Here is a 461,373-nt window from a genome sequence, read left to right on the forward strand (position 1 = left end):
CCACAGGGCGAGCGTGGTGATAAAGGGCAACGGCGCCTGGGGGAAAATCGCCATGATCAGCACTGCCACAGCCGCGCCAAGGGTCGTACCGATGACCTGGCCGAAACTGCGCGCCAGCGCCATCCCGGCCAATGGCTGACTGACGATGACCACCGCCATGATCGACCACTTGGGCTGGTCGAGGTCGAACACGAACGCCAGATACAGCGTCAGCAACCCCGCCGCTATGGTGCGCAGGGCAAACAGCAGAACGGCCTGACCGGGATGGATCACGGCCTTGAAGTAATTGAACAGGGCTTGCATGGGCACACTCATCAAAGCGACTTCTGCAAGCGTAGACACTGCATCGCCGGCTTGGTGCGCAACTGAGTCGACGCAGCTTGTAGGACGATTCACATGCACAGGGTTTGACTGATTGCCCGCGCTGACCGAAGCTTGCCGCTCTGCTCAACAACGCCTGTTTCGGAAAACTGCATGCCTCAGTCTCGCCGCTACCTGCTGATCAGCCTGGGCCTGGTGCTTATCGTCGTTGTGGCCTGGTTGTCGCTGCGCAGCACCACCCCGGTGATACCCGATGCGATCAAACACGGTTACAGCGAAGCGCTGAACGCCGCGCGCACCGGTGAACCGGGGGCGGCGCGCCAGTTGTATCAGCAACTGGGCCGACCGGACATCTCGGTCAAGCGTCGCGTGTGGCTGCATGGCGAGCTTCCCAACTATCCAAGCCCCCAGGCGCTGAAACTGGCTGACACCGACCTGCAGAACGAAGCCCCACAAGTACGCTTGGCCGCCATCAAGAGCGTGGTCGGGCTGGTCCCGGGCGGGCAACGCAGCCTGTTGCTGGGGCCGATGCTCGATGATGCGGACCAGAACGTGCGTTTTGCCGCCATCAATGCACTGCTCGGCCTGACGCCAGACGAACTGGGGCTGTATTTTGCGCCGCTGCAGCAAGCCATCGATGGCTGGGAGCAGACCCTCAAGGCGCAACCGGAAAGTGCGAGCAATTACGCGCAACTCGCGCGTTTGCACATCCACAACGCCGAATTCAAGCAAGCGCAAATCGCCCTGGAAAACTCGCTGCGTCTGGAGCCGGGCAATCTGCCGGCGCTGGTCATGCAGATCGATGTCCTCGACCGCTTGGGCCAAAGCGACGCAGCGCGCCAATTGCTCGCGCAACAACTCAAGGCCCAGCCTGATTCAGCCTATTTGCAACACGCCCTGGGGCTGTGGTTGCTGCACCATGGCCAGCGTGAATACGCCCTGCTCGGCTTATCGAAAGCCGTCGAGCTGGAACCGGACAACAAGGATTACCGCTACGACCTCGCCACCACGCTGCACAGTGCAGAAGAACTGGAGGCGGCGCAAAAGCAGCTACAGGAAATCGTCCAGCGCCATCCCGCCGACCGCAAGGCCCGGGTTCTGCTGATCAATTACTGGAAAGAAAGCGGCCAGCTGCAAAATGTGCAGATTCTGCTGGCGCAGCTCGAACAGCTGAACCCAGACGATCCGGCGCTGCAGCAGGGTCTCTGAGCGTAGAAACCAGCAACATCCGCAAACAATAAGCGGAACTGCCATCACGGCTTAAGGTCAAGTTATTCAAGCCGACCCAATGCATCGATGGTCGCGCTTCCCTAAGTCATGAGAGGACATTATTTGTCTACTTCTAACGAGTTGATCAGTGCGAAAGCCGCTACCGGCATTGCGGGTCTGGATGACATCCTGGCCGGTGGCTTGTCTCGCGGGCATGTGTTTCTGCTGGAGGGTGAACCCGGAACCGGCAAAACCACGGTCGCTTTGCATTTTCTCCTGGCCGGCGCGAAAGCCGGCGAGCGCTCGTTGTACATCACGCTCTCGGAAACCGAGCGCGAACTGCGCCAAGGCGCGCTGTCCCACGGCTGGACGCTCGACGAGAACATCGAAATCTTCGAGCTGACGCCGCCGGAAAGCCTGCTTAATGCTGAACACCAGCAGAGCCTGCTGTATTCCTCCGATCTGGAGCTGGGCGAAGCCACCAAGCAGATTTTCGAAGCGGTCGAGCGTTTCAAGCCGACTCGTGTGGTGCTCGACAGCCTGTCCGAGATCCGCTTGCTGGCGCAAAGCTCTCTGCGCTATCGCCGGCAGATTCTGGCGATCAAACATTACTTCGTCCGCTATAACGCGACGGTGGTGCTGCTGGACGATCTCACCACCGAATCCCTTGATAAAACCGTGCACAGCGTTGCGCACGGGGTGATCCGCCTCGAGGAACTGACGCCCGCCTACGGTGCAGAGCGTCGACGCGTGCGCGTGGTCAAGTATCGCGGGCAGAAGTATCGCGGCGGTTTTCACGACTTCACCATTATGGGTGATGGCGTGCATGTGTTCCCGCGGCTAGTGGCGGCGGAGCATCGCGGCGAGTATGCGCGGTTGCAACTGTCCAGCGGCATCGAGCAAATGGATGCACTGCTTGGCGGTGGCATCGAGACCGGTTCCAGCACGCTGATCCTCGGTCCTGCCGGTACCGGCAAGTCGCTGATTTCGATGATCTTCGCCGCAGCGGCTGTGCGTCGCGGCGAAAAAGCTGCGCTGTTCATCTTCGACGAAGAGCTGGGCCTGCTATTCGAGCGCATGAAGAACATCGGTATCAATCTCAAGGAGCTGCAGGCCACCGGCAATTTGCTGATCGAGCAAGTCGACGCCGCCGAACTGTCGCCGGGCGAGTTTTCCCATCGCGTGCGCCGTTGCGTCGATGAAGGCGAAATCAAGACCGTGGTGATCGACAGCATCAACGGTTACCAGGCCGCGATGCCGGAAGAGAACGCGCTGGTCCTGCACATGCACGAATTATTGCTGTACCTCAATCGTAAAGGCGCAGCGACGTTCATGACGGTCGCCCAGCATGGCCTGGTCGGTGACATGCAAGCGCCGGTCGACATCACCTATCTGGCTGACACCGTGGTGCTGCTGCGGTATTTCGAAGCGCTGGGCAAAGTCCGCCGCGCGATCTCCATCATCAAGAAACGCACGGGCAGCCACGAATCGACCATTCGTGAATTCCGTATTTCGAAGGGCGGCATGACCATCGGTGAACCGCTGGAAGCCTTTCAGGGCGTGCTGCGTGGCGTCCCCACTTACCTCGGCGCGAACAATCCGCTGCTTCAGGAAGACAGCTTGTGAATCTCGAGGTGCCACTGGCCGAACGGGCGCTGATTCTGGCGCCCCTGGGTCGCGACAGTCAGATTGCGCTGAAGATTCTCAATGAGGCCGGTTACGGTGGCGTCGTGACCCCTGCCCTCGGTGAGTTGTGTACGCAGCTCGAACTGGGCGCAGGCTTGTTACTGGTCGCCGCCGAAGCCTTGCGCGGGCCGGAAATGGAAACGCTGTTCGCCTGGCTGGAACAGCAACCGGCGTGGTCGGATCTGCCGATCATTCTGCTGACCCACCACGGCGATCAGGAACAGGGGCCCTCGTCGCGCCTGAGCGATCTGCTCGGTAATGTCACTTTTCTCGAGCGCCCTTTTCATCCTGTCACCCTGGTCAGTATGGTTTCGGCCGCACTGCGCGGGCGGCGACGACAATATGAAGCGCGTGATCGCCTGATCGACCTGAGCGAAAGCGAACGGCGCCTGCAATCGACCCTGGAAACCCTTGAGCAACAGGTCGAAGAGCGCACCGCGCAGCTTCGTCACAACGAAGAAGCGTTGCGCCAGTCGCAGAAAATGGAAGCGGTCGGCCAGCTCACCGGCGGCATCGCGCACGACTTCAATAACATGCTCACCGGGATCATCGGCAGCCTCGAATTGATCCGTCGGCGCCTGGCCCGTGGGCGCACTGAAGACCTCGACAGCCTGATCGATCTGGGCGTGACCTCAGCCAACCGCGCCGCCGGCCTGACCCATCGTCTGCTGGCGTTTTCACGTCGCCAGTCGCTGGACTCCAAAGCCGTACAGATGAACACCCTGGTGCTGTCGATGGGTGAGCTGTTGCAGCGCAGCCTCAATGAAAGCATTCAGCTGGAGATGCGCCTGGATGAAAACCTCTGGGTCGCCGAAGCCGACCCCAATCAACTGGAAAGCGCCCTGCTCAACCTGGTGATCAACGCCCGTGACGCCATGCCCGACGGTGGCAAGCTGGTGGTCGAGACCAGCAATCAGGTGCTGCATCGCGATTTCACCGAGGCCTACAGCAATCTCGAGCCCGGTGACTACGTGATGCTCAGCGTCACCGATAACGGCTGCGGCATGCCGCAAAGTGTCATCAGCCGCGCATTCGATCCTTTCTTCACCACCAAACCGATCGGCCAGGGCACAGGTCTGGGCCTGTCGATGATTTACGGGTTCAGTAAACAGTCGCGCGGCCATGTTTCGATCGACAGCGAAATCGATCAGGGCACCACGGTCAAACTTTACCTGCCGCGTTTTCGCGGTGAAGAACTGGTCGTTGACGACCCCAACGTTGAGCATTCTCCGGATGCGCTGGAAGGCGAAACCGTGCTGATCGTCGAGGATGATCCAGCGGTGCGCGTACTGGTCTGTGCGGTGCTCAGTGAGTTGGGTTATGCCTACGTAGAGGCTGGCGACGCCGATACCGCATTGCCGATTCTCAATTCGACGCAGCGCATCGACTTGCTGGTCAGCGACGTCGGATTGCCGGGCATGAACGGCCGGCAACTGGCGGAGGTCGGTCGCCAATATCGGCCCGGCCTGAAGGTGCTGTTCATCACCGGTTACGCCGAGCATGCCGCCGTGCGCGGCGGGTTCCTGGACTCTGGCATGCAGATGATCACCAAGCCGTTCACCTTCGATCTGCTCACCGCCAAGGTGCGCGAGATGATCAAGAACTGACTGGCAATCCACGGCCCGCACAAGCGGGCCAGGCAGTCAGGCCAGCAATTCCTGAATCTTTTCCTGCAATACATCAAGGTCGAAGGGCTTTTCCAGGATCGGCGCCTTTTGCGTGATCGGGCTGCCGGTCTCGCGGATTTCCTGCGGATAACCACTGATGAAGATTACTTTCAGATCCGGGCGCAATTTCACCGCCGGTTCGGCGATCTGCACGCCGGAAATCCCGCCCGGCAAGCGAAAGTCGGTGATCAGCATGTCCAGGTGCGGCTTGCTCGCCAGAATCTCGAACGCCTGCTCTCCGTTTTCCGCCTGCAACACGCGATAGCCCTGCCCTGACAAGTAATCCGTCAGGACCATCAAGATAACCGGTTCGTCTTCGACGACGAGTACTACATCTTGTGCATCTACGCTCATGGGAAGCCTTTGTTCGGTCAATAGCTGCTGATACGACCGTACGGTCAATCAGAGGTTGCGTCGGATATGCCGTTTTCCTGGATTGGCAGACAAACGCGAAACAGGGCGCCTTCGTTGATTTCACTTTCGACGACGATGGAGCCGCCATGGGCGGCGACGATCTGCTCGGAAATGAACAGACCCAGCCCGAGCCCGGCCACTACCGTCTTGGCGGAAACCCGTTCGAACTGTTGGAAAATACGCTTCTGGTTTTCTTTGCTGATGCCGATGCCGTGGTCCTGGACTTCGATCCGCGCTTCATCGCCCTCACGATAGACGCGCACCTGGATCGGGCTGCGGCCGCCATAACGCAGGGCGTTGGTCAGCAGGTTCGACACCACTTGCTCGATGCGGAACTCGTCCCAGTGACCTTCCACGGGGCCGAATACGGTCAACGACACTTCGGTCTCTGCGGCCTCGATCTGCTGCGCGAAGTTCTGCAACAGATTGCTCACCAGTTGCACCAGATCGAAACGGCTCGGGCGGATCGACAACTTGCCGGTACGAATGCGCGACACGTCGAGCATGTCTTCAATCAGGCGAATCAGGCTTTTGATCTGCCGCTCATCGCGATCGACCATCGCGTGCATCTTGTCGAGGGTGAACGCCGACGCGTTGTCGCGGGCCAGGTGCATCTTGCGCAGCTGGGTTTCGAGAATCAGGCCGTTGAGCGGCGTGCGCACTTCGTGGGCGACGATCGACATGAAGTCATCGCGCATGCGCACGGCCTGCTCGAGGTCCGCCTGAATGCTTTGCAGTTGCTGCAGCAACGCTTCCTGCTCGCGACGGGCCTGTTCCAGCGCTTCGAGCTGTTGCTTGAGGGCTTTGCTTTGGCGATACAGATCGACGAACACGTTGACCTTGCTTTTCACCGCATGGATATCCAGCGGTTTGTGCAGAAAGTCCACCGCCCCGCTCTCGTAGCCTTTGAACGCGTAGTTCAATTCGCGGCCGGCGGCGCTGACGAAGATGATCGGGATGTTCTTGGTTTTCTCGGTGCCGCGCATCAATTCGGCGAGTTCGAAGCCATTCATGCCTGGCATCTGCACATCGAGAATGGCCATGGCGAACTCGTGCTGCAGCAGCAACGACAACGCCTCGTCCGCTGACAGGGCTTTGTAGACCGTGCGGTCTTCGCGCTTGATCAGCGCTTCGAGTGCCAGCAGATTCTCCGGCAGATCGTCGACGATCAGCAGTTTGGCTTGGATGTTACTTAGCATGCGATTCGTTCCAGCTCGACAAGCAGACCGCTGATGTCGTGAATGGGTAGGACATGATCCGGCTGCCGAATGTTCATTGCAGCCTGAGGCATGGTGGCGACCTGTGCTTCGTTGGGGTCCTGGACAATGGTCAAACCGCCGCAGCGCTTGACGTAGGCCAGCCCGCGCGCGCCATCGTGATTGGCACCGGTCAGCAAAACAGCGACCAGCGTGGGCCCGTAGACGTCGGCGGCGGACTCGAAAAGAAAATCGATCGAGGGCCGCGAATGGTGCAAACGGTCTTCCTGACTCAAGGAAAAGCTGCGGTCCATTTCAATCGACAGGTGATAACCGGGCGTGGCGAAATACACCGTGCCGGCTTCGATATCCTGCTTGTCGGCAGCCTCGACCACCGGCATCTGCAGGCGCCGGGCGAAGACTTCGGCCAATTGGCTACGGCGCTCTTCGGGTAAGTGCAACACCACAATGATCGGCAATCTGAAGCCACGACGCAGCGGCCCAAGCAGGCTCAGCAGCGCCTCGACGCCACCGGCAGACGCTCCGACTACAACGGCCTCGACGCGAGGCAAAACCGCCGCTTCGTTCATGTTTTGCGGTAAATCCGTTCTTGCTTCACCAGCCCTTCGAACCGGTTGGCATAGTTGGAAAAATCCAGCGTCTCTTTGCTGCCCAGCACCAGAAAGCCGCGGTGACACAGCGATTCATGAAACAGCCCGAAGGCCCGATCCTGGAGCTTCTTGTTGAAATAGATCAGCACGTTGCGGCAGGAAATCAAGTGGGTTTCGGAGAATACGCTGTCGGTGGCCAGGCTGTGATCGGCAAACGTCACGTTTTCGCACAGGGTCTTGTCAAAAATCGCGTAGCCATAGGCCGCCGTGTAGTAGTCGGCGAACGAACGCTGACCGCCGGCCTGTTGGTAATTGGCCGTATAGGCGCGGACGTTCTCCATCGAGAAAATCCCCTGCTTGGCCTTGTCCAGCGAGCGCGGATTGATGTCAGTCGCGTAGATGATCGTGCGATCGAGCAGGCCTTCTTCGCGCAGCAGAATCGCCATCGAGTAGACTTCCTCGCCCGTGCTGCACCCGGCGATCCAGATTTTCAACGACGGATAGGTGCGCAACAGCGGCACCACTTCGTTGCGGATGGCGAGAAAGTGCGACGGGTCGCGAAACATCTCGCTGACCGGAATCGTCAGCAGCTGCAAAAGCTGCATGAACGCCGTCGGGTCGTGCAGAACCTTTTCCTGCAACGCTGAAATCGTCGCGCACTCGAACTGGCTCAACGCGTGGTGCACCCGGCGCTTGATCGAAGCGCCGGAGTAATCGCGAAAATCGTAGCTGTACTTGAGATAAATCGCCTCGATCAACAGGCGCAGCTCAATTTCGCTGTTTCGTTCGGCGGGTGTACTGCGTTCCACTAAATGCGTTCCATCTTCGGTAACCACACACGAATCAGCGAGAACAGACGATCCAGGTCGATGGGTTTGGCCAGGTAATCATTGGCGCCCGCTTGCAGGCAGCGCTCCTGATCGTCCTTCATCGCCTTGGCCGTGACCGCAATGATCGGCAGCTTGCGCCAGCGCGGATCCTTGCGGATTTCAATGGTGGCTTCGAAACCGTCCATTTCCGGCATCATCACGTCCATCAACACCAGATCGATGTCCTCGACTTCGTTGAGTTTCTCAATCGCTTCACGACCGTTACGGCCGATCACCACGACTGCGCCTTTGGTCTCCAGGGCGCTGGTCAGGGCGAAAATGTTGCGCACATCATCGTCCACCAACAGCACCTTGCGGCCCTCGAAGACTTTGTCGCGGCTGCGTGCGGTCTTGAGCATCTTCTGCCGTTCATGGGACAACTGCGATTCGACTTTGTGCAGAAAGAGTGTGACCTCATCGAGCAAGCGCTCCGGCGAGCGTGCGCCCTTGATGATGATCGAGCGCGAATATTTGCGCAGCTCGGATTCTTCGTCGCGGGTCAGGTTGCGCCCGGTGTAGACAATCACCGGCGGAAACGAGCAGATGTCCTCGGTGGACATGCGCTTGAGCAGGTCATTGCCGAGCATGTCCGGCAACTTCAGATCGATGACCATGCAGTCGTAGATCGTCGTGCGCAGCAGCTCCAGCGCGTCCTGGGCCAGGCCCACCGCGGTGATCTCGATGTCTTCGTCGCCGATTAGCCGCGCGATGCTTTCGCGTTGCAGATCATCATCCTCGACCAGCAGCACGCGCTTGACCTTTTGCGTCAGCTTGGCTTCGAGACGGGCGAACACGTCTTTGAGCTCTTCGCGGGTGGTCGGTTTGACCGCATAGCCGATGGCGCCCATGTGCATTGCGGCTTCGACACGGTCCTCGACGGAAATCACGTGCACCGGGATGTGCCGGGTGCCGGCATGTTCCTTGAGGCGCTGCAGCACGGTCAGGCCGGAGTGATCTGGCAGGCGCATGTCGAGCAGGATCGCATCCGGGACGAACTCTTTGGCCAGGTCGTAGCCTTCGTCGGCACCGTGGGCGACCAGGCATTGATAGCCCAGCTCGTGCGCAAGGTCATAGAGGATATGGGCGAAGTTCGGTTCGTCTTCCACCACCAGAATGCAGCGTGTGTTGAACGGTGCCTTGTCACGGTCATCGGCGAAACGCGGAATGTGCACCGGGGCCAGCGGTGACACGTTCAATGCCGGCGCTGCGGGCGTTGCGGGCGCAGGCGGCGTGAAGGTCAACGGCGCCGAGGCCACTTCAGCAGACTCGCTGTATTGAGTTGGCAGCAGCAGCGTGAACACACTGCCCTGCCCCGGCGTGCTGCTGACGCTGATCGAGCCGCCGAGCAAGGTCGCCAGATCCCGAGAAATCGACAAGCCCAGACCGGTGCCGCCGTATTTGCGGTTGGTGGTGCCATCAGCCTGGCGGAACGCTTCGAAAATGCTTTCCTGCTGGTCGGGCGCAATACCGATGCCCGAATCGCGAACGATGAATGCAATACGGTCGTCGGGTTGACCGGCGATGGTCAAGCTCACCGAACCCTTTTCGGTGAACTTCAATGCGTTCGACAGCAGGTTCTTGATCACCTGCTCCAGACGCTGGCGGTCGGTGTACAACATGGCCGGCGCGCCCGGCTGCAGGTCGACAGTGAAGGCTAACTGTTTGTCTGTCGCCAGTGGCTCGAACATGTTGCGCAGGCCTTCGGCCAGACGCGCGACGCTGGTGTTCTCGGGCAACACTTCGAGTTTGCCCGCCTCGACCTTGGAGATGTCGAGAATATCGTTGATCAGGTTGAGCAAGTCGTTGCCGGCGGAATAGATCGACTCGGCAAACTTGACCTGTTCGGCGCTGAGGTTTTCCTGCGGGTTCTCCGCGAGCAACTTGGCCAGAATCAGCGAGCTGTTCAACGGCGTGCGCAGTTCGTGGGACATGTTCGCGAGGAATTCGGACTTGTATTTGCTTGAACGCTGCAACTCTTCGGCGCGTTCTTCCAGTTGCACCTGGGCCTGATTAAGCTCGGTGTTCTTCTGGTCCATGGCATCGCGTTGCTCGGCCAGGGTTTGCGCCTGTTCGGCAAGCTGCTCGTTGGTCTGCTCCAGTTCGACCTGCTGGGTTTCCAGGTGCGCCTGGGATTCCTTGAGAATCCGCGACTGTTCTTCCAGCTCTTCGTTGGCGGTTTTCAATTCTTCCTGCTGAACTTGCAACTCTTCATTGAGCTGCTGGGTTTCGGCAAGGACTTCCTGCAGGCGCTGACGGTAACGCGCCGCTTCGATCGATGTGCCGATGTTGCCGGCAATCAGTTCCAGCAATTCGATGTCGCGCTGGTTCAGCGGGCGCAGGAAGCCCAGTTCGATCACGCCATTGACGCGCTCGTCGTCGCTGGTCGGCACCACAAGCACACTGTGCGGCAAGCCTTCACCGAGGCCGGAGCTGACTTTGAAGTAGTCGCTCGGCACCGAATCCAGACGAATCAGCCGCGCCTGTTGCGCCACTTGGCCAACGATGCCTTCGCCACTGAAGATCGCTTGTTCCTGTTCTTCCTGTTCGCGGGAAAACCCGTAAGTGGCCACGCGTTTCAGTCCGCCGTGCTCTTCGCGCACGTACAACGCGGCCACGGCGCTGCCCAGATACTGCGCGCAGAATTGCAGAATATTGCGCCCCAACAGATTCAGCGTCAGTTGCCCCAACACTTGCTCGGCCAATTGTGTCTGGCCGTTGCGCAACCACGCCTGTTTCTCCAGACGCTCGGCACTGGCCTCTTGGGCCGCCAAAGTCGCGCTATAGCTCTGCGAAAGATTGACCAGATCACGGCGACCGACATACGCCAGCAAACCGCTGATCACGCCGATGAACAGCAGGTAAAGGCTGATGCTCCAGATCGTGGTACGTCGCACTTCTTCATTACGCGTGGCGCGCAATACCTGCTCGGTCTCGATGACGTCTTCGAACTGCTTGCGGATTTCGTCGGTCAGGCGCTTGCCGCGCCCGGCCTTGACCGCGCCGCGATAATCGCCGCTGCTGCGCTGCAGATCGATCATCGATTGCGCGTAATTGGCCCACTCCACCTGTAACGCCTGCAGGCGGCGCAAACGATCCGTCTGCACCGGGTTGTCGGCGGTCAGCTCAAGCAGGGTATTGAGCGCCACGGCGATGCGCGGCTTGGCGGTCTCGTACGGGTCGAGGAAATGCTCGTCACCGCTGAGCAGGTAGCCACGCATGCCGGTTTCCAGGTCAACGGTGAGTTTCACCGCTTCGTTGGCGTTATTGATCACCCGGTCGGTGTGCTCCACCCACTGGATGACCGACAACAGATAGGTGATCAGCGCCACGAAGAACACGGCGCTCAGGGCGCCAACGCCCAGGGGCAGGCTGATGTTGCGAATCAGGAGTTTGCGAAACCGTTGTTCATCAACCGAAGACGGAGAGGACATGAGGCAGCCTTGTCGAACTGTTGAAAAACGTGGAGTTTGCCCGAAAACCCCGGTCTGGATCCATTTTTCTCACGCTTTTGATGGCAATTTCCTACATCCCCCTGCACGCGGACGGCGCCAACCGCTATCCTGTCGCCGCCCCGCTGCCCCGCGCTTTTTTTGTATCAAGCCGGGAACTTGTGGCTATGCGCCATTTACTCATGCAAGAGTCCGGTGATTCCGATCGACCGGTGTCCCCCCCGTTTTTTTGAGAGCCCTGCCATGTCTGCCACCCAATCCACCATCCTTGTCGTTGAAGACGACGCCATCGTGCGCATGCTTATTGTGGATGTGCTGGAGGAGCTGGAGTACAAGGTCGTGGAAGCTGATGGTGGCGAGCAGGCCCTGGAAAAGCTCAGAGACGGCGGCCAGTCAATTGATTTGATGATGACCGATGTCGGCCTCCCCGATATCGACGGCAAAGAGCTAGCCCTGCAAGCGCGTGCGTTGCGCCCGACACTTCCGGTGCTATTCGCCAGTGGATATGCCGAGACCGTTGATGTTCCGCAAGGCATGCACATGATTGGCAAGCCTTTTTCCATCGATCAACTTCGTGACAAAGTCAAAGACATCCTTAAATAAGCAACCCAGTAGCGTGAGTTCAATTTACCGGACGCAAGTAGTCACATCGTCAAACAAGCAGTAATCAACTAACACTGCCGTCATGCACTTCCCTGTGTTTATTCTGAGTGGATTCTATGGTCTGCGCTTTCATTATCGCGTTGATCAATAACCTCAAATAAACATCAAGGATAGATACTATGCAGTCCCTGCCAGCCGACGCCAGTGTAATCGTCGACCGTTCCGTTGAAGACAAACAAGAAAAAGCTTTGATTGCCAGGGCGCTCGTTCAAGCCATCGCACAAACGGACGCCACAACCGCGTTCGGCGATTATTCGGCAAGTGCCTCTAAACCCCTCGATACGTTTTTCGATGTGCGCGACCGGTTTGTACCGCGGGTCGTCGGCAGTACGTTTGACAACGCTTATGACCCTGCCCGCAATGCGTTGCGCAAGATCAGCGAAAGTGAGGTCTTTGCCGCCCTGTTACGCAAACATTCCTACCCTGCCGATGTGCAACTGGGTGTGGATACCAAAGCCAATTTGTTTGTAGTCATCGGGTCTTATCGATCCAACATTCCGATCACTACTGATTCTGGCGGAACGCTGCTGGAAGACGTGGCCATGCTCGCCGAGCTTGCCCTCGAGACCGGGGGCTACGTGTATTCGGGCGAGCTTATCGGCATTGAGCAATGGTTGACCTTTGAAGGCTTGACAGTCGCGCACACCGTTGCCGAGACCAGACACCTGATCGCCTGGCTCGAATTCGAACTGCCCGCCTCTCCCGCACTCGGCGATTACCATGAACTGTTGAGCGCGAATGAGAAATCGCCGTTTCATCTATCGGCAACAGACCGATTACTTGTCAATCAACTGGGACATGAGCTTACGCTCGGAAAAACCAGTCTCTTACGCAAACTTGCATTCGATAACTTCAAGCTGGTACCGCCGGCGGACAAACGGGCTAGCGCCGACAAGTTCATTGAAAACTTTCTAAGCAAGCCGATCGCCAAATCGCACGGTACAACATTGCATCAGCGACTCCAGTGGAGCTTGTCTGCCGATGACGGGTCGGTACGCAGCCGCCAGCTCAGCGAAATGCTCGCCGCCGCGTTGATCATCGATATTGTCGAGCCGTCCGGTTCGTCGGTAATCGCCGGCTTCGACTTGTATCAGCCGACCAGCGCAACGCAGCATGCAACGCACGTGCGTGAAGCGTTCGAGCAACATTTGGTAAGCAGTGGCCTGATTGAATCGGACTATGCGCCGCTCGCCGCACACATGTTGCTGGCGACAAGCGCCCCCGAGTTTCTATTGCTGGATATTCCTGCCGGACTGACATTGGAAAAGCCCGGCTGGGTATCCATTGCGCAAGCTGTCGCGTTGGTCGAACTGGCATCGCCAGGTTCTTCGCGCCTGATGACGTTTGCGCAAATCAAAGCGTTCTCGGAACTGGCGCCGGTCTCGCCGGAACAAACCGAGTTACATGATATAGCCGGGGTCATCCCGATGCTCAATTGGGCGGTGCTCAACGGCGTAATCGATTATCGAAGCAAAAAAGACTACGACCAGGCCACACTGATCAAAGCCGCGACCTGTTTCAATCGCTACATGGAAGCGCTTGGTCAGTCCGAGACCGCGTTGTCCTCCGTTCCTCCAGACCGCGCGCGCATTGCCTTGCAAGCGCTGAGAAAGGTGATGCCGGACGGCGCTTATCTACAACAGAAGGCCTTCCAGCTCACTTATCTGAGCAGCTTCGGCGAGCGCAGTTGGCTGGACGGTCTCAAAACTGCTCACCCAACAGCCTTTCTCGGCGAACTCTGGAACATTCTCGCCGTAGATAATGACTACAGTGACTACGCGGCGGACGGCTTGTTGCGGCTGCGCCTGTCGATTCTCGATCTTTACCTGTCCGGTGACCTTATTGAACAGGGGCAATTGTCGAAGCAATTCAAGAGCCAGAGCGATTTCAAACCGCCCAAGGGCGCGTTTGCGCGGATCAATGAACTTGAATCGCCGGGTGAGTTGTTCGATCAGGCATTCGAACGCTACTACCAAGGCGTACGCAAAGGCCTGTCGTCGCTGATCAAACTGGCCATTTGCAACCTGTCTGAAGAACATCGGCGAGCGCTGACCCATAGCAACATGACGCTGTACACCGTGAGGACATCGGTCAATCCGCTGAATCCGAAAGAAGAAACCCAGGTTGCCCGCGACGAGGCGAAAGGACGCTACGGCATTATTCTGTGCTGCAAAAGCGACAAGAAGATCCGCGCCTATGAACTGTTCACCTTGCGCGGTGTGTGTCGTGAACGTCCCGAACTTGCCGCCATGTTGCAAAACAGCGGAATCATTCACGACCGCCCGACGCTTTCGTTTACGGGAGGCGCCCACGATTTCCAGCCCAAGAACCCGGCGCGAGACTGGCCTTTGGACTTCGCCGCTTATCGCGACGGCAGTGAACCGCGCACTGACATCACATCAAATGTCGTCGTAGAAAAACTTTGGCAGTTGAACCTCGACGCGACCGACGTCAAGCCGGTGACGCTGTTCTTCTCTCGCCAGGTCGATGAGATCGCTGAGTGCATCCTGACTGAACACCCTGTCGCGCGCCGCGACGAACTCTATGACGCCCTCAATACGCAGACCGACTTGCAGAAGTTGCGTAAAACCAGAGAAACCGTTGAAACCCTGTTGATCAACGTTATCGTGCCTTTCAAGCAATGTGTCGAAGACATTGGGTCGGGGCGTACTGACCGGGTTTCCGAAGGCATCGGCGGCTGTATTCTCGACGGCTTGTCGATCATCGGTCTGCTGGTGGGGCTGGGGGCTTCGGCGGCGAGCGTCATCGCCAAAACCGGCTCGACAACCCTGAAATTATTGAAGATCTCCAAGGCCGTGGCGCGAGCCGCGGTGTCGCTGATCAACCCTATTGACGGACTGCCCACGCTGGCTCGCAAGGGGGTCAGGCTGGCCGGACGCGGCATCGTGTTTCTCGGTCAGCACGGCTTCGATTCCGCCAGGGCCGCCAGTGCGCAGTTACGTAAACTGGTTGGAGGAGCGGACGCCTACAACCTGATCAAGTTCGAGCGGCTCGATGATCTGCGGCAAGCCACATGGCACCGGGCGGACAGCGTTGGCCAGGCCATCGATATCGCGGTGCTTGAGCGCAACAAGGAGTGGCATGCTCTCAACCTCAAAGTAGGCGGAGCATGGGGGCCTCGACTGAAAATACTCGACTTGGGAAACTTTGCCCCCCTCAAGCGCCTCTTCGGTCGCAGCAAACCGCACAGCTATACCCGCGGCTACCTGAAAAAAGCCATTCCACACGCTAAAACCAAACTGGACAACTCGCTCACGGCGCTGACGGAAGCGAACTATAACGACGATATACGCGCCGTTTTGAAGCATGTCTTCGGCACAGATTCCTCTGAAGCGATTGACGTTCTCAGCCGAAACTTACGCTCGATGCGCGGTGATCTGGATTCGGTGGCAATGTCAAACATGGTTTTTCGCGCACATGAACCTGGAACACTGGCAGCGATGCTGCCCATGACCTATAAACGCTGGAAAGACGGTTACTATAACGGTGTGAAGATAGACAGGGCCGCCACAAGGTTTCTGGCCATCTATCCAGATAACCTGGACGAGTATTACAAGATAAGCAGATATGACGATGCCAGCATCGGTGATGTTATTGTTCATGAGATGTCACACGGTGCGGCAGACACAATCGATATGTATTACGGAAAAACGTACCCGGATTTGTATCACGCCGAGTTCGACGCCGTCGGGCTGTTGGAGTTCGCCCGCGATGCTCACAAAGCCGACCCAGCGAACTTGTACAATCCGCATCATGCTTTGGCGTGGCGCCCAGGCTATGAGGAATTTCATCAAATCAAGGGCAAGCTACCCAAGCTGCTGCGAGATCATCCGGCCTTGATCAACGCAGAGTCTTATCTACTCGCAGTGGCGTTGCTTGACCAGCACAAGACCCGCCCTGCGACACTTGGATTCAACGTCAGAACCATTGAGAACGCATTGAAAAAAGCCACCGATGGCAAATTCATTGAAGGCCCGGTTTTGCTCAGTCTTTCCAAAGCACCACCGCATCCTTGATCTGGATGGCTTGAACAGGGGCGCATACCACCCCATCCCCTGTGGTTTAATTGCGCCCTTTTTCTGCCTTAGTTTCAGGATTTCTGCATGACACACTCGCGTAACACCAACGTTCTGGTTATCGGCTACGTCTGGCCTGAACCACGCTCTTCGGCAGCCAGCGGCCATGTCATGCAGATTCTCGAAACCTTCCTGCAGCAAGGCTGGGATATCACTTTCAGCAGTCCGGCCGGCCCTGGCGAGCACAAGGCTGATCTGGCTGCGCTCGGCATTCGTGAAGTGCCGATCGAACTCAACAACAGCAGCTTCGATACGTTCATCAGCGAACTGGCGCCGGATATTGTCCTGTTCGACCAGTTCATGATGGAGGAGCAGTTTGGCTGGCGCGTGGAAAAGCACTGCCCGCAAGCGCTGCGCGTGCTGGAAACTTCGGACCTGCAAAGCCTGCGGCATGCGCGCCATCAAAGGCTGAAGGATCGCCTCAAGCGCAATCCTGAGCAGAATGATTTCAGCGATGTATTCGCGCCTGCCCTCACCGACGAGTTCGCGCTGATGGCCGAGACCGATCTGGCCAAGCGCGAGATCGCAGCGTTGTATCGTTGTGATCTGAACCTGATGATTTCCGAAGTCGAGATTCAATTGCTGATCGAACAATTCGGCGTGCCTGCGCAGTTGTTGCACTGGTGTCCGCTGATGATCGATCCGCCTGTTGTCGAACCGGCCGCCATGGCCGGACGGGCGAACTTTCTGAGCATCGGCAACTTCCGCCACGCGCCCAACTGGGATGCGGTGCTGTGGCTGAAAACCACGATCTGGCCGCTGATTCGCCAGCAATTGCCGCAGGCACAACTGCATATTTATGGCGCTTATACGCCGCCGAAAGCCACCGCGCTGCACAACGCAAGGGAAGGCTTTCACATCATGAACTGGGCCGAAGATGCGCTGCAGGTCATGTCTGCCGCGCGGGTCTGCCTCGCGCCGTTGCGTTTTGGCGCCGGCATCAAGGGCAAACTGGTCGACGCCATGCTCTGCGGCACGCCCAGCGTCACCACGCCGGTGGGCGCCGAAGGTATGCATGGCAAGCATGCGTGGCCAGGTGCAGTCACCCGCAGCGCAGTCGATTTCGCTAATCGCGCTGTCGCGCTTTACAACGATGAGACGCAGTGGCAGCAGGCCCGCTCGGCAGGTTACGCCCTGTTGACCGAGCGCTACTCACAGTCAGTGCACGGTCCGGCGCTGATCGAAAAACTCCGTTATTGCCAGGCAAACCTCGAACAACTAAGAGTTACAAACTTCACCGGCAGCATGTTGCGACATCACTCGCATAAAAGCACTCAGTACATGGCGCAGTGGATTGAAGCTAAAAACCGTCTCCCTCAAGAAACCACTGACACGTAAGAGGGAATATCTACACGACTTGCATTAAAAGCCATGTTGGCCAAACAACATTGAGCCGTTATAAACATCCTGCGCGCGCTTTTCTATCAACTAAACAATCCACGCAGGATGTATTACATGGACAGTATCGAGAACTTTCAATCTTATCAATGGATGGCCGACGCGCCGCAAATTGACAATCTTTCGCTTTTTGAACTGACGCTGCCGGGCGCGCATAACGCCGGTTGTGACTGGGATGCAGCTTATGCACTGATACCCGGAAAAAACTGGCTGGCCTGTCAGGACGTCTCGTTCTATTCACAACTGAGTCGCGGCGCCCGCGCACTTGATGTTCGACTTGAATTTATCCCTGAAGCCCAAGGCCTGGCGCAATTCCGTTTTCAGCATAATGGCTACCGTTCCTCTCGCACACTTGAAGATCTGGTGCGTGACATAAAAGCTTTTTATGAAAGAAGTCGAGATGAATTCATCATTCTGGACTTTCATGAACTCGCCAATGGCAAAAAGGAATTCGATCATGCGCAGTTCAAGGCATTCATGCTGGAGCATCTCGGTGACCGGATGATCCCCGCGCAGAATCTTTATCTGACCTTGGGAGAACTTAAGGCAATCAGTCCGCTGCAACGCATCATGGTGGCCGCTCCAATGACCTGGGCAACCGACGACCATCGTTTCCAGCGCACGATCGATCACAAATGGGTCGGCAAACAGCTGGTCAGCGCAAGCGAGCTGCGAGATTACATTACCAGTGTGCTAAGTGCTCCCATCAGCCGGCTGCGCCCATGGTCCTTGTCGGCGACCAGTTACTCTGCGGGTGGTCCGCAACGGATTCTGGATGCGCTCGACAACTGGTTCGATCCTAGCCAATCGGACTGGGCGAAGAAATGCCACATCATCAATTTCGACTTTATAAAGAATTCGAATCTGGTGCGCTTTTGCCTGACGGCCAATTTGCAGAAAGCCAGTGAGAAGTCCGCATAAACACCGGGACCACATGGCCAACGGGAACTGGCGCTACGCTTGATAAACGAGGCATCATCGGCAAGCGATCAACAACAAGAAGCGCGCCATGACCCGAACCGCTCGCGTCACCGACCCCTCTTACGAGTTGATGGACGACCATAACGGCTTGTCCATCATCTACCGCCAGCACGGCTTCCCCTGCCCGCTGGTGCGTTGGCACTTCCACAAGGAATACGAACTGCACTTGATCGTCGCCAGTTCCGGCAAGGTGTTCATTGGCGACTACATCGGCAACTTCTATCCGGAAACGCTATTCCTGACCGGCCCCAACCTGCCACACAACTGGATCAGCCAGGTCGCTGAAGACGAAGTGGTGGAAAAGCGCGACATGCTGGTCAACTTTACCGATGAATTGTTCGAAAGCGGCCATCAGGTATTCGCCGAGTTGAAAACCCTGGCACCGCTACTCGAGCGCGCGCAATACGGCATCGAGTTTCGCTGCAAGCGCACCATTCGCCAGGCCATGACCCTGATGCAGCGTATCGCCGACTCCACCGGCATTACCCGTCTCGGGCATTTTTTCATTCTGATGGAACTGCTCGCGGCGAGTGATGACTTCCTGTTGTTGTCGGGCGCAACCACGCCGCAACTGGCCGACGAGCACAACATCGACCGCACCAACCGCGCGGTCGATTACATTTTCAGCCACTACGCTCGGGATATCTCGCTGGAAGAAGTTGCCGAGCATCTGGGCATGACCCCGACTTATTTCAGCCGCGTATTCAAACAGGCCACCGGACGCAACTTCATCGAGTTCGTAAATCGCCTGCGCATCAGCAAGTCCTGCGAATTGCTGGCCGACGGTGACAAACCGGTGACTGAGGTGTGTTTCGAGTCCGGCTTCAACAATATTTCCAATTTCAATCGGCGTTTTCAACAGCTCAAGGGCATGACGCCATCGCATTATCGACGGCTCGCCGTGCAGCGGCTGACTGAGCAGAACCATCTCTGACAACACAATCCTTTGTAGGCCTTCGCCTGCTCGCGATGAGGCCATGTCAGTCGACATCATTGTTGAATGACACACCGCTATCGCGAGCAGGCGAAGGCCTACAGGGACTGTGCAACGCCTGGAAACCTGTACAGATTCAATATACTCCTTCCTCGCTGCAAACCCCTTCCCTGCGTTAACGCCTGCAAACCCCAGTGCAAAAAAGTATCGATAAAAGTGCTAGGGATGATTTGTCACTGCGCCGATTGAAGGCTGTAATCAGCGCAGATTCTTCCTGTCGTCGGAAGACACAAAAACAATAACCGTCCTTCTGCCACCCGCCGGGTGCAGAAAAGGAGTGCACGATGCAACCCACTGCAAAAGCTCTGCTTGCCCTCACCTGCATGACCCTGAGCAGCGTCAGCCTTGGCGCCCAGACCCTGACCATCGCCACCGTCAACAACAGCGACATGATCCGCATGCAGAAACTCTCGAAAACTTTCGAGAGCGAGCACCCGGACATCACGCTCAACTGGGTCGTGCTCGAAGAAAACGTGCTGCGTCAGCGCCTGACCACCGACATCGCCACCCAGGGCGGTCAGTTCGATGTGTTGACAATCGGCATGTACGAAGCCGCACTGTGGGGCGCCAAGGGTTGGCTGGAGCCGATGAAGGATCTGCCGGCCAGTTATGCCCTTGACGATGTATTTCCTTCGGTCCGCGAAGGCTTGTCAGTGAAAGGTTCGCTGTATGCACTGCCGTTCTACGCCGAAAGCTCGATCACCTATTACCGCACCGACCTGTTCAAGGACGCCGGGCTGACGATGCCCGAGCGACCAACCTGGGAAGAGATCGCCGGGTTCGCTGAGAAGCTCACCAACAAGGAAAAAGAGCAGTACGGCATCTGCCTGCGCGGCAAGGCTGGGTGGGGTGAAAACATGGCGCTGATCACCACCGTGGCCAATGCCTATGGCGCGCGCTGGTTCGATGAGCAATGGAAACCGGAATTCAGCGGTCCAGAATGGAAAAACGCGCTGAACTTCTACGTCAACACCATGAAAAAATCCGGCCCGCCGGGCGCGTCCAGCAACGGTTTCAACGAAAACCTCGCGCTGTTCAACAGCGGCAAGTGCGCAATCTGGGTGGACGCCAGCGTAGCCGGTTCTTTCGTGACGGATAAAACGCAAAGCAAAGTTGCCGAGCATGTCGGCTTCACCTTCGCTCCGCATCAGGTCACTGACAAAGGTTCGGCCTGGCTGTATTCGTGGGCGCTGGCGATTCCGACCAGCTCCAAAGCCAAGGACGCCGCCAAGCAATTCAGCGCCTGGGCCACTTCCAAAGAATACGGTGAGCTGGTGGCGAAAACCGATGGCATCGCCAACGTACCGCCCGGCACTCGTGCCTCGACCTACAGCGACGCCTACATGAGCGCCGCGCCGTTCGCCAAGGTCACGCTGGAATCACTGAAGGCCGCAGACCCGAGCAAACCGACACTGAAACCGGTGCCTTATATCGGCATTCAGTTGGTGACCATTCCTGAATTCCAGGCGGTGGGCACTCAGGTCGGCAAGTTGTTCTCGGCGGCGCTGATCGGCCAGACCACGGTGGATCAAGCCCTGACTGCGGCGCAGCAGACCACCGAACGCGAGATGAAGCGCGCCGGTTATCCCAAGTAACACCTCTAAACCTGTGGGAGCTGGCTTGCCAGCGATGCGGCCGGCACATTCAACATTGATGTCGTCCTCTCCATCGCCATCGCGGGCAAGCCCGCTCCCACAGGGTCCGCGTCGATGTCAGGAATGCTGGTTTTTCCTGAATTTATCTGCACCCATTGGGTTGTGATTGCCATGAATACTTCAACTGCCAAAGCCCACATCGAACTGGCGCCACCCCAGCGCAAACTGCGCGTGCGCAATCCTGGCTGGTTTCTGGTCAGTCCATCGGTGGCCCTGTTGCTGCTGTGGATGATCGTGCCATTGGGCATGACGCTGTACTTCTCGATGATCCGTTACAACCTGCTCTACCCCGGCGAAAACGAATTCGTCGGGCTGGAGAACTTCACGTACTTTCTGACCGACTCGGGCTTCATGCCCGGCGCCACCAATACGTTGTTGCTGGTCGGCAGCGTGTTGCTGATCAGTGTGGTGTTCGGCGTGCTGATCAGCGCGCTGCTGGAGGCAAGCGAGTTTCTCGGCCGCGGTCTGGTGCGGGTCATGCTGATCTCGCCGTTCTTCATCATGCCCACGGTCGGCGCGCTGATCTGGAAGAACCTGATTTTCCATCCGGTGTCGGGAATCCTCGCGTACATCTGGAAACTGTTCGGCGCACAACCGGTGGACTGGCTTGCCCACTACCCCTTGCTGTCAATCATCATCATTGTCTCGTGGCAATGGCTGCCCTTCGCGATCCTGATTCTGATGACCGCCATGCAGTCGCTGGATCAGGAACAGAAAGAAGCAGCGCGACTGGACGGCGCTGGCCCGATCGCGATTTTCTGGCATCTGACCTTGCCGCATCTGGCGCGGCCGATTGCCGTCGTGGTGATGATCGAAACGATCTTCCTGCTGTCGGTGTTCGCCGAGATTTTCACCACCACCAACGGTGGCCCCGGTTACGCCTCGACCAACCTCGCCTACCTGATCTACAACCAGGCGCTAGTGCAGTTCGACGTCGGCATGGCCTCGGCGGGCGGCTTGATTGCGGTGGTCATTGCCAACATCGCGGCGATCATTCTGGTGCGAATGATCGGCAAAAACCTGACTGACAAAGCCTGAGGCCCGCCATGACTCTCCAACAATCCCGCCGCTTGCAAAGCCTGTTGCTCGGCACTTTGGCCTGGGCCATCGCGATCGTGATTTTCTTTCCGATCCTGTGGATGGTGATGACCAGCTTCAAGACCGAAATCGACGCGTTCGCCACACCGCCGCAGTTCATCTTCATGCCTACGCTGGAGAACTACCTGCACATCAACGAGCGCAGCGACTACTTCAGCTTCGCCTGGAACTCGGTGGTGATTTCCTTCAGCGCTACGGCCCTGTGCCTGCTGATCGCGGTGCCGGCGGCGTACTCGATGGCGTTCTACGAAACCCAGCGCACCAAAGGCACGCTGCTGTGGATGCTCTCGACCAAGATGCTGCCGCCCGTGGGCGTGCTGATGCCGATCTATCTGCTGGCGAAAAGCTTCGGTTTGCTCGATACGCGTATAGCGCTGATCGTGATCTACACGCTGATCAACCTGCCAATCGTGGTCTGGATGGTTTACACCTACTTCAAGGACATCCCCAAAGACATCCTCGAAGCCGCCCGCCTCGACGGTGCCACGCTGTGGCAAGAGATGGTTCGCGTACTGCTGCCGATCGCCAAGGGCGGCCTCGCCTCGACCGTGTTGCTGTCGCTGATCCTGTGCTGGAACGAGGCGTTCTGGTCGCTGAACCTGACCTCGTCGAAAGCCGCACCGCTGACCGCACTGATCGCCTCGTATTCCAGCCCCGAAGGTTTGTTCTGGGCCAAGTTGTCGGCCGTGTCGACGCTGGCCTGTGCGCCGATCCTGATCTTCGGCTGGATCAGCCAGAAACAACTGGTGCGCGGCCTCTCGTTCGGTGCCGTGAAATGAATATCCCGAACCCAACATATTCCCCTGTAGGCCTTCGCCTGCTCGCGATGAGGCCATGTCAGTCGACATCATTGTTGAATGACACTCCGCTATCGCGAGCAGGCGAAGGCCTACAGAAAAGCGCGTCCGGCTTAACAGAATAAAAACCATGGAGGCCCATCTCATGGCCAACCTGAAAATCAAGAATCTGCAAAAAGGCTTCGAAGGCTTTTCCATCATCAAGGGCATCGACCTTGAAGTGAACGACAAGGAATTCGTGGTCTTCGTCGGTCCGTCGGGCTGCGGCAAGTCCACCCTGCTGCGTTTGATTGCGGGTCTGGAGGAAGTCAGCGACGGCACCATCGAACTCGATGGGCGCGACATCACCGAAGTCAGCCCGGCCAAGCGTGACTTGGCGATGGTGTTCCAGACGTACGCGCTGTACCCGCACATGACCGTGAAGAAGAACATGTCGTTCGCCCTCGATCTGGCCGGCGTGGCGAAAGCCGAAGTCGAGAAGAAAGTCGGCGAAGCGGCGCGGATCCTTGAGCTTGGCCCGATGCTTGAGCGCAAGCCGAAACAGCTCTCCGGTGGCCAGCGTCAACGCGTGGCGATCGGCCGCGCCATCGTGCGCAACCCAAAAATTTTTCTTTTCGATGAACCGCTGTCCAACCTTGACGCCGCGCTGCGCGTGCAGATGCGCCTGGAACTGCTGCGCCTGCACAAAGACCTGCAAGCGACGATGATTTACGTGACCCACGATCAGGTCGAAGCGATGACCATGGCCGACAAGGTCGTGGTGCTCAACGGTGGCCGGATCGAACAGGTCGGCTCACCGCTGGACCTGTATCACAACCCGGCCAACCTGTTTGTCGCCGGTTTTCTCGGCACGCCTAAGATGGGGTTCCTCAAGGGCAAGATTGCCCGCGTCGATGCGCAGAGCTGCGAAGTCGCGCTGGATGCCGGCACGCGCATCAACCTGCCGTTCAACGCCGCCAGCCTCAGCGTTGGCAGTGCGGTGACTTTGGGCATCCGCCCGGAGCATCTGGAACTGGCGCAACCGGGCGATTGCAGCCTGGCAGTGGTTGCCGACGTCAGCGAACGCTTGGGCAGCGACACCTTCTGCCACGTCACCACCAACGCCGGCGAAGCCCTGACCATGCGCGTGCGCGGTGATCTCGCCAGCCGTTATGGCGAACAGCTGAACCTGCACCTGGACGCCGCCCACTGCCATTTATTCGATGCCGAGGGCGTGGCGTTGACCCGCCCGCTGCGTGCCGCGGCCTGATTTCGAGACTATCCGATGAAACTCAACCAACAGAACCTCAACCGTCTCGCCGCTGAAGTGCAACTGCCGGCCTATCGCCTCAGCGATACCCGCCACGGCATTGCGCACATTGGCGTCGGCGGCTTCCATCGCGCGCATCAGGCGTACTACACGGACGCCTTGATGAACAGCGGCGAAGCCGTTGATTGGGCGATCTGCGGTGTCGGCCTGCGCACCGAAGACCGCCGCGCCCGAGACGATCTCAAGGAACAGGATTACCTGTTCACCCTGTTCGAACTCGGTGACAGCGATGACACCGAAGTACGAGTGATCGGCGCCATCCGCGACATGCTGCTGGCCGAGGATGGCGCTCAGGCATTGATCGACAAACTCGCCGATCCGCAGATCCGCATCGTTTCGCTGACCATCACCGAGGGCGGCTATTGCATCGACGACAGCAACGGCGAATTCATGGCGCACCTGCCGCAGATCCAGCATGACCTGGCTCATTCACAGGCACCGAAAACCGTGTTCGGCTTTCTCTGTGCAGCCCTGGAAAAACGCCGGGCGGCGGGGATTCCGGCGTTTACCGTGATGTCCTGCGATAACCTGCCGCACAACGGCGCAGTGACGCGCAAGGCGCTGCTCGCATTTGCCACGCTGCGCAACAGCGATCTGTGCAGTTGGATCGAGGCCAATGTCAGCTTCCCCAACGCAATGGTCGACCGGATCACGCCAATGACCAGCACCGCGCATCGCCTGCAACTGGCCGACAAACACGCCGTCGACGATGCCTGGCCGGTGGTCTGCGAGCCGTTTGTGCAATGGGTGCTCGAAGACAAGTTCGTGAATGGCCGTCCGGCGTGGGAGAAGGTCGGCGTGCAGTTTACCGACGACGTTTCGCCCTATGAAGAAATGAAGATCAAGCTGCTCAACGGCAGTCACCTGGCGCTCACCTATCTTGGTTTTCTCAAGGGCTATCGCTTCGTTCACGAGACCATGAACGATCCGCTGTTCGTGCGCTACATGCGCGCCTACATGGACCTCGACGTGACCCCGCAACTGGCGCCCGTGCCGGGCATCGACCTGAGCGATTACAAGGACACGCTGGTCGCGCGGTTTTCCAATCAGGCGATTGCCGATCAATTGGAACGGGTGTGTTCGGACGGCTCGTCGAAGTTTCCCAAGTTCACCATCCCGACGATCAATCGACTGATCGCCGACGGCCGCGAGACCCGGCGCGCGGCGCTGGTGGTGGCGGCCTGGGCGTTGTATCTGAAAGGTGTTGATGAGAATGGCGATACGTACACGATTCCTGATCCACGGGCGGCGTTTTGTCAGGCGTTGGTGATGGACGATAAGTTGATCACTGAGCGGTTGCTGGGGGTCGAGGAGATTTTTGGCGCGGCGATCCCGAAATCGGCGGAGTTTGTGGCGGCGTTCGAGTGGTGCTACAACAGCTTGCGCGAGGACGGTGTGACGCGAACGCTGGAACGGGTGCTCGCCTGAAAAGCCCCTCACCCTAACCCTCTCCCAAAGGGAGAGGGAACTGACCGTGGTGGCTGCGAGGCATACGCCAACTTGAAACATGACTGATCGTTCCCACGCTCTGCGTGGGAATGCAGCTCGGGACGCTCTGCGTCCCACCAAAGAGCGAACAGCGGACGCGGAGCGTCCATTGAGGCATTCCCACGCTGAGCGTGGGAACGATCGAAATTTGGAGTCGAACACAGGATTTGAACATTCCCCCGATCTGCTCCCTTCCCCCTCGCCCCCTTGGGGGAGAGGGCTGGGCGGGCGGCGTTCCGATGAGGGGGTAGCTTTTGATCTTCAACACAATCCGACCGGTGCATAAATGACAACAACAAAGCTCTACCTCGGCATCGACTGCGGCACCCAAGGCACCAAAGCCATCATCCTCGACGCGGTCAGCGGTCAGGTCCTCGGTCAGGGCGCCGCGCCGCACTCAATGATCAGCGGCGCCAACGGTCGTCGCGAGCAAGACCCGCAGCAATGGCTGGAAGCCTTCGCCCTCGCCACACGCCAGGCGTTACAGGCCGCCAATGTCGATGGTCAGGACATCCTCGGCATCGGCGTTTCCGGCCAGCAGCACGGTCTGGTGCTGCTCGACGATCAAGGCGAAGTGCTGCGCCCGGCCAAGCTTTGGTGCGACACCGAAACCAGCCCCGAAAACGACCGATTGCTCAGCCATCTGGGCGGCGAGCAAGGTTCGCTGGAACGTCTGGGCGTGGTCATTGCGCCGGGTTACACCGTGTCGAAACTGCTTTGGACCAAGGAGCAACACCCCGTCGTCTTCTCCAGCATTGCACGCATTCTGCTGCCCCACGACTACCTGAACTTCTGGCTGACCGGTCGCGCCTGCAGTGAATACGGCGATGCCTCCGGCACCGGCTATTTCAACGTGCGCACGCGCGAGTGGGACTTGCAACTGCTGCGCGACATCGACGCCAGCGGCCGTCTGCAAGCGGCGCTGCCCGAGCTGATCGAAGCCCATGAAGCGGTCGGCACGATTCTTCCGGCTGTCGCCGAACAGCTTGGCCTGAACCGCAACGCGCGGGTCGCCAGTGGCGGCGGCGACAACATGATGGGCGCCATCGGCACCGGCAATATTCAGCCCGGCGCAATCACCATGAGCCTCGGCTCTTCCGGCACGGTATACGCCTATTCCGACACAGCGACCGTCAGCCCGGATGCTTCGGTGGCCACGTTCTGCTCGTCCAGCGGTGGCTGGCTGCCGCTGATCTGCACCATGAACCTGACCAACGCCACCGGTGCAATTCGCGAGTTGTTCGCCCTCGATTTGCCGCGCTTCAACGATCTGGTCGCCCAAGCCCCAATCGGCGCCAATGGCGTGTGCATGCTGCCGTTCCTCAACGGCGAGCGCGTCCCCGCCCTGCCTCACGCCACCGGCAGCCTGCACGGGCTGACGCTGGACAACCTGACCCAGGCCAACCTGTGCCGCGCCGCCGTCGAAGGCACGACCTTCGGTTTGCGTTACGGACTGGATCTGCTGCGCCGCAATGGTTTACAAAGCCTGCGCATCTGCCTGATTGGCGGCGGTTCGAAAAGCGCGGTGTGGCGGCAGATCGTCGCCGACATCATGAACACTCCGGTGATCTGCACCGAGCAAAGCGAAGCTGCGGCGCTGGGCGCGGCGATTCAGGCGGCGTGGTGCACTGCGTCGGCTAACGGCGAGCAAGACAGCCTCGAAGACTTGTGCCAACGCTGCGTAAAACTCGATGCCAGCAGCGAAACCCTGCCGATCGCCGCCAATGTCGCGGCGTTCCAGCAGGCTTATGAACGCTATCAACAGCATGTCGCAACCCTATAAAGAGCAAACAATCATGTACCTGGTGTGTGGCGAAGCCCTGTTCGATTTTTTCAGTGAAGACGATGCCAGCGGTCTGGCCTCGAAGATCAATTTCAAGGCGATCGCCGGCGGTTCGCCGTTCAACGTCGCTGTCGGTTTGCGCCGCTTGGGTGTGGACTCGGCGTTGTTTGGCGGCTTGTCCACCGACTACCTCGGTCGCCGCTTGCAGCAGGTGTTGAAGGACGAAGGCGTGCGCTCGGATTATCTGGTGGAGTTCGCCGCGCCGACCACGCTGGCGATGGTCGCCGTCGGCGCCAACGGCTCGCCGCATTACAGCTTTCGTGGCGAAAATTGTGCCGATCGGCAGTTGAGCGCGGCGCATCTGCCGACGCTCGGCGCCGAGGTCCGCGGCCTGCACGTGGGCTCGTTCTCACTGGTCGTGCAGCCGATTGGCGACGCCCTGCTGCAACTGGTGCAACGCGAGAGTGGCCAGCGCTTGATCACCCTCGACCCGAACGTACGCCTCAATCCAGAACCGAACATCGAGCTGTGGCGCGAACGCATTGCGACGCTGGTGCCGCTGGTAGACCTGATCAAGGTCAGCGATGAAGACCTGAGCCTGCTCTATCCTGAACAGGATCCGCAGCAAGTCATCGAGAGCTGGCTCGAGCATCGCTGCCAGATCGTCTTTCTCACCCGTGGCGGCGACGGCGCCAGCGTCTTCAGCCGTCAGCATGGCCAGTGGTCGGTGCCGGCAGCCTCGGTGCAAATCGCCGACACCGTGGGCGCTGGCGATACGTTCCAGGCGGCGCTGATCACTTGGCTGACCGAGCACGGTCTGGATTCGGTCGAAGGCGTGCAAAAACTGGCGCGCGAACAGATCGACGCCATGCTGCGCTTCGCCGTCCGGGCCGCGGCGCTCACCTGCAGCAAGACCGGTCCGGATTTGCCCTATCGTCAGCAATTGAGCTGAGCGCGTAGACTGTCGGCTTTTTTGCGCACGACGGGATGACCGCTTTTGAAATACGGGCAGACGCTTGGACTACTGACACTGGCAGCACTGATGACCGGGTGCGGCACCTCGCCACCCCGTTCACCGGAAGATATCTGCGAGATCTTTCGCGAGAAAAGCGACTGGTACGACGCCGCGCAAGTCACGCAAAAACGCTGGGGCGTGCCGATTCAGGTGCCCTTCGCGATCATGTATCAGGAATCCGGCTACCGCTACGACGCCAAGACCCCGCGCAAATATCTGTTGTGGGTGATCCCGTGGGGCCGGGTATCGACCGCCTCGGGTTACGCGCAGGCCAAGGATGAAGTCTGGGCCGACTACCAGAAAAGCACCGGCCGCAACTGGGCCGACCGCGAAGACTTCGATGACGCCATCGATTTCATCGGCTGGTACATGGACAAGACCACCTCGATCAATGGCATCTACAAATACGACGCCTACAACCAGTACCTCAACTACCACGAAGGCTGGGGCGGCTTCCGCAACAAAACCTACGCCAGCAAAGCCTGGCTGCCCCCGACCGCGCGCAAGGTGCAGGTTCGCTCTGATACTTATGCGCGGCAATATGCCGGGTGCAAAGAGGATCTGGATCGGGGCTTCTGGAGCCGGTTCTGGCATTGGTTGTAGCAGTGACTGTTCGACCGCTATCGCTAGCAGGGCTAGCTGTGATCTCTCTGTAGGTTGTTCACTCGGGGCTTTTCCGGGAAATTGGAGGTGCGAACCAAACCAAGCCCCCGGAGGCCCCGAGTGAACACTCATAAAAATGCCCGATTAACTGTTTCTGGTCGAGCCCTTCTTGTTCAAAGAGTCCTCACAGAGGGTTTGAGAGTTGAAGAGGTGGCCAAGGCCCAGGGGGTCAGCGTTCGCACTGCCTACAAGTGGATAAACCGCTATCGAACCGAAGGCGAAAAAGGTCTCCAGGATCGCTCATCCCGCCCGGCTTCCTGTCCGCACGCTACTGCCCCAGAGTGTCTGGAGAAAATCATCAAGCTTCGCCGTGAGCGAAAAACCTATGGCGAAATCAGTAAGTCTTTGAAGGTGGGGCATAGCACGGTAGGCAGGATATTGAGCCGCAACGGACTCAATCGCCTGGCTTATCTGGAACCGCCAGTTGCGGTTATTCGCTACGAATACTCTCAGCCGGGAGGCTTGCTGCACTTGGATATCAAGAGGCTGGGGCGCTTTAACAAACCTGGTCATCGAGTGACAAAAGACCGTCTGAAAGGCCGTTCTTACCATGTGGGTTGGGAGTTTGGACATGTTGCCATCGACGACCATAGTCGAGTGGCGCACTGTGGTTTATACCCAGACCAAACCGCTCGTAGCGCCTGCCTCGCGCTGATCCGGGCCCTGCGTTACTACAAAACGCTCGGCGTGAAATTCGAGCGGGTAATGACCGATAACGGCCCTTGCTACAAATCCAGGAGCTTCAAGCGCCTGTGCCGGCGGCTGCGGCTTAAGCACATCTTTACCAAGCCTTACACCCCGCGCACGAATGGCAAGGCAGAGCGATTTATACAGACCGCTCTGCGCGAATGGGCCTACGCCAGAAGTTATGAAAGCTCAGATCAACGCGCGACGTATCTGATGCCTTGGTTGCACAGGTACAACTGGCATCGCCCGCATGCCAGTTTGAGTTATTTACCACCGATTAGCCGAATAGCATCCGTGAACAACGTGGTGGGTTTACACAGCTAGCTCCCACAATGGAATCTCATGCCTGAATCCCATTCCCATGTAGGAGTGAGCCTGCTCGCGATAGCTGACTTCCAGTCACTGACATATTGAAACCAACCTCTTTCCCCAGCACGACACCAATCCCTGTGGGAGCCAGCCTGCTGGCGATAGCTGACTTCCAGTCACTGCCAATATTGAAAACCAGCCTCTTCTTTCATTACAACATCAATCCCTGTGGGAGCGAGCTTGCTCGCGATAACGGTCTACCAGACGCCAACGATCGCCACCTGCCGTACTCCCCGGCAACTTCGACAGTCGATTCTCCAACATCAGCAAGTAAGAAAAGTCGCCAATAGCCAAGGCCACACCCCACCAACCACCCGTTTTCATTGACCCAAACCCTACCCCTAAGGGTTTTCCCTATACCCCAGCCCCACCCCACCTACGGCTTTTGCGCCTTGAACGAGACGGCTGAATCCTGCAACATCTGTGTCCTGCTTATTCACGGACGGAATTCAAGGCATGCTGGACGCCAACGCTACCCACATCACCCTCACCCTCGAAGGCGCCAACGCCGACCTGCAGGTCCTCAGCTTCACCGGTCGCGAAGCCCTGAATGAGCCGTTCCGTTTCGACCTCGAACTGGTCAGCGCCCGCCCCGACCTCAATCTCGAAGAGCTGCTGCACAAGCCCGGCGTGCTGACCTTCGGCGCCACCGGCGAAGGCAAGATCCACGGTCTGGTCTATCGCATCGAGCAAGGCGACTCCGGCAAGACCCTGACCCGTTACAGCCTCAGCCTGGTGCCGCAACTGGCCTACCTGCGGCACAACCACGATCAGCAGATCTTCCAGCAACTCACGGTGCCGAAAATCATCGCTCAGGTACTGGAAGACCGCGGCATTCTCGCCGACGCCTACAGTTTCCAGCTCGGCGCTGAGTACCCGGAACGCGATTACTGCGTGCAGTACGACGAGTCCGACCTGCATTTCATCCAGCGCCTGTGCGAAGAGGAAGGCATTCACTTCCACTTCCAGCACAGCAGTAGCGGCCACAAACTGGTGTTCGGCGACGATCAGACGGTATTCCGCAAGCTCAAACCCGTGAGCTACCAGCAGGACTCCGGCATGGCCGCCGACAAACCGGTGATCAAGCGCTTCAATCTGCGCCTGGAAACCCGCACCACCCGGGTCAGCCGCCGCGATTACGATTTCGAGAAACCCAAGCTTTTGCCCGAGGGCGCGGTCAAGTCCGAATTCGCCCCGGACCTCGAGGACTACGACTACCCCGGCCGCTTCACCAATCGCGAGCGCGGCAAGTTCCTCTCGACCCGAGCGCTGGAACGCCATCGCAGCGACTACAAACTTGCCGAAGGCAAAGGTGACGAACCGACCCTGACCAGCGGCCATTTCCTCACGCTCGCCGAACACCCGCGAGCTGAATGGAACGACCTGTGGCTGCTGCTCGAAGTCTTCCACCAAGGCAAACAACCGCAAGTGCTCGGCGAAAACGTCACCAGCGACGTCACCGACAACAAAAGCGATTTCCACCAGGGCTACCGCAACAGCTTCCTCGCCACGCCGTGGGACGCGCACTACCGCCCTGCCCTCGAACACCCGAAACCGAAAGTCCTCGGCAGCCAGACCGCAATCGTCACCGGCCCGGCCGGCGAAGAGATCCACTGCGACCAGTACGGCCGCGTCAAAGTGCAGTTCCACTGGGACCGCGACGGCCAGTCCGACGACAAGACCACCTGCTGGCTACGCGTCGCCAGCGGCTGGGCCGGCGCGGCCTACGGCGGCATCGCCATCCCGCGCATCGGCATGGAAGTCCTCGTCACCTTCCTCGAAGGCGACCCCGACCAGCCGCTGGTCAGCGGCTGCCTGTACCACAAGGAAAACGTCGTCCCCTACGACCTGCCGGCAAACAAGACCCGCAGCACCTTCAAAACCCTCAGCTCCCCGGGCGGCAAGGGCTACAACGAATTCCGCATCGAAGACAAGAAAGGCGCCGAACAGATCTACATCCACGCCCAGCGCGACTGGGACGAAAACATCGAACGCGACCAGAAGATTCGCGTTGGCAACGAACGGCATGACACTGTTGAAGCCAACACGCTAAGCGAATTCAAGGTTGAAGAGCACCGGATTACCCATCTGGACCGGATCAGTGAGATGCGCGCGGATGATCATCTGACGGTGGGTGTGACGCAGCATGTGAAGGTGGGGACTGGGCAGTTTGTTGAGGCTGGCAACGAAATCCATTACTACGCAGGCCAGCGAGTCGTGGTCGAAGGCGCGATGGAACTGACCGCCAAGGCCGGCGGCAGCTTCGTAAAAGTCGACGCCGGTGGCGTGACCATCAGCGGCGCTGAGGTGAAGGTTAATACCGGCGGATCGCCTGGGGTGGGCACACCGGCGGCGCCGTTGCTGCCGGGACCGATGAAGGTGGCGGATGCGGATAAGGCCGGCAAGGCACCACTCCCCGCTCGCCTGAATGAGTCAGGCATCACACCGTTATGCGGAAAACAGAGTAACGGCGCTTGCAGCCGTAAGGATTGCACATGCATGTAAAAGCGCTGAGCGCTCTGCTGGCAGAGCCTCGCTACAACTTTTCGGACCTGCCGGCTGCGAGCGAATCGCTCTGCTTCATCATTGACCAAGGGCTCCAACCGGAAGCCTTTAGTCAACTCTACCGAGTAGGCGAGCCGTTGGTTTCCCAGGGGTTGTTTTTCAGCACCAACTTCGCAGAGATTCCTGATGGCCCCCTGTGGCTAGTGGCCCCCAAGGGCAGCAAAGTGGCAAACGTAGCGGCAAAACTTTGTGAGGAACGCTTTTCGGGAATTGCGATCTCAGCACCGGATCCTGAAAAAGCATTGGCTCATGCGCGCTGGTTGCTCCGAGCCAATGACGGTTCAGGTGGGCAGAGCTTGTTGAGCTTTCACAAACCGAGCCTATGGGCAGCGCTGGCTTACACCGCCGGTGAAACCTTTGATCAGTTGCTGGGTTGCTGGAACGCTGTCTACTGCCCTGCGCCGATTCATTTCGGTCAGCAGCGTGGTCCTTGGTTGGCTTTGAGAGCCAGTGAGAAATCGACATGGCTTGGTGACAAAGCGGCGTTCAATCTTCCCGAGGCTGCCGCACAAGTTCAAGCGCGCTTGGGATGGGTTTATTGGATTGATGAGGAATACGCAGCATTTGAAGAGCCAGACGATGAACGCCTGAACGATATCGCTGACAACCTCGACCTGCTGCTCAAAAGTAATATTTATGATGGTGATCACCTGCTCAAGCTTGGCCAGGCCGTGAACGGCCCGCTATTCGAAACACAGCCTGAGATCATGGCGATCCTGCAATCTAAGGACGAGTCGTTTATCAAAGTAGATCGGCTCCTGGAATCAGCCGCCGTCGCCCAACGTTAGGGCGACGCGACAACAGAACGGAATCACCATGGAAATCACGAATCACGCCGTTATGCCCGGCGAAACCCTGGACCAGATCGCTTCGCGCTACAACAGCACCGTGGCGCAACTTCGCCAGCTCAACCCCTTCATCACCAATCCGGACGACGTCAAAGTCGGATGGAACCTGAGCGTACCAAAAAGCGCTCAAGCGACCGCTGTGCCTGCCGCTCAATCGCCCGCGGCGCCTCAAGCGCCTGCGCAGGCAAGTCCGGAAGCCGCCACTCAATGTTCCGCAGAGGATCTGGTTGAGCTGGAGCCGGTAAAGGAGGCGCCAGATCAGAGCTCGAAAACCTTCAAACCCCACGCGCCTCCATGTTCGAAAAAGTTTGCGAGCGCGATTTATGCCACTGAGGAGCAAGAGTTCTGGCTGCTTCCTGAGCGGGCAAAGTCTGCCATCAAAGAATCGATGTTCGCGCTGGATAAAATGATTGCCCCCAGCAAACCACGTGATGCTCGCCTGAACGGGTTGCAGGAATCGGGATTGCTGGAGTACTTTCTTGAACCAAAATTGAGCAACTTCCTCACCGGCGCGCAGCGTACGCGCATGGAAGAGTTTGAAGCGATGGGGAATGAAATTGAAATCGATCCAGCCACCGCTAAAAAAAGGCAAAACGAAGCTAATGGAAACAAACCTGTCGAGGCTCCTGCACAATCCCCGCAAGAGGACACTGCGCAATCGCGCATGGACCGCCTGACAGCAGACATCGCTACTCAGCAAAACATCCGCAACGAGTATGTCGATTTTTACAAGCGGCGTGCGGAGTGGCAGGCGCTAAAAAAAGAAGCGATCGCGGCTGCGAAACTGCAAGGCTACACCTACGAAAGCGGCTCGCTGTACTCCAAAGAGGCGATTGAAGCGCGCGCACGCGTGCAAGCTTATCTGGATGCCCGCAAGAAACTTCTCAGCAATAAAGACTTCAAGCAGGTTCCGCTGGAAGACGTTGCCAAAGCCTTGGCGGAAAAGAAGAAAAGTTACGAAAACATCTGCAGCGGCATGAACGACTGCACCGCCGATCTGGTCGGGTATGTCTTGACGCTCTACAAAAACGCCGATGCGCTTGATTACCATGCTTACACTGAATCCATTATCAAAGCGTCTGAATACGGCATTGCACTTCCAGAATTCGCGCTGATCAGTGACGGCCTTACTTCCGGCATCGAGCAGTTCAAACTGTATCTGGATACCGAGAAAGAGCAGGCGGAAGTTACAGCGCAGCTTCAGGAAAAATACAAACGCTGGATCGAGGCAACAGGCCAGAATGCCCAAGCGCCGGCGGGCCTGGTTGATGTGGAACGTACCAAATGGGATAGCCTGCAAAAGATCAAAGACGACCTTCAAGCAAAAGCCCAAAGCAATGTCAGCAACAGCAAACCTGGGCGTTTTCTGATCTGGGAACCGGAAGAGTTCCAGCCAAAACCGGTGGACCGCATGGTGAAACCGGGCTTTCCGCTGCGTGAAGTCAGTCTTTCGGATGCCAAAGGCACGCCCTTGGGCTGGTTCAGCATGGCGAACCTGAAAGACGCAAAAAAGATCCTGACAGAGGATTCAAAAAAAGCAGTCGGTTCAATAAAAAAGGTAACTGAAAGTTTGCCCGCTGACGCTACCGAAGGCTCCGATAAAAACAGTGAAATCAATTCGTTCCGCCAATGGCTACTAGATCAGGGCGCCATAAAGTTCAGCGATCAGGTCGGCGACTGTTTCGATGCAAGAGGCTGGTTCAAAGCCAAAGACTTTTATGCTTACTTGAAAAAGCAAGGCTATGAGGTCACTGAACTGGAAGACGACGCGACTCTTACCAACTGGGGCGAACACCTTCAGCAACTGGTTTTCAAGAAAAGTGTGCGCGGCAAAGTAAGACTCTTTGATGCCAGCCCTCAGGCGCAATTCGTCCGCTGCCTGACACCGCCTCAGCCAAGCATTCACGGTGAAGTAAAGCTCGAAGGCCCGAAAATGTCCGCCGCCGAGGGCTTCCAGATATCGGGCGAGATGGGCTTGAGCCTGGATCTGGCCCGTGGCGAAGTTCAGTTGATGAAAGTCGACATGCCTGCCAAAGCCAGTGCTCAAGACATCACGCTTGAATACTTCCTGGACGGCAGCCCGCAAAAAATGAATTTCGGCCGCTTCTCCTTCCACTTTGGTGTGAAGGCATGGGGCTACGCTGGAGCATCGTTGCTGCTAGCCGGCAGCGTCGAGTTGAGCCCGATCTTCGGCAACGTCAAGTACGGGGCGTCACTGAGCCCGGTGAAACGCGCACAGCGTGAAGATGCCTCTGCAAAAGAAGAACGTGCCGATCATGCTGCCGCCAAACAAGCCAAGGCCGACAGCGGCGACAACAGCCCTACTCCCGATCTTGAACACCAGTCGAAATCCGGCACCTACGCCGATACCAAAAGCACAGATCAACTGCGAGGCGGACGCTTCGCCAAAGTGCAAGTCGAAAACGGCGCAAAAGCCAGTTTCAACGTGTTTGGAGGCTTGCAAGCCGCCATCGAACTCACCGGAGCGCTGAATTGGGCACCGCCAAAGGAACTCGTCGCCCTGCGCACCGCGCCAACGATGGGCGTTGGCAGCGCTAAAGACGCGAAAAGCGCGAATCCATGGCTGACGTTAGCCAAGCTAAGCGGTTCCGTTGGCGTGGCCTTAGGCGCGGGCTTTCAGGGAACGGCGCAGGTGTCTCTGGATAAGGGGCGGTTTATTCTTAACTTGAAAGCGGCGGTAGTGCTGGGTCCTGGTGCTAACGGTAGCTTTAAATTCGAAGTTGGCTATGAGGCAGTCGTTGACCTCATCAACTTGTACCGCAAGGAGTTGCACAAAGCGAAAGGCAGAAAAGTGGAGTGGATGGAACCGGAAGCAGGTAAGTTCGCATCCGCGCTGAACGCATTAGGAGCAGCTGGGCTTAATGTGGAAATGTCTTATCTTATGGGTTGGAGTTTAGTCATGGACTTATATGACGCAATGACCAGCGGAGGAAAAGGCGGCCCAATTGCTCATGCTATTGTTGAATACCAGAATCCAGACGAACTAAAAGCATGGGTTGTGGAAGCCACTCCGGCAGCACTCGGCCCCATTTTAATGACTCTTACCTCCACCCCCGAAGAGTTCTCAATTGCCGCCAATACAAAAGAAAGCGACACGTCGCCAACTTTTAGCAAACAAACCTATCCAAAAGAAAAAGCACATCTAACGCAGCAGATAGCAATTGGAATAATTATCGACCACATAGTCACCAATGCAAAAGAAAAGAACAAATTGGAAGAAGCTCAAAAACAGTTCGAACTAGCTTGCGCAAGCATGAATAAGTTTGGCACTGAACCAGTTGATATCGGTCAAAAGTATTGTGAAAACCGTCATTTACTCGATACTTTCATGGGTGATCCGGTACTCAGCTTTACCGACCCAAGGGGAAATAAAGCAAGAGCACGCTACAAGGAAAATTCAAATATATTAGGCCAGCGTATTGATGGAGCTTGTAAAATTGTAATAAGCGAAAACAGTTATATACCAAGAGCATCCGTAAAATACTTGCCCCCTGCGAGCGCATAAAATTGAAAATAAAGTCAAGCTTAGTCCGTATACCTTTTTTTGCAGTTTTTCTTTTAACGTGTGTAAGCGCGCATGCGGAGCTTACCTCACAACAACTGGAGGCAAAGAGAAAAGGCATAGAGCTTTACAATCAATACAAAGCTATCTCTGCAATCGAACCACTAAAAATAGCAGCCGAAGGCGGTGATGACGAAGCACTTTACTATCTGGGGGAAGCATTAAGAAAAAATAACCGCTTCATGACTCCGGAAGCTAAAAAAGCATACGAAAGCTCCGCAAAAAAGGGGAATATATACTCTATGATTCGCCTTGGGAGAATTGAAGACGACTTGTGTTCAACCATGAAAAGCTGTCCACCAGGTGAAGACTCTCCTAGCAGCTGGGTAATTAAAGCTAAAAGCCTTGCGATTCAACGCGCAACGCAGGGAGATAGCGAATCAATGTACCTGTTATATGAAATGACAGGCAATGATGACTGGCTGGAGAAGTCAGCAGAGAACGGATTCGCATTTGCGCAGTTCCGTCTGGCGACGAAGTACCAAGAAGGAAGCGGTTCATTTTTACTACCCTCGAGACGAAACCAAGCTATCGAACGATGGATGAAGGCGTCTGCTGAAAATGGTTATCCACTTGCAATGATGGGGTTAGCCGCAATCATGATCGAAAAAAAAGATTTAGCCTCATTCAGAAACTGGAACGAAAAAGCAGCTGACTCGAGCTATGTAGAAGGTGTATTTGGATATGCATCCTACATAGGCGAAGAAAACTCAAAATACGGTTTCGCATTCGACCCAATAAAATCATATGCTTTACTTTCAAACCTGCTGGAACTTAATGGTGGAGGCAATGTAGTACGAGACGTCAATGACACATTACCCGGCATAGAAAAAAACATGTCAAGAGAGCAAATAGAAAAAGCAAAAGAGCTCGCAAAAACGTGGAAGGCCAACCACCCGCCTCTCTCGTTTTACCCTGACAAGCTAGGTTATTAACAGCAGTGCGAGCACTTAGAATTATTTTAGCAATGCTGATCGCCGCTCTTTCTGCAAACAGCTCAGCACATTCGCAAACCAATGAATCGACCCTGGGAGTGGTGCTATACAACCAGCTAAAATTAGACTTGGCGATTCGCGAACTAAAAAAAGAGGCCGACTCGGGAAATGTGAATTCACAGTATTACTTTGCCGAGGCACTTCGAAAGCGAAACCGGTACATGACTGCTGAATCGCAGCAATGGTACGAAACCGCTGCGGATAATGGATCTATATTTGCCATGATTCAGCTAGGCCGCCAAGACGATGACCTCTGCAGAAAAATGACCAATTGTCCCGCGAGTAAAAAATCAAGCGCCGATTGGTTGATTCAGGCTAAAAAAACAGTATTAAGCACAGACACCCCTGAGTCTTTGTATTTAATGTATGAAATAACTTCCGATCGTACTTGGTTAGAAAAATCTGCAAGCGCAGGTTATGCGCTCGCGCAATATTGGATGGCCGTCGGTGATCAACAAGGTGAGGGATTTTTTCTTATACCTGGAAAACGTGAAGAGGCCATCAGCAAATGGCTGAAAGCTTCCTCTGAAGGCGGCAACGCAAAAGCAATGATGGAATACATTGAGATCCTGTATAAGAAAGGCGATCTTGAAGGGGGGCGCCGTTGGCTTCAGGCAGCAGCTGAAACGGGCGACCAAAAAGCTATTAGCAGTTATGGCTCTTACATTGCCCATGCGCCTGACCAAGTTGGTTATCCCCTAGACCTTGTTAAAGGTTATGCACTGATTAGTCTGCTGAAAGAGCTGGATGGTGGAGGCGCTATTCAAGATTTCGTTCAAGATACTCTCGAAGAAATTGGGAGCAAGATGACGCCTGAACAGATAGAGAGCTCAAAAGCTGTCGCTGAGGAATGGAAAGCCACTCACCCGCCGCTCTCCTTCTTTCCAGAGAAACTTGGCAGATAAAATGGGCGGGAAATTAGAAATTCAAGCAAGAACTCATTAAGCGTCATCTAAAATTTAACACTAAGTTTCTAGATCTCAAGCCTGGAACCCGAAGGCTACATGATCGATATTTTGAAAGATACACACCTCAGAAAAAGCTGGCGACGACGAAAAATCGTTCTTAGTGTGGTGGCTTTACTATTTTTCTACGCCACCCCGAAGATTCTGGAGCTACTACGTACCCCTGGTGCCATGCTGACGTCATCGAATTACACGGATCGCCCAATTTCTTTCTTTTCAGTAAATAATTTTGGGGGTGGCAATCTTTCTGCAATGGGCGGCGGAGGGATTGTTTGTTGCAGGAAAATCGAAGGGAAATCGGTTCGGGTTGCCTGGACTCTCGGCCGAACTGGCGATCAGCTAAGGAAAGGTGTGCAGAAAGAAGATCACGAGTTAAACGTGCATCTACCTCACCGAGCGCGAGGCGATGATTATCTGCACGTTCGTTTTTTACCCGGAAACGCAGTTGAGCTGAAATGGAGTCCTAACTTGATCAGTCCATTTGATTCTGAACCGAGTACGACCGGTCCTTAGCTGATCGGCATTGTCACTTTCAAAACAGAATCCAGCCGTAGAATATAAGTACAACTCTCTGCTTTGGACCTTATGCGCGTGATAACCATTGCTGCGGACGCCAGCCGGAAACAAACATGGCGACGAAGACGAATAGTCCTAGCAGTACTGGCTGTGCTGCTTAGCTACGCTACCCCAAAAATCATTGATCTATTCCGTTCACCCGGCGCCATGCTGACGTCAGAGAATTATACAGACCGCCCAATTTTCAGTTTTTGGGTAAATGACTTTTGGGGTGGTAACCTTTTTGCCAAAGGTGGCGGTGGAATAATGTGCTGCTCCAAATTTGAGGGAGACACAGCCAAAGTCACCTGGATATTGGACATGACCAAACAGCAACAAATACAGGGCGCGGTAGAAGAGCGCCACGAAGTTCAGCTTTCGCTTCCCAAGCGTGGTCCAAACGATCAGTACCTGCATGTGCGCTTTGATCCGGGTAATAAAGTACGGCTCGGATGGAGTCCTGACTTGTTTAGCCCATTTGAATCCCGATCAACCAAAGCTGTTTCGGAAAGCATTGAAGCGCAATAAGAACATGCGATTCAACGAGGTGCCCGTGTCCGACAGCATGAATGTATTGATCTGCGTGATAGTGCCTGTAGCTGCCTTTCTGACGTTTCTCATTTATGAGCGAATCCGTGCGCCCGGTGCCGCTTTGCCATGCTAAAACACGGGTCGTTTCTCACTACGTCCCGTGGCTGCGTCCTGTCAATTTCTCAACAAACCGGCGCTTTCCAGCTCAACATCTTCTGCTGCGCCACCTGCAGCAAATCATTGCCGTCCTGTGTCAGCAGGTAAAGCGCGTGGGTGATGTGTGGAATGTCCTGCGCGTCGGCGTGCTTGAAGCACAGGCAATGCAGGGTTTCGAGCAGGTCGGCGGCGGCGCGGATGCGCTGGACGGCGGCTTCGAGGATGTCTTTCGGGTTGGCTTGGGTGTCGATGAGCAGTGTCGGGGTTTCTGTGACGTTGCTGCTCAGGGGTAGATAGCGGTTTTGTAGCAGTTTGATTATTGGCATGTTGATTACTCGATTGTTTCAAAAGTAACCGCCGACACCGTGACCAAACGATGGGAGGCGGACCGTGTACAGGCTTGGTCAACCGAGAACAATCAACTCAGCTCGCCCGAAGGCGTCCTGCACACGGCCGCCACAGCTATGCACTTCACGGTCAAAGAACTCCGCAGTGCAGATGATGGCACATATGCAATCGATTATTCCCGGGTGACCAAACCCGAACCACTGATTTTGCAGCGGCAACCGACAATAACCGCCCCGCTCCAGCCGCCGGAAGCAGAGAAGGCACCAGCCTTTGTAGGAATTGGCCAAACATCCCGCGGAAACACCACCCCACCCCAGACAGCCCGCGTTCAGCTTGGTTAACCGTCCCTTAACGCCGTAGTCAAAAACTCCACTGAACCGCACGCCCTCAACCATTCTGGCTGTTGCCCAGTGCGGCAGATTCGGGTGAATCACGCCGAACTCCAGAACCGTCGCACGGGAGTCCTCTCATGAACATTCGTCTTTCACTGCTCGCAGCCGCCCTCGCCTGCACCGCTTTCACCGGACTGGCCCAAGCCAATCCCACCCCCCCCTCAAACGCCGTGCCCTACAAGTACGGCATGCCGCTGCAAGTAGCGAAGGTAGTCGCACTGACCGAGCCACCCACTCTGGAATGCAAGGTCGTCACCGCTGACATGAAGTACCTCGACAACAACGGCAGACCTGAGGAAATCAGCTACCGGAAATTATCCGACGCGTGCCGGCTGCAGAACTGACAGAAACGTCTGATTCGCGGCTTTGCGGTAGGCGGGAGGGGTTTCGGCGGTTATGCTCGAAGCCTTCCTCACTGCCGCAAGGATTCGCCATGCAGTTGTCGTTTCGCACGTTGTCCGGTCTCACGTGTTCGTTGTGTCTTCTGTTGGCGCTGGCCTGGGGCATTTTCCCCGAACTGCTGTTGGCGATCTGGAGCATCGAGTATTCCGAGGGGGTCGGTTTTGTCGCGCGGCGCAGTGCAGTGCTGTTTGCGGCATTGGGGGTGATGTTTTATCTGGTGCGCAATGCACCGCCGTCGCTGGGGCGCAATGCGCTGAGCAATGGGTTTATCGTTGGCTGTCTGGGGTTGGCGGTGCTGGGTTTTGCGGAATGGCTCAACGGTCATGCCGGCCCCGGGATTTTGGTCGCGGTGCTGGTCGAGTTCGCGCTGGGCCTTGGCTTTGTGCAGGCCCGGCGCGTGACGGTCGAACTGGGTGAAACGGTGCGTTAAACCGCTCGCGAGCGGACGGTGCTCTGATGCGGCGCAGTTTGTTGGGCCAGATCGGAGCGAAGCCCCGCGACCAGGTTGTTGATTTCGCGACAGCTGTTGAGCCGACTCGCATCAATGCCGTTGACCTGCAGATCAACCTGATCGGTACGATGATCGCCGAAGACCTTGACGGTCATCGACAGATCCGGCGACAGCGTGCATTGGCAGCGTTTCGGCAGAAAACTGCTTTCGATGATGTTGCGTAGTTCCAAGGCAGACAGAAACATGGCGAACCCTCTCCTTACTGTGAGATGCCAATCAAGTATTCACGCTGGCCGTGGCGCCCCTGCGCGGGTGTGTCCCCGCTGTTTCCTTGGGTGCGTCAAGCGGCGGTACTGCGAAATGCCCATTGGAGTGTAGGCGCCCAAATCCGGTGCGCCGCACTAATAGAACGCATAAAGCGTGCCTTTGATCGGCTTCTTGTCGCGCCTTATAAATCAGTCACTTGGCGAACTGGCCAGCATTTTGCTATTTGCAAAATGCAAGAAAGTCCTGCCCAAGCACTGCATTTTGCAACTACGCCCCGATTTGCATTCAGCATCCATGACAGCAAGAATGCCTCCACTACCCCGACATCCGCACGGAGGCTTCCATGGGTTCTTTACGCGTATATGCGACCACCGGGCTGCTTGTGGCCAGCCTGTCCACCCTCGCCCACGCGGCCAAGCTCGAAGACGTCGCACCGTATCCAAAGGCTGAAACCGGCTTCTCCCGTCAAGTGATTCACCTGCCCAAGCAAGAGCAGGAAGAAAACTTCCAGATCGAAATCCTTGCTGGCAAAACTCTTGAAGTTGATTGCAATCGCCAGCGACTCGGCGGCACGCTGGTCGAAAAGAACCTCGAAGGCTGGGGTTATCCGTTCTATCGCCTTGAAAACGTCAGCGGCCCGGTGAGCACGATGATGGCCTGCCCGCCCGGCTCGCAGAAGAAACGCGTGTTCGTACCGGTTATCGGTGACGGTTTCAAACTGCGCTACAACAGCAAATTACCGGTTGTGGTCTACGCACCGTCCGACGTAGAAGTGCGTTATCGGATCTGGTCGGCATCTGAAAAAGTCGGCACGGCGCTGCCGGAATAACCACAGCAAGGAGTGCACGGTTTGATTACCTGCCACGTCAAATACGTGATTGATCCCTATCAGTTGACCGAGTTTGAAGATTACGCCAAAGCCTGGCTTGGTATCGTCGAGCGTTTGGGCGGCACCCATCACGGTTACTTTCTTCCCTCCGAAGGCGCGAGCAATATCGCTTATTGTCTGTTCAGCTTTCCCTCGCTGGCAGACTACGAAAGCTATCGGCACGTTGCGATGACTGATGCGGAAAGCACCGCACTGGTTGCCAATCTTGTAGAGAAGAAATTCATCGTCAGTTACGAGCGCAGCTTCCTGCGCCCGATGCTGCCGTAACGTTCATCAAGCCGGAACGCCGCACACCGCGGCGCGCTCGGCGACATGACGCAGACTGTCGAAGTTGATATTGGCGCCCGAATCAATCGCCACGAAAGTCTGCCCCTGCGCACCCGTTCGTGCCACGTATTGCTTGATACCCGCCACTGCCAAGGCACCGGAAGGCTCGGTGATCGAGCGCGTGTCGTCGTAGATGTTCTTGATCGCGGCACAGAGGTCGTCGTTGCTGACGGTGATCACCTCGTCAACGCAAAAGCGGCAGATCTCAAAACCAAACGCGCCGATCTGCGCCACTGCCACGCCATCGGCGAAAGTGCCAACACTGGGCAACACCACACGCTGATCCGCGTCCAGCGCAGCTTTCAGGCAAGCCGAGTGTTCGGATTCAACGCCGATGATGCGCACTTCAGGACGCAGGTATTTGACGTAAGCGGCGATGCCCGCAATCAGCCCGCCACCGCCCACCGGAACAAAGATTGCGTTCAGCTCCCCCTGATGCTGCCGCAGGATTTCCATTGCCACAGTGCCCTGCCCGGCAATCACCTCGGGATCATCGAATGGCGACACGAAGGTGCGTCCGCTGAGTTCGGCCAGTTGCAGTGCATGGGCCAGTGCGAACGGGAAACTCTCGCCATGCAGCAGCGCTTCGGCACCACGACTGCGCACGCCTTGTACCTTGAGTTCGGGCGTGGTGGATGGCATGACGATCGTCGCCGTGATGCCCAGTTCGCGTGCCGCCAGCGCCACACCCTGGGCATGGTTGCCAGCCGAGGCGGTGATCACCCCGCGTGCTTTCTGTTCTTCGCTCAATTGCACCAGTTTGTTGTAGGCGCCACGGATCTTGAAGGAGAACGTCGGCTGCAGGTCCTCACGCTTGAGCAAGACCCGATTGCCCAGCGCATCCGACAGCGCCGGCGCCGCTTGCAATGGGGTGCGCATGGCAATGTCATACACCGGCGCAGCAAGGATCTTTTTTACGTAGTGCTCAAGCAGGGCTTGCTGGTCGGGGCTGTGCGGCATGGTCGTCTCCTGACGTTGTTGAAAACCCCGGAGACAGAAAATGAAAACCCGCCTCTAGGGCGGGTTGGGTGCTGCAGTCGTGAGCTAGCCCGCCAAATGAGGAATGGCGGTAATAATGCTTGGCTGGCAGCGCAATACGGTGGAAGTCATGTGCTGCAAAGTAGCCTGCGCGCTGCGGGCGAGTCAATGGCCAAATTCAGCCGCAAGCGTTAGTGTAGCGACTCTCTCATCGCACCAAGGAAGGCACGCATGATCCCCATCGCCCTGCCCCTCACCGCTCTGCTCGCTTTTGGCGGTTACACCGTTTCGGTGATGCTCCAGGCCGAACAGTCGTTGATCGATTTCGGCATCAGCCTGATGTCGCGTCCGGACACTGCGCAGGTTGTTATCGATCTGTACTTGCTGGCAACGCTCGCGGGCGTCTGGATGGTCAAGGATGCCCGGTCGCGCGGGCAATCGTTTTGGTCGGTGGTGCCGTATTTGCTGCTCACAGCAGTTTTTGTTTCGGTTGGGCCGTTGTTGTATCTGGTGGTACGCGGAGTCCGCGATCGCAACCGTAAGGCTGCGGATCTGGCCCGGACAATCTGATCGGCGTGATGGGTCGCCGCGTAGATGGCCATCGCGAGCAGGCTCGCTCCCACATGGGAACGGCATGGACAGTCAGCCCTTTTTCAGCGCGACGAACGCGGCGGTTTCGTAAGGCACCGTTACCACATCTCTGCCACGCAATTCGGGTTCCGCGGCAATCAAAGCACGAAGCTGCTCATCCACCATCGCACGCTGCCCCTCGGGTAGAGCGGCGATGAAACTGGTCGAACGCACCCGATTGAACAGCACATCCTCGGGCGAGCCGCTGTGCTCATGGTGAAACCGTTCGGCCTAACGCCCCAAACGCCGGATGCGGAAACGCCTCGCGCCAGGCACCTGTGTAATAGCGCGGCGTGTCGCCCTCCATAGCGTTGCCGATCGCATCGAGTTTCGGCACCCAACTGACCTGCGTATCACGCAGGTTCCAGATCAACCCCAACTTGCCACCGGGTTTGAGCACTCGGGCGATTTCGCTCAACGCCTCGGCACTGGCGAACCAATGAAACGCTTGTGCGCAGACCACCGCATCGACTGAGGCGTCCGGCAAGGGCAGATCAGTCGCCGTACCGCTCACGGCCAACACGTCAGGCCATGCATCCGAAAGCTTGCCCAGCATTTGCGCGACCGATTCCACTGCGATGACTTGCGCACCAGTCGCCACCAGGCGGCCGGTGAACTTGCCGGTGCCGGCGCCCAGATCAATCACGGTCTTGTGCCCATCCAGGCCCAAGGTCGCAGACAACCATTTGCTGGTCTGCGGCGGATAGTCCGGCCGGCCTTTGACGTAGGTGTCGGCGGCGGTCCTGTAACCGGTCGCGGCTGAGTGATGGACCTGATCATTCATGGCAATGCTCCCTACGGCAATACATCGGATCGACGGCAGATCCTCCCGAGCATAGCGCTTGAATTTATCCGCACCCTGAACAGTCACTGACAATGTAATGAACGAAATTTCACCCGGTTTTGTCCCGACGCGGACTTAACCTTCTGTGGAGCCTTGCCCATGACTATCCGTTCCGTTATGTTCGCCGCCCCGTGGCTGTTGGTCGCGGTGATCTCCAGCCCGTTGGCGCTGGCCACCGAAGAAAAAGGCCAGCCGGTGCAAAAACCCGAATGCCCGAAAGGTCAGGTCTGGGACAGCAAATCGCAGAAATGCGCGTTGCAGACCAGCGCTGTCCACGATTCATCACAACCTGAACATTGATAAGGGAAGCCGCCATCAGCGAGCACGCCTTCAGAGCAGAACTCGGACAACATCTGGCGCGACTGTGGCGCTACGGTTTGCTGTTGTCGCGCAATCGGCATGTGGCCGAGGATCTGGTGCACGCGACTTGCGTGTGCGCGCTTGAACGTGCGAGTCAGTACGTGGCCGGTATGCGGATGGAGCGATGGTTGTTGGGCCTGTTGCATTCAATCTGGATCAACGAAGTGCGCACGCGCCGAGTGCGTCAGGAACCCGCCCGGAATGGCGCAGAGGCTGACAACGCATTTGCTGGGAAACCCCACGTGATGGCTGCGCAGGTCATTCGCCGTGTCGATGCCTTGCCGGAAACCCAGCGCGAGACGGTTTATCTTGCTTACGTCGAAGGTTTTTCCTACAGCGAAGTCGCCGAAATTCTGCATGTGCCTGTTGCGACAGTCATGACGCGTCTAGCCACCGCCCGGTTGAAACTGGCTGAATACCCACCGCTGTACCCGGTTGCGACCTCTACCGAGGCTGACCACTGATGAAGACACCTTCGGATGAGCAACTGGTCGCCTGGCTCGACAATGAACTCGGCGCTGAGCAACGCAACCTGCTGGAACAGGCCATTGCCGACGACGCATTGCTCAACCTGCGCGTGCAGTGGCTCAGTCGCAGTAATCTGCCCTACCAAAACGCCTATGACGAACTTGCGCAACAGGCACCTCTCGAACGGTTGCAGGCGCGACTGGACGCGATTCCTTCGCCTGAAAAACCGAGGCTGAGCCGTCGCTGGTTTATCGCTGTCGCCGCGGCAGCGTTGTTTGCCGCTGGCGTGTTGGCCGATCGCGCGTTCCTTGGCTGGCAGGCAACACGGTCAAACCAGTGTTCGTTACCCGCTCCGAACGCGGTAAGCAAGCGCTGGCCCACGAGCGGGCACGACGCTGCGCCAGAACTTGAAAGAAAGGCGAAATCGTTAAAAGCCGCCTCGGCGCATGAGCAGTCCTGAACTATGCTGAGCGACTGGTTTTCAAGGAGGACACGCAATGCCTGATTCATCCCGTACCGCGTTGTTGGTGATCGACGTGCAAAACGATTTCATCCCCGGCCGGCAATTGCCAGTGCCGGAAGGTGATCTTATTGTGCCGTTGATCAACCGGCTCGCCCGCCAGTTCATCCAGGTCATTATCGCTCAGGACTGGCACCCGCCGGGCCACGCTTCGTTTGCCTCCAGGCATCCCGGCAAGCAACCCTTCGATAGCGTTCAACTGCCCTATGGCGAACAAACGCTGTGGCCTGAGCACTGTGTGCAAGGCACAGCCGGCGCCGAGCTTCACCCTGAACTCGACTTGCCGCACGCCCAGTTGATCATTCGCAAGGGCTGCAATCCTGAGATCGACAGCTATTCGGCGTTTCTGGAGGCCGATCGCTGCACCACCACCGGCCTGTCGGGTTATCTCAAAGAACGCGGCATCGACACCGTTTACATGGTCGGACTGGCGCTGGATTTCTGTGTGATGTTCTCTGCGCTGGATGCGCGAGCGGCGGGTTTCAATGCTTACGTGGTGCTGGATGCGTGTCGGGCAATCGATATGAGTGGATCACTGGCAGCGGCGATTGAGCGGATGCAGAGCGCCGGCGTTGAGTTGATTCAATCGACAGAACTCGCGTGAACAACGCAAGCCCTCTGTGGAAGCGAGCCTGCTCGCGATGGCGTTGGATCAGTCGAATCATGCTTCGCTCATAGACCGCCTTCGCGAGCAGGCTCGCTCCCACAGTGTTTTTGTGTTGTGCCCGCAATAGAGCTGAAACGCAGTAACTGTAGGAGTGAGCCTGCTCGCGATAGCGGTTTACCAGTCAAAGTTGATTCGACTGACCCGCTGCCATCGCCAGCAGGCTGGCTCCCACAGTTTTTTGTGTTGTACCCGCAACAGAGCTGCAACCCAGAACCTGTGCGAGCAGGCTCGCTCCCACAAGGCACACTGATATCTGAGGCGTTGGAATCTCAGGCTTTCGTCGGCAGCCACAACCTGAACCGCGCACCGCCCAGCGGTGAAGGTTCGACGGTCAGTGTGCCGCCCTGGGCTTCGAGTGCCCGGCGGCTGATTGCCAGGCCCAGGCCAAACCCACCGGTAGCCCGGTCACGACTGCGATCGAGTCGATAGAACGGTTCGAAAATCCGCTCACGCTCATCGTCGGGAATGCCGATGCCGTCGTCGTCGACCCAGATCTCACAGCCCTCGGCATGGACCTGCACGCCAATCTGAATACGTTTCTCGCAATAGCGCATGGCGTTGCGCAACAGATTCTGGATAGCCCGAGCGGTCAGGCGAGGATCGAGCGAAAAGCGTTCGAGCTGACCGTGCAGCAACACGTCGATAATGATCTCCGGCGACTCCAGTTCTTCGTCGACGCTGCCAAGAATGCTGTCAATAAATTCGTCCAGCGCTACTTCGACCTGTTCGGGTAGCTGCGCCGGATTCTGCAAACGGCTGTAGGACAGCAACTCCAGCACCAATTCATCCAGCTCACGAATGTGCGCGACCAGTCCTTGCAAGCGCTCGCGGCTGGCGGCCGGCAAGTCATCGGACAGCGCCAGCGCCAGGCCGAAATCCAGACGCGTCAATGGCGTGCGCAGTTCATGGGACACGGCGTTGAGCAGATCACGCTGTTGATTGAGCAGTTTTTCGATGTCGCCGGCCATGGTGTCGAAGACATGCGCGAGGCTGCCGATGTTCGAGCTTGCGGCGATGTGTGTGCGCTCGCTCAGATGCCCTTTACCGAAACGTTCGGCGGTGCCTTTGAGGCGCTCCAGATCACGCCAGTGCGGGCGCAACCACATCAACAGGCACGCCAGCAATGTCGCGCCGATCAACACGTTGATGCTCCAGTACAGCAGATCGACGTCCATCGGATCCGGCGGCACCACCATCTTCACCGCTGTGGTGTCGTTCAGCGGCGCTACTGCCAGTGTGCGCCAGCCCCAATCGCCGATGCGCACGATGTTCTCGCCCCGACGCAGACGCTCACGCTCTGTATCAGTGAATTTGGCGTCGTCAATGCGCGCCAGAACAATGTGCAACGGCTGGAAATCCTTGTCCAGCGACGCCGCCAGAGCCGGCCACTGATCTTGCGGCACCGCATGAAACTGGCGGGTGATCAGCGATTGCAGGCCGCGCGAATAGTCGAGGTTGTACGTAACGAAGCGCTCTCTGAACGCCATCACTACCAGGTCCGGCACCAGATAGATCGCCGCACTGTAGGAGACGATCGTCACCAGATACAGGCGAAACAGGATGCGAAACATCAGCTCAGCATTCCCATTCGGAGCGGCTGAACAGGTAGCCCTTGCCCCACACGGTCTTGATCTTGCGCGCCTCGCCGGCATGGTCGTCGAATTTGCGCCGCAGCTTGGAAATCGCTACATCCACCGAACGGTCGGTGCCGTTGAATTCGATACCGCGCAGGCGCTGAAGAATCTGGTCGCGGCTGAGCACTTCACCGGCATGCCGGGCCAGCACCACCAGCAGGTTGTATTCGCCGCTGGACAGCTCCACCGCTTGCTCGCGCCAGGTCACGGTGCGCTCGGACAGGTCGATGCACAGATTGCCCATGACGATACGGTCATTGACCGTCTGCGGCTCGCCGAGGCTGCTGCGGCGCAACAGCGTGCGCACGCGTGCCAGCAGTACGCGCGGCTCGCACGGTTTGGTGACGTAATCGTCGGCGCCCATCTCCAGGCCCAGCACCTGATCATGGCTGTCATCGCGGGCGGTGAGCATCAGGATCGGCAGCGTCGCCGAATCGGCGCGCAGCAAGCGGCACACCTGCAAGCCGTCGAGGCCCGGCAGCATCAGGTCGAGGATCACCAGATCCGGCGGGTTGACCCGCGCCCGCTCGCGCACGTGGTCGCCACGGCCAATGACGCTGACGGAATAACCGTTGCGCTCCAGGTAGCTGGAAATCAATTCGGCCAGAGCGGTGTCGTCTTCGACCAGGAGGATGTTGGGCATGGGGTGTTCCAGAAAGTGCTGTGGCGACGGTCCGACCGCTATCGCCAGCAGGCTGGCTCCCACAGGTCTGGGAGTGAACACAGATCTTGTGAACACCCGGTAACACTGTGGAGCCAGCCTGCCGGCGATGTTTTATCTGTCGCAATAAATTTCAAGGCTTGCAGGATATACGCCCTCACCCCTGCCCGAGCAAAACCCTTACACAATTTCACACAGCGCCTACAAAGCTTCACCGCTAATCTCGGCGTCTGCCCGTAGGATGCGGACTTCAATAGTGGGGGTTGTACATGTCGAACAAACTGCTGGCCGGGCTCGGCCTGATCGCGCTGACGCTGACGCTGAGCGCCTGTGATTCGTCGTCGGAAGCCGAGGTGCAGGCACCGCCGGCCACGGTGCGCATCGAAACGATCGAGGCGCATCCCCTGACGCTCAGCAGCGAACTCAGCGGGCGCATTGCCGCGCCACGGATTGCCGAAGTCCGCGCACGAGTCGCCGGCGTGGTCCTGCAACGGACCTTTCGCGAAGGCAGCGACGTGAAAAAGGGCGATGTGCTGTTCCGCATCGACCCGGCCCCCTTCAAGGCCGACCTCGACAGCGCCGAAGCTGCGCTGCGCAAGGCTGAAGCCAATGCGTTCCAGGCGAAACTGCAAGAGCAGCGCTATGCGCAGCTGATCGACGACAAGGCCATCAGCGCTCAGGACTACGACAACGCCCGTGCCAACGCGCGGCAGACCGCTGCTGACGTAGCGGCGAACAAAGCAGCGGTGGAACGGGCGAAACTGAATCTCGGCTACGCCACCGTCACGGCGCCGATTTCCGGTCGTGTCGGTCGCGCACTGGTCACTGAAGGTGCGCTGGTCGGGCAGAACGAAACCACGCCGCTGGCGCTGATTCAGCAGCTCAATCCGATCCACGCCGATCTCACCCAGTCGACCCGCGAACTCAACGAGCTGCGCCGCGCGTTCCGCTCCGGTCAGTTGCAGGAAGTCGGTCAGGACCAGGTCAAAGCCACGCTGATCCAGGATGACGGCAGTCTTTATCCGCTGCCCGGCAAACTGCTGTTCAGTGACATTACTGTCGACCCGGGCACGGGGCAGATCATCCTGCGCAGCGAATTCCCCAACCCCGATCTCGACTTGCTGCCGGGCAGTTTCATTCGCGTACGTCTGGAACAGGCCACGATCGCCAATGGCATCACCGTGCCACAACGCGCCGTGCAGCGCGACAGCGCCGGCATTGCCCAGGTGCTGACGGTCGACGCACAGATGCGCATTGCCCAGCAACCGGTGCAACTGGGCGCGGTGCAGAATAATCGCTGGATCGTCACCGGCGGCCTCAAGCCCGGTGACCGCATCGTCGTCGAAGGTCTGCAACATGCCCGTCCCGGCGAAACCGTGCAGATCGACGACAGCCCTCTTCCCATTGCCCAGACCTCGGGTCAGTAAGCAGGACGCTTTTTCATGCCGCAGTTCTTTATCGATCGCCCGGTATTCGCCTGGGTCGTCGCGCTGTTCATCCTGCTGGCCGGTGCGCTGGCCATCCCGCAATTACCGGTGGCGCAGTACCCTGATGTCGCGCCGCCGCAGATCGAAATCTACGCCGTGTACCCCGGCGCCTCGGCGCAGACCGTCGATGAAAGCGTGGTCAGCCTGATCGAGGAAGAGCTCAACGGCGCCGATCATCTGCTGTACTTCGAATCGCAGAGCAGCCTCGGCAGCGCGACGATCAAAGCTACTTTCCAGCCCGGCACCAACCCGGAGCTGGCCCAGGTCGACGTGCAGAACCGTCTCAAAGTGGTCGAGTCGCGCCTGCCGCAAGCGGTCAACCAGCAAGGTCTGCAGGTGGAGAAAGTCTCTTCCGGCTTTCTGTTGCTGATCACCCTGACCTCCAGCGATGGCAAGCTCGATGACGTCGCGCTCAGCGATTATCTGGCGCGCAACGTGATGAACGAGATCAAGCGTCTGGAGGGCGTCGGCAAGGCGCAGCTGTATGGCGCCGAGCGGGCCATGCGCATCTGGATCGATCCGCAGAAGCTGATCGCTTTCGACCTGACGCCTGCCGACGTCAACGCCGCCATCGTCGCGCAGAACGCGCAGGTCTCAGCCGGCAGCATCGGAGATCTGCCGTCACCGGCGTCGCAGGAAATCACCGCAACAATACTGGTGAAAGGTCAGTTATCGACGCCGCAAGAATTCGCCGACATCGTGCTCAAGGCCAATCGCGACGGTTCCACCGTGCGCGTCGGTGATGTGGCGCGGGTCGAGATCGGCAGCCAGGAATACCAGTTCGGCACACGCCTGAACGGCAAGCCATCGACAGCGGTTGGCGTACAACTGTCGCCGGGGGCCAATGCCCTCAACACCGCAACACTGGTGCGGGCGAAGATGGATGAGCTCTCGCGCTATTTCCCGGCGGGCGTTGAATACAAGATCCCTTACGACACCTCGCCTTTCGTCAAGGTCTCGATCACCAAAGTGGTCTACACCCTCGGCGAAGCGATGCTGCTGGTGTTCGCGGTGATGTTCCTGTTCCTGCAGAACGTGCGCTATACGCTGATCCCGACGCTGGTGGTGCCGGTGGCACTGATGGGCACCTTCGCGACTATGCTCGCGCTGGGTTTCTCGATCAATGTGCTGACCATGTTCGGCATGGTGCTGGCGATTGGCATTCTGGTCGACGACGCCATTGTCGTGGTGGAGAACGTCGAGCGGATCATGGCCAGCGAAGGCTTGTCGCCGAAGGAAGCCACGCGCAAGGCAATGACCCAGATTACCGGCGCAATCATCGGCATCACGCTGGTTCTGGTAGCGGTGTTTATTCCGATGGCGTTCATGCAAGGCTCGGTCGGCGTGATTTACCAGCAGTTCTCGTTGTCGATGGCGACCTCAATCCTGTTCTCGGCTTTCCTGGCGCTGACGCTGACCCCGGCGTTGTGCGCCACATTGCTCAAGCCAATTGCCAAAGGTGAACATCATGAAAAGACCGGGTTCTTCGGCTGGTTCAACCGGCGCTTCGAGCAACTGACTGACCGCTATCAGGGCTGGGTCGGCCTTGCATTGAAACGCAGCGGCCGTTATCTGCTGATCTACGTCGTACTGCTGCTCGGACTGGGCTTTTGTTTTGCGCGCCTGCCCTCCTCGTTTTTGCCGGTAGAAGATCAGGGTTACACCATCACCGACATTCAACTGCCGCCCGGTGCGACCAAGAATCGTACGGTGGCCGTGGCTGAGCAGCTGGAAGCACATAACGCTGGCGAGTCGGGTATCAGCGACACTGTGGTGATCCTCGGTTTCAGTTTCTCCGGTAGCGGGCAGAACGCGGCACTGGCGTTTTCGACATTGAAGGACTGGTCACAGCGCGGCAGCGAAGACTCCGCCAGTTCAATTGCCGATCGCGCCAACATCGCCCTGAGTGAAATCAAAGACGCCATGGCGTTTTCGGTCCTTCCTCCGCCGGTAGATGGCCTGGGTACATCGAGCGGTTTCGAGTTCCGTTTGCAGGACCGTGGCGGGCTCGGTCATGCGACCTTGATGCAGGCGCGCAGTGAATTGCTCGCCGCCGCTGAGAAGAGTCCGATATTGATGAACGTGCGTGAGAGCGCGTTGGCCGAGGCGCCGCAAGTACAGCTAGTCGTTGATCGCAAACAGGCGAACGCGCTGGGCGTTTCCTTCGCGGACATAGGTAACGCCCTGTCGACTGCGGTGGGCTCGAGCTACATCAATGACTTCCCCAATCAGGGACGGATGCAGCGCGTTGTCGTGCAAGCAGAAGGCGATCAACGCAGCCAGGTCGCCGATCTGCTGAAAATGCATGTGCGCAACAACACCGGGCACATGGTGCCGCTGTCGGCATTCGTGCAGGCCAACTGGATTCAGGGCCCGGCGCAGTTGACGCGCTACAACGGCTATCCGGCGATTGCGATTTCCGGCGAACCATCACCGGGGCACAGCACCGGTGAGGCCATGGAGGAAATCGAGCGTCTGGTTGCGCAGGGGCCGAAAGGCCTGGGCCAGGAATGGACCGGCCTGTCGTTGCAGGAACGCTTGTCCGGTAACCAAGCGCCGATCCTGCTGGGTTTGTCGTTGCTGGTGGTGTTTCTGTGTCTGGCGGCGCTGTACGAGAGCTGGTCGATTCCGACTTCGGTGTTGCTGGTCGTGCCGCTAGGCGTGCTCGGCGCGGTGTTGGCCGTGACGCTGCGCGGCATGCCCAACGATGTGTTCTTCAAGGTCGGCCTGATCACCATCATCGGCCTGTCGGCGAAGAATGCGATCCTGATCATCGAGTTCGCCAAGAGCCTGTATGACGAAGGTCACGACCTGATCGATGCAACGTTGCAGGCAGCACGTTTGCGCCTGCGACCGATCGTGATGACCTCGCTGGCGTTCGTTCTAGGCGTGGTGCCATTGGCCATCGCCACGGGCGCAAGCTCGGCGAGTCAGCAAGCGATCGGTACCGGGGTAATCGGTGGGATGATTACCGCGACACTGGCGGTGATCTTCGTGCCGGTGTTCTTTGTCGTTGTCATCAAGCTCGTACGACGATTCACCAAACACCACTAACACCTGAGGAAGCTGGTCTATCAGTGATTAGGCCAGCAAACCCGGCACAATCTTTATGCCGAAGCTCAATTCACTGTGGGAGCCAGCCTGCTGGCGATAGCTGACTTTCAGTCAATGAATCCTGAATGCTGTATCGCTATCTGGCAGTCCGGTTCTTACACGGATCTTCTTGAAACCTGAGCCTGTAGTCATGTCCGCCATCGCTGGGCTAAGGTGTCGGAACCTCACCCGCCCGCCGAGCCTCCATGCACTTCCTCGCCCGCACTCACCCGCGTCTCTCCGCCGCCTCCCTCTTCGGCCTCGCCACCGGTTTGTTGGTGCCCGCCGACTCCATCATCAGCAAAATCCTCATCGGCTGGAATGCCGGTGTATGGACTTACTTGGCGCTGATGTTCTGGCTGACCGTGCGCGCCAAGGCACCGGACGTCAAACGCATCGCTGAAGTCGAAGACGAAAATGCTGGTCTGGTGCTGTTTGTGGTGTGCATTGCCGCACTGGCCAGCCTTGCAACCATCACCTTTGAGTTGGCCGGGGCCAGAGATCTGGAAACCACGCGCAAGCTTATGCATTACGGTTTCACAGCGCTGACAGTGATCGGTTCATGGCTGCTGATTGGGGTGATCTTCTGCGTGCATTACGCGAGGTTGTATTACACCTGGGAGGGGAAGCAACCGGCGCTGCGCTTCGCCGAAGGGCTGACAACCCCCAATTATTGGGATTTTTTGTACTTCTCCTTCACGATCGGCGTGGCTGTTCAAACAGCCGATGTGGGAGTTGCGACACGGCAAATTCGCAAAATCGTGCTGGCGCAGTCTTTGATAGGATTTTTGTTCAACACGGCAATTCTCGGGTTCTCCATCAATATTGCGGCAGGATTATTTGGCTGAGTCCACTCTAAAAACATGAGCACAAAAAGAGCGGCTTGCATAGCTGTAATATCTGACAGTTTACAAGTTAATAATACTCGTCTTATATGAGTCATCCATGCGCTCTTACTTCAAGACGCCGCTTGGATCTTCCCGACTCGATAATATGGAGCTTTAATTCATGAGCAGTGCAGCGAAGAGAGTTGACTACACCGTCGATGACGAATTCACCGCCGATCTGGAAGGCGGATCGAAATTCAAGGCCTTGTATACGGAATTGACATCCGGAACAACTGCAGGCAGAGGAGAAGTTTATAACGTTATTGCATATGACCGACAATATAAATATGTTCGAACTTTCACTATCGTCTTCGAGAAAAGCAAGCTTGACGGTTCACTCCCTATAAAAGATGCAGATGTAGATGCAAACGTCATCTATAACGACTATGAAGATGCCGAGAACCCTACTCTACAGAAAGCGACCTCGGGTACGCTGACTTATACATTGGATCTCGAAAACATGCAGTTCACCGGCTCATTTACGGCAGAAATCACCAACGCCGACGCGAATGGAACATTTCCCTGCAGCGCAACGTTCAACACTTCGCTCAGTTGAGCGCGCCATAAAAGCCCCGTGATGAAAAAAGGGGCTTTTTTTCTTTCCGGAAACTTATTCAATTACCATTTAAGTTGAATGCCCACCGTCGCACCCATCGGCATTTCAATATTCTCACCTTTCATGTATTCGAGTTCCGCATGCGCTTGCCACCGTTCGGACAAGTTCAGCGCGACACCACCTCCCACTTTGGCACGAGAACCGGATAGGTCGTTATTGAACACATTATTATTAACCTGCACCTCATTATTTTTTGAAAATTCGTGAGCTATAGCAGCTCGAAGATAAGGCTGCAAAACAATACCGTTACTTAGTTGCAAATTACGTCCGAATGTGGTGCCAGCCTCCCCGCGCATGGAACGAGTACGGTCGCCCTCTACACTCAAACCATTTGCCAATTTATAGTCCTTGCCCTGGATGACTGCGGCGGTACCCTGGATATATGGTTCGATGAAATATCCCCGATCGAATTTAACCTGGCGACCAAACTCGACTGATCCGCTGATCCCGCTATTGTCATAATCGCCTTTTGTCCGATTACCATCACTCAGTCCGACTTTGGCTTCATTCTGGAAACGATTGAACTTGATAACGCTGTCAACGTAGTACCCGTTGGCGTTATCAATCCAGGTGAGATATGAGCCCATATAATAACTTTTGATCGTGCCGCTGGTTCCACGATGCAAGTTCAAATCAGACTCACTTTGCCCGGCCATGACTCCAAGCAACCACTGACCATCACCAATCCGCAGAGGGGCATCGGCGCCCAGCGTGAAGCCTCGCTGGTTCTGCCGATATCCATCACCAAACGCATCCGAAACATTGTACTTGCTGCCATAGGTTCTGACCCATGCGCCGGATTTGGAATGGTTGAAGCGAACTTCGCCCATACGGCTGCGCAACGACATCGCCTCCCCATCGAGCACAGTGATTGCCGTATTGAACAGCGCAGTGACAGCTCGAGTAGACGGGCTGACCGTTCGGGCTGTGGGATCAAGAAACCAGTCGTTGCCGCTTTCACTTTGTTTCAAGCCATATGAATAAGCGCCCAGATCTACTTCACCATTGACGTTGGCCAAGGTGAACCTGGCGTCGCCGCCTGCGCTGTGTACCAATTGCACCGGTTGTCCGCTAGGCAACTCTGTACCGGTAGAGGCGACCAATACCCGATGATCACCCGTAGCTGTTCCGGTGATATTCAGTACGTCTGACTGGTTGGTTGCGAAATTGACATTCATTTCAAACAGGCCACTGCCCGAGAGGTTGTGCAAGTCCAATTGGTAGAAGGCGTTTTCGTTGCCTATTTTGACCGTACCGCCATTCAGAAGCAGTTCGCCTACCTGGCTATTACCTGTCATGTTCCAGCGTGACGTCGAGTCGATACTGGCGGTGGCGACATTGGTCATAACGCCGGTCAATCGCGAGTTCTGCTGCAATGCTACAGTCAGGGATGCTCCCGTATCGGCCGTCAGGTTGCCATTCAACGAAGCCTGCTTGAAACTCAGCGAGCCCACACTGTTATCGGATACCTGTACGTTGCCCTCCAGATCGCTGCGTTCAACGTTGACTTCTGCGCTGCCGAGCCCCTTGACTTCGATAATCGTCCCGTTGCCGCCTTTCAGCGTCGAGCCGTCAAGCACGTCGATGCGGGAAGCGGCTGCGCTAGTGCCGGCATAATCAATAACAACTGCCGAACCACTCACACCGGCAACGCTTGAACCTTGCAATGCCAACTGGCTGGCTGGCAAGCCTGCACCTTCTAGTCCAAGCACGACGCCGTTCTGATCACCGCGGATCTGGCTGCCATTGATGGCAGAAGCGGTTCCGCTCAGCAGCGTCATGCCATAACTTCCTGCCCCCGTCCCTTCAATCAAAGAGCCCGAAAATTCGAGACTGCTGAAGGCCGTTGCCCGCGCGCCGCCTGTTACTCCGCGGATCGTGCTGTCGCTTACAGTCACCTGCGAGCCGGAACCGGAGTTGATATTACGGCCGGCTTGCAAACCAAGTCGATTACCGGAAATAGCGCTGTTGCCAGAAATAGTCGCCGCGCTGTTGATGATTTCAACCCCGGCACGCGCGTTACCCCCTGTAACGGTGGTTCCGCTCAGGTTGACTTGTGACCCGTTGGATACGGAAATCTGCTGAGTAACGGCGCCCGTTGCGTTCACCTGAGATTCCCGAGCAGTGATGCTCAGAGTTTCAGCTTGATTGATATTCAATGTTGCAACTTGTGACAATTGCCACGATTCTACGTTGTCCCCAGCGTTGACTGTATGAGCAGTGCCAACCAGGCCGGCGGCAAAAGCCGACTCGCAAGCCAGCAGCGAAATACAGAATGATGGAGTTCCAAGCCAGAGAATAGTCCTGGCACGTGAATAAATATGTGTGGTTTTCCACAGAGCTGAAGTACCCAAATCCAATTCTCCAAATGTACGACGATGGTGATAGATCAGGTAGGATCCTTCACCCCAAGGCGGCGCTAAACTACCGCTCCATTTCGCATTGGTATGTAGGAATAGTCTGATATTGCAAAGCGATATCTTTCTAATTATTGCCAGCTGCCGGGACGACGACTAACTGTCCCGACACAATGTCCGACCACCTTAATCCGTCGGCGTACCCTCACAATAATTGTTACTTGAATTTAGCAACGAAACCTCATTTGAAAACTCTTCAGACGGATTTGGCGCACCCGAAATAAGTATCGAATACCAAATCTTGATGTAGCCATTGGGCAGCCCGGAACTGAATGGAGGTTGAATGGGTTTGAGCTTCGTCAGGTAAGGCTTTACATTCAATACGAACTCCGCAGGAGACTCGGTTCCGAGTACGGTATAAGTGTCACTAAAATCGGTACCGAGAACTTCCTTGGTCATGAGTTCATCTTCGTAGCCTTGTGAGTAGACTGTGACAACCGTATCTTTCGGCATATGTGTCGTATCAATCGGCACGGTAACTGGCAACTCCCGGTCAGGTCGCGTCAGGTATCGGCAGCTAACCAGATCATTGTAAAGCTGAACCGTTGGAGCATCTAGATCGACCTTGGCGAGATCAACTTGCACGGAAGTGTTGAGCGACTCTACAACGGCAGAGCTGATCGTGTCATTTTCAATGGTCCAGTAAGCCTGTTTTATACCCGGCGCACCAATCACAGCATCGAACTCAGCAGGCGTCATTGTTTTGCTTAGGGGGTCAGTGTTACCCACAGTCAATGTAAAGTCAGCAACTTCTGCGCCATTTATCCAGAACCTCGCAACGTCGCCTGCCACGGGCACCCATGTATCACCCGTCTTTATCATAGGAGTGCTTAATGTTATATCCGCGAGGCGATCGCTCGCTGTGATGTGGTTGGCTGTGGTCGATTCTCCCACCACGGTAAGCTCAACCATGTTCGGATTCTTGATGTCTGGAAATCCGGGATTGTCTGGCCCAGGGGCGAGCAAGTTGATTGCCGAAGTAGTATTAGCTGAAGGCACTTCCGGCTCTGTACCACGATAAAACTTATAGGAACCGGTAATCGGAACTGCGGCCGCCGCGTCAGCCCAAAGCGCCAACAACCTGCTGGTCGTTATAGGAAATTGCAATGTAGTGGCAGTACCCAGAGGTCGATTACCTAATGGGACCTCAACCGTACCATTGGTAACGGTTGCAGCGATCCTATCAGTGTTTTGCGCATTGTCTGGGCGCGTCACATTCAAATGAACCGTATTTTGCACGTCGTTAAGATCGATCTGATCAGGAGAGATTCCCTGAGGAAAAATACAGTCATGAAGCTTTGGTGCGGGGGTTCGAGAAATTTGATAATCATTGGCAAGGGCCAGTTCGCTCAGGTTGCCCGTGAGGTCCGTCAAGGTGTACCAGAGATATTCTCGGGCATCCACTTTTGGCAACGCCGTACTCGGCACTTCTACAGTATCCGCAGTCAAATTCTGCGTGTGCAGCAATACTCCAGTGCCATAGGTCGCACCAGAATAGATATTAATAGTGTCGCTCTGATTATAAAAATCATAGCTTCGATTAACGCTTATTTGGAGAAATTCATTGTTGGCCAGCCAATCGTCGTTGACGATTTTTCCCGGCAGGTTTAAAAAGGTCGCCCTTTCAGGCTGAAATTTCGTACCCGTCGACTTTTCAACTTCTGGTGGGTTCCTGTCAATTTCTAAAGTGATCCATTGTGACTCGTCTGGATTGCCGTTGCTCCCTTTGTAAACAATTAACTGGAACTGCCACGTCGTTGACGCTTTGCTCGTATCGTCATCTAACAGCACCGCAGTCGGTACAGGAATGAGCACTTCCGCTGGGCGACCGGCCACCGTACCCAAGTCCCCATTGGCAACCTTGGTTTCTGTACCGCCCGCGCCTTTTCGTTGATACAGCTCATATTCGTCGTTATCTTCTGGCGACACAATCGTCGATGTCAGGAATCTCACCTGCGCTGTGCCTGAATCGATAATCGTTTTTGGCAGTAGTCGGCCCGCTAGCAAGCCAACAAATTCAGGATCTGCCAAGCGCGCACCCACATTTACGCTCGAACTACGCAGCTCGAATCGACTCCTCCTGCCAAGAGCAACAGGCGATTGTGACTGACCGCTGGAAATCGTACTCTTCATGTTCATTCGCTTTCTCCTCGTCAACTGAAAACCCAAGCCGTCTTTAAAAGCAACTTCTTGTCGCCAATAGGCACGACATGCATGATGGAGAGGCTCAAGACTGGTGTGCTAAATATTAGTTTTACAATGTGTCCTTCAACGGATAACCCCCGCAGGGCTCTGGCTCACCTACCCTGACTCGGTCTATCTTGACCAGGCCTCGATGTGATACATGAACTGGAACTCCTCGACGGAAGATTGTGTATGACGCAGTTGCAGAGTCGTTATCAACCATTGGCCTTATATAAGGGTCGAACGGAATATCGATGATGAACCCTTTGACGGACTCGTCTCCGATAATTGTTTTGTCGAACGTGTATCGAGGAGTGAGTGGAGCACCACCTGCCCCTAGGCAATCGAACCCCTGCCAGACCAGGACACATTCATCCAGCTCTTCGAATATACCGGCCGTCTCCGGCACTATCTCGACCCGTATCTTCTCCCAAACGCGAGGCATCGTTGAGCAATTGATATAGCCATTGATATTCGCATCAGGAAAAGCAGGCTCCCGAAGTGTGGGTTTGGGAGGATGAACAATGGTCAATTTACGAGGCGGCGATGGGTCCGGATTACCATTGCGGCCCTCTAGGCAATAATAAATAGAGGCAATGCCGTTTTTTTCCATATGTTCTGCGGTAAGACTGAAAACGAATTCCGGTTTGTCATCGATATAAGTATATGTTTCTTTGAAAATCTCGATGATTTCCGAATTTTGCTCCCAGAACACATAAAGTATGGTGTAGTCGGCGGGATCTCCTGGAGCCGGTGGTTGGGGAAAGTTCGCCCAGCGCGGTACTCTGCCAATGGTTCCGTTTTCAAGAATCTCCTGCGGGACAATACCGTCCGGATCAGATGCATCGACCCCATCCAATGTAAACGGTAGTGCTGTGGGTCGAGTACGCTGCGGCATGTTAGCTTTCTCTCTAAGAAGAGCTTGATTCCACACTATGTTCAACTTTGTGTTTGATTAGATTAGGCGCCGTATTCGCGTCCTTGCCTACTGTCAGATCTGACAGGTCAAATGACCGTCCGTCGGAGTCACGCTTTTTGCCCCCCAGACAGTTCAAAGGAGGCTTGACCATCTTCTGTGATTCAGAGAACACTGAAACCGGTTTCAGCCAGCAACTGACAGATACAAAAACAAGGTCGACATTTCGTGAACGATTTTTCAGCCGCACAGCGCAGCCGCGTCACCATGCTCGACGTCGCCGAACGCGCTGGCGTGTCCAAAGCCAGCGTCTCGCGCTTCATTGGCGATGACCGCGCCCTCCTCTCCGACGCTATTGCCCTGCGCATCGAGCGAGCCATTGACGAACTTGGCTATCGCCCCAACCAAATGGCCCGTGGCCTGAAACGCGGACGCACGCGCCTGATCGGCATGCTGGTCGCCGATATCCGCAACCCTTATTCGATTGCCGTGATGCACGGGGTGGAAACCGCTTGCCGTCCGCACGGTTACAGTCTGGTGGTGTGCAACACCGACCGTGATGACGAGCAGGAACGCCAGCACCTGGCACTGTTGCGCTCGTACAACATCGAAGGGCTGATCGTGAACACCCTTGGCCATCACCGTGACGAGTTGCACGAACTCCATCGCGAAATGCCGATGGTGCTGGTGGATCGCAAAGTTGCCGGCCTCGACAGCGATATGGTCGGACTGAACAATCCGCAGGCAGTAGAAATGGCGTTGGCACATCTTGAGCAACGCGGTTATCGCAATCTGGTGTTGGTCACCGAACCGTATGACGGCACCAGTTCACGTATCGAGCGAGTCAGCAGTTTTCAGGCGCAGATTGCGCAGCGTCCGGGCCTTACCGGGGCAGTGCTGGAAACCGGCGCTGATCTGCAAGGGCAACTTCAAACTTTTTTAAACACTCCTGGAAACGGGCCGAAAGCACTGTTCTGCGCGAATGGCGTGGCGGCGCTGGCGGCCACGACGGTATTGCGGGCGATCGGCTCGCGGTTGTTCGAGGATGTCGGGCTGATTGCCCTGGATGATCTGGATTGGTATCCGTTGGTGGGCAGCGGGATTACTGCGCTCGCCCAGCCGACGCAGGAGATTGGCGCGCGGGCGTTTGATTGTCTGTTCAAGCGTTTGCGTGGGGATGATGAGGCCGCGCGGGTGGTAGATTTTGCGCCGGTGCTGGTTGAGCGTGGGTCTACCCGGGAGGTTTGCGGTGTTTGAGCTGACGCTTTCGCGAGCAGGCTCGCTCCCACGGTTTGGCATGCGTTCCCCTGTAGGAGTGAGCCTGCTCGCGATAGCGCCCTAAAAGACAATACAAAAACACCTGATATTTTTTTGAACAAAAATGAAACCGGTTTCAGAGGTCAATAACAATGAATAAACCTGCCGTTTCCATCAGTCTGTCCAGCTACGGCGCCGAGCTTGTGCGCCAGCGCGGGCAAGATTCCTTCATCGACGTTCTGGCCGCGGCCGGGGCCAATCGCATCGAGTGGCGTGAAGAGCTGCTGACCCGCGAAGAGCCGGCGCAATTGGCGGCGGCCACCCAGGCGCAGGGTTTGCAAAGCATTTATTCCTCACCAACCGAACTGTGGCTCGCCGGCCAGGCGCAACCGAATCCCGAATTGATCACCGCGCTGCAACAGGCCGAAGCGTTCGGTTCGAAATGGCTGAAAGTCTCCCTCGGCTACTTCACCGACACCAACGACCTGCAAGCCTTGGCCGAACGTCTGCGACGAACCTCGGTGCAACTGCTCGTCGAGAACGATCAAACCCTGCACGGCGGGCGCATCGAACCGTTTCAGCGCTTCTTCGCGGCGGTCGAACAACACAACCTGCCAATCAAGATGACCTTCGATATCGGCAACTGGCAATGGCAGGACCAGTCCGCCGCCAGCGCTGCGCGGCTCCTTGGCCGGCATGTCGGTTATGTGCACTGCAAAGCCGTGGCGCGTCGCGCCGACGGCAAACTGGTGGCGGTGCCGCCCGCCGTCAGCGACCTGCATCTGTGGGAACAACTGCTGCGGCACATGGCCCAAGGCGTTATGCGCGCGGCCGAATATCCCTTGCAGGGCGACGATCTGCTGCAACTGACCACCGAGCATGTCGCCGCCCTCGCCCGCCTCGGCCAATCGCGTCTGGAGCCTGCCCATGTCTGAGATCGATATTCTTTCGTTCGGCGAAACCATGGCGATGCTGGTCGCAGAGCAGAGCGGTGATCTGGCAGCCGTCGAACATTTTCACAAACGCATTGCCGGTGCCGACAGCAACGTCGCCATCGGGCTTTCGCGGTTGGGTTTCAATGTCACCTGGCTGAGCCGGGTGGGTGATGATTCCCTCGGGCGCTTCGTGGTCGAAACCCTGATCAAGGAGGGTCTCGACTGCAGCCATGTCGACGTTGATAAACAGCATCCGACCGGTTTTCAGTTCAAGTCGCGCAATGACGATGGCAGCGACCCGCAGGTCGAGTATTTCCGCCGCGGTTCGGCGGCCAGTCACTTGTCGCCGCAATCGATCACCGCAGACTTGCTCAGCGCTCGCCATTTGCACGCCACCGGTATTCCGCCCGCGCTTTCGGCCACGGCGCGGGAATTGTCGTTTGAATTGATGAGCCGCATGCGCCATGCCGGGCACAGCGTTTCCTTCGATCCCAATCTGCGCCCGAGCCTGTGGGCCAGCGAGCGCGAGATGATCAGCGAGATCAACCGCCTCGCCGCCCTCGCCCATTGGGTTTTGCCGGGCCTGAGCGAGGGCCGCTTGCTCACCGGTTTTGAAGACCCGGCGGACATTGCCGCGTTCTATCTCGACCAAGGCGCCGAAGCGGTGGCGATCAAGCTCGGGCCGCAAGGCGCTTTTTACCGCACGCAGCTCGATCAGGGTTTTATCGCTGGCGTACCGGTGGCCCAGGTCGTTGACACGGTCGGTGCCGGTGATGGTTTTGCGGTGGGTCTGATCAGCGCCCTGCTCGAGCATCAGAGTGTTCCCGAAGCGGTGCAGCGCGCGAACTGGATTGGCAGTCGGGCGGTGCAGAGTCGTGGGGATATGGAGGGCCTCCCTACCCGCCTGGAATTATCCGGTGAATTCGAGGCCGCCGATCGCCAGCAGGCCGGCTCCCACATGGGGATTGTGTCGACCACTAACTCTGTGGGAGCCAGCCTGCGGGCGATGAGGCCCTGACAGGCTGCCCATTGTTTGAACCTGCTGCGACAAAAACAACAAGCTCAGGAGCAAGACCATGAAAAACGCTACCCTCGCCACCCGCCGCTGGTGGTACATCATGCCGATCGTGTTCATCACCTACAGCCTGGCGTATCTCGATCGCGCCAACTATGGCTTCGCCGCTGCCTCCGGCATGGCGGAAGACCTGATGATCACCCCGGGCCTGTCCTCACTGCTCGGTGCTTTGTTCTTTCTCGGTTACTTCTTCTTCCAGGTGCCCGGTGCGGTCTACGCGCAAAAGCACAGCGTCAAGAAACTGATTTTCGTCAGCCTGATCCTCTGGGGCGGCCTCGCTACCCTGACGGGAGTGGTCTCCAACGCGTATTGGCTGATCGTCATCCGCTTCATGCTTGGCGTGGTCGAAGCGGCGGTGATGCCGGCGATGCTGGTGTATCTGTGCCACTGGTTCACCCGTGCCGAACGTTCGAGGGCCAACACCTTTCTGATCCTCGGCAACCCGGTGACGATGCTGTGGATGTCGGTGGTCTCGGGTTATCTGGTGCAGCACTTCAGCTGGCGCTGGATGTTCATCATCGAAGGGTTGCCGGCGGTGTTTTGGGCATTCATCTGGTGGCGTCTGGCCGATGATCGTCCGGCCCAGGCCAAGTGGCTCAGCGATCAGGAAAAGCACGATCTGGAAAGCGCGCTGGCGGCTGAGCAGGTCGGCATCAAAGCAGTGAAGAACTACGCCGAGGCGTTCCGTTCGCCGAAAGTGATCATTCTCGCGCTGCAGTTTTTCTGCTGGAGCATCGGCGTCTACGGCTTCGTATTGTGGCTGCCGTCGATCCTCAAGGCCGGAGCGAAAATGGACATGATCGAGGCCGGCTGGCTGTCGGCGCTGCCATATCTGGCGGCGGTGATCGGCATGCTCGCGGTGTCGTGGGGTTCGGACAAGTTGCAGAAGCGCAAACGCTTCGTCTGGCCGCCGCTGCTGATCGCCTCCATCGCCTTTTACGGCTCCTATGCGCTCGGCGCGGAACATTTCTGGTGGTCGTACACGCTGCTGGTAATCGCCGGCGCCTGCATGTACGCGCCGTACGGGCCGTTTTTCGCGATCGTCCCGGAGATCCTCCCGGCCAACGTTGCCGGTGGCGCCATGGCGTTGATCAACAGCATGGGCGCGCTCGGTTCGTTCGGTGGCTCGTATCTGGTCGGTTATCTGAACAGCTCCACCGGTTCGCCCGGCGCGTCTTATCTATTGATGAGCGGTGCGTTGCTGCTGTCGGTGGTGCTGACGATTTTTCTCAAGCCCGGCGCCAGTGACCGCGTCGTCGCCAAAACCGTTGCCACGCCACGCGTGCCGGCGCATTCCTGAAAGGACTTTTCTATGAAAAAACACGTCGTGCTGTACAAGAAACTCTCGCCCGAACTCATGGCGCGTCTGCAAGAGCAGTTCGAAGTGACACTGATCGAAAGCCTCGACGCCGACGGCCTCATGCAACTGCGTGACGCTCTGCCCCGCGCGCACGGCTTGCTCGGTGCGAGTCTGAAACTCGATGCTGCGTTGCTTGATCTGGCGCCGCAACTGCAAGCCATCGCCAGCGTGTCGGTCGGCGTCGACAACTACGATATCGATTACCTGAGTCGTCGCCGGATCCTGCTGACCAACACGCCGGACGTGCTCACCGAAACCACCGCCGACACTGGTTTCGCCTTGATTCTCGCAGCGGCGCGGCGCGTGGTCGAACTGGCGAACATGGTGCGCAGCGGCCAGTGGAGCCGCAACATCGGCCCGGCGCATTTCGGCACCGATGTACATGGCAAGACGCTCGGCATCATCGGCATGGGCCGCATCGGCGAGGCACTGGCCCAGCGCGGGCATTTCGGTTTTGGCATGCCAGTGATCTATCACAGCCAGTCGCGCAAACCGGCGGTCGAGGAGCGCTTCGATGCGCAATACCGCAGCCTCGAGGACTTGCTCAGACAGGCGGATTTCATTTGCCTGACCTTACCGCTGACGGCACAGACTGTGAAGTTGATCGGCGCCGAGCAGTTTGCCTTGATGCGTCCGGAGAGCATTTTCATCAACATTTCGCGCGGCAAGGTCGTCGACGAGGCGGCAATGATCGAGGCGCTGCGTCATCAGCGCATTCGAGCGGCGGGGCTGGATGTGTTCGAGCGCGAACCGCTCGATCATGACTCGCCGTTGTTGCAGCTCAACAATGTCGTGGCGACGCCGCACATGGGTTCGGCGACGCATGAAACGCGCGAGGCGATGGCGCGGTGTGCGGTGGAGAATCTGCTGGCGGCGTTGGCTGGGGAGAAGCCGGCGAATCTGGTGAATCCTCTACACTGATCGTTCCCACGCTCTGCGTGGGAATGCCTCAAGGGACGCTCCGCGTTCCAGCTTACGAAGGGACGCAGTGCGTCCCGGGCTGCATTCCCACGCGGGAGCGTGGGAACGATCAGTGTGTGGGGTATGGCCTGGGACCATCAGGCACTGCGCGCCTGCAAAAGCTGCGTCGCGCACAAGGCAATCCGCGCGCAGGCGTCGGCCAGTTTCACCCGGTCAACCACCAGGCCAATGCGAATATGCCCCGCCGCACTCGGGCCGAACGCTTCACCGGCCAGCACCGAGACGCCATAACCTTCCAGCAATCGCTCAGCAAATGCCTGGGCGCCAAGTCCGGTCTGGCGCACATCGACCATCACGAACATCCCGCCATCCGGCCTGACCGGGTGCAGGCCCGGGCAGCCGTGCAAACGCTCGCAAACCAGATCGCGGCGCAGGCGATATTCTTCGCGCATCTGCTTTACCTCCGGCAGATCACCTTGCAGCGCAACCTGTGCAGCTTTCTGAACGAAGTCCGGCAGACCGAAGAGCATGCTCAGCGACAGGTTGACCAGATGCTCGGCCAGCGATTGCGGCCCGATCATCCAGCCAATGCGCCAGCCGGTCATGGCGTGGGATTTCGACAGGCTGTTGATCGTCGCCGTGCGTTCAGCCATGCCCGGCAGACTCGCCGGGCTGATGTGCCGGCCTTCGTAAAGCAGTTCACTGTAGACCTCGTCGCTGATCAGCCACAGATCATGGCGAATGCACAGCGCCGCCAGTTCCTGCCAGATCAACAGCGGCAAGCTGGCGCCACTGGGATTGTTCGGGCTGTTGAGCAGCATCGCCCGGGTCTTTGAGGTGATGCGCGCAGCGACATCGGCCGGGTCAACGCGAAAGCCGTTTTCCGGACGCACCGGCACGGGCACGACGGTCGCGCCGCACGCGCCGAACACGCCTTCGTACGTAACGTACATCGGTTCGGCGACGATCACCTCGTCGTCCGGATCGAGCAGACATTGCGCCACCGAATACACCGCGCATTGCGCGCCAGGCAAGACAATCACCTGATCAGGGTCAACCCGTTGACCACTGCGCTGGCAGTGTCGCGCGGCAATCAGCCTGCGCAGCTCGAGCCGGCCACGGATGTCAGCGTAATGCGTATCACCGGCCAACAGGCTGTCGATGGCGCCGTGGACGATCGGCAACGGCGTATCGAAATCCGGATCGCCGACACTCAGCAGCAGAATATCGACGCCCTCGGCGCGCAACGCCAACGCTCGGTCGTGGATCTGCCAGGCGGCGGCGCCCTCTCCGGCAATGCGTTGGGTCAAGGCTGAATAGCGCATGTACGTCTCCTGATCGCGCGGTTTCCAGCCTTCACCGTATCTCAAATCACGAAACGCGCCACCATCGCATTCAAATCCACCGCCAGACGCGACAGTTCATGAGTCGCGGCGCTGGTCTGGTTGGCCCCGGCCGCCGACTGCGTGGCCAGGTCGCGAATGTTCACCAGGTTGCGATCGACTTCGCGTGAGACTTGCGCCTGCTCTTCCGAGGCACTGGCGATCACCAGGTTGCGCTCGTTGATCTGGTGGATCGACTGGGTGATCTGCTCCAGCGCGACGCCGGCAGCACGGGCCATTTCCAGGGTGATCTGGGTGCGCTGGTTGCTTTGCTGCATCGACGAAACCGCCTCGCCGGTACCGTTTTGAATACCAGCGACCATTTTTTCGATTTCCTGGGTCGACTGCGCGGTGCGATGGGCCAGTGCTCGGACTTCGTCCGCGACCACCGCAAAGCCACGTCCGGCTTCACCGGCACGCGCGGCTTCGATCGCCGCGTTCAGCGCGAGCAGGTTGGTCTGTTCGGCGATGGCACGGATCACATCAAGCACTTTGCCAATATCGCGGCCCTGTGCGGCAAGGCCTTCGATCATCTGCGCAGTGTTCTGCACGTCGTGGGTCATGGTCTGGATCGCGTCGACGGTTTTCACCACCTGATCGCGACCTTCACGGGCGGCGTGGGTCGACTGGTTCGAGGCTTCGGAAGTCGACACCGCGTTGCGCGCGACTTCTTCGACGGCGGCGGTCATCTCGTTGACGGCAGTGGCGGCCTGTTCGATCTCGTTGTTCTGCTGCTGCAAACCGCGCGAGGCTTCTTCAGTGACGGCGCTGAGTTCTTCGGCGGCCGCGCCCAACTGCGTAGCGGAACCGGCGATCTGTTCGATGGTTTGACGCAGATTGACCTGCATCGCTGCGAGGGCTTCGAGCAGGCGCGCCGGCTCGTCCTTGCCATCGACTTCGATGGCTTTGCTCAGATTGCCAGCGGCGATGGTTTGCGCCGCCAGTAGCGCGCGGTTGAGCGGTGTGACAATGCTGCGGGTCAACAGCCAGGCCAGCAATACAGTGGCCAGCGCTGCAATCACCGCGACAATGATGATCCCGGTTATCGCGCTGTCGTAATAATCGCCGGCGCGAGTCGACGCGGTCTTGGCATCGGCGGCATTGATCGCGATCAGTTTATTCAACTGCTCGCCCATCTGGTCGGTGCCTTCCTTGATTCGCGTGTTGATCAGCGCGCGCAACTCTTCCATTTTGTCCTGGCGCGACAACTCAAGCATCTGGTTCTGCGCTTGCACGTAGTTGTCCAGCGTGGTCGAAAAAGTCTGGTACAGCGCGCGTTCTTCCGGGCCCGCATGCAGTTCGGCATAAGCGGCTTGTGCCTTGCGAGCTTTGTCTACCAGTGCGGCAATGCGCGCCTGCGCTTCCTGCAACGCGGCAGGTTCGCGATTGACCAATACGCGAAACGAGAGAATGCGCATCCGCAGGACGTTTTCCGTTATCACGCTGAGATGGGCCACGCTGGGCAGTTGCGTCGTGTTCATATCAATTGACGCCTGGCGGATGACCGACATGCGGTTGACGGCAAACACACCCAGCACGACCACCAAAAGGGCGATGAAGGCAAAACCGAGGAAGGCACGGGGCGCGATATTCAGGTTACGCAAGGACATGGCTGAACTCTCAAGATAGAAGCTACGAGCGTCCATGCCATGATCACTGACCCGTGGGGAGCGCGGGCTGCAGTCCGGCGCCACTGTTTTGGGAGTTTTGTGTGCGCCTGACCTTTATATCGGCCAGGCTTGAGGAAGATTGCGGGTCCGTTGCAAATATTTTTATCGGTGTTTCAGGGATGAAACACCGCCGGGGAATTTCAGGCGCTGCGCCGCGCCATCTGCCAGACGCGAGCAATGTCGGTGGCGCGTTCACGCAACAATCGTGGCGCTTCGGCGCAGGCCTGTTCCAGGGTCATCGGCCCGCTGGTCACGGCGAATGCCGCATCGATACCATGGCCATACAGTTCCTGATAACCGTCGCCGAGGGTGCCGGCAATCACCACCACCGGCACGCCGTGTTGTTTGGCGATCCGTGCCACGCCGAACGGCGTCTTGCCACGCAGGGTCTGCGCGTCGAAGCGGCCTTCCCCGGTAATCACCAGATCGGCGCCCTCAACCGCATCGGCGAGCCCCACCAGCTCCGCTACCACTTCCACGCCAGCCTGAAACTGCGCTCCAAGAAACGCCTTGGCGGCAAAACCCAGACCGCCGGCCGCACCGCTGCCGGGTTCATCGCGGACGTCTTTGCCCAGCGCCTGCGCGCACAGTTCGGCAAAGTGCCCCAAGGCCTGATCGAGTTGCTGCACCTGCGCCGGCGAGGCACCTTTCTGTGGGCCGAAAATCGCGGAGGCGCCATGCGGACCGCACAGCGGATTGTTCACATCCGCGGCAATATCGAAACGCACCTGTGCCAGACGCGAGTCGAGTGCACTCAGGTCCAGTCGCGCCAGTTGCGCCAGTGCCAGTCCGCCGGGGACCAGCGCCTGATCCTGCGCATCAAGCAGTTTCAGCCCCAACGCCTGCATCGCACCGGCGCCGCCATCGTTGGTGGCGCTGCCGCCAATCGCCAGAATCACCCGTTGTGCGCCGGCATCCAGCGCCGCGCGAATCAGTTCGCCGGTGCCAAACGTGCTGCTGATGCACGCATCGCGCTGCCCGGGCGGCACCAGTTGCAAGCCGCTGGCTTCGGCCATTTCGATGATCGCGGTCTGGGTGTGCGGCAACCAGCCCCACGCGGCCTCGACCGGCGCACCAAGCGGACCACGCACGCGGCTGCGGCGCAGTTCGCCGGCACAGGCCGCCAGAATCGACTCCACCGTGCCTTCGCCGCCATCGGCCATCGGGCATTTGACCAGCGTCGCCTGCGGCCACACCTGCGCCAGGCCAAGGGCGATGGCCTCGGCGACGCCCTGAGCACTGAGGCTGTCCTTGAATGAATCGGGGGCGATGACGACTTTCATGGGAAATCTCCGGTGGCAATGTCCGTCATGCTGCCAGTCGGTCGGTGTGTTGACGCCGGTCGGTTGCACAAGTGGCGTCGGCGTTTATTGTTCATTTTCACAAAAGATATGTGTTGGTTGTACCGGCCTCATCGCTGGCAAGCCAGCTCCCACAGGGTGCTGTGGTGGATGTGGAAGTTGTGAACGCCTTCTGACCTGTGGGAGCTGGCTTGCCAGCGATGACGGTCTCAAGGACAACTCATGCCGATGGGTCGGTCTGTGGCAACAACTGCACCCCTAAATACAACACCAGCATCCCGTCCAGCCTGAGCGGATCGACCCCGCTTAACTCGGCAATCCGCTCCATCCGGTAACGCAGGCTGTTGCGATGAATGCCCAAGGCATCGGCACAGGCCTGACTCTGGCCGTCGTGTTCGCACCAGCTGCGCAGCGTCGCCAACAATTGGCCGTTGCTGTCCTTGGCGATCACCTTGCGCAGCGGTTTGAGCAGTTCGTCCAGCGCATCATCGTTGCGGTGGCGCCAGAGCATCACCGGCAAACGATAGCGGTTGAGCGTCAGCACGCGCGACTGCGGCAAGACTTCGCGCCCGTAGGCGAGCAAGTCGCCGACCCGCCGATAACAGCGGCGCAGCCCGGCTAGCCCGTCGGCCTGCCCGCCTACGGCAATGCGCAGGATCTTCCAGCCGAGGCCATCGAGTTTTTCCAGCAAGCGCTCGTGCTCGATGTGCTGACTCGCCGGGCGACACCACAGCAGCGATGACTGCGCCGAACTTACGCACCAGCTGTCCGGGTAACGCGACATCAGCCAGGCACTCAACGCCTCGACGGTTTGCCCCGGACCGTGCTCAGCCCCCAGTTCGAACAGATGAGGCACCCGCGTCAGTTGCGGCTTGAGCCCCAGTTGCTGCGCCTCGTCGACCAGCCGCGGCGAATCACCCGCCTCGCTCAGCAACAGCGCCAGCAGATCATCACAACGCTGGCGCCGCCATTGCTGCTCGGCCTGCTGGTTGCGCTGGCCAACCAGCATTTCTGCAGTCATGCGCACCAGTTCGGCGTAGGTGCGCAGTTGCTCGGGTTCACCGGTGATGCCGAGCACGCCGATCAAACGCTGATCGAGCAGCAGCGGCAGGTTGATGCCCGGTTGCACGCCCTTGAGATGCACCGCCGTCTGCGCATCGATTTCCACCACGCGGCCATTGGCCAACACCAATTGCGCACCCTCGTGGCGAGTGTTGATGCGCTCTGGTTCGCCGCTGCCGAGGATCAGCCCCTGGCTGTCCATGACGTTGACGTTGTAAGGCAAAATGGCCATCGCCCGGTCGACGATGTCTTGGGCGAGGTCGTGATCAAGTTCGAACATGACAGCGGCAATCCTTGAAATTCGGCGCGTGCGATTGTTCACCCGCACAGGGTCTGCCGGCAAACCCTGTGCTCAGGCACAAAGACAATCCGGCCAGAGGTGGCCGAGACTCTCGGGGCGATCAACGTTACCCTTTGCATCGCAAAAAATCATAATAAAGAGAGAGCCGCTATGTCGCAGAGCGCCGCAGCTACCCAGACCATCGACACCGACGGTAAAAACGCCGTCTACAAACGCATCACCCTGCGTTTGATTCCCTTCATCTTCGTCTGCTACCTGTTCAACTACCTCGACCGGGTCAACGTTGGATTCGCCAAACTGCAGATGCTCGACGCACTGAAGTTCAGCGAAACCGTGTACGGCCTCGGCGCCGGGATCTTCTTCATCGGCTACGTGCTGTGCGGCGTGCCGAGTAACCTGGCCTTGACCAGATTCGGTCCACGGCGCTGGATTGCGCTGATGATGATCACTTGGGGGGCGCTATCGACCTGCCTGCTGTTCGTCACCACGCCGACCGAGTTCTACACCCTGCGACTGTTCACCGGCGCGGCCGAAGCCGGGTTCTTCCCCGGCGTAGTGCTGTACCTCTCGCAGTGGTTCCCGACGTTCCGCCGCGGCCGGATCATGGCGCTGTTCATGTCGGCGATTCCGGTGTCAGGTCTGCTCGGCAGCCCGTTTTCCGGCTGGATTCTCAATCACTTCGCTGCCGGCCAGGGCGGTCTCGCCGGTTGGCAGTGGATGTTCCTGCTGCAAGGCATTCCGACGGTCATTCTCGGCGCTCTCGCCTGGTTCCTGCTCAGCGACAGCTTCGCCAACGCCAAATGGCTGACCCCGCACGAGCGCGCGGTGCTTGAAGCGGATCAGGCCGAAGACCTGGCGAACAAACCGAAATCCACCTCCGACTCGCTGCTGGCGGTGTTCAAGAACCCGGCGATCTGGGCGTTCGGCCTGATCTACTTCTGTATCCAGAGCGGCGTCTATGCGATCAACTTCTGGCTACCATCGATCATCAAGAACCTCGGTTTCAGCGATAACCTGGTGATCGGCTGGTTGAGCGCGATTCCGTATCTGCTGGCGGCGGTGTTCATGCTGGTTGTTGGTCGCTCAGCGGACCTGCGCAAGGAACGCCGCTGGCATCTGGTGGTGCCAATGCTGATGGGCGCGATTGGCTTGCTCATTGCGGTCAACTTCGCGGCAAATCCGGCGATTGCGATTCTCGGTTTGACCATCGCTACCATGGGTGCGCTGACGGGTCTGCCGATGTTCTGGCCGGTGCCGACTGCCATGCTGAGCGCTGGCGCTGCGGCCGGTGGTCTGGCGTTGATCAACTCGATGGGGCAGATGGCTGGATTCCTGAGCCCGTATCTGGTGGGTTGGGTCAAGGACAGTACCGGGTCGACGAATGCGGCGTTGTATCTGCTCGCGGCGGTGATTGTCGGCGGGAGTCTGTTGGCGTTGCGGATGACGCGGACGTTGCGGGCTTAGCCTGAGTTCTCGAACACTGCACCATCCCCTGTGGGAGCTAGCTCCCATTGATCGTTCCCACGCTCCGCGTGGGAATGCAGCCCGGGACGCTCTGCGTCCCAAAGCAGACGCAGAGCGTCCTTGGCGGCGTTACCACGCGGAGCGTGGGAACGATCAGAAGCCCTGCCCCTGGTGACGGGGCTTTTTGCATTCAGATGCCGAGCTTATAAATTCACTTTGCGACGACTGGCGCATCTGGTATTTGATTGAACCCCTCCCACCGCCAAAAAGGATTTCGCCATGAGCTACCGCACACTCGGCCACTCCGGACTGCAGGTCTCCACGTTGACGCTCGGCACAATGATGTTCGGCGAACAGACCAACGCCGAAGATTCGCTGCGCATTATCGACAAGGCCTGGGATCAGGGGATCAACTTCATCGACACCGCCGACGTCTACACCAACGGCCGCTCCGAAGAGATCGTCGGTGAAGCGATCGCTCGTCATCGGCACGAATGGGTGCTGGCCACCAAGGTCGGCTTCGGCCCGGTGGACGGTGTGCCGAACCGCAGCGGTTTGAGCCGCAAACATATCTTCAACGGTCTCGAAGCCAGCCTCACTCGGCTCGGCACTGACTACGTCGACATCTATTACCTGCACCGCGAAGACCACAACACGCCGCTTGAAGTGAGCGTTTCGGCGATTGGCGATCTGATTCGCCAAGGCAAGATCCGCTATTGGGGGCTGTCGAACTATCGCGGCTGGCGGATCGCCGAGGTGATTCGTGTTGCAGACAAGCTCGGCGTTGACCGCCCGGTGATCAGCCAGCCGCTGTACAACATCGTCAACCGTCAGGCCGAGACTGAGCAGATTACCGCTGCGCAAACCTATGGCCTCGGCGTGGTGCCTTACAGCCCGCTGGCCCGCGGCGTGCTCAGCGGCAAGTACGCGCCGGATGTGCAACCGGACGTCAACAGCCGCGCCGGGCGCCAGGACAAGCGCATTCTGGAAACCGAGTGGCGCGTCGAGTCGTTGCGCATTGCCCAGCAGATTCAGCAGTACACCGAGCAGCGCGGGGTCGGCATGGTCGAGTTTGCGATTGCCTGGGTGCTGAACAACAGCGCCGTGACCTCGGCGATTGTCGGGCCGCGGACCGAGGCGCAGTGGGATGCCTATACCAAGGCGCAGGCGGTGAAGATCAGCGCCGAAGACGAGGCGTTCATCGATTCGCTGGTCACGCCGGGACATGCTTCGACACCGGGTTTCAACGATGTCAGCCATTTCGTCTCTGGGCGCAAACCACATCAGGCATAACAGCTCTTCCCTAATGTAGAACAGCCGATACAATCGGCTGTTTTTCATTGAATTCAGCGCGATCAAACGGAAACTGGATTGATCGGCGCAAAATTGCCAGGGATAACTGCATGTTCGATCGCTCCGTCGAGGCCCCCGCGAAGCCTGCTCTGCTGAAAAACCCCGGCGACCGACACGATCCGCATTCCCAACTTCACGCCGAAGAGACGGCAACGGCCATCGGGCGCAAACCCTCGATTGAGTACCGCGCCGATATCGACGGCCTGCGCGCCATCGCCGTGCTGCTGGTGTTGATCTTCCACGGCGGCCTGGCGTTGTTTCCGTCCGGATACATCGGCGTCGATATCTTCTTTGTGATTTCCGGGTACCTGACCACCTCGATCATCATGACCTCGCTGGACAAGGGCACGTTCAGCTTCACAGGCTTTTACACGCGACGCATCTGGCGCCTGCAACCGGCAATCATCGCCCTGCTGATCGCAACGTTGCTAATCACCACGCTGCTGTATCTGCCCAGCGACTACGTCGACTTTCTCAAAAGCGAAAAATACACCTCGCTGCTGATTTCAAATCAGTACTTTTCCAAAGTGACCAGCGGCTACGCGACGCCGGATGCCGCAAGCCTGCCGTTGCTGCACACCTGGTCGCTGGCCATCGAATGGCAATGGTATCTGGCCTTGCCGTTGGGCCTTTGGCTGCTCAACCGCTATGTGGCGAAAAGAGTTTTCAAGGCCACCGTGCTGGGTCTGACCCTCGCGGCAATGGCACTGGCCTTGTACCTCTCGTATGCCTATCCCGACCGCAACTATTACTTCTTCACCGCGCGCATCTTTGAATTGATGATCGGCTCCTGCGCGGTGATTTTCAGCCGCGAGACTTTCCGGCTCAAGCGCCTGAGCGCTTCGGTGATCTGTGCGCTGGCGCTGGCAACGCTGTTTTACTGCGCGACGCGTGAAGATATCTTGTCGGGTTTCCCCGGCTACCACGCCATCGCCGTGTGCCTGGCCACGGCCGTGCTGCTGTTTCGCGGCATCGGCGATGCCAGCGTGACTTCAAAATTGCTGGCGTTCCGGCCGCTGGTGTTTATCGGCACGCTCTCGTATTCGCTGTACGTCTGGCACTGGCCGATTCTCGCCGTGACGAGCTACCTGGGCATCGCCCTCACCCCGCTGGTGCAGGTGCTGTACTTCGGCGCGACCTTCGTCATCGGCTATCTGTCCTTCGTGCTGATCGAAAACCGCTTCCGCAAGGCGCGCGCAGGCTTTGGCAAAACCCTGATCTGGCTGATCATCGTGCCAGCGATTGCCCTGTCTTTATTGCACTCGGCCGGTGATCGAAACGAGGGCTGGCCGAACCGTTTCAACCAGGGCTCGAACAATCTGTTCAACGGTTTGAAAGCATCAGTGCCGGCCAACCGGGAAGCCTGTCTGGGCGTCAGCGACGGCGCCGACCCTGGCTGCATGATGGGCGCTGCACAAGCCAAGCCTCAGGTTCTGCTGATGGGGGATTCTTACTCGAACCATTATTGGGGCTTCGTTGAAACGCTGGCCAAGGACGCGAACCTCGCCGTCCTCGCGCAGGGCTATCCGGCCTGCCTGGCGCTGCCGAACATCTACCTCTACAACTGGTACAAAGCGAAAAACGCGCTGTATCAGAAATGCCACAACGCTGCGCAACGCTACTACGAAATGATCGCCAGCCATCATTTCCGCTACGTGATCATCGGGCAGTTCTGGGAGGCCTATCTCACCGATGCCATCGTTACCCGCCTCGAGGATCCGCGCAGTGTCGAACTGTCGCAACAACGCCTCGGCGTCGCGCTCCGCCAAGCCTTGGACATCATCGTCAAGTCGGGCGCAACACCGGTGTTCCTGATGAATACCCTGCCGATGCCGACGGGGATCAACGAGTGTTTATTGAAACAGGTGAAGTTGCGCGGCTTGCTCGGCAGTGCCGAACAGAGCATTCAATGCGCATCGGTGCCTTGGTCAAATGACGAAGATCCGACATTGGCCCGGTTGTTCAGCGAACTGCAGGGCGAATACCCGAGCCTGATCGTCATCGATCCGAAAAGCCTGCAATGCAAGGATGGCGCTTGCGCGACCACAGTCGATGGCTTGCCGGTTTATCGTGACCTCGGTCACATGACCGATTACGCGTCTTACCGGTTTGGTGAAATGTACCTCAAGCGCTTTGGTAATCCGCTGAAGGGTGGTCAGTGATCTTAAGCGCTTCGCGAGCAGGCTCGCTGCCACAGCGCATAGGGCAGCTATGCTGATGACGCGGCGATCCGGTTGATACCTGTGAAGAATATTGAGCAACCGATCAATATTCAGCACAAAAACCACGTATCCTTCGCCCCCCCGTTCAACCCTCAACCTGCGAGGACAGCTTGGCTAAAGGTATCGCTCTATCGGTTTCGGCATCGGTGCTGTTTGCCGTCATGTATTACTACACTTCGTTGCTCACACCGTTGAGCGGTGTGGAGATATTTGGCTGGCGGATGCTGCTGACCGTGCCGTGCATGACCGTGTTCATGCTGGTTTCCGGGGAATGGCGGCGGGTTATCGAGCTGGTACGCTTGATGGCGGCGAGGCCGAAATTGATCGGCGGCTTGATCATCTCGGCCGCGTTGCTCGGCGTGCAGCTGTGGCTGTTCATGTGGGCGCCGCTGAACGATTACAGCCTTGATGTCTCGCTGGGTTATTTCCTGCTGCCGCTGGCGATGGTATTGACCGGGCGCATCGCCTACGGCGAGAGCCTGTCGTATCTGCAAAAGATCGCCGTGTTTTTTGCCAGCCTCGGCGTGCTGAACGAGTTGTATCAGGTTGGCGGTTTTTCCTGGGCCACCCTGGTGGTCGTGGTTGGCTATCCGCTGTACTTCGTGCTGCGCAAATACCTGAAGACCGACAACCTCGGTGGTTTGTGGGTCGACATGACCTTGATGCTCCCGGTCGCCTGGTGGTTCGTGCAGGGCGGCGAGCAAGGCTTGGGCGTGTTTGACCAATATCCCGGGTTGCTCTGGCTGATTCCGCTGCTCGGGCTGATCAGCGCCTCGGCGTTGGTGGTGTACATCATCGCCAGCCGCTTGCTGCCGTTCAGTCTGTTCGGCTTGTTGAGTTATGTTGAACCGGTGCTGCTGCTCGGCGTGGCACTGTTGCTCGGGGAAAGCATCAAGTCCGGGGAATGGCTGACCTATATCCCGATCTGGATGGCGGTGGTGGTGCTGGTCTTCGAAGGCTTCAAACACCTGATGCGACAAAGCCGCCCATAAGCCGGGCGTGAAACCAATGTGGGAGCCCGCCTGCTGGCGATTGCGATCTGTCAGTCAACTTTTATGTTGAATCTGAAGTCGCTATCGCCAGCAGGCTGGCTCCCACAATGTTTATCGGTGCTGTTGATTATTCGGTGGTCAAAACACCACGACGCACCTGGTCGCGCTCGATCGACTCGAACAGTGCCTTAAAGTTGCCCTCACCGAAACCATCATCGCCTTTGCGCTGAATGAATTCGAAGAATACCGGGCCCATCAGGGTTTCCGAGAAGATCTGCAGTAGCAGGCGCTTGTCGCCCTGCTCCGATGCGCCATCGAGCAGAATACCGCGCGATTGCAGCTGGTCGACCGGCTCGCCGTGGTTCGGCAGGCGCCCTTCGAGCATTTCGTAGTAGGTATCCGGCGGTGCCGTCATGAAGCGCATGCCGATCTTCTTCAGCTGGTCCCAGGTCTTGATCAAATCGTCCGTGAGGAAGGCGACGTGCTGGATGCCCTCACCGTTGAACTGCATCAGGAATTCTTCGATCTGCCCGGCGCCCTTGGATGATTCTTCGTTCAGCGGGATGCGGATCATGCCGTCCGGAGCGGTCATTGCTTTCGAGGTCAGGCCGGTGTATTCGCCCTTGATGTCGAAGTAGCGAATTTCGCGGAAGTTGAACAGCTTCTCGTAGAAATTCGCCCAGTAGGCCATGCGGCCGCGATAAACGTTGTGGGTCAGGTGATCGATGATCTTCAGGCCGGCACCAACCGGGTTGCGATCGACGCCTTCGATGAACACGAAGTCGATGTCATAGATCGAGCTGCCTTCGCCGAAACGGTCGATCAGGTAGAGCGGCGCGCCGCCAATGCCCTTGATCGCCGGCAGGTTCAGCTCCATCGGACCGGTTTCGATGTGAATCGGCTGGGCGCCGAGTTCCAGTGCGCGGCTGTAGGCCTTTTGCGAATCCTTGACGCGGAACGCCATGCCACAAACGGACGGGCCATGTTCAGCGGCGAAGTACGAGGCGACGCTGTTCGGTTCGTTGTTGAGGATCAGGTTGATCGCGCCCTGACGGTACAGGTGCACGTTCTTGGAGCGGTGGGTGGCGACTTTGGTGAAGCCCATGATCTCGAAGATCGGCTCCAGCGTGCCGGGAGTCGGCGATGCGAACTCGATGAATTCAAAGCCCATCAGGCCCATTGGGTTTTCGTATAAATCTGCCATGGTGACGCCTCATCATTTCTAATCAATCAACCGGGGTTTATTGGCGAGTCATGCTGAGAGCGCTGGGCGGCGCGCAGGAAATGCCACGCACACTGCGGGCGAGGAAGTCACCGTAGATCAGTTGAAACCCGAATATCTTCATTGTCGACCCAAGGCTCTTGCGGGCGAGGCTTCTGCTGCCAGAAGACGATTATTATTGTATGCGTAACCCGATTCTACACAGCGTAAACCAGCTTGTCTGCTGCCCCTATGAAATCCGCTTTCTTGCGTTTGCCGCAAGGTGTTTATTGCACAGGTATGAGCGGCGCAATCAGCGTGTTCGATCTATCCTCGCTCCTGGCTGACTGCTTTTGCGCAGCGCCCCAAGCTTCGCCCCCACCCACCGCGACAGGATGCGCCCATGCCGTTGACCGTCAGACCCCGCCGCAAACGCAGCACACGTATCGTCATCACGCTGCTGAGCGGGCTGCTGCCGATCATATTGGGCAGTACGATCCTTTACTTGCAGGCCGAACGCATCCTCGAACAGAGTGCTCGAGAGACCGCCGAACAGGCCTTGCGTCAGTTTGAGCTGATGCTCGACAACACTGCGCAAGCGGCTCATGAACTCTTGCCATTGGCCGGCCAGACTTGTGAAAGCGTCAAGCTGGCCCTGCGTGAACAAGTGACCCGCCGCCCGTTCGTGCGCTCGACCAATCTGGTCTGGGACAACAACCTCTATTGCAGCTCGCTGTTTGGCGACTACCAGGAAGTCGTGAATGCCGGCGACTACAACCAGGGCAAGTTGTGGCTGATGAACGGCAATCCGGTAACACCGGACACCGCGCTGCTGGTGTATCGACTCAGCGAAGGTCGCGGTGGTGCGTTGACCACGCTGGACGGTTATCACCTGAGCAATATCCTGCGACTGATCAGCCGGCAGACGTTGCTGGTCTTGCAGGTGGGCGATAACTGGCTGGCGGCTGATGGCAAAGTCCAAACGGGCGCCCTCCCCGCGCTGCCCGTTGCGCCGACCACGCTGGTTTCATCGCGTTATGGGTTTAGCGTCAACGCCGGTTATGCCCAAGGTGAAACCTGGCGCTACATGGCCGCTGAGTACCCACCATTGTTCAGCCTGCTGATTTTCTTCGGTGCAGTCTCCGGCGCGATCGGCCATGTCGTGCAAAAGCGCTCGGTTTCGCCAAGTCATGAGATGCTTCGGGCGCTGGAAGCTGGCGAATTCATCCCCTACTTCCAGCCTGTGGTGCATGGCGACAGCAAGGCCTGGTCCGGAGCCGAAGTGCTGATGCGCTGGGCTCACCCCAAAGAAGGCCTGGTGCGACCGGACCTGTTCATTCCGTTTGCCGAACATTCGGGACTGATCGTGCCGATGACTCGCGCCCTGATGCAACAAACCGCCGCGCTGCTGGGACCGTTGTCAGCGACCTTCACTGCGCCCTTTCACATTGGCGTGAATATTACCGCCAGCCATTGCCGGGATCTGGAACTGGTGGAGGACTGTCGACTGTTTCTCGCCGCGTTCGCCCCCGATAGCGTCAGTCTGGTGTTGGAATTGACCGAACGCGAGTTGATCGAACCCACCGAGATCACTCGCCAACTGTTCGAACAGCTGCATTCACTGGGCGTGAAGATCGCCATTGATGACTTCGGCACCGGGCACTCCAGCCTTGCCTACTTGCGCAAATTCAACGTGGACTTTCTAAAGATCGATCAGAGCTTCGTTGCCATGATCGGCATCGACGCGCTATCGCGGCACATACTCGACACGATTATCCAACTGTCGGCCAAGCTGGATTTGGGTATTGTTGCTGAAGGTGTCGAAACCCAGGCTCAGGCCGACTATCTGACTGCACATGATGTCGATTTCCTCCAGGGATATCTGTTTGCTAAACCGATGCCCGCTGCGGATTTCATCGACGCATTAACTCATCGTTAACTAAGCTGTTTCAAGACGAGCGTACCGATGAGGCGCACCAAATTGATACAAAAGACCACTGTTGTTACATCAAGACAACATCAGGATTTACTCTTGGCGCATTAACTACTACAATTTTTTCAACCTGAGCAAAATTCGCAGGTGAGCCATTATCACCGAGTCGCTTCACGGCTCTTGGCTTATAGCTCTGTTTGCGGTTGGTATCAGCCAAACACACTATTGGAGTAAAGATATTGTCCAGACTCGCTGAATTTCGCGCAGCTGAAAAGGCCCTTCAGGAACAGCTCAAGCAGCTGGAATCGCTGAAGAACGACGCCGGGCTCAAGAAAGAAATCGAATTCGAAGAAAAGCTGCAGGGACTGATGAAAACCTACGGCAAAGGCCTGAAGGACATCATCGCCATCCTCGATCCAAACCCGGCAAAATCCGGCTTGCAGACCGCTGCAGCACCTAAAACCCGCCGCGCTCGTGTGGTCAAGGTCTATCAGAATCCGCACACCGGCGAACTGATTGAAACCAAAGGCGGCAACCACCGCGGCCTGAAAGCCTGGAAGGAACAATACGGTGCCAGCACCGTGGATTCATGGTTGCGCGGTTAATTCGCCAATCGATTAAAAGCCCTGCATCAAGCGGGGCTTTTTTATTGACAATATCTAACAAATGAAATGAATTTCATCGTACAAGTTGCGACTTTTGTGTAACGTTTATGAGCCAGCGGCTAAACAATTTGCTGCTCGATGTTGCCGGACGGCGCTACGATTAAACTTTAGTCTTAATTCCTTCCGGTATCTAACCGTCTCGTGCAGAACAGCCGCTTAAAGTTTCAAGCTGTTTCTCGCCGCCACTATCTCTTCCGCACTGGCCTTATAAACCTCGGCCTGCCCCGCGTAGGAAAGTACATAGGCCTTGTCCGCCTGGACTGCCGCGACGAGGGTTTGCGACAGTATATGGCGTCCGTTCTCAGTGATCGTACAAGTGGTTTCCAGCGCAGACAAAGATCCCAGTGTCGCCGCGTGCACTTTATTGCAGACACTCTGGTAGCCGCTTTGGAAAAAGTCTTTCTGAATCGATTTGCGCATCTCCAGCAGCACGCCCGGCAAATTGACTTGATGGTCCTTTTCGACTTCGGTCATGGTCAGCTCCATCACCATCACTTGATTGCCGTCGGCGTCCGTTTTCACCGCGCGTTGACGGGAAACCTGCGCTGTCGCCGCAGGCAGCGCTTCGACCTGCCAGCCGGCTGGCCAAGTGATACCCGGCTCGTCCGCGGACACGCACACAGCCACAAACGACAAGGCAGAACACACACAGAGGGATTTGAACAGTCGGATCATTGCCGCAAGCACTCGCAAATTGAGCGGTAAAGTCTGAGGCTCGCCCGGGCGCAGGGCAAGCCTGCCCTTTCATTTGGCGTTGCCGGCAGGCATGCGTATCATTGCACCCATCACTCGCCCATAGTTATTGGAGGGCCCATGAGCCTGCACGAACTCAACACATTCCCCGGCGTCACCGCCACCCCGGACAGCGCAACCCGCAACTTCGTTTTCAACCACACCATGCTGCGCGTTAAAGACATCACCAAGTCCCTGGACTTCTACACCCGTGTATTGGGCTTCTCGCTGGTCGAGAAACGCGACTTCCCGGAAGCCGAGTTCAGCCTGTATTTCCTCGCGCTGGTCGACAAATCGCAGATCCCGACTGACGCCGCTGCTCGCACCGAATGGATGAAGTCGATTCCGGGGATTCTCGAATTGACTCACAACCACGGCACCGAGAACGATGCCGATTTCGCCTATCACAACGGCAATACCGACCCGCGTGGTTTCGGTCACATCTGCATTTCCGTGCCGGACATCGTCGCGGCGTGTGCACGCTTTGAAGAACTGGGTTGCGATTTCCAGAAGCGCCTGACTGATGGGCGAATGAAGAGCCTGGCGTTTATCAAGGATCCGGATGGTTACTGGGTCGAGATCATTCAGCCTGCGCCGTTGTAAAAGCTGAAAAGCCCCTCACCCTAACCCTCTCCCGGAGGGAGAGGGAACTGATTGGGGAATCTTTGAGATGTGATGCGCACCTGAACGATCAGCGCTGAATTCGTAGTCGACTGTTTTTCAGGTCGGCGGACGACTGCAGACACCTCGGTCAGCGCCCTCTCCGGCGTTCCGATGAGAAGCAGTTTTTCAAGCGCAAAAAAAACCCGTGATCACTCACGGGTTTTTTTCATTTCAAGCCAAGCCGTTACGCCGGCGCCGAAGTGCGAATCAAATGATCGAAAGCACTCAGCGAAGCCTTGGCGCCCTCGCCTACCGCAATCACGATCTGCTTGTACGGCACGGTGGTCACGTCGCCCGCCGCGAAGATCCCAGGGATCGACGTCTCGCCACGGTTATCGACAATGATCTCGCCACGCGGTGACAGCTCGATGGTGCCTTTGAGCCAATCGGTGTTGGGCAGCAGACCGATCTGCACGAAAATGCCTTCCAGCTCGACCGTGCGCAACTCGTCGGTCGTACGATCCTTGTAGCGCAGACCGTTGACCTTCTCGCCGTTACCGGTGACTTCAGTGGTTTGCGCACTGGTGATCACGGTGACGTTTGGCAGACTGTGCAGTTTGCGCTGCAACACGGCATCGGCGCGCAGCTGGACGTCGAATTCCAGCAACGTGACGTGCGAGACGATGCCCGCCAGGTCGATGGCTGCTTCAACGCCGGAGTTACCGCCGCCAATCACCGCGACACGCTTGCCTTTGAACAGTGGACCGTCGCAGTGCGGGCAGTACGCCACGCCTTTGTTGCGGTACTCCTGCTCGCCCGGCACGTTCATTTCGCGCCAGCGCGCACCGGTCGCCAGGATCACACTCTTGGCTTTGAGGCTTGCGCCGCTGGCGAAGCGGACTTCATGCAGCTCGCCGTTCTTGCCAGGGATGAGCTGGTCGGCGCGTTGCAGGTTCATGATGTCGACGTCGTATTGCTTGACGTGTTCTTCCAGCGCGGTCGCCAGCTTCGGCCCTTCGGTTTCCTGTACGGAAATGAAGTTCTCGATAGCCATCGTATCGAGCACCTGACCGCCGAAACGCTCAGCCGCTACGCCAGTGCGAATGCCTTTACGCGCCGCATAGATCGCCGCCGAAGCACCGGCCGGGCCACCGCCGACGACCAGCACGTCAAAAGCGTCTTTGGCACTGATTTTCTCGGCCTGACGCTCAATGGCGCCGGTGTCGAGTTTGGCGAGAATCTCTTCCAGGCCCATGCGGCCCTGACCGAAGTTCTCACCGTTGAGATAGATGCTCGGCACGGCCATGATCTTGCGATCGTTGACTTCGTCCTGGAACAACGCGCCGTCGATGGCGACGTGGCGGATGTTCGGGTTGAGCACGGCCATCAGGTTCAACGCCTGGACCACGTCCGGGCAGTTCTGGCAAGACAGCGAGAAGTAAGTCTCGAAGCTGAACTCGCCTTTGAGCGAGCGGATCTGCTCGATCACTTCAACACTGGCTTTCGACGGGTGGCCGCCGACTTGCAACAGGGCCAACACCAGCGAGGTGAATTCGTGGCCCATCGGAATACCGGCGAAACGCAGACTGATGTCGGCGCCTGGGCGGTTGATCGAGAACGATGGCTTGCGTGCATCGTCACCGTTGTCGATCAAAGTAATCTGGCTGGAAAGACTGGCAACGTCTTTCAGCAGGTCGTGCATTTCACGGGATTTCGCACCGTCGTCGAGGGATGCAACGATCTCGATCGGCTGGGTGACCCGTTCCAGGTACGATTTCAACTGGGCTTTAAGATTGGCGTCCAACATACGGGCGATTTCCTTTATTTGAGGCGAAAAAAAGCCCGAGCGAATCTCGCCCGGGCATTTTTATTGGGCGGTGCAGCTAACTAGAAAGGTGCGGCGTGCCGCCCTGCGTTGCGTGTCACAGACTTAGATCTTGCCGACCAGGTCCAGGGACGGAGCCAGAGTGGCCTCGCCTTCTTTCCACTTGGCCGGGCAAACTTCGCCTGGGTGTGCAGCGACGTACTGAGCAGCCTTGATCTTGCGCAGCAGCTCGGAAGCGTCACGGCCAACGCCGCCATCGTTCAGTTCAACGATTTTGATCTGGCCTTCTGGGTTGATCACGAAGGTGCCACGGTCAGCCAGACCGGCTTCTTCGATCAGCACGTCGAAGTTGCGCGAGATGACGTGGGTCGGGTCACCGATCATGGTGTATTCGATCTTGCCGATGGCTGGCGAAGTGTTGTGCCAGGCAGCGTGGGCAAAATGAGTGTCGGTGGACACGCTGTAGATCTCTACGCCCAGCTTCTTGAACTCAGCGTAGTTGTCGGCCAGGTCTTCCAGTTCGGTTGGGCAAACGAAGGTGAAGTCGGCTGGGTAGAAGAACACCACGGACCACTTGCCTTTCAAGTCAGCGTCCGAGACTTGAACGAAGTCGCCGTTTTTGAATGCGGTAGCATTGAACGGTTTTACTTGGCTGTTGATGATAGGCATCGATGACTCTCCGTCAGGGGTTATGAAGTTGATGGGTGAATCCTACCCACTCACTCGACGGAACGCTCATTGGCAAACCTGATGCTGCTGATTTGTTTTCGCTATTAGCTGACTGTATTAATAGAAGAAAACGATCTCTACGCTTGATCCGGCTTATCCATAATCCGAGCCATTCCCTGGAATGGGCTGATCTCAACATAGCGCATCGCCGATTTCATGTCTTTCCAGCCGACGTAACTCATCAGCGACTTCAGATCCCAACCCGCCTGATGGGCCCAAGTGGCGAAGCCGCGCCGCAGCGAGTGACTGGTGTAACCCTCGGCGGCGATCCCCGCGCGTTGCAATGCCTGGCGCAGCAACGGAATGATGCTGTTGGCGTGCAGCCCCGCCTCGTTCAGATTGCCCCAACGATCGATGCTGCGAAACACCGGCCCGCGTACCAAAGCCGCTTCGGTGATCCAGTCGATATAGGCCTGCACCGGACACAATTTGAGCAGCGCCGGGGCTTGATAGGTCTGCCCGAGGTTTTCCCGATCACCCTTGCTCCGTGGCAGATACAAGGTGATGCCTTTGCCGGCGTGCGCTTGCACGTGCTCGATCTGCAGGCGGCACAGCTCATCGCTGCGAAAGCCACGCCAAAATCCCAAGAGAATCAACGCACGATCGCGGTACGCCTTGAGCAACGCCGGGCGATCCTGTTGCTCGCGCGCGCTGTGCGCCTCCTGTTCAAGCCAGTCGATGACCCGCTGCAAGTCCTGCAATTGCAACGGCTCGGCTTGTTTCTCCTGCGCCGGATGCAACGCGCGAATGCCCTTAAAGACCTTGCGCACCACCGGTGCCTTGGTCGGGTCGGCGAAGCCCTGACTGTTATGCCACTGCGCCAGCGCCGACAAGCGCAGCTTCAAGGTATTGATCGACAGCTCAGAAGCGTGAGCGACCAGATAGCGCGCAACGCTGTCTGCGGTCGCCGGCAGAAACCCGCCCCACTTCACTTCGAAATGCTCGATGGCCGCGCGATAGCTGCGGCGGGTGTTATCGCGGGTGGCGGCTTGCAGATAGCGATCCAGATCGCTCATGGGCTTTTTCTCGCAGGCGTACTGGTTTGAAGATGAAGATGGGCATTCTGCCGTGTGACATTGGGTAATACCAGAATATCCCGCCTGTAGTTCACGATGGATTTCACTTTTATCCCAGCATGGTACACTAGGCTTATGAGTGGCATGTACCACAGTACGTAACCGTAGGAGTTCACATGGCCCGTGGCGGCATTACCAAAGCCCTGGTGCAAATCGCGCGCACCGCAATTCTGGCCCGTGGCGAACACCCGAGCATCGACGCAGTACGCATCGAAATGGGCAACACTGGCTCGAAAACCACAATCCACCGCTATCTGAAAGAGCTGGATGACGGCGCACAACCGGCTGAAGCCTCCGCTGAGCCGATCGATGATGAACTGGCCGCCCTCGTCTCGCGCCTTGCGCAGCGCCTGAAAGAGCAGGCACAGGAGCCCATCGAGCAGGCCCGCGAACAGTTCGAGGCACAGCGTGAAGCACTGGAAACAGAGCTTGCGCAGACACGTCAGGCACTGGAAAAGCTCGAGCACGAGCACGACATTCAAGGCGCTGCACTGGAACGCGAATCTGAAGCGCTGAACAGCACACGCTCGATGCTGCAAACCGAGCAGACGCGTAACGCCGGCCTCAATCAGGCTTTGGCCGACTTTGAATTACGCTTGCAGGACAAGGACGAGCAGATCCGCTCGCTGGAAGAAAAGCACTTGCACGCCCGCGATGCGCTGGAGCATTACCGCAACGCCAGCAAGGAACAGCGCGAGCAGGAACAGAGCCGTCATGAAAGCCAGGTTCAGCAGATTCAGGCCGAGCTGCGTCAGGCACAACAAAGCGCGCTGATGCGTCAGGACGAGATCACTCAGTTGCACCGCGACAACGAGCGCCTGCTCACCGAAAACCGTGGCACCCAGCGCGAGCTGAGTCTGCTGCAGGATCAGCTCAAGCAGAACAATCTGCGCCAGGATCAGTTGCTCGAACAAGCCACGCGCGTCGACAGCGAACGCACCCTCCTCCAGGAACGGCTGCGCGTCGCCTCACTGGAGAGCCAGGCACTCAAACAGAGCGTCGAGGAGCAAACGCAGCTCAACCAGTCACTGGAAAAGGAATTGACCAAAGCTCAGGCCAGCCTGGAAGAAAGCCAGCGTCTGGCGGCTGCCGTTGCGGCAGCGCCAGAACCGAAAGGCACTTAAGCGCTGACCGGCGTACGCATGGTGACAAACTCTTCGGCGGCCGTCGGGTGCACCCCGATCGTGTCGTCGAAGTCGCGCTTGGTCGCGCCAGCCTTCAACGCGATGGCCAGCCCCTGGACGATTTCGCCGGCGTCCGGACCCACCATGTGACAACCGAGAACTTTATCGGTCTTGCCATCGACGACCAGCTTCATCAGGGTCTTCTCCTGACACTCGGTCAACGTCAGCTTCATCGGCCGGAAGCGGCTTTCGAAAATCACCACCTCATGGCCTGCTTCGCGCGCCTGCTCTTCGGTCAAGCCGACCGTGCCGATATTCGGCAGGCTGAACACCGCCGTCGGAATCATCTTGTAGTCCACTGGACGGTAATGCTCTGGCTTGAACAGACGCCGCGCCACGGCCATGCCTTCCGCCAGCGCAACAGGCGTCAACTGCACACGGCCGATCACATCGCCCAACGCCAGAATCGATGGCTCAGTGGTTTGGTACTCGTCGTCGACCTTGATGAAACCTTTGTCGTCCAGTTGCACCCCGGTACTTTCCAGGCCCAGATTGTCGAGCATCGGACGACGGCCCGTGGCGTAGAACACACAATCGGCTTCGAGAACGCGACCGTCCTTCAGCGTGGCCTTCAGACTGCCGTCAGCCTGCTTGTCGATCCGCGCGATGTCAGCGTTGAACTGCAGATCCATGCCGCGTTTGGTCAGCTCTTCCTGCAAATGTTTGCGCACCGCGCCATCGAAACCGCGCAGGAACAGCTCGCCGCGATACAGCAGCGTGGTGTTCGCGCCAAGGCCATGGAAAATCCCCGCGAATTCGACTGCGATGTAACCGCCACCAACCACCAGTACACGCTTGGGTAGCTCTTTGAGGAAAAACGCCTCATTGGAGCTAATGGCATGTTCGCTACCAGGAATTTCAGGAACCTGTGGCCAGCCGCCGGTGGCGATCAGAATATTTTTAGCAGTGAAGCGCTCACCCTTCACTTCGACTTCATGAGGGCCGACGATTTTTGCGTGCGCTTCGTGCAGCGTCACGCCGCTGTTGACCAGCAGATTGCGATAAATGCCGTTGAGGCGATTGATCTCGCGATCCTTGTTGGCAATCAGCGTCGCCCAATCGAAATTCGCTTCACTGAGGTTCCAGCCGAACCCCGACGCCTGCTCGAAGTCTTCGGCGAAGTGCGCGCCGTACACCAACAGCTTTTTCGGCACACAGCCAACGTTGACGCAGGTGCCACCTAGATAACGGCTCTCGGCCACCGCCACTTTCGCACCGAAACCGGCTGCAAAACGCGCAGCACGCACACCGCCGGAACCGGCACCAATCACATAAAGATCAAAATCGTAGGCCATTTCTATCTCCTGGGCAGGCGCTCAGCATACCCGCAGGCGCTGATTGGGCAAGCGTTGCCGCTGGGCGCAAAACGAAAAAACCCGCCGAAGCGGGTTTTTCTTGCAGACCAGTCAAGCGCTCTTAGTAAGCCTTGCCAGTCTTGTAGAAGTTCTCGAAGCAGAAGTTGGTCGCTTCGATGTAGCCTTCGGCGCCACCGCAGTCGAAACGCTTGCCTTTGAACTTGTAAGCCATCACGCAGCCGTTCTGGGCCTGCTTCATCAGGGCGTCGGTGATCTGGATTTCGCCACCCTTGCCTGGCTCGGTCTGTTCGATCAGATCGAAGATGTCTGGCGTGAGGATGTAGCGACCGATGATCGCCAGGTTCGACGGCGCGTCTTCCGGCTTTGGCTTCTCGACCATGCTGTGTACGCGGTAGATGTCGTCGCGGATCATTTCGCCAGCGATGACACCGTACTTGCTGGTTTCCTGCGGGTCGACTTCCTGGATGGCGATGATCGAGCAGCGGAACTGCTTGTACAGCTTGACCATCTGGGTCAGCACGCCGTCGCCGTCGAGGTTCACGCAAAGGTCATCCGCCAGTACCACGGCGAACGGTTCGTCACCGATCAGCGGGCGACCGGTCAGGATCGCGTGACCCAGGCCTTTCATTTCGGTCTGGCGGGTGTAGGAGAACGAGCACTCGTCGAGCAGCTTGCGGATACCGACCAGGTATTTCTCTTTGTCGGTGCCTTTGATCTGGTTTTCCAGCTCGTAACTGATGTCGAAGTGGTCTTCCAGAGCACGTTTGCCACGGCCGGTCACGATGGAGATTTCCGTCAGACCAGCGTCCAGCGCTTCTTCAACGCCGTACTGGATCAGTGGCTTGTTTACCACCGGCAGCATTTCTTTAGGCATGGCTTTAGTCGCTGGCAGGAAGCGAGTACCGTAACCGGCTGCTGGGAACAAGCATTTCTTGATCATATAAGTCCTTGAAAAGGCTGTGTGTACGAGTTTCGGCGCAGTCTAATCAGGCGGCGTGCACCTTACAATGCCCCGCACTGGCTAACCGATGCCAAGATAGAGAAATATTCGTGCCGATAGTTCCATCCAGATTTTCAGCAGCGTATTCAGCGTAGCTCAAGAACCGGACGGCCCGGATCACCATACCCTGATCGGCCCCCAATGTGCGCATTTGCCGGTATCATGGCGACTTTGAACCAGCGAACGAGACAGATAGATGGCTGCGGTAAAAATCGTCAACGGGTATGTGATCGACAAGAAAGACGGCAAGTGGACGCTGACCACCACCAATGGCGAGCACATCGCCGGGCCTTTCGACAGCGAACAAATGGCTACCGATGTGGCGGCAGTGTTCACCGACACGCCAGCATCGGCCAAGCGCCGCGGCAAAGATCAGGACTGATCGGTCAAGCCACAACCTCAAGCCCTGCCATCGCGCAGGGCTTTTTCATGCCTGCGGACAAACAAGTGGCCAATCGCTATAACCTTTTCGACGCGGCGCTGTCAGAGCGTCTAGCCCCCCTTGCTGAAGACCTGAACATGACCCTGAAAAACCTGCTTACCATCATCGCAGTATTGACCCTGGCCGGGTGCGCCACCTCGCGCCCCGCCTACTTGAACAACGGCGAACAAGGCCTGGCGATCGATTGCTCCGGCGAAGCCAACTCCTGGGCAATGTGCTACGAAAAGGCCGATGCATCGTGCGCCGGCACCGGTTATCGCATCGTCGGTACAGACGGCACGCCCGCTCCCACAGAGGATGACAAGACCTTGGGCGTGGATGTCGGCAACTACAAAAACCGTAGCGTCATCGTGGTGTGCAAATAGTCGCTACATATGAATTTCGGCGAATTTGATCCCGAGTCCACGCACGACTTCGATCAAATCGTCGAGACGGCTGAACGATTCGACTTCGTCGTTTTCGTCCACCAGAAAATAACTGCGACCGGCGCTTTTCTTGAAAAACACGATCCATTCGCCCGGATTGGCCGGGTTCTGAATGACATGGGTGGCAGAGATAAGGCCCTCTGCATGGCGCTCCCGAACGTGCTCTCGCTTCATCGCGACTCCAGAAATGACAATGCCGTCACAGCATCACTGCGACGGCATCGGTGCTGATGACGACAAGTCTATCAGCCGGAAATACAGGCGTTGGCGGCTTTTTGCACATCATGCGGACGCACTGGCACATTCGACATGCGCTCGTGCAATTTGATGCTGCTGCCACCGGAGCGATCCTCGATATCGAAGACGGCCGCCGCACCGGTGGAGAGTTTGCCCGGCACGATCACTCGCACGCCTTCCTTGTGCGGCTGCACTTGCAGCGCGCCGCGGCTGTCGGCCAGCTTTTCGGCCAGACACTCGGCATATTCCTGGGGCTTCTTGCCGGAGATTACGCTCATGGTCGGCAGCGTTTCATTGATCTCGGAAACGTTCGCACAACCACCGACCGCCAATATCAACGGCAGACACACCACACCCCACTTCATACAAAACCTCCGTTAAAGACCGTCCGACAGCACAAACGCTGTTTTTCTCCGACGCCTTTTGCATTTAACCCGCATCCGATTGCGAATATCTGTTCAAAATTGTCAAACCGATGCCCGACGGCCAGATAATAACCCGTGCGGGCTGATAAACTGCGCTCATCGACAAGCTATCGTTTTGATTTTGTAGCAAAAGCCCTTCTGGAGGCGCCCATGAAATTCATTCACCAGCGCGAACACCTCAACGAAGACGACATTGTCGTCATTCAGTGCTCGCAAATGTGCAACATCCGTTTGATGAACGACGCCAACTTCCGCAGTTTCAAAAATGGCGGCCGCCACACTTATCACGGCGGCGCCTTCGATACGTTCCCGGCCCGCATCACCGCGCCGAGCACCGGTTTCTGGAACATCACCATCGACACCGTCAACCGCCGCGCGATCAGCGTGACACGCAAGCCTACACTGACGCACTCGATCAAGATCATTCGTCGCTCCAGCACCAAACTCAGCTGATAAACGCTTACCAGAAGAGGAAACATCACCGTGGCGAAAAAGACCAAATACGTCATCAAGTACAAGCTCGACGGCGAGCAACGTTTCGAGTTCGCTGAGCTCGAAAGCGGCACTGAAGAGGAAGCGAAAGCGGCCCTTGAAAAAATGCACACAAACGAAGAAGTCAGTGACATCAAGGTCAGCAAAGCGCTGTAATCGACATCATGCAACCGACCACGTTTGACCTGTTCGCCGACCACGAACCCGTCCAGCAAGCCCGGGCCGAGCAGATCGGCGAGCAAGCGTGGGTATTGCGCGGGTTTGCCTTGCCACAGGTTGATCGGCTGCTGCCGGAGCTGGACACGGTGCTTGCGGCCGCCCCGCTCCGCCATATGGTCACCCCCGGCGGTTTCAGCATGTCGGTCGGCACCAGCAGTTGCGGACGCCTGGGCTGGATCACCGATCGCAGGGGTTATCGCTATTCAAGCGTCGATCCGTTTAGCGGCCTGGCCTGGCCTGCATTACCCGCGGGATTCACTGATCTGGCGCACACCGCCGCAGAGCAAGCCGGATTCGCTGATTTTGCGGCCGATTCCTGCCTGATCAACCAATATGTCCCTGGCGCAAAAATGTCTTTGCATCAGGACAAGGACGAAAAGGCTTACGCCGCGCCAATCGTTTCGTTGTCGCTGGGTCTACCGGCGATGTTTCTGTTTGGCGGTTTTCAACGCAGTGACAAGTGCCAGCGAATCCCACTGCTGCATGGCGACATGGTGATCTGGGGCGGCGTTGATCGCTTGCGTTTCCACGGCGTGTTGCCGATCAAGCCAGGCTATCATCCGCGCCTGGGTGAACGACGCATCAACCTCACTTTTCGCGTCGCCGGCAGCGCGTGAAAGTTTGACCGCAAGGCCCGGAGTGTCGAGGCCATCGACGCCAGTTAACCTGAATCAAACAGGTCAACGGATTACCCCCTTATGGACACGCTAGCCAACACCATCAGCATCGAAACCGATCCGCGCTGGGCCGCTGTGGTGGCGCGCGACCCGAAAGCGGACGGGCAATTCGTCTATGCGGTAAAGACCACGGGCGTCTATTGCCGACCGAGCAGCCTCTCGCGCCTGCCCAAGCCGCAGAACGTCGAGTTTTTCGATACGGCTGAGCAGGCCGAGGCCGCAGGCTACCGAGCCAGCAAACGCGCCGGTATGGATCAGAGCAACATCGCCGCGCAGCACGCCAAGGCTATCGCCATCGCCTGCCGTCATATCGAGGCCGCCGAGACATTGCCGGCGCTCAGCGAATTGGCGCAGACCGCTGGCCTGAGCCCATTCCATTTCCACCGCATCTTCAAAGCCGCGACCGGATTGACGCCCAAGGGCTACGCGGCCGCCCACCGCTCGCGCAAACTGCGCCAGCACTTGGCAAAGGGCGGATCGGTGACTGAAGCGCTGTATGACGCTGGATTCAATTCCAATAGCCGCTTCTATGAGTCCGCCGATCAATTGCTCGGGATGAAACCCGGCGATTACCGCGCCGCCGGCAGGAACAACGATATCCGCTTCGCCGTCGGCCAATGCTCGCTCGGGGCGATTCTGGTCGCGCAAAGCGATCGCGGTGTGTGTGCGATTCTGTTGGGTGACGATCCGCATCGCCTGGTGTGTGATCTGCAGGATCAGTTCCGTCTCGCCAACCTGATCGGCGCCGATGCCGGGTTCGAGCAACTGATCGCCCAGGTCGTGGGATTTGTCGAAGCGCCAGCGATCGGCCTGGACTTGCCGCTTGACGTGCGCGGCACGGCATTCCAGGAGCGCGTATGGCAAGCGCTGCGTGAGATCCCGCTGGGGCAGACGGCCAGTTACGCGCAGATCGCCCAGCGCATCGGCGCGCCAACATCGATGCGTGCCGTGGCGCAGGCCTGTGGGGCCAACCGTCTGGCGGTGGCAATCCCGTGCCACCGGGTGGTGCGCAGCGATGGCAACCTGTCAGGCTATCGCTGGGGCGTTGAGCGCAAACGGCAATTGCTCGAGCGCGAAACTCAGCCTTAGCGCCTGGCGCTCGTTCAGGTCAGCGATTGACGTCAACCACAACGCGTCCGCGCAACTGCCCGGCCAGCAACTGCGGCGCGGCGTCGATGGCCTCACTCAGGCCGATCTCATGGCTGATCAAGCTCAGTAGCGAGAAATCCAGATCCTCGGCCAGCCGCTCCCACGCGTGCAAACGTCGCGTTTTCGGTTGGGTCACGCTGTTGATTCCGGCAAGCGTCACGCCGCGCAAAATGAACGGCGCCACCGATGCCGGGAAATCCATGCCTTGCGCCAGACCACAGGCGGCGACGGTGCCTTCGGCGCGAGTGCTGGCGCAGGCATTGGCCAAGGTGTGACTGCCGACGGAATCGATCACGGCGGCCCAGCGCTCCTTAACCAACGGCTTGCCCGGTTCGGACAGCGTCGCGCGGTCGATGATTTCGCTGGCGCCCAATCGCCGCAAATATTCATGCTCCGACACTCGCCCGGTGGACGCCACCACGCGATAACCGAGTTTGCTCAACAGCGCGATCGCGAAGCTGCCAACACCGCCATTGGCGCCGGTGACCAGCACCTCACCCTGGGCTGGCGTCACACCATTGCGTTCGAGCGCCAAAATACACAGCATCGCGGTGTAACCGGCCGTACCAACCGCCATGGCCTGCGCCGACGTAAAAGCCTTGGGCAAAGGAATCAGCCAGTCGCCATTGAGCCGCGCCTTTTGTGCCAGACCGCCCCAGTGATTTTCGCCAACGCCCCAGCCATTGAGCAGCACCTGGTCGCCGACCTGGTAATCCGGATGGGAGCTGTGCTCCACGGTACCGGCCAGATCGATCCCCGGCACCATCGGAAACTTGCGCACCACCGGGCTGCTGCCGGTAATCGCCAGACCGTCCTTGAAGTTCAGCGTGCTATAGGCGACAGCTACCGAAACGTCTCCTTCAGGCAATTGCGCTTCGTCAAGTTGCTGCAGATTGGCGCGGTAACCGCTGTCGTCTTTGTCGATCACAATGGCGTTGAACATGACTGCCTCGCATGACTGTTTTCAAAATGTCGTGCCGTTTAATAGCACATCGAAACACATTGCCACATTCGACCATGGGCCAAACAGGAAATGGTGGAGTTGCCCACGCAGAACGGATTGCAGGATCATCGGCGCTGAAAAACTGCATGGGTTGTTCTCAATTTCGGACTGGCTCGAAACGCGCGTTTGCTGTTACAAACCGCTTCTGCCGTCCCTGCCCGCTTCCTCGTTCGGAGAACAGCTTCATGAGCCAATGGCCAGACACTCGCATCGTAGATTTGCTCGGCATCGAATTACCGATCATCCAGGGGCCGATGGCCGGCGCGACGAATTCGTCCATGGTGATCGCCGTATGCAACGCGGGTGGATTGGGATCAATGCCGGCGGCGATGTTGAGCATCGAGCAGCTGCGCGAAGAGCTGAAAACCATTCGCCAGCACACGATCAAGCCATTCAATGTGAATTTTTTCTGTCATCAGCCACCGACAGCCGATGAGCAGCGCGCGCGCGAATGGAAAAGCCTGTTGGAGCCGTACTACCGCGAACTGGGCGTCGATTTCGATGCACCGACGCCGGTGTCCAACCGTGCGCCTTTCGATGCGGCGGCCTGCGAAGTGCTGGAAGAGTTCCGGCCCGAGGTGGTGAGTTTCCATTTCGGCCTGCCGGAGAAATCCCTGCTGGAGCGGGTCAAGGCTACCGGTGCAAAAATCCTTTCTTCGGCCACTACGGTTGATGAAGCCGTCTGGCTGGAACAGCACGGTTGCGACGCAATCATCGCCATGGGCTATGAGGCCGGCGGCCATCGGGGCATGTTTCTCAGCGATGACCTGAACAGTCAGGTCGGCACGTTTGCCTTGGTGCCACAGGTAGTCGATGCGGTAAAAATCCCGGTGATTGCCGCAGGCGCCATTGCCGATGCGCGCGGCGTGGCGGCGGCATTCATGCTCGGCGCCTCGGCCGTACAGGTCGGCACCGCTTATCTGTTTACGACCGAAGCGAAAATCAGCGCCAGCCACCACAAGGCGGTGCGCACCGCCAAGGAAAGCGAAACCGCAATCACCAATCTTTTTACCGGGCGGCCCGCGCGGGGCATTCTCAACCGGGTGATGCGCGAACTCGGCCCGATGTCGGCTCAAGCACCGGCGTTCCCGTTGGCTGGCGGGGCATTGATGCCGTTGCGCGCGGCGAAAGAGGAACAGTTCGCCAATCTCTGGGCCGGTCAGGCGTTCACGCTGGGCAAGGACACAAACAGTGCTGAACTGACCCGGCAGTTGGCCGAAGGCGCACTGGCGAAACTCAAGCATCGTTGACGTGGCACAGAACATTTCCTGTTTGGCCTGCTTTCGCTATATATTTCCGTATATAGCGAACCCACAGTCGCCGCGCGGCAGTTCTTAATAAAAGTGCTGCGAGCGTACGAGCCAACAACGGAGCTGTTAGATGACTATTCGTGCCTCACGTCTTGCCCCCGCCTGCCTGGCGTCTCTCATCGCAGTGTTCGCCAGCAGTGGTGCTTTTGCTGATGAGGTCCAGGTGGCCGTGGCCGCGAATTTCACCGCGCCGATCCAGGCCATCGCCGCCGACTTCGAAAAAGACACCGGCCATAAACTGGTTGCAGCCTACGGCGCCACCGGCCAGTTCTATACGCAAATCAAGAACGGCGCGCCATTCGAAGTATTCCTTGCCGCCGACGACAGCACCCCGCAAAAGCTCGAGAAAGAAGGCGACACCGTCAAAGGTTCGCGCTTCACCTACGCGATCGGCACGCTGGCGCTGTGGTCGGCGAAACAAGGTTACGTCGATGACAAAGGCGAGGTCCTGCTAAAAAACCAGTACCAGCATCTGTCCATCGCCAATCCGAAAGCCGCGCCCTACGGCTTGGCGGCTACGCAAGTACTGGCCAAACTCAAACTGACTGAGGCCACTCAAGCCAAACTGGTGGAGGGGCAAAACATCACCCAGGCTTATCAATTTGTCTCGACCGGCAACGCCGAACTGGGTTTTGTCGCCCTGTCGCAGATCTACAGGGACGGTAAAGTCAGCAGCGGTTCGGCATGGGTCGTGCCGGCCGACATGCATGATCCGATCAAACAGGACGCCGTGATTCTCAACAAAGGCAAAGACAATCCCGCCGCCAAGGCACTGGTCGAATACCTCAAAGGCCCGAAAGCCACTGCGGTGATCAAGTCCTACGGTTATCAACTGTAAATGGCGCTGACCAGTGCCGATTTCGCCGCGATCTGGCTGACCCTGAAACTGGCGTCAGTGACCACGGCGATCCTGTTGGTGATCGGCACACCGATTGCCCTGTGGTTGTCGCGCACCCGCTCATGGCTGCGTGGCCCGATCGGGGCGATCGTCGCCCTGCCGCTGGTCCTGCCGCCCACCGTCATCGGTTTTTACCTGTTGCTGATGATGGGCCCGAACGGCTTTCTCGGCCAATTCACCCAATGGCTGGGTCTGGGCACGCTGACCTTCAGCTTCACGGGGCTGGTGATCGGTTCAGTGATCTATTCCATGCCGTTCGTGGTGCAACCGTTGCAGAACGCGTTTTCCGCCATTGGTCAGCGCCCGCTGGAAGTTGCCGCCACGCTGCGCGCCGGCCCCTGGGATACGTTCTTCAGCGTGATAGTGCCGCTGGCTCGGCCCGGGTTCATCACCGCAGCGGTCCTCGGCTTTGCGCATACCGTCGGTGAATTTGGCGTGGTGTTGATGATCGGCGGCAATATTCCCGACAAGACCCGTGTGGTTTCCGTGCAAATCTACGACCACGTCGAAGCCTTGGAATACGCACAGGCCCACTGGCTGGCCGGGGCAATGCTGATATTTTCGTTTCTGGTATTGCTGGCGCTGTATTCCAGCCGCAAGACCCGCGCGGGCTGGAGCTGAGTGATGATCGATGCTCGTTTGAAAACCGTCTGGCCGGGCTTCAGTCTCGATGTCGACTTGCATGTGCCGGGCCGCGGCGTGACCGCGCTTTATGGACCTTCGGGCTCAGGCAAGACCAGCTGTCTGCGTTGTATCGCTGGACTCGAACGCGCCGGGCAAGGCTTTGTTGAGGTTAACGGCGAGGTCTGGCAGGACAGCGAAAACGGCATTTTCGTCCCGCCGCACAAGCGAGCAATCGGCTATGTGTTCCAGGAAGCGAGCCTGTTTGCGCATCTGTCGGTCATGGCCAATTTGCAGTTCGGCCTCAAACGTATTGCCAAATCACAACGCCAGGTCGACCTGTCGCAAGCCACCGAACTGCTGGGCATCGAGCATTTGTTGGAACGCCATCCAGAGCATTTGTCCGGCGGCGAGCGGCAGCGTGTCGGCATCGCCCGCGCGTTGCTCACCAGTCCGAAATTGTTGCTGATGGACGAACCGCTGGCCGCTCTCGATAGCCAGCGCAAAAACGAAATCGTGCCTTACCTGCAGCGGCTGCACGACGAACTGGACATTCCGGTGCTGTACGTCAGCCACGCCCAGGACGAAGTGGCGCGGCTGGCCGATCACCTGGTGTTGCTCAGCGAGGGCACGGTGTTGGCCAGCGGCCCGATCGGCGAAACCCTCGCGCGGCTGGACTTGCCAATGGCGCTGGGCGATGACGCTGGCGTGATCATCGAAGGCCAGGTCAGCGCCTACGATGCGCAGTATCAATTGCTGAGTCTGCAACTGCCGGCTACCGAAATGAGCATTCGCGTCACGCATGCGCCGATGAATATCGGCCAGACGCTGCGCTGCAAGGTGCATGCGCGAGACATCAGCCTGGCGCTGCATGACAGCGAATCCAGCAGCATTCTCAATCGACTGCCCGTCACGGTGATCGGCGAGCAGGCAGCCGACAACGCCGCTCACGTGCTGATTCGTCTCGATGCGGGCGGCACGCCGTTGCTCGCACGGATCACCCGCTATTCCAGAGACCAATTGCGTGTGCATCCGGGCCAGCGGTTGTGGGCGCAGATCAAAGCAGTCGCGGTCCTGGCCTGAATCATTTGGCACGACGGCAACGGCGTGCGGTCAATGATTTTACTGACCGCTGCCACCCAAGGACCTTGCCATGCCCGATACCGAGCTGACTGCTGCACTGCCATCCGACCTGCATTACGTCGATGACTCCCAGCCCGGTATCACTCGCAAGAAACTGCGCGGCAAGTTCTGCTACTTCTTACCGTCGGGACAACGCATCACCGACCCGGATGAAATCAAACGGATCAACGCCCTCGCCGTGCCTCCGGCCTACACCGATGTGTGGATCTGCGCGGATCCGTGCGGTCATCTGCAAGCCACTGGCCGCGATGCGCGCGGACGCAAGCAGTATCGTTACCATGCACGCTGGCGTGAGGTGCGCGATGCCGACAAGTATTCGCGGCTGCGCGATTTCGGTCTGGCACTGCCAAAGCTGCGCAAGCAACTGGAAGCGCTGCTGGCGGCGCCCGGCTTCAGTCGCGACAAGGTCATGGCCACCGTCATCACCTTGCTCGACGCTACGCTGATTCGGGTCGGCAACACGCAGTATGCCCGCGACAACCGTTCTTACGGCCTGACCACCCTGCGCAGCCGCCATGTCGAGGTCAACGGCAGTGCGATCCTGTTCCAGTTTCGCGGCAAGAGCGGCATTGAACACCAGATCACCGTCAAGGACCGACGGCTGGCACGCATCATCAAGCGCTGCCTGGAGATTCCCGGGCAGAACCTGTTTCAGTACCTGGACGAAAATGGCGAGCGCCACTCCGTCACCTCCTCAGATGTCAACGCCTACTTGAAAACCCTCACCGGTGCCGATTTCACCGCCAAGGATTACCGCACCTGGGCCGGCAGCGCTTTGGCGCTTTCGACACTGCGTGAACTGCAATGGGAGTCCGAGGCGGAGGCCAAGCGGCACGTTGTAGAGATGGTCAAGAACGTCGCCAAACAGTTGGGCAACACGCCGGCGGTGTGCCGAAAATGCTACATCCACCCCGGCGTGGTGGAAAAATTCATGCGCGGTGCCCTTGCCGAATTGCCGAAACCGCGCGTGCGCAAAGGCTTGCGGAGCGAGGAAGTGGCGCTGGCGATGTTTCTTGAACAAATGATTGAAGTGGCGGACGCCAGTTGAGGCTTAACCTGAGCCCTGGCGGTTGACGCCTTGAGCTGTCTATTTTTTGCGCAATCGCCATAAGCTTCCTATAGTTGTTGTGACACGAATCAGTGCGGTGACGCCATGGAAGACATTTTCGTCGTGCAGCGTTGCACCAAAATCATCATTCATGGCCGTCGCGCCGATGACAGTCAGCAAGATCCCGCTGAAGCGCAGAGCTGGTTTCGAATCCGTGACACGCGCACTGGCGGCTTCATCGGCGATGGCTACGACAAAGAGCGCGACGCACAGCGCGAATGCAACCGGCTGAACGCAGTCAGCGCCCCGTCCGTTGCTCGCCAGCCCTGCCCCTGATATCGATCAAAAGCGGGTCTATACTCAAACGAGCTGAGGGAGCAGCCCCCCACGGCAGGAGGCTCGCAAACGCGGGCTTTTTGCTGCCATTCAGCTTAGATAGAACGGAGGTGTTCCATGTCCGAAAAAGAGTCCATCACCACCCTCCTCACCCTGCTCGACGCCCGCCAGGCCCGCCTTGCCGCCGCCTGCAAGGAAATCGCCGACTGGGTCGATCATCAAGGCGGCCACCCCACCGCCCTGCGCATCCGCGACCGGCTCAACGACATCGAAAAGGATGCTCCGTTGATTCGCAATACGCTATCGACGTTGAAACCCATCGATCGACCATTGCCTCGGTTCAGATGACCGCGACTGAACAAGCGGACGTGAGGTTTGCTGTACGAGCGGTGACGCTGCGGTCACCGCCAGCTCGCTTGCGTGTGATGATTGTTTTCCCTTCCTGATCGGTTTGCTGCCGGTCAAAAGCCAACATCGCTTTTTACCCCGCCAGCACCCACGCAATTTTCCCGTAGCACAATCCAGCCGGAAAAAGATGAACATACGTTCACCGCAAATATCAACGAAAGCGTCTAGCCTGCGGGTTCCAACATAGTGACTACAGGAGTAACCCACCATGTTCTCGCACGAAGGCATCGCGCTGATCACGCTTTTTTCAATTCTGGTTGTGGGCGCGCTTGCGGGCGTCCTGCATCCGCTACATGCGCTCGCGAGCTGGATACGCAGACGCCGAATAAAGTCCACTCGAATCAGCAAAGAGGCGGATTCGCGCTAAACGTGGCAACCGCGGAGCAAAAAAAAGGGCTTGCATGAGACATCTCATGCAAGCCCTTCATATTCATGGTGCCCGAAGCCGGAATCGAACCGGCACGCCCTTACGAGCGGGGGATTTTAAGTCCCATGCGTCTACCAGTTTCGCCATTCGGGCGGTAGCGCGGTGCTGCTGTTGCCTGCATCAGAGCAGCAATCCTGACAGGATCCAGCCCTTGAAGCAGTGCGGGAAATATATACATCACTTCCCGTTGAAGCAAGTTTGCAATGGCTGTATTTCAAGACTGAATCTTGCAGCGCAGTACAAATAAAAAAGCTCCGTAAATCATGGATCTACGGAGCTTGTTTAATGTGGAGGCCGAGGTCGGAATCGAACCGGCGTAGGTGGATTTGCAATCCACTGCATAACCATTTTGCTACTCGGCCTCAAAGCATTTGCTGTCAGTAGCACAACAACAAATACGTAAAACTTGGAGCGGGAAACGAGACTCGAACTCGCGACCCCGACCTTGGCAAGGTCGTGCTCTACCAACTGAGCTATTCCCGCTTGGTGATGCGCATTCTATAGAATTAAGAAGGTCCGTCAACCCCTTGATTCAAAAAAGTTTTATTTCTTTTCCACATCCGTCTTCAGATGCGGCCAGGCGGCACGGAGGTATTGAACCATCGACCATAATGTCAGGCCGGCGGAGACCATCAGCAAGGCGTAGCCCAATATGACCCAGAAGCTGAAGTCCTTGGGATTGGCCAGCAGGATCACCAAAGCAAGCATCTGTGCAGCGGTTTTCCATTTGCCCAGGTTGGACACTGCGACATGGGCACGGGCACCGAGTTCGGCCATCCATTCACGCAATGCCGACACGACGATTTCGCGACCGATGATGACTGCCGCCGGCAACGTGAGCCAGAGATTGCCGTGTTCCTGGACCAGCAATACCAGCGCCACGGCGACCATGAGTTTGTCGGCAACCGGATCGAGAAACGCGCCGAACGGCGTGCTCTGCTCCAGACGACGGGCCAGATAACCGTCCAGCCAGTCGGTCGCTGCCGCGAAGGCAAATACCGAGGCGGAGGCCATGTAACTCCACTGATAAGGCAGATAGAACAGCAAAATGAAGATCGGTATGAGCAGGACGCGTAGAACGGTAATCAGATTAGGGATATTCATCGGCACAACTGGCTACGAGGTGAGGGGGCATTCTACTCGCTATGCAGGTTCGCATAAATCGACTCTGCGAGCTTTTTACTGATCCCCGGGGCTTTGGCGATCTCTTCGATGCTTGCACGAGACAGCTCCTGCAATCCACCAAAATGTTTCAACAAGTCGCGACGGCGGGTTGGCCCAACACCGGCAACGCCTTCAAGCGTAGACGTACGGCGGGTTTTGCCACGACGAGCGCGGTGCCCGGTGATTGCGAAACGGTGTGCTTCGTCGCGAATCTGCTGAATAAGATGCAATGCCGGCGAGTCGCCGCGCAACGTGAACTCGTGCGCTGCATCATTCAGATACAACGTTTCGAAGCCGGCCTTGCGCGTTGCGCCCTTGGCAACACCGAGCAGGATCAGATCCGGCACGGCCAGTTCATTGAGCACATCGCGAGCCATCGATAGCTGGCCCTTGCCACCGTCCACCAGCAGAATGTCCGGCAACTTGCCCTCGCCTTCCTTGAGTCGACTGAAGCGCCGCGTCAGTGCCTGGTGCATGGCAGCGTAATCATCACCGGGCGTGACACCTTCGATGTTGTAGCGGCGGTAATCCGACTTGATTGCACCTTCAGGGCCGAACACCACGCAGGACGCCACCGTCGCTTCACCGCTGGAATGACTGATGTCGTAGCATTCCAGACGCTGTGGCGGCTCATCCAGATTCAGCACCTCAGCCAAGGCCTCGAAGCGCGCCGCGGTGTGTTGACGGTTGGCCAGACGTGCACCCAACGCTTGCTCGGCATTGGTGACAGCCAGTTGCTGCCAGCGCGCACGCGTACCACGGACCCGATGACTGATCGCCAACTCGCGGCCACGCAACTCGTGAATGGCCTCGATCAGCGCCGCAAAGTCTTCGTGCACCACGTTGACGATCAGCTCGCTCGGCAAATCGCGCTCGGGACTGCTGATGAAGTATTGGCCCAGAAACGCCGCCATGACTTCCGACACGTCTTCTTCGATGCCCACTTGCGGGAAGAAATTCTTGCTGCCCAGCACGCGCCCGCCGCGAACACTGATCAGATGCACACAGGCACCACCGGGGTTGACGAACGCAGCGATGACATCAATGTCTCCCGTGCCACCTTCCATGCTTTGCTGATCCTGGACCCGTCGCAACAGTGCGATCTGATCGCGAAGCTCGGCGGCTCGCTCGAACTCCAGATTGATCGCCGCCTCTTCCATTGCCGTGGACAGCTCGTTGGTCAACGCATGACTGCGCCCTTCAAGAAACATCACCGAGTGACGCACGTCCTCGGCATACACCTCAGGCTCGACCAGGCCAACACAAGGCGCCTTGCAACGTTTGATCTGATATTGCAGGCATGGCCGCGCGCGGTTCTTGTAGTAGCTGTCTTCACACTGACGAACGAAAAAGGTCTTTTGCAGCAGGCTCAGGCTTTCGCGAATGGCACCGGCACTCGGATAGGGACCGAAGTACTTGCCCTTGGCTTTTTTCGCTCCGCGATGAATGCTCAGACGCGGAAATTGACCATCGGAGAGAAACACGTAGGGATAGGATTTGTCGTCACGCAACAGAATGTTGTACGGCGGTCGCCATTCCTTGATCAGCGTTTGCTCAAGCAACAACGCTTCGGTTTCATTCGCCGTGATGGTTGTCTCGACCTGCGCAATCCGTCCGACCAACGCCGCGGTTTTCGGTGCTAGACCGGTTTTGCGAAAGTAGCTGGCCAGGCGTTTCTTCAGGTTTTTGGCTTTACCGACGTATAACAGTCGCGCATCACTGTCGAACATGCGATAGACGCCTGGGCGTCCGCTGACGGTCGAGAGAAAAGCGCTGGAGTCGAATGTTTCAGTCATGATCAGAGGCTGGCATCTACCATGCCGTGACGAACCGCCAACAGCGTCAACTCGACGTCGCTGCTGATCGAAAGCTTCTCGAAGATACGGTAGCGATAGGTGTTCACGGTTTTCGGCGACAGGCACAGCTTATCGGAAATGATCTGCACCTTTTGACAGCCGACAATCATCAAAGCGATCTGAATCTCGCGCTCCGACAGCGCATCGAAGGGCGAGTCGTTGGACGGCTGGAAGGATTTGATTGCCAGTTGCTGAGCGATTTGCGGACTGATGTAGCGCTGACCGGCGAACACCAGGCGAATCGCCTGAACCATTTCCGGCAATCCCGCGCCCTTGGTCAGATATCCCGCAGCGCCGGCCTGCAGCAAGCGTGTCGGGAAAGGATCCTCTTCACATACCGTCACCGCGACGACTTTGATGTCCGGATGACTGCGCAGCAGTTTGCGCGTGGCTTCCAGACCACCGATGCCGGGCATCTTGACGTCCATGAGAACCACATCGGGTTTCAACTCTCGAGCCTTGATCAGGGACTCTTCCCCGGACTCGGCCTGGCCGACCACCTGCAAGCCGTCGATATCGGCCAGCATGCGGGTAATGCCCGTACGAACGAGATCATGGTCATCGACCACTAGCACCCTAATCAAGCAGACACCTCGCGATATGGTCATATTGGGATGCCGGACACCTTAGCAAAAAGTGCCCCACAGACCTAGCGGAAAGCAGCATTAAAAAAGTTTCAATACATCATTGAGGGCTTGCCGGCTGCGGGTTTCAGAGCACACCTGTGCTGATATCGAGCTGCATTCGCAGAAAACACTCGTCCTTGCCCCGAACCTGCAGGCCTTTTCTTTCGTAGAGGCTCCTTGCCGGATTATTCTCGAAAACCGTCAGTCGAATCGCCGGACGACGCTCTCCGCGCGCGATGTCGATAACCTGATCGATTGCCCAGGAACCGGCGCCTTGCCGATGAAACGCTTCAGCGACCTGTAATTCACGGATATAAAGTGCGCGCATGTCCCGGCTCAGACTGACATAACCAACAGGCACGCTATCACGCACTATCAGCCAGTTCTGCCGCTCCGACCACGCGACATCGAACGCATGGTCCTGCCATGGCAGTTCGAATTCGATGTAGTAACGCAGCATGTTCTGGCAGGTCATCTCGCGGGCGAATATCAGATCTTCGGCGGTGGCACGACGCAATTCGAAGCTCATCCTGCTTTCTCCGGATCCACCAAATGCGGATTCCTGCCATTCTTGACCTCATTGCTCAGCGCCCCGGCGAGCATGAATGACAACACTGTTCATCTTCGGTAAACAAACAAAGTACTGGGTGTCACGACTATCAAACACCTCGACAATAGGCGTTATGTTGAACATGCAATAGCAATTTCTGATTGCTGCCGCCAGTCAGCGTCGAGTAAGCTCGGCTCATTCATCGGAGACAGATCATGTTCAACGCCCTTTCACAGCTTCATCCCGTCAGCGCCCAGCGCTCGGTTGCGGCTGCGTGGGTGAACGGTGTTTGCGCTCCGGTCAGCTTTTATTTTGGGTATTGGTTTAGCCACTGGCGCGCCTGATACCCAAACGGCGCCCATGTAAACGGGTCGCCTACCAGAGATTTCTCAACCCCCGGTCGGCTCCCCGACCGGGGGTTTTGTTTTTTCAGGCTTCACAAATTTTCAGCCACACCACCAGACATTTGAGGATTCACCCATGAACCACACCACTTATTACCGTTACGACAGCTTTAGCGCCTGGCGATTTACCAGCTTCCGCTCGGGACAGCCTGCCGCCTCCGATCGGTCACCTGCAGGTGGCAAGCACACACACGTAGCCATTCCGGCCAATTGTCGAACACCCCAGTAGGGCCGAATGCGCGGTGAAAAACCGCCGCCAGCCCAGGAAGACCGAATATGAACTCGTCCGTTTCCGCTCTGCCACTCTCCACGTTGAACCCTGCCAACGAAGCGCTGACGTTGCGTCTGCCCTGCTCGTTGCAATTAAAACAGCAATTACCGCTCGACAACGTCTTGAGCCAGCAAGTCGCCGCCCAACGCCAAGCCGTACGCGCCATTCTCAACGGCCAGGACCAGCGCCTGCTGGTAATCGTTGGCCCCTGCTCTATCCATGACCCGCAATCCGCACTTGAATATGCCGACAAACTCGCTCGACTGGCTGAACAGGTCAACGACGAAATGCTTCTGGTGATGCGTGCCTATGTAGAAAAACCGCGCACCACGGTTGGCTGGAAAGGCCTGGCCTATGACCCGCACCTGGATGGCAGCGATGACATGGCCGGTGGCCTTGCGCTGTCACGTGAATTGATGCTGGAAATGATCCGGCTCGGCTTGCCGGTGGCCACAGAACTGCTGCAACCAATGGCCGCCGGGTACTTCGATGATTTGCTGAGCTGGGTAGCGATTGGTGCGCGCACCACGGAATCGCAGATCCACCGCGAAATGGCCAGTGGCTTGAGCATGCCGGTCGGCTTCAAGAACGGCACCGACGGCGGCGCCGCCATTGCAGTTGACGCCATGCGGTCGGCCGCGCACCCGCACCGGCACTTCGGCGTCGACAGCCAAGGTCACCCGGCCATCATTCAAACCCCAGGCAACCCAGACACCCATCTGGTATTGCGCGGAGGTCACAAAGGGCCGAACCATGATCGTGAGAGCGTGGCAAAGATCCACGCCGATCTGAATCGACTGAATATCCCGAGCCGGATCATGGTCGATTGCAGTCACGCCAACAGCGGCAAGGACCCCCTGCGCCAACCCGGCGTTTTCAACGAAGTGCTTGACCAACGCCTGCGGGGTGATTGCGGACTGATTGGCATGATGCTCGAATCCCACCTGTTCGAGGGCTGCCAGCCACTGAGCGGATCTCTGCGCTACGGGGTATCGATTACCGATGGCTGCCTCGGTTTCAGTGCAACTGAACGCCTACTGCTTGATGCTGCCAAGCGACTCGCTGCGCACGCGAACTGATAACCATGCCAGCCCTCCGGTTTCGCTGAAACTGGAGGGCTGGGCAAACAGTGCTATGCCTCGACTCGCACCTGTGTTTGCGCAGATTCCTCACTGACGTCGTCCAGACGTTCAACCGTGTAGGCCACACGCACCGTAGTGCCATGATGCTCACGCCAGAACCGGTGCGGCACGATAAAAATCAGCGGTTTCCCTGCCGTTTCGCGCGTGATATCACGGTCGTCGCGGTGGTTGAAAAACTCTCCATCACATTTGAGGTAGACCAGCTCCCCTTCCTGTGTCCCGGCATTACCGATCACGACGGTCACGCCGTCGACTGAATTCTCGCTGTCGAGCACGCCATCTTGCGCTTCCAGCACATCTGGGGCGTTCAGATCATTACGAACAAAAGGCGCCACGAGCAGTTCCGTCACTTCCGACTCGCGCACTTTGCCGTCAACGCTTTCGACCCGGTAGCGCACCGCGATCTGCTCACCGAAATGGCCCGCGATATGTACTCCGTCAACCCAAAATGACAGCACGTCGGCGACAGCGAAGGTCTCGACCTTCAAACTGTCCCTGAAGGAAGCTGCACCGGCATCGGCGCACCACAGCAGCGTCACCCGATCGCCAGCCGCCATGCGCGCGTAAGGCTGCAGCGAAACAAGCGTGCCCTGCGGCACCCGCGCTGGGTCGAGCGTCCCACTGATCACGCCTTCGACGATCGGCGCGAGCAATTGTGCTCGTGTATCACCCACCGACAATTGCACACGCGCCGACACGGAGGGCTCGGGCGAGCCGGCACTGTCTCGTGTCCAGTAGACCTCCAGCGAACCGCCATCCAGTGCCGCGACATGCAGGCCTTTGATGACGAACACCACATCCTTCCCGATTTGAGTTTCAGTGACATAACGAACCATTTCATGCTGGTAAGCGAAGCCTTCGATATCCAGCCCTTCCCAACTCAGCAGCAAGCGGTCGCCGCACGTCATGCCGGGATAAGGCGCGATACGGACAACGACTCTGCCCAGCGCGGGATCGAGCACTGTGCCGTCGATTGAATCCAGGGTCACCGCGGGTAGCAGTTCACTTGACATACAAGGACCTGCAGGGTGGCGCATCCGGTAGCAAAACTCGACTTCATGCGTGTTCATTGTGGCTCCACTCCTTGGAAAAACGCCGCTGGATGGGCGGCGTCGACAGCTCACATTGAACAAGATCGCGCCCGTTTTCTCTGTCAGGCCAATTCGCCACAGGTCTCGGGTAAACGCGGCGCGCCAGGTAGGCAAACAGCGTGAATTCAAAATGGAGCTGGCGAAAGATGGCGGCAACTTCCGATTCGGATCTCAGAAGTATCTGAAAATTCGTACAACTCCTAGTCCATATTCAACGGCCAAGAGATGCCTCTTCTTACTTCTTCGGCGGGATGAGTGTTTTAGAGTGGCGTCCGTATTCCCGACGAATTTCTGTGAAAAAGGTAAGAACATGCAACGGAATGCTTCAACTCGCTATCCCATCCTGTTGGTACACGGCCTGTTCGGATTCGAGCGCATCGGCCATTTCGAGCTATTCCATGAAGTAAAAAACGCACTGAAAACGGCCGGCAACCGCGTGTTTGTTCCACACCTCTCTGCCACCCAAAAGAATGAAACAAGGGGTGAACAGTTGCTTGCACAGATAGACCGAGTCTTGCGGGGCACAGGTGCCGAGAAAGTCAACCTCATCGGGCACAGCCAGGGGGCATTGGCGGCTCGATACGCTGCAGCGCTTGCGCCACACTCGGTCGCCTCGGTGACTTCAGTCAGTGGCCCGAATCATGGATCGGAACTGGCGGATTTTCTGCGCAAGGCACTGGTGCCAGGCAGATTGCCAGAAACCGTCGCTCAGAACGTGGCTACCCTCTTCGCCAACTTTCTTTCCTTGCTCAGTGGCAACCTGACGTTGCCGCAGAACGCCCTGGCAGCGCTTAACGCACTCACGACCGAAGGGGTCGGCCATTTCAATGATCGATTCCCGCAGGGATTACCCCAGACATGGGGCGGCCAGGGTGCGGATCAGGTCAACGGGGTGCGCTATTACTCCTGGAGCGGGGTGATTGCGACAGAGAGCCCGTCGCTGGTCGATCAGACGCAGAGCGTTTGCCACGCCCTCTCGCAGTACTTCATGACCGAGACAGAGCAGAACGATGGTTTCGTCGGTCGCTTCAGCTCTCACCTGGGCCAAGTGATTCGCTCAGACTATCCGCTGGATCATCTGGGCAGCCTGCGCCGCGCGGCCGGCACGGTCACGGCACTGCCCGATCCGATCGAACTGTACGTCGACCACGCTGCGCGTCTGCGCGCAGCCAGTCTTTGACGAGCACCACATACCCAGCAAGGAACTTTGCCGGGAAATCGCTCACTGAATCCGGTAGGCTCCACACTTTACTGAAATACATTGGAGAAATTCCCCATGGCTAAAGCCACTGCCCGCCACATCCTGGTTTCCAGCGAAGACAAGTGCAACGAACTCAAGGCCCAGATCGAAGCCGGCGCCGATTTTGCCGAAGTAGCCAAGTCAAACTCCAGCTGCCCATCGAGCCGTCAGGGCGGTGATCTGGGTTCCTTCGGTCCTGGCCAGATGGTCAAGGAGTTCGACGCCGTGGTGTTCAGCGCGCCAATCAATGTCGTTCAAGGCCCGGTGAAAACCCAGTTCGGCTATCACCTGCTGGAAGTCACCAGCCGTCAGGACTGATTCGTCGTCTGATTGCTCGCAGCGGCCCGCCATATGGCGGGCCGTTGTATTTCAGTTACACATACGGCTGGCGAGCGACGCGCCTCTCGCGTACAACTTGCGCTTACCGATTCAAGTCCCAAGGCTGACAATGCGACTGGTTTTCCCCACATTGATGCTCGCCGCCCTCGCCCTGCTGACGGCTGGCGCAAGCGCGAACGCCGCACCGCAACATGCCCTGACCGTTTATGGTGAGCCTGCCAAATATCCCGCCGGTTTCAGCCATTTCGACTACACCAACCTGCAGGCGCCCAAGGGCGGCACGATGCGCCGCTCGGCCATCGAGATCGGCCATTTCGACCATGTCCTTCCTTATATAGACAAAGGCATCGGCGTCACGCAGATCGATGGGTTGCTCTATTCGCCGCTGGCCCAGCGCTCGCTCGACGAGCCTTACACCGTATATGGCCTGGTCGCGCAAAAAATGGAGCGCGCGGACGATGGCCTGTCGCTGCGCTTCTTCATCAATCCCAAGGCCCGCTTCGCCGACGGCAAAGCGATTACCGCCGAAGACGTTCGCTACACCTATGACCTTTTGATGACCCAGGGCAGCCTGCGCTATCGCACGCAGTTCGCCGACGTCAAAGGCGTCGAGGTGGAAGCGCCGCTGACCGTGCGTTTCGATTTCAAGAGCAACGAAAACCGCACCCTGCCCCTCGATATAGCGACGCTCCCGGTGTTCCCTGAACACTGGTGGAAGAGCCGCGATTTCGCCGGCGGTGGCGGTTATGAAGCCCCGCTGGGCAGCGGTCCCTATCGAGTCGGCAAGGTCGATTCGGGGCGCAGCATCACCTTTGAGCGCAACCCCGACTGGTGGGGCAAGGACCTGCCGGTCAGTCGCGGGTTGTACAATTTCGATCACTTCAGCATCGAATACTTCGGTGACACCGATGTCGCCCGCCAAGTACTGCGCGGCGGCGCCTACGACTACAACCGAGAGTTCTCGGCGACCGGCTATTCGATCGGCTATGACAGCCCCGCGCTGAGCGACGGCCGCCTGCAAAAAGCCCATCTGGCGACCGAAGCGCCGCAATCGGCTCAGGGATTCGTGTTCAACCTGCAAAAGCCGATGTTCGCCGACCGGCGTGTGCGCCAGGCATTGGCGATGCTCTGGGACTTCGAGTGGAGCAATCGGCAAATGATGCGCAGCCTGTATATCCGCCAGCAAAGCTATTTCTCCAATACGTCACTGGCTGCAACCGAGTTGCCCGACGCGCAAGAACTGAAAATCCTCGAGCCGTTGCGTGGGCAGATCCCCGACGAGGTGTTCAGTAAAGTGTTCGAAGCGCCGAAAACCGACGGCAGTGGCGTCATCCGCGACAAGCAACTGCAAGCCCTCGCACTGCTCGAAGAAGCTGGGTGGAAACCCGACGGCGATCAATTGGTCAACGCCCAGGGTGAGCCGCTGAGCTTCACTTTTCTGGTCAGCCAGAACGGCATGGATCGCCTGCTACTGCCCTACAAGCGCACGCTGAAACAGATCGGCATCGAGCTCAACATCCGCCGCATCGATTCGTCGCAATACGTCAACCGGCTGATGAGCCGCGATTACGACATGATCGTTACCGGCTATCCCGTCACGACATCCCCGGGCGGCGAACTGCTCAACTACTTCGGCTCGGCATCGGCCAACGATCCCGGCGCCAACAACTACATGGTGCTGAAAAACCCGGCGGTCGATACCTTGATCAATGGCCTGATTCGCGCATCGACCCAGGCCGACATGCTGCGCTACGCGCATGCACTGGACCGGGTGCTGCAATGGAACTATTACTGGATCCCCAACTACTATCCGCCCGGCACTTCGACCGTGTGGTGGAACCGTTTCGGTATACCGACGATTCAGGCCAGCAATGACGAAGCGATCGAGAGCTGGTGGGAAATCAGCCGTACGCCGCTGACCAACCAACAGATGACCGCCGAGAAAATCGCCCGCGGCAGACCCGGAGGGCCGCACTGATGTGGGGTTACATACTGCGGCGTCTGCTGCTGATCATTCCGACGCTGGTGATCATTCTGCTGGTCAATTTCGTGATCATTCAGGCCGCTCCCGGCGGCCCGGTGGAACAAGCCATCGCTCATCTGCAAGGGATCGGTGGTGCGAGCGTAGGCGGCGGTGCCAGCGAGACTGCCAGCGGCGCCTCGCGTGCCAGTCGTGGCCTTGATCCGCAACTGATCAAGGACATCGAGAAACAATACGGCTTCGACAAACCGGCCCATGAGCGCCTGTGGCTGATGCTGAAAAACTATGCGCAGCTGGATTTCGGCAAGAGTTTCTTCCGTGGCGCCACGGTCACTGATCTGATCCTTGAAAAGATGCCGGTGACCATTTCGCTCGGCTTGTGGGCGACCTTGATTACCTATCTGGTGTCGATCCCGCTGGGAATTCGCAAGGCCGTGCACCACGGCAGCCATTTCGATGTCTGGAGCAGCACCGCGATCATCATCGGCTATGCGATGCCGGCATTTCTGTTTGCCATGTTTCTGATTGTGGTGTTCGCCGGCGGTACTTCGCTGAACTGGTTTCCGGTGCGCGGGCTGGTCTCGGACAATTTCGAATCGCTGTCCACACTGGGCAAAATTGCCGACTACTTCTGGCATTTGGTGCTGCCAGTGACAGCGCTGGTGATCGGCGGATTTGCGACGCTGACAATCCTCACCAAAAATTCGTTTCTCAATGAAATCACCCGCCAGTACGTAGTGACCGCGCGCGCCAAAGGCCTGAGCGAACGTCGTGTGCTGTATGGCCATGTGTTTCGCAATGCCATGCTGCTGGTGGTCTCGGGGATTCCTCAAGCGTTCATCAGTGTGTTCTTCGCCGGCTCCCTGCTGATTGAGGTGATCTTCTCGCTCGATGGCCTCGGGCGGATGAGCTACGAAGCGGCAGTTTCGCGGGATTATCCGGTGGTGTTTGGCTCGCTGTTCATCTTCACCCTGTTCGGCCTGCTGATAAAACTGGTGGGCGATTTGTGCTACACCCTGGTCGACCCGCGTATCGACTTCGCCGCGAGGAACGCCTGATGCTCAAGCTCTCGCCGTTGGGCCGTCGCCGTTTCGAGCGCTTCAAGAAAAACCGTCGCGGCTGGTGGTCACTGTGGCTGTTTATCGGCCTGTTTGTGCTGACACTCGGCGGCGAGTTGATCGCCAACGACAAGCCGTTGATGGTCAGTTATCAGGGCCAGTGGTTCTTCCCGGTGTTCAAGCGCCACACCGAGCAGGAGTTCGGCGGACAGCTGCCGTTCCAGGCCGATTATCGCAGCGACTATGTGCAGAACCTGATTCGCAAGGATGGCGGCTGGCTGCTGTTCCCACCGATTCCGTTCAGTGACGACACGCCGAACTATGATCTCAATAAACCCGCGCCCAGCCCTCCTACATCGGTGAACTGGCTGGGGACTGACGATCAGTCGCGGGATGTGCTGGCACGGGTGATTTTTGGCGCGCGGGTGTCGATTCTGTTCGCCTTGATGCTGACCTTTGTCAGCGCGCTGATCGGCATTGCCGCCGGCGCGTTGCAAGGCTACTACGGCGGCTGGGTCGACTTGCTCGGGCAACGGCTGCTGGAAGTCTGGTCGGGGCTGCCGGTGCTGTACCTGTTGATCATTCTTTCCGGTTTCGTCGAGCCGAATTTCTGGTGGTTGCTGGGGATCATGGCGCTGTTCTCGTGGCTGGCGCTGGTGGACGTAGTGCGCGCCGAGTTCCTGCGCGGGCGCAATCTGGAATATGTCAAAGCTGCCCGTGCGCTGGGGCTCAGCGACCGCAAGGTGATTTTCCGGCACATCCTGCCCAACGCGATGAACGCGACATTGAGTTACCTGCCGTTCATTCTCACCGGGGCGATCTCGACCCTGACTGCGCTGGATTTTCTGGGGTTCGGCATGCCCGCCGGCAGTGCCTCGCTGGGTGAGTTGATCGGCCAGGGCAAACAGAACCTGCAAGCCCCCTGGCTCGGTCTGACGGCGTTCTTCACGCTGGCGCTGATTCTGTCTTTATTGGTATTCATCGGCGAAGCGTTGCGTGACGCATTCGATCCAAGGTCCTGAAGCGTGCCCATGACTGACAATCTGATTGAAATCCGCAACCTCAATGTCGCGTTCCATGGCCAGACCGTGGTGCGCGACCTGTGTCTGGATATCCGCCCCGGCGAATGCCTGGCGCTGGTCGGTGAATCCGGCTCCGGAAAGTCGGTCACCGCGCACTCGATCCTGCAGTTGTTGCCTGAATCCGAAGCGCAAACCAGTGGCAGCATTCGTTACCGTGGACAGGAACTGCTCGGCGCGGATCCCAAAGTCTTGCGCGAACTGCGCGGCAACCGCATCGCGATGATCTTCCAGGAGCCGATGACCTCGCTCAATCCGCTGCACACCATCGAAAAGCAGATTGGCGAGACACTTCTGTTGCATCGCGGTCTCGGCGGCAAAGCAGCGCAGCAACGCATTCTCGAATTGCTTGGCCTGGTCGGCATTCAGAAGCCAAAAGAGCGCTTGAAGGCTTACCCGCATCAGCTGTCGGGCGGGCAGCGGCAACGGGTCATGATCGCCATGGCGCTGGCGTGCGAACCGGAATTGTTGATCGCCGACGAACCCACTACCGCGCTCGACGTCACGGTGCAGCGCAAGATTCTGCTGCTGCTCAAATCCCTGCAAAAGCGTCTAGGCATGTCGCTGCTGCTGATCAGCCATGACCTCAACCTTGTGCGCAGCATCGCTCAGCGTGTGTGCGTAATGAAGGCAGGCGAAATCGTCGAGCAGGCACCCTGCGAAACCTTGTTCACCGAGCCGAAGCACCCTTACAGCTGCGTGCTGCTCAACGCCGAGCCGGAAGGCGAAGCGCTGCCACGGGACGAGCGTGAGAATGTGCTGGAAGTCGATGACCTGAAGGTCGAGTTCGCCGTCGGCGGCGGGCTGTTTCAGCGCAAGCAGTACCTGCGTGCGGTGGACGGTATCAGTCTGAATATTCAGCGTGGCAAGACGTTGGGCATCGTCGGCGAATCGGGCTCAGGCAAGTCGACACTGGGTCAGGCGATCCTGCGACTGCTCGACTCCCAAGGCAGCATTCGTTTCCAGGGCGAGGCGCTCGACGCGCTCAATCAGAAACAGATGCGACCGTGGCGGCGGCAGATGCAAGTAGTATTTCAGGACCCGTTCGGTAGCCTCAGTCCGCGCATGTCGGTGGCACAGATCATCAGCGAAGGCCTCGAAGTGCATTGTGAGTCGAGCGCCGACGAATGTGATGAGCAAGTGATTCGCGTGCTCAAAGAGGTCGGCCTCGACCCGGAGAGCCGTCATCGCTATCCCCACGAGTTTTCCGGTGGGCAACGCCAGCGCATCGCCATTGCCCGGGCACTGGTTTTGAAACCGGCGCTGATTCTGCTCGACGAACCAACGTCGGCGCTGGATCGCACGGTACAGAAACAAGTGGTCGCACTGCTCCGCCAGTTGCAGGAAAAGCACGGTCTGACCTACCTGTTCATCAGCCACGACCTGGCCGTCGTCCGCGCGCTGGCCCATGACATGATTGTGATCAAGGACGGTAAAGTCGTGGAGCGTGGCGCCAGCCATGATGTCTTTGATGCGCCGCAGCATCCTTACACCAAAGAGCTGTTGGCGGCGGCGCATCCGGGGTAGGCATAATCCGAGATGGCCGACAAACCGAGTCATATTCATCGCGAGCAGGCTCACTCCTACATTTGAAATGCATTCCAATTGTAGGAGTGAGCCTGCTCGCGATAGCGCCATTACTGACGAAACGTTTTCAGGATCTACCCGATGAACACCACCGAAAGCCTCAAGGACTACCAACGCGTTCGCACGCTGGCGATCCGCTCGCTGTTCGAGATCATCGAGCAGTCCAGCGAAGGCACGGTGATCGTCGATCGGGACGCCAACATCGTCTGGATGAACGAGCGCTATGCCCGGCGCTTCGGCCTTGAATCGGCTGCCGGCGCGATCGGCAAGGCTTGTGAAAGCGTGATTCCCGGCAGCCTGCTGCGTGAAGTGGTGCGCACCGGGCGGCCGATTCTGCTCGATATGCAAGACACGCCAAAAGAGCCGTTGGTGGTGATGCGTCTGCCGATTCATGACGATGCCGGCACGGTGATCGGCGCTATCGGCTTCGCCCTGTTTGATGAGTTGCGCACCCTGTCGCCGATGCTCAAGCGCTACCTGAGCATGCAGGAAGAACTGGCCTCGACGCGTTCGCTGCTGCGCGCCCGGCAGACCAAATACAACTTCGCCCACTTCATCGGCACCAGCGCCGCCAGCCTCGAAGTCAAACGCCGCGCCCGGCGCAGTGCCAGTGCCGAATCGCCGGTCTTGCTGCTCGGCGAAACCGGCACCGGCAAGGAGCTGCTCGCTCAAGCGATCCACAGCGCATCGCCCCGCGCGCACAAAGCCTTTGTCAGCATCAACAGCGCGGCGATCCCCGAAGCACTGCTCGAAGCCGAATTTTTTGGAACGGCCCCCGGCGCGTTCACCGGTGCTGATCGCAAGGGGCGTACCGGTAAATTGCAGATTGCTCAGGGCGGCACGCTGTTTCTCGACGAGATCGGCGACATGCCGCTGCCGCTGCAAAGCAAGTTGCTGCGCGTGTTGCAGGAAAAGGAGTTTGAACCGGTCGGCTCCAACGAGGTGATTCAGAGCGATGTGCGGGTCATTGCCGCGACGTCGACTGATCTGCAAGCGGCGATCAAGCGCGGCGAATTTCGCGCCGATTTGTACTATCGCCTGAATGTGCTGCCGATCCAGGTGCCGCCCCTGCGCGAACGCCTCGATGATCTGCCGGCACTCAGCGAAGCGATTCTTGAGGAGCTGCGCAGCCAGCACGAACTGCACCGGGATGCGCTGGCATTGCTCGGCCAACACGCCTGGCCGGGCAACATTCGCGAATTGCGTAATGTGCTTGAGCGTGCGGCGTTGCTCAGCGATGACCTGATTCTTACCGAGCAGGATCTGCGTGCGGCGATCGGCACGTTGACGCCCGTCGAGCGTTCGCCCGCGTCTGTCGCACAAGCGGCGACGGAGGAAACCTTCGCCCAGGCCCGCGAGCGCTTTGATCGACAATTGATTGAAACGGCGTTGGCTGAATGCGCGGGGAAGGTGCCGGAAGCGGCGGCCCGACTGGGGCTTGGGCGGTCGACGTTGTACAAGAAAATGGTGGCGCTGGGGATTGCCTAGTCTCACTTTAGAGACTTCGCTCTCACTTAGTAGATGGAAGTGCTTCGCACTTATCGCGAGCGGGCTCACTCCTACAGGAACTGCGTACACCGTCACCTTGTAGGAGTGAGCCTGCTCGCGATAGCGCCAGATCGTCCGCCGAAAATCTCAACTCAGAGACAGACTAACTTTACCTTGACTAATCCTCACTCATTAATTCCTTATTTTTCAACCCCTTAGCAGATTGGCACAAATCTCGCTAACACCTCTCCACACCCGTTCCACCCACAAAAATAACAATTCTGGAGAGACACACCATGAGTGTGATCATTGCCTTGGCAGCCCTCGCGTTGCTGATGCTGGCTGCCTACCGTGGCTACAGCGTTATCCTCTTCGCCCCGATTGCCGCGCTCGGCGCGGTCCTGCTCACCGATCCATCCGCCGTTGCGCCTGCCTTCACCGGGGTGTTCATGGAGAAAATGGTCGGCTTCATCAAACTGTATTTTCCGGTGTTCCTGCTCGGCGCCGTGTTCGGCAAGCTGATCGAGCTGTCGGGGTTCTCCCGTTCGATCGTCGCCGCGGCGATTCGCCTGCTCGGCACTCGCCAAGCGATGCTGGTGATCGTGCTGGTTTGCGCGCTGCTTACCTATGGCGGCGTGTCGTTGTTCGTGGTGGTGTTTGCGGTGTATCCGTTCGCCGCCGAGATGTTCCGCCAGAGCAATATCCCCAAACGGCTGATTCCGGCGACCATCGCCCTCGGTGCGTTTTCCTTCACCATGGACGCTCTGCCCGGCACCCCGCAGATTCAGAACATCATCCCCAGCACGTTCTTCAACACCACCGCATGGGCCGCGCCGTGGCTGGGTGTGATTGGCACGATTTTCGTGTTCTGCGCCGGCATGCTGTTTCTTCAGGGCCAGCGCAACAAGGCCCAGCGCGCCGGTGAGGGCTATGGCACCGAGCTGCGCAACGAGCCGGAAACCGCCGAAGATCTGAAACTGCCCAACCCGTGGATTGCATTGTCGCCGCTGCTCGCGGTAGGCATCATGAACCTGCTGTTCACCCAGTGGATTCCGCAGTGGTACGGCAAGACCCACAGCCTTGCGCTGCCGGGCATGGCCACGCCGGTCACCACCGAGATTGCCAAGCTCACGGCAATCTGGGCGGTACAGGCGGCGTTGCTGGTCGGCATTCTGATGGTGCTGGCGTTCGGCTTTCAGGCGATTCGCAGCAAACTCGCCGAAGGCAGCAAGAGTGCGGTCAGCGGCGCACTGCTGGCGGCGATGAACACCGCGTCCGAATACGGTTTCGGCGCAGTGATCGCCTCGTTGCCGGGTTTTCTGGTACTGGCGGACTGGCTCAAGCAAATCCCCAATCCATTGGTCAACGAAGCCATCACCGTGACGCTGCTGGCCGGGATCACCGGCTCGGCATCGGGCGGCATGAGCATTGCCCTGGCGGCGATGTCCGAGCAGTTCATCAGCGCGGCCAACGCTGCGAACATTCCGCTGGAAGTGCTGCACCGCGTGGCTGCCATGGCCAGCGGTGGCATGGACACCCTGCCGCACAACGGCGCGGTGATCACCCTGCTGGCGGTGACCGGACTGACCCACCGCGAAGCCTATAAAGACATTTTCTGTATTACGCTGATCAAGACCCTGGCGGTTTTCGTAGTGATCGGTACTTTCTACGCCACTGGCATTGTGTGAGGTATTCATGACGACTCTTTCCGGCAAGACCGCGCTGGTTACCGGTTCCACCAGCGGTATCGGCCTGGGTATTGCGCTGAGCCTGGCCAAGGCTGGCGCCGATCTGATTCTCAACGGTTTTGGCGATGCGTCGCAGGTCATCGCAGAAGTTGGCCAGTTCGGCGGCAAGGTTGGCCATCATCCGGCCGATGTCAGCGATCCGGCGCAGATCGCCGAGATGATCGCCTACGCCGAGCGCGAGTTCGGCGGCGTGGATATCCTGGTCAACAATGCCGGCATTCAGCATGTCGCGGCGGTGGAAGAGTTTCCGATCGAGCGCTGGGATTCGATCATTGCCATCAACCTGTCCTCGGTGTTCCACAGCACCCGCCTGAGCCTGCCGGGCATGCGCAGCAACAACTGGGGGCGGATCATCAATATCGCCTCAGTGCACGGCCAGGTCGGTTCGACCGGCAAAGCCGCGTATGTGGCCGCCAAACACGGCGTGATCGGCCTGACCAAGGTGGTCGGCCTGGAAACCGCGACCTGCAACGTCACCTGCAACGCCATCTGCCCCGGTTGGGTGCTGACGCCGCTGGTGCAAAAGCAGATCGATGATCGTGCGGCCAAGGGTGTCGATCCACAGCAGGCGCAACATGATCTGCTGGCCGAAAAGCAACCGTCGCTGGAGTTCGTCACGCCGCAGCATCTGGGCGAACTGGTGTTGTTTCTGTGCAGCGAGGCTGGCAGTCAGGTGCGTGGCGCGGCGTGGAATATCGATGGCGGCTGGCTCGCGCAATAAATGCTTGCTCCCACCGGTAGCCCCGGCAATTCAATAAAAAGAGGCAAGCAATGTCCGACATCCTCTGGCAACCCGACGCCAACCGTATCGCCCAATCACGCATGGATGCGTTTCGCCGTGCCATCAATCAGCGCCATGATCTGAACATCGGCGACTACCCTGCCCTGCACCAATGGAGCATCGAGCAGCGAGCGGATTTCTGGCAGGCGCTTGTCGATTGTTTCGATATCCGCTTTCACACCCAGCCCGACGCGGTAATGCGTGAAGGCGCGCAGATGCCCAGCGCCGAATGGTTTCCCGGCGCGACCCTGAACTTCGCCGAACACCTGCTGCGCCGCCGCGACGACGCCGTGGCGGTGATCAGCGTCGCGGAGAACGGCCAGCGCGAGCAATTGACCTGGGCCGAACTGGCCGAGCACGTCGCCGGTTTTCAAGCGAGCCTGCAGGCGGCCGGCGTGGGCCTCGGTGATCGGGTCGCGGCATGCATGCCCAATACCTGGCAAACGCTGGTGGCGATGCTCGCGACCACCAGCCTTGGGGCGATCTGGTCGTGCTCATCGCCCGACTTCGGTACCCACGGGGTCATCGATCGCTTCGGCCAGATCGAACCGAAGGTGTTGCTGACTTGCGCCGCTTACCGCTACGCCGGCAAGACTCTCGACCAGACCGACAAGATCAACGGCATCCTCGAACAGCTGCCGACGCTGAAACAATTGATCATTGTCCCTTACGCCGATCCGCAAGCGAGCATGGAGGTGTACCAGACACAGGCTGAAGTGAGTTCGTGGGAGGACTTCTACGCAGTCGGCGGCGAGGCGCATTTCGTCCCGGTGCCGTTCAACCATCCGTTGTATGTGCTGTATTCCAGCGGCACCACCGGCGTGCCGAAGTGCATCGTCCACAGTACCGGCGGTGTCTTGCTGCAACACGTCAAGGAACACGGTCTGCACTGCGATCTCGGCCCCGGCGACCGGCTGTTCTATTACACGACGTGCGGCTGGATGATGTGGAACTGGCTGGTCTCGGCACTCGCAGTCGGCAGTGCCGTAGTGCTTTACGATGGATCGCCGTTTTACCCGGACCACCAGCGCTTGCTCGACTTGATCAACGATGAGCGCATCAGCGTGTTCGGCACCAGCCCGAAATTTCTCGCCACCCTAGAAAGCAGCGGCGCCAGACCCCGTGACAGCCATGATCTGAGCAGTTTGAAAACCCTGCTGTGCACCGGCTCGGCGCTGTCGCCGCAGAGCTATGACTACGTTTACCGCGAGATCAAAAGCGATGTGTGCCTGGCGTCGATGTCCGGTGGCACCGATATCGTCTCGTGCTTCGTCAACGGCAATCCGCTGTCGGCGGTACGGCGCGGTGAAATCATGGGCAAGAGCTTGGGCATGGCGGTCGAGGTGTGGAACGACGCCGGCCAGGCGGTGATTGACGAGAAAGGCGAACTGGTCTGCACCCGGCATTTTCCGGCCATGCCGATCGGTTTGTGGAATGACCCGGACGGGACAAAACTGCGCCAGTCGTATTTCAGCCTGTTTCCCGGTGTCTGGGCCCAGGGCGATTATGCTGAACAATCGCCGCACGGCGCGATGTTGATTCACGGGCGTTCGGATGCTGTGCTCAACCCCGGCGGCGTGCGCATCGGCACGGCGGAGATCTACCGTCAGGTCGAAAAGCTCAGCGAAGTAATGGACAGCGTCGCCATCGGCCAGCAGTGGCAGGATGACGTGCGGGTCGTGTTGTTTGTGCGATTGCGCGAAGGGCTGCAACTGGATGACGCGCTCGAACAGCGCATCCGCCAAGTGATCCGCGCCAATACCACCCCAAGGCATGTACCGGCAAAGATCGTGGCGGTCACAGACATTCCGCGCACCATCAGCGGCAAGGTTGTTGAGCTGGCAGTGCGCGATATGGTCCACGGGCGGACAGTAAAAAACACTGATGCGCTGGCCAATCCCGAAGCGCTGGAGCAATTCAGGGATCGCCGTGAGCTGACGAGCTAGTCGAAACTTGGCTCATGATCTGGATCGATACCCGCTGGTAATCAGAGTCTCTTCCACCCCGGTGCCAGAAGGGACTCTGACAGATCAGGCGTGGGGGCGGTATTCAAGCGGATTACAACCGGGCCCGCGATGGTGCCACCCCCACTGCCAGCGACGCCTGCGCGCAAGGCCTGCACATTGCTCTCGAAAACAGTGGGATCACTGGTCATTTGGCTCAGCAGCGCGGTGAGCACTGAAAGGGAGTCGGCGTTCGCCAGCGCTTTGGAGCTCGGGTGGTAAACATTGGCGGATTCGCCAGTGGGCAGACGACCCAATGCAAGGTTCAGCAGTGCAGTCACGTCCAGTTGCTGTCCCCCGGCAGCTGCACGCCCGATATCCACGGCATAGCCCACATCGTTGTTCTGCGCAGTCGCGTGGAACAGCTCATGAATCAGGCCGTCCACCACGACATCGTGGTTGAAAGCATTTTCGATGAACTGACGATTGATGCTCGGCGTGCAGATTTTAATGAACGCCGTGCTTGTTTGCCCACGGGCTTTTTTCCACTGTTGATACGCGTCCAGATCAAATTCGGCGATGCTGTTGGTGTGCTTGTTCTCATCCAGAAGAATATTGCTCATGGACAAGCCTGCGATATCCGCTCGTATCAACCGCAGAATGTCTACTGTCGTGCTCACGGCCTCGCTGGAGTTATTGCCCAGCAGCATTTTGATTAGAGACTCGCGTGCAGATTTGTGCCTGGAACCGGTCATAACGGTCAGCGCGTTGTCGACCTTGATCTGCATTCGCGGCAGGCTTTGCTCCACAAATTTTTGCGTATAAATCAAAGGCATTGTCTTGGCGGCGTGAGGGAAACGCCCGGCTGTGACTAGATTGAAGTTGCTCAGTTTCGGCCCCCACGGACGACCCCGACGATCCAGGGCGTACCATTGAAAATTCTTGCGCCCTGCCAGCACGGTGAGCGTACGTGTGCTGGTGCTTATCGGACGCCAGGTGCCGTGCCCGGTTGACAAGGTGTCTGCCGCACGTATCAGGCTCGGGCCTTTGGTTACGCCGTGCAATGTGTCCAGTTGCGATTTGGCCAGACCGAGAAGTTCCAGGGTGGATTTGCTGAATCGCAGGGCGCCATTATGTACAAATTTGCCCAAGCCATAGAGTGCCGTCGGCACCCCGTCAACCGGGTTGAAGAGCGAAACGGAAGACGTCACCACCAGTTTCGCCACGCGTGCGGCTTTGTTGGCTGCCGATATCGATTTGGCTGAAATACTCAGCACCTTTGCACCGGCCCCGAAGAACGCCCCGCCCAACGAAATAGCGTCCATCATGCAACCGTAGATGCCGTCTGCTACCCGATTGTGTTCGCCACTGGCGATATCTTCGATGCATTTCTTGAACGGCACCACCAGATCGATGATGTAAGTAGCGATCTTTTCGCCTTTCTCGCGCTCTTTCTCGAGTTCGGTCTGCTCGCTGGCGGCGGCCAGCAGTTCGTCGAACTTTACCAGCGGATGGCTGCTCACAATAAACTCGGCGAGCCGGGAAACGCCAGGATTATTAAAATTTCGATAAGCGCTGTTTCCCAGCCGTTGCGAGTTGGCTGCAGCTTGCAACTCGGCCAGTTTTTCTGGCACCGCCCGGCCATCTCCCCGCCCTTCTGTTGACGACTCGCCGTGCAAATATTTATGAACGTCGATCTTCAGATGTTCTTTCAATACCGGTTTTCTCAATGCCTTGGGATTTCCATTGAAATCGATTCTTGCAGGCTCATCAAAATAGCCGGTTTTGCCAAGATAATTACCAAGCCAGTTATTTTTCTTCAATTCCCCGCGCATCGTGAACAGTTCGTACGACGTAGTCTTGCCGCCCTCAGACGCACATAACAGCAGGCCAAATCGCCCGGTCACCGCGTCTCTGGACTCGCGTGTTTCCACGTTGGCTTTCGAAGTGTAATTCGGAATAAACAGGGCGGAGTATTTTTCGGTATGAATATAACTTGCATCTTCCCGGAAGGTAAAAAGCGTCACTTTTCCGCTCATGAACATTTGCAAATCATCACAGGGCATTTGTGACAAAGCATGCTTGACAGTTGCGACAAGTGGTCGGTTTATACTTTCCAGATACGTGCGAACCTGCCGCTCGAGTTCTTCTTTAACTGAACGCAGACGTCGCAGTCGGGGGAACTCCTCATAAATGCTTTTTACCGAAGGATCATGATACTGGACGGGTTTGTAGTTAGTGACCCCGGCATGCAGGGACGGCGTTTTCGAATAAACCTGATCAGGGAATACGGCGCGTCTATCCCACTCGCCGCCTACCAGATCACCAGACATATGCAAATCAACCATAGACTCGGCTGAAGGCGATTTACCCAGTCCTGGCCGCTGGTAAAGCACCTTGTCATCGACAAAGTCACACAAAGGTGCGGCGTCTTCGATTGCTTCTTTAGCAATCAAGCGTCTGCTGGGTAGTGCCTTCGTCGGCATAAGGAAGCTGTCGGCGAATGCTTGAAACCTCAAGATTGCCCGTTCCGTAGTTTCTTTAGCCTGGCTGGCAAGTTCCGCTGAGGTAACGACACCATTGATCAGTGCCCAGTCGACAATTGGATCGATCATTGTCAGATCGCGTAGTTCGGTGTGCGCTTCGGTCAACGGCTCAAGTTCGGCATAAGCGGTGATTTCTGCATAGGTGAGTATGCGTGCGGCTCCTGGTCTGATCGACTCGACCAGCTTCACCGCGCGACTGAAGTTCATCCATTCGGTGGACCCCATCATCAGCGAGGAGGGAATGCCTTTGACTTGCAGTTCCGGCGCTACGCCGGCCAGTAGCAGATGCACGGCAACGGGGGCTAACGCAGGCGACACCCATTTTTTGCCACTGAAGAAGGTTCGCAAGTCGCTGCACACGGCTGAAGGATGCCGACTGGCATTGTTCGGCGCATAGAGTTCCTGAGCACCGATTGCCTTGCGCGACTGGACGGTGCCGATCGTTGGATCAATATCAAGCAATAATGCGGTGACCAACAGTTGAGAGAGATAGCTATCCGCCGCGGTCTCTCCCGGCTGCGATCCTAACCACTGCAGTTTTTCAAGGTAGGCGCGTGCCAACCCTTTAGCGAAAGGATGGGCAAGTACGTGGTGGGTCCAATTGGACGCATTGTCTTGGGTAACCGCAACTTGTGCCGTTTTCAGATGAAGTACATCCAATAGCTTCTCACCGGGCGCTAGCAACTGCGCAGTAGCGCGGCGAATGGCTTGGCAGTGCTCGACGGACAAGCCCAGCAGCGCATCATCCACCGGATCCAATTGAGCCCAGTAGTTACCCAATGCATCCACTGGCGGATCAAACTGCAAATAATCAATCAGATTGAGGGTCTGGGCTTTGGTTTGCGGAACAGGCAAGTTACGAAATTTAAGCCACTGGTCGATATCGACACTGCCAGCATCATAGATATAGCCGCCGGCCTTTGCGGCGATCTCACCGAGCAGCAATATATTCTTGTAAAGGTATGATGTTGGAACGATTCCATCGACGTCGACCTCTTGCCATACAGCGCTATGGTCCCTGAATAATTCTATACCACCACGACCATTTACCCTGACGAGATCTATACCTATCGCTCGCTGCCGGCGAAGTTCACTTTCCAGTTTTGCGTTATTGTAAAGTTTCTTCCAAAACAGGCGACCCGGATTATAGATCTCGAACAGCGACGAACCGTCCTTGACGTCTACGCGGTAGCCCTGCCAACCGTAAAACTCATCATCACCCTGCTCCTCAACTCCGTCCAGCAGTTGCTCGAGCACCTCTTTTCGTTCTTCTTCATCACGCGCCTCCCGAACTTGTTGCTGCGCATATGCAGCGCCATAAAGCTTGAATGATTTGCCAATCTTGTTTGCAGACATCAATAACTCTCATAATTATTTAACGCGCTCAATCAGCGCCGACGGAGTATCGAGCCTTACTCCAAAGAATAGCCAACTGATATTTATGAGAATATATTTAGCGCGTTAATTTATTTAACGCGTCATTCCACCAACCCCCACTCGCCACTGCTCGAAGGTCTGACATCTTTTTCCATATGCAGTTTTATTCGCAGTTTCACATTAGTTGATGAGTCAGCATTTTTCAGCGCTTCCTCTTCGCTGATTGCGCCCTCTGCCAGCAATTCAAAAATGGCCTGATCAAATGTCTTCATGCCCATTTCCGGTGACTTTTCCATAATGTTTTTGAGTTCGCCAAGTTCATTACGACGGATCAGGTCGGCCACCGTCGCTGAGCCCAACAATACTTCAACCGCCGCCCTGCGCTGCCCTTCCAGCGTACGCAGCAGACGTTGCGAAACAACCGCCTTCATCTGGTTGCCTAATGTCTGCAACAACTGCGGCCGCCGCTCTTCAGGAAACATATTGATGATCCGGTCCAGCGCCTGGTTGGCATTGGTCGCGTGCAACGTCGACAACACCAGATGCCCGGTATCGGCGAACGTCAACGCATGCTCCATGGTCTCGCGATCGCGGATTTCGCCGATCAGCACGACGTCAGGGGCCTGACGCAGGGTATTTTTCAACGCAGCGTGGAAGCTACGCGTATCGACGCCCACTTCACGTTGATTGACGATCGAGCGCTGATGCCGATGGATGTACTCGATCGGGTCTTCGATGGTGATGATGTGCCCGGTACTATGGCGGTTGCGATGATCGATGAGTGCAGCCAGCGAGGTCGATTTGCCTGAATTGGTCGCGCCGACGAACAGAATCAGCCCGTGCTTGAGCATGATGGTTTCGAGCAGCACTGGCGGTAGTTTCAGATCGGCGAACCGCGGGATATCAAGTTTGACGTTGCGTATGACGATCGACACGTCGTTGCGCTGCTTGAAAATGTTCACTCGAAAGCGGCCGATGCCCGTTCGGGAGATTGCCAGATTCATTTCCAGATCCCGGTCGAACTCCCGTTGCTGCTCGGCGTCCATCAATGAGGCAGCGATGGCGGCGGTATCGCCGAGTTTGAACGGCTGATCACCCAACGGGACGAGCACGCCGTCGATCCGCGCGCTGGGCGGCGCACCTGTGGAAAGAAACAGGTCTGAGCCGTTTTTATTGGACAAAATTGCTAACAGTGCATCGATTTCCATGGCAAAAATCACCCGCGAAGCATTCAATGAACAGAAATTGGCCTGCACCTGACGCACGCCTGTTTGCAACAATGATAGACGCCGCCTCACCGAACCATGCTCAGGACCGATGTAATGAACGCTGTACCGATTCCCGATGATGCCCAGGCACTGCTCACCCGCACCGACTGGAGTCGCGGCCCGTTGGGCGCTGCCGAAAGCTGGCCGCAGAGCCTGCGCACTGCGGTCGACATCGTCATTCACTCGCCCATGCCCATGGTGTTGCTGTGGGGCCCGGAGCTCACGCAGATCTACAACAACGGTTTTGCCATGCTTGCTGGGCAGAAGCATCCGCAGGCTTTCGGGCAGCCGGCGCATGAGGTCTGGCCGGAGCTTCGCGACTTTACTGACCCGATTTACTCCGCCGTCCTGCAAGGCCAGGTGCGCACCTACAGCGAACGGCGGTTTACCTTGCAGCGTGACGGCAAGGACAGCGACTTCTGGCTCGATCTGACCTACAGCCCGATTCGCGACGAATCCGCGCAAGTCGCCGGGATTCTCGTAACCGCCATTGAAACCAATGAACGTCGGCGCGTGGCGCTGGAGTTGCAGCGTCGCTCCGAAGAAAGCCTGCAGGCACAACGTGAAACCGAAGAGCGCCTGCAACTGGCCCTCGCTGCCACCGACGCGGTCGGCACCTGGGACTGGAATATCGGCGAAGACCGCTTTATCGCCGACGCGCATTTCGCCCAGTTGCACGGGGTCGATCCCGCGCAGGCCCGGCAATTGCCGATCAGCGACTACCTGCAAGGCGTGCACCCCGAAGACCGCGCCATGGTCGCGCGCAGCATCAAACACTGCATCACCCACGGCACCGAATACGCCGAGGAATATCGCCTGCTCCAACGTGACGGCGAGGTGCGCCGGGTGTTTGCGCGCGGGCGCTGCTACAAGGATCACCATGGCCGGCCGACGCGGTTCCTCGGCGCGGCGCTGGACCTGACCGAACGCAAGCAGACTGAACAGGCATTGCGTCAGAGTCAGACCGAGCTGCAACTGATCATCAACGCCATGCCGATTCTGATCAGCTACGTTGATCGCGAAGAGCGCTTTCGCTTGAACAACGCGGCTTATCTGGATTGGTACGGCCTCACGCCACAGGAGCTGTACGGGCGCACGATCCGCGAGGTAATTGGTGAGGAGGCGTATTTCCTGCGCCTGCCGTACATTGCCGAAGCGCTGGCCGGCCGGCCGTGTTCCTTCAGCCTGTACACGCCGCACCGCGACGGCAGCAGCCGCCACGCATTGATGAATTATCTGCCGCGTTATGGCGCCGACGGTGCGGTCAACGGTTTCTACATCTTTGTGATCGACGAGACCGAGCGCAAGAAAACCGAAGAAGCCCTGCGCAATCTCAACGAAACCCTGGAAGAACGCGTCAGTGCCCGCACCGAGCAACTGGCCCTGGCCAATCAGCGTTTGCAGAGCGAAATGTTCGAGCGCGAGCGCGCTGAAGATGCGTTGCGCCATGCGCAGAAAATGGAAGCGGTCGGTCAGCTCACCGGTGGCATCGCTCACGACTTCAACAACATGCTCACCGGGATCATCGGCAGTCTCGATCTGATGCAGCGCTACATTGCCAACGGCCGGGCCGACGAGATCGGCCGGTTTACCGAAGCGGCGGTGTCTTCGGCCAATCGCGCAGCGGCACTGACCCACCGTTTGCTCGCGTTTTCGCGGCGCCAATCGCTGGACCGCAAAACCCTCGACGTCAATGTGCTGGTGCTATCGCTGGAGGATCTGATCCGGCGGACCAAGGGCGATCCGATCGAACTCAAACTGCAACTGGCCGACGATGTGTGGCCGGTCAGCACCGACGTCAGCCAACTGGAAAATGCTCTGCTCAATCTGGTCATCAACGCCCGCGATGCCATGCCGGATGGTGGCGAGCTGTTGATCGAAACCGCCAACGTCTATCTCGACGGCACTGACATCACCACGCTGGAACCAGTGAAGGCTGGCGATTATCTGATGCTCGCAGTCAGCGATAACGGCACCGGCATGACGCCCTCGGTACGCTCGAAGGCCTTCGATCCGTTCTTTACCACCAAGCCGATCGGCCAGGGTACCGGCCTCGGTTTGTCGATGATTTATGGTTTTGCCCAGCAATCAGGCGGGCATGTCAGCCTCGACAGTTTGCCGGGCCAGGGTACATCGGTGCGTTTGTATCTGCCGCGCCTGCACGGCGTCGAAGCGCAGCAAGCCACGCAACTGGCCGTTGAACAAACGCCGACCATCGCCACCGGTGAAACCGTGATGGTGGTCGAAGACGATCCGGCGGTGCGCATGCTGGTGCTCGATCTGCTCCGGGAATTGGGTTATCAGACCTACGAAGCCGTCGACGCGAAGACCGCCCTGCCCCTGCTTGAGTCCAGCCGGCGCGTCGACCTGCTGGTTACCGACGTCGGTCTGCCGGGCATGAACGGTCGGCAATTGGCGGAGATTGCCCGTCAGCATCGGCCGGGCCTGAAGGTGCTGTTCATGACCGGCTACGCGCAGAAAGCCGCCGAGCGTCAGGGCTTTCTTGAGGACGGCATGGACATGGTCGCCAAACCGTTCGCGGTCGAACTACTGGCCAGCAAGATCCGCACGATGACCAGCCAAACCCTGTGACTTGAGGCATAATCCGCGCCCCGCCGTCACCCCGTTATCAGGACCGCCCGATGAAAGCCCAAGCCCGCCACATTCTGGTGAAAACCGTCGAAGAGGCCGAACAGCTCAAACAACGCATCGCCAAGGGTGAGGCGTTCGATGTGCTGGCGAAGAAATTTTCCACCTGCCCGTCCGGCAAACGCGGCGGCGACCTGGGCGAAGTGCGACCGGGGCAGATGGTCGGTGCGATTGATGCGGTGATCTTCAAGAAGCCCCTGCGCACGGTGCATGGGCCGATCAAGAGCAAGTTTGGTTATCACCTGGTGCAGGTGTTTTACCGGGATTAGTGAGTTGGCTTGCGGGCCTCTTCGCGAGCAGGCTCGCTCCCACAGGGGATCGTATTTAAAATGTGGGAGCGAGCCTGCTCGCGATCGATTGCCCAGCAAGCGGCCATTCAACAACTATTTCGGAATCAAAGCCCCCGGCACCTGTATCACCCGGCTCGCCAACAGATGACCGGCTTGCGCTGCCTCTGCGGGACTGCCACCGGACAAGCGACTGGCCAAATAAGCCGCACTGAACGAATCCCCCGCCGCGGTGGTATCCACCACTGTCTCGACCTTCTGCGCCGGCACTTCGAACGCCGCACCCTCGCAGCGAATCAGACAAGCCTCGGCCCCACGCTTGAGCACCACCTCCGGCGTACCGATCTGCGCATACGCCGCAAACACTTCATCGCAGTCGGGGAAGCCGAACAGCGCCTGCTCGTCATCCACCGTCAATAGCGCCAGATCAACGTGAGGCAAAATACTGCGATACGCCGCTCGCGCGTCCTCAACTGAAGCCCACAGCCGCGGCCGGTAGTTGTTGTCGAAGACGATCCGTGCATCGTTTTGCCGCGCATTGATCAAGGTTTCGATCAGTCTCTCCCGGCCCTTTGCACCGAGTACAGCGAGGGTAATTCCGCTGAAATACAGCACGTCATAATCGGGCAACGCCGCCAGCACCGGTTCGGCGGCCGGTGTGGTGAAGCACTCGCGGACGGCGGCTTCGTTGCGCCAATAAAGGAAACGTCGCTCACCGTTGGCGTCGGTCTGAATGCAATACAAACCGGGCAAACGGCCAGGCAGGCGCTGGACCAGATCGAGGCCAATGCCTTCGTTTGCCCAGATCTGGCACATGGCGTCACTGAAACTGTCATCGCCCAATGCGGTGACGTAGTCGACTTTGGCCTGATCGCCCATGGCGCGGGACAGATACACCGCGGTGTTCAGCGTATCGCCGCCGAAGCTTTGCTGCAGGCTGCCATCGGCGCGCTGCTGCAGCTCGATCATGCATTCGCCGATCAGGGCGATGCGCGGGGTGTTTGGGCCCAGGGGGCTTAAGGTGTTCATTTCAGGGGGTCTCTGATGGTTCGGTGGTGGCTGTGCCGCCGTCATCGCGAGCAGGCTCGCTCCCACATTTGGAATACGATCCCTGTGGGAGCGAGCCTGCTCGCGAATAGCCGCAACGCGGTCTGGAGCCCTAGAAACAAGTCTCCATGCTCTCGATCACCGTCAGTTGTTCATCCACCAACAAGCCCACCCGCCATTTGTCGAACGTCAGGCACGGGTGCGACGTGCCAAAGGAAATGATATCGCCCACGCGCAGTTCCACGCCCGGCGCCACCGTCATGAACGCATGCTGATCCATCACCGCAGTCACTTTGCAGGCACTCACGTCATCGCCCGCGCCTGGCACGGCGCCGGCCTTGTAGCGCAGCAATGGCACCGGCAAACCGGCGTCGAACGCCACATCACGCTTGCCCAGTGCGATCACCGCGAAACCCGCTTCCGGCAATGACTGCACATGCGCCCAGACTTCCAGCGCCGGGCGCAAGCCTTCGTGCAGATCGCTGCGCCGGTCGAGGACGCAGCACTGCGCATCCTTGTAGATGCCGTGGTCATGGGCGACGTAACTGCCCGGACGCAGCACGCTGAGAAAGCGCCCGGCGGCGTTTTGCGTCTCGAACGATTCGGCAATCAAGTCGTACCACGCCGAGCCAGACGCAGTGATGATCGGCTTGGCAACGGCAAAACCGCCGCTGTCCTGCAACTGCACCGCCAGGCGGACCAACGAGGCGGCGAACTCGCGAATGCCGCTCACCGCGTGGTCGCCATGGATCACCCCTTCGTATCCTTCGATGCCGGTCAGGGCCAGCGCCGGTTGGGCGTTGATCGCCTTGGCCAGTTCGATGACTTCCTGCTCGCTGCGGCAACCGCAACGTCCGCCGACGACGCCGTATTCGATCATCACGTTGAGCTTGAGCCCGCGCGAGGCAAAGTACGCGCCGAGGTCAGCGACGTTATCCGGGTGATCGACCATGCAATGGAATTCGAATGCCGGATCGGCGAGCAAGTCGGCGATCAGCGCCATGTTCGGGGTGCCGACCAGTTGGTTGGCCATCAGCACCCGGCGCACGCCATGGGCATAGGCGGCGCAGGTCTGGGTCGCGCTGGCGAGGGTGATGCCCCACGCACCGGCATCGAGCTGACGTTTGAACAACGCCGGGGTCATGCTGGTTTTGCCGTGGGGCGCCAGTTCGGCGCCGCTGTCGCTGACGAATTTCTGCATCCAGCGAATGTTGTGCTCCAGTGCCTGGCGGTGCAGCACCAGCGCGGGCAGGCTGACATCGCGCACCAGCTGCGCGCCGATGGCCGCGTCGCCCTTTTGCACAGCATGATTGTTGGCAGTCGTCATGGTCGAACTCCTCGTTGTCGCGGCCGCAGGCAGCCGCGTTTATTCGTTTATGCGCCGGGCGAGGCTGTTGGCGCTCTCTATCAGTACCCGGCGATAGTCGTCGTAATGGGTTTTCGCGTCGGCCCGGGGCGCGACGATGCACAAGGTACAAATCACTACGCCGTGCGGGTCTTTGACCGGCGCGGCGAAGCAATGGGTGAAGGTGTCGGCGACGCTGTCGAAGGAGAAGAAACCGTCAATGCCGGCCTGACGGATCTCCGCCAGAAAGCGCTCCAGCGGCAGACGTTCGCCGTCGGGCAGGATGTAGTCGTCTTCGTCGATCAGGTCGATGATCTGCTGGTCGCTCAGGTGCGCCAGCAGCAGGCGCCCGGAAGCTGTCCACGGGATCGGCGCGTTCTCGCCGATGTCGGAGGAAATGCGGAAATGCCGCTCGCCCTCCTTCATCAACGCCACCGTGTATTTGCGCCCGTTGAGCAGGCACATCTGCGCGGTTTCGCGGGTCTGGCGGACGATCTCCTGCAAGGCGTGATCGGCTTCGCGACTGAGGTCGAAATGGCGCAGATGCGCCTGGCCGAGAAAGTACAACTGCCGGCCCAGGTAGACATGACCGTCCTTGCCCACCGGCTCGAGAATGCGCCGTTCGAGTAACGAGGCAACCAGTTCGTAGACCGTGGATTTCGGGCTGCCGATGCCGTTGGCGATGTCGTTCGGGCGCAGCGGCTGGCCGATTTCCTTGAGAAAATCGAGGATATCGAACGCCCGGTCCAGACCGCGAGCCCGGCGCTTGATGGTGTCTTCGGTCATATCAGTGGTTCCCATTCAAAGTCGCCGGGAGTTTACCGCTAATGATCGTTCCCACGCTCTGCGTGGGAATGCAGCCGGGGACGCTCTGCGTCCCATTGGAACGCGGAGCGTCCCTTGAGGCATTCCCACGCAGAGCGTGGGAACGATCGGTGTGGTTCAGGCCTTTTTCCTGTACGCGATACAGTCAATCTCAACCTTGCAATCGACCATCATGCTCGCCTGCACACAAGCCCGCGCCGGGGCGTGCTCGGGTTTGAAATATTCGCCGAAGACTTTGTTGAAGCTGCTGAAATCCCGCGGGTCATCCAGCCACACACCGACCCGCACTACATCCTCCAGGCCATAACCAGCCTCTTCGAGAATCGCGATCAGGTTCTTCATGGTCTGGTGAGTCTGTTCGACGATGCCGCCAACAATGATCTCGCCCTCGACCGCTGGCACCTGGCCGGAGACGTGCAGCCAGCCATCCGCTTCGACTGCACGCGCGAAGGGACGCGGCTGACCGCCGGCGGCGGTGCTGCCGGTGCCATAACGAGTAATGCTCATGGGTGTTTCTCCTGATTACAAAACAAAAAATTAGAACCGCGTGCTTTTCAAGAATTCGGCCAGACGCGGTGACTGCGGACGTTCAAACAGTTCCTTGGGAGGCCCCTGCTCTTCGATTCGCCCCTGATTCATGAAAACGATCTTGTCCGAGACCTCGAAGGCGAAACGCATTTCGTGGGTCACCAGCAGCATGGTCATGCCGTCTTCGGCCAGGCCCTTGATCACATTGAGCACTTCGCCGACCAGCTCCGGGTCGAGCGCCGAGGTGACTTCGTCGAAAAGCATCAGGCTGGGGTTCATCGCAATCGCCCGGGCAATCGCCACGCGCTGTTGCTGACCGCCGGACAACTGACCGGGAAAGTGATTGCGCCGCTCAAGCAAGCCGACGCGCTCCAGCCATTTCTCGGCGAGGACCACGGCTTCGTCCTTGGGCATTTTCTTCACCTTGAGCAAGCCCAGGGTGACGTTCTGCAATGCGGTCAGATGCGGGAACAAGTTGAACTGCTGAAACGCCATGCCGGTCATCGCACGATGGCGGGCGATGACTTTTTCCGCATGACGCACGCGCTTGCCGTTGACCTCGTCATAGCCGATGGATTCACCGTCGAGCAGAATCTGCCCGCCCTGAAATTCCTCGAGCATGTTCACGCAGCGCAGCAGCGTGGTCTTGCCCGAACCGCTGGAGCCGATCAGCGTTACGACGTTGCCGCGCTGCATGCTCAGGTCGACACCTTTGAGCACTTCGACCGCGCCGTACTGTTTGTGCAGGCCGCGAATGTCCAGCAGCGCCTGATTCTGTGGGGAAACTTGAGCTTGAGTCATGGCAGGGCCACCCGCTTTTCAATGTGCCGGCCGAGTAATTCGATGCCGAAGTTGATGACGAAGAACAGAAAACCGGCAAACAGATAGAACTCCAGGGTCATGAAATTCCGCGCGATGACCTGCTGCGTGCTGAGCAGCAATTCAGCCACACCGATCACCGAGAGCAAGGTCGAGGCCTTGACGATTTCCGTGGACGAGTTGACCCAGGTTGGCAAAATCTGCCGCAATGCCTGCGGCAACAGCACGTAACCGAGGGATTGGTAAAACGTCAGGCCGATGGCTTTGCCCGCTTCCATCTGCCCGCGTGGCAACGCTTGCAGCGCGCCGCGGACAATCTCGGCGACGTGCGAGCCGCAAAACAGCGTCAGGCCCAAGGCGCCGGCCTGAAACGCGCTGATCTGCCAACCCAGCGCCGGCGCCATGTAGAAGCAGGCCAGCACCAATACAAACACCGGTGTGCCGCGAATCAGATCGACGTAAAAGCGAAACGGCGCACGCATCCAGAAGCGCCCGTACGTCAGCACCAACCCGGCAACAACGCCGAGCAAGGTGCCGAGCAGGATCGCCAGCGCCGACACTTGCACACTGGTCAGAAAACCTTGCAAGAGCGGCTCGCGAGCGACCCACAATTCATGCAACCAGCTAGGTGATTCGTACATCGCAGCCTCCTATCGGCGGATCGCCAGACGCTGCTCGAGGTACCGCAGCAGCATGGCAATGAGGTAACAGGCCGCGACATACAACGCCGTGGTCACCAGCCAGGTTTCGATCACCCGGTAGCTTTCGACGTTGATCTTGCGCGCGTAGTAAGTCAGCTCCGGCACCGCAATCGCAGCGGCCAGCGAGGTGTCCTTGAACAGCGAAATGAAATTGTTCGACAGTGCCGGCAAAACATTGCGCAGCATCACCGGCACGGTGACGTAGGCCTTGACCTGCCACTCGCCCAACCCGATCGCCAGCCCGGCTTCACGCTGCCCTTTGGGAATGCTCAGCAAGCCACCGCGGAAGACTTCAGTCAGGTACGCACCGGCGTACAACGACAGCGTGATGATGAACGAGGGAATCTTGTCCAGCCGGATGCCCAGGCTCGGCAAGGCAAAGTAGATCAACAGAATCAACACCAGAATCGGCGTATTGCGTACCACCGTGACGTACACCGAGGCCAGCACCCGCAAGGCGCGATGCTTCGACAACAAGGCAAACGCCATCAGCAGGCCGATCACGCAACCGATGGCGATCGACACCAGCGCCAGTTGCAGGCCCAGACCGAGCCCCGCCAGCAAGGTGTCGAAGTCGCGCCACACGGCGGCAAAGTTCAACTGATAGTTCATGGTCAGCAGTACCTTGAGCGAGGCGACGGCAATCGCCCCGCTCTCACGGGATCATTTGAATTCGACAGGGAAACCGATCGCCGGCGACGGCAGATCGACGCCGAACCATTGCTTGAACGACGCGGCGTAGGTCGGGAATTCAACGCCGGTCATGGCTTCATGCAACGCGGTATTGACGAAGTTCAACCAGTCCTGATCGCCGCGTTTGACGGCGCAGGCGTAGGTCTGCGGGCTCCAGGCGTATGCCGGGCTGCGATAGCGGCCAGGGTTCTGCACCATCAGGTATTTGACCGAAGACTGGTCGGTGGCAGCCGCGTCGGCACGGCCGGAGTTCACTGCCTGATACATCAGATCGACGCTGTCGTACTGATCGACCTTGGCCTTGGGCAAGGCCTGATGCACCAGTTCTTCGCCGTAGACGTTTTGCAGCACAGCAACGGTGACGTCGTCGCCCGCCGCTTGCAGGTCTTCGATTTCCTTGTACTTGCTGTTGTTCGGCAACAACAGGCCAACACCTTCACGGTAATACGGGAGAGTAAACGCCACTTGCTGCGCACGGCTGGCGGTGACGGTGATGAACTGGCAGCTCATGTCGACCTTGTCGGTGAGCAGATTGGGAATCCGCGCATCGGACGACTGCACGACGAACTCGACCTTGCTCGGGTCATTGAACAGCCCTTTGGCCACCATCCTGGCGATATCGATATCGAAGCCCTGCAACTTGCCGTCCGCACCCTGAAAGTGCCACGGCGCATTGGTGCTGCCAGTGCCGACAATCAATTTGCCGCGGGCCAGGACACTGTCGAGCTTGCTCTCGGCAGCCTGGGCCAGGCCCATCACGGTTGATGAAGCTGCAAGAACGAAAACACACGCTTTGAACAACGAAGGACGGCGATGCATGGCAAGCACTCCAGAATGGTGTTTATTCCGCTATACCGGAACACGGTTTGTTACTACGGAATAGACAGCAGAAAGTGTGCCACAGCCTTGATCAGAAATCTGCGCGGGTTTTAAAGGTTTTTAGAATCAAAGAGATGCAATGAAAATATTGCTTGAGGGTGGCGAGTTGAAGGGAGCGGTTGCGCTACCGAATGCTACTGCAGGCGGGTATCTGGTTCCCAAATGGGATGGGGTTGGGCGAATACGGTGCGTTTGATAATCAGGCGTTGTTTGAAGGGCACCTGTAATTTCTGACAGTAGACGTCATCACACACCCTCCTTTAACGTCGCCAGACCTCACCGTCGTTGAAAAGGAGGCCTTCGATGAGCGCATCCACCCCTGCGGCAACGCTGGCACCGGTTTATCGCAAAGCCCTGAAAACCTGGCGCCCGGTCATCCTGTATTTTGCCAACGAGCACTGCCCCGCGTGCGAATGGGCCGGGCCGATCTTTCGACAGACCGCTGAACCCTACCGCCACCGTGCCAACGTGTACATGCTCGACACCAGCCAGTCCCCGCGCCATCCGTTAGTCACCGGCACACCCACCGTGTTGTTTTACAAGGATGGCAAGTTGCTGAAAAAGCTGAAGGGCATCGGAACCGAAGAGACGCTTGCAAAGGACTTTGCCCGGCACGTCGGCAAGACCAAGGCGCCAGCCGCAGCGGCGCGTAAGCCTGAGCATGATCTGGCCTGGTTGCGCCGGGCGCTGCGGTCGTTGTGTATGGTTAATCGTGCCCGTCACCGGCTGATCGGGTAAGCGGGAAGCTCACTCGCGCCGAACAGCACTGACAAACGTGCACACGAACCGGGATTGGACAACTGCCCATCCGGCTGCTTTGCTCTTGAGCGAACACGCAGCGCTACAGCCCTTCAGGCGCGTGGCCGCTGCCATCAAAACAAGCAGCAGGACGAGCATGTTCGAAAGCATAGAAGCGCAGGCCTTGAAGGAAAGCGCGTCGGCGCCGTTGAGAAGCGAGTTTCTTCAGCGCGAATTCGAGCGACTGAAACCCTTTAGCGTGCTGATTTACGTGGTCAGCATTTTCATGTGGCTGTTGTTCGACCTGATCGTCAGTTTCATGGGCGGACAAGGCTTCACCTGGCGCTCGATGGTGTTTCTTGGGGCCTTCGGTGTTTTGACCCTGGCCCTCGCGTTTACTCGCAAAGCCGCGCACTTTGATGTGCTCACCGTGTTGTTGGTCGTGGGCCTGACGGTCGGCGTGCGAATGATCGTCGACGGCCTGCCGCCTGCGGTGCACAGTTCGTGGCTGATGCTCGCCGCTGCGAGCCTGCTGTACAGCGTTTCGGTGTTGCCGTTGCGGCGCTGGGCGTTTTTTGCCGTGCAGGTGGTTATCTGGCTGTTGCTTAACCCGTTCCTCGGTACTAGCACCGAACTGGGCGAACTGCGCGGCGTACTGACCGCCTGCTACAGCGTGTTCCTCTGCGCGCTGACCCTGTACGCGTTTTTGAAATTTCGCGAGGCGCGGTTTAGCAACTACATCATGTCCAGGTTGCTGCTGGAACAGGCGTACAACGACCCACTGACGCAAATTCCCAACCGTCGCGCGTTCATGACGCACGCGCAACAGCGTCTGCAAGCGATTCCACGCGAATACGACCACTTTCTGATGATGATCGACATCGACAATTTCAAGAAGGTCAACGACACCTTCGGCCATGACATCGGTGACGAAGTGCTCAAACGCGTCGCTGCCGATATCAAAACCGTGATGGCTGAATTCGACTACGCGCGCCTGGGTGGTGAAGAGTTTGCGATCTATCTGGCGGCCGTGCGCCGCGAAGATGCTGCCGGGCTTGCCACTGAGCTGTGCCGTTTGGTCCGTGAACAGCCTGCCGAGCACCCGGTCACCATCAGCATCGGCATAACCCGGGTCGAGGATGGTGACACGTTGAATCAGGCGTTGATCAAGGCTGATGCGGCGTTGTATGAGTCCAAGCACACCGGCAAGGACCGGTACACCTTTCATTCATGACAGCTGCGTCGCCTGACCGATCGCCATGGCTGGCAGGCCAGTTCCGACAAGGTGCGTGCGGCATTCGATTTGCCGCAAACACAAAACCTGTGGGAGCCAGCCTGCTGGCGATGCCTGAGGGTCAGGCAATGACCAGCGCAATCATGCAGCCGCGCGCTCCAACAACACTCGCGTCACCCGTCGCTCTTCCACCGCCTTCACCGTCAATTGCCAGCCTTCATATGCCAGCCGGTCACCCTTCATCGGCAAGCGATCCAGCAGACTCATCACCAACCCGGCCATGGTTTGATAATCCTCGGTCGGCTCGGCAGCGAACCCGGTGCGCTGGCGCACGCGGGCCAGCGGTAATGCGCCGCTGACCAGATAGCCGCCCTGCTCCTCCAGCACGTCCGGGCCTTCGATTTCGCTGGCATCGGGCAACTCACCGGCAATCGATTCCAGAATGTCGGTCATGGTCAGCACACCGACGAAATCACCAAATTCGTTGACCACAAACGCAATGTGCGTCGAGGCCGCGCGCATCTGTTCCAGCGCGTTGAGGATCGAATAGCTGTCGAGCAGGTTGACAGTCTGGCGAGCCAGTTGCTCCAGGTTTGGCTCGGCGCCGGCCAGATAATCCTTGAGCAATTCCTTCTTGTGCACAAAGCCCAACGGTTCATCCACCGCACCGTCGCGAATCAATGGCAAGCGCGAGTAGGACGAATGCATCAACTTCGTACGAATCGTTTCCGCGTCGTCAGCCAGATCGATGGCGTCGACATCGGCGCGGACCGTCATCAACTGGCGAATCGGTCGCTCGGCCAGTTGCAGCACGCCACTGATCATCACCCGCTCGCGACGGTCGAACAGCTCGGCACTCGGCGCGTCACCGTTATCGAGCAGGTCGGAGATTTCTTCACCGACCTCTTCCGCAGCCAGGGTGCGACCGCCGAGCAAGCGCAACACCGCATGGGCCGTGCGCTCACGCAACGGGCGCACACCCTGCATCGAGCGTTTGCGGCGCGCCCGGGAAATCTGGTTGAACACCTCGATCAGGATCGAGAAACCGATGGCCGCGTACAGGTAACCCTTCGGAATATGGAAGCCCAGACCTTCAGCGGTCAGGGCGAAACCGATCATCATCAAAAAGCCCAGGCACAGCATGATCACCGTCGGGTGCGCATTGACGAAGCGGGTCAGCGGCTTGCTGGCGACGATCATCAGGCCGATGGAAATGATCACCGCGATCATCATCACCGCCAGTTCATCGACCATGCCCACCGCCGTAATCACCGCATCGAGGGAGAACACCGCGTCCAGCACCACGATCTGCGCAACGATCGGCCAGAACAGCGCGTACGCCGCGTTGGTGGTGCGCTCGCCGACATGGCCCTCCAGCCGCTCGTGCAATTCCATGGTGGCCTTGAACAGCAGGAACACACCACCGAACAGCATGATCAGATCACGCCCGGAGAAGCTTTTGCCGAACACTTCGAACAGTGGCTGCGTCAGCGTGACCAGCCAGGAAATGCTCGCCAGCAGGCCCAGACGCATGATCAGTGCCAGCGACAGGCCGATGATTCGCGCACGGTCGCGCTGATGCGGCGGCAGTTTGTCCGCCAGAATCGCAATGAACACCAGGTTGTCGATACCCAGCACCAGTTCCAGCACGATCAATGTCAACAAGCCCAGCCAGGCCGTGGGATCCGCTAACCATTCCATAAAACGTCTCGATCTCTCTCAGTGAATTCAGGCTGCCGGACACGACAAAGCGCAACGCAAAGGCTCTAGAGCCGCATTGGCAAAGATAGTCGGAAGTCGAAAAACCGGATGCTGCGCGAGCACCGAGACCGCGCCGTGGCGCGAGGAGGCGGGATAACTGGGGGGCTCCGAGAGGGTGTTCATGCAAATCCTGAATGAAAAATGGCCTTGGAGCGTACAGCCTCAAGACACATTTTCCCCAGTGGCAAATCATTTCAAGATCTGTACGGATGAGCTGAAGACAGCTGCGTTCGCGAGCAGGCTCGCCAAGCGATCGTCAACGCTCAGCCAGCTCATCGATGTGCCGATAATCAGTCCCCAGCGCTTCGGCGATTGCCTGCGCCCGGCCCAGGCGAATTGGTCCACGCTCGATATCGACCAGCAATCCCGGGCAATCCAGCACCGGCAGCCCGGAACATTGTTTCAAGCGCCCGTCGGTTACCACCAGCAATCGCTGCTGTTCGGCAGGGAAACGCTTGCGCCGTTGCACCAGCCACTGCTGCGCCTGCAACAGCGCCGCAAGCAACGGCGTGCCACCACCCGCCCCCAACGCTTGCAGCCACGCTTGCAGACCACTGGACGCTTTGAGTCCCTGCACTTGCCATTTCGGCGTCGAACCACTGGCGGTCAACAAAGCGAGCCGGGCGCGTTGGCGGTAGGCGTCGTCGAACAACTGCGCGAGCAGACCTTTGGCATCGCTCAAGGCCTGATGGCGTCGCGTCGAAGCGGAGGCGTCGACAATCACCAGCCACAACTCGAGCGGCGAGCGGGTGCGCAGTTGAAACAGCAGATCTTCGCGCAGTCGTGGCCGTCCGTTTATCAGCGTGCCCGGCCAGTTCACCGAGCCATTCCTCGCGCTGTGGCGCTTGCCTTGGCGTCCGTTGTCGAGCCGTCCGGCGCGGGGTCTGGCATTCGCCCCCGCGTCGGATCGGGGGCGAATGCCTAGGGCTTTTTTGGCCAGACGGGCACTTCTCGTCGAGTGCCGGTGGCAAGCGCCGGTGCCGGCATATCGCCCCACTGGCCCTGCCCTTCGCTCGCGGTGCTTTGCGTCTGTTTGGGCGACTGTGGCGGTTGTTGTGGCTGTTGCTGCTGTTGCGGGCTCGGCGGGGCCGACGGTTCGCGACGTCGATGGCGCAGGGCAAACTCGGCCACGGCGTCAATATCTTCCTCGCCAATCTGCGTCGCCCCACGCCATGCCGCGTGCGCGCGGGCTGCGCGCAACCACACCAGATCGGCGCGTAAGCCATCCACGCCGGCGGCGAAACAGCGCTCGGTAATCTGCGCCAGCGCGGCATCGTCCAGTTCGATGCCGGTCAATGCGATGCGCGCATGCTCACAGCGCTCACGCAGGCTTTGTTGCGCGGTGGCCCATTGCGCACAAAAGGCCTGCGGATCGCTGTCGAAATCCAGCCGTCGACGAATGATCTGGCCGCGCTCGGTCGGTTGCGTATGGCCGCTGAGCGCGACGTTCAGACCAAAGCGGTCGAGCAGCTGCGGGCGCAACTCGCCTTCTTCCGGGTTCATCGTGCCGATCAGGACAAATTTCGCCGAATGACGATGGGAAATCCCGTCACGTTCAATCAGGTTGGTGCCGCTGGCGGCGACGTCGAGCAGTAGATCGACCAAGTGATCAGGCAGCAGATTGACTTCATCGACATAGAGCACGCCGCCATCAGCCTTGGCCAGCACACCGGGGGAAAACTGCGCGCGACCGTCACTCAGGGCGGCATCGAGGTCGAGGGTGCCGACCAGACGCTCCTCAGTCGCGCCCAGTGGCAAGGTGACGAACTGGCCGCTGGCGAGAAGGTCCGCAAGGCCACGGGCCAGGGTCGATTTGGCCATGCCGCGCGGGCCTTCGATCAGCACGCCGCCGATTTTCGGATCGATGGCGGTGAGGCACAGGGCGAGCTTGAGGTCATCGGCGCCGACCACGGCGGAGAGGGGGAAATGCGGGGTGTCGGTCATGTGTGGGTTCTCTGGCGTGGTCGTTGGTGGTCTTCAATGTTCTGGTGTGTCAGGTAAAGCCCCTCACCCTAGCCCTCTCCCGGAGGAGAGGGGACTGATTGGGATGATCTCTCGATTTGCGCCGATCTGATATTGCGAGTCGAACACACGCCTCGAACAAGACCAGATCGGCTCCCTCTCCCTCCGGGAGAGGGCTGGGGTGAGGGTTGGCTTTTGGAGGCGTTATCCATCTTCCTCGATATCCAGCAACAAATTCTCCAGCGCTTCCTTATAAGCCCCCGGCTCCTGCCACATGCCCCGCTGCTGCGCTTCGAGCATGCGTTCGGTCATATCTCGCAAGGCATGCGGATTGTGCTCGCGAACAAACTCCCGGGTCTGCGGATCCAGCAGATAAGCGTCGGCCAGCAGCGCATATTGATGATCGTCGATCAATTGCGTGGTTGCGTCGAAGGCGAAAAGATTATCAACCGTCGCGGCCATCTCGAACGCGCCTTTATAGCCGTGGCGCTTGACCCCGTCGATCCACTTCGGATTCGCCGCGCGTGCACGGATCACCCGGTTCAGCTCTTCTTTCAGGGTGCGGATTCTCGGCAAATCCGGTTGGCTGTGATCGCCGTGATAACTCGCCGCCACTTCGCCGCGCAGGCTCTCCACGGCGGCGAGCATGCCGCCCTGGAACTGGTAGTAATCGTTGGAATCGAGCAAGTCATGCTCGCGATTGTCCTGATTCTGCAGCACCGCCTGCACCTGACTCAGGCGCTGGACGAACTGTTCGCGGGCGGCGGTGCCTTCGTCGGCGCCGCCATAGGCGTAAGCGCCCCAGTTCAGATAGACCTCGGCGAGGTCTTCGCGGCTCTGCCACAGGCGACCGTCGATGGCACCCTGCACGCCAGCGCCGTAAGCACCGGGCTTGGCGCCGAAGATGCGCCAGCCGGCCTGCCGCCGCGCGGTGTCTTCATCGACGCCGGTCTGACGCAGCGCTTCGCGCTCGGCGCGCACTTTGGCGGCCAGCGGATTGAGGTCATCCGGCTCGTCCAGCGCCGCGACCGCTTGCACGGCGGCGTCGAACAAGCGGATCAGGTTGGCAAACGCATCGCGGAAAAATCCCGAAACGCGCAACGTCACATCGACGCGCGGACGATCAAGCAGGCTCAGCGGCAGGATCTCGAAATCATCGACGCGCTGACTGCCGGTGGCCCACACCGGCCGTACGCCCATCAGCGCCATCGCTTGGGCAATATCATCACCGCCAGTGCGCATGGTGGCGGTGCCCCAGACCGACAAGCCGAGCTGACGCAGGTGATCGCCGTGATCCTGCAAGTGCCGTTCGAGAATCAGCGTCGCCGACTGGAAACCGATGCGCCACGCGGTGGTGGTCGGCAAATTGCGCACGTCCACCGAATAGAAGTTGCGCCCGGTCGGCAGCACGTCGAGGCGCCCGCGACTGGGCGCGCCGCTCGGGCCGGCGGGGACGAAACGACCGCTGAGGGCGTCGAGCAGGCCGCGCATTTCTGCCGGGCCGCAGGCGTCGAGGCGTGGTGCGATGACCTCGCGCAAACTATCAATGATCAACCCGACTTCAGCCCACCCCGGTTCCTGTAGGAGTGAGCCTGCTCGCGATGGCGGTGTGTCAGTTGATTTGATGTTGGCTGATCCACCGCTATCGCGAGCAGGCTCACTCCTACAAGGGATATGCAGGGATTGGGCGATCAGGTCGGTGGCGAACAATTCCAGGCGTTCGCGGGTGTCGCCGGCGGTGCGCCAGGCTTCATCGGTGACGATTTGCAGTTCGGCCGGGCGCGGGCCGGTCCATGGCTCGGCCAGGGCGCAATCCAGCGGATCGAACCCCAGTTCGAACGCCTTGGCCAGCGCACGTAACAGGCTCGATTGCGCGCCCTTTCCGTCACCGCGCGGAATCCGCAGCAAGGCCAGCAAGGTATCGATGCGCAAACGTCCGCTCGGCGATTCGCCGAAGATATGCAGACCGTCGCGAATCTGCGACTCCTTCAAATCGCACAGATAGGTATCCAGACGCGGCAACCAGATCGCCGCGTCGGCATCACTGTCCAGCGCGGCATCCAGTTGCAGTTCGCGGTCGATCTGCGTATCGCGCACCAGTTGCAGAATGTCGCGCTGCAATTCCCGGGCGCGACGCGGGTCGAGCAACTGCGCTTCGTAATACTCGTCGGCGAGCAATTCGAGATTGCGTAGCGGACCGTAGGTTTCAGCGCGGGTCAGCGGCGGCATCAGGTGATCAATGATCACCGCTTGCGTACGCCGTTTGGCCTGAGCGCCCTCGCCCGGGTCATTGACGATGAACGGGTAGATATTCGGCAGCGGCCCGAGCAGCGCGTCCGGCCAGCATTTCTCCGACAGGCCGACGCCTTTGCCCGGCAACCATTCGAGATTGCCGTGCTTGCCGACATGGATCACGCCGTGGGCGCCGTAGGTGTTGCGCAGCCAGAAATAGAACGCCAGATAGCCATGCGGCGGAACCAGATCCGGGTCGTGATAGACCGCACTCGGGTCGACCTGATACCCGCGTGCCGGCTGAATGCCGACGAAGGTCAGACCGAAACGCAGACCGGCAATCATCATGCGTCCATCGCGGCACATCGGGTCGGTATCCGGCGCGCCCCAGCGCACAATCACGGCGGCGCGATTGGCTTCAGGCAGTGCGTCGAACATCGCGAGATAAGCGTCCATCGCCAGGCTTTGCTGGCACGGGCGCAGGTCAATCGTGTCGAGGTCATTGCTGACGCCGCCGAGCAATTGCTCGATCAACGCGCTGCCGCTGCCTGGTAAATCGGCCGACACCGGATAGCCCTCAGCCTGCAACGCACGCAGGATATTCAGCGCGGCCGCTGGCGTGTCGAGGCCGACGCCGTTACCGATGCGTCCATCGCGGGTCGGGTAGTTGGCGAGGATCAGTGCGATGCGCTTTTCGCTGTTCGGCACTCGCGCCAGATCAGTCCAGCGCCGCGCCAGTTCGGCGACGAAATCCATGCGCTCGGGTTGCGCGCGGTAGCACACCACATCGGATTGGCTGCGCTCGCTGCGCCAGGCCAGATCCTTGAAGCTGATCGGCCGGCTGATGATGCGCCCGTCAAGTTCCGGCAAGGCAATGTGCATGGCCAGATCACGCGGGCCGAGGCCTTGCTCGCTGTCGCGCCAGCCGGGCTCGTTGTCCTGGGCGCAGATCGCCTGGATCACCGGGATATTGCGGCGAAACGGCCGCAGATGAGGCGCTTCGGGGCTGGACTGGGCAAAACCGGTGGTATTGAGGATTACCCCCGCCTCGACTTCGTCCAGCCAGTCCTCGACCACCGCCAGGCAGCCGGGTTCTTTCAGGCTGGCGACGGCGATGGGCAGCGGATTGAGTCCCGCGACCTGCATGCGCTGGCAGAACACATCAATGAATGCTGTGTTGGCTGCTTGCAAGTGCGAACGATAGAACAACAGCGCCGCCACCGGTTGCGCGGGCCGCCATTCGGCTTGCCAGTCACTCAGTGTCGCGGTGGTTTTGTTCGGATGGTAAATCGCCGTGCGCGGCAGGGTTTGCGGCTCGTCCCACGGGCAATCGCGGGCGAACCAGCGATTGCCCAGGCAACGGAAAAAATCCAGCGCATTACCCAGGCCGCCCTGACGCAGAAATTGCCAGAGACGGTCACGCTCCACCGCGCTGACGGTGCTCAAGTCGCTGAGTTCCGGGTCGGGGCGATCGTCGCCCGGCACCAGAATCACGTGCACGCCGCGCTCGGACAATTCCACCAGGCGCTCGACGCCATACCGCCAATAGGCGATGCCGCCATGCAGCGAAATCAGAATCAGCTTGGCGTGGCGCAACACTTCATCGACGTACAGATCGACCGACGCATGATTCTGCACCTGCATCGGGTTGGCCAGACGCAGGCTCGGGTAGTTCGGCGGCAACTGCTGCGCCGCTTCGGCGAGCAGCGCAAGGCTGGAATCGCCGCTGCACAGGATCACCAACTCGGCGGGGGTCTGGCCGAGGTCGGCAATGTTGTCATCCGAGACGAAACCGCCGGGCTGGGTCCTGAGCAGGTGCATGGCTTAAACGCTGAGCGCGGCGCGCAGTTGCGCTTCGAGTTGTGCTGCATCCAATTCCTGGCCGATCAACACCAGACGTGTCACGCGCGCTTCGTCGGCGCCCCACTGACGGTCGAAATGCTTGTCGAAGCGCGTACCCACGCCTTGAATCAGCAGGCGCATCGGCTTGTTCGGAATCGCGGCGAAGCCTTTCACGCGCAGGATGCCGTGTTGCACCACCAGTTGCGTCAGCGCGTCGAGCAGCAGGCTTTCGTCGGCTTGCGGCAGTTCGATGGAGATCGAGTCGAAAGCGTCGTGATCGTGATCGTCATCACCGTCGTGGTGATGGTCATGGTGACTGTGACGGCTGTCGATGTGTTCTTCGGAGCCCGCGCCGAGGCCGATCAGCACGTCCAGCGGCAGACGGCCGTTGCTCGCTTCAATGATTTTTACCGCAGGTGGCAACTCTTCGGCGACTTCAGCGCGCACACGCGCCAGATCTTCCGGACTGGTCTGGTCGGCTTTATTGAGGATCACCAGATCGGCGCTGGCCAGTTGGTCGGCGAACAGTTCGTGCAGCGGTGACTCGTGATCGAGGTTCGGGTCAAGCTTGCGCTGGGCATCGACCTGATCCGGGAACGCGGCAAAGGTGCCGGCGGCCACGGCCGGGCTGTCGACCACAGTGATCACCGCATCAACGGTGCAGGCGCTGCGGATTTCCGGCCACTGGAAGGCTTGCACCAACGGCTTGGGCAAGGCCAGGCCCGAGGTTTCGATGAGGATGTGATCGAGATCGCCGCGACGCGCGACCAGTTCGCGCATCACCGGGAAGAATTCTTCCTGCACGGTGCAGCACAGGCAGCCGTTGGCCAGTTCGTAAACGCGGCCGCTGGCTTCTTCTTCGGTGCAACCGATGGTGCACTGCTTGAGGATTTCGCCGTCGATGCCCAGCTCGCCAAACTCGTTGACGATCACCGCAATGCGCCGGCCCTGAGCATTGTCGAGCATGTGCCGCAGCAAGGTGGTTTTGCCCGAACCGAGGAAACCGGTGACGATGGTGACGGGGAGTTTGGCCAGTGTTTTCATCGGTATGCCCTTTGGCAAAGCGGCGGGCATACGGGACGAGAACCGGCCACGCGCAGGCGCGCCGGAAGTATTCGCCACCGGATCACCCCGCCCGGTTGAAAGTGAGAATCTGTGACGAGGCAGGTCTCCTGGCTGACAGTGTTCAGGCGCCGGGCCTGGCGTTCGCTGCGCCTTCCCGCGGGCTCGTAGACCAAGCTGGCAGTGGCGTGGCAGCGAACATCACCGTTCACAGTTGCGGGGGCAGCCGCGGCTTTGACCGCGTTCCCTTCTTAGCTTCGGCAGATACCGAAGAACCTCGAAGGCGCAAGGCTACGCATGGCTTGGTAATGGGTCAATGCTTTGGTTTCGTGGATATTCACTCGCGACCGAAAATTGACTCAAACCCACCCACATGCTCTCCTGTACGCCTTGTTACGGGTGCCCTTCACAGGGTGAAACGGGAAACCGGTGAATCATGTGCTTTACTCAGAGCCATGTCAGTCCGGTGCTGCCCCCGCAACGGTAAGCGAGCGAAGCGTCAAAACCACTGTGCCAACCCGGCATGGGAAGGTGACGCTTGCAGGTCGGCCAGGCGCCAACCCCTCGCGAGCCCGGAGACCGGCCCGCAACACACAGTGCGCAATCGGCGTCACTGGACATAACAAACCCGCGGTGGGCGGGCGCTGTTCGTACCTCTGCGCGTCCGTCACGCAGGGTCCGCATGCGTTCGACTGCCCCTGACACTATAGGGAAGCGCCATGTCGATCATCAGCAGCACCGCCAGCAACACGGACAAAATCACCCGCACCACCACCCTGAGCCAACGCCTGATCGCCGCCGCCTTCGCCTCGATTCTCGGCGCGGGCCTTGTGTATTTCGCCGGTTTTTCGCATATCGAAGCGGTGCACAACGCCGCCCACGACACCCGCCACAGCGCTGCGTTTCCGTGCCACTGAGACCTCTCGACATGATCAAGCGAATTGCGCAAACCGCAGGTTTCACTGGCCTGCTGGCCGCCCTGCTCCTCACGCTGCTGCAAAGCTTCTGGGTCTCGCCGCTGATTCTTCAGGCGGAAACCTATGAAAAATCCGAGCCGGTCGCCGCAGTCCACGAACACGCGGCCGGCACCGCGGCGCACAGCCATGACGGCGAAGCCTGGGAGCCGGAAAACGGCTGGCAGCGGGTGGTTTCGACTACCGGTGGCAATCTGGTGGTAGCGGTCGGTTTCGCCCTGATGCTTGCCGGTCTGTACACCCTGCGTGCGCCGCGCTCCACCGCGCAAGGCTTGCTCTGGGGTCTGGCCGGTTACGCGACGTTCGTTCTGGCGCCAACGCTGGGCCTGCCGCCGGAATTGCCGGGCACCGCTGCGGCTGATCTGGCGTCGCGGCAGATGTGGTGGATCGGCACGGCGGCCTCGACCGCCGTCGGCCTGTCGCTGATCGCCTTCAGCCGGCACTGGCTGATGAAGCTGCTCGGCGTAGCGATTCTCGCGGTGCCGCATGTGATCGGCGCGCCGCAGCCGCTGGTGCATTCAATGCTCGCGCCCGAGGCGCTGGAAAGCCAGTTCAAGATCGCTTCGCAGTTGACCAACGTGGCGTTCTGGCTGGCCCTGGGCCTGATCAGCGCCTGGTTGTTCCGCCGCAACAGCGACGGTCGCTACCACGCATGAGCGATGACCGCGCGGCGTCCACGCTGGTGGTCGGCCTCGGCTGCCAACGCGGCTGTCCGACCAGCACGCTGCGCGCGTTGCTCGACCAGGCCTTGCAGGCGCACCGCATCGAGCTCAAGTCAATCAAGGCCCTGGCCAGCATCGATTTGAAGCGCGACGAACCGGGCCTGCAGGAACTGGCCGTACAACTGGCCTTGCCCCTGCTGTACTTCAGCAGCGAGGAATTGGCCGGTTACCAGTCAATGCTCAGCCACCAGTCGCAAATCGCTTACGAACGCACCGGCTGCTACGGCGTGGCGGAAAGTGCAGCGCTGGCGCTCGCCGAACAACTCCTGCAGGCGCCGGCAAAGCTGCTGATCAGCCGACAAAAATACGCTCAGGCCACTCTGGCATTGGCCGGCGCCGCGTAAATCCTGATAATCGCCGCCATCCATCATGAACAATCTTCATCTGAAGCGTTGTCGCGCCTCTACTACTAGGATTCAACGATGACCGTTTATTTCATCGGCGCCGGCCCCGGCGACCCGGAATTGATCACTGTCAAAGGCCAACGGTTGATCCGCCACTGTCCGGTGATCATCTATGCCGGTTCACTGGTACCCGCCGCAGTGCTCGAGGGGCATCAGGCGCAAACCGTGGTCAATAGTGCCGAGTTGCACCTTGAACAAATCATCGAGCTGATCAAGACCGCGCATGCCAACGGTCATGACATCGCGCGGGTACATTCCGGCGATCCGAGCCTGTATGGCGCGATCGGTGAGCAGATTCGTTATCTGCGTGAGCTTGATATCCCGTTCGAGATCATTCCGGGCGTGACGGCCACCGCCGCCTGTGCGGCGCTGCTCGGGGCGGAACTGACCCTGCCGGATGTGTCGCAGAGCGTGATTCTGACCCGCTATGCCGACAAGACCGCGATGCCGGTCGGCGAAGAACTGGGCAATCTGGCCCGGCATGGCGCAACCATGGCGATCCACCTGGGGGTCAATCATCTGCAGAAGATTCTTGTGGAGTTGTTGCCGCATTACGGTGCGGATTGCCCGATAGCGGTGATTCATCGGGCGACGTGGCCGGATCAGGATTGGGTAGTAGGGACGCTTGCGGACATTGCGGACAAGGTGGCAGCGAAAGGCTTTCGGCGCACGGCGCTGATTCTGGTCGGGCGGGTGCTGGGGAGTGAGGTATTCAGTGAGTCGTCGTTGTATCGGGCGGGGCATGCGCACTTATACAGACCGTAAGCTGGAACGCGGAGCGTCCCGGGCTGCGTTACCACGCTGAGCGTGGGAACGATCAAACATAAGTGCGGGGCATAAAAAAACGGCGCTCACGGGGCGCCGTTTTTCTTGTTCGCAGCGAACGCCTTAGTAGTAGGCGTTTTCTTTCTGCGTGTGGTCGGTCACGTCGCGCACGCCCTTGAGTTCCGGGATGCGCTCGAGCAGCGTGCGCTCGATGCCTTCCTTCAAGGTCACGTCGGCCTGGCCGCAGCCTTGGCAACCGCCGCCGAATTGCAGCACGGCAATGCCGTCTTCAACCACATCGATCAGGCTGACCTGACCGCCGTGGCTGGCCAGCCCCGGGTTGATTTCGGTTTGCAGGTAGTAATTGATGCGCTCGTTGACCGGGCTGTCGGCGTTGACCATCGGTACTTTGGCGTTTGGCGCCTTGATAGTCAGCTGGCCGCCCATGCGGTCGGTGGCGTAGTCGACCACGGCGTCGTCGAGAAACGCTTCGCTGAACGAATCGATATACGCGGTGAAGCTTTTCAGCCCCAGCGCCGTATCTTCAGGTTTTTCTTCGCCCGGCTTGCAGTAGGCAATGCAGGTCTCGGCGTACTGGGTGCCAGGCTGGGTGATGAAGACGCGGATGCCGATGCCTGGGGTGTTCTGCTTGGACAGCAGATCAGCCAGGTAATCGTGGGCGGCGTCGGTAATGGTAATAGCGGTCATGGAAACTCCTCGCAGGCTTGGGCGCAGTTTACGCCAATCGGCGCGCGGGACAAAGTCCCAGTATTTTTGTCGGAAAAAGCCGGGCGTGTGCCCTCGCCCGCTCGCTGACCACGCTGATGGTTCGGCGCTTGAACGGCGGGTGCGCTGTTAACAAATGGAAACCCAAGCACATTCGCCTCCATATATATGTATGCCTTCGCCGGATTTCCACCCCCCTATATTCAAGGCCTTCGACTATTTTCCGAGCCACTATGGTTCAAAGGCCTTGAATGTCTACTTCGCTATCCCGTTTTTACAACAAGACACCGCCGCGCAGATTGCACGACCTCAACCACCTGATCAGTTACCTGCATGGGCTGATCGACGATAACTTCAACACCGATGCCAGCCAGCTCTATTACCACCCGCCCGCCGGCTCGGAATTGGGCCGAGAGTGTAAGGAAGCCTTTCGGGTATTGAAAAAACTCGAGGCAGACGAAGATTTCATAGCGCACCTTGCTACCCCTGCCGTGCCCGATCAATCGCTGTTAGGCAACGACTTCCTGTACGATCTTCTGTCCTTTCAGTTGAGTTCCACGAAGTCGCCGACACCTGACCCTGCGGAAGTTTTCCCGATCGCCGGTCACTCGGCAACGCTCAGGGATGTGCCGATGTATTGGTCCATCGACATTGATGTCTTGCTGGATATCTATCGCAAGGTCGGCAACGGGCTCAAAAGCGACGGTTCCGTGCGCTTCGACCAGGTTCTGGCGTTTTACGCGCTGATCCCGCGGCGTCCCGCGAAACATGCCGACTGGCAGCGCCTGCTGCACAATCTGGTTGAGCATCGCGCGTTATGGCTGCTCGGGCATCACGGGCCTGTCAGTGATTATGAGCATTTGTTCAGCGCCGACGGCGACGAAACAATCATGCGGGCTGTCCGCGAAATTGAAGCCGAAACATCACGCTGTCTGCTGGCGAATGTCGTACCGGTGAAACTCAATGCAAAATTTGAAAAGTTGACCCAGACCACGCCGGTAGCGCTTCTGGAAACAGCCCTGCAATCTGCCAATAACCTGCAACTGGCGCAACGTATTGCCGATGAACTGAATTGGTACACGACAAAGAACAAGCAAAACCGCGCGGCGAGTGTACTGACGAAGTTGTTATGGCGAGCGCTTTGGCTAAGTATCAAACCGGACCCGCACGGTAACTATCAGAACGAACTGCAGATACTGATCGAGCCCGGGTGTGGCTATTCGGCCATCCACGATTCATTGATCGAACACTTCCAGAGATCGCTGTCAGTCGAGCGGCCCATTGCCTTGTTAGCGGTGGCCATCATGAAGAGCAATGTGGCCAGCGAAGCGTGGGTTCAGGACATCCCCGACGCACTGCCGTACGCCGCGTCCAGCACCTGGGTGAATTTCAAGAGCGGTTTCGTGCTGGCCGAATCCGTCGCGCCAGGCTCCTCCCGGCACATGAACTTCGAACAGTTGCTCAACCTGCCGGCAGAGCATTTTCGGGCCTTTGCGCACGATATCGAGCAACAGCGACTGGTAGCCGCCGCCAAGGTCCGCCCGACGGTGGAATGGGGGGCGGCGATGGGATTGTTCGCCACACGTCAGGCGGCTTACCCGGTCATCGAAATAGAACTGGCATTGAGCACGCTGGAACAGCATGAGCAAGAAATGCTCGATGCCCTGAAAAACCTCGCGCTGAGCCCGCCGAGTCGCTTTCGCTATGCCTCGGACGCAGCGTACGACAAGGCATTTCATGCCTGGCTGATCACTCCACGAGCCGCCTATAAGTCTTTGATCAAGACACTGCTCGCCCAATATCTGCCCGCATGCCGGGGTGATCTGGAGCGGGACGAAGTGACTGTTTACTCGCTGAGGCTGCCACTCAACGACACGCAAGTCGAACATGAGAACAAAACCAATACCGACGCCGTGCGTGCCCGCTGCGGGTTCATTCTGCGAATGGTCAACCCGGTCTATCCGGCAAAAGTCCGCTACGTTGAAGTCTTCCCGCGAGCGGGTATCGTGCGCCTGCGCAAAGACATCGACTCGCTGCCAGTCGGTGGTGAGATCAAGGTCGAGAGCGTTGGCTCCAGCAGTCGAACCAGCCGGGGGTCTTTCAGAAAAGGCACCGAGTTGCCGTTCGACTGGCAAGCCTACCGCGACGGCTCGAAACCCAGAGCGGACGAGCACGCCAACCTTATCGCCGAACAGGTCGGCGAAACGCTTGTAGCGGTATCCATTGAAAATCGCTCTCCCGACGTCGCAACACGCACCCTGCCCTTTGCGGCCAATAACCTGACCTCTGCCCGGGCAGAAACACTGGCCGCCATGATCGCTCGCGAGCTGTTTTACAAGGATGAGTCAGCCCTGCTCGAAGACACCCGCAAGGCTACGCGCAGCATGGACATTGGCAGGGATTTTCTCGAGGACCTCAGCTTCTGGGGAAAGATGCTCGTACCGTTCTGGGGCGCCGTTGACGACCTCGCTTCTGGCGACCCGCAACGCATCGAACGCGGCGGGCTTGGCCTGTTCACCGATATCGTGTCTTTTGCCCTGCCTATCGGCAAATACCTCGCCGGCTGTTCCCGGCTGGTCAGTCAGGCGGGCAAGCTCGGCCTGCGCCTCGCCCTGCCCAGGTTCGCCAGCCTGACGCGGACCCTGCTGATCTCGACGCTGCGCGAACTCAATCCGCTGGAATCGGTGTTGGGGTTGCTCCAGCTTGGGCGCTTTGCCCTGCGCAAGATCGGCGCAGCGGCAATACGCCAGGCACGGCTGGGCATCGCCCAGTTGCGCGACGGCACGGTCACCGCTCAGCATCTGCTCGCAGTCGACCCGAACACCTGGACCCCGCGTCAACCCGGTGATCGGCTGTGTACGGTCGAGGGGATTGCCAATATTCCGATGCGCAACGTTGGCAGCCTGGACGCGGTGGATTATCGCCTGATCGACGCCGTGTCGAACCAGGCGTTCGGCCCACGCTATCGCGAGCCGGTGACGGTCATGAGCAACAGCAGTCCGTTGCTGCGGCCCTACGCGGTTCAACCGCACTGGATATCCGGACTTGAAGCCGACGCGCGCGGCATCTTTTTCCGGACTGAGTACAACCAGAAGTTCATTTGCAACATTGATGAACGCGGCACCGTCGCCGTTTATCAGGTACGTGAAAACTCCTATGGATTCATTCAGGAGACCGCGCAGACCGGCGAAAACAGTTTTTCGGTGGTGCTGGTCAACCCAAAAAACAACCGTGACCTGTCAATTAATGTGTCATCGGTAAAGCCCGGTCACTGGTACACCCGGGAAATCCGGGTCAGGGGCGGCGCGCCTGATGATCCCACCGTGACAACACCGTTGCATCTGCAAAAGTGGTCGCGGTTCAGCGAGCACGTGCTGGAGGTCACCCTTGAGGCCTTCGCGAAAAAACATCGGCTGGACCCGGCCGCTTTCAGGCAATTTGTCCACACACAAGGGCAATTGAAACCGCTGGGCCAACAAGTACTGGATCGGGCCGGCACCGCGCGTACGGTCGTCACCTACGAGCATCTGCGGGAGTGGCGCAGCCTGTCGCAGGAAGGCCGCAGCACCCTCAGCCGCGAAGGCTTCGCCGCCACGCACAATCTTGACCCGCAGGACTTCATTACCCACGTCAACACCGATGGCTCGTTCCGGGCACCTGGCAAGGTATTGGAGAAATATGCCCATAACCAGGCGTTCACGCCTTTGACCGCAGAGCACATCGAGCAATGGCGCGTGCGTTACATCGCTACCGGGTCCGCCAGTACCATGGGTACGTTCCTCAATGACAACAATCTAGACCCGGTGCTCTGGTCAACGTTTGTCAATGATCGGGGTGAATTGAGAAGTGCGGTGCCAGAGTGTCTGCAATTGCTTGCTGCCTCGGATTCAGCGCTCATGCGTGCTCGAAAGTCCCTTCCCCCCGGTAGTGCGATAAAATCCGCTTCCTGGCAGATCCCGCAGCCACCATCGCCTCGCGAAACAGGGCCACTTTCGCCGCCGGTTGCTGGCAGTTCCAAACGACCTCGACTGGACAATGCTGCGCCAGACAACGCCCGCGCCACGGATCTGGCCCCTTCGCTTGGGCATCACATCAATAACAATGCCCCCATTCTTCAGGACCCGACGGATGTCAGAATCAGCCTCACGAGCAAACTTGAGGGTGATATCGACAAAATCACCATCACCGAAACCAATCGCTTTCTCGCGGGGTTCGAGGGTCCCAGACTCAAGGAAATGACACGAAGAATCACCGAAGACGTCCAGGAATGGATCGCCGATGAAGGCCGCCATCATGACAGGCTGGCCAGTCGACTCGAAGTCAGACGACCGCTCGACGGCCCGGAACGGGGGTTGTCGGTATTTGCCAAAGTCGACATCGAGCCTTTCGAAGTGCTAGGACCTTACACCGGCAAACTGCACCGCACGACCAAATCCGTACGGGCGGAAATGCTGGAGAAATCCACCGAAAAAGTCAGCACGTTTCTCTTCGCAACGGCAACGAAGGGCGCCACTCTGAGCGGTCATGGCAACAGCAACGTGCTGAGCCTGATCAATGCGGTCAATGTGCCCGGCCAAGCCAACATAGGCGTCGAGAACGTAGGCTCGATCTATGTTGGCAAATACATGGTGTTTTTGCTCGCATGGGAGAAGATTCCGGCAGGCACCGAACTGTTCCTCGATTACGGCTATGAATACTGGAAAGCCTTGAGGGCCGCTGGCGTAGCCTCAGCGACCGATCCGACATGAGCGCTGTTCAGCATTGACGCACCCAACGACGCACCCAACGACGCAGGCCACAAGCCTGCGTCGTTGTCTGCTCAAAGATTCTCGTAGCGATTCATGTCCAGCACACCCTCTTCCACCGGGTCGGTTTCGTGCAGGTACTGGCTCAGATCATGGAAATAAAACCAGAACTGCGGGTGACTGCGACGGATGCCCCAGCGCTCGACGATTTTATCGAAGCGATGGGCATCCCTGGCATTTTCCATGGCATCGACAAACGCCGGCACCTGATCCGCCGGGACGTTGAAGATGAAATTCGGATAACTGGTCAACACGCCCGGATAGATTGTCAGCGTGTCGAGCCCCGGCTGATAGCGCCGCGATTCACCGAGCAGGAACGCCACGTTGCTGTGCGCGCGGTTGCGCAGCAGGCTGTACACCTCGCGTTTGCCGCCAGCGGTTTCGATGCGCAGCAGGGTCGCTTCCGGCAATTGATCGATGACTTTCAATCCGGCAGCCGGGCGTGAGCTCAGGTGACTCAGGGCCTGCTCGGCATTTTGCAGTACCGGGTCGATGTTCGGCCGCGAGCAGTAAGCGCCATCGCAACGATTGATCGGATCAGGCCGCGCATTGAGGTCACCGTAACGTGCCAGCAATTGCATCGCGAAGTCGCGTTTCGGGTCCTTTTCGTCGAGTTTCAGGGCGGTCGGCTTGTCGTCATCGATGGCTTCGTAATCGAGCCACATCTTGAACTGGCCGCCGTCCTGATACCAATCGTCGAGGTAGTCCTCGCGGGAATCGGCCGGCATCAGGCGCAAAAAGTTCTGCTCGGCGCCGTTGCGGATCAGGTCGAAGTACAGACGCGTCTGCGCTTGATGGGAGACGTTGCCGAACACATCGAAGTTGACCGCCAACTGGTAATAGGTGCGTTCGAGCAGCGGATAGTCGAACAGCCACATCGTCTGCGGCACGTCGCCGATCAGACCCTTGACCACCGCTGCGCTGTCGAAGTGACGGAAGATACTCAACAGCGCGTTGTCATTGCCGGCCCACAGGGTCGACCAGCTCGGCGCCGGAATTTCGGCGTAGTTGTCGCGGCGCAGCGCCTCGTATTCGTTACGTTTGTTGCGATAATCGCGCCACAGGCTCAGGACACTGCCGACGTCATCGTTCTGCCCCGGCATGGCCAGCAACGGCGTGGCCTGACCGCGATAGCGCGGGTCGGTGATGTACAGGTCGTGTTCCGGGGCCTGGAACAGCGCCCAGAAGTTGTCGCGAATCACGTCGGTCGCAATTTGCCCGCGGCACACCGGGCCGCGAATAAAGGTCCGGACAAAATATTCGGCGTTGTCGAGCATGAACTGATACCGCGCCTGCGCCGGAATCGCTTCGAACGTGGCAAACGGGTTGGCGCGACTCTGCGGGCCATAACCGGGCAACGCATCGACCTGCCAGTTACCGCTGTAGAACAGGCTTTTGACCCGCGCCATCTTCGCCGCGCTCAAGGGATAGGTGATGTGGGTTTTATGCACGATCACCCCTTGCACCGGCCACAAGCGGTAATACACCTGCGTACCCGGATCGTCATTGGGCCGGCGCGTGGCGATCAGGTCGATCGGTTGACCGGTCGGCGTGCGCGAACGCACCCACTGGAAGAAATGCCCCGGCTCGCCGTCCTTGAAATAGATGTGCGCCAGATACCAGTGCTCGAACAACCAGCGCCCGACCAGACTCTGCCGCGCGCCGGGGGCGTTGAGCAGGTTTTCCCACTGGACGATCTGCAATGCTTCTTTGGCGCTCGGCGCCAGCCCCTGTTCATCGATCGGCGCGCCGGACGCCAGCCAGCGCTGCAAGGTCTGATATTGCTGGTCGCTCAGCCCGGTGACCGCCAGCGGCATGCCTTCTTTGGGGTGCGCGCCGGCATAAGCGTCGAATTCGCCAGGCATCGCGCACAGATTGCTGCGGTTGAGCCCCAGCACGATGTCTTCCGGCAGTTTCGCGTTCGGCGTCAGCGGGGTTTTATGGCCAAGTTCGAGCATGCGCGTCATCAGCGCCGCCTGGCTGCCTTGGGCGTCGAGCACCGAATAGAAATCCTTCTGTTGCCAGGCACGCTTGCCGAACGCGTCGTAGAACAAACGAGTGGTGGGTGCCGCCTGGGTGCGTTCGCCGTCGTAGACCGGCATCTTGCTCGCGCCACGCGCCGCGCCTTCGCCGCTGCCCAGGTTCAACTGGCAGGCCGAGTCATAGCAGGCGTGGCAGGCAACGCATTTCTCGGTGAAGATCGGCTGGATATCACGCGTGTAACTGATCGGGGACGAGGTCGCAGGCGTCTGCGCTGCAGCAACGCCGCTCAGGAACAGCAACATGAAACTGATGACGCGGTACGACATGCTGCTGATCCCGATTGTAAAAAAGGCTGCGATTCTACCGTTATGACGTCCGTACCAACATGAGCGATATTCATGGAAAAGCCTGGCATGCTCCAAAAGCGCACAGGTTTGTTATGATCCCGCTCCTTCGTAATGGTCTTTTCGAGTAGTCCACATGTCCGATCGCAGCGTCCGCCTTCAAGCTCTCAAGCAAGCCCTCAAAGAGCGCATCCTGATTCTCGACGGCGGGATGGGCACGATGATCCAGAGCTACAAGCTCGAAGAACAGGATTATCGCGGCAAGCGCTTTGCCGACTGGCCGAGTGACGTCAAGGGCAACAACGACCTGCTGGTGATCACCCGTCCGGACGTGATTGGTGGCATCGAGAAAGCCTATCTCGACGCCGGTGCCGACATTCTCGAAACCAACACCTTCAACGCCACGCGCATTTCCATGGCCGACTACGGCATGGAAGAACTGGCTTACGAGTTAAACGTAGAAGGCGCACGCCTGGCCCGCAAGGTCGCCGACGCCAAGACGGCCGAAAACCCGGCCAAGCCGCGCTTCGTCGCCGGCGTACTTGGCCCGACCAGCCGCACCTGCTCGCTGTCGCCTGACGTCAACAACCCCGGCTACCGCAACGTCACCTTCGATGAGCTGGTGGAAAACTACACCGAAGCCACCAAAGGCCTGATCGAGGGCGGCGCCGACCTGATCCTGATCGAGACGATTTTCGACACCCTCAATGCCAAGGCGGCGATTTTCGCCGTGCAGGGCGTGTTCGAAGAACTGCACATCGAACTGCCGATCATGATTTCCGGGACCATCACCGATGCGTCCGGCCGGACCCTGTCGGGGCAGACCACCGAGGCGTTCTGGAACTCGGTGGCGCACGCCAAGCCGATTTCCGTGGGCCTGAACTGCGCGCTCGGCGCCAGTGAGCTGCGTCCGTATCTGGAAGAGCTATCCAACAAGGCCAGCACCCATGTTTCCGCGCACCCGAACGCCGGCCTGCCGAACGAGTTCGGCGAATACGACGAGCTGCCGTCGCAAACGGCCAAAGTCATCGAGGAATTCGCCCAGAGCGGTTTCCTCAACATCGTCGGCGGTTGCTGTGGCACCACGCCGGGGCACATTGAGGCCATCGCCAAAGCCGTTGCCGGTTACGCGCCGCGGCAGATTCCGGACATTCCAAAAGCTTGCCGCCTCTCGGGTCTGGAGCCGTTCACCATCGATCGCAGCTCGCTGTTCGTCAACGTCGGCGAACGCACCAACATCACCGGTTCGGCGAAATTCGCCCGTCTGATTCGCGAAGACAACTACACCGAAGCCCTCGAAGTTGCCCTGCAACAGGTCGAGGCCGGCGCGCAGATCATCGACATCAACATGGACGAGGGCATGCTCGATTCGAAGAAGGCCATGGTGACCTTCCTCAATCTGATTGCCGGCGAGCCGGACATCTCGCGCGTGCCGATCATGATCGACTCGTCGAAATGGGAAGTGATCGAAGCCGGCCTCAAGTGCATTCAGGGCAAGGGCATCGTCAACTCGATCAGCATGAAAGAAGGCGTCGAGCAGTTCATCCATCACGCCAAATTGTGCAAGCGCTACGGCGCGGCGGTGGTGGTGATGGCCTTCGACGAAGCCGGCCAGGCCGACACCGAGGCGCGCAAGAAGGAAATCTGCAAACGCTCCTACGACATTCTGGTCAACGAAGTCGGCTTCCCGCCGGAAGACATCATTTTCGACCCGAACATCTTCGCCGTAGCCACCGGCATCGAAGAACACAACAACTACGCGGTCGACTTCATCAATGCCTGCGCCTACATCCGCGATGAACTGCCGTACGCGTTGAGCTCGGGCGGCGTGTCCAACGTGTCGTTCTCGTTCCGCGGCAACAACCCGGTGCGCGAGGCGATCCACTCGGTGTTCCTGCTGTATGCGATCCGCGCGGGCCTGACCATGGGCATCGTCAACGCCGGCCAGCTGGAGATCTACGATCAGATCCCGCAAGAGCTGCGCGACGCCGTTGAAGACGTGATCCTCAACCGCACGCCGGACGGCACCGACGCCCTCCTCGCTATTGCCGACAAGTACAAGGGCGACGGCAGCGTCAAGGAAGCCGAGACCGAAGAGTGGCGCAACTGGGACGTCAACAAGCGTCTGGAGCATGCGCTGGTCAAGGGCATCACCACGCACATCGTCGAAGACACCGAAGAATCGCGTCAGTCTTTCGCGCGGCCGATCGAAGTGATCGAAGGCCCGCTGATGTCCGGCATGAACATCGTCGGCGACCTGTTCGGCGCCGGCAAAATGTTCCTGCCGCAAGTGGTGAAATCCGCACGCGTGATGAAGCAGGCCGTGGCGCACCTGATTCCGTTCATCGAACTGGAAAAAGGCGACAAACCGGAAGCCAAGGGCAAGATCCTCATGGCCACGGTCAAGGGCGACGTGCACGACATCGGCAAGAACATCGTCGGCGTCGTGCTCGGCTGCAACGGCTACGACATTGTTGACCTCGGGGTAATGGTCCCGGCGGAGAAAATCCTGCAGGTCGCCAAGGATGAGAAATGCGACATCATCGGCCTCTCCGGCCTGATCACGCCGTCGCTGGATGAAATGGTTCATGTGGCCCGCGAGATGCAGCGTCAGGATTTCCACCTGCCGCTGATGATCGGTGGCGCAACGACTTCCAAAGCGCACACGGCGGTGAAGATCGAGCCGAAGTACAGCAACGATGCGGTGGTTTATGTGACCGACGCCTCCCGCGCCGTGGGCGTGGCGACGCAGTTGCTGTCCAAGGAACTGAAGGCCGGTTTCGTCGAGAAGACCCGCCTGGAATACGTCGACGTGCGTGAGCGCACCTCGAACCGCAGCGCGCGCACCGAGCGCCTGAGCTACGCCGCCGCCATCGCCAAGAAACCGCAATTCGACTGGGCCAACTATCAGCCGGTTAAGCCGACCTTCACTGGCAGCAAAGTGCTCGATAACATCGATCTGAAGGTGCTGGCCGAATACATCGACTGGACGCCGTTCTTCATTTCCTGGGATCTGGCCGGCAAGTTCCCGCGCATCCTTGAAGACGAAGTGGTCGGTGAAGCCGCCACCGCGCTGTACAAGGACGCGCAGGAGATGCTGGCCAAGCTGATCGACGAGAAGCTGATCAGCGCCCGCGCCGTGTTCGGTTTCTGGCCGGCGAATCAGGTGCATGACGACGATATCGAGCTGTACGGCGATGACGGCCAGCCGCTGGCGAAACTGCATCACCTGCGCCAACAGATCATCAAGACCGACGGCAAACCGAACTTCTCCCTCGCCGACTTCGTCGCACCGAAGGACAGCGAAGTGACCGATTACGTCGGTGGTTTCATCACCACTGCCGGTATCGGCGCCGAAGAAGTCGCCAAGGCTTATCAGGACGCCGGCGACGATTACAACTCGATCATGGTCAAGGCCTTGGCCGACCGTCTCGCCGAGGCGTGTGCCGAGTGGCTGCACCAGCAGGTGCGTAAGGAGCACTGGGGTTACGCCAAGGATGAAACGCTCGACAACGAAGCGCTGATCAAAGAGCAATACAGCGGCATCCGCCCTGCCCCCGGCTACCCGGCCTGCCCGGACCACACCGAGAAAGCGGCGCTGTTCGCCCTGCTTGATCCTGAAGCGGCCGAAATGCGTGCCGGACGCAGCGGCGTGTTCCTCACCGAACACTACGCGATGTTCCCGGCAGCAGCGGTCAGCGGCTGGTACTTCGCCCATCCGCAAGCGCAGTATTTTGCCGTAGGCAAGATCGACAAGGACCAGGTGCAAAGCTACACCGCGCGCAAGGGCCAGGATCTGAGCGTGACCGAGCGCTGGCTCGCGCCGAACCTGGGTTACGACAACTAAGGCACGATGCTCAATTACGACAACCAAGGCGCGCAAGGCCCGGGAGCTGCTTGCTCCCGGGCCTTGTCCTTTATCTGATCACGGCCGCGATGACGGACCGGGCTGCGGTGAGGATGGAGCGGGTGTCGCCGCGCCCTCGCCGCTCGGCGCCAGGTTTTGCAGTTGCGCGCGCGTCAGTTCTTTTAACTTTTCTATACGCGCTTCCGCCAGTTCGATCTCCAGCGCTGCCATTGCCTCGAGATAACGGTTGCGGGTGACCTCGTTGTCCTCTTTGTCCGGGTAGGCGTCCTCAACCTCTTCCTGACGCTGGCCAGCGTTGCGCTCCAGCGTCTCTAACACTTCGGGGTTGCGCTCGTGCAAGTAGCGAATCCAGTAATCGCGGGCGATCAGATCCTCAAGAAACCTGTCCGACGCCTCATCGGCGAGGACCGTTGCGCGCGCATCGAGCAAGCGCTGCCCGCGAATGGGTGTGGCGTACAGCATGTGCTCGGGTTGCGCCGGCAATTCGAGGCCGTCCGGCCAGCCGCGAGTCAAGCCGATGCGGTATTGCAGGCGGACTTCGGCGCGGTCCTTGTTTTTCGCAGCGGCTTCAGCCAAGCGGTCGACTCTTTCCAGGCGAAACAAGCGGCGGGTGAGATCAAGCAGCGCTCTGCCGCGCTGCTGCGGACGGTGCCGTGGGATATCACGCAAAGCGTTGTATTCATAGACCCGGGTTTCCAGTTCGCTGAACGACAGGATTCGCCCATCACCGCAAGTGCCGTGCGTCTCGGCATTGAGAAACAACAGCTCGCGCAGCTCGGTATTTTCCGTGGCGGCCTCGATGACCTGCCACACCCGATGAGTCAGATCGGCGCCGGACAACCTGTATTCGAGGGTGTCAGGCAAGGTCGAGAGCAAATGAAAGAACGACTCATGGTTGGCCTGTTGCGCCAACTGCAGCCATAGCGCTTGCCGCCCGGCACGCGCATCGGCATGGGTATGCGTCATCCAGGTTTCCATCGCCGGCGGTGCCACATCCTGCGCAGGATTGGCAACGGCCTCCGCGGCTTCCACAGCGGCATGCGTGTCAACGCGCCTGGCCCCGCCACCGCCTCTGCCGCTCGCGTCATCACCGTCGTCGCTATCGGAATCCGAGCCCGAATCGGTCCCGGAGCTGGAGTCGCTCTCAGCCTCAACGAGGCGCTCGGATATTTCACGTTGCAGAGACGCTGACGAGTAGCCCATCACATCACTGTCACCCTGCGCGACGCTGTAGTCCCTGAGCTGCTCCAATGCGTTGAGCGACAGCGAGTTATCCGCCAAGTCAGCACCCGCCACGAGCCGCTCATGGTTGCCGCCCAACAGCCGGTCCGGGAAGAACATGAGGTTGTTGCCCGACAGGTCCAGCCTTTGCAGATGCGCCAGTTCGAGCACGCCGTCAGGCCAGAAATCCAGACCGTTCTGGCCGAGGTTGAGGGTTTCCAGACGGCTGAACGTTCTGGCGTCGAAGTCTTCCAGCTGGTTGTGGCTGAGGTCGAGCCAGCGCAGGCGCGGCCCGGCCGCGTACTGATACACGGTTTGCGCGGCGGCCAGGCGATTACCGCTCAATTCCAGCCGTTCCAGCCGGCTCAGACCCGCGACAGCTTCCGGCACACGGGCCAGTGCATTGCCGTTAAGCATCAGGGTGGTCAACTCAGGGAACGCCGGGCAAAAGCGGTTGAAACCCTCAACGGTAAACTTGACCCCTGTCAGGTCCAGTGTTCGCACGTGGGAAAACACGCTAGACAACGCAGGCAAATCACCGATGAGTCCCGCTGAAAGACTCAGCGTCTGTCCGGCGGACTCGGTCAGCGCGGTAACCCCGTCGCGCCAGCAATTTCGGATCCTCGTCGCGTCGAACAGTCTCGTGGACGACGACACCCCCTCACCAGGCCCTGGCGCCGGGTTGAAAATCCAGCCGTTCAACTCACGCGTCAGCGTCTCGTTAGTCGCTCGCCACTGGTTCAGCCTGTCCACCACTTGTTCGGGAAGCAGCCCTTCGCTGCGTAAGCGCGCAACGCTGGCTTGCGCTTGTTCAAGCGTCAGCAAGGGAAATATCTCCAGCACACTGGCGCTCATGTCAGAGCCGCCGCTGATTGCGGAGACCGGCGGGAGTGGTAACAGCTGACCGGCGCGATTCAGCGCACTTTCCGGCAGGGTCGCGCTTGAAATGCCCGGCAGTGACACCGACTGCGCATCGAACTGTTGCAAGGCGCCCTCGGGCAAACCGATGGACATTTCAATCCGGCGGTGCGCCGCTTCAAGGTCCGCCTCGCCTGCGACACTGAAGCGGTTGTTGAGCAAGCGGGTCTTGAGCAGCACCGTGTCGTCGGCAAGGACATCTTCGGGAAGCGACCCGATGGTGTTATGACGCAAATCCAGCATTTGCAAACGCGGCAGGCTTTGCGCCCCTGGCGGCCATTGATTGAGTCCGTTGGAGCTGAGGTTCAGCGTCTTGAGCCCGGTCAGGCGAGAAACGTCGAGTGTGTCCAGCCGATTGAGCCGGGCATTGAGGTGTTCCAGTTTGTTCAGCGCATTGAACTGGCCCTGCACCTCAGGGGTTACGGCGATAAGGTTGAGAGACAGGTCCAGCTGAGTCAGCTGGGTGAAGTCGGCTGGCCGCACCGGCACTTCGGTCAAGCCGCAGGCGGTGATTTCCAGGCTTGTGGCGCCACTGAATGCCTGGAGAAACCCGCGAAGCTGATCGATCGGCACGTTCAACCGCTCCAACCGCACGGTCTGCACATGCGCAAACGTACCGACTGGCAATTGCGGCAGTTCACTGATCGGCGCCTCGCCCTCTACCCAGGCGGTGTCGACCAGTTCAAACACGCCGGCATCGTCGAGATCGGTGGCGGATGTCCAGTTCGTCGCATTGAAGGGATGCATGTCGTCGCTCAAGCGATAACGCCGGCGTATCGCAGCACGCCAGTTCTTTTCCAGCGCACGAACCACCCGGTCATGGGGCGGCGTTTGCCAACGCGCGGCCGGCTTCGCAGTCCGCAGTCCTGCGGATGCAGTGGGCTCGTAGAACCGGCGGAAAATCGCGGTGTGCTCCACACGCAGGATCTCCACGGCCTTGAGCCTGGTTTCCGGGGTGTTCCACAGGCTCATGATGCGCTCGGGCAACGGGTTGGGACGGCCGGCCTCGCCCGTGAGGAATTGCAGTTCTCCGGCGCAGTAGCGGCGGACCATCGTGTCCAGATCAACCAGGTGTCGCCACTGCCCGAGGTAATTTTTCACATAGTCGTAAGCCGGTTTGAACGCTTCATGGGAAAACTTCGACCAGTCCAGCGACAACCCCGCCCAGAGTTTTTCATGGCCGATATAGAGCGTTTGTGGCAGCGAAGCGATGGCGGTCTGAGTCAGATCCAGTCTTTCCAGTTCAGGCAGTTGCTCGACATATGCCGGCCACTGCGTAAGGCCCGGCGCTTCGATCTTGAGTTTTTTCAGGCGCCTGAGGGGCGTCAGGTCCAGGCCAGGCGGAATGCTCGCGCCGCTGGGAAGATCGAGATGAAGCTCCTCAACGGCGGTCAACGTACGCAATCGCGTTGGCAGATCGGCAGCCAGGGCCGTGGCTTGGCTTCTGAACTTGAGCTTCGTCAGCGCGGACATTCGCGTCACCGTCAAGGGCACGGTCGTCAGTGACTGCTCATGCCCAATGTAAGTGCCGAACAGAGTGCCCCGCTCCCCCAGCGACAGCTTTTGCACATTGGCAAACCGCGCCAGAAATGTGTCTGCATTGGCATCGGTCAAACCGTTGCCGCCAATCGAAAGCTCACGTACATGTGCAAAATCTGCGGTCAGCACCGGCAGAGGGTCGTAAGTGAGAATCGAAAGTTGATCAGCACCCGCCACTCCGGTGGACAAGGCATTGCGCCAACAGGTTTTCAGCGCTTGCGCGGCGCGAAACTTGTGATCTATACCGGAACGTTCCCAGGGTGCGAGCGTCGATGTCCCCGCCCATTCATCCAGCGTCGCGTTCAGTTGCTCCCACTCGCGCCGACGGGATAGCAACAGTTCGAAAATGGCGCTGCTGTCTTTTCCCGCCCGATATTGTTCAAGAATGAAGCCTTGAACCTGCTCGTAGCTCAGTTGCGGATAGATATCGCGCACATGAGCGACCAGCTGCGTTGGCAATCCCGCGCCGCGTCCGCTGGCGGGATAACCGATCAGCGTAGCGTTCACCCGCACGGGCGGCTTGATCCACTTGACCGGTGGCGCCAGCAGCGCAGACGCATCTGCTTGATGCTTATCGGCATAATCGATGATCTTTGTTCGCAACCCGGCGGACTGCCCGACCTCAGGCACACCGAGGCTGCGGCGCGCCGCATCAGGCAGGGCATGCATGATCGATGAGTAAAAATTATCGCCGTGGCGAGGCAGGCTGTTGAGCGCCTCCCCGCGTTCGTCGAAGGCCTGAAACTGCATGCCTTGCTTGATCAGGTATTTTTTCTCGCCGGCTGTTTCGCTGCCAATGCTGTCGATTAGCGTGCCAGCCGCATGCCCCTCGCGTACTTCGATACGCAAGGTGTCAGGCCAGCCCGGCAATTGTTCCAGCGCGTGCAGCCCCAGGCGCCGGCTGTCCGCCGAAGCCACATTTTCACTGCGCAGACCGGCGTAGGCCGCCACTTTTCGGCTTTGACGCGCATACCAGCGTGCCTCTTCCAGCAGGCGCAGCGGCACTCGCTGGCCTGCGCCGAGTCGCTCCAGTTCATCGGGGCGCCCATGTGCAAGCACTGTCTGTGCCGCCGCTTCGCTGAGCCAGGGACAGGCCTTCTGTAAACGCAAAACCTGAGGGGCGACGGGACTTGTCCCCAGATAGAGGCTGTCGTAAATCGCCGGCTGACGGCTGTTGGCGTATTCGGCGATCTGCTTGCCGAATTCTGCCGGCCGGGCACCGCGCACGCGTGCACCTTGCTCTCCCAGCAGCGCGGTGACTTCAGATTCGTCCAGCGCCGCCAGAATATGGGTTGACAGTTCACCGCTGAGGACATCTGCCCGCGATATCTGAATCGGCGCCTTGACGCCGACATCGCGAAAGCGCCGAGCGGAGCCATACCTGACGGACTTGCCGGACAATGACTCGCCGTCAAAGACCTCCAACACCCGGTTCGCCGGCCAGCGCGGCATTTCGGTGATCAGCGGCAACGCGTAGAGATAAAGATCGTCGATCGGTTGTGTCCCGCGCAACTGCTCAACGACTCGCGCCGCGTTGCTATCGGCCCGCATCATGCGCAGGGCCTGGGTCAGTTCCGGTGGTGGCAGCGCCGAATCGATGTGCATCTTGCGCAGGGCCGCCTCACTGACACCGCTGATATCGGCAGCCTTGAGCAGTTGCGCATCGGAGAAGGCTTCGGTTGCATGGCCGATGCGCCGCAGCAGCGTCAGACGATCCCAGGTCTGTGGACGCTCCAGCGTATGCCGCCAGGCGCCGCGGCCATTGCTCTCGAGCACCGGCTGCCAGGCGTTGGCGTCGCTCGGATGCCTGATCCGCCATTTGCCGAGCGAGTCATCGAAGAACTGCTCGTAAACTTTGCCGCTTTGGCGGATATAGGTTTTCCCTTCAAACACGTGCTGCCCGGCATCATTCGGCCCGGGAATGTCGGGCAGCGTGACCGCAGACTCGTAAGCTTGCAGGTCGGCTCTCCACAAGCGCGTGTCGCCGTTGGGCAACTGCACCGGCTGCAGCTGTTCAATCACCGGCACAGCTTTGGCGCTGGAGATTTTCCGCACCCCTGCCCCCACCCCCGCCATCACTGCAATCTGCGCCAGATTCTCCGCCACATCGATCAGATGATCTTTGGCCGCACGGCGATCGCCCTCAGCCCATTCAATTGAGCCTTCAAGGGTTTCATAGAGCAGTTGCCCGGCCATCACCACCATCATTACTTCGCCCAGTACCGGCACGAACATCGACACCACGTTCAAACCAAGCAGGCCGATCTGCATCAGGTGCGCCAGTTTGGCCTCGCGCGCCTTGACGTCGACATCGTCGGTGGGCACGGCATGGCTTCGCGCGTCGGCCAATACCTTGGCCCGGCTCTCGTCGTAGAGGTACTGCCACAGATCCTGGTTTTTTTCCCACAGCCCGCGCTGCCTTTGCAAAAGCGCGCCGGGAGCGATGTATGGATCAGGTTCAGGCTCGAGCTTTGCGGCAGGCGGCGGGGGCAACTGCTTGATTCGCGTGAATGGCGCGCCGGGGCCAAACTCGGTGACGATACGCCAAGGGGAGCGCCAAAAATCACTGGGTGAATCCGCTGCCTTTCTTGTGAACTGACTGAAATAGTAGCCTCGCTGGTCGTAAGGCAAAAACTGGCTGAGGAATCGCTGATAGGCGGTCGGTTCCGCGCCCGACGCTGACGGCGTGCTTCGAGCCGTGAGCAGTCGCTTGAATTCTTCCTTCTCGTCATTGCCGCGATAGCATTTGAACGGGTGCTCGGGATCGTGCGGAATGTACACAAGCCATTCGTTGCTGTAGCGGTACTTGTCGCTGATGACGAAGACCACACAGCCCGTCATTCTTTTTTTCATCAGGCTGAAGTCGCGGAACCACACCGGTTTGTTACCGACCGAGGGATTGAGCTCGCCCTCGATCACCGAAACGATCATCGCGTAGTGCGCAGCGTCGATGTCCTTCGTCAGCAAAGCCTGCTCGGCAGCAGCGCGCATTGTCGCTTTCTGGCTGGCAATGAAACGCTCGCGCAGCACCGCCTCGGCCACTGGATCCGCGGGATGAAAGAATGACTGCAACCAGGTCTGATATTGCTTGCCAATGTCCAGACGGCGACACAATCCGAGAAACTGGCTGACCGAGATCGCAAGGCTCACGGCCTCATAATCGCCGGCTTCAGTCGTTGCCACGACGAAGCCGGAGGTTGCGTGGTAAGCACCCCGATCACATTCCCAGGCTTCGAAGTTATGCAGCGCGGCCTCCAGCAATGACAGTTTGAGCACTTCGAAGGAGCCCACCTCTATTGCCAGAACGCTGACCTCCAGCGGCCGGCGCAGGCACAGCAGCGTCTGGTCAACGTCCACTTGCAGCCGATACGCGTCCGCAAGGGCCTTGATCAGCAAAGGCCTGGCAAAGGCTTCGACCTGCTGAAACGTCGCCATGCTTTTATCGAGGCTGTTCTGCGCATCGAAACTGGCCTTGAAGCGGTCGCTCAATGTCTGGCGCTGGGTCTGCGTCGCATTTAAAAACCAGGACGGCAGCGCCGTTTTGACGCCCTTGAACGCCTCGCGTCTTTGCGCTGAGGCGTTGGTCAACCAGGCAGGAATCGATTTCGTCAGGAACTGGCCGTGCAGGCTTTGCGTCGCTTTCGGTTTTGCAGAAGGCGCGAGCGAAGCAGGTTGCTTCGCTCGCGCAGTGGATGATGTCGGGCTCATGATTGCTCCTTATGGGGAAACAATCAGCAGACCATGTCAGGCGCTTGCGTCTGCGGTACCCGGATATTGCACGATCGATCATGAGTAACCGGATACGTCACCAGTCCCACGGCACGGATCGCGAGAGAGTTGTCACGTCGTGTCTGGCCTCTCTGAGGGGCGGTTATTTGACTATGCTGTTCAGGAACGACTTCGTGGAGGGGGATATATGGACGATCCAAGCGACAACAAACCACCGACTCTGTGGCAGATGCTGCACAGCGTCATGGCCGCCGCGTTCGGGGTGCAGAGCGGCAAGAACCGCGAAAGGGATTTCACCCACGGCAAACCCAGCCATTTCGTCATTCTGGGGGTTTTGTTCACAGCCCTGTTCGGCTTGACGCTGTTTGGCATCGTCAAACTGGTGCTGCATCTGGCCGGGGTTTGAGGCCTGCATGAAAAATCCGGGCCATGGCAAAACGATCGCGCCTTGTCACCGGCGAACCACCGGCCAGGGGCATGCGATCAGGCCCGGAGTTTCATTTACTGGTGGCTGACCCAGAATACCGCTGTCCCTACAACGAGAATGATCAGGAACAGGATGGCCCACGCATCGACACTGCTGTCGCTCTTTCTTGCCTTGGTCGGGTTGCTCATTGCATCGCCTCTTGTCGGTTTTGTCGGTGATTGCAGAAAGACTCGACCACAGTTAAGACGAAGATTGTCCGCACGACAAATGTGGAATAGTTGACAGCGATTCTCGTTAGGCGATTTGGTTCTTTACATATACTCAAACATCACTTTTGCGCATAACTGCAAACGGGTATATTGCCCCGGCTCCGTCAGGGAGTGCGCGGCCGTGCGCGCAGAATTGCAGAGGCACAATCGGACTCCAGCAAGCGAAAACGCAGCGTTTTCCGAGTAGCCCAAAGCCTGAGAACAGGACTTATATGTACGTATACGACGAGTACGATCAGCGGATCATCGAGGACCGCGTCAAGCAGTTCCGTGATCAGACCCGACGCTATCTGGCAGGTGAGCTGAGCGAAGAAGAATTCCGCCCCCTGCGCCTGCAAAATGGCCTGTACATCCAGCGTTTCGCGCCGATGTTGCGCGTCGCCGTGCCGTACGGCCAACTGACCTCGCGTCAGGTGCGCATGATGGCCAAAATTGCCCGCGACTACGACAAGGGCTACGCCCACATCAGTACGCGGCAGAACGTGCAGTTCAACTGGCCGGCTGTGGAAGACATTCCGGACATTCTGGCTGAACTGGCCACCGTGCAGATGCACGCCATCCAGACCAGCGGCAACTGCCTGCGCAACGTCACCACCGACCAGTTCGCCGGCGTCGCTGCGGACGAAGTGATCGACCCGCGTCCCTGGTGCGAAATCGTTCGGCAGTGGACCACGTTCCACCCTGAATTCGCTTACCTGCCGCGCAAATTCAAGATTGCCGTCAACGGTTCTACCAGCGACCGTGCCGCCATTGAAGTCCACGATATCGGACTTGAGCCGGTGTACAACGCTGCTGGCGAACTGGGCTTCCGCGTGCTGGTCGGCGGTGGCCTCGGTCGTACGCCGGTCGTTGGCGCCTTCATCAACGAGTTCCTGCCGTGGCAGGATCTGTTGAGCTATCTCGACGCCATCCTGCGGGTCTACAACCGCTACGGCCGTCGTGACAACAAGTACAAGGCGCGGATCAAGATCCTCGTCAAGGCGCTCACGCCTGAAGTGTTCGCGCAGAAAGTCGATGCGGAAATGGAGCACCTGCGTGGTGGCCAGACCACGTTGACCGACGCTGAACTGCAGCGTGTCGCCAAGCACTTCGTCGATCCGGACTACAAGGCGCTCGACAACCAGACCGCACAACTGGCTGATCTGGACAAAGAGCATCCAGGTTTCGCCCGCTGGCGCAGCCGCAACACCCTGACGCACAAGAAACCGGGCTATGTCGCCGTGACCCTGTCGCTGAAGCCGACCGGCGTAGCGCCAGGCGATATCACCGACAAGCAGCTCGATGCCGTCGCCGACCTGGCCGAGCGCTACAGCTTCGGTCAACTGCGCACCTCCCATGAGCAGAACATCATCCTTGCCGATGTCGAGCAGAGCCAGTTGTTCACCTTGTGGGGCGAATTGCGCGAGCAAGGTTTCGCCACGCCGAACATTGGTTTGCTGACCGATATCATCTGCTGCCCTGGCGGTGATTTCTGCTCGCTGGCCAACGCCAAGTCGATCCCGATCGCCGAATCGATCCAGCGTCGTTTCGACGATCTCGACTACCTGTTCGATATCGGCGAGCTGGACCTGAACATCTCCGGTTGCATGAACGCCTGTGGTCACCACCACGTCGGCCACATCGGCATCCTCGGTGTGGACAAGAAAGGCGAAGAGTTCTATCAGGTGTCCCTCGGTGGCAGCGCCAGCCGTGACGCGAGCCTGGGCAAGATCCTCGGCCCGTCCTTCGCGCAGGACGCCATGCCTGACGTGATTTCGAAACTGATCGACGTGTACGTTGAACAGCGCACCGAAGACGAGCGCTTCATCGACACCTATCAGCGTATTGGCATCGACCTCTTCAAGGAACGCGTCTATGCAGCGAATCATTAAGAACAACGAAGTCGTCGACGAAACCTGGCACCTGCTGCCAAAGGATTTCAACATCGACGAAATCAGCAACTGCGACGACCTGATCGTTCCGCTGCAACTGTGGCGCGAGCACAGCCGCATGCTCAAGGCTCGCGATGGCGGTCTGGGTGTCTGGCTGGACGCTGACGAAGAAGCCGAAGAGATCGGTGAAGTGGTCAATGAGTTTCAGGTGATTGCCCTGAACTTCCCGGCTTTCACCGACGGCCGCAGCTATTCCAATGCGCGCCTGTTGCGTGACCGCTATGGCTTCAAAGGTGAACTGCGTGCGATTGGCGACGTGCTGCGCGATCAGCTGTTCTACATGCATCGCTGCGGTTTCGACGCGTTTGCCATTCGCGCCGACAAAGATCCGTACGAGGCGCTGGAAGGTCTCAAGGACTTCTCCGTGACGTACCAGGCCGCGACTGACGAACCGCTGCCGCTGTTCCGTCGCCGTTAAGCCCCATCGCTTTGTAGCAGATACAAAAACGCCGGTCATGTGACCGGCGTTTTTTATGCCTGTTGAGTTACCAAAACCGTTGCTGCGTCAGGCGGCTCCACCAGCTCAACAGCACGCGATCGACTGAACCGCTGGCGGCCATGCCGATACGCTCCTGCAGGCTTTTACGCTCGGCGTAGTGCAGGTGATAAACCTCGGCTTTTTTCGCCCGGTCTGCCAGGTATTCGTCGCTGGTCTTCAATTCGTCGACCAACTGCTTGTCCAGCGCCGCGATGCCGAGCCAGACTTCGCCGGTCGCCACGTCATCGATCGCCAGTTGCGGGCGATAGCGCGCGACGAAGTTCTTGAACAGTTGATGGGTGATGTCCAGGTCTTCCTGGAACTTCTCCCGGCCCTTTTCGGTGTTTTCGCCAAACACGGTCAGGGTGCGCTTGTACTCACCGGCGGTCAGCACTTCGAAGTCGATATCGTGCTTCTTGAGCAGGCGATTGACGTTGGGCAACTGCGCAACCACCCCGATCGAGCCGAGAATCGCGAACGGCGCGCTGATGATCTTCTCGCCGATGCAGGCCATCATGTAGCCGCCGCTCGCCGCAACCTTGTCAATGCAGACGGTCAACGGCACGCCGGCCTCACGGATACGCGCCAGTTGCGAGGAGGCCAGACCGTAGCTGTGAACCATGCCGCCGCCGCTTTCCAGGCGCAGCACGACTTCATCCCTGGGCGTGGCGAGGGTCAGCAACGCGGTGATCTCGTGGCGCAGGCTTTCGGTAGCCGAGGCCTTGATATCGCCATCGAAATCGAGCACGAACACCCGTGATTTTTTCTCCGGCTTGTTCTTTTGTTTCTTCTCGCCTTTCTCGGATTTCGCCTCGCTTTTGCGCAGCGCCTTGAGCTGATCCTTGTCGAGCAGCGTCTGCTCAAGGCGCTCACGCAGGCCTTTGTAGAAATCGTTGAGCTTGCTGACCTGCAATTGCCCCGCCGACTTGCGCCGGCCCTTGCTGCGCAATGCAGCAAAACTGGCCAGCACCACCAAAATGGCGATCACCAGCGTGACAGTCTTGGCCAGGAAGCTGGCGTATTCGGTGAAAAACTCCACAGAGACTCCTTAGAACAATGCGTGGTGGTACGGCACACGCGGGATGGCCCCAGCATACCCATGCGCCGCCCTGTCGACCAGCCGGGAAACCTCCGGCAACACCCCGGTAACGGGCATTTCAAACAAGCGTATGTTTTTTCATTGACAGCTACCCGCCATCCTCATAACCTCGCCGAACCTTCAACGTACCGGGAAGACGCGGACGTGGGCAGCATCTACTTGATTCGACATGGCCAGGCCTCCTTCGGTGCAGACGACTATGACGTGCTGTCGCCAACCGGCGTGCGCCAGGCAGAAATCCTCGGTCAGCACCTCGCTGAACTGGGCATTCGCTTCGATCGCTGCCTCGCCGGTGACCTGCGCCGCCAGCAACACACGGCCACCAGCGCCCTGGAGCAATTCAGCGCCAAAGGCCTGCCGGTGCCGATCCTCGAAACCGACTCGGCGTTCAACGAATTCGATGCCGACGCGGTGATCCGCGCGCTGCTCCCGGCGATGTTGCCGGAAGAACCGGAAGCGCTCGACATCCTGCGTAACGCCGCGCAAAACCGTGGCGAATTCCAGCGCATTTTCGCCCTGATCATCGAGCGCTGGCTGGCCGGCACCTTCGACACCCCTGGCCTGGAAAGCTGGCAGGGCTTCGTCGAACGCGTCCGCGCCGGTCTGCACCGGATTCTTGATCTGGCGGAAAAGCATCAATCCGTTGCCGTATTCACTTCCGGCGGCACCATCACTGCCCTGCTCCACCTCATTACGCAAATGCCTGCGAAACAGGCCTTTGAATTGAACTGGCAAATCGTCAACACCTCGCTCAACCAGCTGAAATTCCGCGGTCGCGAGGTGGCCCTGGCTTCCTTCAACAGTCATGCGCACTTGCAACTGCTGAAGGCTCCGGAACTCATCACCTTCCGCTGAGTACCGGACAACTGTGACCCTTGCTGTAACACCAGCACCATTACCTAACAAAGGATCGAACCATGACCTCCGTAGCTGATGCCGTAAAAGCAATGCAAGCCAAGTTCAACCCAGCCGCCGCTGCCGGTCTGGACCTGGTCTTCGGTTTCAACATCACCGACGAAGACAAGCAGTACGCACTGATCGTCAAGGACGGTACTTGTGACATCCAGGAAGGCGAAAACCCGGATGCCAACTGCACGCTGGTACTCGACAGCCAGACCCTGAAAGACATCGTCAGCGGCGAAACCGACGGCATGCAGGCATTCATGGGCGGCAAGCTGCGCGTTGAAGGCGACATGATGCTGTCGATGAAACTGTCCGAGCTGTTCCCTTCGTAAGAAGCGGCTTGGCTATCTGCAAATCCCGTCCTGGTGGCGGGATTTGTCGTTTCTGCGCCTGGCTTGCGTATGGCAGTTGAGCGTCTGGTCAGCTTGCCACCAAATCCTTCAACAACCGCGTATCCAGACCAAAACGCTCTTGCGAAATCATTTTGAACTGTCCCTCCGCCAGGTCGCAGCTCACCAGCAAATTCCACGAATGGCGGGTTGCGACCGAGGGCACCAGTACAAAGGGGTGTTCCGCCAACAATGCGTCGGCAAACTTGCGCTGATTGGGCGATGTTTTCATCGGGTGCAACCAATGCGGATTGGGCACTTCTTCCGGTTGCACGATTCTGACGCTGGCTTCGTGGATGACCTCAAAACAGGTCAACACGTGAGGCTCCTCGTCCAGTGCATCGAACCCGCCATGGGCGGCTACTTCGAGGATGGCCGTGGATGGGTCGACTGACGCATAAACCACACGTCTCCCGGGTGTATTCCAGCGGCCGCCACGGCGATTCGAACCCAGGCCGCGATCCCACGTATCGCTGTACATCTCGCGATCCAGTCGCCAGGCGTACCAGCGTTCATCCCAGGGCAAGGGATTCATTGATAAACCCCGTATTTGATCTGGTTCAGATACTCCTCGACCATCCTGAAGCCCAATGCGTGCCCGACCAGATCGAGCGGAACATGACCGTAGAAATAGGTCGCAGATTGTTGCAGCCACGACTCGGCCTTGGCCTGGCGTGCGAACACTTCGGTGGCCAATTCCAGCGCAGCGGCGTATTGGTACGCGATGATGCTCTGCGGCGTGTCCAGGCGCACCGACGTTCCCTCTTTGAGCAGGCGCCGCACGGTTCTGACCGACCTTCCAGTGATGCGTTTGACCAGATCGCCACGCTGATAGAGCTCGCTGGTGGCGAGCATATTGACGACATCGTGCAGTTCAAACCCTTCGGTTGTGCAGCGCAGAATCAGCATCGGGTCGTCGCCGGTGTCCTGCCCGCGCAGCAACAACTCGACGGGCTTGCCCTCGAGTTTTTTCAAACCCGTAAGCCGAGGCGCTTTGGCGGTTGGCATGGCGACGTCCTCCGAGGGGCATCTGGCGCGATCGTCGCGCCAGTAATGGCGAGGGGAGTAAGCAGGCGTGTGGCCTTCAAGCAGCGGGATTCGCATATTGCCGTCCTTTGTCTGGGTTCAGAGCGATCAAGCGCTCGGTGACTTCAATGTCGGGACTGATGCTATAGGCCAGGCGTCCGACAACCAACCTGAAAAAGTCGTCAGAAATATCCCCTCATCAGCTGGAAACAGGCCCGTTTCCGTAGGACCTGAACGAACGCCAGGCAGCACAACGAGTCGGCCCGAGCAGACAGAGCGTTGCGCCGCACAACCACAACCAGTTCGCCGAGAAGTGCCGCAACTTCGTCTACAAGCGCAAGGTTTGCGGCACGCCGGCGCGGTTGGTCGAGGACTGGGCACGGGTGCGTTCGGTTGAGTTGGCCAGTTGATTTGGCGGTGACTTTTGCCCGTACAATGCGCCATCTGAAAACACCGGCCCGCCCATGGACATCGATCTCGCTCGCACTTTTCTGGAAATTGTCCGCCATGGCAGCCTCGCCGCGGCGGCGCAGAAGCTGTTTGTCACGCAGACGGCAATTACTGCGCGGGTGCAGAAGCTGGAGAGCCAGCTCGGCAGTACGCTGTTCGTGCGTAACCGCGCCGGGGCGAAGCTGACGCCCAATGGCGAGGCCTTCGTGATCTATGCCAATCAACTGGTGCAGACCTGGGAAGCTGCACGCCGCGACCTGCCGCTGCCCGAGGGCTATCACAACGTGCTGCACATCGGCGGCGAAGTCAGCCTGTGCAATCCGTTGATGCTCAGTTGGGCGGCGGAACTGCGCGAGAAGATCCCCGGTCACGCCCTGCGCATGGAAATCCGCGATGGCGAGAACCTGCTGCGCCAGCTCGAACTCGGCGTGCTCGACGCAGCCCTGGTCTATCAACCGGAATACTGGCCGGGCTTGCAGGTTGAGCAAGTGCTGGAAGAAAAACTGATTCTGGTGCGCGCCCCGGATCGCCCGGATCCCTACGTGTACATCGACTGGGGCCCGGATTTCCGCCGCCAGCACGACGCCGCGCTGCCGGAAAAGGCCAAGGCGCCGCTGAGTTTCAATCTTGGCCCACTGGCCCTGCAATACATTCTCGAACACGGCGGCAGCGGCTACTTCCGGACCCGCGTGGTGCGCACCTATCTTGAAACCGGTGCGCTGGAGGCGGTGACCAAAGCCCCGGAATTCGGCTATCCGACCTACCTCGTCTATTCACGCGACCGGGATTCGGCAACCCTGCAGCACGCCTTCGACCTGCTGCGCGAAGTGATCCGCACCGATGACGACTGGTCGCAGCGCTGGAATCCGTTGAGCTGACGCGAACGCTTTACACCGGATGATGGCGCAACTGCCATCAAGGTCGAGCCTGCACCCATGGCCGGATCGGCTACTCTGCCGGGTATAACAACGACACCCGCAGGTGAGGCAGTGAGGCAGACCACCGAGATGTTCCGCGAGCGCTACCGCGTGGCCGTTCATCCGCGCTACAACCCGTGGCTGCACGGCGGTTTTGTACTGGTGTTTGGTGTGCTGGCGATCGCCGGGTTCTGGAGCGGCGTGCAACAGGTCAGTCCGCTGCAATGGCTGACGGTGCCGCTGACCCTGCTGCTGTTCAATTTTGGCGTGTACATGGCCCATCGTCATCTCGGCCACCACAAAAAGGCTTGGGCGAAAATGTTCTATGCCCGCCACGCAGGCGATCACCACAGCTTTTTCACCCCGGGCCACATGAGCTACGACAGCGCGCGCGACTGGCGGGTGATTCTGTTTCCGGCGTGGCTGGTCGTGATCCATACGCTGCTGATCACCCTCCCGCTGTGGTGGTTGCTGGCGCAGGTAAACAGCAACGTCGCCGGCCTGTTCGGCGGTTGCATGGTGCTGGGCTACCTGACTTACGAAGTGTTTCACGCCTGCGAACATCTACCGCCAGATCATCCGCTGGCGCGCCTGCCGTGGATTCGGCAGATGCGCCGCCTGCATGAATTGCATCACCGCCGCGAGCACATGCAGGCAAGCAATTTCAACATCGTTGTGCCGCTGATGGATTACCTGTTCGGCACGCTTTATCGCGCGCCTGAAGCCCCCCTTCCGAGCCACTCGAGACTGCCCATGACCCGCATGCAGCACCAGATCGATATTGCTGGCGACCCTGTTGCCGTCCTCGCCTATGCCGCCACCGTCAGTCGCTGGCCGGAGTGGCATCCTTCGTCGCTGAAAATCGACGGCGCCCAAGGGCCGCTGCATGCCGGTTCACGTTTCGAGGAAGACATCAACGCCGGCGGGCGCAGCGGCCATTTGCGCTGGGAGGTTACCGAATACCTGCCCGGCCGCCGCTGGTGTGCGCGGGCACAGGGTGACCAGGGACTGTCGTTGAATCTGACTTACGAATGCAGCGCCGAGGCTGGCGCGACGCGATTCGTGCGCACGCTGGATTATCGCTTCGACGGCTTCGCCCTGCGCATCGCCAATCGCTTGCTGCTCAAGCGGCGTATCGAGCGCGAGTCCGCCGCGTCATTGCTGGCGTTGCGCGACATGGCCACGCAGTACCTGGCCTCAGCGAGGGCGCACGCGTGAAGCTACGGCATGGATTGTCATTGCTGATCGTCATCGTAGTCGGTTTTCTATTGTTGTTGCCGACCCGCGTCGAACCGCTGGCCTGGACGCCACCGCCAGCACCGTCGCTGAAAGAAGGCATCTACGCCGACAATCAGAAACTCAAAGGCGCGGTAAAGGTCGGGCCGAGCGATATCGAAGGGCCGGAAGCATTACTGCTGGAAGACGATTACCTCATCACCGGCCTGCACGACGGCCGACTGATCCGCACCAGCCTCGACGGCCAGGCGCGCAAAGTGCTGGCTGACACTGGCGGTCGTCCGCTGGGCCTGGCGCGGCATCCCAACGGTTTGCTGGTGATCGCCGATGCGGTCAAGGGCTTGCTGTCCCTCGACGCGCAAGGTCGGTTGATTCCATTGAGCACCGAGGCCAACGGTCTGGCTTTCGGCTTCACCGATGACGTGGCGATCGACAAATCCGGGCATTACGCCTACTTCAGCGACGCGTCCAGCCGCTGGGGCTATGGCCATGACGGCGAGGCGATCATCGAGCACGGCGCCGACGGGCGTTTGCTGCGCTACGACTTTCAGACCGGCAAGACCAGTGTGTTGCTGGACGAACTGCAGTTCGCCAACGGTGTGACCCTCGGCCCGGATGACGCCTATGTGCTGGTCAACGAAACCGGCGCCTACCGCATCAGCCGTTACTGGCTGAGCGGACCGCAAGCCGGCACCCGTGATGTCTTCATCGACAACTTGCCGGGGCTGCCGGACAACCTCGCGTTCAACGGCAGCAATCGCTTCTGGGTGGCCTTGTATGCGCCGCGCAATGCGTTGCTCGATGGCACCGCCGAGCACCCGTTCGTGCGCAAGATGATCGTCCGGGCGCTCACCGTGCTGCCGAAACCGGTGGAGAAACGCGGCTTTGTGCTGGGGCTGGATCTGCAGGGCAAGGTGATCGCCAATCTGCAGGACGCGAGCAGCGGCAATTATTCGCCGATTACCACGGTGCGCGAGTATGGGGAGTGGTTGTATTTCGGCTCGTTGAAGGCGCGGCATATGGCGCGTTTGCCACTGGATGCGGCTCTGAAGTGACCCCTTCGAGGCTGTGTTGAATGGACTGGCGCTATCGCTAGCAGGCTAGCTCCCACAGGGTTCTGCGTCGGTCACAAAATCTGTGGGCAACACATTCCACTGTGGGAGGCAGCCTGCTGGCGATAGCGGTTTGTCAGTTGCTGGACCTGTCGAACTTCTCGGGATCTTCATCCTCAGGCAATTCTTCTACAGGCTTTTCGGGATGCGCAGTGGTATGCGCCGGGCTGTTCGGTTCGGGACGGGTTGGAATCGGGTCGAATCCGCCCTGCTCCTCACTGGGGAATCTGGGGTCGTTCATAAGGCACCTCGCCAAGAGTCGGGGACAAGAGACTCTGAATATTCGAGGTGCCGTTGCCGATAGTCGTTCCGGTCAGTCTGTGACCGCCGGTCGGTAGCTCACTGGCCCGTCAGCGGCTGCCCGGCCAGTCGGGCGACGATGCCTTCTTTGGCGATCACGCGTTTCTCCTTGAGCTTTTTCAGGTCGTCATCACTGAGTGTATTGGCGTTCTCGGCCTCGACCACTTCCTTGTCCACATCAAAGTATTTAGCCACCAACGAATCCAGCTTCGGATCCTCGGAGCGTTTTTGCTCGATCTCTTCCTTTTTGCAACCCAGGTCCTGATACAGATCATGTGAAACCGGCATGAAACACCTCCATCAATTGATCGACAACCAACGCGACCGATGCGCTGGTTCGTTATCAGCATGGCCTCACCCGCAGGCGTCTGTCGACACCCTGTCAGACCAGCGGTTGCCGTTCGTCGCCCTGTCGCAAATGCGATAAAACCTTTGCCGGGTGCGTTCGCTCCATTGGTTAACGCTCACAAAAACCTGCGTGGAGATACCCAATGGACGGATTCAACCTGCGTCATCTCGCTCTGGCTGTTGCCCTCAGTGCCGGCATGAGCTCGGCCTTTGCTGCCACTTCCAACGACTTTGTCGACAACGCGGCGGCCGGTGGCATCGCGGAAATCGAAACCAGTCGCCTGGCGCTGGAAAAAAGCCAATCGGCTGACATCAAGGCTTTCGCCAACCAGATGATCACCGATCACAGCAAGGCCAACGATGAGCTGGCGAAGATCGCCAAAGCCAACGACATCGAAGTGCCGGACACCACGACCCTGACCAAACAGGCCAAGGCCAAGATTCTCGACATGCGCGACGAATCGTTCGATGCAGCCTATGCCAACAATCAGGTCATGGCACACCAGGAAACCATCGAGCTGTTCAAGAAACAGGCGAACACCGTGACCGATGACAAGGCCAAGGGTGCGACTGAGCTCAAAGCCTTCGCACAAAAAATGCTCCCGGCGCTGGAAGAACACCTCAAACACGCCAAAGAGCTACAAGCCAAGCATACGAGCAAATAAACGCCCGGAGCGTAAAAAGCCGCATCCATGGATGCGGCTTTTTTGTGTGTGCCAATCAACCCCCGTCGGTGTCGATGTCGGCGTCGGTGCTCTCGCCCGGCGCAGGTCTGTCCGGATCGGGCTTGAAGCCGGGGCTGAAGTCGTTGCTGTTGTCGTTGTGATGCTGCTTCTGATCGACGTCACTGCGCGCACTGTCCGCCTGGCCCTCTTCTACTGGCGCTGGCGTGGTCTGCCCCGGTGATTGCGGATCGATCGCGGGGTCGTTGCGGTTGATCGAATCAGCTGATTGATTTTGCTGTTGCGACGCTTGATCGTTCATAGCCACCTCATTCAGGGTCCTGCATCTTTCATCTGGCACGACTGGAAACGTCGGCCATGCAGATTCGAAGCCCGACGGCGATGATTCGTTCAAAACATCGCAGGAGCTTGTGATTCGGCGGATAAATCATTCGTGGCGAATAGACTCACACAGTGACTGGCGTGTCGCCACGGCCTTGAGTACACCGCAGAAACCTGTGGGAGCCAGTCTGCTGGCGATAGCTGACTCCCAGTCAATGAACGTTTGAATGTTCTACCGCTATCGCTTGCAGGCAAGCTCCCACAGGTTTTGTGTTGTGGCTCAATAATCAGACATCTCCAAGATCCCTGTGGGAGCTGGCTTGCCAGCGATGGCGCCAGCCAATCCACCACTGTTCTGATGCCGAACCGAGATCCATTGTGGGAGCCAGCCTGCTGGCGATGGGGCCGGCCGCGGCCATGGAGCTATCGGCCCAAAGCCTGGGCGAGAAACGGTGCAGTCTTGCTTCTCTTGCTGGCGGCGATTTTTTGCGGTGTGCCGGCGGCGACGATTCTGCCGCCCTGATCCCCCGCTCCCGGGCCGATGTCGATCACCCAGTCGCTTTGCGCGACCACGCGCATTTCATGCTCGACGACGATCACCGTGTGCCCTGCGGTCACCAGCGTATCCAGTTGCTCGAGCAACCGATCGACATCGCGCGGGTGCAATCCGGTGGTCGGTTCGTCGAGCACATACAAGGTCGCGCCGCGCTGGTTGCGCTGCAATTCGGTGGCGAGTTTGATGCGCTGCGCCTCACCACCGGACAGCTCGGTGGCCGGCTGCCCGAGGCGCAGGTAGCCGAGGCCAATGTCACGCAGCACTTCCAGCGAGCGGCGAATGGCCGGTTGCTCGGCAAACACCGTGACTGCCTCATCGACGGTCAATTGCAACACCTGAGCGATGCTCAAGCCTTGCCAGACAATCGCCAGGGTCTGCGGGTTATAGCGCGCGCCATGACAGGTCGGGCACGGTGCGTAGACGCTGGGCATGAACAACAACTCGACACTGACAAACCCCTCACCTTCGCAGGTGGCGCAGCGGCCTTTGGCGACGTTGAAGGAAAACTGCCCGGCGGCGTAACCTTCGGCGCGCGCCGCATCGGTGGCGGCAAACAGTTTGCGTACGTTATCGAACAGCCCGGTATAGGTCGCCAGGTTGGAGCGTGGCGTGCGACCAATCGGCTTCTGGTCGACCTGCACCAGACGCTTGATCGATTCCAGCCCCGCCGTGACCTGGCCACCGCTGACCTGCGGTGCATCGTCTTCGAGGCTGAGTTCTTCCGGTTCGGCCTCAACCGTCGGCCGGCCCAGTTGCGCACCGACCAGCTCGAGCAAGGCCTGACTGACCAGGCTCGACTTGCCGGAGCCCGACACACCGGTCACCGAGGTGAAACAGCCCAAGGGAAATTCGGCACTGAGGTTGTTCAAATTATTGCGCGTGATGCCCGCAAGCTTCAGCCACGCCGTAGGCTTACGCGCCGTGCGTGGCGGACGCTGCGCTTCGCCGAACAGATAGGGTCGGGTCTGCGACAACCCGACCTCGGCCAGACCGGCCGGCGGGCCGCTGTACAACACCTCACCGCCCTTCTCGCCCGCAGCCGGGCCGACGTCAATCAGCCAGTCGGCGCGGCGCATGGTCTCGACATCATGCTCGACCACGAACAGCGTGTTGCCGTCCGCCTTCAATCGCTGCAAGGCCTCGAACAACGCCTCGCCATCGGCCGGATGCAAGCCGGCGGACGGCTCGTCGAGCACGTAGATCACGCCGAACAGCTGCGAGCCCAATTGCGTCGCCAGGCGCAAGCGCTGCAACTCGCCGGACGACAGCGTCGGCGTGCTGCGCTCGAGCGCCAGATAACCGAGGCCCAGATCAGTCAGGGTGCTGACCCGCTCCAGCAGATCCTCGGCGATGCGCTGTGCGGCAATGCGCTTTTCCAGCGACAGGTTCGGCGTGTGCCGCACATCCGGCGCGCTGGCGTGACCGCTGGCGCCGTGGGCCACACGCTGCTGGCGGGCCTCGCGGGTTTGCGCGTGGCTAAGGGTTGCGCTGCTTTCTTCAGCCTGCTCGAGATAATCCGCCGCAGCGACTGGGCGCAACACCTCAGCCACTTGCAGCAGCGGCATCTGCGACAGCGCACCGATGTCATGCCCGGCAAACGTCACCGACAACGCCTCACGCTTCAGGCGCTTGCCCTCACACAGCGGGCACGGGCTGCCGAGCATGAACTGCGAAACGCGCTTTTTCATCAGCGCACTTTGCGAGTGGGTAAACGTGTGCAGGATGTAGCGACGGGCGCCGGTAAATGTGCCCTGGTAACTCGGATCCAGCTTGCGTTTGAGGGCGACGCGGGTTTCTTCCGGGGTCAGCCCGGCGTACACCGGCACGGTCGGGGTTTCTTCGGTGAAGAGAATCCAGTCGCGCTGCTTTTTCGGCAGTTTCTTCCATGGAATGTCGACGTCTATACCCATGGTGACCAGGATGTCGCGCAGGTTCTGCCCCTGCCACGCCAGCGGCCAGGACGCCACGGCGCGCTGGCGGATGGTCAGGTTCGGATCCGGCACCATCAGCGCCTCGGTGACCTCATAAACCCGCCCCAACCCATGACATTCCGGGCAGGCGCCTTGCGGGGTATTCGGCGAAAAATCCTCGGCGTACAACATCGGTTGCCCCGGCGGATAACTGCCGGCGCGCGAATAGAGCATGCGGATCAGGCTCGATAGCGTGGTCACGCTGCCCACCGATGAACGCGTACTCGGCGTACCGCGCTGTTGCTGCAACGCGACGGCGGGCGGCAGGCCTTCGATGGAATCGACATCCGGCACACCGACCTGATCGATCAGGCGCCGAGCGTAAGGCGCCACCGATTCGAAATAGCGCCGCTGCGCCTCAGCGTACAGGGTCGAAAAGGCCAGTGATGATTTGCCCGAACCGGAGACTCCGGTGAACACCACCAAGGCGTCGCGCGGAATGTCGACGTCAACGTTTTTCAGGTTGTGTTCGCGGGCGCCACGAACCCGGACCATGCCGGCGGGGGCTTTGGAGCTGCGTTTGGAAGTCATCGGCCTGCCTTGGTGAAGGGGTGTTCAGCGCTCAACTGCTGAGTACCGCGCGAATCGTTTGCAGCAGCGCTTGCGGACTGTACGGCTTGCCGAGCAGGTGGGTGTCGGGGCTGAGCTGGTGATTGCGCGAAATGATGTCGCGGGTATGTCCGGACGTGAACAGCACCGCCACCGGCGGCGTCTGCACCTTGGCCCAGGCGAACAGATCCGAGCTCTTGATCAATCCCGGCATGACCACATCAGTGAAAATCAGATCGACTTCAGTGCCTTCAAGCAGTGTCTGCATCGCCACGTCGCCATTGCCGGCGGTGACCACGCGATAACCTTCCTCGCGCAGTAACTCGACCGCCGAAGCGCGCACGGCATCGTTGTCCTCGACCACCAGAATCGTCTCGTTGCCGCCACTTTGCTGGCGTTGCAGATTCGGCGATTCGTCGAGGACCGGACGCAGACTGCGCGGGAAATACAACTGCACCCGCGTGCCCTCGCCGATGCGGCTGTCGATTTCGACATGGCCGCCGCTCTGCTTGACGAAACCGAAGACCATGCTCAAGCCAAGCCCGGTACCCTGACCATCGGCCTTGGTGGTGAAAAACGGCTCGAACACTTGCTCGAGAATGTCCGGCGGGATACCGGCGCCGCTGTCGCTGACCGCGACCCGCACGAAGTCGCCGGGACTGATGCCTTTACCGGCACAGAACGCGCTGTCGAGCTGCACGTTGGAGGCGCTGAGGCCGATCACGCCCTCGCCTTGCATGGCATCGCGGGCGTTGATCGCCAGGTTGAGAATGGCGTTTTCCAGCTGGTTGCGGTCGACGTAGACATGCCACGGTGCTGGCGGCAATTGCACGTCGATCTGGATAGTTTCGCCGAGGGCGCGCTGAAGCAATTCGCCGACGCCTTCGAAGATCTGCTGCGGGTTGCATACCGCCGGCGACAACGGCTGGCGCCGGGCAAACGCGAGCAGTTGCGAAGACAGCTTGGCGCCGCGCTCGACCGCTGCCAGCGAAGCACCGACGCGGCGCTGCACATTGGCATTGTTCGGTTCATGCCGCGCGAGCAGATGCAGGTTGCCCGCGATCACTTGCAGCAGATTGTTGAAATCGTGAGCGACGCCGCCAGTCAGTCCGCCGATCGATTCGAGCTTCTGCGACTGGCGCAACTGCTCTTCAGCCGCAAGCCGCGCCTCGACCTCTTCGGCCACACGCTGTTCCAGATTGCGCGTGAACCTGAGCAGGGATTCTTCAGCGTTCTTGCGTTCATGAATGTCGATCAGCACACCCGGGAAGCGCAGCGGCGCGCCGTCTTCGTCGAACTCGCAAGCACCGCTGGCCAGCACCCACAGGTAACTGCCATCGCTGCGCAACACCCGGTATTCGGCGTTGTATGGCTCACCGGTGTGCACCGAATGAGCGACACGTTCCCGTACCCAGGCGAGGTCATCGGGATGAATGCGCGAGTCGGCGACAGCCTGCGACAGATTGCTCAGGTCCCGGTCCGGTGGATAGGAGAAGGTCCGGGTGAAGCGCTCATCCGCCGACAGTCGGTTGTTTTTGATGTCCCAGACAAACGAGCCGAGCAATGCCCCTGCATTCAGCGCCAGCCGCACTCGCTCGTTATCGGCGCGGTAGGCGTTCTCCGCTTCCTGACGCAGGCGCTCGGAGATCACCAGCTCGGTGGTTTCCACCACCATCGCCATGACGCCGGCGGGCGCGCCGTCATCATTGGCCACCGGGCTGTAATAGAGATCAAGCCAGACGTCTTCCGGGACGCGGTCGCGCAACAGCACCAGGAGTTTATTGCGATAGGACAGCGTGCCGCCCGCCAGGCAGGTGTCGACCACGTTGCGATTGAATTCGGCGACTTCTGGCCAGCCCAACTCGACGGGCGCGCCAAGCAGGTAAGGATGGCGGCCGCCGGCGAATTGCGAATAGGCGTCGTTGTAAACCATGTAACCGGCACGGCCCCAAAGCATCACCATTGGCAGCGGCGAGGCCAGCATCAGTTGTACCGCGCTGCACAGGCTGGCCGGCCAGCTATGCAACGGGCCCAGCTCGGTGTGGCTCCAGTCGAACGCCCGAATACGCTCGGCCATTTCGCCTTTCCAGCCGTCACAACCGTAGCTATCGGATAAAAACTGCATCGATTGACTCGGTGTCCTGTGGTGAATGCCCGATCTGTCGCGACGCCGGAACGACGCGACGCTCGTGAGTTTCGAGCGTCTTCGGTCGTATTGGTTTCATCAGAGATTAGCCGATTTGCTGGCGTGCAGCCGACTAGACGCCGATCAAGTGCTTGAGCGGGTGGTAGCCGGTTTTCATTTTCGCGGCGACGTCGAGAATGGCCTTCTCGATACCGTTCAAATGGGTGCAGGTCAGTTCAATGGCAGCGCTCTGGTTGCCGGCCTCGATATGCTCGATCAGACGCAAGTGTTCGTCGTCACGGCAGACTTCATGGCTGTCGTCATCCAGCGCGGCAGCGTACAGCGAGGCGCGGGAGATCAGTTTCTGGAACCAGTCGAGCAGGACAGGATTATTCAGGCTGCGCGCCAGTTTGAGGTGGAATTCACCGAGCAGGTAAATCAGCCGTTCGTGATCGCCCGCCGCGTGGGCTTCGTCTTCGAGCAGCAGGTGCGCACGCAGGTCCTGCATCGCCGCCGGGTCTTTGCGCCGGCACAGTTCGGTGACGATGCCGATCTCGATCAGACGGCGGGTTTCGAACAGCGAACGCAGCTCTTCGTTGCTCGGCAATGACACCGATGCGCCCTTGTTGGGCTCGGTGGTGACCAGCCCTTCGGCTTCCAATTGCTTGAGCGCCGCGCGCACCGAGGTGCGGCTGACATTGAACAGCTCGGCCAGCGAGGCCTCGCCCAGTTTCATCCCCGGACGCAGCGAACGCTTGCTGATCGCCTGGTAAACCCCTTGATAGACGCGGTCGACCGTGGTCTCCGGTTTCTTGTCGGTCATACGAACACTCCTTTGGCGTCGATTGGCCCGAGGCGCAGAATATCGACTTTGGCGTCAGGATACAGGGGTTTCGATGGGGAGATAGCGGCTTGGCTGGTAGCGGCAGCTGGTGTTGATCGTTCCCTCGCTCCGCGTGGGAATGCATCCCGTGACGCTCCGCGTCACAGTGGACGCAGAGCGTCCATGGCGGCATTCCCACGCAGAGCGTGGGAACGATCACCGGTAGAGGTTCAGTCGGTGCCGTACTTCGGCGAGCGCGGGCCGTACAGCAGGCCTGCCGGGTGGCCGGCGGAGAGCAGACGATTGCTCGCGACACCGGCAATCGGGTAGCCGGCGTCGGTGGAGCTGTTGATGATCTGCTTTACGGCGGCAGTGATCAGCATGCCGATCAGACCGCCGCCACCGTTGTTGCCGCCCTCTTCGCTCGACGCGCGCGCCGTACCGGTCCACAGCGTCGTGCCGCTTTTCAGGTCGACCAGTTTCGCCGTCGCGGTCACCGCAGTCTCGCTGCTGATTACCATGTAGCGAGTGCCGTATTCGCTCACGGTGATGTACAGCGCCGCGTCCGCCCCGAAGATTTCCTTCAGTTTGTTTGGCGGTGCCTGATGGATGTCATCAGGCGTGGTCATGCCGTTCTGGCGGAAGGTTTCATCGACCAGCGCAATCGGCAGGACGTAGTAACCGGCCTCGGCCAGCGGGAACGTCACTTGCGACAGCAGGCTGTAGGAAGCCTTCACGTCCGGCGAGGTATTGAGCGGCGGCAGCACCAGAATGGTTTTCGGGCGCGCCTGTTTGTAGGCCGAGTAATCCACGGTTTTCGGCGCGACGCAGCCACCCAGCACGGTCAGGGCCAGACCGGCGATCAGCCATTTGCAGGTACGCGAGATCATTGGGTGACTCCGGCCTTGGCGTTTTTAAGCAGAAAGTCCATGTACGTGCCGGACTCGGGAAACAATGTTTTTTCGGTGTTGAACTGCTGCACCATCTGATCGTCCTTGCCCATGCTCAGATAGAGCAGGCCCAGGTGCGCGTGGTAGCCCGGCGGTACGGCTTTGCCGGTCGAGCGGATTTTCTGCAGGTCACGTTCCAGTGCTTCGGCCTGTGCTTCTTTCGGCTCTTCGCCTTTGAAGTATTCGTAGACCTGCGGCTCGTAGCCTTCCCACTGGTACAGGGTTTTCGGACCGGCACAACCGGCCAGCAGCGTACTGGCGGCCAGAGTCAGCGCCAGCAGCGGGCGCGACAGATTCAGTTTCATGGGTGTTGCTCCTTGCAATGGGCGTCGATCAGTTGCCCGGTTTCCAGGCACCGGCGTTCATGCCATCGACCAGACGATTGATCGCCTCGCGCATGGCCAGATCCAGGACTTTGCCGTTGAGGGTGGAGTCGTAGGCAGCGGTGCCACCGAAGCCGATGATTTCGCGGTTGGACAAGGCGTACTCGCCGGCGCCCTGGGTCGAATAGACCACTTCCGACGTGCTGATATTGACGATGTTCAGGTTGACCTTGGCGTAGGCGACCTGGGTCTTGCCGCGACCGAGAATGCCGAACAACTGGTGGTCGCCGGTTTCTTTGCGGCCGAACTCGGTGACGTCACCGGTGACCACGTAATCAGCGCCTTTCAAGCGCTGAGCCTGGCCCTTGATGGTGGCTTCCTGCTGGATTTCGCCCATGTTGTCGCGGTCCAGCACGCTGAAGCGGTTGGTCTGCTGCAAGTGAGTGATGAGGATGGTCTTGGCCTGGCCGCCGAGACGGTCGACGCCGTCGGAGAAAATGCCGCGCATGTAGCTGGAGCGGTTATCGAATTTGCCCACGGCCATCGGCACGCGAACACCGGTCCAGACCTGAGTGGCGCTTTCGACCTTGGCCACCGGCAGCGCGCGGGAGCTTTCCGTGGCGCAGCCGGACAGCGTGGTGGCCAGCGTGCCGAGCACGGCGATCGCAACGCCTGAGACCAACATCCGGGAGATCATTCTCACTGAGTATTTCCTTCTTGAAAAACGGGGTGTCCCGGCACGGCAAAGCGCTGGGCAGCGGAAAAGGGCCGGCATTATGACAAAGTGCCATCATTCGTGACAGATTTTTTTGACGTCAATAAACAGGCTGTGGATTCAGGCTCACTCAAACAGGTTTTGTGCTGATCGTTCCCACGCTCTGCGTGGGAATGCAGCCATGCACGCTCCGCGTCCACTGTGACGCAGAGCGTCACCGGAGGCGTTACCACGCGGAGCGTGGGAACGAGCGGCCCAGGGGATGGTTGGTCAGTGGAAATCCCGGCTCTGCACGCGTATGCCATTGAGCAGCGGACTCAGGTCGCTCAGGCGTCCGGCGATCAGGTGCCGCACTTCGCCCTCGCGTTCCCAGCGGCCATCGACCCTGAGCAGTTGCGAGCCGACCAGTACTTGCCGCTGGCGCTCGGCGAGGTCGCGCCAGACCACTACATTGACGTTGCCGAACTCGTCTTCCAGCGTGACGAAAGTCACCCCACTGGCCGTACTCGGTCGTTGACGCCCAGTCACCAGCCCGGCCATGCTCACCGGCCGGCCATGTTCGACATCGAGCAATTCCCGCGAGCTGCGACAGCGCAGGGCCCGCAACTCACCGCGCAACAGTGCCAGCGGGTGCGGGCCCAAGGTGGTGCCGACGGTCGCGTAGTCGGCGTGCAGATCCTCGCCAACACTGGGTTTGGGCAGCAGCACTTCCGGCTCTTCCTGACTGGGCAATCCAGCAAACAGCCCCAACTGCTTCTGCACCCCCGCCACTTCCCAGCGCGCCCGATGCCGATGCCCGGCCAGCCCACGCAAGGCCCCGGAATCGGCAAGCAAGGCTTGCGCGCGGCTGTCGATCGCCGCACGCTCGCCCAGGTCGGCGACGTCGGCAAACGCCCCGCGCACCCGCGCCGCTTCAATGCGCCGGGCGTCGTCCTCGCGAAAGCCCTTGATCATGCGCAAGCCCATGCGAATCGCTGGTTGTGGCCCGGTGGTGGTTTCCAGACTGCAATCCCAATCGCTGGCACGTACGTCGACCGGGCGAATCTGCAATTGATGACGGCGCGCATCCTGCAGAATCTGGTCGGGACTGTAGAAGCCCATCGGCCAGCTATTGATCAGCGCGCAGGCAAACGCTGCCGGTTCGTGGCACTTGAGCCAGCAACTGGCGTAGGTCAGCAAAGCGAAACTGGCGGCATGGGACTCGGGGAAACCGTAGCTGCCGAATCCTTTGATCTGTTCGAAGATCTGCGCAGCGAATTCCGGCGTGTAGCCGTTTTTTTTCATACCGGCAGCAAGGCGCTCCTTGTGCGGTTCCAGGCCGCCGTGACGTTTCCACGCAGCCATGGAGCGACGCAACTGGTCGGCCTCGCCGGGGCTGTAGTCGGCGGCCACAATGGCGATCTGCATCACCTGTTCCTGAAACAGCGGCACGCCGAGGGTGCGCTTGAGCACCACTTCCAGCTCTGGCGAAGGATAGGTTTCTTTTTCTTCTTTATTACGCCGACGCAGATACGGGTGAACCATCCCGCCCTGAATTGGCCCCGGCCGGACAATCGCCACCTGAATCACCAGGTCGTAGAATTTTTGCGGACGCAGGCGCGGCAGCATCGACATCTGTGCCCGCGACTCGATCTGGAACACGCCGATGGTGTCCGCGCGGCTGATCATGTCGTAGGTCGGCTTGTCTTCGGGAGGAATCGTCGCCAGGCTCAGATCGCGCTGGCGATGGCGGCGCAGCAGATCGAAACAGCGGCGGATCGCGCTGAGCATGCCGAGTGCCAGGATATCCACCTTGAGCAGGCCAACCGCATCGAGGTCGTCCTTGTCCCATTGAATGATCGTGCGCTCGGCCATGGCCGCGTTCTCGACCGGCACCAGGGTGTCCAGCGGTTGCTCGGAAATCACGAAGCCGCCGGGGTGTTGCGACAGGTGCCGGGGGAAGCCGATCAACTGCCCGGTCAGGCTCAAGACCCGTCGCAGCAGCGGGCTTTCGGGGTCGAAACCGTTTTCGCGCAAGCGTTCCAGCGGCGGAGTTTCGTCGCTCCAGTGGCCGCAGCAATCGGCCAGCGCATTGATCTGATCCGGCGGCAGGCCCAAGGCTTTTGCCACGTCCCGCACGGCACCGGCGGCGTGGTAACTGCTGACCACCGCGGTCAACGCTGCACGACCACGGCCATATCGACGGAAGACATATTGCAGGACTTCTTCGCGACGCTCGTGCTCGAAATCGACGTCGATGTCCGGCGGTTCGTTGCGCTCCCTGGACATGAAGCGTTCGAACAGCAATGTGGTGCGCTCCGGGTCGATTTCGGTGATGCCCAAGGCAAAGCACACCGCCGAGTTGGCTGCCGAACCACGACCCTGACAAAGAATCTGTTGCTCGCGAGCGAAACGCACCACGTCGTGTACGGTGAGGAAGTAGCTTTCGTAGCCGAGTTCGGCGATCAGTTGCAGTTCCTTGTTGATCTGCCGTAGCACCTTGAAGGGTGCGCCTTTTTTCCAGCGCCAGGCGATGCCCTTCTTGGTCAACTGGCGCAACCAGGAAGTGGCGCTGTGGCCCTCAGGCACCAGTTCCTTTGGATATTGATAGCGCAATTCGCTCAGATCAAAAGTGCAACGCCGAGCGAGGGCGACCGACTCATCGAGCAACGCCTGCGGATACAGTTCACGCAACACCTCGACACTGCGCAAGTGCCGCTCGCCATTGGGGTGCAAGCGCAGGCCGGCCTCGGCCACCGGCAAGTGATGACGGATCGCGGTCATGGTGTCCTGCAGGGCACGGCGGCCACGAGCGTGCATGTGCACATCACCACTGGCTACGGCTGGAACCTGCAACTCGGCGGCCAGATTCAGCAGTGCCGCCAGACGCTGTCGATCGTCCTGGCCTCGGTGCAATTGCACGGCCAGCCACAGCCTGTCGCCGAACGTCTGTTTCAGCCAGCGCCCTTCTTGCACCTCAGTGACAGAATCCGGCACCCACAACACCAGCAGCCCCGACAACGCGTCGTCTAGATCTTCGCGCAGGACTTGATACTGGCCTTTCTGCGTACGCCGCCGGGCGCGGGTGATCAAGCCGCACAGCGCCTGATAACCGGCCAGGTTCTCCACCAGCAGCACCAGCTTCGGGCCGTTTTCAACGCGCACTTCGCTGCCGATGATCAGCGGCAACTCAACCGACTTTGCCGCTTGCCATGCGCGCACGATCCCGGCCAGGGTGCATTCGTCGGTGATCGCCAAGGCCTGATAGCCGTGCTTTTTCGCTCGTTGAAACAATTCCAACGCACTGGACGCACCGCGCTGGAAACTGAAATTCGACAGGCAATGCAGTTCAGCGTAACCGCTGCTCATGCAAACCAGCCCTGCAGCCACAACGGGCCGCCCTCACCCACCGCCCGCCAGGCCCAGCCTTGCTGGCCGGCGCGGTTCTGGATCAGGTAATAATCGCGGCGCACATCATCGCCGTCCCACCAGCCGGATTCAATGCGCTCCGGGCCCATGAGAATCCGCGCCGAACCTTCCGGCACACTCTGCGGTTCAGTGAGTAGCCAGCCCGGACGCTGCACGCTCGGCAGGCCGGCACACGGTTGTTTGTCGACACCAAATTGCCAGGCGCACTCGGGACGATGATCGGCCTGGAAGCGCAAACCCTGCACTGCATCGTCGCCCAGCCGTGCGCGCAGACGTTCGCGCAATTGCTCCCACGGCAAGGTCTGCTGCGGACGGTCGTCGAACAGCTCCTGAAACTGCGGCACGAAACTCGGCAGATCTTCTGCACGCAGGCGAAAGCCGCGCACCGGCGCCTCGACCTGTACCTGTTCCAGCCGGCCCCGGGCCAGTTCGAAAAGCATCGCCGGATCCCGTTCGGCGCTGAGCAGGCCGACCTTGATCAGCGTGTCCGGCAAGCCGGCGTGTTCCAGATGCAGATCGAAACGCTGAACGCCGCTGTCGCGCCCGCACAGGAACGCCGACAGATCGCCGGTCAGACGCCGCAACGGGAACAGCAGTGCCTGATGCGATTGCACGTCGAAGTTGAGTTCGATGCGCACATCGAAACGATCGGGTGGCAAGTAGAACTCCAGCGCCAACGGTCGGGCGCCGAACAGCGTATCGAGGTGTTTGAGCATCGACGCTTCGAAGCGCCGCGCCAGCGCCTGACGCGGCAGGCTTTGCACTTGATTGAGATTGCGCAGGCCCATCCGTGAAAGTGCCGTGGCCACGCTCGGCTCGAGACCGACCCGGTCGACCGGCAATTGCCCCAGGTGATGTTGCAAGGCCTCGCCGTCCGGCACCACCAGCCCATCGTAGGCGTTGGCCAACACGCGGGCAGCCACTGGATTGGGGGCGGCGACGATGCGATGGCGAAAGCCCAGATCGGTCAGTTCCTGGCGCAACCGCGCTTCGAATTGCGCCCAGGTGCCGAACAGGCCCAGGCTCGACTCGATCTCGAACACCACCGTACGTGGGTAGTTCACGCTGACCTGTGCACTGAAACGATAGGCCCACGCCGCGAGAAACTGCTGCCAGCGCTCGACTTCGGCGGCCTGGTAATCAACCGTGGCAAAGCCTTTGCTCATGGCCTGGGCCGCGGTCATCGATTGCCCTGCACGTAAACCCAGCTTGCGGGCCGCCGGGTTGACCGCCTGCAATACCCGGCGCTGGGCCGGGCCGTTGAGCAGCACCAACGGCTCATCGGCATCGGGGCGCTGACGCAGTACAGCGTCCAGAGCCAATTGCGGAAACAGAATGCATACCCAGCGCATGACGGTCTCAGTGCCCCACGGCAAAGGCAATCGGCGCTGAGCGCGCCAACCCGCCACGGCACTTGAGGATGCGCAACTGAGCGGGTTTGGCGTCGATGGCAATCCGCAGCGCCGCTGGAGACGGGTTGACCGCCTCGCTCAACGGTCGCCAGGCGAAGGCCAGGGTCTGACCGGATTCGGCGGCCACCTGCAAACGCCGCAAGGCACGATCATCAGCCTTGTGCGGCCAGCACAGCACTGCGCCACAACTGCCCGAACGCAGGCATTGTTCCGCCGCCCACAAGGCATCGCGTTCACTGGCCTGAATCACCGACAACTGCCGCAGGTCGACCCCGGCGCTGGCCCACGCCTGCGGATAGGGCACGAACGGCGGCGCCACCAGCACGATGCGCTCACCCGCCGCCGCCAGCCGCGCCAGCGTCGGCCAGACCAGTTGCAGCTCACCGACACCCGGGCCGGCCAGGAGGATTTCGCTCAATGCTCCTTCCGGCCAGCCACCGCTGGGCAGCGCTGCATCGAGTGCGGCATGCCCGGTCGGCTGTGGACTGGCCGCCGGTGGCGCAGGCCGGCCCTTCCAGACCTGGCCGCCATTGAACAGCGTATCCAGTGCAACGACGGCGCCCATCAGCCTTGCCTCACCAGACCGCAGAACACCCCTTCGATGGCCAGATCCTGATCGTCACGCACAACAATCGGCTGATACGCCGGGTTGCGCGGCAACAGCCGCACCTCAGTGCCCAGCCGTTCGAAGCGTTTGATGGTGACTTCACCATCGAGACGCGCGACCACGATCTGCCCATTCAGCGCTTCCGGATTGCGCCGCACACCGACCAGATCGCCGTCGAGAATGCCATCCTCGATCATCGAATCACCCTGCACCCGCAGCAGGTAATCGGGGGTACGGGAGAACAGCGCGGGATCGAGCATCAAGCGCCCATGCACATCGGCATCGGCGCCAATCGGCGTACCGGCGGCCACCCGGCCAAGTACGGGGACATCAAGCATTTCGGCACGCGACGGTTGTCCGAGCAGCCGGATGCCCCGGGCCTGATGCGGGTTGACCTCGATAAAACCGGCTTCGGTGAGCGCCAGCACATGCTTGCGCGCCACACTGCGCGAGGCAAAACCAAAAGCCTCGCTGATTTCAGCGAGGCTTGGGGACTGACCGTGTTCGGCGATACGTTCGCGGATAAAGGTCAGGATGGCGGTACGGCGAGGAGTGAGATGGGTCATGGAGTACATTTGTACTCCTGTAGGAAATACCTGACAAGCACCGCCAGTCAGGTTGGCCTAAGCCCCTGACCCCTGGCTCTCTCCTGGAAGGAAAAGATAAGGTAAGCGGCCTTCAAGCCTGCAGATTCTTGATCCAGAACAGCATGCGCCCGTGATCCGGGTCGAACATGCCCGGCGCGAAGCCGAACTTGCGGTACGACTGCTGCGCGATGGCATTGCCTTCGAGCACTTCGAGGGTAATTTTGCAGCAGCCGCGCTGGCGCGAGATTTCTTCGACCTTTTGCAACATTTTCTGGCTCAGGCCCAAGCCGCGAAACTGGCTCACGACCACCACATCGTGGACGTTGACCAGCGGTTTGCAGGCGAAGGTCGAGAAACCTTCGAAGCAGTTGACCAGCCCCGCCGGTTCGCCACCGACGAAGGCCAGTACGCTGAAGGCGTGCGGGCGGCGGGCGAGTTCTTCGGGTAGCCGGCGCAGCAGGTCCGGGTCGAGCAAGTGACCGCCGCCCATGGGGTCTTCTGCGTAGTGGTTGAGCACAAGGCCGATGGCTTCGGCGTGCGTTGGGTTGGTGTAGCTGGCTTGAAGTACTAGAATTTCTGCGGAATCCATTTCCATCCCCGAACAGACAAAAAGCCCCGGCGCGCAAGGTACGCACTGAAAGGCTGCCTGACCTTAACGCGGCCAGATACCGGTGAGCAACCGGCAGATCCGCGGATCAGGCGTGGCCCCAGATCAATTCCTCGGTCCAGCCGAGCTCGGCGAAGTCGGCGGCACGCAACGCGCTTTCGCCGGCGCAGAAGAATTCGTCCAGCTGTGGCGGTTCCACCGAAGTATTGCTGAGCATCGCGTGCACCTGGCCGCGGTGATGGATCTGATGTTCGAACAGGTGCGACAGCAAGCGCAGGCGACTGTCGTGCTGGGGCATGTCGCGGGCGATGGTGACGATCCGGTTCAGCTCGGCATCGCGCAGTTGCTCACAATAAGCGATCAGCCTGCGGTCGACGTGAGCCTGTTCCTGGCGCAGTTGCCCGGCGTCGGTGAAGGGCTCGTCCGCACTGAAGAACACATAGCAATCAGGATGCGGCTCAGCCCCGCGCAGTTCGCGCTCCAGCGCATCGACGTAAAACCAGTCGCACGTCCGGATGTGGTTCAGCGTCAGGCGAATACTCGGGAAAAAACTCACCCTCGGCGCCGCAAGATCCGCCGCGTCGAGTTGGCTCCAGGCCTTGGCCAGACGATGATTGGCCCACGCATTCTGATAAGCCATGGTCAGCAAATGATGGGACAACGGTTGGCTCATGTCGGCGCCCTCTTCCATTCAAGCTTCGGCAAAGCGCTGCAGCTGCATCTCTTGCAAACGACTCAGGGTGCGGCGGAACGGGAATTCCAGGTAACCCTCGGTATACAGCGCGGCCATCGGCACTTCGGCCTCGATGTACAGCGGCACCTTGCGGTCGTAGCACTCGTCGACCAAAGCGATAAACCGCCGCACGCCGTCGTCGTGTACGGACAACTGCGGCAGCTCTCGATCACCCGCCACTACACGCTCGGCGCCGTCTTCCGTGCCACGGGCAATACGCCCTTCGCGTTTGCGCGCGCTGAGGTTTGGTACGTCGCTCAACAGAATAGCCCGATAGCGATCACAGAGTGCGATGAAGTCCATGGCGGCGAACGGTTGCTCGCACAGGTCGGCGTAACGACACCACAACACCGACTGACTGGCCCGCACCACGTTCAGTTGGCGATGACCGACTGACACCGGTTCAGCGGTGGCCGGCTCACCGGCGGCCAGGGTCTGGAAGATGTCGTCCAGCGCACTGAGCGATGACGTGGCCACAAAGTAACGTTGCAGGCCTGCCCCCGGATGCAGGCGATGATCCTCAGCACCATTCACCGCAACCACCCGCATATGCGCCTTGATCGCGGCAATCGCCGGGACGAAACGGTCACGGTTGAAACCCTCGGCGTAGAGATCGTCCGGCGGCAGGTTGGAGGTGCAGACGATCACCACGCCCTCATCGAACATCACCTGAAACAGCCGCCCGAGAATGATCGCGTCGCCGATGTCGTTGACGAACAACTCATCGAAACACAGCACTTTGACTTCTGCCGCGAGTTCTTTGGCCAGCGCCCGCAGCGGATCGGCGATTCCGGTCAACTGGAACGAGCGCTGATGCACCCAGCCCATGAAGTGATGAAAATGCTGCCGGCGCGCCGGCACCCGCAGGCTCTGGTAGAACTGGTCCATGAGCCAGGTCTTGCCGCGCCCGACCGGGCCCCACAGATAAACGCCGGTGACCGAACGGGCACCGGCGTGCAGCGCTTCGTGACATTTTTGCAGGGCCCAGATCGCGTGTTCCTGGGCTTCATCCTGGACGAAGCCGTTGTGTTGAACGGCGTGTTGCCAGGCGCTTAAGGGGGAATCGAAAGTCATGCGCGGCAGTATGCCACGATGGCTACAGGGAAATATCCAGCCGGGTAATTTTCCCCTGCTCGTTCAACCGGAACGTGTAGCGCAGCTGCGCCGGGCTGCCGGGAAATGTGCCGGAGATCAGTCCCTGTACCAGCACTTTTCCGGTGCGCTGCTGCACGTCGAGCACTTCAACACGAGGCTGATAACGTTGCCCGGTGTCGCGCATCCATTGGGCGATGGCTTGCGGGCCGACCTGATGCAGGCCTTCATCGAACACGTTGGCATCCTCGGCGAAAAAACTGGCGACCTGCGACGTGTCGCGTGCATTGGCCGCCTCGATATACGCAGCAATCGCCGGGGCCAGTGTTGAGGCGGGTTGGGACATGGTGGCAGCTCCTTGTTGTGTGGTTCTGCGACCATCCTAAAACAGCGTTGTGTCAGTTTTTGTCAGGAGTGAAACGGCCGTCCTCGTCCAGTTGCATCTGCTTGCGCCAGATACGCAGCAGGTCGCTGCGCCGGCCCGGATACGCCTCGCCCTGTGGGTTTGCAGCGCTGATCCGGTCAGTTCGGAACGTGCGATAGGCACCGCGTAACTCACACCACGCGACAATGATCCGCACCTCATTGAGAAACCCCAGCGCCAAGGGCCAGATCAGCCGCTGAGTCGGCACCTGCTGCGCGTCGGCGTAATCAATGTGCAGTTTGGCCTGGTCGCGGATCGCGTGGCGAAACACGTTCAACGGCACCGCGTTCTGCGGGAACCCGTAGCCCGGCGGCCCCGGCAGCACCGTCGGATTGCGCAGTGCTTCCTGAGCCTGCGGATCGAGCACCGCGGCGATCTTGGCCAAGGCATCCGCCGCCGCTTTGCTCAATGTTTCATCGCCACGCTGATCGACATAACGTAAACCGAGAACGATCGCTTCGGTCTCGTCGGCATTGAGCATCAGCGGTGGCAGGAACAGGCCGTTGCGCAGCACATAACCGATCCCTGCCTCGCCCTGAATCGGCGCGCCAAGGGCGGTCAGCTCGGCGATGTCGCGGTAGAGCGTGCGCTCGGACACCTGCAGCTCGGCGGCCAGGGTGGCGGCAGTCACCGGGCGTTTTTTGCCGCGCAGCACTTGCAGCAGGGTCAACAGTCGGGTGGTACGCGACACGATAGGCAGGCTCAGGTTGGAAAGATGTCGGAGATTAGCAGAGGCTGGCGTCAGAAAATGGCAGGAGCTTGAGGTGCAGCAAGATCGTTCCCACGCTCCTGCGTGGGAACGATCAGAACCTGACCTTTCGGGCAATTATTGCTCGTTGCCCTCACCGCCCGCTTGCGGCATCCTGCGCCTCCATTTTCTGACCCGGCCCCGCCTCGCAGCGCGCAAAACACCATGACCGCCTCTGAAAACGCCCCGCGCAACAACGACCTGATCTACGGCCTCAACGACCGCCCGCACCTGACCGCCACCGTGTTCGCCGCGCTGCAACACGTACTGGCGAGCTTCGTCGGGATCATTACGCCTACGCTGATCATGGGCGGCGCCCTTGGCCTGCAAAGCGAAATCCCTTACCTGATCAGCATGGCGCTGTTTGTCTCCGGGCTCGGCACGTTCGTCCAGGCCAAGCGCTTCGGCCCGGTCGGTTCTGGTTTGCTGTGCCTTCAGGGCACGAGCTTTTCCTTTATCAGCGTGATTCTCAGCGCCGGCTTCATGGTCAAGGCGCGCGGTGGCGGCACCGATGAAATCCTCTCGACGATCTTCGGCGTGTGCTTTTTCGCCGCGTTCATCGAGGTGGTGCTGAGCCAGTTCATCGGCAAATTGCGCATGCTGATCACCCCGGTGGTCACTGGCACGATCATTACGCTGATGGGCCTGTCGCTGATCAAAGTGGCGATGACCGACATTGCCGGCGGCTTCGGCGCAGCCGACCTGGGCGCGGCCAGCCATGTGTTCCTGGCGGCGCTGGTGATCGGCACCATCGTTGTGCTGAACCGGGTCGACGTACCGTTCCTGCGTTTGGGCGCGATCGTTATCAGCCTGACCCTCGGCTACGTCGTGGCGTGGCTGATGGGCACGGTGGATTTCGCCGCGATGCCCGCCGTGCCGCTGTTCAGCGTGCCGGTGCCGTTCAAGTACGGCTTCAATTTCGACTGGGTAGCGTTCGTGCCGGTGGCGGTGATTTTCCTCGTTTCGCCACTGGAAGCGGCCGGCGATCTGACCGCCAACTCGATGATCTCGAGGCAACCGGTCAAGGGGCCGCTATACATTCGCCGGATCAAATCCGGCCTGCTCGCTGACGGACTCAATTCGGCCATGGCCGCAGTGTTCAACAGCATGCCGATGGTCACCTTCGCGCAAAACAACGGGGTGATTCAGCTCACCGGTGTCGCCAGCCGCTATGTCGCGTTCTTCATTGCCGGGTTACTGGTGATTCTCGGGTTGTTCCCGATGATCGGCGCCGTGCTGCAATTAATGCCGAAACCGGTGCTCGGCGGTGCCGAACTGGTGATGTTCGGCACCGTTGCCGTGGCCGGGATCAAGATCCTCGCCGAAGCCGGCCTGCATCGGCGCAATATGCTGATTGTGGCGATTTCGCTGGGCATGGGCCTGGGCATCGCGGCGGTCCCGGAAGTATTGCGCGAACTGCCGCAGGCGCTGCGCAACATCTTCGAATCACCAATCACCGTCGGCGCGCTGTGCGCGATCGTGCTGAATATCTTCCTGCCGGAGGAATTCATCGAGCTGGAAGAAGACGACTTCGACCCGGAAGCTTCTATTCTTCAGGTCATGGAAAACCCGGACGTGCCGGCTAAAGCTGAACCGGGCCCAACGGCGACTGTCGCACAAGAGTACCGCTGACGTCCGGCCTTGAAAAAAGGGCTGAACCGACAGGCCGGTTCAGCCCTTTTTTCGAGAGACCGTTTATGCGCCGCCTCCACGCCTTGATTCTGTCGCTGCTGCTGTTATCCCTGAGCGCCTGTGCGCTGTTCCCCAATCGAGATCCGGTCAACATCAACGTGGTCGGCCTCGAACCGTTGCCGAGCCAGGATCTGGAAGTGCGCTTTGCGATCAAACTGCGCGTGCAGAATCCCAACGAAACCGCCATCGACTACAACGGCATCGCCCTCGATCTGGACGTCAACGGCCATTCACTGGCTTCCGGTGTGAGCGATCAAAGCGGCTCGATCCCGCGCTTTTCCGAAACCATTGTCAGCGTACCGGTGAGCATCTCCGCATTTTCGGTCCTGCGCCAGACCCTGGGCCTGAGCCAGACCCAAACCCTCGACAACCTGCCCTATGTCCTGCGCGGCAAACTCGCCGGAGGTCTGTTCGGCACGATGCGCTTTGTCGACAGCGGCACGTTGAGTTTGCCCAGGACGAGTGCCGCTACATGGTAAAAATGCGTTAGCCTGCCTCGATTCCTTGAGCTATCAACGAAGGCTGCAGTTTCATGGAAGATATACCGACGCTCTACACCGAACGATTGATTCTGCGTCCACTCGAACTGGCCGATGCCGAAGCCGTGCAAAAGCAGTTTGCGCACTGGCAAGTGGTGCGTTATCTGAATGCCGCCGTGCCGTGGCCCTACCCGGACGATGGCGCCCTGACCTACCTTCGCGATGTCGCCCTGCCCGCCGTCGCCGCCGGCACGGAATGGCACTGGTCGATCCGCCTGAAAACGGCACCGGAGCAATTGATCGGCAGCATCAGCCTGATGGACCAAGTCGACAATCACCGTGGCTTTTGGCTCGCGCCGGCATGGCAAGGTCAGGGATTGATGGGTGAGGCCAGTGCAGCGGCGACCGAATACTGGTTCAGGACCCTTGGACGCCCGCTGATGCGCGTCCCGAAAGCGGCGCCGAACATCGGCTCGCGCAAGCTTTCGCAGCGAGCAGGGATGCGCTTGATTCGTACCGATGAAGATGATTTTGTCGGCGGACGGTTTGCTCGGGAGATCTGGGAGATTACCCGCGAGGAATGGCTGGACCGGCATTGATGCCGGTTATGCAGTCATGCACATGACCCGGGATGAACCAAAACCAATGTGGGAGCGAGCCTGCTCGCGAAAGCGTAGTGTCAGTCAACTTATGTGTTGAATGTGCTGGCGCTTTCGCGAGCAGGCTCGCTCCCACAGGGTTTGCGGTGGGTGCAGTACTGGCGGATGAAACTGGATCCATTGTGGGAGCGAGCCTGCTCGCGAAAGCGTAGTGTCAGTCAACTTATGTGTTGAATGTGCTGGCGCTTTCGCGAGCAGGCTCGCTCCCACAGGGTTTGGGTTAGCCGGCAGTCAATGGTTGAAACGCACTCCGGGCCTGGCGCGTTCATCGACGGATAACTCGAACACATCCGGCCGCGCATAGTGGCCGACAACGTCGTAGTCGTAACGCGCGCGCACCAGTTCGTCAGTGTCGATTTCAGCAGTCAGCAGGCCCGCTTCGCCGCGTAACGGCCCTGCCAGCACGTCCCCCATCGGCCCGACGATCACGCTGCCGCCGGCAATCAGCGGGCGGTCTGCCGGCCAGTTGGCGATGTCCACGCCCAGTTCGTTCGGCGAGGCCTGGACCTGGCAAGCGCTGACCACAAAGCATCGGCCTTCATGGGCGATGTGGCGCATGCTCACTTGCCACATTTCGCGCTCATCGACCGTTGGTGCGCACCAGACCTCGATGCCTTTGGCGTACATGGCCGTGCGCAGCAGCGGCATCATGTTTTCCCAGCACACCACCGCGCCGAGCTTGCCGACCTGGGTGTCGAACACTGGCAAGGTCGAGCCGTCGCCCTTGCCCCAGATCAGCCGTTCGGTGCCGGTCGGCATCAGTTTGCGGTGCTTGCCGACCAGCCCGGCCTGCGGGTCGAAATACAAGGCGGTGCAATACAAGGTGCTGCCAGCGCGCTCGATCACGCCGATCACCAGATTGGCCCCGGTGCGCGCCGACAGCCCGGCGAGCGCCTCGGTTTCTGCGCCCGGCACGTCAATCGCGTTGGCGAAGTAGCGGGCGTAGGCTTCGCGCCCCTCGGGCAGGCGATAGCCCAGTTGCGTGCCGAAGCCCTCGCCTTTCGGGTAACCGCCGAGCAACGCTTCCGGCATGACCACGAGCGCCGCGCCGGATTCGCTGATCGCGGCTTCCCAGCTCAGAATCTGGTCAAGGGTGGCCTCTTTGCCGGCGGGCAATGAGCCGATTTGCAGCGCAGCGACAATGGATTTGGGCATCGCAGTAACTCCGTCAGGTTCAGTGGTTGCCGATTCTGCGGCGCCAAGCGATCATCAATAAAGCCCCGATTACTGCTGAATGATATGAACCAAATGAATATCGCCAACATCGACCTCAACCTGCTGAAAGTCTTCGAAGCGTTGCACGAAGAATCCAGCGCCAGCCGCGCCGCGCTGCGTCTGGGCGTCACCCAATCAGCCGTGAGTGCGGCGCTGCGCCGGTTGCGCGAGGTGTATGGCGATCAATTGTTCGTGCGCACCGGGCGCGGCCTCGCTCCGACGCTCAAGGCCAATCAATTGAAACCGGTGGTCAGTGAAGCCCTGAATAAATGTCGGCAAAGCCTGGCGATGGTCGACCCGGCGGCCAATCAATACGATGGCCGCTCGGTGACCATCGGGCTTTCCGATGATTTCGAGATTGCCTACGGTCGCCGCCTCATCGAAGAAATTGCTCGCAGCATGCCGAAGTTGCGCCTGATCTTCCGCCAGACCCACAGCCAGATTGTCGCCCGTGCGCTGATGGAGCGCAGCATCGATCTGGCGATCACCGCCGGCGGTTTTGCCGAGCGCCTGCTCAGCCGGCAAGTGCTGGGCGAAGGCGCTTATGCGTGCCTGGTCGACCCGTCGAGCCTTGCGCCCGGTCAGGAGCAGATCGGGCTGGAGGAGTTTGTTGCCCGCGAGCACGTTCTGGTGTCGTCCGGCGGTTTTATCGGCATCACCGATGAAGGGCTGGCGGCCGTGGGCTTGAGCCGTCGGGTCTGCGCGTCAACCACGCATTTTGCTGCGCTGCCTTGGCTGCTCAAGGGTAGCCGTGCGGTGGCGACGATACCGGCGCATGCCGCCGAAAGTATCGCGGCGCTCAGCGGCCTGGCGTTGCTGCCCTGCCCGCTGCCACTGCCGCGTTACCCGATCGAGCTGGGCTGGCGTACCAGCACGCAGATCGATCCGCTGGTGGTCAAGGTTCGCGAGGTGATTGCCGCGAGCTTCAACTGAACGTTACTTGTTCGCGGCCATCAGTCGATTGACTTCACTGCGCACCATGTTGGCGAATTCCGGCGGCGACATGCCGTCCAGTTCCGCGCGAACCCATTCGGCCCATTTGCCCTTGCGCTTGGCGCGCTCGCCGAACAACCGCGCGGCCTCGCCTTTGGCTTTGCCCAGATTGTTCTGCCAGAGTTCGAACAGACGGGATTTCTCATCTTCCAGCGCGGCGCGCTCTGCGAGTGATTTGTCGGCCAGATTGAAACTCATGGGGAATTATCCTGCTGCGTAAAATGGCGACATCTTACACGCTCGGCCGAAAACTCCGGCGCAGGTTTTTCTTATGGGGAGCGTTGGCGTGCAACTTTATGCGTTGCGCCATACTCCATTGCTCACTGTCCATTCATCTGCAAGGAGTCACCCATGGCCCGCAAATCTGCCGTGCAAGCCGCTGAAGAGCAAATCAAGGATCAGGCGTTCAGCGAACTTCAGGCGCTGATTGAAGAATCGGACAAGCTGCTCAAGAGCAGTGCTTCACTGGTGGGCGAGGAAGCGGAGACGCTGCGGGGGCAAATCGCTCTGAAATTGCAGCAGGCGCTGGATTCGGTGTCGAGTGTGCGGGATCGGACCAAGCCGGCGGTCGAGGCGACCGAGACCTATATTGGCGGGCATCCTTGGCAGACGGTGGCGATTTCGGCGGGGTTCGGGTTGGTGGTCGGGTTGTTGCTTGGCCGACGTTGAGGTTTTTTGGTTTTTTGGAAAAGCGGGCCTTTGGGTTCGCTTTTTTTTGTGTCTGGTTTTTTGACTTGGCGGCCTCTGGGCCGACCAGGTTCTGGTTGTTTTGGGTGAATATCCGTTTTTTTTGTTGTTGCGGCTGGCGGTTCCGCTCTTACAGCGGGTCACTTTTACAGACGCCTAAAAGTAACCAAAACGCTGGGCCCCTGCGTTCGGCCCTCGCAGGCTCGGGTTCCTTCGCTCCGGGACCGATCCGGGCGCAGCGGCTACGGTTTGCTTCGCTGCACCTACTTCCGCTGTGTACGACTTCGTCGTACGGTCGCTGCGCTCCCACGCCCGGATCGATCCCTCCGCTCAGCCTGCCGATGGGGCCGGTTAGGCAAGATCAAGGGCACTCGAGCTGGCGCTCATTGTAAGGAGTGGTTAGAAGCAGCGTTCGGCTTGGGACTGGCGGTGGGTTTGCCCCTCATCGGAACGCCGCCCGCCCAGCCCTCTCCCCTTGGAGAGGGAGCCGATCTTTGCGCTTTTCAAATTGTGTGTACAACTCGGTATTGCATGTTGGCGTACGCCTTCCAATCTCCGCGGTCAGTCCCCTCTCCCTCTGGGAGAGGGCTAGGGTGAGGGGCTTTTGATCTTGGCTTACTCTCCCGCCAATTCGCGCAATTGCTCCAGCGTCTGCGCATCCAGTGCGATGCCTTCGGCCAGTGAGCGGCTGCGTTGCCAGTGGCGGCGGTCGCCCGGTAGGCGTTTGAGGCCGACGCTGTGCATCTGGCGGACCAGTTCGCCGCTGCGTTCGGCGAAGCTTTGGCCGGCGGCTTTGCTGGGGTCGATGACGATGAGCAACTGGCCGGTCCATGGGGTTTTCGCGCCGGGGTGGTTGGACCAGTCGAATTCGAAGGAGAAGTTGCCGCCGGTCAGTGCCGCGGCGAGCAGTTCGACCATCATCGACAGTGCCGAGCCTTTATGGCCGCCGAATGGCAGCAGCGCCCCGCCTTCGAGGATGGCTTTGGGGTCCTGGGTCGGTTGGCCGAGGCTGTCGACGCCCATGCCGGGCGGCAGGCGTTCGCCTTTGCGGGCGGCGATCTGGACGTCGCCGTGGGCGATGGCGCTGGTGGCCAGGTCGAAGACGATCGGGGCGGCGCCGACGCGGGGCGCGGCGAAGGCGATCGGGTTGGTGCCGAACAGTGGACGGTCGGCGCCGTGGGGGACGACGCAGGTCATGCTGTTGACCACGCTGAGCGCCACCAGCCCTTCATCAGCGAAGGGTTCGACATCCGGCCACAGCGCTGCGAAGTGATGCGAGTTACGGATGGCCAATACGGCGATCCCGGCGTTACGGGCCTTTTCCACCAGTAACGCGCGCGCCGCTGCCAATGCCGGCTGGGCGAATCCGTTGCCGGCGTCGACGCGCACGAAACCGGGGGCAACGTCCTCGACTTGCGGCACAGCGTGCCCATTGACCCAACCGCTTTTCAGCGTCGACACATACCCGGGAATCCTGAACACACCATGACTGTGGGCACCGTCGCGCTCGGCCGCGGCACAGTTGGCGGCAAGCACCCGGGCGACGTCGGCGGAGGTGCCATGGCGCAGAAAAATCGTTTCAAGCAATTGCGTCAGCGCTTCGAGCGACAACGACGACGAGACAGCAGAGGACACATGATCGTGTGGCGCAGACATCTGAAGCTCCAGAATGATTATTGGAGGGAACAACAGCGTACGGACGACTTGCCCAGCGATTAACCATGGCCCAGCGGTCGGCTGTCAACCCTTCGCTGATTCAACGATGGCTCGCGCAGGTACGTGGCAGATTTCCACGCGGTGAGTGCGGTATCCATGTACCGCCAATGCGTCGAGTTGCGTACCTATTCTCGGGTCTCTGCCCATGGCGTCCGTTCAGAGCTCCGCTAATGCCCAGCCCCACCGCACCGCTTCTGTTTCCCGAGATTCTCGATTCCCCTGGCGTGCACGCCGAACTCGGCAAAGCTCACGGTTTGAACAGCAAGGATTTCAGTTGGCTTGCCCACGTGCAGTTGGCGACGCACGCCCTGCGCCAGCAGCAGACTCCGCCCATGCACGCCGAACGCATTCTGCTCAACGCCGACAAGCAACTGCCCGTACCGCTAGCTGGCAGCTTTATTCTTGGCGCCGGGCCGGATGACGGCGGCGTGTTCCTCTATACCCCTTATGACGGCCTGAAAAAGTACAGCGACGACGACGCACTGACCAAAGCCTTGCAAGCGCGCCTCGACAACGCGGACGAAAACGATGATCTGTTGGCCTTCATCAGCCTCTCATTGCGCAAGGAACTGGTCGAAAAACGCGATATCACGGTGACTCGCGAAACGATCAACGGCGATGTGTTTGAGGATCAGCAATCAGCGATCGAGACCACGCAGAATGCCTGCGCGCGCGATGTACTGGACGAACTGAAGCGTCTGCCTTCGCTGTCAACGCTGCTGGAAAAGATTCTCGACGAGCTGCTGGCTCCGCATTTCGCCGGGCTACAGCAGTCGCAGACCCGCGTCAGTCTGTATCCAGCCAGCGGCGCGGGTGCCGACGATCGCCGGCAGCGGCTGGATTCGCTGTCATTGAGTGAAGCGCTGCTGGTGTACTTTCGCCGCCAGGGCTGGCCGCGCGGGCAGTCAGCCAAGTTTACTCATCCGGCCCGTACCGGCGGCGACAGCGACCAGAAGGCCTGGGCGGATGCGCTGAAATCGGCGTCGGGAAAACTCGTCATGCTGTTGTTTCGAGAACTGGAGGTTTACTGGAACGCCGCATCCTTCGAAGGTTCACCCAGGCGTACCTTCTTGCGCCAGACCCTGAAGGATCAAGCGCGTGCGCAACTGATGAGCAAGCGCGAAACCAGCATCATCAGCGCCGGGGAGTTCGATGCCCTGCACAGTTTGATCCGCGAGCCGAACACGGCTGTACGGCGGCCGACTTTCGAAACGGTGTGTTTGCGCAAGGACACCGCCTCGGTCGAGCTGGCCGGCTCGCTGATGGTCAACCACGACAAGGCCTACCTCTACACCCCGACTCAAGGTCTGCAAGTGCTTGAGGACTACGCCGATCTTAAACAGACCCTGACCGCCAAACTCGATGCAAAAGGTCATGAAGACGAGCTCTATGGCCTGATGAACCTTGAGGAACGCAACCGCTATCTGGGCTTCGTCGACCCGCAGGTAACCGGCGAGCATATCGGCGGCGACATCATCGCCACGCTGCTTGAAGCGATCCTGACCAAGCAACGTCAGAACGTCGAATTCGCCTTGCAGCGTTTGCGCCAGGGTGAACATTCAACCGATATCCATGCCTTGTTCGACAAGGCATTGGATATTCGCTCGATGCTGCATGAGCGTCTGCTCAAGCTTGAGGTCAATGAGCGCTGGAGTACCCGCCCCTTGTTTTCCAGCACCCCACCCTCCTCTGTGGTACAGGCCGACAAAGCGGCGCAACTGGCGTTCAAACTCGAGAGAGAGCTGGAGAATCTCAGTAGTAATTTCCGCGATCAGCCAACCGGCCACGACGCCGAACAGGGGCGTTTTCTGCGAGGCATTCTCTGGAAACTGGCGAAGGCGTTCGAGGACGGCCTCCGCGCCGAGGGCCACATCAATCAGCTCAGCGGTGCGTGGCGGGCAGCCGAACGCAATATCATCGACACGGTGTTCGACGCCAGACACCCGACCCGCACGGAGCGTCAGTCGCTCAACGGTTTTCGCCCGGATGCCTGGTCGCTCACCCTCACAGGTCCCGGCGACGCTGGCACGCTGGCGCTTGCCAACTGCGTTCTGTTGACCGAACGCGGTGGTCTGGATATCGCGCATTCCGGGCGCGCGATCCTCTGGACTCCAGCGATCGGCCTGGAGACGTTCGACGATATCGCCATTGCCCAACAAACGTTGCAGCGCCGCCTGGACGATAAAGACCAGTGTCAGGCGCTGCTGGAAAACCTGCCAACGGCGCAACAACGGCTGGACGAGTCTTTCACCCTCGCCAGCTTCCAGTTGATTGACGAAAGCGTGGCGAGTAACCGCATGAACTCGGCCATTGGGCAGTTCCTCGACCATTGCCAGACATTGCGCCAGTGCATCGAAGACAAGGACACGCTCGAACGCTTTCTGGAGCAAATGAAAAACACCGTGATCAACACCAATCTCGGCCGTGCCGTCGAACTCGCCAAGGCCCTAGCCCGCCAACTGGACTATCCCGATTGGCTCCAACTGGCGCCCGTCGCGGAACAGCGCACACACCTTGCGCTACTCGATCAATTGCGCAGCAGCTTTGTCGATGACAAGGATTTTCTCGACGATGTGCCGGAGTTGCGCACGCATGTCGAGCAAACATTGCAAACGCTGCTCGACAGCCGATTTCCAGGCAATGGACCCAAACCCGTGGACATCCAGATCACGCCGAATCTGACGCTGGCCGGCCCGGCCTGCAATCTGCTTGATTTTGCCTTGCATCATTTCAACGTGGTGCAAGGCACCGGTTTCAAGGTCGCCTCGTTTACCGCCACGCCTTTGCCGGCGAAGCTGGATCAGGCCGCAGTCGAGCAACTGCTGCAATCGCTGGAGGTCACCAGCACCTACACGCGCAAAATCAGCGCAGCGCTGTCAGCCGATACCACGTCTGCACGCACCAGCAAGGAACGCTTTCTGCGCCAGCTTCCCTGGCATCTGATACAGCACGCGCATTCGATGAAGCTGCAACAGCAACTGTCGGACACCGGCTACGACTTGATCTGCCAGGTGCTGGACATGCCCGATGCGCTCGCACGCGCCACCGTGGCGCTGGCCCACGCCACTGTCAGCCCGCTGTCATTGATCAAGACCAGCGGCGCCGATGCCGCCGACACACTCGGGCTGTATGTCATCGGCCCGGGCACAGGGCAAACAGGGCCGCGCGTGCTCTACGCACCGTATTCGCGGTTCGTCTTTCGCGAGTTCGAAGATGAGGCGCAGTTGATCAACGCGTTGAACACGCCCGGACAGTTCCAGGACCTGGTGATCCGCCGCCTGCCAACGGAACAACAGGCGATCTTCAAAAACCTGCTGCAAACCACGCTGGGCAACAGCAGTGAAATCACGCTGCAGAGCACACCCATCAGCGGCAATCTGCTAGAACGTTTGCACAAGGACACACTCAGCCTGTTGCCACGCTTGCTCGGTTGCCAGGCGCAAATCGATGCGCAATCCGATTGGGAAGCAGCAAAGTCTCTGTTCAGTCGCGGTGTGCGTCTGGTTCCCCATGTGTTGTCCGGCAAACTCGCCTCGTTGTTTTTTCTTTGGAAGAGCTACAACGACTTCAAAGATTCGGCTGAAAATCTGCAGGAGCACCGCTGGTCGAACGCCCTGAAAAGCTTTATCACGGGAGCGATTTCTCTGTTCAGCCTTGGTCAACTGTCATGGGAGGACGAGGCGATGGAAACCACCGCGGAGTTTGCCGCCGAGACGCAGCCCCCCGTGGTGCCGGTGACCGAAACCCCTGGCCAAACCACGGAGAAAGCCGCACCGCTGTGGAACAAAGTCCCGCCCGTTACGTCCTCTCGTCTGCATTTACAATCGTATGAAACCAGCACTGCGCTGGAAGACCTCACGCTCGAAGCCAGCAAACTGGTCTATCGCAATGCGGCCGGCACACAAAAATACGCAGCGATTGCCGGCAAGGTCTATCCGGTGAGCGAATCCGAAAAAACCTGGTATCTGCACCACAAGGAAGACGGACTAGGGCCCGAGCTTGAGCAAAACAACGAGCGGCTGGTCCTCGCCAGACCCCGCAAATCCGGGCGTCGTTGCCGTTCAAAGCAGCGCGACCGCGAGCAAACCGAAGTCGAACGCAGTCGCTCGTATGTCATGCACATCCAGGCCAGAGGGATGGCGCAAATCAACAAGCGCTATCCGGCGCGCGCCTTCGTCATACAGCAAGCGGTCGTTCGCGCACGCACGTACGCACTCAATTGCCTGCATAACTATGTCACCCATCGCGGCAATCTGGGTGGCTCTCGCCTGGAACGCATTTTCAGGGAGGTTTTCGAGGTCTCTGAGGTAACCCCGTCACTGCTGAGTAAAATTGCAAAGGTGGTCATCCCGCTTTGCCGCGAACTGACCGATCCGAAAGACGACTTGCTTTACACGGAGCGTTTTTTTGCCGGTTTGAATGTGCATCCCGATAACACGGTGGCCTTCGTTTTCAATGAGGACAAACGCAGGATTATTCACCTGACCGAACTGTTCTTCAATCCGGACATGGACGCTTATACGCCTTGTTTACCCGCGCGGTTCAACGTGGACTCACACGCCCGCGCGGTAACACTGATTCACGAACTGTCGCACTTGCTGTTCAAAACCGAGGACTTTGGTTCGGTCGAAGCCATAGCGCCGTTTCCCGATCTGATCGATACCACCACCGCTATCGGGAGAGCGCTCAAAGCCAGTACGGACCGCTTGCGTAGGTCCTTTTCCCGCAGCACGCCCGCCGCGCAGTTATTCCAGCATATCGATGACAACGGCAGGTGGGTCGATCTGGACACCTTGCCCAAGCGGTCCGAGGTGCTGGACAAACTTCTTGCGCTGACGAAAACCAGCACCCTCGCCGATGCGCGCAAGGCCTTTCGTGATGCCGTCTCCGCCGAAGCGAGGATTGAAGTGGTGCTGGCCAATGCCGACTCCATCGCTTGGCTGATCAGCGAAATGGGCCGGCAACTCGATCCGTTACCGGCGGCGATCCCTTTGCCACCCCCCACGTCAAGCCGGACTGAAAACCTGGCGCTGGCGTAAACAAGCGTTCAAAAAAATGCGCAGGCTCAAGGCCTGCGCATTTTTGTTTCAAGCACTGAATTGAAGGCGAAGCTCAGTCCTTCTGATCGCGCAACACGTTGCCCGAAGCGCCATCGATGCGGAACTCGTAAACAACGCCGTCCGCCTTGCGTCCTTCGCCCTCCCAGTAGCCGTCGTTGTCGGCGCCGATCTCGTAAACCTCGACATAACCCGCTTTGGTCTTGGCGATCTCGATGGCTTTTTCGATGGTGATCCAGCCAGCTCCCGGCTTGTCGGCCAGCGCGGCGCCCGCGCTGAACAACGCGGCAGTGGCAATCAACGCGGCGAATGTATTTTTGATCATTTTTTCACTCCATTTGTGGATAGTGGTCTTGAGCGTCCTGTTTTTTGGGTGCTTGAGCGAAAAATAAGTTCCACTTTGATGGGTAAATGCCATGACGGCAGTTCTCGGCCACTTCCCCAGAAGGTTAGAATGTGCGAAATCAGGACGAGTCCATGACCCAAGACACCCTCTCGGAAGCCGAATACGATGCGATCACCGATGCCGCCGCGCATTGGTGCATGCGCGTGCATGCCGCTGACTGCACGGCCGAGGAGCAGCGCGCGTTCCAGCAATGGCATGACGCGCACCCGCTGCATGCCTTCGAATACGAAGCCATGCTGGAAATCTGGGACGTGGCCGCAGACCTGCCGCGTCCGGAATCTGCGCCAGTCAAGCCTGTAGCGAAATCGCCACGCCCGTGGCGCCAGTTCGCGATAGCGGCAGGTGTCTGTGCCCTCGCTTTGCCGCTGGCGGCGTATTCGGGCTGGAATCTGGGCTGGCTGCCCGACAGCTATCAGCACTTCGCCGCCACTGACGAGATCCGCCAGGTCACCCTCAGCGACGGCAGTCAGCTGGAACTGAACCTGAACACCGACCTGACCTTCAGCAATTACAAGGACGAGCGGCGCGTCACCCTCAAGCAGGGTGAGGCGTTCTTTACCGTCAGCCACGATGTGTCGCACCCGTTTGTGGTGCGTGCAGGCGAAGGCGAAATTCGCGTCACCGGCACGCGTTTCAATGTCTGGATGTATCAGGATCAGGTGCGCGTGAACCTCGTCGAAGGTTCGGTGCTGGTGACCAGCAATCGCTCATTGCCGGGCGACGGCTTGCGCCTCGGTCCGTCGATGCAGGCGCGTTACCAGCACGGCGATTACATGCCGCAGATCAGCCAGACCTACGCCAGCGACACCTCGTTGACCTGGCGCGACGGCAAACTGGTGCTGGACAATCTTGCGTTGAGCGAAGCATTGCCGCTGATCAACCGCTATCTGAACAAGCCACTGGAACTGGCTGACACGCGAACCGGTGCGATTCGCGTGGGTGGCATCTACAACATCAAAGCGCTGAACAACTTGCCCGACAGCCTGCCCAAAGTGCTGCCCGTCTACCTGACGCGCAACAAGGAAGGCAATCCGGTGATCAACTCGATACCGCAACAGCCGCCGAAAAGCTGAAGGCCGCGCCACTTGCGGGATGCGGCCTCCATTTGCAGCACTTCACATTGCGGATTACTGAGCGGCCACCTTCCCTGCCTTGTCCAGCGTCTCGCGAACGGTCTGCACCTGATAGTGCGGGTCTGCCTGGATCTGCTGCTCCGTGAACGGCAACACGCTCCACTGCTTCTTCGAAAACGCTTCAGTCTGGTCCCGCGAGTACTTCGACGCCGGGTCGCTCGACAGCGAGAACGCCAACAGCCCTTGAGCGTGCGGCCCCTTGTCATCGAAGCTCACCACTTGCAGGTAGCTGGTGCCACTCACCACTTCGAGCTTGCCGTCTTCGCGCGGCACGCTTTGCATCGCGTTGTAGATGCCCAGCGTACCCGGCCCGCCATGAATCGGCGTTTGCCGCCCGCCGCTGCTGACCACCTGGATATCACCCCAGCGGGTTTTCGCGTCGAGGCCCATTTTCGCGCTCATCTTCAGCGACACCATCATCGCCTCGCGCAGAGCCTTGGCCACTGCCGGTTGTTCGACCGCCAGACCGCGCGGCGTATGTTGCGGATCCTTCGGGTCGAAGCCGACACGCCAGACATCCGGCATGGACTGCATCGTCTGCATGATGTTCTGGAAGTGCACCAGGCCCACGCCTGAATCCAGATTCGCCCGGCCGTCCCAGGCCTTGAGGCTGGCACACACCGGTTTCACTGCCTGCGCGTCGGCGCCAGGGTCAGCGCTGCAGAACTTGAGCAGATCCGGCATGACCTGAGTCGCCAGATACACCTGGTCATCCATCACCATCTGCTGCAGATCCTTGATTGCCAACGGCCCCTTGTTCAGCGTGCCCAGGCGATCAAGAGCGAAACGCGAGCGCAAGCCCAACGGCTGACTGTCCTGACTGATCAGCGGCGAGAAACCGCTGAGCGGTTGCGCTGGATTGGCCAGCCACGCCGAGTCGTTGGAGTGCTGAACGAAATCCTTGCGCAGCAGTTGCGGCAATTGGCTGGCCGCGTAGATGCCCGGCTGCGCCGCTTGCGGATCGATATCCCAGGCGCAGGCGCTGTTGGAACCGTCGAGCACGATCATCTGCGTGCCGATGCGCGGGTCGCTGCACCTGGCAAGTTTCTCGGCGTTGACGTTGGGTACCACCGACAGATTCATGTACAGCGTCTGGCCCTGGTCATCGACGGCCAGCGTGTTGACCCAAGGGATGCCCTGAATCGTGTGCACCGAATCCTGCAACTGCTGCAGCGTCGAGGCCTGATTCATCGCATACCATTGTTTCAGTACGCGATCATTGTCGAGGTTGGCATCGCGCAAGCTATAGGCGTATTGATTGTCCCAGTCCAGCTTGCCCGGCCACTGCACGATCGGCCCGAACTGTGAGCTGTAAACTTCCTTGGCAACCGGCACGACCTGGCCGTCGGCCTGTTTGACCTGCACGGTCACGGTCTGCTTGTGCATCGGCAGCGACTGGCCATCGAGCAGATAACGCGTCGGATCCTTCGGGTCGAGTTGCAGACGGTACAGCGTGAAGTGTTTCGACGAGTCGACCGTGTGCGTCCAGGCCAGATGCTGGTTGAACCCAATGTTGATCATCGGCAGCCCCGGCAACGCCGCGCCCATAACGTCGAGCTTGCCGGGAATGGTCAAGTGCATCTGGTAAAACCGCATGCCACCCACCCATGGAAAATGCGGGTTGGCCAACAGCATGCCACGGCCGTTGAACGAACGCTCACTGCCCACGGCCACGGCGTTACTGCCGCGATCCAGGGCGAAACGTTGCTGACGGGCTTCGGCCAGGCGATAAGCCTGCGTGTCCTGGCGAATGTCAGCCGTCGCTTGTGGCGCGGTGGCACCGGCCAGTGCTTCGGCAAACTGCCCGACCCCGCCCTCGACCAACAGCCGCCGGGTGAGCTTGACCAGATCCTGCGCGGCGATCTCCCGCACCCATTCACCCTGACACTGCTGCGGCAACCCCTGCTTGCGACGTTCGGCCAGATAGTGGTTGTAGCCGGCCGCATAACCCTCGACCAGATCACGCACCGGCCCCGGCTGCGCCTGCCAGAAGCGCTCAACCGCCTGCGGCGTATTCAGCCAAGTGAAAAACACATCGCTGACCCGATTTTCCCGTTGCTCGACCGTCAACTGATCCGGCCCGAAATACTTCGAACGCTGACCATTCACCGTAACGATCTCATTGGCCAGCAGACACAGATTGTCCTGCGCATACGCATAACCAATCCCGAACCCGAGCCCCCGCTCGTCCTGCGCACGAATATGCGGCACACCAAAAGCGGTCCGGCGAATATCCGCACTTGCCTCGGCCGCCGGGCTCAACGCATGGGCTGAACAACTCAACCCCAGCAACACGCCAGCCAACGTCAGCCCGGTTAACTGTCTGGAAATAATCACGCTCGCTCCTGATCGACATGCCAAAGGGTGGATCAGCACCCTACGCAAACACCACGCAAAGAAGACCCGCCCTGCAAATACCCACGCGTCCACGCGCAATGAGCCTTTCGAAGAAACGAAGCCGGGGGAGAAAATTTAAGCGATCAACATCAAAAGCCCCTCATCAGAACGCCGCCCGCCTGGCCCTCTCCCGGAGGGAGAGGAAACTGACAGTGGTGGATGTGAAAGCTACGCCGACATGGAATACCGCGTCGAACTCACGTTGCGAAAATCAAAAGCCCCTCACCCTAGCCCTCTCCCGGAGGGAGAGGGGACTGACCGAGGTGACTTGGAGAGGTACGTCAAAGCGCAATACCGAGTCGTACTCAACTTGGAATCCAACCAAATTCGGCTTCCTCTCCCTCGGGAGAGGGCTGGGGTGAGGGGCGAATCCACCGAAAATCTCAAGCCATACGGCGCTTCTCACCACTCAACAATGAGCGCCAGCTCGAGTGCTTTTGATCTTGCCTGACCAGCGACATCGGAAGGCTGAGCGGAGGGATCGATCCGGGCGTGGGAGCGCAGCGACCGTCTGGCGCAGCCAGACACAGCGGAAGGAGGTGCAGCGAAGCAAACCGTAGCCGCTGCGCCCGGATCGATCCCGCAGCGAAGGGACCCGAGCCTGCGAGGGCCGAACGCAGGAGCAAGCCTTTTGGTTCCTTTTTGGCGTCTGAAAAAGGGACTCGCCGTAAGGGCGAAACCGCCAGCAGCCCCCCCGAAGCAACGGATATTCACCCCAAACACCCAAAGCATGGTCGGCCCAGAAGCCGCCACGCCACAAAAAAATCACAAGAAAAAAACATCAGGCCAACAAATTTTCCACATCTTTTCTTTCATGATTCGTCGCGCTGGTACGTCTAGTTCAGAGACAACGAAAAAAACCCATTCCCGATCAGGCCCTGAAAAGGAGTAAGCGCATGTACAACTCGCAACTACCAACGGACGGTAGCCAGGCCCCCCAAGGAATCTCCATGAGCCCAAACGCGAGCGAATTCGGCCAACGCGGCGAGCGACACGGCAACGAACGCATCCGGTTGCTGCTGAAAAGCTTCGGCCTGCGTACCAGCCTGATCCGTCTGAAAGTCATCGACGCCCTGCTGGTCGCAGCACACCACGAGCGCAGACTGGGCGTACGCGGTGTCCACAGCCAATTGCTGGACCTGGATATTCCGCTGTCCTTTCTCAGTGTGCGCGAAGTGCTCAAACGCCTGTGCAGCGAAGGGGTGATTGTCTTCAATGAAGACAAGAGCTACAGCCTGCATCCACAGGCTGCGGCGGTTCTCAACCACGATTGAACCGAGCGGCGATCGCCGTCAAGGCTTGACCTTGCGGCGCATCACGCCATTGATCACCACGACGACCACCGCTACAGCGATCGCGACAAACTGGAAGGTCTTCTCGGTGATCATCCCGGCGTTTTGCAGCCACGACAGGCCGAGCATGATCGCCAGGACCGACAAGGCGATCACAATCGAATAAATCAAGCGTTGCTTCTGGGTCATTGCGGGTTCCTGAAACGTTTGAAATGTATCGGATTTGTATCCGTTTGCATGCCATGCACTTACCGATTTGCTGCAATGCACTGCTGTAAACGGGGTCTCATGTTACAGCCGCGCAAGGGTTTTGGCTTGCTGGTGGCGTTACCTCTGAGGATTTTTCACATGCTGCGTCGTATCACCTGGCTGATCCCCGTTCTGGCCCTGCTCACCCTGAGCGGCTGCATCATCTTTCCCCATGGGCATGGCGATCATCACCACTATTACCAGGGAGGCCCAGCCTATTACCAACATCGTTGAAGCGCGGTTGCCTCCCCTTCCCTGCAGGTCGATAAACTGATCGAGGCTGTTAATTCAACAGCCCGAATCATATTCAACAAAGCCCGCCAATCGCGGGCTTTTCTGTTTCTGCCATAAACAAAATCGGCAGATCGCCAAACAAGTTGCAAGCATTTGAAATTTAATGTCGCAGCAAAACAATAGGTTGCGCGAGTCGGTGCAACTTAGTCTCTGGCCACTCATTCGATTAACCAACAGGGACGTTTATGCAGAGAACTCTAATACCCATCGGGCCCTATCAAGTGCTCGGCTTCTGTCTGGCGATCAGTGCTTTTGAATTACTGACGTACATGGCCAGCGACTTGATCATGCCATCCATGCTCGGCGTAACGCGCGACTTGCAGGCGGATGTGCGACATGTTCCCAATGCTTTCAATCTCTATTTGCTGGGCGGCGTCTGTCTGCAATGGCTGATCGGGCCGTTGTCGGATCATTGGGGGCGACGCCGCGTATTGCTGGTCGGCTGCGCCTTGTTCGCAGCGGCGTGCGCGGCGGTGTTCGTCAGCCAGAGCATTGCCGGATTCAATCTGCTGCGGCTGCTGCAAGGCATGGGTATCGGCTTCGTGGTTGCGGTCAGTTATCCGGCGCTTCAGGAGGTGTTCTGCGAGGCCGATGCGGTGCGCCTGATGGCGCTGCTCGGCAACATCGCCCTGCTGTCGCCGCTGATCGGGCCCTTGCTGGGCGTCGTCCTGCTGCAATGGCTGTCATGGCGCGAACTGTTTCTGGGTCTGGGTGTTGCCGCTTTGCTGGTCTGGCTGGGGTTGTTTGCCTGGATGCCGGAGACGGTGGGCGTGACCCGGCGCGACGGGCATCGACAAGCGCCGGTTCGCTTTTGCTGGCAGCAGACCGGGCAACGTTATCGCGCCCTGCTCGGCAACCGACGGTTTCTCGCCGCAAGTCTGGCCCTGGGGCTGATGAGCCTGCCGCTGATTGCCTGGATCGGTCTGGCACCGTTGCTGCTGATGCAGGCGCTGGACCTGACGCCCATTCAGTATGGCTTGTGGCAGATCCCCATCTTCAGCGCCGTGATCGTTGGCAATCTGATTCTCGACCGTTTGCTGCCCACTCATTCGTTGCCTCGGCTTGTTCGCCTGGCGCTCTGGCCGTTCTGTGCCGGTCTGTTCGCGCTGATCGGCTGCGCCCTGTCCGGCGCCGGCCTCGCTCCGGTGGTTGCGAGCCTGTCGGTGTACGCGGTCGGGCTGGGCATGAGCAACGCTGCTCTGTATCGGTTGGCGTTATTTGCCAGCGATGACAGCAAAGGGCTGGTGTCGGCGTCGGTCGGTATGTTGTCGATCGCGGTGATGGGCCTCGGCGGCGGGCTGATTGCAACTCTCGGCGGAGGCGCACGCCTCGAACTCTTCGCCCTGTGCGCGGCCTTCAGCGGCTTGATGTGCCTGCCTCTGTTGCAAGGCCTGCTGAAAAGGCGCAGTCGCGCCTCTGATCAATAAAGGAATATTGAAATGATTGATTTACCCGCCTGCGATGCGCTGTGCGCATTGCCGCAGCCCTATTGCCGAAATTCAGTGCCCGCAGAACTTTTCGATCAGGCCATGCGCGAGATCAGCCAGTTCCATTGCCAGCACACGCCGGGCTACGAACATTGGTTGAACGCCAACGGTCTTGATGTCCGCGACCTCGACTGCCTTGATGACTGGTCGCGACTGCCGCCCATTCTTGCCAACTTTTTCAAGCAACAATTGGTGCTCAGCCCCAGCGCAGACAACGCGCTGGAGCTGACGTCGTCCGGCACCAGCGGCCAGAAAAGCCGCATGCGCTATGACCCGCGCAGCCTGTCGCGTGCGCAGTTCATGGTCGAACGGATTTTCCATCACTACGCCTGGAATACCGCAGACACGCCCTGCAATTACCTGCTGCTCAGTTATGAACCGCACGGTGCCATTACGCTGGGCACGTCATTTACCGATCAATTTCTCTGCCGCTTCGCTCCCGTCAATCGAGTGGTCTACGCCTTGCGCAGCAACGGCGCAGGCCATCAGTTCGATCTGTTCGGAGTGATCGCGGCCCTGCAGGCATTCGCTGAAGAAGGCTTGCCCGTGCGGATTTTCGGCTTTCCGGCGTTTCTCTGGCAGGCCCTCGAGCATATGAAGGCCACCGGGGTGGCCGAGCTGAAACTGCCGGAGCAGTCACTGGTGTTTTTCGGCGGTGGCTGGAAAACCCGCGCCAGCGAGGAAATTCCCAAACAGCAACTGTACGCGCGCATCGCGGCGCAACTCGGCATCGCAACATCGCGCTGTCGAGACGGTTACGGCGCAGTCGAGCACGCGGTGCCTTACATCGAATGCGCGCATCACCATTTCCACGTGCCGGTTTACGCCAGGGTTTACGTGCGCAATCCACACGACTGGTCTGCGCAGCCTTACGGCCGGCAAGGCCTGCTGGGGTTCGTCTCTCCATACATTTCCTCAAGTCCGGCGCATGCGGTGGTGATGAGCGATCTGGCCACCTTGCACCCAGGATCAAGCTGCGGCTGCGGCCTGTCCAGCGACTGGTTCGAACTGCATGGCCGCGCGGGCACCACTGCAGGCCGAAGCTGCGCGATCGCGGCATCCGAACTACTGGGGAGACACTGATATGTACCTGATCAATGGACAACTCACCGCCGACTGCGACCTCGACAACGCCCTCATACTGCTGCAGCAGAACTTGCCGCAACAGCTGCGCATCCCGCTTGACCACGCAACCGTCCTCGCCGCAGTGGCAAATTTCGCGCAGCGCTTGCAAGACTCCACCCCAGCGCTGCCTCTCGATGATGAGCAACGGCTGGCACTGATTGATTTCTGCCGGCCGCAAGCACTGCAACACAAGCTCGACCGAGAACTCGGCGAAGATTCGGAGTCGCTGCGCCGCATCGACTATCGGCAAACCCATTTCGAACGCTGGTACCCGTTGGGTCTGGTGGTGCATGTCACGCCGGCCAACGCGCCGCTGCTGGCCTGTTGCGCCATGATCGAAAGCCTGCTGGCCGGCAACGTCAACTGGCTGCGCCCGAGCAGCAGCGACCAGGGTCTGACGGCACAACTGCTGCACGCGCTGGTGCACAGCGACACCAGCGGACAGTTGCGTCATTACGTGGCGGTGCTACCGGTCGCCACGGCGCAGATCAGCCAGTTATGCCAATTGGCCAACGGCGTGTCGGCCTGGGGCGGCGAAACCGCGTTGCGCGCCATCCGCGAACAGTTGCCACCCGGATGTCGCTGGATCGACTGGGGCCATCGCATCAGTTTTGCCTACCTGACGCCGGACGCCGCTACACCGCAGGCGCTGGAGGCGTTGGTCGATGAAGTCTGCCGACTTGACCAGCAAGCTTGCTCGAGCCCGCAATGGCTGCTGGTCGACAGTGATGACCCTGCCGTGCTGGAAGCCATCGGTGCGGCGCTCGCCGAGGCGTTCGAACGGCGCGCCGAACGGTGGCCGCCGCTGCTGCCGACGATTCAGGAAGCCAGTGAGATCAGCATCCAGGCGATGATGGCACGGCTGAGCCAGAGCTTTTCCGCGGTGAGCGGACGCGTATGGAGCGCGGCGGGATGGCGAGTGATCTGGTCCCATGATCAGTCGCTCGCGCCCTCGCCGCTGTTTCGCACATTGCGGCTCAAACCCCTGCCGCGTCATGCTTTGACTGAGCATTTACTGCCGTGGCGCAACGTCTTGCAGAGCTGCGCACTGATCTGCGGTGAGGCGCAGATTGGCGAATTGGCGCGCGAGTTGATCGCCGCAGGCGTCAGCCGGATTGCCCCGGTCGAAAGTATTCATGACGGCTACGCTGGCGAACCCCATGACGGCGTGTACGCACTGCAACGCCTGAGTCGCCGGGTGTCGGTCAGCGTCACACCCACGCAGATCCCCGGCCGGATGAACCTCGACCCGGCACCTCGCGCACTGGCCCTGACGGGCCTGCCGATCACCGATAAAAGTGCTTTCATCGCCACCCCGCCGACCGCCACCGCACAACTTTTTTTCCGCTCCGGCGGCAGCAGTGGTACGCCGGCGCTGTCGGGCTTCAGTTACCGCGACTTCGAACTGCAAATGCGCGCGACGGCTGACGGTCTGTTTGCGGCGGGCCTCGATCCACAGCGCGACAAGGTAATGAATCTGTTTTTCACGGGTGGCCTTTACGGTGGTTTCTTCAGTTTCGCCAAAGTGCTGGAGCTGCTGGGCGCCCGTCACTTGCCCATGGGTGCGCCGGCGGACGATGACTACAGCGATATCGCGCAAGTGATCATCGAGCAAAACGTCACCGTACTGATCGGCATGCCCAGCACCGTGCATCGACTGTTTGTCAATGAAGAGCAGCGTCTGCGCGCTTATGGCGCGATCGAAAAAGTCTTTCTCGGCGGTGAACACGTCAGCGATCAGTGCCGTGCGCTACTGCAGGCCTGCGGTGTCAGCAACATTCGCTCGGCGGTGTACGGCAGCGTCGATGCCGGCCCCTTCGGGCATGCCTGCGCAGCGACCAGCGACGGCGTGTTCCATCTGATGGAGGCGATCCAGCAACTGGAAATCGTTGGGCTGGACGCCGACGTGCCGGTGATCGGCGATGAGGTCGGCCGTTTGCTGTTTACCTCCAAAGCACGCGAAGGACAGCGCGTACAGCGTTATGACGTCGGCGACACCGGTCGCTGGCTTGCCGGCCACTGCGCGTGCGGCCTGGGTTCGCCACGCTTCGAACTGCTGCAACGGCACGGCCGCCTGTTGCGCATCGGCACCGATTTCATTTGCCTCGAAAAACTTGCCCGGCATCTGCAATCACCGTTTCAACTGCACCTCGATCACGCCGCTGACGGCCTGGAGCGCCTGCTGATTCGCAGCCCGCGGGAACCGGCCGATGTCCATGAGCGGCTGCAAAAGTACACGACGCTGGACCTGCTGCAGCGCAGCGGACTACTCACGGTGCAGGCGCAACGCTGTGCGCCCGAGCAATTTCAGCGCAATAACCATAGCGGCAAGACCCCGTTGCTGGTCGATGCACGCCGTCAGTGAGCGTCGGGTCATCGCATGAATAATGAAAGGAATCTTTATGAACGCAGCATTTGAACTAAACCAGTTGCTGAGTTTTGCCCGAAAGCACTCAGCGTATTACGCCAGGCTATGGCAAAACGTTGCAGCGCAGGACACCGCACTCGACCAATTGCCAATCGTCGATCCACACGCGTATTGGCAACTCAGCCAGACGCTCGACCACTGGCCGGTGCTGACCTCGCCAATCGAACGCGCGCTGGTATTCAAAACGGGAGGCTCCACCGGTGCCGGCAAGCTGTCGGTGTTTACCCGCGAAGAATGGCAGGCGCTGGTTCGCGACTTTGGCAGACAGCTTGGCCTGCAACTCAATCGGGGCGACCGGGTGGCAAACCTGTTCTTCGTCGGCGATCTGTATGCCAGTTTCATTTTTATCCATGATGCCTTGGCGCACGAAGACGCAGGCGTCATCGAATACCCCTTCACCGGCGATGTCGATCCTGCGGCCCTCGCTGACGCTGTCCGTCAGTACCGGATCAACGTGCTGGCCGGCGTTCCCGCGCAACTGTTGGCGTTTGCCGGCGAACTCGAGCGCCAGTCGTTGTGCTTCAGCGAGGTCGAAACGCTGCTGTATGGCGGCGAAAGCCTGTTCGCCGGGCAATTGCAAAGGTTGCGTCGGGTGTTTCCCAACGCACGGATTGCTTCGATCGGCTACGCCAGTGTCGACGCCGGTTTCATCGGCGCATCAAGCCGCGATTGCGCGCTGGGCGAACACCGCATGCTGGCAAACCATAGCGTCGTGGAAATCATCGATGAGCACACCGGCGAGGTCATCGACGAGTGCGGGCGGACCGGACGGCTGGTGATCACCAACCTCACCCGTCGGTTGATGCCGTTGATTCGTTATCCGGTCGGCGATCTTGCCTGCTGGCGGGAACCGGCCACGGTAGCGCGGCGCAAGTTTGCCCTGATGGGTCGCAGTGCCAGCAGCCGGCGCATCCGGGTGGGCAGTCTGACCTTGCTTACCGAAGACATTGAACGGATGGTTCAGCGCACCACCGGCAGCGAAGACTGGCAATTGATCATCAGCCAATCGGCGGGCGTCGACAGGCTCGGCTTCAAATGGCTGATGGATGCGCAAACGCCGGCAACTGCGCAATCCAGCGCGGCATTGCACAGCGACCTGATTGATCAGTATCCGCTGATCACGCAACTTGGCGCGCAGCAATTGCTTGAAATAGAGGTGCTTGGTTGCAGCGCCGACCAATTCGCGCGCCATCCGCGCTCCGGCAAGCATCAACCAGTCGTTGACCTGCGCGTTTATGACACTACCCGCCCGGAGCAAAGCCCATGGACAACGTGACGTTACGCAGCTATCGCCGCTCCGACGCTGGCGCCGTCAGCCGACTGTTCCGCGAGATCTATGGCGATCACTACGTGCAGCCGCACGTGTACCTGCCGTTGATGATCAATCAGAATCACGGTGAAGGTCGTTGGCATTCGTTGCTGGCGCATGCGGAGAAAAAGCTCCTCGGACATGCCAGCTTGTGCCGAAACAGCGGATCGCATACAGCGGAACTGGCGTTGAGCGTGGTCCATCCGTCGACGCGCGGCCAGAACATCGCCACACAACTGGGTGTGCGCCTGTTGATTCATGCACAGGCGCTGGGTTGCCAGGGCGTGACCATCAAACAAGTGACACACCACCCGTACACACAACGCATGGCCGAGCGCCTGGGTTTTTGCAGTACCGGGTTGTTACTCGATTATGTGCCTTCGCCCTTCGGCGAGCCGCTGCCGGAGTCGATCGTGGTCGGCTTTACCGCCATCGATGGCTATCGTCGTCCGTTGCCGGTACTGCCGTGGCCCGCCAGCTGTCGCAATTTCATGGAGCGCCTGTCCAGCGTCTACGGGACGCAGGACAAGGAGCCACCGTGGATCGGGCCGCCGTTGCACGTTGAGCATTGTTCCGGGCGTTACGACGTGACGTTGAAAAAACTGGATTGCAGTCTGTTGAGACAGCTACGCCAACTGCCGCGGCAATGGATGATTTCGATCAGACTCAGGCTCGCCAGCGGTTTTGCCAGCGCCACCGAGAGCCTGGCGGCGATGGGTTACATTTTCACCGGGATTGCACCGAATGAACGCTGCGCGGGATGGCTGGCATTGTTTCATCGAGGCTACCGCGCGCGAACACTGGAACTGCATTGCCCGCACATTCAGCTTCTGCATGACCAGGCCCAACTGCACATCGCCCCACGTACTGCCGAGGTGCCGCCAGCAATTTGAACAGACTTGGCCCGCTCGAGTACCGAGCGGGCCAGCGCAGGGGTTTTTATGCCTTGGCTTTGACGCCTTGGTCGACCGGCTTGGCGACGTTGCCTTCGCCGTAAGTCTTGAGGTTTTGCAAGACGTAAATGGCTTTCTTGAATTCCGGAATCAGGTTTTTGCCGTAGGCGTTGCCATTCAGGCCGTTGGTCTGGATCGCATCGAGTTGGGTGGCGAAATATTCCAGTGCGTTGAATTTGGCATCGACGTCTTTGGTCACGCCGAAACGGTCAAACTTGTCGCCTGCGTTCATCAATGTAAAGGAAGTGATTTCCGAGATCAGCCCGCGGCTGCGCAGCATCTCGCTCAAATTGCCCATTTGCTTGACCGAAACATTGGCCGGATCGAAACCCTTGATTGCTTTGCGCAACCCCTGCTTGTCCATCTCGGCGGTATTGATCGCGTTGGGATCGTTGCCGACCAGGGTGAGCATCTGCTGCACCTTGACGCTCTGAGCCACCTGCTTTTTGGCACCGGTGTCTCGCACCATCACCCCTGCCTTGCTCTCCCAACCGCCGACAATACCGATTGTCATGAAATGTCTCCCTGCGAAATAGCCATGAAATGTCCGTTTTGAAGATGTTCAATGGGCGCGAGTATCGGCGGGCGAACTGATGGCACCAACCTTTTTCTGCACTTTTTTACAAATCTCGTACATTCACGATACAAAAGCCAAAATCCGCACAAGCCTTGGGCCAGAGCTGTCATCAGACTGACATGTCGGCATGGGTTTGACGCCCGCGCCTGGGCTGAATCGCGTCCATGTATCGGGCTTGTTACCGACCAGTCATCGGCGTCGCGATTATTAGCACGCGTGTACCTAAAGCTTCGCCCGAGAACGACGATACGCTTTCGATAGCCGCACTTTTGCATCCCCGCCCCCCCAAACAAGAAACGCTGCTCAAGGACCGGTCTCCATGCCCGCATTCCGCACCATTCAGGCTCGCTATACGCTGTTTCTGGTTCTGTTCATCCTGCTGCTGTCAGTGTTGACGGTGGTCGGCATCAGCCAACTGGTCGCCCCCAAACTGCGCGAAACCGAAGAACAGGTGGTGCTCAACCGCATCGCCGAAGTGGCCGAGCAGATTCAGGGCGAATTGAACAAGGTGCAGGCGCAACAGCGCAGCATCACCCAGACCATTCCTTTGCTCGACAGCGCTGCCATCGATACCGTGCTGCCGGGACTCGTCGATCAGTACGGCGAGTTGAAGGTGTTTGGTGGCGGGATCTGGCCGCTGCCGGGCCAGCGTGAAGCCGGGCGCAACAAGTTCAGTACGTTCTGGCACCGCGACGCCTCGGGCAAGCTCGCCGTCAACACGTTCTGGAACAGCGACGCTGCTCCCAACTACTACGACCAGAGCTGGCACAAGGGCGGCATGACCACCCCGCGCGGCCAGTGCGCCTGGGCGGCGGCCTATAAAGACGATGCCAGCGCCGAGTCACGCACCAACTGCGCCATGGCGATCCAGAAAAACGGCAGCGCCTGGGGCGTGTCGACCATCGACGTAACCCTGGGTTTCTTCAACGATCTGGTGGCGCGCAAGGAAAAAGACCTCAACGCCGAAATGCTCATTGTTGAAGCTGACGGCAAGATCATCAGTAACAGTTCGCGCATCAGCGGGCCGATCGTGCTGAAGAACATCAGCGAACTGGCCGCGACCTCGACCTTCGCCGCTCAGGTGAAAGCCGGCCTGCAGAACCGCGACCAGGCGCAGCGCAGCGAATTCGATAACAACGGTGAAGACAGCACCTTCTTCATGCGCCCGATCGAAGGTACGCCGTGGTTCCTCGCCACCGCCCTGCCGACGAAAATGCTCACTGCCCAGCGTGACGACGTGCTCAGCACCTTGAGCATGCTGCAGATTCCGCTGGTGATTCTGCTGGTGTTGTTGCAGGTCTATGCGATTCGCCAGTTGGTGCAGCGCATGAAAGCCTTGAAAGCCAACATCGACTTGCTCTCCAGCGGGGATGCCGACCTGACACGACGCATCACCATCCGCGCCGAAGACGAATTGGGTGCCATCGGTCATTCGGTCAACACGTTTATCGCCTACCTGCAAAACATGATCAGCGAAGTGACCCAGGCCACCGGCGCCATGGCCTCCAGCCTCGACGACCTGCAACGCACCTCGGCGCACACCGGGCAGATCCTGCTGCGCCATGCCTCGGAAACCGATCAGACCGTCACCGCCATCACCGAAATGAGTTCGACCGCCGAAAGCGTGGCACAGAACGCTGCCGAAACCGCGGCCTTCACTCAACGCGCCAACGAGAACGCCGATCGCTCGCGCGTGGTGGTCGGCGAAGCCACCAACAGCGTGGTCGCGCTGATCGACGAAGTGGCGAGTGCCACGCACAAAGTCGAGAACATGCAGCAAGACGCTCAGCGCATCACCGAGATCCTCGGCGTGATCGGCGCAATTGCCGGGCAGACCAATCTGCTCGCGCTTAACGCCGCCATCGAGGCCGCACGTGCTGGCGAACAGGGTCGCGGTTTCGCCGTGGTTGCTGATGAAGTACGTGCCCTCGCCGCCCGCACCCAGGCGAGCACCTCGGAAATCAACGAGATGCTGACCCGTTTGACGCAAGGCGTGAGCTCGTCGGTCAGCGCCATGGAAAACACCCAGGCCAGTTGCCAGTCCGCCGCCGTCGCCACCGCAAGGGTCAACTCGGGGCTGGACGAAATGGCCGGCTCGGTCAGCCACATCAACAGCCTCAGCACCCAGATCGCCACGGCTGCCGAACAGCAAAGCGCCGTCACCGAAGAGATCAACCGCAGCATGGTGCAGATCCGGCACATGGTCGATGAACTGGTGCAGAGCGGCCAGACCAGCGAACTCAACACCCGCCAGTTGCTGGAAGCCAACAGCCGGGTCAGCGCGATCATGGGGCGGTTCAAGGTCCGCTGATCTTCCAGACCTGGGCGCTCACCTCACTTGAAACACGATCACCTGTAGGAGTGAGCCTGCTCGCGATAGCGCAATGTCAGCAAACACACACGTTGCCTGACACACCGCCATCGCGAGCAGGCTCACTCCTACAGCGTTTTGCCTGTGTGTTTTGCAATAACCTGAAACACTGCGTTGATGCCAAACAGCAAAAACCGGTCAAAATGCGTTCTCCTCCGACCGCCACCCGAGCCGAGAATCATGCGAACCCACCTGCGTCTGCTCGCCCTGAGCGCCCTGTTCATTTCCTCCCTCGCCCAGGCCGCCGACCTGATTCCGATCGAAGTGCACCGCGACGCCAACTGCGGTTGCTGCAAAAAATGGATCAGCCACCTCGAAGCCAACGGCTTCAAGGTCGACGATCACGTCGAAAGCGACATGAGCAGCTTCAAGCAACAGCACGGCGTGCCGCCCCGTCTGGCCTCGTGCCACACCGCAATCATCAACGGCAAGTTCGTCGAAGGTCATGTCCCGGCTGAACAGGTTCTGGCCCTGAGCAAGCGCGACGACCTGCTCGGTGTGGCTGCACCGGGCATGCCGATGGGCTCGCCGGGCATGGAAATGGACGGCATGAGCGACGCTTATCAAGTGATCGGCCTGCAAAAGGACGGCGCGGATGTCGTCGTGGCGGATTACCCGGCGCATTGATCGGGGCCGCTTACGCCGGGCTGTTCCTTGCCGCGTTCGGCGCCGCTACGCTGCTGCCCCTGCAATCGGAAGCGCTGCTGGTCGGCTTGATCGTCAGCGAGCATTACTGGCTGTGGGGACTGCTGGGCGTGGCGACGCTGGGCAATGTCCTGGGTTCGCTGGTCAACTGGTGGCTGGGGCGAGGGCTTGAACGCTTTCAGGACCGGCGCTGGTTTCCGGTCAGTCGACAACACATGGCCAAAGCTCAACAGCACTACCAGCGTTTCGGTCACTGGTCGCTGCTGTTCAGCTGGCTGCCGGTTATCGGTGATCCATTGACGCTGATCGCCGGGGTCATGCGCGAACCGCTCGGGCGCTTCCTGCTGATCGTGACCCTGGCCAAAGGCGCGCGTTACGGTGCGCTGGCCATGCTGACGCTGGGCTGGCTCGGTTGAACCATCGGGCGCAATCATTGCCTGTTTTTAACGTCGCCATAATCTGGCCGTTCGAGCATCGGCCCATTTCAAACGGAGTTTGACCTTATGCCTGTCTCGTTTTCCCGCTGGCTCCCCGGCCTGCTTCTGTGCGCCACTCTGCCCCTGTCCGTCCAGGCCGCCACGCCAGCCGCCGCCGAAGGCCCGGCCTACGGTCCCGAGCTGCAAGGCTTCGATTACCCTTACACACTCAAACACTTCGCCTTCGAATCCCAGGGCAAATCGCTGCAGATGGGTTACATGGATGTCGCCGCCAACGGCAAGGCCAATGGGCGCACCGTGGTGCTGATGCACGGCAAGAATTTCTGCGCGGCGACCTGGGACAGTTCGATCAAGGCGCTGAGCGAGGCCGGTTACCGGGTGATTGCGCCGGATCAGATCGGCTTCTGTAGCTCCAGCAAACCCGATCACTACCAATACACCTTCCAGCAACTGGCGACCAACACGCAGCAGTTGCTCAAAGCGCTGGGTATCCAGAAAGCCACGCTGCTGGGCCACTCCACTGGCGGCATGCTCGCCACCCGTTATGCCTTGCAGTATCCCGAGCAGGTCGAACAGCTGGCGATGGTCAATCCGATCGGCCTGGAAGACTGGAAAGCCCTCGGCGTGCCCTATCGCACCATTGATCAGTGGTATCAGCGCGAATTGAAAGTCAGCGCCCAAGGCATTCGCGAGTACGAGCGCACTACCTATTACGACGGCCGCTGGAAGCCGGAATTCGACCGTTGGGTCGATATGCTCGCCGGGCTGAGCAAAGGCCCGGGCAAGACTCAGGTCGCGTGGAACTCGGCGCTGATCTACGACATGATCTTCACCCAGCCGGTGTATTACGAGTTCAAGGACCTGAAAATGCCGACGCTGCTGCTGATCGGTACCTCCGACACCACCGCGATCGGCAAGGACATCGCACCGCCGGAAGTCAAAGCGAAGATCGGCCACTACGACGTACTCGGCAAGCAAGTCGCCAAACTGATCCCGCAATCGACACTGGTCGAATTCCCCGGCATGGGCCATGCACCGCAAATGGAAGAACCCGCGCAGTTCCACAAAGCCCTGCTCGGCTGGCTGAACACATCCAATCCTGTTCGTTGATGAGGTAAGGCTGATGGCGGTGCAGATTGCAGTGATCGATGACTGGCAGGGCGTGGCCCGCGACGTGGTCGACTGGTCAGTCCTCGAGAGCATCGGTGAAGTGACCTTCGTGCATGACTACCCGGCGGACAACGCCACTCTGGCCGAACGTCTGGGCCGCTATCAGGTGATCTGCGTGATGCGCGAGCGCACGCGTTTCGACGAGGACCTGCTCAAGCGCTTGTCGGCGCTCAAGCTGCTGGTCACCGGCGGCATGCGCAACGCAGCGCTCGATATGCAGGCCGCAGCGAAACTCGGGATCAAGGTCTGCGGCACCGACAGTTACAAGCACGCCGCGCCCGAGTTGACCTGGGCGCTGATCATGGCCGCCACGCGCAATCTGCTCAACGAAGCCAACGCCTTGCGCAGCGGCCAGTGGCAGCAAGGCCTGGGCGGCGATCTGCATGGCAAGACCCTGGGCATTCTCGGTCTGGGCAGCATCGGCCAGCGCGTGGCGCAGTTCGGCCAGGTGTTTGGCATGCGGGTGATCGCCTGGAGCGAAAACCTCACCGCCGAGCGCGCCGAACAGGCCGGCGTGACCTACGTCAGCAAGCAAGAGCTGTTCGAGCAGGCCGATGTGCTGTCGGTGCACCTGGTGCTCAGCGAACGCAGCCGCGGGCTGGTCGACGCGCAGGCGCTGGGCTGGATGAAACCGACTGCGTTGCTGGTCAACACCGCGCGCGGGCCGATCGTCGACGAAGCGGCGTTGATCAAGGCTTTGCAGAAACAGCACATTGCCGGGGCAGCGCTGGATGTCTTCGCCGAGGAACCGCTGCCGGCGCTGCACCCGTTTCGCACACTCGATAACGTGCTGGCGACGCCGCATGTGGGGTATGTCAGTCGACAGAACTATGCGCAGTTCTTTACGCAGATGATCGAGGATATTCAGGCCTGGGCTGCGGGGGAGCCGATTCGCCTGCTTAATTGAACCCATCGCAAATCAAGCGGTGTGGCGGCAATCGCTATCGCGAGCAGGCTCACTCCTACATGTTGGAATGCGTACCCCTGTAGGAGTGAGCCTGCTCGCGATAGCGTTTTGATAGCCACCACCACCTCCCGCACCACAACAGTGCAACCGCCCTCCCCGCTAGCACAAAATCGTGACCGCCAGGTCACCGTTTTGGCCCTCCGTCGCAAAAAAACCTGCCCTTCGTCGGTGCGTTTGCTCCGATCCAGCAATATTTTCTTACGCACAAACCGATTGTCGAACAATTTACCCATTTGCTCTGGCCCGCTCTAGGATCTGGCCTAGACTCATTTTCGCAGGGTGAAACCGCCCGGTCACATCGCCGAAAAAAACTCGAAACTTTTGCAACCAGCGTCGGGTCATCAAGAAGACAGAGCCAAAACGACTGGTGCAATCCTTGCAATGGCTTCACCACCCATTCTGCTTGCGCGTGTTGGGTAGCGTTTGCTCACCGATGCGTGGCGCGTTTGCGCCCGGTCACAGGACGTGGCTCTGAACTTCGTTTGTACGAGACAAGAACAGATCAACACTACGGGAGATACATATGATCAGTGCGGCATTGGATATTCAGGGAGAGCGTGCTCACCAGGTGATTGGCGACTCGAGCACCGTCAGCGTTCCCGGCAGCCGATCGATCAACGTTCCCGGCACCAAGACGCTGACTCCGGTCGCGAGCAAAAACCCCAACAAGAAAAAAGTCCTGTTCGTCACCTCGGAAATCGCCGATCTGGTGAAGACCGGTGGCCTGGGCGACGTTTCCGCCGCCCTGCCGCGCGCCATGGCACATCTTCACGATGTGCGCGTGCTGATTCCCGGTTATCCGCAGGTGATGCACAGCGAGAACCCGATTCACATCATCGGCGAACTCGGTGGCCACGCCGCGCTGCCACCGTGCAAGATCGGGCGCATGGACATGCCCGACGGTCTGGTGATCTACGTGTTGATCTGTCCCGAACTGTACGAGCGTGAAGGCGGCCCTTACGGCGCCAACAACGGCCGCGACTGGCCAGACAACCATATCCGTTTCGCCCGCCTGGGGCTGGCCGCTGCCGATATCGCCGCCAACCTCGCGCAGATTCACTGGTGCCCGGACCTCGTCCACGCCCACGACTGGCCAGCGGGCCTCGCCCCGGCCTACATGCACTGGCGCGGCCAGCGTACACCGACGCTGTTCACCATTCACAACCTCGCCTACCAGGGCGTGACCAGCCTCGGTTCCTGCCCGGAACTGGGGATTCCCGCCCACGCCCTGCAGCAGGAAGGGATGGAATTCTACGGCAAGATGTCGTTCCTCAAGGCCGGCATGGCTTATTCCAGCCATATCACCACGGTCAGCGCCACGTACGCGCAGGAAATCACCACCCCTGATTTCGGCTGCGGCCTCGACGGTTTCCTCGCCGCCAAGACCCAGCAGGGCTTGCTCAGCGGCATCCCCAACGGCATCGACGAGAGCTGGGATTCGGCCACCGATCCGCATCTGTTCGCGCCGTTCGCCATCGGCGACTGGGAAGGCAAAGCGGTCAACGCCGCCCATGTTCGCGAGCTGTTCGGCCTCAACGACTCCAGCGGCCCGCTGTTCGCCGTGGTCTCGCGTCTGGTCTATCAGAAAGGTCTGGACCTGACTGAAGCGGTCTCCGAATTCATCGTGCAGAACGGTGGCCAGATCGCAATCATCGGCCGTGGCGAGCCGGAAGAAGAACAGGCCATGCGCGAGCTGGCGCTGCGCTTCCCGGGGCAGATCGGCGTACGCATCGGCTTCAACGAGACTGACGCGCGGCGCATGTTCGCCGGCAGCGATTTCCTCTTGATGCCGTCGCGTTACGAGCCTTGCGGGCTGAGCCAGATGTACGCGCAGCGCTTCGGCTCGTTGCCGGTGGCGCGCAATACCGGCGGTCTGGCCGACACCATTGAAAACGGCGTGACCGGTTTCCTCTTCGATGAATCCACCGTCGACAGCTACAAGGAAGCTCTGAGCCGCGCGTTCAAGGTGTTCGCCTTTCCTGAACTGCTCAACGCCATGCGTTGCCGGGCAATGGCGGCGCCATTCAACTGGAGCAAAGCGGTCGAACCGTACGCCGAACTCTACGAAAAACTGGTGGCCAAGGCATTGGGTAAAGCCAGCCACAAATAATCAGGGAGGTTTCAAAGATGCCGTCAAGGACCCAAGAAACCTGGCCCCACGGCGCGATCGTGCTGGACGCCGAACACACGCAATTTGCTTTGTGGGCTCCCGATGCGTTTTACGTCAGTGTCGAACTGGCCGATGGTCAATCGCTGCCCATGCTGCCGCAGGGTGATGGATGGTTTGTGATCAAGGCCCGCTGTCCGGCGGGCAGTCGCTACCGCTACTGTATCGATGGCGAACTGGAGGTGCCGGACCCGGCCTCAAGGGCGCAGGATGGTGACCTCGACCGCCACAGCGTGGTGGTCGATCCGCATGCTTACACCTGGCGACACAGCGCCTGGACCGGTCGGCCGTGGAACGAAGCGGTGATCTACGAGCTGCACGTTGGGGCGCTCGGTGGCTTCGCCGAAGTCGAGCAGCATCTGGCGCGGCTCACTGCAATGGGCATCACCGCGATTGAATTGATGCCGCTGGCGCAATTTCCCGGTGATCGCAACTGGGGTTACGACGGCGTTCTGCCCTACGCGCCGCAAGCCTCTTACGGCAGCCCCGAACAACTCAAACATCTGATCGACACCGCCCACGGCCATGGTCTGGCGGTGATTCTCGACGTGGTCTACAACCACTTCGGCCCCGACGGCAATTATTTGCACCGCTACGCGAAAAGCTTTTTCCGCGAGGACCAGCACACGCCGTGGGGCGCGGCGATCGATTTCCGCCGCCCGGAAGTGCGCGAATTCTTCATCGAGAACGCACTGATGTGGGTGCTCGAATATCGCTTCGACGGCCTGCGTCTGGACGCCGTGCATGCGATTGGCGATTCAGATTTTCTGCATGAACTGGCGCAGCGCGTGCGCCAACAGATCGATCCGGCCCGTCACGTCTGGCTGACAGTCGAGAACGAGCTCAATCAGGCCAGCCTGCTGGAACACGATTACAACGCGCAGTGGAACGACGACGGCCATAACGCCCTGCACGTTTTGCTGACCGGCGAAACCGACGCCTATTACGCTGACTATGCCGAGCAGCCCACCGAACAATTGGTGCGCTGCCTGAGTCAGGGCTTTGTCTTTCAGGGCCACGTCAACCGCCACGGCGAACGGCGCGGCGAACCCAGCGAGCATCTGCCATCGACTGCGTTTGTGCTGTTTCTACAAAACCACGACCAGATCGGTAATCGCGCATTCGGCGAGCGTCTGCATCAACTTGCTGACCCGCGCGCGTTGCAGGCAGCCACGGTATTGCTGCTGTCGCCGATGATTCCGCTGATGTTCATGGGCGACGAGTTCGCCGCCGAGCAACCGTTTCTGTTCTTCACCAGCCATCACGGCGAACTGGCCGAACTGGTGCGTGAGGGCCGGCGCAATGAATTCGCCGCATTCAGCGCGTTTGCTGATCCGCACAAACGTGAGCAGATTCCCGACCCGAACGCCGAACAGACCTTCCACGCCTCGCAGCCACGGCAAGACATTGGCAGTCAACAGCAACAGCAAACCCTTGAGTTGTACCGGCAGCTCCTGCATTTGCGCCACCAGCACATCATTCCGCATCTGCCCGGCACCCAGGCACTGGGCGCGCAAAAACTCGGTCACGGCGCGGTCAGTGCGCGCTGGCGGCTGGGCGATGGCAGTGAGCTGCGAATTGACCTGAACCTCAGCGACACGCCAGTGGTCAACCCTCCACACACCGACGCCGTCTGGCTGTTTCAGCAGCCTGCCGGTGTCACCCCGGAGTCGGGCGAACTGCCCGCGTATTGCGCGCTTGTCAGCCTCACGGCCGCAACCCCTTTGCTACCTCTGGATGGAGAGCGCCTATGAGCGATGCGCAACTGGAAATACTCGCCAGCCGAGCCGGCCTCGCCGTCGACTGGATCGACGCCAACGGGCGTCAGCAAAAAGTCGCTCCTGCGGTACTCCGCAATGTCTTGATCGGCCTTGGCCACCCCGCCAGCACGGCGCAGGAAATCGATGCCAGCCTGCTGGAACTGCAAGCGGCGCAGCAGGACCACCATTTGCCGCCGCTGTTGACCTGCGATGTCGGCACACCGGTGGACCTGACGCGTTATTTTGCCCCGGAAACGCCCTGCGAAATTCACCTCGAAGACGGCTCGCGCCTGGATCTCAAGCTCGATTCACAAGCGATGTTGCCCGGCCTGATCCCGGTCGGTTATCAGCAAGTGCATATCGGCGATCAATATTTCACCCTGGCGGTGGCACCGGAACGCTGCTTCAGCGTCGCTGACGCCGTGGACAATCCGATCCCCCGCGCCTGGGGCCTGAGCGCGCAGTTGTATGCCTTGCGTCGTCCCGGCGATGGCGGTTTCGGCGACACCCTCGCCCTTGAAGAGCTGGTGCGCGTGGCCGGTGAGCGCGGCGCCGACGCCGTGGCGATCAGCCCGATGCACGCAATGTTCAGCGCCGACACCAGCCGCTACAGCCCGTATTCGCCTTCGAGCCGGCTGTTCCTCAATTCACTCTATGCCGCGCCCGGTGCGATCCTCGGTGAACGGGCATTGCGCGATGCGATCGACGCTACCGGTCTGGGCAACCAGTTCGCGCAGCTTGAAGACTTGCCCCTGATCGACTGGCCGGCCGCGGCCGAGACCAAGCAAAAATTGCTGCAAGCCTTGTACGACGGTTTTGTTGCCGGTGATCACCCGTTGCATCCGGACTTCGCCAGTTTCCGCCACAGCGGCGGCGAAGCGCTGGAAAACCATTGCCGCTTCGAAGCAATCCAGGAAATGCGCGCCGCCCGTGGCGAAAGCCTCGACTGGCGCGAATGGCCGGAACACTGGCGTGACCCGCGCGGCGCGGCGCTGGAAGCTTTCGCCGAAGAATACGCCGAGCGCATTGGCTATTTCGCCTTTTGCCAATGGCTGATCCACCGCTGCCTGGAACGCGCACAGACGGCTGCGCGCAGCGCCGGCATGAGCATTGGCCTGATCGCCGATCTGGCGGTGGGTGCCGATGGCGCCGGCAGCCAGGCCTGGAGTTTTCAGGATGAGTTGCTCGCCTCACTGACGGTCGGCGCACCGCCGGACATTCTCAACCGTTCCGGTCAAGGCTGGGGCATCTCCGCGTTTTCGCCTGAAGGTCTGGTGCGCAACGGCTTCCGCGCCTTCATCGACATGCTGCGGGCCAATTTCGCCCACGCCGGTGGCCTGCGCATCGACCACGTCATGGGTCTGCAACGTCTGTGGGTGATCCCCAACGGCGCCGATCCCGCCGATGGCGCCTACCTCTATTACCCGTTTGACGACATGCTGCGGTTACTGACGCTGGAGTCCCACCGTCACCAGGCCATCGTGCTTGGCGAGGATCTGGGCACGGTGCCCGAAGGCCTGCGCGAAAAGCTCGCCGCGCGCTCGATGCTGGGCATGCGCGTGCTGCTGTTCGAACAGGACAACACGCATTTCAAGCCGATTCTCGACTGGCCGGACAACGCGCTGGCGACCACCAGCACCCACGACTTGCCGACGCTCAACGGCTGGTGGCACGGTCGCGATATCGACTGGAACGCGCGCCTTGGGCTGGTCGACGCCAACGGCGAAATCGACTGGCGCCATCACCGTCAGCGCGAGCGCGAAGGCCTGCGCAGTGCGTTGAGCCAGGATCCACAGAATTTTCGCGAGGAATCCCACGAGGCCGATCAAGTGGTCGATGCCAGCGTGCGGTTCCTCGGCCACACCCGTGCGCCGCTGGTACTTTTGCCGCTGGAAGATGCCCTCGGCATCAACGAGCAAGCGAATCTGCCGGGCACCACGGACACCCACCCGAACTGGTCGCGGCGCTTGCCGGGCACCAGCGAAACGCTGCTCGACACCGACGACGCCGCGCGACGCCTGGAATTGCTCGCCTGTGCCCGACTCCAGGCTGCCGAGCGTGACCAATGAACCAAACGCTTATCCAGCCGCTGCGCGCGACCCTGCGGCTGCAATTTCATAAAGGCTTTACCCTCGAACAAGCGGTGCCACTGGTGCCGTACTTCGCCAGCCTCGGTATCAGCCATGTCTACGCCTCGCCACTGCTGGCGGCGCGCGCCGGCTCGATGCACGGTTACGACGTGGTCGACCCGACCCAGGTCAACCCGGAACTGGGCGGCGAAGCGGCGCTGCGGCGTCTGGTCAGCACCCTGCGCGAGCACAACATGGGGCTGATCCTCGACATCGTCTCCAACCACATGGCGGTGGGCGGCAGCGACAACCCTTGGTGGCTCGACCTGCTCGAATGGGGCCGACTGAGCCCCTACGGCGAATTCTTCGACATTCAGTGGCATTCCCCGGACCCGTTGATGGAAGGCCAGTTGTTGCTGCCGTTCCTTGGCAGTGATTACGGTGTCGCTTTGCAGGAAGGTACGCTGAAACTGCAATTCAACGTGCAGACCGGCGGTTTCCATGTCGAGCATTACGACCACCATTTCCCGATCTGCCCGAACGATTACGGCGAATTGCTCAAGGGCGATGAAGCGCTGAAATCCCTGGCCGATCGTTTCAGTGCGCTGAGCTATCAGACCGATGCGCATTCGCTGTCGATTCCGTTGAAGCAGGAACTGCAGCAACTGGCCAGCGACCCGCAGATTCTTGATTCGATCCAGCGCAATCTGCAGTACTACGATTCGACCACGGCCGAAGGCTTCGACAAGCTGCATCAGTTGCTCGAACGCCAGAGCTATCGCCTCGCCAGTTGGCGCACCGCAGCGGATGACATTAACTGGCGGCGCTTTTTCGACATCAACGAGCTCGGTGGTTTGCGCGTCGAACGCCCGGCGGTGTTCGAAGCCACCCACGGCAAAATCTTTCAGTTGATCGAAGAAGGCCTGGTCGACGGCCTGCGCATCGACCACATCGATGGCCTCGCCGACCCACGCGGTTACTGCCGCAAACTGCGTCGACGTCTCGACAGTCTCGCGCCGGGACGGCACTTGCCGATTTACGTCGAGAAAATTCTCGGCGCCGGCGAAACCCTGCGCCGCGACTGGGCGGTGGACGGCACCACCGGTTACGAATTCATGAATCAGCTGTCGCTGTTGCAGCACGATCCGGACGGTGAACATGTCCTCGGTGAGCTGTGGCAGCGCCGCACCGAACGCCCCGCCGCGTTCATCGAAGAAGCGCAACTGGCGCGTCAGCAGATTCTCAACGGCTCGCTGGCCAGCGATTGCGAAAGCGTCGCCCAGGCGTTGCTGCAAGTGGCCCGCGATGACCTGATGACCCGCGACCTGACGCTGGGCGCGATCCGCCGGGTATTGCAGGCGCTGATCGTGCATTTCCCGGTGTATCGCACCTATGTCAGCGCCATGGGCCGCTCGGAACAGGACGAAGTGTTCTTCCAGGAAGCCATGGACGGTGCCCGGCAAACCCTCAGCGAAGCCGACTGGCCAGTGCTCGATTGTGTCGCTGGCTGGCTCGGTGGCACGCCGTGGCGACACAAGCCGTGCGGGCGTTCGCGCAAGATCCTCAAGCACGCCTGCGTACGTTTCCAGCAACTGACCTCACCCGCCGCCGCCAAAGCCGTCGAAGACACCGCGCTGTATCGCTCGGCCGTGCTGCTATCGCGCAACGATGTCGGCTACGACACCGAGCAGTTCAGCGCGCCGCTGAGTGATTTCCATGCCGTCAACCAACGGCGACTCAGCGAATTCCCGGATAACTTGCTCGCCACCGCGACCCACGACCACAAACGTGGCGAGGACACCCGTGCACGTCTGGCCGTGCTCAGTGAACGCAGCCATTGGTACGCCGAGCAGGTCGAATTGTGGCGCGCCCTCGCGCGCCCGGTGCGCAGTGACGAGCAGATGCCGTCGAATGGCGATGAACTGATCCTCTATCAGGCCTTGCTCGGCAGTTGGCCGCTGGACCTGCGCGATGACGATCAGGCCGGTTTCGCCGACTACGCCAAGCGCATCTGGCAATGGCAACAAAAAGCCTTGCGCGAGGCCAAGCTGCAAAGCAGTTGGAGCGCGCCGAACGAAGCGTACGAAAACGCAGCGAAGGCGTTCACCGAGAAACTCCTGACCAGCGCTGAAGGCCAACTGTTGCGCGCAGCGTTGAGCAAGACCGTCACCAGCATCGCCGCCGCCGGCGCGCTCAATGGCCTGGCGCAAACCTTGCTGCGCATGACCGTGCCGGGGGTGCCGGATCTGTATCAAGGCAACGAGTTCTGGGACTTCAGCCTGGTCGATCCGGACAATCGCCGGCCCGTGGATTACCCCGCGCGCGCGCAGGCTTTGCAGGCGCAATCGGCGCCCGCAGAACTGCTGGCGAACTGGCGTGAGGGGCGCATCAAGCAGGCCCTGATCGCCGAGGTGTTGAACCTGCGTGCCGAGCATGCCGAGCTGTTCCGTCGGGGCAGCTATCAGGCCCTGGAAGTGCTCGGCAGCCAGGCACATAACGTCCTCGCGTTCGCTCGCGAACATGAGGGCAAACAGGCCGTCGTGATCGTGCCGGTGCGTTGCGCCAACCTGCTGGAAAACAGTGCCCTGCCACAAGTGGATGCGCTGCGCTGGGGCGATACACGGGTGGTTTTACCGTTCGCCGCCTCTGACACAAACCTGAAGGGACTTTTTGCCAGCGCAGCAGTCACAAAACACAGGGAGCTGAATGTCAGCGACGCGCTGGGGGATGTCCCGGTCAATCTCTTTATCCAACACTTAACGTAAGCAAGAGTTCAGTTCAGGAGTATTGCGATGAGCACCGACGATAAACGCATTCGCGAATTCGCCTATCAGATATGGGAATCGGAGGGTAAACCCGAAGGCCATGAGGAGCGCCACTGGGAGATGGCGCGCAAGCTGGCCGAGGCTGAAGCGCTGGCACCGAAGAAGCCGCCAAAAGCCACGGGCAGCAAAACCGCCGGCAAGACTGCGGCGAGCAAGGGCGCTGACAGCAAGCCCGCTGAGAGCAAACTCGCCAGTGGCAAGGCACCGGCCGCGGCAAAAGCCAAACCGGCGGCGAAAGCCAAGCCTGCGAGCACACCGAAAGTCGTGCCACCGGGCGAAAAAGCCGCCGAGAAAAAACCGCGCGCGCCGAGAAAGCCCCCAGCGATCTGACGCCACCCGATTATTGAACTGAACGAACGTGTGGCGGGCTTGCTCGCCATAACGGGGCAACTCGCCCTCAAGAACACTTCAATTCCTGTGGGAGCGGGCTTGCCCGCGATGGCGTCATTACATTCACCTTCAGTGCTGAGTGTACCGCCGCTATCGCGGGCAAGCCCGCTCCCACAGGGACAGAGTCAACCGAACCATCCGCGTTTTTTGCAGGAGCAATCATGACCCGTCCAAAAAAAGCCGAGCCCGCCGCGCACGCCGAGCCGTCCAGAATCCGTGAAGGCCTGCCCTTCCCGCTCGGTGCGACCTGGGATGGTCTGGGGGTAAACTTTGCTCTGTTTTCCGCCAACGCCACCAAGGTCGAACTGTGCATCTTCGACGATGCCGGTGAAGTCGAACTCGAGCGCATCGAACTGCCCGAATACACCGACGAGATTTACCACGGCTATTTGCCCGATGCGCATCCCGGCCTGATCTACGGCTACCGCGTTTACGGCCCATATGATCCGGCCAACGGCCACCGTTTCAACCACAACAAATTGCTCATCGACCCGTACGCCAAGCAACTGGTCGGCGAATTGAAGTGGTCGGAAGCGCTGTTCGGCTACACCATCGGCCATCCGGACGCCGACCTCAGTTTCGATGAACGCGATAGCGCGCCGTTCGTGCCCAAGTGCAAGGTCATCGACCCGGCGCACACCTGGGGCAACGATCACCGCGTCAGCGTGCCGTGGGACAAAACCATCATTTATGAAACCCACGTGCGCGGCATCAGCATGCGTCACCCTTCCGTGCCGGAAAACGTACGCGGGACCTTTGCCGGGCTGATGGTCGACGATGTGCTCGAACACGTCCGCAAGCTCGGCGTATCCACTGTCGAATTGCTGCCGATCCATGCCTTCGTCAATGACCAGCACCTGCTGCAAAAAGGCATGACCAACTACTGGGGCTACAACAGCATCGCGTTCTTCGCCCCGGATCCGCGCTACCTCGCCAGCGGCAAGATTGCCGAGTTCAAGGAAATGGTCGCGCACCTGCACGATGCCAATCTCGAAGTGATCCTCGATGTGGTCTACAACCACACCGCCGAAGGCAACGAGCAAGGCCCGACCCTGTCGATGCGCGGTATCGACAACGCCTCCTACTACCGCTTGATGCCCGACGACAAGCGCTACTACATCAACGATTCGGGGACCGGCAACACCCTCGACCTGAGCCATCCATGCGTCCTGCAAATGGTCACCGACTCGCTGCGCTACTGGGCCAGCGAAATGCACGTCGACGGTTTCCGCTTCGACCTGGCAACGATTCTCGGGCGTTATCACGACGGTTTCGACGAGCGTCACAGCTTCCTCGTCGCCTGCCGTCAGGACCCGGTGCTGCGTCAGGTGAAAATGATCGCCGAGCCGTGGGATTGCGGTCCCGGTGGTTATCAGGTGGGCAACTTCCCGCCGGGCTGGGTCGAGTGGAACGACAAGTTCCGCGACACCGTACGCGCGTTCTGGAAAGGCGACGACGGCCAGCTCGCCGACTTCGCCAGCCGCATGACCGCTTCGGGCGAGATGTTCAATCAACGCGGGCGCCGGCCGTACGCTTCGGTGAACTTCGTCACTGCGCACGACGGTTTCACCCTTAACGATCTGGTCTCGTACAACGACAAGCACAACGAAGCCAACGACGAAAACAATCAGGACGGCAGCAACAACAACCTGTCGTGGAACCATGGCGTCGAAGGCCCGACCGACGATGCGGAGATCAACGCCCTGCGCCACCGGCAGATGCGCAACTTCTTCGCCACCCTGCTGCTGGCCCAAGGCACACCGATGATCGTCGCCGGCGATGAGTTCGCCCGCACCCAGGACGGCAACAACAATGCCTATTGCCAGGACAGCGAGATCGGCTGGGTCAACTGGGACCTGAGCGAGGACGGCAAGGCCCTGCTGAAGTTCGTCAAACGCTTGATCAAGTTGCGTCTCGCCTATCCGATCCTGCGCCGTGGGCGGTTCCTGGTCGGCGAGTACAACGAGGACATCGGCGTCAAGGACGTCACCTGGCTGGCACCGGACGCTACCGAGATGACCACCGAGCACTGGCATGACGCACACAACCGCTGCCTGGGCATGCTGCTTGACGGCCGCGCGCAGGAAACCGGGATTCGCCGCAAGGGTGGCGATGCGACGCTGTTGCTGGTGGTCAACGCGCACCACGACATCGTCAATTTCGTCCTGCCGGAAGTGCCGGATGGCGGCTTCTGGACGTGCATGATCGATACCAATCAGCCGGCGATTCGCGGCCAGGAACGCTTCGAATTCGGCCACGAATACTCGGTGACCGGGCGCTCGTTGCTGTTGTTCGAACTGCAACGCGACGAAGAAGAGTGATATGGACCTGCAAAGCTATCTGGCCCGACGTGCGCCGGATTACGCCGCCACCGCCGCCCTCGGCCAATGCCTGCGGGCAATGGTCGAGGCCGGCCTGGATCGCCTGCCGCTGCCCGGCAGCGGTCACACACTGGAGCGTTTTCAGCGTCTGGCCGCGGTCGGCGGGCATGATCTGGGGCTGTGCAAGCTATACGAGGGGCACACCGAAGCGCTGGCAATCATCGAACAATTGGGCGGCACCCCGACACCCGGCAGTACCTGGGGCATGTGGGCGGCAGAGCCGCCGCAGGCGCGGGTCAAGGTCAGCCCGGCCGGGCACATGGTCAATCTCAATGGGCGCAAAGCCTGGTGTTCCGGCGCGGCGGTGCTCAGCCATGCCCTGCTCACGGCGTGGGACGCTGACGATCAGCAGCAACTGGTTGCGGTAGCCCTTGATCAACCTGGCGTAACCATCACCGAGCACGGCTGGCAAGCCGTGGGCATGGGCGCCACCGGCAGCGTCGAGGTGGTATTCGAGAATGCCGAAGCCCAGGCCATCGGTGACCCCGGCGACTATCTGCAACGGCCGGGTTTCTGGCAAGGCGGGATCGGTATTGCCGCGTGCTGGTACGGCGCTGCGCGGCAGATCGGCGAACGCTTGCGCCAACACTGTGCCGAACGCGATGAACCGCACGCGATGGCACACCTCGGTGCGGTCGACAGCGCCTTGCAGGCTGCCGCCGATGTGCTGCGCTTCAGCGCATTGCAGATCGACGCCCAGCCTGAATCCGACGCGGAACTGCTGGCGCGACGTGCGCGGGCGGTGGTCGAACAGTCCGCTGAACAGGTTTTGCGTGACACCGGCCGAGCGCTCGGTGCCGGGCCGTTTTGTCAGGATCGCCGTTTTGCCCATCTGGTGGCCGATTTGCCGGTGTTCCTGCGTCAGAGTCATGCCGAGCGCGATCTCGCCGCGCTCGGGCAAAGGGTCGCGCAGCAGCCCGGCGAGGTCTGGGCGCTATGAAAGCCAACCCGATTGTCGGCCAGGGCACCTCGCTGCATCAGTGGCAAAATTCGCAGCGCCTGGCGGAGCTGCCGGTGATCGATGTGCCTGATCTGGTGCCGGTGGGCGCGCGGGCCGTCATCGTTGCGCCGCACCCGGATGACGAAGTGCTCGGTTGCGGCGGGCTGATGCAACTGCTCGCAGCGGCCGGACGGCCGATGCAACTGATCTCGGTCACCGACGGCAGCGCCAGCCACCCCGGCTCGACGCGCTGGCCGGTCGAACGCCTGAGCGTGGTGCGCCCGCAGGAATCGGCCGAAGCCTTGCGCCGTCTCGGCTTGCCGATGCACAGCCTGAAATGGCTGCGCGGTGGTTTCACCGATACCCAAGTGGCGGTGCAGGAACAGGCACTGAGCGAATTCATTCAAAGCTATTTGCATCCTCACGACGTGCTGTTTACCACGTGGCGTGAGGACGGTCACAGCGATCATGAAGCGGTCGGCCGCGCCAGTCTCGAAGCAGCGCGCCGCGCCGGCGTGGTGTGTCACGAGCTACCGGTGTGGACCTGGCACTGGGCGACGCCGGAAGACGCGGCGGTGCCGTGGCAACGCGCGCGCAAGATTCTCCTTTCACCTACCCACGTCGCACGCAAACGCCACGCCGCCCATGCGTTCGCCAGCCAACTCGAGGGTGATCGTGATGCCGGACTGGCGCCGGTGTTGGCGCCCTACGTCCTCGAGCGTCTGTTGCAGCCTTTCGAAGTGGTGTTCCTTTGAGCGTCGAGGATCGCTATTTCGACGGTCTTTTCTCTGGTAACGACGACCCTTGGGCATTCCGCCAACGCTGGTACGAACAGCGCAAACGCGCGATCACCCTCGCCGCCCTGCCGCGACCGCATTATCGGGCGATCTTCGAACCGGGTTGCGCCAACGGTGAACTGAGCGCCGAGCTGGCCAACCGTTGCAGCCGTCTGCTGTGCTGCGACACTGCCGCCGCCGCGGTGAAACTGGCGCAGACCCGCTTGAGCCTGTTCGACCACGTCGAAGTGCGGCAGAACCGCCTCCCCGGCCACTGGCCCGAGGAAAAATTCGACCTGATTGTATTTAGCGAAATCGGCTACTACCTCGACCGCGAGGATCTGACAGAAGTGATCCGCCACATCAGTAACTCGCTGACCGCAGACGGCCAATTACTGGCCTGCCACTGGCGCCCGCCGATCGAGGGCTGCCCGTTGAATGCACGGCAGGTTCACGACCAGATCCATGAACAACTGGCATTGCCGCGTCTGGTGCTGCATCAGGAAGCGGATTTCATCCTTGAGGTCTGGAGTCGCGAGCCGCGTTCGGTGGCGGCGCTGGAGGGTTTGCGTTGATCGGTATTGTGATTCCGGCACACAACGAAGAGACGCTGCTCGATGAGTGCCTGCGCGCCGCGCTACGCGCCAGCCAACATGCGCAACTGGCCGGCGAGGAAGTGCAGGTGCTGGTGGTGCTCGACAGCTGCACCGATCGCTCGGCGCAAATCGTCAGTCGATACCCGGTGCTGTGCCTGCCGATAGACGCCAGCAACGTTGGCGAAGCGCGCGCAGTCGGCGCCTGGTGGCTACTCGAGCGCGGCGCACGCTGGATCGCCTGTACCGACGCCGACAGCCGGGTCGCCGACGATTGGCTGGTCGCCCAGCTCGGCCTGCAGGCGGACGCGGTGTGCGGCACGGTGACCATTGAGCACTGGCCCGATTCGGTCGATGAAGCGGCGCAGATCCGCTATCACCGCCACTATCAGGCGCGTGAGGGCCATCGACATATCCACGGCGCCAACCTGGGTGTCAGCGCGGCGGCTTATATCACTGCCGGCGGCTTTAAACCGCTGGCCTGCGACGAAGACGTGCAACTGGTGCGCGCCCTGGAACGCTCGGGTGCGCACATTGCCTGGAGCCATCGGCCACGGGTGCACACCAGCGCCCGCCTCGACAGTCGCGCCCGTGGCGGATTCGGCGACTTTTTGCGCAATCTGGCACAGTCAGGCGAAAAAAATACGGATCAGATTGATCTGTGACGCGACGAATGCCGTGTCTTGAGCAATACTCTGCATCGCGGTAACCCAAGGGTCGGAGCACCGCACAGTTGCAACCCATTTTGCCATCAGCGTTCTCGGCCAGCGTTTGTGACCGATGACGCTGGGCATGCCACACAAGGACGTCGCCCTGATGAAACCGTTCATCCTCAATGACAGCAACCTGCCGGCGCAAATCTGGAATTCAGCCGCGCAGCTCGACAGCATTCCCGTCATCAATACCCTCGCGCTGGTCCCGCCCGGTGCTCGCGCCGTATTGATCGCCCCGCATCCCGGTGATGAGGTGGTGACGTGCGGCGGCCTCCTGCAACTGCTCGCCAACCTCGGCCATCCGCTGCAATTGCTCTCGATCACCGACGGCAGCGCCAGCCACCCCGGCTCGCGGCAATGGTCGGAAAAACGCCTGAGCGTGTTCCGCCCGCAGGAAAGCGTCGAAGCCCTGCGCCGCCTCGGTCTGCCGATGCACAGCTTGAAATGGGTGCGCGGCGGTTTCACCGACAATGCGCTGCGGGTACAGGAAGCGCAGGTCTGCGAGTTCATCAGCCGCTATCTGCGCCCCGGCGATGTGGTGTTCAGTACCTGGCGCAACGATGGCAACGATGATCATGAAGCGGTCGGCCGTGCCAGCGCCAAAGCCGCTGAACAGGTCGGCGCCGGCTACCACGACGTGCCGGTCTGGGCCTGGCACTGGCCGGAGCGCGAACAGCAACAGATTCCCTGGGAACGCGCACGCAAAGTGCGCCTCGACACCTGGACCGTCGCGCGCAAAAGCCACGCCACCCACGCCTACGCAAGCCAGCTCAACGGCGAACCGGCCATTGGCATCGCGCCGCTGTTGCCACCGGTGATCCTGGAGCGGATGCGCTTGCCCTACGAAATCGTCTTCGTCTGACAATGAATACCCTTGTAGGAGTGAGCCTGCTCGCGATAGCGGTGGGTCAGCCTACGAATGCGTCAACTGGTGAACCGCTATCGCGAGCAGGCTCACTCCTACAGGGGGACTGCGTGTTGAGATCAGACGGAACTGCCGCCCCTCCCCATCAGTCGCATGAACAAGCGTGCGCAAATCCGAGGAGTGAACGTGTCCAGCGAACCCGAGCGTCAGCGTGTCGACGCACCCGTCATTCATCGCCTGCGCGTGTTGACGGTCAATACCCACAAGGGCTTCACCGCACTGAATCGCCGTTTCATCCTGCCCGAGCTGCGCGAAGCGGTGCGCAGTACGGCGGCCGACCTGGTGTTCCTGCAGGAAGTGGTCGGTGAACATGAACGGCATTCGAGCCGCTACAACGAATGGCCGCAAACCTCGCAATATGAATTTCTCGCCGACAGCATGTGGAGCGATTTTGCCTACGGGCGTAACGCCGTGTACCCCGACGGCCATCATGGCAATGCCCTGCTGTCGAAATACCCGATCCGCGAATACCGCAACCTCGATGTGTCGATCACCGGCCCCGAACGGCGTGGCTTGCTGCACTGCATCCTCGATGTGCCGGGACACGCCGAAGTGCACGCCATTTGCGTGCATTTGAGCCTGCTCGAAAGCCACCGGCAATTGCAGTTGAAGCTGCTTTGCCAGTTGCTGGAATCGTTGCCTGACGATGCACCGGTGATCATTGCCGGCGATTTCAATGACTGGCAGTTGCAAGGCAACGTCGCCCTCGCCCGGCGCGACTATCTGCACGAGGCATTCGAGCGTCATCATGGCCGCCCGGCCAAGACCTATCCGGCACGATTCCCGTTGCTGCGCCTGGACCGGATCTACCTGCGCAATGCCAGCAGCCATGACCCGCAAATCCTCGGCAACAAACCGTGGACGCATCTTTCCGATCATTTGCCGCTGGCGGTGGAAGTGCATCTGTAGACGCAATTTTGACAGTGCTTTGCTTGGCGCCGAGGTCGGCAGCATTGCTCTTGGCGCATGGCCGACGACCATCCGTCGGCGACTGGATGGCTCTGTCTTGCTGTTGCACAAGTGATTCCTCGCGCAAACAATCACTTAGTAATACGCAGAAAAACAAACATTTGGCGGAGCCGTTTGCCATTACCGCCCATCGTCCAATTTCTTGACGCAGCGCCATCACTCTTCTTATCTCTACCTTACTACCCCGGAATTACTACCGGGACGAACCTCCGGCCACTCGCAAAAGCGAGCGGTCACGGCTCGCCCCGCTCCATTCGGTCGCCCCTCGTTCGGGTTAGGAGAGGCGCCACATCGAGATGCCGCATGCGCCTGCAAGGTAGACCGCCATGAAAACTTCACTCACCCCACAAAAGATCAAAATCACTTTCTGCACCGTGTCGAGCTCGATCCTGTTGTGCTCGTCCATGGAGGCCAAGGCCGAGCCAGCAGTGGATGCCACCCGCATCTGGTATCGCGCGGATGTGCCGGTGATGACCCTCCCCGCCACTGTGATTACCCCTGACCCACAGCAACTCGGCCCACGGTCTGATCCGCGCGGCTCACGGCTGATCGGTGAAGATCTGGCACCGTCAGCCTGGGACGAGTTGTACGGACGCAGTGCGCGGCAGGCGCAAACCGATGTGTTGTCGTCCGGCTATGCAATGCCCGGCAGCGGCGAGAACAAAGGGCCGGCGCTGCTGACCCTGCAAAGCCACAACGGCTATACGCAAACCATCGGTGTCATCGGTGGCGATAATCAGATCCGCGGTAATCGCAACGGCCCGCTGACCAGCCGCGCCCTCGCCGACCCCGGCACTGACACACTGAATCTGCAAGGCCAAAGCCTGGGTGCCTATTACAGCCTGACCGGCGCTCAGGGCTGGCACGTCGATCTGTCCGCCAGCGCCGGCCGCGTCAGTGGTTTCAGCCGCAGCCCGCAGGGCACACGCCAGGCCACCGAAGGCAGCGCGATGACGTTCTCGGTCGAAGGCGGTTTTCCTATCGGGCTGAGCGAAAACTGGGTGGTGGAACCGCAGGCGCAACTGATCAATCAGCGCATCAGCCTCGACACGCCTTATGCAGGCTCCGGCAATGCCTCGTCCAGTGATCTGACGGCGTGGAGCGGTCGCGTCGGTGCGCGTTTGAAAGGCAGTTACGATTTGCACGGTTTGCCGGTGGAACCCTACGTGCGCACCAACCTCTGGCACACCGTCTACACCGGCAGCACGGTAACACTTGATCAGGTCGACAAGATCAGCAGCAGCCGCAAGTCATCAACCGTGGAGTTAGGCCTGGGCCTGGTGGCGCGAATGACCCCGGCGGTGAGCCTGTATGTCAGCGCCGATTACAGCAGCGATGTCGATGACAATGATTTGAATGGGTTGATTGGCAGCCTGGGAGTGCGGATGCGTTGGTGATTTCAGCTCCCCACAGTTTCCTGTGGGAGCTGGCTTGCCAGCGATGGCGGCGTGTCAGTCACTGTTAATGCTGAATGTGCCGGCGTCATCGCGGGCAAGCCCGCTCCCACAGGGTCTGGGTGGTTTACTGACCCTCCGGCTTGAGAATCAACACCGCGAGCGGCGGCAAATTCAGCTCCAGCGAAAGCGCCTGACCATGGCTTGGCACCTCTTCGGTCTGCGCCCCGCCGCCGTTGCCATAGTTGGAACCGGCATAGGTCTCGGCGTCGCTGTTGAGCAACTCCTTCCAGCGCCCGGCAAACGGCACGCCGACACGATAGGACTGGCGCGGTACCGGAGTGAAGTTGGCCACCACCAGCACCGGTTCGCCCTCCTTGCTCCAGCGCAACCAGGCGTAAACGCTGTTGATCGCATCGTCGCCGATCAACCACTGGAAGCCCTGCGGCGCGTCGTCCTGATCATGTAGCGCCGGTTCTTCGCGATACAGCCGATTGAGGTCACCGACCAGTTTCTGCACGCCTTTGTGCTCGGAATATTGCAGTAGGTACCAGTCCAGCTGCTGATCGTGGTTCCACTCGCGCCACTGGCCGAACTCGCAGCCCATGAACAGCAGCTTCTTGCCCGGGTGGGTCCACATGAAGCTCAGATAGGCGCGCAGATTGGCGAATTTCTGCCAGCGGTCGCCGGGCATCTTGTCGATCAGCGAATGCTTGCCGTGCACCACTTCGTCGTGGGAGATCGGCAGGATGAAACGCTCGGACCAGGCGTAGACCAGACCGAAACTCAATTCGTTGTGATGGTGCGCGCGGTACACCGGATCCTGCTGGATGTAATGCAGCGAATCGTGCATCCAGCCCATGTTCCATTTGTAGGAAAAGCCGAGGCCGCCCTGCTGGGTGCTCTGGCTGACGCCGGGCCATGCGGTGGACTCTTCGGCGATCACCAGTGCTCCAGGTGCCTCCAGCTCAACCACGTCGTTCAAGTGGCGCAGAAAGTCGATTGCTTCGAGATTCTCGCGTCCGCCATGGCGGTTCGGCACCCATTCACCGGCCTTGCGTGAATAGTCGCGATAAAGCATCGAGGCCACCGCGTCGACGCGCAAACCGTCGATATGGAAATGCTTGAGCCAGTGCAACGCCGAAGCCAGCATGTAGCCGTGCACCTCAGTGCGGCCAAGGTTGTAGATCAGCGTGTCCCAATCCTGATGGAAGCCTTCCAGCGGGTTGGCATATTCATACAGCGCGGTGCCGTCGAATTGCGCCAGCCCGTGGGTATCGGTGGGGAAATGCGCCGGCACCCAGTCGAGGATCACGCCGATATCGGCCTGGTGACAGGCGTTAACGAAGGCAGCGAACTGATCCGGCGTGCCATAACGCGCGCTCGGCGCAAACTGCGAGAGCAACTGATAACCCCAGGAACCACCGAACGGGTGTTCCATGATCGGCATCAGCTCGATGTGGGTGAAACCGAGTTCTTTCACATACGGGATCAGCCGGTCGGCCAGCTCCGGCCAACTGTACTGGCGCGCTACTTCGCCGAGATCGTCCAGCTCGCATTGCCACGAGCCCGCGTGCAATTCGTAGATCGACAGGGGTTTGGCGCGTTGCTGGCGCTCGCGGCGGCCGCTCATCCAGTCCTGATCCTGCCAGTCGATCTGCAACGGCGAGGCGACTTTCGAGGCGGTGTCCGGCGGCAGACTGGTGGCCAGCGCCATCGGGTCGGCCTTGAGCGGCAGAATGCCGTGCGCGCCAAGAATTTCGTATTTGTACAACTCACCCGCTTGCATACGCGGAATGAACAGCTCCCAGACCCCGGACGGATGGCGCAAGCGCATCGGATGGCGACGACCGTCCCAGACGTTGAAATCACCGACTACCGAAACCCGCCGGGCATTCGGCGCCCACACGGCGAAGCGTACGCCATCGACGCCGTCGACGGTTTTCAGCTGCGCGCCCAGGCAGGCACTGAGGTCACGGTGATTGCCTTCGGCGAACAGGTACAAGTCCATTTCGCCGAGCAACTGGCCGAAGCTGTAAGGATCTTCAGCGACCTGTTCGCCCCCTGCCCAACGGGTGCGCAGCAGGTACGAACGCGCTTGAGCAAAGTGGCCGACAAACAGCCCGGGCGTCTCGGTCATTTCCAGCGGACCGAGTTCTTCGCCGCTGTCCTTGTCCAGCACCGCCACGCTCAGCGCGCCGGGTAGATAGGCGCGGATGAATTGCCCGCCAGCGCCATCGCCGTGCGGACCGAGAATGGAAAAAGGATCGTGATGTTCAGCACGCACCAGGGCATCGATATCTTTTGCCGAGGGCAGCAAGGCCTCTTTGACCTGACCCTGTTCCTTGTTCGAGAAACTCATGACTACTCTCCACCAAGATCGGAAAAGGGTTTAAGCCCCGTCAATAACCCATACAAACCGTGCAAAGGCACGGGCAACCACGTGGGGCGATTCAAGGCTTCATAGGCCACTTCATAGGCCGCCTTCTCCAGGCCGAACAGCGCCAGCGCCGCGTCGGCGCCTGCAGGATCCTGCCAGGCATGATCAAGATTAGCCGCCGCCTGGCGGTATGCCTGAACAAATGCCTCACGGGCCTCACGCAGATAGCGCTCGGCGACGCGTTTGCGCGCGGCTTCGGCTTCGGCGCTGTTATCGACGTTGTGCACGTTGATGGTCATCGCCGCTGCGTAATCGAAGGAGCGCAGCACCCCGCTGACGTCCTTGTACGGACTGTGTTTGCCACGGCGCTCACTCAATGGCCGTGCCGGTTCGCCCTCGAAATCGATCAGGTAAGCATCGCCCTTGATCACCAAGACCTGCCCAAGGTGTAGATCGCCGTGCACGCGAATGCGCAGCCCGCCGGTGGCTTTTTTCGCCAGATCCTGCACATGGGCGAGGATGGTTTTCTTGTCGTCGATCAAGCGCTTGACCAGTTTCTGATCCGCTGCGCCAAGTTCGCCCTGATGCTGCTTGAGCAGGGTCAGCGCACGCTCGACTTGTGCGGCAACGTCCTTGCCGGTCGCCTGCATGTCCTTGGCCGACGCCACTTGCGGTGCGAAATCGGCATTGTCGGTCGGCGCGGCGAGCACCTGATGCATCTCGCCCAGACGCTGGCCGAGCATGCCGGCAAAATCCTTCAGTTCGCCGAGGGCGTTGTAGTGTTGCTCCTGCTCGGAGACGGCATCGGCCAGTTCGTCGCGCAATGCTCGTTCGAGGTTGTTCTGCGTCCATTCCCACGCATCGCCCTGATTGCTCAGATAGCCTTGGGCAATCATCAGCAGGTTGTCTTCGCCGGCGCCATCGCGGCGAATCACCGAACCCAGCAGCGGAGAGATATTGGCAAATCCGGCCTCGGTCAGGTAAGCGCTCATCTCCAGTTCCGGGTGTACGCCAGAAGCGACTTTACGTATCAGCTTAAGCACCAGGCTGTTGCCGATCACCACCGAGCTGTTTGACTGTTCGGCCGACAGATAACGCACTTCCGACTCGGCATTGAGCCCCAGTTTTTTCAGATGCTCGGTTGAGGCAAAGCGGATTTCACCCTCGGCCGACTCCAGCACCGTGTCGTTCTGCATGCCTTGCAGCACCGCACGAACGAAGGCTTCGAGGCTGAACGCATCGGTGATCAGACCGACCTGTCGCACACGTCTTACACGCGACAGCGCCAATTGCTGCGGCAACGCCGGGCCGACCTGATCCTCTGCAATGAAGCCGAACGGCAACTGATAGCGATGGGTCTGGCCGCCAGCAGTCACTTCGATTTCGCTGAGCAGCACCGGATGCTGGGCATCGCCGAAACGCACGCCGTAAGCCAGATGGACCTTCTCGATGGCCGCATCCTTACCGGCGAACCAGCGGCGGTTCTGCAGCCAGCTCGGCAGAATGCTTTGCTCCAGCGTCGTACGCGACGGCGCTTCGAGCAGTTCTTCCATGCGTTTTTTCAGCACCAGCGTGGTGAAGTCTGGCAGGCTCTGCGCCGGCTCGACGTGCCAGCTCGGCATCTGGTTTTCTGCGGCCAGACCGAACCAATAGAAGCCATACGGCGCCAGGGTCAGAAGGAAATTCAACTGGCCGATCGGTGGGAACGCGTTACCACCGAGCATTTCCACCGGGACCATGCCGGCGTAGGCCGAGAGATCCAGCTCCACCGCCTGCGCACTGCGCGATACGTTGGCCACACAGAGAATGATCTCGTGCTTGCCGTCGACATCGGTGTACTCACGGATGTACGCCAGCACGCGACGATTGTTCGGCGAGAGCATTTTCAACGAGCCACGGCCGAACGCCTTCGATTGCTTGCGCACGGCGAGCAGGCGGCGCGTCCAGTTCAGCAGCGAATGCGGGTCGCCGGACTGGGTTTCGACGTTGACCGACTGATAACCATAGAGCGGGTCCATGATCGGCGGCAGCACCAGACTCGCCGGGTCGGCGCGGGAAAAGCCGCCGTTGCGGTCGATCGACCACTGCATCGGGGTGCGCACGCCATCGCGGTCGCCCAGATAGATGTTATCGCCCATGCCGATCTCGTCGCCGTAATACAGGGTCGGCGTGCCGGGCATCGACAGCAACAGACTGTTGAGCAATTCGATGCGGCGGCGATCACGTTCCATCAACGGCGCCAGACGCCGGCGGATGCCAAGGTTGATCCGTGCACGACGATCCGCGGCGTAGTAGTTCCACAGGTAATCGCGCTCCTTGTCGGTGACCATTTCCAGGGTCAGCTCATCGTGGTTGCGCAGGAAAATCGCCCATTGGCAGTTGGCAGGAATTTCCGGGGTCTGGCGAAGAATATCGGTGATCGGGAAGCGATCTTCCTGTGCCAGCGCCATGTACATGCGTGGCATCAGCGGGAAGTGAAAAGCCATGTGGCATTCGTCGCCGTTGATCCCGGCAGCATCGGTGTCGCCGAAGTACAACTGCGTATCTTCCGGCCATTGATTGGCCTCGGCGAGCAGCATGCGGTCAGGGTAATTGGCGTCGATCTCGGCGCGGATCTGCTTGAGGACGTCGTGGGTTTCCGGCAGGTTTTCGTTGTTGGTGCCGTCACGCTCGATCAGGTACGGAATCGCATCGAGACGCAGGCCATCGATGCCCATGTCGAGCCAGTAGCGCATCACCGACAACACGGCCTTCATGACTTGCGGATTGTCAAAATTCAGGTCCGGCTGGTGCGAATAGAAGCGGTGCCAGAAGTACTGACCAGCGACCGGGTCCCAGGTCCAGTTGGATTTTTCGGTGTCGAGGAAGATGATCCGCGTGCCGTCGTATTTCTGATCGTCATCCGACCACACGTAGAAATCCCGCGCCGCCGAACCGGGCTTGGCCTTGCGTGCGCGTTGAAACCACGGATGCTGGTCCGAAGTGTGGTTGATGACCAGCTCGGTGATCACCCGCAAGCCACGCTTGTGCGCCTCGGCGATAAAGCGCCGCGCATCGGCCATGGTCCCGTAGTCGCTGTGCACGCCGCGGTATTCGGCGATGTCGTAGCCGTCGTCGCGACGTGGCGAAGGATAGAACGGCAAAAGCCAGATGGTGTTGACGCCGAGGTCGGCAATGTAATCGAGTTTGGCGATCAAGCCGGGAAAGTCGCCGATGCCGTCATTGTTGGAGTCGAAAAACGATTTGACGTGAACCTGATAGATCACCGCATCCTTGTACCAGAGCGGGTCTTTGATGAAGGCGGCTGCCTTGGGTTTCTTCGCCATGTGAAACTCCTGTTCAATGCTTTATGGGCGTCTCACAACGATCGTTCCCACGCTCTGCGTGGGAATGCCGCCATGGACGCTCCGCGTCCGCTTTGGGACGCAGAGCGTCCCGGGATGCATTCCCACGCAGAGCGCGGGAACGATCAATTAGGGGGTCACGCAGTAATCCGCCAGATCCCGAACGGCTGATACGCCGGGTCGATGCGCATGAACTGGTATTTGCCATGCCAGTCCCAGCGGTGGCCGTTCATCAAGTCTTCGCCGTGGGTCGTTGCATCGTCTGGCAGACCCATTTCCCACAGCGGCAGTTCAAAATTCGCTTCCTGGACGTTATGCGGATCAAGGCTGACCGCCACCAGAATGAAATTGCTGCCATCCGCGCTGCGCTTGCCGAAGTACAGAATGTTGTCGTTCCAGGCGTTGTAGATCTTCAGGCCCAGATGCGTGTGCAGCGCCGGGTTCTGCCGGCGGATGCGGTTGAGCTGGGCGATCTCGGCAATGATGTTGCCCGGCGCGGTAAAATCGCGGACGCGGATCTCGTACTTCTCCGAATCCAGATATTCCTCTTTGCCCGGCACCGGCGCCGATTCGCACAGTTCAAAGCCCGAATACATGCCCCACAGGCCAGAGCCCATGGTCGCCAGCGCCGCCCGAATGAGGAACCCGGGACGCCCGGACTCGTGCAGAAACGCCGGGTTGATGTCCGGTGTATTGACGAAGAAATTCGGCCGGTAGCATTCGCGCCACGGCGACTGATTCAGCTCGGTGAAATACTCGGCCAGCTCGGCTTTGGTGTTGCGCCAGGTGAAGTAGGTGTAACTCTGCGTGTAACCGACCTTGCCCAGACGCGCCATCATTGCCGGGGTGGTGAAGGCTTCAGCGAGAAAGATCACCTCCGGGTACAGCGCGCGCACGTCGGCGATCAGCCATTGCCAGAAGGGCAGCGGTTTGGTGTGGGGATTGTCGACGCGAAAGATCTTCACGCCCTCCTCGACCCAGCCGACGACAATGTCGCGCAACTCCACCCACAGGCTCGGAATCGCATCCGGTGCGTAGAAATCGACGTTGACGATGTCCTGATATTTCTTCGGCGGGTTCTCGGCGTATTTGATCGTGCCGTCCGGGCGCCAGTTGAACCAGCCCGGATGCTGCTTGAGCCACGGGTGGTCCTGCGAACACTGGATGGCGAAATCGAGGGCGATCTCCAGCCCATGTTCAGCGGCCGCGGCCACCAATCGGCGGAAGTCTTCGCGGGTGCCGAGTTGCGAGTGAATCGCTTCGTGGCCGCCCTCCTCGCTGCCAATCGCATACGGGCTGCCGGGATCATCCGGGCCGGCGGTCAGCGAATTGTTGCGGCCCTTGCGATGCGCGCGGCCAATCGGATGGATCGGCGTGAAGTACAACACGTCGAAACCCATGTCCTGAATCATCGGCAAGCGTGAATGCACATCGTTGAACGTGCCGTGGCGCTTGGGATCGTTGGTGATCGAGCGCGGAAACAGCTCGTACCAACTGGCGAACTCGGCCAGTTCGCGTTCAACGTCTACGGGGAATTCGGGGCTGATGCTCAGATAGGCGCGGTGATCGGCGTGGGCCATCAGCTCTGCACTGCGCGAGTGCAGAAATAACGCGACCTGCTCGGTTTCGAGCAGGCCGGACAATTGGTGGTGCAGCGCGGCAAGATCTTCGCTGAGCTGACCTTCGCTGCGTTCGGCGGCCTGTTGCACCATGCTGCGGCCTTCCTGCAATTCCAGCGAGACCGGCACGGCGGCGCTGTGTTTTTTCTCCAGTTCATATTGAAAACTGGCGAAATGATCGATCCACGCTTCGATGCAATAAACGTAGCGGCCCTGCTGTTCCGGGCGGAACTGGCCTTGCCAGCCATTATTGCCCTGATCGGACATGACCTCGGTCTGCCATTCCTCGGCGCCTGCTTCGCGCCAGCGGATGCGCACCGCGAGTTTGTCGTGGCCATCGGCGAAGACCTTGCTGGTGACGACTATGTCGCGCCCGGCGATCGACTTGACCGCGAACTGGCCGCCGTCGAGGGTCGGCATGGTGTTTTCAATAACGATACGCGGCAGCAGCAACGCCTGCGCCAACGGCATGTGCGGGTTGTAGCCGAGTTCGGAAGGTTGTTCAGCAGTCATTGAGCATCTCTCCTTCTACGCCCCAAGGACGCTCTTGTGCCTGATCACTGTTCGCGACAAGGCAGCCGCCCCGTGTTGAACTCACTTAGGTTCCGAGCGACCGGCGCGGATAAAAGTTCAGATGAAATTACTGCGCCGCGACGGCGGATCGAATTGATCGCAAGGTGGTCAACCCACTTAAGCACGTCTCACGCCATGTGCCACACGGAGGTTCTCAATGACTATCCCGATCCCGGCCGAAACGCCGGACCCGAACATCGACAAACCGACCCTGCCGGAAACCGAACCGCCAGCGGTGCCCGAGCAGGAACCGCCCGGCACCACACCACCCCCGAAAGAAGAACCGCCATCGACGATGCCCCCCGTTATCGTCTGATTTTTGTACCCGATCATTCCCACGCTCCGCGTGGGAATGCCTCAAGGGACGCTCCGCGTTCCCGCTCGAGAAGGGACGCAGAGCGTCCCGGGCTGCATTCCCACGCAGAGCGTGGGAACGATCACCGTGGCAGCGAATCACCGTGGCAGCGATCAGTCAGAGGTGGTCATTCTTGTCGACGTCCTTTTCAAACACCCGCACCACATGAGGCATCACGCTGAAGATCGCCAGCGCCAGAACGGTACTCAGCAGCGCTGTCGCTTCCTTGCCCAGCCCCACCGCTACGCCAATTGCCGCGGTCATCCATAACCCGGCCGCGGTGGTCAGGCCTTTGACGTGGGCCTCGTCGCCCTGCTGATTCTTCAGAATGGTCCCGGCGCCCAGAAAGCCAATCCCGGCGATTACCCCTTGCAAGACCCGGCTCATGGCATCGGACTCCGCGCCCGACGTTTGCGGCACCAGCACGAACAACGCGGCGCCGAGCGCCACCAGCATGTGCGTGCGCACGCCAGCGGCCTTGCCCTTGTGCTCGCGCTCGAAGCCAAGGATGCCGCCGAGCACCGCTGCCATCACCAGGCGTACGGTGATGCGGGTGATTTGCGATGCATCGGCGACGTCGGCAAATTCCGCTTGCAGGGTTTGCCACACCTCGTCCCACCAGTCGTCCATCGTTCAGTCTCTTGTTATGGCTTGATAAACGATGGACAACGGCGACCATTAATCGGTTGCGCAGAACCAACCGCAACGCTTGCGCCCTAATCCACAAGACCCTCATGGAAAAAGGACAGCGCTCATGCCCGTTCGAATCGAGAACCAGACGTGCTTCTTCACCACCGAAAACGGCGAGGAAATTCGCCTGTGCAGCGACCTGACCGTAATCACCGACACCGACAAAGCCATGTCGGCGGTCGATATCGAAGGTCAGCGCATCTACCTGACCGAGGCCGAAGTCGATGCACTGACCGTCGCCGGCGCCAAAGACGGCCGCGAACATGTGAAAGCGGACACGGGTGATTCGGTGATTTGACTGACCGTGATCAACACCGCACGCAAGCGCCTGCGATAGGCGCTTGCGCCTTTATCGGCTTGCTGCTTCAAGTTGACGCAGGCCCTGCGCCAAAGCTCATCTGATCCGCTTTTTATTCAAATACCTGAGTCTGTTCTGCAAACAGATCGACGCTCATAGTGCTCCGGCCTGATGGAGGCTGATGAGCGAACGACCATGAGCGAACAAATCCCCGTCCGAACCGTTGAAGCGTCCCCCACCCAAGCGCCCCATATAAAAAAGGTACCCGCACGCCCGCTGAAGGCGACGTTCAAGTCCAGCGACACGCAGATCCACACCCGCAGCTTCACTGGTCTGTTTCGCAGCTTGCGCCTCAGCGGCGCGGGGTTTCTGTTTGCACTGTTCTTCGGCACCGTGTGGCTGAATTGGGGTGGTCGCCAGGCGGTGCTCTGGGATCTGGCTGAAAGCAAATTCCATATCTTTGGCGCAACCTTCTGGCCACAGGATTTCATTCTGCTGTCGGCGCTGCTGATCATCGCCGCGTTCGGCCTGTTCGCCATCACCGTGTTCGCCGGCCGCGTCTGGTGTGGCTATACCTGCCCGCAAAGTTCGTGGACGTGGATTTTCATGTGGTGCGAGAAGATCACCGAAGGCGAACGCAACCAGCGCATCAAACTGCAAGCCGCGCCGTGGACCCTGAACAAACTGGCGCGGCGCGCGGCCAAGCACACCCTGTGGCTGGCGATCAGTGTGCTCACCGGGCTGACCTTCGTCGGCTACTTCACGCCGATCCGGCCCCTTGCCGAGGAGCTGCTGACGTTGCAGATCGGCGGTGTCAGCTTGTTCTGGGTGTTGTTCTTCACCGCCGCCACTTACATCAATGCCGGTTGGCTGCGCGAGGCGGTGTGCATGCACATGTGTCCTTATGCGCGGTTCCAGAGCGTGATGTTCGATAAGGACACCCTGACCATCGCCTACGACGCCGCGCGCGGCGAAAACCGTGGGCCACGCAAACGCGAGATCAAACCTGTTGAAGCCGGACTTGGCGATTGCATCGATTGCCAGTTGTGCGTGCAGGTCTGCCCGACCGGCATCGATATCCGCGACGGCTTGCAAATGGAATGCATCGGTTGCGCCGCGTGCATCGATGCTTGCGATTCGATCATGGACAAGATGAACTACCCGCGCGGGCTGATCCGCTACAGTTCGGAGCGCGAATTGCAGGGCGGCAAAACGCATCTGCTACGTCCTCGTTTGATCGGCTACACGCTGGTGCTGCTGGTGATGATCGGCGCGCTGGCGCTGGCGTTGGTGGAGCGGCCGATGGTCTCGCTGGACGTGACCAAGGACCGCGGGCTGTTTCGCGAAAATGCTCAAGGGCAGATCGAGAACATTTATAGCCTCAAGGTCATCAACAAAACCCAACAACGGCAGAACTACAACCTGAGCCTGGTCGACGCGGATGGCTTCCAGTTGCAAGGCCAGACCCAACTGAGCCTGGCGCCCGGCGAGATTGTCGATGTGCCAGTGTCCGTGGCGATGACCAGCGAACGGCCGAGCAGCAGCTCGCAGACGTTAAGTTTCAGGATCGCCGACAGCGACGACCCACAGGTGTACAGCGTGGCCAAGAGCAGGTTTGTCGCGCCGATGAATCGTTGAGCCGTTAGAATCGGGCCCCTCACCCCAGCCCTCTCCCGAGGGAGAGGGAGCCGACCGAGGTGTATGACTTACTGCATCAATCTGCAAAACCGAGTCGATTATGGATTCAACACAGCCAGCTCAGGTCGGCATACTTTCCGAATTCAACACGGTCAGTTCCCTCTCCCCCCGGGGAGAGGGCCAGGGTGAGGGGCCTTCCCCCTGACACACCACAAAAATCAAGAACACCAAGGCTCCCAATGAAACGCTACGAAAAATTCGCCGACGACATCGCTGAACTGATCCGGTCCGGCGTCCTCGGCCCCGGCCAGCGCGTGCCGTCGGTGCGTTACGCCAGCCAGACCTACGGCGTCAGCCCGTCCACGGTGTTTCAGGCCTACTACCTGCTCGAACGCCGCGGCCTGATCCGCGCGCGGCCGCGTTCCGGCTATTTCGTCAACACCCATGCACCGAGCCCGTTTTCCGAGCCGGTGATCAGCCATCAGGTCAATGAGTCCACCGAAGTCGACGTCAGCGAACTGGTGTTCTCGGTACTCGATTCGATCAAGGACCCGAACACCGTACCCTTCGGCTCGGCCTTCCCCAGCCCGACCCTGTTCCCGCTGCAACGGCTGTCGCGCTCGCTGGCCAGCGCCGCCCGCGAGATGGACCCGCGCATGGTGGTCACCGACATGTCGCCGGGCAACCCGCAATTGCGTCGGCAGATCGCCCTGCGCTACATGGTCGGCGGGCTGATGCTGCCGATGGAAGAACTGCTGATCACCAACGGCGCGCTCGAGGCGCTGAACCTGTGCCTGCAAGCCGTGACCGAACCCGGCGATCTGGTGGCCATCGAAGCCCCGGCGTTCTATGCCAGCCTGCAAGTGCTTGAGCGGCTCAAGCTCAAGGCCGTGGAAATTCCCGTGCATCCGCGCGACGGAATCGACCTCGGCGTGCTCGCGCAGACGCTCGAACGCCATCCGATCAAGGCCTGCTGGTGCATGACCAGTTTTCAGAACCCGATGGGCGCGACCATGCCCGAGGCGAAGAAACAGGAACTGGTCGCATTGCTGCGCGAGCACCAGGTGCCGCTGATCGAAGACGATGTCTACGCCGAACTCTATTACGGTCAGCACGCGCCGAAACCGGCCAAGGCGTTCGACACCGAAGGGCTGGTGATGCATTGCGGCTCGTTCGCCAAAAGCCTGGCCCCCGGCTACCGCATCGGCTGGGTTGCCGCCGGGCGTTATGCGCAAAAGATCGAACGACTGAAACTGATGACCTCGCTGTGCGCGTCGATGCCGGCGCAAGCAGCGATTGCCGATTACCTGCAACACGGCGGCTACGACCGTCACCTGCGCAAATTGCGCTACGCGCTGGAGGAACAGCAAAGCGCCATGCTCGCCGCCATTGCCCGCTATTTCCCGGCGCAGACGCGGGTCAGCCAGCCGGCAGGCGGGTACTTCTTGTGGCTGGAATTGCCGCCGCAGATGGATTCGCTGAAATTGTTTCAAATGGCGCTGGCACAGGGCATCAGCATCGCGCCGGGGCCGATTTTCTCGCCGACCCAGCGCTTTCGAAATTGCATTCGCCTGAACTATGGCAGCCCGTGGACCGAGGATTCGGAAAAGGCCATGGAGACGTTGGGGCGGATTGTGCGGTCGTTCTGACAGACAGATATTGCCTGATCGATCGCCATCGCCAGCAGGCTGGCTCCCACAGTAGATTTGTAAATACAGAACCAATGTGGGAGCCAGCCTGCTGGCGATAGCGCCATACCAGCCACCGCAGAACTAACGCCCGCCCCCCAGATCCACAAACGTCCCCGTCGCATACGACGCCTTGTCCGACAACAACCAGACAATCGCCTCCGCCACTTCATCCGGGCGGCCACCACGGGCCATGGGGATCGCCGATTCCAGTTTGCTGACCCGCTCCGGGTCGCCACTCAACGCGTGGAAATCGGTATAGATGTAACCCGGACGCACCGCATTGACGCGAATGCCCTCGCCCGCGACTTCCTTGGACAGGCCAATGGTGAAGGTATCGAGTGCACCTTTGGAGGCGGCGTAATCGACGTATTCGTTGGGCGAACCGAGCCGTGCAGCGACTGAGGAGACGTTAACGATGCTGCCACCCTGCCCGCCGTGCTTGGGCGACATGCGCAGGATCGCGTGTTTGGCGCAGAGGATCGGCGCCAGTACGTTGGTTTTCATGATTTTCAAAATACGGAATTCGGACATTTCATCGACCCGCGACTTTTGCCCGACGGTGCCGGCGTTGTTCACCAGAGCGGTGACCCGGCCCAGTTCAGTGTCGACGCGATGGAACAGCGCGATCACTTCATCTTCAATACTGACGTCGGCGCGTACTGCAATGGCTTGGGCGCCCAAGGCACGGACTTGCTCCAGCACGCTTTGCGCGGCCTGTTCATCCGACTGATAGTTGATGCAGATCCGATAGCCCTGCGCGGCAGCCAACAGCGCCGTAGCGGCGCCGATGCCACGCCCGCCGCCGGTGATCACGATGACTTTATCCATGCTGGCCTTTCCCCCAAATGCACACGAGACAGTCGGGGCCAAGAATAACCGTCATTGCCGGGTTTTGCATAAGTCTGTGGCGCCCGGTCGGCTGGCCACAGTGGACCCGTTCACCGCGCAAAACCCTGTGGGAGCCAGCCTGCTGGATTGCAGGCGACGCGGTCAATCAGGCCAGCGCCAGCGCCTCGCCGCGCACAATGTCCTGCATGAAACGCTCGGCCGGCATCGGATGCCCGAGCAGATAGCCCTGCAGGGAATCACAGCCCAACTGGGTAAGAAACTTCTGCTGCACACCGGTTTCAACCCCTTCAGCAACAATCCGCAAACCCAACGCCTGCCCCAGCGCGACGATCGCCGAGACAATCGCCGCGTCGTCGCTGTCGTGTTCCAGATCGCGGACAAAACCGCGGTCGATCTTCAGCTCGTTAGCCGGCAGGCGCTTGAGGTACATCAGGCTGGAATAACCGGTGCCAAAGTCATCGATCGACAGGTCGACGCCCATGTCCGACAACTCCTGCAACACCGTCATGCTCGCATCGGCATCGCTCATCGCCGTGGTTTCGGTGATTTCCAGGGTCAGGCTGTTCGCGGGCAGGTGATGCGTGGCCAACGCTTTGGCGACGCTGCGCACCAGCCCGGTGTGGCAGAACTGCAAGGCCGAGAGGTTCACGGCAATCCGCCAGTCGGTGTAACCAAGCACAAACCACTCGCGCATCTGCCGGCAGGCCTCGTTGAGCACCCACTCGCCGATCGGAATGATCAGGCCGCTTTTCTCCGCCAGCTCGATGAACTTGTCCGGCATCAACAGGCCGTGCACCGGGTGCTGCCAGCGCAGCAATGCCTCGGCCCCGACCGCACGACCATTGCCGGCGTCGAACTTGGGCTGGTAATGCAGGCTGAACTGGCTGTGCTCCAGCGCCGCGCGCAGGTCTTGCAGCAACTGCAACTGCTTGCGCGCATTGTTGTTCATCGAGACGTCGAAAAAGCTGTAGCCGTTTTTCCCGCCGCCCTTGGCGTGGTACATCGCCGCGTCGGCGTTCATCAGCAGTTCCTGGGCGTTCTGACCGTTGCCCGGATACAGGGCGATGCCGACGCTGGCGGAAATCTGCAGATCATGGCCCGCGACGCGGAACGCCTGGGCGACCAAACCCACCTGGCGCGCAGCCAGGCCCAGCGCATCATTGGGTTCGCTCAAACGCACCAACAGGACGAACTCGTCGCCGCCGATCCGCGCCAGCGTGTCCTGGCCGCGCAAGTCTTCGCGCAGACGCACACCGACTTCGCGCAGCAACTCGTCGCCCATGTGGTGGCCGAACGCATCGTTGACCGGCTTGAAACCGTCCAGATCGATGAACATCAGCGCGAAGCAGCCGCCGTGCTCATGGACTTTTTTCATCGCCTGATTGATGCGGTCGTCGAGCAGCATGCGATTCGGCAGACCGGTCAGGGTGTCGTGCAGCGCCAATTGCGTAAGTTCGCGGTTGGCCACGGTCAGCGAATGCGCGAGGTCGGCAGTACGTGCTTCGAGGCGCGCATCGAGGATCGAGGTGAGCAAGGCAATCGACAGCACCGCCAGCGTGGTGATCAGGACCAGACCGTCGAGGCCGTTGCCTTTCAACCCGTTAAGCGTCGCGCCACAGAAGCTGCCAGCCGGGAATTGCGCAGCAGCCATGCCGGTGTAGTGCATGCCGACGATGGCGACCCCCATGATCACCGCCGCGCCGGCGCGAATCAGCCGTACATAAGGTGAATGCTGGCGCAGACGGAAGGCGATCCACAGCGCCGCGGCCGAAGCGCCGACGGCGATCAGCAACGAAGCGCCGAACAGCGCCGGATCGTAATCGATGCCTGGCGTCATGTGCATCGCCGCCATGCCGGTGTAATGCATGGCACTGATGCCGGCGCCCATGATCAGCGCGCCGAAGCCCAGTTGGAGGATCGGCAGCTTCGGCTGGCTGACTAGCCACAGCGCAAAGCCGCAGGACAGTACGGCAATCAGCAGCGACAGCGCGGTGAGGACAATGTCGTAGCCCAGATCGATCGGCAGTTTGAAGGCGAGCATGCCGATGAAGTGCATCGACCACACGCCGATGCCCATGGCGAACGCGCCGCCGGCCGTCCAGAAATGCACGGCGCGGCCCTTGGCAGTGGCGATGCGGCCGGTGAGGTCGAGTGCGGTGTAGGAAGCGAGAATCGCCACGCACAACGAAATGAAAACCAGAGTGGAAGAGTAACTACCGATGAGCATGGGGATTCTCGTGGCCACCCAACGCACAATCGCGTCCATTCTCGGTCGGGCAAATGCGGCGATTGTACTGATTGCGTAGAAGAACGCACTGACAAAGTTATCAAATGGCCATCAAGCCGATGAAGCGGTGTCGGATCGTCTTACAATCGGCTGATTGATCGTTCCCACGCTCCGCGTGGGAATGCAGCCCGGGACGCTCCGCGTCCCAGATAAAGCCGAACGCAGAGCGTCCGTAGAGGCATTCCCACGCAGAGCGTGGGAACGATCCATGCAGGCAGTGACCGTGCGGACGCTATCGCGAGCAGGCTCGCTCCCGCCAGTGATCGGCAGGTCATTGGCTGTCGCTGACTTCCAGCTGACCATCCCAGCCACCGCCCAGCGCGGCAATCAATTGCACACTGGCGATCAAACGGCTTTGCAGAATATTCAGCACACTGCGCTCGTTGCTCAGCGCCGTGGCTTGCACCACGACCACGTCGATATAGGCAATCAGCCCGGCCTTGTACTGGTTTTCGGTCAGGCGCCAGGAATCGCGCGCTGCGTCGAGCGCTTCCTGGCGTACTGCGGCTTCTTCTTCATACACCTTGAGCTGCACCAGATAGTTTTCCACTTCGCGGAAACCGTCGAGCACGGTCTGCCGGTACTGGGCCACGGTCTGGTCATATACCGCTTCGGTGCGGTCCACTTCCGCCGAGCGCTGGCCGCCGTCGAACAACGGCAACGCCAGCTTCGGTCCCACCGACCAGAAACGGTTCGGCAGGCTGATCAGGTTCTGCGAAGTACTGCTGCTATAGCCGCCACTCAAACTCAGGGTCAGGTCCGGGTAGTACGCGGCTTTCGCCACGCCGATATTGGCGTTGGCGGCAATCACCGAACGCTCCGCCGAAGCGATGTCCGGACGCCGTTCCAGCAATTGCGACGGCAGACTCACCGGCACTTGCGGCAGTTTCGGGATGGTCTGTACTTCGGCAATGCTGAAGTCGGCGGGCGCCTGCCCGGTCAGTACGGCAATGGCGTTCTCGAATTGCGCACGCTGCCAGATCAGGTCGACCAGATCGGCCTGGGTGCTTTTCAGTTGGGTCTGCGCCTGCGCCACCGCGTCACGCCCGGAAACCCCGGCGCGGTACTGGTTCTGGGTCATCTGCAACGAACGCTGATAAGCCGCCACCGTCGCCTCGAGCAAGCGTTTCTGCTGATCGATGACCCGCAATTGCAGGTAATTCTGCACCAGCTCCGATTGCTGGCTCAGGCGCATCGCCGCCAGATCGGCAAAACTGGCCTGGGCGCTGGCCTCGTCGGCTTCGAGGCCGCGGCGCAGCTTGCCCCAGACGTCGGCTTCCCAACTGACGCCCAGCTCAGCATTGTAAGTATCGCGAATGCCACTGGAAGAACTGCTCAGGCTCGAACTGCTGCTGCCGGTGCCTTGGCTGGAGCGAGTCTTGCCCAGGCTCAGATCGACACTCGGGTAAAACGCCCCGCGCGCGCTGCGCACCAAGGCCTGGGCCTGGCGATACTGGGCTTCCGACTGAGCGACGGTCTGGTTGGAGCTGTTGAGTTTCTCGATCAGCCCGTTGAGCTGCTGATCGCCATACAACTCCCACCAGGCGCCGCGGGCCAGCGCATCGCTCGGGTTAGCCTGGGTCCAGCCTTCGGCTTCCTTGTACTGAGCGATTTCAGCCGTCTGCGGGCGCTGATAATCCGGGCCGACAGCGCAGGCACTGAGCAGCGCCACGCACAGCGACAGGCTCAGCAAGCGCGAACCCCGTGCGGTGGCGAAATTGAAAAGCGAACGGTCAGTCATAGCGGAGTTTCCAGAGCGGCGTCAGTGCGCACGCCACGCCATTTGTTGAAACGATGGCGCAGCTTGTCGAGATAGAGGTAAACCACCGGGGTGGTGTAAAGCGTGAGGATCTGGCTGAAGACCAGCCCGCCGATGATGGTCAGGCCCAGCGGCTGGCGCATTTCCGCACCTTCGGCACGGCCGAGCAGCAGCGGCAAGGCGCCGAGAATCGCCGCCAGCGTGGTCATCAGAATCGGTCGCAGCCGTTGCAGGCAGGCGCTGCGGATCGATTCCAGCGGCGACAGGCCCTGATGGCGTTCCAGTTGCAAAGCGAGGTCGATCATCAGAATGGCGTTTTTCTTCACCACGCCGATCAGCAGGAACAGGCCCAGCAAGGAGATCAGGCTGAATTCGCTACCCAACACATAGATCGACAGCAATGCGCCGACACCCGCCGACGGCAGCGTGGAAAGAATCGTCAGCGGATGAATATAGCTTTCATACAGCACGCCGAGCACCAGATACACCGCCAGCAGTGCGCCGAGAATCATGAACGGCTGGCTTTTTTGCGTCGCGGCAAAGGCGTCGGCGGTACCGGCCATTTTTGCGATCACGTCTTCCGGCAGACCGACTTTGGCAATCGCCCGCTCGATGGCTGCGCTACCCTGCTCCACCGTCACGCCTTCGGCCATGTCGAACGCGATGCTCTCGGAGGCGAACTGGCCTTCGTGGCTGACGCGGTCGTCTTCGAGGCTGTTTTCGTAATGGGCGAAGGTCGATAGCGGCACGCGCGCGCCCTCGGCGGTAATCACCTGCACCTGCTTGAGCGTCACCGGGTCCTGGGCGTATTTCGGATTGACCTCCATCACCACCTGATATTGGTTGAGGCTGTCGTAGATGGTTGAAATCTGCCGCTGGCTGTAGGCGTTGTTGAGCACGGCGGTGACCATGTCCATGTCGACGCCGAGGCGTTTGGCCTGATCGCGATCCACGATCAGCGTAACTTGCTGCGCCCCCGCCCCTTCACGGGCATCGATTGCAGTCAGTTCAGGCAAGGCGCGCAACGCGGTGACCACTTTCGGGTACCACTTGCGCAGCTCGCCCAGATCACCGCTTTGCAGGATGTAGCTGTACTGCGAAGTGGTCTGCTCGCGGCCACCGCCGAATTGCAGGTCCTGGTCGGCCATTAGCATCAGTTGTGCGCCGGGGACCTTGGGCATTTCCTTGCGCAGGCGTTCGATGACCTTCTGTGCGTTGAGCTGGCGGTCCTTGATCGGCTTCAGGCGCACCAGCATGAAGGCGTTGTTGGTGCCGTTGCTGCCACCGATGAAGCCGGCGACACTCTCTACCGCAGCGTCCTTGAGCACAGCGCGGCGGAAGATTTCCATTTTCGGCTGCATCACGCTGAACGACAGCCCGTCGTCGCCGCGCACGAAACCGATCAACTGGCCGGTGTCCTGCTGGGGCATGAAGGTTTTCGGCACCACCACGTACAGGGCGACGTTGACCGCGACGGTGATCAACAGGCTGAACAGGGTCAAACGGCGGTGACGCAGCACCCAGTCGAGACTGCTGGCGTACTTGTCGACCATCCAGTCGTTGGTCCGCTGGCTCCAGCGTTGCAGGCGATTTTCCTGCCCCGGCGTGTGCGGCTTGAGCCAGCGCGCGCAGAGCATCGGCGTCAACGTCAGGGAGACCACCAGCGAGACGATGATCGCCGCCGCGAGGGTGATGGAAAACTCGCGGAACAGGCTTTCGACAATCCCGCCCATGAACAGAATCGACAGAAACACGGCCACCAGCGAGACGTTCATCGACAGCAAGGTGAAACCGACTTCCTTGGCCCCGAGGTAAGCGGCCTGCATCGGTTTGACGCCTTCGTCGATGTGCCGGGAAATGTTCTCCAGCACCACAATCGCGTCGTCCACCACCAGACCGGTGGCGAGAATCAGCGCCATCAGCGACAGATTGTTCAGCGAGAAACCATACAGGTACATCACCGCAAAGGTGCCGACCAGCGACACCGGTACGGCCAGTGACGGAATCAGCGACGCGCGGAAGTTACCGAGAAACAGGAACACCACCACAATCACCAGGGCCACGGCGATCAACAAGGTCATTTCCGCTTCGTGCAGAGTCGCCTTGATCACCGGCGAGCGGTCCATCGCCAGGTTCAGCTTGACGCTGGCCGGCAACACCGCTTGCAACGCGGGCAACTGTGCCTTGATCTCGTTGACGGTCTCGATGATGTTCGCACCGGCCTGACGGTTGATCACCAACAGCACCGCCGCGTCATCGTTGAAGAAACCGCTGTTGTAACGGTCTTCGACGCCATCACTGACCTTGGCCACGTCCTTGAGGCGCAGCGCCGCGCCGTCGGCGTAGTGAATGATCAGCGATTCGTAGTCCTTGGCCTTCTCCAACTGGTCATTGGCCTGGATCTGCCACAGCCGCTGACCGTCCTCGACCGAACCTTTCGGCCGGCGGACGTTGGCTTCGGCGATGGTCTTGCGCACATCGTCGAGCGCCACGCCGTACTGGTTCAGCGCCTGCGGTTCCAGTTCGATGCGCACTGCCGGCAGCGAACTGCCGCCGATCTGCACTTCGCCGACGCCCTGCACCTGGGACAGACTTTGCGAAAGGATGGTCGAGGCGAGGTCGTAGAGCTGGCCTTTTTCCAGCACGTCCGAGGTCAGCGACAGGACCATGATCGGTGCCTGCGACGGGTTGACCTTTTTATAGGTCGGCATGCTGCGCATCCCGCTTGGCAGCAGATTGCGCGAAGCGTTGATTGCCGCCTGCACCTCCCGCGCCGCGCCATTGATGTCGCGGTCGAGGTCGAACTGCAGAATGACCCGGGTCGAGCCCTGACTGGAGCGACTGCTCATGGTGTTGACGCCGGCGATCGCACCGAACGACCGCTCCAGCGGCGTCGCCACGGTCGACGCCATAACTTCCGGGCTGGCACCGGGCAGACTCGCCTGCACGACGATCACCGGGAAATCCATTTGCGGCAGCGGCGACACCGGCAGCAGACCGAAACTGACGCCACCGAGCAGCATGATTGCCAATGAAAGCAGCATGGTTGCCACGGGGCGTTTGATGAACGGACCGGAGAGATTCATCGAGCGCTATTCCCAATTTCAAGCCGACCCCTTGTAGGAGTGAGCCTGCTCGCGATAGCGGTATGTCTGTGCAGATTGATAATGAATGTGCCGACGCCATCGCGAGCAGGCTCACTCCTACAGAGGTTGCGTGCGATCATGCGGAGACCTCTTCGCCTTCTGCCTTGCGCTTGCCAAAGCGTCGGCCGAGGCGGTCGAAGTACAGGTAGATCACCGGTGTGGTGAACAGCGTCAGCACCTGGCTCACCAGCAATCCGCCAACCATCACCAGACCCAGCGGTTGACGCAGTTCAGCGCCGGAACCGGTCGCGAGCATCAACGGCACCGCGCCAAACAATGCCGCCAGCGTGGTCATCAGGATCGGCCGGAAGCGCAGCAGCGCTGCCTGATAGATCGCCTGTTCCGGGGCCATGCCCTGGGTGCGTTCGGCATCGAGGGCGAAGTCGATCATCATGATCGCGTTCTTTTTCACGATACCGATCAGCAGAATGATGCCGATGATCGCGATCATCCCCAGATCGTTGCCGCTGAGCAGCAGCGCGAGCAACGCACCGACCGCCGCCGAAGGCAGCGTCGAAAGGATCGTGATCGGGTGGATGTAGCTTTCGTACAGCACGCCGAGCACGATGTACATGGTCACCACCGCGGCCAGAATCAGCAGCAAGGTGCTCGACAGCGACGCCTGGAAGGCTTCGGCCGCGCCCTGGAACTGGGTCTGCACGCCGACCGGCATGCCAATCTCCTGCTGCACCTGTTCGATCACGTCGACCGCATGCCCCAGCGCCACGCCGGGAGCGAGGTTGAAGGACATCATCACCGCCGGGAACTGGCCGATATGGGTAATTGCCAACTGCGCCTGCCGCTCTTCGACATGGGCCAGACTCGACAGCCGCACCTGCGCGTCATCGGTGGTCTTGACGTAGATCTGGTCCAGCGCCTGCGGGCCGATGCGTTCGCCGGCCTGGGCCTGCAGCACCACGCGGTACTGGCTGGCCTGGGTGTAAATGGTCGAGATCTGCCGCTGACCAAAAGCGTCGTACAGCGCATCGGTGATGTTCGACACCGAAACGCCAAGGCGTGAAGCGGCGTCGCGGTCGATCACCAGATAGACCTGCAAGCCCTTGTCCTGCAAATCACTGGCGACGTCAGTCAGTTCCGGGCGTTGGGCCAGTGCCTCGACCAGCCGCCCGCTCCATTGGCTGAGCAGTTCGGCGTCCGGCGAAGACATGCTGAACTGGTACTGCGTGCGGCTGACGCGGTCTTCAATGGTCAGGTCCTGCACCGGCTGCATGAACAGGCGAATACCCACCAGCTTGTCCAGCCTGGGTTGCAGGCGCGCAATCACTTCACTGGCGCTCAGATCACGTTCGCCGTGGGGCTTGAGGTTGATCAGCAAGCGGCCGCTGTTGAGGGTGGCGTTATCGCCGTCGACACCGATATACGACGACAGGCTTTGCACCGCTGGGTCTTCGAGGATGACCCGGGCCAGTTCCTGCTGGCGCTCGCCCATGGCGGCAAAGGAGATCGACTGCGGCGCCTCGGAAATCCCCTGGATCACGCCGGTGTCCTGAACAGGGAAGAAGCCCTTCGGCACGACCATGTAGAGGAACACCGTCAGCGCCAGTGTGCCGATGGCCACCAGCAAGGTCAGCGGCTGATGTTTGAGGACCCACTGCAACATGCGCCCGTAGCCGGCGATCATCCAGTCAATGAAGGCACCACTGGCCCGGTAAAAACGGCCCTGTTCGTGTTCTTGCGGTTCACGTTTGAGCAGGCGTGCGCACATCATTGGCGTCAGGGTCAGCGACACCACCAGCGAAATCAGGATTGCCACCGCGAGGGTAATCGCGAATTCGCGGAACAGGCGCCCGACCACGTCGGCCATGAACAACAGCGGGATCAATACGGCGATCAGCGACAGGGTCAGGGAAATCAGGGTGAAGCCGATCTGTCTGGCGCCCTTGAGCGCGGCCTGCATCGGGCTGTCACCCTCCTCGATGAAGCGCGAAATGTTTTCCAGCATGACGATGGCATCGTCGACCACGAAGCCGGTGGCAATGGTCAGCGCCATCAGCGTCAGGTTGTTGACCGAGAACCCGGCCAGGTACATCACGCCGAACGTGCCGATCAGCGACAGTGGCACAGCCACCGACGGGATGATCGTCGCGCTGAAACGGCGCAGGAACAGGAACGTCACCATTACCACCAGAGCAATGGCGATCAGCAATTCATGTTGCACGTCGGTAACCGAAGCGCGGATGGTCTGGGTGCGGTCGGTGAGCACCGTCACGTCGAGGCCGGCCGGCAGGTTGTCGGTGATGCTTGGCAGCAATGCCTTGATGCGGTCGACCACCTCAATCACGTTGGCCCCGGGCTGGCGCTGAATGTTCAGCAATACCGCCTGATTCTGGTTGGCCCACGCCGCCAGACGTTCGTTCTCGGCGCCATCGACGATCTCGGCGACGTCCTTGAGTCGCAGCGGCGCGCCGTTCTTATAGGCGAGAATCAGGTTGGCGTAGTCCTCGGGCGAGGTCAGCTGGTCGTTGGCATCGAGCATCGAGACCCGCGTCGGGCCGTCGAAGTTGCCTTTCGGCTGGTTGACGTTGGAAGCGCTGATCAAGGTGCGCACGTCCGACAGGTTCAGGCTGTTCGCCGCCAGAGCCTCCGGGTTGACCTTGATCCGCACCGCCTGACGCTGGCCGCCGGCAATGCTGACCATGCCGACCCCGCTGATCTGGGCGATCTTCTGCGCCATGCGCGTATCGACCAGATCGTTGAGCTTGGGCAGCAGCATGGTTTTCGAGGTGATCGCCAGCGTCAGCACCGGCGTATCAGCGGGGTTGACCTTGTTGTACACCGGCGGTGCCGGTAAATCGGTCGGCAGCAGATTGGTCGCCGCGTTGATCGCCGCCTGTACCTGCTGCTCGGCGACATCCATATTGATGTCGAGGCTGAAACGCAGGGTCAGCACCGAAGCGCCACCGGAACTGGTCGAAGCCATTTGCGTCAGGCCTGGCATCTGCCCGAACTGGCGTTCGAGCGGCGCCGTCACCGCGCTGGTCATTACATCCGGGCTGGCGCCGGGATACAGAGTCATGACGCGGATGGTCGGGTAGTCGACCTGAGGCAGCGCCGACACCGGCAACAGGCGATAGGCGATCAGACCGGCCAGGACAATGGCCAGCATGCTCAGGGTGGTGGCTACCGGTCGGAGGATGAACAGCCGCGAAATGTTCATGCGCCCTTCTTGGCCTTGTCAGTCACGGCCGCGTCCGGCGCGTTGGCAGCGGATTTGCCCTGCAGGTGTTCGGTCGGGGTGGTCGGCACCTGATTGCTGTCGTTGACCACTTCAACCTCGCTGCCTTCCTTGAGGCGGTCGGTGCCTTCCAGCACCACGCGGTCGCCGGCAGCCAGGCCTTCGGTGACAACGGTGTTCTCGCCATCACTGGCGCCGATCTTCAACTGGCGGATGGTGACTTTCTTGTCGCCGTCCAGCGCATAAACGAAGGTGCCATTGGTGCCGAACTGAATCGCAGCCGACGGTGCCAGCACCACGCCCTTCAGCGTGTCCGCGAGCAAATGGATATTGACGAACTGATTGGGGAACAGCGCCTGATCGCGGTTATCGTAACGGGCCTTGAATTTCAGGGTGCCGGTGGCGACGTCGATCTGGTTGTCGAGGCTTTGCAGTACACCGGTGGCCTGCAGTTTGCTGTCGCCGCGATCCCACGCCTCGGCCGACAGTCTGGCACCGCTGCGATAGCGCGCGAGCACGGTGTCGAGGCTGTTTTCCGGCAAGGTGAAAGCCACGCTGATTGGCTGCGTCTGGGTAATGACTGCCAGCGCCGTGGTGTCGTTGGCGGTGACGAGGTTACCGACGTCGACCTGACGCAAGCCGACGCGCCCGGCAATCGGTGCGCGGATTTTGGTGAATTCAAGGTTGAGTTTGGCGTCGTTGACTGCGGCCTGATTGGTCTTGACCGTGCCCAGATACTGGCCGACCAGCGCTTCAGCGGTATCGAGCGTCTGTTTGGCGATGCTGTCTTCTTTATACAGGCCGCGATAACGCTCGACGTCAACCTGCGCGTTTTTCAACTGCGCCTGGTTCTGCAGCAAGGTGCCCTCGGCCTGGAGCAAGGCGTTCTGGTACGGACGCGGATCGATCTCGGCCAGGACATCGCCAGCCTTGACCATTTGCCCTTCTTCGAAATTGATCTTCATCAGCTCGCCGCCGACCCGGCTGCGTACGTTGATGGTATTGAGCGCGGTCACGGTGCCCAGCGCCTTGTAATACAGCGGGAAGTCCCCGGTGACCGCCGGCGCCACGCGCACCGGAATCGGCCCGGTGCCGCCGCCGAAGCCCGGCCGCATCATTCCCGAACGCCCGGCGTGCCCAGCCGCATCCTTGTCCGCGCCCTCCTTGTGGGCGGAACCGGCGGGCCAGAATTTCCAGCACAGGACGGCGATCACCAACAGGACAAGCAGGCTGATCAGCCAGCGACGGGATTTGCGGGAGGACGATTGCATGGAGTGATTAACCATTGGGCGCGTGGGCTTCTATTACGGGAGGCTGAACGATAAGCACTGACTGGATTTAAGCAAAGCAGCTTTACCGGCAATTTACCTTGTACTTACGTTTCAAGGTGTGAGGCAAAACCCTGATACACAAATGAAAACGGCCTGGACAGGGCCAGGCCGTTAACAATTGTAAAAGCCTTACTTGAGAACGGACAGTGCCGCTTCGTAGTTTGGCTCTTCAGCGATTTCCTTGACCAGTTCGCTGTGCAGAACGTTGTCGTTCTCGTCCAGCACGACCACGGCACGCGCGGTCAGGCCTTTCAGCGGGCCGTCAGCGATGGCTACGCCGTAGTTTTCGATGAACTCGGCACCGCGCAGGGTCGACAGGTTCTTGACGTTTTCCAGACCTTCGGCACCGCAGAAACGTGCCTGAGCGAACGGCAGGTCGGCGGAAATGCACAGCACCACGGTGTTTGCGATGTCGTTGCCCTGGGCGTTGAACTTGCGCACGGAGGTGGCGCAGGTCGGGGTGTCGACGCTTGGGAAGATGTTGAGGATTTTGCGCTTGCCGGCAAAGTCTTTCAGGGTGACGTCAGACAGATCGCCGGCAACCAGAGAAAAGGCTGGAGCCTTGGAACCGGCTTGTGGCAACTGGCCGTTGACTTGAACCGGATTGCCTTTAAGGGTGACTTGAGCCATGACTTGAGTCCTTCTGATGTTTTTGATTGGAAAGCATGCAAGAGGCGGAAGTTAACCATGAAATGGCCCAGCGAGCTAAACCCTTCGATGAATTGTTGGGGTGCGTCGCGGAAAATTGTATACAACCCAGCGCCCATCCCCCTGTAGGAGTGAGCCTGCTCGCGATAGCGGTGTGTCAGAGATTCATACATTGGCTGACACACCGCTATCGCGAGCAGGCTCACTCCTACAGTTTTTTGCGGTGTTGCGTGAAATGGTGTCGATTCAGCGCTGCCCCATTCGACCAGTGAGTGAAACCACTTCGGCACCGAGTTCACTCCCGAGGCGCGAGCGCAGGAAGAGCACATTCGCGAACATGCCAAGAAAAACGGCTAAACGGAATATCACATCCAGGAGCTGCCGAAAGTGCGATCTTATGATCTGGAAAAGCAAAGTCAAAAGATCACAGCCTTGCTTCACTCGAAAGCTGCAAATTCATCAGTCGGGCATAGAGCGGATTATGTCGGCCAGATCATCCTTGGTTATTCCATTGGCCTTTATAGCAGCGGCGACATCCGCTTTGGAAAGCGGGAAACGTTTGAAAATTCCCTTTAAGGCTTCCTCATTAACATTGGCCAACCAGAGCGGGTCGATAAATGAACCGCCATACTCCGGTTTCATGGGTACGTCTTCGTGGGCAATTGCACCTTTATGGTTGAGATACACTACATAACGGTCATGCCCTTCAGGAAAACTTTTATCATGATAAAGCGTAGTACCCATAGGCAGAACATAGTAGTTCTCGTCGCCATTTGGCCCTTCAATCAGCAACGGTTCTTTAGTTTTGATCATTTCCATATTGTGCCCCTTCGCAATATCGCCAAAAATCAGAAAAGCCAAAAAAATCGCATTGACAGATAAAACTGTGACCAGCCATACGCCAAGTCGCCTATTTGTAAACATTTTTCTTATCATATGGGGCCTCGGTATTCGCTTCGAGCATGGCTTGTAAATCCGCCGGCATGAAAATACCGTCCTTAGGACTACTTTGCGTACGCGCAGCCTGTCTCTCGATGAAAGAGAGACCTCGCATCTCATTAAATTTCGCCGGGTTCTGCACAATTGATTTACCCGAAACCTTTGCTCCCGCAATGGTCACGGTTGTGCAGTTATTCGTAGTCGGATGATAGTTGGATGGCAACACATACCGTGCTGATGACGCAGTCTTTTTTCGCTGTTCTGTTTGCTGGGCGACAATATTGTCGAAATGAACGATCACAGCCTCAGCTTTCGGCGTCTGATTCTGGCGGATTGGGTGTTGGCTTTTTCATGGTGGTACTCCACTGGAAAGTTGGAGCTGCCCCATTCGGTTTCCGGACGAAGAGGTGGCAGCTGTACGCAGGTTGGAAACCCGGGCAGCGGCGACCCGGTCGACCCGAAGGTCTCCCGCGCACAGCCGCCATAACGGAGTGCACACATTCGAAGTGCGCAAGGATACGTTATGAAAGGCGTGTACGCGCCACTAATACCCGTCGGGGTTTCCAGTCCCGGTCGCTGAATTGGCAGCGACGAACACAGGCTAGAGACCCGACGTCCGACGGACAACCTGAAAACGTTGTAAGAACGTTCCGCAAATTCGAAATAACTTTAAACATCTCGAAGTGAAATACGCATAGGTAGGAGCCGCCGAAGGCTTGAGCCACGATCAGACGATCTTTTAATTTTGCTTCTGAAAAACAGGATCAAAAGATCGTAGCCTCGTTTCACTAGATAGCTCCTGCTCCCTATTCGCGAGCAGACGAAAAAGACCTGACGAGCTCGCTATGCGTTGTCCCCTCGATACGCCAAGGAATTAATTCCTTCGACTGGCTAACCCCCGATTTGCTGCTAGTTTCAGAAGGACTTGTCCTACAGCCTTGATAAAGAACGGGAAGACGCAGGGGTGGCGAAACAGCACCCAGTTGTCCTGGAACACACCATGGAATCGGGAAATGATCTGCAGTCGAGCCGGGATTACTGATTTTCAGCGCGGGCGGGACGGCGCAGCGTGTCCGATGCTCAAGCCGTTGGTAATGCGCCCGTGGCTGGCGCTGTGCATGTGCGGCAGCCCTGCACTGTACGCCGCTGAGGGCGGCGTCGGCCGGCCGATCACCGGCCAGCAGGTGTTTGCCAACGCCGGGATTGTCCCGCCCGAACCGGGCTGGATCATGTCGCTGACCAGCATCTGGTATGACGGTTCGCTCAAGGGCAGCAAGGGCGCGCCGATTTCCGGTGCGGTCAGCGGCGGGCTCGACATGACGGTCTCCTACACCATGGGTAACTTCACCCACGTCTGGGACACCGGCCCGGGCCGCTGGAATTACGCCTCGGCGCTTGGCGTACCGGTGCAATACACCGACATCAAGGCCAGCGTCACCGGACCGCGCGGGCGCACCCTCGGCAGCAGTGATTCAGGGACGCAGTTCGCCGATGCGCTGATCACCCCGATTGCCGCCGGATACCACTTCGATGAGCGCAATCACCTGTCCTTCTCGCTGCCGATCTACGTGCCCAGCGGCGCCTACAACAAGGACCGCCTGGCTAACGCAGGGCAGAACACCTACACGCTCATGCCGACCGTCGCGTTCACCCATCTGGATGGCAAGGGTGGCGAGTTCAGTCTGATGAGTGCCTTCGAGCGCTACAGCGAAAACGACGCCACCGACTATCGCAACGGCAATATCTTTCGCCTCGACGCACTGTGGACCCACGGTTTCGGCAACGGCTGGAACGCTGGTATCGCCGCCGGCTACATCCAGCAATTGACCGACGACAAGGGCCAGACCGCCGATGCCTTCAACGGCTACCGCGGTCGCGCAGTCGGCGCCGGGCCGTTACTCGGCTGGGCCGGCAAATTCGCCGATGCCCAGGCCAACGTCAGTGCGCGCTGGGTACCGGAGTTCGACAGCAAAAACCGCCCCGAAGGCAATGGCTTCAGCGTCAACCTGACCCTGGCATTTTTCTAGACCCGGCCACAAAGGATTGTCCTCATGACCGCGCTCAGCGACCTCAACGCCCTGCAAGCCAGCATCGCCGAAGCGGTGCTCGGTCAGGATCAAGTCATTCGACAGATCCTGCTCGGCCTCTTGGCCAACGGCCATTTGCTGCTGGAAAGCCTGCCGGGGCTGGCCAAGACCCGTACGGTCAAAGCCCTGGCCAAACACCTCGACGCGAAAATGAGCCGCATCCAGTTCACCCCGGACCTGCTACCCTCGGACATCACCGGCGCCGAGGTGCTGCATCAGGTCGAAGGCAAAAACGAAATTCGTTTTCAGCCCGGCCCGCTGTTCGGCAACCTGATTCTCGCCGACGAGATCAACCGCGCCCCGGCCAAGGTCCAGGCAGCCTTGCTCGAAGCCATGGAAGAGCGGCAGATTACGGTGGCCGGCAACAGCCATGCGCTGCCGGAGTTGTTCATCGTGGTGGCGACGCAAAACCCGATCGAGCAGGAAGGCACCTACCCGCTGCCGGAAGCGCAGATGGACCGTTTCCTGATGAAGGTGCTGCTCGATTATCCGAGCGCCGAAAACGAAAGTCAGGTGCTGCGCCTGTTGCGTAACGAAGAGTTCGCCCAAGGCGCGAGCACCGCGCCGGCCAAGGGTTTCAACCTCGCCCAGGACGTGATTTTCGCGGCGCGCAAGGAAGTCAGCGCCGTGCACGTTTCGCCTGCGATCGACAGCTACCTGATCGACCTGATCAACGCCACCCGCTACCCCGCCGATTACGACGAAGATCTGGCACGCTGGATCGCCATCGGCGCCAGCCCGCGCGGTGGTATCGGTCTGGACCGTTGTGCGCGCGCCGATGCGTGGTTGCAGGGGCAGGATTTCGTTTCCCCGGACAACGTCCGCGCGGTGGTGCATCCGGTGCTGCGCCATCGTCTGCAACTGAGTTACGACGCGGTCGCCGACGGCGTCAGTGCCGATCAGGTGCTGGACCGCATTCTCGATAAAGTCGCGATTCCGGCATGAACACCGACGGACTGGTCTACGTGTCTCTTGCGCAATTGATGGCGCTGGAGTTCAAGGCCCGTGACCTGAGCTTTCTCGCCCGCCAGCCACGCGGCAGCATTCTTGCCGGCAACCATGCCTCGCGGCTGCGCGGGCGCGGCTTGAACTTCGATGAGCTGCGCCGCTATCAGCCCGGCGATGACTTACGCCACCTCGACTGGCGTGCGTCCTTGCGCACCGGCAAACCGGTAGTGCGTACCTTCACCGAGGAACGCGACCGCCCGGCGCTGATCGTGGTCGACCAGCGCATGTCGATGTTCTTCGGCTCGCAGCGCAGCTTCAAATCTGCCCTTGCCGCCGAGCTTGCAGCGTTGGCGGCATGGATGGTGTTCAACGCCGGGGATCGCGTTGGCGGGCTGGTATTCAACGACCAGCGCATCGACGCCGTCGCGCCGTTGCGCAGCCGCAAACGCGTGGAGGCGTTGCTCAGTCGCGTCGCCGAACATAATCAGGCGCTGCACGCGAGCAACCCTGACGCTGAAGACGAAGCACAGCTGGACACCGCCCTGCAACGCTGCCTCGCACTGGCCGGGCATGATCATCTGATCTGCATTGTCAGCGACTTTGCCGGAGCCGGCCCGCGCACCTTGCAGTTGCTGAGGCACTTGGCGGCGCATAACGATGTGATCGCCTTGCAGGTCTACGATCCGCTGGCGCTGAAGTTGCCGAACAATGGCCGACTGCTGGTCACTCAGGGCGAGTTGCAGGTCGAACTGGCGGTCGACAAGCGCAATGTACGTCAGCCGTTGGGGGATTTTCTCAGCGGTCGTCTGCAAGACGTTGCCAGCCTGCTGCGCCGCAGTCAGGTGCCGCTGATGATGTTCAGCAGCGCTGAAAACGCCCACGAACAATTGCGCGCGGAACTGGGTAAAAACGCCGGAGCACGGCGGTGAATCCGGATATTCCCAGTATCGACCAGCTCAAGGAGTTGAGCCTGCCGGCACCGGTCAGCTATGCGCCGCAGACGTGGGGTTGGTGGATGCTGCTCGGGATGTTGTTGCTCGCCGCGTTGCTTGTAGGTTTGCGACGTTATGGGCAATGGCGCAGAGATGCTTATCGACGCGAAGGTCTGGCGCGACTGGCACACTTGCGCGAGCGCAGCGATGACTTGAATGCCTTGCGCGAATTGCCAGAGCTGCTCAAGCGCGTGGCGCTGTCCATGCCCACACAATCGCAAAAATGGAACCCGATCCCTGTGGGAGCTGGCTTGCCACCGATGAGGCCATCTAATTCAGCATCGGCGTTGACTGACAGCACGCCATCGCTGGCAAGCCAGCTCCCACAGGGTGTGGCGGCGCTTGGGAGGGACGACTGGCAAGCCTTCCTGCAACGCCACAGCAAAAAACCACTCCCCGCCGACTTCAGCACGCAACTCGCGCAGCTCGCCTACGCCCCAGACGACACTCTGCGCGCCCTGCCCGCGCCGCAACGTCAGGCGCTGTTCGACACCTGCCAATACTGGATGGAGCATCACCATGTGGCAGCTTGATTACCCATGGCTGTTGCTGCTGATGCCGCTGCCCTGGCTGGCTTACCGCTATCTGCCCGCCTACAACGAGGCACGCAGCGCCGTGCGCGTGCCTTTTTTTGCCGCGATGAGCCGCGCGGTCGGCGAAGCACCGGGGGGCGTCGGCAGCCGCCGCAATCACTGGCAACTGCTGCTCAACCTGCTGGTCTGGGCGCTGATCCTGCTCGCCGCCGCGCGCCCGGTATTTGTCGAAAAGCCTCTGGAACGGCAACAACCGGTGCGCGACTTGATGCTCGCAATCGACCTCTCACAGTCGATGGAAACCGAGGACTTCAGCAACGCCAGCGGCGAGAAAATCAATCGCCTCGCGGCGGTGAAGGACGTCGTGCAAGGCTTCATCGACAAGCGCAAGGATGATCGCCTCGGCCTGATCGTGTTCGGCAGCGGTGCTTATCCGCAGGCGCCGCTGACCCTCGATCACGCCAGCCTGTCGCTGCTGCTCGCCGATACCGGCATCGGCATGGCCGGCCCGGACACGGCGATTGGCGATGCCATCGGTTTGAGTCTCAAGTTGCTGGATCAGGCCCACGAGCAGGAGAAAGTGCTGATCCTGCTCACCGACGGCAATGACACCAGTAGCGCGATCACCCCGGACCACGCGGCACAAATGGCCGCGAGCAAAGGCGTGATCATTCACACCATCGGCATTGGCGACCCGAGCGCCTCGGGCGAGGCCAAGGTCAATCTGCCGGCGCTGGAACAAATCGCCCAAAGCACCGGTGGTCAGTTTTTCCGCGCCGAAGACCGCAACGCGCTGAATCAGGTCTACGACACCCTCGATCGCCTCACGCCGCACCAGGTCAAAACCCTCAGCCATCAGCCGCAGCGCGAATTGTTTTATTGGCCGTTGGCTGCCGCGCTGCTGATTCTGGCGCTGTATCACCTTGGCGCCCTGCTGCGGGTTCGCCTGGTTTTCGCTCGCCAGCGCGAAGAGGCCTGAGATGGAGATCAACCTCAGCGATCTGCATTTCCTGCGCCCGGCATGGCTGCTGCTCGCGCTGTTCGCGGCGTTTTTGCCGCTGCTCTGGCGTCGCGGCCGCGACTTGCAACGCCGGCTGCGCGGGCAGATCGCTGAACATCTGCTGCCACATTTGTTGGTCACGCCTGAAGATCATCAGCGCCTGCGCCCGGTGCATGGGCTCTGCGCGTTGTTGATGCTCGGCGCGCTCGCCGCCGCCGGCCCGACCTGGGAACAGGACCGGCCCGATTATCTGGAAAACCGCGCACCGCTGATCGTCGCGGTGGATCTGTCGCCGTCAATGGACGCCAGCGATGTGCAGCCAACCCGGCTGGAAGCGGTGAAACACAAGCTGCACGATCTGATCCAGCGTCGCGCCGGCGCGCGTACCGCACTGATTGCCTACGCCGGCAGTGCGCATCTGGTGTTGCCGGCGACCGATGATCCGGCGCTGCTCGATACCTTTATCCAAGCGTTGAACACGGGGCTGATCGATAAACCGGGCAAGAACGTTGGTGCCGCGATCGATCAGGCGAAACGCTTGCTCGACGCGGAAAAGACACCCGGCACCCTCCTGCTGCTCACCGACGGCGCCGACACCGCGCTGCTCGGCGACCTCGATCAACGTTTGCGCGGGAGCGCCTTGCAGGTGCTGGTACTCGCGGTCGGCAGTGTTGACGGCGGCGTCATAAGGGTTGCCAACGGCCAACCGCGCAGCGATGGCAACGGGCGCCCGGTGCTGGGCAGCTTCGATCAGGCCGCGCTCAAGCAACTGGCATCTGCGGTTGATGCGCCGCTGGGCAGCCTGACCCTCAACAACGACGATCTGGACTGGATCGAACTGCACGCGCAACGGCACTTTCAGACCAGCAGCGCCGAACAGCGCGAATTGCACTGGAAAGACGCTGGCTACTGGCTGTGCTGGCCGCTGCTGTTGCTAGCGCTGTTCAACCTGCGCAAGGGCTGGAGCGTCAATTGGCTGCCGGCGCTGTTGCTCGCTGCGGGGCTGGGCTGGCCCGCCGCGCCGGCGCAGGCCAACGCGCTGACCGATGCTTTTTTCACCCGCGATCAGCAGGGCCGCTGGGCCTTCGAACACGATCATTTGCCGCAGGCGGCGGCGCTGTTTATCGACCCATACTGGAAAGGCGTTGCGGCGTATCACGCAGCCGATTACGACCTCGCACTGGCGACCTTTGCGCGGCTGGACACGCCGCAGGCGTATTTCTATCTGGGCAACATTTACGTGCGCCGTTTCAAGTTCGATCAGGCCATCGCTGCGTATACCCAAGCCTTGAAACTGCAACCACAGTTCCCAGAAGCCACGGCCAATCTGGCCCTCGCGCAGGCGCTGCTGAAAGACACCGAAAGCGCCGAGCGGAACGCCCCTGAAACCAAACCCGACGAGGTGAAATTCGACAAGGCACCGGGCAAGGGCCAGAGCAAAGCGATCAAGACCGAGCAGGCGGCGTCCGATGCGCTGTGGCTGCACAACCTGACCGCTTCGCCGGCGAGGTTCTTGCGGCAGAAGTTCAGGTTGCAGGATCAACAGGAGGCGGCCAATCCATGATTTCTATCAGTCCTGCTGCCGCCATCGCTGGCAAGCCAGCTCCCACAGGGTATTACAGAGTAGACAAATCTCGCCTGAACACAGCGAGCCACTGTGGGAGCTGGCTTGCCAGCGATGGGGCCAGATCATTCATCACAAAAATCAGCTTGCTCATGTGTTGCCTGTTCACCCTCCAGGCCTTCGCCGCCGCACCCCAACTCAAAGTCCAGGCCCATCTGCAACCCGCCGAAGGGGCGATGGTCGGCGGTCTGGTTGAGCTGCAACTCGATGTTCTCACCGACACCTGGTTCACCAGCGCCGCCACCCTGCCCGATCTCAAGCTCGACGGTGCCTTGGTCACGCCGCCGGACGGTCAGGCGCAGCACCTCAATCAGACCTTCGACGGCGTGGCTTTCAGCGGCCTGCGCTACTGCTACCTGATCACGCCGAACGTCGCGCAAACCTTCGCTATTCCCGCCTTGACCGTGCGCGCCACACCTGGCCAGGCCAGCGCTGAACTCAGCGCCCAGAGCCAGCCGTTGCAGTTCAGCGCCACGCGGCCGCCGGGTTTTGCCGAGGATGAAACGCCGCTGGTAGCAACGGCGCTGCGCTTTACCCAAGAAATCGTCCATTCGGCCACGCCGCTGAAAGTCGGCGACAGCATCCGCCGACAGTTGAGCCTGCAAGCGGACGGCGCGTTGGCGATGGCCCTGCCGATTCCTCGATTTGGCGATGTCGGTGGCCTGAGTCGCTATGTGCAAAACCCGCAAGTCAGCACCGTGGACGACGGTCGCGGCAATGTCCTCGGCGGGCAGCGCATCGACAGCGTCAGCTATCGTATCGATCAGGCCGGTGCCTACACGTTGCCAGCGATCGAGATGAAATGGTGGGACGCTACGGCGCAACAACTGCGACGCGCACAAGTCCCGGCGGTCACCTTCGAGGCCGTGGCGAACAGCGCTTATCAACCGGTGTTTTCAATCACTGAAGACCTCAAGCAACTGGGTCGCAATCAACTGCGTTTTTCCACCCGCTGGTTGCTCTGGCTGAGCGTATTGCTCGCGTTGATCAGCGCCGTTTATCTGCTGCGCCCTGCGTTCACTCGCGCCCGGCAGCGCTGGCTGGCACGCAGGCACGCCAGGCAGATGGCGTGGCTGCAATCCCCCGCGTTCGCCTGGCAACAAATCGATGGCCAGTTGCAAGCCCGCCCGGCGCAATTGAGCGCCCTGTATCTGTGGCTGCGGCGCAGTCGCCTGGGGCTGAAACTGGTCGAGGCCGGGCCGCGTTTACAAGGACTGTTACGCGGGCTTTACGGACGTCAACCGACCACTGAGCAAACACTTGTTCAACTGCGCCAATCCTTGACTACGCTTCAAAGTCAGGCCGAACAGCAGCAGGTAAAAACGGCCTCGGCGCTGCGTCCGCTCAACCCTGTTCACGAGAAGGATTTCCCATGACGAACCCGATGCTGTACCGCCAACGTTTCGGACTCGCCTTGCTGTTTACTCTGGCCCTGCCGTGGCTCGCCCAGGCCAGCGAGCCGCTACCGTCGTGGCAGGAAGGCCCGGCGAAAAAAAACATCATCGAATTTGTCCAGGCCGTGACCGACCAGAACAGCAAGGACTTCGTCAAACCCGCCGACCGGATCGCCGTATTCGACAACGACGGTACGCTGTGGAGTGAACAGCCCGCTTATTTCGAACTGTTGTTCGCCTTCGACGAAATCAAGCGCAACGCCGCCCAGCACCCGGAATGGAAAACCACGCAACCCTTCAAAGCGGTTCTTGAGAGCGATCACAAAGCCCTCGCCGCGACGGGCATGGAGGGCGTGCTGAAGATCGTCGGCGCGACGCACACCGGCATGACCACCGAAGCCTTCGATGACTACGCGAAAACCTGGCTGAGCCAGGCGCGCCATCCGAAAACCGGCAAGCCGTACACTGAAATGATCTTCCAGCCGATGCTGGAAATGCTCGACTACCTGCGCAGCCAGGACTTCAAGACCTACATCGTTTCCGGTGGCGACACGGGCTTCATGCGCGCCTTCGCCGAGAAGGTCTACGGCATCCCGCCCGAGCAAGTGATCGGCACCACGTTCATCACCTCGTTCCAGTACAAGGATGGCAAGGCCTCGATCCTGCGTACGCCGAAACTGGCGCACAACGACGACGGCCCCGGCAAACCGGAAAGCATCGACGCGGTCATCGGCAAACGCCCGATCCTCGCCTTCGGCAATTCCGATGGTGACCTGCAGATGCTGCAGTGGACGGCCGCCGGGCCGGGCAAACGATTCATGGGGCTGGTGCATCACACCGACGCCAAACGCGAATGGGCCTATGACCGCCAATCCAGCATTGGCCGGCTCGACCTGGCTCTCGACGAAGCGAAATCCCGCGGCTGGACCGTGGTCGACATGGCTGCCGAATGGCGGCGTATCTACCCGTTCGAACCGCTGGCCACCGAGCAGGTGCAATAAAAGAAAGCGTGCTGCAGGACTGCAACAAACGTTTGTCGAAAAAACAACCACCCCCGCGAAAGGAGCAAGTCATATGACTCGCATACGCAAGTGGCTACCGAAGCTCGCCCTGGTGGCGGCGTCGGTGATGGCGTTGTCGGCAACCGCCACAGCGGCTGAAAAACCCAATATTCTGGTGATCTTCGGCGATGACATCGGCCAGACCAATATCAGCGCCTATTCCATGGGCGTGGTCGGCTACAAGACCCCCAACATCGACCGTATCGCCAAAGAAGGCATGATCTTCACCGATTACTATGCTGAAAACAGCTGCACGGCCGGGCGATCCTCGTTCATTACCGGGCAGACGCCGTTGCGTACGGGGCTGTCGAAAGTCGGCATGCCCGGCGTGCCGGTCGGCTTGCAGGCCCGCGATGTGACCATCGCCCAGGCGCTGAAGGCCCAAGGCTATGCCACCGGCCAGTTCGGCAAGAACCACCTGGGCGATAAAGACGAATACCTGCCGACCAATCACGGCTTCGACGAGTTTTTCGGCAACCTCTATCACCTCAACGCCGAGGAAGAACCGGAGCGCCCGTACTGGCCCAAGGATGACGCCGAGTTCGTCAAAGCCGCCTCACCACGCGGTGTGATCCACAGCTTCGCCGATGGCAAGATCGAAGACACCGGCGCACTGAACAAAAAACGCATGGAGACCATCGACGACGAAACCACTGCTGCCGCGCAGGCCTTCATCGAAAAACAGGCGAAGGCGGACAAGCCGTTCTTTGTCTGGATGAACACCACACGCATGCACGCATTCACCCACGTACGCGAGTCAATGCGTGGCCAGAGCGGGATGATCGGCAACGATTACGCCGACGGCATGCTCGAGCATGACGGCGATGTCGGCAAGCTGCTCAAAACTCTTGATGACCTGAAGCTCACCGACAATACGATCGTGGTCTACACCACCGACAACGGCCCTAACCAATGGTCGTGGCCGGACGCGGCAACCACGCCGTTCCGCAACGAGAAGAACTCCAACTGGGAAGGCGCCTACCGGGTTCCGGCGATGATTCGCTGGCCGGGCAAAGTCAAACCGGGTGAAGTGTCGACGCAGATGGTCTCGGGCCTCGACTGGTTCCCGACCTTGCTCGCGGCGGTAGGCGATACCGACATCAAGGACCGGTTGCTCAAGGGCACGGACCTGGGCGGGAAAAACTACAAAGTGCATCTGGACGGGTTTAACCAGCTGGATTACCTGACCGGCAAAACCGACAAGAGCGCACGCAGCGAGTTCTACTACTTCAACGATGATGGCGAGCTGGTCGGCATGCGCTACAACGACTGGAAGATAGTGTTCTGCGAGCAACGTGCTCCCGGTGGTTTGCAGGTGTGGAGCGAACCGTTCGTGTGCCTGCGCGTGCCGAAAATGTTCAACCTGCGCATGGACCCGTATGAACGCGCCGACGTCGTGTCGGATCAGTATTACGACTTCCTCACGAAAAACGATTATCTGATCTTTGACGGTACCCGGCGTTCGGCGAAGTTCCTCCAGACCTTCGTCGACTATCCACCGAGCCAGCGCCCGGCAAGCTTCAGCATCGATCAGATCCGTGCGGACGTAGACCGGCGTATCGAGGAAAAAATGAAGAAAGCTCAGTAACCATGCTGCACCGCCGCCCGCCTCCATCGGCGGCGGCCCTTTTGACTTGAGACCGTGTCGCCTCCATCGCGGGCAAGCCCGCTCCCACAGGTATCTCTGTGGTTCACAAAACCGGTAATCACCGGAGTTCCTTGTGGGAGCGGGCTTGCCCGCGATGAGGCCGGCACTGTCATGATGGTTTTCGAATCGAACCAAGGCTCCCGCAATGTCCACACGTATCGCCAGCAAGCCGTCGGCCATACCCGCCTCGCCCAGCGCCGCTGTGACCCTGCTCATCCCCGCCATCCTGCTGTGCATTTCCGGTGCCGCCGCGCTGGTTTATCAAGTGCTGTGGATCAAGCAGTTGTCGCTGGTGGTCGGCGTCGAGGTGTATGCGATCACCACGGGCATCAGCGCCTTTTTCGCCGGACTGGCCATCGGCGGCTGGCTGTTCGGACGCTGGGCCGACCGCGTGGCGCAACCGTTGTTGCTGTATGCCGGGCTGGAAGTGCTGGTGGCGATCCTCGCAGTCGGCACAACTGTCGCCATGAGTGTTGCGGCCGGTGCGTTTGCCTGGCTGCAAAGCCATGTCGGCGTGTTCGCCTGGCTGTTGCCGTTCACCCTGGTCGGCATTCCCGCCGTGTTGATGGGCGGCACCTTGCCGGTGCTGGTGCGCGCGCTGGCCAACGATCCGGGCAAGGCTGGCGGGCAGTTGTATGCGGCAAACACTCTGGGCGCGATTGTCGGCACTTTGCTCGCCGCGTTTGTGCTGATCGCCAGTCTCGGCGTGCGCGGCAGTGCCTTGTTTGCGGCAATGCTCAATCTGCTCGCGGCGGTCGGCGCATTGTGGTTCGCCCGCCAGCATCCAGCCGTCGTGACGGCCCCCATCAAACATCACGCTGAAAAAGCCCCGGATCGCACCGCGCTGTGGCTGTATTCCATCGCCGGTGGCGTGGCGCTTGGTTATGAAGTGGTGTGGTCACAATCGATCGTGCAGTTCATGAGCACCCGCACCTATGCCTTCGCCGTGGTGCTGGCAACCTATCTGGCCGGTTTGTTCATCGGCAGCGCCCTGCTCGCCCGCCGCGTCGAGCGCATCCGCGATCCGTGGGGCGTGTTCGGCCTGCTGATTGCCGGCGCCGGGCTGGTCGCGCTGCTGGAAATCGCCCTGCTCGGGCGCTGGCTGGTGCTCGCGCAGAGTCAGGCAGAAACCTGGCTACTGACGCTGGGAGCCAGCGAACTGGTCGGAATGAGCGCGCGCTTTGCCGTGGCGGCGCTGAGTATCGTGTTTGTGCCGACCCTGCTGCTCGGCGCGGCGTTTCCGTTGGCGTTGCGTTTGAGCGTCGGCCAGCAGCGTGTCGGCCGAGACGTCGGCGCGGTGGTGGCGTTCAATACGCTGGGCGGGATTGTCGGCGTGATGCTCTGCGGTTTTCTGCTGATCCCCTGGCTGGGTCTGGTACGCACCTTGGGCCTGCTGGCGATTATCGCCGCAGGCATCGGGTACATCGCCGTGCGCAAAGGGCATCACGTCAGGAAAGGTCGGCGGCAGGCCGTGGTGGCGTTGGGACTGATCACCGTGGCCGTGGCGCTGCTGACCCCGGTCGACAAAATCGCCGGCCTGCTGCCCGGCGCACGCAATGGCACCCTGGCGTTCTATGAAGAAGGCCGTGGCGGCACCGTCGCGGTCGTTGCTCAGGGTCGCGGCGCGAACACTTTCCACCGTTTGTACATTCAGGGCGTATCCAACACCGGCGATGCCATGCCATCGCTGCGCTACATGCGCATTCAGGCACTGCTGCCGCTGCTGATCCACAACGGCGAACCACGCTCGGCCCTGGTGATCGGTTTCGGCACCGGCATTACCGCCGGCGCACTGCTGCGCTATCCGGACCTGCAACACCGGGTGGTTGCCGAGCTGTTACCTGCCGTGGTCGAAGCCGCGCCGCTGTTCAAAGGCAACTTCAACGCCGCCAGCGATCCCGGCGTGGACGTGCGCCTGCGCGACGGCCGCCAGGAACTGCTGCGCAGCACGCAGACCTACGACCTGATCACCCTCGAACCGCCACCGCCGTCAGCCGCCGGCGTGGTCAACCTGTATTCGCGCGACTTTTACCAACTGGCCGCCAGTCGCCTGCAAAACCAGGGCATCGTCGCGCAATGGCTGCCGCTGCCGACGCAGAACATCGACGACTCACGCTCGTTGGTGCGCAGCTTTCTCGATGTGTTCCCCTACGCCTCATTGTGGACCAGCGAATTCCACGAAATGCTGCTGGTCGGGTCTCAGCAATCCATGACCCTCGACGCGGCAAAAATCAGCGCACGCTTCCAGCAGGACAGCGTGCGCAGCACCTTGCAGGATGTCGGCATCGGCTCCGCCGCCGCCCTGCTCGCAACCTGGGTCACCGACCGCGCCGGCCTCGAACGCTTCGCCGCCGACGCCCCCGCCGTGACCGACGATCAACCCCGCATCGAATACGCACCGTGGGTGCGCAGCCAGGAAATCACCCGCGTGCTGCCGGCCTTGCTCGACCTGTACCAACCGCCGCCACTGGTGAATGTCGATGGCGCATTCACCGAACGCATGCAAACGCACCGCCAGCGCCTGATGCAGTTTTATCGGGCGAGCCTGCATGCCTATGACGGTGATCGCGACGCCTGGGCGCGGGATATTCGCGAAGTCATGCAGGGGGATGGCTCGAACCCGTATTTTCGCTGGTTTGTCGGGCAGTGATGTGGCGCCTGTTGGGGCGCTATCGCCAGCAGGCTGGCTCCCACAGGTTTCGCGGTGGAGGGAAGGCTTGGGACAACATACGAATTCACAGTGGGAGCCAGCCTGCTAGCGATGGCGGTGGTTCAGGCAAATGTTTGACTCAGTCTGAAAATCAAAAGCCCCTCACCCTAACCCTCTCCCGGAGGGAGAGGGGACTGACCGTGTGGGATGCGAAAGCTACGCTGACCTGAAATACCGGGTCGTACGCAGTTTCCGAGCCCACAAATCGGCTCCCTCTTCTGGGGGAGAGGGCTGGGGTGAGGGGCGAATCCACCACAAATCCCAAGCCATGCGCTGCTTCTAACCACTCAATAGGCCGAGTGTCAGCTCGCCTGCTTTTGATCTTGATCCACCGGCGACGTCGGAAGGCTGAGTGGAGGGATTGATCCGGGCGTGGGAGCGCAGCGACCGTCTGGCGAAGCCAGACACAGCGGAAGGAGGTGCAGCGAAGCAAACCGTAGCCGCTGCGCCCGGATCGATCCCGGAGCGAAGGGACCCGAGCTTGCGAGGGCCGAACGCAGGAGCAAGCGTTTTGGGTTACCTTTTTGGCGTTTGAAAAAGGTGACCCGCCGTCAGGGCGGAACCCTAAGCCGCCGTGACCGCAGCAACGGATATGTACCCAAAACTCAGCGCCTGAAAGAAAGCCATCGCTTGCAGGCAAGCTCCCACAGTTTCAACCGAGTACATCAGCACAAAAATCAGCACCCAGCAGATAATCCCAGGGATAAATCCCCCGCTGATGCCCATCACTGAACACCAACTGCACCCCATACCCCTGACCATTCACCTCAACCACACGCACCCGATGATCGACCAACGGCGCACCCCCCCGCAGGCGAAACGCACGGCATTGCGAACACGGACACTGCCGCCGCAGTTGAGCATGACCCAACACCGACTCACGCCCATCCGGCCAACTCAGACGCAAGGTCCGCTCAGGCTGCGAATTGACCACCGCCAAAGGACTCATTGCAACTGACTCAAGGCAATCCGCACCGCCTTGCGCACTTCCGGATCACCGTCATCCTGCGCCGCCTGCAAAGCCGCCACAGCGCCACGATCATTCAACTCACCCAAGGCCAGCGCCGCCTCCTTGCGCAGGTTGCTGATGCGATGACCGAGCGTATCGATCAACGCCGCCAGCGCCGGCACGAAACGCAAACGACCCAGGCTGCGAGTGGCGCGCAGACGCACTTGCCAATAGTCATCGCTCAACGCCTCGACCAGCGCCGGGCCGGCGTCGCCATGGCCGACCTTGCCCAACGTCGTCGCCGCTTCTTCTCGCACCTGCCACGCAATGTCGCGCAAGGCCTGACGCAGGGCTGGCAACACCTCGGCACAGGAGGCCAACCCCAGCGCACCTGTCGCCGCACGGCGCACTTCGGTGTCCGGATCGTCGCTGGCCAAACGCGCCAACGCCGGCAGCGCGTCGAGTTGCTTGAGCCAACCCAGCACGCCGACCGCTTCGCGGCGCACATTGGCGTCGGCATCGTTCAGCGCGGCGACGGCAGCGGGTGCCGCGTCGGCAAAACGCAACTCACGCAGGGCGCGAAACGCGGCGATGCGCACGTTGACATCGGCATGAGCCGTCCACGGCAGAATCACCCGCCCCGCCGCTTCCGACTTGAGCAGACTCAGGCTTTGTGCGGCAGCCGCTTGCACGGCCAGCGATGGATCGGTCAACGCCTCGCACAGCGCCTGCACGACCGGCTCATCCTCCCAGGCCTCAAGCAATCGCGCAGCTTCGGCGCGGACATCTTCGGCAGGATCACGGCCAAGACGATCGACCAGCCAGAGCAAGCCATCCGGTTCTTCAAGATCCGCCAGCTCGATCAGGGCGATGCGCCGCACGCCAGGGTCATCAGCGGTCAGGCGCGGTTGCAGAGCGAGGATTTCATCGATATCGGTCACAGCAAAAATAGAGGTCATAGGGCAAATCGCGGCAAAGGGTTTTCAGGAGGCAAGCCGAGCGGGTTGAGGCGCGGCAGCGGTCGGTCGGTGTCGTGGCGCAGCAGGTCGAGGCAATGGCGTTTGAGGCGGGCGAACTCGGTGCTAGTCACCAGTTCGCTGGTACGCGGTCGGGAAAAATCCAGACGCAGGTCTTCGATGATCCGCCCCGGACGTGCGCTCATCACCAGCAAGCGGTCGGCGAGAAACAGCGCTTCGTCGATGTCGTGGGTGACGAACACGACGGTGGTCCGGATGCGCGTCCAGATATCCAGCAGCAGCTCTTGCATGTTCAGGCGGGTCAGCGCATCCAGCGCACCGAACGGCTCGTCCATCAGCAACAGCCGCGGACGATTGACCAGCACCCGAGCGATTTCCACCCGTTGCTGCATGCCGCCGGACAACTGATCGGGCCAGCGCTCGGCAAATCCGTCGAGCCCCACCAGTTTGAGAATGTCATCGGCCGCGCGATGCCGCTCGGCCTTGCCGATACCGCGCATCTTCAAGCCGAAGGCAACGTTGTCGCGCACCGTGCGCCACGGAAACAGCGTGTGATGCTGGAACACCATGCCGCGCTGCGGCGAAGGTCCGGAGACTGCCGCGCCGTCGACTTGCAGGTTGCCGGTGCTGGCCCTCAAGTGCCCGGCCAAGGCCCCGAGCAACGTCGATTTGCCGCAACCGGACGGACCAAGAATGCACACGAACTGGCCGGGGTCGATCTGGCAATCGAGACTCTGCACCGCTTCGAAGGCGTCGCGGCCTTCGCCGAGCACGATCGACAATTGGCGAATGTCGATCCGCCCTTCGGGGTTTTGCATCACGCTCATCAGGCTTTTCCTCGTGGTCGATGCCAGGGCGTGAACAAGCTGCCCAGACGTTTGATCAGCCAACTGCTGCCCATGCCCAGCACACCGATCAGCAACATGCCGACGACAATGTCGGCGTAGTTTTGAATGGTGTAGGACTCCCACGTGTAGTAACCGATGCCGAACTGGCCGGAGATCATTTCCGCCGTCACCAGACAGAACCACGACGTGCCCATGCCGATGGCCAGGCCAGTGATGATGCTCGGCGCGGCGCCGGGCAGAATCACTTCGAGCAGAATCGCCCGACGCCCTGCCCCGAGGCTTTTCGCCGAAGCGATCAGCCGCGGGTCGACACCTTCGACGCCGTGCACGGTGTTGAGCAGGATCGGAAACAGTGCGCCGGTGAAGGTGATGAAGACCATCGACAGTTCCGAGGACGGAAACATCAGGATCGCCAGCGGAATCCACGCCACGGCGGGAATCGGGCGCAGGACTTCCAGGGGCGGCAGCAGCACGTCTTCGGCCCATTTCGAGCGACCGATGGCCAGGCCCAGGGCGATGCCGATGACCAGCGCGGCGAGATAACCGGCAAACACGCGGCCGAGGCTGGCGGTCAGGTGCTGCCAGAGTTTGCCGGAGTCGCCGAGGCCCAAAGCAGCTTCGATCACGGCCAATGGCGTGGGCACGTTAGCAAAGGTGACCAGGCCGAGGTTCCAGTGGTGGCTGGCGGCGAGTTGCCAAAAGAGCAGGCAGAGCAGCAGTGAGGCGGCTCTAGGAACCCAGCGTAAACAGGATCGGTACAAAATAATTCCTCTCAACACAAATCCCTGTAGGAGTGAGCCTGCTCGCGATAGCGGTGTGTCAGGCAACACATCAACACCTGAGCCACCGCTATCGCGAGCAGGCTCACTCCTACAGAGGAAACGGTACTCCGAAGTTAGCGGACAGCCACGGCCTGGCTCGTGGCATCGCTGAAATCGAACACCTTGCCCCCCTGCACCGAAGCAAACTCCTGCGCCTGCCCCTTGAGCAGAAACGCACTCAAACGCCCATTGGCATCACTGGCAAACCACGCCTGCTCGGCCAGCAACTTGATCCCGCTGTCGCTGGCCTGCGCATACACCGCACGAATATTCTTGCCCTCCTGCTTCAACGCGGCCAATGCGCTGAACGCCGATTCAGCCGAGGCATAACGGCGCACCTTGTCTTCGCCGCGCACCCAGATTTCCGCGACATGGCTGACGTCGGTGATTGCTTTGCCGGTTGCGGCATCCACACCGGTCAACGGCGTCTGCGCGTAATTAGCCAGTTGCGCTGTGTAGTCGAGATTCGACGCGTTGAACGCCGCGAGGATGTATTGGTCGTCGATGAAGCTGTTGAGATCGAGCCCGCGATCGGCCTTTTTCAGCAGCTTCAGCGTGTCGATGGCGGTACCGACCGCCAGGCGATATTCGGGTTTCCAGCTCAGGTCGCGGGTCTGCACGCCGAGCGGGCCGTGGTACAGGTAGGCGACTTCGGCATCGACCCCGGTGACCTTGGCGATCAGCTCGCTGTATTTTTCAGGCTCGGCCGCGAGCAGTCGATTGGCCTCGAGACTCGCCCGCAGATACGCGACGACGATCTCCGGGTATTTCTTCGCGTAGGCCTGATCGACCAGCGCACCATGAAACGTCGGCGCATTGGCCTGAGAGCCGTCGTAGATCTTGCGAGCGAAACCGCGGCTGGGGAATAGTTCGGCGAACGGCACAAAATCGGCGTGGGCGTCGATCTTGCCGGCCTGCAACGCCGAGCCGGCCACTTCCGGTGGCTGAGCGATGATGTTGACGTCCTTGAGCGGATCCCAGCCCTGCGCCGCCACCGCGCGCAACAACATGCCGTGGGCTGTCGAGGCGAACGGCACGGAAATGGTCTTGCCCTTGAGCTCGGCCAGCGACTGCACCGAGGACGCGCTCGGCACGACAATGCCGTTGCCGCTGCCCTTGATGCTCCCCGACAGCACACTGATGAACAGGCTGTGCTTGCCCGCGGTTTCAAACGCCACGCCGTTGAACGCACCGGGGAAATCGGCCATGGCGCCGAAGTCGAGTTTGCCGGCGACCATCTCGTTGGTCAGCGGTGCGCCGCTGGTAAAGTTCTTCCACTGCACCTCATATCTGGCGTCTTTGTAGGCGCCGTCGTGGGGCAGGTATTTGTCGAGCAGACCCAGTTCACGAATCAACAAGCCGCCAGCGGCGCAGTTGATGGTGGTGTCCTGAGTGCCGATGGCGATACGGATGGTTTCGGCCGACGCCAACACGGTGAACGAAGCCAGTAGCAGACCGGCGATTGCTGCACGCAACATGGGTGTTTCCCCTCGAATCGTTTATTGGATGTTCGTCTCCGCCGCGATCGGGGCGCGGTGGGAAACGAGGGGTGTTGTTGGATTCAGCGTCCGGTGTTTCCGGATGGCTGGGGGTTGCCACTAATCCCTTGTAGGAGTGAGCCTGCTCGCGATAGCGGTGTGTCAGGCAACACATCAACACCTGAGCCACCGCTATCGCGAGCAGGCTCACTCCTACAGGAATCGGTGTTCAACGCAGGAGGTAGGGGATGTCGACCTTGACGGCCCCGGTCGGGCAATCCTTCTCGCACGGCATGCAGTACCAGCATTCATCGAACGCCATGTAGGCCTTTTGCGTGGCCGGGTTGATCGCCAGCAAGTCCATCGGGCAGACATCGACACACACGGTGCAGCCCTTTTCGGCGATGCATTTGTCCTCGTCGACGGTGACGGGGGCGTTGGAACGGAAGAAGATTTCCTGAGCTTGATAGGCCATGGTTCGGACTCTCTTTTTAGTGGTGCATCAAGCGGCGAAGGCGCCCACGCGCAAGCGGTCGTAAGCCTGCATTTCTTCAGCATCGAGCGGGATGATGTAAGGCTCGACGGCTTTCTTGAAACTGGTCATCTGGCCGTCCTCGCCCTTCTTCAGGTGGCAATGGCAGAACCACTCGCTGTCGTCGCGTTGCGGGTGATCGACGCGGTAGTGATACAAGCCCCAGCGGCTTTCGGCGCGGAACAACGAAGCGCGAGCAGCCATTTCGGCGCAGTCGCGAATCACGCTGGTTTCCATCGCGCGCATCAGTTCATGCGCGTTGTTGGCTTTCATCTGCTCCAGATCGCGTTCGATGTCGCTGAAGCGTTGCAGGCCAATCTGCATCTTCTTCGTCACTTTCGGCGGTTGCAGGTAGTCGTTGACGAAGCGCCGCAGCTTGTATTCGACCTGCGCTGGCGGCAGCCCGTGTTCGCGATCCAGTGGTGCGTAGACCCGGGCTTTTTCCTTGGCGATCTGCTCGGCATCCAGCGCCGTGAATTCGCGCCCGGCGACAAACTCCGCGGCGTTGTGCCCGGCGAACCAGCCGTAAGTGAAGGCACCGAGCATGTAGTTGTGCGGCACGGCGGCCATGTCACCCGCCGAATACAGGCCTTTCACCGAGGTTTCCGCGCGTTCGTTGACCCACACGCCTGACGCCGAGTGGCCGCTGCAAAAGCCGATTTCGGAAATGTGCATCTCGACCATTTGCGTGCGGTAGTCAGTGCCGCGATTGGCGTGAAACTGGCCGCGGCTCGGCCGTTCGTTGCTGTGCAGGATCTCCTCGATGTTCTGGATGGTTTCCTCAGCCAGATGATCGAGTTTGAGGAACACCGGGCCGTTGCCGCTTTCCAGTTCCTGATGAAATTCCCACATCATCTGCCCGCTCCAGTAGTCGCACTCGATGAAGCGCTCGCCCTTGTTGTTGGCGGTGTAGCCGCCCAGGGGACCGGTGACGTAGGCGCAGGCCGGGCCGTTGTAATCCTTGATCAACGGGTTGATCTGGAAGCACTCGAGGTTGGCCAGTTCGGCGCCGGCGTGATACGCCATCGCGTAGCCGTCGCCGGCATTGGTCGGGTTCTCATACGTGCCCATCAGGTAGCCCGACGACGGCAGACCGAGGCGCCCCGCCGCACCGCACGCCAGAATGACCGCTTTGGCCTTGATCACATGGAAATCGGCGGTGCGGCAATCGAAGCCCATCACGCCATTGACGGCGCCCTCCTCGTCGGTCAGCAAACGCGTGCAGACCAGGCGATTGGTAATGCTCACCCGCGCCCGCTTCAACTGCCGATACAGGACTTTCTTGATGTCGTGCCCTTCCGGCATCGGCAGCACGTAGGCGCCCATGTGGTGGACCTTTTTCACCGCGTAATCGCCGGTCTCGTCCTTCTCGAACTTCACGCCCCAGCGATCTAGTTGCTCGATAGTTTCGAAACTGTGCGTTGCATAGGCGTAAACCGCGGCTTGATTGACGATGCCGTCGTTGGCGATAGTGATTTCCTTGGTGTACTGCTCCGGCGTCGAATGGCCGGGAATGATCGCGTTGTTCAGGCCATCCATGCCCATGCTGATCGCGCCACTGCGTTTGACATTGGCCTTGTCGACCAGCAGAACGCGCAAGTCGCGGTTCTGCTCCTTGGCCTTGATCGCTGCCATCGGCCCGGCGGTGCCGCCGCCAATCACGACGATGTCGTATTCCTGTTCGAGCACGTTGCGGGTCATGCCTGCTCCCCTTTTTGCCGATCGATGCGCAGGCGGTACTGGAAGGCATCGCCACGGTAGTAAAGGTGTTCGAAGTCCAGCGGCTGGCCCTGGGCATTGTGGGTCAGACGCTCGATGCGCATGATCGGCGAACCGGCCTCGACGTTGAGCGCCTGGGTCAAGTCGCTGTCGGCGAGCACCGCATCGATGGCGAGATCGGCGTGGCCGAGGGCGATGCCGCAGTCGTTTTCGAGGATCAGGAAAATGTCGCGGGTGACCAGATCAGCCTTCTCCAGGCGCTCGCCCAGTGCTTTGGGCAAGTAGGTGATCTCCAGCGAGATCGGCTCTCGGTTGATCAGGCGCACGCGTTTGATCTGCGCCACGGTCTCGCCCTCCGCCACCTGCAAACGCTCGGCGACACGCTTGTCCGCCGCGATGAACTTGAAACTGCGCAGACGGTTGATCACTTCGTAACCGCGGCCGGTCATCGACTCGGCGAGGCCTTGCAGGCTGCTGACGTTCTGAAAGGTTTTCGGCTTGGCGACGAAGGTGCCTTTGCCATGGATCTTGAAGATCAGCCCTTCCTTCTGCAGATCGCCGAGCGCCTGGCGCACGGTGATGCGGCTGACTTTGAACAGCGCACCGAGTTCGCTTTCGGAGGGCATCTGGCTGTCTTGCGGGTATTCACCGTCGAGAATCCGCGCACGCAGCACATCGCGCAATTGGGTGTGCAGCGGGACGCTGCCAAGGGAGAGAACGTTATCGGTCATCTTCGGATCACTTGTCATAACGAGTTATGACGTGATCTTAGAGTTGTTATGACAAGTCTGGGAAATACCGAATGGGCATAACCTTAGATGCTTCACACGGTCGCTTTTGTAGGAGTGAGCCTGCTCGCGATAGCGGTGTGTCAGTCATTGATGTGTTGTCTGACACACCGCTATCGCGAGCAGGCTCACTCCTACAGGGAATCGCGTTGCAGCAAGGGATCAGCCGATGCGCAAGGCGCGCAGGTCGAGGTGGCCGTCCTTGAGTGGCGGGCACCAGTAGTAGCCGCCGGTGATCGGCCGGCTGATTCGATACAAGCCGTCGGTGATGCCGTCTTCCAGGCCGCTCATGCGCCGCAGTTGCGCTTCGAAGGCGTCCAGCGAGAAACCAAATGCGAGGAACATCAAACCGGCGCGATCGCCTTCGATCCACGGCATCGAGCGGCGCACGACGAAGGCTTCCGGGGCGAAGCTTTCCTGCGCGGTGCGTTTGACGTGGGCCGAGACCGGCGCATCGTCGATTTCTTCGTTGTCGCTCAGGCGCCGGCCCATGATGTTGTCTTTGTCCTCGCCGGACAGTTGGTGAAAGCCCTTGAGGTCGTGCTGCCATTGCTGGATCGCGGCGAAACTGGCGCCGACGTGGCCATCAGCGCCCTGGCTCAGCAGCGCGGCGGCAATGGCGGCGTCATCGTGGGGGTTTTCCGTGCCGTCCTCATAACCGGTGAGGTCGTGGCCGTCCTTGTGGCGGAAGGCTTCCTGACGGTCGACCAGGCGCAAGGCCGGTGCGAGTGCGGCTTCAAGGGCGTTGGAGCGATTGAGCAATTCGCCACGGTCGACACCGTGCAACCAGACCCACAGCGCGTGCTGGGTGGCAGGGTTTTCAACACCGACACCGGCCAGCGCCGGGAAGCTGCGCAGACCGTCGATGTACACGTTGAGCACCTTGACCAGCGGTTCACCGAAACCGACCACCGCCGACGCGCCATCCACCTGATTGAGCAGGTTGTCGAGCGCCTGCGGCAGCGCTTCCACCGACTCGAGGGCGAAGAACAGGTGACGCGCTTGCGCAGGAACTGGGGTGGCGAGAATGCCCGGCTGGTAGTAACTCATGTGAACTCCTTGAAAAAGTGCGCGGAGTTTACCTGCGGGCGGTGGGTTTGTGGGGGGTTGGTGAGTGCATGAGCCCCAAACCCTCACCCCAGCCCTCTCCCAGAGGGAGAGGGAGCTGACCGAGGTGAACAGGAAAGGTACGCCGACGTGAATTACCGAGTCGTACTCAAGTTTTGAACCCCCACAAATCGGCTCCCTCTCCAGGGCGAGAGGGCGGGCGGCGTTCCGATGAGGGGCAGCTCCACCACAAACCCAAAGCAACCCGCCGCTTCTAACCACTCTACAATGAGCGTTAGCTCGCGTGCTTTTGATCTTGCTTTTGACTCACCGGCGACGTCGGAAGGCTGAGTGGAGGGATTGATCCGGGCGTGGGAGCGCAGCGACCGTACGACGCAGTCGTACACAGCGGAAGGAGGTGCAGCGAAGCAAACCGTAGCCGCTGCGCCCGGATCGATCCCGGAGCGAAGGGACCCGAGCTTGCGAGGGCCGAACGTAGGAGCAAGCGTTTTTTTGCTTACTTTTTTTAGGCGTTTGTAAAAAAAGTGAGTCGCCGTCAGGCGAAACCATAAGCGGCCGTTACCGCAGCAACGGATATGCACTGAATCAGAAAAATAAGGGCGACCCAACGGTCGCCCAAACATACCGCACGAGAGTTCTCTTACATCGTCAGCTGCCCACGCTCCTCCTCGGTCAACTGCTGCCTGGCCTGCTCATCCAACGCCCCCGCGCCCAAGACCTGCACCGGGCTGTTCGGGTTGTAACCCGGGGCCGGTGCGCGGCTGGCGCCATCGCGCGATGGTGTGAGTTGTTCGTTGCCGAAGCTCAGCACCTGCACGGTGAACACCGAGGCCTGATTCTGCCGCGCCGCCGCTTGTTGCTGCCGCGCGACGTCTTCGGCGGCTTGCGTGGCCGAGGATGCCGCCGAGCTGGCCGAGGTGATCGCGCCGGTGTTCACCGCGGACACCACCGGCACACCGGTTGCCTTGCCCTGCACCGAAATGTTCGCGGCGTTGACCACCGTTAGCGCGGCGATGTTGACGTTGCCCGACACGCGAATCCCCGCCTCGCCCGCATCGATGGTGCCCAGCGGCGCGATCAGGTCGATATCGCCCGGCGCCACTTCGGCAATCGGGTTGAGCGTGGCAATACCGGCGCCGGTGCTCGGCACCGACGGCGACAGCGTGACGTTGCCCCACGTGTCGTAGACACGCTTTGGCGGGGTGTAGACCACGGTGGTTTTCGAACCGCGACCAGCGTTGATGTCGCCCTCGGCCGACCAGCCGAGAATCGAGCCGCCGAAGGTGGTCATGATCCGGCTCTGCCCGAGCAGGATGCTGCCCTGCGAATACAGCTGAATGTTGCCCGAGCCCTGGGTGATGATCCCCGCCGTCGAGGGTGGTGCTGCGCCTTCGATGCCGAACACCTGACCGCCGCCCGGGGTGAGCATCTGAATGTCGCCGCCAAACAGGGTCTTGACCCCTGCTCCGCCGTACAGCGTGATATCGCCGTCGTAGCGGATCGGGTTGCCGGCGACATCGGTGGTCGGGAACAGTGCCGCAATCGCGTTGCGTCCGCGCAGATAACTGCCTTGGCGCGGGCCGTCGGCGTTGTTGTACTCCAGGCCGCCGGCGCGCAGTTCGGCGAAGTACACCTGCCGGGCGAAGATTGCCTGCTCGACGCTTGGCAGCGCGGCGAAAAAGGCTTGCGCCTGTTCCGCGTTGCCGCTGAAGCCGTACCCGAGGGTCAGCCAGCTCTGCAGCTCGTCGAGGTACGTCTTGATCACCTTGCCCGGTTGCGCGCTCAACGACGAATCAGGATTGGCCAGATTTTGCGGATTCAGGTAATGCGCGATGAACCGTGAATAATCCGGCCCTTGCGCGCCGGTGCCGGCCTGCAAGACCACGCTGGCGCCCGGCCGCTGATCACCTGCCAGCAACGAACCAAGGCTGGTGATGCTGGCCCGGTCTTCCATGAGAATGTTACGCCCGGCATTCACCTCCAGGGTGCCAGGGCCGGCGATATCGAAGCTGCTGTAGAGGATGTCGCGACCGGCCGATACTTTCGACACGTCCCTTGGATCGTTATGCACGAACAGGTTGCCGGTGGAGTAGATCGTGTCCTTGGTGGTGCCGACGCCATCCTTCGGCGAAATCGTCGGCTGGCCCAGATAGGTGCCAGAGGCGACGATGTCGCGACCGGCCATCATCCACACCGGCCCGGCGGCTTCGTACCAGGTGCGCAGCGAATCGCTCGCCCGCAACGATTCGCCGCTGCGGATACCAACCAGATCGCCGGTCAACGCGTAGATTCGCGCCGGGCCCATTACATCGCTGAGGCTGGCGTACGAGTTGCTGCCGAAAGCGAACAAGGGATAACGCAGATTCGGTTCCGCGGCGACACCATCGCTGCCGCTGTTAGAGATGAACGGGGTTTGCGCCGAGTTGCTGGCATAGCCGTTGAACGCCGGGGCAAACGGCGTGGCAATTGCCAATGGACTGGCCCCGGACTGGTTGATCGCATAGCCGCCGGCATAAATCGAATCACCGGCCAACAGCTCCAGTTGACCTGAGGCCGACGGCGCCAACAACAGCGACCAAGCGGTCGCGGGCGCGGTGTTGCCGACGCTGTAAGCCGCCGACGAACCGGCGTAAATCGAACCCTGCCCTGCCACTGCGCGCAGAATCGACGGATAGACGAAACGGCTGTCGGTGGGCGAAGTGTTCTGCCCTTTGAGTGGCCCGTTGGTGTCGGTCTCGGCCAATTGGGTACTCGGGGTGAGATTGCCGCCAGCAGAGAACAGATCGATCGCCGTGTGCTCGGTCCACAGCGAAAAGCCGCTCAAAATCCCGCCCTGGGTGATGTCCCCCGCCTCGTCAAACAACGGCGTGGCGTTCTGCAGACGCACGCGGCCCGGGTCTGCCGCGCCGCCGAGCACCAGATCGCCACGGGTGTTGATGCGCATGCCCGAGTCGCCGGGTATCAGCACCAGCCCGCCGGATGCGTTGCTGGTGGTCGCGGTGAACGGGTCAAGCGCACGGGTTTCGCGAGCGTCATGCTGCACGCTGTTGGCGCCATATTGCAGATTGATGCCGCCGACCGCGCTGCCACTGATCTGGGCCGCGCCGCGCAGGTTGATCAGCGCGCCTTGCAGATCATGTCTGGGCGGCGTGATCCCATCGTTGCCGGCCCGCGCTTGAAGGGACGGGTTGAGCGAGCCACCGATGCGGATATCCATGTCACCGCCACCGGTCAGTTGCAGGCTGCCGTCGCTGCCGACGCGACCGGTGCTGCCCACCGCCACGATCAGCCCCTGACTGCGCGGGTGGGTCCGCGAATCCCCCATAGGTCTGAGCATGCCGGCGTCTTCGCCGGCGCGCAGACGGATATTGCCGCCCCCCAGCGTACCGAAACCGGTGAAGCCCACCAGATACGGCGCAGCGTCCATGTCGGCATCCGGCAATGGCTGAGTCACATAACTGCCGAAGTTGATCCACCAGGCGGTCGGCACGTCATTGTTGCCGGTGCCCTGACGCCATAACCAGTTGCCCACCGCCACACTCGGCACCTGCTCACGGTAGCCGCCGCTATTGGCGGCCTTGCGTCCAAGGGTATCGCCAGAAACCGAACCGCCGGCGCTGATCGTCAGGTTGCCCCCCAACTGTGGATACCAGGCCTGATAAAGACTGTCGGCGCCGCCGTTAACCCATTTTTCGACATCGCTGCCTGCGCTGCCCAATACCGAGTCCTTGTCCGACAAGCGCCCACGCATCTGGTTGAAGCGCGGATCGACATCGGCCGACTGGGTGCCCGCGGTGTACACGCCAAATGGCGAGGCCATGCTCACATTACCGGCGGCGATCAGATCCAGATCGCCGGTGCCAGTGCGCAAGACGCTGAACATCTGACTGTGGATGGTAGCGCTCTTCGCCGGATTGCTTTCGACGCACACCTCGGGATAGCTGTCGCACAGCGTCAGGTATTCCTCGGGAATCGGCGCGTAATCCTGGAAACCGAACTGGTTGCCAGGGGCCCAGGTCCAGCGCGCCATGGGTGCACAGGCGCCGGGATCGGTGTCGCAGAGAATCAGGTATTCCTCGGGCACCGGTTCGAAGGCAGGGAACCCATACTGGTTGGTTTCCGACCACACCGCGCGTGGATTGCCTTCGGTGATCTTCGCCCCGTAATGGGTGTCCGCCAGGCGCAGATTGCCCTCGGCGGTGAGCGGTTTCACCGCACGACTGTCGGCTGCGGAAACATCAGCCCCCGCCACCGCGCGGATCGACCACGACGCACTGCCGGACGGCAACATCGGCGCGAGTGCCCAGTTGGCGCCCTGGCTGGCGCCATTCAAGGCGCGCAACTCGATGAACGCGACACCATCAGCGAGCACCACATTGGTCATCGACGGAATCAGCGAGCCGCGCAACAGCGCCACTGAACGGCTCAACATCAAATTCTTGCTACTGCCCGTGTCGGCATCGAAAGCGCCTGGCAACGGCACGCCTTTGGGCCAGTTCATGGCATTCAATGCCGTGTTGCGATTCAAGCGAATACCAGCGCCCAAACGGCTATTGGCCGGTACCGTGATATCGTCGCCGAGCAGCGTTCCGGCGGCATACAACAGATTGCCCGAGGCGTCATGCACCGCCCCCGCCAGCACCGTGCCGGCGCTGAAGGTATAAGGTGCGGCCAGTTCCACCTGCACCGGCAGCAGCGTGCCGCTGACCAGCGTCGTCGCCTGAATCGGCAAATCGTAGTTGAGGGTCACGCCCGCCGGAAACTGCGTACCCGGGGCCAGCGTCACCCCGGCTCCCGGCACAATCAGATCGCCGCCGAACGGCTGCACGCCCGGCACCAGCTTCCAGCCAGCGTCGTCGACGGTTTCGGGTGGCGGCGCGAAACCGTCGTTGATGCTGCCGTAGATATCAAGGTTGCCGCCGGCGCGAATCACCAGGCTGGCGGACTCACCAGAGCCATAAACACCGGCGACCTTGCTCGTGTGCGGATTGAGGCTGTCATAGCGGTAGCGCGACAGATCGATGTCACCTTCCACCACAAGGTCGCCGGCCGCTGTCTTGCTGGCGATCTCGACGCCGGGACGCAGGTGGAAGGCATCGGCGTAAGCCGCGTTGTTCAGACCGGCCAGTTTGCGTTGCAACAGATCGGCGTTACTCAGCGCGGCCTCGACGAAAGTCGTGTTGTCGCCATCGATGCGGGTAAAGAGCGCCTGATCGATCACCTGATACGGCCGGCCACTGGCCGCTGGATCGACACCATCGCGCGCATCGGTATAGCGCCGCATGCCATTGAGGCCGATGGAACGCGCGCCTTGAATATTCACGGTGCCAGTCGCGTCGATGGCGATGTCACCGGCGCCCAGACGCGGTGCGTTGAGTTCCAGGGTACCGCGCAGCATCTGATCGTGCTGACCGGCGAGCAAACCCGACACCGCATCGGTACCATGACGCAAGTCGATGCGCGTACCCGACGCCAGGGTCAACAACCCGGTGCCTGAATTCAACTCGACGATGGCACGGTTCGGCGCGTCGATGATCTTGCCGTAACTGTCGACGCGCAACACCCGACCATGGGCATCAAGCACGCTGTCGCCGGCCAGCGTCAGGCCGTTTTGCGCCGACAGTCGAATGCTGCCGACCCGCTCGCCGCTGGCATCGATCAAACCGTTGACCGTCAGGCTGCCATTGTCCACCGAGACATTGACCTCGCCTGCCTTGAGCCCGTCGCCAATCAGCAAATCGCCTTGCTTGAGTTGCAAGCTGCGACTGCCGAACACCTGCCCGGCGTTCAGGCGCTGGTTGAGTGCCGCGAACTGCACGCTCGCGTCACCGCCCAACTGCTGGGCGCGAATATCCACGCCAGCGGCGTTGTACGGTACCCGCGTACCACCGGCGTCGTAGTAGCCGCTGCTGGCGCCGATGATTTCGCCCTGCAGATCGACAACGCCGGCATCGATCGCCAATGCCACGGCGCTGAGGTTACCGGCCTGATTGTTTTTTGCCGACAGGTCGATGCGCGACCCGGCAAACTGGCGGATATTGCCGTTGTTGCTCAACAAGGACACGTCGCCGCCCCAGCTGTATTTGCTGACGTCGTTGAACGGCAAGGTGCGCCCGGACATGTCCAGTTGCGCACCGTCGGCCAGCGTCAAGTCGTGTTCGGCTTTGGCCGTGAGTTTGCCGCTGGCCAGCGCAATGCGGCTGTCGAGCACGATATCGCGGGCTTGCAGATGGAGCTCTGCGCCGAGGGCATCGGCCACACCCGAAGCAGCCGCACCGCCGAGCGTCAAGCGATTGCCGGCCTTGAGCAGATTGACCGACGCCGCCTCACCGGTCAGCAATGGTGTGCGCAGCGTGAGGTTGCCGCCCGTGTAGGCGTAACCCTTGAGCGGGTCGTAAGCGCCCTGCTGCTGATACACCGCCAGGCTGCCTTTGTGATTGGCGGTGATACGTTCGCTGGCGCTCAGGTTAACGTTGGCAAACCCCAGCGCCAGACGATTGTTCTGATCAAGGCCATTGGGTTGTGGCATAGGGCCGTAACCCAACTCGATGCGTTGTGCCTGAATATCCAGGGTACCGCTGCCGGTACCGGCGCCGCCGCTGATCACACTACCGGGGTCCTGAGTGGCCCCGTTCCAGATCAGGTTGGCGGTGCGGATCGTCGCGATATCCTCGGCACCGCCTGCACCATAAATCGCCGGGGTGGCGAGCACGAGGTTTTGCAGCTTGCTCTGGCCTGTCTGCGCATCGAAGGTGTCGAGGGTCACGCTGCCGTAGAGATTGAAGGCGTCGCGCGTGGTCAGGCTCAGTGTCTCCAGAGCCGGCGCGCCGAACCGGGTATCACCGCGCAGCAAACGATCCAGAACATTCTGGTTCAAGGTCAGACCGGCCGGTACGCGGTCGCCTGCAGCCGCCAGCGCCTGGGCACTGCCAGCGTTGAGCGCGCCCACCGCCAGCGCCAGATGACGCGTGCCAAAACGCACGGCTTCACCCAGCTCGAACTGGTTATCCGTCGCGGCGGTGATACTGCCGTTTGAATATAGCAGCGCCGGGCTGGCACACACCGTCGTGGTGCAGGTGCCGATCCGAATGCTGCCGGCACCGGTGAAACCACCGCCCGCCTCCGGCGCCAGCACATTGGTCCAGCCGTTCGAGACCACCACCACACTGGCCGCGCCCGGCTGGTAAATGTACCCGGCCGTCGAGTCATAAGCGGCGTTGCCACGCCCCAGGGCGTTGATCCCGGCGCCCGCTTCGACGGTGATGCCGCCACTGATCGAGTTGGTGCGCAGCAACACTTCCGGTGCCGCCAGCAACGCCCCGTCACGCAGGACGATGCTGGAGGTGTCCCCGATGAATCCGATGATGTTGCCCGCCGTGCTGTAACTGACGGTCGGCATCGCGCCGAGGGTCAAACGTCCGGCGTTGAGGTTATTCAACGTTTCGGCGTATAGCGAGATACCGTTGAAGCCCTCGGTGGGCGCCTGCCCGCTGCCGAGGATTTCGAAGCTGCTGCGGGCGTTGCCACTGCGCACCACTGCCGTGCCGACCAGACCACCCGCGGCGGCGCCGAACCGCGCCTGTCCGTTGAATTGCAATGCGATGTCCTGCTCGCCACCGTCAATCAGGCGCAGGTCCAGCGTCTTGCCGTCCTGCGGGGCCAGCGCCCGGGGGACTCCGCGGCGCACGGCATCGCTCTGAATGAATTGGCCGAGACTGGTTTCGTTGTACTGCGAGTAACGGCGCAACACATCCGCCGACGTCAGGATGACCTGTTGGGCGAGGCTGTCGCGCAGGGGGGTGTTGGCAATCGACATTTGTCCGCTGCCAGTCCACGAACCATTACGCATCGGCAACGCACCATGGCTTGCACCCGGCGTTGCCTGACCGTTGACTTCGACCCGGAACGCCCCGGGCAGCAAAGCAAACGTCGACGGCAACAACGTGTATGTACCGGCCGCCAGACCCGGCACTCCAGCGCCAATAGTGACCTGCTGACCGATACGCGGATCGACTGCGCCGGCCTCGGTCAACACCGGTGCGTAAGTGCTCTGGTTGCCCGGAACGATTGCGTAAACAGGGTTGCTCGCCAACCCCGGCAAGCTGAACGTGCCGTCGGTAGCGTTGCGCACCAGCGGATTGAAACGGGCATCTGTGGAACCGCCGCGCCCGGAAATGAAACCGGCACCGCGCAGGTCGCCACCCCCCGACAAATCGATGATTGCGCCGCTCTGCACATCGATGAACCGGGTGCTCATCGACACACCGGTCGCTTCCCCGGTGACGCCGTCCAACACCACCGATCTGCCGCCGTAGCGGTAATCGATGCCATCAGTGGTGCCGCCGTAGGGCATGACCAGCCCGGCACCGCTGACCGACGTCACGCTGCCCGGCAACAAACGAACCTCACGGGTGGTGGTCAACAAGTCGTCGCCAAGGACAATCTTGCCCAGCGGTGCACGCAACACACCGCCCTGCTCGATAGACGCCGCCGAGAAGGTCAGCTTGCCGAACGCCGAAAAAGGCGCAGCAGCCGGCGCCGCTCCGTGGCCGCTGATGCGCAGGGTATGTTCGGCCGCCGACTCCGCGCCCTGATAACCGACACGCACTTCTGCCTGAACATCACTGGCGGGATAAATCTGTGCCGCCCGCAGGTTCAAGTCACCTGGGGTCCACAAACGGCTTTTCTCTGCGCCATCGGTGGGTGCCAGAAAGCGCAGATCGCCGCTGCTGTCGAGACTCACCTGGGCAAAACCACGGCGACTGTATTCGGCGGCCGCTGCCTTCAGTTGCAGGATCGAACCCTGTGCCCCGAACGACAGACCATTGCCCAGATCCATCAGGTTGGCCGACGCCGTGAAGCGGGCGTCCGCCAGCCTGGCGGTCGGGCTGTTCGTCAGGCGCGGGCGCACGCTGCCGACCACGCTGTAATAGCTGCCGACGCCGGACAGGCGCAGATACGGCGCGCTCAGATCGACCCGTGCCGTGTCTTTGGCTGACTCGGCCAGGGTCAACGCCCCGGCGTACAGGCTGAGGCTTTGCTGCATGTGCAGGTTGACGTCACCGTCGAACGACAACAGTCCGTTGCTCAACAGGCTCAGGGTGTCGAAGCCGCCCGCCATCAGGCTGTCGGCATGCACACGAGCCTGACCGTAGCGCAAACCGTCGTCAGCCTCGCCCGGGCGCAGGTCGGCGGCAAGCGTCGGCCCGGTCGACGTCTGGTCGATGATCAACTCGCGTGGCGTGCGCACACTGTTGTCCGCCGAATCGACGTACAACGGCGTCTCCAGCGCCACTTCCAGACGACCACCGGCTGCCCCGACACCGCCGGCCAGCGCGCGCAGATCACCGTCGATGAACAGGCCGTTGTAAGAGCCGATCGCGATGCGTCCGCCATCAGTGGCTACGCGCGTCGGTCCCTGCCCGGCGATGTCCAGCAGCGCCTCGGCACCCGAAGCATCGAGTTGTGCGCCCTGGCGCACCACCACGTAAGCATCGGCGGCAGTGGCCGTGGCGAGTTTCGCGTCGATCTCGCCACCGAGGATGATGCTGCCCGCCTTGCCGACCTGCCCATAGGTGCGACCCAAAGCGTCCACTGCGGTGTTCACGCGCCCTGCCACATCCAGCCGCGCGTGTTCACCGATCCAGATCGAACGGTCATGCGCGTTCGGCTCCGCGAGTTGATCGGAGGTGGCCGGTTTGATCGAGCCGAACTGTTGCTGGCGGATATCAATTGTGCCGCCCCAGGCATTGAGTTCACCGTCCACGGTGATCTGCCCGGCGCCGCGCAATGTGATGCTTTGCCCCGGGTCGACGCTGATGCGCGAGCCACGGCCGAGGGTCAGGCTGCTGTTGGCCGCATCGATCAGGCTGAGCAGGCTGGCCCCGCCTTGCAGCGTCAGGCTGGCACCGGCGCGTTGCGTCAGCACGCCCTCAGTCGGGTTCTGCTGGAACAGCGCCGGCGTCCACAACTCCAGCGCCGCTTGTGGATCGGCGCCGCTGAGCTGATTCGGCGCGGCATCGCTAAAACGGTACAGCGGCAGACTGACGTCAACGACACTGCCTTCAACCACGTCCAGACCGCTCAAGCCAATCAGGTTGTAAGCGGAGAAACCTTTGTTGAACAGATCGGTAGACAGTTGCAGGGTGTTGTCGGCCAACGGTTTGTCGCTCTGGCCGATCAGGATCTTGTTGGCCTGCACGGTCAGGGTGCCGCCACCCGTTACACCGTAGCCACGCCACTCGCCATCGAGGCGCAGGTGCGATTGACCGGGTGCGGATATCGCGCTGGATTCCAGAGTCAAGTCACCGCCCTTGCCGCCGCGGGTCTTGCCGTTGGCGAGGATCGCGCCACCGGACGACACATCGAGCACGCTGCCGGCGCCGATATTGATATCGCCGCTGCTGCGGATCGACACCCGCCCACCGTTGAGCGAGGCCAGGCTCGCGCCATCGTCCGGCCGGGTACGCAGATTGCTCCAGACGCCGCGGGTATCGAGGTGAACGTCTTCGGCCACAGACACTTGCGTCGGTTTGCCGGTTTTCGCCGTGAGCCGGGTGTCGCTGCTCTGGGTACCGTTGAACTGATTGAGCACGTTGCCCAGACGCAGGCTGCCGCTACGCGCGGTCAGGTCTGCGCCGATCTGCACATCCGGCGCATACAGCGTGATGTCGCCAGCGGTATCGACGGTGATCGCGCCGTCGACGACGACTTGATCCCTGGCCGCCACCTTGAGCGCACCGAGACGGAAACCGTTGAGCTGCTCGTTATCGAGGAACAGCTTGCCCTGGCGCGTCTCTGACACGGCACTGGCGAGGTCCAGGTCATTGCCGGCCAACGGCCTGTCGCCACCGATCTGCACCTGATCCAGCAACGGATTGAGCGTATACAACACGCCGCCCGCCGCCGCGACATACGCCGGGTCATAACTGCCGACGATCAATTGCGCGCGGCGTGCCAGTGCGGTCTGGCTCTGCTCATACCCGTCGAGCACCGGTTGGGGCGCCTGATTTTGCCGCTCGCCCTGATACACCTCGCCGAGCATCTGCCCGTCGAGCATGGCGTTGGCCGTGGCGATCACCAGTTGCCCGGCGTCCCGCCCGACGGTGTAACCCGACTCGATACGCGAGCGCGGGGCAATCAGCGGATTGTAAAAATAGCGGGTCTGACCCCAGCGTTCGCTGCTGTCCTCAAAACCGTTGTACAACCCGGTGTAAAGCAGATCGCCCGGCGCACGGGACACTTCATACAGCTTGCCGTCCGCACCGCGCAGCCAGCTCTGGCGAATCTCGCCGCTTTGCACATCCAGGGTGCCGCCGGACAAATTGATCAACGAGCCCTTCTCGGTGACCACATCGTTGCCGGCAAAACTCACCGTCCCACCCTGCGCCATCCATTCACCGACGCTGTGCGTCTGGGTGCCGAGATAACCGCCGACTTCAAGCAAGCCCCCGGGGGTGTACCAGCGATCCGAGGCATAGCCGTTGGTGCCCGCCGGCACGTAGACCAGTTCGCGTACATCGATCCAGATGTCATTGCTGTTGAGCGCGCCCTTCTCGCGATTGACCGAGGCATCGCGCTGCTCGTTGCCTTGCACATTGATCTTGATGTTGTTGTTTTCCATCGCCACTTTGACGCCGAGTGCACCCGACACGTCGATCATCGCCCCGTCGCGCACCAGGCTGCGGCGCTGCGCCGTCACTGCCACTTGCCCGCCGGTAGCGAGGGTGATCGAGCCGTTCTGGAACTCGACGCTGCCACCGCTCTGAATCTCGATACGCGACTGATCGCCCCGAATCCGGTTGTTCGCAGTGACCGCGCTGAGGGCCGCCTGATGCTGACTGTCGAGTGCGCTCAGGTCGCTGCTGTCGAGCATGATCGCCGTGACACTGCCTTGCGCCAGCGTGACGCTGCCAGCACTGTCGCTGTCGGGGTTGGACAGATGAACGGTGCCGCGAGCAGCCACTGAGGTGCTGGCGAGCAATACGCCGTTCTGCAGCACTTCGTGGCCGGTCAGAGTGATGTCGCCAGTGGCGGACTGGATCAAGCCGTTGTTGCTGACCTTGCCGCTGACGTCGCCCGCCTTGAAACCAGGGGTGACTTCGTTACCGAACGTGGTCGACAGCGCATTGCCCTCGGTGCCTGCGCCTTTGCGAATGTAGAAGCGGTCACCGGCGCCGAGTACGGTCTGGCCCTTGGCGGTGCTGATGCTGCCATCGTTCTGCACTTCGCTGCCGAGCAGCAAGGCATAACCACCGCCATCAGTAGACGTCGCGGGTGGGTGCGTTGCAATGCTCGCGCCGCGTTCCACCAGTACCTTGCCAGCGGCATCGGTAAAGGTCGGCTGCGTGGCGCTACTGTCAAAGTACAGACCACGCTCGCGGAACTGGGTATCGGTGATGCTGGCCGCCGCTGCCACGAGGTTGCGCACATTGACCTGACTGCTGCCGCTGAAGACGATGCCGTTGCGGTTGATCAGCATCACCGTGCCGTCGCCCTTGATCTGCCCCTGGATCTGGCTCGCCCGGGCATTCGGATCGTTGACCCGGTTGAGCACCGCCCAATTCGCTTGCTGGTCAAATTCAACCGTGGTGTTGCGCCCGACGTTGAAGGTTTCCCAATTGAGAATGGCCTTGTCGGCGGTCTGTTCGATCTTCACCGTGGTCTTGCCGTCGGCCTGGGTTTGCTGCGGGCCCTTGGCATTCTGCCAGCCTTGGGTGAGGCTGTTATCGACCTTCAGACCGCCCTCGCCCAAACCGTCCGGGACAAACTGCACCGAGCCCAGCGCAGCGGCACGACCTGCCGCCTGAGCCGCCTGCTGCGCGGCAATCGCGGCGACCGTGTTGTTCAGGGTCTGGATCGAGCGCTGCAATTGCTGGTTGGCTTTTTGCTGCTGTGCCAGGGGCGGCGTCATGCCCGGCAAGCCGCCGCTGCTCGGCCGCGCGGCTGCACCTTGCTGCGCGGCCCCCTTGGCGGCGAACCAGTTCGAACTGAACGCCGGTGCCGCCTGCGCATTACCCGCCACCAGACACAACGCCACCGCTTGGGCCAGTGGTTTGAGCAACCACAGCGCCGGCTCCGCGGCTTCACGTTTGAACGACTGGACGTTGGTACGACGGGATGGGCGAGCGAGCATCACTACGAGATCCTTTTGGGTTGCCACACTTTGGTTGCCACACAGGCCGCAGGCGTGCAAAAACCTGCTGTTACGTCATAGGCAGTTGGCGGCGGTCGCGACCGAACGGATGTCACACAAACTTCATGTTTGCGGTGTATCCGCGGTGTCTATGGTTGTTTTGCGGGCAAAAAATGGCAGCCCAGGGGCTGCCATTGATTGGCACGCCGCTTTCTCAAAGGGGACGGCCAATCCCGTTGCACACGGAAGGGTTGTTGATGTCGAGGTTGTAGCCAGTGGTGTTGGTGATGAAGTTGGCGGTAACGGCGTTTTTCCAGCTCAGTGGCATCACCAGTAATTTGTGCGCCACCACTGCGGCATTGTTGCCAGGATTGCTGTAGTGGGTGGTCAGGAAGGCGCGAATCTCGTTGGCCACGTTGGCATCCCTGTAGCACTGCCCGATGATCAAGTTGCTGTAGGCGACCATTTTGTAGCCGTTGAAAGGGTTCGCCACCACGGGCGACCAATTGGCGGGATTGGCTGCCTGAGACGCTGACGCCGGTGGCGCAACGGACGACAGTCCGAGCGCGATGTTGATCAGGGTTGGCAACACACCATTAAGACGCGCAACGACAGTGTTATCGCTCACCAGTACACCGTCAGGGCCGGAGTAACCGATCGAGCCGTCGACCTGATTGATCGTAGGCAGGACATCTCTGTCGCTCGACACCCCGACCCAGTTGCTCGGCAGTGTCGAACCTGACGGCTGGCGCGCCGTCGTGAACAACGAACTGGTCGAGAACTTTGTCGGGCAAACGGAATTGAGGTGGCGAGTGAGGATTTCCGAAGTGCCGCTGGCGTTGTTCCGGTAGACCACGCGAATCGGTGTGGTGTCGGCAGTGCCCATGAGATGGCCCCACGTTGGGGCCTCACCCGACAGCGCCCAGCACAACTGGCTGCTCGTCAGGTTGAGATTACTGATACCGCTTTTCTTATAAGACACGGCGATTGCAGTGCCAACGGATGGCAGCTGGATCAGCGGACCATAACTGGCGTAAAAAGCGCTGTTGTATTGGCTGATTTCGCTTGGCGTCAGGATCGAATCGCTGCCAGTGAAATGCACAGTGCCTGTAGTGCCGAACGGCGCAGCATTGTTGCTTAAAAACGCCGCTTTACCTGCCCCGCTGCCAACACCGGCGTAGCTGAAACTGACCGGCAAAATGCTGTTGGCCGAGCCCTTGTAAAGCGCCGCAGGCAACGTCGCCCCGCCACCGGTCACCGCCAACGCGTGGCCCGACATCAACGCCGCCGACAGCAACGCAACCTTTGCAATGTGTTTGTACATGTTCAATCTCCTTATCGAATGCCCCGCGAACGGGAGCCAAAAAAAATGGCAGCCCCGAGGGCTGCCATTCGTGTTGCAGAGTGAATCGAGCGTCTTACTGAGGACGACCGATGGTGTTGCAGACGCTGGTGTTGTTGATGTTCAGGTTGTAACCGGTAGCGTTGGAAACGAACGTCTCATACACCTTGGTTTTCCAGGCCGATGGAACGGTTACGAAACCGTGGTTCTTGATGGCCAGGTCGTTGGTGGTGGTGTTGTAGTGAGTGGTCAGGAAAGCCTTCACGTCGTTGGCCACAGCTGCATCCTTGTAGCACTGACCGACGATGAGGTTGGTGTAGGCAGCCAGTTTGTAACCGATGGCCGGGTTAGCCACCACTGGCGACCAGCGAATCGGGTCAGCAGCCAGAGCAGCGGTCGCTGGTGGAGTTACCGAAGCCAGTGCCAGGGCAACGTTGGCCGACGTTGGCTGTACGTTGTTGATGCGTGAAACCAGGGCGTTGCTGGTGGCGTCAATGCCATCCGGACCGACATAACCGAGCGAACCATCAACGGCTGCAACGGTAGGCGCAACGTCAGCAGTGCCAGCGACACCGACCCAGTTCGAAGGCAAGGTGGAACCGGCTGGACGTGCCTTGACGAACGTCGAGTTGGTGGTGAATTTGGTTGGGCAGACAGCATTCAGGTGACGGGTGAGAATTTCCGAAGTACCGCTGGAAGTGTTGCGATAAACGATGCGGATCGGCGTGGTGTCAGCAGTGCCCAGCAGGCCGCCCCAGGTCGTCACGGTGCCCGAGAAGGCGTCGCACAGTTGAGCGCTGGTCAGGTTCAGAGCGGTCTGGCCGGATTTTTTGTAAGGGATGGCAACCGAAGTGGCAACCGAAGGCAGTTGGATCAGCGGGCCGTATGAAGCACCGAAAGCGCTGTTGTAGGTGCTGATTTCCGAAGCGCTGAGCACCGAGTCGCTGCCGGCGAAGTGCACGGTGCCGGTGGCGCCAAAGCCAGTGGCGACGTTGGTCAGGAAGGCCGTTTTGCCGGCGCCGCTACCCACAGCCGCGTAGCTGAAGTTGGCCGGCAGGATGCTGTCGGCAGAACCTTTGTACAGAGCGGCAGGCAGAGTTGCACCACCACCGGTAACGGCCATGGCTTGTGCGGAAGCCAGAGCGGCGACGGTCAGGGATGCGGCGATCAGAGTGCGCTTGAACATGAAGAATCTCCTTTTCAACTAGGTTGTGAACACAGGTTTTTCGGATGACTTGCATGACGCTTTTATTGAGGACTCACCGGGCCCTCGCTGGCTGGCCGGGGTTAAGTCGCACTGAGAAATTCGCAGTTTCCGGTGACAGATAAAGGAAAAAACCTCGGGAGCTGAACGCTGTTTTCAGAGCGGTTTTCTCGGGTGTTTGCGGGGGTTGGAGGGGTGTCTGGACCGCGGATTTGGCGCAATCGGGCTGGAGCCGTTGGCGGGTGGTTGCAGATGACAGAAAGGAGAACCCGAGGATGGTTCTTTTGAGGGTCGGGTGATGGAGAATCTTTTGCAAAAACTTTGAATTGTTCATTGGCCTGACTGGCCTCATCGCTGGCAAGCCAGCTCCCACAAGGAGCCAGGTTGACAATGCGAACTGCGACACAACACAAAACCCTGTGGGAGCTGGCTTGCCAGCGATGAGGCCGGCCCAGTCACAATCAATATTTCAGGCACACCGCTACTGGACCAATTGGTTGATCTCAATGATCGGCAACAACACCGCCATCACAATCACCAGCACCACCCCACCCATCACCACAATCATCAGCGGCTCCAGCAGTGCGGTCATGCCCATCGCCCGGCGCTCGATGTCGCGCGACAGGGTCTGCGCCGCACGCTCGAGCATGGGCGGCAACGAGCCGGTTTTTTCGCCGCTGGCGATCAGGTGAATCAGCACTGGCGGAAACACGTTTTCGACGCGCAACGCCGCCGCCAGATTCGCCCCCTCGCGCACTTTTGCGGTCGCCTCGCTGACGCTCAGACTCAAGCGATCATTGGACAACGTCTGCCGCGCCGCCTCCAGTGCGCGCAACAACGGCACCCCGGCGCCGCCGAGAATCGCCAGTGTCGAAGCGAAGCGCGCAGTGTTCAGGCCCAGAATAAACCGTCCGAACAGTGGCAACTTCAGCACCCGATGATGCCAGCGCAACCGCGCCGCCGGGTTGCGCAAATACAAGCGCCAGCACCAGAACGCCCCGGCGATGAGCGCCGCACACAACCAGCCCCAGGCACGAATGAAATCACTCGCGGTGAGCATCGCCAGAGTCAGCCCCGGCAGATCCTGGCGCGCCTGGGAAAACGCACTGACCACCTGCGGCACCACATAACTGAGCAGGAAAATCACAATGCCGATCGACACCAGACCGACCACGCCCGGGTAGATGAACGCGGTGAGAATCTTGCCGCGCAGGTTGTTGCGCTCCTCGATGTAATCCGCGAGGCGTTCCATGACCTGCGCCAGATCCCCGGACTCCTCCCCTGCGGCGATCAGCGCCCGATAGATCTCGGGAAAATCCCGCGGTCGCGCCGCCAGCGATTCCGCCAGGCGCATGCCGCTGCGCACATCGGCGCGCACGGCGCTGAGGGTGTGGGCGATGTGCTTTTTCTCCGCCTGCTCGACCGTGGCACTCAGCGCCGCTTCCAGCGGCAGACTCGCGCCCAGCAGGCTCGCCAGTTGCCGCGTGGCCCAGGCCAGATCGTTGTCCGACAGCCTGGCACTGAACAATCCGCCGCCGCCGTGCTGGGCAACGTTGCTCTCCTTGTGCACCGACAGCGCGGTCAAACCACGCCCGCGCAAGGCGCTGAACGCCGCGCCCTGACTGTCCGCCTCCAGATGCCCGGACTCGATCTTGCCGCTGGCATCGGCGGCCTCAAAACGATAGCGATTCATCAGGCGTCCCGGGTTACACGCAGGATTTCTTCCGGCGCGGTGGCGCCGCTGCGGATCCAGCGCTCACCGTCCTCGCGCAAACTGAACATCCCGGCTTTGGCGGCCGAGGCGCGCAAGGCCTGCTCCCCTGCCCCTTGGTGAATCAGCGTGCGGATGTCGTCGTCGATACAGAACAATTCATGAATGCCGGTGCGGCCGCTGTAACCGGTCTGATTGCACGCGGCGCAGCCGACCGGGCGCCAGGTGCCGGGCGCGGCCGGGTCTTCCTGTTTGCACTGGTTGCACAGACGGCGCACCAGTCGTTGCGCGAGCACGCCAAGCATCGATGAGGCCAGCAGAAACGGCTCGACGCCCATGTCGATCAAGCGGTTGACCGCCGACACCGCGTCGTTGGTGTGCAGCGTCGCCAACACCAAGTGACCGGTCAGCGAGGCCTGCACGGCGATTTGTGCGGTTTCCAGATCGCGGATCTCGCCGATCATGATGATGTCCGGGTCCTGGCGCAGAATCGCCCGCAGCGCCAGGGCGAAGGTCATGTCGATCTTGGCGTTGACCTGAATCTGGCTGATCCCCGGCAGGTCATATTCGACTGGGTCTTCTACGGTCAGAATGTTGCTGGTGCTGGCGTCCAGTCGCGCCAGCGCTGCGTAGAGACTGGTGGTCTTGCCGCTGCCGGTCGGCCCGGTGACCAGCACGATGCCGTGGGGCTGGCGGATCAGCTGATCGAGCTTGGCCAGCACCTGCGCATCCATGCCGAGGGTCTCCAGTTGCAGGCGCCCGGCCTGCTTGTCGAGCAAGCGCATCACCACCCGTTCGCCATGGCCGGTCGGCACCGTCGACACACGAATATCGATCGGCCGCCCGGCCACGCGCAAGGCGATCCGGCCGTCTTGCGGCAGGCGTTTTTCGGCGATGTCGAGCTGGGCCATGATCTTGATCCGCGACACCAGTGCGCCGTGCAGCGCCTTGCGCGGCGAGACCACATCGCGCAGGGTGCCGTCGACGCGGTAGCGCACCACCGAATGGGTCTCGAACGGCTCGATATGAATGTCGCTGGCCTCGTCGCGCGCCGCCTGGGTCAGCAAGGCGTTGATCATGCGGATCACCGGCGCGCCGTCCTGGGTGTCGAGCAGGTCGGTGATTTCCGGCATGTCCTGCATCAAGCGATCAAGGTCGACTTCGTTTTCCGCAGCACCGACCACGGCGGCAGCGCTGCCGGTGTCGGAATACGCGGCGGCAAGCAAGCCGTCGAGTTCGTCATCACGCACCCGCTCCAGCCGCGCCACGCCGAACTGGCGCCGCGCTTCGCTGATCGACCAGCCCGGCGTCGACGGGCACACGGTCAGCACGTCATCGCGCAGCAGAATCCGCTGCGCCTTGGCCCAGGCGTAGGGCAAGCGACTCAAGACACACACCTGCCCGTAGGCACTTGATCGTTCCCATGCTCCGCGTGGGAATGCAGCAAGGGACGCTCTGCGTCCCAAAGCCGACGCAGAGCGTCGCAAGAGGCATTCCCACACAGAGCATGGGAACGATCAACATCACAACGGGACGTGGTGTTCATCGGATGGGCACTGCCTTGATCGTCGCGCGCGGGCTGGAAGTCGGCACCACCGCCGGCACGCCTTGCGCCGCCGAAGGCAACTGAGGCGCCTGCATGTCCGGCATCGCCCAGCTGCGTTCCGGTTGCAGACCGCCCTGCGCGCGGCGCATGAAGTCGTAGCGGTTCAGCGTAATGCTGCGCCCCGCTTCGCTGTCGCGAATGATGTACGGGCGCAGGAACACCATCAGGTTGGTCTTGGTGATCGCCCGGCGCTCGTTGCGAAACAGCGCGCCGATTCCCGGAATTGTCGACAGCCACGGCACCGCGTCATTGCTCTGGCTGTAGCCGTCCTGCAGCAGGCCGCCGAGAACCATGATCTGGCCGTCATCGAGCAGAATGCTGGTGTCGATCGCGCGTTTGTTGGTGACGATGCCGGCGGCATTCACGCTGGCGGAAGCGCGCTCGTCAATGCTGCTGACTTCCTGATAGATGTCGAGCTTGACCGTGCCGCCCTCGGAAATCTGCGGGCGCACATTGAGCTTGAGGCCGACCTCTTCGCGGGTCACGGTCTGGAACGGGTTGTTGCTGGTGCCACCGCCACCGGTGACGTAACTGCCGCTGACAAACGGGATGGTCTGGCCGACGAAAATGCTCGCCGCTTCGTTGTCCAGGGTCAGCAGGTTGGGCGTCGACAGCACGTTGGTGCCGCCCTTGCTCTTCAGAGCGCGGGCCAGCACTTTGAGGTCGAGAATCTTGCCGATGCCGGGAATGTCGACGGTGCCGTTGACGTAGCCGAGGTTCAGCCCCTGCGGCAGCACATCGAGGCTGGTCTTACCGCTGAGGTTGATCCCCGAGCCGCCCAGATTGGCACCGCCGATCACGCCTTTGCCGCCGAGATCGCCGGTCTGCCATTGCACACCGAACTCGCTGGCATCGTCCTCGCCGACTTCGACGATCAGGCTTTCGATTACGACTTGCGCGCGGCGCTGGTCGAGCAAATCGATGACCTCGCGCAGGTTGCGGTACAGCGGCTCCGGCGCGGAAATCAGCAAGGTGTTGGTGGTGGCGTCGGCCTGAATGGTCACGCCGCCGGCGGTGAACGCCACGTTCTGCTCGCTGCTTTGCGCCCCGCCGCTACTGCTGCCGGCACTGCCGCCTTGGGCATAACTGCCGCCGCTGCTGCCGCTGTTGGTCGTGGTCGAATTGCCGGTGGTGGGTGTGCCGCTCTGACCAGCCTGCCCAGCGTTGCCACCGGTGCTGCTGCCCATGCTGCTGAGCACCGAGCGCGCAGTGTCGCTGCTGCCGCTGTCGCTCTCACCGGTAAGAAGACCGCGCAGCGCCTGCGCCAGTTTCGCCGCTTGCGCGTTGCGCAGGTACACCACATGCAGATTGCTCGGATTGCTCTGCGCGTTGTCGAGTTTGTAGATCAGGTTGCGCGCCAGCTCGGTGCGCTCGGGGCTGCCGGCGCGGATGATGATGCTGTTGGAGCGCGGATCACCGATCACGGCGATTTTTTGCGTCGGATCGTTGCCCGGTGCGTCGAGCAGATCGGCGACCATCGGCGCGATGTCGGCAGCAATGCCGTTCTGGATCTGCACCACGTCGGTGTCGATCGCGCTTGGCGAATCGATGCTGGCGATCAACTGCGCAACGCGCGTGAGGTTCTCGGCGTAATCGGTAATGACGATGGTGTTGTTGCCCGGATAAGCGTTGATCGGGTTATTCGGCGAGACGATCGGCCGCAGCACCGGAATCAGGTTCACCGCGTTCTCGTATTGCAGGCGAAAGGTGCGGGTGAGCATGCCGTTGCCGGCCGGTTTGTCGGCGCTGTAGATCGGCCCGCCGAGCAGTTTCGCATCGGCTTCCGGCACCACTTGGGCGACGCCGCCGACATCGACCACGCTGAAACCCTGCATGCGCAATGCCGCCAGCAACATGTCGTAAGCCTGCCGCGCCGGCACCTGCCCTTCCGAAACCAGGGTCAGCGTGCCCTTGACCCGCGGATCGACGAGAAACTGCTGGCCGGTCGAACGCGACAGCGCGCGCACCACCGCTTGTATATCGGCGTCGACAAAATTCAATGTCACCGGTTGATCACCCAACGGATTGCTCGGCAAGCTGCTGCCCGTAGACGTGGCCCCGGCCCGCGCGCTTTTGCTGATGTTGTGCAACTGTTTGGGCGCCGGTCGCGCCTGCGCCTGCGCGCGTTCGCGATCGAGCACCGCGTCGCCGCTGCGCTGGGTACTCGCCAGCGGTCGGCCCAATTCACTGTCGACCAGCAACGGCGGCTGATTTTGCGGCGTTCCGGTGTTGCTGCACGCACTCAACGCCATCAGCAACAACGGCAATGCCAGTTGTGCCGGTTTGGATCCTGACCCCTTCATGAAGCTTCCTTAGCGCCCAGCGCCTGATCCATGCGAACGGTGCCTGACAACGTGCCGGCAGTGACTTCGGTCGAGGGGTTGTCTGCGCGTTGCAAACGGGCCTCAACCACTTGCAGAGAAAGTTGCGACGGCGTGCTCAGCAGCCAGTCGATTACCGCGTCCGCTGGCGCGCCATCGAAGGTCAACTGCCAGGCGCCGGCCTCACCGGGTTGCAATTGATAGTGCCCGGCCAGGCTGCTGGCGTGCAGGGTTTGCTCCAGCGCCTGGGCCACGCTTTGCCCGTCCGGGCGCACGCTGACTTCGCGCAGCAGCACCTCCAGCGCTTCGGTTTGTGCGCGCAACTTCGGTGTTTCGGTTTGCCAATAGCTGATTTTTTTCAATGGCGGCTGGATCAGCGCAACCCACAGTAAAAGGCCAATCAGCGCCACGGCCATGCCGCCGACCATGCGTTTCTCGCGCGACGCCAACGGCTGCCAGCGCGCCTGCAACTGAGCGCTGAAGCGCTGCCACTTCGCCCGGTAAGGCGCGAGCTTATTCATCTTCTTCCGCTCCGCTGCTGTCGTCGCTGTCGCTTGCGGCGGCTTCGCTGGACGGGCGCAAAATCCAGCCCTCGTCGTCGGCGGTGACGCTGATGCCGGCCTGCGCCAAGGTGGTTTGCCACTCCTGATTGTTCGCGCTGCGCCGGGCCTCGCTGAGCAACGCCAGTTGCAAGGTGTCGTCGGCAAAGGTCAGGCGCTCGACCGTGCCGGCCATGGACGGCATGCTGCTGCCGGCCTGCAATACCAGGCGGTTGAAGGTTTGCGCCGGATCATCTGTCGCGCCCTTCTGCCGCTCGGCCAATTGCTGCCGCGCCTGTTGCAGCGGGTTGAGAATCACCGGCAACTGCGGAAACGCCTGTTTGACCCGCTGACTCATCTGCGCCTTGAGCTGCTGGCCCTGACTGGCTTCGCGCGCGGCGTACAGATTCAGGCCAACGACCCACACCGCGACAGCCAGCGCCGATAAGCCGATCGCCCGGCCCCAGCCGCGATGTTCGGTAGTCTGCGACTGCACCGCGCCGTGCAAGCCCCAACCCGGCAACGGCCCGGTCCAGCGCTGCGCATCGGCCATCGGCACCTCGGCAGACACCGGCGCCTGATCGCCAATCCAGTGCAGGGTGGTGCCCGGCTCCCACATCGCGGTGTCGACGTCCTCGCCGAACAACGGTTGCACCCGCGCCGCCTGCACACTGTCGCGCAGCAGCAGATGCCCGTCCCGCACACACGCGACGGTGCCCGGCAACACCGGCAAGCTGTAGGCCGCCGGGTAGAGACCGCGCAGATTCAAACCCGCGTGTTTCAACAACTGCGCCAGTTGCTGCAACGGCTGACGCGGTGCCCAGGCGATCTGCACCCGCCCGGCCTCGTCGCGCGGCCCGTGGGCAACGTGCATCTCGCTGAGGTCGCCAAGCACCAAGGCCTGCGCCGCGCACTGCACCGCCGCTGCGGTTTTATTGGCCGGCAGCGGCGGCAGGTCGATACTCGCCAACAGGCTGTCCGCCGGGTGCAGAAAACCCAGCAGCGGCGGCAGTTTCGGCACTTGGCTCAACTGCCTCAAGCTCATGGATTGTTCACGGCTGACCTGACCGGCACGGTCCAGCCAGGCAACGTGCAGCTCGCTGTCCAGATCAAGATTTGCCAGTGGTGGCAGCGCAACTCTGAGCTGACTCATGCGCCCACCCGCGACCAGATCACTTGTGGCAAGCGGTCCTGACTGCGATGCAGCAACGCCTCGAGACTGACGCGCCGCTGATCGCGCCGCGCTTCGCCGCGCAGGCGAAACCAGTCGCTGGTGATGCCGACCCGCACAGTGGTCAGCTCCAGTTCCGGCATGCGCAAGCGGTTGACGAAATCGCCCCGGTTGATGAACCAGCGCCCGGCATCGCGCTCATTGATCAGCGCCTGCGCCCGCTCCAGCGACAACCCCGGCACATACGCCGCCAACACCGGCGCGGTGGCGGTGTTGCCGTTGAGCCAGGTCGTCGCCGGAATCACCGTCAGGTACGCCGCGAGTTTGCCGATCACCGCGTCATTTACGCCATCGATGCTGCGCAAATCCTCAAGGCTGCGCAGCATCGGCAGCGTCGGGTTTTGTGGTTTGCGTGAAGCATTGGGCGAGGTCAAGCGGCCACTGTCGAAAGTGTTTTTCGTGGTCTCAGCGATCTGCGCATTGATCAGTCGCGGGTAAGAGCCGATCACCCGCTGAATGATCCGCTGGCTCAACCCGGCATTGACACCGAGCAACCCGCACAAGCGCTCGAACGCTCGTACCTGCTCATCATCAACTCGTTCGTTGGCCACCAGATTGCGCAGGTTGAACTTGCCCTGCTCATCCTCCAGCCGCCCTTGAAAACCCTGCGCATTCAAGCTTTGCGCCCACGGCTGATCGAGCCGGGTCAACGGGTCACGCTGGCGTACATCCCACAGCAATTGACGACTGATTTCCAGCCCGCCCTGCGCCAGCCAGCGCCCTTGAATGCGCTGCTGATCGGCTTCCAGCGCACGGGTCGACACGCTCTGGCGCGTCAACATCCCCGCCGCGATCACCGCCACCACGGCGGCAATCAACAAGGCGCTGATGATCGCCATGCCTCCCTGCTTCGCCCCCTTGGGCGAACGGCGATTCATGGCCGGCCTTACAACTGCCAGGAACCGATATCGGCATTCACGCCGTCGCCGTCCGGCTGACCGTCGGCACCGAGGGAAAAGATGTCGATCTCGCCATTGGCACCGGGGTTGAGGTATTGATAAGGCCGGCCCCACGGATCGTTCGGCAAGCGCTCCAGGTACGAGCGCCAGTTGCTGTTCTTCGCATCCGCCGGCCGCTCGACCAGCACTTTCATCCCCTGATTCATGCTCGGGTACGTGCCGTGGTCGAGGCGATACAACTTCAACGCCTGCATCAACCCGCCAACATCCTGCTTGGCCGCCGTCGCCCGCGCCTGATCCGGCCGGTCGAGCACCTTGGGCACCACCATCGCCGCGAGAATCCCCAGAATGACCACCACCACCATGATCTCGATCAGGGTAAAACCCTGCTGCCCACGCGGCGTGCGCAGCGGTTGCTGGCGCGAAGTGAAAGGTGCGATATCCATCTCGACAATCCCTGGCTTGGTTCGATTCGACGCGCAGTGTTGCAAGAAGATATGTCAGGGATGTTGAAAATCCTCGGGAGTTTTCGTCGTCAAGCCGTCAAGCGTGCGGGTTAGCGTCGAGGACTGTTTTTTGCTTTTGGGGCTTTTATGCCTGCGCGTTCCCGCCAAAGCGGATTCACCCTGATTGAAGTGCTGGTGGCGCTGGCGATCATCGCCGTGGCGATGTCCGCGGCTGTACGCGTGGCGGGAATGATGACGCAGAGCAACGGGCTGCTGCGGGATCGGTCGATTGCGCTGGTGGCGGCGCAGAGCCGGATGGCGGAGTTGCGATTGGAGGGGCGGTTGCCGGTGGGCCTGAAAGCCGTTGAGTGTGATCAGGGGCGGTTGTTGTTGCGCTGTGAGCAGGTGATCGCGACCGCAGAAAAGGGACGGCTCCTCACGGTTGGCATTCAAGTATTTGACCGCAGTCAGGATGCGCCGCCGTTGGCCAGGCTGGAGACTTCATTGTCACGGACGGACAGCCCCTCACCCTAGCCCTCTCCCCCAGGAGAGGGAACTGATTCGGGGAGATTCGAGGGTTGCGGCGGCCTGAACGGATCGCTTTGAATCCATCATCGGCCCGGTCATTCAGGTCGATGTGCAGAGTCTGCTCATCACACGACTGATCTCCCCAACCACCCGCCTAGTCGCCTCCTCGATCGTTCCCTCATTCCGGCATAAAAACCAACCCTGATCCGCGACGGCTTGTTCAAACGCCTGAGTACAAGCGACATGCTCCTCCAGACCGCGAAGCACGGTACTGCTCAAGCCGCGCCGTCGTGCAGCCGCCCTCGCCCAGGAGATCTCTGCCGCTGTGACCACGCCGACATGCAGGTCTGGCACCTGGACGTCACGATCAAGGTTCAACTGCAGGATTTCGGCGAACGGAACTGTCCGGCGAAACGCGGCCTCGGACGGGTACCAGCGATCGATCAGGATAATGCTGTCGGTGGGTTGTCTGGTCAGCACATGCCGGGAAATCCAGCCGCGGCTATCAGCCAGACGCTCGCAAACTTGCAGTTCCAGAGCCCGGTCAGGATGGCGGGCAAGCCGATTCACCAACTGCATGGTCTCGCCCCGGAACGGGTCGCTTTTTTTCTCGCAAAGCCGGATGACTTTCTGGTTGTCGGCCCTCAGGACTTCGGTGATGGCCTCCAACAGCGAGGTTTTGCCGACGCCTTTGGGGCCATCCAGCGCGACAAACAGCGGACGATTCATTTTCACAGGCTTCAACGGGGATGGGTGAACACTCTAACGGATTTTCAGGTTGAACCTCTGTTGCTCAGGCGTACTCCGAAACCTGAATACAGGAGAAACCTATGACTCAGACAGCTTTGGTCGTGGGCGCCAGCGGCATCGTCGGCAGCGCCATCACGCAGTTACTCATCGACAACCAGTGGCAGGTCGCCGCGCTATCGCGCCACCCCTCGCAAGCGCCAGGTGTGATCCCGGTCGCGGCTGATCTTCAAGATCCGGCTTCGCTGGAACGTGCACTTGCGGGGTTGAAACCCACCCATGTGTTCATCACCACATGGTCACGGCAAGCCACGGAAGCCGAGAACATTCGCGTCAATGCCGCCATGGTACGCAACGTCCTCAGCGCCGTTCGCCCAGCCAAGAGCGTTGAGCATGTAGCGCTGGTGACCGGCCTGAAACACTACCTCGGCCCGTTCGAAGCGTATGGAAAAGGCAGCCTGCCGCAAACACCGTTTCGCGAAGAGCAGGGTCGTCTGGATGTCGAGAATTTCTATTACGCCCAAGAAGACGAACTGTTCGCCGCAGCCGAAAAAGACGGCTTCACCTGGAGCGTTCATCGCCCGCATACCGTCACCGGAGTTGCCGTCGGCAACGCGATGAACATGGCAACCACCCTCGCCGTCTACGCCTCGATTTGCAAAAAAACCAACCGCCCTTTTGTTTTCCCCGGATCAAGGGTGCAGTGGGACAGCCTCACCGATATGACCGATGCCCGGCAGTTGGCGAAACAGCAACTGTGGGCGGCCACCACGCCGGCGGCGGCCAACCAGGCATTCAATGTCACCAATGGCGATGTGTTTCGCTGGAAATGGATGTGGGGCCGAATTGCCGAATATTTCGATTTGCGTGCTGCCGACTATCCCGCCTCCCCCTCACCCCTTGAAAAGCAGATGGCCAACGACCAAGCCGTATGGACGCAAATAGTCGCCGAACACGGCTTGAAAGAATCCGACATTGGTCGCCTGATATCGCCATGGCATACCGATGCTGACCTCGGCCGCCCTATCGAAGTGGTCACGGACATGTCGAAAAGCCGTGCAATGGGTTTCACGGCCTACCAGGCGAGCGATCAGGCTTTTTTCGATGTGTTCGACAAACTGCGCGAGATGCGCTTGATACCTTAGGTGATTGCGGAGCGAACAGGCTCAGCTGATTTGAAGCAGAGGTAAAGGAAATGGCAAGTGAATCAGACTTGCTGGACGACGTGCCAAAAGCAGCTCGACGCTAGTTGAAAAAAGCCCCGCACGTGCGGGGCCATTTATTGAGCTCAAGCAACTTTTCTTTGCTGCGACAACTGATTGTAGTACGTGATCAAATCCACTGTTTTAGCGCCGGCCATCGCTGACTGCACCTGGGCCGAAGTCATGCCATATTCGAGGTTGGCATTGTTCACCTGAAGATCAAGCTGCAATGAACCAGCTTGAGCATAGGAGTCATTCCATTCGCTTATGGCTTCATTGACGTCATTGAGCACTGCCGTGAAATTAGTAGAGCTGGCGTCAGAAATGGCTGTTCTGATGTCAGTTACCGCGGCATTCACATCATTTTCCAAGGTTTGCCATTCAGCCAATACTGCCTGCAGATTTGTCTCGATCGCTACCGACTGCGTCGCCAGATCAGCAAAGTTATGCGCTAACACGTGCAAGGTTGCGACATCGGCAGTAATACCCTGGATGATGGAAAGGGTCGATTTGATGCTCGCTTGATCAGCCTCTATTTGCTTGGCGTCCAGCGCAATATAAGTGCTGGCAACAGCGATCGCTGGGCCAAGCATAAACCAGACAAGCGCGCCAACTGGCCAAAGTGCAATTGTCGCAACAGTCCCCAATGTCAATGCCACACCGTCAGCAATACCAAGCGCAATAATGGCAGCTGTGAGGCTTTTGATGTCGGCCTTCAATTGATCAATTTGAGCATTGAGCTTGTCAATTTGAGCTTGGTCAGCATTGGCATCGACTGTCGACTTATCAGCGATGCTCTGTAGCTGGGCGGCCATATCCGGAAGCGTGTCACGTGATGTTTGTAAGGCGACAATTGCTCCGCTGATGAACGAGGTCACCAGGCCAAGCTGGTTAGTGAGCGTAGTCAGATCTTGATTGAGCGTCGCCAGTGCTATCTGATTCGTTGGCTGAGCGACCAGTGTTTCGCTTTGGCTTTTGGCATCCTGAAGAACCTGGCTGATCACTGCGTTGTAGCCGATCACCTCTTGGGGGACGTTCAGCAAACGGGCCATAACGGTATTGACCCAATTCAGCGCGTCGCCATTGGCCGCTTCAAAAGCGCTGACAAAGGACTGCCAATCCGGCGGCACTTGATGGAGGGTAGGCAGGCTTGACCCCAAGACACTTGTCATTACGGTATTGACCGCAACTACGTTCTGCTTGTAGTCAGTTTGTACTTGAACGAGAGAGCCGGAACTTTTACGAATTGCATGGGCGAGAGACAGCATGACGTGTTGCTCCTTTGGGTGCTGCGGTTGGGTGATCCTTCAACTGAAACCAAGCTTAGTGACAAAGCATCGGAGCAATGGAATGTTTGGGTTTATGGATGAGAGCCAAAGGAAATAACCGGGCTGCATACGAGAGACAAGACCGCTAAACACGAAGGGACGTCTAATCTCACTGTAAGCCGGCGTAATCAAGTTGGTCGCGATGAAAACTGATTAATCGATATCTGTAGGAGCAATGGATATGCGCAAAAAATCCCAATCCTGGTTTGTCCCGCTATTGATCCTGTTCGCCGTTCTTTGGGTGATCGGCAAAAAGGACACTCCTCCATCTCAGGTTCAACCCGCCGCCCAGAGCACACCTGATAAATTGATCTCCGTTCCGGCTACATCTACCTCACCAATAGCCCCACCTGCAGACCAATACGTCAGCACAGACAAACTCAACATCCGAGATCAACCCGGCGGAAAAGTCATTTCCAGGCTTCAGCGCGGAGATAAGGTGCAGGTCTTTGAAAAACGAAACGAGTGGGTACGCATAAGCATCGATGGCCAGCCAGCCAGGTGGCTTTCCTCCAAGAGTCTTTGCAGCGGTTCAGATTGCTACGTCGCGCCTGTTCCAAAACCTGCACGTGCCGCGCCGCAACCGGTGCGAAGCCCCGCTACTGAATATGGCTCATCGTGTTCATGTTCCTCCGGCAGCGTATGCATTGGGCCGCGAGGGGGAAGATACTGCATCACTTCAGGAGGGAAAAAGCGTTATGGCGTGTGACTTCAGGCGCAATGCCGCTACAGCTGTTAGACGTCTTCGGCGTCGTCAACAAGCGTAAGCGGTATGGTGGAACCACCACGATGGACACAGACATCGGATAGAAGACGGGCTTCTCCCTTGTCGTCGCGGAAGGCAACAAATGGCTGACCGAGCGGACGTACTGCCGCCAGTTTGCTGGTCAATTGCGCGGACGGCAGGACGACGTACCAAAGGTTTGTGAGCATGGGAGCGTTGGACTGAATGGCCAGGAACGGAAATAGCTCACATCACGAGCGAGAAGACGCGTCATTAAGAGTGCGCCTTATCGTTGCCCACCCGGGCCCAGAATTCTTCCGCCGACGGGCTGATGGGTGCCGTCGGGCGCGTGAGGTGAATTTCCAGAGGGATATCCCAGCTTTCGTCCAGCGCCCGCACCAGACGTCCGTCAGTCATCTCCTGTTCGGTCAGACTTTTTGGTAACCAGGCGACCCCCTTGCTCTCCAACGCCATCGACATCAGAACCGCAGCCAGATGGCTGCTGAAAAGGGGTTTGAGATGAAGATAATCTTCTTTGCCGTGGAGTCGGTGAGCGACGATTCGGCCGAGGCCCGATTCGTGGGTGTAGGCCAGATAAGGCAGGGTTTCAGGGGAGGTACCGAAATGGGCAGAAGGACTCGCCAGTGGCACCAGCACATCCTCGCCGATCTTTTTTCCAATGAACTGGTCAGGGGCTAGCAACGGCGGTACATCGGGGTGGCGATGACACAGGAGAAATTGAACCTGGCCCTGGATCAGCATCTGCTCGCACACCGCCATGCTGTCTGAATGCAGACGCACCGCTTCTATCGGTGCGCCGTTTTCGGCGCTTCTCAACCATCGTGGGAAGAAGGTGAATGACAGAGAATGAGTCGCTGCAAATTGCAGTGTTTTTGCAGCCATCCCCGCCACTTCCTGTGCCTCGGAGCGCATCCGGTACAGGCGCCTGGCCGCCTCTTGGGCGCTAGGCAAAATCTGTCTTCCGGCCTCGGTCAAGGTCGCTCCCTGCGGGGTGCGGACGAACAGTTCGACGCCCATCCAATTCTCCAGCGAACGGACTCTGCGGCTAAAAGCAGGCTGCGTCACGTGGCGCGCTTCAGCGGCACGAACAAAGCTGCCGTATTCCGCAAGCGCTGAAAAATCCTCTAGCCAAACGAGTTCCAAAGGCAATGCCTCCTGTGCATAGGGCGCGGCATTAATAGCATTGGGCGGGTGTCATCGCAAAGCATAACGTGGGGCCACAAACAACAAGAGGAACCCGTCATGCGTATCGTCGACATCCGTGAAAAAACCGTTTCCATTGCCTCGCCGATTGCCAACGCGTATATCGATTTTTCCAAAATGACCTGCTCGGTCGTCGCGGTTATCACGGATGTGATTCGCGATGGAAAACCGGTCATCGGCTACGGTTTCAACTCCAACGGTCGTTATGGTCAAGGCGCTCTGATGCGTGATCGCTTCCTGGCGCGCATCACCGAAGCGGATCCAGAAACGCTCGTCGACCATGAAAACAATAACCTCGATCCGTTTGCCATCTGGAAAGCCCTGATGACCAACGAAAAGCCTGGCGGTCACGGTGAGCGCTCGGTCGCGGTGGGCACCATCGACATGGCGGTATGGGATGCCGTCGCCAAGATCGAAGGCAAACCGCTCTATCGTCTGCTCGCCGATCGCTACCGTAACGGCGTGGCGGATGACAAGGTCTGGGTCTACGCAGCAGGCGGCTATTACTACCCAGGCAAGGACCAGAGCAAACTCAAAGCGGAAATGCAGAGCTACCTGGATCGTGGCTACGACGTTGTCAAAATGAAGATTGGTGCGGTGCCACTCGACGAAGATATCCGTCGCATCGAAGCGGTACTCGAAGTGGTTGGTGACGGTCGTCGACTGGCAGTCGATGCCAACGGTCGTTTCGATCTGCAGACCGGTATCGCTTACGCCGAAGCCATCAAGAAGTACAACCTGTTCTGGTACGAGGAAATCGGCGACCCGCTCGACTTCGCACTGCAGGCCGAACTTGCCAACCACTACGAACTGCCCATGGCCACCGGGGAAAACCTGTTTTCCCACCAGGACGCTCGCAACTTGCTGCGTCATGGCGGCATGCGCCCGGATCGCGACTTCCTCCAGTTCGACTGCGCGCTGTCCTATGGGCTCGTGGAGTACATGCGCACCCTGAAAGTGATGGAAGAAATGGGCTGGTCGTCGCGCCGCGTGGTTCCGCACGGTGGTCATCAGATGTCCCTGAACATCGCCGCCGGTCTGCACCTGGGCGGCAACGAATCCTACCCCGACGTGTTCCAGCCTTTCGGCGGCTTCGCCGACGGCATCAAGGTGGAAAACGGTTATGTCGGCCTGCCGGATATTCCAGGTGTCGGCTTCGAAGCCAAGTCCGCCTTGTACGCCGTCATGTGCGAGCTGGGCGAAGGCTGATTCAACTCGATCTGCGGTTTCTTTTAGAGGGGCCGCAGACTCAGGCGTCTTTCGCCGACGCCAAACCACATGCCCATCACAACAATAAAATGAGGTGCTTCCGTGGAAACGTCCAAGTCCCGCTGGTACAGCCAGCTGTATGTGCAAGTGCTGATCGGCATCGTGATCGGTGCCGCGATCGGTTACTTCGTACCCGATATCGGCGCCAAGCTCCAACCCTTCGCCGATGGCTTTATCAAGCTGATCAAAATGCTCTTGGCGCCCATCATCTTCGGTACGGTCGTAGTCGGTATCGCGAAGATGGGCAGTATCAAAGAGGTCGGGCGGATTGGTGTGAAAGCGCTGATCTACTTCGAGATTCTTTCAACCATCGCCCTCGTCGTCGGCCTGATCGTGGTCAACATCGTCAAGCCTGGCGTCGGGATGAATATCAACGTTGGCGCGCTTGATGGCAGTGCGATCAGCAAGTACAGCCAGGCCGCGACTGAGCAAGGCGGCACCGTTGAGTTCTTTCTCAACATCATCCCTCACACCTTCCTCGGCGCGTTCTCCAACGGCGTCATGCTGCAGGTCATTCTGCTTTCAGTATTGATGGGTGTGGCTCTGGTTCAGATGGGCGAAACCAGCAAACCCTTGATCAATACCATCGATCTGTTTCTGCAGGGTCTGTTCAGGATCGTGGCGATGGTCATGCGCCTGGCGCCACTGGGTGCCGGTGCCGGCATGGCGTTCACGATTGGCAAATACGGGATCGGCACGCTGCTATCGCTCGGGCAGTTGCTGGTCGCCCTCTACATCACCACCTTGATTTTCATCGTCGTGGTACTGGGTACGGTGGCCAGATGGTCGGGGATGCCGCTGATGCAGTTTCTGCGCTACTTCAAGGATGAAATCCTCATCACGCTTGGCACCTGCTCAACCGAAGCGGTGTTGCCCCGCATGATGGTGAAACTGGAAAAACTTGGCTGCAAAAAATCCGTAGTCGGCATGGTGCTGCCGACGGGCTACACCTTCAACGCAGACGGCACCTGCATCTATCTGACCATGGCCGCCATCTTCATTGCCCAGGCGACCAATACGCCACTGACCTTTATGGATCAGATGATCTTGCTGGGCGTATTCCTGCTGACCTCAAAGGGCTCGGCCGGGGTGGCGGGCGCAGGCTTTGTAACACTGGCCGCAACGCTCACCACCATTCACTCCATTCCTCTGGTGGGCCTGGTCTTGCTGCTGGGCATTGACCGGTTCCTCAACGAAGCGCGGGCCGTGACCAACCTGATCGGTAACGGCATCGGCACCATCGCTATTGCCAAGTGGGACAACTCGTTTGATGTCGAGGCGTGCGAGCGTGAAATCGCCGCCATGAAACACGAGAAAGCGACCAGGAAGGCATTGCTGGCGCAGAAATAATCTGCAAAGGGATCCGGTCATCTTGCCGTGGCATAGGGCTATGACCGGTAGCGCCTTCCAGGTCTCGTTCAACTCGGATGAGACCTCGCACATCACTGGTAGATATTCGATGGAGCCGAGAATGATTGAGCGATCACATCATGAATTACGCCAGGCGTTCGGTGATTTACTCAGAGGAAACGTCTGCAGGTTTGCTGCTTCAGTATTCGATCCGATCTCGGTGCGTATGGCTGGCGACCTTGGCTTTGAGGTGGCCATTCAAGGAGGTTCCGTCGCCTCGCTTCAGGTACTCGGGGCACCGGACATTGCATTGCTCACGCTGGATGAGTATGTCGAGCAGGTTTCCCGAGTCGGCCGGGCCAGCCAGATCCCGATCATCGCGGATGCTGACCATGGATACGGAAACGCGCTGAATGTCATGCGCACAGTGACCGAGCTGCAGAAAGCCGGTGTCGCTGCCCTGACGCTGGAAGACACCCACCTGCCGGCCAGGTACGAGGAGCAATCGCCTGTGCTTATCCAAAGGGAAAAAGCCGCGAGCAAGATTTACGCTGCGCGGTTTGCCCGATCAGATGATGCCCTCAGCATCATCGCCCGCACCAACGTGGCCGTGACCACGCTGGAAGATTCCATTGCACGCACCGCCGCCTATGAAAAAGCCGGGGCCGACGCGATTTGTCTCGTTGGGGTCAAAGACTTCGGGCATCTGGAAGCACTCACCGCACATCTCAGTGTGCCGATCATGCTGATCAACTATGCAAATCCGGCGCTGAGCGATGTCGAGCAACTGAGTGCTGCCAATGTGCGGATTGTGGTCAATGGGCATGCGCCGTATCTGGCTGCAATCGAAGCGACGTACGCGGCGTTGCGTGAACAAAGCGGCGCAGGGGGAAACGGGCTTTCGCTATCTGAGTTGCTTGCTAGATACACACTCTCGGACCATTACCGGGAGTGGGCGGAAACCTATTTGAGGTCGGGTCGTGATTCGTGAGTTTGAAGCCGGTGAACTAAAGTGTCATGGGGCGAGGCTGGAGACATTGTCGCCGCAGACGGACCGCCCCTCACCCTAGCCCTCTCCCCCTGGAGAGGGAACCGATTCGGGGATATTCGAGGGTTGCGTCGACCTGAACGTGGCTCGTTGAATCCAAGCAAGTAGAACCCCCGCCAGCAAGAGGGGTCTGCTCTTGTATACCCTCTCTGGATTACATCGAATGTCCGCGCAACATAGCCTGGTAATACTCGCTCGGGGCGGTTACGCCGCTCGTGGCGTGCTGTATTTGATCATCGGTATCTTCGCCCTGCTGGCAGCACAGGACTCGACAAAACCCAAGGACAGCCACAAAAGTCTGGAGGCACTGCTCAGCCAACCGTTCGGCTATTTCCTGGTGGGGCTTGTGGTAGCAGGCTTGCTTGCTTTTGCGGCTTGGCGCGTCCTGCAAGCGACGCGTGATGTTGATCATCATGGCAAGGACCTAAAAGGTCTGGTCATTCGCGCGGGTCTGCTGGCGGGCGGTATGGTCAACGGCGCTTTAGCGATCTTTGCACTGGGCTTGCTCGTCAGCGGCATCAGAAGCTCGGGCGACTCAGGTGGGCAGACCAAAGACTGGCTGGCGCATTTGTTGTCCTGGGACCACTCGAATCTTTTGGTGTACCTGATCGCACTCGTTCCGCTGGGGGTCGGTATTGCTCACATCATCAAGGGCTGGAAGGCGACGTTCGAGAAATACTTTGAGGCGGACGAGGATGTCATGCGGTATGTCCGCCCCGTCTCGAGGTTCGGCCTGATCGCCCGTGGGGTGGTTTTTATAGAGATTGCGGTGCTGCTGGCTGTCAGCGGTTCCACTTATCAAGCGATGGATCCACCGGGTATGAAAGAGGCTTTGGATGCGCTGCAGAATCTTCCAGCGGGTTGGTTGATTTTGATCGTGATGGCGTTGGGGTTGATGGCTTTCTCGGTTTACAGCTTTTCTGAAGCTTTCTGGCGAAAGATCAATATGGATGTGCCTGGGGTAGCGAGACCGTAAAGCTACGTTCATCGCTTGCCGATTGGAAACCACGTTGGCGGTACCCGCGATAAAGCGGGCACCGCTTCCTGGCAAAGCACAAGGCTTAAACCCCCACTTACCAGTTGTAACTCACTTTGGCGGTAATCTCGCGACCCGGGTTGTAGAAGTTCGCTGTGCCGGAACCGACCACGTGCTGCTCATCCAGCAAGTTGCTGACGTTCACCGCAAGATCGGTACCCTTGGCGATCTTGTAGTTGAAGGCAGCGTCGAACAGCGTGGTGCCGTCGCTTTTGCCGGAGTTGGCTGCATCGAAGTAATAAGAACCGACATAACGCGCGCCCAAGCCAACGCTGACATCCGTGCCGGGCAGGTCGTAATAACTCCAGAGCGACGCGGAGTGCTTGGGCGCCGTGGCAAACTCGTTACCCTTCAGCGAACTGCCGTCGTACAACGAACCGCGCAGTACCTCAGACTCCATGTAGGAATAACCACCGATCAGGCTGAGGTTCTGCGTCACCTGCGCCTTGGCCTCCAGGTCGAGACCACGGGCCCGCGACTCACCCACCGTTTGTTGCTCGATGATGCCGCTCGGCAGCACCACGGCGATGGTGACGTTCTCCTGGGTCAGGTCATAAACGGCGGCGGAAAACAGTGCGTCCATCCCCATCGGCGCATATTTCACGCCCACTTCGTACTGCCGGCCCGTCTGCGGTGTGACGCCAACTTGCGGCGGCGAGACGGATTCGACCATGCTCACATAAGTGGACACTTCGTCGTTGACGATGTAAGTCAACGCACCGCGGTAGGAGGTTTCGGAGAAGGTATCTTTCTCGGTCGATTGCAAACCTTTGCTGGTCAGGTCCATCGAATCGTTGCGCACACCACCGGTGACGATGAAACGCTCGTAGAACGACAGGTTCTGCTGGAGGAACACGGCCTTGGTGGTCGCGTCTCGCTTGTTCACGGCATACGGCGCGATTGAACGTGAAACACCGGTAAACACCGGATTGGCAATATCAATCGGGGTCGTCAGGTCGTAGACCGAGCTTTCCTTGGTGGTCGAATCGAGGTACTCCACGCCCACCAGACTGCTGCTGTCGATGTTCTCGAAGCGGGCATCGTATTGCAGCATCAGATTGCCGTTGAACTGGTCGGCCTCGGTGTCTGTTCCAAACAGATAGCGGTCGACGGTCGTACCGACACGTGCGGCGCTGTCGCTTAAGTAAACGTAGCCAAAATCATCGGTCAACTTGCTGTAACGCAGATTGCTGCGCAGTACGAAGCCGTTGTCGAAGTCATGGGTGACGTTACCGCTCAGGCTGGTGCGCTCGACATCGTGGAAGTTGTAGCTCGGCTCACCATAGAACTTGCTGCGGTCGTATTCCTTGTCCAGTGGATAACCGCCACTGTTGGGCGAACTTTCGGTTTTCAGGTAATCCAGAATCACCGTCGCCGACGTGTAATCCGACGGAGCCCAGGTCAGGCCACCCATAAACAACTGGTTGTCGTCCTGTGAGTGATCGTACTCGCGGTCGCTGTTCTGGCCTTTGGCAGTGAAGCGCCCAGCCAGGGTTTTCTCGTCGTTCAGCGCATCCCCCACATCGATGCCGGTCTCGACATGATCGAACGAGCCGTAGGTCACATAACCCTGACCAAACTTCTCGAAGCGCGGCTGTTTGGTCACGAAGTTCACCGAACCGCCCGGGTCTGCGGGGCCAAACAGCGTGGAGTTGGCGCCGCGCAGAATCTCGATGCGCTCATAGGCGAATGGATCTTCGCGTACGCCGCGCATCGAACTCAGGGTCAAGCCGTCACGGTAGGTGGTGGCCTGGAAGCCGCGGATCTGGAAATAGTCGTTGCGGTCATCCGTGCCATAGAAGTCACTGACCACACCCGGCGTGTATTGCAGCGCCTCTTCCGTGGTGCTGACGCTGCGTTGCTGCATTTCCTTGTTGGTCACCACCGACACCGATGCCGGTGTATTGAGAATGCTGGTGGCCACCTTGCCGCCCACCCAGAGCTCCTTGGCGACCACCGAGTTGGTGTCGTCGTCGGCGCTGACCCGAACCTTGGCATTGATGATGAGGGGCGCAAGGCGATAGTCCTCGACGTCCGTTGCGTCGAGCTCCAGCGGGCCGGCGGGCTTTGCCTGAGGCACCAGCAGGTAGGCATTCGGGCCTTGCTGTTCGATTTGCAATTCGCTGCCTTGCAGCAACGATGACAGCGCTGCCGATGTATCGAGCGTGCCATTCACGCCAGCCGTGGTGCGGTTCGCGACACTCGACGCGTCGAAGGAAAGACTGACGCCCGCCTCGCGCGCAAAGCGATCAAGCGCCGGCGCCAGTGGGCCCGCAGCGATGTTCCACGCTTTGACTTGATTGCTCGGGTCAGCGCTCGACGTTTGCGCCAGCGACGGCAAGGCGTAGCTGCTGACGATCAAACCCAAAATCGCAGCGTGCAAGGCGCGATTCAGTGGATGGCGCTGTGAAACCGGGGACGAACTCATTTTCTCGCTCCAAGAAAGGACATCGACAGACTGGCCTGTATTCCGGCCTTCCAAAGAGGTCGAACGAGAATGAGAAACCACCTCATTATTTTTCACGCAGTACGAAATTCAGCTTGCAGCGGTCACGGTCACCCAATAACGGGTTCGATAATCGACGTGCAAGTGCAGCGATTGCGCGATCAACGCCAGGACCTGATCGTTGTCGGCAAGCTGGAAGGTCCCGGACACACGACGGTCCGCGACCTCTTCGGCGCAGCGCAACACCCCGGGGCGATAACGCGACAACTCCGCGATGAAATCACCGAGGCGCATATTGCGCGCACTGATCACCCCGTCACCCCAGCTCCAGGGATCAAGGCCCTTGTCGCTAAACGTTCGCACGCCACTGGATGTGAACAGCAACTGATCGCCTGCCTGCACGCTGCGGCTCGCAGGCGTTTGACGGGCGCCGGGGAACAGCGTGACGGATCCTTCCTGAGCCGCGACCAGCGTGCCATCGTCACGCTCGCGGACCAGAAAGCGCGAGCTGTGGGCTTGCAGGAGGCCGTCGCGTGATTGCACCCAGAGCGGTCGCGCTGGATGCGAGTGTTGATCCGCGCCGACATTCACGATGATTTCACCTCGCCGCAGGATGATCAGGCGTCGCTGGGCGTCGAACTCGCTGTCGACGGCGCTATCGCTGTTGAGCTGGACCAGGCTGCCATCATCAAGCTGGAATCGGCGTCGCTCGCCGGTGCTGCTGCGCTGCTGCGCAAGCATGGCGGGTACCGGCGTGTAGTCCCGGCCGAGCCAGGCTGCCGTGCCAACAGTCGCCAATAGGCCCAGCAGCTTCAGGCTTTCGCGCCGGCGCATTCCCTGACGGCTGCCAGCAAGGGTTTGTCGGGCCAGTTGCGCGGGCACGCCTTCGAAGTCATCGCCAAGGGTTTCTACACGCTGCCACGCCAACCCATGCTCCGGGCGCTGCTGCAGCCAGTGCTCAAAACTGCGCTGTGTCTGTTCATCGGCTTGATTGAAGCGAACGCGCACCAGCCATTGGATCGCCTGTTCGACAATGGCCGGATCGAGCGCCTGCGGCTCAGGCTTCGACATAACGCAAGCGATAGCAATGTTGCAGGGCCGTGGCCAGGTCGCGCTCCACCGTCGCGCGGGAAACACCGAGCTTTTCGGCTATCTGCGCGCAGGTCAGCCCGTCGAGCCGGGCAAACAAAAACGCCTGTCGGATTCTTGGTTTAAGCGTACCGAGCATGCGGTCTATGCGTTCGAGCGCATCCAGGATCACCAGCCGGCTCTCTTCCGAGGGCACCTCGTGTGGAGGCAACAACATGACGCTTTCGAGGTAGGCACGTTCGAGCTCGCGACGACGATACTGATCAATCATCAGCCCACGGGCGATACTGCTCAAATAGGCGCGCGGTTCGCGCAAGGGGCTGGACTGACGAGATTTGAGCAGACGCACGAACGTGTCCTGCGCCAGATCGGCAGCGTTATCGCGGCATCCGGTGCGCCGGATCAGCCAGCCCTGTAACCACGAATGGTGGGTGCGATAGAGCAGCCCTAGATCAGCAGTGCCTAGTGTTTCGTCGCTGCGCATCGGAATCCCGGCGAATACATGATTGATAATGAATCGCATTCTACTCACGGGATGAGGACTTAGGCAAATACCCCTTTCCGCCCACTCAAACCCAACTGAAAACCTCCTTGAATGCTGACGGCAGCCATCGTGTCGACTGACGTACCGTCAGCAGAATAAATCTCAGACGATGCTGTCGATCACCCCGCCGTCGACGCGCAACGCTGCGCCCGTGGTGGCGGACGCCTGTTCGGAGCTGACATAGATGATCATGTTCGCGACTTCCTCAACGCTGGCGGCACGCTGGATGATCGAGGAGCTGCGGTGTGCGTTGACGAAGTCGGCGGCGACCTTCTCCAGGCTCTCGCCGCTGCTTGCGACGGTGGAACTGAGCATTTGCGCAACGCCTTCGGACAGGGTCGGCCCGGGCAGCACGGCATTGACCGTCACCCCGGTGCCCGCCAGACGCTTGGCGAGGCCGCGCGACACGGCGAGCTGCGCGGTTTTGCTGAAGCCGTAATGAATCATGTCAGCCGGAATATTCACCGCCGACTCCGACGAGATAAACACGATCCGCCCCCACTTGCGCTCCACCATGCCCTGCGCATAGGCGCGTGACAGGCGCACGCCGGACATGACGTTGACCTCGAAAAAGCGTTGCCACTCGCTGTCCGGTATCTCGAAGAAATCCTGCGGATTGAACACACCGAGATTGTTGATGACGATGTCGAAAGCGCTGTGCTCCGCGACCAGTTTATCGACGCCAGCCTCACTGCCCAGATCACCGGCAAAACCAATGGCCTTGGCGGCCAGTTCGCCCAGCCGTTGCAAAGCACCGTCGACGCTTTCCTGGCTGCGACCGTTGATCACCACCTGCGCCCCCGCTTGCAAAAAGCCCTTGGCCGTCGCAAAACCGATACCGCTGGTGGAACCCGAAACCAAAACCTTACGTCCGGTGAAATCAATGTTCATGATGACCTCGCAATGGGGTGAATGGCTGGATGTTGCAGTGTTTGTAGCGCCTCGATAGTCCGGTTGGATTAGAGATGACTTTTGGAGTTTGTCGAATGATCGTCGGTGCGTCGCCGCTCAAGGTTAATTGCTTATGGATACTCGGGTTATTGCATTAACTCAAAGAAAGGCACGTGCCTGCGCGTCGACACCATTGACGAGCAGTTCAATGACATGACCGTGACGCGCTGGACCCGCGAATGCTCCGAAGCGCCTCAATAACCCAGTAAAGTCAGCGCAGAAAAGTAACCGCCCCACTCCCACAGATCCCAGCCCCGAACACAATATCCGCGACCAACGCAAAACCCTGTGGGAGCCAGCCTGCTGGCGATAGCGGCCGATCAGGCAACAGAGACAGCGCATGTGCCACCGCTGCCCGCCCTACTCCACATCACTCCGGCAACTGCAAATTATCCAAAGCCCGATTCACCGCCAGCTCCCCGAGCATGATCAACTGCGAAATTCCCAACAACGCCCGCCGCTGCGACGCCGGCAACAGACTGGCGACGTTCTGCGTAATGGTCTGGGCCGAAGCGAGCGTTTCACTGGCATCGATCAGCAGCTCTTCGTTTTTGTTGTCCGCAGTTACCGCATACATCCCACGGTATTTACGCGGCGGCGGCGTGGAACCGGGCTGACAGAGATAATGGTCAAGCGCACGGTCGGCGGCTTCGTGGAGTTTTTTGGAGTGGGTGGATTCGTAGGGGGATGTGGGGTTGGATTCGGGTGGGTTGGGTGTGGGTTTGATCATGGTGAAGCTCCATTTTTATACCTGGTGGAACCACCAAAACCTGTCGCTAAACAGATAAGGGTGGCAGCTGTACGCGGGTTAGCGAACCGAGAGGTATAAGACCCGGCAGACCCGAAGGTCTCCCACGCACAGCCACCATATCGTCATCGCAAGCGTCTGCGACAAACTGGAGCGTCGTTGAACTTATACCTGGTCGGGTCGCTAAACCCGGTCGCTGGGTTACCAGCGACACGTAGACGATATAGACCAGGTGAAAAGCCCACAAGCCGGCGGATTCTGGCGTAGCTGTAGGCAAAGGCGCAAGGAGGTGTAGCCTAGGAGAGTGTTTGTAGATGTCTTTTTAAACGTTTGTGTTTATCAAGGTCTCATAACGTTATGTCGCCTCAGACGGATTCGCCCCTCACCCCGTTTGTAAAGCTGTTTTCTTCGCGGCGAAGCATGGCGGCTTTCGGCTAAGAGCGGCCTCTCATCTGAGGGATGCTTCTGGCCCAGGCAGATGGATTGTCTGGGTGCAAACAGTCTCAAAGGAACTGTATGATTCCCTAAACGCGGCATTGGGCTTTTCTCATCAGCAACGGAAGCAAGGCGATGTATCAAGCGCAGTATTGGGTGGAGCTGCAAAATCTTAAAGCGCATGTCTACTATCTAGAACTCTACCAAATCAGATCTGAAAATATAGAGAGAGGAATCGCTATAGTACTAGCCATAGCATCGGCTGGAAGTATTGGTGGCTGGGCCATCTGGAAAGAATACGCGTTTGTGTGGGGCTTCTTCATCATGCTCAGCCAAGTCGTATCGGTCATCTACAAATTTCTTCCATTCAAAGCCCGCATCAAGCCTCTAAGCGCAGCGGGAATAGAGCTTTCTGTATTAGCTGATGACGCAGAAAAAGGGTGGTTTGATGTCGCGCAAGGTGAACTGACCGAACGAGAAATCAACGAAAAACGTTTCGCAATACGCAAGAAGAAATCGGCGGTAATGAAATCTGCATTTGCTGGAATGGTCATTCCTGAGAAAGCAGATCTTATGACCAAAGCCGAGTTACAGATGAGACGGTACTTCCAAAGCCATTACCCGGAGTTGTCCAATGAGTAACGAAAAATCGCAGCCACCGCGCCATAACCCAAGCAGACCAGTACAGACCAATGATCGAGGGTTACCTCCTGTACAAAACACTCTTCCTATGCCGAAAGTGCTACCCCCGAAAAAAGAGAAGTGAATCACAGGTGATCCGGTTCACGACGGTTGAGCTGATCACCTGTTGAATAAAGCATTTTCGCTTGTCCAAGCTTCGAAGCCTGTATTGACCGACAGGAGGTATCTTTACAGTTTGAAAAAGTGCGGCAGCAGGGCATTTTCTACATTCTGTTCTACAATTAAATGTAAGACTCAACGGGTCTATAACAACCGCGCGGCGGCATCTCGTAGTGTTGGTATGGCTGGCTTTAACTTCAGCCGCAACTAGATTGGTAAAAGTGGTGGAGATCATGGAGCGTAGCAGCCTGAGTGTTGATTATTTTGTAGATTCTGACTTTGTAGAAAATTTTAATGAATCCCTGAGAAGACTGTTATCTACGCTTCAGCAAAGCACAATGGCAAAATATATCAATCCAGAAAACGCGCAACGAATAAAGCATGGCGCGGCGTTCTGCAATCCTGCTGCCCCCCAAGTATACAACAGCGGAATTGAAACTCACTCCACGCTTTTTGACATTGCGCTCGAGAGCCTTGCTGCCCATGACGTTAAAGTTTTAGAAAGGTGCTTCAATAGTTTTCAGGAGGATATGGAAGCTCAGTTTGCAAGCATGATTTACTCATCACTAACGAAGGTCTGCGATCAAACTGGAAACGTTGTGGATGCAAAGGAATCTGGATCTCTGCCGCTCGCCTTCTTGGAAATGCTTGAGAAAATAGAGTTTAGTGCGAACAAGGCAGGAGAAGTGACACTGCCAGAGATCCACCTTGGAACGGATACGTTAAATCAGTTCACAAGGGCAATGCAAGAAAGCACTCCAGCATATAAGGCGATGGTCGAAGACATCAAGGCGAGAAAGGTGGCTGAGGCGCTGGAAAGAGAATCTGCTCGAAAAGCTAAGTTTGTGCGTTACGGGGAGAGTTCGCGATGAGGATCCTCTTAGCAATTGGCTGCAACGAATATGATCATGCTAAACCCCTCGATTCTGCAGAGTATGATGCGGTAAGAATATTCAATGCTCTCGTGAAACCCGAAGTTGGTCAGTTCAACAGCGCACACTCTCTACTTCTGCTGTCTCCGACCATTGAACAAGTTAGATCTGCATTAAAAAAATCGCTTTTCGAAAATTCACACATAGAGAATTTCACATTTTTTTTCGCAGGACATGGTGGTGTGAGCTCTGGTAGCTTCCATATGTGGCTCCGAGACACAAGCCCAAGAATACAATCTATGACGGCGCTGTCTTTGAGTGAGTTGTTTAGACTGCTTAATGAAACATCACCAAAGCAGAGCAATATAATTATAGATGCTTGCCAGAGTGGCGGACTGATATCAGATCTCGGAGTATTATTAAAACCTGAGCTTATTGGTGATGCCGGAACACCTGCTTTGACGCTAATCGCTACCTCAGCAAAAAACCAGACCGCCGGCGAAACTCAAGAAGGAGGCATAGGTACTAACGCCATTCTCGACTGTGTTGAAGGGAGAGACTTTGTACAAGACAAAGCAAGCATTTTAGATTTAGTCGAAATAGGTAGACATATCTCAAAAAAACTTGATGACCATGGACAAAATGCAATCGTTTGGGGACTGAATCTGTATGGACCACCTAGTTTTTGCCGTAATCCTAAATATGAAACAGATCCCAATACACCTCTTCGTAGTTTAATGCATCAGTGGCCATCAAACCTCGACAAAGCAATAAAAGACAATTACAACGACATATGGAGCACATATGGTGCATTGGATCGGCATTGGAATGCTTCACAGTTTATCCCACTTGTGAATTCAGTTTTAAATCCATGCAGGGAAAATGAGTCGATATTAATTAGCTGTGCTGATCGGTTAGCTGTGACATTCTCTACAAAAGCTGCACAGTCTAATGACGCTTACCGGACGCCTATGATCACTGCTGGGATAGTGGCTTGCCTACTCCCGAGCTTGGGTGCACCTATAGTAGATATTGGAGCAGAACTGCTAACTCACAAGCTTGTCGATGAGCTTCTGGTCGTAAACGAATCCGTATTGTCCTCACTGGAACAAAATAAGTACTGTTTGTTGCCAAGAGAGGGTGGTGGCTTTGTGGAGCTGTATCAATTACCTCTTCGTTTATCTAAAATTCTCGGTTGGGCAGGAGTAGCGTTTCTTTGCGCGCCGGAATTAAACAAGACAAAAGCAGGACAACAATTCGCAGACATCCTCAATAAAATATTGGAGCTGTATTCTGGTTCTGTGATTGCATTGAGTGATGCTCAAGCTTCACACTGGGAGGTCTCTCTAGCAGTTGCCAAAGCGCTGAACCTCAATGAACAAGCCGAACAGTTAGTAGGATTGCTATTCAACTCTATAATAAGCTGCGAAGGCAAGCTCGCCAGATATGATATCTCCCCCGACAAAGCACTGAGCTATCTACTATCTAGAGAGTATAATAATTTTAAGAACAACTACACCCTTGTTGAGAAGCCAATTGAGACCTTATCCGTGCTATTGCGAGCGGCAAAAATTTTTGAGCTTGAAGATATTTTTAATGAAGATTTGTGGCAGATTGACGGTCTGAGTTTTTCTTGCTATCGCCCAGACTCTTACATTCACTACTCATCAATTTTTATGGAGGGCGGAACGAACGAGGCATGGCAAATCGGTTTTGATGTCTTTCGAGTTGAGGACTTCATAAAGTCATGGACATTATCGCACGAACTCAGCGGAAGCATTGTCTACAAGCTTTCAGTTATTGGATCGTTATTGCTCGAGGATCGTGTACCTTGGTTTTGTATTGATTATTTCCTTGCAAGTACCCAGGATTAGTTTTGACTCGCATTGCAAGTGCGATTACGCAATTGTTTTTGATTAAATCTTACACGAACACGAAGTGAAGTGCTGCGCTAGGTTGTGTGTGTGACAAAATTTTCTCCTATCTGAGTATCCGCTTTTGGCGGTAAGCAGTTACCTCGTACGTCCGCTTTTGGCCGATTGCTGCCGGTCGCGAAAAGCAGAAAACGGCCAAAAGTGGTCAGTCATGACCAACTGCTATCGACCCAAAGCAGACCTTCACATGCTACAAGTTCGAGCGCAGCAACATGCCGATTGCGCTGAAGATGTGGATGTGGATGTTCCCCGGTACTGACCTAGCTGATTGCTGCCTTTTGGGAGAGACCGCTTTGGGCCGATTTTTGACGGCAAAGACTTACCCGTGCGCTTGTCATATCCGATGCAAATGTTTGGTCAATTCGAATGCCAAGAGGTGGTCAAATTAATGCAATTACCCACCTGAACAGGTGATTCTGCCCTTCATGTACACGAAGACCGTTGTTTTAAGTCTTGTCTGCCTCATCTGCGGCGGTTACCGCCCGCTCACCGATATGCCGCTCATAGGAATCAGCCAGCATGTGAAAATATTTGAAAGAAAAGCGCAAAGTTTTCATTGAGACTTTGAATTCCTTGCCGTCTAAATAACCGCCGTTGTGCGTGTAAGAGTTTCTGGCCTTTAATACTTCCTGCCCCTGATAGTGCGTATATTATGTTTTATATAAATCTTAACGCAGATCATTCAATGTTTAGCTCGATATAAAGAGACATACTCAATGTAAGGAGACATTTGGCCAGTGCCCTGCATCATGAACGATCCAGTGATGAACATCCAGCCGCCGTCCTGTCCAATATCCTTAAAGATGTATGTGTTGGTCGCTACGTGGAATAAAACCTGCATCTATGGCCTGGCAGCAATGCCGCAGAAGTCAGCCGCTGCTGGAGGGGGGCTGCATCCCATCTTCAGCTTTCGTTTCATTATATCCCGGAGCCTAAATTTGTCCGCTTTTGGCCCGAAAGCAGCCGTTAACGACCATGCGGTTTTGACAATAGGTCATCTCGACAACTCTCGTCTTTTCCAGATCATTTCGTTGAGATGCGCTTGAATCGTCGACCCATCCAAACTGCAAACAATAGCTTAAATCCCAAAAATCACGGCCTCACCAACCTAGGCAACACCACCCCCTCCCCCAACCTCTCAACCCCCAACCGCACCCTCTCCCCCCCTTGCTCAACCACCACCCCATCTCTCTCAACCGCCACCAACCTCACCCCAACCCCAACCCGCTCCCCCGCCAAAAAGCTCCTCGGCGGTCCATCATTCAAACTCAATATCGCCACCGCCCCGCGACTCCCCGCCATCACGCCGCTTACCTTGATATCCACCGGCGCGGTCTGGTTGGAGAACCACTGCAACGCCGGGCTATCACTGCGTGCCGCCAACAACTGCGGGGCCGCTGCCGGTGTGTGCGATTCGGCGCGGGTCAGCAGCAGCGACGACCATGTCGCGACGCCGATCAGTGCGGCGAGCAGCGCGAGGGCCTGGGCCATTTGCGGTGGGGAAAAGCGTGTGGTGAGTCTCATGGGGTGAATCTCCTTTTTGTCCCTGTTGCCAGCCTACGCGGCAATTCTCTCCGTTTTATTTCACACGCCTTACATGTTGGCGGTGCATCTTGGCTGTTCGGGACATGGCGGGACGCGAAGGAGCGTGCGATCGATGGACGCGGGCAAGCAACGGGGTTTTACGCTGATCGAGTTGATGGTGGTGCTGGTGATCATCGGCATTGCCAGTGCGGCGATCAGTTTGAGTATCAAGCCGGATCCTGCGCAGTTGCTGCGCAAGGATGCCGAGCGGGTGGCGCAGTTGCTGCAGGTGGCGCAGGCGGAGGCGCGGGCGGATGGGCGGCCGATTGTCTGGGTTAGCGATGCGAAGGGGTTTCGGTTTAGTCGGCGTAGCGACAGTGGCCGGGGGTTTGAGCATTTCAAGGATGACGCGCAGTTGCGCCCGCGTGCCTGGCAGAGTCCGAAGGTCGAGGTGCGTGTGGAGCCCAAGCAGCGGGTTGTGCTGAATGCTGAGTGGATCAATCCGCCGTTGCAGGTGACGCTGTCCGATGGCTTGAATCGGTTGAGCGTGCTGCGTGATGGCTCGGGTCGGATCCGTCAGCAATGAGGGCTCAACAGGGGTTTACGCTGATCGAGGTGATGGTCGCGATTTTGTTGATGGCGGTGGTCAGTCTGATTGCCTGGCGTGGGCTGGACAGTGTGACGCGGGCGGATCAGCATTTGCAGGCCAGCAGTGAGCAGAGCGACGGGTTGTTGCGGGTGTTGAATCAGTTGCAGCGCGATGTGGATATGCGTGCGGGGGTTGAGTTGACGGAGCCGCGCAAGGTTGGTGTGGATGATGAGCCGCCGACCGCGCCGCCCGCGATTACCGTGCGCAGCAGTGACAGCAAGGGGTTTCGGTTGGATGTGATTCGCACGGCGGCGGATCAGCCGGGGGCGTTGCAGCGGGTGCGCTGGTGGTTGAAGGGCGACACGTTGTATCGGGCGGTGGCTGAGGCGCGCAGTCGGTATCCGCTGCCGGCGCCGGGGGTTGGGGTGGCGGTGTTGGCGGATGTGCGGGATTTGCAGGTGCGGGTTTGGGAAAAGGATAAGGGTTGGCGGCAGTTGAGTGGGAATCGGCGGGAGGATCCGCAGGGGCTGGAGATTCGGTTGAGTCGGGGGACGCCGCAGGGGGTGGAGGTTTATCGGCAGGTGATTGGGCCGTTGCAGTGATGGTTTTTTGTAGGAGTGAGCCTGCTCGCGATTGCGGTGGGTCAGTTGATGGAGAGGTTGGATGGTGTGGCGCTATCGCGAGCAGGCTCACTCCTACAATTGGATTGGGTTGGGTCAGTTTGGGATTGGTTGGCTGTGGGGGCGCTATCGCTGGCGAGCCAGCTCCCACAGGGATGGGGTTTGGGCAGTGGGAGATGGGTTGGTTGGTGGGTGGCTATCGCGAGCAGGCTCACTCCTACAATTGGATGGGGTTGGGTCAGTTTGGGATTGGTTGGCTTTGAGGGCGTTATCGCTGGCGAGCCAGCTCCCACAGGGATTGGGTTAGCTGAGGACGACCACGCCGCCCGGGAGTTCGGTGCATTTGATGCCGTAGGCGTCGCGGATCAGTAGGGCGACGCCGGCGAGTTGGTCGAGGTTGAAGCGGGCCTGGACGCGGCGTTGGCCGAGGTCGCGGTTGAGCAGCAGGAGCATGCCGGGGCGGTAGCGGTTGATTTCGTCGATCATCTGGCTGAGGGTGGCGCCGTTGAAGACCAGGACTTGTTGGCGCCAGTTCATCACGGCGGCGGTGTCGACGGTTTGGACGCTGCCGATTTGGCGGGCGTCGTAGGTCACTTGCTGGCCGGGTTCGAGGCGCAGGCTGCGGCCGTCTACGTCGACTTCGACCGCGCCGTCGAGGCAGGTCACGCAGACTTGTTGATCGGTGTTGCGCAGGTTGAAGCGCGCCTGACTGGCGCGTAACCACCCGCCTCCGGCCTGCATCGCCAGCGGCAAACGTGCGGTTTGTACTTCGACTTCGCCGCTGACCAGTTCGAAACCCTGCACGCCTTCGGCAACAGTGCGCTGGTTGATGCGGGTCTGGGTGTTGAGTTCCAGGCTCACGCCTTGCGCCGGTTCGACGCGGCGTTGCTGGCCGACTTCGGTGATGTAGTCGGCGCCGAGCCCTTCGAAGCCGCCGGGGATGGTGCCGCGCACCAGCAAAAAGGCGGCGGACGCGGCGATGGCGCCGCCAAGGAAGGCGCGTCGACCGAACCCGTGCGGTGCCTGCACGCCTTGCGCGGCGGGTTGCAGGTTGTGCCACAACACCTTGGCCTGCTCGAACGCCTGCGCGTGTTCGGCGCTCTGCGCACACCATTCGCGCAGGGCGCGGGCGTCGGCGACGGTGGCGCGGCCGGAGGTCAGCAGGATCAGCCAATCGTGGGCTTCGCTGTGCAGGTTGTCGGCCACCGAGGGTTCGGCAGGGGTCAGTCGAAAGATGTTCAAACGCGCAGATTCTCAACGAATTGATCGGGCTCTATTCAGAAGACGGTTTTCCGGCCCCGCGACCGAACCGCTGAAACACTTTTCTTTCCAGTTTCGCTGCGCAGTAGCCCAACGCGGCTTTGATTTCCTTCTCGACCATGCGCGTGGAGATGCCGAAGCGCTGGGAGATTTCCAGGTGCGGCGCCTCTTCCAGGCGTGCGGCGATGAAGATCCGCCGGCGTCGCGCGGGCAGTTCATACAGGGCGCTGAGCAGAGACTGGATTTCCTTTTGCCCGCCGACCACCCGCGACGGATCGAGCGATTCGTCGCCGATCTGCAGCAGCTCTTCGACTTCCTCGCCGGTGAGCAGGCGCGCGTCGGCCTGACGGCGGTCGGCGGCGATGTTCAGGGCCATGCGATACAGGTAGGCATTGGGCCGCAGGACGTTCGGCGGCGTCTCCATGCGGTCGACGCGCAGCCAGGTTTCGTGAAGCACATCGTTGGCCAGGTCCTCCGAGCCGAGACGGCGGCGCAAACGTCCGCGAAAGTCCTCGTAGGACGTCAGAAACAGTTGCGCCAGCGACCCTTGTCCGGTGTCTTTCATCCCCCGGAAACTCCTTCCCATGTGGTGCATTCCATGCGTTTCCCTGACGACTCCGGTAACAACAGCAACGTGACCGGCTGACGCAAGGCACTGGGCGTCGGCCGGTCGATCCTGAATTGACGAAAGCTTTCCACCAGCGCGTTGTCGCGCCGTACATCGCCGGTCGAAGTGACCAACCGGTTGTGTTGCACCACGCCGTCGCGCCCGACCCAGACCTGCAACAGCGCGCGGTAACTGCCCGGCCGGGTCAGCGGCGAGCGACACAGATTGCGTTCGACCGCGGCCTGCACCGCTGTGGCGTAACTGCGGCTGACGGCGATGCTTTCCGCCGACTGCTTTTGCGGCGGCGCCGGCACGTCTTCGACCTGCGCCATTTGCAAGGTAAATGCATCGGCACGGGCATACCGCGCCATCAAGCCACTGCCGCCGAGCAGTCGACGCAAGGCATCGGCGGCGGTGTATTCACCGTCCACCGCCAACGAGCGGCGACCGCGACTCAACTGACTGTCGACCAGCACCGCGACGCCGGTGGCGTGGCTGTACTGGTCCAGCGCATGCGCGAGATCCTGCGCCGGAATGTGCAGGGTCATGCGCATGTCCGCGGGCGGCGGTTGCGCGCCGACCGGGCTCGCCGCGCAGCCAAGCAACCACCCCAGACAGATCCGGCGCACAAGAATCGTTGAACGCTGAAAACCGCCTCGGGAAGTGCCTCGCTGCACGGCTGACGAATCCTTGAAAATCGTCATCCTGAGGGCTGTTTATGAATCTGGTGTGACGGCCGGTGCAAAAAAACCATCACGGGAATTACGCAAGGCTTGCACTAGACTCAAGGTATCGCGCGGCCGCATTGGCCGGCCAGGAGGCGAGCATGAAAACACTGTGGCGAATTACTCTCGGCGGGCTGTTGCTGACCGCCGTGTCTGGCGCTTATGCAGAGGAACCGTTGGGTTGTGTGGAGGTGACGGTCGGCGGCTACAAAGCGCCGAATTACGATTGCCTGAGCCAGCAAATGGGCAACAACCCCGAAGGCGCGGCGGCGGCGCAGAAGAATCTGGAAGCGCTGAATGTGCCGGTTAGCAAGCGACCGCCGAATCAGGTCGGCCTGGCGACACCGGCCGCGACCAGCACGCGGATGGGCAACACTTTCGGCACTTCGGTGAAACCGCAACGCCCACCGCAATAACCCCACCCTCGCCCACTTATCGTTCCCACGCTCTGCGTGGGCATGCAGCCCGGGACGCTCCGCGTCCCCTCCAGAGCCGAACGCAGAGCGTCCGTGGCGGCATTTCCACGCGGGAGCGTGGGAACGATCATGACCAAAACCGTGCCTCCCGGATCGTTCCCACGCTCTGCGTGGGAATGCAGCTCGGGACGCTCTGCGTCCCCTCCAGAGCCGAACGCAGAGCGTCCGTGGCGGCATTCCCACGCGGGAGCGTGGGAACGATCAGCGCGCACTGCGGTAGTCCGACGCTCAGTCGCTGGGGACTTGGCGGAAGCTGACGGCGAGGCGGTTCCAGCTGTTGATCGTGGTCACCGCCATGGTCAGGTCGACCAGCTCTCCTTCGCTGAACTGCTCGCGCGCCTGCTGATAAACGTCATCCGGCACGCGGCTGTCCGCCAACAGCGTCACCGCCTCTGCCCAGGCCAGCGCAGCTCGCTCGCGCGGGTTGAAGAAGTTGCTGTCGCGCCACACCGCAATCGCATACAGGCGCCGATCACTCTCCCCGGCCCGCCGCGCGTCCACCGAATGCATGTCGGTGCAGAATGCGCAGCCGTTGAGCTGCGAAGCGCGAATCCGGATCAATTGCAGCAGCGGCGGCTCGATGCTCAGGTTGGCGGTCAGCGCCTCCATGGCAATCATCGCTTTCATCGCCTTGGGCGAAGCGTTGTAGTAATCCAGGCGCGGGGACATGGTCAGGTCTCGGAGGACGGAATGATGAGTGCACCGTAAGCGCTGACGGGCGCAGGTTACAGCCCCAATATTTCGATTTATGGCTACACCATTAATCTCGGAATCACGCGATCCCCTGTAGGAGTGAGCCTGCTCGCGATAGCGGTGTGTCGGTTGGTTAATTGGTGCCTGACACACCGCTATCGCGAGCAGGCTCACTCCTACGGGGGTTTTAGGCCAATTCCGGGTATTTGCGGTAGACAACTACTGCCAACCCCGCAACAGCGCTAATCTGCCCGACACTTCATTCACCGCCCCCCGGAGCCCCATCGGTATGGAACTTCATGTCGTGATCAACGGCCGCAAGGATCTGGCCGGTCAGTTGTATCAGCAACTGCGCGGGGCGATCGAATCCGGGCGGCTGGCGGCGGGTACGCAATTGCCGCCGAGCCGCTTGCTCGCCGAGCAACTGGGTATCTCGCGCAAGACTATTTCCGACACCTACGCGCAGCTGACCTACGAAAACTTCCTCACCGGGGTGATCGGCAAAGGCACCTACGTCAACGCCCGCGCGGCGCAGATCCAGCGCAAGCAGAGCCACAGCGAACTGGCCAGCGCCGAGGTGATCGAGAGCTGGTGCAATCTGCCGGTATTCCTGCGCCATCCAACGCTGGCCGGCTCGTTGCGTTACGACTTCATCGGCGGCGCCACCAGCAAGGGCCAGTTCCCCCACGATGACTGGCGCCGCTGCGTGTCCCACGCGATGCGCCAGATGGCCCAGTCCAAAGGCTTTTACAGCCTGCCCGAAGGCCTGCCGGCGCTGCGCAACGCGATTGCCCGACACATCGCGTTTTCGCGCGGGGTCAATTGTCAGGACGAAGACATCGTCGTGTGCAACGGCGCGCAACAGGCGCTGGACCTGATCAGCCGCGTGCTGACCCGGCCGGGGAGTCTGGTGGCGATGGAAGATCCCGGTTATCCGCCGGCTCGCCTGCTGTTCGGCACCCATGGCGCGGAGGTGGTCGGCGTTCCGGTGGATGCCGAAGGCATGCAGGTCGAGCACATCCCCGACGGCACGCGCCTCATCTATGTCACGCCCTCGCACCAGTTCCCGCTGGGCATGCCGATGAGTCATGCACGACGTGAGGCCCTGCTGGCCCGCGCCCATGAGCTGGGCGCAATCATCATCGAAGACGACTACGACAGCGAGTTCCGCTACGAAGGCCGGCCGACCGATTCGCTGTTCAGCCTCGACCAGCGCGGCATCGTCGCGTACGTCGGCACCTTCTCGAAAACACTGCTGCCGGAGCTGCGTCTGGGTTACGCGATTCTGCCGCCGGCGATCCTCGAAGCGGTGATCCGCGCCAAGCAACTGACCGACCTGCACGCCTCGACCCTGCCGCAATGGGCGCTGGCCAAGTTCATCGCCGAGGGTTGCCTGCTCAAGCACATTCGCCGCTGCCACACCATTTACGCGCAACGCCGCGAGCGCATTCTGGCGCGCATGGCCGATGATCTGTCGCCGTGGCTGGAAGCGGTGCCACCGAGTGCCGGGTTCCACATGACGGTGTGGTGCAAGGTGCCGATCGACTTGCCGCTGGTGATTGAACTGGCGAAAAAGGTCGAAGTCGGGCTGTACGCGATCAACGGTTTCTACTACCAGCAGCCGGCGAAAAACGGCCTGTATTTCGGCTTCGGCGCGATCGAAACCCTGGACATCGACACCGCGCTGGATCGCCTGCGCGACATCCTCGAACAGCTCGCCTGAGCCATTGGCCTAAGGATTTAACCGCCGATTGGTTATTGGTCTTCGAGGGTTGCAGGCCTATTCTGCACAGGCGTTATCCCTCAATGAGCAGGATTCGTCCGGCCTGATTCAGGAGTGTTAGCAATGTCCAACGAAGTGATCAACACCGTGCAGGTGCAGGCTGCTGCCGGCCGTTCGGAGGAGCTGGGCAAGCAATTGCAGAAAATCGTAGACACTCTGCGCGCAACCCCGGGCTGCGATTCCTACCTGGTCGACCGCTGCCCCGAAGACAATCACCGCTGGATGGTCAGCGCACGCTGGCAGTCGGAAGCGGCGATGCAAGCGCATTTCAACCGGCCCGAAGCGCAGGGGTTTATCGACCTGATCGATAGCCGCTTGGCCAATAGTGTGGATTTCAACAGCTTTCCCATCGTCTGACCCGGCCCCTTCGCGAGCAGGCTCGCGAAGGCGTCAGCCTGGTCAACATTGGTATTGTCTGACCCACCGCTATCGCGAGCAGGCTCACTCCTACAAGGTTATGTGTTGCTCACAATATGGCTGAGCACCCTCGAACCCTGTGGGAGCGAGCCTGCTCGCGAAGGCGTCCTGCGCCGCACCAAAAATCTCTCTGACACCAACAATTGGTCACCCCAACTTCCCGAACATTGGCCGTTTGAATGCCCCAACCTGCGGACTACTGTGATCAGCAACACTCAACCTCACAGGTAACCCGCCATGAAAGCCCTGCCCCTGCTCGCCGCCGCCCTCGCCTTCAGCCTTTCGACCGCCGCCCTGGCCCACGACCCCTCGGAAAAAGTCACCGTGCTGCAAGAGCAACTGCTGAAAAACGCCCCCGGCAAAAAAGCCATGATGATCGAAGTCGACTACCAGCCCGGCCAGTCGTCCATCGCCCACAAACACGACGGCACGGCGATGGCATATGTGCTGGAAGGCGAAGTGGTTTCCCAGGTCAAAGGTGAACAGCCGGTCACTTACAAGAGAGGTCAATTCTGGTACGAAGCGGCCGGCTCCGAACATCTGGTGTCGAAAAACGCCAGCCAGAGCAAGCCTGCCAAGCTGCTGGTGTTCATGGTCCTGGCCCCCGATGAACCAGTGCTGATCCCGCTGAAAAACTGATGGCTGCACAACCAACCATAAATAAACCGGCGCCAATCGTGGATTGGCGCTTTTTAATTGCCACGAGTGGTTAAGCGGCGCCGGTTACAGCAAAACGAACTAGTAAAGCGCATTTGCCTCAGCCAATTGTCAGGTGGGCGGGTTTAGTCTGAATAAATCGCCGTCACACGCGACACTCAGAACTTTCCGACTGCTGTTGTCTCACGGGAGTAACACCATGAACCGTGCGTTAGTCAGTGCCTTTGCTTTATCGCTGTTAGCCCTGTCCGCCTGCTCGGTGCCCACCGCGCCGCAAGCAGTTTCATCCCTCGACACGCTCCTGCCCCACCCGACCGGCCGCAGCAGCGCAACCCTGGTGAAAAGCGGCCCCGGCGTGTCCCTTGGCGTGATCTACAGCCCAAGCACCCAGACCAATCGCCAATACCTGCGCGACTATCAAGCCAACGCCGGTACCGGTTTCGGCCAGAGCCTGCTGGTGCAATCGATCCACGACGCTTACGTCGCCAGTTCAAAACCGGACATGGCGGTGGAATGGGTCAACGCCTCCCTGCAACGCCAGTTCGGCGCGGTGACGGTCTACCCGGACATGCAAAGCCTGCGCGCTGCCAAGCCGGATGTGGTGGCGATCGTCGACACCCACAGCCAGTTGATCACCTCGCGCAGCTCCGACGTCAAAGCCAATGTCAGTGCCGATTTTTATGATGCGCAACTGAACTACATCGGCACGGCGAAAGGCTCCGAGGCCAGAGAACTGACACCGGTGTGGGCGGATTTCAAACGTTCGGAGGAGATTGTTGCCGATATCAATCAGCAGCAGGACGTGCAGGTTCGAGCGTTGCAAGAATTTGATCGGTCGCTGAGCAATCTAGTGGCGCGGCCGGCGGGGGCTGTGTCGATGCTCGAAGATAAACAAGCTCAGAAGTTGTATTGAATCAAAATGCGCTATCGCGAGCAGGCTCACTCCTACAATTGGAATGCGTACCCCTTGTAGGAGTGAGCCTGCTCGCGATAGCGCCAGAACAGACACCACAAAACCAACTCGCGAAGAGGCCGGAAAAGCCGGCTCAAAACCCACAGACGTAAAAAAGCCCCGGCAATCTCACAATGCAGGGGCTTCTTTATTGAATTCTTGGCAACAATCTAATGCTGTTCGACTAGCAAAGTAGCAAGCTCAGATGCGCCGACCAAAGTGGTCCAACACGCATTCCATTGCTTGTCTACTGTCAGGTTTTACAGTAGACAGCCTTGTATGTTCGACACCTAATAAGTCCACGCTTTGTGAAGTCATCCATGACAGGGCGCCAACTCGTGGAGAAGACAATGGAAAATCGCAGTGATAAAGCAGGTGAACTTGATAGCTCATTCGGCGCTGGCGGCATCGCTTTACCCGAACGCGCTGGTATCTTTTCTGGAATGACGACGGACAGACATAACCGTATTTACGCCGCAGGCAGGTCAACAGATGATCAATTTTATGTTGCCCGTTTAACTCCGGAAGGGCAGCTCGATTCCAAACTCAACGGGGTTGGATATATCTATGGGTCTTTCGGTGAAAGTTCTAAGTCTCAGGCTTACACGGTCAATGTCGATGACAAAGATCGGATTCTGATCGTCGGTGATCAATACAATTTTTTTGGTCCTGTCTGTATTGCCCGCTTCACCACAGATGGCAAACCGGACACGACGTTTGGCATAAATGGCGAAGTGGTACTAACGCTACCAACATCGTCTAAAAAATCTACCGCCAAGGATTATGAGTTTGACAGCGACAGCTCGCAATCCAATGCGTGTACTGTAACCAGTGACGGCAAAATCTTTTCAGCAGAGCGGGCAATGGATTTAATCCCTTTCTCATCCGACTTACAGAAACTGGGAAATTGGACACAACATTCAACCGCAGCGGTTATGCTGAAGTCTGTTACATGGGTCAAGACGTATACCCAAGCTCACTAAGCATCATCAAGGGAGAGCGAATAGTCGTCAGCGCTTTCACTATCGAAGAATCAACTCACTATGGATTACTGGTGGGTTACAATCTGGATGGAACACTCGACGAATCATTCGCGGACAAAGGTTACGCTCTCCTCGGAGCACCAACTTATAAACGCTCTGAAGTTTGGGATTTACAACAGACGCAAGGCGGGCTGCTATTGGCGATCGGGAGAGGTATCTCTGAGGAGTCACATAGAGGAGGTTTCCTGACAAGACTGCACGAGAATGGCCGAGCCGACCCGACGTTCAATTTAGGCAAGCCAATATTCACCCCCGCAGGGCTGCTGGACGAGTTGATGGCAGGTGCAGTCCAGGCTGACGGAAAAATAATACTGGCGGGTTCAAAATTCCATGAAACTGGCGGCGCACTGGTGCGTTACGACCCGGACGGTAGCCCCGATATAAGCTTTGGCAATGCGGGTATCACGCATTTCCCCAGCGTCGGCGATGCCAGGCTGGTGAAGCTGCAACAGGACGGTCTCATCCTTGCAGGCGGAGCCGTCTCTCCGGATGGTTCTAGAGTCGCGGCTGTATTGCGGTATCACCCATAAACAAGAAAAAAGCCCCGGCATCTCACGATACCGGGGGTTTTTCATTCAACCACTACTTACGCCAGTTCCAGCTCGGCATTCGCAGCAGCCACAGGCACGATCGTCTGCCCGCTCAACGCCAGATCCAGCAATTCACGGTTGGCGACGGCATACATGGCGTAGTCCGTGCCGCTCGCGGCGCGGATTTCCACCAGCATGGCGCGCCAGCGCGAGATCATGCTTTCGTGCTGTTCCATCCACAGCGCCAGGCGTGTTTCCACGTCCTGAGTGCCGTCGCCCTGTTGCAGGACGGAGATGGTGATCGCGCGTTGCTGCCAGTCGACGTCGTCACGGAACGCTTCACGGGCCAGCGCCTGCCAGTTGTTTTCAACCGGCAGCGCGCTGATCTGTTGCAGGTACCAGGTCACGTCCAGCGCCGAACCGACGGCGAAGTAGGCCTTGGCCACTTCGGCCGGGTTCTGCCCGGTGACGTCGGAGGCTTCGATGATCGGCAGCAGCGTGTAAAGGTGCGAAGTGCCTGCAACCATACGCGCCAGCAGCTCCGGCACACCGGCAGCGACGTAAGCCTGATAACGCGCCTGCCAGTTTTCGCGGATTTCGCCGCTGAGCAGTTCGTCGAGTTTCAGACCTAGCTCTTTCAGGTGCGGACCGAAGTGCGCGACGTCACGGGCAGCGTTCTGCTCGTTGCGACGGGCACGCAGGAACCAGCGCGTGGCGCGGCGACCCAGACGCATCAGCTCGTCCATCAGCTCCAGTTGCACGTCAGCGGAGACCTGATAGTCCAGCGCTTCGATCTGCCGGAACCAGTGCGGGAGGTGGAAAATGTCGCGCACAATCACATAAGCACCGGCCACGTTCGCCGGGCTCATGCCGGTCGACTCTTTGAGTCGTTGAACGAAGGTGATGCCCATGTGGTTGACCAGATCGTTGGCAATCTGGGTGCTGACGATCTCGCGCTTCAGACGATGGCGGCGCATGGCTTCGGAGAACTTGCTGACCAGGGTCGGCGGGAACGCCGTTTCCATGTCGCGGGTCAGGTAATCGTCATCCGGCACCTGCGAGCCCAGCAACTGCTCCTTGAGGTCGATCTTGCTGTAGGAAATCAACACCGACAGCTCAGGACGCGTCAGGCCGTGGCCTTCAGCGATACGCTCGGCCAATTGCTCTTCGGTCGGCAGGAACTCGATGGCACGATCCAGCTTGCCGCGGCCTTCCAGATCGCTCATCAGACGCTTGTACTCAGCGATGCGCGCATACGCACGACGCGCCGCCAGGGACAGGGCCTGAGTCTGCTTGTAGTTGTTGCCCAGCACCAGATTGCCGACTTCGTCGGTCATGCTCGCCAGCAACTGGTTGCGTTGCTTGTCGGTCATGTCACCGGCCTGAACCACTTCGTTCAGCAGGATCTTGATGTTCACTTCGTGGTCGGAGCAGTCCACGCCACCGGCGTTGTCGATGAAGTCGGTGTTGGAACCGCCGCCATTGAGACCGAACTCCACACGACCCAGTTGGGTCATGCCGAGGTTACCGCCCTCGCCCACGACTTTGCAGCGCAGCTCGTTGCCGTTGACGCGCAATGCATCGTTGGCCTTGTCGCCGACGTCGGCATGGCTTTCGGTGCTGGCCTTGACGTACGTGCCGATACCGCCGTTCCACAACAGATCCACCGGCGCCTTGAGCAAGGCATTGAGCAGTTCGGTCGGGGTCAGCTTGTCGGCCTTGATGTCGAAGCGTTCTTGCATCTGCGGGCTGATCGCGATGCTCTTCGCGCTGCGCGAGAAGATCCCGCCACCTTCGGACATGATGCTGGTGTCGTAGTCGGTCCAGGCCGAACGCGGCAGGTCGAACAGACGCTGACGCTCGACGAAGCTGGTCGCCGGGTTCGGGTTTGGATCGATGAAGATGTGCATGTGGTTGAAGGCCGCGACCAGTTGCAGCTTGTCGGACATCAACAGGCCGTTACCGAACACGTCACCGGCCATGTCGCCGACGCCGACCACAGTGATGCTGTCTTCCTGAACATTGATGCCGCGCTCGCGGAAGTGGCGTTGTACGCCAACCCACGCGCCTTTGGCGGTGATGCCCATTTTCTTGTGGTCGTAACCAGCCGAACCACCGGAGGCAAATGCGTCACCCAGCCAGAAGCCGTAGTCGATGGCGATGCCGTTGGCGATGTCGGAGAAGGTTGCAGTGCCCTTGTCTGCTGCCACGACCAGGTACGGGTCATCGTCGTCATGACGCACGACGTTGGCCGGCGGTACCAGCGCACCGTCCTTCAGGTTGTCGGTGATGTCCAGCAGACCGGAAATGAAGATGCGGTAGCAGGCGATGCCCTCGGCCGCGATCTCGTCACGGCTGCCGCCCAGTGGCAGACGACGCGGCAGGAAGCCGCCCTTCGCGCCCACTGGCACGATGACCGAGTTCTTCACTTGCTGGGCTTTTACCAGGCCAAGAACTTCGGTACGGAAGTCTTCTTCACGGTCGGACCAGCGCAGGCCACCACGAGCGACGTTACCGAAGCGCAGGTGCACGCCTTCAACGCGTGGCGAGTAAACGAAGATTTCGAACTTCGGCACTGGCTTCGGCAGTTCAGGAATCGCGTGCGGGTTGAACTTGAAGCTGAAGTACGACTTGTTCTGGCCGTTGGCGTCAGTCTGATAGAAGTTGGTGCGCAGCGTGGCTTTGATCAGGTCGAGGTAACGACGCAGGATGCGGTCTTCGTTGAGCACCTGGACGTCGTCCAGTGCGGTCAGAATCGCTTGTTCCAGACGCAGTTGCTTGTCTTCCAGATCGTCGTCGCTGAGCTTGCGCGCCAGATAGAAGCGGGTCTTGAACAACCGGGTCAGTTCGCGAGCGATGTCGGTGTGGTTGTTCAGGGTGCTGGCGATGTAGCCCAGATCGAAGCCCAGACGAATCTGCTTCAGGTAACGCGCATAGGCACGCAGCAGCGCAACGTCGCGCCATGGCAGGCCGGCGGTCAGCACCAGACGGTTGAACGCATCGTTTTCGGCGTCGCCGCTGACGATGTGGACGAAGGCGTCCTGCAGGGTGTCGTTGAGTTGCTGGATGTCGAGGTCCAGGCCTTCAGCGGCGGTGAACGCAAAATCGTGAATCCAGAACTCGCGGCCATTGGTGTGACGCAGACGGTACGGGAATTCACCCAGCACGCGCAGGCCGAGGTTTTCCAGGATCGGCAATACGTCGGACAGCGCCAGCGGCGTGTCGGCGTGATACAGCTTGCAATGCAGCTCGCGCTGGCCGGAAACCTGGCCCAGCGGCTGATAGAAGCTCATCACCAGCGGATTTTTTTCGTTGAGGCTCAGCAGGTGCTGCATGTCGACCACGGCCGAATGCGCAGCGAAACGCTCGCGGTAGCCGGCCGGGAAGCCTTTCGGGAAATCCGCCAGCACGTTGGTGCCGTGGGCTTCGCCGAAGCTCTCGACGGTCAGTGCGGCGTAATCGTCCTGCCAGCTGCGGCAGGCCTGGACCACTTCTTTTTCCAGCAGCACCGGGTCGATGTCGAGACGGTTTTTCGGGTCGACCCGCAGAATCAACTGCACGCGCGCCAGTACCGACTCGGAGAAGAACGTCCAGAATTCGCAATCGGAGGCCTTCAGGCGCTCCATCAGCACTTGCTGGATCTTCTGGCGAACTTCGGTGGAATAGATGTCGCGCGGCACGTAGGCCAGGCAGTAGCAGAAACGCCCGTACGGGTCTTTGCGCAGGAACACGCGAATTTTGTTGCGTTCCTGGATCTGCACGATCGACATCACTGTGGTGAACAGTTCGTCGACCGGAGTCTGGAACAGATCATCACGCGGCAGCACTTCGAGTACCTGCGCCAGTTCCTTGCCCAGGTGAGCCTTGGACTGGAAGCCGGAGCGACGCTCGATTTCTTCGACCTTGCGGCGAATGAACGGAATGACCCGCACGCTTTCGCCATACACCGAGGAGGTGTACAGGCCCATGAAGCGGTGTTCCTTGATGACTTTGCCATCGGCGTCGATCTCGCGGATCGACACGTAGTCAGGGTAAGCCGGACGGTGCACACGGCTCGGGTGCGCGGCCTTGGCGAACGACAGTGGAGTCGGTTCACGCAGGTAGGCAACGGCGTAGTCTTCGATGCGCAGGTCTTCGTAGGTCAGGCCGGTGCGCAGCAGTTTGGTCAGGCCGAGGAAGGAGTTCTGGTCGTACTCGATGTGGCCGCCGTCGGCCTGATCGGTGACCACGAATTCTTCGTAGCCGAGGAAGGTGAAGTGGTTGCCCACCAGCCATTCCAGGAAGCTTTTGATTTCGTTCTTTTCATCGGCATCGATGGCGAATGCGCTGGCGTCGAGCTTGCCGAGGATTTCCTGGACCTTGGCTTTCATCGGCTCGAAATCGGCGACCGCGACGCGGACTTCACCGAGCACCTGTTCCAGCTCTTTGCTCAGCACGTTCAGCTCGGCCGCGTTGGCGCAGCGGTCGATTTCCAGGTACATCAGCGATTCGTGCAACACGTCTTCGCCGGTGCTGCCTTTTGGCAGGATTTCCAGCAGCTCGCCCTTGCTGCCACGGCGTACGCTGAGCACGGTGGTTTGCAGGGTGTGGATGCTGTAGCCGCGGCGGTTCAGCTCGGTGCGCACCGAGTCGACCAGGAATGGCAGGTCGTGGTGCAGGACTTCGACCGCAGTGTGGGTCGACTGCCAGCCGTGGCGTTCGTAATCGGGGTTGTAGACGCGCACTTGCGGTTGCGCGTGATCGAAGCGCTCAAGCAGGCGCCACGCGGAAAGAGTACAGCCAGCGAGGTCGGAGAGACGACGTTGAGTCAGCTCGTCCAGAGAAATGATGCCGAAGAATTGTTCAGCGAACAGCGCCACTTGTGGCAGTGCCTGTTCACTGATGTGCTGCGCCAGTGCCGCTTGCAGTTGGTGCTGGAAGTCGGCTTTGCTGGCTGCGGTGAAGAACGCCATCTGTGGTACTCCGCTTAAGCTTGTTATTGATGGAAAGCGTCGCGTGCAACACCCCTTTCGGGGCCTGTGTCGCCCTGTTCCTGATTCTCGGGCAGAGGAAACAGGGTGACAGGTGGGTGAAGCTGGACGAGACCCTCAGGTCACATTCACCTTCCATTGGATGGGCAGCTGCAAAAGCGACTGTCCTGACTGCCGACAATGCCTTTACGGGTGCCCATCCGATGCGCAGCTTAAAGGGTGCGACAATGTGTCTGCTTGCGGTGCTGCGACATATTCGGTCATCGGCACGTAAACAAAGGCCCGGGCATCGTTCAACACTAGCAGCCGTGACGAAAAATGGCGCAGCGAAAGCCCGGTTTTACGGCACATTCGTTCCACAAACCGCCGCGCCGCCGTTACATATCCGGAAACGAAAACGCCCAGAGTCGTGGTATCGACCCTGAGCGTGGCAGCCGGTTCAGCGCGGGTGCTTGATGCGGATCAGTCTGGCAGCGTTTCAAACGCCTTGAATTGACTCACCGTGGCACAGTCGTAACACATCACCTGCAAGGTCACTTTGTCCATGCTGGCGTCGATGTTGCTGGAGTCGCACTCGCGGCAGAACAATTGAATCTGACCGATCAGATCGCTGCCAAACGCTGTGCCGGAGAAAAACTGCGGCACCAGTTCATCGCGCCAGTACATGCCCGGCGACTTGGAAAACCCCGCGCCGCTGTCCTTGAGCACGACGTCATACAACAACCGCTGCAACGCAGTTTGCGGCACTCGAGAATCGCGGTGAGCGTTTTTGCGCCAGTTTCGCGCCAGCGCATCCTGCGCCGTGCCGAGCATGTTGCGCGGAATCGTATTGGAGGCGTGGCTGCGCCCTTTGGAATTGCCCGTGGCATAAAAGTGTGCGGCGTTGCGTACTCCCAGTCGGGCGAAGTAATACAGTTGGCTGACCGAGAAGTCCTGCAGCAACTGGTCGACGACGGCTTCGGCACGCGCCTCGGCGGTGAAGGCAAAACTGACCTCGTCGGCCAGCACATGGATGTAGCGAATCGATTCCTCTCGCGCCAGTTTGAAGATCAGTCCGTAGAGTTCACTCTTCCACGCCGTCTGAACGTCGCCGGACAGTTCCTGATACAGCGCCAGATACAAATGCTCTCGCGAACTGCGCCCGATGCCGTCCAGCGTGACATTGGCCAACCAGCGCACCGCCGCGTAATCGCTGATGGCGCAAGCATTGGCGCGGTCAAAGGCGCGGATATCGGAATCGGGCGCGACAGCCAGCAAACCGGCCTCGTGAAGACTTTTCAGCCAGTCCTCGCTGGCATCGTCCGAGAGTGCAAGGGCTTCGCTTCTGCACGGCGACGCCAGGGGCGCAATCGACTCGGCCTGCCGTCCACCGCCATCGTCAAGCAGCGCCAACAGCACAAGCTTTTGCGCAAACCCCAACGCGGTGTAAGCCACTGCGGCACTGGGGGCACCATAGCGCGCCTCGAGTTCGAGGCGATCACGCTGAGCCTGGGCCGCCAATTGCTGCTGCCGGACCTTGAAACACTCCTTGCACGTGCAAGGGTTACGGCGCCCATGGGCATCTGCCGCGAAATATCGATGATCGCAACGCACACACCTGAACGGATGACGCAGCGACACCGGCGTGCCTCTGGCGTGGCGACGCACCCACATCGGCAAATCGCAATAGGGACAGGCGAGATCCTGACTGACGATCGGTGGCAGTACTTTGAGCAAACTGCGCACAGTCTCGGGGATTTTGAATTCGGCCATGAGGACGGCGGTTTTTTCGCCGGCGAGATAACGCTGATACAGCGCTTCGATCTGTTCATCCGAGAGGTGGCTGATTTCCTCGGCGCGCTGGAAATACTGAGTCATGAAACAGGTCCTTTTTTTCAGTTCTGGATGCGCACTCCTTTGCGTTCAGCCAGCAAACTAAGGGCAACCTGGAGGCCAAAACAAGCGAAAACTCATAAAAAACGCCCTTTTCGCCCACGAGCCCCACTCCCTACAGCGCCATCGGAATATTCCTCGGCGAACGCTGCCTCCGGCTGAAGGACTTATCCTTCTTTTAGGCGTTTACGGCACAAGCAGGCGGCGCAAACGCCCAGACACTGGCAAAATCGCCTTTTCGATCACATCAGCGCCCTCGCCGGGCAGGAATTTCCCGTATGCAAATGACCACCGCCCTGCTCATCGTCAACCCGTGCGATGACGAAGAAGACAACATGGCCATGCTCTGCTGCCACAGCGACAAGGGCGAGATGTTCCTGATGAGCCGCTACCCGGATGAGGATGAGTTGGAGATCACGCTGGATGGCGAGCCTTCTACTCTCGACGGGGTCAAGGTCACCTTGAGTTCGAATCTGTTGAAGATCGAGATCGGCGCGGCGGATGCCGATGCGTTGAACGGGGATGATGTGCTGGAGATCAGCTTCAATCCGGATATGGTGGATATGGATGAGGTTGTCGAGACCTTGAAGAACATCCTTGATGGGACGGGTACCTTCATTAGCGAGATTTAATGGCGTCCGGACTGGCCCCATCGCGAGCAGGCTCACTCCTACAAGGGATCGGCGCACACCGACCTGTAGGAGTGAGCCTGCTCGCGATAGGGCCGGCACAGGCAACCAATCACTCACCTGCTACAAAAAAGCAACAAATCCCCCAATCATTTCCCGCACTTTGCGCAAAATGCCGTTAGTCGCCACCCCCCGCGATGGATTAAAGTAACGCCCCCAGCCACAGCGTTAGCGAACGCGTGGCTACCCCTTTGCAGGAACCGTCACCGATGGAACATCGTGAAGCGCTGCTGGCGCTGCGAACCTTTCTTTCAACGCAGATTCTCGGCCAGGAAAAGCTCATCGAGCGTTTGCTCATCGCCCTGCTCGCCGACGGCCACATGCTGGTCGAGGGCGCGCCGGGGCTGGCCAAGACCAAAGCGATCAAAGAGCTCGCCGAGGGCATCGAAGCCCAGTTCCATCGCATCCAGTTCACTCCTGACCTGTTGCCGGCCGACATCACCGGCACCGAGATCTATCGCCCGGAAACCGGCAGTTTCGTGTTCCAGCAAGGGCCGATCTTTCACAACCTGGTGCTGGCAGACGAAATCAACCGGGCCCCGGCCAAGGTTCAATCGGCCTTGCTCGAAGCGATGGCCGAGCGTCAGGTCAGCGTCGGGCGCAGCACCTATGAGCTGTCGCCGCTGTTTCTGGTGATGGCCACGCAGAACCCGATCGAGCAGGAAGGCACCTATCCGCTGCCTGAAGCGCAGCTCGACCGTTTCCTCATGCACGTCAAGATCGGTTTCCCGGACGCCGCCGTCGAGCGGCGCATTCTGCAGCAGGCCCGGGGCGAAGCGCTGAACGGCGAAACCAAACCCGAACGTCGCGTCAGCCAGCAGGCGATCTTCGCCGCGCGCAAGGAAATTCTTGGTTTGTACATGGCCGACGCCGTGGAGGAATACCTGGTGCAACTGGTCATGGCCACACGCAACCCGGCCAAGTTCGACCCGGAGATGGCCGAGTGGATTGCCTATGGCGCCAGCCCGCGCGGTTCGATCGCGCTGGACCGCTGCGCCCGCGCCCACGCCTGGCTGGCCGGTCGCGACTTCGTCAGCCCGGAAGACATTCAGGCGGTGCTGTTCGACGTGTTGCGCCACCGCATCATTCTGTCGTTTGAAGCCGAGGCCGCGGGCATCGATCAGGACCGCGTGGTGCAGCGGATTCTCGACGTCGTCGCCGTCGCTTGAGCCCCATGAACGCCGCCCTGCCCGCCGAGCCCGGTATCCGCATCAACCTCACCGAGTTGATCGAGATGCGTCACCGCGTGCGCGAGGTGCAGCTGTTTTCCACGCCAAGTCAGCGCAGCCCGCTGATCGGCCTGCATCACTCGAAATTTCGTGGGCGCGGCGTCGACTTCGATCAGGTGCGGGTCTATCAGGCCGGCGACGATGTGCGCACCATCGACTGGCGCGTGACGGCGCGTACCCAGGAACCGCACACCAAGCTGTTCCACGAAGAACGCGAACGACCGATTTTCATCATGGTCGAGCAAAGCACGCGGCTGTTCTTCGGCTCCGGGCTGATGTTCAAATCGGTGCTGGCGGCACAAGTGGCCGCGCTGATCGGCTGGGCCGCACTGGGTCACAACGACCGTGTCGGCGGGCTGGTATTTGGTGACAACGAGCATTACGAAATCAAACCGCGGCGCAGCAAACAGAGCCTGCTGCAATTGCTCAACCGGCTGGTCAAGGTCAATCAGTCGCTGCACAGCGAGCGTGAGCCGGATCGCGACGCCTTGGGCGTGGCTCTGCGCCGTGCCCGCGAGGTACTGCGCCCGGGCAGTCTGGTGATCGTGATCTGCGATGAGCGTGCCTTGTCCGACAGTGCCGAGCAGCAACTGAGCCTGCTGTCGCGGCATTGCGATCTGTTGCTGCTGCCGCTGTCCGACCCGCTCGATCACGCCCTGCCCGCCGCCGGGCTTTTGCGCTTCGCCCAGAAAGGCGCGCAACTGGAACTCGACACGCTGAACTTCGACCTGCGCCAGACCTATCGCGCCCAGGCCGAGGCGCGCATTGCTCGCTGGGAATTGCTCGCGCAGAAACTGCGGGTGCTGTTGATGCCACTCAGCACGCAAAGCGAAATGGTCGAGCAGATGCGCGAATTTCTCAATCCGCAGCGGCCGGGGACCGGTCGATGAACGGCCTCGAACAACTGCAACCGCTGATCTCTCCGCCGCCGATTGGCTTCTGGCCACCGGCGCCGGGCTGGTGGCTGTTACTGCTGCTGTTGCCGCTGCTGGGTTTCGCCGTGTGGAAGCTGCGCCGTTTCATTCCGGTCAGGAAACGCCCGGTGGTGCGCGCCGAACAGCCGCTCGACCCGGTGCGCATCGCCGCCCTCACCGAACTCGCACAAATGCCCAAACCCTATGACGGCGCGCCGGCCGGCACCTGGCTGCAGCAGCTCAACGGCCTGCTCAAACGCCTGTGTCGCAACCACTATCCCTACAGCCAGAGCCACACCCTCAACGGGCGTAAATGGCTGGCGTTTCTCGACAACCGCTGCCCGGCGGCGGGTCTGACGCGCTGGATGGTGCTGGTCGAAGGCGCCTACAAGCCGGAGTGCAAACTCGACGACAAAGCCATCGCTGGCCTGACCCAAGCGGTCGACACGTGGATTCGCAAACATGTTTGAGTTCGCCTGGCCGTGGATTTTCGTGCTGTTGCCGCTGCCGTGGCTGATGCGGGTGCTGCTGCCGGTGGCCGACAGCGGCGAGCCGGCGCTGAAAGTGAGTTTTCTCGCCGACCTCGAAGGCCTTGCCCGCCGCCGCGCCCGGGCCAATCTGCCTGCGTGGCGGCAGCAGGCGCCGTTCATCCTGTTGTGGTTGTTGCTGCTGGTCGCCGCCGCGCGCCCGCAATGGCTCGGCGAACCGCTGCCGATTGCCGCCAGTGGTCGCGATTTGTTGGTGGCGGTGGACGTGTCCGGTTCGATGGACTTTCCCGACATGCAGTGGCAGGACGAAGAAGTCAGCCGCCTGTCGCTCGTTCAGCATTTGCTCGGCGACTTTCTGGAAAGCCGCGAGGGTGACCGGGTCGGGCTGATTCTGTTCGGCAGCCAGGCCTATCTGCAAGCGCCACTGACTTTTGATCGGCGCACCGTGCGCATCTGGCTCGACGAGGCGCGGATCGGCATCGCCGGCAAGAACACCGCGATTGGCGATGCAATCGGTCTGGCGCTGAAACGCCTGCGCCTGCGTCCGGCACAAAGCCGCGTATTGATTCTGGTGACCGACGGCGCCAACAACGGCGGCGAAATCGATCCGCTGACGGCCGCCCGACTCGCCGCCAGCGAAGGCGTGAAAATCTACCCGATCGGCATCGGCGCCAACCCCGAAGACAGCGGCTCGACCGGCCTGCTCGGCGTCAATCCGAGCCTGGACCTCGACGAGCCGGCGCTCAAAGCCATCGCCGACGTCACCGGCGGGCAATACTTCCGCGCCCACGATGGCCTCGAGCTGCAAACCATCAAAGACGCACTCGACCAGCTCGAGCCGGTGACCCAGCAACCGACCCAGGCGCGCCCGGCCCAGGCCTTGTATCACTGGCCGCTGGCCTTGGCGCTGTGGTTGAGCCTGTTATTGGTCGCCCGCGAACTGTGGCCGGACAACCCGCTGCAACGCCTGCTCAACAAGGAACTGAATCTGCAAAGTCCGTTGCCTGACTGGCGCGAGCGACTCAAGCGCCTGCGCTTGCGGAGGCGTCGATGATCGCGCTCTGGCCGCACTGGTTCCGTCCCTGGTGGCTGCTGCTGTCGCCGCTACTGGGCTGGATGATCTGGCAGCTCTGGCACCGGCAGAAACGCGCCGGGCGCTGGCAGATGATTCTGCCGCCGGCCTTCCACGCCACCCTGCTCAGCGGGGGCAATGGCCGCGACAGCAAACTGCCGTGGGTCGCCCTCGGCGTGGCGTGGCTGCTGACCATTCTGGCGCTGCTCGGGCCGAGCTGGCAGCGCGTCGAACAGACCAGCCAGAAACCGGCCGACCCGTTGGTGGTGGTGCTGGAACTGACCGCGGAAATGCTCGCCACCGACTCGCCTCCGACGCGTCTGGAGCAGGCCCGGCGCAAGCTCTTCGACTTGTTGCAGGCGCGCAGCGATGCGCAGACCGCCATCGTCGTCTATGCCGGCAGCGCACACACACTGGTGCCGCTGTCGGATGATCTGGCGACCAGTCGCAATTTGCTTGATGCCTTGAAACCGTCGCTGATGCCACAAAGCGGTCACCGCGCCGATCTGGCTGTCAGCAAAGCTTTGGCGTTGCTGGAACAGGGTGCACTCGGCCAAGGGCGGATTTTGCTGATCGGCTCGTCACTCGATGAGCAAGAGCGCGACGGCATTCGTCGGGCGCTACGCGGGCAATCGGCGCAACTGCTGATGCTCGGAATTGGCACTGCCGAAGGTGCGCCGATTGCTCAGGAGGACGGCAGTTTCCTCAAGGACGAACAAGGCGCTATTCGCATTCCGCAACTCGACAGCCCCGGTCTGGCGACGTTCCTCGACAGCGTCGGTGGCGAATACCATCCGGCGCGTCTGGACGAAGGCGACCTCGGCGCGCTCGGCCTGCTCAACGGCCCGCGCAGTCTGCGCGACGATGGCCAGACCGTGCGCCTCGACACCTGGGCCGATCAGGGCTATTGGCTGCTGCTGCCGCTGTTGTTGCTCGCCGCGTGCGCCGGGCGTCGCGGCTGGCTGTTCTGTCTGCCGTTGCTGCTGTGCCTGCCACAACCGAGCTACGCTTTTGACTTTGAGGATTTGTGGCTGCGCCCCGATCAACAGGGCCTGCACCTGCTCAAACAGAAGCGCCCGGCCGAAGCCGCGCAACATTTTGAAGATCACCAATGGCAAGGGGTGGCGTTGTACGAGGCCGGCGACTACAGTGGCGCCGCCCAGCGCTTCGCCGAAGGCAGCGATGCCCGCGCCCACTACAATCGTGGCAATGCCTTGGCGAAAAGCGGCGAGCTGGAAGCGGCGATTGACGCCTATGAACAGGCGCTGGAACTGCAAGCGGATCTGCGTCCGGCGCAAACCAACAAGGCGCTGCTGGAAAATCTGCTCAAGCAGAAAAACGCCCCGCCGCCAGTTGAACCAGAGAGCAAGCCGAGCGAACAGCCCAGTCTGCCCGGCGAGGAACCTTCGCCCGCCAGCGCTCCGCCGCCAGCGGTCAGCAGCGAAAGCCCAAGCGAGGCGCAGACGGCCGAGTCGCCCAACGAGCCGCCACCGGCCACACCGCCGCAGCCCGGCCCCAATGAGGTGCCAGGCAGTAACGAGGCCGAAGAAACGGACACCGTGCCAACCCTGCGCCCGAGCGAGAACAATCTCGAAGGTGAGCAGCGTCAGGCACTGGAACAATGGCTGGGCAAGATCCCGGACGATCCGGGGGAACTGCTGCGGCGCAAATTCTGGTACGAACAGCAGCAACATCAGGATCAGGAAAACATTCGATGACCCGCTTCACCGCTCTCTTGCTGCCCCTGCTGATCTGCTCGGCCACCGCCCAGGCGGCCGAGCTGACCGCCAGCGTGGATCGCAGTCGCCTGAACTCCGGCGAGACGGTCGAACTCACCCTCGAGACGGATGACGTCACGCAGTTCGGCAAGCCCGACCTGACTGCGCTGGAACCGCTGTTCGAGGTGCGCGGCACACGCCAGGTCAACCAGTTGAATACCCTTAACGGTGCCAACCGCGCGACCACACGCTGGATCATTACTCTGCTGCCGAAAGAAAACGGCACCGTAGTGATTCCGCCGCTGCAGTTGGGCGAGGCGCAGAGCCAGCCGATCACCGTGCAAGTCATCGAGAGCGACACCCGCGAAAGCCAGAACAGCCTCGACCCGGTGTTCATCGAAGCCAGCCTCGATCAGTCCAGCGTCTATGTGCAGGCGCAGGCGATTCTGACACTGCGCATCTACCATTCGGTGTCGCTGTACGACGACAGCAGCCTGACCCCGCTGCACATCGCCGATGCGCGCATCGAGCAACTGGGCGACACGCGCACCTACGAAAAAGACCTCAACGGTGTGCGCCACGGGGTGATCGAGATGCGCTATGCAATTTATCCGCAGCACAGCGGCTTGCTGACCATCGCCCCGCAGACTTTCAGCGCCACGCTGGTCGACACGCAGCCGTCTCAAGACGCGAATGCTCAGGGGCCGAAACCGGGCAAACTGATGCGCGTCAGCTCCGCGGAAATCCCGCTGACCGTTAAACCCAAACCGCTGACCTACCCGGTCGACGCGCCCTGGCTACCCGCGCGCAGCCTGAGCCTGAGCGAAAGCTGGAACCCCGAGCCCGAGCACACTCAGGTCGGCGACTCACTGACCCGCAGCCTGACCCTGAAAGTCGAAGGCCTCGCCAGCTCGCAACTCCCCGCCCTGCCCGCCACCGACGTCGCCGGCCTGCGCCGCTATCCCGACCAACCGGTGCTGAGCAACCAGAGCAGCGAGCGCGGCCTCATCGGCAGCCGCGAAGAACGCGAAGCGCTGGTGCCCAATCGTAGTGGCGCGATCGACCTGCCGACCGTCGACGTAGTCTGGTGGAACACCTTTGAAGACCATCTCGAACACAGCAGCCTGCCCGCGCGCACCCTGCAAGTGGCCAACAACCCGAGCCTGCAAATCGACACCCCGGCCGGCACCCTGCAACCGAGCAGCGTCGACAACGAGGTGTTGTGGTGGTGGAAACTCAGCACCCTGATCCTCGCCTGCACCACCCTGCTCGGCTTCGGCCTGTGGTGGCGCGCCCGCTGGCAACCGGCAATCCACCGCGCCGCCCAGACCGGCCCGAGCCCACGCACCCTGATGGACGACATCAAGCGTGCGAGTCAGGCCAATGATCCGCAAGCCACGCGCCAGGCACTGGATGCCTGGGCGCGTCAGCAACCAGAGACACTGGCGGACATGGCGGCGCGGTTTGTGCCGCTGTCGGATGCGCTGGATGGGCTGAATGGCGCGCTGTACAGCGAGACGGGGCAGCATTGGCAAGGTGAGGATTTGTGGCGGGCGATCCGCACGATACCGCCGGCGGAGCGGGTGCAGGATCCGGTGGGTGACAGTGGGTTGCCGCCGCTTTATCCGAAGTGACCGCGCTCACTGTACCTCGTGGCGATTGTGGCGAGGCCGCACGACTGCGCCTCACGCAGTTGCTTCAGCATTGATCGCCACGACAGCCCTGGCCCGACAATAATCTGTAAACTTCCCTTATTTTGCCGCCGTCATATTCAAGCGGCCTTCACCTGATTTTTAGCGGAGTCCACCTTGCGTCTGTTCCACACCTCCGACTGGCACCTTGGGCAAAACCTGCACGGCCAGGAGCGCGATTTCGAGCATGCGTGCTTTCTCGAATGGCTGCTGCGCCAATTGCAACTGGCGCAGCCGGATGTGCTGCTAATTGCCGGGGACATCTTCGACACGGTCAACCCGCCAGTCAAAGCCCAGGAACGCCTCTACGATTTCATCGTCAGCGCCCATGAGCAGCAGCCGCTGCTGACCATCGTGATGATCGCCGGCAATCATGATTCCGGCTCGCGCATCGAACTGCCCGCGCCATTGATGCGGCGTTTGCGCACCCATGCGCTGGGTCGGGTGTTGTGGCTGGATGACGGGCAACTGGACGCCGAACGCTTGCTGCTGCCGTTGCCGGATAAAACCGGTGAAATTGCCGCATGGTGTCTGGCGCTGCCATTCCTGCGGCCGGCGGAAGTCACCGGTGCGCACCTGGGCGACAACTATTTGCGCGGCATCGGTCAGGTGCATGAATGGCTGATCGCGGCGGCCAACGCCAAGCGCCAGCCGGGTCAGGCGCTGATCGCCATCAGCCACGCGCACATGGCCGGCGGTTCGGTGTCGGAGGATTCCGAGCGCAGCCTGATCATCGGCAACGCCGAAGCCCTGCCCGCCAGCCTGTTCGGCGCGAGCATCAGCTACGTCGCCCTCGGCCATTTGCACAAGCCGCAGAAGGTCAATGGCGAGGAGCGCATTCGCTACAGCGGCTCGCCGATTCCGCTGTCGTTCTCGGAGATCGGTTATCAGCACCAGATTCTCGATGTCGTGCTCGACGGTGAAACGTTGGTCAGCGTCGAGCCGAAGCTGATCCCGCGCTCGGTCAATCTGCAGCGCATCGGCCCGGCGCCACTGGCCGAGATTCTGCTGCAACTGGCCGATCTGCCGAACATCGACCTGCTCGCCGAAACCCAGCGCCAACCGTGGCTGGAAGTGCGCGTGCGCCTTGATGAGCCGCAGCCGGATCTGCGTCATCAAGTGGAAACCGCGCTGCAAGGCAAAGCCGTGCGCCTGGTGCGCATTGCCGCTGAATACGCCGGTAATCGAGGCGCTGATGGCAGCGATGACGGCAGCGCGCTGATCGAACTCGACCAGCTCACCCCGCAGGAATTGTTCAGCCGCGCCTGGCTCGACAACTATGGCAGCGAGGTCGACGAACAGACCCTCAAGGACTTCGCCGAACTGCTGCAGGACGTACAAATGGAGGGCGAGCAGCCATGAAGATTCTCGCCATTCGTTTGAAGAACCTGGCTTCGCTGGCCGGCCCGTTCGAAATCGATTTCACCGCCGAACCGCTGGCCAGCGCTGGCTTGTTTGCGATCACCGGCCCGACCGGCGCCGGCAAAAGCACGCTGCTCGATGCCTTGTGCCTGGCGCTGTTTGGCGCGGTGCCGCGCCTCAACAACACCGGCCGCGACGCCAAAGTCCCCGACGCCGACGGCGAAATCGCCACGGGCGACCCGCGTACCTTGTTGCGGCGCGGCACCGGTGAAGGCTATGCCGAAGTAGATTTTGTTGGCGTTGACGGTCGTCGCTATCGCGCGCGCTGGGAAGCCAACCGTGCTCGCGAAAAGGCCGGGGGCAAGTTGCAGGCCAGCCGGCAGAGCCTGCGCGACATCGATCAGGATCAACTGCTCGCCAGCCAGAAGGGCGAATACAAAACCCAGCTCGAAGCCGCGCTGGGCCTGAACTTCGAGCAGTTCACCCGCGCCGTGTTGCTGGCGCAGAGTGAGTTCAGCGCGTTCCTCAAGGCGGACGATAATGACCGCAGCGAACTGCTGGAAAAACTCACCGACACCGCGCTGTATACGCGCCTCGGTCGGCGCGCCTTCGACAAGACCAAAGAGGCCCGCGAAGCGCACAAGCTGTTGCAGGATCAGGCCAGCGGCGTCACGCCGCTCGCTCCCGAAGCCCGCGCCGAACTGGACGAGCGCTGCAACGCCGCGCAGCAGCAAATGAAGCTGCAACAGGCGCAGCTCAAGCAGCTCGAACAACAGCACGGCTGGCTCAAGGATTTGCGCCTGTTGCAGGATTCGCAGCAAGCCGCCACCGAGCAATTGCACAGCGCGCAGCAGCAATGGCAAGCGCTGGCCGGCGAACGGGTCAAGCTGACTCGACTGGAGCAACTGGCGCCGCAACGTCACCAGTTCGCCCGCAAAACCGAACTCGATGCACTGCTCACGCCGTTGGCCGCGCAGATCGCCGCGCACACGCAACAACACACCGAACTGAGCGAGCGCCAGACGCATCTGGAGCAAACCCTTGAGGCCGCGAAAGTTGCCCTGAGCCAGGCGCAACAACAGCAAAGCGAGAACGCGCCGCTGTTGCGTCAGGCCTTTGATGAACAAAGTGCTCTCGCGCGTCTGGTCAAGGACGTCGCGCAAAGTACCGAGGCCAAACTCGCGGCGCAGCAGGCCTGCAGCGACGGCCAGCAGGCCATTCAGGGCTTGCAGGAAAAGCAGGCCGAGGCCGCCGAGCGCCTGCAGCGCATCGCCAGCGCGCTGGAGCAAAGCGCCCATCTGGCGCCGCTGAGCGATGCCTGGAACGCCTACCGCGATCGCCTGCAACAACTGATGTTGATCGGCAATCGCTTGAACAAGGGTCAGGCAGAACTGGCGAGCCTCGAAGACAGCGCCGCCCGCAGCGCTGATGCCCTGACCGCACAAAAACAGCAACTGGAAGTGCTGTTCAAGGAGGCCGGCGCCGAGCCCGATGCCGTCGCCGAACAGATCGGCCTCCTTGGCACATTGCTGCAGGACAACCGCAAACAGTTGCGCGCCTTCGAAGATCTCTCGCGTTTGTGGGCCAGCCAACAGGACCTCGACAAGCGCGCTAGTGAATTGCAACAACGCCTGCTCAGCGCCCAGCAGCAACGCGAGCAGTTGACTCAAGACGGGGTGAAAAGCAAAGCCGAGCTGACCGTGGCCGAGCAAACCCTCAACGTCACCCGCGAGTTGCTCGAGCGTCAGCGGCTGGCGCGCAGTGCCAGTGTCGAAGAATTGCGCGCGCAGTTGCAGGACGACCAGCCCTGCCCGGTCTGCGGCAGCAACGAGCATCCGTATCACCAGCCTGAAGCACTGCTGCAAAGCCTCGGTCGTCACGATGAAAGCGAACAGGCCAACGCGCAGCAGGTAGTCGATCAGCTCAAGGAAAAACTCGCCGAATTGCGCGCCGAAGTCGGTGGCGTGATCGCCCAGCAGAAAGAACTGCTGCAGCAGCAGGAGCAACTGGCCGCGCAGCAACACGCCTTGGCGCCGAGCCTCGAGGCGCATCCGCTGGCAGCCCAATTGCTCAATCAGGACGCGGCCAGGCGCGACGCCTGGCTGAGCCGGCAAAACGAGCAACTGAACCAGAGCATCAGCCAGGACGAACAGCGCCAAAGCACCCTGCTCACCCTGCAACAGGACGCCGCGCGCCTGACTCAGCAACTGCGTCAGGCCGAAACCGCGCATCAGCAAGCCGCGCAGCAATTGAGTAACCAGCAGCGCGAACTGAGCAGCGACCGTCAGCGTCTCGACGAAGAACTCGCCGCGTTCGCCAGCCTGCTACCCGCTGACACCCTCGAAGCCTTGCGCCAAGAGCCGGCTGCGACGTTCATGCAGCTGGATCGGCAGATCGCCGAGCGTCTGGCTCAGCTTGATCAGCACAAGGAAGAACAGGCCGAACAGTTGCAGCGCCAGCAGACGCTGGAGAAGGAACAGGACCGCCAGCAGACCCGCGCCCAGCAATTGCACACGGCCGAAGCGCAACTCAACGGGCTGACCGAACAGCAGCAGACCTGCCAAGAGAAACTCGCGCAATTGCTTGGCGAACACAGCAGCGCCGAACAATGGCAGCAACAGCTCGAACACGCGGTCGAACAGGCGCGCAGCAGCGAAGCCCGTACCGCGCAGGAGTTGCAGAACGTGCGCACGCAACTCGTGCAAATCGCCGCTGAACTCAAGGCGCAGCAGGAACGCCTGCAAGCGCTGCAAACCGAAGATCACGACCTGCGCGGCAAGATCGCCGACTGGCGTGGCCGTCACCCGGAACTGGATGACCAAGGTCTCGAAGCCCTGTTGCAGGTCGACGACGCGCAACTCAGCGAACTGCGTCAGCGCTTGCAGCACAACGAAAAAGCCATCGAACAGGCTCAGGTGTTGTTGCAGGAGCGCGACCAGCGTCTGCTCGATCATCAGGCGCAATACAACGGCAACCTCGATGCCGAACAATTGGCCAGCGCCCTCGCCGACCTGCAAAATCAGTTCGCCGTCAGCGAGCAGCAATGCGCTGAACTGCGCGCCGAGCAGGTCGAAGACCAGCGCCGGCAGAACGCCAATCAGGCACTGGCGCAGCAGATCGCCGACGCTTACGCCGAATATCAGCGCTGGGCGCGCCTCAGTGCGTTGATCGGCTCGGCCACTGGCGACACTTTCCGCAAGATTGCCCAGGCCTATAACCTGGATCTGTTGGTGCATCACGCCAACGTGCAGCTGCGCCAACTGGTCAAACGCTATCGCCTCAAACGTGGCGGCAGCATGCTCGGCCTGCTGGTGCTGGACACGGAAATGGGCGATGAATTGCGCTCGGTGCATTCGCTGTCCGGCGGCGAGACATTCCTGGTGTCGCTGGCGCTGGCATTGGGGTTGGCGTCGATGGCCTCGAGCACGCTGAAAATCGAATCGCTGTTTATCGACGAAGGCTTTGGCAGCCTCGATCCGGAATCCCTGCAACTGGCTATGGATGCTCTCGACGGCTTACAGGCCCAGGGCCGCAAGGTCGCGGTGATCTCCCATGTGCAGGAAATGCACGAGCGCATCCCGGTGCAGATTCAGGTGCAGCGCCAAGGCAATGGTTTGAGCACACTGGAGGTGAAATGAACACGTTGTATTCCTTCCGCCGCTGCCCGTATGCGATGCGTGCGCGGATGGCCTTGCACTACTCAGGCGTGCCGGTGGAGATCGTTGAGGTCAGCCTCAAGGACAAACCGGCCGAGATGCTCGCGCTGTCGCCCAAAGGCACGGTGCCGGTGCTCAATGCCAATGGCCGGGTGATCGATGAAAGCCTGGCGATCATGCACTGGGCCTTGGAGCAGCATGATCCGGACGACTGGCGCCTGAAGAACGATCCCGGTGCGGAGCTCGTCACCAATATGCTGATCGAAATTAATGACACGCAGTTCAAGACTGCGCTTAACCACTACAAGTACGCCGAGCGCTATCCGGAAAAACCGATGGAGGTCTATCGAATGGAATGCGAAATGATCGCCCATTCGCTGGATCTGCTGCTCGCGGATCAGGACTATTTGCTGGGTGATCAGCTCAGCCTCGCTGACGTTGCCCTGCTGCCGTTCATTCGGCAGTTCGCCCATGTCGACCGCGAGTGGTTTGCGCAGACGCCGTATGTGGCCTTGCAGGGATGGTTGCAGCGGTTGCTCGAGTCTGAACTGTTTACGTCGGTTATGAAGAAGTAGCCTGACCTGCCTGACTTGACCGTTCCCTGCGCAGCAAGAAATGCAGCCCCGTACGTTCTGCGTCCACTCCAGAGCTGGAACGCGGAGCGTCCCTTGAGGCATTCCCACGCAGAGCGTGGGAACGATCATGACCGATCAGGCCAGCACCTGGCACATGCCCAGCGCCGAGCAATCGACTTCGAACGGGCCGAGGAAATCCACCGCGACCTTGGCCGGTGGGTTGCCGGCCATCAGCCCCAGCGTGTTGGCGCGTTCGATGTTGTGAGCGATGCTGTGATTGACCTCGATGGCCCGGGCCAGCGCGCCGACCGAGCCTTGGCCGATGCCCAATAACGAAGTGCCGTTGGTGAAGAACGCCAGACCGGCGATCACCCAGAGTCTGTAGCCTTTCATGCGCCGCCGACTCCTGCGAGTTCGGCCCGGTCGACCATGACGCTCTGCGAGCGCACTTCGAACTGGACACCGGGATGAGCGACGTCAATGGGCGCGTCGAAGCTGTGTTCCATCTGCGAGGCGATGCTGACAAACAGCACCACGGCCAGGTACACACCAATGGCCAGGTAGGCGCCGCGTTTGGCGGAGTGAAGGATTGCGCTGGCCATGGTGTTCTCCCGTAGGCAGGTTTCGATGCCCACAGAATCGATCAAAAAAGCCGTGGCAACCACTCAGGGTTTGCCATAGTAAACATCAGCTTCGTTGATTATTTAGCCGCTCTATTCCCTCGTTTGAAGAAACCTACGACCGAATGCCGCGCACAGTTGATCGTTCCCACGCGCAGCAAAGGAATGCCCGTTACTGATCGTTCCCACGCTCTGCGTGGGAATGCCTCTAGGGACGCTCCGCGTTCCATGGGACGCGGAGCGTCCCCGGCTGCATTCCCACGCAGAGCGTGGGAACGATCGATCAAAAACGTAGAGCGTGGGAACGATCGATGGTGTTGAGCGCGCAAAAAAGGGCCGTCGAAGGCTGCGATCTTTTGACGTTGAAGATCAAAAGATCGCAGCCTTCGACAGCCCTTTTCAGGTGACGGGAATTTCAAGCCTGGGTTTTGTGATCCAGTGCGGCGTAGAAGTTGGCGCTCTGTTGCAGGTATTTCTGGGTGTAGCTCTGGGTGTGGGATTTTTTCTCGGCGATTTCGACGTTGGCACCGGCAGGCAGTACCACGGTGGCGGAAATGGCGGAGGCGGCGATAACGGAGAAGAGATTGAAGTTCATGGCGGTAACCCTCGTGTTCGTTTGCTTGGTTTGCCCGGTCGGGCTGTGAAACAAACGTAACGCTGCAGGGTTGCCGCTTGAAATCTTTTGTAGCATTAGCCGTTATCAGTGTAATTAATACAAAGACGCAGGCCCCGAATAACGGGGCCTGCGGCTTATTGTCGCACTAGAAATTTCAGGTCGCTGGGCGCGTCGATTGGCAGTTTCTGCACGGTTTTGCCGAGCAGACCGGTCTTGCCATCGCGTTCGACGACAACAATCTCGTTGCTCTTCTGATTGGCGATCAACACGAATTTCCCGCTCGGATCGAGGGCGAATTCACGCGGATGGTCGCCTTCCACCGAGCGTTTTTGCAGCTCTTTCAACTGACCGTTGGCCGGATCGATGGCAAACACCACCAGTTGATTGGCGGTGCCACGGTTGCTGACGTAGAGAAACTTGCCGTCTGCCGAGGCATGCAACGCGGCGCCGGCCTTGTCCGAAGTCGGCTGACCGGCCGCCAGATCGACCAGTTGCGTCTGGGTCAGGACGCCATCCTTGTAGTTGAACACCGCGACCTGCGCGCTCATTTCCATGGTCAGCCAGGCGTGCTTGCCGTCGGCGCTGAACAGCAAATGACGCGGGCCACTGCCGGCCGGCAATGCCACCGACGGCGTCTTCGCAGGCGTCAGCGGCAGGTGCGGATTGGCTTTCGGGTCGAATTGATAGATGAAGATCTTGTCCGCGCCCAGATCGTTGGAGAACACGTAACGGCCATCCGGCGAGGACACCGTCGAATGCACGTGGTTGGACGCCTGACGCTCAGGATTGACCCCGCTGGCCGGGTGCGCGCTCATCTGCACCACCGGCTGGAGCTTGCCGTCGGCACCGACCGGCAACACCGCCAGGGTGCCGCCCGGATCTTCCACCACCGAATAGTTGCTGACAAACAAATGGCTGGCGTCAGCGCTGAGGCTCGAATGGGTCGGCTCGTTGCCCAGGCTCTGCACCTGATTGATCAGGCTCAGGGCGTGGGTTTTCGGATCGATGGCGAAGCTGCTGACGCGGCCGACCGGGTCCTGCTGGCCCGGACCGTTTTCGTTCACTACGAACAGGCGTTTCTGATCCCTGGACAGGGTCAGCCACGACGGGTTTTCCGTTTTGACCACTTGCAGCGGCTTGGCGGCGATCTGGCCGGTGGCGCTGTCGAAGCTCATCCGGTAAATGCCTTCGCTGCTGCCGGCGGTGTACGAGCCGACCAGCAACTGGAAGTTTTCCGCATAGGCGCCGGAAAAGCCCATCGCGCCGACGCTGCCGGCCATCAGCAGCGGCCAGAAATTACGCATTTTCATTATTGTTCATCCTCATCGTCGCTGCTGCTGACTACATCACCGAGGCAGACCAGGCGGTGTTCGCCGGTGGTCTTGGTGTGGCTGGCGTAACCGATGATCAGCCAGTTCTTCAGCTTTTCATCAAAGGTGGCAGCCTCGACTTGTGCCGGGGTGAATTCCCAATGTTTGGCCTCACGACCAACCATGCATTCGATGTGCAGGTTATCGTCTTCGTCGAGGGCGAATTCGAAGGCGTGCAGGTCGTCGATTACGACCATACCGCAGTGTTCGAGGGCGTTGAGAAGGGTTTGGGCAGTCATGGCAAACAGTCTTTCTTGGGGGGGAAAGGGCCAATGATAGCTTAATGTCGCGCCGTCCCCTTGTAGGAGTGAGCCTGCTCGCGATTGCATCGTGTCAGCCGACATCTTGATTGACTGACTCACCGCTATCGCGAGCAGGCTCACTCCTACATGGGGATCATGGGTGGGTTTTAGATCGCTTCACGCGATGGCTTGCCATCCACCAATCGTTGAATGCGCAACGGGTTGGCGTTCTTCAGCGGCTCGGGCAGCAAGCTGTCCGGGTAGTTCTGGAAGCACACCGGGCGCAGGAAACGGTCGATCGCCAGCGTGCCCACCGAGGTGCCGCGCGCATCGGACGTCGCCGGATACGGCCCGCCGTGGACCATCGAATCACACACCTCGACACCGGTCGGATAACCATTGAGCAGGATGCGCCCGACTTTCTGCTCGAGCAGCGGCGTCAGTTCGGCGAACTGTTCGAAGTCGGCCGGCTCGCCGATGATCGTCGCGGTGAGTTGCCCGTGCAGGCCGTGCAGCGCAGCGCTGAGTTGCGCCTGATCGGCGACTTCAACGATCACCGTGGTCGGGCCGAACACTTCTTCCTGCAGCACTTCATCGCCGTTGATCAACAGGCTGACATCCGCTTTGAACAGCTGCGGTTGCGCCTGATTGCCCTGCTGCGGATTGCCAGCCAGATGTTCGATGCCGCTGTGTGCCAGGAGTTTTTCCAGGCCTTTGCCGTAGCTGCCGAGGGTGCCGGCGTTGAGCATGGTTTGCGCCGGCTGATCACCAATCGCTGCAGCAACCTGCTGCACAAACGCGCTGAACTGCGGCGAGCGGATGCCGATGACCAGACCCGGGTTGGTGCAGAACTGACCGCAGCCCTGTACCACCGACGCGGTGAGATCGCGGGCGACGGTTTCCGAGCGTGTCGCCAGTGCCTGCGGCAGTACGATCACCGGGTTGATGCTGGACATTTCGGCGAACACCGGAATCGGCTGCGGACGCGCCGCGGCCATGTCGCACAGCGCGCGGCCGCCCTTGAGCGAACCGGTGAAACCAACCGCCTGAATCGCCGGGTGCTTGACCAGCCACTCGCCGACGCCACCGCCGTAGATCATGTTGAACACACCTGCCGGCATGCCGGTTTTTTCCGCCGCACGAATCACCGCATCCGCGACCAGCTCAGCGGTGGCCATGTGGCCGCTGTGGGCCTTGAATACCACCGGGCAACCGGCGGCCAGCGCCGCTGCGGTGTCGCCGCCGGCAGTGGAGAACGCCAGCGGGAAGTTGCTCGCGCCGAACACCGCGACCGGGCCGAGGCCGATGCGATATTGACGCAGGTCCGGGCGTGGCAATGGCTGCCGATCGGGCAATGCCTGATCGATGCGTGCGCCATAAAAGTCGCCGCGACGCAGGACCTTGGCAAACAGACGCATCTGCCCACTGGTGCGACCGCGTTCGCCCTGAATGCGCCCGGCCGGCAGTGCGGTTTCGCGGCAGACCACGGCGACGAAATCATCGCCGAGGGCGTCCAGCTCATCGGCAATCGCGTCGAGAAACTGTGCGCGGCGTTCAGCGCTGAGGCTGCGATAGGCCGGATATGCGGCGGCGGCGGCCTTGGCGGCGGCGTCGACTTCTTCTGCGGTGGCCTGAATGAAGTCGTGCGGCAGTGCTTCGCCGGTGCTGGCGTCGACCGATTGCAGTTTGACGCTGCCAGCGGCGCTGCGCTGACCGCCAATGTAGTTGTGACCGAGAATCTGAGTCATGGGATCTCCTTAAAGGGTGCCAATGCTGTCGGGGGCGAATACTGCGTCGATCGGCACGATACCATTGACCAGCGGTGCGCCGAACTCAGCCTGACTGATTTCAAACACGTCGCCCGGCTGGGTGCGAATGCCGTCGGCGAACGACAGCGTCGCGGTGCCGAAGAAATGAATGTGCACGTCGCCCGGACGCAGGAACTGCCGGTATTTGAAGTGGTGGTATTCGAGGTTCGCCAGGCTGTGGCACATGTTGGCCTCGCCGCTGAGGAATTCGTTCTGCCACAGCACTTCACCGTCACGCAGGATGCGACTGGCACCTGCAAGGTGTTGAGGCAATTCACCGGTGCGAAGTTCCGGACCATAACTGCAACTGCGCAATTTCGAATGCGCCAGGTACAGGTAATTCTTGCGCTCCATGACGTGATCGGAGAACTCGTTGCCCACCGCAAAGCCGAGGCGATACGGCTTGCCGTCGTGACCGATGACGTAGAGGCCGGCCATTTCCGGCTCCTCGCCCGCGTCCTCGGCGAACGGCGGCAACGGGAACGGTTGGCCCGGGCGCACGACGATGCTGCCGTCACCTTTGTAGAACCACTCCGGTTGCACACCGGCCTGCCCCGCCGCCGGTTTGCCACCCTCCAGACCCCATTTGAAAATGCGCATGGTGTCGGTCATGGCCGCTTCATCGCCGGCCTGCTGGTGCATTTTGTCCCGCGCCGAGGCGCTGCCCAAGTGGGTCAGGCCGGTGCCGCTGACCAGCATGTGCGCCGGGTCCGGGTGATCGAGTGGCGGCAGGATGCGCAGCTCGGCGAGCAGTTCGGGGTAATCGTGATCGGCGCCGAAGCCGAGGGTTTGTACGTGCTGCTCCAGCGAGTGGCCGGCCTCGATGGCGGCCAGCGCCAGATCGCGTACGCTGCGCGCGCCCTGCACTTCACGCACCCGCGCCGTGTCGACCACGCCGACGCGGCGCTCGCCGTTGGTTAATTCGAATTGAACCAAATGCATACGTCCTCTCCTTTAGTCAAAAATGCGCAACACTGCAAATCCCTGTGGGAGCTGGCTCGCCAGCGATAGCGATCTGTCAGACACATCAATATCGGATAGGCCGACGTCATCGCTGGCAAGCCAGCTCCCACAGGGTCGGTGGTAAATCATCGTCCGGGTTCAGGTGCGGGTAGCGCCCCGCGCACTGGCAGCAAACTGCTCAACCGGCAGTACATGCTTGCGTTCCAGCACACGATAAACGATGCCAGTCAGGATCAGCCCGAACACCATCACGCCCGAGAGGAAGTACAGCCCCGAAGCCAGATTGCCGGTGTATTCCTTCAGCGCGCCGATCACGAACGGCCCGATGTACCCGCCCAGATTGCCGACCGAGTTGATCAGCGCAATCCCCGCCGCCGCGCTCGCGCCGGCAAAGAAGCGCCCCGGCAAGGTCCAGAACACCGCCGTGCAAGAAAACAACGCAAACGCGACCAGACACAGCGCCGCCAGTTGCGCGACGGGCATCGACAGCCAGGCGCTGAGGAACAGACCCAGCGCACCGAGCACATACAGCACCGCCAGGTGCCCGTAGCGATCATTCAAGCGGTCGGAACTACGCGGGATGATCAGCAGGCCGATGATGCCGAAGATGTAAGGCACCGAGGACACGAAACCGGTGACCAGGTCGCTGCCGCCAAACTGCTTGATCAGCGTCGGCAGCCACAGGCCGAGGCCATAAATGCTCAGGGTCACTGGCAGGTAGAACAGCGCCAGCAGCAACACGCGCTTGTCCTTCAGAGCGTGCAACGGATTGCCGTGACGGGTCTGGCCGTATTCCTGCAAATCCTTTTTCAGCTCACCGGTCAGCCAGTCTTTTTCCGCCTGATCCATCCACTTCACTTGCTGCGGGCCGTCCGGCAGCCAGCGCAGCACCGGCCACGTCAGCAGGATCGCCGGAGTGCCGATGACGATAAACAGCCACTGCCAGCCGTGCAGGCCAAGGATGCCGTCCATGCCGAGCAAACCGCCGGACACGGGTCCGGTGATCATCATCGCGATCGGTTGCGAGAGGATGAACAGGCCGAGGATCTTGCCGCGATGGCGCACCGGGAACCATTGGGTGATGTAGTACAGCACGCCGGGGAAGAAGCCCGCCTCGGCCGCGCCGAGCAGAAAGCGCATCACATAGAAGCTGTGCGGGCCCTGAACGAAGGCCATGCCGATGGTGATTGCGCCCCAGGTGATCATGATCCGCGCGAACCAGCGCCGCGCGCCGAAGCGTTCGAGCATCAGGTTGCTGGGGATTTCAAGCAGGAAGTAACCAATGAAGAACAGCCCGGCGCCCAGGCCATAGGCCGCGTCGCCGATGCCGATGTCGGCGCCCATGTGCAGCTTGGCGAAGCCGACGGCGGAGCGATCCACATAGGCGATCAGGTACAGCAGGATCAGGAAGGGAATCAGTTTCAGTGTGATGCGCCGGATAAGCCGCAATTCCTGGCTCATGAGATCGGTCTCCGATTGTTGTTTTTATAGAACCTCGGGGGACGCCTCTCGCTGCACAGCGGCCAGGGCCATCCCTCCGTCGAAAACGACTATATAGTAATACTAATTACGCAACAACACTTCCAAAGCGGCGAATTTGCGCTTATGTTAGGCCATCGCTGGAACACTATAGTCATACAATAAGAGAATCGATCATGGCTGATAAGAAACCCACCCTGCGCTCCGCCCAATGGTTTGGCACGGCCGACAAGAACGGCTTCATGTACCGCAGCTGGATGAAGAATCAGGGCATTGCCGACCACCAGTTTCACGGCAAGCCGATCATCGGCATCTGCAACACCTGGTCGGAGCTGACGCCGTGCAACGCGCACTTCCGCCAGATCGCCGAGCACGTCAAACGCGGCGTGATCGAAGCCGGTGGTTTTCCAGTGGAATTTCCAGTGTTCTCCAACGGCGAATCGAACCTGCGCCCGACCGCCATGCTCACCCGCAACCTGGCGAGCATGGACGTTGAAGAAGCGATTCGCGGCAACCCGATCGACGGCGTGGTGCTGCTGACCGGCTGCGACAAGACCACCCCGGCGCTGCTGATGGGTGCGGCCAGTTGCGACGTGCCGGCGATCGTTGTCACCGGCGGTCCGATGCTCAACGGCAAGCACAAGGGCAAGGACATCGGCTCGGGCACGGTGGTCTGGCAGCTCAGCGAACAGGTCAAGGCCGGCACCATCACCATTGACGATTTCCTTGCGGCCGAAGGCGGCATGTCGCGCTCGGCGGGCACCTGCAACACCATGGGCACCGCGTCGACCATGGCCTGCATGGCCGAAGCACTGGGCACTTCCCTGCCCCATAACGCAGCGATCCCGGCAGTGGATGCGCGCCGTTATGTGTTGGCGCACATGTCCGGTATGCGCGCCGTGGAAATGGTGCGCGAAGACCTGAAACTGTCGAAGATCCTCACCAAGGAAGCCTTCGAAAACGCCATTCGCGTCAACGCCGCCATCGGTGGTTCGACCAACGCTGTAATTCACTTGAAAGCCATTGCCGGGCGCATCGGCGTCGAACTCGATCTGGACGACTGGACGCGCATCGGTCGCGGCATGCCGACCATCGTCGACCTGCAGCCTTCCGGGCGCTTCCTGATGGAAGAGTTCTATTACGCCGGTGGTTTGCCTGCGGTGCTGCGTCGCCTCGGCGAAGCCAATCTGATCCCCAATCCAAACGCACTGACCGTGAACGGCAAATCGATCGGCGAGAACACCAAGGACGCGCCGATCTACGGCGAAGACGAAGTCATCCGCACGCTGGACAATCCGATCCGCGCCGACGGCGGTATCTGCGTACTGCGCGGCAACCTCGCGCCACTCGGTGCGGTGCTCAAACCCTCTGCCGCCACTGCTGAACTGATGCAGCATCGCGGCCGCGCCGTGGTGTTCGAGAACTTCGACATGTACAAGGCGCGGATCAACGATCCGGAGCTGGACGTCGATAAAGACTCGATTTTGGTGATGAAGAACTGCGGGCCGAAGGGTTATCCGGGCATGGCCGAAGTCGGCAACATGGGCTTGCCGGCCAAGCTGCTGGCGCAGGGTGTGACCGACATGGTGCGCATTTCTGATGCGCGGATGAGCGGCACCGCCTACGGCACGGTGGTCTTGCACGTCGCGCCGGAAGCGGCGGCCGGCGGGCCTTTGGCGGCGGTGAAGGAAGGCGACTGGATCGAACTCGACTGCGCCAGCGGGCGTCTGCACCTGGACATTTCCGATGCCGAACTGGCCGCGCGCATGGCCGACCTGCAGCCACCGCAGCAATTGCTGGTGGGCGGTTATCGTCAGCTGTACATCGACCATGTGCTGCAAGCGGATCAGGGTTGCGACTTCGACTTCCTGGTTGGTTGCCGCGGCGCTGAAGTCCCACGCCACTCGCACTAACAGCCCCACCGATCGTTCCCACGCTCCGCGTGGGAATGCCTCAAGGGACGCTCCGCGTTCCAGCTCGGAAATGGGACGCAGAGCGTCCCGGGCCGCATTCCCACGCGGAGCGTGGGAACGATCATTGCCCGACTCAAGATTGCGCCGTGCCTGCTATGATGCGCGGCATCTCCATCGCTCAGGATCGCGCCGCTCCCCATGGATTACCGCAAACCCTCCGACCGTAAAAGCATGCACTCGCGCATCGTCCAGGAACTGGGCATGCAGATCGTCTCCGGACGCTTTTTGCCCGACGACAAACTGCCCGCCGAAGCCCTGCTCTGCGAGGAGTACGCGGTCAGCCGGCCGGTGCTGCGCGAGGCCACGCGGGTGCTGGTGGCCAAGGGCTTGGTGTACTCCAAACCGCGCGTCGGCACGGTGGTCAAGGCGCGCCGCGAATGGCACATGCTCGACCCGGACGTGCTGCACTGGCTGATGCAAAGCAGCCCGCAGAACGAATTCTTCAACGTGCTGACCAGCGTGCGCAGCATCATCGAACCCGCCGCCGCTGCCCTCGCCGCCCAGCACGCCACCGATGCCGACATCGCCGCCATCCATGAAGCGTATCAACGCATGGAAGCGGCGCCGACACCGGAAGCCTTGTTGCAACCGGACCTGGACTTCCACAGCCGGATCGCCGATGCCACGCACAATGATTTGCTGGCGAACCTGTGCAACATGCTCGCGGTGGCGATTGCCGAGGCGTTGAAGCATTCCAATCAGCGGCCGAATCTGCATGAGCTGGCGCTGCCGCGGCATAAGGCGATCTTGACCGCGATTGAAAATCGCGACGCCCTCGGCGCAAGGCATGCGACGCTGGTGCAGCTGGATGATGCGCGGAGTGCGCTGAGTGTGGTGCTTGGCACCGAACTCTCCTGACACACCATAAATCCCCTGTAGGAGTGAGCCTGCTCGCGATAGCGGTGTATCAGTTGACCATTTACCGCCTGACACACCGCTATCGCGAGCAGGCTCACTCCTACATTTGATCTGAGTGGATTCCGGGACATAAAAAAGCCGCAACCCCCAAAGGTTGCGGCTTTGTCGTTTCAGCCACTCAGATCAATGGGCAAACAACGAATTGCCCTTCTGCCCCGCCAGTTTCTCCGGCTTGATCAGGAACTTGGCCAGCGCCGGCAGCAGCCACAGCGCGCCAAACATGTTCCACAACAACATGAAGGTCAGCATCAGCCCCATGTCAGCCTGGAACTTGATCGCCGAGAAGATCCAGGTGCACACGCCGATTGCCAGGCACAGGCCGGTGAACAGCACGGCTTTACCGGTCGATTTCAGGGTCTGGTAATAGGCTTCCTGCAACGGCAGCCCCGCACGCAGGAAGCTTTCCAGACGGCTGTAAATGTAGATGCCGTAGTCCACGCCAATCCCCACCCCCAGCGCCACCACCGGCAACGTCGCGACTTTCACGCCGATGCCCATGAACGCCATCAGCGCGTTGCCGAGGACCGAGGTCAGCACCAGCGGCAGGACGATGCACAGGGTCGCCGCCCACGAGCGGAAGGTGATCATGCACATCACCGCGACGCAGATGTACACCAGAATCAGGATGGTCAGCTCGGCCTGTTTGATGACTTCGTTGGTCGCCGCTTCGATCCCGGCGTTACCGGCGGCGAGGATGAATTCGAGGCCGTCCTTGTTGTTCTCCTTGGCGAATTCCTGCACCGCGTTCACCGCACGATCGAGGGTTTCAGCCTTGTGATCGTTGAGGAACACCAGCACCGGCGCCAGTGAGCAACTGTTGTTGTAGAGGCCGTCGGCACGGGCGATCGAGTTGTTCAGCACGTCCGGGTTGCGCGACAGGGTTTCCCATTTCAGGTTGCCCTCGTTCATGCCCTTGATCATCTGCTTGGACACGGTCACCAGCGAGATCGCCGACTGCACGCCCTCGGTGTTCTGCATCTTCCACATCAACTGATCGATCGGCGCCATGGCTTCGTAGCGCGAGCAGCCTTCAGCCTTGGTCTTGACCATCACCACCAGCACGTCGGAACTGGTCGAGTAGTTGCTGATGATGAAGTTGTTGTCCTTGTTGTAGCGCGAGTCCGGGCGCAGTTCCGGCGCACCCTGGTCAAGGTCGCCGATTTTCAGGTTCTGGCTGTACCAGAGGCCGCCGCCGAAGGCGATCAGCGCCAGCACCACCGAGATGCGTGCGACTTTCGGATTGGCGAAGTTCGACAGCAGGCGCCAGAACGGATGTTCGCGGTTAGCGTCTTTCTTGCTCTTGGCGATCGCGCGCTTGCTGATGCCGACATAGGAAATCGCCACCGGCAGCAGGATCAGGTTGGTAAAGACAATCACCGCCACACCGATGGACGCGCCAATCGCCAGTTCACGGATCACGCCGATGTCGATGATCAGCAAGGTGATGAAGCCCACCGCATCGGCGAGAATCGCGATCATCCCCGGCAGGAACAACTGCCGGAACGTGCGCCGTGCGGCAGTCAGCGCGTTGTCGGCCTCGCTGGATTGCAGGGCGATCCCGTTGATCTTCTGCACGCCGTGGGAAATGCCGATGGCGAAAATCAGGAACGGCACCAGCATCGAATATGGATCGAGGCCGAAGCCAAAAAAGTGCATCAAGCCGAGCTGCCAGACCACCGCTACCAGCGTCGTGCTCAGCACGGCAATGGTGCTGCGCACGCAGTTGGTGAACCACAGCAGCAGGATCAAGGTGATGACGAAGGCGACGCCAAAGAACAGCACGACCATCACCAGACCATCGATCAGGTCGCCGACCTTCTTGGCGAAACCGACGATGTGGATCTTGACGTTGGGGTTCTGTGCTTCGAACTTGTTGCGGATCTTGTCTTCGAGTTCATGGGAGAACTGGCGATAGTCCAGGGCGAGCAACTTGCCCTGGTCCTGCGGGTCCGGATACGACTCGAGCAGCGGAATGTCGACGATGCTCGACTTGAAATCGTTGGCCACCAGACGCCCGACCTGGCCGGACTTGAGCACGTTGTTGCGCAGCAGATCGAGGCTGTCCTGCGAGCCGTTGTAGCTCTGCGGGATCACTTCACCACCGGCGAAGCCCTCTTCGGTCACTTCGGTCCAGCGTACGCTCGGGCTCCACAGCGACTTCAGCCCGGAGCGGTCGACGCCGGAGATGTAGAACACCTCGTCGTTGATCTGCCGCAGGGTCTCCATGTACTCCTTGGAGAAGATGTCGCCGTCAGTGGCTTCCACCGAAATACGCACGGTGTTGCCGAGGTTCGCCAGATCATTGCGGTGCTCCATCATCTTTTCGATGAAGGGATGCTGCAGCGGGATCATTTTTTCGAAACTGGTCGACGGCCGGATCAGCGTGGCCTGCCAGAACAGGAAAATGCTCACCACCAGACAGATCAGAATCACCGCCGGGCGGTTGTTGAAAATCAGGCGTTCGAGGAACGTCGCCTTTTCCTGCTGGGGAGTGATCAAGGAAGTCATAGGCCCGCCTTCTTGTTATTGGTCTCGGCACCGTTTGGCTGGGTGAGGTGTACACCGCCCTGCCCGCTCAGAACCAGATTGCCGTCGCCGGCCGCGGCGACCGACGACAGCGAAATGCGGTCCGGGCGGTTGAACACGCTGAAGGTCTCGCCGTTGTCGCTGCTGCTGATCACCGAGCCGCCGTTGCCGACAATGACGATCGAGCCGTCTTCGAGCAGCGTGCCGCCGGAGAGGCCGAACTCCAGCGCACCGCGCGCGGCTTTAAGCTCGACCTGCTCCCAGTTGCTGCCGAAATCGGTGGAGCGGTAGAGATTGCCGCGCAAGCCGTAGGCCAGCAGGGTCTGCGCTTGCGCCGTGCCGATCACGCCGAACAGCGAACCTTCGTACGGGCCTTCGAGCTTTTCCCAAGTCTGGCCGTCATCGGCGGAGCGGAACATGCTGCCCGACTCGCCGACGATGAACAGCCCGGCGTCTTTCACGGCAGCGATGGCGTTGAGGTGGAACTGGTCTTCGTTGTCGAGGCGGTCGCTGACGTCTTGCCAGTCCTTGCCGCCGTCGGTGGTTTCCAGCAGCGTGCCGTACGCGCCCACGGCAAAGCCGCTGTTGGCGTCCTTGAACCAGACGTCGAGCAGCGGCGATTCACGTTTGAGGTCTTCGAACTGCTTGGTCCAGGTCAGACCGCCGTCTGCACTGGCGAGGATCTGCGCGTCATGGCCGACTGCCCAGCCGTGCTGGTCGTCGACGAAATACACGGCGGTGAGCAGTTGCCGGGTTGGCACTTTGGCCTGGACCCAGGTTTTGCCCTGGTCATCGGAATAGAGAATGTGCCCACGGTCACCCACCGCGACCAGGCGCTTGCCGGCATGGACGACATCGAGAATCAGGCTTTTCGCGGCTTTTGCCGATTCCGTGGCATACACCACGTCAGCAGGTGCCTCGGCGGCGATGACGGGCGCCGAGAGTGTGGCAAAACCCAGCAGAGAGAGTGCTGTGACCAGCAACGCGGTGTTGCGCAACGCCGGCGGGCGGCAACGACTCATAGACCTTCCCCTATTTATTATTGTTGGGCCATCAGGCCTTCAAGGGCGCCGCAAGGGTGCTGCGATGATGGCTGATCAGAAGCATAGTCCTGAAACCCGCCATCCAGAGCCCCTTCGGAAGCTGGCTCATCCTATCGGGCTTTCGAAACGTCTGACAATCGGCGCCACGTTATCTTTTGTTAACCACATTGCCGACGGATTCCCCCCTGTAGGAGTGAGCCTGCTCGCGATAGCGGTGCGTCAGTTAGCAAATCACTGGCTGACACACCGCTATCGCGAGCAGGCTCACTCCTACAGGGGTCGGTGGTGCCTTGCGGATTTGAATACATGACCATTCGCCGGGGTGATGCGGCAAAAGTGCGCGAGGGGACTTGCACGATCAGTATTATGGTATACCATCAGACGCACAGACACTCTCAATCCCCCTACGGAGCAGCTCATGAGTTTCGAAATCCGCAAGATCGTCAGCTATGTCGAAGAAACCTTTATTGAAGGCGGCAAAGCCACCGACAAGCCTGTGACCATGGTGGGCCTCGCCGTGGTGATGAAGAACCCTTGGGTGGGCAACGGTTTTGTCGAAGACCTCAAGCCGCAGATCCGCGCCAACTGCTCTGATCTCGGCGCGCTGATGGTCGAGCGTCTGGTCGGCATCATCGGCGGCGCGGAAAAGATCGAGGCTTACGGCAAAGCCGCGGTGGTCGGCGCTGATGGCGAGATCGAACACGCCTCCGCCGTGATCCACACCCTGCGCTTCGGCAACCATTATCGCGAAGCGGTCAACGCCAAGAGCTACCTGAGCTTCACCAACAAGCGCGGCGGCCCGGGCACCTCGATCCAGATCCCGATGATGCACAAGGACGACGAAGGTCAGCGTTCGCACTACATCACCCTGGAAATGCAGATCGAAGACGCCCCGCGTGCCGACGAAATCGTCGTGGTGCTGGGCTGCGCTGACGGCGGCCGTCTGCACCCGCGCATCGGCAACCGCTACATCGATCTGGAAGAACTGGCCGCCGAAAAAGCCCAGTAATCACAATAAAAAGGCATTGCAGGAGCGCTCCATGATTCGGCTCACCGCTGAACTCACCCCGGCTGGCACCAGTTACCTGGCGACCGGCCAAGGCCAGCCCGTGGTTTTGATCCACGGCGTGGGCCTGAACAAAGAAATGTGGGGCGGCCAGATCGTTGGCCTGTCCAGCGACTATCAGGTGATCGCCTACGACATGCTCGGCCACGGCGCCAGTCCGCGGCCGGCCAGCGGCACCGACCTGCTCGGTTACGCCGATCAGTTGCTCGAACTGCTCGATCACCTGAATCTGCCGCAGGCCGCAGTGATCGGTTTCTCCATGGGCGGCCTGGTCGCGCGGGCGTTTGCCCTGCACTACCCAGAGCGCCTGCAAAGCCTGGTGGTTCTCAACAGCGTGTTCAACCGCAGCGAAGAGCAGCGTGCCGGTGTCATCGCGCGCACCGCGCAGGCCGCCGAGCATGGCCCGGATGCCAACGCCGAAGCGGCGCTGTCACGCTGGTTCAGCCGTGAATATCAGGCGGCCAACCCGGCACAGATCGCCGCGCTGCGCCAGACCCTGGCCAACAACGATCCGCAGGGTTACCTGACCACCTACGAACTGTTCGCCACCCAGGACATGTACCGCGCCGACGACCTCGGCACGATCACCGCACCGACGCTGATCGCCACTGGCGAGCTCGATCCCGGTTCGACCCCGGAAATGGCCGAGCAACTGGCCCGACGCATTCCCGGTGCGAAGGTTGCCGTGCTCCCCGAGCAACGGCATATGATGCCGGTAGAGTCGCCGCGCCTGGTCAACCAGACATTGCTGCAATTTCTGCAATTCGCACACTCCCGACAAAACCATATAAAGGGGATCGTTGCATGACACTCGCACGCTTCCAGATGTGCATCGGCGGAGAATGGGTCGACGCCCTCTCCGGCAAGACCTTCGAAAGCCTCAACCCGGCCTCGGCGCAAGCCTGGGCCGAACTGCCCGATGCCGATGAAGCCGACGTCGAACGCGCCGTGCAAGCCGCGCAAACCGCATTCGACAGCCCGGCCTGGCGCGGTCTGACCGCCACCGCACGGGGCAAGCTGCTGCGCCGCCTCGGTGACCTGATCGCTGAAAACAAGGAACAACTGGCGCAGCTGGAAAGCCGCGACAACGGCAAGCTGATCCGCGAAACCCGTGGCCAGGTCGGCTATCTGCCGGAGTTCTTCCACTACACCGCCGGCCTGGCCGACAAGCTTGAAGGCGGCACGCTGCCGCTGGACAAGCCCGACCTGTTTGCCTACACCGTGCACGAAGCGATGGGCGTGGTCGCCGCGATCATTCCGTGGAACAGCCCGCTCTATCTGACGGCAATCAAACTGGCCCCGGCCCTCGCCGCCGGCAACACCATTGTGATCAAGCCGTCCGAGCACGCTTCGGCAACGATTCTGGAACTGGCGCGGCTGGCCCTCGAAGCCGGGATTCCGCCGGGTGTGGTCAACGTCGTCACCGGTTACGGCCCGAGCACCGGCGCCGCCCTCACCCGCCATCCGCTGATCCGCAAGATCGCCTTTACTGGCGGCGCGGCGACGGCACGGCATGTGGTGCGCAGCAGCGCCGAGAACTTCGCGAAGCTGTCGCTGGAACTGGGCGGCAAGTCGCCGAACATTATCTTCGCCGACGCCGATCTGGACAGCGCGATCAACGGCGCGATTGCCGGCATCTACGCCGCGTCCGGGCAGAGTTGCGTATCCGGTTCGCGCTTGCTGGTGCAGGACGAAATCTACGACGAGTTCGTCAATCGGCTGGTCGAACGCGCCCAGCGCATTCGCATCGGCAACCCGCAGGAAGACCACAGCGAGATGGGCCCGATGGCCACCGCCCAGCAATTGGCGGTAGTCGAAGGCCTGGTCGCCGATGCCATCGCTGAAGGCGCGCGTTTGCGTACCGGCGGCAAGCGGCCGACGGATGTCGGCGAAGGCTGGTTCTACGAGCCGACGCTGTTCGAGTGCGACCGCAACTCGATGAAGATCATGCAGGAAGAAGTCTTCGGTCCGGTGGCGTCGGTGATCCGTTTCAAAGATGAAGCCGAAGCGCTGGCAATCGCCAACGACTCGCAGTTCGGCCTCGCCGCCGGCATCTGGACCCGCGACCTGGGCCGTGCCCATCGCCTGGCGCGCGATGTGCGCTCGGGGATCATCTGGGTCAACACTTACCGCGCGGTGTCGGCGATGGCGCCGATCGGCGGCTTCAAGAACAGTGGCTATGGACGCGAAAGCGGCATCGATTCGGTGCTGGCCTACACCGAACTGAAAACGGTGTGGATCAATCTCTCCCAGGCGCCAATGCCTGATCCGTTTGTGATGCGCTAGGAGTCCTGCGAAATGATCGAACCCGGCATTTACAAAGACGTCATGAGCTCGTTTCCGTCCGGCGTCACGGTGGTCACGACGCTGGACCCGGACGGCGGCATCGTCGGCATCACCGCCAGCGCCTTCAGCGCGCTGTCGATCGACCCGGCACTGGTGCTGTTCTGCCCCAACTACGCCTCCGACACCTATCCGGTGCTGCGCGACAGCAAGAAGTTCGCCATTCACTTGCTCTCCGCCGAGCAGACCGCCGAAGCCTATGCGTTCGCCGGCAAGGGCAAGGACAAGGCCAAAGACATCGAGTGGCACTTGAGCGATCTGGGCAACCCGATCCTCGCCAAGGCCACGGCGATCATCGAGTGCGAGTTGTGGCGGGAATACGATGGCGGAGACCACGCGATCATCGTCGGCGCAGTGAAGCACCTGATCCTGCCCGAGCAACCGGTGACGCCGATGATTTACCACAAGGGCAAGCTGGGTGCGCTGCCGACCCTGGTTTGAGCTAACAACGCAAAACCCTGTGGGAGCTGGCTTGCCAGCGATGGCGTCAGGTCAGTCGATATTGATTTCGAATGTGACGCCGTCATCGCTGGCAAGCCAGCTCCCACAGGGATTGAGGTGAGGCAAAGAATATGAGTAACGAAAAGTACCAAAAAGGCCTGAAGATCCGCACCCAGGTATTGGGCGAAGCCTACGTGCAGCGCTCGATCGACAACGCCGATGACTTCACCCGTCCGCTGCAGGAAATGGTCACCGAGTACTGCTGGGGCCATGTCTGGGGACGCGAGGGGTTGTCGCTCAAGGAGCGCAGCATGATCAACCTGGCGATGATCTCGGCGCTCAACCGCCCGCACGAACTCAAGCTGCATGTGCGTGGCGCCTTGCGTAACGGCCTGAGTCGTGAGCAAATACGCGAAATTCTGCTTCAGGTCGGCATTTATTGCGGCGTTCCGGCAGCCGTGGACAGTTTCCGGCTGGCCCGTGAAGCCTTTGCCGAAGCCGACGCCGAGGCCTCCAGTTAACCCCTCGGCTGTTTAGATGCCCGTCTGGCATGGACAGCCAAGCTCAAGAGCGGACCCCATGAAACGCCAGCCACTCGACGACAGCTTCAAGGTCAATCGCAACCCCGTTACCCTGCGCGAAATCGTGCTGGACAAACTGCGTAGCGCGATCATGAATTTCCAGCTCATGCCAGGCGATCGTCTGGTCGAACGCGACCTGTGTGATCGCCTCGGCGTCAGCCGCACTTCGGTGCGCGAAGCCTTGCGTCATCTTGAATCCGAAGGTCTGGTCGAATTCGCCGACGCCAAGGGCCCGCGCGTGGCGATCATCACCCTCGCCGATGCCGTCGATATCTACGAACTGCGTTGCGTGCTCGAAGGCCTGATCGTGCAGCTGTTCACCCTGCGCGCCAAGGCCAAGGACATCAAAGCCCTGGAAAAAGCCCTCGACGACAACCGCAAGGCGTTGAAGGACGGCGAGTTGCAGCAGGTGATCGACTCGGTGCAGGGTTTCTACGACGTACTGCTCGAAGGCTCGGGCAACCACGTCGCCGCCACCCAGTTGCGCCAGTTGCAGGCGCGCATCAGCTACTTGCGCGCGACCTCGGTGTCGCAGGAAAACCGTCGCGGCGCAAGTAATCACGAGATGGAAAAAATGGTCGCGGCAATCAAGAGCGGCGATCCGCTGGCGGCGCATCAGGCCTGTGTCGATCACGTGCGCGCTGCGGCTGCCGTGGCCCTCGACTACCTCAAGCGCAAGCAGGAAGAGACTGGCGCGACGCCGGCGATCACCCTGCCGATCGCGCTGAAAGAACCGCGTATAGGTCACTGATATGTTCAGCCCGAGCTATTGCCCGAAATGCGGTGGCCCTGACCTCGGTCAGCAGGTACCGGCGGGCGATACGCACGAGCGCCTGATGTGCCGCGGCTGTGGCTACATCCACTACGTCAATCCGAAGATCATCGCCGGCTGCATCATCGAGCAGGACGGCAAATACCTGCTGTGCCAACGGGCGATCCCGCCGCGCCCGGGCACCTGGACGCTGCCTGCCGGTTTCATGGAAAGCTTTGAGACCACCGAGCAGGCGGCGTTGCGCGAAGTCTGGGAAGAAAGCGGCGTGCGCGCCGAGATCGTCTCGCCGTATTCGATTTTCAGCGTGCCAAAGATCAGCGAGGTGTACATCATCTTCCGCGCCATCGCCCTGGAGATTACCGGGCAATATGGGCCGGAGACGCTGGACTACAAATTCTTCGCCCCTGAAGACATTCCGTGGGAACAGATCTACTACCCGGCGATCCGGCAGATTCTCGAGCGCTACATCGAAGAGCGTCAGGCGGGGGTTTACGGGATTTACATGGGTAATGACGACAGCGGCAAAATTCACTTCATGCGCTGATGTCTGATCGTTCCCACGCTCCGCGTGGGAATGCCTCTACGGACGCTCCGCGTTCGGCTCTGGATGGGACGCAGAGCGTCCCGGGCTGCATTCCCACGCGGAGCGTGGGAACGATCAATGCGGCTTAGAGCGGGGCAAAGGCCTCAACGATAATGATCTCCGCCCTCGCCCAGTCCTCGCGATAACGCCTCGCCTCCTGATACGCCGCCGAGCGGTAGCACGCCACGGCTTGCTCATAGCTCTCGAACTCGATCACCACCGTGCGTTGCGGCGTTTCACGCCCTTCCATCGCTTCGCTGCGCCCGCCTCTGACGAGAAATACGCCACCGAACGCGGCAATCGCCTGCGGCGTGCGCTGGGTGTATTGGCTGTAGTGTTCGGCATCGGCTATATCCACATGAGCAATCCAGTACGCCTTCATAGTGACCTCTTGGTTGATTTCGTATTATGGTATACCAATATATTTCCAACGAACCCTGAGAGTCCAGCATGGCCTTCAACAGCATCGAAGAAATCATCGAAGATTATCGCCTCGGCAAAATGGTTTTGCTGGTCGATGACGAAGACCGCGAGAACGAAGGCGACCTGTTGCTGGCCGCCGACCGCTGTACGCCCGAGGCGATCAGCTTCATGGCCCGCGAAGCGCGCGGGCTGATCTGCCTGACCCTGACCGACGAACATTGCCAGCGTTTGGGCCTGGAGCAAATGGTCCCGAGCAACGGCAGCGTGTTCAGCACCGCGTTCACCGTGTCGATTGAAGCAGCGGTCGGCGTGACCACCGGCATTTCCGCAGCCGATCGCGCCTGCACCGTCGCCGCCGCCGTCGCGCCGAATGCGCGTGCCGAAGACCTGGTGCAGCCCGGCCACATCTTCCCGCTGCGCGCCAAGGAAGGCGGCGTGCTGACCCGCGCCGGCCACACCGAAGCCGGTTGTGACCTGGCGCGACTGGCCGGTTTCACTCCAGCCTCGGTGATCGTCGAGGTGATGAACGACGACGGCACCATGGCCCGGCGCCCGGATCTGGAACTGTTCGCACGCAAGCACGGGATCAAGATCGGCACCATCGCCGACCTGATCCACTATCGCCTGAGCACCGAGCACACCATCGAACGCATCGGTGAACGTGAGCTGCCGACGGTACACGGCACCTTCCGCTTGATCACCTTTGAGGACCGCATCGAGGGCGGCGTGCACATGGCGATGGTCATGGGCGATCTGCGCCGTGACGAGCCGACGCTGGTGCGCGTGCATGTGATCGATCCGCTGCGCGATCTGGTCGGTGCCGAATACAGCGGGCCGAAGAACTGGACGCTGTGGGCGGCGCTGCAACGGGTCGCTGCCGAAGGTCACGGGGTGGTTGTGGTGCTGGCCAATCATGAGTCGTCACAGGCCTTGCTTGAGCGGGTGCCGCAACTGACCCAGCCACCGCGACAGTTCAGCCGCTCGCAGTCGCGGATCTATTCGGAAGTCGGCACCGGAGCGCAGATTCTGCAGAACCTCGGGGTTGGCAAGCTGCGGCATCTCGGCCCGCCGCTGAAATATGCGGGGTTGACCGGGTATGACCTTGAGGTGGTCGAGAGCATCCCGTTCACTGAATAACCCGCGCCAAGCACAGATTCAATTGTAGGAGTGAGCCTGCTCGCGATGGCGGTGTATCAGTTGAGGAAGATGTTGGCTGACACACCGCTATCGCGAGCAGGCTCACTCCTACAGGGGTTTGTATTTCAAACATTGATTTCCTGAGGCACTAAAACGGCTTCGCCAGATAACCGGTAAGGCAAAGTGCTTGCACAAAGTTTGGAATACCATAATATGATATTCCATAGACCGGACACTCCAACGAACGTCCATCTACTGCTCCCGTCAGGCGGGCAACAACGCAAGCCCGCTCAATAAACACAACAATGAGGGCGTAAAAATGGTGTTGAACAAAGCTGCAACCGCAATTCTGTTTGCGGGACTGCTCAGCGTCACCGGCCAGGCTGCAATGGCTGCCGAAAGCGTCAACTTCGTCAGCTGGGGCGGTAGCACCCAGGATGCGCAGAAGCAGGCCTGGGCCGATCCGTTCAGCAAGGCCAGCGGCATTACCGTCGTGCAGGACGGGCCGACCGACTACGGCAAACTCAAGGCCATGGTCGAGAGCGGCAACGTGCAGTGGGACGTGGTCGATGTCGAAGCCGATTTCGCCCTGCGCGCCGCGGCTGAAGGCCTGCTCGAACCCCTCGATTTCAAAGTGATCCAGCGCGACAAGATCGACTTGCGCTTCGTCAACGATCACGGTGTCGGCTCGTTCTTCTTCTCCTTTGTCCTCGGCTACAACGAAGGCAAGCTCGGCGCCAACAAGCCGCAGGACTGGAGCGCGCTGTTCGACACCAAGACCTACCCCGGTAAACGCGCCCTGTACAAATGGCCGAGCCCCGGCGTGCTGGAACTGGCGCTGCTGGCCGATGGCGTCGCCGCCAACAAGCTCTACCCGCTGGATCTGGATCGCGCTTTCAAGAAACTCGACACCATCAAGAAAGACATCGTCTGGTGGGGCGGCGGCGCGCAGTCGCAGCAACTGCTGGCCTCCGGTGAAGCGAGCATGGGCCAGTTCTGGAACGGTCGCGTCCACGCCCTGCAGGAAGACGGCGCGCCGGTCGGCGTGAGCTGGAAGCAGAACCTGGTCATGGCCGACATTCTGGTCATTCCAAAAGGTGCGAAAAACAAGGACGCGGCGATGAAGTTCCTCGCCAACGCCAGCAGCGCCAAAGGCCAGGCTGACTTTTCCAACCTGACCGCCTACGCGCCGGTCAACCTCGACAGTGTGGGGCGTCTGGATTCGACGCTGGCCCCCAACCTGCCGACTGCCTACGCCAAGGATCAGATCACTCTTGATTTTGCGTACTGGGCCAAGAACGGTCCGGCCATCGCGACACGGTGGAACGAATGGCTGGTCAAATGAAAATGGCGGCCACCGCGCCCCGTCCCTCCACTGCTACCGGGAGCGCCCTCGGCGCTGCCGGTTCGGCCCACGGAACCCAGGCGGTTGCGATGCAGCAAGCCCCGTCCCTCAGACACCGCTGGCGCGGCGCCGGCAACCTTGCCCCGGCGCTGTTGTTCCTCGGCCTGTTCTTTCTGGCGCCGTTGATTGGCCTGTTGTTGCGCGGCGTGCTCGAACCAACGCCAAGCCTTGGCAACTATGAACAGCTGTTCGCCAACTCGGCGTATGCGCGGGTGTTGCTCAACACCTTTTCGGTGGCCGGGCTGGTGACGTTGTTCAGCCTGCTGCTGGGCTTCCCGCTGGCCTGGGCAATCACCCTGGTGCCGCGCGGCTGGGGCCGCTGGATTCTCAACATCGTGCTGTTGTCGATGTGGACCAGCCTGCTCGCCCGCACCTATTCATGGCTGGTGTTGCTGCAAGCCTCGGGCGTGATCAACAAGGCGCTGATGGCCATGGGCATCATCGACCAGCCGCTGGAAATGGTGCACAACCTCACCGGCGTGGTGATCGGCATGAGCTACATCATGATCCCGTTCATCGTGCTGCCGTTGCAGGCGACCATGCAGGCCATCGACCCGATGATCCTGCAGGCCGGCTCGATCTGCGGCGCGAGCCCGTGGACCAACTTCTTCCGGGTGTTCCTGCCGCTGTGCCGGCCGGGTCTGGCCTCCGGCGGGTTGATGGTGTTCGTGATGTCGCTCGGTTACTACGTGACCCCGGCGCTGCTCGGCGGCGCGCAGAACATGATGTTGCCGGAGTTCATCATTCAGCAGGTGCAATCGTTCCTCAACTGGGGCCTGGCCAGTGCCGGCGCTGCGTTGCTGATCGCGATCACTTTGGTGCTGTTCTACTTCTACCTGAAGCTTCAGCCGGAATCCCCGGTTGGCGCCAGCAACGCGAGGTAAGCCGACATGCTCCTGACTCCCAACGCCATGAGCCGGCGCATGCGTTTCGGCTTGTATGCCACCACCGGGCTGATCGGTCTGTTCCTGCTGTTGCCGATCGTGTTCATCGTGCTGCTGTCGTTCGGTTCCTCGCAGTGGCTGGTGTTCCCGCCACCGGGCTGGACGCTGAAATGGTACGGCCAGTTCTTCTCCAATCCCGACTGGATGAGCGCCGCTGCGGCCAGCCTCAAAGTGGCCGTGCTGACCACGATCTGCGCCGTGGCCCTCGGCTTGCCGACCGCGTTTGCGCTGGTGCGCGGGCGTTTTCCTGGCCGGGAAATGCTGTACGGGCTGTTCACCCTGCCGATGATCGTGCCGCTGGTGATCATCGCCGTGGCGGTGTACGCACTGTTTCTCAAGCTCGGCTACACCGGGACGATGTTCGCGTTCGTCGTCAGCCATGTGATCGTCGCACTGCCGTTCACCATCATCTCGATCATCAACTCGCTGAAGCTGTTCGATCAGTCGATTGAAGACGCGGCGGTGATCTGCGGCGCCTCGCGCCTGCAAGCGGTGTTCAAGGTGACGTTTCCGGCGATTCGTCCGGGCATGGTCGCCGGCGCCCTCTTCGCCTTTCTGGTTTCGTGGGATGAAGTGGTGCTCAGCGTGATGATGGCAAGCCCGACCCTGCAAACCCTTCCCGTGAAAATGTGGACCACTTTGCGCCAGGACCTGACCCCGGTGATCGCCGTCGCTTCGACGCTGCTGATCGGCCTGTCGGTATTGGTCATGGTGATCGCCGCCGCCCTGCGCCGGCGCAACGAAATCAGCGCCTGAGCGCCGAGGAGTACGACATGAGTGCCGTGATCAAAGACGCCTCCCAGCAGAACGACAAACCCCTGGTCAGCCTGCGCAACCTGAACAAGCACTACGGCGACTTTGCCGCCGTCGACAACATCTCGCTGGACATCAAGGACGGTGAATTCCTGACCTTCCTCGGCTCCAGCGGCTCGGGCAAAAGTACGACGCTGTCGATGCTCGCCGGCTTCGAAACACCGAGCAGCGGCGAGATCCTCGTCAACGGCCAATCGCTGGTCAATGTGCCGCCGCACAAGCGCGACATCGGCATGGTCTTCCAGCGCTATTCGCTGTTCCCGCATCTGTCGGTGCGCGACAACATCGCCTTCCCTCTGGCGATTCGCAAACTGGCAGCGGCCGAGCGCAACAAACGCGTCGACGCCATGCTGAAACTGGTGCAACTGGAACAGTTCGCCCATCGCCGCCCTTCGCAACTGTCCGGCGGCCAGCAGCAGCGTGTGGCCATCGCCCGTGCGCTGGTTTACGAACCACGCATCCTGCTGATGGACGAACCGCTCGGTGCGCTGGACAAAAAACTGCGCGAGGATCTGCAGGACGAACTGCGCCAACTGCATCGGCGCCTGGGCATCACCATCGTCTACGTGACTCACGATCAGGAAGAAGCCATGCGTTTGTCGCAGCGCATCGCGATTTTCAGCCACGGCAAGATTGTCGGGTTGGGCAGCGGTTATGACCTGTATCAGAATCCGCCGAACGCCTTTGTGGCTTCATTCCTCGGCAACTCGAACTTTCTCAAGCTCAAGGCGCAGGGCAATGCGGCGGCGAGTTTCGAGGGGCAGCCGTTGTCGATCCGGCTGACGGCCGGGTTGCAGACTGATCAGGATGTGTTGCTGATGGTGCGGCCGGAAAAGGCCTTGGCCTTGAGCGTGCAGCAGGCAACCCGCGAACCGCTGCCGTCGGGCTGGAACGAGGTGTCAGCGACCGTGGTGGAAGTGCTGTTCCTCGGCGAAAGCCAGACCTGCAGCGTGGTCACCGCAGGCGGAACCTCGATGAAAGTGAAAGCCTTGTCAGCCGCCGGCATGCCGCTCAAGGCCGGCGACCCGGTGCATGTGCGCTGGGCGACCACCGACGCCTGCGTCTACACCGAATGGACTGAAAGCGACCTCAACAAGGCTGCCGGCTCGCACTGAGTTCTCTCTGACACTGCCAATCCCTGTGGGAGCGGGCTTGCCCGCGATAGCTGAATTTCAGACACACCAATGTTGAATGTGGCGAAGCCATCGCGGGCAAGCCCGCTCCCACAGGTTCATCAGTCAACCAAAATGTCACCCTCGGGTCACCTCAGCGTCGGGCTGAGGTGGCCTTTTTTTCAAGTGCACAAAAACCGACTCGAGTAGGCCCTCAAGCCAGACTCTTGCTCACCACCTCGTACACATCACTCGACAACGCCCCCGACGCGAGAATCCGCTCCAGCTCGGCCTTCATCAGCGCCTGACGCGCGCTGTCGTATTTGCGCCAGCGAGTCAGCGGCGCCAGTTGGCGCGAGGCGATTTGCGGGTTGAAGCCATTCAACTCGATCACCAGATCGGCGAGGAAGCGATAGCCGGAACCGTCCGCCGCGTGGAAGTTGATCAGGTTCTGCCCGGCGAACGCACCGATCAGCGCGCGGACCTTGTTCGGGTTCTTGATGTTGAACGCCGGGTGCTGCATCAACGCCTTCACCCGTTCCAGTCCGCCCGGCAAGGTGCTACCGGCCTGCACGCTGAACCACTGATCCATGACCAGCGGATTGTCCTTGAAGTGCTCGGCGAAACTGGCCAGCGCCAGGGCTTTCTGCTCTTCGAACGGCGAGTTGACCAGCACGGCCAGCGCGGTCAGACGCTCGGTCATGTTGTCGGCGTTTTCGAACTGCTCCAGCGCCGCCGCCAGTACTTCCGGCTTGCCGCTGAGCATCAGGTACGACAGCGCGATGTTCTGCAAGGCGCGACGGGCAAAATGCTCGGCTTCGGCCACGTACGGCGTTTGCTTGGACAGGTCGCGGTTGGCCTGGTAACGCAGCCACAGCGCTTCGAACAAACCTTCGGTAAGTTGCTTGCGGGCGAACTCGCGGGCGTTGTGGATCGCCTCGACGTCGGCCACTTCGCTGATTTCGGTGAGATAGGCCTCACCCGGCAGCGAAAGCATTTCGGCGACCATCGCCTGATCCAGCGACTCGTCGGACAGCACCGTGCGCAGCGCCGAGGTCAGGCGCGGGTCAAGGACCATGGCCTCGCCCTTTTGCTGCTGGCCGATCAACTCTTGCAACACCTGCACCGCCAGTTGCTGGCCGGCATCCCAGCGGTTGAAGCCGTCGCTGTCGTGCTGCATGAGGAACATCAGTTGATCGCGGTTGTACGGGAAGCTCAGTTTCACCGGCGCCGAGAAGCCGCGCAGCAGCGATGGCAGCGGTTGCTCGTTGATATCGACGAAGGTGAAGGTCTGCTCGGCCTCGGTCACCGAGATCACCCGCGTGGTGCCTTGCGCCGAGGCTTCGCCGGCCAGACGCAGCGCCAGCTCGTTGCCCTGGCTGTCGAGCAGACCCAGTTCGACCGGAATCACGAACGGCAGTTTTTCAACTTTGTCCGGGGTTTCCGGGCAGCTCTGGCGGAAGGTCAGGCTGTAGGTTTTCGCTGCGGCATCGTACGACTGGCTGACCGCCAGACGCGGTGTGCCGGCCTGGCTGTACCAGCGCTTGAATTGCGTCAGGTCGACGCCATTGGCGTCTTCCATGGCCTTGACGAAGTCATCGCAGGTCACGGCTTGCCCGTCGTGACGCTCGAAGTACAGATCGCTGCCCTTGCGGAAGCCTGCGGCGCCCAGCAGGGTGTGGAGCATGCCGACCACTTCCGAGCCCTTTTCGTACACGGTCAGGGTGTAGAAGTTGGAAATCTCGATGAAGCTGTCCGGGCGCACCGCGTGGGCCATCGGGCCGGCATCTTCGGCGAACTGGTGGGTGCGCAGGTAGGCGACGTCCTGAATGCGCTTGACCGTGGCCGAGTTCATGTCCGAGGAGAAACCGGCGTCACGGAACACCGTGAAGCCTTCCTTGAGCGACAGCTGGAACCAGTCGCGGCAAGTCACGCGGTTGCCCGACCAGTTGTGGAAATATTCGTGAGCGACGATCGCCTCGACCCGCTGGTGCGCGGCGTCAGTGGCGGTTTCGGCGCGGGCCAGCACGGCACTGGAGTTGAAGATGTTGAGGCCCTTGTTCTCCATCGCGCCCATGTTGAAATCGTTGACCGCGACGATCATGAAGATGTCCAGATCGTACTCGCGACCGTAGACCTCTTCGTCCCAGCGCATCGACTTCTTCAGGCTATTCATCGCGTGCTGGCACTTGTCGATGTTTTCCGGCTCGACATAGATGCGCAGCGCGACGTTGCGCTGGCTCATGGTGGTGAAGGTGTCTTCGACGCACCACAAATCACCGGCGACCAGCGCGAACAGGTAGGCGGGTTTCTTGAACGGGTCTTCCCAGGTCGCCCAGTGCCGGCCGTCCTCGCCCGGGCCCGAAGCGATCGGGTTGCCGTTGGAGAGCAGCACCGGGTAGCTGTGCTGTTCGGCGACCACGGTGGTGGTGAACTTGCTCATCACGTCCGGGCGGTCGAGGTAATAGGTGATTTTGCGGAAGCCTTCGGCCTCGCATTGGGTGCAAAACATCGTGCCGGACTTGTACAGGCCTTCCAGCGCGGTGTTGGTTTCCGGGTGGATCCTGACGCTGGTGTCGAGGGTGAAGCTGTCGCTGCCCGGCTGCAGGGTCAGGTGGCTGTCGGAGACTTGATAGTCCGCGGCGCTCAGCTCCTGGTCGGCCAACGTTACCGAGAGCAGTTCCAGCTGCTGGCCGTCCAGCACCAGCGGCGGCAGGCCCGGGCCACGTTCGGGGTTGCGGCGCATCACCAGTTGCGCGTGGACCAGACTGTGGTCCTCGAACAACTCGAAGGTCAGGTGCGTTTCGTCGATCAGGTACTCGGGCGCCTGATAGTCCTTGAGGTAAATCATCTTCGGTTGTTCGGTGCGCATGCTGGAATCCTTATTGATGCACGGCGAGCTGGTAAGCCGTGTATTTACGAATGTTGATCACGCCGGTGTCGAAGATCAGGTACTGACCCTTGATCCCCAGTAGCGTGCCTTCGGCAATCGGGTTCTTGTCCAGGTTAAAGCTGACGATTTTCGCCGGGTATTGCTCGACGGGATAGCGGATTTCCAGCGGTTCGACATCGGCAATCGTCTGAATTGCCTGTAGGCCGAATCGCTCTTGCAAACCTTGCAGGCCTTCGGCGCAGCTTTCAAACAGCTGATCGCGCACCTGCGCCAGATCCACCGCCGCCGCGTCGCCCTTGAGCAGCGCGCGCCAGTTGGTTTTATCGGCCACCTGGCTGCGGAAAAGGTCTTCGACGAACCCCGATTGCTGGCGTGTCGACACGCGCATGATCGGCAACGCCTGACTGGCGCCCTGATCGAGCCAGCGGGTCGGCAGCTGCGTTGCACGGGTGATGCCAACCTTGATCCCCGACGAATTGGCCAGATAGACCACATGATCGGTCATGCAGAACTGCTCGCCCCACGCCGGATCGCGACAGGTGCCCGCGTCAAAGTGGCAGCGCTCCGGGCTCATGATGCACAGGTCGCATTGCGCCAGTCTGGTCATGCACGGGTAGCAATAACCCTGACTGAAACTGGTTTTGGTCTTGCGCCCGCAATGGGTGCAGTGGATCGCCCCCAGATATTCCAGACGCACCGTGCTGCCGATCAACGGGTTGACCGGCACCTCGACGTCATCCAGACGAAACGCATATTGCACGTTCGGCCCGTCCAGGCGCGCCGACATTTTGCTGATTGCACCGCGGCCAATCTCGATCAATGGATGGCATCCGACTTGAACAGGATGTTCGGCACTTCGATCGATTTCGACGCACATTCCTGCGGGCCCATGTAACCGGTGCGCTGGTCTTCAGGCAGGTTCTGGATTTCCCAGGCGATCATCGCCTGCAACGACAGCTCGCGCTGTTCGGCGGTGAGCTTGTTGCCGTCGGACCATTTGCCGATTTCCACGGCCAGTTTCAGGCTCTCGTAGATGTCCGGGGTGATGTTGCTGATCATGTCGTTAAAAGAGGACATCAGGGGTCTCCGTGCTCTTCGATTCGCTAAAAATTCAGACGGCCAGTTTACGGCGGTTATACAAACCACCCAACAAACCGGTAAAGCATCCGATGAGTAACCCGCTCAGGTGCGCAGCGTTGGCGATCTGGCCGAAGCCGATCAACGAGATCAGCCCGGACATGCACACCACCAGCCAGATCAGCATCATCGCCAGCACACCACGCGGCAGACGATAGGCTGGATTCGGCGCCAGCAACTGGAAAATCCAGCAATGCCCGAGCAAGCCGTAAAGCACGCCGGACAGACCACCAAACAAGGTCGGGCCGCTCCAGACAAACTGCGCATAGTTGGACACCAGACTGAACAGTAGCGTCAGGCCGATCAGGTTGATGCTGCCCTGACGCGATTCGATGCGCCGGCCCAGCTCCCAGTACCACATGCCGTTCATCGCCAGATGCAGAATGCCGAAGTGGATCAGCATCGGCGTGACCAGCCGCCACCACTGCCCTGCCGCCAGGCTGTCGGCCAATGGCGTGAAGTGGATGAACTCGCCGATCACCCGAAAATCGAGAAAGGTCAGCCAGCGCAGCGTCTCAAGGTTTTCGCCGAGGAACGTCAGACCGCCGACGATCAGGCTCAACAGCAGGATCAAGCCGGTAGCCTTGGCGTGTTTCAATTGTTCGGCGAAGCTCGGGCGCTTGAAGGTCTGGCCCACTGGAATATCCAGTTGCTGGTCAGGGTCGCCGGCCGGAAAACGCTCGTACAGCGAGCGCACGTCGTCGCTGATTTCTGCCGGCGCCCACAGCACCTGCTCGCCCGCCTCCTCGCTGACCCGATGCGGCACCTGCATGCGTTGCAGCAGTTTGACGAAACCGCTCAGGTCCACCGCCAACGGCAGGCGCAATACCGCTACTGAACTCATTGCAGCACCTCCGGCCGCTCGACATCGACCCAGACGAATTTTTGCGGATCGAGGCGTGTTTCCTGGTCCAGACGATAGGCAACCAGTTTGCCGTAGAGCACCGCGCTGTAATCCAGGCAGGCGAGGTTCGGGCGGATCGGCGCCGGTTTGCCGCTGCGCCAATAGTGGCCGACGAACAGCAAGGGTTCGTCGACGCCGTAGCGCAGCAGCGAATTCTTTTCCGTGGAGCTCAGCGGCGTCTGCGCTACCGGCTCCGGCAAGGCATCGGGCTGGAAGACGATGTCGCCGTAGGTTTTCGGGTCGTCTTCCCAGAATTTGGTGCGGAAGAACGAACGCACCAGGCCGTCACCGCTGGTCATGGTCTGGCCGCCCGGCAGGCGCATGTCAGTGCCGCGCAGCAAGCGGTCGAACACCGTGCAGGCGAAGCTCCCGGGTACCGCCGAAGCCTGTAAAAAGTGTTCATCGATGCAGCCATCGGGGAACAGGCCGCGCAACGGCTCGATCAGGCCGGCATCCCAACAGGCGTGCACAACCCGGAAGCGGCCGGCATCGACGAACAATGGCAGCTCGTAAAACCATTGCTGGAAATCATGCCAGTCGCCCGGATGGTCTTCGAATTGCGTCAGGGTTTCATGCAGCAGCCGCGCATGGCGCTTGGTATGTTCACGCACGAACTGCTTGCCGCTGCCCGGTGGCGCCGGCGTGCTCCAGCCGAGGGCGTTGAATTCGTGGTTGCCCATGATGCACAAGGCCTGACCGGCTTCGACCATGTCATGCACGATGTGCAGCGCTTCGCGAATCCGCGGGCCACGGTCGATGATGTCGCCGACGAACACCGCCATCCGCGACGGATGCCGCCAGACCCCGCCCTGCTTGTGGTAACCGAGACGGTCAAGCAAGTGTTCGAGGGTCAAGGCGCATCCGTGCACGTCACCGATCAGGTCGTAACTGCGCGCGGGATCGAGCATCAGTCGCCTCCACCGCCCAGCTTGCTGCCCCAGCCGAGCTTGGTGCGGCAGACTTCGTAGTAGTTGTGATCGAGGGGGTGGATCAGTCGCAGCTTCTGCGCTTTCTTGCTCACAGTAATGGTGTCGCCCGGCGCGCAGGTGAAATGGTTCTGGCCGTCGCAGGAAACTTGCGGGTAGATCTGCATATCTTTGGACACGACGATTTTCAGCTCACTGTTGCCATCGACCACGATTGGCCGTCCCGACAAGGTATGGGGGTACATCGGCACAATCACAATAGCGTCGAGCTTGGGATGCATGATCGGCCCGCCGGCGGACAAGGCGTAGGCGGTGGAGCCCGTGGGCGTGGCGACGATCAGGCCGTCGGCCTTCTGGCTGCACACAAACTGGCCGTCGATGTACAGCTCGAATTCGATCATCCGCGTCGATTTGCCCGGGTGCAGCACCACGTCGTTGAGCGCATCACCCTGGCCGATGGCCTCGGCGTGACGGCGGACTTCGGCTTGCAGCAGGAAGCGGTTTTCCACCAGATAATGGCCGTCGAGCACTTCGGCGACCTTGATTTCCAGCTCGTCCGGGCGAATATCAGTGAGGAAACCGAGGCTGCCACGGTTGATGCCCAGCACTGGAATATTGTGTTTGGCCAGCGCCCGCGCGGCGCCGAGCAGGCTGCCGTCGCCGCCGACGACGATGACCATGTCACAGACTTCGCCGAGCATCTTGCGCGACGACGTTTGCAGGCCGTGACCCGGCAGGACTTCGGCGATGGTGTCTTCGAGGATCACATGCAGGTGCCGATCGAGCAGAAAGCGTTTCAGTCGGCGGACGGTATCCAGCACCTGGGAACTGCCCAGGCGACCGATGATGCCGATATTACGAAATTGCTCCATGGGACCTCTGCGGACGATCGATAACGCGAAAACCCGATTATGGGCGAAAGCCCGCGATAGACAAAATCCTTTCAGCCTCAAGGGCGCTCATGATTCAGGCTATGCTCGCAAGATGATCCTGTTTCCCGATTTGCTCCAGTTACCTCATCAGTTGCGCCATCCCGAAGTGCGGGATCTGGCGTGGGTGATCCTCGCCCCGCCGATGCTCGCCGTCACGCCATGGCCGCAGCGCCATCCGCTGGCGGGCAGCGACTGGGTGCGGGACCCGCAGCGCCTCGAACACTGGCTGCGCCAGCTCGACCGTGACAGTTACGGCTTGCTGCAATGGCTGTCGCAGGCACGCACACGGCGTCTGGGCCTGTATTACGAGCGACTGTGGCAGTTTGCGGTGGAGCATGCGCCGGGCATCGACTTGATCGCCGCCAACCTGCCGATCCGCCGCGAAGGCCACACCCTTGGCGAGCTGGACATGCTGTTGCGCGATCGCGATGGCGTGCATCACCTGGAACTGGCGATCAAACTTTACCTCGGGCCGCAGAATGGCGACGGCGACGATCCGGCGCAGTGGCTGGGCCCCGGCTGCCATGATCGGCTGGACCGCAAACTGGCGCATCTGGCCGAACATCAATTGCCGATCTCGGCGCGCGCGGAAAGCCGCGAAGTGCTGGCGGCGCTGGATATTGAAACCTTCGACGCGCATTTATGGCTGGGCGGCTACCTGCTCTACCCGTGGCCCGGTGAGGCTGCATCGCCGCACGGCGCGCATCCGCAGCACTTGCGCGGCACCTGGCTGCATCAGAAGGATTGGCCGGCGTTCGTCGCGCAACGCCCGCCGGGCCGCTGGCAACCCCTGCCCCGGCATGCCTGGCTGGCGCCGGCGCATTACCCGGCGGATCAGGTCTGGACCGAAGAAGCGTTGCGCCTGTGGCTGTTGGAACTGCCGCCACTGGCTCCGGCGCAATTGATGGTGCGCCTGAGTGAAAACTCACAGGGCGAATGGGAAGAGGCGGAGCGGTTGTTTCTGGTGTCGGACCTTTGGCCGAATGTGCCGGGGCAAGCCTGAGATTTGCGGTGCCCGCGCGGGCCCCATCGCTAGCAGGCTAGCTCCCACAGGTTCCGCGGAGTACACAAAACCTGTGGGAGCTAGCCCTGCTAGCGATTGGGGTCACCTCGGTTTAAAGCGAAAGACGCACCGCCAAAGCCGCCAACGTCACCAGCAACACCGGCACCGTCAACACGATCCCGACCCGGAAGTAATAGCCCCAGCCCATGTGGATGCCCTTGCGCTCCAGCACATGCAGCCACAACAGCGTCGCCAGGCTGCCGATCGGGGTGATCTTCGGCCCCAGATCGCTGCCGATCACGTTGGCGTAAATCATCGCTTCCTTGATCACCCCGCTGGCCTGGCTGGCATCGATCGACAGCAAACCGATCAACACGGTCGGCAAATTATTCATGATCGACGACAGCAGTGCCGTCAGCACACCGGTACCGAGCGCAGCGCCCAACACGCCATGGCCGGCGAAGGCGTCGAGCCAACCGGCCAGATAACCGGTCAGCCCGGCGTTGCGCAGGCCGTACACCACCAGATACATGCCCAGCGAGAAAATCACGATCTGCCACGGCGCTTCTTTCATCACCTTGCGCGTGGAAATCCTGTGCCCGCGCGCAGCAATGCCGAGCAACAGCGCGGCGCACACCGCCGAAATCGCGCTGATCGGAATGCCCAGCGGCTCCAGGGCAAAACAGCCAATCAGCAGAATCGCCAATACCACCCAGCCCGCGTAGAACGTGGCTTTATCGTGGATAGCGGTCGTCGGGTCTTCGAGCTGCGCCGGGTCGTACGCGGCCGGGATGTCCCGGCGGAAAAACCACAGCAACATGCCCAGCGTCGCCGCCACGCTGACGAAGTTGACCGGCACCATCACCGCCGCGTAGCGGTTGAAGCTGATGTGAAAGAAGTCCGCCGAGACGATGTTGACCAGGTTCGACACCACCAGCGGCAGGCTCGCGGTGTCGGCGATAAACCCGGCGCCCATGACGAAGGCCAGCGTTGCCGGCGGCGAGAAGCGCAACGCCAGCAGCATTGAGATCACAATCGGCGTGAGGATCAGCGCCGCGCCGTCGTTGGCGAACAACGCCGAAACCAGCGCGCCGAGCAGCACCATAAAAGCGAACAGCTTGCGCCCGCTGCCCCGTCCCCAGCGCGCCACATGCAGCGCGGCCCAGGCGAAAAACCCGGCTTCATCGAGTAGCAGGCTAATGATGATCAACGCCACGAAGGTGCCGGTGGCGTTCCAGATGATTTGCCAGACCAGCGGGATGTCGCTCAGCTGGACCACGCCGAAAATCAAGGCCAGCACCGCGCCAAGGGTTGCACTCCAGCCGACGCCGAGGCCTTTGGGTTGCCAGATCACCAGGGTGATGGTCAGGAGGAAAATCAGTGACGCAGCGAGCATTCGCAGAAGCCTTAATGGAAAGTCAGACAGATAAAAACTGTAGGAGTGAGCCTGCTCGCGATAGCGGTCTGTCAGTTAACAATAATGCTGACTGATACACCGCTCGCGAGCAGGCTCACTCCTGCACGGGACCGCGTTCGGTTTATTTCTTGTGTTGCTCTACGAACTGGCCGTAGGCATCGATGAATTTCTGCAGGAACGGTTTGACCGTTTCGCTCAGCTTGCCCGCCTCGTCAAACGCATTACCCGCGCCGCCCAGATAGGCTTCCGGCTGTTGCAGGCAGTGAATATCGAGGAACACAAAGGTCTGGCGCAGATGCTGATTGGCCCCGAAACCGCCGATCGCACCCGGCGAAACACTCATGACCGCACCCGGCTTGCCGCTCCAGCAGCTCTTGCCATAAGGCCGCGAACCGACGTCGATGGCGTTCTTCAGCGGCGCCGGGATCGAACGGTTGTATTCAGGGGTGACAAACAGCACCGCGTCGGATGACGCCACTTTCTGACGGAAAGTGCTGTAGGCTGCGGGCGACAAATCGCCATCGATGTCTTCGTTGTAAAGAGGCAGATCGCCGATTTCGACAATTTCCAGTTTCAGGTTCGCCGGCGCCAGTTCAGCCAGTGCCAGTGCGATCTTGCGATTGATCGAAGCTTTGCGCAGGCTACCGACCACTACGGCGACGTTGTAGACATTGCTCATGGAAGACTCTCGATGGTCTGTGGGAAGAGTCGCTAGTTATAGATGATGTGTTGGCGATTTCACCAGCGATCATTGGTTTTTCCTGCGCGAGGAATATTTTTTCGTTGTAGGAAAACTTACCAAGCTTGATGACGGTCTACCAAGCCGCAAATCAAGCGTTTTATCTCCAGAGGTTTTAAGCAGATGGCAGCAGTACTCGTCGGTCAGTTTCATGCAAGAGATGCGGAAGGCCGCGTTTATTCCGTGCATGAATTCCAGGAATCGAACCCGTCTGCAGACGGCTTCACCGGCTCGGAGCCCGTCACCACCTACAAATTGGCCATTGGTGACCGCATCAACAAGGTCAGCGAAAGCGAATACCTGCTGGTGCAATCGGGTATTACGCTGATTCGCGAGCCTGAGCCGATCGCTGCGCAATAAGCCGGCGTGATGAGCAGAGTCATGTGCGCAGAGTTGGGGTAGGATTCAGCACCGCCCTCACCTGCTGAACATGGACTTCACGCATGCGTTTACGCCACATCGAAGTGATTCAGGCGCTCTTGCAGACAGGTCACCTGGGCACCGCCGCCGAATGGTTGCAGTTGCCGGTGACCGAGGTCGAAGAGCGTTTGCGCGAAGCCGAAAGTCAGCTGGGGTTCATGCTCTTCGCCAGTGTTCGCGGGCGTCTGCAACCGACCGCCGAAGCACGGGCGTTGCAGGTCGAAATCGCCCACGTCTATGCCGCGCTGGAACCGGTGCAACGCCTGGCCGGCAGCCTCAAGCAATACCTCGCGCCGCCCTTGCGCATCATCGGCACACCGCCGCTGGCGCAACAGTTATTGCCGCAAAGCCTCGCAGCCCTGCGTCGACGCCTGCCGGATGCACCTTGCAGCCTGCTCAGCGCCTGCACTCGCGATATCGTCCGCAGCCTGTTGCTGCGTGAAAGCGATCTCGGCCTGAGCCTGCACGATCCCGAACATGCCGACATCGACTGCCAGCCACTGGCCCAGGGCAAATTGCAGTTGCTTGCCCCGCACGGCTGGCTGCAACCGAAGCAGAAATACATTTCTCTACAGGATCTGGCCGGTCAGGCGATGATCGGCCTCGAAGGTCAGGACCCGCTCAGCCCGGCACTGGAAAACAAGCTGCAAGCGCTACGCCCGGCGCCGAGCATCCAGACCCGCGTACAAACCCAGCAGATGATGCGTTGCATGGTCGAGGCCGGCGAAGGTCTGGCCATCGTCGACCCGTTCACCGCACTGGGCGCTCGCGCAGGTGGGCTGGACGTTTGCCCGCTGTCACCGGCGGTGCCGATCAGCCTGTATGCGCTGACGTTCAAGCACGCCGCGCCGTCCTCGGCGATTCAAACCTTACTGACGATCATCACGGAACAAGCCGAGGCGATGTTGTCGAGCTGAGCGGGTTTTCCAGCGGGTTATCGAACAACCGATACCAGAACAGCGCCACTTCAGCGGTGTTCGGGTCGATGCCGCGATAGCGCAACTGATCGATACCGCCAATCACGTAACCGCAACGCTCGTACAGCCGACAGGCGCCGAGGTTGTTGTTCTGGGTTTCGAGCATGATCCCCGGAAGCTTTTTCTTGCGGCTCCAGAACTGCGCCACATCAAGCAAGGCCTTGGCCACGCCATGACGCCGGGCCGGCGCATGCACCGCCAGCTCATCAATATGGGCAAAACCGTTCCAGTTGGTGCTGATCACCAGATGCCCGACCGGCTCGTCATCGAGATGAGCCATGAAGATCGCGCTGTCGGGCGCGTTGTGAAAAGCGCTGAACTCCTCGGGGTCGATGCCGTAACACTTGCGATACGGCACGATCGGCGTGACTTGCCATTGCTCGACAGGCTTGCCGATCACCGCAGCGCCATACGCCGCGACTTCGAAACTGAAATCGCTGCCCCAGATATACGGCGCAAAGCCGTCGTCGGCGACACGCACCGACAGCCCTGGGTATTTCGGATTCATGACCGGACGCATACTGGGAAAAGTCCTCATTCCTTGATTTTCATCTGCCAATGCACTCAGGGTAGAGGGTTGCAGCGGATGTGGCGACGGTGGCCACTTGTCAGTACTGACAGCGCCTTATGCCTGCGCGTCGGCTTCGGCGATCTGCGTCCACAGCGCCGGGGTGCCGGCCGACTTGGCGATGATCTCCAGCCGCACCAGATGCGCCGCCAGCTCTTCTTCGGTCGCGCGAATGATCCGCGCCGGCTGGCGATCGGCCGGCAAACGACGGATTTCCGTGGCGGAGTTGTCGGCGCCCTCACCCGTGCCATTGCCGTCAGAGGCGTTGCCGGCCAGCGACAGGCTGGTCTGGCCACCGGTCATGGTCAGGTAGACGTCGGCGAGAATTTCCGAGTCGAGCAAAGCGCCGTGCAATTCACGGCCGGAGTTGTCGACACCGTAACGCTTGCACAACGCATCGAGGCTGTTGCGCTGCCCCGGGTGACGTTCCCGGGCCATCATCAGGGTGTCGAGGATCGAGCAGTGCTGGGTGATGTCGGCGCGGTCGTGCTGACCCATCAGGGCGAATTCGTTGTTGATGAAGCCAACGTCGAACGCCGCGTTATGGATGATCAGCTGCGCGCCTTTGATGAACTCGAAGAACTCGTCGGCGACTTCGGCAAAGCGTGGCTTGCCGACCAGGAATTCGTTGGTGATGCCGTGAACGCCGATAGCGCCCTCGTCACTTTCACGATCCGGTTGCAGGTACACGTGAAAATGCCGGCCCGTCAGGCGCCGACCGATCAGTTCGACACAGCCGATTTCGATGATCCGGTGACCATCGGTCACCGGCATGCCGGTGGTTTCGGTATCGAGTACAACGGATCTGGTGGCCATCAGTGCTCAGCTCTCAACGGGTCAATCGTGCAAAAGCGCGGATGTTACCACGCTCGGCGGGGTGTTTCAGGTGGACCGTGCCGACCCCATCGCCAGCAGGCTGGCTCCCACACTGGATCTGGGGCGTTCACAAAACCCTGTGGGAGCCAGCCTGCTGGCGATTGCATCCACCTCGGTCCATCAGCAAAACATCAGCTCTGCTTGTACCCGCGCACCTCATCCACCCCACGGTTGGCCAGTTGGTCGGCCCGCTCGTTACCGTGATGTCCGATGTGCCCGCGCACCCATTTCCATTTGACGTTGTGACGGTTGACCTGCTCGTCCAGCTCCTTCCACAGGTCGGCATTCTTCACTGGCTCCTTGGCCGCGGTTTTCCAGCCGCGCTTTTTCCAGTTGGCCATCCACTCGTTGATGCCCTTCATCACGTATTGCGAGTCGGTCACCAGCAACACTTCGCACGGGCGCTTGAGCGCTTCGAGGCCGCGGATCGCACCGAGCAACTCCATGCGGTTATTGGTGGTGTTGGCTTCGCCGCCCCACAACTCCTTTTCCACGCCCTTGCACACCAGCAACGCGCCCCAGCCGCCCGGGCCAGGGTTGCCCTTGCAGGCGCCGTCGGTGAACAGTTCTACGGTGTCGACGCTTTCAACGCTTTCGCTCATGCCAGTCTTTCCAGAAAATGCCTGTCTTGCCAATCACGGATCGACAATGACCGTGGCCGGGGAAACCCGGCCACGAATATAAGAAGATTTACGGTTCGATGCGGCGACGATTGACCTTGGCCATCGGCAGCGGAATCAGCTTGCCCATCGGCTCGCGGCGTTCCTGACGCAATGGCCGGAGGCCGACCACGATCTTGCGCGCGACCAGTAGATAGAAGCCACCGCCAGACAGTTGCCAGTCGCCGGCCTTGCGTTCCCAGCCGGCCAGACGGGCCTGCCACTTGGGCGACGCGAGCGGCGGACGATAGCATCCGAAGCGGCGTTTCTCCAGCGCAAAGCCGAGCAGGTTTAGCCAGTCGCCGAGCCGTGACGGCGAGATGCAGCGCGCCTGGCGCAGGGCATCGTGGGCGAACACATGACGCAGCCCCCAGGTGCTCCACGGGTTGATGCCGATGATCAGCAAGTGTCCGCCGGGCCGCACGGCGCTCGCCGCTTCGCGCAGCAAACCGTGGGGCGACAGGCAGAAATCCAGACCGTGCTGCATCACCACGACGTCGGCGGCATGCTCGCTCAACGGCCAGGCCTGTTCTTCGCAGACAATCTCGACGCCGGGCAGCGGCGCGCCCAGGCGCACATTGCGCTGCACTTGCGGCGCCGCCGGCGGGGTCTCGGCCGATGGCCCGTAATGCACCAGATAACCGCCGAAGAACCGCCCCAGTTCGTCTTCGAGCATGCGCCGCTCTTCGTCGAGCAACAATTGCCCGAGGGGGCCGGACAGCCATTCACGGGCTGCGCCGATCAGGGCCAGCCAGTCAGGATCAGCCTGTGCGAACGCTTTATCACTCATCGCATTCTCCAAAGCGCCAGGAACTACTAAGATGCGCCAATGTTTTCCGCTTGGCGATTCCGACGATGATACAGATCAGTGCCCTGCCCGCGTTCACCGACAACTACATCTGGTTGTTACAGGATCACCGCACCCAGCGTTGCGCGGTCGTCGATCCGGGCGACGCCGCGCCCGTGCAAGCGTGGCTCGACGGCCACCCGGGCTGGGTACTGAGCGACATTCTGATCACTCATCATCACCACGACCACGTCGGCGGCGTCGAGCGCCTCAAAGCCGCGACCGGCGCGAAAGTCTACGGTCCGGCCAGCGAAACCATTCCGGGGCGCGACGTGGCGCTCAAGGACAACGACAGCGTCAGCGTGCTTGGCTGGGACTTCGCCGTCTACGCAGTGCCCGGTCACACCCTGGGACACATTGCCTATTACCACCACGGCCTGCTGTTTTGCGGCGACACCTTGTTCGCGGCCGGATGCGGGCGCCTGTTCGAAGGCACGCCGGAGCAAATGCACCACTCGCTCAGCCGTCTCGCTGCCTTGCCTGAAGATACGCTGGTTTACTGCACCCATGAATACACCCTGAGCAACCTCAAGTTTGCTGCCGCCGTGGAACCGGGCAACGCGGACGTTGCCGCTCGTCTGGAAAAAGTCACCGAGCAACGGCAAAACGGCGTCATGACCCTGCCCTCGACCCTGGCTCTGGAAAAGCTCACCAACCCGTTTTTGCGCACTTCTGAAACATTGGTTACACAAAAAGTGGACGAACGGGCAGGCGCTCAAAACCGGGCGCCGAGCGAGGTATTTGCAGCTTTGCGGGCCTGGAAAGATACGTTCTAAGTCGCCCGCTTGTTGGCACAAATATTCTGAATGGTTGACCGCGGGGGGTGCGCTTTCTAGAATCGCCCGACATTTTTGCCCGGAACTTACTTCCAGCCAATGTCGTCATCCATACGTAAGTCCATCAATTCAGACGCATTGACCCGCCTGGCGCAAGCCATCGCGGTGGCTGTGTCCGCCACGCTGGCGGGCTGTTCCAGCCATGCTCCGCAGACTGAAGCGACCCATACGCCGAACATTGCTGCGCGAGCCAAGCAGAAGCCGATCTGGCTGACCGAAAAGCCCAGCCCGCAGGTGCCCCAGGACATCTGGGAACGCATGCGCGCAGGCTTCCAGTTGCAGGACGGCCTGGGCGTCAACCCGCGCATCGAGCAACAGCGCCTGTGGTTCGCCAGCAATCCCTCTTTCCTCGAGAACGCCGGCGAACGCGGCAGTCTTTATATTCACTACATCGTCGAACGCCTCGAAGAGCGCAACATGCCGCTGGAACTGGCCCTGCTGCCAGTGATCGAGAGCGCGTACAACCCGATGGCCTACTCCCGCGCCGATGCGGTGGGCCTGTGGCAATTCATTCCTTCGACCGGGCGTTACTTCAACCTGCGGCAGACCCGCTTCTATGATGGCCGCCGCGATATCACCGCCTCGACCACCGCAGCGATGGATTACCTGACCCGCCTGCATGACATGTTCAACGGCGACTGGCTGTTGGCCTTGGCGGCGTACAACGCCGGTGAAGGCACGGTCAGCCGCGCCATCGAGCGCAACGAAAAGCTCGGCCTGCCGACCGATTACTGGAACCTGCCGCTGCCAGCGGAAACCCAGGCCTACGTGCCAAAGCTGCTGGCGCTGTCGCAAGTGGTACTGGCGCCGGAAGCCTACGGGGTCAACCTCAACCCGATCGCCAACGAACCGTATTTCCAGGTTGTCGAAATCAACCAGCGCATGGACCTGTCCAAGGTCGCCGCGGTGGCCAATATCGACGAAGACGAGCTGTTCCAGCTCAACCCGGCCTTCAAGCAGCGCACCACGATCGACGGTCCACAGCATCTGCTGGTGCCGACGTCCAAGGCGCAATTGCTCACGGCCAGTCTGCAGACCATGCGCCCCGACGAGCTGATCAGCCCGCGTTCGCTGAAACCGGTATTCGAAGGCGCCGACCCGTCCGAAGTCGCGCAGCTCAAGCGCGCTTACCGGGTCAAACGTGGCGACAATCTCGGTTCCATTGCCAAGGCCAACAAGGTCGAGGTGAAGGATCTGCAGCGCTGGAACAAGCTGACCGGCAAGAATCTCAAGGTTGGTCAGACCTTGGTGATGCAGGACACCAGCAAACGCGCACCGGCTCGCAAGTCTGGCCGGGTCAACACGGTGGTGGCGGCCAACAGCAAGACCAAAGGCAAGGACGACAGCCAGCAGCAGACCCAGTACAAGGTCAAGCGTGGCGACACCTTGTATGTGGTGGCCAAGCGTTTCAACGTGCAGATGCAGCATCTCAAGCGCTGGAATCCAGGCGCCGGGAAGGCCTTGAAGCCGGGGCAGATGCTCACGGTGTATCAGCCGCATTGATTGCAAGAGCCCCTGAGTTTTCGGGGGCTTTTTTTTGCATCGGATTTTGTGGCGCCCGTCAGATCCAATCCCCCCTCACCCCAGCCCTCTCCCCCAAGGGGGCGAGGGGGAAAGGGAGCCGATCTCCATGCTTTTCAGAACCTGCGTTCAACTCGATATTTCAGGTTATCGCCATTCTCCCAAACACCCCAATCAGTCCCCTCTCCCCCCGGGAGAGGGTTAAGGTGAGGGGCTTTTGATTTTCCCGGGGCCCAGCCACTCCAAAGGCCAAGGTGAGGGCTCTTCGCCCCAGCGATTAACCGCGCATTAACCCATGATCTTTTGCCTGTCCAGACAAGCTGTTACTGTACCGCCCACAAAGCCCAAGCCGCTGGATCGGATCTGACTTGAAGCGTGCCCTCCCCCTGCTCCTGATCAGCCTGGCCTTGAGCTCAACCGCAAGCGCGACGATTACCGAAAGTCACGGTTATGCGCAGTTCGGCACGCTCAAGTACCCGGCCAGATTTACCCATTTCGATTGGGTCAACCCGCAAGCGCCCAAGGGCGGTACGTTGCGGGTGATGGCGTTCGGCACGTTCGACACGGTCAATCCGTACACCTTCAAGGGCACCAGCCCGGTTACTACCGCGAATTTCCTCCAGTACGGCATCAACGAGCTGAACGAGCCGTTGATGGTCGGCACCGGACAGTATTCGCCGTCCGGTGACGAGCCGGCGTCGAGCTATGGCTTGATCGCGCAATCGGTGGAGTACAGCGAAGATCGCAGCTGGGTGGTGTTCAATCTGCGGCCCGAGGCGCGGTTTCACGATGGCGCGCCGATCACCGCCTATGACGTGGCGTTCTCCTATCGCCTGTTATTGAAGGAAGGCCATCCGCTGTACCGCACGGCCCTGCAAGAGGTGCTGCGCGTCGACATTCTGAACAAGCAGCGCATCCGTTTCGTGCTCAAGCGTTCGGGCAATCCGCTGTTGATCCTGCGCCTGGGCGAGTTGCCGGTGCTGCCGCAGCATTACTGGAAGGACCGCGACTTCAAGGCCACCACTTTCGAACCGCCGCTGGGCAGCGGCCCGTACCGCATCACTGCGGTGACGCCGGGGCGGCAGCTGATGTTCGAGCGGGTCAAGGACTACTGGGGCAAGGACCTGGCGGTCAATCGCGGCAAGTACAACTTCGATCGCATGGAAGTCGAGTTCTACCGCGACAGCGATGTGGCGTTCGAAGCGTTCAAGGCCGGCGAATTCGACATCTACATCGAGCACCAGGCGAAGAACTGGGCCAACGGCTACAACTTCCCGGCGATTCGCCGTGGCGAGGTGATCAAGGCGCAGATCCCGCATCAGATCCCGACCCAGAGTCAGGGCCTGTTCATGAACACCCGCCGCGCGACGTTTGCCGATGCGAAGACCCGTGAAGCGCTGGGCCTGATGTTCGACTTCGAGTGGACCAATCGCACGCTGTTCAGCGACGCCTATCAGCGCACCAACAGTTATTACCCCAACAGCGAATTCACCGCCAGCGGCCTGCCGGTCGGGCATGAATGGCTGATGCTCAAGCCGTACAAGGATCTGCTGCCGGCGAGGCTGTTTACCGAACCGTTCACCCTGCCAACCACCGATGGTCGCGGCATTCCGCGCGAAACCATGCGTAAAGCCCTGGCGCTGCTCGCCGAGGCTGGCTGGAAACTCCATGGCCAGCGCCTGCAAAACGCCGAAGGGGAACCGCTGCGGTTCGAACTGCTGCTGGTCAATCCGAATCTGGAGCGTCTTTACCAGCCGTACATCGTCAATCTCAACAGCATTGGCGTCGACGCGCACCTGCGCACCGTCGATCGCGCCCAGTACAAACAGCGCCTCGATCAATTCGATTTCGACATGATCTCGATGACCCTGGGGCAGACTCTGAGCCCTGGCCTTGAGCAGTGGCAGTACTTCCACTCCAGCCAAGTGAACGTCAAGGGCAGCAAGAATTACGCGGGCATCGCCAATCCAGTGGTCGATCACCTGCTTGAACAATTGCTCGCCGCGCGCACCCGCGACGAGCAGGTCGCCGCCGGCAAGGCGCTCGACCGTGTGCTGCTGTGGCAGCACTACAGCATTCCCAACTGGTACCTCAATTATCACCGTCTGGCCTACCGCAAGCGGTTGGCCTTCGTCACCACGCCGCCCTACACCCTGGGCCTGAGCGCGTGGTGGCTGAAGTCTTCGGAGAAAGATCGATGAACCCTGTTCGCGCCCTGCTCGTGCAGGCCAGCGGCTTGCTGTTCGCCGGGCTGGCCTTTGCTGCCCCGCAACACGCCGTGACCCTGTACAACGAGCCGCCGAAATACCCGGCCGATTTCAAGCATTTCGATTACGTGAACCCCGACGCACCCAAGGGCGGCGTGTTCCGCCAGGCCGGCTTCGGCGGCTTCGACAGCCTCAACCCATTCATCAGCAAAGGCGTGCCGGCCGATGACATCGGGCAGATCTACGACACCCTGACCCGCCACAGCCTCGACGAGCCGTTCACCGAGTACGGCCTGATCGCTGGCAAGATCGAAAAAGCCGACGACAACAGCTGGGTGCGTTTCTACCTGCGCCCGGAAGCACGCTTTCATGACGGTCATCAGGTGCGCGCCGACGACGTGGTGTTCAGCTTCAATACGCTGACCAAGGAAGGTTCGCCGATGTTTCGCGGCTATTACAGCGACGTCGCCGAAGTCGTCGCTGAAGACCCGCTGAAAGTGCTGTTCAAGTTCAAGCACAGCAACAACCGAGAACTGCCGTTGATCCTCGGCCAGTTGCCGGTGCTGCCAAAACACTGGTGGGCCGATCGTGACTTCAACAAGGGCAATCTGGAGATTCCGCTGGGCAGCGGGCCGTACAAGGTCACCGAGGTCAAGGCCGGTCGCTCGGTGCGTTACGAGCGGGTCAAGGATTACTGGGGCAAGGACCTGCCGGTCAACCGGGGTTTCTACAACTTCGACACGATGACCACGGATTACTACCGCGACAACACCGTCGCCCTTGAAGCACTGAAGGCCGGGCAGTTCGATTACTGGCTGGAGATGACCGCGAAGAACTGGGCCAACGCCTACAATGTTCCGGCGGTGACCGAGGGGCGTCTGATCAAGGAACTGATCGCCAACAGCAACCCGACCGGCATGCAGGGTTTCGTCTTCAACTTGCGCCGCCCGGTGTTTCAGGATGTGCGGGTGCGTCAGGCGCTCGGTCTGCTGTTCGATTTCGAATGGACCAACAAGCAACTGTTCAACGGCGCCTACGTGCGCACCCGCAGTTATTTCGAAAACTCGGAAATGGCCGCCACCGGCCTGCCCGACGCCGAGCAACGGGCGATCCTCGAGCCGTTCCGCAGCAAGCTGCCGGCCCAGGTGTTCAGCGAAGCCTATGAGAACCCCAAAACCGACGCCAGCGGCATGATCCGCAGCCAGCAGCGCGAGGCTTATCAACTGCTGCAAGAGGCCGGTTGGAAAATCGTCGATGACAAAATGGTCGATGCCACGGGCAAACCGGTGGTGATCGAGTTCCTGCTCGCACAGACCGAATTCGAACGCGTGCTCCTGCCGTTCAAGCGCAACCTCAGCGATCTGGGCATCGATCTGGTGATCCGCCGCGTCGACGTCTCGCAGTACATCAACCGCGTGCGTTCGCGGGACTTCGACATGATGGTCGGCAGCTTCCCGCAATCCAACTCGCCGGGCAACGAACAGCGCGAATACTGGATGAGTGCCGCCGCCGACAAACCGAGCAGCCGCAACAGCATGGGCCTGAAGGATCCGATCGTCGATCAACTGGTGGAAAGCCTGATCAACGCCGATTCGCGCAACAGCCTGGTCGCCCATGCGCGAGCCCTTGATCGCGTATTGCAATGGGGCTATTACGTGGTGCCCAACTGGCACATCAAGAGCTGGCGTGTGGCGTACTGGAACCACATCGGCCACCCGAAAACCTCGCCCAAGTACGACATCGGCATCAATACCTGGTGGGTCAAGCCTGACGCCAAACCTGCGGTAGAAGTCGAAACCCAACTGCAAGCCGACCCTGCGGGCACGGAGTAATCAGATGCTGGCGTATATCTTTCGGCGACTGTTGCTGATCATCCCGACCCTGTTCGGCATTCTGCTGATCAACTTCGTGATCATCCAGGCCGCGCCCGGCGGGCCGGTGGAGCAGATGATCGCCAAGCTCGAAGGTTTCGAAGGTGCTACCAGCCGGATTGCCGGCGGCGGCGCCGAAGTGGCGGTGGCCGGTTCGTCATATCGCGGCGCGCAAGGTCTGGACCCGGCGCTGATCAAGGAAATCGAGCACATGTACGGGTTCGACAAGTCGGCCCCGGAACGCCTGTGGATCATGGTCAAGAACTACGCCCAACTGGATTTCGGCGACAGCTTTTTTCGCGACGCCAAGGTCATCGACCTGATCAAGGAAAAGATGCCGGTGTCGATTTCGCTGGGGCTGTGGAGCACGCTGATCATGTACCTGGTGTCGATTCCGCTGGGGATCGCCAAGGCCACGCGGCACGGCAGCCATTTCGATGTGTGGACCAGTTCGGCAATCATCGTCGGTTATGCGATCCCGGCGTTCCTGTTTGCGATTCTGCTGATCGTGGTGTTCGCCGGCGGCAGTTATCTGGACTGGTTCCCGCTGCGCGGGCTGACCTCGAACAACTTCGATGAACTGAGCCTGGGCGGCAAGATCCTCGATTACTTCTGGCACCTGGCACTACCGGTCACGGCGCTGGTGATCGGCAACTTCGCGACCATGACCCTGCTGACCAAAAACAGCTTCCTCGACGAGATCAACAAACAGTACGTGGTCACCGCCAAGGCCAAAGGCCTGACGCGCAATCGCGTGCTCTACGGGCACGTGTTCCGCAACGCGATGCTGCTGGTGATTGCCGGGTTTCCGTCGGCGTTCATCGGGATCTTCTTCACCGGCTCGTTGTTGGTGGAGGTGATTTTCTCCCTTGATGGCCTCGGCCTGATGAGTTTCGAAGCAGCGATCAACCGCGACTACCCGGTGGTGTTCGGCACGCTGTTCATCTTCACCCTGCTCGGGCTGGTGGTGAAACTGATCGGCGACCTCACCTACACCTTTGTCGATCCGCGCATCGACTTTGAAAGCCGGGAGCATTGAGATGAACCTGTCCCCTCTCAACCGCCGCCGCTTCGAACTGTTCAAGGCCAACAAGCGTGGCTGGTGGTCGCTGTGGCTGTTTCTGATTCTGTTCGGGCTGAGCCTGGGTGCCGAGCTGATCGCCAACGACAAGCCGCTGGTGGTGCATTACGACAACAACTGGTATTTCCCGGCGATCAAGCGCTACCCGGAAACCACCTTCGGCGGCGAATTCCCGCTGGAAGCCAACTACAAGAGCCCGTACATCCGCGAACTGCTCAAGGACAAGGACGCCTGGGTGTTGTGGGCGCCGATTCCGTACAGCTACCAGAGCATCAACTACGACCTGAAAGTCCCGGCCCCGGCACCGCCCTCGGCGGACAACCTGCTGGGCACCGACGATCAGGGCCGCGATGTGCTGGCGCGGGTGATCTACGGCTTCCGCATTTCCGTGTTGTTTGCGCTGACCTTGACCGTGCTGAGTTCGATCATCGGCGTGATTGCCGGTGCGCTTCAGGGGTTTTATGGCGGCTGGGTCGATCTGGCCGGGCAGCGCTTTCTGGAGATCTGGTCGGGGCTGCCGGTGCTGTATCTGCTGATCATCCTCGCCAGTTTCGTCCAGCCGAATTTCTGGTGGCTGCTGGGGATCATGCTGCTGTTTTCGTGGATGAGCCTGGTCGACGTGGTGCGCGCCGAGTTCCTGCGTGGCCGCAACCTTGAATACGTTCGCGCCGCTCGGGCGCTGGGCATGCAGAACGGCGCGATCATGTTCCGCCATATCCTGCCCAACGCCATGGTCTCGACCATGACCTTCATGCCGTTCATCCTCACCGGCGCCATCGGCACCCTCACCGCGCTGGATTTCCTCGGCTTCGGCTTGCCGGCCGGCAGCCCGTCGCTGGGTGAACTGGTCGCGCAGGGCAAATCAAACCTGCAGGCGCCGTGGCTGGGCATGAGCGCGTTTGCTGTGCTGGCGCTGATGTTGAGCCTGCTGGTGTTTATCGGCGAGTCCGCTCGCGATGCCTTCGACCCGAGGAAGTGAAATGAATCAGGACAATCTGATCGAAGTGCGCGACCTCGCCGTCGAGTTCGGTTTCGGCGAGCGCATCCATCGCGTGGTCGAGGGCGTGAGTTTCGATATCAAGCGCGGCGAAACCCTGGCGCTGGTCGGCGAATCCGGCTCGGGCAAATCGGTGACTGCGCACTCGATCCTGCGGCTGCTGCCCTACCCCATGGCGCGCCACCCGGCCGGCAGCATCAATTACGCCGGGCAAAACCTGCTGGGCCTGAGCGAAAAGACCATCCGCCATATTCGCGGCAACCGCATCGCGATGATCTTTCAGGAGCCGATGACCTCGCTCAATCCGCTGCATTCGATCGAGAAACAGATCAACGAAGTGCTGGGCATCCACAAGGGCCTGTCCGGCAAAGTCGCGACCAGGCGCACGCTGGAACTGCTGGAGATGGTCGGCATTCCCGAGCCGCACAAGCGCCTCAAGGCCCTGCCCCACGAACTCTCTGGTGGTCAGCGCCAGCGCGTGATGATCGCCATGGCTTTGGCCAACGAGCCGGAACTGCTGATTGCCGACGAGCCGACCACCGCGCTGGACGTGACCGTTCAGCTGAAAATCCTCGATTTGCTCAAGGAACTTCAGGCGCGATTGGGCATGTCGCTGTTACTGATCAGTCACGATTTGAACCTGGTGCGAAGAATTGCGCACCGCGTATGTGTCATGCAGCGCGGTTGCATCGTCGAACAGGCATCGTGCGCAGAGCTGTTCCGTTCGCCACAGCATCCGTACACTCGGGAATTGCTCGGCGCGGAGCCCAGCGGCGGTCCGGCGAGCAATGAAATCGGCGCGCCGCTGCTCGAAGTCGAGGACCTGAAAGTCTGGTTCCCGATCAAGAAAGGCCTGCTCAAGCGCACGGTGGATCACGTCAAGGCAGTGGACGGCATCAATTTCAGCCTGCCTCAGGGTCAGACTCTGGGGATCGTGGGTGAGAGTGGTTCCGGCAAATCCACGCTGGGTCTGGCGATTTTGCGCCTGATCGGCAGCCAGGGCGGCATCCGTTTTGAAGGCAAGCAGCTAGACTGCCTGACGCAGAACGAGGTTCGCCCGTTACGGCGGGAGATGCAGGTGGTGTTTCAGGACCCGTTCGGCAGCCTGAGCCCGCGTATGTGCGTCAATGACATCGTCGGCGAAGGCCTGCGGATTCACAGGATGGGCACCGCGGCCGAACAGGAAGCGGCGATCATCGCGGCATTGAAGGAGGTAGGTCTGGATCCGGAAACCCGGCACCGCTACCCCCATGAATTTTCCGGTGGGCAGCGGCAGCGAATCGCCATTGCCCGGGCTTTGGTGCTCAAACCGGCGCTGATCCTGCTGGACGAGCCGACTTCGGCGCTCGACCGGACGGTGCAGCGGCAAGTGGTGGAGCTGTTGCGTTCACTGCAAGCCAAGTACAACCTGACGTATTTGTTCATCAGCCATGACCTGGCTGTCGTCAAAGCGCTGAGCCACCAGTTGATGGTGGTCAAGCATGGCCAAGTGGTCGAACAGGGAGACGCGCAAAGTATCTTTGCCGCCCCCCAACATCCGTATACACAGCAGTTGCTGGAAGCCGCTTTTCTGGCACCAGCCACTGCGCAATAACCTGAAAGAGGAGCAACACATGGGTTTTCTCGCCGGTAAGCGCGTACTGATCGTCGGTGTCGCCAGCAAGCTGTCCATCGCATCCGGCATCGCTGCCGCCATGCATCGCGAGGGCGCTGAGCTTGCCTTCACTTATCAGAACGACAAACTCAAGGGTCGCGTCGAAGAGTTCGCACAAGGCTGGGGCTCGAGCCCTGAGCTGTGCTTCCCGTGCGACGTGGCCAGCGATGAAGAAATCGCCAAGGTCTTCGAAGCACTGAGCAAGAAGTGGGACGGCCTGGACTGCATCGTTCACTCCGTCGGCTTCGCCCCGGGCGACCAACTGGACGGCGACTTCACCGAAGCCACCACCCGTGAAGGTTTCCGCATCGCTCACGACATCAGCGCCTACAGCTTCGTGGCACTGGCCAAAGCCGGTCGCGAAATGATGAAAGGCCGCAACGGCAGCCTGCTGACCCTGTCGTACCTGGGCGCCGAGCGCACCATGCCGAACTACAACGTCATGGGCATGGCCAAGGCTTCGCTGGAAGCTGGCGTTCGTTACCTGGCTGGCTCCCTGGGCCCGGATGGCACCCGCGTCAACTGCGTATCGGCCGGCCCGATCCGCACCCTGGCAGCCTCGGGCATCAAGAACTTCCGCAAGATGCTGGCCGCCAACGAAGCGCAAACCCCACTGCGCCGCAACGTCACCATCGACGAAGTCGGCAACGCCGGCGCCTTCCTGTGCTCCGACCTGGCGTCGGGCATCAGCGGTGAAATCATGTACGTCGACGGCGGCTTCAACACCACCGCCATGGGCAACATCGAAGAGTAATCTTCGCTGGCCAGAAAAAACCCGTCGAATGACGGGTTTTTTTGTGCCCGCAGGAATGGCCCCGCGCATTACATAACTACCACCCGCCCCGCCCTCCACCGCTCGACAATCGGCGCTTGATGCCTGTCAGCCGCCATGGAGAGCGCAAATGAACGACACAGTGCAACCCGCGTCACCGCAACAGACTTTTCTGCAAAACCTGATCGATGAGTTGATCGCCGTCCCGGTCGCCAAACCTCAGGAGCCTGAGCGTACGCTGGAGATTCCGCGCGGTTGCCTGCTGCGCGAATGGATGGAGCTGTACTGGGCGGCTCTGGAGCGCCCGGAGTTTCTCGACTGGGCCAGTCGCTTTCACATTGATCTGGATACGTTGCGTATCAAGGGCGCCACCCTGGAGGCGCGAACCCAGACGAATGGCACCGCGAGCGTACGCACCTTCGCGCTGGACGATGATTCCGGCTGGTGGCAGGTCGCACCGGCGTTGTTGTGGATTGCCCAGCGTATTGACCCCGGCGAAATGGGCCTGCCGTATATCGGTGGCAAATCGGCCAATCCGCTGTACCGCTTTCCACGTCAGATCGCGCTGGCGTTCTATGGTTATCCCGAGCCGCAGAACGAAGCCCAGACGAAGGTAATCGTCGCTGAATTAAAGGCCGACGGCCTCGCTGCGATAGATGAAAACGGTCACACCACCTCGGCAGTGGTCAAGGAGCGCGATGCACAACTGGAGGACTTCCAGGCCATCGCCGACACCCTCGAAACAGTGTTGACCCGCGAACCTTTCGAACAACGCGGCATGGAGGACACGCCGGTGTCACTGACCTCCGCGTCGGTGTCAGCCAGTCGGGGCGGTCCGCGTTTCAAGCTTGGCCCGTTGCTTGAACGCTACGCCCTGCCGATCCCGGAGGATGCCAAACAAGCCAAAGCGTTGGTACAACGCCTGCGCGACCACCGCTGGCCGGCGCTGCCGTATGTCAGCGAATACGTGCAGACGGGCAGCCCCATTCTCAGCCATCGACATGGTTTTGCCGATATCGAAGACGGCCGGTATATCCTGCGCCGACTGCAAGCGCTGTGCTGGAACCAGTCACCGATGGCGAAAATCGACCTTGAGGAATTCAGCGAGCCCCATCCGGACTCGGCGCTGGCCGAGTGGATGGCACTGGGTCAGCGGGAACTGTGCACATTCAGTGCACGTCCAGCCTTTCAGGCCATTCTGAAAAAACACGGTCTGCCCGCTGACAGCCCGTTGTTGCTCAGTGCAACCGGTCACGTCGGTACGGCCAGCGACAACGGCTGGATAACCTTGACGGCGGAAGTGGAAAAACACGCCGATCTGAAAGTCTATCGCGACCGTCTCAAGGCGAAGGCTCGTGAAGCCGGGGGTGCCTTTCGTGCCAGCGGCAAGGTCACGCTTGGGCAAATGCTGCGTTTTTACAAGTTGCCTTCGCCGAGAACCGTCGAACAAGCTCTCGGCTTTGTGAAATGGGACCAGATCAACCTGCACATGCGCCCCGGCCACATGAATCATTGGTACTTGCTCGGCCAGCCCGGTAGAAAGACTGAGCGTTTTACCGCTGAACAACGCCAGCAGGTCGTCGACACCACTCAGGCATTTCTACCCAAGAATGCAGCGCCGCTGATTGATTACCTGAGCGAGGGCGTCGATACCGATCTGCCTTTGGCCAGCCTCAACGCCAAGGCCGACTACCTGATCGGCCGCATCCTCATCACCCAACGCGCTCAGGCTTTGGGCAACCAGCTACTGGAGAAAATCGCGCGCCCCGCCCAGCCCAAGGAGCTGCTGGCGACCAATCGCGATCGCTTGCTGCTCGCAGCGTTGCTGCTCAGCCTTGATCCGAAGGCAGGCGAACAGTCTCAGCAGATCATTGGCCAAGCGGTCAATGACAGTTTTTACTGGGGTGAACGGTATGACGAAGTTCGGCGTTTCCTCGACCGCCAATTCGGTCTTGCGCTGATAAAAAACAAGTCGCTGGCGACCCATCTTTTACTGTCCGGCATCGCCCCTGAATTCTTGATTCGCGATATTCCCGCTTCATTCCAGTACATGAGTTGCGTGCGCTGGGTCCGGTTCAAGCAGGTGGTGCTGTATATCGAAGAACGCATCCCTGGCGTGGCACGCCTGATGAGTTATGCGCAACTGGTCAGTCTGACCGATGGCCCGGCTCCATCGGATTTTTACCGTTTCCTGCGCAGTGACGTGTGTACTGCGGTCGTCCTCGATTGGGCCGTCGCCAGGGGCGTGGTCCAGCGAGACCTGGAAAATCCTGGCAACCATGCCGCCACTCTGAAGCGTGCCGAGAGTATCTTCCGCGATCACTGTCGGAGGATGCGCAGTTTCTCCCAGCGGGCTTTTCTGGCGAAATGTCCCACACCAGCGACCGTTGCACTGGCTGATCTGCGCAAGGTGTTTATCGATAATCCGCACCTGGAGGAGCAGGCGTTGTTCAACCCGGGGTCGGGTGGCAAACATTTCTCGCTGAGCGAGTTGCATGTGGCCGGCAAGTTGACCGGCGATTTAAAGGGCTGGCAATCAAACAATACCGCACTGCAACTGCCGTCGATCAAAGCGTCGTTGGCCCGGCTCGGCAACGTGTCGAGTTTGTTTCGTGCGGCACTGAGCGCGCGCCTGCGACAGATGAAAGACGCCCATGTCGCTTTGATCAAGGATGCTTTTTCCCGGTTGCCATTGGCGCAACGGCAGGACATCGAAGACAACGCCCTGGAATTGTTTGCTCTGCAACTGGGAGCGTCGGCAAGCTCAACCAGTACCTCGAAGCCAAACGCAGAGACTGCGCGGTTTGCCATCATTGCCTTGCTGCGCGGATCGACGCCGAGGGTGTACGAAATCTTTACCCGCCGATCCGCTGTCACGTTGCGCAGGGATATCGATCTTGCGCTGCTGACGCCGTCTGCCGCCAATGCCAAGGCAATAACGCTGCCCTTCGACGCCGAGGCGTATCGACACGGGACTCTGCCCATCGGCAATGCCAGGTGCGATGCGCTGATCACCCGCCTCGACATCGACGGCGCGCCGCTGCCGGTACAGTCGCGTAGCGACGTTCCCGATACGTTTGCCTCCAACAAGGTCAACGCCATCGCCAGTACGGCTGTGCAACACCTGTTTGACGCGTACGAAAGCAAAGCGCTGCAAGAAGCGCTGATCGCGCCTGCGCTTGAGGATGTGCAAACCAATCAGGAGAAATGGCTGAAGTTTTACGCGACGTTGAGCCCGCCGAAATGATGTCGGGTCGTGCGTTATCGCCTTCTGATCGCGGGCTCTGGCTAAAAGTGAAGTGATCAGTCAATAAAAACCCGTCGACCTCGGCGGGTTCTCCCGGGCGACGGCTCGGCGCGTTATCCGTTCAACACTCCGATTAAAGTGGGCATGTTCTTGCCACCGAATTGCGGTATGTCCGTTGCAATGACAAGACGCTGGTTGTCAGGTTGAATGGCGCCTGCCCAGACCTCTCCGTAACCCAAATCTTCCACTCCCGCTTCACCAAAATCAGGATCAAGCGAGCCATCGTTTCGAATGCCCAACAGGTAGATTTGTCCACCCGACTCATGACCTGTCATTAGCACGTTCAGTCTCACCCTGGCCTGCAACAAACCGGTTGGAAAAACGGGCGCGTGCGGTAGACCAATAATGAGAGGGACGGCGTTATTGAATTCGGGATCGGCTTCACCTCGTGCCGTTAATCGGGTCAGACACAGGGCCCGGCCCTCCGGTACTTCGGCAGTTCCCAAACACATAATTTTGTCACTATCGATCAGCATTTTTGACAAAGTTGTACCAGGCAGTGCTTCCCAATACCCGTGCGCAGCAAACGTTTGATCCAAGAGGCCTGTCAATTTGAAACAGGCCACGCCCATTGTTTGATTCGCACTGCTGTTTCGAATTCGGTCGACTCTGGCGCTTACAACAATAGACTCGTCGAATTCACTACTTAACAATCCGACGGATTCGATCCTGGTGTCCTGTCCATTGATGCGTACCTCGATTTCACCTTGTACGCCAAAGCCGGAATCGGTCACTCCTGTGGATTCCAGGCGGGTTATTCTTCCAGCCTCGAAGAGACTCGTGCCTTGTGCGTCAATTACTGAGTAACCGGTAGTTATCAATAGCTTCCCGTCCGTCTGCTGTGCAAAAACGGGCACATGCGTTGTTAAACTGACCTCTTCCGGGTCATACGGATACGGCAGAATCGGAGTGCCGAAGATCAGATCCGGACTTCCATTGGGATGGAATCTGGATACCGCCGCGCGCCAGATGAACGGATCGCGGTCATCGATAGTCCGTCCAAGCAATAAGATCTTGCCGTCCGGCTGACTGATCAACTGCTCGGGTGCCGCACGTTGCCCTGATTCGAACCTCCATCGGACAGCGCCATTCTGGCCAAAATTGGAATCAACCGAACCATCCGCATGCAAGCGGCACAATCGTATGTCATCACCACTCCACTCAGCGTAAACAATGGCGCCGAGATGCTCGGTGATCGCCCTGACCGAATCGCCCGATGTACCCTCGACAAAACCTTCTTTGCCAAAGGATAGATCGATACCACCAGCGTTTCGCGGGTCGGTGCTTGTCGTCGACTTGTTCATGAAAAATCCTCAAAGAAGAGACGTCATCTGTATTCAGGTTGTCGAACTGCTGCGAACCTGGCCGCAAGGAGTGGGTCTTGCCCGCTGATACTCAACTGGGGCGCAAGGTTGGCGCAACTGTCAGGAATGACAGTTGACTTTCCTGCACAAACTTGATTTGTTGGCTTTTGCCCCTGTGTTGTGGGTCACAGATGACAAAATGCGGGAGCCAGCCTGCTGGCGATGGCGGTGGGTCAGTTGATGAGGATGTTGCTTGACCGGCGCTATCGCCAGCAGGCTGGCTCCCACAGGGTTTTGGGGTGAGTCTGGGCTTTGTGTACACCCGATAATCAGTGTAGGAGCCAGCCTGCTGGCGATGGGGCCTGGATCAGCAGCGCTTCAGGGCCTGCTTGTGCGCATACATCGCGCCGTCGGCGTCGGCCAGCAAGCGGTCGACGCTGTCGTGGCGCTTGGGGTCGTATTCGATCTGGCCGACGCTGAACCGAATGGCGTAGCCGCGGTGCAGCGTGGCGTTGCGCTCTTCAAGGATTTCTTTCATGCGCGCCATGATCGCTGTGGTTTCGACATGGCTGGAGCCGGTCAGCAGCGCGACGAACTCATCGCCACCCAGGCGCCCGACCACGTCGCTTTCGCGAAAGGCGATGCGCAGCACATCGGCAAAGGTTTTCAGCGCACTGTCGCCCTCGGCATGCCCGTAGAGGTCGTTGATCTGCTTGAAGTCGTTGAGGTCGAAAAACAGCAAGGTCGCCGGGCGATTCAGCCGCGAACAGGCGTCCAGTGCGTGCTGGGCCAGTTGCTTGAAACCGCGGCGGTTGGACAGCAAGGTCAGCTCGTCCATGCTCGCCATCTGCACCGCGGTCAGCTCCTGCTCGGCCATTTCTGCCAGATCGCGCAACAATGCGCGTTCTTCATCGTCGAGTTCGCGGGGCTTGGTATCGATCAGGCACAGCGTACCCAACTTGTTGCCATGGGGAACGGTCAGCGGATAACCGGCGTAGAAGCGAATGTTCGGCGCCCCGGTCACCAGCGGGTTGTCATGAAAACGCAGGTCTTCGCGGGCATCCGGCACCAGCAGCAGCTCATTCTGCAGGATCGCGTGACCGCAGAACGACACATCTCGCGGCGTTTCGGTGGCGTCGAGGCCGACACAGGACTTGAACCACTGGCGGTCCTTGTCCACCAGCGTAACCAGCGCAATCGGCACATTGAACAAGCGCTTGGCCAGCCGCGTCAGACGATCGAAGCGCTCTTCGGGGGCCGAGTCGAGCAGGTTCAGACCTTGCAGCGCTTGTACGCGCGCCGCTTCATTCTCGGGTTTTCCGGGCACCAGCATCACACACTCCACAGGCTGTAATGCTCTTCAGCGTAGCCCTGAATTGACGAGGGCTCACATCATATTCCAGCCACCGGGCCCAGCCCAGCCGCATCGGCCCACATTTTGAACTGCTCGACAAAAAAATCGTGGCGCACTGGCGCGCCTCGGTTTGTCTCTTTCAGCGAAACCTGATTTGCGCTTTCAAGCGAGACGTTGCGACCACCGGTCATGCACACATCAACATTGCTCCTACAGTTGATAACGGCTCGCACTTTGCTTGCACATCACCTGTATCAGCCAAATCGGTCCGCGCGTATCGCGCGGGTTGCCCTTCACATCGGTCAGGAGTTGCGAACATGGGATATGTCACCACCACAGACGGCGTTGAAATCTTCTACAAGGACTGGGGCCCGCGCGACGCGCCGGTGATCCATTTCCACCACGGCTGGCCGCTCAGTTCCGACGATTGGGATGCACAAATGCTGTTCTTCCTCGGTCAGGGCTTTCGCGTTATTGCCCATGATCGGCGCGGGCACGGGCGCTCTGCCCAGGTCTGGGACGGTCACGACATGGACCATTACGCAGACGATGCCCTGGCGGTGGTCAAGCATCTGGGCACGAAGAATGTCGTGCATGTCGGCCACTCCACCGGCGGCGGCGAGGTGATCCACTACATCGCCCGCCACGGCCAGGACAATGTCGCCAAAGCGGTACTGATCGCTGCGGTGCCACCGCTGATGGTGCAGACCGCAAGCAATCCCGGAGGCTTGCCGAAGTCGGTGTTCGATGGTTTTCAGGCCCAAGTAGCGGCCAATCGCGCGCAGTTCTATCGGGACGTACCGAGCGGACCGTTTTATGGGTACAACCGCCCCGGTGCCGAGGCGGCGGAAGGCGTGATCGCCAACTGGTGGCGCCAAGGCATGATGGGCTCGGCCAAAGCGCATTACGACGGCATCGTCGCGTTCTCGCAGACCGACTTCACCGAAGACTTGAAGACAGTCAGCGTGCCGGTGCTGGTGATGCATGGCGAGGACGATCAGATCGTGCCGTATGCCAATTCGGGGCCGCTGTCGGCGAAGTTATTACCCAATGGCACGCTGAAGTCATATCCGGGGTTCCCGCACGGTATGCCGACGACCGAAGCCGAGACGATCAACGCCGATCTGCTGGCGTTTATTCGCGGTTGATCGAGCCGCCGCAAGGCTGGGCTCTGGCTAGTCTTCCGAGCGGCCTGGGCCCTCGCGATCACGTAGATAATGGTGCGCCAGCGCAAACGCCGGCAGCCAGGACTCGCGGCGCAGGGTCCAGCTTTCGTAGGTCGGTTGCAGTTGATCGGGGCTATCGAGGGCGCCGAGGTTGACCTCGATTTCGTCTTCACTGCGGTTGAACACCGAGGATCCGCAACGCGGGCAGAAATGTCGGCCGGCGTAATCGCGGGTTTCGCCGCTGAGGGTGACGGCGCTGGCGGGGAAAATGGCTGAAGCGTGGAACAGGGCGCCGTGGACTTTGCGGCAGTCGAGGCAGTGGCAGAGGCCGACGCGGTAGGGTTGGCCTTTGGCTTCGAGGCGGACATTGCCGCAGAGGCAGCTACCGGTGAAGGTTGGCATCGGGTGACTCCTTTTCGGTTGGTCTTGAGGACCGGTTTCTCCAGTGACAGCCCTCACCCTAGCCCTCTCCCAAGGGGAGAGGGGACTGATTGGGGGATATTGAGGGAATATGCCGACCTGAACGTGCAGCTGTGAATCCAGCATCGGTTAGAGTTTTTCGGCTTTGCCGATTCCGGCGTGCGCTGAATCCACGATGCGTTCAATTTCCGCCTTTGCCGATTTCGGTGTGCGCTGAATCCACAATCGACTCGGTCATTCAGGTCGATACATCCCGCAGAACACCTCGGTCGGCCCCCTCACCCTCTGGGAGAGGGCTGGGGTGAGGGGAACTGACACACCCCGATAGCCCGAACGCCGCCCTTCCAAACAGACATAAACAATCGGCAATAAAAAAAGGAGGCCATACCAAGGCCTCCCTTATCCACCATCATCAAGACGTCCCCAATCCCTTGGACAGATCCGCCGACTCATCAGGCGTCGTCGCGTGCCCAGGCTGAGACCCCTGCCCCGTCGCCTGCTCAGTCGTCTTGGTCACCGTATCGCGGACCGTTTCATAGCCCTCCCGCGCCTGTTTTTTCACTTTATCGACCATGCCCGCACTGGTCCGCCCCAGATAGCGTTGCTCGGCTGAAGTCTTGGGCAACGCGGCACCGAGCATGGCGCCGAGCGCGATACCGGCCGCCGCGACCATCAGCGGCTGCTCCTTGAGCAACTGACTGAATTGCTGCCCCATGGCCTGGCTGCTCTGGCTCAGTCGGTCGCTGGCATCGTGCATCGAGTGACGCAAATTCTCCTTGGCTGCGCCAACATTTTCGCTCATGTGCGCAGCCTTGCCCTTGAGCGATTGATAGCCGTGCTTCAACGAATCGCTGGTCTGGTGCATATGCTCGCGCGCATTGCCGAGGCTATCGGCCAAGCCATCAGCCCACTCACCAGCGCGGTCCTGATCCGGGCCGCTGCGGTAGGTCGGCTGCGGCACTGGCGGGCGGTTCTGGCCCATCATCAGCCAGAGCAGGCCGACCGAGGTCAACACCGCCGGCACCGGGTTGTTGCGCACGCTGGTGCCCAGGTTGGTGACGAACTGCGAGCCGTTGTTCTGCAGCATGCCCCACGCCTGATCGATCATCTGGCCGGGGGTGAACTTGCTTTCCAGTTGGTCGACGATGTTGCCGATGCTGGCGCGTTGCGCATCGATCTCGCGCTCGATCTGCTCAGGGCTTTTTTGCGATTCGATATCCAATTCAGTCTTCATGAGGCTTTCCTCCGCAGCGCTTCCTGGTCTTTGTTCAAGGCGTCCAGCGTCCGGTCAGGTTTGAAGTGGGACGGTTCGAACTGTTTCTTGCCCGACTGCACCATGACAAAACCGATGATCATCACCACCACGCCGACGATCAGCGCCGCCAGCCACGGCGCCATGAACATACTCAGGCCGTACACCGCCGACATCAGCAAAATGATCAGCCCCGCCAGCAGCACAATCGCCCCGCCGGCGACCGCACCGATACCGGCCTTGAGCGTGTTGAGGCTGGATTGGAACTCGGCCTTGGCCAGCGCCAGTTCCTTGGTGAACAGCGCGGGCACTTCGCGGGACAACTGCCGCAGCAGTCCCGTCACCGAAGCATCGTCATGGTTGGCTGTGGGTCGGGCGCCTTGCAGATCTGCATCGTCTCGGTTCATGACAGGTCTCCTTTGGTTGGCGAGGTGGGGATGGCGGTTCCGGCAAAATCACTCGGGTGATCGTGCTCATCGGCCGACGTCGGAGTGATACCGGTCGCCAGGCCAGGACTGGCATCAGTGCGGGTTGCAGTGGAGGTTTCATCGGGTCGTTGGGCGCCGAAACCGCCGGCGGGAGGCGTCGAGCTGCCGGCTGCCGGCTGATGATCGGCAGTCACTTCGGCCGCCGCAGAAGTCCCAGCCTTGAGAAACCGCGACAGGCCGAAACCGATCGCCACGCTGCCGGCAATGAACAACGCGGGGTTGCTGCGCGCCAGCTCGGCGGCGTCGTGCAACAGCTGTTCGGCACTCTTGCCACGCAGATTCTGCGCCAGGCCGGTCATCGACTCGGCCATGTCGGAGAGGTAATCGGACATGCCCAGCGTGTCCTTGTCCTCCAGCTCCGAGACGAAGCTTTTCGCGCCTTGCGCCAGTGCTTCGATCTGCTCGGCGGCCATGTCACGATACTGACCGAATTGCGCATCGGCTTGCTGTCGAGCACCGCCGAGCGTTTCGCTGACGTCATCTTTCAAATGCTCGAAGGCCTGCCCGGCCTGGCCCTTGGACGGTTCGTCTGCGGTGGTTCCTGCCCTGTTATCTGAAGTGTTCATGTAGTCCCTCGCCTTCTGAGTGAAAACGTTAAGTGGGGCGACCTGACAACATTGCCCTGAGTCCCCTCATAGGAAGTGACGGAAGAGTCTAGCGCGGAGTTCAACCGTTTTGATGAGCGCACCATTTACCGATCTGCATGCGCCGTTGGGCCTGAAAAAGCCAATCCTGTCGAACTTGGACGAGCCTTTGGCGTCCGCAGCCCCTACACTGGCGCACTGGCCTGCCGGGATAACCACCATGAAACACGCTGCCGCCAAAACCCCAGAAAAAGCCCCGCGCTTCTGGCGCGACGATGCCCTGCCCTTCATCGAGGCGCGGGCCATCGCCGATGGCCGTGAGGTGTGTTATGCGCGGCACTCCCACGCGCACTTCTCCATCGGCGCGATCACCGCCGGGCGCAGCACGTATGTGCATGAGCAATCAGCGTTCGAGGTGGCCGCAGGCACGGTGGTGCTGATGAACCCCGGCGATGTGCACGCGTGCAATCCGATCGACGATCAGCCGTGGTCGTATGTGATGCTGTACGTCGAGACGCCGTGGCTGCGCGATTTGCAGCAACAGCTGGGGTTCGGTGCACAGGGGTTTTGTCGCTTTGCTGTGACCCATCTCGATGACGCGGCGCTGTTTCACGATTTGCACGCGCTGTACGAAATCCTCGTCGACGATCAACACGACCTGCTGCGCAAACACAGCGCAGCGGTGGAGTTTTTCAGCGATCTGCACCTGCGTCTGAACCCCGCCAGCGCGCCGTTACGCGAGGCGAACGACAAGCTCGAACGCGCCGCCGATTTCATTCGCGAGCATTGCACCGATGCGCTGAGCCTCGACGAGATTTGCACGGCGGCGCAGCTATCGCCGTCGTACCTGATCCGCGCGTTCAAACAACATTACGGCATGACGCCCCATGCGTTCTTGATCAACCAGCGCATCCAGTTCGCCCGCGAGCGCCTGCGCAGCGGCCAGTTGATCGCCGACGTCGCGCTCGCGGCCGGGTTTGCCGATCAGGCGCATTTTCAACGTGCTTTCAAACAGCATCTGGCGGCGACGCCAGGGCAGTATCGGGGTTGATGACCCATCGAAATCAGTCGTTGACATATCGGTAAAATCCGATATCTTCGCGGCATGGACCTACTCGACATCTTCAAAGCACTCTCCAACCGTACTCGCCTCGATATTCTCAAAGGCTTGAAGGACCCGGCCAACAGCTTTCCTCCTCAGGATGAAGGCGACGTGCATACAGTGGGTGTTTGCGTCAGCAGTATTCAGGAAGGCGTCGGGCTGTCGCAGTCGACGGTGTCCGATTATCTGGCGACGCTGCAACGAGCGGGCCTGGTCGAAGTCAGGCGCATCGGCCAATGGACGTACTACAAGCGCAATGAAGCAGCAATCCGTGAGCTGGCCGAGATCATCGGCAGCGAGCTGTAATTTTTTGCCCCATGATATCGATAATTCCCGATATCCCTTTTTACCGAAACGAGGAAATGCAATGAAAGCGATGATGCTTGAATCATTTGGTGGCCCGGAATCGTTCGAACTGCGCGATGTTCCCACGCCCATCCCCAATGCTGGCGAAGTACTGGTGCGAGTACACGCCACCTCCATCAATCCGTTGGACTATCAGGTTCGGCGTGGCGACTACCCCGACCTTGTGCCGCTGCCGGCAATCAGCGGTCACGACGTCTCCGGCGTGGTCGAGGCAGTCGGGCCGGGCGTGACGGCTTTCGTGCCGGGCGACGAGGTCTGGTACACCCCGCAGATCTTCGCCGGGCCTGGCAGTTACGCCGAGTACCACGTTGCCGCGCAGACTATCGTGGCCAAGAAGCCGAAAGCGCTGAGCCACCTCGAAGCGGCCAGCCTCAGCCTGGTCGGCGGCACGGCGTGGGAAGCGCTGGTGGTGCGAGCGTCGCTCAGGGTTGGTGAAAGCGTGCTGATTCATGGCGGCGCGGGTGGCGTCGGACATGTCGCGATCCAGTTGGCCAAAGCCATGGGCGCGAGAGTCTTCACCACCGTGCGCGAAGCCAACTTCGAGTTCGCGCGACGCATGGGTGCCGATGTCCTGATCGATTATGAGAAGGAGGACTACATCGACGCCATCCTGCGCGAAACCGGCGGGCATGGCGTTGATGTGGTGTTTGACACCATCGGCGGCGACACCTTGGCGCGCAGCCCCGACGCCCTCGCGCAGCTGGGCCGGGTGGTGACCATCGTCGATATCGCCCAGCCACAGAACGTGATCCAGGCCTGGGGCAAAAATGCCAGTTTCCACTTTGTGTTCACCCGCCAGAACCGCGGCAAGCTCGATGAATTGAGCGCACTGGTCGAACGCGGTCAATTGCGCCCGCATGTCGGCGCGGTCTATGCACTGGCCGACCTCGGACTCGCCCACGCCCGACTGGAAAGCCGTAACAACGGGCTGCTGGGCAAGATCGCGATTGCCGTCGATCCATCCGCACTCAGCGATGCGCCATCCACCACGCAGCACGCACGTTAAGGGGAACGTCATGGTTTACGAGATCGCTGTGCTACCCGTGCATCAACAACACGTTGAGCGGTTCAAACAGGCCTTCGTCGAGGTCGCCCCCCTGCTCTGCCGCGCCAAGGGTTATGGCGGGCACATGCTCGCGCAAGGGATCGAGACGCCCGAACGTTTCAATTTGATCGTGCGCTGGCAGTCGCTTGAGCATCACACGCCGGGTTTTGAAGCGAGTGAGGATCATCGATTGTTCATGCTGGGGCTGGAGGAATATTTTTCCGAAGAGCCGACGGTGTATCACATGGAAGGGGCGGCGTTTGAGTTGCCGTTCATGTGAGATTGAACACCAATCCCTGTAGGAGTGAGCCTGCTCGCGATAGCGGACTTCCAGTCGGAAGCATAATTGACTGGAAGTCCGCTATCGCGAGCAGGCTCACTCCTACATGGGGTCACGGGAGCAGCAGATAAATTGCGCTCAACGCCAACAACCCGGCCATGACCCGATTGAACCAGCGCATCCCCTTGGCATTGTTCAGATACCCGCGCAAAAACGTCCCCGCATACGCCCAGCAGCCGACCGACAGATAACAGATCACCAGATACACCGCCGCAAACTGCCAGACCAACCGCGCCTCGCCATCGGCAACAAACGCCCCCATGCCCGCCACACACGCCAGCCAGGCTTTGGGGTTGAGCCATTGCATGACCGCACCGTAGAGCATCGACGGTGCCCGACCTGAGTCGGTCGCATTAAGCTGGCCGTCATCACTGGCGAGTTTCCACGCCATGAACAGCAAAAACGCAACACCGGCCCATTGCACCAAACGGGTCATGAACGGCCAGCGCTGCAAAACCTCATGCAGACCCAGGCCCATCAACACCAGCAACAACACAAACCCCAACGTCGCCCCGGCGACATGCCGCTGACTGGCACGAAACCCATACCTCGCCCCCGAGCTCAACGCCACGATATTCACCGGCCCCGGCGTGATGGAAGCCGCCAACGCAAACGCCGCCATCGAAACAATCAGACTCATCGCACACCTGCTTCAAAACGAGGAACAAGGGGCACACCTTAGTCAGTGGCGATGGGTGGGTATTGAAGAAAATTACCTTTTGGTCAATGACAGTGTTGCCTGTACTGGCCCAATCGCTTGCAGGCAAGCTCCCACAGGGGCCGAGTACAACCATGAGGCCGAGTGTCAGCTCGCCTGCTTTCGACCTTGATGGCGACGCTGAAGATCAAAAGCCCCTCATCGGAACGCCGCCCGCCTAGCCCTCTCCCGGAGGGAGAGGGAACTGATCGTGGTGGATGGGCGAGGTACGCCACCGGAAATACCGAGTCGAATGCAGATTTTGAACGGCCCCAAAATCGGCTCCCTCTCCAGGGGGGAGGGCTGGGGTGAGGGGCAGCCACACCACCAATCCAAAGCCAACCACCCGCTTCTAACCACTCAACAATGAGCGTTAGCTCGAGTGCTCTTGATCTTGATCTTGATCTTGATCTTGCCTAACCGGCGACATCGGAAGGCTGAGTGGAGGGATTGATCCGGGCGTGGGAGCGCAGCGACCGTCTGGCGCAGCCAGACACAGCGGAAGGAGGTGCAGCGCAGCAAACCGTAGCCGCTGCGCCCGGATCGATCCCGGAGCGAAGGGACCCGAGCCTGCGAGGGCCGTACGTAGGAGCAAGCGTTTTGGGTTACCTTTTTGGCGTTTGAAAAAGGTGACCCGCCGTAAGGGCGGAACCCTAAGCAGCCGTTACCGCAGCAACGGATATGTACCCAAAACTCAAAGATCAAAGATCAAAGATCAAAGATCAAGCGACCCGCGGCACCGTAAACCGAAACTCGCTCCCCCGCCCCGGCTCACTCTCGGCAACGATCCGCCCGCCATGCGCCTCAACAATCCCCTGAGTGATATACAACCCCAGCCCCGTACCCGTCGGATTACCCTCTTTCACCGTCCAGTACCGATCGAACACATGCGGCAGATGCTCCTTCGGAATCCCCTCACCGCTATCACGCACAGTAAACACAATCTCGTCACCCACCGTGGTCGCATGCACACCAACAGTGCCCAGTCGCGGAGTGAACTTGATCGCATTGCCGACCAGATTCGACAGCACCTGAAACAACCGCTCAGGGTCGGCGTGGATCCGCAGATCCGGATCAGCCTCGAAGGAAATGCTGATGTCCTTGTCCTGCGCCAGCGGCGTCAGCAGCGACTGCGCCTCTTCGAAGATATGCCCGACTTCCAGCGGCTGCGGGCTGATGGTGTAGCGCCCAGCATCGATTTTCGAGGTATCGAGCAAATCCTCCAGCAGGGTATTCATCCGCGCGGTGGCCTGCTGCATCGTGTCGATGGCCGTGGAGATGCGCCGCGAGGTGTGCGCGCCGTCGGAGCTGAAAGCCTTTTGCATCATGCCGCAGAGCATCGAGATCACCGTCATCGGGTTGCGCAGATCGTGGGAGACCACCGCCACCAGCTCCTCGCGCGCACGCACCGCTTCCTGCTCGCGACGCACCTGGCGTGCCAGGTCGTTTTCCAGTGCCGAGCGGCGCAGATCGTTGGCGGCAAACAGGTCGCCATGGCTCCATTTGACTGAAATGCCGGCCATCTCGACTTTCCAGATCTCGAACGAGGTGCGCGGCCGCAGGCGCAGGCCCGCGTCGGAGTTTTCCAAGTCCAGCGGTTTGCGCGGGTCGCCGCTCCAATTGATGTTTTCTTTGACCTCCGGGCGGAACCACAGCACGCCGTTCTCTACCGGTTTGGGCAAGCTCAACGCCAGCACTCCGCTGGCCACCTGCTGATACTGCGCTGCGGGTGGGTAGACGCTGGACAAATGATGGCTGGCGAATACCGGCTCGCCGCGTTCCTGCAGCCATCTGTGCAGCGCGCGGATGTCTTCCGGCTCAGGGCAGTTGCCGTAACGGTGCAATTGCTTGTCTTCGATAATCGCGATGCCGCCGGCGCCGGTCAGGGCCATCAACGTCTCGGGCTGTTGCGCCAGGCCGTCGAAAACGTTTTGCGGTGAGTCGATCATCGCCTGATTGAGCTGCGCCAGCGCTTCGAGCTTTTCGTCGCGCTGACGGCTCAGTTCCAGCGCTTCCATCGCGCTGATCTGCAATGACAGCACCTGGCCGATGGTTTGGCAGGCCATGCGCAATTCATGAGGCACATGCAGCGGCTGGCGATTGCCGCAACTGATCAGGCCCCAGAGCTTGTCGCCCTTGAGCAGGGAAATGCTCATCGACGACAACACGCCCATGTTCTTCATGTACTGGCAATGAATCGGCGAGACGCTGCGCAGCGTGGCGAAGCTCAGGTCCAGCGGCTGCTGGGTGTCCGGGCGCAACTTCGGCACCAGCGGCACCGGCTGGTAATCGGCATTGGGGATGATCCGCAGCCAATTGGTGCGGTACAGCTCGCGGGCCTGTTCGGGAATGTCCGAGGCCGGGAAAAACAGGCCGTTGAACACTTCCATCGATGGATCGGAGGCTTCGGCGATGACCTGACCGTGGCCCTCCTCCTCGAACCGATAGATCAGCACCCGGTCGTAACCGGTCATCGCCTGGATTTCCTTGACGCTGATGTCGTACAGCGCCAGCAGCGACGTCGCCGCTTGCAGGCGTTGCAACATGCGCCCCAGATGAGTTTTGACCCCGGCGACGTTGCGCGGCTGGAAGTTCTCGACGTGGATTTCCAGTTCCAGAATCAGCACGCCTTGATGGCGGTGCAGCAAACCCTCGAACGCGGTGCCGTTCAGACGAAAATACAGCGGTGGCGCATCGGCCTGCGCATCGCGTTGCAATGCCTCAAGCACCTGCGCGCAGTGCTCCAGACCAATCAGTTCGTGCAGCGGCTGGCCGATCAGCGGCTCTGGCGCCTGGCCGAGCAATGTTTCGACGTTGGCGCTGACCTGAATGATCTGCAGCGCAGGCTCGCTCAGGGTCAACAGCAGACCGTGGGGCTGAATCGCACCGGGAAACCGGATCGGTTCGTCGGCGCAGTTGGCGAGCAGCTCTTCGAAGGCTTGTTTGTCTTGCGGGGTCATGCCAGCACCTCCCGGCGCTCGAGCCACTGCTCGAAACAGCTGAATGTAGTTTGCGCAGCGCGGACGACGTCTGCCCGTTCGGCAGCGTCCATGGGCCGGCTGCCGAGGTATTCGATGAAACCGCGCCAGCGGCGCCCGGTGGCCGCGCCGTAGACATCGAGAAAAGCCGCGCCGTTGTCGGCTTCCAGGCCCAACCGGGCAGCGATTTCCCGGCGCAGAATCTGCCCGCCGAGGGTCGCACCTTCCAGTACATACAACACGCCGAGGCAGGCCGCGCTGGAATCGATACGCGGCAACTCATCGCATTGCGGCAGGCTGGCCAGCGCTTCGGCACTGGCGCCCAGCGCTTGCAGGTCAGCGCGCAAGGTTGCGGTCTTGAGCCGTGGGGTCAGATCGAAGTCGTCCGGAATCGCGTTGCTGGCTTGCAGGGCCTGTTCCAGCGGCCGATAAAAGCCGTAATAGGCCTGCATCAGACGCTCGAAAGCCTGGGTATCAAGGGTGTCGGAGAAAAAAGGAAGGCGTTTTTCCAGTGCGATGTGCAGTTCGGCTGTGCCGGCCCGCAGATCCTGCAGCACCGGTGGCACATAAACCTCACGGGCCTTTGCTTGCATGTAGATCGCTCTTGGTGGGGCCGCCTGGGGCCATTCGGGGTCGGCATAACGGGCGACGAATTTATCACGGCGCGCGCCTAAACTGCCTGCCGGGCCAGTTTTTTCTGCCGCCCGGTGACCCTCTGAATGGTTCAGAGTGGCGCCGAACGCGAAAAGTTCGCCCGGCGCCGCCATCCCCACTGTTCAAGGCTTGAGATCGGGATCGCTGTCCAGATGTGGCTGTTGCACGGCGTCGATGTGCGTCGGCGGGTTGCTCGGCTGCGCCTGATCGATACCCGGTGGCGGCGTCAGTTGCAGCACTTCGCTGGTGTAGCGCCACTCCTCCATGACCTTGTCCGGGTGTTCATTCAGGCGCGTGCCGTAGCTGGGCACGATCTGGCGCAGCTTGTCCTGCCACGGCGCGGACGCCAGTTTGTCCTTGAACACCTTCTGCATCAGATCAAGCATGATCGGCGCCGCCGTCGAGGCACCCGGCGAGGCGCCGAGCAACGCGGCAATGCTGCCGTCCTTGGACGCGACCACCTCGGTGCCAAGCTTGAGCACCCCGCCCTGCTGCTCGTCCTTTTTGATGATCTGCACACGCTGGCCCGCTTGCCACAAGCGCCAGTCCTGCTTCTGCGCCTGTGGGAAATACGCTTGGAGCGCCTCGAAACGGTCATCGTCGGACTGCATCAACTGGCCGGCGAGGTATTGCACCAGATCGAATTCACGCACGCCGACCCGGACCATCGGCCACAGATTATGCAAAGTGGTACTGGCCGGCAGGTCGAAGTACGAGCCCTCCTTGAGGAACTTGGTCGAGAACGTCGCAAACGGCCCGAACAGAATCACCCGTTTGCCGTCGAGCACGCGCGTGTCGAGGTGCGGCACCGACATCGGCGGTGCGCCGGTTGAGGCGATGCCATAGGCCTTGGCCATGTGCTGCTGGGCTATCTCGGTATTCTCGGTGACCAGAAACGAGCCGCCGACCGGGAACCCGGCGTAGTCCTTGGCCTCCTCGATGCCGGACTTCTGCAACAGCGGCAACGCTGCACCACCGGCACCGATAAAGAGGAATTTGGCATCGGTGGCGGTGGTCGTGCCGTCCTTCAGATTCTTGTACTCGACGTGCCAGGAGCCGTCATCGTTGCGAGTGATGTCGCGCACTTCCGAGGACAATTGCAGCGAGAAGTTATCGCGCGATTGCAAATGGCTGACGAACTGCCGGGTGATCTCGCCAAAATTGACGTCGGTGCCGATCGGCGTCCAGGTCGCGGCGATTTTCTGCGCCGGGTCGCGCCCTTCCATCATCAGCGGTACCCATTGCTTGATCTGCGCCGGGTCTTCGGAATATTGCATCGGGCGGAACAACGGGCTGGCCTGCAACGCCTCGTAGCGCTTTTTCAGGAAGCGGATGTTGTCATCGCCCCAGACGAAGCTCATGTGCGGCGTGGAATTGATGAACGAACGCGGATTTTTCAACACGCCGGTTTTCACCTGCCAGGCGAGAAACTGCCGGGTGATCTGGAACGCTTCGTTGATTTCGACGGCTTTGGTGATGTCGATCTTGCCGTCCTTCTCCGGCGTGTAGTTCAGTTCGGCCAGCGCCGAGTGGCCGGTGCCGGCGTTGTTCCAGCCGTTGGAGCTTTCCTCGGCGACCTTGTCCAGGCGCTCGACCATTTCCATCGACCAGCCCGGTTCCAGTTCGCTGAGCCACACCGCCAGGGTCGAACTCATGATCCCGCCGCCCACCAGCAGCACATCGACGCGCTTGGTTTGCGCGGCATAGGCCTGCGCCATGCCGAGAGAAAAAGTCAGCGCGACCAGCGCACATTTGAGCATCGGTTTATTCATCGCAAGCCTCCCGCGATCTGCTGTCGTACGACGGTTCAATCGGCGCTGTCGTTGGTTTGCAGGGCCGGGTCGCCGTTGGCCGGAATGCTGCTGTCGACACTTTGCGTGTCCTTGCCGGCTTTCTCTGCGCCGGGATAGCCGGGCAAACCGCGGGTATCGGCGGGCGTCATCACCTCGTCGGTGTCGCGCGCATGGTCCCAGTCAGTTGTGGCGTTAGGGTCTTCGTCGCGCCCGGCGGTGCCGATAACAAAACCATCGTCGTTCGGGCTGAGGGTTTCTTCGAGCGGCTTGTCAGTGCTGGATGGATGGGTCATGGCTGCCTCCAGAAAAGTCGTGATCGGACTTGTTTGGAATGCCCAAGGCTTGTGGAGTGCGATGGAAAAGACCAACGGTGCCTGCGCTAGTGACCTGAGCCGAATCAGGCTTCGCTCGGCCCTTTGAGTTCGACCTGATTGCCGTCCGGGTCAAAGCAATACAGCGAGAGGCCGTAACCCTCGGCGCCGAAGCGTCTGGCGGCTTTCTCCACGGTCAGGCCGCAGGCTTGCAAGTGAACGGTGAGCGCCGCTTCGTCGAACGGTTCGATGCGCAGGCAGAAATGATCGACATTACGCCGCTCCGCCCCTGCTGCGCCGCCGCCCTTGCGGCCCAGCTCGCCTTGCAGGTCGACCAGATCGATCATCGAAGTGCCGGCGCGCAGATGCACCAAACCCAGCGGCTGATTGTGGCGGACCACTTCGGCACCGAATACCCGGGCGTAGAAGTCGATGCTACGTTGCAGATCGGCGACGCGCAGGACGATGTGATCGATGCGCTGGATGGTGAACGGTGGCATGGCGTTGATTCCTCACAAGCGGCGATCGAGTGATTGTGGTGCAGATCGAAAAAAATTCACTGTCGATTTTTCGGTGGAGTCATCGACGAAGCAGTTTTACTCTCAGCCCATGAACATACAGACCACTGCCCTGCCGCCCCACGCCGAAATGGTTCGCGCCATGCTTGAACGCGACACTGCCTATGAGGGCGTGTTCTTCACGGCGGTGAAAACCACCGGAATCTTTTGCCGCCCCAGTTGCACGGCGCGCAAACCGAAACCGGAGAATGTCGAGTTTTTCGCGCATGCCGACGATTGCCTGTCGGCCGGCTACCGCGCCTGCCTGCGCTGCAAACCGCTGGATGCAGCGGCCATCGCCCCGGACTGGGTGCAGCGCCTGCTCAGCGCTGTGGATGCCGACCCCGAGGTGCGCTGGAGCGATGCGCAGTTGCTCGCTGAAGGCATCGAACCGCTGAAGCTGCGCCGCTGGTTCAAGCAGCACTTCGGCATGACCTTCCATGCCTGGCTGCGCACACGACGGCTGGGCATGGCGCTGGGCGGAATCAAGCAAGGCGCATCGATCGACCATGCGGCCTTCGATTCCGGCTATGAATCGCTCAGCGGTTTTCGCGATGCGTTTCAGAAGTCCTTCCACATCACGCCAGGCCGCGTCGCCCAGAGCGAGCCGCTGCTGTTCACCCGACTGACCACGCCGCTGGGGCCGATGATCGCCATGGCCGAACGCCGCGGTCTGGTGTTGCTGGAATTCCTCGACCGGCCGGCGCTGATCCGCGAAGTCGAGCAGTTGCACGGGCGCTACGGTTACGCCGTCGCGCCGGGACACAACGCGCATTTGCAGCAGATCGAAACGCAACTGGCGGAGTATTTTGCCGGGAGACTGAACGAGTTCAGCGTCGCCCTGCATTTACCCGGCAACAAGTTTGATCGCCAGGTCTGGGCGGCGCTGCTGCAAATCCCCTACGGCCATACCAGCACTTACGGCGCCATCGCTGCCACGCTGGGCAAACCCGGCGCCAGCCGCGCCGTCGGCCTGGCCAACGGGCATAATCGCCTGTCGATCGTGGTGCCGTGTCACCGGGTGATCGGCGCAGATGGCGCGTTGACCGGCTATGGTGGAGGGCAGCCGCGCAAGGCGTTTCTGTTGCGCCTGGAAAACGCCGCCACGCAGCTCACGCAACAACTCGCGTTCTGACTTGCTGAAACTGATCACAAAGGGATTTCGATGAGCATGCTCGATACACAACTCAACGGCCTGCTGAAATAACGTGACAGAGACCTATCAAGCGGCGAGCGATTTTCTCGCCGCACTCGATGCTGACTGGCATCGCCATATCGCCGCTATAGGCCCGTGCCTGCATCGCCCGCATCCGGCGCGCGATCCGTATGAATCGCTGGTGCGGGCGATCGCTTATCAGCAACTGCACGCCAAGGCCGGGGACGCGATTCTGGGGCGTTTGCTGGGGTTGTTCGCCGCACAGACGTTTCCGCGGCCGGAGCAGATTCTCGCCACCGACGTCGAGCGCCTGCGCGGCTGCGGGTTTTCCGCGAGCAAGATCGCCACGATTCATGGCATCGCCCAGGCGACGCTGGATGGTGTAGTGCCGGATTACGCCACGGCGCTGGCAATGGACGATGAGGCGCTGATCGAACGGCTGGTGAGTTTGCGCGGGGTCGGGCGCTGGACGGTGGAGATGTTGTTGATCTACAGCCTGGAGCGCATGGATATTCTGCCGGCCGACGATTTCGGGATGCGTGAGGGTTATCGGCGGTTGAAGGGGCTGGAGGTGCAGCCGACGCGCAAGCAGATGATCGAAATTGGGTTGGCGTGGCGGCCTTATCGGACGGTGGCGGCTTGGTATTTGTGGCGGGTGCCGAAATTGCTGCCCTCATCGGAACGCCGCCCGCCTAGCCCTCTCCCGGAGGGAGAGGGCTAGGGTGAGGATATTGGCGTAATGCGCCGACCTGAACGGTTAGCGCTGAATCCGTTATCGCCAAGCCATTGGAAGTTGACTCCATCCTGGCCGCACCTCGGCAGAGCCAAAATCGACTCGGTGTCTCAGGTCGATGCACAGCGCAAAACCCCGCGGTCGGCCCCCTCTCCCTCTGGGAGAGGGCTGGGCGGGCGGCGTTCCGATGAGGGGCCGAGCCAACTCGGTTTCACTGCGTGTACCCCAGTGTATCCAGCCCCCGCCCAGACACACCCAACCAACAATTCCCCACCCCAACGACACACCCCCGATACACCCCACACTTCAAATGCACCGGTCGATTTCACTTGAAGAACCACCGGAGCCCCTCATGAGCAAAACCCTCTCCAACACCGTTCAGCACCTGCACCTGAACCTCGATCGCGCCGGCGCGTGGCTGGCGCCGTTGACCTTGCGCCTGTTCATCGCCTGGGAATTCTTCGAATCCGGGCTGGAGAAATTCAACGGGCAGAACTGGTTCGAGGACATTCAAGAGCGCTTCCCCTTCCCCTTCGACCGACTGCCGGCAACGCTGAACTGGGAACTGTCGATGTGGGCCGAGCTGATCTGCGCCGTGGCGATCCTGATCGGTTTCGGCACGCGCTTTTCGGCACTGGTCTTGATGGTGGTGACGGTGGTCGCCACGGCTGCTGTGCACTGGCCTGCCGACTGGTCGTCGCTGAGCGAACTGGCGCAGGGTTACGCGATCACCAACAAGGGCTTCGGCAACTTCAAGCTGCCAGCGATCTACCTGGCCGCGTTGGCGCCACTGGTATTCGCCGGGGCCGGCAAGTTGAGTGTCGATGCTTGGCTGGCGCGCCTGTTGTGGAGGCGCGGCCAGCGCTGAGCCTCAATGCGCGCGGTCAAGCCCGGCCAGTAACGCACTGTCGCGGCTGTAGATGTCCGGCGCATAACGCAACTGGCCGTTGCCGTCGACTTGCGCGGTCCAGTAGGTCATCAGGATCGGCACCGGCGCCGACAAGCGAAATTCGTGGGTGGTGCCGGACGCCAGCAAGGTTTCGGTGCGGGCCTTTTCCGCCGGGGTGAGCAGCAGATCGCGCAGTTGCATCGGATGTTCGACGCGCACGCAACCGGAGCTGAATGCGCGCGGGCCTTTGTCGAACAGCGCCTTGCTCGGCGTGTCGTGCAGGTACACCGAAAACGGGTTGGGAAACCGGATGACCATTTGCCCCAACGGATTGCGCGGCCCGGCGTCCTGGCGCAGAAGGATGTTGCCGGGGTTTTCCCAGTCGATGTCCGCTGCCGCCAACGGCAGACCGTTGGCGTCGAGGACTTGCAGGTTGTGGCGGCTGAGGAAGGTCTGGTCCTTGCGGATTTCCGGCAGTTTGTCTTCCTTCCAGATCGTCGGCGGCACGGTCCAGGTCGGGTTCAGGGTCAGGCGGGTTACGCGCGATTTCAGCAACGGCGTCTGGCGGTCGGCGCGGCCAACCTGAGTGCGCGTTTGCCACACGGGCGCGCCGTCCTGATACAGCGTCAGTTCGGCGGCGGCGACGTTGATCAGCAGCGTATTGGGCTCCATGTCCTGCGACATCCAGCGGAAGCGCTCGAGATTGACGCGCAACTGTTCGCGGCGGATCAGCGGGCTGATGTTCAGTTCGGCAATCGTCCCCGGCCCGACCACCCCGTCAGCCTGCAACGAATGATTGACCTGAAAACTCTTCACCGCATCAACCAGTGCGCCTTCATAAGCATTACCCGACGTGCCGATGGCGTCGCTCAGATAGCCTTCGCTGTACAGCCGCTGAGCCAGCTCAGGTACGCGCTTGTCTTCCATCGCCGGGCGCAACAGTGGCCCGCTGCCGACCGGTTGCCATTGCGGCAAGGTTTGCAGGCGTTGGGCGGCGTAGAGCTGCCGCAGATCCTGATATTGCGCCAGACGCGGCCGCGCCAGATCGAACGCTGCGGGGATGTCATGCAGGCCGGGAACGGCGATCGCCAATAATTCCGCCTGACGGTCACGCGGGGTGTCGTCTGAATGCCACAGCGGTTCGAAATGCGATTGCAGCAGGCGGCCGAAATGCAGGTCCTGCAGCGCTTGCAGGTAATAGCGACTGATCTCGATATCGGCGCACAGCTCGCCGTCCTGCGGCGCTACGGCCGCGACCGGGTAGCGCGCCGGATTGAGACCATCGTCGACCAACAAGCGCAATTGCCCGTGCAATGCCGGCAAACGTGCGGATTCGCTGGCCCACACCGGCAGCCAGTCCTGCTGCTGATAGAACGCTTGCAACTGGCTCAGCGCCGCGCCGTCGAGCCGCGTTGCAATCGCCGGGCAGGACTGGCGCAGATTGATCAATACCGCCTGTAACGGGCTTTGCGGTTCGACCGGTATTTCGGCCGCTGGCGTCGGCAGGGTCGGCAACGGCGGCAGCGCCTCCTCGGCACAAGCGACAAACGGCGCAGCGAGCAAACAAATGCTCAAGTAGCATGCGTACTTTTTGAACAACTGCTTTACTCCAATCCATGGCCGTCTCGATGACGGTCAACCTTACATCAGGTGCGCTGAACAGTCAGGCTCGATCATCGAGCCTGCAGGTATCGACTGGACGTCAGGAACCAAAGTGCCCGATATGTAGCAAGTGAGGACACTTCATCAATGTTGACGTTTTTGCGCCGACTTTTGCTGAGCACCGCGACCCTTGTCGTAGTGACCAGCCCCGTTTTTGCCGCCGGCAAACTCTCGCCGGTTCTTTACACCAGCCTCGCGCACGCCGCGCCAGAACTCAATCCCCACGCGCTGAAAGGTGCGCTGAACGCCATGCAGTGTGCGGTGAGCAACGGCGCGAAACCGTCGCGTCATCTGGCGATCATCGACTATTCGCAACCGTCCACCGAACGCCGACTGTGGATCTTCGACCTGAGCAAGAAGAAGCTGGTGCTGCGCGATCTGGTCGCCCATGGCTCCAACTCCGGGGAAAACTTCGCCACGCAATTCTCCAATCGCGAAGGAAGTTTCCAGTCCAGCCTCGGCCTGTTCCGCACTCAGGAAAGTTACAGCGGCACCCACGGTTACTCGTTGCGCATGGACGGTCTGGAGCCGGGCTTTAACGACATGGCGCGCGACCGGGCGATTGTCATCCATGCCGCCGATTACGTGAACCCGCTGTGGAGCAAGCGCCAGGGCCGCATCGGCCGCAGCCAGGGCTGCCCCGCAGTTCGGCCGCAGATTGCCAGACAGGTGATCGATCGCCTGAAGAACGGCCAGTTCATGTTTTCCTGGTACCCCGATCAGCGCTGGCTGAAATCCTCGCCGTACCTCAACTGCCAGCCGCAGCAGATTGCGAGCATTCTCAGTACCCACGCGAGCTGAAGCACACCGAATCCCCCTGTAGGAGTGAGCCTGCTCGCGATAGCGGTACATCAGTCAACATCTGTACTGAATGACACACCGCTATCGCGAGCAGGCTCACTCCTACAAGGGATCTTCGTCTGCCTTACCTCCCCGTTTCATTACAACTTTGTCATTCAGTTGTCGGTTTGCCGTGCGGATCGCTCGGTAGCCTGAAGTTGTTCCGGCGCCATTGCCGATCCACTTCACCCACTGAGTGACTGACCATGAAAACCCTCCTGCTCGCCTTCACCGCCCTGCTCGCCACCGGCAGTGTGTTTGCCGCCACCATCCCCGACAGCGGCGTAATCCATGACAAACCCGGTTTCTACGTGCATCTGGATATCGACAAAGTGCTGTCCAGCACCGATATTTCACAGGCTTGCGGAGTGATCCCGGCGCGCTTGAATTACCTCGACCATCAGGGCCACGAACATGTGCTGGACTATCAGGTTCAAGGCAGCGGCTGCACCAACGACCATTGAGACTGACCGATGAATATTCTGGTTGTCGAAGACGAACCCAAGGCTGGCAATTACCTGCTCAACGGTTTGCAGGAATTAGGCTACAGCGTCAGCCTGGCCCGCGACGGTGCCGATGGGTTGCACCTGGCGCTGGAGCACAGCTTCGACGTGATCGTGCTGGACGTGATGATGCCGAAAATGGATGGCTGGGAAGTGCTGCGCCGGCTGCGCAAGGAAGCTGACACGCCGGTGTTGTTCCTGACCGCCCGTGATGACATCGCCGACCGCGTCAAAGGCCTTGAGCTCGGCGCCGACGATTACCTGATCAAGCCGTTTTCCTTCGCCGAACTGGTGGCGCGCCTGCGCACCCTGACCCGGCGTGGGCCGATTCATGAAGACGAGCAACTGCAAGTCGCCGATCTACAGATCGACGTGCTCAAGCGCCGCGTGACTCGCGCCGGTACCCGCATCACCCTGACCAACAAGGAGTTCGCCCTGCTGCAATTGTTCGCCAGCCACACCGGGCAAGTGCTCGCGCGTTCGCTGATCGCCTCGCGGGTCTGGGACATGAATTTCGACAGCGACACCAACGTCGTCGACGTCGCCGTGCGGCGCTTGCGGGCGAAAATCGATGACCCGTTCCAGCTCAAGCTGATTCACAGCGTGCGCGGTATCGGCTATCGCTTCGACACCCAGCCATGAGCCGCCCTCGCGCGTATTCGCTGACCCTGCGCCTGGCGCTGTTGTTCGCCCTGCTCGCCTTCGCTTCGCTGGCCGGCCTCGGGGCTGCGCTGTACAACGAGCTGGAACAGCAACTGACCCGGCGCGATGACACGGCGCTGGTCAGTCGTATCGATCAATTGCGCAGTTTCCTCAACGACAGCAACACGCTGGAATTGATCAAGCACAAACCGGCGCTGTTCCAGAACATGCTCGGCAATCGCGAAGCGTTGTTGACCATCGGCGCGCCCGGCGAGCCGCCGCTGCTGGTGGTCAACCCGGGCAACCTCACCGCACCGGATTTGCCCGCCGTGCCGATCGACCACCCAATGACCCTGCGCGATGTGCAGCATCTGCCGAGCGTCAACGGCGTGCCGTTTTCGGCAGTGGCGGCGACCATCGATTCCGGCGATCTGGGCAATCTGCAAGTCACCACCGGGCGCCTGATGAGCGAGCGCACGGCCATGCTCGAAAGCTACCGCTTGAGCGTTTACGGGCTGGCCTCGCTGGCGGCGTTGCTGTTGGCGTTGGTGGGTTGCCTGTTGGTGTATCGCGGCCTGCTGCCGGTGCGACGTCTGGCCCGACATGCGCACGGCATTGGCGTCGGCAACCTGGACCAGCGCCTCGACAGCCAAGGTGCACCGCGCGAATTGCAGCCGATGATCGAAGCCTTCAATGCCATGCTCGACCGGCTCGCCACTGGCTTTGCGCAGTTGAGCCAGGTGTCCACCGACATGGCCCATGAGCTGCGCACGCCGATCAACAATCTGCTCGGCGAAACCCAGGTCGCCCTGCAGCAACACCGCAGTGTCGAGGCCTATCAGCAATTGCTCGCCTCCAACGTCGAGGAGCTGGAACGCCTGACGCGCATGCTCGACAACATGCTGTTCCTGGCCCGCACCGATCCGGCCAGTGCCTTGAGCCAACGTCAGGAGCTGGACGCAGCGGAGGAAATGCAGCGCATCGCCGATTACTTCGAGGGCCTGGCGGCGGATGTCGGCATGACCATCGAAGCTCGCGGCGACGGCGTGATCTGGGCCGAACCGATGCTGTTGCGCCGTGCTCTGGCCAATCTCTGCGCCAATGCGATCAAGTACGGCGCAGCGGATTCGACGCTGCAGGTTGAGGCCAGTGCCGAGGCGGATGGCAGTTATCTATGCGTGCGCAATCAGGGCGCGAGCATTGCGCCGAAGCATCTGGCGCGGCTGTTCGAGCGTTTCTATCGGGTGGACCAGTCACGCGAGCGTTCGGCGCAATCCAACGGCTTGGGCCTGTCGATTGTCGCGACGATCATGCAGCTGCATCAGGGACGCTACAGGGTCAGCAGCGAGAATGGCGTGACCTGTTTCGAGCTGTTTTTTCCCGCTCGCCAACCGCTGGACTGACAGCCAACACAACCCCCTGTAGGAGTGAGCCTGCTCGCGATAGCGGTACATCAGTCAACATCTGTATTGAATGACACACCGCTATCGCGAGCAGGCTCACTCCTACAAGGGATCTTCATGCGACGACAGAGGGCGGTGGGCCTACCGCGCATCCCCTCCCGCCGGTTTATAAAACTGAAACTTGCCGATCTGCGCCGTGCGGCGATATTCATTGGCCCAGCCCGGATGCACCCTGCGGTCGTGGAAATACATGGCGCCGTGGGTGCGATCCTTGAGTTGGCGGTTCAGTGCCTTGCCGGCGATTTCCTTGGCCAGCGCATATTCGGCATCTTCCTTGACCTGATCGGGTTTGCCGTCGCACCACCAGGAAAACTGGCAGCTTTTGCTTTCCGAGCCTTGTTTGACCACTGCGCACACCGTATCGGGAAAACCGTCGTGACCGAGACGATTCATCACCACGCTGGCCACGGCTTCCATTTCCGGGGTGTCCTTGCCCTTGGCTTCCCAGTAGATGCTGCGTGCCAGACAGGTCAGCGGATCGTCCAGCGGCGCCGCGCCGGCCGGGTCAACCGCTTGCGCCTCGGTCGGGGTGATCGCTTCGGATTTCGGTGCCGGGACGCTGCTGACCTTGTCCGCCGCTTTCTCCTCCAGCACCTGCGCTTTCTCTTCGGCCTTGGCCTCGATCGGCGCCTGCTCGGTGGCGGATGCCACGCCTGCCAGCAAAGTGAATACCAGACAACCCGCCAAGCGTTTCAATCCCATGTCAGTTCTTCCGGCAGCGCCCGTTACGGGCTGGATGTTTCGTCGGTGAGACGCCCGGTTTTCGGGGTCTGCGCAGAGTGTAGCCGGCAAAAATGGCAGAAACATCCCGGATAAAAAAACCGCCGGATGCCGAAAAAAGACATTGCACCCACCGGGGGCCTTTCGCGCATCATGGGCGCATTCAGCTCAAGGGAGATTTCCATGCGCTTCATGCCATCTGTTTTGCGTCTCGCCGGGTTATCGCTGGGCGTTGTCTTCGCCGCATCAGCGGTGGCGGCCGATGAGTTGCAACTGATCGAGTCGATCAACAGCTACCGCAGCCAGCCGCAGCGCTGCGGGACGCAGGCGTCAAATGAATTGCCGCCATTGTCCGCCGATCCACGGCTGCGCCTGCCGGCCAGCGGCGCGGTCGATTTGCAGCAAGCCATGGCCAGTGCCCGCTACCCGATGGTCAACGTCCAGGCGATTACCCTCAACGGTCCGCGCGACGCGGCTTCGGCGATGCAAGCGATTCAGGAAAGTTTCTGTCAGGTGGTGCTCGATCCGCAGTTCGTCGATATCGGCGTAAACCGCGTCGATCGCGACTGGCGCATCGTCCTTGCACGGCCACTGCTCTCGGCGAAGCTCGGCGACGGGCAAAGCGAAGGGCAGAAACTGCTCACCCAGCTCAACGCCGCCCGCAGCCAGCCGCGCCAATGCGGCGGCCAGGCCTTCGCCGCTGCGGCACCGCTGGCGTGGAACGCGACGCTCGGCGCGGTAGCGCAGGATCACAGCCGCGACATGGCCAACAACAATTACCTCGACCACAAGGACCGCGACGGCCGCACCCCCGGCGACCGCGCCGAACTCGCCGGCTACAGCGGGCAACTGGTCGGCGAAAACATCGCCGCCGGGCAAGACACAGTCGGCAAAGTCGTCGACGGCTGGCTTGCCAGCCCCGGCCATTGCGCCAACCTGATGAACCCGCAATACAAGGAACTCGGTGCGGCTTACGCGACCGATCCGAAAAGCAACGCCGGCATTTACTGGACGGCGATGTTCGGTGCGCAATGATTTGATCATCGACCGGATCAATCAGCCGGTCAGCCAGAGTGATTGGACGGCAACGGGTGCGGACTTTACCCTGCGCAACTGCGCCAATTGGCCGCACCTGACACCCACGAGGCGAACCCATGACAGAGCGTGAATTGATCGATGGTCACAACCGCCGCGTGGATTATTTGCGCCTGTCGGTGACTGATCGCTGCGATTTCCGCTGCGTCTATTGCATGGCCGAAGACATGCAGTTCCTGCCGCGCCAGCAGATCCTTACGCTCGAAGAGCTGTTTCAGGTCGCGCAAAGCTTCGTCGCCCTCGGCACGCGCAAGATCCGCCTCACCGGTGGCGAACCACTGATCCGCCCCGGTGTGGTCAAGCTCTGCGAACAGATCGCCGCCCTGCCCGGCCTGCGCGAACTGTGCCTGACCACCAACGGCTCGCAACTGGGCAAACTCGCCGCGCCGCTGTTCGACGCCGGGGTCAAGCGCCTGAACATCAGCCTCGACAGCCTCGACCCGCAGCGCTTCAAGGAACTGACCCGCACCGGTGATCTGGCCCAGGTGATCGACGGCATCGATGCCGCTCGCAAGGCCGGTTTTACCCGCACCAAACTCAATTGCGTGGTCATGCAAGGGCGCAACGATCACGAGATCAACGATCTGGTGAGCTTCGCCATCGATCGTCAGCTCGACATCTCCTTCATCGAAGAAATGCCGCTGGGCACGATCAGCGAACACAGCCGCGCCGAGTCGTTTTTCTCCAGCGCCCAGGTGCGCGAGAAAATCGCCGAACGCTACACCCTGATCGACTCCGCCGAATCGACCCAAGGCCCGTCACGCTACTGGCGCCTGGCCGAAGCACCGGAGATTCGCCTGGGCTTCATCTCCCCGCACAGCCACAACTTCTGCGCCACCTGCAACCGTGTACGGCTGACTGTCGAAGGCCGGTTGTTGTTGTGTTTGGGTAACGAGCATTCGATGGACCTTAAAGCGGTGCTACGCGCCCATCCGGGGCAACCGCAACGCCTGGAAAAAGCCATCATCGAAGCCATGAAGCTGAAACCGTATCGGCACAATTTCGAAGTCAACGATGATGTGCAGGTGGTGCGGTTCATGAACATGACGGGGGGCTGACCGGCCACCCCCAGCGCGCAAACGGGACCGTTCAATGATTGTCAGACCGAAACCCAATCAGTTCGGGGCTGAGGTTTGGGGCAGACATCGTAGCCCCTCATCGGAACGCCGCCCGCCTAGCCCTCTCCCGAGGGAGAGGGAACTGATCGGGGGATGCTGGCGAGCTCCGTCGAGGTGATGTTGCATTGGTGAATCCATAAGCCACACATTTCGTTCTGGATGCTTGGTCTCATAATCGACGCGGTCATTCAGGTCGATGCATAACGCCAGACACTTCGGTCGGCTCCCTCTCCCTCGGGAGAGGGCTGGGCGGGCGGCGCTCCGATGAGGGGCCGCGGTTTGACCACCACAGATGCACCAAAACCTGCTTAGATACCCGCTCCGCCGAGCCCCACCGCAGGAGTTGCACTTGAACCCAACCCCCGAAGCCCCGCCGCGCCCCACCCCCATCACCCTGAAACACGCCTGGCGCTTCTGGCTCAAACTAGGCTGCATCGGCTTCGGCGGTCCGGCCGGGCAGATCGCGATCATGCATCAGGAACTGGTCGAGCGACGCCGCTGGATTTCCGAAAAGCGTTTTCTCCACGCGCTCAACTACTGCATGTTGCTGCCCGGCCCCGAGGCCCAGCAACTGGCGACCTACATTGGCTGGCTGCTGCATCGCTCCTGGGGTGGAGTCGTTGCCGGTGTGCTGTTTGTGCTGCCGTCGCTGTTCATTCTGATTGCACTGTCGTGGGTCTACATCGCCTTCGGCGACATGCCCGCCGTGGCCGGGGTGTTTTATGGGATCAAACCGGCGGTGACGGCAATCGTCCTGCATGCGGCCCATCGCATCGGCTCGCGTGCACTGAAGAACGCCTGGCTGTGGGCGATTGCCGGGGCGTCATTCGTGGCGATTTTTGCCTTCAATGCCCCCTTCCCGCTGATCGTGCTCGGCGCGGCACTGATCGGCTATCTCGGCGGGCGCTTCGCCCCGCAGCGGTTCAACGCTGCCAGCCCGCGTAACAGCGGCAAATCCTTTGGCCCGGCGCTGATCGATGACGACACGCCGACACCGGAACACGCGCGTTTCAAACCGGCGAAACTGTGGAAACTGGCGCTGATTGGCGCGGCACTGTGGTGCTTGCCGATGGCACTGCTGACGACATTGTTCGGCTGGGACGGCACGTTCACGCAGATGGGCTGGTTCTTTACCAAAGCTGCCCTGCTGACCTTCGGCGGCGCGTACGCGGTGTTGCCGTACGTTTATCAGGGCGCGGTCGGCCATTACGGCTGGCTGACGCCGACGCAGATGATCGACGGCCTCGCCCTCGGTGAAACCACGCCCGGGCCGCTGATCATGGTGGTGGCGTTTGTCGGTTTCGTCGGTGCTTACGTGCAACCGACGTTCGGCCCCGAGCACGCTTTTGCCGCTGGTGCCCTGGCGGCGACATTGGTGACGTGGTTCACCTTCCTGCCCTCGTTTCTGTTCATCCTCGCCGGTGGGCCGCTGGTGGAATCGACGCACGACGAACTGAAGTTCACCGCGCCGCTGACTGCCATCACCGCCGCGGTGGTCGGGGTGATCGTCAATCTGGCGTGTTTCTTCGCCTACCACGTGTTCTGGCCGAACGGTTTTGCCGGCGCCGTCGATGTGTTTTCGATCGCTCTGGCGATAGCGGCGGGCGTGGCGCTGTTCGTGTTCAAGCGCGGGGTGATCAGCGTGCTGATCGTTTGCGCCCTCGTCGGGCTGGGCTTTCATCTGATGCGCTGAGGCGCGGCGCGATAATCTTCCGTTTACACGCCCGCGGATTCCCCCTTACTATCCGGGCACACCGGCCGGCGGGTCAGCCCCGCCACCGACGTTTTCCGCCAACGGAAACACGCGTTATGAGTACGTCACCTCAACAACCACATTGGTTGTACGTCTCACCCTCGCACGCCCTCGTCAGGAGTGGCGTATGAACCGTATCGTCAATCTGCCCATGGCCCTGCGCCGTTCCAAGCTGCGTCACTCCGCACGCCCGCCGGATATCGCCCTGCCCGTCTGATCGCGTCGGTAAAAAACCGCGACAGCCTTCTGTTCCCTGATATCTCTGCCAGGACGCCCACGCCTTTTGCCGCGTCGTGTCCGGCCCGATTCTGCGCGCCTGTGCGGCGCCCCCCGTGAGTGATTGCCATGAAATTCGCAGCCCTTGAAGACGCACGTCTGTTCCTTGCGCAAAACCCCGATATCGACATGATCGAGCTGTTCATCCTCGACGCCAACGGCGTGCCGCGCGGCAAGCTGTTGCACCGCGAAGAACTGCTCGCCGTGTACGAAAGCGGCCGGCCATTGCCGAGCACCATCCTCGGCCTGACCGTGCAGGGTGCAGACGTGGAAAACTCCGGTCTGGTCTGGGACGTCGGCGACATCGACTGCCGCGCCTATCCATTGGAAGGCAGTCTGGTGCGCCTGCCGTGGCGGCAGATTCCAACCGCCGCGGTGCAGGTCAGCATGCACCCGAGCGAAGGCCTGCCGGCGAGCATCGCCGACCCACGGCACTTGCTGATCAAGGTCATCGACGCGCTCAAAGCCGAGGGCTACCACCCGATCATGGCCTGCGAGCTGGAGTTCTATCTGCTCGACGCCAAACGCGATCACAACGGCCGACCGCAACCGGCGCTGGACGCTGACGGTGGTCGACCGCGACACACCCAGGTTTACGGTTTGCGCGAACTGGAACAGATCGAACCGTTCCTCGCCGACCTCTACAGCGCCTGCAAACTGCACGGCATTCCGGCGCGCACGGCGATCTCCGAATACGCGCCGGGCCAGGTAGAAATCACCCTCGAACACGGCGATGCACTGGCGGCGATGGATCAGGCCGTGCGCTACAAACGTCTGGTCAAAGCGGTGGCGCACAAGCACGGCATGCAGGCGACATTCATGGCCAAGCCGTTCGATAACCTGGCCGGCACCGGCATGCACATGCACGTCAGCCTCGCCGATGGCGCCGGGCACAACCTGTTCGCCTCGCAAGATCCGGCCGGCACGCCGCTGCTGCGCACGGCGATTGGCGGCATGCTCGCCTCGCTGCTCGATTCGCTGCTGCTGTTCTGCCCGAACGCCAATTCCTACCGGCGTTTCCAGGCCAACAGCTACGCCCCGCTGGCGCCGACCTGGGGCGTCGACAACCGCACCGTCAGCCTGCGCGTACCCGGTGGCCCGGCGCATACCCGGCACATCGAACACCGCATCTGCGGCGCCGACGCCAACCCGTATCTGGCAGCGGCGGCGATTCTTGCCGGGATCCATCGCGGCATTCGTGAAGACCTCGATCCGGGTGCGCCGGTCGAGGGCAATGGCTATGCGCAGGCCAAGGAGTTGCTGCCCACAGACTGGCTGACTTCGTTGCAGGCGCTGGAAAATTCGGTGTGGGCGCGGGATGCCTTGGGGCAGGAATTTCTGGGCGTGTATCTGGCGGTGAAAAGGGCCGAGTACCGGCAGTTCATGGCCGAGGTGGGTGAGCAGGATTGGCGCTGGTACCTGACCGAGGCCTGAAGCCCCAACACCATCCTTTGTAGGAGTGAGCCTGCTCGCGA

372 protein-coding genes, 3 tRNA genes, 5 pseudogenes and 2 riboswitches (1 of these 382 only partly in view) are annotated in these 461,373 nt (G+C 60.1%); of the genes and pseudogenes, 212 read left to right on the plus strand and 168 right to left on the minus strand.

Annotated elements, in window-relative coordinates; all coding sequences use genetic code 11:
* On the minus strand, nucleotides 1-303 hold the 5' portion of the coding sequence (locus tag J3P93_RS14440) for an FUSC family protein (protein WP_434588953.1). Its footprint begins 1,833 nt before the window's first position; only the first 303 of its 2,136 coding nucleotides appear in the window; its start codon is at nucleotides 301-303; the stop codon falls past the left edge of the window.
* Between the two features lie 171 nt (nucleotides 304-474).
* Between J3P93_RS14440 and J3P93_RS14445 the strand changes: the two genes are divergently transcribed.
* The 3 genes from J3P93_RS14445 to J3P93_RS14455 all read left to right on the plus strand — a co-directional run bounded on the left by J3P93_RS14445 (nucleotide 475) and on the right by J3P93_RS14455 (nucleotide 4,823).
* Nucleotides 475-1,530, plus strand: coding sequence for a tetratricopeptide repeat protein (locus J3P93_RS14445; RefSeq protein WP_434588955.1), 1,056 nt, complete (start codon nucleotides 475-477; stop codon nucleotides 1,528-1,530).
* 123 nt (nucleotides 1,531-1,653) lie between these two features.
* Nucleotides 1,654-3,156 (plus strand): ATPase domain-containing protein, encoded by a 1,503-nt coding sequence (locus tag J3P93_RS14450; RefSeq protein ID WP_434588957.1) that lies wholly within the window; start codon nucleotides 1,654-1,656, stop codon nucleotides 3,154-3,156.
* The gene (locus tag J3P93_RS14455; RefSeq protein WP_434588959.1) at nucleotides 3,153-4,823 is read left to right on the plus strand and encodes an ATP-binding protein; all 1,671 of its coding nucleotides are present in this window, start codon (nucleotides 3,153-3,155) and stop codon (nucleotides 4,821-4,823) included. Before J3P93_RS14450 ends, J3P93_RS14455 begins: the two co-directional genes overlap by 4 nt.
* Nucleotides 4,824-4,859: 36 nt before the next feature.
* On the opposite strand, the gene J3P93_RS14460 is transcribed toward J3P93_RS14455, so the two are convergent.
* Genes J3P93_RS14460 through J3P93_RS14480 form a run of 5 tightly spaced genes read right to left on the minus strand, consistent with a single transcriptional unit; the run spans nucleotide 4,860 to nucleotide 11,404 of the window.
* Nucleotides 4,860-5,237, minus strand: a complete 378-nt coding sequence (locus J3P93_RS14460; protein WP_007963558.1) for a response regulator — start codon at nucleotides 5,235-5,237, stop codon at nucleotides 4,860-4,862.
* A 44-nt stretch (nucleotides 5,238-5,281) separates the two neighbouring features.
* Entirely contained in the window at nucleotides 5,282-6,496 is a 1,215-nt protein-coding gene (locus J3P93_RS14465; protein ID WP_434588962.1) for a hybrid sensor histidine kinase/response regulator, read from the minus strand.
* Nucleotides 6,490-7,083 (minus strand): chemotaxis protein CheB, encoded by a 594-nt coding sequence (locus tag J3P93_RS14470; RefSeq protein ID WP_434588964.1) that lies wholly within the window; start codon nucleotides 7,081-7,083, stop codon nucleotides 6,490-6,492. The genes J3P93_RS14465 and J3P93_RS14470 overlap by 7 nt, the downstream gene beginning before the upstream one ends.
* Complete coding sequence (locus tag J3P93_RS14475; protein ID WP_090283324.1) at nucleotides 7,080-7,913, minus strand: CheR family methyltransferase; 834 nt, start codon at nucleotides 7,911-7,913, stop codon at nucleotides 7,080-7,082. The genes J3P93_RS14470 and J3P93_RS14475 overlap by 4 nt, the downstream gene beginning before the upstream one ends.
* The gene (locus J3P93_RS14480; protein ID WP_434588967.1) at nucleotides 7,913-11,404 is read right to left on the minus strand and encodes a response regulator; all 3,492 of its coding nucleotides are present in this window, start codon (nucleotides 11,402-11,404) and stop codon (nucleotides 7,913-7,915) included. The genes J3P93_RS14475 and J3P93_RS14480 overlap by 1 nt, the downstream gene beginning before the upstream one ends.
* Nucleotides 11,405-11,665: 261 nt before the next feature.
* Here J3P93_RS14480 and J3P93_RS14485 point away from each other — a divergent pair, with 261 nt between their 5' ends.
* The 21 genes from J3P93_RS14485 to J3P93_RS14585 all read left to right on the plus strand — a co-directional run bounded on the left by J3P93_RS14485 (nucleotide 11,666) and on the right by J3P93_RS14585 (nucleotide 40,458).
* Nucleotides 11,666-12,025, plus strand: a complete 360-nt coding sequence (locus J3P93_RS14485) for a response regulator (protein ID WP_434588969.1) — start codon at nucleotides 11,666-11,668, stop codon at nucleotides 12,023-12,025.
* A gap of 179 nt (nucleotides 12,026-12,204) precedes the next feature.
* The gene (locus J3P93_RS14490) at nucleotides 12,205-16,122 is read left to right on the plus strand and encodes a hypothetical protein (protein WP_434588971.1); all 3,918 of its coding nucleotides are present in this window, start codon (nucleotides 12,205-12,207) and stop codon (nucleotides 16,120-16,122) included.
* Nucleotides 16,123-16,209: 87 nt separating this feature from the next.
* Nucleotides 16,210-17,520 (plus strand): glycosyltransferase, encoded by a 1,311-nt coding sequence (locus J3P93_RS14495; protein WP_434588973.1) that lies wholly within the window; start codon nucleotides 16,210-16,212, stop codon nucleotides 17,518-17,520.
* A gap of 117 nt (nucleotides 17,521-17,637) precedes the next feature.
* Nucleotides 17,638-18,501, plus strand: coding sequence for a phospholipase (locus J3P93_RS14500; protein ID WP_434588975.1), 864 nt, complete (start codon nucleotides 17,638-17,640; stop codon nucleotides 18,499-18,501).
* A gap of 88 nt (nucleotides 18,502-18,589) precedes the next feature.
* Entirely contained in the window at nucleotides 18,590-19,495 is a 906-nt protein-coding gene (locus tag J3P93_RS14505; protein WP_332763056.1) for an AraC family transcriptional regulator, read from the plus strand.
* Nucleotides 19,496-19,839: 344 nt separating this feature from the next.
* Nucleotides 19,840-21,150 carry an ABC transporter substrate-binding protein gene (locus J3P93_RS14510; protein ID WP_434588978.1) on the plus strand — a complete coding sequence of 437 codons (1,311 nt, stop codon included), beginning with the start codon at nucleotides 19,840-19,842 and terminating at the stop codon, nucleotides 21,148-21,150.
* A gap of 171 nt (nucleotides 21,151-21,321) precedes the next feature.
* Nucleotides 21,322-22,248 (plus strand): carbohydrate ABC transporter permease, encoded by a 927-nt coding sequence (locus tag J3P93_RS14515; RefSeq protein ID WP_203417866.1) that lies wholly within the window; start codon nucleotides 21,322-21,324, stop codon nucleotides 22,246-22,248.
* 8 nt (nucleotides 22,249-22,256) lie between these two features.
* Nucleotides 22,257-23,087, plus strand: a complete 831-nt coding sequence (locus tag J3P93_RS14520; RefSeq protein WP_090283315.1) for a carbohydrate ABC transporter permease — start codon at nucleotides 22,257-22,259, stop codon at nucleotides 23,085-23,087.
* Nucleotides 23,088-23,250: 163 nt separating this feature from the next.
* Nucleotides 23,251-24,354, plus strand: a complete 1,104-nt coding sequence (locus tag J3P93_RS14525) for an ABC transporter ATP-binding protein (RefSeq protein ID WP_434588981.1) — start codon at nucleotides 23,251-23,253, stop codon at nucleotides 24,352-24,354.
* A gap of 15 nt (nucleotides 24,355-24,369) precedes the next feature.
* Entirely contained in the window at nucleotides 24,370-25,842 is a 1,473-nt protein-coding gene (locus J3P93_RS14530) for a mannitol dehydrogenase family protein (RefSeq protein ID WP_434588983.1), read from the plus strand.
* Between the two features lie 346 nt (nucleotides 25,843-26,188).
* On the plus strand, nucleotides 26,189-27,685 hold the full coding sequence (gene xylB / locus J3P93_RS14535) for a xylulokinase (protein ID WP_434588985.1): 1,497 nt from the start codon (nucleotides 26,189-26,191) through the stop codon (nucleotides 27,683-27,685).
* Between the two features lie 13 nt (nucleotides 27,686-27,698).
* Nucleotides 27,699-28,637: a carbohydrate kinase family protein gene (locus tag J3P93_RS14540; RefSeq protein ID WP_434598383.1), complete on the plus strand. Its 939-nt coding sequence runs from the start codon at nucleotides 27,699-27,701 to the stop codon at nucleotides 28,635-28,637.
* Nucleotides 28,638-28,727: 90 nt separating this feature from the next.
* A complete protein-coding gene (locus tag J3P93_RS14545; protein WP_434588987.1) occupies nucleotides 28,728-29,303 on the plus strand; it encodes a hypothetical protein in 576 nt (191 codons plus the stop codon).
* A 120-nt stretch (nucleotides 29,304-29,423) separates the two neighbouring features.
* Nucleotides 29,424-30,374 carry an IS481 family transposase gene (locus J3P93_RS14550; RefSeq protein ID WP_093096621.1) on the plus strand — a complete coding sequence of 317 codons (951 nt, stop codon included), beginning with the start codon at nucleotides 29,424-29,426 and terminating at the stop codon, nucleotides 30,372-30,374.
* Nucleotides 30,375-30,875: 501 nt separating this feature from the next.
* Nucleotides 30,876-32,924 (plus strand): type VI secretion system tip protein VgrG, encoded by a 2,049-nt coding sequence (locus J3P93_RS14555; protein WP_434588989.1) that lies wholly within the window; start codon nucleotides 30,876-30,878, stop codon nucleotides 32,922-32,924.
* A complete protein-coding gene (locus J3P93_RS14560; RefSeq protein WP_434588991.1) occupies nucleotides 32,915-33,772 on the plus strand; it encodes a DUF4123 domain-containing protein in 858 nt (285 codons plus the stop codon). Before J3P93_RS14555 ends, J3P93_RS14560 begins: the two co-directional genes overlap by 10 nt.
* 28 nt (nucleotides 33,773-33,800) lie before the next feature.
* Entirely contained in the window at nucleotides 33,801-37,358 is a 3,558-nt protein-coding gene (locus J3P93_RS14565; RefSeq protein ID WP_434588993.1) for a LysM peptidoglycan-binding domain-containing protein, read from the plus strand.
* A 2-nt stretch (nucleotides 37,359-37,360) separates the two neighbouring features.
* Nucleotides 37,361-38,350 carry a tetratricopeptide repeat protein gene (locus tag J3P93_RS14570; RefSeq protein WP_434588995.1) on the plus strand — a complete coding sequence of 330 codons (990 nt, stop codon included), beginning with the start codon at nucleotides 37,361-37,363 and terminating at the stop codon, nucleotides 38,348-38,350.
* Nucleotides 38,351-38,382: 32 nt separating this feature from the next.
* Entirely contained in the window at nucleotides 38,383-39,315 is a 933-nt protein-coding gene (locus J3P93_RS14575) for a tetratricopeptide repeat protein (protein WP_434588997.1), read from the plus strand.
* A gap of 99 nt (nucleotides 39,316-39,414) precedes the next feature.
* The gene (locus tag J3P93_RS14580; RefSeq protein ID WP_434588999.1) at nucleotides 39,415-39,888 is read left to right on the plus strand and encodes a DUF3304 domain-containing protein; all 474 of its coding nucleotides are present in this window, start codon (nucleotides 39,415-39,417) and stop codon (nucleotides 39,886-39,888) included.
* Between the two features lie 210 nt (nucleotides 39,889-40,098).
* Complete coding sequence (locus J3P93_RS14585) at nucleotides 40,099-40,458, plus strand: DUF3304 domain-containing protein (protein ID WP_434598385.1); 360 nt, start codon at nucleotides 40,099-40,101, stop codon at nucleotides 40,456-40,458.
* 185 nt (nucleotides 40,459-40,643) lie between these two features.
* Here J3P93_RS14585 and J3P93_RS14590 read toward each other — a convergent pair whose 3' ends face one another.
* Entirely contained in the window at nucleotides 40,644-40,943 is a 300-nt protein-coding gene (locus J3P93_RS14590; protein WP_434589001.1) for a hypothetical protein, read from the minus strand.
* A gap of 491 nt (nucleotides 40,944-41,434) precedes the next feature.
* Between J3P93_RS14590 and J3P93_RS14595 the strand changes: the two genes are divergently transcribed.
* Nucleotides 41,435-41,701 (plus strand): DUF2790 domain-containing protein, encoded by a 267-nt coding sequence (locus J3P93_RS14595; RefSeq protein ID WP_434589003.1) that lies wholly within the window; start codon nucleotides 41,435-41,437, stop codon nucleotides 41,699-41,701.
* Nucleotides 41,702-41,790: 89 nt separating this feature from the next.
* On the plus strand, nucleotides 41,791-42,189 hold the full coding sequence (locus J3P93_RS14600; protein ID WP_434589005.1) for a hypothetical protein: 399 nt from the start codon (nucleotides 41,791-41,793) through the stop codon (nucleotides 42,187-42,189).
* Here J3P93_RS14600 and J3P93_RS14605 read toward each other — a convergent pair.
* Nucleotides 42,186-42,455 (minus strand): DUF1652 domain-containing protein, encoded by a 270-nt coding sequence (locus tag J3P93_RS14605; RefSeq protein WP_434589007.1) that lies wholly within the window; start codon nucleotides 42,453-42,455, stop codon nucleotides 42,186-42,188. The genes J3P93_RS14600 and J3P93_RS14605 overlap by 4 nt on opposite strands.
* Nucleotides 42,456-42,820: 365 nt before the next feature.
* Here J3P93_RS14605 and eco point away from each other — a divergent pair, with 365 nt between their 5' ends.
* Together eco and J3P93_RS14615 are read left to right on the plus strand one after the other, a co-directional pair.
* Complete coding sequence (eco, locus tag J3P93_RS14610; protein WP_434589009.1) at nucleotides 42,821-43,306, plus strand: serine protease inhibitor ecotin; 486 nt, start codon at nucleotides 42,821-42,823, stop codon at nucleotides 43,304-43,306.
* A 21-nt stretch (nucleotides 43,307-43,327) separates the two neighbouring features.
* Nucleotides 43,328-43,633, plus strand: coding sequence for an NIPSNAP family protein (locus J3P93_RS14615; RefSeq protein WP_434589011.1), 306 nt, complete (start codon nucleotides 43,328-43,330; stop codon nucleotides 43,631-43,633).
* Nucleotides 43,634-43,663: 30 nt separating this feature from the next.
* On the opposite strand, the pseudogene ilvA reads toward J3P93_RS14615, so the two are convergent.
* Nucleotides 43,664-44,653, minus strand: a pseudogene (ilvA, locus tag J3P93_RS14620) (threonine ammonia-lyase, biosynthetic); the annotation flags it as partial.
* Between the two features lie 249 nt (nucleotides 44,654-44,902).
* Between ilvA and J3P93_RS14625 the strand changes: the two are divergent.
* A complete protein-coding gene (locus J3P93_RS14625; protein WP_434589013.1) occupies nucleotides 44,903-45,241 on the plus strand; it encodes a DUF2834 domain-containing protein in 339 nt (112 codons plus the stop codon).
* A gap of 72 nt (nucleotides 45,242-45,313) precedes the next feature.
* Here J3P93_RS14625 and J3P93_RS14630 read toward each other — a convergent pair.
* Nucleotides 45,314-46,085 (minus strand): annotated as a pseudogene (locus tag J3P93_RS14630) (class I SAM-dependent methyltransferase).
* A gap of 159 nt (nucleotides 46,086-46,244) precedes the next feature.
* Between J3P93_RS14630 and J3P93_RS14635 the strand changes: the two are divergent.
* The 4 genes and pseudogenes from J3P93_RS14635 to pncA all read left to right on the plus strand — a co-directional run bounded on the left by J3P93_RS14635 (nucleotide 46,245) and on the right by pncA (nucleotide 48,097).
* Complete coding sequence (locus tag J3P93_RS14635) at nucleotides 46,245-46,445, plus strand: hypothetical protein (RefSeq protein WP_157720854.1); 201 nt, start codon at nucleotides 46,245-46,247, stop codon at nucleotides 46,443-46,445.
* Nucleotides 46,446-46,498: 53 nt separating this feature from the next.
* Entirely contained in the window at nucleotides 46,499-46,969 is a 471-nt protein-coding gene (locus J3P93_RS14640) for an RNA polymerase sigma factor (protein ID WP_434598387.1), read from the plus strand.
* Nucleotides 46,969-47,304, plus strand: a pseudogene (locus J3P93_RS14645) (transcriptional regulator); the annotation flags it as partial. The gene J3P93_RS14640 and the pseudogene J3P93_RS14645, both read left to right, overlap by 1 nt.
* Before the next feature lie 166 nt (nucleotides 47,305-47,470).
* Complete coding sequence (gene pncA, locus J3P93_RS14650; RefSeq protein WP_434589016.1) at nucleotides 47,471-48,097, plus strand: bifunctional nicotinamidase/pyrazinamidase; 627 nt, start codon at nucleotides 47,471-47,473, stop codon at nucleotides 48,095-48,097.
* Between the two features lie 332 nt (nucleotides 48,098-48,429).
* Here pncA and J3P93_RS14655 read toward each other — a convergent pair whose 3' ends face one another.
* A complete protein-coding gene (locus tag J3P93_RS14655; RefSeq protein ID WP_434589018.1) occupies nucleotides 48,430-49,731 on the minus strand; it encodes an ATP-binding protein in 1,302 nt (433 codons plus the stop codon).
* Nucleotides 49,732-49,735: 4 nt separating this feature from the next.
* A complete protein-coding gene (locus J3P93_RS14660) occupies nucleotides 49,736-50,437 on the minus strand; it encodes a response regulator (protein WP_434589020.1) in 702 nt (233 codons plus the stop codon).
* Between the two features lie 287 nt (nucleotides 50,438-50,724).
* Here J3P93_RS14660 and J3P93_RS14665 point away from each other — a divergent pair, with 287 nt between their 5' ends.
* The 4 genes from J3P93_RS14665 to J3P93_RS14680 all read left to right on the plus strand — a co-directional run bounded on the left by J3P93_RS14665 (nucleotide 50,725) and on the right by J3P93_RS14680 (nucleotide 56,478).
* Nucleotides 50,725-51,882: an efflux RND transporter periplasmic adaptor subunit gene (locus J3P93_RS14665; protein WP_434589022.1), complete on the plus strand. Its 1,158-nt coding sequence runs from the start codon at nucleotides 50,725-50,727 to the stop codon at nucleotides 51,880-51,882.
* Nucleotides 51,883-51,897: 15 nt separating this feature from the next.
* A complete protein-coding gene (locus J3P93_RS14670) occupies nucleotides 51,898-54,996 on the plus strand; it encodes a multidrug efflux RND transporter permease subunit (RefSeq protein WP_434589024.1) in 3,099 nt (1,032 codons plus the stop codon).
* A gap of 245 nt (nucleotides 54,997-55,241) precedes the next feature.
* The gene (locus J3P93_RS14675; RefSeq protein ID WP_434589026.1) at nucleotides 55,242-55,883 is read left to right on the plus strand and encodes a DUF1345 domain-containing protein; all 642 of its coding nucleotides are present in this window, start codon (nucleotides 55,242-55,244) and stop codon (nucleotides 55,881-55,883) included.
* A 160-nt stretch (nucleotides 55,884-56,043) separates the two neighbouring features.
* Nucleotides 56,044-56,478, plus strand: coding sequence for a hypothetical protein (locus tag J3P93_RS14680; RefSeq protein WP_434589028.1), 435 nt, complete (start codon nucleotides 56,044-56,046; stop codon nucleotides 56,476-56,478).
* Between the two features lie 62 nt (nucleotides 56,479-56,540).
* On the opposite strand, the gene J3P93_RS14685 is transcribed toward J3P93_RS14680, so the two are convergent.
* The 3 genes from J3P93_RS14685 to J3P93_RS14695 all read right to left on the minus strand — a co-directional run bounded on the left by J3P93_RS14685 (nucleotide 56,541) and on the right by J3P93_RS14695 (nucleotide 62,037).
* Entirely contained in the window at nucleotides 56,541-58,892 is a 2,352-nt protein-coding gene (locus tag J3P93_RS14685; RefSeq protein ID WP_434589030.1) for an autotransporter outer membrane beta-barrel domain-containing protein, read from the minus strand.
* Between the two features lie 189 nt (nucleotides 58,893-59,081).
* Entirely contained in the window at nucleotides 59,082-61,094 is a 2,013-nt protein-coding gene (locus J3P93_RS14690; RefSeq protein ID WP_434589032.1) for a hypothetical protein, read from the minus strand.
* Nucleotides 61,095-61,209: 115 nt separating this feature from the next.
* A complete protein-coding gene (locus tag J3P93_RS14695; RefSeq protein WP_434589034.1) occupies nucleotides 61,210-62,037 on the minus strand; it encodes a hypothetical protein in 828 nt (275 codons plus the stop codon).
* 246 nt (nucleotides 62,038-62,283) lie between these two features.
* Here J3P93_RS14695 and J3P93_RS14700 point away from each other — a divergent pair, with 246 nt between their 5' ends.
* The 5 genes from J3P93_RS14700 (at nucleotide 62,284) to J3P93_RS14720 (ending at nucleotide 67,603) form a co-directional block, all read left to right on the plus strand.
* Nucleotides 62,284-63,312 (plus strand): LacI family DNA-binding transcriptional regulator, encoded by a 1,029-nt coding sequence (locus tag J3P93_RS14700; RefSeq protein WP_434589036.1) that lies wholly within the window; start codon nucleotides 62,284-62,286, stop codon nucleotides 63,310-63,312.
* A gap of 152 nt (nucleotides 63,313-63,464) precedes the next feature.
* Complete coding sequence (locus J3P93_RS14705) at nucleotides 63,465-64,247, plus strand: sugar phosphate isomerase/epimerase family protein (RefSeq protein WP_434589038.1); 783 nt, start codon at nucleotides 63,465-63,467, stop codon at nucleotides 64,245-64,247.
* Complete coding sequence (locus J3P93_RS14710) at nucleotides 64,240-65,265, plus strand: sugar kinase (protein ID WP_434589040.1); 1,026 nt, start codon at nucleotides 64,240-64,242, stop codon at nucleotides 65,263-65,265. The genes J3P93_RS14705 and J3P93_RS14710 overlap by 8 nt, the downstream gene beginning before the upstream one ends.
* A 58-nt stretch (nucleotides 65,266-65,323) precedes the next feature.
* Nucleotides 65,324-66,622, plus strand: a complete 1,299-nt coding sequence (locus tag J3P93_RS14715; protein ID WP_434589042.1) for an MFS transporter — start codon at nucleotides 65,324-65,326, stop codon at nucleotides 66,620-66,622.
* A 12-nt stretch (nucleotides 66,623-66,634) separates the two neighbouring features.
* Nucleotides 66,635-67,603, plus strand: coding sequence for a 2-hydroxyacid dehydrogenase (locus tag J3P93_RS14720; RefSeq protein ID WP_434589044.1), 969 nt, complete (start codon nucleotides 66,635-66,637; stop codon nucleotides 67,601-67,603).
* Between the two features lie 137 nt (nucleotides 67,604-67,740).
* Here the strand turns inward: J3P93_RS14720 and J3P93_RS14725 are convergent, their stop codons facing one another.
* From J3P93_RS14725 to J3P93_RS14740, 4 genes are all read right to left on the minus strand, one after another.
* Complete coding sequence (locus J3P93_RS14725; protein ID WP_434589046.1) at nucleotides 67,741-68,928, minus strand: pyridoxal phosphate-dependent aminotransferase; 1,188 nt, start codon at nucleotides 68,926-68,928, stop codon at nucleotides 67,741-67,743.
* 41 nt (nucleotides 68,929-68,969) lie between these two features.
* Nucleotides 68,970-70,595: a methyl-accepting chemotaxis protein gene (locus J3P93_RS14730; RefSeq protein ID WP_434589048.1), complete on the minus strand. Its 1,626-nt coding sequence runs from the start codon at nucleotides 70,593-70,595 to the stop codon at nucleotides 68,970-68,972.
* Nucleotides 70,596-70,795: 200 nt separating this feature from the next.
* Nucleotides 70,796-71,938 carry a glycerate kinase gene (locus J3P93_RS14735; RefSeq protein WP_434589050.1) on the minus strand — a complete coding sequence of 381 codons (1,143 nt, stop codon included), beginning with the start codon at nucleotides 71,936-71,938 and terminating at the stop codon, nucleotides 70,796-70,798.
* Nucleotides 71,939-72,176: 238 nt separating this feature from the next.
* A complete protein-coding gene (locus J3P93_RS14740) occupies nucleotides 72,177-73,298 on the minus strand; it encodes a sugar diacid recognition domain-containing protein (protein WP_434589052.1) in 1,122 nt (373 codons plus the stop codon).
* Nucleotides 73,299-73,469: 171 nt separating this feature from the next.
* Between J3P93_RS14740 and J3P93_RS14745 the strand changes: the two genes are divergently transcribed.
* From J3P93_RS14745 to rarD, 4 genes are all read left to right on the plus strand, one after another.
* Nucleotides 73,470-74,783 (plus strand): MFS transporter, encoded by a 1,314-nt coding sequence (locus tag J3P93_RS14745; protein ID WP_434589054.1) that lies wholly within the window; start codon nucleotides 73,470-73,472, stop codon nucleotides 74,781-74,783.
* Between the two features lie 279 nt (nucleotides 74,784-75,062).
* The gene (locus J3P93_RS14750; protein WP_434589056.1) at nucleotides 75,063-76,076 is read left to right on the plus strand and encodes an aldo/keto reductase; all 1,014 of its coding nucleotides are present in this window, start codon (nucleotides 75,063-75,065) and stop codon (nucleotides 76,074-76,076) included.
* A gap of 110 nt (nucleotides 76,077-76,186) precedes the next feature.
* On the plus strand, nucleotides 76,187-78,298 hold the full coding sequence (locus J3P93_RS14755; RefSeq protein ID WP_434589058.1) for an acyltransferase family protein: 2,112 nt from the start codon (nucleotides 76,187-76,189) through the stop codon (nucleotides 78,296-78,298).
* A 170-nt stretch (nucleotides 78,299-78,468) separates the two neighbouring features.
* Nucleotides 78,469-79,350 carry an EamA family transporter RarD gene (rarD, locus tag J3P93_RS14760; protein ID WP_434589060.1) on the plus strand — a complete coding sequence of 294 codons (882 nt, stop codon included), beginning with the start codon at nucleotides 78,469-78,471 and terminating at the stop codon, nucleotides 79,348-79,350.
* 127 nt (nucleotides 79,351-79,477) lie between these two features.
* On the opposite strand, the gene hppD is transcribed toward rarD, so the two are convergent.
* Entirely contained in the window at nucleotides 79,478-80,554 is a 1,077-nt protein-coding gene (hppD, locus tag J3P93_RS14765) for a 4-hydroxyphenylpyruvate dioxygenase (protein WP_101157216.1), read from the minus strand.
* Between the two features lie 400 nt (nucleotides 80,555-80,954).
* On the opposite strand from hppD, the gene J3P93_RS14770 reads away from it, so the two are divergent.
* Nucleotides 80,955-82,490: an EAL domain-containing protein gene (locus tag J3P93_RS14770; RefSeq protein ID WP_434589062.1), complete on the plus strand. Its 1,536-nt coding sequence runs from the start codon at nucleotides 80,955-80,957 to the stop codon at nucleotides 82,488-82,490.
* 233 nt (nucleotides 82,491-82,723) lie between these two features.
* Nucleotides 82,724-83,089, plus strand: coding sequence for a histone-like nucleoid-structuring protein, MvaT/MvaU family (locus tag J3P93_RS14775; RefSeq protein ID WP_203417824.1), 366 nt, complete (start codon nucleotides 82,724-82,726; stop codon nucleotides 83,087-83,089).
* Nucleotides 83,090-83,305: 216 nt separating this feature from the next.
* Here the strand turns inward: J3P93_RS14775 and J3P93_RS14780 are convergent, their stop codons facing one another.
* Entirely contained in the window at nucleotides 83,306-83,824 is a 519-nt protein-coding gene (locus tag J3P93_RS14780; protein ID WP_434589065.1) for a DUF4946 domain-containing protein, read from the minus strand.
* 138 nt (nucleotides 83,825-83,962) lie between these two features.
* Here J3P93_RS14780 and gloA point away from each other — a divergent pair, with 138 nt between their 5' ends.
* Nucleotides 83,963-84,484: a lactoylglutathione lyase gene (gene gloA, locus J3P93_RS14785; protein WP_434589067.1), complete on the plus strand. Its 522-nt coding sequence runs from the start codon at nucleotides 83,963-83,965 to the stop codon at nucleotides 84,482-84,484.
* Between the two features lie 244 nt (nucleotides 84,485-84,728).
* Here the strand turns inward: gloA and ahpF are convergent, their stop codons facing one another.
* The 3 genes from ahpF to J3P93_RS14800 all read right to left on the minus strand — a co-directional run bounded on the left by ahpF (nucleotide 84,729) and on the right by J3P93_RS14800 (nucleotide 88,054).
* The gene (gene ahpF, locus J3P93_RS14790) at nucleotides 84,729-86,291 is read right to left on the minus strand and encodes an alkyl hydroperoxide reductase subunit F (protein WP_203417822.1); all 1,563 of its coding nucleotides are present in this window, start codon (nucleotides 86,289-86,291) and stop codon (nucleotides 84,729-84,731) included.
* A 123-nt stretch (nucleotides 86,292-86,414) separates the two neighbouring features.
* On the minus strand, nucleotides 86,415-86,978 hold the full coding sequence (gene ahpC, locus J3P93_RS14795) for an alkyl hydroperoxide reductase subunit C (RefSeq protein WP_101157203.1): 564 nt from the start codon (nucleotides 86,976-86,978) through the stop codon (nucleotides 86,415-86,417).
* Nucleotides 86,979-87,115: 137 nt separating this feature from the next.
* Nucleotides 87,116-88,054 carry a site-specific integrase gene (locus J3P93_RS14800; protein ID WP_434589069.1) on the minus strand — a complete coding sequence of 313 codons (939 nt, stop codon included), beginning with the start codon at nucleotides 88,052-88,054 and terminating at the stop codon, nucleotides 87,116-87,118.
* 176 nt (nucleotides 88,055-88,230) lie between these two features.
* Here J3P93_RS14800 and J3P93_RS14805 point away from each other — a divergent pair, with 176 nt between their 5' ends.
* Nucleotides 88,231-89,238 (plus strand): DNA-binding protein, encoded by a 1,008-nt coding sequence (locus tag J3P93_RS14805; protein ID WP_434589071.1) that lies wholly within the window; start codon nucleotides 88,231-88,233, stop codon nucleotides 89,236-89,238.
* Here J3P93_RS14805 and gorA read toward each other — a convergent pair.
* Nucleotides 89,235-90,593 carry a glutathione-disulfide reductase gene (gorA, locus tag J3P93_RS14810; protein WP_434589073.1) on the minus strand — a complete coding sequence of 453 codons (1,359 nt, stop codon included), beginning with the start codon at nucleotides 90,591-90,593 and terminating at the stop codon, nucleotides 89,235-89,237. The genes J3P93_RS14805 and gorA overlap by 4 nt on opposite strands.
* A 121-nt stretch (nucleotides 90,594-90,714) precedes the next feature.
* Nucleotides 90,715-91,554, minus strand: a complete 840-nt coding sequence (galU, locus tag J3P93_RS14815) for a UTP--glucose-1-phosphate uridylyltransferase GalU (RefSeq protein WP_053120371.1) — start codon at nucleotides 91,552-91,554, stop codon at nucleotides 90,715-90,717.
* A gap of 256 nt (nucleotides 91,555-91,810) precedes the next feature.
* Here galU and J3P93_RS14820 point away from each other — a divergent pair, with 256 nt between their 5' ends.
* On the plus strand, nucleotides 91,811-91,996 hold the full coding sequence (locus J3P93_RS14820; protein WP_090283267.1) for a hypothetical protein: 186 nt from the start codon (nucleotides 91,811-91,813) through the stop codon (nucleotides 91,994-91,996).
* 137 nt (nucleotides 91,997-92,133) lie between these two features.
* Nucleotides 92,134-92,421, plus strand: coding sequence for a hypothetical protein (locus J3P93_RS14825; protein ID WP_434598389.1), 288 nt, complete (start codon nucleotides 92,134-92,136; stop codon nucleotides 92,419-92,421).
* 3 nt (nucleotides 92,422-92,424) lie between these two features.
* On the opposite strand, the gene J3P93_RS14830 is transcribed toward J3P93_RS14825, so the two are convergent.
* Both J3P93_RS14830 and J3P93_RS14835 read right to left on the minus strand, forming a co-directional pair.
* On the minus strand, nucleotides 92,425-92,655 hold the full coding sequence (locus J3P93_RS14830) for a hypothetical protein (RefSeq protein WP_090283265.1): 231 nt from the start codon (nucleotides 92,653-92,655) through the stop codon (nucleotides 92,425-92,427).
* A gap of 71 nt (nucleotides 92,656-92,726) precedes the next feature.
* The gene (locus J3P93_RS14835) at nucleotides 92,727-93,083 is read right to left on the minus strand and encodes a hypothetical protein (RefSeq protein ID WP_203417816.1); all 357 of its coding nucleotides are present in this window, start codon (nucleotides 93,081-93,083) and stop codon (nucleotides 92,727-92,729) included.
* Nucleotides 93,084-93,293: 210 nt separating this feature from the next.
* On the opposite strand from J3P93_RS14835, the gene J3P93_RS14840 reads away from it, so the two are divergent.
* The 4 genes from J3P93_RS14840 to ada all read left to right on the plus strand — a co-directional run bounded on the left by J3P93_RS14840 (nucleotide 93,294) and on the right by ada (nucleotide 95,620).
* Nucleotides 93,294-93,596, plus strand: a complete 303-nt coding sequence (locus tag J3P93_RS14840; RefSeq protein WP_007912251.1) for a DUF1883 domain-containing protein — start codon at nucleotides 93,294-93,296, stop codon at nucleotides 93,594-93,596.
* 30 nt (nucleotides 93,597-93,626) lie between these two features.
* Nucleotides 93,627-93,791, plus strand: coding sequence for a hypothetical protein (locus J3P93_RS14845; protein WP_434589078.1), 165 nt, complete (start codon nucleotides 93,627-93,629; stop codon nucleotides 93,789-93,791).
* Nucleotides 93,792-93,799: 8 nt separating this feature from the next.
* A complete protein-coding gene (gene alkB, locus J3P93_RS14850) occupies nucleotides 93,800-94,471 on the plus strand; it encodes a DNA oxidative demethylase AlkB (protein ID WP_434589080.1) in 672 nt (223 codons plus the stop codon).
* 81 nt (nucleotides 94,472-94,552) lie between these two features.
* On the plus strand, nucleotides 94,553-95,620 hold the full coding sequence (gene ada, locus J3P93_RS14855; RefSeq protein WP_434589082.1) for a bifunctional DNA-binding transcriptional regulator/O6-methylguanine-DNA methyltransferase Ada: 1,068 nt from the start codon (nucleotides 94,553-94,555) through the stop codon (nucleotides 95,618-95,620).
* 19 nt (nucleotides 95,621-95,639) lie between these two features.
* Here the strand turns inward: ada and acuI are convergent, their stop codons facing one another.
* Nucleotides 95,640-96,623 (minus strand): acrylyl-CoA reductase (NADPH), encoded by a 984-nt coding sequence (gene acuI / locus J3P93_RS14860; RefSeq protein WP_434589084.1) that lies wholly within the window; start codon nucleotides 96,621-96,623, stop codon nucleotides 95,640-95,642.
* Nucleotides 96,624-96,868: 245 nt separating this feature from the next.
* On the opposite strand from acuI, the gene J3P93_RS14865 reads away from it, so the two are divergent.
* From J3P93_RS14865 to J3P93_RS14900, 8 genes are all read left to right on the plus strand, one after another.
* Nucleotides 96,869-97,933, plus strand: coding sequence for an NAD(P)H-dependent flavin oxidoreductase (locus J3P93_RS14865; RefSeq protein WP_434589086.1), 1,065 nt, complete (start codon nucleotides 96,869-96,871; stop codon nucleotides 97,931-97,933).
* A gap of 130 nt (nucleotides 97,934-98,063) precedes the next feature.
* On the plus strand, nucleotides 98,064-98,831 hold the full coding sequence (gene modA / locus J3P93_RS14870; protein WP_434589088.1) for a molybdate ABC transporter substrate-binding protein: 768 nt from the start codon (nucleotides 98,064-98,066) through the stop codon (nucleotides 98,829-98,831).
* On the plus strand, nucleotides 98,832-99,512 hold the full coding sequence (gene modB / locus J3P93_RS14875) for a molybdate ABC transporter permease subunit (RefSeq protein ID WP_434589090.1): 681 nt from the start codon (nucleotides 98,832-98,834) through the stop codon (nucleotides 99,510-99,512).
* A 3-nt stretch (nucleotides 99,513-99,515) separates the two neighbouring features.
* Nucleotides 99,516-100,595: a molybdenum ABC transporter ATP-binding protein gene (modC, locus tag J3P93_RS14880; protein WP_434589092.1), complete on the plus strand. Its 1,080-nt coding sequence runs from the start codon at nucleotides 99,516-99,518 to the stop codon at nucleotides 100,593-100,595.
* Between the two features lie 70 nt (nucleotides 100,596-100,665).
* On the plus strand, nucleotides 100,666-101,703 hold the full coding sequence (locus J3P93_RS14885) for a DNA topoisomerase IB (protein ID WP_434589094.1): 1,038 nt from the start codon (nucleotides 100,666-100,668) through the stop codon (nucleotides 101,701-101,703).
* Nucleotides 101,704-101,808: 105 nt separating this feature from the next.
* Nucleotides 101,809-102,039, plus strand: coding sequence for a hypothetical protein (locus tag J3P93_RS14890; protein WP_434589096.1), 231 nt, complete (start codon nucleotides 101,809-101,811; stop codon nucleotides 102,037-102,039).
* Between the two features lie 117 nt (nucleotides 102,040-102,156).
* A complete protein-coding gene (locus J3P93_RS14895) occupies nucleotides 102,157-102,387 on the plus strand; it encodes a hypothetical protein (RefSeq protein ID WP_186529111.1) in 231 nt (76 codons plus the stop codon).
* A 268-nt stretch (nucleotides 102,388-102,655) separates the two neighbouring features.
* Complete coding sequence (locus J3P93_RS14900) at nucleotides 102,656-102,814, plus strand: hypothetical protein (RefSeq protein ID WP_434589098.1); 159 nt, start codon at nucleotides 102,656-102,658, stop codon at nucleotides 102,812-102,814.
* A 66-nt stretch (nucleotides 102,815-102,880) separates the two neighbouring features.
* On the opposite strand, the gene J3P93_RS14905 is transcribed toward J3P93_RS14900, so the two are convergent.
* From J3P93_RS14905 to J3P93_RS14935, 7 genes are all read right to left on the minus strand, one after another.
* Nucleotides 102,881-102,967, minus strand: a tRNA-Leu gene (locus tag J3P93_RS14905).
* Between the two features lie 195 nt (nucleotides 102,968-103,162).
* A tRNA-Cys gene (locus J3P93_RS14910) sits at nucleotides 103,163-103,236 on the minus strand.
* Nucleotides 103,237-103,281: 45 nt separating this feature from the next.
* Nucleotides 103,282-103,357, minus strand: a tRNA-Gly gene (locus tag J3P93_RS14915).
* Between the two features lie 60 nt (nucleotides 103,358-103,417).
* On the minus strand, nucleotides 103,418-103,978 hold the full coding sequence (gene pgsA, locus J3P93_RS14920) for a CDP-diacylglycerol--glycerol-3-phosphate 3-phosphatidyltransferase (RefSeq protein ID WP_007950102.1): 561 nt from the start codon (nucleotides 103,976-103,978) through the stop codon (nucleotides 103,418-103,420).
* Nucleotides 103,979-104,010: 32 nt separating this feature from the next.
* Nucleotides 104,011-105,834, minus strand: a complete 1,824-nt coding sequence (uvrC, locus tag J3P93_RS14925; protein ID WP_434589101.1) for an excinuclease ABC subunit UvrC — start codon at nucleotides 105,832-105,834, stop codon at nucleotides 104,011-104,013.
* Nucleotides 105,835-105,836: 2 nt separating this feature from the next.
* Nucleotides 105,837-106,478: a response regulator transcription factor GacA gene (gene gacA, locus J3P93_RS14930; protein ID WP_016984198.1), complete on the minus strand. Its 642-nt coding sequence runs from the start codon at nucleotides 106,476-106,478 to the stop codon at nucleotides 105,837-105,839.
* A 127-nt stretch (nucleotides 106,479-106,605) separates the two neighbouring features.
* A complete protein-coding gene (locus J3P93_RS14935) occupies nucleotides 106,606-107,049 on the minus strand; it encodes a GNAT family N-acetyltransferase (RefSeq protein WP_434589103.1) in 444 nt (147 codons plus the stop codon).
* A 701-nt stretch (nucleotides 107,050-107,750) separates the two neighbouring features.
* On the opposite strand from J3P93_RS14935, the gene J3P93_RS14940 reads away from it, so the two are divergent.
* Nucleotides 107,751-108,824 (plus strand): 3-deoxy-7-phosphoheptulonate synthase, encoded by a 1,074-nt coding sequence (locus J3P93_RS14940; RefSeq protein ID WP_434589105.1) that lies wholly within the window; start codon nucleotides 107,751-107,753, stop codon nucleotides 108,822-108,824.
* Nucleotides 108,825-108,877: 53 nt separating this feature from the next.
* On the opposite strand, the gene J3P93_RS14945 is transcribed toward J3P93_RS14940, so the two are convergent.
* Entirely contained in the window at nucleotides 108,878-109,957 is a 1,080-nt protein-coding gene (locus tag J3P93_RS14945) for a hypothetical protein (protein ID WP_434589107.1), read from the minus strand.
* A 331-nt stretch (nucleotides 109,958-110,288) separates the two neighbouring features.
* Here J3P93_RS14945 and J3P93_RS14950 point away from each other — a divergent pair, with 331 nt between their 5' ends.
* The 10 genes from J3P93_RS14950 to J3P93_RS14995 all read left to right on the plus strand — a co-directional run bounded on the left by J3P93_RS14950 (nucleotide 110,289) and on the right by J3P93_RS14995 (nucleotide 123,225).
* On the plus strand, nucleotides 110,289-111,158 hold the full coding sequence (locus J3P93_RS14950; protein WP_434589109.1) for an esterase/lipase family protein: 870 nt from the start codon (nucleotides 110,289-110,291) through the stop codon (nucleotides 111,156-111,158).
* A gap of 96 nt (nucleotides 111,159-111,254) precedes the next feature.
* Nucleotides 111,255-111,536, plus strand: coding sequence for a peptidylprolyl isomerase (locus J3P93_RS14955; RefSeq protein ID WP_434589111.1), 282 nt, complete (start codon nucleotides 111,255-111,257; stop codon nucleotides 111,534-111,536).
* 130 nt (nucleotides 111,537-111,666) lie between these two features.
* The gene (locus J3P93_RS14960; RefSeq protein WP_434589113.1) at nucleotides 111,667-113,535 is read left to right on the plus strand and encodes an extracellular solute-binding protein; all 1,869 of its coding nucleotides are present in this window, start codon (nucleotides 111,667-111,669) and stop codon (nucleotides 113,533-113,535) included.
* Entirely contained in the window at nucleotides 113,535-114,596 is a 1,062-nt protein-coding gene (locus J3P93_RS14965; protein WP_258449429.1) for a microcin C ABC transporter permease YejB, read from the plus strand. The genes J3P93_RS14960 and J3P93_RS14965 overlap by 1 nt, the downstream gene beginning before the upstream one ends.
* The gene (locus tag J3P93_RS14970; protein WP_434589116.1) at nucleotides 114,596-115,618 is read left to right on the plus strand and encodes an ABC transporter permease; all 1,023 of its coding nucleotides are present in this window, start codon (nucleotides 114,596-114,598) and stop codon (nucleotides 115,616-115,618) included. The genes J3P93_RS14965 and J3P93_RS14970 overlap by 1 nt, the downstream gene beginning before the upstream one ends.
* Before the next feature lie 9 nt (nucleotides 115,619-115,627).
* On the plus strand, nucleotides 115,628-117,202 hold the full coding sequence (locus J3P93_RS14975) for an ABC transporter ATP-binding protein (protein WP_434589118.1): 1,575 nt from the start codon (nucleotides 115,628-115,630) through the stop codon (nucleotides 117,200-117,202).
* Nucleotides 117,203-117,343: 141 nt separating this feature from the next.
* The gene (locus J3P93_RS14980) at nucleotides 117,344-118,750 is read left to right on the plus strand and encodes a sigma-54 interaction domain-containing protein (RefSeq protein WP_434589120.1); all 1,407 of its coding nucleotides are present in this window, start codon (nucleotides 117,344-117,346) and stop codon (nucleotides 118,748-118,750) included.
* A gap of 296 nt (nucleotides 118,751-119,046) precedes the next feature.
* Complete coding sequence (locus J3P93_RS14985) at nucleotides 119,047-120,438, plus strand: GntP family permease (protein WP_434589122.1); 1,392 nt, start codon at nucleotides 119,047-119,049, stop codon at nucleotides 120,436-120,438.
* 7 nt (nucleotides 120,439-120,445) lie between these two features.
* A complete protein-coding gene (gene hbdH / locus J3P93_RS14990; protein WP_434589124.1) occupies nucleotides 120,446-121,219 on the plus strand; it encodes a 3-hydroxybutyrate dehydrogenase in 774 nt (257 codons plus the stop codon).
* A 50-nt stretch (nucleotides 121,220-121,269) separates the two neighbouring features.
* Nucleotides 121,270-123,225: an acetoacetate--CoA ligase gene (locus J3P93_RS14995; RefSeq protein ID WP_434589126.1), complete on the plus strand. Its 1,956-nt coding sequence runs from the start codon at nucleotides 121,270-121,272 to the stop codon at nucleotides 123,223-123,225.
* 41 nt (nucleotides 123,226-123,266) lie between these two features.
* Here J3P93_RS14995 and J3P93_RS15000 read toward each other — a convergent pair whose 3' ends face one another.
* Complete coding sequence (locus tag J3P93_RS15000; RefSeq protein WP_434589128.1) at nucleotides 123,267-127,124, minus strand: hypothetical protein; 3,858 nt, start codon at nucleotides 127,122-127,124, stop codon at nucleotides 123,267-123,269.
* 122 nt (nucleotides 127,125-127,246) lie between these two features.
* Complete coding sequence (locus J3P93_RS15005) at nucleotides 127,247-128,353, minus strand: PilT/PilU family type 4a pilus ATPase (RefSeq protein ID WP_434598391.1); 1,107 nt, start codon at nucleotides 128,351-128,353, stop codon at nucleotides 127,247-127,249.
* 114 nt (nucleotides 128,354-128,467) lie between these two features.
* On the opposite strand from J3P93_RS15005, the gene J3P93_RS15010 reads away from it, so the two are divergent.
* Nucleotides 128,468-131,005 (plus strand): PAS domain S-box protein, encoded by a 2,538-nt coding sequence (locus tag J3P93_RS15010; RefSeq protein ID WP_434589130.1) that lies wholly within the window; start codon nucleotides 128,468-128,470, stop codon nucleotides 131,003-131,005.
* A gap of 50 nt (nucleotides 131,006-131,055) precedes the next feature.
* Nucleotides 131,056-131,331: a peptidylprolyl isomerase gene (locus J3P93_RS15015; protein WP_434589132.1), complete on the plus strand. Its 276-nt coding sequence runs from the start codon at nucleotides 131,056-131,058 to the stop codon at nucleotides 131,329-131,331.
* Between the two features lie 114 nt (nucleotides 131,332-131,445).
* Here the strand turns inward: J3P93_RS15015 and J3P93_RS15020 are convergent, their stop codons facing one another.
* From J3P93_RS15020 to J3P93_RS15055, 8 genes are all read right to left on the minus strand, one after another.
* Entirely contained in the window at nucleotides 131,446-132,378 is a 933-nt protein-coding gene (locus J3P93_RS15020; protein ID WP_434589134.1) for a sugar kinase, read from the minus strand.
* Nucleotides 132,379-132,508: 130 nt separating this feature from the next.
* Nucleotides 132,509-133,723: an amino acid deaminase gene (locus J3P93_RS15025; RefSeq protein WP_434589136.1), complete on the minus strand. Its 1,215-nt coding sequence runs from the start codon at nucleotides 133,721-133,723 to the stop codon at nucleotides 132,509-132,511.
* Nucleotides 133,724-133,762: 39 nt separating this feature from the next.
* Entirely contained in the window at nucleotides 133,763-134,527 is a 765-nt protein-coding gene (locus tag J3P93_RS15030) for an IclR family transcriptional regulator (protein ID WP_434598394.1), read from the minus strand.
* 156 nt (nucleotides 134,528-134,683) lie between these two features.
* Complete coding sequence (locus tag J3P93_RS15035) at nucleotides 134,684-135,073, minus strand: RidA family protein (RefSeq protein ID WP_090283235.1); 390 nt, start codon at nucleotides 135,071-135,073, stop codon at nucleotides 134,684-134,686.
* 30 nt (nucleotides 135,074-135,103) lie between these two features.
* Entirely contained in the window at nucleotides 135,104-135,895 is a 792-nt protein-coding gene (locus J3P93_RS15040) for an amino acid ABC transporter ATP-binding protein (RefSeq protein WP_434589138.1), read from the minus strand.
* Nucleotides 135,892-136,554: an amino acid ABC transporter permease gene (locus J3P93_RS15045; RefSeq protein ID WP_434589140.1), complete on the minus strand. Its 663-nt coding sequence runs from the start codon at nucleotides 136,552-136,554 to the stop codon at nucleotides 135,892-135,894. The genes J3P93_RS15040 and J3P93_RS15045 overlap by 4 nt, the downstream gene beginning before the upstream one ends.
* A gap of 9 nt (nucleotides 136,555-136,563) precedes the next feature.
* The gene (locus tag J3P93_RS15050) at nucleotides 136,564-137,226 is read right to left on the minus strand and encodes an amino acid ABC transporter permease (protein WP_024012746.1); all 663 of its coding nucleotides are present in this window, start codon (nucleotides 137,224-137,226) and stop codon (nucleotides 136,564-136,566) included.
* 51 nt (nucleotides 137,227-137,277) lie between these two features.
* The gene (locus tag J3P93_RS15055; protein WP_434589143.1) at nucleotides 137,278-138,126 is read right to left on the minus strand and encodes a transporter substrate-binding domain-containing protein; all 849 of its coding nucleotides are present in this window, start codon (nucleotides 138,124-138,126) and stop codon (nucleotides 137,278-137,280) included.
* Nucleotides 138,127-138,489: 363 nt separating this feature from the next.
* Here J3P93_RS15055 and J3P93_RS15060 point away from each other — a divergent pair, with 363 nt between their 5' ends.
* The gene (locus J3P93_RS15060) at nucleotides 138,490-138,924 is read left to right on the plus strand and encodes a thioredoxin domain-containing protein (RefSeq protein ID WP_434589145.1); all 435 of its coding nucleotides are present in this window, start codon (nucleotides 138,490-138,492) and stop codon (nucleotides 138,922-138,924) included.
* A 157-nt stretch (nucleotides 138,925-139,081) separates the two neighbouring features.
* A complete protein-coding gene (locus tag J3P93_RS15065) occupies nucleotides 139,082-140,158 on the plus strand; it encodes a diguanylate cyclase domain-containing protein (RefSeq protein ID WP_434589147.1) in 1,077 nt (358 codons plus the stop codon).
* A 141-nt stretch (nucleotides 140,159-140,299) separates the two neighbouring features.
* On the opposite strand, the gene J3P93_RS15070 is transcribed toward J3P93_RS15065, so the two are convergent.
* The 5 genes from J3P93_RS15070 to cobW form a co-directional block, all read right to left on the minus strand.
* On the minus strand, nucleotides 140,300-141,859 hold the full coding sequence (locus J3P93_RS15070) for a TerC family protein (protein WP_434589149.1): 1,560 nt from the start codon (nucleotides 141,857-141,859) through the stop codon (nucleotides 140,300-140,302).
* A gap of 316 nt (nucleotides 141,860-142,175) precedes the next feature.
* Nucleotides 142,176-142,859 (minus strand): vWA domain-containing protein, encoded by a 684-nt coding sequence (locus J3P93_RS15075; protein WP_434598396.1) that lies wholly within the window; start codon nucleotides 142,857-142,859, stop codon nucleotides 142,176-142,178.
* Nucleotides 142,841-143,863 carry an ATP-binding protein gene (locus tag J3P93_RS15080; RefSeq protein WP_434589151.1) on the minus strand — a complete coding sequence of 341 codons (1,023 nt, stop codon included), beginning with the start codon at nucleotides 143,861-143,863 and terminating at the stop codon, nucleotides 142,841-142,843. The genes J3P93_RS15075 and J3P93_RS15080 overlap by 19 nt, the downstream gene beginning before the upstream one ends.
* Before the next feature lie 222 nt (nucleotides 143,864-144,085).
* Complete coding sequence (gene cobN, locus J3P93_RS15085) at nucleotides 144,086-147,934, minus strand: cobaltochelatase subunit CobN (protein WP_434589153.1); 3,849 nt, start codon at nucleotides 147,932-147,934, stop codon at nucleotides 144,086-144,088.
* A gap of 3 nt (nucleotides 147,935-147,937) precedes the next feature.
* Nucleotides 147,938-148,999, minus strand: coding sequence for a cobalamin biosynthesis protein CobW (gene cobW, locus J3P93_RS15090; protein ID WP_434589155.1), 1,062 nt, complete (start codon nucleotides 148,997-148,999; stop codon nucleotides 147,938-147,940).
* A gap of 101 nt (nucleotides 149,000-149,100) precedes the next feature.
* A riboswitch (cobalamin riboswitch) is annotated at nucleotides 149,101-149,312 on the minus strand.
* A gap of 85 nt (nucleotides 149,313-149,397) precedes the next feature.
* A riboswitch (cobalamin riboswitch) is annotated at nucleotides 149,398-149,619 on the plus strand.
* 117 nt (nucleotides 149,620-149,736) lie between these two features.
* Here cobW and J3P93_RS15095 point away from each other — a divergent pair.
* The 4 genes from J3P93_RS15095 to cobM all read left to right on the plus strand — a co-directional run bounded on the left by J3P93_RS15095 (nucleotide 149,737) and on the right by cobM (nucleotide 151,882).
* Nucleotides 149,737-149,934 (plus strand): CbtB domain-containing protein, encoded by a 198-nt coding sequence (locus tag J3P93_RS15095; protein WP_434589157.1) that lies wholly within the window; start codon nucleotides 149,737-149,739, stop codon nucleotides 149,932-149,934.
* A gap of 11 nt (nucleotides 149,935-149,945) precedes the next feature.
* Entirely contained in the window at nucleotides 149,946-150,647 is a 702-nt protein-coding gene (locus J3P93_RS15100) for a CbtA family protein (protein WP_336354788.1), read from the plus strand.
* Nucleotides 150,644-151,057: a cobalamin biosynthesis protein gene (locus tag J3P93_RS15105; protein WP_039758622.1), complete on the plus strand. Its 414-nt coding sequence runs from the start codon at nucleotides 150,644-150,646 to the stop codon at nucleotides 151,055-151,057. Before J3P93_RS15100 ends, J3P93_RS15105 begins: the two co-directional genes overlap by 4 nt.
* A gap of 78 nt (nucleotides 151,058-151,135) precedes the next feature.
* On the plus strand, nucleotides 151,136-151,882 hold the full coding sequence (gene cobM, locus J3P93_RS15110; RefSeq protein WP_434589160.1) for a precorrin-4 C(11)-methyltransferase: 747 nt from the start codon (nucleotides 151,136-151,138) through the stop codon (nucleotides 151,880-151,882).
* 123 nt (nucleotides 151,883-152,005) lie between these two features.
* On the opposite strand, the gene nfuA is transcribed toward cobM, so the two are convergent.
* Nucleotides 152,006-152,590, minus strand: coding sequence for a Fe-S biogenesis protein NfuA (gene nfuA, locus J3P93_RS15115; RefSeq protein ID WP_003225494.1), 585 nt, complete (start codon nucleotides 152,588-152,590; stop codon nucleotides 152,006-152,008).
* A gap of 269 nt (nucleotides 152,591-152,859) precedes the next feature.
* On the opposite strand from nfuA, the gene J3P93_RS15120 reads away from it, so the two are divergent.
* Nucleotides 152,860-157,356, plus strand: a complete 4,497-nt coding sequence (locus tag J3P93_RS15120; protein ID WP_434589163.1) for an SET domain-containing protein — start codon at nucleotides 152,860-152,862, stop codon at nucleotides 157,354-157,356.
* Between the two features lie 71 nt (nucleotides 157,357-157,427).
* Here J3P93_RS15120 and J3P93_RS15125 read toward each other — a convergent pair whose 3' ends face one another.
* Entirely contained in the window at nucleotides 157,428-159,722 is a 2,295-nt protein-coding gene (locus tag J3P93_RS15125; RefSeq protein WP_434589165.1) for a fatty acid cis/trans isomerase, read from the minus strand.
* A 154-nt stretch (nucleotides 159,723-159,876) separates the two neighbouring features.
* Here J3P93_RS15125 and metH point away from each other — a divergent pair, with 154 nt between their 5' ends.
* Nucleotides 159,877-163,587 carry a methionine synthase gene (metH, locus tag J3P93_RS15130; RefSeq protein WP_434589167.1) on the plus strand — a complete coding sequence of 1,237 codons (3,711 nt, stop codon included), beginning with the start codon at nucleotides 159,877-159,879 and terminating at the stop codon, nucleotides 163,585-163,587.
* Between the two features lie 78 nt (nucleotides 163,588-163,665).
* Here the strand turns inward: metH and J3P93_RS15135 are convergent, their stop codons facing one another.
* Nucleotides 163,666-170,994, minus strand: coding sequence for an NEL-type E3 ubiquitin ligase domain-containing protein (locus tag J3P93_RS15135; protein WP_434589169.1), 7,329 nt, complete (start codon nucleotides 170,992-170,994; stop codon nucleotides 163,666-163,668).
* 208 nt (nucleotides 170,995-171,202) lie between these two features.
* Between J3P93_RS15135 and J3P93_RS15140 the strand changes: the two genes are divergently transcribed.
* The 3 genes from J3P93_RS15140 (at nucleotide 171,203) to J3P93_RS15150 (ending at nucleotide 174,060) form a co-directional block, all read left to right on the plus strand.
* Nucleotides 171,203-171,421: a DUF2970 domain-containing protein gene (locus J3P93_RS15140; RefSeq protein ID WP_434589171.1), complete on the plus strand. Its 219-nt coding sequence runs from the start codon at nucleotides 171,203-171,205 to the stop codon at nucleotides 171,419-171,421.
* Between the two features lie 502 nt (nucleotides 171,422-171,923).
* Nucleotides 171,924-173,582: a nitrite/sulfite reductase gene (locus tag J3P93_RS15145; protein ID WP_434589173.1), complete on the plus strand. Its 1,659-nt coding sequence runs from the start codon at nucleotides 171,924-171,926 to the stop codon at nucleotides 173,580-173,582.
* Complete coding sequence (locus J3P93_RS15150) at nucleotides 173,566-174,060, plus strand: DUF934 domain-containing protein (protein ID WP_090283212.1); 495 nt, start codon at nucleotides 173,566-173,568, stop codon at nucleotides 174,058-174,060. Before J3P93_RS15145 ends, J3P93_RS15150 begins: the two co-directional genes overlap by 17 nt.
* Nucleotides 174,061-174,127: 67 nt before the next feature.
* Here J3P93_RS15150 and sohB read toward each other — a convergent pair whose 3' ends face one another.
* Nucleotides 174,128-175,159, minus strand: coding sequence for a protease SohB (gene sohB / locus J3P93_RS15155; protein ID WP_394502811.1), 1,032 nt, complete (start codon nucleotides 175,157-175,159; stop codon nucleotides 174,128-174,130).
* Nucleotides 175,160-175,363: 204 nt separating this feature from the next.
* On the opposite strand from sohB, the gene J3P93_RS15160 reads away from it, so the two are divergent.
* Both J3P93_RS15160 and J3P93_RS15165 read left to right on the plus strand, forming a co-directional pair.
* Nucleotides 175,364-176,074, plus strand: coding sequence for a histidine phosphatase family protein (locus J3P93_RS15160; RefSeq protein WP_434589176.1), 711 nt, complete (start codon nucleotides 175,364-175,366; stop codon nucleotides 176,072-176,074).
* 62 nt (nucleotides 176,075-176,136) lie between these two features.
* Entirely contained in the window at nucleotides 176,137-176,454 is a 318-nt protein-coding gene (locus J3P93_RS15165) for an SCP2 sterol-binding domain-containing protein (protein ID WP_016774477.1), read from the plus strand.
* 88 nt (nucleotides 176,455-176,542) lie between these two features.
* Here J3P93_RS15165 and J3P93_RS15170 read toward each other — a convergent pair whose 3' ends face one another.
* Nucleotides 176,543-177,046 carry an RES family NAD+ phosphorylase gene (locus J3P93_RS15170; RefSeq protein ID WP_434589178.1) on the minus strand — a complete coding sequence of 168 codons (504 nt, stop codon included), beginning with the start codon at nucleotides 177,044-177,046 and terminating at the stop codon, nucleotides 176,543-176,545.
* Entirely contained in the window at nucleotides 177,043-177,519 is a 477-nt protein-coding gene (locus tag J3P93_RS15175; protein WP_434589180.1) for an antitoxin Xre/MbcA/ParS toxin-binding domain-containing protein, read from the minus strand. Before J3P93_RS15175 ends, J3P93_RS15170 begins: the two co-directional genes overlap by 4 nt.
* A gap of 482 nt (nucleotides 177,520-178,001) precedes the next feature.
* On the opposite strand from J3P93_RS15175, the gene J3P93_RS15180 reads away from it, so the two are divergent.
* The 3 genes from J3P93_RS15180 (at nucleotide 178,002) to J3P93_RS15190 (ending at nucleotide 181,195) form a co-directional block, all read left to right on the plus strand.
* Nucleotides 178,002-178,865, plus strand: a complete 864-nt coding sequence (locus J3P93_RS15180; RefSeq protein WP_203421961.1) for a LysR family transcriptional regulator — start codon at nucleotides 178,002-178,004, stop codon at nucleotides 178,863-178,865.
* A gap of 111 nt (nucleotides 178,866-178,976) precedes the next feature.
* Complete coding sequence (locus J3P93_RS15185; protein ID WP_434589183.1) at nucleotides 178,977-180,122, plus strand: SRPBCC family protein; 1,146 nt, start codon at nucleotides 178,977-178,979, stop codon at nucleotides 180,120-180,122.
* A complete protein-coding gene (locus tag J3P93_RS15190) occupies nucleotides 180,119-181,195 on the plus strand; it encodes an SMP-30/gluconolactonase/LRE family protein (RefSeq protein ID WP_434589185.1) in 1,077 nt (358 codons plus the stop codon). The genes J3P93_RS15185 and J3P93_RS15190 overlap by 4 nt, the downstream gene beginning before the upstream one ends.
* Nucleotides 181,196-181,328: 133 nt before the next feature.
* On the opposite strand, the gene J3P93_RS15195 is transcribed toward J3P93_RS15190, so the two are convergent.
* Together J3P93_RS15195 and J3P93_RS15200 are read right to left on the minus strand one after the other, a co-directional pair.
* Nucleotides 181,329-181,493, minus strand: a complete 165-nt coding sequence (locus J3P93_RS15195) for a hypothetical protein (protein WP_203421958.1) — start codon at nucleotides 181,491-181,493, stop codon at nucleotides 181,329-181,331.
* Nucleotides 181,494-181,591: 98 nt separating this feature from the next.
* Entirely contained in the window at nucleotides 181,592-181,840 is a 249-nt protein-coding gene (locus J3P93_RS15200) for a hypothetical protein (RefSeq protein WP_434589187.1), read from the minus strand.
* A 203-nt stretch (nucleotides 181,841-182,043) separates the two neighbouring features.
* Here J3P93_RS15200 and J3P93_RS15205 point away from each other — a divergent pair, with 203 nt between their 5' ends.
* Nucleotides 182,044-182,565 (plus strand): DUF4142 domain-containing protein, encoded by a 522-nt coding sequence (locus tag J3P93_RS15205; RefSeq protein ID WP_434589189.1) that lies wholly within the window; start codon nucleotides 182,044-182,046, stop codon nucleotides 182,563-182,565.
* A 55-nt stretch (nucleotides 182,566-182,620) separates the two neighbouring features.
* On the opposite strand, the gene J3P93_RS15210 is transcribed toward J3P93_RS15205, so the two are convergent.
* From J3P93_RS15210 to J3P93_RS15285, 16 genes are all read right to left on the minus strand, one after another.
* A complete protein-coding gene (locus J3P93_RS15210; RefSeq protein WP_434589191.1) occupies nucleotides 182,621-182,884 on the minus strand; it encodes a hypothetical protein in 264 nt (87 codons plus the stop codon).
* A gap of 443 nt (nucleotides 182,885-183,327) precedes the next feature.
* Nucleotides 183,328-185,961 carry an excinuclease ABC subunit A gene (locus tag J3P93_RS15215; RefSeq protein ID WP_434589193.1) on the minus strand — a complete coding sequence of 878 codons (2,634 nt, stop codon included), beginning with the start codon at nucleotides 185,959-185,961 and terminating at the stop codon, nucleotides 183,328-183,330.
* A gap of 31 nt (nucleotides 185,962-185,992) precedes the next feature.
* Nucleotides 185,993-188,104: an ATP-binding protein gene (locus J3P93_RS15220; protein WP_434589195.1), complete on the minus strand. Its 2,112-nt coding sequence runs from the start codon at nucleotides 188,102-188,104 to the stop codon at nucleotides 185,993-185,995.
* Nucleotides 188,105-188,237: 133 nt separating this feature from the next.
* Nucleotides 188,238-188,927: a GntR family transcriptional regulator gene (locus tag J3P93_RS15225; protein ID WP_090283193.1), complete on the minus strand. Its 690-nt coding sequence runs from the start codon at nucleotides 188,925-188,927 to the stop codon at nucleotides 188,238-188,240.
* A gap of 230 nt (nucleotides 188,928-189,157) precedes the next feature.
* The gene (locus tag J3P93_RS15230) at nucleotides 189,158-189,817 is read right to left on the minus strand and encodes a DUF799 domain-containing protein (protein WP_434589197.1); all 660 of its coding nucleotides are present in this window, start codon (nucleotides 189,815-189,817) and stop codon (nucleotides 189,158-189,160) included.
* Complete coding sequence (locus J3P93_RS15235) at nucleotides 189,814-190,182, minus strand: DUF4810 domain-containing protein (RefSeq protein ID WP_434589199.1); 369 nt, start codon at nucleotides 190,180-190,182, stop codon at nucleotides 189,814-189,816. Before J3P93_RS15235 ends, J3P93_RS15230 begins: the two co-directional genes overlap by 4 nt.
* A 28-nt stretch (nucleotides 190,183-190,210) precedes the next feature.
* Complete coding sequence (locus J3P93_RS15240) at nucleotides 190,211-190,897, minus strand: CsgG/HfaB family protein (RefSeq protein WP_172833336.1); 687 nt, start codon at nucleotides 190,895-190,897, stop codon at nucleotides 190,211-190,213.
* A gap of 288 nt (nucleotides 190,898-191,185) precedes the next feature.
* A complete protein-coding gene (locus tag J3P93_RS15245; RefSeq protein ID WP_434589201.1) occupies nucleotides 191,186-194,263 on the minus strand; it encodes an error-prone DNA polymerase in 3,078 nt (1,025 codons plus the stop codon).
* Nucleotides 194,260-195,675, minus strand: a complete 1,416-nt coding sequence (locus J3P93_RS15250) for a Y-family DNA polymerase (RefSeq protein WP_434589203.1) — start codon at nucleotides 195,673-195,675, stop codon at nucleotides 194,260-194,262. Before J3P93_RS15250 ends, J3P93_RS15245 begins: the two co-directional genes overlap by 4 nt.
* 7 nt (nucleotides 195,676-195,682) lie before the next feature.
* On the minus strand, nucleotides 195,683-196,300 hold the full coding sequence (gene imuA / locus J3P93_RS15255) for a translesion DNA synthesis-associated protein ImuA (protein ID WP_090283187.1): 618 nt from the start codon (nucleotides 196,298-196,300) through the stop codon (nucleotides 195,683-195,685).
* Nucleotides 196,300-196,917, minus strand: coding sequence for a transcriptional repressor LexA (gene lexA, locus J3P93_RS15260; protein ID WP_434589205.1), 618 nt, complete (start codon nucleotides 196,915-196,917; stop codon nucleotides 196,300-196,302). Before lexA ends, imuA begins: the two co-directional genes overlap by 1 nt.
* A gap of 103 nt (nucleotides 196,918-197,020) precedes the next feature.
* Nucleotides 197,021-197,518 (minus strand): GNAT family N-acetyltransferase, encoded by a 498-nt coding sequence (locus tag J3P93_RS15265; RefSeq protein WP_434589207.1) that lies wholly within the window; start codon nucleotides 197,516-197,518, stop codon nucleotides 197,021-197,023.
* Between the two features lie 106 nt (nucleotides 197,519-197,624).
* Complete coding sequence (locus J3P93_RS15270) at nucleotides 197,625-198,209, minus strand: DinB family protein (RefSeq protein WP_434589209.1); 585 nt, start codon at nucleotides 198,207-198,209, stop codon at nucleotides 197,625-197,627.
* A gap of 18 nt (nucleotides 198,210-198,227) precedes the next feature.
* Complete coding sequence (gene zapE, locus J3P93_RS15275) at nucleotides 198,228-199,343, minus strand: cell division protein ZapE (RefSeq protein WP_434589211.1); 1,116 nt, start codon at nucleotides 199,341-199,343, stop codon at nucleotides 198,228-198,230.
* A 22-nt stretch (nucleotides 199,344-199,365) separates the two neighbouring features.
* Nucleotides 199,366-199,707 carry a nuclear transport factor 2 family protein gene (locus J3P93_RS15280; protein WP_434589213.1) on the minus strand — a complete coding sequence of 114 codons (342 nt, stop codon included), beginning with the start codon at nucleotides 199,705-199,707 and terminating at the stop codon, nucleotides 199,366-199,368.
* A 52-nt stretch (nucleotides 199,708-199,759) separates the two neighbouring features.
* Entirely contained in the window at nucleotides 199,760-200,476 is a 717-nt protein-coding gene (locus J3P93_RS15285) for a helix-turn-helix transcriptional regulator (protein WP_434589215.1), read from the minus strand.
* A 222-nt stretch (nucleotides 200,477-200,698) separates the two neighbouring features.
* Between J3P93_RS15285 and J3P93_RS15290 the strand changes: the two genes are divergently transcribed.
* The 3 genes from J3P93_RS15290 to J3P93_RS15300 all read left to right on the plus strand — a co-directional run bounded on the left by J3P93_RS15290 (nucleotide 200,699) and on the right by J3P93_RS15300 (nucleotide 203,303).
* Complete coding sequence (locus tag J3P93_RS15290; RefSeq protein WP_434589217.1) at nucleotides 200,699-202,165, plus strand: nucleobase:cation symporter-2 family protein; 1,467 nt, start codon at nucleotides 200,699-200,701, stop codon at nucleotides 202,163-202,165.
* Between the two features lie 65 nt (nucleotides 202,166-202,230).
* The gene (locus tag J3P93_RS15295) at nucleotides 202,231-202,704 is read left to right on the plus strand and encodes an LEA type 2 family protein (protein WP_434589219.1); all 474 of its coding nucleotides are present in this window, start codon (nucleotides 202,231-202,233) and stop codon (nucleotides 202,702-202,704) included.
* A 53-nt stretch (nucleotides 202,705-202,757) separates the two neighbouring features.
* Nucleotides 202,758-203,303 carry a GNAT family N-acetyltransferase gene (locus J3P93_RS15300; RefSeq protein ID WP_434589221.1) on the plus strand — a complete coding sequence of 182 codons (546 nt, stop codon included), beginning with the start codon at nucleotides 202,758-202,760 and terminating at the stop codon, nucleotides 203,301-203,303.
* 291 nt (nucleotides 203,304-203,594) lie between these two features.
* Here J3P93_RS15300 and J3P93_RS15305 read toward each other — a convergent pair whose 3' ends face one another.
* A complete protein-coding gene (locus J3P93_RS15305; RefSeq protein ID WP_434589223.1) occupies nucleotides 203,595-204,518 on the minus strand; it encodes a carbon-nitrogen hydrolase family protein in 924 nt (307 codons plus the stop codon).
* An 84-nt stretch (nucleotides 204,519-204,602) separates the two neighbouring features.
* On the opposite strand from J3P93_RS15305, the gene J3P93_RS15310 reads away from it, so the two are divergent.
* Nucleotides 204,603-205,511, plus strand: coding sequence for a LysR substrate-binding domain-containing protein (locus J3P93_RS15310; RefSeq protein WP_434589225.1), 909 nt, complete (start codon nucleotides 204,603-204,605; stop codon nucleotides 205,509-205,511).
* Nucleotides 205,512-205,514: 3 nt separating this feature from the next.
* Here J3P93_RS15310 and J3P93_RS15315 read toward each other — a convergent pair whose 3' ends face one another.
* Entirely contained in the window at nucleotides 205,515-205,769 is a 255-nt protein-coding gene (locus J3P93_RS15315) for a hypothetical protein (protein ID WP_038363082.1), read from the minus strand.
* Nucleotides 205,770-205,922: 153 nt separating this feature from the next.
* Here J3P93_RS15315 and J3P93_RS15320 point away from each other — a divergent pair, with 153 nt between their 5' ends.
* The gene (locus tag J3P93_RS15320; protein ID WP_093101352.1) at nucleotides 205,923-206,240 is read left to right on the plus strand and encodes a DUF883 family protein; all 318 of its coding nucleotides are present in this window, start codon (nucleotides 205,923-205,925) and stop codon (nucleotides 206,238-206,240) included.
* Between the two features lie 633 nt (nucleotides 206,241-206,873).
* On the opposite strand, the gene J3P93_RS15325 is transcribed toward J3P93_RS15320, so the two are convergent.
* Nucleotides 206,874-207,914, minus strand: coding sequence for an Ldh family oxidoreductase (locus J3P93_RS15325; protein WP_434589228.1), 1,041 nt, complete (start codon nucleotides 207,912-207,914; stop codon nucleotides 206,874-206,876).
* Nucleotides 207,915-208,144: 230 nt separating this feature from the next.
* Between J3P93_RS15325 and J3P93_RS15330 the strand changes: the two genes are divergently transcribed.
* A complete protein-coding gene (locus tag J3P93_RS15330) occupies nucleotides 208,145-213,013 on the plus strand; it encodes a dermonecrotic toxin domain-containing protein (protein WP_434589230.1) in 4,869 nt (1,622 codons plus the stop codon).
* A gap of 73 nt (nucleotides 213,014-213,086) precedes the next feature.
* Here J3P93_RS15330 and J3P93_RS15335 read toward each other — a convergent pair whose 3' ends face one another.
* On the minus strand, nucleotides 213,087-213,356 hold the full coding sequence (locus J3P93_RS15335; RefSeq protein ID WP_093101346.1) for a PepSY domain-containing protein: 270 nt from the start codon (nucleotides 213,354-213,356) through the stop codon (nucleotides 213,087-213,089).
* A 152-nt stretch (nucleotides 213,357-213,508) separates the two neighbouring features.
* Here J3P93_RS15335 and J3P93_RS15340 point away from each other — a divergent pair, with 152 nt between their 5' ends.
* Entirely contained in the window at nucleotides 213,509-214,510 is a 1,002-nt protein-coding gene (locus tag J3P93_RS15340) for a FecR family protein (RefSeq protein ID WP_434589232.1), read from the plus strand.
* A gap of 54 nt (nucleotides 214,511-214,564) precedes the next feature.
* Here the strand turns inward: J3P93_RS15340 and pvdQ are convergent, their stop codons facing one another.
* Nucleotides 214,565-216,907 (minus strand): bifunctional acylase PvdQ, encoded by a 2,343-nt coding sequence (gene pvdQ / locus J3P93_RS15345; protein WP_434589234.1) that lies wholly within the window; start codon nucleotides 216,905-216,907, stop codon nucleotides 214,565-214,567.
* 956 nt (nucleotides 216,908-217,863) lie between these two features.
* Here pvdQ and J3P93_RS15350 point away from each other — a divergent pair.
* Nucleotides 217,864-218,241 (plus strand): fe2+ zn2+ uptake regulation protein, encoded by a 378-nt coding sequence (locus J3P93_RS15350; RefSeq protein ID WP_434589236.1) that lies wholly within the window; start codon nucleotides 217,864-217,866, stop codon nucleotides 218,239-218,241.
* An 18-nt stretch (nucleotides 218,242-218,259) separates the two neighbouring features.
* Here the strand turns inward: J3P93_RS15350 and J3P93_RS15355 are convergent, their stop codons facing one another.
* Nucleotides 218,260-218,448 (minus strand): hypothetical protein, encoded by a 189-nt coding sequence (locus tag J3P93_RS15355; protein WP_090283703.1) that lies wholly within the window; start codon nucleotides 218,446-218,448, stop codon nucleotides 218,260-218,262.
* 159 nt (nucleotides 218,449-218,607) lie between these two features.
* On the opposite strand from J3P93_RS15355, the gene J3P93_RS15360 reads away from it, so the two are divergent.
* The 6 genes from J3P93_RS15360 to J3P93_RS15385 all read left to right on the plus strand — a co-directional run bounded on the left by J3P93_RS15360 (nucleotide 218,608) and on the right by J3P93_RS15385 (nucleotide 226,044).
* Nucleotides 218,608-218,742, plus strand: coding sequence for a hypothetical protein (locus tag J3P93_RS15360; protein ID WP_434589238.1), 135 nt, complete (start codon nucleotides 218,608-218,610; stop codon nucleotides 218,740-218,742).
* 245 nt (nucleotides 218,743-218,987) lie between these two features.
* Entirely contained in the window at nucleotides 218,988-220,229 is a 1,242-nt protein-coding gene (locus J3P93_RS15365) for an MFS transporter (protein ID WP_434589240.1), read from the plus strand.
* 12 nt (nucleotides 220,230-220,241) lie between these two features.
* On the plus strand, nucleotides 220,242-221,372 hold the full coding sequence (locus tag J3P93_RS15370; protein WP_434589242.1) for an acyl-protein synthase: 1,131 nt from the start codon (nucleotides 220,242-220,244) through the stop codon (nucleotides 221,370-221,372).
* A gap of 1 nt (nucleotide 221,373) precedes the next feature.
* Nucleotides 221,374-223,779, plus strand: coding sequence for an aldehyde dehydrogenase family protein (locus J3P93_RS15375; protein WP_434589244.1), 2,406 nt, complete (start codon nucleotides 221,374-221,376; stop codon nucleotides 223,777-223,779).
* A gap of 37 nt (nucleotides 223,780-223,816) precedes the next feature.
* The gene (locus J3P93_RS15380; RefSeq protein WP_434589246.1) at nucleotides 223,817-225,118 is read left to right on the plus strand and encodes a phenylacetate--CoA ligase family protein; all 1,302 of its coding nucleotides are present in this window, start codon (nucleotides 223,817-223,819) and stop codon (nucleotides 225,116-225,118) included.
* Entirely contained in the window at nucleotides 225,106-226,044 is a 939-nt protein-coding gene (locus J3P93_RS15385; protein WP_434589248.1) for a GNAT family N-acetyltransferase, read from the plus strand. The genes J3P93_RS15380 and J3P93_RS15385 overlap by 13 nt, the downstream gene beginning before the upstream one ends.
* Before the next feature lie 46 nt (nucleotides 226,045-226,090).
* On the opposite strand, the gene J3P93_RS15390 is transcribed toward J3P93_RS15385, so the two are convergent.
* Nucleotides 226,091-226,618: a hypothetical protein gene (locus J3P93_RS15390; protein ID WP_208937389.1), complete on the minus strand. Its 528-nt coding sequence runs from the start codon at nucleotides 226,616-226,618 to the stop codon at nucleotides 226,091-226,093.
* Between the two features lie 382 nt (nucleotides 226,619-227,000).
* Between J3P93_RS15390 and J3P93_RS15395 the strand changes: the two are divergent.
* The 19 genes and pseudogenes from J3P93_RS15395 to J3P93_RS15485 form a co-directional block, all read left to right on the plus strand.
* Nucleotides 227,001-228,083 (plus strand): annotated as a pseudogene (locus J3P93_RS15395) (cache domain-containing protein); the annotation flags it as partial.
* Between the two features lie 393 nt (nucleotides 228,084-228,476).
* Nucleotides 228,477-228,992, plus strand: a pseudogene (locus J3P93_RS15400) (methyl-accepting chemotaxis protein); the annotation flags it as partial.
* Between the two features lie 240 nt (nucleotides 228,993-229,232).
* On the plus strand, nucleotides 229,233-229,679 hold the full coding sequence (locus J3P93_RS15405) for a DUF411 domain-containing protein (protein WP_434589251.1): 447 nt from the start codon (nucleotides 229,233-229,235) through the stop codon (nucleotides 229,677-229,679).
* On the plus strand, nucleotides 229,679-230,113 hold the full coding sequence (locus J3P93_RS15410; RefSeq protein WP_434598398.1) for a YqaA family protein: 435 nt from the start codon (nucleotides 229,679-229,681) through the stop codon (nucleotides 230,111-230,113). Before J3P93_RS15405 ends, J3P93_RS15410 begins: the two co-directional genes overlap by 1 nt.
* Nucleotides 230,114-230,200: 87 nt before the next feature.
* Nucleotides 230,201-231,244, plus strand: a complete 1,044-nt coding sequence (locus J3P93_RS15415) for an alpha/beta fold hydrolase (protein ID WP_434589253.1) — start codon at nucleotides 230,201-230,203, stop codon at nucleotides 231,242-231,244.
* A gap of 13 nt (nucleotides 231,245-231,257) precedes the next feature.
* The gene (locus J3P93_RS15420) at nucleotides 231,258-232,211 is read left to right on the plus strand and encodes a D-2-hydroxyacid dehydrogenase family protein (RefSeq protein ID WP_434589255.1); all 954 of its coding nucleotides are present in this window, start codon (nucleotides 231,258-231,260) and stop codon (nucleotides 232,209-232,211) included.
* A 583-nt stretch (nucleotides 232,212-232,794) separates the two neighbouring features.
* Entirely contained in the window at nucleotides 232,795-234,381 is a 1,587-nt protein-coding gene (gene glgA, locus J3P93_RS15425) for a glycogen synthase GlgA (protein ID WP_434589257.1), read from the plus strand.
* 17 nt (nucleotides 234,382-234,398) lie between these two features.
* Nucleotides 234,399-236,192, plus strand: coding sequence for a malto-oligosyltrehalose trehalohydrolase (treZ, locus tag J3P93_RS15430; protein ID WP_434589259.1), 1,794 nt, complete (start codon nucleotides 234,399-234,401; stop codon nucleotides 236,190-236,192).
* Entirely contained in the window at nucleotides 236,189-238,267 is a 2,079-nt protein-coding gene (gene malQ / locus J3P93_RS15435; protein WP_434589261.1) for a 4-alpha-glucanotransferase, read from the plus strand. The genes treZ and malQ overlap by 4 nt, the downstream gene beginning before the upstream one ends.
* Nucleotides 238,264-241,032 (plus strand): malto-oligosyltrehalose synthase, encoded by a 2,769-nt coding sequence (locus J3P93_RS15440; protein WP_434589263.1) that lies wholly within the window; start codon nucleotides 238,264-238,266, stop codon nucleotides 241,030-241,032. The genes malQ and J3P93_RS15440 overlap by 4 nt, the downstream gene beginning before the upstream one ends.
* Nucleotides 241,033-241,059: 27 nt before the next feature.
* Nucleotides 241,060-241,422 (plus strand): DUF2934 domain-containing protein, encoded by a 363-nt coding sequence (locus J3P93_RS15445; RefSeq protein ID WP_434589265.1) that lies wholly within the window; start codon nucleotides 241,060-241,062, stop codon nucleotides 241,420-241,422.
* 221 nt (nucleotides 241,423-241,643) lie between these two features.
* Complete coding sequence (gene glgX, locus J3P93_RS15450) at nucleotides 241,644-243,803, plus strand: glycogen debranching protein GlgX (protein ID WP_434589267.1); 2,160 nt, start codon at nucleotides 241,644-241,646, stop codon at nucleotides 243,801-243,803.
* Nucleotide 243,804: 1 nt separating this feature from the next.
* On the plus strand, nucleotides 243,805-244,803 hold the full coding sequence (locus J3P93_RS15455) for an acyl-CoA dehydrogenase (RefSeq protein WP_434589269.1): 999 nt from the start codon (nucleotides 243,805-243,807) through the stop codon (nucleotides 244,801-244,803).
* A complete protein-coding gene (locus tag J3P93_RS15460; protein ID WP_434589271.1) occupies nucleotides 244,800-245,558 on the plus strand; it encodes a PIG-L deacetylase family protein in 759 nt (252 codons plus the stop codon). The genes J3P93_RS15455 and J3P93_RS15460 overlap by 4 nt, the downstream gene beginning before the upstream one ends.
* Nucleotides 245,555-246,154, plus strand: a complete 600-nt coding sequence (locus J3P93_RS15465; protein ID WP_434589273.1) for an SAM-dependent methyltransferase — start codon at nucleotides 245,555-245,557, stop codon at nucleotides 246,152-246,154. The genes J3P93_RS15460 and J3P93_RS15465 overlap by 4 nt, the downstream gene beginning before the upstream one ends.
* Entirely contained in the window at nucleotides 246,151-246,837 is a 687-nt protein-coding gene (locus J3P93_RS15470) for a glycosyltransferase (RefSeq protein WP_434589275.1), read from the plus strand. Before J3P93_RS15465 ends, J3P93_RS15470 begins: the two co-directional genes overlap by 4 nt.
* A gap of 151 nt (nucleotides 246,838-246,988) precedes the next feature.
* Nucleotides 246,989-247,747, plus strand: coding sequence for a PIG-L deacetylase family protein (locus J3P93_RS15475; RefSeq protein ID WP_434589277.1), 759 nt, complete (start codon nucleotides 246,989-246,991; stop codon nucleotides 247,745-247,747).
* Nucleotides 247,748-247,936: 189 nt separating this feature from the next.
* Entirely contained in the window at nucleotides 247,937-248,719 is a 783-nt protein-coding gene (locus tag J3P93_RS15480; protein ID WP_090283735.1) for an endonuclease/exonuclease/phosphatase family protein, read from the plus strand.
* 386 nt (nucleotides 248,720-249,105) lie between these two features.
* Nucleotides 249,106-250,176 carry an autotransporter outer membrane beta-barrel domain-containing protein gene (locus J3P93_RS15485; protein WP_434589279.1) on the plus strand — a complete coding sequence of 357 codons (1,071 nt, stop codon included), beginning with the start codon at nucleotides 249,106-249,108 and terminating at the stop codon, nucleotides 250,174-250,176.
* Between the two features lie 124 nt (nucleotides 250,177-250,300).
* Here the strand turns inward: J3P93_RS15485 and glgB are convergent, their stop codons facing one another.
* The 3 genes from glgB to J3P93_RS15500 all read right to left on the minus strand — a co-directional run bounded on the left by glgB (nucleotide 250,301) and on the right by J3P93_RS15500 (nucleotide 258,029).
* Entirely contained in the window at nucleotides 250,301-252,535 is a 2,235-nt protein-coding gene (glgB, locus tag J3P93_RS15490; RefSeq protein ID WP_434589281.1) for a 1,4-alpha-glucan branching protein GlgB, read from the minus strand.
* A gap of 2 nt (nucleotides 252,536-252,537) precedes the next feature.
* Nucleotides 252,538-255,879, minus strand: coding sequence for a maltose alpha-D-glucosyltransferase (gene treS, locus J3P93_RS15495; RefSeq protein WP_434589283.1), 3,342 nt, complete (start codon nucleotides 255,877-255,879; stop codon nucleotides 252,538-252,540).
* Nucleotides 255,880-256,034: 155 nt separating this feature from the next.
* A complete protein-coding gene (locus J3P93_RS15500) occupies nucleotides 256,035-258,029 on the minus strand; it encodes an alpha-1,4-glucan--maltose-1-phosphate maltosyltransferase (protein ID WP_434589285.1) in 1,995 nt (664 codons plus the stop codon).
* A gap of 217 nt (nucleotides 258,030-258,246) precedes the next feature.
* Here J3P93_RS15500 and J3P93_RS15505 point away from each other — a divergent pair, with 217 nt between their 5' ends.
* The gene (locus tag J3P93_RS15505) at nucleotides 258,247-258,405 is read left to right on the plus strand and encodes a hypothetical protein (protein WP_167359896.1); all 159 of its coding nucleotides are present in this window, start codon (nucleotides 258,247-258,249) and stop codon (nucleotides 258,403-258,405) included.
* 156 nt (nucleotides 258,406-258,561) lie between these two features.
* Here the strand turns inward: J3P93_RS15505 and J3P93_RS15510 are convergent, their stop codons facing one another.
* Complete coding sequence (locus J3P93_RS15510) at nucleotides 258,562-259,074, minus strand: MgtC/SapB family protein (protein ID WP_434589287.1); 513 nt, start codon at nucleotides 259,072-259,074, stop codon at nucleotides 258,562-258,564.
* Between the two features lie 124 nt (nucleotides 259,075-259,198).
* On the opposite strand from J3P93_RS15510, the gene J3P93_RS15515 reads away from it, so the two are divergent.
* From J3P93_RS15515 to mapR, 3 genes are all read left to right on the plus strand, one after another.
* Nucleotides 259,199-259,432 (plus strand): DUF3203 family protein, encoded by a 234-nt coding sequence (locus tag J3P93_RS15515; protein WP_203418236.1) that lies wholly within the window; start codon nucleotides 259,199-259,201, stop codon nucleotides 259,430-259,432.
* 195 nt (nucleotides 259,433-259,627) lie between these two features.
* Nucleotides 259,628-261,070, plus strand: coding sequence for a cytochrome c oxidase accessory protein CcoG (ccoG, locus tag J3P93_RS15520; RefSeq protein WP_434589290.1), 1,443 nt, complete (start codon nucleotides 259,628-259,630; stop codon nucleotides 261,068-261,070).
* Nucleotides 261,071-261,309: 239 nt separating this feature from the next.
* Nucleotides 261,310-262,719 (plus strand): GntR family transcriptional regulator MpaR, encoded by a 1,410-nt coding sequence (gene mapR / locus J3P93_RS15525; protein ID WP_434589291.1) that lies wholly within the window; start codon nucleotides 261,310-261,312, stop codon nucleotides 262,717-262,719.
* Nucleotides 262,720-262,842: 123 nt separating this feature from the next.
* Here the strand turns inward: mapR and J3P93_RS15530 are convergent, their stop codons facing one another.
* The 9 genes from J3P93_RS15530 to J3P93_RS15570 all read right to left on the minus strand — a co-directional run bounded on the left by J3P93_RS15530 (nucleotide 262,843) and on the right by J3P93_RS15570 (nucleotide 277,217).
* The gene (locus tag J3P93_RS15530) at nucleotides 262,843-263,589 is read right to left on the minus strand and encodes an SDR family oxidoreductase (RefSeq protein WP_434589293.1); all 747 of its coding nucleotides are present in this window, start codon (nucleotides 263,587-263,589) and stop codon (nucleotides 262,843-262,845) included.
* Nucleotides 263,590-263,755: 166 nt separating this feature from the next.
* Entirely contained in the window at nucleotides 263,756-265,837 is a 2,082-nt protein-coding gene (locus J3P93_RS15535; RefSeq protein WP_434589295.1) for a putative bifunctional diguanylate cyclase/phosphodiesterase, read from the minus strand.
* 331 nt (nucleotides 265,838-266,168) lie between these two features.
* Nucleotides 266,169-267,638 (minus strand): efflux transporter outer membrane subunit, encoded by a 1,470-nt coding sequence (locus J3P93_RS15540; RefSeq protein WP_434589297.1) that lies wholly within the window; start codon nucleotides 267,636-267,638, stop codon nucleotides 266,169-266,171.
* Nucleotides 267,635-270,742: an efflux RND transporter permease subunit gene (locus J3P93_RS15545; protein WP_434589299.1), complete on the minus strand. Its 3,108-nt coding sequence runs from the start codon at nucleotides 270,740-270,742 to the stop codon at nucleotides 267,635-267,637. Before J3P93_RS15545 ends, J3P93_RS15540 begins: the two co-directional genes overlap by 4 nt.
* 136 nt (nucleotides 270,743-270,878) lie before the next feature.
* A complete protein-coding gene (locus tag J3P93_RS15550) occupies nucleotides 270,879-273,980 on the minus strand; it encodes an MdtB/MuxB family multidrug efflux RND transporter permease subunit (protein WP_434589301.1) in 3,102 nt (1,033 codons plus the stop codon).
* Nucleotides 273,977-275,284: an MdtA/MuxA family multidrug efflux RND transporter periplasmic adaptor subunit gene (locus J3P93_RS15555; RefSeq protein ID WP_434589303.1), complete on the minus strand. Its 1,308-nt coding sequence runs from the start codon at nucleotides 275,282-275,284 to the stop codon at nucleotides 273,977-273,979. The genes J3P93_RS15550 and J3P93_RS15555 overlap by 4 nt, the downstream gene beginning before the upstream one ends.
* Before the next feature lie 174 nt (nucleotides 275,285-275,458).
* Nucleotides 275,459-275,959, minus strand: a complete 501-nt coding sequence (gene tpx, locus J3P93_RS15560) for a thiol peroxidase (RefSeq protein WP_203418250.1) — start codon at nucleotides 275,957-275,959, stop codon at nucleotides 275,459-275,461.
* A 477-nt stretch (nucleotides 275,960-276,436) separates the two neighbouring features.
* The gene (locus J3P93_RS15565; RefSeq protein ID WP_434589305.1) at nucleotides 276,437-276,913 is read right to left on the minus strand and encodes a hypothetical protein; all 477 of its coding nucleotides are present in this window, start codon (nucleotides 276,911-276,913) and stop codon (nucleotides 276,437-276,439) included.
* Entirely contained in the window at nucleotides 276,888-277,217 is a 330-nt protein-coding gene (locus J3P93_RS15570; protein ID WP_434589307.1) for a hypothetical protein, read from the minus strand. Before J3P93_RS15570 ends, J3P93_RS15565 begins: the two co-directional genes overlap by 26 nt.
* 775 nt (nucleotides 277,218-277,992) lie before the next feature.
* Between J3P93_RS15570 and J3P93_RS15575 the strand changes: the two genes are divergently transcribed.
* The 10 genes from J3P93_RS15575 (at nucleotide 277,993) to J3P93_RS15620 (ending at nucleotide 290,853) form a co-directional block, all read left to right on the plus strand.
* Complete coding sequence (locus J3P93_RS15575; protein ID WP_434598401.1) at nucleotides 277,993-278,943, plus strand: SphA family protein; 951 nt, start codon at nucleotides 277,993-277,995, stop codon at nucleotides 278,941-278,943.
* 24 nt (nucleotides 278,944-278,967) lie between these two features.
* Nucleotides 278,968-279,948 (plus strand): AAA family ATPase, encoded by a 981-nt coding sequence (locus J3P93_RS15580; protein WP_434589309.1) that lies wholly within the window; start codon nucleotides 278,968-278,970, stop codon nucleotides 279,946-279,948.
* Nucleotides 279,945-280,880: a DUF58 domain-containing protein gene (locus J3P93_RS15585; protein WP_434589311.1), complete on the plus strand. Its 936-nt coding sequence runs from the start codon at nucleotides 279,945-279,947 to the stop codon at nucleotides 280,878-280,880. Before J3P93_RS15580 ends, J3P93_RS15585 begins: the two co-directional genes overlap by 4 nt.
* The gene (locus J3P93_RS15590; RefSeq protein WP_434589313.1) at nucleotides 280,877-281,476 is read left to right on the plus strand and encodes a DUF4381 domain-containing protein; all 600 of its coding nucleotides are present in this window, start codon (nucleotides 280,877-280,879) and stop codon (nucleotides 281,474-281,476) included. The genes J3P93_RS15585 and J3P93_RS15590 overlap by 4 nt, the downstream gene beginning before the upstream one ends.
* Complete coding sequence (locus J3P93_RS15595; protein ID WP_434589315.1) at nucleotides 281,463-282,455, plus strand: vWA domain-containing protein; 993 nt, start codon at nucleotides 281,463-281,465, stop codon at nucleotides 282,453-282,455. Before J3P93_RS15590 ends, J3P93_RS15595 begins: the two co-directional genes overlap by 14 nt.
* Nucleotide 282,456: 1 nt before the next feature.
* Complete coding sequence (locus J3P93_RS15600; protein ID WP_434589317.1) at nucleotides 282,457-284,040, plus strand: VWA domain-containing protein; 1,584 nt, start codon at nucleotides 282,457-282,459, stop codon at nucleotides 284,038-284,040.
* Nucleotides 284,037-285,476: a hypothetical protein gene (locus J3P93_RS15605; protein WP_434589319.1), complete on the plus strand. Its 1,440-nt coding sequence runs from the start codon at nucleotides 284,037-284,039 to the stop codon at nucleotides 285,474-285,476. The genes J3P93_RS15600 and J3P93_RS15605 overlap by 4 nt, the downstream gene beginning before the upstream one ends.
* Nucleotides 285,473-286,495: an HAD family hydrolase gene (locus J3P93_RS15610; protein ID WP_434589321.1), complete on the plus strand. Its 1,023-nt coding sequence runs from the start codon at nucleotides 285,473-285,475 to the stop codon at nucleotides 286,493-286,495. Before J3P93_RS15605 ends, J3P93_RS15610 begins: the two co-directional genes overlap by 4 nt.
* A 73-nt stretch (nucleotides 286,496-286,568) precedes the next feature.
* Nucleotides 286,569-288,143 carry an arylsulfatase gene (locus tag J3P93_RS15615; protein WP_434589323.1) on the plus strand — a complete coding sequence of 525 codons (1,575 nt, stop codon included), beginning with the start codon at nucleotides 286,569-286,571 and terminating at the stop codon, nucleotides 288,141-288,143.
* A gap of 205 nt (nucleotides 288,144-288,348) precedes the next feature.
* Nucleotides 288,349-290,853, plus strand: a complete 2,505-nt coding sequence (locus tag J3P93_RS15620) for a fused MFS/spermidine synthase (RefSeq protein WP_434589325.1) — start codon at nucleotides 288,349-288,351, stop codon at nucleotides 290,851-290,853.
* Between the two features lie 712 nt (nucleotides 290,854-291,565).
* Here the strand turns inward: J3P93_RS15620 and J3P93_RS15625 are convergent.
* From J3P93_RS15625 to gspG, 19 genes are all read right to left on the minus strand, one after another.
* Nucleotides 291,566-291,862, minus strand: coding sequence for a DUF971 domain-containing protein (locus tag J3P93_RS15625; protein WP_434589327.1), 297 nt, complete (start codon nucleotides 291,860-291,862; stop codon nucleotides 291,566-291,568).
* On the minus strand, nucleotides 291,859-292,821 hold the full coding sequence (locus J3P93_RS15630) for a HEAT repeat domain-containing protein (protein WP_434589329.1): 963 nt from the start codon (nucleotides 292,819-292,821) through the stop codon (nucleotides 291,859-291,861). The genes J3P93_RS15625 and J3P93_RS15630 overlap by 4 nt, the downstream gene beginning before the upstream one ends.
* Complete coding sequence (locus J3P93_RS15635; RefSeq protein WP_434589331.1) at nucleotides 292,818-293,666, minus strand: ABC transporter ATP-binding protein; 849 nt, start codon at nucleotides 293,664-293,666, stop codon at nucleotides 292,818-292,820. The genes J3P93_RS15630 and J3P93_RS15635 overlap by 4 nt, the downstream gene beginning before the upstream one ends.
* Nucleotides 293,666-294,448 carry an ABC transporter permease gene (locus J3P93_RS15640; RefSeq protein ID WP_434589333.1) on the minus strand — a complete coding sequence of 261 codons (783 nt, stop codon included), beginning with the start codon at nucleotides 294,446-294,448 and terminating at the stop codon, nucleotides 293,666-293,668. Before J3P93_RS15640 ends, J3P93_RS15635 begins: the two co-directional genes overlap by 1 nt.
* Nucleotides 294,449-294,582: 134 nt before the next feature.
* The gene (locus J3P93_RS15645) at nucleotides 294,583-295,986 is read right to left on the minus strand and encodes an ABC transporter substrate-binding protein (protein WP_434589335.1); all 1,404 of its coding nucleotides are present in this window, start codon (nucleotides 295,984-295,986) and stop codon (nucleotides 294,583-294,585) included.
* A 229-nt stretch (nucleotides 295,987-296,215) separates the two neighbouring features.
* Entirely contained in the window at nucleotides 296,216-296,461 is a 246-nt protein-coding gene (locus tag J3P93_RS15650) for a 4Fe-4S dicluster domain-containing protein (RefSeq protein ID WP_003225615.1), read from the minus strand.
* Nucleotides 296,462-296,488: 27 nt separating this feature from the next.
* Nucleotides 296,489-298,219: a fumarate reductase/succinate dehydrogenase flavoprotein subunit gene (locus J3P93_RS15655; RefSeq protein ID WP_434589338.1), complete on the minus strand. Its 1,731-nt coding sequence runs from the start codon at nucleotides 298,217-298,219 to the stop codon at nucleotides 296,489-296,491.
* Entirely contained in the window at nucleotides 298,216-298,968 is a 753-nt protein-coding gene (locus J3P93_RS15660; RefSeq protein WP_434589340.1) for a GntR family transcriptional regulator, read from the minus strand. Before J3P93_RS15660 ends, J3P93_RS15655 begins: the two co-directional genes overlap by 4 nt.
* A gap of 219 nt (nucleotides 298,969-299,187) precedes the next feature.
* A complete protein-coding gene (locus J3P93_RS15665) occupies nucleotides 299,188-300,075 on the minus strand; it encodes a Dyp-type peroxidase (protein ID WP_434589342.1) in 888 nt (295 codons plus the stop codon).
* Between the two features lie 658 nt (nucleotides 300,076-300,733).
* A complete protein-coding gene (locus tag J3P93_RS15670) occupies nucleotides 300,734-313,228 on the minus strand; it encodes a filamentous haemagglutinin family protein (protein WP_434589344.1) in 12,495 nt (4,164 codons plus the stop codon).
* Nucleotides 313,229-313,442: 214 nt separating this feature from the next.
* Nucleotides 313,443-314,552: a substrate-binding domain-containing protein gene (locus tag J3P93_RS15675; RefSeq protein WP_434589346.1), complete on the minus strand. Its 1,110-nt coding sequence runs from the start codon at nucleotides 314,550-314,552 to the stop codon at nucleotides 313,443-313,445.
* A gap of 94 nt (nucleotides 314,553-314,646) precedes the next feature.
* Entirely contained in the window at nucleotides 314,647-315,756 is a 1,110-nt protein-coding gene (locus tag J3P93_RS15680) for a substrate-binding domain-containing protein (RefSeq protein ID WP_434589348.1), read from the minus strand.
* 499 nt (nucleotides 315,757-316,255) lie between these two features.
* Nucleotides 316,256-317,467, minus strand: a complete 1,212-nt coding sequence (gspF, locus tag J3P93_RS15685) for a type II secretion system inner membrane protein GspF (RefSeq protein ID WP_434589350.1) — start codon at nucleotides 317,465-317,467, stop codon at nucleotides 316,256-316,258.
* Complete coding sequence (gspE, locus tag J3P93_RS15690) at nucleotides 317,467-318,873, minus strand: type II secretion system ATPase GspE (protein ID WP_206416443.1); 1,407 nt, start codon at nucleotides 318,871-318,873, stop codon at nucleotides 317,467-317,469. The genes gspF and gspE overlap by 1 nt, the downstream gene beginning before the upstream one ends.
* A 154-nt stretch (nucleotides 318,874-319,027) precedes the next feature.
* The gene (gene gspD, locus J3P93_RS15695; RefSeq protein ID WP_434589353.1) at nucleotides 319,028-321,394 is read right to left on the minus strand and encodes a type II secretion system secretin GspD; all 2,367 of its coding nucleotides are present in this window, start codon (nucleotides 321,392-321,394) and stop codon (nucleotides 319,028-319,030) included.
* The gene (gspM, locus tag J3P93_RS15700) at nucleotides 321,391-321,933 is read right to left on the minus strand and encodes a type II secretion system protein GspM (protein WP_434589355.1); all 543 of its coding nucleotides are present in this window, start codon (nucleotides 321,931-321,933) and stop codon (nucleotides 321,391-321,393) included. Before gspM ends, gspD begins: the two co-directional genes overlap by 4 nt.
* On the minus strand, nucleotides 321,926-323,104 hold the full coding sequence (gene gspL / locus J3P93_RS15705; RefSeq protein WP_434589357.1) for a type II secretion system protein GspL: 1,179 nt from the start codon (nucleotides 323,102-323,104) through the stop codon (nucleotides 321,926-321,928). The genes gspM and gspL overlap by 8 nt, the downstream gene beginning before the upstream one ends.
* On the minus strand, nucleotides 323,101-324,060 hold the full coding sequence (gene gspK, locus J3P93_RS15710; RefSeq protein WP_434589359.1) for a type II secretion system minor pseudopilin GspK: 960 nt from the start codon (nucleotides 324,058-324,060) through the stop codon (nucleotides 323,101-323,103). Before gspK ends, gspL begins: the two co-directional genes overlap by 4 nt.
* An 8-nt stretch (nucleotides 324,061-324,068) precedes the next feature.
* Nucleotides 324,069-324,527, minus strand: coding sequence for a type II secretion system major pseudopilin GspG (gspG, locus tag J3P93_RS15715; RefSeq protein ID WP_434589361.1), 459 nt, complete (start codon nucleotides 324,525-324,527; stop codon nucleotides 324,069-324,071).
* Between the two features lie 147 nt (nucleotides 324,528-324,674).
* Between gspG and gspI the strand changes: the two genes are divergently transcribed.
* Nucleotides 324,675-325,061 (plus strand): type II secretion system minor pseudopilin GspI, encoded by a 387-nt coding sequence (gene gspI, locus J3P93_RS15720; RefSeq protein ID WP_434589363.1) that lies wholly within the window; start codon nucleotides 324,675-324,677, stop codon nucleotides 325,059-325,061.
* A 93-nt stretch (nucleotides 325,062-325,154) separates the two neighbouring features.
* On the opposite strand, the gene J3P93_RS15725 is transcribed toward gspI, so the two are convergent.
* On the minus strand, nucleotides 325,155-325,784 hold the full coding sequence (locus J3P93_RS15725) for a dTMP kinase (protein ID WP_434589365.1): 630 nt from the start codon (nucleotides 325,782-325,784) through the stop codon (nucleotides 325,155-325,157).
* Nucleotides 325,785-325,885: 101 nt separating this feature from the next.
* Here J3P93_RS15725 and J3P93_RS15730 point away from each other — a divergent pair, with 101 nt between their 5' ends.
* Nucleotides 325,886-326,947: an SDR family oxidoreductase gene (locus J3P93_RS15730; protein ID WP_434589367.1), complete on the plus strand. Its 1,062-nt coding sequence runs from the start codon at nucleotides 325,886-325,888 to the stop codon at nucleotides 326,945-326,947.
* 143 nt (nucleotides 326,948-327,090) lie between these two features.
* Here J3P93_RS15730 and J3P93_RS15735 read toward each other — a convergent pair whose 3' ends face one another.
* Nucleotides 327,091-328,272, minus strand: a complete 1,182-nt coding sequence (locus J3P93_RS15735; protein ID WP_434589369.1) for a hypothetical protein — start codon at nucleotides 328,270-328,272, stop codon at nucleotides 327,091-327,093.
* Between the two features lie 241 nt (nucleotides 328,273-328,513).
* Here J3P93_RS15735 and J3P93_RS15740 point away from each other — a divergent pair, with 241 nt between their 5' ends.
* A complete protein-coding gene (locus J3P93_RS15740; RefSeq protein ID WP_434589370.1) occupies nucleotides 328,514-329,041 on the plus strand; it encodes an SH3 domain-containing protein in 528 nt (175 codons plus the stop codon).
* Nucleotides 329,042-329,067: 26 nt separating this feature from the next.
* Here J3P93_RS15740 and J3P93_RS15745 read toward each other — a convergent pair whose 3' ends face one another.
* Both J3P93_RS15745 and J3P93_RS15750 read right to left on the minus strand, forming a co-directional pair.
* Nucleotides 329,068-329,265 (minus strand): Rieske 2Fe-2S domain-containing protein, encoded by a 198-nt coding sequence (locus J3P93_RS15745; protein WP_434589372.1) that lies wholly within the window; start codon nucleotides 329,263-329,265, stop codon nucleotides 329,068-329,070.
* 64 nt (nucleotides 329,266-329,329) lie between these two features.
* A complete protein-coding gene (locus J3P93_RS15750; protein ID WP_434589374.1) occupies nucleotides 329,330-330,220 on the minus strand; it encodes a LysR family transcriptional regulator in 891 nt (296 codons plus the stop codon).
* A gap of 99 nt (nucleotides 330,221-330,319) precedes the next feature.
* Here J3P93_RS15750 and J3P93_RS15755 point away from each other — a divergent pair, with 99 nt between their 5' ends.
* The 4 genes from J3P93_RS15755 to J3P93_RS15770 all read left to right on the plus strand — a co-directional run bounded on the left by J3P93_RS15755 (nucleotide 330,320) and on the right by J3P93_RS15770 (nucleotide 334,923).
* Nucleotides 330,320-331,489 carry a mandelate racemase/muconate lactonizing enzyme family protein gene (locus tag J3P93_RS15755; protein WP_434589376.1) on the plus strand — a complete coding sequence of 390 codons (1,170 nt, stop codon included), beginning with the start codon at nucleotides 330,320-330,322 and terminating at the stop codon, nucleotides 331,487-331,489.
* 102 nt (nucleotides 331,490-331,591) lie between these two features.
* A complete protein-coding gene (gene dctA / locus J3P93_RS15760; RefSeq protein WP_434589378.1) occupies nucleotides 331,592-332,899 on the plus strand; it encodes a C4-dicarboxylate transporter DctA in 1,308 nt (435 codons plus the stop codon).
* Between the two features lie 121 nt (nucleotides 332,900-333,020).
* Complete coding sequence (locus J3P93_RS15765; protein WP_434589380.1) at nucleotides 333,021-333,890, plus strand: isocitrate lyase/PEP mutase family protein; 870 nt, start codon at nucleotides 333,021-333,023, stop codon at nucleotides 333,888-333,890.
* A 220-nt stretch (nucleotides 333,891-334,110) separates the two neighbouring features.
* Nucleotides 334,111-334,923: a DUF1206 domain-containing protein gene (locus J3P93_RS15770; RefSeq protein ID WP_434589382.1), complete on the plus strand. Its 813-nt coding sequence runs from the start codon at nucleotides 334,111-334,113 to the stop codon at nucleotides 334,921-334,923.
* Nucleotides 334,924-335,020: 97 nt separating this feature from the next.
* Here J3P93_RS15770 and J3P93_RS15775 read toward each other — a convergent pair whose 3' ends face one another.
* From J3P93_RS15775 to J3P93_RS15795, 5 genes are all read right to left on the minus strand, one after another.
* A complete protein-coding gene (locus J3P93_RS15775) occupies nucleotides 335,021-337,411 on the minus strand; it encodes a TonB-dependent siderophore receptor (protein WP_434589384.1) in 2,391 nt (796 codons plus the stop codon).
* Nucleotides 337,412-337,519: 108 nt separating this feature from the next.
* On the minus strand, nucleotides 337,520-338,500 hold the full coding sequence (locus J3P93_RS15780) for a FecR domain-containing protein (RefSeq protein WP_434589386.1): 981 nt from the start codon (nucleotides 338,498-338,500) through the stop codon (nucleotides 337,520-337,522).
* Nucleotides 338,487-339,002 (minus strand): sigma-70 family RNA polymerase sigma factor, encoded by a 516-nt coding sequence (locus J3P93_RS15785; RefSeq protein ID WP_434589388.1) that lies wholly within the window; start codon nucleotides 339,000-339,002, stop codon nucleotides 338,487-338,489. Before J3P93_RS15785 ends, J3P93_RS15780 begins: the two co-directional genes overlap by 14 nt.
* A 162-nt stretch (nucleotides 339,003-339,164) precedes the next feature.
* A complete protein-coding gene (locus J3P93_RS15790) occupies nucleotides 339,165-339,953 on the minus strand; it encodes an SDR family NAD(P)-dependent oxidoreductase (RefSeq protein WP_434589390.1) in 789 nt (262 codons plus the stop codon).
* A 430-nt stretch (nucleotides 339,954-340,383) separates the two neighbouring features.
* Nucleotides 340,384-340,743 carry a DUF6124 family protein gene (locus J3P93_RS15795; RefSeq protein WP_434589392.1) on the minus strand — a complete coding sequence of 120 codons (360 nt, stop codon included), beginning with the start codon at nucleotides 340,741-340,743 and terminating at the stop codon, nucleotides 340,384-340,386.
* 588 nt (nucleotides 340,744-341,331) lie between these two features.
* On the opposite strand from J3P93_RS15795, the gene J3P93_RS15800 reads away from it, so the two are divergent.
* The 3 genes from J3P93_RS15800 (at nucleotide 341,332) to J3P93_RS15810 (ending at nucleotide 344,743) form a co-directional block, all read left to right on the plus strand.
* On the plus strand, nucleotides 341,332-341,838 hold the full coding sequence (locus tag J3P93_RS15800) for a hypothetical protein (RefSeq protein ID WP_434589394.1): 507 nt from the start codon (nucleotides 341,332-341,334) through the stop codon (nucleotides 341,836-341,838).
* Between the two features lie 392 nt (nucleotides 341,839-342,230).
* Nucleotides 342,231-342,869, plus strand: coding sequence for a hypothetical protein (locus tag J3P93_RS15805; protein WP_434589396.1), 639 nt, complete (start codon nucleotides 342,231-342,233; stop codon nucleotides 342,867-342,869).
* Nucleotides 342,866-344,743 carry a caspase family protein gene (locus J3P93_RS15810; protein WP_434589398.1) on the plus strand — a complete coding sequence of 626 codons (1,878 nt, stop codon included), beginning with the start codon at nucleotides 342,866-342,868 and terminating at the stop codon, nucleotides 344,741-344,743. Before J3P93_RS15805 ends, J3P93_RS15810 begins: the two co-directional genes overlap by 4 nt.
* A gap of 1,152 nt (nucleotides 344,744-345,895) precedes the next feature.
* On the opposite strand, the gene J3P93_RS15815 is transcribed toward J3P93_RS15810, so the two are convergent.
* Nucleotides 345,896-346,327 carry a type II secretion system protein N gene (locus tag J3P93_RS15815; RefSeq protein ID WP_434589400.1) on the minus strand — a complete coding sequence of 144 codons (432 nt, stop codon included), beginning with the start codon at nucleotides 346,325-346,327 and terminating at the stop codon, nucleotides 345,896-345,898.
* 133 nt (nucleotides 346,328-346,460) lie between these two features.
* Here J3P93_RS15815 and gspH point away from each other — a divergent pair, with 133 nt between their 5' ends.
* Nucleotides 346,461-346,913 carry a type II secretion system minor pseudopilin GspH gene (gspH, locus tag J3P93_RS15820; RefSeq protein WP_434589402.1) on the plus strand — a complete coding sequence of 151 codons (453 nt, stop codon included), beginning with the start codon at nucleotides 346,461-346,463 and terminating at the stop codon, nucleotides 346,911-346,913.
* Nucleotides 346,910-347,518, plus strand: coding sequence for a prepilin-type N-terminal cleavage/methylation domain-containing protein (locus J3P93_RS15825; RefSeq protein WP_434589404.1), 609 nt, complete (start codon nucleotides 346,910-346,912; stop codon nucleotides 347,516-347,518). Before gspH ends, J3P93_RS15825 begins: the two co-directional genes overlap by 4 nt.
* A gap of 321 nt (nucleotides 347,519-347,839) precedes the next feature.
* Here the strand turns inward: J3P93_RS15825 and J3P93_RS15830 are convergent, their stop codons facing one another.
* Genes J3P93_RS15830 through J3P93_RS15840 form a run of 3 tightly spaced genes read right to left on the minus strand, consistent with a single transcriptional unit; the run spans nucleotide 347,840 to nucleotide 350,080 of the window.
* Nucleotides 347,840-348,778 carry a FecR family protein gene (locus J3P93_RS15830; protein ID WP_434589406.1) on the minus strand — a complete coding sequence of 313 codons (939 nt, stop codon included), beginning with the start codon at nucleotides 348,776-348,778 and terminating at the stop codon, nucleotides 347,840-347,842.
* 31 nt (nucleotides 348,779-348,809) lie between these two features.
* Nucleotides 348,810-349,361, minus strand: a complete 552-nt coding sequence (locus J3P93_RS15835) for an RNA polymerase sigma factor (RefSeq protein ID WP_090282961.1) — start codon at nucleotides 349,359-349,361, stop codon at nucleotides 348,810-348,812.
* Complete coding sequence (locus tag J3P93_RS15840) at nucleotides 349,358-350,080, minus strand: secretin and TonB N-terminal domain-containing protein (protein WP_434589409.1); 723 nt, start codon at nucleotides 350,078-350,080, stop codon at nucleotides 349,358-349,360. Before J3P93_RS15840 ends, J3P93_RS15835 begins: the two co-directional genes overlap by 4 nt.
* Nucleotides 350,081-350,229: 149 nt before the next feature.
* On the opposite strand from J3P93_RS15840, the gene J3P93_RS15845 reads away from it, so the two are divergent.
* Nucleotides 350,230-350,544, plus strand: a complete 315-nt coding sequence (locus tag J3P93_RS15845) for a hypothetical protein (protein ID WP_434589411.1) — start codon at nucleotides 350,230-350,232, stop codon at nucleotides 350,542-350,544.
* Between the two features lie 288 nt (nucleotides 350,545-350,832).
* Here the strand turns inward: J3P93_RS15845 and J3P93_RS15850 are convergent, their stop codons facing one another.
* Nucleotides 350,833-351,273 carry a carboxymuconolactone decarboxylase family protein gene (locus tag J3P93_RS15850; protein WP_090282959.1) on the minus strand — a complete coding sequence of 147 codons (441 nt, stop codon included), beginning with the start codon at nucleotides 351,271-351,273 and terminating at the stop codon, nucleotides 350,833-350,835.
* 313 nt (nucleotides 351,274-351,586) lie between these two features.
* Between J3P93_RS15850 and J3P93_RS15855 the strand changes: the two genes are divergently transcribed.
* From J3P93_RS15855 to J3P93_RS15880, 6 genes are all read left to right on the plus strand, one after another.
* The gene (locus J3P93_RS15855) at nucleotides 351,587-353,020 is read left to right on the plus strand and encodes a PLP-dependent aminotransferase family protein (protein ID WP_434589413.1); all 1,434 of its coding nucleotides are present in this window, start codon (nucleotides 351,587-351,589) and stop codon (nucleotides 353,018-353,020) included.
* Nucleotides 353,021-353,143: 123 nt separating this feature from the next.
* On the plus strand, nucleotides 353,144-353,437 hold the full coding sequence (locus J3P93_RS15860; RefSeq protein WP_434589414.1) for a putative quinol monooxygenase: 294 nt from the start codon (nucleotides 353,144-353,146) through the stop codon (nucleotides 353,435-353,437).
* Nucleotides 353,438-353,734: 297 nt separating this feature from the next.
* Entirely contained in the window at nucleotides 353,735-354,136 is a 402-nt protein-coding gene (locus J3P93_RS15865; RefSeq protein ID WP_434589416.1) for a cupin domain-containing protein, read from the plus strand.
* A 217-nt stretch (nucleotides 354,137-354,353) separates the two neighbouring features.
* Nucleotides 354,354-355,067, plus strand: a complete 714-nt coding sequence (locus J3P93_RS15870; protein WP_434589418.1) for an ATPase — start codon at nucleotides 354,354-354,356, stop codon at nucleotides 355,065-355,067.
* A 389-nt stretch (nucleotides 355,068-355,456) separates the two neighbouring features.
* Nucleotides 355,457-356,089, plus strand: coding sequence for a hypothetical protein (locus tag J3P93_RS15875; protein ID WP_434589420.1), 633 nt, complete (start codon nucleotides 355,457-355,459; stop codon nucleotides 356,087-356,089).
* Nucleotides 355,990-356,679 carry a delta-60 repeat domain-containing protein gene (locus J3P93_RS15880; RefSeq protein WP_434598403.1) on the plus strand — a complete coding sequence of 230 codons (690 nt, stop codon included), beginning with the start codon at nucleotides 355,990-355,992 and terminating at the stop codon, nucleotides 356,677-356,679. The genes J3P93_RS15875 and J3P93_RS15880 overlap by 100 nt, the downstream gene beginning before the upstream one ends.
* Nucleotides 356,680-356,735: 56 nt before the next feature.
* Here the strand turns inward: J3P93_RS15880 and J3P93_RS15885 are convergent, their stop codons facing one another.
* Entirely contained in the window at nucleotides 356,736-361,631 is a 4,896-nt protein-coding gene (locus J3P93_RS15885; RefSeq protein WP_434589422.1) for an NAD-glutamate dehydrogenase, read from the minus strand.
* Nucleotides 361,632-362,111: 480 nt separating this feature from the next.
* Nucleotides 362,112-363,506, minus strand: a complete 1,395-nt coding sequence (locus J3P93_RS15890) for a hypothetical protein (protein WP_434589424.1) — start codon at nucleotides 363,504-363,506, stop codon at nucleotides 362,112-362,114.
* A gap of 293 nt (nucleotides 363,507-363,799) precedes the next feature.
* Here J3P93_RS15890 and J3P93_RS15895 point away from each other — a divergent pair, with 293 nt between their 5' ends.
* From J3P93_RS15895 to J3P93_RS15940, 10 genes are all read left to right on the plus strand, one after another.
* Nucleotides 363,800-364,153 carry a hypothetical protein gene (locus J3P93_RS15895; RefSeq protein ID WP_434589426.1) on the plus strand — a complete coding sequence of 118 codons (354 nt, stop codon included), beginning with the start codon at nucleotides 363,800-363,802 and terminating at the stop codon, nucleotides 364,151-364,153.
* Nucleotides 364,154-364,419: 266 nt separating this feature from the next.
* Nucleotides 364,420-365,379 carry an AAA family ATPase gene (locus J3P93_RS15900; protein ID WP_007913915.1) on the plus strand — a complete coding sequence of 320 codons (960 nt, stop codon included), beginning with the start codon at nucleotides 364,420-364,422 and terminating at the stop codon, nucleotides 365,377-365,379.
* 5 nt (nucleotides 365,380-365,384) lie between these two features.
* Complete coding sequence (locus tag J3P93_RS15905) at nucleotides 365,385-366,329, plus strand: DUF58 domain-containing protein (protein ID WP_090282951.1); 945 nt, start codon at nucleotides 365,385-365,387, stop codon at nucleotides 366,327-366,329.
* Nucleotides 366,326-366,823 carry a DUF4381 domain-containing protein gene (locus J3P93_RS15910; RefSeq protein ID WP_434589429.1) on the plus strand — a complete coding sequence of 166 codons (498 nt, stop codon included), beginning with the start codon at nucleotides 366,326-366,328 and terminating at the stop codon, nucleotides 366,821-366,823. Before J3P93_RS15905 ends, J3P93_RS15910 begins: the two co-directional genes overlap by 4 nt.
* Complete coding sequence (locus J3P93_RS15915) at nucleotides 366,816-367,895, plus strand: vWA domain-containing protein (protein ID WP_434589431.1); 1,080 nt, start codon at nucleotides 366,816-366,818, stop codon at nucleotides 367,893-367,895. The genes J3P93_RS15910 and J3P93_RS15915 overlap by 8 nt, the downstream gene beginning before the upstream one ends.
* Entirely contained in the window at nucleotides 367,892-369,631 is a 1,740-nt protein-coding gene (locus J3P93_RS15920; RefSeq protein WP_434589433.1) for a tetratricopeptide repeat protein, read from the plus strand. The genes J3P93_RS15915 and J3P93_RS15920 overlap by 4 nt, the downstream gene beginning before the upstream one ends.
* Nucleotides 369,628-371,265, plus strand: a complete 1,638-nt coding sequence (locus tag J3P93_RS15925) for a BatD family protein (protein ID WP_434589435.1) — start codon at nucleotides 369,628-369,630, stop codon at nucleotides 371,263-371,265. The genes J3P93_RS15920 and J3P93_RS15925 overlap by 4 nt, the downstream gene beginning before the upstream one ends.
* Nucleotides 371,266-371,439: 174 nt before the next feature.
* Nucleotides 371,440-372,684: an exonuclease SbcCD subunit D C-terminal domain-containing protein gene (locus J3P93_RS15930; protein ID WP_434589437.1), complete on the plus strand. Its 1,245-nt coding sequence runs from the start codon at nucleotides 371,440-371,442 to the stop codon at nucleotides 372,682-372,684.
* Complete coding sequence (locus tag J3P93_RS15935) at nucleotides 372,681-376,322, plus strand: AAA family ATPase (RefSeq protein ID WP_434589439.1); 3,642 nt, start codon at nucleotides 372,681-372,683, stop codon at nucleotides 376,320-376,322. Before J3P93_RS15930 ends, J3P93_RS15935 begins: the two co-directional genes overlap by 4 nt.
* Nucleotides 376,319-376,915, plus strand: coding sequence for a glutathione S-transferase (locus J3P93_RS15940; RefSeq protein ID WP_434589441.1), 597 nt, complete (start codon nucleotides 376,319-376,321; stop codon nucleotides 376,913-376,915). The genes J3P93_RS15935 and J3P93_RS15940 overlap by 4 nt, the downstream gene beginning before the upstream one ends.
* Before the next feature lie 135 nt (nucleotides 376,916-377,050).
* Here J3P93_RS15940 and J3P93_RS15945 read toward each other — a convergent pair whose 3' ends face one another.
* From J3P93_RS15945 to J3P93_RS15980, 8 genes are all read right to left on the minus strand, one after another.
* Complete coding sequence (locus J3P93_RS15945) at nucleotides 377,051-377,308, minus strand: hypothetical protein (protein ID WP_434589443.1); 258 nt, start codon at nucleotides 377,306-377,308, stop codon at nucleotides 377,051-377,053.
* A complete protein-coding gene (locus tag J3P93_RS15950; RefSeq protein ID WP_090282942.1) occupies nucleotides 377,305-377,517 on the minus strand; it encodes a hypothetical protein in 213 nt (70 codons plus the stop codon). Before J3P93_RS15950 ends, J3P93_RS15945 begins: the two co-directional genes overlap by 4 nt.
* Nucleotides 377,518-377,950: 433 nt before the next feature.
* Complete coding sequence (locus J3P93_RS15955; protein WP_090282941.1) at nucleotides 377,951-378,130, minus strand: hypothetical protein; 180 nt, start codon at nucleotides 378,128-378,130, stop codon at nucleotides 377,951-377,953.
* 155 nt (nucleotides 378,131-378,285) lie between these two features.
* A complete protein-coding gene (locus J3P93_RS15960) occupies nucleotides 378,286-379,461 on the minus strand; it encodes a lactonase family protein (RefSeq protein ID WP_434589445.1) in 1,176 nt (391 codons plus the stop codon).
* The gene (locus tag J3P93_RS15965) at nucleotides 379,461-379,760 is read right to left on the minus strand and encodes a DUF5629 family protein (protein WP_434589447.1); all 300 of its coding nucleotides are present in this window, start codon (nucleotides 379,758-379,760) and stop codon (nucleotides 379,461-379,463) included. The genes J3P93_RS15960 and J3P93_RS15965 overlap by 1 nt, the downstream gene beginning before the upstream one ends.
* 170 nt (nucleotides 379,761-379,930) lie before the next feature.
* Nucleotides 379,931-381,511 carry an aldehyde dehydrogenase (NADP(+)) gene (locus tag J3P93_RS15970; RefSeq protein ID WP_434589449.1) on the minus strand — a complete coding sequence of 527 codons (1,581 nt, stop codon included), beginning with the start codon at nucleotides 381,509-381,511 and terminating at the stop codon, nucleotides 379,931-379,933.
* A 9-nt stretch (nucleotides 381,512-381,520) separates the two neighbouring features.
* Nucleotides 381,521-382,513 carry an AraD1 family protein gene (araD1, locus tag J3P93_RS15975; protein WP_394597205.1) on the minus strand — a complete coding sequence of 331 codons (993 nt, stop codon included), beginning with the start codon at nucleotides 382,511-382,513 and terminating at the stop codon, nucleotides 381,521-381,523.
* Between the two features lie 159 nt (nucleotides 382,514-382,672).
* Nucleotides 382,673-383,995 carry an MFS transporter gene (locus tag J3P93_RS15980; RefSeq protein ID WP_434589451.1) on the minus strand — a complete coding sequence of 441 codons (1,323 nt, stop codon included), beginning with the start codon at nucleotides 383,993-383,995 and terminating at the stop codon, nucleotides 382,673-382,675.
* A gap of 194 nt (nucleotides 383,996-384,189) precedes the next feature.
* On the opposite strand from J3P93_RS15980, the gene J3P93_RS15985 reads away from it, so the two are divergent.
* On the plus strand, nucleotides 384,190-385,926 hold the full coding sequence (locus tag J3P93_RS15985; RefSeq protein WP_434589453.1) for an IlvD/Edd family dehydratase: 1,737 nt from the start codon (nucleotides 384,190-384,192) through the stop codon (nucleotides 385,924-385,926).
* Between the two features lie 198 nt (nucleotides 385,927-386,124).
* The gene (locus J3P93_RS15990) at nucleotides 386,125-386,844 is read left to right on the plus strand and encodes a FadR/GntR family transcriptional regulator (protein ID WP_434589455.1); all 720 of its coding nucleotides are present in this window, start codon (nucleotides 386,125-386,127) and stop codon (nucleotides 386,842-386,844) included.
* A 183-nt stretch (nucleotides 386,845-387,027) separates the two neighbouring features.
* Here the strand turns inward: J3P93_RS15990 and J3P93_RS15995 are convergent, their stop codons facing one another.
* Both J3P93_RS15995 and J3P93_RS16000 read right to left on the minus strand, forming a co-directional pair.
* Nucleotides 387,028-389,412: an efflux RND transporter permease subunit gene (locus J3P93_RS15995; protein WP_203421752.1), complete on the minus strand. Its 2,385-nt coding sequence runs from the start codon at nucleotides 389,410-389,412 to the stop codon at nucleotides 387,028-387,030.
* On the minus strand, nucleotides 389,409-390,452 hold the full coding sequence (locus tag J3P93_RS16000; RefSeq protein WP_434589458.1) for a WD40/YVTN/BNR-like repeat-containing protein: 1,044 nt from the start codon (nucleotides 390,450-390,452) through the stop codon (nucleotides 389,409-389,411). Before J3P93_RS16000 ends, J3P93_RS15995 begins: the two co-directional genes overlap by 4 nt.
* A gap of 439 nt (nucleotides 390,453-390,891) precedes the next feature.
* On the opposite strand from J3P93_RS16000, the gene J3P93_RS16005 reads away from it, so the two are divergent.
* From J3P93_RS16005 to J3P93_RS16035, 7 genes are all read left to right on the plus strand, one after another.
* On the plus strand, nucleotides 390,892-391,482 hold the full coding sequence (locus J3P93_RS16005) for an amino acid synthesis family protein (RefSeq protein WP_007917992.1): 591 nt from the start codon (nucleotides 390,892-390,894) through the stop codon (nucleotides 391,480-391,482).
* 31 nt (nucleotides 391,483-391,513) lie between these two features.
* Nucleotides 391,514-392,347, plus strand: coding sequence for an alpha/beta fold hydrolase (locus J3P93_RS16010; protein WP_208937741.1), 834 nt, complete (start codon nucleotides 391,514-391,516; stop codon nucleotides 392,345-392,347).
* Complete coding sequence (locus tag J3P93_RS16015) at nucleotides 392,344-393,825, plus strand: aldehyde dehydrogenase (RefSeq protein WP_394597201.1); 1,482 nt, start codon at nucleotides 392,344-392,346, stop codon at nucleotides 393,823-393,825. The genes J3P93_RS16010 and J3P93_RS16015 overlap by 4 nt, the downstream gene beginning before the upstream one ends.
* Before the next feature lie 12 nt (nucleotides 393,826-393,837).
* Nucleotides 393,838-394,323: a flavin reductase family protein gene (locus tag J3P93_RS16020; protein ID WP_093102213.1), complete on the plus strand. Its 486-nt coding sequence runs from the start codon at nucleotides 393,838-393,840 to the stop codon at nucleotides 394,321-394,323.
* A 131-nt stretch (nucleotides 394,324-394,454) separates the two neighbouring features.
* Nucleotides 394,455-394,844 carry a carboxymuconolactone decarboxylase family protein gene (locus J3P93_RS16025; RefSeq protein ID WP_434589462.1) on the plus strand — a complete coding sequence of 130 codons (390 nt, stop codon included), beginning with the start codon at nucleotides 394,455-394,457 and terminating at the stop codon, nucleotides 394,842-394,844.
* A 58-nt stretch (nucleotides 394,845-394,902) separates the two neighbouring features.
* Nucleotides 394,903-395,655, plus strand: a complete 753-nt coding sequence (locus J3P93_RS16030) for a GntR family transcriptional regulator (RefSeq protein ID WP_090282928.1) — start codon at nucleotides 394,903-394,905, stop codon at nucleotides 395,653-395,655.
* Between the two features lies 1 nt (nucleotide 395,656).
* Nucleotides 395,657-396,220, plus strand: a complete 564-nt coding sequence (locus J3P93_RS16035; protein WP_434589464.1) for an NUDIX hydrolase — start codon at nucleotides 395,657-395,659, stop codon at nucleotides 396,218-396,220.
* 124 nt (nucleotides 396,221-396,344) lie between these two features.
* Here J3P93_RS16035 and J3P93_RS16040 read toward each other — a convergent pair whose 3' ends face one another.
* Nucleotides 396,345-396,641: a DUF1330 domain-containing protein gene (locus J3P93_RS16040; RefSeq protein ID WP_434589466.1), complete on the minus strand. Its 297-nt coding sequence runs from the start codon at nucleotides 396,639-396,641 to the stop codon at nucleotides 396,345-396,347.
* A 68-nt stretch (nucleotides 396,642-396,709) separates the two neighbouring features.
* On the opposite strand from J3P93_RS16040, the gene ribBA reads away from it, so the two are divergent.
* The 5 genes from ribBA (at nucleotide 396,710) to J3P93_RS16065 (ending at nucleotide 402,096) form a co-directional block, all read left to right on the plus strand.
* Entirely contained in the window at nucleotides 396,710-397,819 is a 1,110-nt protein-coding gene (gene ribBA / locus J3P93_RS16045) for a bifunctional 3,4-dihydroxy-2-butanone-4-phosphate synthase/GTP cyclohydrolase II (protein ID WP_206416018.1), read from the plus strand.
* Between the two features lie 319 nt (nucleotides 397,820-398,138).
* Nucleotides 398,139-399,164, plus strand: a complete 1,026-nt coding sequence (locus J3P93_RS16050) for an ABC transporter substrate-binding protein (RefSeq protein ID WP_434589468.1) — start codon at nucleotides 398,139-398,141, stop codon at nucleotides 399,162-399,164.
* Complete coding sequence (locus J3P93_RS16055) at nucleotides 399,161-400,108, plus strand: ABC transporter permease (protein ID WP_434598405.1); 948 nt, start codon at nucleotides 399,161-399,163, stop codon at nucleotides 400,106-400,108. Before J3P93_RS16050 ends, J3P93_RS16055 begins: the two co-directional genes overlap by 4 nt.
* A 6-nt stretch (nucleotides 400,109-400,114) precedes the next feature.
* Nucleotides 400,115-400,924: an ABC transporter permease gene (locus J3P93_RS16060; RefSeq protein WP_008088090.1), complete on the plus strand. Its 810-nt coding sequence runs from the start codon at nucleotides 400,115-400,117 to the stop codon at nucleotides 400,922-400,924.
* Nucleotides 400,925-400,941: 17 nt separating this feature from the next.
* On the plus strand, nucleotides 400,942-402,096 hold the full coding sequence (locus J3P93_RS16065; RefSeq protein WP_434589471.1) for an ABC transporter ATP-binding protein: 1,155 nt from the start codon (nucleotides 400,942-400,944) through the stop codon (nucleotides 402,094-402,096).
* Between the two features lie 211 nt (nucleotides 402,097-402,307).
* Here the strand turns inward: J3P93_RS16065 and pepN are convergent, their stop codons facing one another.
* The 6 genes from pepN to J3P93_RS16095 are packed head-to-tail and all read right to left on the minus strand — an operon-like array spanning nucleotide 402,308 to nucleotide 408,825.
* Nucleotides 402,308-404,965, minus strand: coding sequence for an aminopeptidase N (pepN, locus tag J3P93_RS16070; protein ID WP_434589473.1), 2,658 nt, complete (start codon nucleotides 404,963-404,965; stop codon nucleotides 402,308-402,310).
* Nucleotides 404,966-404,975: 10 nt separating this feature from the next.
* Entirely contained in the window at nucleotides 404,976-405,806 is an 831-nt protein-coding gene (locus tag J3P93_RS16075) for a DUF2797 domain-containing protein (protein ID WP_203421741.1), read from the minus strand.
* Nucleotides 405,803-406,063, minus strand: coding sequence for a YeaC family protein (locus tag J3P93_RS16080; RefSeq protein ID WP_042609561.1), 261 nt, complete (start codon nucleotides 406,061-406,063; stop codon nucleotides 405,803-405,805). Before J3P93_RS16080 ends, J3P93_RS16075 begins: the two co-directional genes overlap by 4 nt.
* A 34-nt stretch (nucleotides 406,064-406,097) precedes the next feature.
* Nucleotides 406,098-406,967, minus strand: a complete 870-nt coding sequence (locus tag J3P93_RS16085; RefSeq protein ID WP_434589478.1) for a rhomboid family intramembrane serine protease — start codon at nucleotides 406,965-406,967, stop codon at nucleotides 406,098-406,100.
* Nucleotides 406,964-407,938 (minus strand): metallophosphoesterase, encoded by a 975-nt coding sequence (locus J3P93_RS16090; RefSeq protein WP_418951609.1) that lies wholly within the window; start codon nucleotides 407,936-407,938, stop codon nucleotides 406,964-406,966. Before J3P93_RS16090 ends, J3P93_RS16085 begins: the two co-directional genes overlap by 4 nt.
* Nucleotides 407,935-408,825 carry an NAD(+) kinase gene (locus J3P93_RS16095; protein WP_011333623.1) on the minus strand — a complete coding sequence of 297 codons (891 nt, stop codon included), beginning with the start codon at nucleotides 408,823-408,825 and terminating at the stop codon, nucleotides 407,935-407,937. Before J3P93_RS16095 ends, J3P93_RS16090 begins: the two co-directional genes overlap by 4 nt.
* A gap of 112 nt (nucleotides 408,826-408,937) precedes the next feature.
* Between J3P93_RS16095 and J3P93_RS16100 the strand changes: the two genes are divergently transcribed.
* Nucleotides 408,938-409,888: a DUF1853 family protein gene (locus J3P93_RS16100; RefSeq protein WP_434589482.1), complete on the plus strand. Its 951-nt coding sequence runs from the start codon at nucleotides 408,938-408,940 to the stop codon at nucleotides 409,886-409,888.
* 112 nt (nucleotides 409,889-410,000) lie between these two features.
* On the opposite strand, the gene J3P93_RS16105 is transcribed toward J3P93_RS16100, so the two are convergent.
* Together J3P93_RS16105 and J3P93_RS16110 are read right to left on the minus strand one after the other, a co-directional pair.
* Complete coding sequence (locus J3P93_RS16105) at nucleotides 410,001-411,284, minus strand: arsenic transporter (protein ID WP_434589485.1); 1,284 nt, start codon at nucleotides 411,282-411,284, stop codon at nucleotides 410,001-410,003.
* A gap of 142 nt (nucleotides 411,285-411,426) precedes the next feature.
* Nucleotides 411,427-411,984, minus strand: coding sequence for an NADPH-dependent FMN reductase (locus J3P93_RS16110; RefSeq protein ID WP_093102248.1), 558 nt, complete (start codon nucleotides 411,982-411,984; stop codon nucleotides 411,427-411,429).
* Nucleotides 411,985-412,167: 183 nt separating this feature from the next.
* On the opposite strand from J3P93_RS16110, the gene J3P93_RS16115 reads away from it, so the two are divergent.
* Together J3P93_RS16115 and J3P93_RS16120 are read left to right on the plus strand one after the other, a co-directional pair.
* Nucleotides 412,168-412,404, plus strand: coding sequence for a hypothetical protein (locus J3P93_RS16115; protein WP_090282914.1), 237 nt, complete (start codon nucleotides 412,168-412,170; stop codon nucleotides 412,402-412,404).
* A gap of 83 nt (nucleotides 412,405-412,487) precedes the next feature.
* On the plus strand, nucleotides 412,488-413,381 hold the full coding sequence (locus tag J3P93_RS16120; protein ID WP_434589489.1) for a LysR family transcriptional regulator: 894 nt from the start codon (nucleotides 412,488-412,490) through the stop codon (nucleotides 413,379-413,381).
* Here J3P93_RS16120 and J3P93_RS16125 read toward each other — a convergent pair.
* From J3P93_RS16125 to J3P93_RS16140, 4 genes are all read right to left on the minus strand, one after another.
* Complete coding sequence (locus tag J3P93_RS16125; protein WP_203421734.1) at nucleotides 413,347-413,961, minus strand: GNAT family N-acetyltransferase; 615 nt, start codon at nucleotides 413,959-413,961, stop codon at nucleotides 413,347-413,349. The two genes, J3P93_RS16120 and J3P93_RS16125, sit on opposite strands and share 35 nt — an antisense overlap.
* Before the next feature lie 105 nt (nucleotides 413,962-414,066).
* Entirely contained in the window at nucleotides 414,067-414,825 is a 759-nt protein-coding gene (dnaQ, locus tag J3P93_RS16130) for a DNA polymerase III subunit epsilon (protein WP_434589492.1), read from the minus strand.
* Between the two features lie 191 nt (nucleotides 414,826-415,016).
* A complete protein-coding gene (gene rnhA, locus J3P93_RS16135; RefSeq protein ID WP_203421732.1) occupies nucleotides 415,017-415,487 on the minus strand; it encodes a ribonuclease HI in 471 nt (156 codons plus the stop codon).
* Between the two features lie 88 nt (nucleotides 415,488-415,575).
* Nucleotides 415,576-416,334: a class I SAM-dependent methyltransferase gene (locus J3P93_RS16140; protein ID WP_090282909.1), complete on the minus strand. Its 759-nt coding sequence runs from the start codon at nucleotides 416,332-416,334 to the stop codon at nucleotides 415,576-415,578.
* Between the two features lie 65 nt (nucleotides 416,335-416,399).
* On the opposite strand from J3P93_RS16140, the gene gloB reads away from it, so the two are divergent.
* The 9 genes from gloB (at nucleotide 416,400) to J3P93_RS16185 (ending at nucleotide 430,577) form a co-directional block, all read left to right on the plus strand.
* Complete coding sequence (gene gloB / locus J3P93_RS16145) at nucleotides 416,400-417,167, plus strand: hydroxyacylglutathione hydrolase (protein WP_434589496.1); 768 nt, start codon at nucleotides 416,400-416,402, stop codon at nucleotides 417,165-417,167.
* A 99-nt stretch (nucleotides 417,168-417,266) separates the two neighbouring features.
* On the plus strand, nucleotides 417,267-418,730 hold the full coding sequence (locus J3P93_RS16150) for a transglycosylase SLT domain-containing protein (RefSeq protein ID WP_434589499.1): 1,464 nt from the start codon (nucleotides 417,267-417,269) through the stop codon (nucleotides 418,728-418,730).
* A 386-nt stretch (nucleotides 418,731-419,116) separates the two neighbouring features.
* On the plus strand, nucleotides 419,117-420,949 hold the full coding sequence (locus J3P93_RS16155; protein WP_434589502.1) for an extracellular solute-binding protein: 1,833 nt from the start codon (nucleotides 419,117-419,119) through the stop codon (nucleotides 420,947-420,949).
* The gene (locus J3P93_RS16160; protein WP_434589505.1) at nucleotides 420,946-422,787 is read left to right on the plus strand and encodes an extracellular solute-binding protein; all 1,842 of its coding nucleotides are present in this window, start codon (nucleotides 420,946-420,948) and stop codon (nucleotides 422,785-422,787) included. The genes J3P93_RS16155 and J3P93_RS16160 overlap by 4 nt, the downstream gene beginning before the upstream one ends.
* A 4-nt stretch (nucleotides 422,788-422,791) precedes the next feature.
* On the plus strand, nucleotides 422,792-423,865 hold the full coding sequence (locus J3P93_RS16165; RefSeq protein WP_203421728.1) for a microcin C ABC transporter permease YejB: 1,074 nt from the start codon (nucleotides 422,792-422,794) through the stop codon (nucleotides 423,863-423,865).
* A 1-nt stretch (nucleotide 423,866) separates the two neighbouring features.
* A complete protein-coding gene (locus tag J3P93_RS16170) occupies nucleotides 423,867-424,886 on the plus strand; it encodes an ABC transporter permease (RefSeq protein ID WP_434589507.1) in 1,020 nt (339 codons plus the stop codon).
* Between the two features lies 1 nt (nucleotide 424,887).
* Nucleotides 424,888-426,498, plus strand: coding sequence for an ABC transporter ATP-binding protein (locus J3P93_RS16175; RefSeq protein WP_434589509.1), 1,611 nt, complete (start codon nucleotides 424,888-424,890; stop codon nucleotides 426,496-426,498).
* A gap of 19 nt (nucleotides 426,499-426,517) precedes the next feature.
* Nucleotides 426,518-427,312, plus strand: a complete 795-nt coding sequence (gene fabI / locus J3P93_RS16180; RefSeq protein ID WP_007906751.1) for an enoyl-ACP reductase FabI — start codon at nucleotides 426,518-426,520, stop codon at nucleotides 427,310-427,312.
* Between the two features lie 148 nt (nucleotides 427,313-427,460).
* Nucleotides 427,461-430,577 (plus strand): hypothetical protein, encoded by a 3,117-nt coding sequence (locus J3P93_RS16185; protein ID WP_434589513.1) that lies wholly within the window; start codon nucleotides 427,461-427,463, stop codon nucleotides 430,575-430,577.
* 113 nt (nucleotides 430,578-430,690) lie between these two features.
* On the opposite strand, the gene J3P93_RS16190 is transcribed toward J3P93_RS16185, so the two are convergent.
* Together J3P93_RS16190 and J3P93_RS16195 are read right to left on the minus strand one after the other, a co-directional pair.
* Entirely contained in the window at nucleotides 430,691-431,941 is a 1,251-nt protein-coding gene (locus tag J3P93_RS16190; RefSeq protein WP_434589515.1) for a hypothetical protein, read from the minus strand.
* A gap of 367 nt (nucleotides 431,942-432,308) precedes the next feature.
* Complete coding sequence (locus J3P93_RS16195) at nucleotides 432,309-433,274, minus strand: sensor domain-containing diguanylate cyclase (protein WP_434589518.1); 966 nt, start codon at nucleotides 433,272-433,274, stop codon at nucleotides 432,309-432,311.
* 338 nt (nucleotides 433,275-433,612) lie between these two features.
* Between J3P93_RS16195 and J3P93_RS16200 the strand changes: the two genes are divergently transcribed.
* Nucleotides 433,613-434,443 (plus strand): alpha/beta fold hydrolase, encoded by an 831-nt coding sequence (locus J3P93_RS16200; RefSeq protein ID WP_434589521.1) that lies wholly within the window; start codon nucleotides 433,613-433,615, stop codon nucleotides 434,441-434,443.
* A gap of 27 nt (nucleotides 434,444-434,470) precedes the next feature.
* Here J3P93_RS16200 and J3P93_RS16205 read toward each other — a convergent pair whose 3' ends face one another.
* The 4 genes from J3P93_RS16205 to J3P93_RS16220 all read right to left on the minus strand — a co-directional run bounded on the left by J3P93_RS16205 (nucleotide 434,471) and on the right by J3P93_RS16220 (nucleotide 437,187).
* Entirely contained in the window at nucleotides 434,471-434,863 is a 393-nt protein-coding gene (locus tag J3P93_RS16205; RefSeq protein WP_434589524.1) for a GFA family protein, read from the minus strand.
* Between the two features lie 430 nt (nucleotides 434,864-435,293).
* Nucleotides 435,294-436,115 carry a DUF3618 domain-containing protein gene (locus tag J3P93_RS16210; RefSeq protein WP_434589527.1) on the minus strand — a complete coding sequence of 274 codons (822 nt, stop codon included), beginning with the start codon at nucleotides 436,113-436,115 and terminating at the stop codon, nucleotides 435,294-435,296.
* Nucleotides 436,112-436,540: a phage holin family protein gene (locus J3P93_RS16215; protein WP_093102271.1), complete on the minus strand. Its 429-nt coding sequence runs from the start codon at nucleotides 436,538-436,540 to the stop codon at nucleotides 436,112-436,114. Before J3P93_RS16215 ends, J3P93_RS16210 begins: the two co-directional genes overlap by 4 nt.
* Nucleotides 436,537-437,187, minus strand: coding sequence for a hypothetical protein (locus J3P93_RS16220; RefSeq protein ID WP_434589530.1), 651 nt, complete (start codon nucleotides 437,185-437,187; stop codon nucleotides 436,537-436,539). The genes J3P93_RS16215 and J3P93_RS16220 overlap by 4 nt, the downstream gene beginning before the upstream one ends.
* A 238-nt stretch (nucleotides 437,188-437,425) precedes the next feature.
* Between J3P93_RS16220 and J3P93_RS16225 the strand changes: the two genes are divergently transcribed.
* The 4 genes from J3P93_RS16225 (at nucleotide 437,426) to J3P93_RS16240 (ending at nucleotide 439,998) form a co-directional block, all read left to right on the plus strand.
* Nucleotides 437,426-438,256, plus strand: a complete 831-nt coding sequence (locus J3P93_RS16225) for a helix-turn-helix domain-containing protein (RefSeq protein WP_434589534.1) — start codon at nucleotides 437,426-437,428, stop codon at nucleotides 438,254-438,256.
* Between the two features lie 54 nt (nucleotides 438,257-438,310).
* Entirely contained in the window at nucleotides 438,311-438,613 is a 303-nt protein-coding gene (locus J3P93_RS16230) for an ArsR/SmtB family transcription factor (protein ID WP_434589537.1), read from the plus strand.
* A gap of 61 nt (nucleotides 438,614-438,674) precedes the next feature.
* On the plus strand, nucleotides 438,675-439,679 hold the full coding sequence (locus J3P93_RS16235; protein WP_434589540.1) for a zinc-dependent alcohol dehydrogenase family protein: 1,005 nt from the start codon (nucleotides 438,675-438,677) through the stop codon (nucleotides 439,677-439,679).
* 10 nt (nucleotides 439,680-439,689) lie between these two features.
* Nucleotides 439,690-439,998, plus strand: coding sequence for an antibiotic biosynthesis monooxygenase family protein (locus J3P93_RS16240; RefSeq protein ID WP_434589542.1), 309 nt, complete (start codon nucleotides 439,690-439,692; stop codon nucleotides 439,996-439,998).
* Between the two features lie 112 nt (nucleotides 439,999-440,110).
* On the opposite strand, the gene J3P93_RS16245 is transcribed toward J3P93_RS16240, so the two are convergent.
* The 6 genes from J3P93_RS16245 to J3P93_RS16270 form a co-directional block, all read right to left on the minus strand.
* Nucleotides 440,111-440,698, minus strand: coding sequence for a LysE family translocator (locus J3P93_RS16245; protein ID WP_434589545.1), 588 nt, complete (start codon nucleotides 440,696-440,698; stop codon nucleotides 440,111-440,113).
* Between the two features lie 779 nt (nucleotides 440,699-441,477).
* Nucleotides 441,478-443,715 carry an ATP-binding protein gene (locus J3P93_RS16250; RefSeq protein ID WP_434589547.1) on the minus strand — a complete coding sequence of 746 codons (2,238 nt, stop codon included), beginning with the start codon at nucleotides 443,713-443,715 and terminating at the stop codon, nucleotides 441,478-441,480.
* Entirely contained in the window at nucleotides 443,712-444,326 is a 615-nt protein-coding gene (locus tag J3P93_RS16255; RefSeq protein WP_434589550.1) for a biliverdin-producing heme oxygenase, read from the minus strand. The genes J3P93_RS16250 and J3P93_RS16255 overlap by 4 nt, the downstream gene beginning before the upstream one ends.
* 183 nt (nucleotides 444,327-444,509) lie before the next feature.
* Nucleotides 444,510-446,147, minus strand: coding sequence for a malate dehydrogenase (quinone) (gene mqo, locus J3P93_RS16260; protein ID WP_434598408.1), 1,638 nt, complete (start codon nucleotides 446,145-446,147; stop codon nucleotides 444,510-444,512).
* A gap of 47 nt (nucleotides 446,148-446,194) precedes the next feature.
* Nucleotides 446,195-446,473: a hypothetical protein gene (locus J3P93_RS16265; protein WP_434589553.1), complete on the minus strand. Its 279-nt coding sequence runs from the start codon at nucleotides 446,471-446,473 to the stop codon at nucleotides 446,195-446,197.
* Nucleotides 446,474-446,577: 104 nt separating this feature from the next.
* Nucleotides 446,578-446,991 (minus strand): VOC family protein, encoded by a 414-nt coding sequence (locus J3P93_RS16270; RefSeq protein WP_434589556.1) that lies wholly within the window; start codon nucleotides 446,989-446,991, stop codon nucleotides 446,578-446,580.
* Between the two features lie 109 nt (nucleotides 446,992-447,100).
* Here J3P93_RS16270 and J3P93_RS16275 point away from each other — a divergent pair, with 109 nt between their 5' ends.
* The 3 genes from J3P93_RS16275 (at nucleotide 447,101) to J3P93_RS16285 (ending at nucleotide 449,805) form a co-directional block, all read left to right on the plus strand.
* Nucleotides 447,101-448,183, plus strand: a complete 1,083-nt coding sequence (locus J3P93_RS16275) for a bifunctional transcriptional activator/DNA repair enzyme AdaA (RefSeq protein WP_434589559.1) — start codon at nucleotides 447,101-447,103, stop codon at nucleotides 448,181-448,183.
* A 73-nt stretch (nucleotides 448,184-448,256) separates the two neighbouring features.
* Nucleotides 448,257-448,925 carry a DNA-3-methyladenine glycosylase family protein gene (locus J3P93_RS16280; protein WP_434589561.1) on the plus strand — a complete coding sequence of 223 codons (669 nt, stop codon included), beginning with the start codon at nucleotides 448,257-448,259 and terminating at the stop codon, nucleotides 448,923-448,925.
* 364 nt (nucleotides 448,926-449,289) lie between these two features.
* Entirely contained in the window at nucleotides 449,290-449,805 is a 516-nt protein-coding gene (locus J3P93_RS16285) for an HvfX family Cu-binding RiPP maturation protein (RefSeq protein WP_434589564.1), read from the plus strand.
* Between the two features lie 3 nt (nucleotides 449,806-449,808).
* On the opposite strand, the gene J3P93_RS16290 is transcribed toward J3P93_RS16285, so the two are convergent.
* Nucleotides 449,809-451,425, minus strand: a complete 1,617-nt coding sequence (locus J3P93_RS16290) for a L,D-transpeptidase family protein (protein ID WP_434589567.1) — start codon at nucleotides 451,423-451,425, stop codon at nucleotides 449,809-449,811.
* A 150-nt stretch (nucleotides 451,426-451,575) separates the two neighbouring features.
* Between J3P93_RS16290 and J3P93_RS16295 the strand changes: the two genes are divergently transcribed.
* The 4 genes from J3P93_RS16295 to J3P93_RS16310 all read left to right on the plus strand — a co-directional run bounded on the left by J3P93_RS16295 (nucleotide 451,576) and on the right by J3P93_RS16310 (nucleotide 454,876).
* Nucleotides 451,576-452,289, plus strand: a complete 714-nt coding sequence (locus tag J3P93_RS16295; protein ID WP_434589569.1) for a murein L,D-transpeptidase catalytic domain family protein — start codon at nucleotides 451,576-451,578, stop codon at nucleotides 452,287-452,289.
* 245 nt (nucleotides 452,290-452,534) lie between these two features.
* The gene (locus tag J3P93_RS16300; RefSeq protein WP_434589572.1) at nucleotides 452,535-452,792 is read left to right on the plus strand and encodes a DUF2790 domain-containing protein; all 258 of its coding nucleotides are present in this window, start codon (nucleotides 452,535-452,537) and stop codon (nucleotides 452,790-452,792) included.
* A 9-nt stretch (nucleotides 452,793-452,801) separates the two neighbouring features.
* A complete protein-coding gene (locus J3P93_RS16305; protein WP_090282879.1) occupies nucleotides 452,802-453,473 on the plus strand; it encodes a heavy metal response regulator transcription factor in 672 nt (223 codons plus the stop codon).
* Nucleotides 453,470-454,876 (plus strand): heavy metal sensor histidine kinase, encoded by a 1,407-nt coding sequence (locus J3P93_RS16310; RefSeq protein ID WP_434589575.1) that lies wholly within the window; start codon nucleotides 453,470-453,472, stop codon nucleotides 454,874-454,876. The genes J3P93_RS16305 and J3P93_RS16310 overlap by 4 nt, the downstream gene beginning before the upstream one ends.
* Before the next feature lie 141 nt (nucleotides 454,877-455,017).
* On the opposite strand, the gene J3P93_RS16315 is transcribed toward J3P93_RS16310, so the two are convergent.
* Nucleotides 455,018-455,638, minus strand: coding sequence for a cell wall hydrolase (locus tag J3P93_RS16315; RefSeq protein ID WP_434589578.1), 621 nt, complete (start codon nucleotides 455,636-455,638; stop codon nucleotides 455,018-455,020).
* A 201-nt stretch (nucleotides 455,639-455,839) separates the two neighbouring features.
* On the opposite strand from J3P93_RS16315, the gene J3P93_RS16320 reads away from it, so the two are divergent.
* The 4 genes from J3P93_RS16320 to J3P93_RS16335 all read left to right on the plus strand — a co-directional run bounded on the left by J3P93_RS16320 (nucleotide 455,840) and on the right by J3P93_RS16335 (nucleotide 461,332).
* On the plus strand, nucleotides 455,840-456,691 hold the full coding sequence (locus tag J3P93_RS16320; protein WP_434589581.1) for a CAP domain-containing protein: 852 nt from the start codon (nucleotides 455,840-455,842) through the stop codon (nucleotides 456,689-456,691).
* A gap of 119 nt (nucleotides 456,692-456,810) precedes the next feature.
* Nucleotides 456,811-457,809 (plus strand): GTP 3',8-cyclase MoaA, encoded by a 999-nt coding sequence (gene moaA, locus J3P93_RS16325; RefSeq protein ID WP_203421702.1) that lies wholly within the window; start codon nucleotides 456,811-456,813, stop codon nucleotides 457,807-457,809.
* A 409-nt stretch (nucleotides 457,810-458,218) separates the two neighbouring features.
* Nucleotides 458,219-459,562: a chromate efflux transporter gene (gene chrA, locus J3P93_RS16330; RefSeq protein ID WP_434589585.1), complete on the plus strand. Its 1,344-nt coding sequence runs from the start codon at nucleotides 458,219-458,221 to the stop codon at nucleotides 459,560-459,562.
* A gap of 405 nt (nucleotides 459,563-459,967) precedes the next feature.
* Entirely contained in the window at nucleotides 459,968-461,332 is a 1,365-nt protein-coding gene (locus J3P93_RS16335; protein WP_434589588.1) for a glutamine synthetase family protein, read from the plus strand.
* Nucleotides 461,333-461,373 lie beyond the last annotated feature (41 nt).

Source organism: Pseudomonas sp. R3-57 (assembly GCF_051132065.1).
GTDB lineage: Bacteria > Pseudomonadota > Gammaproteobacteria > Pseudomonadales > Pseudomonadaceae > Aquipseudomonas.

Coding starts and splice junctions, on each gene's coding strand:
- J3P93_RS14825 (WP_434598389.1), top strand. CDS start 92,134: ATGACCCTGAAAAACCTGCTTACCATCATCGCAGTATTGACCCTGGCC.
- J3P93_RS15100 (WP_336354788.1), top strand. CDS start 149,946: ATGATCAAGCGAATTGCGCAAACCGCAGGTTTCACTGGCCTGCTGGCC.
- J3P93_RS16225 (WP_434589534.1), top strand. CDS start 437,426: ATGAAACACGCTGCCGCCAAAACCCCAGAAAAAGCCCCGCGCTTCTGG.
- J3P93_RS15865 (WP_434589416.1), top strand. CDS start 353,735: ATGAAAGCCCTGCCCCTGCTCGCCGCCGCCCTCGCCTTCAGCCTTTCG.
- alkB (WP_434589080.1), top strand. CDS start 93,800: ATGCAACCGACCACGTTTGACCTGTTCGCCGACCACGAACCCGTCCAG.
- J3P93_RS14560 (WP_434588991.1), top strand. CDS start 32,915: ATGCATGTAAAAGCGCTGAGCGCTCTGCTGGCAGAGCCTCGCTACAAC.
- imuA (WP_090283187.1), bottom strand. CDS start 196,300: ATGGGCGCCGTCGTTGCACTGGATACGCTGTTCAATGGCGGCCAGGTC.
- J3P93_RS14575 (WP_434588997.1), top strand. CDS start 38,383: ATGCTGATCGCCGCTCTTTCTGCAAACAGCTCAGCACATTCGCAAACC.
- J3P93_RS14585 (WP_434598385.1), top strand. CDS start 40,099: ATGCTGACGTCAGAGAATTATACAGACCGCCCAATTTTCAGTTTTTGG.
- J3P93_RS15535 (WP_434589295.1), bottom strand. CDS start 265,837: ATGCTCATCGGTAGTTACTCTTCCACTCTGGTTTTCATTTCGTTGTGC.
- J3P93_RS15225 (WP_090283193.1), bottom strand. CDS start 188,927: ATGACCGACAAGAAACCGGAGACCACGGTCGACCGCGTCTATCAAGGG.
- J3P93_RS15505 (WP_167359896.1), top strand. CDS start 258,247: ATGACTATCCCGATCCCGGCCGAAACGCCGGACCCGAACATCGACAAA.
- J3P93_RS14665 (WP_434589022.1), top strand. CDS start 50,725: ATGTCGAACAAACTGCTGGCCGGGCTCGGCCTGATCGCGCTGACGCTG.
- J3P93_RS15845 (WP_434589411.1), top strand. CDS start 350,230: ATGAAAACACTGTGGCGAATTACTCTCGGCGGGCTGTTGCTGACCGCC.
- J3P93_RS14960 (WP_434589113.1), top strand. CDS start 111,667: ATGCGACTGGTTTTCCCCACATTGATGCTCGCCGCCCTCGCCCTGCTG.
- J3P93_RS15585 (WP_434589311.1), top strand. CDS start 279,945: ATGAACACCGACGGACTGGTCTACGTGTCTCTTGCGCAATTGATGGCG.
- J3P93_RS14980 (WP_434589120.1), top strand. CDS start 117,344: ATGAACACCACCGAAAGCCTCAAGGACTACCAACGCGTTCGCACGCTG.
- J3P93_RS14770 (WP_434589062.1), top strand. CDS start 80,955: ATGCCGTTGACCGTCAGACCCCGCCGCAAACGCAGCACACGTATCGTC.
- J3P93_RS15945 (WP_434589443.1), bottom strand. CDS start 377,308: ATGAAAGGCTACAGACTCTGGGTGATCGCCGGTCTGGCGTTCTTCACC.
- J3P93_RS16255 (WP_434589550.1), bottom strand. CDS start 444,326: ATGCAAGCAAAGGCCCGTGAGGTTTATGTGCCACCGGTGCTGCAGGAT.
- gorA (WP_434589073.1), bottom strand. CDS start 90,593: ATGGCCTACGATTTTGATCTTTATGTGATTGGTGCCGGTTCCGGCGGT.
- J3P93_RS15000 (WP_434589128.1), bottom strand. CDS start 127,124: ATGTCTGCAAACAAGATTGGCAAATCATTCAAGCTTTATGGCGCTGCA.
- J3P93_RS15240 (WP_172833336.1), bottom strand. CDS start 190,897: ATGATCTCCCGGATGTTGGTCTCAGGCGTTGCGATCGCCGTGCTCGGC.
- J3P93_RS15510 (WP_434589287.1), bottom strand. CDS start 259,074: ATGGACGACTGGTGGGACGAGGTGTGGCAAACCCTGCAAGCGGAATTT.
- J3P93_RS15230 (WP_434589197.1), bottom strand. CDS start 189,817: ATGATCTCGCGTACCTGCAAATGGCTGATCGCCGGTCTGGCCCTGACC.
- J3P93_RS14705 (WP_434589038.1), top strand. CDS start 63,465: ATGAATAAACCTGCCGTTTCCATCAGTCTGTCCAGCTACGGCGCCGAG.
- J3P93_RS14485 (WP_434588969.1), top strand. CDS start 11,666: ATGTCTGCCACCCAATCCACCATCCTTGTCGTTGAAGACGACGCCATC.
- J3P93_RS15360 (WP_434589238.1), top strand. CDS start 218,608: ATGCTGCGTCGTATCACCTGGCTGATCCCCGTTCTGGCCCTGCTCACC.
- J3P93_RS15105 (WP_039758622.1), top strand. CDS start 150,644: ATGAGCGATGACCGCGCGGCGTCCACGCTGGTGGTCGGCCTCGGCTGC.
- gspI (WP_434589363.1), top strand. CDS start 324,675: ATGCCTGCGCGTTCCCGCCAAAGCGGATTCACCCTGATTGAAGTGCTG.
- J3P93_RS15860 (WP_434589414.1), top strand. CDS start 353,144: ATGTCCAACGAAGTGATCAACACCGTGCAGGTGCAGGCTGCTGCCGGC.
- J3P93_RS15335 (WP_093101346.1), bottom strand. CDS start 213,356: ATGATCAAAAATACATTCGCCGCGTTGATTGCCACTGCCGCGTTGTTC.
- malQ (WP_434589261.1), top strand. CDS start 236,189: ATGAGCGATGCGCAACTGGAAATACTCGCCAGCCGAGCCGGCCTCGCC.
- fabI (WP_007906751.1), top strand. CDS start 426,518: ATGGGTTTTCTCGCCGGTAAGCGCGTACTGATCGTCGGTGTCGCCAGC.
- J3P93_RS15875 (WP_434589420.1), top strand. CDS start 355,457: ATGGAAAATCGCAGTGATAAAGCAGGTGAACTTGATAGCTCATTCGGC.
- J3P93_RS14480 (WP_434588967.1), bottom strand. CDS start 11,404: ATGTCCTCTCCGTCTTCGGTTGATGAACAACGGTTTCGCAAACTCCTG.
- ahpC (WP_101157203.1), bottom strand. CDS start 86,978: ATGCCTATCATCAACAGCCAAGTAAAACCGTTCAATGCTACCGCATTC.
- J3P93_RS15125 (WP_434589165.1), bottom strand. CDS start 159,722: ATGTCGTACCGCGTCATCAGTTTCATGTTGCTGTTCCTGAGCGGCGTT.
- J3P93_RS15355 (WP_090283703.1), bottom strand. CDS start 218,448: ATGACCCAGAAGCAACGCTTGATTTATTCGATTGTGATCGCCTTGTCG.
- J3P93_RS14655 (WP_434589018.1), bottom strand. CDS start 49,731: ATGTTTCGCATCCTGTTTCGCCTGTATCTGGTGACGATCGTCTCCTAC.
- J3P93_RS15175 (WP_434589180.1), bottom strand. CDS start 177,519: ATGCCAACCGCCAAAGCGCCTCGGCTTACGGGTTTGAAAAAACTCGAG.
- J3P93_RS15540 (WP_434589297.1), bottom strand. CDS start 267,638: ATGACTGACCGTTCGCTTTTCAATTTCGCCACCGCACGGGGTTCGCGC.
- gloB (WP_434589496.1), top strand. CDS start 416,400: ATGATACAGATCAGTGCCCTGCCCGCGTTCACCGACAACTACATCTGG.
- J3P93_RS16035 (WP_434589464.1), top strand. CDS start 395,657: ATGTTCAGCCCGAGCTATTGCCCGAAATGCGGTGGCCCTGACCTCGGT.
- gspF (WP_434589350.1), bottom strand. CDS start 317,467: ATGAATCGCTATCGTTTTGAGGCCGCCGATGCCAGCGGCAAGATCGAG.
- J3P93_RS15745 (WP_434589372.1), bottom strand. CDS start 329,265: ATGCTCACAAACCTTTGGTACGTCGTCCTGCCGTCCGCGCAATTGACC.
- J3P93_RS16170 (WP_434589507.1), top strand. CDS start 423,867: ATGAACCTGTCCCCTCTCAACCGCCGCCGCTTCGAACTGTTCAAGGCC.
- J3P93_RS15050 (WP_024012746.1), bottom strand. CDS start 137,226: ATGAACTATCAGTTGAACTTTGCCGCCGTGTGGCGCGACTTCGACACC.
- J3P93_RS15290 (WP_434589217.1), top strand. CDS start 200,699: ATGACCGCCTCTGAAAACGCCCCGCGCAACAACGACCTGATCTACGGC.
- J3P93_RS15295 (WP_434589219.1), top strand. CDS start 202,231: ATGCGCCGCCTCCACGCCTTGATTCTGTCGCTGCTGCTGTTATCCCTG.
- J3P93_RS15460 (WP_434589271.1), top strand. CDS start 244,800: ATGAAAGCCAACCCGATTGTCGGCCAGGGCACCTCGCTGCATCAGTGG.
- J3P93_RS14545 (WP_434588987.1), top strand. CDS start 28,728: ATGACCGGGTGCGGCACCTCGCCACCCCGTTCACCGGAAGATATCTGC.
- J3P93_RS14750 (WP_434589056.1), top strand. CDS start 75,063: ATGAGCTACCGCACACTCGGCCACTCCGGACTGCAGGTCTCCACGTTG.
- J3P93_RS15070 (WP_434589149.1), bottom strand. CDS start 141,859: ATGGAATGGTTAGCGGATCCCACGGCCTGGCTGGGCTTGTTGACATTG.
- J3P93_RS14495 (WP_434588973.1), top strand. CDS start 16,210: ATGACACACTCGCGTAACACCAACGTTCTGGTTATCGGCTACGTCTGG.
- J3P93_RS15895 (WP_434589426.1), top strand. CDS start 363,800: ATGCAAATGACCACCGCCCTGCTCATCGTCAACCCGTGCGATGACGAA.
- J3P93_RS15680 (WP_434589348.1), bottom strand. CDS start 315,756: ATGTTCAAGCGCACTCTGATCGCCGCATCCCTGACCGTCGCCGCTCTG.
- J3P93_RS14590 (WP_434589001.1), bottom strand. CDS start 40,943: ATGCCAATAATCAAACTGCTACAAAACCGCTATCTACCCCTGAGCAGC.
- J3P93_RS14605 (WP_434589007.1), bottom strand. CDS start 42,455: ATGTTTCTGTCTGCCTTGGAACTACGCAACATCATCGAAAGCAGTTTT.
- J3P93_RS14865 (WP_434589086.1), top strand. CDS start 96,869: ATGAGCCAATGGCCAGACACTCGCATCGTAGATTTGCTCGGCATCGAA.
- uvrC (WP_434589101.1), bottom strand. CDS start 105,834: ATGACTGAAACATTCGACTCCAGCGCTTTTCTCTCGACCGTCAGCGGA.
- J3P93_RS15650 (WP_003225615.1), bottom strand. CDS start 296,461: ATGGCCTATCAAGCTCAGGAAATCTTCTTCCGTTCCAACGCCCCCGTC.
- J3P93_RS15485 (WP_434589279.1), top strand. CDS start 249,106: ATGAAAACTTCACTCACCCCACAAAAGATCAAAATCACTTTCTGCACC.
- J3P93_RS15805 (WP_434589396.1), top strand. CDS start 342,231: ATGGAGCGTAGCAGCCTGAGTGTTGATTATTTTGTAGATTCTGACTTT.
- J3P93_RS15340 (WP_434589232.1), top strand. CDS start 213,509: ATGACCCAAGACACCCTCTCGGAAGCCGAATACGATGCGATCACCGAT.
- J3P93_RS14635 (WP_157720854.1), top strand. CDS start 46,245: ATGACTATCCGTTCCGTTATGTTCGCCGCCCCGTGGCTGTTGGTCGCG.
- tpx (WP_203418250.1), bottom strand. CDS start 275,959: ATGGCTCAAGTCACCCTTAAAGGCAATCCGGTTCAAGTCAACGGCCAG.
- J3P93_RS15145 (WP_434589173.1), top strand. CDS start 171,924: ATGTACGTATACGACGAGTACGATCAGCGGATCATCGAGGACCGCGTC.
- J3P93_RS15440 (WP_434589263.1), top strand. CDS start 238,264: ATGAACCAAACGCTTATCCAGCCGCTGCGCGCGACCCTGCGGCTGCAA.
- J3P93_RS15310 (WP_434589225.1), top strand. CDS start 204,603: ATGAACCAAATGAATATCGCCAACATCGACCTCAACCTGCTGAAAGTC.
- J3P93_RS14835 (WP_203417816.1), bottom strand. CDS start 93,083: ATGAAGTGGGGTGTGGTGTGTCTGCCGTTGATATTGGCGGTCGGTGGT.
- J3P93_RS15940 (WP_434589441.1), top strand. CDS start 376,319: ATGAACACGTTGTATTCCTTCCGCCGCTGCCCGTATGCGATGCGTGCG.
- pncA (WP_434589016.1), top strand. CDS start 47,471: ATGCCTGATTCATCCCGTACCGCGTTGTTGGTGATCGACGTGCAAAAC.
- J3P93_RS16250 (WP_434589547.1), bottom strand. CDS start 443,715: ATGACCCCGCAAGACAAACAAGCCTTCGAAGAGCTGCTCGCCAACTGC.
- J3P93_RS16065 (WP_434589471.1), top strand. CDS start 400,942: ATGAGTGCCGTGATCAAAGACGCCTCCCAGCAGAACGACAAACCCCTG.
- J3P93_RS15415 (WP_434589253.1), top strand. CDS start 230,201: ATGCCTGTCTCGTTTTCCCGCTGGCTCCCCGGCCTGCTTCTGTGCGCC.
- J3P93_RS15215 (WP_434589193.1), bottom strand. CDS start 185,961: ATGACTTCCAAACGCAGCTCCAAAGCCCCCGCCGGCATGGTCCGGGTT.
- zapE (WP_434589211.1), bottom strand. CDS start 199,343: ATGACTTTCGATTCCCCCTTAAGCGCCTGGCAACACGCCGTTCAACAC.
- J3P93_RS14460 (WP_007963558.1), bottom strand. CDS start 5,237: ATGAGCGTAGATGCACAAGATGTAGTACTCGTCGTCGAAGACGAACCG.
- J3P93_RS15210 (WP_434589191.1), bottom strand. CDS start 182,884: ATGAACGATCAAGCGTCGCAACAGCAAAATCAATCAGCTGATTCGATC.
- J3P93_RS15900 (WP_007913915.1), top strand. CDS start 364,420: ATGGAACATCGTGAAGCGCTGCTGGCGCTGCGAACCTTTCTTTCAACG.
- xylB (WP_434588985.1), top strand. CDS start 26,189: ATGACAACAACAAAGCTCTACCTCGGCATCGACTGCGGCACCCAAGGC.
- J3P93_RS15670 (WP_434589344.1), bottom strand. CDS start 313,228: ATGCTCGCTCGCCCATCCCGTCGTACCAACGTCCAGTCGTTCAAACGT.
- J3P93_RS15765 (WP_434589380.1), top strand. CDS start 333,021: ATGATTGAGCGATCACATCATGAATTACGCCAGGCGTTCGGTGATTTA.
- J3P93_RS14660 (WP_434589020.1), bottom strand. CDS start 50,437: ATGCCCAACATCCTCCTGGTCGAAGACGACACCGCTCTGGCCGAATTG.
- J3P93_RS15920 (WP_434589433.1), top strand. CDS start 367,892: ATGATCGCGCTCTGGCCGCACTGGTTCCGTCCCTGGTGGCTGCTGCTG.
- J3P93_RS14955 (WP_434589111.1), top strand. CDS start 111,255: ATGGCTAAAGCCACTGCCCGCCACATCCTGGTTTCCAGCGAAGACAAG.
- J3P93_RS14675 (WP_434589026.1), top strand. CDS start 55,242: ATGCACTTCCTCGCCCGCACTCACCCGCGTCTCTCCGCCGCCTCCCTC.
- J3P93_RS16000 (WP_434589458.1), bottom strand. CDS start 390,452: ATGAGTCGTTGCCGCCCGCCGGCGTTGCGCAACACCGCGTTGCTGGTC.
- J3P93_RS16165 (WP_203421728.1), top strand. CDS start 422,792: ATGCTGGCGTATATCTTTCGGCGACTGTTGCTGATCATCCCGACCCTG.
- J3P93_RS15025 (WP_434589136.1), bottom strand. CDS start 133,723: ATGACGACTGCCAACAATCATGCTGTGCAAAAGGGCGACGCGGCCATC.
- J3P93_RS16120 (WP_434589489.1), top strand. CDS start 412,488: ATGCGTTTACGCCACATCGAAGTGATTCAGGCGCTCTTGCAGACAGGT.
- J3P93_RS15120 (WP_434589163.1), top strand. CDS start 152,860: ATGTCTACTTCGCTATCCCGTTTTTACAACAAGACACCGCCGCGCAGA.
- J3P93_RS16240 (WP_434589542.1), top strand. CDS start 439,690: ATGGTTTACGAGATCGCTGTGCTACCCGTGCATCAACAACACGTTGAG.
- J3P93_RS15665 (WP_434589342.1), bottom strand. CDS start 300,075: ATGAGTTACTACCAGCCGGGCATTCTCGCCACCCCAGTTCCTGCGCAA.
- J3P93_RS14695 (WP_434589034.1), bottom strand. CDS start 62,037: ATGCCGCAGCGTACTCGACCCACAGCACTACCGTTTACATTGGATGGG.
- J3P93_RS15455 (WP_434589269.1), top strand. CDS start 243,805: ATGGACCTGCAAAGCTATCTGGCCCGACGTGCGCCGGATTACGCCGCC.
- J3P93_RS14470 (WP_434588964.1), bottom strand. CDS start 7,083: ATGAACGAAGCGGCGGTTTTGCCTCGCGTCGAGGCCGTTGTAGTCGGA.
- J3P93_RS16195 (WP_434589518.1), bottom strand. CDS start 433,274: ATGCTGGTGCCCGGAAAACCCGAGAATGAAGCGGCGCGCGTACAAGCG.
- J3P93_RS14580 (WP_434588999.1), top strand. CDS start 39,415: ATGATCGATATTTTGAAAGATACACACCTCAGAAAAAGCTGGCGACGA.
- J3P93_RS15995 (WP_203421752.1), bottom strand. CDS start 389,412: ATGACTTCCTTGATCACTCCCCAGCAGGAAAAGGCGACGTTCCTCGAA.
- J3P93_RS15675 (WP_434589346.1), bottom strand. CDS start 314,552: ATGTACAAACACATTGCAAAGGTTGCGTTGCTGTCGGCGGCGTTGATG.
- J3P93_RS15080 (WP_434589151.1), bottom strand. CDS start 143,863: ATGACCGACACCCCGCATTTCCCCCTCTCCGCCGTGGTCGGCGCCGAT.
- J3P93_RS15615 (WP_434589323.1), top strand. CDS start 286,569: ATGACTCGCATACGCAAGTGGCTACCGAAGCTCGCCCTGGTGGCGGCG.
- J3P93_RS15010 (WP_434589130.1), top strand. CDS start 128,468: ATGAACGCTGTACCGATTCCCGATGATGCCCAGGCACTGCTCACCCGC.
- J3P93_RS16125 (WP_203421734.1), bottom strand. CDS start 413,961: ATGCGTCCGGTCATGAATCCGAAATACCCAGGGCTGTCGGTGCGTGTC.
- J3P93_RS14510 (WP_434588978.1), top strand. CDS start 19,840: ATGCAACCCACTGCAAAAGCTCTGCTTGCCCTCACCTGCATGACCCTG.
- J3P93_RS15140 (WP_434589171.1), top strand. CDS start 171,203: ATGGACGATCCAAGCGACAACAAACCACCGACTCTGTGGCAGATGCTG.
- J3P93_RS16105 (WP_434589485.1), bottom strand. CDS start 411,284: ATGCTCGCTGCGTCACTGATTTTCCTCCTGACCATCACCCTGGTGATC.
- treZ (WP_434589259.1), top strand. CDS start 234,399: ATGCCGTCAAGGACCCAAGAAACCTGGCCCCACGGCGCGATCGTGCTG.
- J3P93_RS15735 (WP_434589369.1), bottom strand. CDS start 328,272: ATGCTGTCTCTCGCCCATGCAATTCGTAAAAGTTCCGGCTCTCTCGTT.
- J3P93_RS14755 (WP_434589058.1), top strand. CDS start 76,187: ATGTTCGATCGCTCCGTCGAGGCCCCCGCGAAGCCTGCTCTGCTGAAA.
- J3P93_RS15655 (WP_434589338.1), bottom strand. CDS start 298,219: ATGACCCGCAACGTGCTCGAACAGGAATACGACATCGTCGTGATTGGC.
- J3P93_RS15985 (WP_434589453.1), top strand. CDS start 384,190: ATGGCTGATAAGAAACCCACCCTGCGCTCCGCCCAATGGTTTGGCACG.
- J3P93_RS16335 (WP_434589588.1), top strand. CDS start 459,968: ATGAAATTCGCAGCCCTTGAAGACGCACGTCTGTTCCTTGCGCAAAAC.
- J3P93_RS15515 (WP_203418236.1), top strand. CDS start 259,199: ATGCCCGTTCGAATCGAGAACCAGACGTGCTTCTTCACCACCGAAAAC.
- J3P93_RS16040 (WP_434589466.1), bottom strand. CDS start 396,641: ATGAAGGCGTACTGGATTGCTCATGTGGATATAGCCGATGCCGAACAC.
- J3P93_RS16060 (WP_008088090.1), top strand. CDS start 400,115: ATGCTCCTGACTCCCAACGCCATGAGCCGGCGCATGCGTTTCGGCTTG.
- J3P93_RS15265 (WP_434589207.1), bottom strand. CDS start 197,518: ATGGATTCCGCAGAAATTCTAGTACTTCAAGCCAGCTACACCAACCCA.
- J3P93_RS14500 (WP_434588975.1), top strand. CDS start 17,638: ATGGACAGTATCGAGAACTTTCAATCTTATCAATGGATGGCCGACGCG.
- J3P93_RS15790 (WP_434589390.1), bottom strand. CDS start 339,953: ATGAACATTGATTTCACCGGACGTAAGGTTTTGGTTTCGGGTTCCACC.
- J3P93_RS14525 (WP_434588981.1), top strand. CDS start 23,251: ATGGCCAACCTGAAAATCAAGAATCTGCAAAAAGGCTTCGAAGGCTTT.
- J3P93_RS14490 (WP_434588971.1), top strand. CDS start 12,205: ATGCAGTCCCTGCCAGCCGACGCCAGTGTAATCGTCGACCGTTCCGTT.
- J3P93_RS15600 (WP_434589317.1), top strand. CDS start 282,457: ATGGAGATCAACCTCAGCGATCTGCATTTCCTGCGCCCGGCATGGCTG.
- J3P93_RS15810 (WP_434589398.1), top strand. CDS start 342,866: ATGAGGATCCTCTTAGCAATTGGCTGCAACGAATATGATCATGCTAAA.
- gspH (WP_434589402.1), top strand. CDS start 346,461: ATGGACGCGGGCAAGCAACGGGGTTTTACGCTGATCGAGTTGATGGTG.
- J3P93_RS14935 (WP_434589103.1), bottom strand. CDS start 107,049: ATGAGCTTCGAATTGCGTCGTGCCACCGCCGAAGATCTGATATTCGCC.
- J3P93_RS16190 (WP_434589515.1), bottom strand. CDS start 431,941: ATGAACAAGTCGACGACAAGCACCGACCCGCGAAACGCTGGTGGTATC.
- J3P93_RS15635 (WP_434589331.1), bottom strand. CDS start 293,666: ATGAGCGTGATGCAAAACCCCGAAGGGCGGATCGACATTCGCCAATTG.
- J3P93_RS15660 (WP_434589340.1), bottom strand. CDS start 298,968: ATGACCGATAACGTTCTCTCCCTTGGCAGCGTCCCGCTGCACACCCAA.
- gspG (WP_434589361.1), bottom strand. CDS start 324,527: ATGGATATCGCACCTTTCACTTCGCGCCAGCAACCGCTGCGCACGCCG.
- eco (WP_434589009.1), top strand. CDS start 42,821: ATGGGTTCTTTACGCGTATATGCGACCACCGGGCTGCTTGTGGCCAGC.
- J3P93_RS15405 (WP_434589251.1), top strand. CDS start 229,233: ATGCGAACCCACCTGCGTCTGCTCGCCCTGAGCGCCCTGTTCATTTCC.
- J3P93_RS16015 (WP_394597201.1), top strand. CDS start 392,344: ATGACACTCGCACGCTTCCAGATGTGCATCGGCGGAGAATGGGTCGAC.
- J3P93_RS16205 (WP_434589524.1), bottom strand. CDS start 434,863: ATGCCAACCTTCACCGGTAGCTGCCTCTGCGGCAATGTCCGCCTCGAA.
- J3P93_RS16160 (WP_434589505.1), top strand. CDS start 420,946: ATGAACCCTGTTCGCGCCCTGCTCGTGCAGGCCAGCGGCTTGCTGTTC.
- J3P93_RS14890 (WP_434589096.1), top strand. CDS start 101,809: ATGGAAGACATTTTCGTCGTGCAGCGTTGCACCAAAATCATCATTCAT.
- J3P93_RS15180 (WP_203421961.1), top strand. CDS start 178,002: ATGGACATCGATCTCGCTCGCACTTTTCTGGAAATTGTCCGCCATGGC.
- J3P93_RS16140 (WP_090282909.1), bottom strand. CDS start 416,334: ATGAGTGATAAAGCGTTCGCACAGGCTGATCCTGACTGGCTGGCCCTG.
- J3P93_RS16270 (WP_434589556.1), bottom strand. CDS start 446,991: ATGCCACCGTTCACCATCCAGCGCATCGATCACATCGTCCTGCGCGTC.
- J3P93_RS15800 (WP_434589394.1), top strand. CDS start 341,332: ATGTATCAAGCGCAGTATTGGGTGGAGCTGCAAAATCTTAAAGCGCAT.
- J3P93_RS14565 (WP_434588993.1), top strand. CDS start 33,801: ATGGAAATCACGAATCACGCCGTTATGCCCGGCGAAACCCTGGACCAG.
- gspK (WP_434589359.1), bottom strand. CDS start 324,060: ATGAATCGCCGTTCGCCCAAGGGGGCGAAGCAGGGAGGCATGGCGATC.
- J3P93_RS15020 (WP_434589134.1), bottom strand. CDS start 132,378: ATGAACACCTTAAGCCCCCTGGGCCCAAACACCCCGCGCATCGCCCTG.
- J3P93_RS15365 (WP_434589240.1), top strand. CDS start 218,988: ATGCAGAGAACTCTAATACCCATCGGGCCCTATCAAGTGCTCGGCTTC.
- J3P93_RS15630 (WP_434589329.1), bottom strand. CDS start 292,821: ATGACCTCTATTTTTGCTGTGACCGATATCGATGAAATCCTCGCTCTG.
- hppD (WP_101157216.1), bottom strand. CDS start 80,554: ATGGCAGATTTATACGAAAACCCAATGGGCCTGATGGGCTTTGAATTC.
- J3P93_RS16230 (WP_434589537.1), top strand. CDS start 438,311: ATGGACCTACTCGACATCTTCAAAGCACTCTCCAACCGTACTCGCCTC.
- J3P93_RS16285 (WP_434589564.1), top strand. CDS start 449,290: ATGAGCAAAACCCTCTCCAACACCGTTCAGCACCTGCACCTGAACCTC.
- gloA (WP_434589067.1), top strand. CDS start 83,963: ATGAGCCTGCACGAACTCAACACATTCCCCGGCGTCACCGCCACCCCG.
- J3P93_RS15005 (WP_434598391.1), bottom strand. CDS start 128,353: ATGGAAATCGATGCACTGTTAGCAATTTTGTCCAATAAAAACGGCTCA.
- glgX (WP_434589267.1), top strand. CDS start 241,644: ATGACCCGTCCAAAAAAAGCCGAGCCCGCCGCGCACGCCGAGCCGTCC.
- ada (WP_434589082.1), top strand. CDS start 94,553: ATGGACACGCTAGCCAACACCATCAGCATCGAAACCGATCCGCGCTGG.
- J3P93_RS15980 (WP_434589451.1), bottom strand. CDS start 383,995: ATGAGCCAGGAATTGCGGCTTATCCGGCGCATCACACTGAAACTGATT.
- J3P93_RS16095 (WP_011333623.1), bottom strand. CDS start 408,825: ATGGAGCAATTTCGTAATATCGGCATCATCGGTCGCCTGGGCAGTTCC.
- J3P93_RS15955 (WP_090282941.1), bottom strand. CDS start 378,130: ATGAACTTCAATCTCTTCTCCGTTATCGCCGCCTCCGCCATTTCCGCC.
- J3P93_RS15320 (WP_093101352.1), top strand. CDS start 205,923: ATGGCCCGCAAATCTGCCGTGCAAGCCGCTGAAGAGCAAATCAAGGAT.
- J3P93_RS16110 (WP_093102248.1), bottom strand. CDS start 411,984: ATGAGCAATGTCTACAACGTCGCCGTAGTGGTCGGTAGCCTGCGCAAA.
- J3P93_RS15770 (WP_434589382.1), top strand. CDS start 334,111: ATGTCCGCGCAACATAGCCTGGTAATACTCGCTCGGGGCGGTTACGCC.
- J3P93_RS15170 (WP_434589178.1), bottom strand. CDS start 177,046: ATGAATCCCTTGCCCTGGGATGAACGCTGGTACGCCTGGCGACTGGAT.
- J3P93_RS15330 (WP_434589230.1), top strand. CDS start 208,145: ATGCCCAGCCCCACCGCACCGCTTCTGTTTCCCGAGATTCTCGATTCC.
- dnaQ (WP_434589492.1), bottom strand. CDS start 414,825: ATGGCCACCAGATCCGTTGTACTCGATACCGAAACCACCGGCATGCCG.
- J3P93_RS15325 (WP_434589228.1), bottom strand. CDS start 207,914: ATGTCTGCGCCACACGATCATGTGTCCTCTGCTGTCTCGTCGTCGTTG.
- J3P93_RS15245 (WP_434589201.1), bottom strand. CDS start 194,263: ATGAGCAGCGGTTACGCTGAACTGCATTGCCTGTCGAATTTCAGTTTC.
- rnhA (WP_203421732.1), bottom strand. CDS start 415,487: ATGAGCGAAAGCGTTGAAAGCGTCGACACCGTAGAACTGTTCACCGAC.
- J3P93_RS15015 (WP_434589132.1), top strand. CDS start 131,056: ATGAAAGCCCAAGCCCGCCACATTCTGGTGAAAACCGTCGAAGAGGCC.
- J3P93_RS15785 (WP_434589388.1), bottom strand. CDS start 339,002: ATGCGCAGCGACGAAACACTAGGCACTGCTGATCTAGGGCTGCTCTAT.
- J3P93_RS16200 (WP_434589521.1), top strand. CDS start 433,613: ATGGGATATGTCACCACCACAGACGGCGTTGAAATCTTCTACAAGGAC.
- J3P93_RS16115 (WP_090282914.1), top strand. CDS start 412,168: ATGGCAGCAGTACTCGTCGGTCAGTTTCATGCAAGAGATGCGGAAGGC.
- metH (WP_434589167.1), top strand. CDS start 159,877: ATGTCCGATCGCAGCGTCCGCCTTCAAGCTCTCAAGCAAGCCCTCAAA.
- J3P93_RS14985 (WP_434589122.1), top strand. CDS start 119,047: ATGAGTGTGATCATTGCCTTGGCAGCCCTCGCGTTGCTGATGCTGGCT.
- J3P93_RS16080 (WP_042609561.1), bottom strand. CDS start 406,063: ATGTCCTCTTTTAACGACATGATCAGCAACATCACCCCGGACATCTAC.
- J3P93_RS14505 (WP_332763056.1), top strand. CDS start 18,590: ATGACCCGAACCGCTCGCGTCACCGACCCCTCTTACGAGTTGATGGAC.
- J3P93_RS15550 (WP_434589301.1), bottom strand. CDS start 273,980: ATGAACATTTCGCGGCTGTTCATCCTCCGACCGGTAGCCACCACCCTG.
- J3P93_RS14780 (WP_434589065.1), bottom strand. CDS start 83,824: ATGATCCGACTGTTCAAATCCCTCTGTGTGTGTTCTGCCTTGTCGTTT.
- J3P93_RS15575 (WP_434598401.1), top strand. CDS start 277,993: ATGCTCAAGCCGTTGGTAATGCGCCCGTGGCTGGCGCTGTGCATGTGC.
- J3P93_RS15905 (WP_090282951.1), top strand. CDS start 365,385: ATGAACGCCGCCCTGCCCGCCGAGCCCGGTATCCGCATCAACCTCACC.
- J3P93_RS15885 (WP_434589422.1), bottom strand. CDS start 361,631: ATGGCGTTCTTCACCGCAGCCAGCAAAGCCGACTTCCAGCACCAACTG.
- J3P93_RS15775 (WP_434589384.1), bottom strand. CDS start 337,411: ATGAGTTCGTCCCCGGTTTCACAGCGCCATCCACTGAATCGCGCCTTG.
- J3P93_RS16005 (WP_007917992.1), top strand. CDS start 390,892: ATGAGTTTCGAAATCCGCAAGATCGTCAGCTATGTCGAAGAAACCTTT.
- J3P93_RS15065 (WP_434589147.1), top strand. CDS start 139,082: ATGTTCGAAAGCATAGAAGCGCAGGCCTTGAAGGAAAGCGCGTCGGCG.
- J3P93_RS16185 (WP_434589513.1), top strand. CDS start 427,461: ATGAACGACACAGTGCAACCCGCGTCACCGCAACAGACTTTTCTGCAA.
- J3P93_RS15725 (WP_434589365.1), bottom strand. CDS start 325,784: ATGAATCGTCCGCTGTTTGTCGCGCTGGATGGCCCCAAAGGCGTCGGC.
- J3P93_RS14965 (WP_258449429.1), top strand. CDS start 113,535: ATGTGGGGTTACATACTGCGGCGTCTGCTGCTGATCATTCCGACGCTG.
- J3P93_RS15135 (WP_434589169.1), bottom strand. CDS start 170,994: ATGAGCCCGACATCATCCACTGCGCGAGCGAAGCAACCTGCTTCGCTC.
- J3P93_RS15825 (WP_434589404.1), top strand. CDS start 346,910: ATGAGGGCTCAACAGGGGTTTACGCTGATCGAGGTGATGGTCGCGATT.
- gspM (WP_434589355.1), bottom strand. CDS start 321,933: ATGAATAAGCTCGCGCCTTACCGGGCGAAGTGGCAGCGCTTCAGCGCT.
- treS (WP_434589283.1), bottom strand. CDS start 255,879: ATGGCGAAGAAACCCAAGGCAGCCGCCTTCATCAAAGACCCGCTCTGG.
- J3P93_RS16295 (WP_434589569.1), top strand. CDS start 451,576: ATGTTGACGTTTTTGCGCCGACTTTTGCTGAGCACCGCGACCCTTGTC.
- J3P93_RS14555 (WP_434588989.1), top strand. CDS start 30,876: ATGCTGGACGCCAACGCTACCCACATCACCCTCACCCTCGAAGGCGCC.
- J3P93_RS15645 (WP_434589335.1), bottom strand. CDS start 295,986: ATGTTGCGTGCAGCAATCGCCGGTCTGCTACTGGCTTCGTTCACCGTG.
- J3P93_RS15620 (WP_434589325.1), top strand. CDS start 288,349: ATGTCCACACGTATCGCCAGCAAGCCGTCGGCCATACCCGCCTCGCCC.
- J3P93_RS15565 (WP_434589305.1), bottom strand. CDS start 276,913: ATGATAAGAAAAATGTTTACAAATAGGCGACTTGGCGTATGGCTGGTC.
- J3P93_RS16245 (WP_434589545.1), bottom strand. CDS start 440,698: ATGAGTCTGATTGTTTCGATGGCGGCGTTTGCGTTGGCGGCTTCCATC.
- J3P93_RS15475 (WP_434589277.1), top strand. CDS start 246,989: ATGAAACCGTTCATCCTCAATGACAGCAACCTGCCGGCGCAAATCTGG.
- ahpF (WP_203417822.1), bottom strand. CDS start 86,291: ATGTTGGACGCCAATCTTAAAGCCCAGTTGAAATCGTACCTGGAACGG.
- J3P93_RS16300 (WP_434589572.1), top strand. CDS start 452,535: ATGAAAACCCTCCTGCTCGCCTTCACCGCCCTGCTCGCCACCGGCAGT.
- J3P93_RS14820 (WP_090283267.1), top strand. CDS start 91,811: ATGGCTGCGGTAAAAATCGTCAACGGGTATGTGATCGACAAGAAAGAC.
- J3P93_RS15855 (WP_434589413.1), top strand. CDS start 351,587: ATGGAACTTCATGTCGTGATCAACGGCCGCAAGGATCTGGCCGGTCAG.
- J3P93_RS15990 (WP_434589455.1), top strand. CDS start 386,125: ATGGATTACCGCAAACCCTCCGACCGTAAAAGCATGCACTCGCGCATC.
- J3P93_RS14940 (WP_434589105.1), top strand. CDS start 107,751: ATGAACTCGTCCGTTTCCGCTCTGCCACTCTCCACGTTGAACCCTGCC.
- J3P93_RS15755 (WP_434589376.1), top strand. CDS start 330,320: ATGCGTATCGTCGACATCCGTGAAAAAACCGTTTCCATTGCCTCGCCG.
- J3P93_RS15200 (WP_434589187.1), bottom strand. CDS start 181,840: ATGCCGGTTTCACATGATCTGTATCAGGACCTGGGTTGCAAAAAGGAA.
- J3P93_RS15870 (WP_434589418.1), top strand. CDS start 354,354: ATGAACCGTGCGTTAGTCAGTGCCTTTGCTTTATCGCTGTTAGCCCTG.
- J3P93_RS15970 (WP_434589449.1), bottom strand. CDS start 381,511: ATGACTCAGATTCTCGGTCACAACTACATTGGCGGTCAGCGCAGCGCC.
- araD1 (WP_394597205.1), bottom strand. CDS start 382,513: ATGCATTTGGTTCAATTCGAATTAACCAACGGCGAGCGCCGCGTCGGC.
- lexA (WP_434589205.1), bottom strand. CDS start 196,917: ATGTACTCCATGACCCATCTCACTCCTCGCCGTACCGCCATCCTGACC.
- J3P93_RS16175 (WP_434589509.1), top strand. CDS start 424,888: ATGAATCAGGACAATCTGATCGAAGTGCGCGACCTCGCCGTCGAGTTC.
- J3P93_RS14680 (WP_434589028.1), top strand. CDS start 56,044: ATGAGCAGTGCAGCGAAGAGAGTTGACTACACCGTCGATGACGAATTC.
- J3P93_RS15055 (WP_434589143.1), bottom strand. CDS start 138,126: ATGCATCGCCGTCCTTCGTTGTTCAAAGCGTGTGTTTTCGTTCTTGCA.
- J3P93_RS15500 (WP_434589285.1), bottom strand. CDS start 258,029: ATGACTGCTGAACAACCTTCCGAACTCGGCTACAACCCGCACATGCCG.
- J3P93_RS16215 (WP_093102271.1), bottom strand. CDS start 436,540: ATGAACCGAGACGATGCAGATCTGCAAGGCGCCCGACCCACAGCCAAC.
- gspL (WP_434589357.1), bottom strand. CDS start 323,104: ATGAGTCAGCTCAGAGTTGCGCTGCCACCACTGGCAAATCTTGATCTG.
- J3P93_RS14895 (WP_186529111.1), top strand. CDS start 102,157: ATGTCCGAAAAAGAGTCCATCACCACCCTCCTCACCCTGCTCGACGCC.
- cobN (WP_434589153.1), bottom strand. CDS start 147,934: ATGCACCTGCTCAGGACCCAGCCCGGCGGTTTCGTCTCGGATGACAAC.
- J3P93_RS15385 (WP_434589248.1), top strand. CDS start 225,106: ATGGACAACGTGACGTTACGCAGCTATCGCCGCTCCGACGCTGGCGCC.
- J3P93_RS16320 (WP_434589581.1), top strand. CDS start 455,840: ATGCGCTTCATGCCATCTGTTTTGCGTCTCGCCGGGTTATCGCTGGGC.
- J3P93_RS15300 (WP_434589221.1), top strand. CDS start 202,758: ATGGAAGATATACCGACGCTCTACACCGAACGATTGATTCTGCGTCCA.
- J3P93_RS14745 (WP_434589054.1), top strand. CDS start 73,470: ATGTCGCAGAGCGCCGCAGCTACCCAGACCATCGACACCGACGGTAAA.
- J3P93_RS15545 (WP_434589299.1), bottom strand. CDS start 270,742: ATGAATCTCTCCGGTCCGTTCATCAAACGCCCCGTGGCAACCATGCTG.
- J3P93_RS15950 (WP_090282942.1), bottom strand. CDS start 377,517: ATGGCCAGCGCAATCCTTCACTCCGCCAAACGCGGCGCCTACCTGGCC.
- J3P93_RS15795 (WP_434589392.1), bottom strand. CDS start 340,743: ATGATCAAACCCACACCCAACCCACCCGAATCCAACCCCACATCCCCC.
- J3P93_RS15250 (WP_434589203.1), bottom strand. CDS start 195,675: ATGCGCTGGGTATGCATTCTGTTTCCGCAATTGGCTCTGGACGCTGTA.
- J3P93_RS14975 (WP_434589118.1), top strand. CDS start 115,628: ATGACTGACAATCTGATTGAAATCCGCAACCTCAATGTCGCGTTCCAT.
- J3P93_RS15305 (WP_434589223.1), bottom strand. CDS start 204,518: ATGCCCAAATCCATTGTCGCTGCGCTGCAAATCGGCTCATTGCCCGCC.
- J3P93_RS14885 (WP_434589094.1), top strand. CDS start 100,666: ATGCCCGATACCGAGCTGACTGCTGCACTGCCATCCGACCTGCATTAC.
- J3P93_RS15030 (WP_434598394.1), bottom strand. CDS start 134,527: ATGACCGAAGACACCATCAAGCGCCGGGCTCGCGGTCTGGACCGGGCG.
- J3P93_RS15835 (WP_090282961.1), bottom strand. CDS start 349,361: ATGAAAGACACCGGACAAGGGTCGCTGGCGCAACTGTTTCTGACGTCC.
- J3P93_RS14805 (WP_434589071.1), top strand. CDS start 88,231: ATGGCCCGTGGCGGCATTACCAAAGCCCTGGTGCAAATCGCGCGCACC.
- J3P93_RS16210 (WP_434589527.1), bottom strand. CDS start 436,115: ATGAAGACTGAATTGGATATCGAATCGCAAAAAAGCCCTGAGCAGATC.
- cobW (WP_434589155.1), bottom strand. CDS start 148,999: ATGAAAACACTGGCCAAACTCCCCGTCACCATCGTCACCGGTTTCCTC.
- J3P93_RS14950 (WP_434589109.1), top strand. CDS start 110,289: ATGCAACGGAATGCTTCAACTCGCTATCCCATCCTGTTGGTACACGGC.
- J3P93_RS14740 (WP_434589052.1), bottom strand. CDS start 73,298: ATGTTCGAACTTGATCACGACCTCGCCCAAGACATCGTCGACCGGGCG.
- J3P93_RS14445 (WP_434588955.1), top strand. CDS start 475: ATGCCTCAGTCTCGCCGCTACCTGCTGATCAGCCTGGGCCTGGTGCTT.
- J3P93_RS14720 (WP_434589044.1), top strand. CDS start 66,635: ATGAAAAAACACGTCGTGCTGTACAAGAAACTCTCGCCCGAACTCATG.
- J3P93_RS15095 (WP_434589157.1), top strand. CDS start 149,737: ATGTCGATCATCAGCAGCACCGCCAGCAACACGGACAAAATCACCCGC.
- J3P93_RS14465 (WP_434588962.1), bottom strand. CDS start 6,496: ATGCTAAGTAACATCCAAGCCAAACTGCTGATCGTCGACGATCTGCCG.
- J3P93_RS16315 (WP_434589578.1), bottom strand. CDS start 455,638: ATGGGATTGAAACGCTTGGCGGGTTGTCTGGTATTCACTTTGCTGGCA.
- J3P93_RS14730 (WP_434589048.1), bottom strand. CDS start 70,595: ATGTCCTTGCGTAACCTGAATATCGCGCCCCGTGCCTTCCTCGGTTTT.
- pepN (WP_434589473.1), bottom strand. CDS start 404,965: ATGCGCACCGAACAACCGAAGATGATTTACCTCAAGGACTATCAGGCG.
- J3P93_RS16010 (WP_208937741.1), top strand. CDS start 391,514: ATGATTCGGCTCACCGCTGAACTCACCCCGGCTGGCACCAGTTACCTG.
- J3P93_RS15235 (WP_434589199.1), bottom strand. CDS start 190,182: ATGAAACTGAATCTGTCGCGCCCGCTGCTGGCGCTGACTCTGGCCGCC.
- modC (WP_434589092.1), top strand. CDS start 99,516: ATGATCGATGCTCGTTTGAAAACCGTCTGGCCGGGCTTCAGTCTCGAT.
- J3P93_RS16020 (WP_093102213.1), top strand. CDS start 393,838: ATGATCGAACCCGGCATTTACAAAGACGTCATGAGCTCGTTTCCGTCC.
- J3P93_RS15580 (WP_434589309.1), top strand. CDS start 278,968: ATGACCGCGCTCAGCGACCTCAACGCCCTGCAAGCCAGCATCGCCGAA.
- J3P93_RS15780 (WP_434589386.1), bottom strand. CDS start 338,500: ATGTCGAAGCCTGAGCCGCAGGCGCTCGATCCGGCCATTGTCGAACAG.
- J3P93_RS16235 (WP_434589540.1), top strand. CDS start 438,675: ATGAAAGCGATGATGCTTGAATCATTTGGTGGCCCGGAATCGTTCGAA.
- J3P93_RS15530 (WP_434589293.1), bottom strand. CDS start 263,589: ATGGATAAAGTCATCGTGATCACCGGCGGCGGGCGTGGCATCGGCGCC.
- acuI (WP_434589084.1), bottom strand. CDS start 96,623: ATGTTCAACGCCATTGTGATCGACAAAGACGACAGCGGTTACCGCGCC.
- J3P93_RS15910 (WP_434589429.1), top strand. CDS start 366,326: ATGAACGGCCTCGAACAACTGCAACCGCTGATCTCTCCGCCGCCGATT.
- J3P93_RS14735 (WP_434589050.1), bottom strand. CDS start 71,938: ATGAAAGTCGTCATCGCCCCCGATTCATTCAAGGACAGCCTCAGTGCT.
- J3P93_RS15035 (WP_090283235.1), bottom strand. CDS start 135,073: ATGAGCATTACTCGTTATGGCACCGGCAGCACCGCCGCCGGCGGTCAG.
- J3P93_RS15205 (WP_434589189.1), top strand. CDS start 182,044: ATGGACGGATTCAACCTGCGTCATCTCGCTCTGGCTGTTGCCCTCAGT.
- J3P93_RS15915 (WP_434589431.1), top strand. CDS start 366,816: ATGTTTGAGTTCGCCTGGCCGTGGATTTTCGTGCTGTTGCCGCTGCCG.
- J3P93_RS14520 (WP_090283315.1), top strand. CDS start 22,257: ATGACTCTCCAACAATCCCGCCGCTTGCAAAGCCTGTTGCTCGGCACT.
- J3P93_RS15555 (WP_434589303.1), bottom strand. CDS start 275,284: ATGGTTAATCACTCCATGCAATCGTCCTCCCGCAAATCCCGTCGCTGG.
- glgA (WP_434589257.1), top strand. CDS start 232,795: ATGATCAGTGCGGCATTGGATATTCAGGGAGAGCGTGCTCACCAGGTG.
- J3P93_RS14970 (WP_434589116.1), top strand. CDS start 114,596: ATGCTCAAGCTCTCGCCGTTGGGCCGTCGCCGTTTCGAGCGCTTCAAG.
- J3P93_RS14830 (WP_090283265.1), bottom strand. CDS start 92,655: ATGAAGCGAGAGCACGTTCGGGAGCGCCATGCAGAGGGCCTTATCTCT.
- J3P93_RS16100 (WP_434589482.1), top strand. CDS start 408,938: ATGATCCTGTTTCCCGATTTGCTCCAGTTACCTCATCAGTTGCGCCAT.
- J3P93_RS15420 (WP_434589255.1), top strand. CDS start 231,258: ATGGCGGTGCAGATTGCAGTGATCGATGACTGGCAGGGCGTGGCCCGC.
- J3P93_RS15890 (WP_434589424.1), bottom strand. CDS start 363,506: ATGACTCAGTATTTCCAGCGCGCCGAGGAAATCAGCCACCTCTCGGAT.
- J3P93_RS15150 (WP_090283212.1), top strand. CDS start 173,566: ATGCAGCGAATCATTAAGAACAACGAAGTCGTCGACGAAACCTGGCAC.
- J3P93_RS15850 (WP_090282959.1), bottom strand. CDS start 351,273: ATGTCCCCGCGCCTGGATTACTACAACGCTTCGCCCAAGGCGATGAAA.
- J3P93_RS14900 (WP_434589098.1), top strand. CDS start 102,656: ATGTTCTCGCACGAAGGCATCGCGCTGATCACGCTTTTTTCAATTCTG.
- J3P93_RS15350 (WP_434589236.1), top strand. CDS start 217,864: ATGTACAACTCGCAACTACCAACGGACGGTAGCCAGGCCCCCCAAGGA.
- mapR (WP_434589291.1), top strand. CDS start 261,310: ATGAAACGCTACGAAAAATTCGCCGACGACATCGCTGAACTGATCCGG.
- J3P93_RS16265 (WP_434589553.1), bottom strand. CDS start 446,473: ATGACCCATCCATCCAGCACTGACAAGCCGCTCGAAGAAACCCTCAGC.
- J3P93_RS15960 (WP_434589445.1), bottom strand. CDS start 379,461: ATGAAAATGCGTAATTTCTGGCCGCTGCTGATGGCCGGCAGCGTCGGC.
- J3P93_RS15605 (WP_434589319.1), top strand. CDS start 284,037: ATGATTTCTATCAGTCCTGCTGCCGCCATCGCTGGCAAGCCAGCTCCC.
- J3P93_RS14600 (WP_434589005.1), top strand. CDS start 41,791: ATGCAGTTGTCGTTTCGCACGTTGTCCGGTCTCACGTGTTCGTTGTGT.
- cobM (WP_434589160.1), top strand. CDS start 151,136: ATGACCGTTTATTTCATCGGCGCCGGCCCCGGCGACCCGGAATTGATC.
- ccoG (WP_434589290.1), top strand. CDS start 259,628: ATGAGCGAACAAATCCCCGTCCGAACCGTTGAAGCGTCCCCCACCCAA.
- J3P93_RS16305 (WP_090282879.1), top strand. CDS start 452,802: ATGAATATTCTGGTTGTCGAAGACGAACCCAAGGCTGGCAATTACCTG.
- J3P93_RS14625 (WP_434589013.1), top strand. CDS start 44,903: ATGATCCCCATCGCCCTGCCCCTCACCGCTCTGCTCGCTTTTGGCGGT.
- nfuA (WP_003225494.1), bottom strand. CDS start 152,590: ATGACCGCTATTACCATTACCGACGCCGCCCACGATTACCTGGCTGAT.
- J3P93_RS15595 (WP_434589315.1), top strand. CDS start 281,463: ATGTGGCAGCTTGATTACCCATGGCTGTTGCTGCTGATGCCGCTGCCC.
- J3P93_RS16275 (WP_434589559.1), top strand. CDS start 447,101: ATGAACATACAGACCACTGCCCTGCCGCCCCACGCCGAAATGGTTCGC.
- J3P93_RS15390 (WP_208937389.1), bottom strand. CDS start 226,618: ATGACAATCGGTATTGTCGGCGGTTGGGAGAGCAAGGCAGGGGTGATG.
- J3P93_RS14800 (WP_434589069.1), bottom strand. CDS start 88,054: ATGAGCGATCTGGATCGCTATCTGCAAGCCGCCACCCGCGATAACACC.
- mqo (WP_434598408.1), bottom strand. CDS start 446,147: ATGCTCAAATGTGCGCTGGTCGCGCTGACTTTTTCTCTCGGCATGGCG.
- J3P93_RS15195 (WP_203421958.1), bottom strand. CDS start 181,493: ATGAACGACCCCAGATTCCCCAGTGAGGAGCAGGGCGGATTCGACCCG.
- J3P93_RS14840 (WP_007912251.1), top strand. CDS start 93,294: ATGAAATTCATTCACCAGCGCGAACACCTCAACGAAGACGACATTGTC.
- J3P93_RS15375 (WP_434589244.1), top strand. CDS start 221,374: ATGTACCTGATCAATGGACAACTCACCGCCGACTGCGACCTCGACAAC.
- J3P93_RS15965 (WP_434589447.1), bottom strand. CDS start 379,760: ATGACTGCCCAAACCCTTCTCAACGCCCTCGAACACTGCGGTATGGTC.
- glgB (WP_434589281.1), bottom strand. CDS start 252,535: ATGAGTTTCTCGAACAAGGAACAGGGTCAGGTCAAAGAGGCCTTGCTG.
- J3P93_RS16030 (WP_090282928.1), top strand. CDS start 394,903: ATGAAACGCCAGCCACTCGACGACAGCTTCAAGGTCAATCGCAACCCC.
- J3P93_RS14945 (WP_434589107.1), bottom strand. CDS start 109,957: ATGAACACGCATGAAGTCGAGTTTTGCTACCGGATGCGCCACCCTGCA.
- J3P93_RS16310 (WP_434589575.1), top strand. CDS start 453,470: ATGAGCCGCCCTCGCGCGTATTCGCTGACCCTGCGCCTGGCGCTGTTG.
- J3P93_RS15445 (WP_434589265.1), top strand. CDS start 241,060: ATGAGCACCGACGATAAACGCATTCGCGAATTCGCCTATCAGATATGG.
- J3P93_RS15370 (WP_434589242.1), top strand. CDS start 220,242: ATGATTGATTTACCCGCCTGCGATGCGCTGTGCGCATTGCCGCAGCCC.
- J3P93_RS15270 (WP_434589209.1), bottom strand. CDS start 198,209: ATGAGCCAACCGTTGTCCCATCATTTGCTGACCATGGCTTATCAGAAT.
- pgsA (WP_007950102.1), bottom strand. CDS start 103,978: ATGAATATCCCTAATCTGATTACCGTTCTACGCGTCCTGCTCATACCG.
- J3P93_RS14725 (WP_434589046.1), bottom strand. CDS start 68,928: ATGCGCTATTCAGCCTTGACCCAACGCATTGCCGGAGAGGGCGCCGCC.
- J3P93_RS16220 (WP_434589530.1), bottom strand. CDS start 437,187: ATGAACACTTCAGATAACAGGGCAGGAACCACCGCAGACGAACCGTCC.
- J3P93_RS15815 (WP_434589400.1), bottom strand. CDS start 346,327: ATGAGACTCACCACACGCTTTTCCCCACCGCAAATGGCCCAGGCCCTC.
- gspD (WP_434589353.1), bottom strand. CDS start 321,394: ATGAAGGGGTCAGGATCCAAACCGGCACAACTGGCATTGCCGTTGTTG.
- J3P93_RS16050 (WP_434589468.1), top strand. CDS start 398,139: ATGGTGTTGAACAAAGCTGCAACCGCAATTCTGTTTGCGGGACTGCTC.
- J3P93_RS14595 (WP_434589003.1), top strand. CDS start 41,435: ATGAACATTCGTCTTTCACTGCTCGCAGCCGCCCTCGCCTGCACCGCT.
- J3P93_RS15040 (WP_434589138.1), bottom strand. CDS start 135,895: ATGACTCAAGCTCAAGTTTCCCCACAGAATCAGGCGCTGCTGGACATT.
- J3P93_RS15740 (WP_434589370.1), top strand. CDS start 328,514: ATGCGCAAAAAATCCCAATCCTGGTTTGTCCCGCTATTGATCCTGTTC.
- J3P93_RS15610 (WP_434589321.1), top strand. CDS start 285,473: ATGACGAACCCGATGCTGTACCGCCAACGTTTCGGACTCGCCTTGCTG.
- hbdH (WP_434589124.1), top strand. CDS start 120,446: ATGACGACTCTTTCCGGCAAGACCGCGCTGGTTACCGGTTCCACCAGC.
- J3P93_RS14995 (WP_434589126.1), top strand. CDS start 121,270: ATGTCCGACATCCTCTGGCAACCCGACGCCAACCGTATCGCCCAATCA.
- modA (WP_434589088.1), top strand. CDS start 98,064: ATGACTATTCGTGCCTCACGTCTTGCCCCCGCCTGCCTGGCGTCTCTC.
- J3P93_RS15935 (WP_434589439.1), top strand. CDS start 372,681: ATGAAGATTCTCGCCATTCGTTTGAAGAACCTGGCTTCGCTGGCCGGC.
- J3P93_RS14715 (WP_434589042.1), top strand. CDS start 65,324: ATGAAAAACGCTACCCTCGCCACCCGCCGCTGGTGGTACATCATGCCG.
- J3P93_RS14515 (WP_203417866.1), top strand. CDS start 21,322: ATGAATACTTCAACTGCCAAAGCCCACATCGAACTGGCGCCACCCCAG.
- J3P93_RS15925 (WP_434589435.1), top strand. CDS start 369,628: ATGACCCGCTTCACCGCTCTCTTGCTGCCCCTGCTGATCTGCTCGGCC.
- J3P93_RS14690 (WP_434589032.1), bottom strand. CDS start 61,094: ATGAACATGAAGAGTACGATTTCCAGCGGTCAGTCACAATCGCCTGTT.
- J3P93_RS16150 (WP_434589499.1), top strand. CDS start 417,267: ATGTCGTCATCCATACGTAAGTCCATCAATTCAGACGCATTGACCCGC.
- J3P93_RS15625 (WP_434589327.1), bottom strand. CDS start 291,862: ATGAGTCCTTTGGCGGTGGTCAATTCGCAGCCTGAGCGGACCTTGCGT.
- J3P93_RS15220 (WP_434589195.1), bottom strand. CDS start 188,104: ATGCAGTTTTTATCCGATAGCTACGGTTGTGACGGCTGGAAAGGCGAA.
- ribBA (WP_206416018.1), top strand. CDS start 396,710: ATGGCCTTCAACAGCATCGAAGAAATCATCGAAGATTATCGCCTCGGC.
- J3P93_RS15060 (WP_434589145.1), top strand. CDS start 138,490: ATGAGCGCATCCACCCCTGCGGCAACGCTGGCACCGGTTTATCGCAAA.
- J3P93_RS15730 (WP_434589367.1), top strand. CDS start 325,886: ATGACTCAGACAGCTTTGGTCGTGGGCGCCAGCGGCATCGTCGGCAGC.
- J3P93_RS16025 (WP_434589462.1), top strand. CDS start 394,455: ATGAGTAACGAAAAGTACCAAAAAGGCCTGAAGATCCGCACCCAGGTA.
- J3P93_RS14670 (WP_434589024.1), top strand. CDS start 51,898: ATGCCGCAGTTCTTTATCGATCGCCCGGTATTCGCCTGGGTCGTCGCG.
- J3P93_RS15315 (WP_038363082.1), bottom strand. CDS start 205,769: ATGAGTTTCAATCTGGCCGACAAATCACTCGCAGAGCGCGCCGCGCTG.
- J3P93_RS16055 (WP_434598405.1), top strand. CDS start 399,161: ATGAAAATGGCGGCCACCGCGCCCCGTCCCTCCACTGCTACCGGGAGC.
- modB (WP_434589090.1), top strand. CDS start 98,832: ATGGCGCTGACCAGTGCCGATTTCGCCGCGATCTGGCTGACCCTGAAA.
- J3P93_RS15280 (WP_434589213.1), bottom strand. CDS start 199,707: ATGTCCCAACCCGCCTCAACACTGGCCCCGGCGATTGCTGCGTATATC.
- J3P93_RS16085 (WP_434589478.1), bottom strand. CDS start 406,967: ATGAGTTCAGTAGCGGTATTGCGCCTGCCGTTGGCGGTGGACCTGAGC.
- galU (WP_053120371.1), bottom strand. CDS start 91,554: ATGATCAAGAAATGCTTGTTCCCAGCAGCCGGTTACGGTACTCGCTTC.
- J3P93_RS14710 (WP_434589040.1), top strand. CDS start 64,240: ATGTCTGAGATCGATATTCTTTCGTTCGGCGAAACCATGGCGATGCTG.
- moaA (WP_203421702.1), top strand. CDS start 456,811: ATGACAGAGCGTGAATTGATCGATGGTCACAACCGCCGCGTGGATTAT.
- J3P93_RS15380 (WP_434589246.1), top strand. CDS start 223,817: ATGAACGCAGCATTTGAACTAAACCAGTTGCTGAGTTTTGCCCGAAAG.
- J3P93_RS15045 (WP_434589140.1), bottom strand. CDS start 136,554: ATGTACGAATCACCTAGCTGGTTGCATGAATTGTGGGTCGCTCGCGAG.
- J3P93_RS14530 (WP_434588983.1), top strand. CDS start 24,370: ATGAAACTCAACCAACAGAACCTCAACCGTCTCGCCGCTGAAGTGCAA.
- J3P93_RS14540 (WP_434598383.1), top strand. CDS start 27,699: ATGTACCTGGTGTGTGGCGAAGCCCTGTTCGATTTTTTCAGTGAAGAC.
- J3P93_RS15165 (WP_016774477.1), top strand. CDS start 176,137: ATGACCTCCGTAGCTGATGCCGTAAAAGCAATGCAAGCCAAGTTCAAC.